This window comes from Jeotgalicoccus nanhaiensis (assembly GCF_015235105.1).
GTDB lineage: Bacteria > Bacillota > Bacilli > Staphylococcales > Salinicoccaceae > Jeotgalicoccus > Jeotgalicoccus nanhaiensis.
In genome coordinates, this window is sequence record NZ_JADGLW010000001.1 from 115,343 (window position 1) to 461,041 (window position 345,699).

Sequence of the window (345,699 nt, forward strand, 5' to 3'; positions counted from 1 at the left end):
AATGACCGGCCCGACGACTATCGGCGGGAGGAGTGCGATAATCCATCCTGTGCCGGCAAGCCGGATGGCGAGACCGATTACAACGTACAGCACCCCGCTGAAGAACAGTGCTGTTAAAACTTCCCCAAGCGAGTTCGCACCGAGGGCGATCGTAATCGGAAGTATGAAAGCAAAGCTTGAACCGAGGTAAGCCGGAATCTGGCCTTTTGTAATCAGGATATATAGCAGGGTTCCGATACCGCTTGCAATCAAAGCTGCACTTACCGGCAGTCCTGTCAGAAAGGGCACCAGCACAGTCGCACCGAACATTGCAAACAAGTGCTGTGAGCTTAAGAGCAGCCCTTGAAAAAATTTCGGTCTGTCATGTACATCGAGTTCAGGTTCTACACTGCGTTTAAAAATTTCATCTTCAAACTTTGCCATCTGCCAATCCCCTTTTTATTTAAAATATAGTAACGCTTGTTTCCCCATCAACCTCTTCTACTTTCACCGATACTTTTTCTGTTTTCGATGTCGGAATATTTTTCCCGATGTAATCTGGTCTGATCGGCAGTTCCCGGTGACCTCTGTCGACGAGTATTGCGAGTGATATAGTCGTCGGCCTCGCCGTGTTGAGTATTGCATCGATGGCTGCTCTGATAGTCCGTCCTGTTTCCAGCACATCATCGACAATTACAACGCTCTTATTCGTAAAGTCAGTATCGACGGCTACTGCATTATCCGCCTTGACATCTTCGGGCCGGTCATCTCTAAAACCGCTGATATCTATAGTCCCGGCCGGGAGTTTAACACCTTCTATTTCTTCTATTCGTTCCTGGATGCGGAGCGCGAGATGCTCTCCGCGCGTTTTAATGCCGAGCAGCACGATATTATCACTGCCTTTATGTTTTTCTAAAATTTCGTGTGACATACGTGTCACAGCCCGTTTAATTTGTGCACTGTCCATAATTGTTTTTGCTGTCATTGCTAATTCCTCCATTTTTTTGCATAAAAAAAATACTCATGCCAGAAGACATGAGTATATAGTTATTCTATATTTTGCGCACAGCTTGGTATATAAGCCGCCCATTCCGGCCCGGCTTATTTTTCATATGCACAATTCACGTCTTCTCAGCCTCACTGGACTAAAATTTAAAGACTTCGTATTTAATTGATTGAAATTATCATACCAACCGCTTTATTTTAAGTCAAGCAGTTATTTATTTTTCTGACAGACGCATTTCATCGAGTACATCGGTGAAATATTTTGGAAGTTCTTTTTTAAACTCCATCCGTTCCCCTGTTTTCGGGTGAGTAAACCCGAGTACACCTGCGTGCAGCAGCTGGCCGCCGACATCCAGAGTTTTTCTCGGTCCATATTTCGGATCCCCAGCAAGCGGGTAGCCGATATATTTCATGTGAACTCTAATCTGGTGTGTCCGGCCTGTTTCGAGAATGCATTCGACCAGCGTAAAATTATCGAAACGCTCAAGCACGTTAAAGTGTGTAACCGCATCTTTACCTTCATCGACAACAGCCATATCCTGGCGTTCTTTCGGGTTGCGGCCGATAGGCGCCTCGATTGTGCCGAGGTTATGCGGAATGACACCGTGCACAAGCGCTGTGTATTTTCTCGTTACTGATTTTTCAACAAGCTGTTCGACTAAATGGCGGTGCGCCACATCGTTTTTCGCGACCATCAAAAGGCCTGAAGTATCTTTATCGATACGGTGCACGATGCCCGGACGCAGCTCTCCGTTAATACCGGACAGATTATCAAGCTGATCCATCAGGCCGTTAACGAGTGTGCCCGAAGCATGCCCCGCTGCGGGATGTACAACCATGCCGCGGTCCTTGTTGACAACAGCAACATCATCATCTTCATAGACGATATCGAGATTTAAGTTTTCAGGCACGATATCCGCTTCAACATTTTCACGTTCAAGCAGTTCGATTCTGTCGTCCTTTTTTACTTTATAATTCGGTTTTACCGTTTTGCCATTCACTGTAATATGACCCGACTTTACGCGATTTTGTATGTCTGTACGGGATGTATCTTCGACAAGGCCGGCAAGTACTGTGTCCAGTCTTTCGCCTTCACTTTCTTCAGTTATAATTAAATTCATTTTTCTTCTTTACCTCTTCCCGTTATAAATACTTCGATTAACAATAGAATCACGCCGATTGTAAGGGCACTGTCCGCCACATTAAAAATAGGGAAATCATAAGTGATAAGCAGTACATCAAAAAAATCCACAACTTCCTGAAATAACAGACGGTCGATAAAGTTGCCAAGCGCGCCAGCCATCAGGAGTGTTATTCCAACTTGCATCAAGAGATTATTCTTCGCTTCCGTTTTGTAAAAGTAGAATAAAAATACAAGGACTACAAGGGTAATGATGTAGAAGAACGCCATGCGTCCTTCAAACATTCCCCAGGCAGCGCCGCTGTTGCGGTGGGATGTAATTTTAAAATATTCCCCGAGCACGGGAATGGATTCTCCGAGCTCCATCCGTGACGCCACCAGAAACTTGGTCAGCTGATCGATTGCCAGAATAATTATGCCGACGAGTGCCATTGGTAATATTCTGTATTGTTTCATCGCTTACTGTGCATCCACAACTTCGCGGCAGCGCGGGCAAATATCGTCTTCCCCGTTTACCAGCACGTCAGCTGTTGAATAGTTCCAGCAGCGCTCGCAGCGTTCGCCGTCAGCGTGTTCAACTTTTACTGTAACAACATCGTATTCTGTACCGTCAGCAATTTCATCAGCCACTTCGACCTGCGACACGATAAAGAACTGTTCAAGATTGCCGCGGATATCATCCAGATTAAAGTCTGTAGGCTGTGTCAGTGTCACTTTTGCATCGAGTGATTTACCGATGACTTTTTCATTGCGGGCAGTTTCAAGCGCTTTGTAGACGTCATCGCGGACCATCATGAATTTCTGCCATTTCTGAATGAGTTCACCATCTGTTTCTTCTCTTTCAGGATAATGCTCAAGGTGAACACTTTCCTTATCAGTGTGCGGTGTATGCTCATAAATTTCTTCAGCAGTGTGAACTAAAACAGGCGCAAGAATCAGATTTAATTCTTTCAGAATTTTATAAAGTACTGTTTGCAGACTGCGTCTGATCGGTGCATCTGCTCTTTCGATATAAAGTATATCCTTGCCGTAATCGAGATAGAAGTTCGACAGGTCAACGTTGATAAAGTTCTGTACAGTCTGGTACATCGTTACATAATCGTAGCGTTCGTATGCATCCAGCATAAAGGTTTTCAGTTCGTTAAAACGGTTGTACATATATTTATCGACTTCATATAAGTCTTCGTATGCTACGTTATTTTCGGCCGGGTTAAAGTCGTTGACGTTACCGAGCAGGAATCTGAATGTGTTGCGGATTTTGCGGTACACTTCGGAAACCTGTTTTAAGATATCGTCAGATACACGAACATCCTCCTCGAAGTCTGATGACATTACCCAAAGCCGGATAATATCAGCACCCATCTGCTGCATTACTTTCGTCGGCAGAATAACATTGCCGAGAGATTTCGACATCTTCTTGCCCTGGCCGTCCATTACAAATCCGTGTGACAGCAGCTCTTTATACGGCGAGTGGCCTCTTGTTGCGACACTTGTTATCAGTGATGAGTTGAACCATCCGCGATACTGGTCGGAACCTTCAAAGTAAAGATCTGCAGGGTAAGTCAGATAATCTCTGTAATCCAGCACTCCCCGGTGTGTTGAACCTGAGTCGAACCAAACGTCCATAATATCTGTCTCTTTAGTAAATTCGCCGTTCGGCGCACTTTCATGAGTGAAGCCTTCCGGCAGCAGGTCTTTCGCATCCCACTCAAACCAAATGTTTGAACCGTGTTCTTCAAACAGTGTTGCCACGTGTTCAAGTACTTCTGTATCGATAATTTCTTCCCCGTTTTCCCCGTAGAAGAATGGTAATGGCACTCCCCATACACGCTGACGTGAAATAACCCAGTCTCCGCGGTTTTTAATCATATTGTACATGCGTTTACGATTCCATTCCACCTGGAATTTTGTATCCATCAGGGCGTTTAGAATATCTTCGCGGACACCCTCAATTGAAGCAAACCACTGCGGTGTTGCACGGAAAATGACCGGTTTCTTCGTCCGCCAGTCATGCGGATACGAGTGAGTGTAGAATGACAGTTTTAATAATGCACCCGCTTCTTTCAGATCTTCAGAAATCACTTTGTTTGCATCATCGTAAAACAGTCCTTCATATTTTCCTGCCTCCTCAGTGAAGACACCTTTATCATCGACAGGGCTTAATACATCCAGACCATACTGCTGACCAACTTTAAAGTCATCGTCCCCGTGACCCGGTGCTGTATGAACAATACCGGTACCCGCTTCAGTTGTAACGTGGTCGCCTAAAACGACTAAACTTTCACGGTCGAATAACGGATGTTCAGCTGTAATATATTCAAGTTCCGAACCTTTAAATTCTTTCGTACGGGTAATTTTATCTTTGTCGAATTCCACTTCGTCAGCGAAGGTATCAAGCAGGTCTTCCGCCACGATAAATTCCTCGCCTTCATAACTGAACTGAACGTAATTTAAGTTTTTATGAACAGCGAGTGCCAGGTTCGAAGGAATTGTCCACGGTGTTGTTGTCCAGATGACAAATTTAACACCCGGTTCAACAGTATCTTTACCGTCTTTTACTTTAAATGACACGTAAATAGACGGGGATTTTTTATCCTGGTATTCCAGTTCCGCTTCTGCAAGTGAAGATTCACTCGTCGGAGACCAGTAAATCGGTTTTTTACCTTTGTAGATTAACCCTTTCGCAACCATGTCTTTTAAGACGCGTACCTGTGATGCTTCAAATTCAGGTTTGTATGTTAAATAAGGATTATCCCATTCACCGTCGATACCCATGCGTTTAAAGCCGTCGCGCTGAATGTCGATCTGCGAGTTAGCAAATTCGATACATTTATTTCTGAATTCTTCAATAGACATTGATTTGCGGTCGACACCTTTATTGGTCAGCGCCTGCTCAATAGGGAGACCGTGAGTATCCCAGCCGGGAACGTAAGGCGTGTAATAGCCCTGCATCTGCTTGTTGCGGTTAATAATATCTTTAATGATTTTATTCAGCGCATGTCCCATGTGCAGATTACCGTTGGCATACGGAGGTCCGTCGTGGAGCACAAAAGGTGTGTTGCCTTTGTTTAATTCAAGTTTTTTCTTGTAAAGATCGATATCTTCCCAGTGCTGCTGCATTTTTGGTTCTTTGTTAACTAAGCCGCCGCGCATTTTAAATGCTGTTTTCGGCATTAACAGAGTGTCTTTATAGTCCATAATGATTCTCCTTTTTAATAATAAAAAGACCCTAAGCATGTTAAGGGGCGAATGACCGCGGTACCACCCTTCTTGACTGCTTAGAGTCCACTTCGTTTACTTATATTTTATAAATCATTAGTGATTTCAAATCGTCCATTCTCGCCGGGGCTCGCACCATCCCCCGGTCGCTGCATTCAAATGAAAGTTTGCATGTCTAATAATACATCTTAATTATGCTAAATATCTTACAATCCGTCAATGTAAATTTGCTATTTTTCAGATTCTCCGCCGTCAAACTCCAGCAATCTTTCCCAGTCTTCTGTCTCCAGAAGATCGAGCTGCGCCTGCACCAGCATTTTATAGCGCGCCCTGAAAATTTTTGCCTGGCGTTTTAAATCTTCATTATGCTGTAGCATATGATTTTCACGTTCTCTCGCCCGGCTCACAATCTGCTCGCCTTCTGTTTCAGCTTTCTGGATAATGCTGTCGCTGTAATTTTGTGCGCGCTGTTTAATATCATCGCCTGCTTTCGCAGCACTTAGAATAGCTTCCTGTATAGAAGATTCTACACTTTTAAAGCTGTTTAAGTTTTCCTCGCGTTCGTTCAGCATTTCTTCCAGCTGGGCAATACGCGCATCTTTTTTGTCCAGTTCGTCTGCAACTTCTGTTAAATGCTGTCTGACTGCCTGTTCATCAAGTCCGCGGTAGACTGTCGAAAACTTTTTCTTAGTTATTTCTTCTCTTTTCAATCCGTTCACCTCAATTATCAGTTACTATCATGACTTCGAGCCGGTACTTCCCTTTTTTCGTTTGTGCGATCTGCTCCGTTACGGTAAAACGGCCAAATCCCCGAACTGAGATAATATCTCCAGTTTCTATTATAAACGAAGGTTCATCGACTATCGAATGATTCACTTTAACCTTTTCTTTTTCAACTCGTTCTTTAGACTTTGCTCTTCCCTCTTTTAAGACGAGCGAAACGATAGAATCGAGCCGGTATGAGGAACTGAGGACGGTGACAGGCTTCATGGTTACAGCAGCATCGATAAATTCACTGTGAGGTATTTCAGTTAATTTAAGCGGCGCATTTTTAATTTTTGTGAGTTCTGTTTTAAAGAGTTCTTTAAAAGGTGAAGCTACTGCGAATTGTATTTTTTCACCGTTCACTATATCTCCGATAACTGAACGATCGACTCCGATGCTCATAAACGCGCCCAGCAGATTGCGGTGGGACAAGGTCACAAATTTATCGGGGTAGGATACTTCAAACACAGTAATTTCAAAATCGTCAAAAGAGTAGTCGAAGTATTCCGGCAGCAGTATGGCCCGTAAACGTTCGCGTTCAGCCTTGTTACCGCCCCCGTAGTAATGAACTGTAATATCCGGATACTGGCCGCTTAGACTTTCGATCATTTTCTGTTCCCGCGGATTTAAGAAATCGGTCAGCACAGCGTAAAAATTATTTGAAGCCTGCTCAAATTTACTATTCAACAATGTCAGCATCTCCCGTTCTTCGGGTCTGAAATGCTGGTAGACACCTTTCATAAAAATCACACCTTAATAAATAATGGAGATATTGGCTGAACCAATATCTCCCTTTATGCAGCCCATGTTATAAGGACTCTGAATATTTCGTGCATACCTCTGCCGAATAAATTTAGTATAATAATTAAAATTATCGGTGATAAATCCAATACTCCGCCAAGCGGAGGAATCATACGTCTGAAAGGTTCCAGCAGCGGCTCATAAACTCTTCCTAAAAAGTTTCCGAAAGATGACTCACGCAGTGCCGGGAACCATGAAGATAGTATATAAATAATTAATCCCCATGTAAAAATCGGCCAGACGAAGTTAAAAAACTGCCAGATATACAGTAATATTGTGACAAGTAATGAATTATCCAAACTAACTCTCCTTACATTTCATCGAAAAACTCTTCTTTATCGGAGATTTCACCTTCAACACCAAAACTGTTTGGCGTGCAGAGAAAAATATCCGCACCGACTTTTTGTATATCGCCTTCTAAAGCATAAACTGTTCCGCTTAAAAAGTCCACGATGCGCTTTTTTGGAACCGAATCAATTTTAGTCAGATTGACAAGTGCTGCACGGTTGCTTTTCAGCTCATCGGCAATATCCTGTGTTTCTGCAAATACTCTCGGTTCAAATAAACATACTTTTGTATTCTGATCATTTACAGGCATTGTACGATTCTCCCTGCTTTGTGGTTGGTTAACTTTCTTTTGTTCCTGCTGTTTGTTCTGCACTTTTGTTTTTGCCGCGGGTTTTTGTCCCCCTTGTTTCGAACCGATCAGTTTCTTGCTGCTCTGTGCTGCTTTTTTAGGTGCCGCCTCTTTTTGACGGCTATTCGGTTGTTTATTCGTATTAAGATTTGTGACTTTCGCCGGTGTTTTCGCCTGTTCTGCCTTCTTATCATTCACAGGGACTTCTTCTTCAACGACAAATAAATCTTTTATAAACTTAGTAATAGCCATTTTTTTCACCTAGCTCCCCATAATTTTACTCCCGATTCGTATGTATGTTGCACCATTTCTAACTGCAATCGGATAATCATTGCTCATACCCATGCTGAGTTCTTTTACTTCAGGATAATTTTCTACGATATTTTCACGCAGCTTCTTTAATCCTTTAAATGTGTTTTCAATAATTGAAATATCTTCAGTGTTCGGCGCCATAGTCATTAAACCGATGACTTTAACATATTTGTAAGCTTTAAGTTTCTCAATAAAACCTTCAACTTCTTCCGGTTTCAAACCATGTTTTGAAGTTTCATCAGAAATATTTACCTGTATAAAACAGTTTACAACATGCATGCCTGCCTGTTCAATTTTTTTCGCTACGCTTTCGCGTTCCAGCGAATGAAGATAATGAAGATCACCGATGACTTCTTTAACTTTTCTCGACTGCATTGTGCCGATAAAATGCACTTCAGCATCTGCCGGCAGCGCTGTGCGCTTTTCGATAAACCCTTCAATGCGGTTTTCACCGAAATGTCTGACACCAGCTTCATATGCTTTAAGTGTTTCTTCAACAGTATGATATTTAGTGACGGCGATAATGTTAACATCTTCGCCGACTTCGTTTTTTATCTGTTCGTAGTTTTCCTTAATCATTATTACGCCTCCCGATAAAAGCCAGTGCTCGGCCGGTTTGGCCTTCTTCCAGCCGGAAGGAGAAGAATTCATCCGCTTCAGTTCCGAGACCGGTCACGCTTATATTTTCTTCATCAATTCCGGCAGCTCTTGCCTGATGTCTATTGGCATCTTTTAAATTGAGCTGCCAGCCGGATTTAGTCTGTTCATAAGAACTTTCCGGCAATGGTTTCAACGCATCGATTACCTTATCGTCCACTTCGTAGTACTTCTGGTTAATACCGACACCGATAATTACCCTCAGGTCTTTTTTACTGCCTCTGTAGCAGTCAATCAGCTTCGCCGTAATTTTTTTTGCAGTGCCTCTCCAGCCTGCATGCGCAAGTCCCAAAAAGCTATCTGATACGCTGTAAACGTATACAGGAATACAGTCGGCATAATTCATTGTTAAAAGTACACCGGTGTCATAAGTATATAAACCGTCTACATCATAGAGACTGTCGCCGAGTTCCTCAGCATTTGTACCTCTGTCTCTTTTCGTCACTTCTTTAATATTGCCGCCGTGTTTTTGTATCGGCAGTACCCATGAACTTACAGGAAAATCTATTTCTTCAGCAAGTTTCTTCTGATGGCTATGGACATTTTTGACTTTGTCACCGATATAGAGCGCCATATTAAAGCTGTTTTTCGGATAAGAACTCTGTCCGCCGTGCCTCATCGTGTAGCCGAAAGTCAGCTCATCTGAATTATCTCCGACGAAATATTTATGCGTTTTAAAGCAATTATTATTCAAATTATCTCCCGCCTATAAAATAAAGGAGATATTGGGTCGCCAATATCTCCGATATATACAATGCACAAAATTTATCTTCTGCGTCTTTCTCTTCTCGAACTGTTTCCTTTAAGGAAAGTCGGAACATCAGGCTCTTCCTGTGGACGGGCATCAAATCTGTCCGGCTCACGGGAGAACCCTTCATCTTCGGCAATATCTCTTGAGTTATATGCCGGCGGCTGATTAAAATTGCTGCCTCCGCCGCGTGAATTATTCTGTTCAGGCTGCTCAGAAGGTCTGTCAGCAGAACGCTGAAGTGTTTTCTCATTGAATCCTGTAGCAATTACAGTAATTACAATTTCATCTTCAAGTTCAGGATTGATAACAGTACCGAAAATCATATTAACATCTTCATCCGCTGCATCCTGAACGATGTCTGCTGCTTCCTGCGCTTCAAAGAGCGACAGCGATTCTCCGCCTGTAATATTCATCAGAACACCCTGTGCTCCAACGATTGACGTTTCCAAGAGCGGGCTTGAAATTGCTTTTTTAGCTGCTTCAACTGCACGGTTTTCGCCAGCTGAAATACCGATACCCATTAAGGCAGAACCCTGGTTCTGCATAATAGTCTTAACGTCTGCGAAGTCAAGGTTTACTTCACCGCTTACAGCGATAAGGTCAGAGATACCCTGAACACCTTGGCGCAGAACGTTATCAGCTTCTTTAAATGCTTCCATCATCGGTGTAGATTTATCTACGATATCTAATAAGCGATCATTTGGGATAATAATCAGAGTATCGACAGCTGCCTTCATCTGTTCAACACCAGCAGCAGCTTGTGTTTGTCTCTTTCTTCCTTCAAAACCGAACGGGCGCGTTACAACACCTACAGTGAGTGCTCCCATTTCTTTAGCGATTTTGGCAACGACCGGTGCTGCGCCAGTACCTGTTCCGCCGCCCATACCCGCTGTAACGAACACCATGTCCGCACCCTGGATAGCGTCTTCGATTTGTTCGCGTGATTCTTCGGCAGCTTTTTTACCGATATCGGGATTTGCCCCGGCACCTAAACCGCGTGTTAATTTTTCACCAATTTGGATTCTTGACTCGGCTTTTGATAAATTTAAAGCCTGCCCATCAGTGTTAATAGCAATGAATTCAACGTTGGACATGCCGTCCTCAATCATACGGTTAACAGCATTATTACCGCCGCCGCCAACACCGATAACTTTTAACGTCGCCATGTGATTGAAACCTTGTTCAAATTCTAACATTAATCTTTCCTCCCAAATGTACTTCTACTCAAATAAATTTTTAAATACTTTTTTAATTTTACTGCCTAAATCGCCTTGCTCTTTCGGTTCTTTATCGGAACGTTCAGAACGGTTATCGGCGTCATCATAAGTGTAATCTTCGTATTCTTCATCGGCAGCATCATCTTCAGCCTGTGATTCTTCACCGCCGTCTTCATCAGGATAGTTATAATCATCTTCGTATGAAACTTCATCATGATCCTCATCCCGATTGACCTGAAGCTCATTCTCTTCTTTACGTTTTGCAAACAGTCCCGTAAAGAAGTTTGCAGGCTGTGCTTCCTGTTCATCGTTCACTGTATTGTGTGAGTATGTTTCTGGATAGTCATCATAATTATCAATTGTAACATATTCCAGTAACTCATCAAACATTATTCCGCTTGATAACACGGAGATTGCACTTGTGAATTCAGGTTTTCTTGCACCCATCTGATTCGGTATATGAACTCTGACTTTTTCTGCAACCAGATCCTGCATCAATTCTTTAACACCGCGGATATTTGCTGTTCCGCCGGTCAGCACAAAGCCGCCCTGCACATTATTTACACCGTTTGCTGCAAGGTCTTCAAAAACGCCCATAAAGGCATCTTCAACCACAAGCTCAATAACATCTGCGAGGTCTTTTGAAGTTACTTCAGCAGGTTCTCTCGAGTCATTCTGCTGCAGCATCATTTTCTCATCATCGCTTGCGAGATCGAAAAATGCATGGCCGTACTGTTCTTTCGCCTGATCCGCTTCATCGTAAGTCGTATTAAATTCATCGACTAAATCTAGGGTAATATCGCGGCCAGCAAGCCCTATGCTGTTCGCATATTTTAAAGAACCGCGTTCATAGTAAGCGAACTGCGTTAAGTCGAGGCCAATATCGATAACAACGGCGCCGAGTTCAACTTCAGCGTCTGTCAGCACATGCTGATAATTTACCGCATCTGAATACACATCTAAAATAGTTAAGCCTGCCGCTTCAACACATTTAACAATATTAACAAGCAGTGTACGATTTGCAGATACGACACCTGCTTTAACTGCCAGACTTTCTTCTGCGATCATTTCTTTTGGATCATTTACTTCATGCAGACCGTCCACTATAAAAGATACCGGATAAACGCTGACTACTTCCTGCTGGGTTGCAGGAACATTCATACGCACATTTTCCAGCAGCTCTTCAATATGTTCACCGGTAATTTCTGTCGCTTCCCCGCCGAAACGGATAATATCTTCTGTAAAGTGAATATGAGTATCCGCGATTGGAATTTTCACAAATACTTCTTCAATATCTACACCTGAAGCAATTTTTGCTTTTTTAATTGTATCTGTAATTGCATTTTTAGCCTGATCAAAATCGTTGATCATCCCTTTAGAAACCCCATCAGTGAAGGTTTGACCGGTACCAATAACATTCACACCGTTGTGAAATTTTTCTCCGACCACTACTTTGACACTAGACGAGCCGATATCAAGGGCAACATAATAATGTTCCTTCACCTTATTGCCTCCTACACAGCCATTTTCATAATACTATTTCTAGTTTACATTATACTCAGATTAATGTGAACTATTTCAAAAAATTTGTTTAACTTTATCTCTCTTTATTCTTCGGCGGCATTGTCGATTTCGCCAAGTGCCGACCTTACACCATCCAGAGCTTCATTGATATCTTCAATATAACCCACCTGGGATGGTTCATTATAAATATTGTCTTTAATTTCACGTGCATCTGCGCTGTCGTACGGAAGGTAGCTGGTGCCGACTTCCATATCAATTATCCCGCCGGTTTCGTCACCGATTTCCTGACGGATACCGATGTAATAATTCATTTTTTCGCTGAAAGTTTCATAATCAGCAACTATTTCCTGGCCGTCATTCATAAAGACGTGAATGCGGCGCATCGAATTATCTGTCGGGCGGAAATAGATTTCCGATATACTTTCCAGTATATCCACTTCAATTTCATTCAGCGCTGCAACAAGCGCATCGAATTCCTCGCCTTCAAAATTATAGATAATCGGTGCATTGCGGGGAGCCGACGGATAACCGCGCTGGATTCTACTGTTTTCAAGTACAGGAAAATAAAGATCTTCACTATTAATGTAAGCAATAGCTTTATATTCATTAACATTAACTGTAACATTATTCGGCCAGTCCCGCTCTACAGATACTTCCTCAATTACCGGGAGCAATTCAACATTGTCCTCAGCTTTGCCGGCAGAAATACTGAACATCTTATCCCCTGTACTAAAACCGATACGCTCTTCAAGTTCCGTTTCAGTAACCAGACTGTTTCCTTCAAAGTTAATTTCCTTGACGTCACTCGCACTGGAAAAGACATACCACAGCAGAACGCCGAGCAGCAGCACTAAAAAGATAACGATGCCGATATACAGATGAACCCGTTTAAATTTAAATTTCTCTCTAGGTTTTTTCGTCTTCTGGCCTTTACTCTTTTTCTTTTTGGTACTGCTGTCTGCTGATTTTTTACCGCCGCTTTTTTTATTTCCGGCAGATTTCACGTTTTGTTTTCTGTTCTTTCCGGGCGTTTTTTTATTTTTAACAGCGGTGCTTTTTTCTTCAAAATCCTTATAGTGTTCTATTTTTAAAGATAGTTCATCATCTTCAGTCTCTGCTTTTTTCGAAACTTTTTTACTGGCCGGCGGCTTTTCAAAATTGCCTTCAGTTTTCTCTTTCTCAGGTTTTTTTGCAGTATAGCCGACATAGTCAGTATCCTGACGCTTTTTTTTCAATTTTTCTTTAATGTTATTGATATTATTATCATCTTCTTTACTCATCGGCTATACCTCCTGTTCTCTTTAGCTGAGTTTTGCGAATCCTTCTTTAAAATGGTCTCCGCGCCGCTCGTAATCTTTATATTGATCCCAGCTCGCGCACGCTGGAGAAAATAACACTGTATCTCCCGGTTCTGCATAATACCGGGTAAGCTCTACGCCTGTGTACGGATTTTCAGTCAGCTCTGCAGGAATATTCAATTTCTCTGCAAGTGCTTCGAATTTCGGCGCTGTCTCTCCAAAAGTAACAATCCGCTTAACATGTCCTGCATACTGCATCAGTTCATCAAGCGACTGTCCCCGGTCGAGGCCGCCTGCAAGCCAGATAACCGGCGTATCAAAACTTTTCAGGGCAAATGATGTTGCCAGATTATTCGTCGCTTTTGAATCGTTGTAATATATCACATCATCGATTGCACCGAGACGTTCGAGTCTGTGGGAAATACCGCTGAATGTAGCAAGCGTCTTCTTAATTGCATCCTTATTTACACCGTGCGCGGCTGCGGCAAGGAGTGTCGCAAGTATGTTCTCGATGTTATGCTCACCTTTAAGTACGGCATCCTGAACTTGCATTACCACTTCACCATGTACGATTAAATTTCCATCTGCTGCATAGGCATCAGCTTCTGACTCCGTATCAAAGTACTGAACGCGGCATTTAATATCCCGGTTTTCCAGCAGATGCGCCTGTTTTTTATTAAAGATTAATAAATCATCAGCCGTCATATTTTTAAATATTTCCAGTTTGGCATGAACATATTCTTCAACTGTACCGTGATAATCCAAATGCGCTTCGTAAATATTTGTAATGACTGCAATATCCGGTCTAAATTCCTCAATGCCCATCAGCTGGAATGAAGATAATTCCATCAGCAAGGTGTCATCTCTTGTTGCTTCCATTGCAGCAGCTGAAGCAGGATAGCCGATATTACCGCATAAGATAGGGCTGCTGCCGCCATGTTCCAGCATTTCCCCGAGCAGATGCGTACATGTTGTTTTGCCGTTCGTGCCGGTCAGTGCATATATCGGCGCTTCACTCAGATGATGCGCAATCTCAACGTCTGTAACAATCGGTATTTTTCTTTCTGCTGCTTCTTTTAAAAAAGGAATGCTGTACGGAATCCCCGGGTTCTTAACGATTAAATCTGCATCGTTTAAAAGATTAACCGGATGGTGTCCGTCGACAATCTCAACACCCCATGCTTTGTATTTCTGTTCCGCTTCTTCATCTGAAAAAACTTCATTAGTCGTCAGTGTCACATTCGCACCTAAACTGACCAGTGCATTTACAGCACTTTTTCCGCTTCTTCCATATCCGAGTACGATGATATTTTTATTTTCGTAGCCTCTGAATGGTTTCATTCTACATCACTCCCAATAGTACACCGGCTATGCCTGCCAGCAGTCCAACCGACCAGAAGACAATAACAATTTTCCATTCATTCCATCCTGACAGTTCAAAATGATGATGAATCGGCGTCATTTTAAAGATTCTTCTGCCAGTCGTTTTATACGATGCAACCTGCATCATAACGCTTGCTGTTTCAATAACAAAGACGATTCCAATAATGAGCAGCAGGAGACTGCTGTTTAAGAGCAGTGACACTGTCGCAATAATACCGCCGAGTGCAAGTGATCCTGTATCGCCCATAAACAGTTTGGCAGGGTATTTATTAAATATTAAAAATCCAATCAGCGAACCGGTTAAAATAAACAGAAACAGTGCAACTTCCATTTCCCCTGTTAACAGGCTGATTACAAGAAATGAACCAAATGCGATAATTGACGTTCCTGTCGACAAGCCGTCAAGGCCGTCCGTTAAATTCACTGCGTTAGAAAATCCGACGAGCCAAAAAACAATCCAGACGACAAAAAATATGCCGAGCGGGATAAACAAATCGGTTCCCGGAATCTGAATGCCGGCATCGATATCCGGAATCCAGTTCCTCATTATAATAAAGATTATGACCGCAACTAAAATTTGTGCAAGAAACTTCTGTTTTGATGACAAGCCTGCGTTATCCTTTTTAACGACGATAATATAATCATCGATAAATCCGATTAATGCAAAACCTAGTGTGACAATAATCAGCACCAGCAGCTTATAAATATCATCGGCAAAAAACAGACCGATAATCGACAGTACAATCGTTACAGAAATAAAAGACAAACCGCCCATCGTCGGGGTTCCTGTTTTAATTAAATGGCTTTCAGGACCTTCCTGCCTGATAGTCTGCCCAAATTTCATGCGCTTCAGTAAAGGTATTAAAATTGGTACCAGTATTGCAGTCAGCACAAGTGCGGCTGCGAAAAATATATAGTTCATAGCTCCTCCTAGTCGTTCGGGTCATTTGACGATAAAGTGATTTCGACAGCAGTATCTTCTGTTACTGCCGTGCCCGCATTCTGTGACTGGCCATTTACGTAGCCTTCGCCTTCGACTGTTATATTAATACCTATAAAGTCAGCGAGCATCAGTGCTTCCCGTTTCGAAAGCCCTTTGAAGTCCGGCAGGGTCGGCTCGCCGTCTGTTTTCACAAACAGGGAATCGTAAGGCAGCAAAGTGTCATCCTGAGGGAAATGATCGGTAATCTCTGTACCGTTCCCGACTATTTTTACATCAATTGTATCATTTAATTCATCAGTTAAAGCATCTATTTCCTGTCCTCTGTAATCTCCGATTTCTATGACATCGTGATCGCCGGATACATCCGCTTCAGAAACTTCAAGATATTTCAGCGTACGTTCCATCAGGGGATTAAAGCCCCTGGCAACGCCGTTATCCCATGTTTCACTTTTGTTTTCACTGGCAAGTTTTATACCGTAATAGACAATCACTTCCGGATCGTCTTTTGGAGCATAGCCTAAAAACGAAGTGAAAAACTGATATTCTCCGTCCATGTAGCCGCCCGTCTCCGGATCATAGATCTGAGCAGTACCCGATTTTCCGGTAACTTCATATTCATCGGATTTATATTGCGGATTATGGTCCAGCGAACCGTCGATCAGCGTATTCATTTCTGCTACAGTTTTTTCTGCTGCCTCCGGAGATATAACCTGTCTGACAGTTTCTTCCTTGCCGTCGTAGACAACTTCGCCGGCATCATCGGTAATCTCATCAACGACGTAAGGTTTCTTCATCTCCCCTTCGTTCAATAGCGCAGTCATTCCCTGAATCAGCTGAATCGGCGTTACTGTAGACGTTTGCCCGAAAGAGGTGGTTTTCTGCTGAAGTTCATCACCCCAGGCAATCTGCCCGGTTGTTTCTGTTGGAAATTCAGAACCGGTCGACTGACCGAATCCGAATTTTTCATAGTAGTCGAGCATCTTGTCGGACCCGACTTTATCCTGCAGGATCATCATCAGAACGTTTGATGAATACTGCATTCCTTCGTTATAGGTAATGTCGCCCCAGCCTTCGGTTTCCCAGTCGTAAATTGTTGAATCCATTACATCCATCGATCCCGAAGTGTAAACTGCATCCGGATCGTAAACTCCTTCTTCGATAGCGGCCGCTAGTCCAAACACTTTAAATGTGGAGCCCGGTTCAAATGAATATTCATAAAGCATATTCAGCCAGCTGTTGCCGAAACCTTCCCGCGTTTCAGGATTGAAGGACGGGCGCTGGCCGCTCGCGAGAATCTCTCCTGTATTTGCATCTGCAACGACCGCAATTAATTCTTCCGGTTCAAAGTGGTCTTCCATATCGTTTAAAGTATCTTCCAGATAGAGTTGAATATTCGAATCGATAGTCAGCTTCACATCATGACCGTCTACCGGAGGTTTGACATTATCTGAATTCGGCACGATATAGCCCCATACGTCCTGAGAATAATCAACGCTGCCTGGCTCCCCTTTAAGGAGGTCGTTATAAATACGTTCAAAACCAAGCTGGCCGTCCAGGGCACCGATGTCATCATTTAATTCTGCAAAGCCGATTAAATGAGAGGCAAACTGGCCATTCGGATAAAAGCGTCTCGTTTCCGGCACAAAAGAGATCCCTGTCGCTTCGGATTCCTCGAGGAATTTCTTATCATTATAGGAAATATTCCGGCCGGCCTGTCCTAGCTCCATCTGAAACTGGCCTTTTTTAATATTCTCTTCGATTTCTTTTTGTATGTCTTCTTTCTTCATGTCGACAACTTCAGCGAGCAGAGCAGCTGTTTCTTCCGGGTTGCTCACGTGATTCGGATAATTCTCATCGGTAATTATCGCAATCCGGTATGCCTCCATATCTGCTGCAAGTATATTGCCTTCACGGTCGACGATTTCACCGCGTTCCGGTTCATTTACCGCACTGACAGCATATTTATCCTGTCCTCTCGCGATTAAATCTTCGTCGTCTATCGTTTGAAATACCATCAATTTAATAAATTGACCGATAATCAAAAGAAAAAGCACTCCTATACCGAAATATATCAGGAGTGCGCCGATTGTTAGCTTGCTATTTTTAAGACTGATCTTCCGTCTAATCTTCCCCATACTTTTCTACAACCTTTACATTGCTATTATTCAGATCCAGGCCCAGTTCCTGAGCTTTTTCATATATGCGATCGTAAGAAGCAAGGTAAGTGATCTCAGTATTCAACTCACTGATTTCACCGTTTTTAACTGCGATTGTCTGTTCAATTGATGACTTCTCATTCTGGTAATTATAGGCTTCCATTTTTAAAGATAATACATATATGGAAACTGCAGCAATCAGAACAGCAAGTGTTATGTAAATAGCCATTTCCGTACGTTTAATCCCGACAATCTTTCCTTTTTTCCGGGTTTTCGGCTGACTGTCAGGTTTTCTGTATACTTTTTTTGCAGGATTTACCTCAGTATATCTTTCTACTACCATGTCAACACTTCCTATACTTGTTTCTCAGCAATTCGAAGTTTCGCACTGCGCGCACGCGGGTTGGCTTCAAGATCGTCACCTTCAGCGATAATCGGTTTACGGTTAACTCTTTTTAAGACAGGTTCATATCCCTCGGGAATAATAGGCATGTTCTTTGGCAGCTCCGGTCCTTTTTCGTACTCTACAAACATTTGTTTGCAGATTCTGTCTTCTAAAGAATGGAAGGTAATTACCGATACACGCCCGTCTTTGTTCAAAAGATCAATCGCCTGTTCCAGTGAACGTTCGAAGACACCGAGTTCATCGTTGACTGCAATGCGCAGCGCCTGGAAAATACGCTTTGCAGGATGCCCGCCTGTTCTTCTGAACTTCTGAGGTATTTGTGATTTAATAATTTCCGCGAGTTCCGTCGTCGTTTCAATTGGTTCTATTTCTCTTAAACGCTCGATTTCTCTGGCAATTTTTTTCGAGAACTTTTCTTCTCCGTACCTGAAAAAAATACTGACCAGAGCTTCGTATGGATATTCATTAACAATCTCATAAGCATCAAGCAGCTGTGTCTGATCCATTCTCATGTCGAGTCTCGCTGTTTTGGAGTGACTGAATCCCCTCTCTGTTACATCGAGCTGCGGACTTGAAACACCGAGGTCGTAAAGAATACCGTCGACACCCGTCACACCCTGTTCGTTAAGTGCTTCTGTTATATTTTCAAAATTTGTATGAATTAAAGTTATATTGCTGCTGTCTTTAAATTTTTCCCGGGCATTATTTATCGCTGTCATATCCTGATCAAACGCGTATACATGTCCCGAGTCAAGCTGTGACAATAAATATGAAGTATGTCCGCCGCCGCCGAGTGTTGCATCGACGTATATGCCGTCCGGTTTAATATTTAAGCCGTCGACTGTTTCTTTTAGTAAAACTGAAGTGTGGTTGAACAATTTGTCACATCCTAAAGGTCAAAATCAATTAAATCTTCTGCTATATCTTCAAAGTTATCTTCAGATTCAGTGTAAAAATCTTCCCATGCTGCCGAATCCCAGATTTCGATTCTGCTCGAGACACCGATGACTGTACAATCTTTTGTCAGTCCGGCATATTCACGCAGATTTTGCGGAATATTGATACGTCCCTGCTTATCGATTTCCACGGCTGCTGCGCCCGAGAAAAATAATCTCGTAAATTTACGCGCATCTTTTTTCGTCAGCGGCAGCGTTTTGAGTTTTTCTTCAATGCGGCTCCATTCTTCCTCTGTATACGCAAATAAACAGCGGTCGAGCCCGCGGGTAATAACGAATTGTCCATCGAGTAATTCTCTGAATTTACTCGGCATAATAATACGGCCTTTCGTATCCAAATTATGTTTATATTCACCCATGAACATATTCTCACCCCGCATATATTTAATTTACCACATCTCCCCACTTTCCTCCACAAATTATAAAAAAGATTGCCGATTATTTTATCAAATAAAAAAAACGATTTCTTCAAATGAAGAAATCGCATGGTATACAGCATGATTAACTTTTTATAATCGTCAATTTATCTGTGTAGCTGAGTGGGGAATAATCCCAATTACAGGCCGGATACTGCCACGGATGATACAGTCTTTCCTGCAGCGCCCCATTCGGCATCAGTTTTTCGCTCAATTCATCCAGATTATTCAGCTCTGTTCTTAAACTGCGTTTGATATCAACTGAATAACGCTTCTTTAAATACTCGAGTTCATTCAGATGGCGCTTTTTGTTGCCGTCGATTATCCCGCTTGTAAAATATTCATCCGCGTATTCGTAAAGCGGTTTAAATGACTCTTCGAGAGAAGATTTAACACGTTCGATCTCGTCAAGCACCTGATCGTTGGTATGCGTTTTAATAAGCGTTTCTTTACGCGCCTGAATCTGGTCTGTGATGCTGCTGTCCAGTGTCAGTTCATACCTTTCGAGCAGCTTACTGATTCTGTCATCGACATGTATGAACTCCATCCGCTTCAGCACTATCGGCATATCAGTTTCCATCACACCGAATACTTTATGCAGCTCTCCCCAGTAAGCTACTTCAGCACCGCCGCCTAGGAATACTGCTGTATTAAACAGCATTTCCTGCATCAGGGGTCTCGTCACTACATTATTGGAAAACTCTATTGGGGATTGTTCTATACGTTTCAGTATTTCATCTTTGTTTAGTTTCTCATCTCCGAGCACATAGGCATTTTCTTCTTCAGTTTCAGTAATCAGCGTTCTTGCCGATGCTGCATTAGCAAACAGATGAACATTTGTCTCAGTCTGAATAACCGGTGCTTTATTTACAGTGCGTATAAATTCTTCCTGTCCTTCTTTAAATGCTGCATCGATTGCTTTATGCTGCTTAAACATATTTTGCATTATCGGCACTTCGAGTTCTCGTACGGCTTCAAGATGAGAATTGAAAATTACAAGACCATCGTTTTTAAATGTTTCGTGGACCAGGCTGTGGAACAGCTCCGTCCACGACGTACATCGTTCTATCGATGCTGTCACTTGTTTTTTTAATGCTGCTGCATAGCTGGAGTCACCAATGTATCGAAGGATTTTATCCAGCGCTTCAGCCATCGCTTTTTTATCGTAATTATAAAAACCAATGCTCATAGGCACAGTCAAATTCGGCTTGTAATTTACTTTAACTCGTCTGCGGTGGTATGTGTCATACAGATGTGTGTGGTTCACTTCCTCGTAATCGTGATCCTCACCCGCAACCCAAAAAACGGGAACTGCATCATAACCGTGCTTCTCTTTCAGTTCTTTTACTACGACTAAAATTGATACTATTTTATGAATGATATACGAAGGACTCATAAAAAGTCCCGCCTGCTGGCCGGCAATAACTACCTTATGCCCTTTTTTAAGCAGTTCAATATTGTGCTGCTGCGCCTCTGACAGCCCGTACTGCGACATATCGGTTTCGATAATGCTGCCGAGTTCTGCAGTATGGCTGTGCACCGGGCGCTGAAGCACTTCTTTGATACTTTCTTCATCATAGGACAGACCGCCGTAAAATTGCTTGTTGTCAGTTATATTATGTAGGTTTTCAGAAAAATCAATAGTCTCAAAATGCATAAATCGTTCTCCTCAATTAATCGTTATTCAAAGTATAAAAGTTATTTATCTATAAAACAATTGAACGGCTTCGCAATTATGAATATACTGTATTAAAAGGAGCGTTGCCAAATGTCAAAAGTAAAAAACTTAGCTATTAACTACAAAACAGCAGAGGAATTTAAAAAATTCCGCGAATACGGTTCTCAGGAACTTCACATGATTGATGAACTCGAAGCCAATGTAATCGATGCGAATATCGATTCACCTTTCTACGGTATTTACCAGGGCGATGATCTGGCTGCACGCATGTGCCTGTATCGCCGCGAAGATGCAGATCATCCGATCGACAACGAAACCGCTGATTATTTAGTTATCTGGAAACTTGAAGTGCTAGAAAGATATCAGGGCAGAGGGTTCGGCAGTGAGCTGATTGAATACGCTAAATCATTTAACCTTCCGATTAAAGCTATCAGCCGTTTCCAGAACTCCCGCGACTTTTTTGAAAAACACGGATTTGGCGCACACGAATACGATATTGAACGTGATCTGGCGGACGAATCACTGATGTGGTATCCAAAATAAGATTTAAGTTATGAGCCGGGACGGATTTTGTCCCGGCTTTTTATTTATCTTGTGTCAGAGGATTCCCGGAAGTTCTAAAACCCTTAAAATCCCGTATCAAGTATTTAAAAGTATACTTTACATGCACAAAAAAGCCTGAAGATCTTAGAAAATAAGATTTTCAGGCTTTTTCTTTAATAAGACGATTAGTTAGCTACGACTTCTTCGCCTTTGTAGCTTCCGCATTCTTTACATACACGGTGAGCTAATTTAGTTTCACCGCAGTTAGAGCATTCTACCATTCCTGGTAGTGAAAGTCTCATGTGTGAACGACGTTTATTTTTGCGTGTTTTTGATGTTCTTCTTTTAGGTACTGCCATTATTTTTCCTCCTCATCGCTTAGCTTTAAAGCTTCTAGTTTTTGTAATCTCGGATCCACAGCCGGTTTCTGGCTGCTGGCTTCCGATTCATCCATTACTGTCCAACCACTTGCTCCTGATGACCCGGGTAGTTCGTCACTCTCTGTATAAACTGTCGGTAAGTTGACGATTAACAGCTCTCTGACTACCGGCTCCAAATCCAGCGTATGAATCAGCGGATGCAGGTTGTCATCATCTATTTCTTCGTCTTCTTCAAGTGTTTCATCAAACACTTCGACAGATTGTATTTCGAGAGGCAGACTAACAGTATCACCGCTTCGGCTGTCGATCATCTTAACAACCGCCGATATATGCAAGTCAACATCTACTCGATGATGTCCGAAAATCATATCACCGTAGACTCTGGTATCTTCTACAGCGAGTATATCCGCACGATCATACAATGTGTCTAACTGAACAGTTTCATTAAAAGTGAATTTCTCGCTGGCAGACTTTCTTAGTTGTGAAAGCGACCATTTCATATAATTCCACCTCTTATGAGCACAACAGATATTGTACAGTTATAAAGAAAAAGTGTCAAGTTTTTTTCTTAACAAATAACTTCAATCTGTCTAATATTTTGATACACTTAGTATAACATTTATCGGGGGTTTATGTATGAAAATTTTAGCATTAATTACGGAGTACAACCCATTTCATAACGGGCATATTTATCATATTGAGAAAGCAAAAGAACTCACGGAGCCCGATGTAACTGTTGCGATTATGTCAGGAAACTTTACCCAGCGCGGCGAAATCGCAATTACAGATAAGTTTACGCGGACTGAGGCCGCGCTTGAACATGTGGATCTCGTCGCTGAATTGCCGCTGTTAAACGCGGTGAGTTCTGCCGATGATTTTGCCCGGGGCGGCGTGCACATTGCTGAGAAGCTCGGCGCGACCGACCTCGTCTTTGGCAGCGAGTCAGGCAGCATCGATTCATTAATCAGCGCTGCCCGTGAATCCAAACTGCTCGAAGATTCACCCGAGTTCCACAAACTGCTGAAACAGGGGTACAGCTACCCGCGCGCAGTAAGCTCGCTTGCTCATAATACCTTTCTTTCGTCACCGAACGATACGCTCGGCATCGCTTATATTAACGCACTTAACGATTTAAAGTCGTCTATAAGACCGGACACGATAAAACGAATCGGTAACAAATACAGCGACGCAGCCTTATCCAGCACCGAATTTTCCAGCGCAACGAGTCTTCGTGCCGCACTTTTCAGCGGCAATAATGAAAAGGCGGGAAATTTTATGCCTGAAAGTCTTATCGACAAAATGACAGAAGGTCATCTCGCTTCTAATGAAGACTTTTTCCTGACCTTAAAAACGCTTATTTTAACCCGTTCACCGGAAGATCTTAAAAAGATATATATGATGACCGAAGGGCTCGAATACCGGCTGAAGGATAAAATAAAGAAAGCCGACAGCTATGCTGAATTTTTATCAGCCGTTAAAACAAAACGCTACACATGGACAAGACTCAGCAGACTGATGATTTCCATCCTCTTGAATATTACTGATGAAGTGATGAAGCAGTACAAGCTGACCGATAGCGTCCGCATCCTCGGCATGACTAAAAATGGACAGCAGTATTTAAGATCGCTCGGTCCTGCAGAAATTATTACGAACGTCAATAAAAAAAACCGCAGCCTCGTGTCACATGAAGTGACGGCCACGGAAGTGTATAACACATTTACCGGATGCCGGAAAAATGATTTCAATACACCGGTAATTATTGTTCCTTAAATTTTTCTTTTAAAGCATCTTCAATGAGCGGCGGGACGATATCTTCAATCTTGCCTCCGTATTTCGCAACTTCTTTAACGATCGATGATGAAATAAATGAATAGTTGTTGTTAGTCATTATATACATCGTTTCAATCTGGCTGTCGAGCTTTCTGTTCATACTCGTCAGCTGCATTTCGTATTCGAAGTCGCTGACCGCACGCAAGCCCCTGATAATGGCATCCGCTTCGACTTGCTGGCAGAAGTCAATCAGCAGTCCGTCAAACTGCACTACTTCAACATTGTCCAGATGCTTCGTCACTCCTGAAATCAGCTCGATGCGTTCTTCAGGTGAAAATAACCCCTTTTTTGAAGAATTTCTTAAAACAGAAACGTATACCTTGTCAAAAATTTTACAGGCACGCTCTATAATATCCAGATGCCCGTAGGTAATCGGGTCAAAACTTCCCGGTACTACCGCTATTTTATTCTTAGTCAAAATGCTCCCCTACTTTCTCTCTTTGCTAAGCAGCCATATTTTAATCGAACCGTAGTCATTTTCTTTTGTGATTTCAAATCCCGGATGGGCAAAATTTTCATTTTTGCCCGCCTCCGCGACAATTCTGCCGCCTTCTTTCAAAAGCTTATATTCTAATATCAGTTCTAGACTTTTATCGATCAGTTTCTTATTATAAGGCGGATCTAGAAAGATCAGATCAAATGACTTGTCCCGTTTCGCCATCGCTTTTAAGGCTCTGCGGTAATCATTGCGGAAGATTTCTACCGGTTCATCCAGGTCACGCGTATTCTCTTTAATAATTTTAATAGCATCTCCTGCACCGTCGATAATCATCGCTTTGTCAGCTCCCCGGCTCAGCGCTTCGATTGCAAGCCCGCCTGTGCCGCCAAAAAGGTCCAGTACGCTCCCCTCTATATCTCCAAGCATACTGAAGACACTTTCGCGCACTTTGTCGCTTGTAGGCCGTGTATCATTTGATTTTAAAGTATGCAGTTTCTTTGCTTTATATTTCCCGCTGATAATTCTCATAAGTATTGCCCTTTCATTTGGCTCTCTGGTCATATATTATATTGATAGGAGCTGATTATATGCAAAAATTCATCACGATGGGTGAAGGTTACCACGAAATATTTGAATTGCAGGCACTGATCGACTATAATCACGAACGTGTTCAGCATGCAATATTTCTCAACAACGACAAAACACCTGCGACATTTCTCTTGGTTATGAAACCTGTTGAACAAAACCTGCAGGCGATATACACTATCTACAACGGCATCGTCTATAATGACGGCCAGGGTAAAAAGTATCAGCTGATAAAGTCATGGTGTGAGGAGAAAAACTTGAACATCGTCGAGTTTTCAACAAAATCACCGGAAGAGTTTTATGAACGCGAACAGTTCTACCAGTATCTAACCGGAATTTTAAGATTAAATCATCTGATTCTGCCAATGACTTAATTAAATAAGACGGTAATCTTCTTTTTCTTTATCTTCAGTATGATATTCGCGTTTGATATTCGGATATTCACTCAAAACGATATCGGTAACAAACTTCAGTTTGCCGAGGTCTCTGAGCGTCTTATCCAAATCGGCTTCATCGATATACAAAAGGACATATTTCTTAGATTTATTCACATAAATTAAATGTCCGTGCCGTTTCAATTGTCGAATGAATTTATTTTGTTTAAAATAAACATATATACCAAGTCGGTTAACTAACATTGACTGACCACCTATCTAAATCTTTAGAATCATAATAACATATATCTTATATGTTTTTTAAATGAATATCTCATGGAGGTTTCCAACATGGCAAATTGTTTTAAAAGAATGGTAACAGCAGTCGGTGTTGCTACCGGTCTGACACTCGGCCTATGGGCAGGTACAAAGTTAATGAAAGAAACGAAAGTGCGCGATATCAAACCATACTTCAAACAGCGTTCACCGTACATTTTCGCACACCGCGGCGGTATGGGACTTGCACCTGAACACACACGCATCGCGTTTGACAAAGCATCGGAATTCGATGTGGAAGGATTCGAAATTGATATCCGTCTGACAAAAGATGAAGAAATTGTCGTTTTTCACGATGCCTATGTAGACAGAACATCAAACGGTGCAGGGAAAGTCAGCAATTTAACACTCGATGACTTAAAAGACCTTGATTTCGGTTATCACTTTACCGATGTCGAAGGCAATCACCCCTACCGCGGACACGACAAAGCAAAAATTGTTACTCTGCGCGAATTGATTGAAGAATATCCGGGCAAACTAATCAATATCGATATTAAAGATGACCCCGACACATATTCAGGCAGTCTTATTCCAAGCCTGCTCTACCGTTTAATTACCGAGCTCGGCGCTGAAGACCGCGTACTCGTAACAAGTTTCCACGATTCACAGATTAAGCAGTTTAATCTGTATGCAGAAGATACTGTTGCGCTCGGCGCGGGTGTCGATCAGGTCAGCCGTGCGTACTTCCTGCACCGCGCAGGATTCGGTCATATGTATGAACCGGCGGCGGACACCTTCCAGATTCCGACAGAATACAACGGTATTCGTTTAGATACAAGACGTTTTATCGAGCACTTAACGAGTCTGAACATTGCAGTAGGATACTGGAACATCAACAAGATGGATAAAATGGATGAACTCATCCAAAAAGGTGCGCATACTATCGTAACCGACTATCCGGACATCAGCTATCACCTGTTAAAAAACAGATACTAATGATGCAAAAGACCTGCAGAAATGCGGGTCTTTTTTTGTGGGCGGATGGAGGTGCTGGGACTGGGGTTGGGATGACCGGAGATCATATGTATCCGGAGTCTCTGGGGTTGGCGTGACAGAAGTTCATATGTATCCGGAATCCCTGGGGTTTGAATGACAGGAGATCATATGTATCCGGAGTCTCTGGGGTTGGCATGACTGGAATTCATATGTATCCGGAGTCCCTGGGGTTTGAATGACAGGAGATCATGTGTATCCGCAGTCTCTGGGGTTGGCATGACTGGAATTCATATGTATCCGGAGTCCCTGGGGTTTGAATGACAGGAGATCATGTGTATCCGCAGTCTCTGGGGTTGGCATGACTGGAATTCATATGTATCCGGAGTCCCTGGGGTTTGAATGACAGGAGATCATGTGTATCCGCAGTCTCTGGGGTTTGAATGACAGGAGATCATGTGTATCCGCAGTCCCTGGGGTTGGCATGACTGAAGATCATATGTATCCGGATGCTCTGGGGTTTGCATGACAAAGTATCAAGTGTATCCGCAGCAGCTGGGATTGGCATGAACGGAGCTCATGCTAACTCCAACCCCACAATCCTACTCTCTCCAATAAAAAAACACAGTTCCCAAGAGGAACCGTGTTTTGAAGTTAAATTTATATTAGCCTGCGCAGCCGCAGCTTCCGCCTGTTGCACAGCCGCTGTTTGAACTGTTTGAGAAAAATGGATTACTGCTGACGATATTTGCATGGGGACTGACTGACTGCCCTATAATAAAGAGTATTTCATCCAGCAGCGACTGCAGCTGAAATTCCGCTCTCCGGTACTCCATTATAATCGGATGCATGTCCAAGGCTTTTTTATACTGGTTGATCTCTTTTCGTTTCGTGCTGAAATCAGGGTGATATTTACCAAAGCGTTCAACGTCGATAAAGTTCTCTTTTAAACGCGCAAAGTGTTTAATCATGCCTCTGACTTCATCATCTGTATCCAAGAGTGTTTTATAATTACAGTAGTTTTTATATTCTTCTGTCTCAGTAACCATATCGTTTAGAGAGTCTAGTGAATCCAAAATTTCAAAATCCATAATTGCTGTCATATAATCACCTCTCCTTAACCATTTTATCATATAGACACATTTGTTACTATATGATAAATACCATTTGCAACCTGTATTGTAATAGATTAAAATTAGGGTAATGGATAAATGATAGGGGGCAAAATGATGGTTTTTGAAAACTCAGGTATTGAAAATGTAGTCATTCCACAAGGCTCACTGCAGGAAATTATGAACCACAATGGTTGTGTTCTTGGCGGCAGTTGGGATTACGAGCGTATGACTTTCGATTATAAATACGAAATTCCTGAAGGTATTTATTACTTACGTTTTCCTGGATATGCAGTAGACGGTGATGTCGGTGCAAATAATGCAACATTACAGTTAATGGATCCTTATATGGGGAAACATTACTACCCGACTGGTATCGAATACGGCAGCGATGAAGTATTCCCTGAACGCATCGTTGAACATGCGATCAGCAAAATCAGAACAATCAGTAAAGAACTGACTGCAGTTGCGGGCGTTTAATTTACAGCAGCTGCTACATAATAAAACCTCTTACAGTAATTTGTAAGAGGTTTTTATTAATCCTAATGGAATATTGCATCCCACAGACCGGTCGTTTCTCCGCCCGGATATAAAATATAAAGTATGATATAGACCATGATACCTGTCACTGCAGTGAAGAACCAGATTGTCGCTGCTGTCATACCGAATTTTCTGTGCTGGCGCAGTTTGTTTTTCTTGCCGGTGAACACTTGGATTCCTCCGAAAATCCCTCCCGTAGTAGCCAGAATAATATGGCTGACAAGAAAAATTACATAGTAAATTTCAAGCGATTCAGGTCCGCCAAATTGAGTGTTTCCAAGGAATACAGTTTTCGATATATAAATAACGAAAAATGTTAACGCCGACCATGCAGCGAGTGTCATGAATTTCTCATGCTTCAGCACGTGCCCTTTTTTAATATGATAAACTCCAATACCCATAAATATCGCGCTCAGTACGATAAATGATGTACTGAGTGTGGGCAGGATAAAATATATGTCCAAAATTTTTCCTCCTATGCTCTAAACCGGTTGTCCATTTCTTTTTGCGCCTGTGCTTTTGCCAGGGCACGTTCTGTAATCTGATTTGCATCTCTGCGTTCTTCATTGAACCATTTAAAGAATATGTGAGCGAGCATTACTCCGAAAAATACTTCCTGCAGTACTTTCATTATAATACCGCCTGTCTGCTGGTCATTCAAAGGCGTTGAATTTGTAAAGTATTCCGGTCCGGAAATCATCCCTGCTCCGGAAATACTGTCAAGAATACCTGAAGGTACGCATAACTCCATCGCACTTAACCACGCTTCACCTTCTGTAAAAGTAGCATAAATTGGTGTGCTTGAGAAAATAATCAGTGCACATGCCGGAGTAACAAAAGCTCCGATTCCAAAAATATAAAGCAGTTTAAACAATCCGCCCATATGCTCTTCTTCAGGTTCAACTTTGTTGAACATCGGGTAAAACGCCATTAAAGCTGTCAGGAACATTACTGCGAGTACTAATGTATGAAGAGTTGCACTCATTTTTAAGTTATCCATAACGACGGGTAAATGATAAATTGAAAATGCAGCGATAAGCAGCATCAGTGAGATTAAAGGTTTTTTCGCACCTAATCTCAGCACCGGACCGATTACCGGCAATGAAACGATATATTTCTGCAGATAAGCCGGCACGCTAAAATACATCAGCGGTGCAATTAAGAATAATACAAAAGCCATCTGCAACATGTGGAATGTAAATAATATATGACTTAATAAGTCGACTGGCGAGCCGTACATTGCATACAGTAAAATCATATTGACTGCAAAGAGTGCCCCTTCTCGACTCGTCAGCGGTCGTCCACCTTCAAATTCCTTATACCATCTCGTGGTCACAAGGAAGAAGACTGCCGTAACAAGAATAACGAAAGCCATAAAAAAGGGACTCCAGTTAGCCATAAAACCGAAAATTTTAATTGAAGTTATATTTCCCATACCTACCACCTTAAATTTAACCTTATTATCTCTAGTATAAATTTATTATTATCATAACTCAAGACGATAAAAACACACAAAGTGACAAACTATTGACCAAAAAAAAGATGACCTCAGAACGAGATCATCTCTTTTTGTATTAGATCGGCTGACCGATCCATACGATATAAATGAATGTTACACAGAAAGCAATTGCGAAATACATTCCTACAATCATAAACAGTTTAGCAAAATCATGCCCTTTATCTTTCATGTGCATGAAGTAGTAGAACTGCAGTACAACTTGAATGAATGCGAACAGCATTACGCTTCCCATGATGAACGTTGGATCAAATTCCAGTGCAACCATACCAAATGCTATGAATGTTAAAAAAATCATAAATGAAAATCCTGTAAGCTGCAGGCGCATTTCTTTTGTACGCTGGCGTCGAAGATTTCTCAGCTGAGTTTCTGTCATTGGTTTCTCTTGTAAATCAGCCATTTATATCACTCCTAACAAGTAAACGATTGTGAAGATGAATACCCACACAACGTCGATGAAGTGCCAGTACAGCGCTGCTGTATTCACTTTAGCTGCTGTATATACTGATAAACCGCGCGTTGCGTTACGGATAATCAGACCTGTAATCCAGATCAGACCGATAATTACGTGGAAACCGTGAGTACCGATCAGAATATAGAATGCACTACCGAAGGCGCTAGATCTGAAAGTATGTCCAAGGTGAACATATTCATAGAACTCGTAAATTTCAAGTGCTAAGAATCCTGCACCAAGAAGTACTGTAATAGCTAGCCATAACTGCATTTTACTGAAGTTATTATTACGCATGTGATACACCGCGTATACACTCGTCAGGGACGATGTAAGTAATAACATCGTCATGACAAATGCAAGTTCAAGGTGGAACAAATCAGCTGCAAGCATATGATCCGAACTTGGCACGCTGTCTTTCAATGCCATGTAAGTTGCGAATAATGATGCGAATAATACTGTCTCTCCTGCTAAGAAAGTCCAGAAACCGACGAATTTATTTCTACCTTCGTGTGTTGCTGTCTCCGGGTGCTCAGGCCACTGTTCGTTAGGGACATTATATTTCATTTCAGCCATTACTTAGCACCCCTTTCTTCTTCTTCAAGATCTCTTAATATTTCTTCTTTCGTTACATAATAGCCAAGGTCATCTTTAAATGAACGTGTAATCATTGAGATAAATGTAATTGCAAGTCCGATTACAAGTAACCAGAATGCCCATGGTTTTACTGGTAAATCTGCTACTGCATCGATTGCCCATTCTTTACCTGAAGCAAAGTACAGAGCACCGAATGAAGCGATGAACAGACCAAGTGACATTACAAACGGAATGATTGAGTTGTTCGGCATATGGAAATCTTCAACCGATTCCGCCGGAAGCATTTTTCCGTTACCTTCTTTTTTCTCAATCCAGAATGCATCAAGTCCGCGTACTAAAGGAATCTGTGCATAGTTGTAATACGGTACTGGAAGCGGTATTGACCACTCAAGTGTACGTCCGTCGCCCCAAGGGTCGCGGCCCACTTTTTGATTTTTAGCAACTGTCATGATGATGTTAATCACTAAAACAATAACCGCTGCTGCCATCAAGAGAGCACCGATGGTTGATATTAAGTTTGCTGCATTGTAGCCCTGTCCGTCGAGGTAAGTGAATACCCGGCGCGGCATTCCCCATAATCCTAAGAAGTGCTGAATCAGGAATGTCAGATGGAAACCTACAAAGAACAGCCAGAATTCTACTTTACCAAGTTTATCACTCAGCATCGTGCCGAATATTACCGGCCAGTAGTAGTGAAGTCCTGCAAGTAAGGCGAACACTACCCCGCCGACGATTACATAGTGGAAGTGAGCTACGATAAAGTATGAGTCATGGTACTGATAGTCAGCTGGAGCAACTGCCTGCATAATTCCTGTTACCCCACCCATAACGAAGGATGGAATAAATCCAAGTGCGTACATCATAGGTGTTGTAAACTCTATGCTTCCGCCCCAGATTGTAAAGATCCAGTTAAATATTTTAATACCTGTCGGTACTGCGATTGCCATTGTTGCCAAGGCGAAAATTGCGTTGGCTGTCGGCCCGAGACCAACTGTAAACATGTGGTGTGCCCATACCATGAATCCGAAGAAACCGATAAGCACTGTTGCGAATACCATTGCTGAGTAACCGAATAGACGTTTACGAGCAAATGTTGCGAATATTTCAGAGAATATCCCGAACGCCGGAAGGATTAGAATGTAAACTTCCGGGTGACCGAAGATCCAGAATAAGTGTTCCCAGATAATCGTGTTACCTCCAGCTTCTACAAGGAAGAAGTTGGAACCGAACATACGGTCAAAGATTAACAGGAAAAGACCTACTGTTAACGGCGGGAATGCAAAGACGATCAGAACACCTGCAACAAGTGCAGTCCATGTAAAGAGCGGCATTCTCATATATGTCATACCTGGTGCTCTCATCGTAATAATAGTTGTTACAAAGTTGATTCCTGTCATCAATGTTCCTGCACCGGTAATTTGCAGACCCAGTGCATAGAAATCAATACCGTGGCCAGGTGATGCAATTGACAGTGATGCGTAACTTGTCCAGCCCGCATCCGGTGCTCCGCCCATAAACCATGATAAGTTAAGGAAGATACCACCCAGGATAAACAACCAGACACCCAGTGCGTTCATGAATGGGAAAGCCATGTCACGTGCACCAATTTGAAGTGGTACTATAACGTTCATGAACGCGAATAATAGCGGCATCGCTGCTAAGAATATCATTGTTGTACCGTGCATCGTAATAACTTCGTTAAACAGACCTGCTGAAAGGAAGTCGTTGTTCGGCACTGCCAGCTGAAGACGAATCAGCATTGCTTCTATACCGCCCATTGCGAAGAATAATCCCCCAGCAATCAAATACAGAATACCAATTTTCTTATGGTCAACGGTTGTCATGTATTCCCAAATCGTTGCACCAAAACCACGTTTTTTTGCTGTTGCTTCGGACATTACTAGTTACCCCCCTCTTCTGACTCTTCATCGGCAGCAGGCTCTCTTAATTGCGATACATCGCCGGAATCTTCTTCAACTTTAAGCTCCATTAAGTAAGATGCTACTGCTTCAATTTCTTCGTCAGTTAATTCGTAAGTGCCTGCCATTTTGTTATCCGGTTTGAATGACTCAGGGTCTTTAATCCATGCTTCAAGATTTTCCTGGTCATGTTCTAAATAACCGGCGATTAACTCACGGTCACCGAAGTTCGTTAAGTTAGGACCCATAGCTCCCGGACTTGTCGGTGTAGCGGCGTGACAGCCCATACATGAGTTATTGAAAATTTCCTCTCCGCGCTGTGCATCTTCAGATGAAGCCTGTACAGGTTCTTCAACTGCTTTCATATCTGCAAGCCACTGATCGTACTCTTCTTCAGGCAAGGCTTTTACTTTAAAGTCCATTAAGGCGTGCGACGGTCCGCAGAGCTCAGCACATTTACCGTAGAATAAACGGTCTGCGTCCTGGGATTTATCGTCGTCGAATACTAAGTAGAAGCTGTTGATACCATCGATGTTGGTATCCATTTTACCTCCGGCTGCCGGCACCCAGAATGAGTGTTTAACATCCGCACCCTGCAGGTTGAAGTAAACTTTTTGGTCAGTAGGAACTACGAGTTCCTGAGCTGTAACAACTTCTTCGTTTGGATATTCGAATTCCCACCAGTACTGGTATGCTCTGACGTTAATTACTGTTTCTTCGGCGTTTACATTGCCGTCAGCATCTGTCATAGCTTCAGTATCTGCCTGTTTAAATACAAAATAAACTGTTGGAATTGCTAATACAATAAGCAGAAGAATTGGAATCGATGTCCAGATAACTTCAAGCGTGTGGTTACCTGCAACTTCTTTCGGTTCGAAATCCTCACCTTTTTTACTTCTGCGGCTCTTCGTTACTGCGATTGTGAACAAGACAACAACTACTGCGATAACAAGCAGCATAATGATGATTGATAAAATCATTAAATTGAACTGTTCGCGTCCGACTTCTCCTGCAGGTCTTAAGGTACTTAATTCATTCGTACCGCAACCGGCAAGGAAAAGAGTAAGAGCAGAAACTAATAATAATGCCTTACCTTTAAGAAAACTTAAATTCATTGTTAGACCCCTCTTTCATTCATTTACTTTTTAAATATTCACAAGTAAGCCGGCTACGATAATCATGACGAAAAATATCACGACGTAGTTGAGTGAAAAGACAAATATTCGCCCGGCATAGCGATTATAGTCCGTAATCCGTTTGAACTGATTAACACTTAAATAAAACCAGACCACATTAAGTGCGGCTGTCAATGCAACAAACCACGTACCAAGTTCAAACATCATAAGTGGTGTGAACAAAAGAAGTGACACCCAAAAAATAATCGAGTTTCTAGTGCGAACATTCCCTTTCACAGAAGGCAGCATTGGAATACCCGCCTCTTTGTATTCATCGCTCCGTCTTATAGCCAGTGCATAGAAGTGAGGCATTTGCCATAAGAACATTACGAGGAACATCGACCACGCTAATATATGTAGATTGGGTTCAAAAACTGCCCAGCCAATTAGCGGAGGCATTGCTCCGGGGATTGCCCCTATAATTGTGTTTGAGACAAGATGTCGTTTGGCAAAAATGGAATATACAACTGCGTAACCGAATGCTGCGGTTAACCCTAGAACTCCGACAGTCGTATTGATTAAAAACAGCATTGCGAGGCCAAATCCCAGCATCGTAAATCCGATTGCAAGAATTTCTTTGCCTGAAAATGTTCCATCAATACTCGGTCTTGCCTGTTTCGATTTCATCAGCCGGTCAATATCTCTGTCATAGAAATTGTTAAGGGCACAAACGCCTCCGATGACTAGTGTAGTACCTAGGAGCATCAACAGCATGACAGGAATCGCTTCGAAAAACGAAATGCTATAATACATAACAGCAAGAAAGCTCGCTGCAAACGCAGGTATTAAGTTCGCTTTAATTATGCCATCCTTGATGAGTGTTTTAACTGCTTTCAGTTTTTTACTGCGTGCCGTTTGATGTACCTCTTGCTGGTATACATCACTGTGCATCTATACGCCCCCTTTCATAAACAAACACATTTATCTTTAATAATAGATTATCCCGGTCACATTTTCTATACATATTTGAAATAAAAATGTTACTTTTTGCATTGTTCATGAATTATTCATCAATATGCCTCATTATGATACGGAATCTGTTTTATACTCAGATGAGTATGGTATCAATCTCTACACTAGTTAATTTTACCATAGTTTTATAAATTGTTAAGAGCTATTCAAAACTTTGCACATTGCAAAGAACGGTATTCTAATATATATTTATTATTTGTATAGCGAACAGAAACGCGATTATTAGAGGTGTTCTATTTGTACAGAAATTTAAAAATTGTAGCGATTATTACGACACTGATTATGGTCTTTGTCCAGATCGGCGGCGCACTTGTTACAAAAACCGGTTCCGAAGACGGCTGCGGAGAGACCTGGCCGCTTTGTCACGGACAGCTCATTCCAAAAGACTGGCCGCTCGATACAATTATCGAGCTCGCACACCGCGGAGTTTCAGGTGTTGCTATTATCTTCCTATTAATACTGGGATATATGGCCTGGAAACAGATTGGACATGTCCGGGAAGCTAAATTCCTTATTTACCTGTCACTGAGCTTTATACTGATCCAGTCACTGATTGGTGCAGCAGCTGTAATCGGCATCTGGGAAGGCGACTTCGTTCTCGCAGCTCATTTTGGTATTTCATTAATTTGCTTCGCTGCAGTATTTCTTTTAACACTGCTTATTTTTGAAGTCTCACACGGACAGCATGAACGTAAAATTTATGTCAGTCCATTTTTAAGATATAACACGATACTGATAACAATTTACATATATATTGTTATTTACAGCGGAGCATTAGTCAGACACACTGACTCTTCGCTTGCATGTACTGAATGGCCGCACTGTATGCCGGGCGAAATAATGCCTGAGAACTTTTATCAGTCGGTCCAGATGGGACACAGATTTTTAGTCGGCATACTCGCAATATGGATGCTGCTTATACTCATCCATGTACTGCGTAAATACAGTGATTCTCCGCTTATTAAAAAATGCTGGATTACTGCATTTGTACTGCTGATTCTGCAGGTGATTACAGGCATGCTGTCTGTATTTACAATGGTAAATATTTTCATTGCACTGTTCCACGCACTGTTTATTACTCTCTTGTTCGGAGTGCTCTGCTACTTCATTATGCTGTTATCGAGAAATAAAGATTAAAAATAATAAGCAGATTTAAATCCCGCCAGCCATTACGGCTGACGGTTTTTTTATCCTGTGACATATACACGCTGCATTTCGGGTATTCATATTATTAATACTTATATTTGATGAAAGGAGAGGATGTGCATTGAAAGATATATTTGCATTACTTAAACAAGGCAGTATGGCCTCGCTTACTGCAGCTGTTGTAAATTTTATTCTGGCAGGTCTGAAAGGTCTTGCATTTCTATTCACGGCAAATGTTGCCATGTTCGCCGAGATGATGCACTCTTTCGGAGACGGCGTGAACCAGCTTTTTGTTTTTACCGGTTCAAGCCTTTCAAAAAAAGCACCGACTAAAAGGTTTCCATTCGGCTTTGGCAGACTGGTGAACCTCGTCTGTCTGTTTGCGATAATTATCGTAGCGATACTCTCTTACGAAACTGTAAAGGAAGGCATACATCATATAATCGAACCTCTCCCTGCACAGACCGAAACCACTCTGCTGCTAGTAAATATTGGCGTTCTCACAATCTCAATGATGCTGGAAGGAAGTGTCCTTTATAAAGCCGGCAAAGAATTGCTGCAGCAGGCGGGTCAGCCGTTTGACGGTCTTAAACCGCTGACTTTAAGCTACAAGCATATCAACAGTGCAAAACCTGCAACTAAACTTGTATTTTTAGAAGACACTGTAGCAACTGCCGGAGCCTTCCTCGCAATTATCGCTATACTGATCGGACGGTTTACAGGACTTCTGCAGGCGGAAGGAATTGCATCGGTCTTAATCGGTCTCATGATGTTCTACATCGTCTACAGAGTATTTATGGAAAATGCAGCGGGTGTGCTCGGAGAAAGCGACCCTCATATGGAACAGCGCATTTCACAAATCGTTCTGAAAAACGATGAAGTTAAAGATATTCAAAAACTCATCGTGCTGAAAGAAGGAGATGCTCTGCACGTGGAAGTCATCGCTGAGATCGCTCCCGATCTGACCGTTGCCTACACGAATGAACTCCGCGATGACATTGAGGCGCTGATACTGAAGCAAAGTCATGTTACCGACGTGAATATGGAATTCGAAGTCGACGACGGCAAGAGATCCTGGCCGGTGACTCAAAATCAAATGGACAGGAAATCACAAAAGAAATAAGAATATAAATTAACAAACCCTCCGGATTTAAGACCGGAGGGTTTACTGTCAGTATTTATTTTTCAGTTCAATTTCTTTCTGTTTAACGTGTTTCGCTGCAATGGTGAGCAGTCCAACCGCAATCGATACACTGAGGAAGGATGATCCCCCGTAGCTTAGGAACGGCAGCGGCACCCCCGTCAGCGGAATAATTTTTGAGATTCCGCCGACATTTATAAATACCTGGACCGTGATGTACATGGCCACCCCGATACATATAATCCTGTAAAACGTGTCGGTCGACCGGTGGGCGTACATCAATGCTTTGACGATAATAATCAAATACAATATTACGACAAGCAGTACACCCACGAGTCCGAGTTCTTCAGCGATAACTGCCATGATAAAGTCTGTATGCGGTTCAGGCAGATAACCGAGTTTAATTATACCGTTGCCGATACCTGTACCAAACAGCCCGCCGTGTGAAATCGCAATAAGCGAGTTCGTCAGCTGGTAACCTGTTCCCATCGGATCATTAAACGGATGGAAAAATGTTTCAATACGGTGCATCTGATACGGCGACAGCACTGAGCCGTTAACGAGATAAAGTATCCCGGCGATGACACCGAGTGTTGCCGTGCCGAGTGCCATTGCCCAGCCTATGACTTTAAGCGGGATGCGGATATATAAAAACATACTGAGAATAATCGCAGCAGTAACCATCCAGGTACCGAAGTCATTAATCATGACCATACCGGAGATAACCAGTATGAATACCAGCGGAATAATACTTGTCAGTTCGTCGCTGTCGATACGTTTTTCACGTTTCGAGTATATGTAAGCCAGATACAAAATTGCTGTGACTTTAAAAAATTCGGAAGATTGCAGACCGAATCCGCCGATTCTGATCCAGTTGCGCTGCCCGTTGATTTCCGTACCGAAAAACATTGTAATTAAAAGCAGCAGTACAATTCCCGCCAGCATAATGAGCTGGACACCTTTCATTTTAAAAAAGTTTCCGCTCATAAAATACGTCATAAAAAAGACGATGCTAAAACCAAGCAAAATAAACATCAGGTGTCTAATGTAATAGTATTCAGAGTTGCCCTCGTTCATCTGCGCGGGCACCATACTCGCACTGTAAACCATAACAAGTCCAATGAGTGACAGTGCAACATATGCGATTAGTATTAAAAAATCCACGTATTTGGAATACGACTTAACATAGTTGAAGAAATTTCTTATAAATTGCACGGCTGTTCCCTCATTTAAAAAAGTCTAAAGAAATATTCTTTAGACTTGATTCTTTTCTTTTTCCATATATGCTTCGTGTACTTTGGATACTTCAACTTCAAGGTGATCCAGAATATCACGGCCGTCTTGTGCATCAACTAAACCAAGTCTTACTGCAAAATTTATTTCTTTCGATAAGCCGAACATTTGTGTATCCAGCACTTCTTCAAACACAGGGCACTGGGGCATCGTTAAATTTTCCATTTGAACTTCGATTAGCTGGAGAATTCTGTCAGCGTCTTTATCCAATTGATTATAAGCAAGTTTGCTCAGTTGTTTTTCAGCAGACACGCGGTTCCCCCCTCATTCACTCTTCATAAAATTTTATCCTAACAATCGTAAAAAAGCAAGCAACATCCGAAGATGCAATAGTAAATGTTTACTACTCCATTGTATAATTTTATCGTAAACTTTGCTATAATTTCTAAGCAAAGGGAGCGATATTAATGATAATTCAACTTACTGGAAATGTACGGTACCAGATTACTCTTGATCCTTCGACCTGGATATTCGATGACCGTAAAATCAAATTAGAAGATTTACTGGCACAAAAGGAAGACGGAGAAGAGATTACATTCAATGACGAAACCGAATGGAACCGTCAAATTATTGAAGGAGAAACAAAGCCGCCCACGCTTAAATCTGAAAAGAAACATAAAAAAAGAGAACTGCTCGAAAGTTCTTTTGTTATCGGTTTAGCACCTTTTCTAGAATATGCAGAAGCTTATGAAGATGAAGATGCGAAGATTGTGTTTGTACATAACGGCGGTGAAACAGAACTTCAATACAAAGACCGCGAAACATTTTATGCCCATTTTTCTAATAATGGCAAACGCCTGCACGAAGATGGTTTATTTGATTTGCTGGTTGTCGGCGACGACGGCGTTGAACAGGACCGTCTCATTTATGTTACCAAAATAGAATTTAAATAAAAAAATCCGCGAACTTTAAGTTCGCGGATTTTCTATTTAACCGGCGGGCCTTTCGGCTGTGCAATGTTGCCTTCTTTTCTTTCCTTATGCAGTCTGTATCTGTAGCCTGCGAGTATGATTGCAATAACAATTAAACATTCAGCCACGGGATAAAACGCACCGAAAAAGGTCAGAAATATTACACCGAAAAACATCAGTATATAAATAACAACTGTTTGCCACAGCTTAACTTTGCGGGCAAATCCCAATTGATATACGATAGCACACAAGACAAAAATTGTAATGAATAAATACCACATACCGGTTTCAGGATTGGAATCCAGACCATATAGTCTCCCGAAAAAAGTGAGCCGTTCCGTCAGACCTGCACCACTTTCGGCGTTCAGGAGAATGAGAGGATTAAACAACTGCCTCACTCCACTTCGCTTTTATTACTTACTTTTTTTATACGCTTTTTCACGTGCATTTTTCTCTAAAATTTTCTTGCGCATGCGAACTGTTTCCGGAGTAATCTCCACAAGTTCGTCTTCGTTAATATACTCAAGTGCTTCTTCAAGAGTCAGTGATCTCGGTTTTTTCATTGTAGTTGTCTGCTCTTTAGTTGCTGAACGAATATTGTTGGCAGCTTTCACTTTAGTAATATTAACGGCAAGGTCATTTTCGCGTGAGTTCTCTCCGACAATCATACCTTCGTATACTTCAGTACCAGGTTCCATAAAGTTCGTTCCGCGTCCTTCAAGTGCAAGAATTGAGTACGTGCTCGCAGCACCTTTATCAATTGAAACAAGAACTCCGTTTCTTCTGCCTCCGATGCGTCCTTTAACCAGTGGGCGGTACTCTTCGAAAGTATGGTTAATAATACCGTAGCCGCGTGTCATCGACATGAATTCTGTACGGTAGCCGATAAGTCCGCGCGCAGGAATCAGGAATGTCAGACGGGTCTGTCCATTGCCTGTTGTGACCATGTCGAGCATCTCACCTTTACGTGTACCCATAGATTCGATAATACTGCCAGTATTTTCTTCGTGTACGTCAATTTGTACACGTTCGAACGGTTCACATTGAACACCGTCAATTTCACGGATGATAACTTCCGGTTTTGATACCTGAAGTTCAAATCCTTCGCGTCTTAAGTTTTCAATAAGAATCGATAAGTGAAGCTCACCGCGTCCTGAAACTCTCCAGGCATCCGGCTGGTCTGTCGGGTCTACACGCAGTGATACATCTGTTTCTAATTGAAGATTCAAACGCTCTTCAATTTTTCTTGCTGTAACGTGCTTGCCTTCGCGTCCCGCAAACGGCGAGTTGTTAACAGCAAACGTCATCTGCAATGTCGGTTCGTCAACATGAAGAACCGGCAGTGCTTCCTGAGCATCTGTAGGCGTAATCGTTTCACCGACGTTAATATCCTCCATACCGCTGATTGCGATAAGGTCTCCCGCTTTCGCACTTTCAATTTCTACCCGGTTAAGTCCAAGGAAACCGAAAATTTTCGATACTCTGAAGTTTTTAATTGTGCCGTCGATTTTAATTAATGAAACTGTTTCACCAACGTTAATCGTTCCGCGGAAAACGCGTCCGATTCCGATACGTCCAACGTAATCGTTGTAATCCAGTAATGATACCTGGAATTGAAGCGGCTCGTCGCTGTTGTCTACCGGTGCAGGAACATAGTCTACGATAGTTTCGTAAATGGATTGCATGTTTTCCTCCTGCTCACCTGGTTCGCGGCTTGCTGTACCGTTCATTGCAGATGCATAGACAACAGGGAATTCAAGCTGTTCGTCGTTGGCATCAAGTTCGATAAAGAGTTCAAGCACATCGTCCACTACTTCTTCAGGGCGCGCACTCGGTTTATCAATTTTATTAACTACTACTACCGGTTTTAAGTTTTGCTCCAAAGCTTTTTTAAGAACAAAACGCGTCTGAGGCATCGTACCTTCATATGCATCGACAACGAGGATTACCCCGTCAACCATTTTCATAATACGTTCTACTTCTCCGCCGAAGTCAGCGTGGCCCGGTGTATCTAAAATATTTATACGCGTATCTTTGTAATCAATCGCTGTATTTTTCGCCAGTATTGTGATCCCGCGTTCACGTTCAATATCATTCGAGTCCATGGCACGTTCTTCAACGTGTTCATTTTCACGGAAAATACCAGACTGTTTTAAAAGCTGGTCTACTAATGTCGTTTTACCATGGTCTACGTGTGCAATAATTGCTATGTTTCTAATGTTTTCTCTCAGGTTCATCAAGAGGATTTTCCCTTCGTATATAGAATATCTTTATAACCGTAACAGTATACCACATTTTTTACCAATCTGAACATTCAAGGATATTATTTTTATGATATAATTCGAAATAAGACAAATGACTTTTAGGGGAATACTTATGGAAAAGAAAAAATCAAAGGCTGTATTTTTAATACTTGCTGTCTTGGCAGTTTCAATGATGATTGCATTTTCGATTTTCATTGCCGAAGAAATGATCATACTTGCAGTATTGTCGGTTATAGTGTTTATCGCCATTTTCGGCACTGGTTTCACATTGAAGAAAAAGTATCGTGAAAATGGCTGGCTCTAACTTCAGTTTTGCTTTAACTGCTTATTTATTATAACAGATTTCCTTATTTGTATTGGAATAATAGGGAAATCTGTTGTATTTTTTTTGCATTTTTTAAATTATCGTTTTTTGACGGCAAATTAAGACCGGGCAATAATGAATTTATCATTCATTAAAGGAGCTTTGCTGTGAGACAAAAAAATGAAAAGTTAAAAGTTTACGAGTTTCTGTATAACCGGTTGCCTTTTAGCGATGACGAAACTGAAGAATACGAAGCAATGCAGCGGATGGATCTTTTGGAAGAACATTTTGATTTATATTTGCGTCAAATCAATACAGGAAATATGGAGCTGTTCTGGCACTGCGAAATAACCGTAGGCACTGACCATGAACTGATTAATGTGCTGATTGCAACGGAATATTGCTATTACCTTTTCATTCTGCACAACTACGCCGGTGAACATTTTATTAATCCATTTAATATTTTAATCGACAGCAATTACGAAGCTGTCTACGATTTAAACCGGACTGCGAAAGTTTACGAAAAGTTTAAGGAAACACTTGTTGATGAAGGCCATTTTCAGCGCCCGATTATTATTAAACACGTCGTAATGAACGAAACTTTCAAACTCGCTAAACGGCCGTCCGATCAATTTCTATCCCTTAAAAATCTGCCTTACTATTTAAAAGCGATTGAACACAGTGCTGTTATCAGAAAAAAGCAGCCGCGCCCGGAATTGAAAAGTTAAAAGCCCGTACGGCAGTTTCGAGCGCAGCTGCAAATGATTTCTCGTACGGATTCAAGTGCACCGGCTGTCTGGAGTTCAGCCTTGAACTCCTCAGCAGCAAATTAATAATGTGTGAGTCCTGTCATGCTATCCATAATATCGAAAAGATGTTTACCGATTATTTTGATATGCTGAACCTTCTTAATATTTCACAGCCGTATACTAAAAAACAGATTAAGCAACATATCAATGTCCCGCTCAGCAATTACGCTTTGTTAAAATATGTCGGTAAAATTTTTACGAAAACATCAAAACATTCCCAACTGTACTATTACGAACCATGAATTTTCTCATGATATTCGTAAAGTCTTTTATCGCCGGTAAAATATTCAAGTATTTCTGAATGGATTTTGGGATTGCCGCTGATTACACTCGATGAGCTTAAGAGCGGCAGCTCTCTTCCATACAAATCGGACGTTTTAAACCCGAGCTCTCCGGTAATAATTACACCGGCTGTATAATCCCACGGATACAGCCTTAAAAACAGCAGGGCAGAAATCTGTCCTTTTGCAAGCATCGCAAATTCCAAAGCAGCAGACCCGTACGATCTTACACTGCGTGACTCAGCCATAATTTTAAAAAACGGACTGCGGGTTTCTTCGCCGAGTACTCTTTTCGGGTTAATGGCGATGAGAGATTGATTTAAAGGTATATTCTCTGCCGGCAGCAGCGCCTGTTCATTTAAATACGCACCATTTTTATATTTAGCGTGATACAAGTCCCGTTTCATACAATCGTAGATTAAACCGCAATATGGTTCCCCGTCGATAAACACCCCGATGGATATTGCAAAATTTTCTCCCTGGTGCACAAAATTTAAAGTCCCGTCAATGGGGTCGACAATCCAGATGACGCCTTTTGTATCTTGTATATTTTGTCCATGTCCCTCTTCACCGATAATAAGATGGTCCGGAAAACGTTCCAGAATTTTAGTATATAAAAACTGTTCTGTCTCTCTGTCGACATCTGTTACGAGATCATTTGGATTCGATTTACTGTCGATCTGAAATTCCTTGGTCATGCGCATTTCGATAAATTTACCAGCTTCAACGATTAATTCTTTGCCAAAGTTATATATGTCCATGAATCCACCTCAATCATTTGATTGCTAACCAACTTTATTTTATCATAAGAGAGACCTTTTGAAAGGAGCTCAACCTTAATGAAGTATACATTTACACAAACGGACTTCGATGTTTTTAATATCGACGGCCTCGAAAACAGAATGGCAGCCCTGATTGAAAATACACGGCCGAAACTCGAACATCTCGGAGAACACTTCAGTGCCTACTTAACTGAAATGACCGGGGACGAGACATACGCTCATGTAGCAAAACACGCACGGCGGACGACGAACCCTCCCGATGATACATGGGTGGCCTTCAGTACGAACCCCCGCGGCTACAAAATGATGCCCCACTTCCAGATTGGTTTATATAACAGCCATGCTTTTTGCATGTACGGTATTATATATGAATCAAAAGATAAAAAGCGGCTGGCAGAGAACTGGCTGAATAATATAGAGAAATTTGATAATCTGCCGGAAGACTATCAAATTTCACTCGACCATATGAAACCTGCGAAAACTCCGCTTAAGGAGCTTTCTGACGATGAACTTGAAAAAGGTCTCATCAGACTGCGCGATGTTAAAAAAGGTGAATTTTTAGTCGGCAAGGTTTATAAGCCAGGCGATAAAGAATTCAGTTCTGATGAAGCTTTTATTAAAGACCTTGAACAGGTTATGGAAAACCTCGCTCAGTTCTATCATCAGGACTAGTCTCCTGATAAATTAACGCAAAACCCATCTGGGTTTTGCGTTTTTTTTGTTTGGTTTTTAACGAGTCCTGATCACGGTGGCGCGCAATCCTCTCTTTTGTGCCACCGTGAGTTTTCGGTGGCGCGCAAACCCCTCTTTTGCGCCGCCGTGAGTTTTCGGTGGCACGCAAACCCTTCTTTTGTGCCACCGTGAAACTGATATGCTTATTCATGCGCCCAAAAATATAAAGAACATCAAAATAACCCGTCCGTCAAATCCACAAAGGAAAATGACGGACGGGTTGTTTGTTTACAGCACAGTTATTTGTTCTCTCGTTATTGTTTTATGATTTGCCTGCAGGGCAAGTGCCTGTATTTCTCCCATTTTGCTGAGATCCAGGTTGCCTCCGCTAACGATAACCCCTGTGTGCTCGGAGTCAATTTTGTCATTAAATGCTAAGAGTGCTGCGAGTGCTGTAGCACCGGCACCTTCTACTAGTGATTTTGTACGTTCAAGCAGGTAGACCATTGCATAAGCAATCTGACTTTCCGATACGCAGTATATTTCATCAACATACTGCCGGACGGCCTGCTGTGTTAATTCACCGGGCTGTTTGACTGCAATGCCTTCTGCAATTGTGCTGCAGCTGTTAAGCACTACATGATCGTCTTTTGTGTAATATGATTTAAACATCGATGGTGCGTTTGCCGCCTGCACACCGATTATTTTAATGGATGGTTTAATCATCTTCGCCGCTACTGCAATGCCGCTTATCAAACCGCCTCCGCCTATCGGTACAATTATCGTATCGAGCTCGGGTATCTCTTCCAGCATTTCTATACCAATTGAACCCTGGCCTGCCATAATATCGTAATCATCAAAAGGATGGACATACGTTGCACCTGTCAGCTTTTTATGTTCCAGAGAAGCTGTAAATGCTTCCTGAAAACTCGCTCCAACAAGTTTAACTGCTGCACCATATCCTTTTGTTGCTTCGACTTTCGCTGAAGGAGTACCTTCCGGCATAAAGATAGTCGCAGTAGCATTTAATTTTTTCGCAGCAAGGGCTACGCCCTGGGCATGGTTGCCTGCAGATGCAGTCACTACTCCTGCTTCAAGCTGTGCCGGAGTTAATTTCGACAGTTTATACGATGCACCCCGATATTTAAACGCTCCGGTTTTCTGATGATTTTCCAATTTCATATAAACATTTTTACCGGTTTTTTCATTTGTTGTCTGTGATGTTATCACTGGTGTTTTGTGCACATTTCCCCGCAAATATTCCATAGCATCTCTGACTAAATCACTGTTTAACGAATTCCCAAAGAACCACGCTCCTCAAAAGCTGTTATTTTTTCTTCATTTAATAAAGTTAATGCAATGTCATCCCAGCCGTTAATTAATTTTTCTTTATGATAGGCAGGGATTTCAAACTTCAATGTCTTGCCGCTGCTGTCTGTAATTTCTTGTTTTTCTAAATCAACCGAGATATTAAAATCTCCATTTCTTGCCTGCTCCTGCCATTCAGCTACTTGCGTTTCCGGCATTTTAATTAAAATAATGCCGTTTTTAAATGCATTTGAGTAGAATATATCCGCAAAGCCCGGAGCAATAATAACTTTATAACCATAGTCCAAAAGAGCCCACGGCGCGTGTTCCCGTGATGAGCCGCAGCCGAAGTTGTCACCGGCGACCAGCACTGAAGCACCATCGAATTTTGCATCGTCCATATCAAAATCTTCACGCTTCGTACCGTCGTCATTAAAACGCCAGTTATAAAAGACAAATTGCCCAAAACCAGTACGTTCGATCCGTTTCAGAAACTGTTTGGGGATAATCTGGTCCGTGTCAACATTCGAGCGGTTCAGCGGATATACTTTACCTTCATGCTTTGAAATTGCCTCCATAATTACCCTCCTATGCAGTTACTCTGCTCTGATATTTTCTGACATCGACAAAGCGGCCGTTAATTGCCGCTGCCGCTGCCATTTCAGGGCTGACAAGATGCGTTCTTGCCCCGTTACCCTGACGGCCTTCAAAGTTGCGGTTTGATGTTGATGCACAACGTCCGCCAGGCGGTACTGTGTCTTCATTCATGCCAAGACAGGCACTGCATCCTGCGTTGCGCCATTCGAAACCTGCATCGATGAAAACTTTATCGATGCCAAGCGCTTCCGCTTCCTGTTTGACAAGGAATGAACCCGGTACAACGATTGCTTTAACCCCATCCTTAACACGGTTGCCTTCTATAATATCTGCAGCACGCTGCAAGTCCAGAACACGGGAGTTAGTGCATGAACCAATAAATACATGATCAATTTCAATATCTGTAATCGGCATGCCTTCTTCAAGACCCATGTATTCAAGTGCGCGTTTCGTCGAGTCTTCATCTTTCGATTCGGAAACTACCGGTGTCGCTGCACTGATTGGCACAACCATGCTTGGATTTGTTCCCCAGGATACTTGAGGTTCTATCTCCGAAGCATTAATTTCAAGCGTTGCATCGTATTCTGCACCTTCATCAGTACTCAGGCTCAGCCACTCTTCGGCAAGTTTCTTATATTCTTCTTCATCTCTCGGCACATAACGGCGCCCGCGAAGGAATTCAACTGTCGTTTCATCCGGTGAAATCAGACCGGCGCGCGCTCCGCCTTCAATTGACATATTGCATACGGTCATGCGGCCTTCCATCGTTAAGTCACGAATCGCCTGTCCAGTGTACTCAACGACATGTCCTGTCCCGAAATCAACACCGAATTTCGCTATAATAGCTAAAATTAAATCCTTGGCAGTCACTCCGACACTTAAGTTTCCGTTAACTTTGACGTTCATCGTTTTCGGTTTTGACTGCGTTAAAGTCTGAGTTGCAAATACGTGTTCCACTTCACTCGTACCGATACCAAAAGCAAGTGCTCCAAATGCGCCGTGAGTCGATGTATGAGAATCACCGCAGACAATTGTCTTGCCCGGCTGGGTCAAGCCCAGCTGCGGCCCGATGATGTGGACAATACCCTGATCAGGGTGATACATATCGGCAAGTTTAATACCAAATTCTTCACAGTTTTTCTTTAACGCATCCATTTGTTTCTGAGCAATCGCATCCTGAGCGTCTTCCCTGTTTTTCGTCGGAACGTTGTGATCCATCGTGGCAAACGTTAAATCCGGACGGCGGACTTTTCGATTATTTAAGCGTAATCCTTCAAAAGCTTGAGGCGAAGTCACTTCATGGATTAAGTGCTGATCGATATAGAGTAAATCCGGTTTGCCTTCTTCTTCATGAACGACATGCCGTTCCCAGATTTTTTCGATTATAGTTTTTTTCTGAGCCATGTTAATCTTCTCCTTTAACTTTTTTATAGATTACTAATAATTTTTTCCGTCATTTCCGTCGTCGATATCGTTTCAGCTCCATCAATTTTCAAATCTGGAGTTTTGAAGCCTTGTTTCAGTACTGTATTCACAGCTCTTTCTATCGCTGCTGATTCTTCGTGCAGACCAAACGAATACTTAAACATCATACCGACAGATAACATCATACCGATTGGATTGGCTTTATTTTCTCCCGCAATATCAGGTGCTGAACCGTGAATCGGTTCGAACAGTCCGAGTCCGTTTTCACTTAAACTCGCTGAAGGCAGAACACCAAGAGATCCTGTTATTACAGAGGCTTCATCACTTAAAATATCTCCAAATAAGTTCTCAGTTACGATGACATCAAAGTAAGATGGATTCGTAATCAGCTTCATCGCTGCAGCATCGACAAGTTCGTGCTCAACTGTAACTTCCGGATATTCTTTTCCGACTGTATTGACAATTTCACGCCACATCCGGCTGGATTCAAGCACGTTTGCTTTATCAACCGATGTTAAATGTTTTCTTCTTGTCATCGCTGTATCAAATGCAGTGCGAACGATACGTTCAATTTCATCATGCGTATAAGTCAATGAATCAATTACACTTTGTCCGCCGTCCCGGCGTTCACTTGGTTCCCCGAAATACAGTCCGCCCGTCAGTTCTCTGACAATCATCAAATCGCTGCCGTGAACAATTTCTTGTTTCAGCGGTGATGCTGCTTCGAGTGAATCAAATATTGTTACCGGACGCAGGTTTGCAAATAAGTTGAAATGTTTGCGGATTTTTAACAGTCCCTGCTCAGGACGTATACTGCTGTCAGCCCATTTTGGACCGCCGACAGCACCAAGCAGAATTGCGTCAGCCGCTTCACATGCTTCTATCGTTTCATCAGGCAGAGGATTATTATATTTATCAATCGCAATGCCCCCGATATCTTTAGCTTCTGTCGTAAACTCGTGCTGATATTTTTCTCCTGCAGCTTTCAGCAGTGCTTGTGCCGAATTCATTATTTCCGGACCGATACCATCGCCGGCCAAGGTGATTATATGTTTTTTCATTGCCGATTATCTCCTTTATGCATTTACACTTTCTGCAGGTGCTGCCGCCTGTTCACTCATCAAATAGCGGTTTACTGCATTGATATATGCATTTGCCGATGCTGCGAGTACGTCCTGAGCTGTGCCGCGTCCTGAAAACTGCTGATTATTAATCTTAATCTGCACACGGGATTCTGCCAGTGCGTCTTTCCCTCCGCCTACTGAGCTGAGCTGGTAGTCGAGTAAGTTAGTTTTTTCTCTGAGAATTTCCTGGATTGCCTTATACAGTGCTTCAACACTGCCGGAACCAGTAACTTCGTGCGATACATGTTCTCCGACCGGAGTGACAACATCGATATGTGCTTTCGTCTGTCCGTCCTGCTCATAATTCACTTCGAAATTATCCAACACGTAGCGTTCAATATTAGATGCGTCTGTCTTGATTTCCATAATAATCGAATAGATATCATCATCAGTCACTTCTTTTTTATGATCCGTCAGTTCCTTAAAGCTGCTAAATGCTGCAGACAATTCCTCTTCTGTCAGCTCGACCTTAAATGATTTCACTTTATCTTTAAATGCATGGCGTCCTGAATGTTTGCCGAGGAACAGCGTATTTGCTGTATCCGCGGAAACCCCGACCAGGGCCGGTGAAATAATTTCATAAGTTTCCGAGTTTTTCAGCATGCCGTCCTGATGAATTCCTGCTTCATGTGCATAAGCATTCCGTCCAATAATTGCTTTGTTCGGCTGAACTGTCATACCGGTCAGTTTGGCAACAATATCACTTGAACGTTTAATCTCCTGTAAATTTAAGTTTGTTGTATACGGATAAAAGTCTCCGCGGATGTGCAGTGCCACTGCAATTTCTTCGAGCGCTGCGTTGCCGGCGCGTTCACCGATACCGTTAATGGAACATTCTATTTGTGTCGCTCCATTTTCAATACCTGCTACCGAGTTTGCTACTGCCATACCAAGATCATTGTGACAATGCGTAGAGAGAATAGCTTTATCTATATTCGGAACATTCTCAGATACATATTTAAACATTTCACCGTATTCTTTCGGCGTCGTATAGCCAACTGTATCAGGCAGATTGATAATTGTTGCTCCAGCATCGATCACCGCTTCAATAATTTCAGCAAGGAAAGGCAGTTCTGTACGTGATGCATCTTCTGCTGACCACTCTACTTCATTAAACATGCTCTTCGAGTAGGTGACCATCTCTACAGATGTATCGATGACTTTCTGTTTATCCATCTTCAGTTTGAATTCTCTGTGAATCGGGCTCGTAGCAAGAAATATATGAATTCTTGGATTCGGTGTATTTTTTAAAGCTTCGTACGCACGATCAATATCGTGTTTTTTCGTTCTAGCCAGTGCAGTTACAGTTGAGTCTTTAATCGTATCTGCGATCAGCTTCACTGCCTGGAAGTCGCCTTCTGAAGAGGCGGGAAAGCCCGCTTCTATAACGTCAACACCGAGGCGTTCGAGCTGCTTTGCAATCTCCAGTTTTTCCTGCTTATTTAAATTGACTCCCGGTGACTGCTCACCGTCTCTCAGCGTGGTATCAAAAATTTTAATATCGGTTATATCAGTCATATTGACCTTCCTCTCTTCAGTATTATTTATCTAATCGGATTTTGAACAAACGGCATTAAGTCTCTCAGTTCCTGGCCGACCGCCGTAATCGGATGTTTATATTCGCTGTTATTAATTGCATTGTACTGCGGGCGTCCCGCCTGGTTTTCTAAGATCCATCCTTTGGCGAACTGGCCGTTTTGAATCTCTGTCAGCACTTCTCCCATACGTGCTTTCGTTTCTTCATTAATAACACGCGGTCCGCTGACAAAGTCTCCCCACTGAGCTGTATCGGAAATTGAGTAGCGCATATTTTCCATACCGCCTTCGTACATTAAGTCCACGATAAGTTTTAATTCGTGAAGACATTCAAAATATGCAACTTCCGGCTGGTAACCCGCGTCTGTTAAAGTTTCAAAGCCTGCTTTAACTAATGAAGTCAATCCGCCGCACAGTACCGCCTGTTCCCCGAATAAGTCTGTTTCTGTTTCTTCCTGGAACGAAGTCTCAAGTACTCCCGCACGTGCAGCTCCAATTCCCTGTGCATATGCTTTTGCAACATCCGATGCGTTGCCTGATACGTCCTGGAATACTCCGAATAAAGCAGGTACACCCGCTTCTTCCTGATAAGTACGGCGTACTAAGTGTCCCGGCCCTTTAGGAGCTACTAAAAATACGTCAACATTTTCCGGCGGTACAATCTGATTAAAGTGAACATTGAAGCCGTGCGCGAAAGCTAAGGCACTGTTCTCTTTTAAGTTATCTTTAATTTCTGCTTCGTATACTTTCGGCTGGCCTTCATCCGGCAAGAGGACCATCGTTACGTCAGCATCTTTAACTGCTTCTCCGACAGTTCTTACATCAAAGCCGTCTTCTTTTGCTTTATCGAATGATTTACCTTCGCGGAGACCGACGATTACGTTATAGCCTGAGTCTCTTAAGTTTTGTGCGTGTGCATGCCCCTGTGAACCGTAGCCGACAATCGCTACTGTTTTTCCTTGTAAACTTCCTGTGTTGATATCTTTATCGTAATAAACTTTAGCCATAATTTAATTTCTCCCTTTTTATATATAATATTTTTTTAAACGCTGAATGATTTTAGTTCCTGGATACCTTTTTGCTGTCCGCGCCGGAAGGCTGTAACACCCGTGCGGGATAAATCCTTCAGTCCGTATGGTGTCAGCAGTTCAATTAGCGCATCCACCTTATCCGGCTTGCCTGTTACTTCTATAATGAGTGAGTTTCTTGAAACATCGAGCACACGTGCTCTGAACGGTTCGATAATACTCTGGATTTCGCCTCTCGATGTATTGTTTGCTCCGACTTTTATAAGAGCAAGCTCTCTCGAGACGATTTTAGAATCGGTTATATCATCGACTTTCAATATATCGATTTGTTTGTGCAGCTGTTTAGTCAGCTGTTCCGAGCTTTTATCGTTCGCAATATCGACAACAATTGTCATTTTCGATATGCCCGGCGTTTCAGAAGCACCAACTGTAATGCTTTCGATATTAAAACCGCGTTTGGCAAGCATTCCGGTTACTCTGTTCAGCACCCCGCTTGAGTTTTGCACTGTCAATGTAATTACTCGCTGCATGGTCTCACCCCTATCATTTCGTGATTTCCTTTACCTGCCGGCACCATAGGATAAACCAGATCAAGTTTGACAACTCTTGCATCGATCAATACCGGTTCATCCGACTGAAGAGCCTCTTTAAGTTCTCCTGATACTTCCTCTTCCTGTGTATATCTGTATGACTTCACACCGAAGCTTTCACCGAGCTTTACAAAGTCGGGATTAGTATGCATCAGCGATTCTGAATAGCGTTCGTCGTAGAATTTCTCCTGCCACTGTCTTACCATGCCGAGTGCTTCATTATTGACGATTACTACTTTTACCGGCAGGTTGTATTGTTTCAGCGTGGCCAGCTCCTGCATTGTCATTTGGAAGCCGCCGTCACCGACAACAGCAACAACTGTTTTATCAGGGAAAGCCAGCTGAGCACCGATTGCCGCAGGAAGTCCAAAGCCCATAGTGCCGAGCCCGCCGGATGTGACGAAGTGATTCGGCTGGTTAAATTTGTAGAACTGAGCACTCCACATCTGATGCTGGCCGACGTCTGTCGTCACTATCGCTTTGCCGCCGGTCGCTTCATATACCTGTTCGATAAACCACTGCGGTGAAATCAATTCATCACTGTGTTCATACCAGAGCGGATTCTGTTCTTTGTCTGTCTGGGTTTTATGTCTCCAGCTGTCGATTGGTTTCATCTCGCACTGGCCTGCATTTAACAGTTCGAGCGCTTCTTTTGCATCGGCAACTACCGGTATTTGAGTTTCGACGTTTTTGCCAATCTCAGCCGGGTCGATGTCGATATGAGCTACTCTTGCACGCGGTGCAAAGTCAGCAATTTTGCCAGTCAGTCTGTCATCAAAACGGGCACCGATGTTAATCAGTAAGTCAGCATCGTGAATCGCCATATTCGCTGCATACGTTCCATGCATTCCAGCCATGCCGAGGAAATTTTCATCGTCTGCATTAAATGTTCCAAGACCAAGCAGAGTTGATACTACAGGCAGATTATACTTTTTAATAAAGGTCCGCAATTCTTCCGACGCTTTCGCAAACTGAACACCGGCCCCTGTTAAAACAACCGGACGTTCCGACTTTTGCAAAGCTTCAAGCAAACGGCTGATCTGCAGCGGATTCGGTTTTGTTGTCGGCTGATAGCCCGGCAGGCGGAGCGCATCATCTGACGCTTCTTCCACAACTGCTTCCGAGATATTTTTTGGAATATCCACTACAACTGGTCCCGGTCTTCCTGTAGATGCAATATGGAAAGCTTCTTTAACAATACGCTTTAAATCTTTAACATCTGTTACCTGATAGTTATGCTTTGTAATCGGAGTAGTTAAACCGATGATATCCGCTTCCTGGAAAGCGTCTGTTCCGATAACTTTCGTCGATACCTGACCCGTAAATGCAACTATCGGCAGTGAATCCATCATTGCGTCAGTTATACCTGTAATTAAATTCGTTGCACCCGGTCCGCTTGTTGCAATTACGACTCCCGGCTTGCTGCTTACTCTGGCATATCCTTCCGCTGCATGGATCAGGCCTTGTTCATGTCTACAAAGAATGTGTTTGAATGAACTCTCATGACGGTAGAGCGCATCGTAAATGGGAAGTACTGCACCGCCCGGATAACCGAAGACAGTATCAACTTCATGTTCCGCTAATGCTTCTACTAATAAGTCAGCACCTGTTTTTATATTCGCAATAACTTCCTGTGAGTGTTCAACTTCAACCTTCATAATTTTTCCTCCTTATAGCATAAACTTAAAATAAAAAAGCTCATTTCTCTCAAAGATCATTTTTCTAATGATCAATGGGGAGAAAAGAGCTTTCCACGGTACCACCCAAATTCGCGTACACCTTCAGGTGCACACCTCTGCAACTGGCATAACCAGTTAAAATGAATAACGAGTTTTAACCCGTCCCTGCCTACTTCTTTTCAGCCGGGCACTCAGGGATGAGATTCTTTACTGCTGCATTCTGAGTTCGCACCAATCACTCAGTCTCTGAAAATGTTATGCAGTAACGAAGTTCCCTTCAACGCTTTAAGTTTCAATATTTGAATTGTTTGATTATTTAATTTTCTTAATGAATGTATAATACCCCGTATATAAAGCAAAAGCAACAGCAAAAAGCTAATTATTTTAAATTATCTAACATTTCTGATAATGTAATCGTTTACAATGCCGACGTGTCCACTTTCCTGAAAATCAATATTTTTGTTTACTTATTACACGAATACATCTTAAATACAGATAACGCTAAAAATACAAAAATCCGCACGTCAGCTTTCCGAAGAAGTTTGACGTACGGATTTCACTTTATTTTATTTAATTATCAGTTTCTCCCCGGCAGGTCGTCCCGGTTAAAGAAGTCTGTAATCGCACCTTTTGATGAAGAAGATACGATATGCGCGTATTTTCCGAGCACACCTTTACTGTGGAGTGGCGGCAGCACTAAATCTTTGCGGCGTTCTGCCAGGACTTCATCTGAAACGTTAAACGACAATTCTTTTGTATCCTGATCAATCGTTACAATATCTCCTGTCTGAACTAAAGCAACATTTCCTCCGTCCTGTGCTTCCGGAGCAATATGCCCGACGACAAGACCGTGGGTGCCTCCGCTGAAACGGCCGTCCGTTAAGAGTGCGACATCTTCGCCGAGCCCTTTTCCGACGATTAAACTTGATAACGACAGCATTTCCGGCATACCCGGCCCGCCTTTAGGACCAACATAGCGCACGATGACAACATCACCTTTAACAATATCGTTTGTCATAACAGCTTCAATAGCTTCCTGCTCTGTATCGAACACTTTAGCTTCGCCGACGTGACGGCGGACTTTAACGCCGGACACTTTTGCTACAGCGCCTTCCGGTGCCAGGTTTCCTTTAAGAACGATTAAAGGTCCGTCGGCACGCTTCGGATTTTCAAGCGGTAAAATGACATCCTGTCCCGGTGTTAAGTGTTCAACTTCTGCCAGGTTTTCAGCAATCGTTTTTCCTGTTACAGTCAGGCAGTCTCCGTGAATATATCCTTTTTCATAAAGATATTTCATTACACCCTGCACTCCGCCGACATTAAACAGATCCTGGAATACATATTTACCGGAAGGCTTCAAATCAGCCAAATGCGGTACTTTTTCCTGGAAATCATTAAAGTCTTCAATCGTCAGCTCAACTTCAGCTGCATGAGCGATTGCCAGCAGGTGTAAAATCGCGTTAGTCGAACCGCCGAGTGCAAGTACGACAGTAATTGCATTTTCAAAAGCTTCTCTCGTTAAAATGTCTCTCGGATAAATTTCTTTTTCGAGCAGGTTGAGTACAGCTTTACCGGCTTCATAAACATCCTGTTCTTTTTCTTTTGTCACTGCAGGATTTGATGCAGAGCCTGGCAGGCTGAGCCCCATAGCTTCTATGGCAGCGGCCATCGTGTTTGCCGTATACATACCGCCGCAGGCACCCGGCCCCGGACAGCCTGCACATTCTACTCTCTTAAGTTCTGCGTCGTCGATATCTCCATTGTTCCACTTACCGACACCTTCGAATACAGAAACAAGGTCGATATCCTGGCCATTATGACGGCCCGGTGCAATCGTTCCGCCGTATACAAAAACTGCAGGAATATTAGTATTCGCTATAGCAATCGCACAGCCGGGCATATTTTTATCGCACCCGCCGATAGCTACGAAAGAATCGAAGTTCTGACCTTGAACCATCGTTTCTATGGAATCTGCAATAATGTCCCGTGACGGCAAGGAAAAACGCATGCCCGGTGTTCCCATTGCGATACCGTCTGCGACAGTAATCGTATTAAACTGAACAGGCACACCGCCCGCTTCTGACACCCCTTCTTTAGCAAACTGAGCAAGATCGTTTAAGTGAACATTACACGGTGTCGTCTCTGCCCAGTTACTCACGACGCCAATTTGAGGTTTTTTGAAACTTTCATCGGTAAAACCGACCGCTCTCAGCATTGCTCTGTTTGGTGCTTTTAATCCGATATCATCATATACATGTGAACGGATTCTGATATCTTTTTTCTCTGTCATAATTGTTCCCGCCTTTTTTAAACTTCTGATTGGTTTACCTCTTTAAGCTTTTCTCGAGCCATGCCTTCCTTTTTATCTGCCTGTTTCTTTTTGCCAATTCTGTTCAGCCAGTTTGCTGCAAGTGAACCGGAAATATTATGCCAGACACTGAACAGTGCTCCCGGTACAGCAGCAACTGGTGAAAAGTGAGTTGCAGCAAGCGTTGCGGCAAGACCTGAATTTTGCATGCCGACTTCAATCGACAGCGTTTTTGTGTCTCTGAGATCGAAACGCAGTACTTTCCCGAGCAGAAAACCAACTAAATAACCGAGCAGGTTATGGAGTATTACAACTGCAAAAATAAGCAGTCCGGATGTAATAATATTTTCAACATTATTTGATACTACTGCGGTAATTACACCGATAATTCCTAGCACTGAAATTAATGGAAGAATGCCGACAGCTTTATCAACTTTAGTTCCGAGCAGGTATTGAACCGCTACTCCAAGTGCTATTGGTATCAGCACTATTTGGATTATCGATATAAACATTGCCGAGAATGATACCGGCAGCCAGGCACTGGCAAGAAACAATGTCAGCGCCGGAGTTATAACTGGTGCAAGAAGTGTTGTTACCGATGTTGCAGTAACTGATAATGCCATGTTGCCTTTTGCAAGGAAAGTCATCACATTACTGGATGTTCCACCGGGCGAGCAGCCGACAAGAATAACGCCGATTGCAATTTCAGCAGGCAGCTGAAATAAATAAACGAGCCCTAATGCGATTAAAGGCATGATGGTATATTGTGCAACTACAAGAGTAATGACTTCTTTCGGAGCTGTAATTACTTGTTTGAAATCTTTGAACTTTAAAGTCAAACCCATGCCGAACATAATAATACCGAGCAGCAGATTTATGTATGGTGAAATCCATGTAAAACCCCCGGGTAAGGCAAAAGCTAGAGCTGCAAATAAAATGACCCAGACAGCAAAAGTGTTTCCTATAAAATTACTAAACCTGATTAATGCATTCACATATAAGACCCCCTATACTTAATTTTTAATAGTATAAGAGGTATCATAACAGAAATATACGGTTATTAGAATATGAATATTTGATTATTTATTAAATTCAGATAACTTAAGATATGGATAAATCTCTGTACCATTGACTTCATAGCATTGTTATCGTTTACAAAATCTATAATAATTTTGTGTAAATTTCTCCATATTAAAAATCCGAAAGAATCAATAACTCTTCCGGATTGAAATATTGTCTTATTTTCGATTTCTGCGATCAACGTTGTTTCTTCTTGTACGAGCAGGATCTTCCCGGTCAATTTCGTTTAGTTCTTCAGTATCTACTCCGCTTTGCCGATTATATTCGCGGTCAGTAACCGGCTGGTCGATATTTTTTGAATCGATATTATTGTCGACCATAGACGAGTCATCTTCATCGATACGGCTGAATTTACGCGTGCTCTCAATATCTTCCCCGCGCACCTTGCTTTCCTGATTATAACCGTACTCCGTGTCTCTGTTCTGGTGAATTTTAACATCTTCATCAGGCGGAGTCTGAACGCGGTGCTGATTTGCTCTATTTTCTTCTTCAGGAAGATATTCATTGCGGTTATTGTAACCGTTACGTTCTTCACGCGGGTATGCATCTCTAGGGTCCTCGTTTTTCACAACTAAATCTTTACGTGCAAACAGCAGAATTGCTGCGATGACGAAGAACAGCGATGAGATTAAAGTAAATACTAATGGAGCTGCAAGAATCGCAGCAAGCAGCAGTAAAATACCTGCTAAAATTCTACGGCGCATATTTAACAGACCAAGTATCGCAATGATTAATGGCAATGCAAGATAAAGTGCTACCATCCAAGAACTGCTCAGCGCAGAAATTGTCATATCGATAACAGCCTGCGGATCAACTCCCTGAGTATTCATACCCTGCACCTGAGATTCCATCTGGCTGGTAATCTGGTCAATTTGATTCGGGTCATTCATAGTAACTAATGAGAAAAACAAGATTCCTGCAGTAAATGCCAGCAGTATAAGCCAGCCCAGCCAGCCGAATGTTCTTTCAGCAATGCGGCTGACAGGTTTTACAGTTTGAGTGTATTCCTTTGCCATAATAAGCCTCCTAATTTGTCTTTAGTAGTTAATACCCACCGTCAGCATAACTTAATCAAGCGATACTTTAAATTGTTAATAAAACCTCTAGAGCATTAAATTTATTAACTGCAGAGACCTTCAAGTCATTTTACGGCTTAATGATATCGGACGGTTCTGCATCTTTAAGCTGTTTAATTAGAAGGTAAGGTACTTTGCCGCTGACTTTTTCATATTCTTTGAAAAGTTTTTTCTCCTCGGATTTTGACGGTACTATCTCCTTAAAGTCCTTATAAGCTTCTTCAAATTTACCAGCCAGCACGCCTTCTTCATAACCGATTTCAACTGCCTGATAAAAAGACATGACATAGAGCACTTCCTCGGTGCTCCAGTCATAATCAAGCGGATATGAGTATTCATTATTCATTAATTTCAGCCTCCAAAGCAAATAAAGGCCAGAGTGTTTTACCCTGACCTTTAAAGTTTATAAAATTACATTGAGTGAATCGGACGTCCTAAAGCAACTTCTGCCGCTTCCATCGGAATTTCACCTAACGTCGGATGCGCATGAATTGTCAATGCGATATCCTCAAGTGTCATACCTGTTTCAACTGCAAGTCCAAGTTCAGAAATAATATCTGAAGCACCGTTACCTGCGACCTGAGCACCGATGACCAGTCCATCTTCTTTACGTGCGACGACTTTAACGAAACCGTCTGTCTTGTTAAGTCCGAGTGCGCGGCCATTCGCCTGGAACGGGAATTTGCCGGTAACAACTTCGATATTTTTATCCTTGGCTTGTGATTCATTGTAGCCTACTGTAGCAAGTTCAGGCTCAGTGAAGCAGACTGCAGGCATAGCGATATAATCAACTTCTGATTTTTCGCCGGCGATTGCTTCTGCTGCAACTTTACCTTCGTAGCTTGCTTTGTGAGCTAATGGAAGACCGTCAACGATATCACCGATAGCATAGATATTAGAAATACTTGAGCGCGATTGTTTGTCAACCTCGATTAAACCGCGGTCAGACATTTTAATTCCTAATTCTTCAAGTCCGAGCTCATCAGTATTTGGTCTGCGGCCAACAGTAACCAGTACGTAGTCCGCTTCAATTTCATGAGTTTCGTCTTTTGCTTCGTAAGTTACTTTAACGCCATTTTCTGTCTCTTCGGCAGATTTAGCCATCGCTTTAGTAACAATCGTCGCATTTTTAGATTTAAGATTTTTCTTAACCAGCTGAGTCATCTGTTTTTCAAAACCGCCTAATATATCAGGTGTTCCTTCAAGAATCGTCACTTCAGTACCGAAGTTGGCATAAGCTGAACCAAGTTCAGTTCCGATATAGCCTCCGCCGATTACGATAAGTTTTTTTGGCGCTTCTTCAAGTGCCAAGGCACCTGTAGAATCTAAAATACGGCCGCCGAATTTAAATCCTGGAATTTCGATTGGGCGTGATCCTGTTGCGATGATTGCGTTTTTGAACTCATAAGTCTGAGACTGCTTATCATCCATCACTTTTAATTTGTTGCCCTCTGCAAAGTAAGCCTCGCCTTTAACGACATCGACTTTGTTACCTTTTAAGAGCATGTCAACACCGCCGACAAGTTTGTTTACTACGCTTTCTTTAAACTCCTGAACTTTAGAGAAGTCTAATTTAACACCTTCTGTAATAACACCCATATCTTCGGAATTTTGAGCTTCCTGGTAACGGTGCGCTGATGAAATCATTGCTTTTGACGGAATACATCCTACATTTAAACATACACCGCCGACATTTCCTTTTTCTACCAGAGTTACCTTCTGTCCAAGCTGCGCTGCACGGATTGCAGCGACATAACCGCCGGGACCTGCACCAATTACAATTGTATCTGTTTCAATAGGAAAATCTCCAACTACCATTTTACTACCCCTCCATTAATAATAAATCCGGATTATTAAGCAGACGCTTAATGTGATTTAAAGCATTTTGAGCTGTTGCGCCATCGATTTGTCTATGGTCGTAACTTAGTGATAGTGCGAGAACACGTGCCGCGACAATCTCTCCGTCTCTTACGACAGGCTGTTCTTCAATACGGCCAATTCCTAAAATAGCAACTTCAGGCTGATTGATAACCGGTGTAAACCACTTGCCGCCTGCAGATCCCAGATTGGAAATTGTTACAGAACCGCCTTTCATTTCATCAGATGAAAGCTTGCTGTCACGTGCTTTTGTAGCCAATTCGTTAATTTCATCAGAAATTTCGAACATTGAAAGTTTATCTGCATCTTTTACAACAGGCACTACTAAACCTTTTTCAGTATCTGCCGCAATACCTACATTATAATAATGTTTCTGAATGACTTCAAATGTTTCATTATCAATTGAAGTGTTTAATTCAGGGTATTTCTTAAGTGCTGATACAAGCGCTTTAACAACATAAGGAAGGAAGGTTAATTTAACACCCTGCTCAGCTGCGATTTCTTTGAACTTCTTACGGTGAGCCCACAAGGCATCAACTTCAACTTCATCGATGTGTGTAACGTGAGGTGATGTGTGCTTAGAGTTAACCATTGCTTTCGCAATCGCTTTTCTCATACCGCTCATCTTCTCGCGAGTTTCCAGTTCGCCTGTCTGCTGTTTAAGAGGAGCTTTTTGTGTTCCTTCACTTGAAGCAGAAGTTTCCTCTTTAGTTTCTTCAGCCTGTTCTGACTCAGCTGCTTCAGTACCGAAGTTTTCGATGTCTTCTTTTAGAATACGGCCGTTTTTACCAGTGCCTGTAACTTCTTTAATATCCACATCGTTTTCACGTGCAAATTTACGGACAGACGGCATCGCAATAACTATTTTATCGCTGTCTGATTTATCTTTATCCGGCTGTTTTTCTTCTTTGTTCGGAGATTCTTCAGAAACCTGTTCTTCATCAGCCGGTTTAGCTGCATCATCCGCAGGTTTTTCAGCTTTTTCTTCAGGTTTTTCTTCAGATTTCTCTTCAGCTTTGTCTGATGAACCTGAATCTTCACTGCCGTCGTCGATTGTTACAATTGTCGTTCCGACTGTAGTAACTTCGCCTTCTTCGACATGAATTTTAGACACAGTCCCATCTACAGGAGATGGAATTTCTACGACTGCTTTATCGTTTTGAATTTCAACCAATACATCATCTTCATTAATCTTATCGCCTTCGGCAATTAGCCATTTAGCAATTTCCCCTTCGTGAATTCCTTCACCGATGTCCGGGAGTTTAAATTCAAATGCCATAATTATTCCTCCTATTATTAGACTCTAGAAATCCAGCACTTCTTTTGCACGTTCAATGATATCATCTTTGTTCGGCAGCCAGACACTTTCAGCCTGCGTGAACGGATAAACCGTATCAGGTGCAGTCACGCGTTTAATCGGTGCTTCAAGATGAAGAATCGCACGCTCCGATAATTCAGAAACTACGTTTGCTGCAACACCAGCCTGACGCTGCGCTTCCTGGATAACTACTGCTCTGTTAGTTTTCTTAACAGAATCGATTAAAGTGTCGTAGTCTACAGGTGAAACAGTACGAAGGTCGATAACTTCTGCACTCACGTCTTCTTTGGCCAGTTCTTCAGCAGCTTTCATCGCTTCCTGTACCATAGCGCCGTAGGCGATTAAAGTAATGTCTGTACCTTCCTGTTTAATGCTTGCTTTGCCGATTTCCACTTCGTAGTCCTCTTCAGGTACATCTTCACGGAAAGAACGGTATAACTTCATGTGCTCAAGGAAAATAACAGGATCATTGGAACGGATCGCTGAAATTAACAGTCCTTTAGCATCTATCGGGTTTGACGGAATTACTACGCGTAAACCTGGAGTTTGAGCCATTAAGCCCTCCAGAGAGTCTGCGTGAAGTTCCGGTGTGTTAACACCGCCGCCGAATGGCGCGCGGATAACGATTGGTGTTTGCTTGCTCGCTCCGGAACGCACTCTGTGGCGAGCTATCTGTCCCGCAATTCCATCCATTGCTTCGAACAGGAAGCCGAAAAACTGAATTTCAATTACCGGACGGTAGTCTTCTAAAGTTAAGCCTAAACCTAATGACACCAGACCGCTCTCTGCAAGCGGCGTATCGAATACACGGTCTACGCCGAATTCTTCCTGCAAACCTTCTGTTGCACGGAAAACCCCGCCGTTGACACCGATGTCCTCACCGAAAACGAGAACATTCTCATCATTTTTTAGTTCTGTAGCCATAGCATTAGTAATAGCTTGAATCATCGTCATTTGTGCCATAATTATTTAGACTCCTTCCCTTTATAGTACTCATACTGTTCTTCTAAGTTAGACGGCTTCACATCGTACATGAGGTCCATCAGCTCAGTTACAGATTGTTTTTCTGTTGCATCTGCTTCTTTTATTGCCGCTTTTACATCTTCTTTAGCCTGTTCAATTACTTCATCTTCTTTTTCTTTAGACCATAATTTCTTACCTTCTAAATAAGTACGGAAACGTACAATCGGGTCTTTCTTCTCCCAGTCGCTGTCTTCGTCTGAAGTTCTGTAACGCGTCGGATCGTCTCCCGCCATCGTGTGCGGTCCAAAACGGTAGCACAGTGCCTCAATCAGCGTAGGGCCTTCTCCCGCAACTGCACGGTCGCGTGCTTCTTTTGTCACCTGATAAACTGCGAGCGGGTCCATGCCGTCAACAAGAACACCCGGGATGCCTGCTGCTACAGCTTTTTGAGCCAGTGTTGCAGCTTTACTCTGCAATTCTCTCGGTGTTGAAATTGCGTAATTATTGTTTTGAATAACGAAGATTGCCGGTGCATTGTAAGCTCCTGCGAAGTTGATTCCTTCATAGAAATCCCCTTGTGAAGTTCCGCCGTCACCTGTATAGGTAATTGCTACATTTTCTTTGCCGCGTTTTTTAAGACCGAGTGCTACACCTGCGTTCTGCACATACTGCGCACCGATGATAATCTGCGGGCTGAGTGCATTAACACCTTCCGGGAACTGATTCCCTTTATAATGACCGCGTGAGAATAAGAACGCTTTAGTCAGCGGCAGGCCATGCCAGATTAACTGAGGTACGTCACGGTAGCCCGGGAGTACATAATCCCCTTCAGATAATGCGTAGTGACTTGCAATCTGCGATGCTTCCTGACCGGCTGTCGGAGCATAGAAACCTAGACGTCCCTGACGGTTTAATGCCGTAGAACGCTCATCTAAAACTCTAGTCCAAACCATTCTCGTCATTAACTCAACGAGTTCATCATCGGATAATTTCGGATCCATGTCTTTATTGACGATTTCGCCTTTTTCATTCAAAATCTGAAGCATTTCAAATTTTGCTTCTATTTCTGAAAGAACATCAACTGGATTCAATTTCTTATTTGCTGCCATGTATGTTCACAATCCCTTCTAGATTTGTTTGTAATTAATTTCATTTTATCACACTACTGTTCTAACAGTAAATAAAATAGAGGTGTAACAGATTAGTACAGAGTTGATATGTCAGCGTTTTCATTAATGATACAGTTAAATCTGTTCTAGTAACACCTTGGATTTTTAGTTATTTTCAAGAATTTGTTCTATTTCGCTTTTTAACTGATTTATTTTTTCTGTTTCAGAGGCAAAACGTTCGGATGCTTCGTTAATCGGTTCGCTGTATTCGGCGATTTTGTTTAAGTGTTCATCCACCTCATCCTGTGCAATATCTTCATTTCCTAAATATTCGAACAACGCATCTTCTGCCTGCAGGGCTTCTGTATATGTATCAGTCATCGTTTTATGTGCGTCAAACCGCTCATTCATTGCTGTTACAAGAGAATCTGCTTCTTTTTTATATTCTTCATTCGAAATATCTTCCGCTGCTTCACGTGCATCTTCAAATGCTTCATCTGAATCCGCAATCAGCCCGCGTTCTTCCTCCAGCAATTCAAGACGCTCTGCAGTATTAGTCTGAAGCTCTTCGCTGATGCTGTTAATCTCTTTAATATCAGCATTGTTCAATTCTTCCTGCATCGATGCCTTTGAACCTTCCAGTTCATTATACTGTTCGTTCAGTTCGCCCAGTCCTTTTTCTTCAGTCAGACTGCCGGTAAACGCATCGTAAAAATCATTCAGTTCGGATTCCGCATTGCTGCAGGCAGATAAAAACAAGGCTGCTCCGCCCAGTAATACAATAAATTTCTTCACTTCGATATGTACCCCCATGTTAATTTAGTTTTTTTATCAGTATTTACAATACCATTTTAACGCAAATATATTGTATAATAAACCGAGTGTTTGAAACGAAGGAGGTTTTATCATGCTGACTATGGAAAATATTGTGCGCGATGGTCATCCGATGCTGCGTAAAAAAGTAAGCGAAGTGGCAGAAATCGATGCACAGACAATAGCAGAATTAAAAAGTATGAGAGAGTATCTGATTAACTCACAGAATCCTGAAATGAGTGAAAAATACTCCCTCCGGGCGGGTGTCGGACTTGCCGCACCTCAAATTGGTCTCGATAAGCGCATGCTTGCGATATATGTTGCAGATGAAGAAGGCAATCCGGAATACGACTACATGCTGATTAATCCTAAAGTAATCAGTCACTCGGTTAATGAAACTTATTTACCGGCCGGCGAAGGCTGCCTGAGTGTCGATGAAGAAATAGAAGGCATCGTGCAACGTAAAAAACGCATCCGCGTCAGTGCTGTAACAATCGATGGAGAGAAAATCGATATTAAGGCAAAAGGCTTTTTAGCAGTTGTCCTGCAGCACGAGCTCGATCATCTGGACGGCGTAATGTTTTACGACCATATTGATAAGAAGGCGCCTTTTGAGCCGACCGGCAATGCCGAACCGCTCGAATAGGACCAATATAAAAGACGGGGATTGTGTTAAACACAGTCCCCGTCTTTTTAAGTTTAAATAAATTCATCTTTTCTGATATTATATTGAATATTTTTTTCACGCAGTTTCTGAAGCAGCATATTCATTTCTTCTTCGTTAATAAAAACCGGATCTTCTCCGTGGGGCATGTACACATCAGTATCCGTCTGACTGCTGTAGTCAGCATATACATAGTTCATAACGACCTGATTCCCCCGGACATTGAACTCGATGCCGGTAAATATTTTATCACTTCGCATCTTCTCATTTTTAACTGTCGACATAATCCTTTCTATCTTCACAGTTTTCCCTCCCTTGTTACTATTATAAAGTCTTTGCAAGTACCGGGTCTATATTGTAAAATGAGAATAAGTATATAAGGGTGTGATAGTATGCTGAGAAGGTTACGTGAGAAACTTAAGAAAAAGTTGAAAAGCATCCTGGGCAGAAAAGGTTTATTGCGCAATGAATATATGAAGGGTAAATAGCGCCCTAAATAATGTGCTTAAAAAATTTAGGCACATATTTTTATTTTTAACATTTATTTTAATAATGATAAATAACTAACAAAGGAGTCATAAATTATGGCAGTATTTAAAGTATTTTTCCAAGAAGATATGGACACGCGTATCATTAGAGAAGACACACAGATTCGCTATGTCGAGGCAGAAACAGAAGAAGAGGTTCGCAACTATTTGAAAACGAACCAGAACAACATCGAATTTATCCAGGCACTTAGTCCCGCGCATCTGGAATACGAACAAAACAATAACGAAGATTTTAAAGTAGAGACTATCGCGTAATGACGCTTGAATCAAATGAAGTAGGTGTATTTGCTCTTGGGGGACTGGGAGAAATCGGGAAAAACACATACTGTATCGAATATAAAGATGAAATTATTATTATCGATGCAGGGGTCAAGTTTCCAACAGATGATGAACTTGGCGTTGATTATGTAATACCTGATTACACTTACTTAAAAGAAAACGAAGATAAAATCAGTGCACTGATTGTAACACACGGCCACGAAGATCACATCGGCGGTATTCCTTTCTTATTAAGACAAATTTCAGTACCTATCTACTCAGGTCCGCTTGCCTTGGGGTTAATTCGCAACAAACTTGAGGAACACCATCTTCTCAGCCAGACTGAATTAATTCCTATCGATGAGGACAGCGTTCTGAAATTTAAGCATATGGATATTGAGTTTTACTTAACGACTCACTCTATCCCGGAAGCCTACGGCGTAATCGTACGGACACCGGAAGGCAATATTGTTCATACAGGTGATTTCAAATTTGACTTCACTCCGGTCGGCGAACCGGCAAACCTTGCCAAAATGGCGAAACTTGGTGAAGAAGGTGTTCTTGCCCTTCTGTCAGACTCAACAAACGCCACTGTTCCAAACTTCACTATCAGTGAAAAAGCAGTCGGCCAGAACGTTGAAGATATATTCCGTAAATGTACAGGCCGTATTATATTCGCTACTTTTGCATCGAATATTTACCGCGTGCAGCAGGCAATTGAAGCTGCGGTGAAATTCGACCGCAAAATTTGTATTTTTGGCCGCAGCATGGAAAACAACATTAAAATCGGCCAGGAGCTCGGCTATATTACAGCTCCGCCTGAGACATTTATAGAACCTAAAATGATTAACAAAATAGAAAAACATAAAGTGATGATTTTATGTACAGGTTCACAGGGAGAGCCGATGGCAGCACTGTCGCGTATTGCCAACGGTACACACAGACAAATCAGCATCATTCCTGATGACACTGTAGTTTTCAGTTCATCGCCGATTCCGGGTAACACTTTGAGCGTTAACAAAACAATCAACGCGCTTTATAAAGCAGGCGCTGATGTTATCCACGGCAAACTGTCCAATATTCACACATCAGGACATGGTTCGCAGGAAGAACAGAAATTAATGCTCCGTCTGATGCAGCCTAAGTATTTTATGCCGATTCACGGTGAATACCGTATGCTCGACCTGCATAAGAAACTGGCAATTTCAACAGGTGTCAAAGAAGAGAATATTTTTGTTTTTGAAATCGGCGACGTTCTTGCCCTGACGAAAGACAGTGCGCGTTTCTCACACCGCGTCACTGCCGGCACAGTATTCGTTGACGGCAACGGTATCGGAGATATCGGCAATATCGTTCTCCGGGACCGTAAATCATTATCGGAAGAAGGCCTCGCAATCGTCGTGCTGACAATTGATTTTGAAACAGGCGAACTGTTAAGCGGTCCGGATATTATCTCCCGCGGTTTCGTTTATATGAGAGAATCATATGGTCTAATCCGCAGTGCAGAGAAGAAAATCCGCGATGAAGTCAAAACGCTGCTCGATTCAAAAGAAAATGTTGAGTGGTATAATGTTAAACAGCTGATTATTGAAGAATTAAGCGGTTTCCTTTATAACAAAACGAAGCGGCGTCCAATGATTCTTCCGATTATCATGAGAGTTAACGACGATAAATAAAATAATATGACTTAAGCATCGATGTCCCGATTAGTTGGGATTTCGGTGTTTTTTTATTTTCTGTAACTCCTCTACACCTCCTTTTTGTCTTTAATTTAATTTAATCTATAATGAGAGAAGAATGTATTATTAAGGAGGAATTTTAATGGCACACCATAAACTTTCAAAGGATAATCTTTTTTATGCAATGAGCAAAGAGAACGAGCCGAAGTTAACAGTTAAGCTAGGAGATACTGTCGATATTGAAACACATGACTGCTTTACAGGGCAAATCACTTCCGAGGAAGGTTCTTTCGGCGGACTTGACTGGGAAAGAATTAATCCTGCAACAGGACCGGTTTACGTAGATGGCGTTAAATCGGGAGATGTTTTAAAGATAACGATTAACAGTATTGATATTTCCGATACTGGAGTTATGGTGACCGGCCCCGGTATGGGTGTGATGGGAGATACTCTGAAAGAAACGCTCGTCCGTATTTACGATGTTGATACTAAAAATAATACAGTCAATTTTAACGGCTTGCCGCTTCCAGTTAATAAGATGATCGGTGTAATCGGTGTAGCTCCGCCTGATGAAGCGGTGAATAACGGCACGCCTGATACCCATGGCGGCAATATGGATTGCCTGAAAATAACAGAAGGCATCACTCTGTACCTGCCTGTCTATCATGACGGTGCGCTGTTTGGTCTCGGTGATGTACATGCTGCGATGGCTGACGGCGAAGTCAGTGTATCAGGACTTGAAGTCAGCGCGAGTGTTAATGTAACATTTGAAAAAGCAAAGAATTTACCAACTGAACATCCAGTAATTATTAATGATGAAGGTATTTATCTGAATGTTTCCGATGAAAGTCTCGATACCGCTGTTGATACTTCAGTTCATAAAATGGCTGAGCTGCTTCAGCCGAAAACTGATTTGAGCATGGAGGAATTTACGATGCTGATGAGTCTTGGCGGCCAAACACAAATTAATCAGGTCGTTGATCCTAAAAAGACAGCACGATACTTCATGCCGCAATATATTCTCGATCATTACGGAATTGAATTTAACTAATTATTACTCCCCCTAATAAAAAACAGCGCCTCCCTTCTCCGGGAGGTGCTGTTGACGTTTCCTGTATTTATTTAAGACGCTCCATAACTCTCTCAAAATGATTCAGCTGCTGGACACTGCCTATAAGAATCAGTATATCTCCACTGAGTATGCTTATTTGCGAGTCCGGACTCACGATAATATCGCCGTCTCTGTTTATTGCAATAATACTGATACCGAATTTCTCGCGAATATTTAAATCGCTTATACGTTTATTTTCAAGTCTTGCATTCGCGCTGTATTCAATAATGGAATGGCTGCTCGATACTTCCAAATATTCGACAACAGATGAAGATACCAGTCTATGGGCAATCCTGCGCCCCATATCCCTTTCGGGATGGACGACTATATCAGCTCCGATTTTTTCAAGCACCCTGCCGTGATAGGAATTCTGAGCTTTAGTTGTTACTTTTTTAACACCGAGATCTTTTAAAATCAGTGTCGATAAGATGCTCGCCTGAATATTATCTCCGATAGCTACGATGACATTATCATAATTATCAATGCCGATGCTTTTCAGCATCGCTTCATCTGTTGAATCTCCGATAATACCTTCAGAATAATAATCCTGATATTCATTGACACGTGTTTCGTCCGTATCAATAACAAGGACATCCACGTTCATTTCACTCAGTTCCATAACGATGCTTCCGCCGAATCTGCCCAGTCCGATGACTGCAATTTCTTTTTTCATAGTATCAACCTATTCTTTAAGTAACTAGTATTTTTGCTTCCCTTTCACATAATCCTTATCAAACAGGAACAGTCTTACAAGCAGGAATAGTGATGGAATTAATAATAGTAAACCTAATACGAAGACGACTGTCAATGCAAATGCCATATTTTCGTTAACAACAGCGTCATTAATATTTACATACGGATAAAGTATATACGGCAGTTTACTGATACCATAGCCGTAAAAAGCAAAACCGTACTGCAGCATTATCATAATGAAAGCTGTACCGTAGTTGCGGCGCTGCCAGATTAAGAAGACCGCAATCAGCATTGCAAGAAGACTCAGCCCAAATAAATACCAGTAATTCTGAGCACTCATAAAGTGTTCATAGTTATGCTGTCTTAGTCCTAAAAACGTAAACTGGGTAATAACGAGCGTCGGCAAGGCCCAGATTAAAAACCAGGTTCTCGTTAATTCACTTGCTTTCTTATCTTCAGCTTTTGCAGCATAGAACGTTAGAAAACCGCTCGAAATATAAAGCACTGAAATAATTGCGAGAAAGACAACCGACCAGCCGTAAGTGCTGAAAATTAAATTTTCAAAGTTTAAATCGATGCCCTTGGCGGTTTCTTCTATATAACCGCCTTCTGAAATGACAAGTGCAATCGACAGCGCCGCCGGTATAAGAAGTCCTGTTACACCGTACAAGGCTGACCATGACAGCTTGCTTTCCCGGTTGTATGAGTTAAACGCGTAATACGAGCCGCGTATCGACAGCAGTATCAGAGCAATCGACCCCGGAATTAACAAGGTCGTACCTAAATAATATGCTGTATCCGGATAAAACCCGACAATTCCGACGAAGAAAAAGACGAAGAAGACGTTTGTTGTCTCCCATACCGGACTTAAATATCGTGAAATAATCGGACTGATGATATTATCATCACCTGTCAATTTTGAATAAAAGTTAAAAAATCCGGCACCGAAGTCAATCGATGCGATGATGACATAGAGATATAAAAAGGTCCAAAGTACAGTTACACCGATAATCTCATAATCTAGGCTCATGGCAATTGACCTCCTTCACCTTTCGATATAATGCCGGTTTCTCCATACCAGTTTAATTTATCTTCTTCAGCTGATTTGCCTTTAAACATTCTGAGCAGCACATATATACATGTCGCTCCGAGCACCATGTACAGGAGTGCAAAAGCTATCAGCGTAATACCTAAACCGTCTGCCTGTGTCACCGCTTCAGACACTCTCATATAGCCTCTGACAATCCATGGCTGCCGTCCCATTTCTGCTAAGAACCAGCCTGCTTCTATTGCCAGAAAACTGAGTGGACCGGCGAGGGCGTACATATAGAGCAGTGCCGGATGGTGCTCGTGTATTTTTGTCCACCGCTTAGTAAATTTAACGATAAAGTACACAGCAGCGATACCGAGTCCGTACATTCCGAAGAATACCATTAAGTCAAAGAAGTAATGGATAATCAGCGGCGGATGTTCATCTTCCGGTATATCATTCAACCCTGTCACTTCAGTATCGAATGAATTTCCTGCGAGGAAGCTGAGTACCCATGGAATACGCAGTTCATATTTAACCTCCTGCGTCTCCTCATCTAAAATACCAAACAGTACTAAATCTGCATTTTCTTCTGTTTCAAAGTGCCATTCAAAAGCCGCAAGTTTTTCAGGCTGATGTTCGTGCAGGAATTTCGCTGTTAAATCTCCTGCCAGCAGTGTCAATACTGCCATAATTATTCCGATTGACATCATCACTTTTAAGCCTTTTTTGTGATATGTTTTATCTTCTTTATGTGATGATCTGAGCAGCTTCACGGCACTGATTGTCGCCATAAGGAAAGCAATCGTCATATATGCCGTAACGACAACGTGGAATACTCTGACCCATGACGAAGGATTGAACATTGCGGCAATCGGATCGATATTTAAAAGTTCTCCGCCTTCAAAGTCAAATCCTGCCGGTGTATTCATAAATGAGTTCACCGTCGTAATAAAAACCGCCGACAAAGTCGAACCGATAACAATCGGTATATTTAACAGCCAGTGATACCAGGGATTTTTAAAACGATCCCATGTATATAAAAATATTCCGAGGAATATTGCTTCAAAGAAAAACGCAAAGGTCTCCATAAACAGCGGCAATGCTATAATTTGACCGCCGAGTCTCATAAAGTCCGGCCATATCAATGACAGCTGCAGTCCGATTATGGTTCCGGTTACCACACCTACTGCAACGGTGACCGTATAACCTTTTGCGATACGCCGTGCCATCGTTAAGTACTGCGCATCTTTCTTCCTCAGCCCTAAAAATTCAAGAACCATAAACACTATTGGAACACCGACCCCGATAGTGGCGAAAATTATATGAAAGCCTAAAGTCATACCGGTTAAAACGCGTCCAATTAATACCTCATCCATTTGTAATCACCCCATATTCATACCTATTATTATAACTGTTTTACCGCTTTCTATTAAATACTTAGGTTTAAAATTTAGTGACATATTTGTGAATTAATTAACATACTTTGATTTATAAAATTTAAACTGCGCGATTATGGGGTATTTTTACTCTGCTGTGGAAGTATAAGCCGATAATTACCATCACGAGTAGGCTCGTTATCGCAATACGCGATGCTGCGGTGCCGAAATCGCTCAATACCAGAGTGATTGTACCGTAAATAAACGGTCCGGCGATGGCGCTCATTTTCGCACTGAACGCAAATAAACCGAAGAACTGTCCTTCTTTGCCTTCCGGTGACAGCTCGATAATAATAGTTCTTGAAACTACCCAGACAGATCCCATCGCTATACCGAATAAACTGGCGGCAATCCAAAATGTCCACATCGGAAGCGGCAGTGCCGCAATAATAATAGCAGCAGCAAGAAGCAGTCCAATGATGCTGAATGTAGGTTTGGAGCCATATTTTTGATTGATAAACCCAAAGACCAGAGCTCCCGCAATACTGAATAAGGTTGCGACCATAAAAACGATTAAAAAAGCACTTGCTTCAAAGCCGACGACAGTTGTTGCATACGGCTGCATCATTGCGATTGCTGTTGCAAGAGCATCATTAATAAAAAAGTAAGCAATCATAAAAAAGAAAATCGAAGGATATTTTTTGGCCTCTTTAAAAGTATAATAAATATCTTTATATCCTTTTAAAAATGGCTGCTTCATTTTTATCTTCTGCACAGGGTCTTTATTAATGAAGAATAAGGGTAGTGCAAAAAGCAGAAATAAAATACCGCTCAGCCAGAAGGCATTATGAATACTGCTGTCTCCAACGATAATTAAAACGGAGAATATACCGAATAAAGTGCCTAAATATCCGAGAGCCACCCCGAATCCGGAAATCAGCGGCACTTCTTTTTTACTGCCGAGCGATGACAGCATGCCGTCGTAAAATACATTACCTGAACTGTAAGTAAATTTAGCAAATACAAACAGCAGTATCGTTAAAAATAAACCGTTCGGAATACCGAATACAGTGCCGGTATTCATACCGCCGAAAAGCCCCATGAGTACAGACGCTCCGACTGTCAGCAGTGTAAATATAATAATATATTTTTTACGTTTCCCTGATCTGTCCATCAATACTCCGAATAAAGGAGAAAATAAAATAAGAAACAGAGCGCTGGCAGCATTGGCATAGGCAATTACTGTTGATGATATTTGCTCAAGCCGCGCATCTGTTCCGATTATTTCGGTTATATACTGAGGGAAAAACAAGGTAACTATATTGGCAGAGAAAATCGTATTGGCAAAATCGAATAAGGCCCATGCAAGGATAGGCAGTGATAAAAATAAGACGGCCGGTCTGCGGCTTTGTCGCTGCATATATTAACTTCCCTTCACTTTTTGTAAAAAAAGACATGTAGAATCCTTCTACATGTCCAGTGTACTATACAATATTTAAGATTAAGTTAAGTTTAAATGTTCTTCAATTAAATACAGAACGTCTTCTGCACTGTCGCACGACAGTACACTTTCACTCAGCTGTTCCATATCAGTTTTTTTAATTTCAGAAATATATTCACGGATTCCGAGAATTTTTTTCGGGCTGACTGACAGTTCATCAATACCGAATCCTGTCAGGAGCGCGATAGATTTATGATCGCATGCCATTTCACCGCATATGCCCACCCATTTATTATTATTCCGGCCGCTGTCGATGACTTTTTTAATTAGTCCGAGCACGCTCGGATGATAAGTCTGATATAAATCACTCACTTGTTCATTCAAACGGTCTGCAGCCATCGTATACTGAATTAAATCATTTGATCCGATGCTGAAAAAGTCAACATGCTTCGCAAGCTGATCACTGATCATTGCAGCAGAAGGTGTTTCCACCATAATACCTGCTGCAATTTCATTCAGCTCTTTGCCGATTTCAGCTTCATATTTTTCTTTTTCTTCTATCAGCAGCGCTTTTGCTCTATTAAACTCGTCGATTGTAGTGACCATCGGAAACATTACTTTCAAATTCCCATGTTCGCTTGCACGTACGAGTGCGCGCAGCTGTGTTTTAAAAATTTCTTCATTTTTTAACAGAAAACGGATGGACCGTTCACCTAAGAATGGATTGCTTTCTTTAGGCAGATTTAAATAAGACAATTCTTTATCTCCGCCAATATCAAGTGTCCGAATAATTACCGGCTTATCATCCATATCCGAAAGTACAGCCTTATACGCTTCGAACTGCTCTTCTTCAGACGGCAGATTCATTCTGTTCATATAAAGAAATTCCGTGCGGTAAAGACCGATGCCCTCTGCATCGTTGCTGCTGACATCGTTAAGATCTTCCGGTCCTTTAATATTCGCATACAAGCTGATATTAATACCATCGAGCGTTTTTGTTTCCTTACCGATAAAATCTTTTAATTTTTCTTCCCGTTCTTCCTGCGCTTTCAGCTTTTCACTGTATGCCGCCATTTCAACCTCTGTCGGCGAAAGTACGATATCCCCGGTGAAACCGTCGATGATAATATCATCTCCGTGAGTCACTTTAGATAAAATATCCGGTATACCTGAAATCGCCGGGATATTCAAACTGCGGGCAATAATAGCCGAGTGGCTGGTCATCCCGCCTGTTGCTGTAATGATACCTTTAATATACTTACTGTCTAATTGTGCTGAAGCAGATGGTGTTAATTCATCTGCAACAACTACTACAGGTTCGTCCACGCGCGTTAAATCCGTCAGCTGCACACCTTGTACATTTGCTATTAAACGCATACAAATATCTTTAACATCCAGTGCCCGTGCTTTCATATACTCCGAATCGAGTGATTCGAATTTTGTAATATACACTTCACCGGCCAGCTGAATCGCTTTTTCAGCATTGTTAAGGTTATTGATGCTGTTAATAATCTGCTCATTAAAACCCGGGTCATCCAGCATCATAATATGCGCATCGAAAATTGCGGCGCTGTCCTCATCGAGGTGCTCATCGACATTTTCCCGAAGTTTGCGCAGCTGGATATGAGCTGCCTGAATACTTTCCTTGTATGCTGATATTTCTTCTTCAATTTGACCAGCATCGATTTCTCTGTTCGAGGCTTCGATATCTGCTCTTTCGGAAATAAATATGCTTCCAAAGCCGATTCCTTCACTCAATTTTAAACCTGCAATAATTTCTGGCATTATTCAGTCAGTCCTTCGCTAGATAAAGTTTCGGAAATTGCTTCAATTGCTTCTTCCTCGTCTTTGCCGTCCGCGTAAATGGTTACTTCAGCACCTTTCCCTACTCCTAATGACATTACACCCATAATTGATTTTAGATTTACTTTTTTGCTGTTATATTCGAGCTCGATATCCGACTCGAACTTTGTTGCCGTCTGCACAAGTATTGTTGCCGGGCGTGCATGAATACCCGTTTCGTCTATAATTAGAAATGACTTTGTTTCCATTATGTTTTCTCCTTTAAGTGTGGATTTCTCAATGATTACACTTATTTTACACCACTTTTAGGATTCATGCACAGAACTGTCTATATTTTTAGATCTTAAATACTCTACGCATTTATCAATGTGGTCATAGCCAAGCTTTTTCATCAGAAAATAACTGATTAATGCTGTTGAACCCTGAGTCACCAGAGGTACTACTCCGAAGCGTCCCTCTGCTTTTTTGTTTTTCTTGCCTATCTTATTCACTGCGTAACCGATAGTTTTCCGTGCGACAAATTCCCCGCCGGCACTGGAAATCATTACAGCAGCTCTTGTTTTCATATCATCGGTGTATTTCGATACTTCATCATGTGTAATACCGAATATATCTTCAATGTCACCGGTAATTTCATTCATTAATTTCATGTCTGTACCAATGTCGAGAAGCGGTATAGGCAAAGCTGCCGCTAACGCAGATTTCCCTGCTTTTGATTTCACCAGCTCACGGGCTTCTTTTTCCCGCTCATCAATTTGTGTATTGGTTAATGGTCCGGTCATAGTTAAATACTCCTTTATTTATAAAGTTATATTATATGCTATACCCGTTTTTAAATTTTTCGAACTTAAAATGATGCCCGAGCCGATAAAAATTTGTGGATGATGCTCGCAGCCATCGCACTTGTCTGATCATTAATATCGAGCGGCGGCGATACTTCGGACACATCAAAACTTTTAAGATTTGGAAGAGTTGCGAACCTGCCTATCAGTTTATGAATTTCCGAAGGAGTATAACCGTTCGGGCTCGGCGCACTCACACCAGGAGCGGCCGCCTGCTGCAGCGAATCCATACATAAGGTCATCAGCACAGCATCGTATTTCTCCAGCTGTTCAGCTACTTTATCAGCAGCATCCGTTTCTCTGACTTCATCGATTGTATAATATTGGACGCCGAATTTATCAGCTGTGTCGTACAATGTTTTTGTATTTCCTTGCGGCTGCAGGCCGAGACAATAGTAATCCGCTTCCTGATCCTCAGATAAGATTTGGTGGAACATCGTTCCGGATGAAGGTCTCTCGTCACGGAGATCCAAGTGCGCATCAAAGTTTACAATGGCAAGGCTGCCGCTGAATGCCTGTCTCGCCCCTAAATAATGACCGTAAAATGTTTCATGCCCTCCTCCGATAATAATCGGAAAACTGTTATTTTTGTAAACGTTGTAAACAGCATCACCCAAATCTTTCTGAGATTGCTCCAAATCTTCCGTACCGATGATTGTTCCGAAGTCGTACAAGTCGTCCGTGAATGCATAGGGCCCCATTTTCTCGCGGACTTTAAACGGCCCTTCTGCTGCACCGGCCGTGCCTTTATTGCGTTTTACACCTTCGTCCGAACTGAAGCCTGTAATCACCGGTACATCCGATTCTCCGTTATAATCTTTAATAACCTGATGAATTCTCTCGTGAACAGCTGCGTCATCCGTACGGCCGCTGTAATTATATTTTTCTATCCGGCTCATTTTTATCGTCCCCTTTGAATTCCTTAAATATACTGATGAGTAAAAGCGGTGTCAGCAGTAATACGAGTAATACATTGAATGGTAAAATAAACAATGACAGCTCGACATCTTTAAAAAGTGTGATATACAGACTGACGGTCACATTCAGCCAAAGTATGAAAATGACGATCATCTGTCTGTGATAGTATCGTTTTTTTACCAGATTCATAATCGTGAACACTAAATATAAAACTGCAAGCACCAGAGTAATAAACAAATTAACCCATTCGTAAATCGTCTGCATCTGATTCAATTTGAAGTATCCTTCGACGAATACACCGTTGCGGTTATTAAATTCTAAAAAGACGAAGATCAGCACGATAATCCCAAAGATTATTTCTAAATAGTTGACTTTAAACCAGGAAGGCAGATCCGTTTCAAAAAATTCTTTCAGCTTATCCAGAATTTTGTTGCGGAAATCATACAGCTTCTGTGAAAATCCTAAATATTTATCGGGCGCAAAGTTTTTTTTGCTGCTTTTCTTTTTATTCAAACGCGACAGTTTTGCAGGCTGGCCATCTGCCGGTTTTTTCAGCAGGTTGTTCGCCTTCAGCAGGAAAACGCCGACCCACAGTGCCATGAACGATGATATCCAGACGAGTGCAAAAAATAAATTAATCGACAGCACATCTGTCGGCGATATTGTTGACTCTATATTTGAATACACTGCATTCTGTGTAAAGAAATATGCAATACCGTAGAACAGCAGAATAATCATATAATGTTCTTTTCGGTGGTCCGGGTTTAAGTACTCATTAAATACACTGAACAGTAAATGAATAATAAAAGCAACTAGAAACAGCAGTGCAAAAAGACCGTAAACTTGTGTCATTAATATAGTCGTAACGACAAACAGTACCAGAGACAGACCGATAAAGAAAAACGTCAGCGGCACATCGTATTTAGTAGTAGTGTTAATCCACGAACCAACTTTAAACATAAACAGACCAAACAAAATAATCAATATGCCTGCAATAATTGGAAATCCTCCAATCATCATGGACAGCATATTCGATACCTCGACGAAGAAAGCATTAATTAAATCAAAAATTGTTTCTATTTTATCTTCCTCAACAGGTACTTCTTCATTTTTAATCTGACCGGTGTTAAACAAAATAAAAAGACCTAATACAATAAAAAATACACCGAGTATAAAACTTATAATCACTTCACTGCGATTTCTGAACTTACTTATCATCCTGTCACCTCAATCGTTTCTATTATATAAAATTCAACTATAAAAATCATTCTCCAGCATATTTATGTTTATATTTAATTTTTTCGGCTATATAGCTTAATAACAGATAATAATTATAATATTGATATCAGCTAAAAAATTTCGAATAATATACTTAGTTTTTCACGCGCATAATCGCACATGATAAGGAATAATTATATCATTTAATTGTTTTTTACTCATGCAAAAGAGGTCGGCATTCAGCCGACCTCTTTTTTATTTTGATAACAGCGCACGGTGTGCAATATCCGTCCTGTAAAATATTTCTTTCTTATCGAATTGTATTTCTTCGACGCTGCTGTAGGCTGCTTTCAGAGCTTCTTCAATCGTCTTGCCGGTTCCTGTTACGAGCATAATCCGGCCGCCTGAAGAAATGTAGTCACCTTCTTCGGTCTGCGCCAGCCCGCTGATAAAACTCCGATCCATTATTTCATCTGTAAATGCAATTCCAATACCCCGCTTATACTCATAAGGATAACCTTCTGTCGCAAGCATCACACCGACAGTGTAACCGTCTTTCCAGTCAATGCTGAGCGGTTCTTTCCTCTGCACTTTTTCAAGGATGCATGCAAAATCGCTGTCTATCATAGAAAGCAGCACCTGGGCTTCAGGGTCGCCGAATCTCGCATTATATTCAAGTACCTTAACACCTTTATCTGTAAGCATGGCACCGAGATACAGCACTCCGAAATAGCTGAGCCCCTCTTTAACCATCGCCTCTGCTGTCGGTTTTATAATTTTTTCAATGGCTTCCAGCCTGACTGCTTCACTGATATGGGTGACAGGTGCATAAGCTCCCATGCCGCCGGTATTCGGACCCTTATTTTTGCCGAATGCACTTTTATGATCCTGGGCAATCACTTCAAATGTGTGCGTATAATCTTCATTAACCATGACCATTAATGAAAATTCCTCACCTTGTAAATATTCTTCAATCAGCAGCGGCTCCAGCATATCACCTTCATCAGACAGCACTGCGAGTTGCTCCAGCGCTTTTAAACCCTCTTCTGTGCTTTCTATAATGACGACTCCTTTGCCTTCCGACAAACCGTCTTTTTTTATGACATACGGCGGTACTGCCGATTCTATATATTTTTTTGCTTCGTCGTAACTTTCAAACACTTTGAAATCGGCTGTAGGAATATTATATTTTTTAAGCAGATTTTTCGTAAAAGATTTACTTGTTTCCATACGGGCTTCTTTTTTACGCGGTCCGAAAACAGTAAGGCCGTATTCATCAATTAAAAAATCCGCCAGGCCGAGTGATAATGGACCGGCATCCCCTATGACGACCCAGTCGACCTGTTTCTCAATACAAATTCCCGCAATCGCATCAAAATCCTCTTCATCGACGCGGTACATTACTTCGCATATTTCCCGCATGCCTGCGTTTCCCGGTATGGCATAAATATTATTAACACTTTTTGAATTTGCCAACATCTTGACAATGGCATGCTCCCTGCCACCCTTGCCAATTACTGCAACGTTCATAATTATTCCCCTTTCATACTGTTACACTTATGTAATATGAACTTAACATCAGTATAACTTAAATAGATAAACACTACTAATTTCTTGGGACGGATATCAGATTATATCTATAGCTTTTTCTTATGATTTTCGAGATAATGAAACAGACAAACTTTTAGGGAGGAATTTTTTATGACTGCAGAATTATTAAACGGACGCGAAATTGCTAAAGATTACCGCGCCGGATTACAAAGCGAAGTTGAAAAATTAAAATCACAGGGAATTGTACCAAACCTTACAGTAGTAATTGTAGGCAACGACGGCGCTTCTTTAAGCTATGTACGTTCTAAAAACAAAGCTGCTGAAAAAATTGGAATGGAATCTTCTATCGTGCGTCTCGATGAAGATACTTCAGAAGAAGATGTACTCGCTGAAGTTGAAAGATTGAATAAAGATGATAAAGTAAACGGTATTCTTGTACAAGTTCCGCTGCCTTCGCAGGTAGACGAAAATAAAGTGCTGGAAGCAATTGCTCCGCATAAAGATGTAGACGGTTTCAGTCCGATTAATATCGGCCGCCTTTATACCGGCCAGCGCACCTTCGTACCATGCACACCCCTCGGTATTATGGAGCTCTTGAAACACACAGGTTCTTTAGAAGGCAAAACCGTTGCTGTTGTCGGACGTTCTCATATTGTAGGACAGCCGGTCGCTAAATTATTAACTAACGAAAACGCCACCGTAACCCTGATGCACTCACGCACTAAAGATATGGTTTCAAGTCTTAAGAATTACGATGTTGTCGTAAGCGCTGTAGGTAAACCGGGTCTGATTAAAGGCTCTGACTTAAAAGAAGGCGCAATCGTAATTGACGTGGGTAATACTGTAGTCGATGAGAAGTTAGTCGGAGATGTTGATTTCGACAGTGCCAAAGAAGTAGCAAGCTACATTACACCAGTACCGGGCGGAGTCGGTCCGTTAACAATCACAATGGTCTTGAATAACACGCTGCTGGCTGCTAAATGGCATAACGAAAAATAATATTTATAAGCAAATCCGTATATTTTACCCCTGGGAGTAAAATATACGGATTTTCTAATTTACCAAACTTTCTTCCCTGCAGCTCTCACGATTTTATCCTCTTAAAATAATGTAAACGAGATAAACTAAATATAAAGCAGCAAGCACTCCGCCTCCAAGGCGTGACAGCCTGCCTTTCCATAAAGCCAGAATCAGCAGAATAACAGATATGGCAATGAGTATCCATGCGTCTGCAAACAGCGAATCACTGACACTTAATGGACTGATTACCGCGGATATGCCGAGTACAAATAATATATTAAAAATATTACTGCCTATGAGATTGCCAAGGGCCATCCCAGCCTCGCCTTTTCTGGCAGCAGAAATAGATGTCGTCAGCTCCGGCAGCGATGTACCGATTGCCACTATCGTCAGTCCGACAAGTGCCTGGCTCATACCGAGAGAAAGTGCAATCGTTGACGCACTGTCAACGACCAGGTTACCGCCGAATATAATACCTGCGAGCCCGATTACAAAAAGGGCGATATTTTTAAACCAGCTTGAATCATTTCCCGATTTTTTTGCTTCATCATCTAAAGTTGCTTCTTTAGTCCGGCGGGCTTTTACAAATATATAATATAAAAATAAAACAATACCCACTAAGAGCAGCACACCGTCAAATCGTCCGATTTCGCTGGATTCAGCGGACAGCAAAAAGCGGTCTGACATAAAAATAATCAGCAGCACCGCTGCAGCCAGTGAAAATGGAATTTCACGTGTTTGTGTTTCCCGTTCGATAATCATTGGAGAAATCAGCGCTGTCACTCCGAGCATCAGAGAGATGTTGATGATATTGCTTCCCAGAACATTCCCGATGACCATATCACCGTTGTCTTCCAGGGCCGCAATAATACTGACGACTGCTTCCGGAGCACTCGTGCCGAGAGAAACAATTGTCAGACCCACAATGAGCGGGGACACATGTAATTTCCCCGCTATTGCCGACGCACCGTCAACAAAATATCCCGCCCCTTTAATTAGTAATACGAAGCCTGCTATTAATAATATGTAAGTCAAATCTCTTCTCTCCCTATCCGAACTATTCTTGGTCGTTCTGTCTGCAATATGCTAAAATTAAAAAAAGTACTGTAAATTCAGAGGTGTAATAAATGAATGTAAATACGCTAGTAAAATTTATGATTGGTGCACTGCCGATTGCTCCGGTTATCAGTGATTTTATAGATACAAATGTCGAAGAAACTGAGAACAATACAGATCAGGCTTACGAAAACTATGATGGCCCCACAATGGAAGATGAGATTCTCGCCCATTCCGGCAGTATACCTGCAATAAAAGGTGTCGGCAATATTAACGTTCAAACTGGCGATACTTTTGACCCTCTGAGCGGTGTATACGCAGTTGACAGCGAGGACGGAAATATTACCAGCAGTATAAACGTGACAAACAACTCCGTAAATACTGAAAGTCCCGGTACATATAGTGTAACTTACCGCGTAGAAAATTCACGCGGCGGCTATTATGAGCATGTCCGCCAGGTTACAGTTTCCGCTTCTGAGAGTGACTCTGTACCGCAGATTCCTCCGACTGAAGAACAGCTTGGTAAATCCTCTTCAGACAAGAGCTCAGATTCTTCTTCCGGTATTGGAAATTCTGTATCTTTCAGCGGCACTGAAGACTTAACTATAAACACCGACGAATCATTTGATCCAAAAGACGGTGTTCGGGTTCTCGACGTCGATGGCACAGATATCAGCAATCAGCTGTATATTTCAGGAGAAGTTGATAATGAAACTCCCGGTGAATATACTATAGCTTATGCTATATTCGACAGTTTCGGCGATCCTTCTGCAGTCGCACGTACGGTCACAGTAGAATAATAATTAAATAACAGGCTGCAGCGGAATTCCGCTGCAGCCTTTACTTTTAACCTAATTGTCTTTTAATTTCAGCGTTAAACTGATCTAAATCATCAGGTGTCCGGCTCGTAGCAAGATTGCCGCAAACCGCAAGCGGGCTGTCTTCCCAATTCGCTCCCGCATTAATCAAATCATTTTTAACATTTTTAACACTTGTAATTTTTCTGTCTTTTAATAAATCAGTATCTACCAGAAGCTGAGGCCCATGGCAAATTGCAAATACCGGTTTGTCTTCTTCCAGGAAATGTTTGGCGAACTTGCCAAATCGGTCTTCCTTGTCACCCCGTAAACCATCAGGTGAAAATCCGCCTGGAATTAACAGCGCATCATAATCAGACGGCGTTACTTCTCCGATAGACTTATCCGCTTCAAATTTTCCGCCTTTTTTACCTTCTACAGTTGAACCGTCCGGAGAAATGAGCACCGTTTCATGCCCTGCTTCCTCAATAACTTCTTTAGGGCTAGTATATTCGATATCTTCGACTAAATCCGTCATGATAACAGCTACTTTTTTGGCCATAAATTAATTCCTCCTGTAAATATGATTCTACTCATTAATCTTCCCGCTTCACTGCATCTTAAACATAAAAAAACACTGATAATCAGTGTTTTTTAATTATTTAACTGTGATCAGCTTTTCATTTTTAAGCACGAGTTCCGCATTAACTTCTTTAGCTTCATTTAAGTAGCGGTTGCTGTTTGCAATATGAATATCCATCAGGGCCTGATGAGACTCTTCGCCGCTGCCGAGCATCGATTTAAATTCGATGACAGCGAGTGACCGGTTCGATATCGCAAGGAGCAGATCGTCCTTTATCTCCTGAACACGGAGGCGCTCATTTTCAGGCAAATTATCAGGAATTGAAAGATTCTGGACTTCTTCCTGAAGACCCACATAGCTTTCATTTAAATTCGTAATTTCATCAGCTGCATATTCCACTTTCAGCTCGTCAAACTGGTACGCATTATAAAGCGGAATAAAGTTATCATCCCATATATTAAATATGTCGTCATGAGTTTCGTTAATTTGCCGGAGAAGTAATTCAAACTCTGCGCTGTCTGACTGTTTAGAATCATTTATATTGTTTTTCAGTAAATTTTCAGTATCGTATCTGCTGTTATCAGCTGTACTGTTCGATGAATTATTTGCAGTATCTCCCGATGCCGTTATAACCAAGTTACTTGCAGTGAAATGTGTTTTAGCAACTGGCGATAAATCTTCCGCTTTAGAAAATTTATCGTTTTGATTACATCCGAATAGAAATAATACAAATATTGATAATAATATTTGTCTCAAGTTAGGACCTCACATACAATGACTTTTCATTTCGTTCATTAAGTATTGTAACACAGTTGTAATCTCGTTGAAATATAATATTCCATTTCCTCAAGTCAGCTAATACCAGACAAAGTAAATAATAAAACATGCGATAAACATCGTTATCAGAGCAAGCGGTGCACCGACCTTTATATAATCACTAAATTTGTAACCGCCGGGTCCGTAAACAATTAAGTTAGTCTGATAGCCGATCGGCGTCATAAAACTTGCTGATGCGGCAATTGCTACAGTAATTATCAAACCCATATATTCAATATTCATCGCATCTGCAACTTCAAGTGCTATCGGAAACATAAGTACTGCTGCTGCGCTGTTTGTAATGACTTCAGTAAAACAATTCGTGACGAGATAAACAATGAAAAGCACACCGAGTATCCCGAACGGCGTTGCAAGTGCTGTCAGCCCGCCTGCTATATATTGTGCTAATCCCGATTCCGTCATTGCAGCACCGACGGCAAAGGCGCTCGAAATCAGCAGGATAACATCAAATTGTACAAATTTCTTCACTTCATTCGGTGAAATAAATTTAAAACCAATCAGGAGCACAACAAGAATCATCATAGCTTCAAGCATTGTGAACCAGCCCAAGGTCACTACAAGAATCATAGAAACCAGAGCGATTAAGCTGACCCAGCCTTTTCTCATATCCTGATTGAGATTTTCAGGCGGAGCAACATCATTTACCACGTAAAAATCTCCGGAATATTTGTGCATATTAATAAAATTATTATCCGCAAGGAGGAGCAGTGTATCCCCTGTTTTTAAAACGATATCCCCCACCCTGCTTTTAATACGCTGATTATTTCGGTGAATCGCAATAACACCGGCGTCGTAGCGCGTTTTAAAGTTCGCCTCTTTAAGCGTTTTATTTAACAGCGATGAGTTATGCGAGACAACTGTTTCAATCAGATGACTGTCTTTATTAACGACATCATCAAGCGTAAGTTCTGTACCTGTTTTAATAGTGACACCTTTAAATTTTTGGATTTTCCCTATAGTATTCAGAGAACCGGAAAAAATGATATGGTCGCCGGCAAGCACTTTAGTCTCGCCTGTGACAGGATAGACTCTGCTGTTATTTCTTATAATTTCAATCACATAGATTCCATCCAGAACATCCCGGCCGAGCTTGGTAACAGTCTCTCCTTCGTGTTCAAATTTATCTTCTATTATGGCTTCTGCAAGAAATTCTTTTGTTTCCTGGCTAATCTGCTCCTTAGCTCCAAGATGTTCCGGCAGCAGTTTATAGCCTAATGTCAGCAAGTAAATTAAGCCCGCTGCGGTAATCGGCACACCTACTGCAGCTAAAGTAAAGAATGAGAAACCCTCGAGCCCCGCACCAACCAGCAGTCCGTGTACAACCAGAGTCGTCGACGTCCCTATCATGGTAATCGTTCCGCCTAAAATCGTCATATAAGATAAAGGAATCAGGAATTTAGATGGACTGTAGCCGTTATCGACCGCCCAATCTCTAATTATCGGTGTTAAGGCAACGACTATCGGAGTATTATTAAGAAAACCCGAAGAGAGACCGACCGGCAGCATTACTTTAATCATACTCTTTTTCACATTGGCAGCTTTGCCGAGCAGCCTGTAAACGACAAGTTCTATTATGCCGTGTTTTTGAATTGCACCGGCCACGATAAACAAGAGCAGTACAGTCAGCATCCCTTCGTTTGAAAAGCCGCTTAAAGCCTGCTCGCTGCTAATCACGCCGGTAATCAGAAAAATAACCAGAACTAAAAATATTAAGAAATCCGCACGGATTACTTCAAATGATAAGCCTATTAACATTAATACAATGACAAGTCCGACAAATATCATTTCTCCGGTCATTTGATCTCCCCCGCTTCATGATGTGTTGAAACTTAAAAATATCTTACCATAAAAGAGAGGCCGGACATAAATACTTTAGCGTATGCCGTCCCTGTTTGATCTCGGCTTGGACTTTGAGAATCCAAGCCACTTCATAATTGTTTTAATTACCGGGACGTGCAGCAGCATGAACTCCAGTACTTTTAAATCCCGTCTCATTCTGTGAGGTTCTTTAATTAAGCGGTAAAGCCATTCCAGCTGCAGCTTAATCCATATAGCCGGAGCCCGTTTGAGCTGTCCGCTCAGCACATCGAAACTGCCGCCGACACCGATAAATATACCTTTATCGAATTTCTCCAAATAATGGTGTATCCAGCCTTCCTGCCGCTTCGCGCCAAGCGCAACAAAGATAATATCAGGTTTCGTTCCAGCAATGTAATCAGCAATATCGTCATCATATCTATTAAAATAGCCATTCTTCCTGCCCGCTATAATCAGGCCGGGATAATCTTTTTTAACAATTTCAGCCACTTTAATATTCACTTCTTCACTGGCACCTAAAAAGAATACGCGTTTTTTATTAGTATCTGCATATTTCAGCAGATCGTACATCAGGTCAACACCAGTTACCCGTTCTTTTAGCGGATTGCCGATTAATTTCGATGCATTGACTACACCAATTCCGTCAGCAAGCACGTAGTCAGCACTTTTAACTATCGTTTTAAAGTCCGGATCATCCCGGGTTGCAATAACAACTTCCGGATTTGCCGTGACGATAAAACATTTTTTCTGCTGTTCAATAGACGGATAGACGATATGTTTTAAAAATGAGTATCTGGATATATTGATAAAATCGATATCCATCAATTTAACAGTATTATATTTTACTGTCACAGTGACCCTTCCTTTCTTATGTCATCTTAATAATTTCTTTACTTTGGAATGTTACACTACAAGTATTAAAGTTTAATTAAAATTGGAGTGAATTTTATGGTTATTGTGTTTGCCCACCGCGGTGCTGAGTCCATCGCCCCGGAAAACACGGAAGCCGCATTTAGAACAGCAGTCGAACACGGTGCACGTGCAATCGAACTGGATGTTCAGCTGACGAAAGACGAAGTGCCGGTCGTCGTGCATGACTATAAGCTGAAGCGCTATAATAAGGATGCGAAACTCGCTGTTAACCAGTATACTTTTGACGAGCTTCAGGCTATAGATGTCGGTAAATACTTTAATGCTGAATTCGCCGGTGCCAAAATTCCGTCTTTACAAAAAATCCTTCAGTCTATGCCTGAAGATATTCTCCTTAATATTGAAATTAAAAATTCTCCTGTCCCCCATGCTGGGATAGAAAAACAGGTCGCAGACCTTACGAATCAATATTATAATCTCGAAAATATTATCGTTTCATCATTTGACCATACAGCTCTTCTCAGGATTGCCGAATGCAATCCGGATATTAAGCTTGGTTTTCTGATGCATTACCCGATGATTAATGCCGGAAAATATGTAAACATGACCGGTCTTAATGCTGTTAGTGTGCACCCTAATAAAAAAATTACCGATGCCGCTTTTATTGAAGAATGCCACAAGTACAATTTAAAAGTGTACCCGTATACTGTAAAAAGCCAAAAAGAAGCCGACAGACTGATAGAAATCGGCGCCGATGGATTTTTTACATCGCTGGAAACGTTATATGAAATAAATTAAGAGGTGCAGAGCACCTCTTAAACATCTTCATTATCATTAAGTTCTTCAGTATCCCTCACAACATTGTTGCTGTGTATCCATACCGGTTTATTTTCTCCTTCAATAACGCCTCTATACCAGATATTGTTGCCAACCAGAATGGTTTCGTCTGCATTAAAGGACAGGCCGCCATGATTTTCCAGTGATTCATGAATATACTGACGTTTTCCGCCCCACGGTTCACTTGATGCATAACCGCGCCCTTTTAAATAAAATGTTTTTTTGTCATTGTCCACCAATGTATGCACATGCGAAGATGTTTCAATTCCTCTGATCCAGCCTATAACGCCTTCTTCACCACTTGGTTTTGTACTCAGCAGGTAATAGTTCTCAAACTGGTATGTCGCTTCTCTTTTAACGTAATATACTTTGTTTTTCAAATGCTGGGCATCTGTTTTACCTTCTTCTTCATTCGGAGAGCTGTATATATATGTCGTATATGCTTTTAAATGCGCCAGCCTGCTGACCGGACGGACTGAATAAGTGTGAGATGTCTCGAGTTCTTCATCATCATCCAGGACCATCAAATCCCCAAGCTTTTTATATTTGTTTTCAGCCGGGTCTTTCGACATTATCTTCGCCCTGTATGAGTCTCTTTCATCCTTCTGCATATTCTGCCATTTCAAAAGAAATGCTTCGTACAGCGGCAGTACATCTTTCACTTCGCCAAACGCTTTAACACGGCCGAATTCAAGCCACAGAATTTTATCGCAGAAGGTTTTCATCTGCCCGATGGAGTGGCTGACGAAAATCATCGTCTTCCCCTGGTCTTTAAATTCGAGCATTTTCTTCAGGCTTTTGTCTGCAAAAGCTCTGTCGCCGACCGACAGTGCTTCATCAATAATTAAAATATCTGGGTCGACTTTAACGCTGATAGCAAAGCCGAGCCTTGACTTCATCCCGCTCGAGTAGGACTTCACCGGCTGATCGATAAAGTTTTCAAGTTCTGCAAATTCAATGATTTCGGGCTCTAGTTCTTTGATTTCATCTTTAGAAAAACCGAGCATTAAACATTTTAGTTCAATATTATCGCGGCCTGTTAAATCATCATTCAGGCCTGCTGCGACTGCGATAAGCGCAGGCTGTCCGTTAACCTGGACTTCGCCGCTCGTTTCAGGAACGATGCCTGCAATAATATTCGACAGCGTTGATTTACCTGAGCCGTTAATACCGATAAATCCGACTACATCGCCTTTATCCGCTTCAAAGTTTACACCGTTCAGCGCAAAAAAATCATCTCCGTGCCCTTTCGGACTGATCAGATCAAGCATGCGCTCTTTTTGATTTTCGTACAGTTTATATTTTTTCACGACATTTTTAGTAATAATAGCTTTTGTCATTTTCAAACCCCATTATAAGTAATCGATAAAATTACGTCTGAATTTAATGTGCAGCACCGAGCCGATAAACAGCATCACGAGCATGAGGCCCCAGAAATATAAAGAATATTTCCATTCGGTAACGAGGAACCATTCTGTACCGAAAAATGCAGCGCGGTATCCTTCAATTAAATATACCAGCGGATTTAATTGCATAATTACTACGAGCTTCGGGAAGTCCGAGAGCATCGACAGCGGCCACAGCACACCCGATAAATACAGCAGCATGCGGAGCAGTGAATTAAGTACCAGATGCACATCGCGAATCAGTGTTGACAGCGTCGATGTAATCAGCGCAAATGAATATACCAGCACGTAGGTTGCAAAAATAAAATAAGGAATTTGTATAAAGTACACGCTGACGTAATAACCCGCAAACTGAAACACAATAAAAGCAATGGTAAGCATGATTAAATGCGTATAAAACTTGGAAAATATCGGAATATTAGGTATTACACTTAAAGGAAAATTCATTTTTGACAGCATCTTAAGACGTGTATATATCGATTTGGATGCTTCTATACTGGCCTGATAAAAGAAAGTCCAAACGACAAAACCTATAAACAGCCAGAAGAAGAAAGGCACTTCCATGCCATCCATTTCAATCGGCGCGCGTGAGCGCAATGTACCGAATACAAACCAGTAGATAAGAATACTGATGACCGGCGTCAGAACTTCCCAGACTATCCCGAGATAGTTATTCTGGTTCTTACTTTTTATATCGTATATCGACAGACGCCTTACCAAATAAAAATGAGCAATCTGTTCTTGTAATACCTTCCACATGGATCTCATAAGTTACTCACAACCTCAAATTTTCATCAATGATGAATTATACAATTTTACTTCCTAAATAACAAATAACTTCATCGGCTACACGCTGTGACGCTTTGCCATCTTCAAGTGCACCGAATCTGCTGCGGAATTCTTCAGTATTGTATATTTCGTTAAAGTTTTCAGTTTCCGTCTTTTTAATTGCCTGCAGAAGTTCATCTGTCGTAGTGACAAGCGGACCGGGCGCTTTTCTTTCAAAGTCAAAATAAAATCCCCGGAGCTTGTCGCGGTAATTATCAATATCATAAACATAAAAAATCATCGGACGTCCCAAGTTCGCATAATCGAAAAATACCGATGAGTAGTCTGTAATCAGCATGTCCGAAACAACATACAAATCTCTGATTTCCTCGTAATTTGAATAATCATAAATAAAGCCTTCATATTCACTTATATCGAGGTTCTCACTTACCAGATAATGCAGTCTTAATATAATAATGTATTCATCAGACAAATTTTCATACATTTTTTTCATATTGAATTCGAGATTGAATTTATATCTGCCTTTCGCGTGGTATGAATCATCACGCCAAGTCGGAGCATACAAAATTATTTTTTTATCTTCCGGCAGATTCAAATCTTTTTTCAGATTATTAATGGCTTCCTCATCGCTGTTCGTAAAAAGAAAATCATTTCTCGGGTAACCTGTTTCCAGCATTTCCCCGTCAAATTGAAATGCTCTTTTAAATATTTCACTCGAATACTCATTCGGCGAGATTAGAAAATCCCATTTTGCCGATTCCCGGGTAAAGTTTTTTTTATAATTCTCAGTATCAGTACCGGGCATATGTACTTCATCCATATCTACAGCGAGCTTTTTCAAAGGTGTACCGTGCCAGGTCTGTAAATACGTCGTGCCTTTCGGCTTTGGAATCCAGAGAGGCATTCTGCTGTTTGAAATCCACAATGCTGCCTTATTCATATAGATCATCCAGCTGAACGAGAATCTTTTAATATAAGGCACATCATGGCGTTCAAACACTTCAGTGTACCGCTTGTCCACACTCCATAAAAATCTGTATTCTGGATAATGAATCGACATGTATTCATATAATGCCCGGGGATTGTCACTGAATTGTTTTCCGAGAAAGCTTTCGAAAATAATCAGCGAATGATCTTTGTTAAAAGATTTTCCGCATAACCAGAATAATATTTTATATAATTTTAAGGCCAGTCTTTTAATTTGTTTCATATCCACCACACCTGCAAAGTTTTCTTAATTATCTTATGCTATAATTCATAATACTACAAAACACTATAATAATGCTTTAACGGAGGCAAATTAACATGAAAAAAGTAATCACTTACGGTACATTCGATCTGTTGCATACGGGTCATATAAATATACTGAGACGCGCCAAGGCGCTCGGAGATTATTTAATCGTTGCAGTATCAACCGATGAATTCAATATGCTGAAACATAAAGAGGCTTATCATTCATTCGAAGAAAGAAAACAAATACTGGAAGCTATCAGATATGTCGATGAAGTTATCGGTGAAGATACATGGGGCCAGAAGACCGGCGACGTACAAAAATATAACATCGATACTTTTGTTATGGGCAGCGACTGGGAAGGTGAATTTGATTTTCTGAAAGAATATTGCGAAGTTGTCTATCTGCCGAGAACAAGCGGCATATCAACTACAAAAATTAAAGATGAGCTGAAAAACAATAATGGCTAAAGAAGCGGTCATCCAATTTTTTCTGCTTCTGTCGGGGACTGTTTTTAAGTTATTTAATCTCCTGCCCCTCCAAGATAAAACGGTGATGCTTGCGTCCTTCGGCGACAATATCGAATATGTCATCAGGGAAGTTAAAAATCAGACCTCATCGGAAATTTTTATCTTAAAGGAACCCCGCTGCAAAAAACAATTTGAGGCTGTCAGCCAAAAAAACATTACAGATTTTACTCCCCGCAGTATCTTTTCTTTTATAAGGGGGATATATCATCTGGCAACAGCCCGGTATATTTTTGTCGATAACTATCACGTCGTGCTCGCTGCCTGTAATTTCCGGCCGTCAGTAAGATGCACTCAAGTCTGGCATGCTAACGGAGCTGTAAAGTATTTCGGATTCAGAGACAAAACAATTAAAAACCGGCCGGACAGCGCGCACAAACGTTTTAAAAAAGTATACAGCCGCTTTCACCATATAACGGTAAGTTCTGATGAAATGGCGTATATTTTCAAAGAAGCGTTCGGTGCTGATGACAGCCGGATACTCAAAACCGGTGTGCCGAGAACCGATTTCTTTTACAATATGGATAAAATTGAGGCCGAAGCCGAAAAAATCCGCAGTGCCCTGCCTATACTTAAAGACAAAAAAGCGCTGCTCTATGCTCCTACATTCCGTGATAATCAGTTTGATACAGATAAAATCCAACTGGATATCGATCTGATGAGAAAAAAGCTTGACGGAGAATATCATCTTTTGTTAAAACTTCATCCGGCAGTAAAGCTTTCAGGTTTTAATAATAGCGAATTCGTAACGGATGTTTCCGGAAAATACGAGATAAATTCACTGCTCGCAGCTGCGGATGTGCTCATTACAGATTATTCCTCGATACCTTTTGAATTTTCAATTTTAAACAAGCCGATGATATTTTTTCCATACGACTTAAAGGAATATGAAGAATCCCGCGGTATCTGGTTCAACTATGAAACCTATATGCCGGGACCGGTTGCTTATCAAACTGCAGATATTATTACAGCCCTCGAGGAAAACGATTTTGACTTAGAGAAAATCGCAAGTTTTAACAAGCAGTGGAACAAATACTCCAGTGGCCAGGCGAGCGAAAAATTGATAGAATATATATACAGTATGTAAAAGCAGCCGTCCGGACTTCCGGACGGCTGCTTTTAATAATTTATTCTTTCTTTTATTTTTTCTTTTACGCTGTTATATATCCGTTCTGAATTATGATGATCCTGATATTTAAATATACCTGAAATATCAGGCTGTTCCGATTTAAAGTTGAGCTTAATCTGACTTTCAATCAAATCGATTAAATCATCTTCAGTCCGTGCAATATCTCCGATGAATGTTTGGAATAATGGCCGGAGTTTTCCCTGTCTGAAAAACTTTCTGACATCAAAATGATAGTAGATGACCGGCTTATTCATCAGGGTAAAGTCAAAGCTGACACTGGAATAATCCGTAATTAACAGCGAGTGGTCAATCAGGAGCTCCTGTACTGTTCTCGTGCCGAGCTGGATAAATTTAATATTGCTGCTCGGATTCAATATTTCATCGTTAAAATACATCTGCGCTCTGTAATGCGGGTAAAAGTTCAGCTGCACATCATTATCTTCCAGTATTTTAATCAGACGCTCGTTATGAATCAGTCCGTTATAATTATGGAAGTACTGGCTCGTGAGAAACGCTTCATCTGTATTTATCCAGTCCCGCCATGTCGGCATAAGCAGGATGTCTTTAGTTTTATTACCCCGGGGAAGCGAGTCGAAGCGTGCGAGTCCGGTGACCGCAACGTCTTCCTCGTCATAACCGAGCTTTCTCATGACAACATCATATTTTTCAGGATCACTGCTGACGATAAATAAGTCGAAAGGCAGATCATAATACTTTTTATGATACTCTACTCTTTTACGGCCGAGTACACCATGCTGCAGAAATACTCTTACTGTATCCTCATAGTTGAAAAAGCCTCTCGCAGGTTTGTAAGGCAGCAAATTTTCAAGGTCGTGCGTGCCGAGCAGAACACCTGCTTTAAGTGCAACTTCAAAATGTTTATCTGAACCGAAAGGCAGTACATGCGGATCCGATTTTATCTTTTCATAATCGAGAGCACTGCTTTCAATTGCATAATAAGCATTGACATCGGTATTTTCTTTTAAATACTTATAGAAAGCGTAGCCGTTGTCCTGGGCAGTATCGTAACGTTCTCCGACCAGCCATGTATTATAATCTTTCTCCGCAGCATTATCAGGAACTGCTATTTCAGTCGGGATAGTAAACGTTTCTATTTTCAGATTATCAAACGGAGTCGTCGTGATTAAATGATAATGGACATTCCCTTCACCGCTTTTTTCCGAATGGCTGCCGTAATAATTATCTTTTTTATAGTCGGAAAATTTATATTTTATTTTTTCTTTCCGTACTGTTTCCCCTTCTTCGCTGATCATTGCAATAAACACGTCTATTATAGTTTTATCTTTGCTCTTAATTGATTTTAAATCCAGCTTGGTTAAATCAATGTTAAAATCTTCGTCAATCGGTAAATGGACAGCCTCTTTACTGTAGCGGTCTTCAAAAATCATATAAGTACTGCAGCCTGAAAAGTTTTCGCGTCCTTTAATAAAACCTTCCACCTTAAAGTCTTCAATCTCTGTTATCTGTCTCTGAATGCGAGGCCGGGTCACCTTAAAACCGAGCGCGGTATCTTTTCTTTTATAGAACCATATTTTGATATTTTCGTGGCAGTAACTTATAACTAGACGCTCACCAAAGCCCAATTCTTCAAGACAGCTCACATCGGGCTGAAGTGTAAGCGGTTCGTCACCGGCAGTAATCAGTTTAAATTTCTTGCGCGAAAAACTGTCAACCAGGGTACTCAAAGGAATTTCCGTTTCAAACTCACCCGGCCGGGAGCTGTTCACCTTGAACAATGTTTCCTCCTCTGAAACAGTATCTGATACAACAAAATGTTTAATTTCGAAATTTTCACTGTAGGCCATTCTCATCATTACATTGTCTTCGATGACTTCTGCCTTGACAGCGGTCATCTCAATTTCATGATTTTCTATATATGCATATAATTCACGACTTTCGCTTAAAAACTTCAGATTATGCTCCTGAGTGATTAAATTCATTTCATTGATGCTCAGTTTCACCGGTGTCATTTCGAAACCTTTAACAACATAAACTGACGCTCTGCCCATCGTAACATTGCTGAAATCCGCAGCTTCTATCACCGGTCCGCTGCCGGTATTTGGAAATTCGACTATCTTATTAGCATAAAGAAGCGCTAAATTGTATTCGTGCATAGACTGTCCGCTGTCAAATGACACCGCTAATTTCTCGTATGACATATCTATATCAGCTGCATTTATATAGGATTGCTTAAAAGTATATTCTGCTAATAAATGTTCCAGAATTAAGGTGCCGTTCACCAGAATATTATAATATTTCCCATCTTTAAAGAAGGATGTTTTCTTCTCAATGCTCCCATTGGAATCAATAATCATATTTTTACCGTCCACAGAAACAGTAATGGATGAGTTTCCGGTTGTGTTTTTAAAAGTACTGTCTTGCAGCTTTATCGACAGCAGATTTTTTTCAACATAATATTCAAGTGATTCGGTATACTCGCCGTTTGAAAGTGTAATATTCAATTTTTCAGTCAGATTAAAATTATAAAAGTTTTTCAAGGTTAGATTAATTACAACAAAGCCGTTAGAAAGTGTAATATCCTGCAAGGTAACTTTTCTTATTAGCCGCTCCCGCATGCTGCGAGGTATTATTGTTTTTAATGTATTTAATATAGAATTCATTTTTAAACCCCTAAGAAAGATTATATTTTGTACTCAGTACATTCATTTTACATGAAAATATCTTTTCTTAACATTAATAAAAGAGTTTAAGCGATGTTGTTAGCGCTTAAACTCTTTATCAGAGATAAAATCTTCCAGTTTTTCAATATTAGCTTCCCATAGAAAATGAGACTTTAATAAATGTTTAGAGTTTTTCCGAAGCCTGGCTTCCAGCTCGTCATCCAGTTTAACTTTCTTAATCGCCTCTGTAAGCTCTTCAGCCGTAGCTTTCTCTTTAGCGTAACCTACATCATATGAGTTAATTAAATCACTTGTATAGCCCCCGAGATTTGTGACAACGGGAACTCCTGAAGCAATACCATCAATCACTTTGCCTGGCAGGACATTTAAAAAGATTTCGCTGTCTTTTAATATAGACAGCTGAATATTAGAATTTCTTATTTCAATTAAACATTCTTCTCTGGTTTTTTCTTCTTCGAAAGTTACATACTTAAAGTCCTTATATTCAATATACGATTGGAATAAGTGAGCATTCATTCCATAGCCTATTATTTTAAAATTAATTTTATTTTCTTCAAGTTTATGAGCCATTTCCTGCAGTTTTTCATAACTTTGAGCAAAGCCTATATTCCCTGTGTAAATCACTCTGAAATCATCAGGTGCTTGTTCAAATTCCACTTCGCTTTCAGTAAAAGCATTAGGTAAAAACAAGACGGATTTATTTTTTGTCATTTTCTTTATATAATTTCTAAATCCCTCGTTGTTAATGACGATTTTATCCGACTGCTTGTACAGCATCTTTTCCATGAATTTCAGCACAGGATAAAATAAATTTATGTTCATCTTTTCTACATCTCGTACACTATCCGGCCAAAGATCACGCACTTCTAAAATTCTTTTAACATCTTTGTCTCTCTTTTGAAAGAAAGCGGCCCAGGGGATAAAAATATTAGGTGTTGTGACGTAAATTGTATCGTACAGGTGCTGGTATTTCTTAACATATACCCGTACTTTATAGGCAAGTTCAAAATAATACATTAAACGGAAAGCCATAGATTTACTCTGCTTGTCCGTTCTCATTTTGAGTCTCATAATATCTTTAGAATTATTTATTTCTTCGCTGCTCCAATACTTATCTTCTTCATACATCTTTGCATTAGGATAAGCCGGATTAGTAGTGAGCACTTCTACATCGTGCTTTTTTGCCAGCTGAATATATAAATTTTTTAATCTGTTGGCGCCGGAGCCGATTTCGGGATAAAAATTTTGTGTGATCATTAATATTTTCATAATTCACCTATACTTTTACAAGGATAAAGGCTAAACAATTAAGTTCAGCCTTTCTTAATAATTAATATATATTTTTATACAACGATTTAATCTGATTATATAATGATAACACAAAAGATTAATTAGATAGTATGACCTTTTTTATTTTTACTTATTCAATGTAAATTAAAATAGTTTTAATTTATAAGAACGTTTAACATTCATAGTATCATTTATCAATTTCACAGTATCTTTTTGTCCCAATGGATTATGTCCCGCTTTTTTATTATGGTAAAGTAAGGTTTTTGTCTGTTGCAAATTCAGTTTACTCTTCGTGAACTTTTGCATGTAAGGAAAATAGTGTTTTTTCATATCGGGGCCACATAGTCTATTTTGTACATATAAAATATTGGGAGTATAATCATAATATTTAAAAGCTTCTATAACATCTAGTCTATGAGCATAATTTTCATAAGCGTATTCGATACTCCCGTAAATTTTTTCAATTAAGGGTTTAGAAGCACTCTCAGCATAATTCTTTACATCTGTCTGTGGGTTATTGACGATAGCATTAGAGTTACTGTGCATTGCTGATAACACCATAGACATAAATCCGCCAGCAGAAGAGCCATAATAATAAACATCGTTATCTTTTATTTCTAATCTTTTTGATAAAGTTTTGATAATCTCACTATATATTTCTAAAGCAAACTCTTCTTTGATACCCTGTCCCCAACCAATTCTAAGTTTATCTTTATGAATTGTCGGATCATCTAGAAATATATGTGAAGCATCAAAATCATCTGACCACTTATGTCTCATATAAACGGGCGGTTTACTTCTTTTAGGATTAATTGCACCATTTGATAACACAAGTAACTTGGAAGTGAATCTTTTTAACCTTACTAGGAAACAATATGTTAAATTATCACTCGTATAATGTATCTCTGTTTTTTTATTAAATCTAATTTTTATTTTTTCAAGCTCACTTATACTATTAATTTTTATTATATCCATATAATCCCACCATAATTCGTATTGCAAACATAATTATAATCAAACTAGCTAAAGCACTAATCAATTTATAATATTATTACTTTAAAATATATTTAATTGCAATAAAACACTATAAACAAAAAGACCAAATAATGAAACAATTGGAATATACCGTAGTAATGGCCTATGATACTTTTTAGTTGAAATTTCGTCACTTTTCTCCTGCTGCTTTGTAAGCATTTCCTTCTTATAATCGAGTTGATCTTGTTTGGACATTTTTTGAAATTTTGTGATAAATCGTGCATACTCGTTAGCGATAGGTACACATTTACCATAATCAATTAATTCACCATAATGAATCCACATTGCTTTATTACACATTCTGCCAACCTGTTTTGCTGAATGAGAAACAAAAAATATCGTTTTCCCTTCTTTTTGAAACTGTTTTATTTTTTCGATACATTTATTAGAAAAAGTTTCATCTCCAACCGATAAAGCTTCATCTATGATTAGCACATCAGGATCTGTATGAATTGCAATGGCGAAACCAAGCCGAGATTTCATACCACTTGAGTAAGATTTTATCGGCTGATTTATAAAGTCATCTAGTTCACTGAATTCTAAAATATCATTGTAACGCTCATCTATTTGTTTTTCAGACAACCCGTGCATTAAACATTTTTTCTTAATGTTTTCCACACCGGTTAGTTCCTGATCCAAACCAGCATTAATCGCAATCATTGAACTGGTACCATTTATAGTAATCTTACCCTCACTAGGTACTGTAGCCTCACCCAGTAAATCAGATAATGTTGATTTACCCGATCCGTTCAAACCGACTATACCTACTGAGTCACCTGGTTCAACTTCAAATGATATATCTCTTAATGCATAAAAAGGTTTTTCTTTATAAAAGTGACCGAACGTAAATAATGACAGCAATTTGTCCTTACGGCTTCTGTTCATATCATATATTTTTGAAACATTTTCGACTTTAACTTTATAAGTCATATTCAACCTTCTCTCAATTACTTAATTCATTATAAATATTAAGTAACTCTTCTTTTTCATTTTCCCAGTTATAATTGTATTTCGCATTTTTGCAATTCATACTCAATTCATTTCTAAGGTCTGGGTTATCAATTAATTTTTGAGTAGCTGATGCAATACTTTTAGGTTTATCTGCTTCTACAGTTATACCAATATTCTCTTCGTCTACAACACGTTTTATTTCAGGGAAATCACAACTGATGACTGGAACTTCGGCCATGATATACTCAAAAAGCTTGTTAGAAGATGCCGAGTAATGATTATAACTTGTATTTTGCAGTACCTGATATCCTATATAAGCTTGTTTCGTATATGAAGGTAGTTTTTCCAACGGCTGTTTAGGAAGAAACTTAACTTTATCTTCCAATTGTTTTCTATTTGTTTCTTCTATCAGTTCTTCTTTCAGCTTGCCATCACCAATTATAACAAGTACTCCATTTTCAATATAATTCATCGCCTGGATTAATACATCGAGTCCTCTGCCATACTGAACTCCACCTTGATACAATAATATTTTTTTTGAACGTTCGATATTAAGCATTTCATATAAATCGACGTCAGGAACCTTGTCTATATCATACAGTGCTGAATAATTGTGAAGTGTTTTTGGCAGATAACCATATAACTCTTCATGTTTTTTTGCACGCGTTTTGTTCTCAACAATTGTTTCATCTGCGAATTTAATTAAACTTTTTTCTACTAATTTTATTGTGTCCGGATTATAGCCTGTCCGGTCCGTTTGAACTTCATGAGAGTCATAAACAAGTTTACTGTCATGAATTATCGTACAAATGCAACCTTGAGCCAAAGTGTTTAAATCATTGGAATGATAAATATCTGCTCTTTGCTGAAGACCTTTCCCAATCATTTTTAAACTTCGAATCAATTTCACTGTGTTTTGTCTCAGCTTATTATTTTTTAAGGTTACTGCAGTTGCAATTAATCCGCTTAACATCACTAACAAGCTCTTTTTAGAGTATTTGAATAAAATCGGTGACATTACTGCCGTCACTCCAGCAGTCACTACTGTCACTCTTTTCTTTCTTTTAAAATAATACTCAAGTGCAGCAGGGTACATTGGCACACGATGCACCTTAAAGTTCTCATTGATTACCTCATATGGAACTGCTTCGGGTATTTTTTTATTTGCAATCGCAATTAAATTTACATCATAACCATTTTCACTTAATGTAAGACACTCTCTCATTACACGTGCATCGTTCGTAAAATGGTTCCATACAAACACTGTGACTTTTTTCATTATTCATCACCTATATATTTATAAAAATCTCTTCACCATTTACAGATATTTGTAATGCAAATTCATTTATGTCTGTCACCTGTATACTTAGAGAGTCATCCATACTGATTATAGTTTTAAATACATAATCACTGTTACTATTAACAGCTGCTGAAAACCTCAGCTGTTTTGTTTCTACTGCTTTACCGTAACCTGAAGTTACAATAGACTGTACTGGTTCAGTCTGTGATGGTAAAACATCAATTTTTTCTTTAATATCTTGTAATTGAGTAAATGTTACAATATTTCCGGATTTAGTTTTAATTTTTGCAGTGTTAGCTTCATAATTTACAATTTCACTCTGTGGTGACAAGTTAAAATTTTGATATATATTTGATTCTACTTCACTTTGTGCCGAATCCAGCAATATCACAACTGGATAATTCTTTAATGCAATTAATCTGCGGGATAGCTTTGAGCTTTCAAAGCTGTGGTTCTTCCCTTCAACAAAAGTATACTTTTTATTATCAAAGTATTTTGTTGTCTGCACTTTCGTCGAGAATCTATTGTCATTATCCAATTTATAATCTTCTTTATCAAAGAACAGGGTACTATGAGCCTGAGGCGACATAATGTAACGTCTTCTTATATCACCGCCATAGCTGAATTTACCAGAGTCAACAAGAATGTCATCTCCTTTATAATACAGAGTCATGCTTAGATCATCTCTGTGTTTGTGCGTGATTGTAGAATAGCCTGCCGTGAATGAAGCGTAGAAATTTTCGCTCTGAATTACAGTCAAACCAAGCTCATCATCGGAGAAATTTTTAAATACTTTCTTTCTCCCTAAAGCACTGTTACCCGAGTCTCCTAATGCAGGCAGACGTTTGTTCGGCCTTGATATAACAGGTAAAAACTCCCCAGCAACGCTCAGTTTTTTATTAATAACATCACCAAAAGTCTGATCATGTTTATTTAAATATCTTTCCATTTCCTGATACATTTTCACTACCATCCTGTGATAGTCAGGCGAGTTTTCTAAATGACTTCCTTGAGAACTGAATGAATACCAAAGAGTTTCTTTGGCTCTTCTAAAACCCGTACTGAACAGTTCACGATTTTCTAAGATATTTCCAAGAATCATTAATGAACGGTCCATCATCAACGAATGATTATTATATTTATAATTTTTATCATCCATTAAGAATTCGCCATGCTTTTTAAGAAGCTTATAGTATTTACGTTCATCAATATTTAACGTGTTTTTGGATAAGTAGAGAAAATAGATGATATTTTGCACCCTGTTTGCTACAGGATGATCATACCAAAGCATCTCATTCTTTTGTTTTGATTCCATGAAATCAATCCATGATTCTATATAATTTTCTGACTTCTCTAAATATTTAATATCTTTTGTTTTGTCATATTCTAAAAGTAAACTGCCGACAAATCGCAATGAATGAATATATAACTGATAGCTTTTACCATATCTTTTATTAGTAACATTCCAGTTATGGCCATTATTGAAGTCTGTTTTTGCAAAATTTGGAAATGGAATTATAAAATTTTCCATAGCGGAATCCGCTATTAGTTTAGTGTTTTTATCATATTCTAAGAGTTTAATAAAATCGTATTCTTCTATCGAATCGATGAAATTAACCTTATGATTTCTTTTTAATAACCTGGAAAAAATATTTGTCATTAAATTCATTCCTTATAATTCACTTCGTTTTTTAACTCTCTTATACTTTCCAATAAGTCATTATCTTCAACTTTTTCATATTTATCATACAAACTGTAAATATCAAGGAATCTTGTAATTGCTTCATGTCGTTCCTCTGGTTTAATACGATCAATACGTGATAAGTACCAGCCTTTAATATAGAAATTGAATCTTTCATTAAGATAAGTTTCTAATAAATTATGTTCTTTAAGGAATGGTATTCTTTCGATTTCCAGTTTGTAATATTTATCGAAGAATTTTTTCCCGATAGTATTTGTAACTGAACCGCTGACCGCCGCGTAATACATGTGAACAAAAGTTTCCACCGCAATTGCATTGCGGCAGTTCAGAATAAGCTCTTGGAAAAATACTGTATCCTGTCCTGCTGCTCCTTCTACCATCTCAATGTTGTTGTCCTGAATAATGTTTGTTTTAACAATCAAAGCTTGAATACTCTGGGCACGAAGGGCAGAATCTTTCATAAATTGATGTGTATCTTCAATTAGAAGTTTTTTATTATTGAATTTTTTAACTGTACCTGAATATTTAAATGTAGCTCGTCGTTTATTATCTTCTTTCATGATATTACCAACGGCCATGTCTATCTCAGGGTTTTCGACCAGTTTATGCAGTAAATCAGCATAACCGTCTCCTGAAGCCTCGTTGTCAGGATCCAAATAAGTCAGATAAGGTGTTTTAACCATTTTAGCGCCTTCGTTTCTTGGTCTTGATGCACTGCCGGAACCTTCCGGGAACTCTACATAGACAATATCAGGGTATCTGCGTCTTAATCTGTTGATGATGCTGATTGTCTCCGGATCCGTACTTCCGTCATTAATAAAAATAATTTCCATCTTGTCAAAAACAGAGGATCTTGTAAGACTTCTAAAACACTTATCTTCAAGATATCTTCCGTTATTATGAATCGGCACAATAACAGAAACTAGTTTCTCAATACCTATTTTCTCAGGACTGTTAATCATAATTTCAGTCATAGGAATAACATAACCATTCGAAGTTTCTGCTTTATAATCACTGTTTAAAATATTAGTATCGAACATAGTTAAGTTCAGGTTTCCATATTCTTCTGAATAATCATGAACATTATTATTTTGTTTTGTTACAAAGTCGACATCTGTATATACGAACGCGGACAGTAAATCTTCCAGATGATATTCTTCATAAATAAATTCGTCACTGAAATACGTAACGAAATCGTAATCATTGATATTTACATTGTTCAATTCGCTCTTATGAACCAATATTTTATTTTTGTACATCTGTCTGTCGAATGAATCCTGTATTTTACCTGAAAGTTCAGATGCAATTACTAAAATATTCTTCTCATCAATATTTGACTGAAGACCAAAGTTTTCTGCGAATTGTGAGATTCTGTGAAATCCAGTCTCATTAAGCATTACCTGTCTGATTCCTTTTGCCCGCATGTCTTCATATTCGCGTTCTGAATGATTGTTCAGCATAGGTTTTACATCCGCTTTAGTATTCACTATAAATAAATTTGGAAACTTATTATTAACTCCCATGCTGTAATTAGTAAGCATGAGGTTACCCATTGCCTGCAATTCAAATACTCTGTTGGCAAACATTGTTTCAGAGTACTTCACAGAGTTGACATTAATCGCCCAAGGAATCAATCTGTGGATATCCATTAAGTCGTTATGTTCCATAGGATAGGTTAAATTCTCAATATATCTTTTCGGGAACTGATATCTCGTTTTTCTCAGTTCAAGGTTCCTGTCGATAATCGTCAGATCAAAGCCATTTTCTTTAACACCATCAAACATCCTTGCAGATTCATTATTTCTCACCGGATATTTTTCAGTCCAGCTTCCTGCAAAAAGTACATGTTCTTTGTTTTGAAGTGCTGTTTGTGTCCGGCTGCCGACTGGATTATGATATTTAGGATTCACTCCAAACTCCATAACATAAACATTCTCGTTACCGCAGTACTCTTTATATTTATCCACCATTTCCAGTGCACTTGTATAAATAACATCGCACTCTTTTGCAATGTCTTTGAAGAGATGGAAGTTAACCGGATCTTCTTTAGAGTAGAAAGCAGTTGGCACGCCAGATTTCTTAAATGCAGCTACCATGTTCATAAGTTTTTCGCGCTTATCACTTCTTGGAGATGCTACCTGAGCCCAGCTGCCATCAATCCCTCTCCATGAACTAACTACAATAACAAAATCAAAATCACTGCTCTCAACATCACTGTCTGCTGAAATATATTTTATATTTGCTGAATCTTTATAGGCATTGTATACAAATTCGTCACATATAATTCCAATGTTATAATTTAATTTTTTATAAAATCTGGAGCCATTGCTCTTGCTGATTTCAGGGAAATGAGTTTCAAGTTCCTCTAAGAAATCTGTTTTGCCATTTTGCTCAAATTCTTCATAATATTTGTACTGGGAATTGTACATTTTTTCATTACTCAAATGTTCCAGTGCTCTGAAGTAATTTTCATCCAGCAGATTGACATAGTGTTTAAGGCGTTCAATTCTATCAAGATTATCAAAACCTTTGATTAACTCCTCGTCTTGTTTTAATTCAGTTTCTCTCTCAGTGAAATTTCCCTCCACTATTTCCCTCTCCTTTCCCAAATCGCGACTTGAATTTTACCAAGTTTTGAATTTCTTAAATTATTATACAAATTTTCAACGCGATTGAGACGTGTTTCATATTTGTCAATGTTTTTTTCAAGTTCAATCTGTCTTTTCAAAAGAGACTCAATGATACTTTTTGTTTTTTTACGTTCATTAGTCTGCATTTGAATAAAGTTTTCCTGCAGATGACTATTTTCAATGTCCAAATGACTTGTATCATAGTCCAGATCATCTAAATTCACCCAAGAGGTTTGATTCTCAGTAGATAATTTTGCTATGTTTAATTCTAGAAATACAAGTGTTACTGTAGCTTTCATTGTCTCTGCAACAGGTTCCTGATCAATTACTAAATTAGAATCTCTGTATAACTTCACACTCTCATCTACATTTAAGTAGTCGGAAGTATCAATCCCTCTGATAATATCTCGCGGGTATACAAATCCCTGAAATTTCCCTTTTAAATAAATCATTTCAAGTTGTACACCATCTACTTGTATAAATGACTTAGAAGTAAGCAATCTGCCTTTTAATGATAGAACTAAATCTTTATTAATATTTACCTGCCTGTTAAAATCCGGCGTCGTAAATTTATCAAAATTTATTTTCACAGATTCCAGCTTTTTAGGATGAATAAAAATAGAGTTTTCGAGAACTGTCCAGCCGATTATATTTGCACCGAATTCTATCAGAGCATAAAATTCTTCATCTATCTCACGTAATCCTAAAACACGCACAACCTGATTATTTAAATTCCCCAGGGTACGTTCACTGGAGTTGATATCGAACTCGTTATATATATTTTGGTTTATATTTTCCTGTACTAATATCTCAAAAAGTTGCGGTGTTTTGATGTATTCTTTCAATTTATTTACTAATTTAATATTCATGGAAATACTCCTCTTATAAATAATCTACCAGTTTATTTTTAAATCTATAGTGGATTTGAACTCCGATGTAGATTAATAGCACCGTTAATGACCAAAAGTATAAATGATCTGCCATCTCACCATAGAGCGGCCCACCTTCAAAAACCATCGCATATCGGTAATTCATAAGCAGATAGGCAAATGGATTTAGCGAAGCCATTGTCTGCAGTATTTCATTAGCTTCTGATAATGACCAGAATATCGGTGTCATGAAGAAAAACATTCTAATAACATTTTGCAGTATATTTTTCATATCTCTGATAATAATTATAAGTGACGACATGATTAACGAAATACCAAAAATTACTGCAGAACTTGCAAATATGAAATATAACAGCGCTAAATAATGTAGCGGTTCTGAGTATCCATTCCACAAACTGATTGCCATTACAATAGATGTAACCAGCAGCAGATTAAATAACCCATTCAAAATTGCAGTGGATAATAAAACACTCGCTGGGAACTTCATTTTCGTCACTAATGAAAGCTGACTTTGAATTGCATTTGAAGCACCGTTAATACCTTGTTGAATATAAAGCCATGGGAACAGACCTGAAATCAGATAGACAAGAAAAGGTATACCTTCTACATCTCCTCTGTCTCCACGCAAGCCTAAACCAAATACAATGAAATATATTAGAACCTGTAAAAGCGGTTGAAGTATATTCCAGAATGCGCCTAAATAATGATTAGCATATTGACTTTTAATATTATAAATAGATAATTTCCATATTAAATGTCTGTGATGCCATTGTTCCTTAAAAAATTCTATAATTTTCAGCATAGTTTTCCCCAATTCAATTCTTCACTTAATTACATATGCAGTAAAATATTGTTACGTGAACAATAAAAAAACCAATAATCACTATATCATTTTGTCTGTTAAGACTTCTATTAAATATAAAAAAGTGTTACCTGCAAAACATGATAACACTTAGATTTCATAATAAATATTATTCAATACCTGTTTCTCATTATCCCAGTTATACTTGTTTTTAGCTCTTTGAGTATTCTCCTTAAGACAATTCCTTTTATCTTCATCATCAATTAACTCCTGAATTGCCTGCTGTAACTCTATTGTATTCGACTCTTCAACTGTTAAACCAATTTTTTCTTCTTCAATCACCTTCTTAATCTCTGGTAAATCTGAACCGATTACAGGAACATGAGCCATAAGATACTCAAACAGTTTATTTGATGATGCTGAATAATGATTAAAATTTGTATTCTCTAAAAATTGAATACCGATATCAGCTGTTTTTGTATAGCTTCTCAGTTCTTGATAAGGCACTCTGTCTATAAATATCACTTTGTCCTCAAGTTTTAATTCTCTATGATAATCTAGCAGATTTTGACGTTCTTTTCCATCGCCAAGCATAATCAGCTTTCCATTTTCAATATTTTTAAAAGCATCGAGCAGCTTAAATAAACCTCTCCCTTCCTGCATACCTCCCTGATAGAGTACAATCTTTGTGTCCTCTGGAATGCTGTAGACTTCTCTTAAAGGAAAAGCTTTAACTTCATCAATATTATATAATTCAGAGTAGTTATGAATCGGTGTCGGCCGGCTTTTATATAAATCTTTATGGTAATCGGCTCGTGTGTCATTCTCTACAATCACTTTATCAACAAATTTAAGCAGTAACTTTTCTATTCTGTATATTTTTTCAAAGCTGTAATGTGTTCGGCTTGTCTGTACTTCATGAGAGTCATAAATTAATTTCTTTCTCTTTAAGCGGAGTTTTGCGCTCACGATTCCCTGAATTAAAGTATTTAAGTCATGTGCATGATACACATCTGTATTATATTTCCTACCTAGCATTATCATTTTAAACATTAGCAGCATATTTGGTATATGCTTGGTAATAACAGACGATTTAATCTTGCTTGTTATCTTTTCAGGAAATTCTAATTTCAGAGGTCTGTTGACAACTACACCCTTCCTGATTTTCTCACCGGAAGGAAGATGCATTTCAGACAGTTCTTTCTTAGCAATTATTGTTACTGTATAATCTAAATCAGCTAACGCAGATGCTTCTCTCAGCACCCTTGCATCATTCACAAAATTATTCCACACGAACATCGTTACCTTTTTCATTTGCAACCCTCTATATTTTAATATATTGTTTTAAATTATGTCTTATTATCATTATAATAGAAGTTAATGCATTTTAAAATCTAAACTAGAAATGGGTCTATGACATTGATGAAAAAAATAATATGGACAATTGTGATTGTCCTGGTACTGATTTTAATCGGTGCCGGTATTTATATTTACAGTCTTTATAATACTTTTGATGAAGGGGTCAGCAGCTCCTACGAACCTACTGACAAAGAAAGATCGGACTTAAGAAAAGAAGACGCTACAGTGGAAGACAGCTTTACAGTTTTAATTCTCGGTACTGATGAGAACGAATCACGTGCCGAAAAAGAAAATTTAGACGGCGATGATTTCCGCACCGACAGCATGATACTTGCAACCTTTGATAAGAACAATGATGATGTAAAATTGGTTAATATCCCAAGAGATACACTAGCCTACCTTAAAACTGAAGAATACTTTGATAAGATTAATCACGCTCATATGTACGGTGGTCCTTCAGCTTCCATGGATGCTGTCGAGAGACTATTAAATGTTCCTGTAGATTATTATGTTCGTATTAATATGGCAGGCGTAGTGGATATTGTAGATTCTGTAGGCGGAGTCGAATTCGATGTGCCTTTTGATATGAATGAGCCGAATCAGGATGACAACGGCCGAATCGAACTCTCTGAAGGCGTTCAGGAGCTGAGCGGTGCAGAAGCGCTTGCTGTCGTCAGAAGCAGACGGGTCGATTCAGATTTAGGACGCGGGAACAGACAGATGGAACTCGTGGAAGCTGTACTCAACAAAGTTAAATCATCCGGCGGTTTAAGTAAAATTGATGATTTAATTAAAGTTGTTGCGGATAACACTAGACATAACTTTACAACTAAAGATATCCGTCAGCTTGCTTCATATTACGCTTTTAACGATATCTCTTTCGATTCCACCCAGCTGCGCGGTACAGATTACTGGCAGCAAGGAAACGGAGCTTATTTCTACAGAGCAGATGATGAGCATTTATTTGTTCTCTCAAATACGATACGCTCTATACTGGAAATAGAACCTTCTGAACCGTTCGATTTACTGCAGCTGAGATTAGGCGATTATCTTGTACCTTATGAATATATGGATGATTATATGCTCACTGAACATCGGCCCGAAGTAATCCCCTACTTCGCCGAAGAAGGTTATGAAAGTTCTTACGGTGACGGCTTTGAAACTGAGGAATTTGATTACGAAGAATCTGATGTCGAAGGCGAAGACGATTTAGAAGATACAACAGAAGGTGACTTCAATCAGGGTAATCAGGCTCCTCAGGATGAAGGCACTGAAGAACCGGCACAAGGAGAAAATTATAATAATGAAGGTTATTATGATGACGGCACAAACAATCAGAATGATAGCTACTATGATGATGGTACAGAAACAGAAGATGAATACTACGAGGGCAGCAATAGCAATTCACTGAATAATGGTTATTATTATTAATTAAGTGGAGGTGGCTGTTTTGAGAAAATCATATGACAAAGTGACAAATATCCATGAAATGATGGATAATCTGGAAGAACTGATTAAAAATAATAATCAGCCAAAAATTGAAAATGAATACTTTTATATGAATCACGAACACAAAGAATTATATTTATCCCTGAGAAGTTATTTTTCGGAATCACAGAACAACCCTTCTGTTGATGCAGCCTGTTATATCACTGCGATTCCTGAAATATATGAAGTTGTAAATATTTTTGATTATATTTTCCCGCTGGACTGGATTCAAAAAGACGGCAGGTTATCAGATGAATTTAAAAAGCTAAAACCGCATATCCAGTACATTGCACTGGCAGCAGCAGAAGCAAGCAACATTAAATTTAACACCCGTCCTGCCCTATCACTCGGTATGGATTACTGGAATATTGAGCAGCTTAAAGTATTTTGGCAGTATACGATTATACGAAGAAAAAATGCGATGTAGGTGATGAAATGGAACTTAAAATAACTGATAATCCAAAGTATTACAATCAATGCCTGGAAATTAGAAAAGAAGTTTTTGTTGACGAACAAAACGTGCCGCTGGAATTAGAAGTCGATGAGTATGAAAAAGAATCTGTGAATATTCTCCTGACTCTTGATGACCGCCCAATCGGTACAGTCAGATACCGTGATATGGGTGACGGTCTAATCAAAGTAGAACGCATGGCTGTAAGAAAAATAGCAAGAGGTCTGCACCTCGGCCAGACACTCATGAACTTCGTTCACATTCATGCAGAAGAAAACGGCTATACACGAGCCAAGCTAGGTGCGCAGGTACATGCGCTTAACTTTTATGAAAAGCTCGGTTACCATGTTTCATCTGATGAATTTGATGATGCAGGTATTCCTCATAAATATATGGAGAAAGAATTATAATGATCTCGATTGAGATCATTTTTTTATATTTCTTCCCTATATTTAAACTGAGATATTCTGTATTATGGAAATATTGAGCTTAAATTAAGGAGATGTATATAGTTGAATAATTCTTTAACTATAGAGAGAAGATTCCGTCCTGAAATTGAAGGATTAAGAATTGTAGCTGCTCTATTAGTCGCTGTTTATCATATTTGGATTGGAAGAGTATCCGGAGGAGTTGACGTGTTTTTTGTTATTTCAGGTTTTTTAATAACAACTTCGATTGTTTCTCGATATAATCGTTATGGAGAATTAAAATTCTTTCCATTCATTACCAATCTAATTAAACGTTTACTTCCATCAATTATCGTAATAGTTTTTACAGTTATTGTTTTAAGTATATTCTTATTGCCAAGAACAATTCTAGATAAAACTTTTTATGAAATAATTGCTTCTTTGCTTTATTATCAAAACTGGCAACTTGCATTTTCCAATACAGATTATTTAAGCCAGGAACAGATGAGTACACCCTTAGAACATTTTTGGGCAATGTCGATTCAAGGACAGTTTTACCTTATATGGTTTGTTTTATTTTCACTCGTATTTATTTTGTTAAAAAAGAAAACAAATTTAAACGGAGTAAAGATTATAAATATTGCTTTATCATTGTTATTCTTAACTTCATTTACATATTCAATTTATTTAACTGCCGTAAACCAGCCTTGGGCATATTTTGATACATTTACTAGAGTATGGGAGTTTTCTATTGGCGGCATACTTGCAATAAACCTATCAAAAATTAAAATCAATTCGTTTATAAGTAATATTCTCGGATGGGTTGGATTCATTGGGTTATTATTAACAGGTATTATATTTGATGTTTCAACGATGTTCCCGGGTTATATTGCATTGTGGCCGACACTTTGTGCAGTCGCAATTTTAATTGCTGGGAACAGTTCAAGTAATACCGGAGTTACTAAATTCCTTGGATCTAATTTAATGGTTAAACTTGGAGGTATCGCTTTCGGTATATATTTATGGCACTGGGTGTTATTATCATTCTATAATTATCATTCGGAAACAAATCCAAGCATCCTTATAGGTATAACAATTATAATCACTTCTATTGTTCTCGCCTTGTTTATGTCCAAATTCATTGAAACACCTTTTAAAAACATGGAGATATCGATAAGACCGTTAAAATATATTGGTTACGGAATATTGATTAACTTGTTTATATTAATTGGATTATTTACTATTTACAATAAATCTGTACCAAATATTGAAGAATTAATAAATGACCCTGACTATCCTGGCGCGTCTTCAATTTTCTATGATATGGAAGTACCGAATGCCACTCCTATACCAACCCCAGAAGAAGCTATGAACGACCTTGCAGATTCTTATGATGACAAAATGAATCAATCTAAAAACGTAGGTTCTTTAAAAATTGGAGAGTATGGTCAATTAGAAAATAATCAATACACTGTAGCTTTAGTAGGTAGTTCTCATTCTGCGCATTGGCTTGGTGCGTTACAATATTTTGCAGAAGAAGAAAATATAAAAATTCTTAATATAGTTCAGGTAGGAAGTCGCTTTTCTTCAACTAACACATCGGACACCACTGCAGCTTGGAATAATAATGTCATGAATTACTTAGAAGATAGTAAAAATGAAATTGACTTAGTCGTTGCTACTTCAGATATCGGGAGCGTAGATTCCCCTCTCCCACCAGAAGGTATGGCTAATCAATTAAATACTATTGGTGATGAGATAAAATTACCTATAATGGCTATACGTGACACGCAACGTTTTGGATTTAATATTCCTGAATATTTAGATCAATATGGTTATAAAGCTACAAAAGAAAAAATGAATTCTATTGAACCTATCAGCGAAACGATGCCTTGGGAGAAAATAGATTATAAATCACCATTAGTCCACCCTGTAGATTATAATGATTACTTTAAAGTTAATGGTGAGTACGAACCTGTTATTGGAAATGTTCTTGTGTATTTTGATGGAAGTCATATTACGAATACTTATTCAAAAACAATGGGACCAGTGTTACGTGAAGATGTTATAGAATTGCTTGATAAATATTCTTCTTAAAATTTAATGCTGAGTGTTATTAATCTCCAACACCAAACATTCTATGAAAATATAAAAAACTATCTCAGGTGCAATCGTGCTCCTGAGGTAGTTTTTTTATTAAGAATCATTACTCGTGTACCAGTTCAGAACAAAAGACTATTTTTTATCTGTATACTTGACAGCGACAGTTAATATTGAAGTAACAATGTTTTTTGCTTTAACGTAGTAGTATTTTTTCAATGTCTTTTCGAATAATTGGCGCAAAAGTTTTGTTAAAAGTTTCAGTCATATGATTTTTGTCTCGATAAGCTAAAACATTTCCAACTATAGGGGGACACGTAGCTCTGTCACACAAGTAATCTGTATAATCCACATATGTTACGTTCTCCGGCGGATTTGACAACTTCTCCCATGCAGATATAGGGGATAGAGTTTTAGATTTCTCTATGCTGCACTCACTAGGTTCATTAGTACGACTCAAACATTCCACAACATCTTTCTCGAAATAAGGAGTATCGCTAATAGCTAGTATGGGAATATTATAATCATTTAGACTTTCAAATTGCTTAAGAAAACCTTTCGGAACTTCTTCATATTCCCTATCTGCAATGTCTGCTAATGTTATTACTAAATTTGGTTCATACTCTGCAAGCTCATCTACTACTTTAGTATTCCACTCATAACAATCGTCTGCAATGCCTTCACTATTATCTAAAGAGAATCTGCACCCGCTCTTTGTAACATTCAGTATTCTATAATTATCTCCAAGATTTTGAAGACTCGGTAGCCAATGCGTTGATTTCGATCCTCCTACTAAAGCAACTGTATGTTCATAGTCATCAGTATTACCATACTCACAAACCTTAACTTCGGATTCTCCAGGAGAAAGCTGACAACCATCAGCATATGGAGAGGGGCTGTCTTCCTTAGCAGTTTCGAGAGACGGTATAGGTTTTGAACCTTCAGGAGAGAATGATATGTCTTTTGAAAGAGCCCCTGGATAATCGCTGTTACCTAGAAGCTTCTCCTGATTTGAACTCTGCAGTTCGCCTGCTCCATACCATGCTCCAAGCAGAGTGAGCACTACACCTAACTGAATTGCGATAGGTATGAATTTTCTAAACGTAAAATTGTTTTTTCCAATTAATTTGTTGATTGGTGTTTCTAATAATTTGTTCCCCAGATAGCTTAAGATTAGTGATATAAGTATGATTAACATCCCATGTAATATACTGACATCAGTCGTGTCAAAAATTACGTAATAAAAGCTTAATATTGGCCAATGCCATAAATATAATCCGTAACTCAATCCACCGAGCCAGACCATTAATTTACTGCCCAGAAATTTTTCTACACCAAGTTTCGATGAGTTTTCTCCTGCTACTAAAATGAACACTGCAGCTATTACAGGAAGTAATGCAGTGTATCCTGGGAAGCTTTTTTCAACATCTAGCATTAGTCCTGTACCTAACAGAATTAATAAACCACTCCAGCCCATTACTGTGCTTATAAATTCTGGCAATTTAATTTTATATATAATAATTAAAAGTAATCCTCCTATACCAAATTCCCAAACCCTTGTCCTGGTATCAAAATATGCCAGGGGCTGATTGACAGCAGTCAGATATACAGAATAAATAAATGATAATATTATTAAAGTTAATAATATTCCTACAAATGACTTTTTAAAATCAACTTTAAATTTCTTGTGGATTATAATTGCTAAGCTTACAATTAAAAACCATATTACATAAAATTGTCCTTGTATAGACATAGCCCAAAAATGCTGGACCGGACTTTTTTCACTTCCCTGATTTAAATAATCTGTTCCTGATATAGCCAACTGCCAGTTTTCAAAATAAAATATCGATGCAAAAATCTCTTTTATTATTCCAGCATGCCGATACTCCGGCATAATAAAGTAACTTGCTATCAACACAACCGTTAGTACCAGTAGAGCATTGGGCAACAGCCTTTTTAGCAAACCGTATATAAAATAAAAGAAATTAATATATCCATCTCTTGCATATCTTGAAAGCAATGAAGTTGTTATTAAGAATCCGGACACTACAAAAAACACATCTACGCCGCCTGAAACTCGCATCATCCAAATATGATATGCCGCTACAAGCAATGCTGCTACTGCTCTCAAACCTTCTATTTCTGGTCTGAATTTACGTTTTATTTCCATTAAAATACCTCGTTACTTTACTTAATCTATAATTAAATTTGTAAATTCAGCTATTTAACTGACTACCTAAATTAGGAATTTTGGTAATTCATAAATCTTATCATCAAGTTTTACCTGAACACTATTAGATTCTTCAAAGATATTTAATAATCTTGGTTCTTCCAAATGAATGACAAAATAATCATTGAACTCCGAAGCATTTTCTTTGGTATTAAGTATTTGATGAGTTTTTACTACCTTGCCACTTGAAGGCGAATTTACCGCTCTTGGCCACTTAGACTTGGTATTTCCATTTAAAATATTTACATCGATATTTTCCGGAAATTCTAACGTAATACTTACATCATCATTTTTCAGCTTAAATTTTTCATCTGATAAGTGTTCCAGCGTTACATTGTGGTCTAGATTTAATCTTTGATGCCAAGTATCAAGATTTTTGCTAGTTCCATTATCAAATACAATGATTATATTTTCTTGATGTAAATAATAGATAGTCCTTCTAAGTCGTGCATCATCATAACCATTGTTATAACCTGAAACAACAGTATACAAGCTACTATCTAAAAATTTATCAGTCCAAATTGTTTTATGAATTTTATTTAATTTATCTTTTTTATAATTTTTTGCTAATGAAAAACTGCTGTGTGCTTGTCTTTTCACAATATATTTTCTAAATTTACTAGTACTATAATTAAATTTCCCAGGATCTACAAAAAAATCTTTATATTTATAGTTTAAAATAAAACTTAAATCATCAGAATGTTTATGTGTGATTGTAGAAAAACCACATATGAATGCTAAATATAATAAACTTTTTTTATTTTTTATAATACTTATTCCAGCTGCTGGTTCACTAAAATTTTCCCATATATTTTCTATTTTATTTGAATTATTTACATGAAAACTATCGCCTATTGGCGGGAATTTATTGTCAGGCTTTAAAACCAATGAATAATATTTTCTTATAAGCGGAAACATGTTAGTGACTTCTACGCCTAATGATCTATTATTTCTTTGTAAATACTCTTCCAATCCCTCATATAAACCAAACACCATCTGATGGTATTCTGGTGAATTTTCCAAATGAACTCCATTATCTGAGTATGTCACCCAAAAAATTGATTTAACTCGTTCATAGCCTTTAAGAAAAAAAGATTCATTATTTGTTGCCAAACCGAGGACTATCAAGGCTTTGTCCATCATAATCCCGTGATTATTATACCTATGAATTTCGTCATCACATAATAGTTCTGCATGTTTTGACAGTATATTCATATATCTATTTTCATCAATGGATATCTTTTCTTTTTTAGCATTATAAACAAAATCAATAAGAACTTGGCTTCTTGCACCGATAGCATGATCATACCAAGTCATCTTAGTTTCATTACCGGCATCAATATAATCAAACCAACTTTCTATAATTTCTTTTGATTTAAATATAAATTCAACATTAGCAGTTTCACGATATTGATTTAATAACTCATTAACTACACGTAAGTTTTGAAGATATAACTGATAACTGGTTTCTACTTTTGGATGCTTATATTCCCAATCGAAATCTTTTTTAAATTCTATATCATCAAATTTGGGAAATGGTTCTATAATATTATTCAATGCCTTTTCTGCAATTCTTTTAGTATTATTTGATGTTTCCAATAATGGAAATACATTGTTTTCATTTAAGTCTAAATTCATAATATCCTCCTGGAAATAAATTTTAAGCCTTTACTATCCGCTTCAGCTGCTCTATCTCTACAAACCCGATGGAGTTTTTCTCATTAAGCTGTACATATGATGGCAGTTTCCCTTCAGCTTCCAGAGGTTTTTTGCTCACCTGGAATTTACCGATAATCACCATTACTCTGTGGACAAGTGTCGACAATTCATCTACGATATCCTGGTTAAGTTTTGATACTTCCAGATGAATGATCGGATTTTTACGTTCTTTAGACGGAAACATTATTGTCCGGATCCATTTCAGTTCACTAGTTGTCAGTTCTTTTTTGGTTTTTAATTCCAGTATCAGGAAAGGAAATCTGTCCTCATTTTTAAAAGCATTGTCATACTGCAGTTTAAAGTGATACAGTTCAAAGCCGTGTTCTTCATACCTGATTAAATACTGATGTTTTTCCTGCTGCACAAAAAACACAGTACCGTATTCTACATTAGAGCCCTGCTCAAGTTCCTTGAATTTATCGACGACATTTACAAGCTGCGAGTAATCGAGCAGCACCTGTCCTGCCTTATGTCCGTCTTCAGACTTTTTCTGTGTGACTGTAATCTCCACTTTATCTGATGACAGCACCGCTTTCTCCTTGCCGTGAAACAGGGTGGATGTTTTTAACCGGTGAAATTCCCCGTATGTATACCCATTGGTTTTTATAGCAGGTAAATATGAATTGAATATCAGATCTTCCTGCACCAGCTTTCCAAGCAGCAGATCGACCGTTGATTCAGCTGGCACATCTATTTTAGTAATTGAAATACCGCTCTCATAATCTCTCACTTTAACTTTTAATTTCAAGTTGCTCTCTCCTTCTCCAACTGAACAAATGATTTTAATATATCCACTCGCAAGGCGACCAGTTCAGCGTCTTCATACATTGATTGTACTTTAACATCACGCAGTTGAGAACTGTTTGCCGGAATTTTTTCCGTGATAAATTTCATAAAAGTAATTGCATAATCTTCTTTAACATTCGTCGCCTGATATGGAACGTAAAAATCTGTCACATTATTATTGTAAAATCCTTCGAGCTGAAACTGGCTTTTATGAGAGTTTTCGAGCCAGGATTCATCATACTGGGACCAGAATCTGTCTGCATGCTTATCAATAATAGTATCTTCTTTGGCACAGGAAATATCCGTACTGTCACAGGCCTCGTCAAAGTCATCTATCGGCAGGGAATAGATATGCCCGAATTCATGAATCAGGTTGCGGTACTGAGTCGCTTTATGGAGATTGTCCCGCACATCTATGGCAAACACAGTTCCGCCTCTCGTTATTGATACATAGGCGGCTGTATTACCCTCACCATCTGAGAATAAACGGTATTCATTAATGTCCTCTAAATAACGATGGGGAAATACAGCTTGAAAAGTATTCCATATTGACATAAATGTTTCTTCATCACCTAAAGGGAGCGAATTTTCAACTTCTTTATCGGCGATTTTGAAATCTTTTATTTGGTAATCAATATAGGTTGTCCGTGTCCGGTTTTCAAAAAATATATGCGGTTCATCCTGCAGATCGACATACTCTTTCAGTTCTGAAAGATAACGGTCACCGAGCTCTGTACATGTTTCGACAGTGTCACAGTCATCATGCTCTACTTCAAGTGACCAGTCGACTTCCGCTTCAAACGACACTCTGTCACTGCTGATAAACTCCAGCAGCTTGAACCCTCCTGTAAAAAGCAGCACCAATACAGCAGCTATCAGCAGCAGCTGGATTACTGTTCTGCCCGACCGCTGTGCAGCTGTTTCAGGTATATCCCGGTTTTTTGCAGGGGTACTGCTGATGATTCCCCGGCTAACGAGTGTTTCTTTTATTTCATTAATATGAGCGTGGTAATTCGGAAGACCGGTATTTTCCAGCATAACGAGATTTTTATCATCTACAGATCGGGGGAGGTATTCTCCGCATGTAAACACCAGTATCTGAAGACCGTTTCTTCGTGCATAGTTCAGTATATATCTAAAATCCCGTTCTCCGATATCGGTCGTCAAAATCACCGTATCGATGGCCTTTAAATATTTTGCTTTCTGATTAAACGTATCGTAAATATTTGAATTCACTGTAAATCCTTCGTCACCGGTCATACCGTACGGTGCCGATACAGACTGCGCACTTCTGTGGCTGACCCCGGCATTTCTGAGTGAATCTTTTAAGGTTGCTGTCAGCTCTGTTTCCTCCGAACTGAAATTCGTGTGAAGATACACATCCTCGTATGTATGTCGTGCTGCGAGAGCGGATATTAAATGGCCTCCGGTAAGATGAGATTCTTTATTTTTATAAATACCGCCGGCTATAAGAATCGCCATTTTATCCCTCCCTGTCTTTAAAATACTTCCTCACTGCATTCTGATGTTTAACCGTTCTGTCCAGTATAAATAAAGTTTTCTCATACTGCTTCTTTGAAAAACTGTAATCATAATCGGTTTCCACTTCCCGGCCGTCTATAAATGTAATGACCAGTTTATTATTCACCTTTTTAAAATCTATCAATTGGCGCAAATTCACAAAAAACGGATTCTTGTATTTGCAGCTGTGCAACGGAAAAAGTACAAACTGATATTTCTCATCGATAATAATCGGCTGAAGCCTGTGTATATTATGTATCAGTTTAACATTTTGCCGCTTCACCTTAATACTGCTTGAATAAAAGTAAACCAGCGTATCATCAATCCATTTTTCAGCAGTCTTCTCACAGTATATTACACCATCAGTATGAACAGCACGGCATAAGTACTCAGGATGCACTACCGGCTCTATATAAAGCACCTGCGGAGTCAGCTCAGGGACAGTCAGCATATTCTCACCCCATCATCAATTTGATTAAACATACTTATTATAACCTTAAGTTAACTTATTTAATATAAATATAACTATTGTTAACAAAAAATATATCATAAGTTGTGTTAAGTACACTTTTTTTGTTATTACTATGTTTTATCCCCCGTTTAATTTTTCTTATATTAAGTACATCCGGAAAATCTTATGAATCGATTCATTTAAGGATAACTTAAATGGCAGCAGACAAAAAAATTATTTCTTATGAACCGATGATTCACAGTATCATACAGCAGCTGAATATTTTATATGATAAAGACGAGTATATGCAGGTTGGCCGCATTGCTGTTTTTGAAGCTGTTAATAAATTCGACAGCAGCAAAACATCATGCAGCGAATCACAATTTGTTTATACACTCATCAGGCAGCGTCTGATTGATGAAATAAGGAAAGTTTCGCGCTATCAGGAACGGCAGTCACCGGCAGAAGATAATATTATCGAAATACAGGCGGCAGATGATTCTTATAAGCTCGAAAATACAGCTCAAAAAGTATTAAATGAACGGGAATACCGATGGTTTACGCTTACTTTATCAGGCTATTCTTTAAAGGAAACTGCTGAACTTCTTAAGGTCAGTGTCTCCACTGCCAAAAACATCAGGAAAAGTGCGCGGGATAAACTGCAGAAAAGCTTTCTGCTATGAGTACTAACGCTTGTAATTTCCTGTGTTTATAGTATAATGTCAGTCATTATCGCTATTGTAGTGGAGGAATTTACATGGATGCAAAGAAGAAGGAAAAAGAAGAATTAGATGTTAAAGTAGGCAACATTGTTGAATTCGACGATCTGATTGGTAAAGTGGAAAAAATTAATGATAACTCTGTTATCGTTGATATTACTATTAATGATCACTTTGACGAACATGAAATGTTTGAAAAAACTGTAGTTAATCATAAAAGGTACAAAATTATTGATGACTCCACAGATTAATATTTAAAACAGGCAAATGGTTTTGGCCATTTGCTTTTTTTATACCTTTTATTGACAACAGCAGTGCATTAAATATATATTTACATTAACATTGAAAAATCTTCCAAAGTGGGTTATTAACTATGAAAAAAATTCTATGGACCATCTTTATTATTTTAGGTGTCGTGCTCCTCGCTGCAGTCATCTATATTCTTTATCTTTTTAATGCTTTTAACAGCGGGATATCAGATTCCTACGAAGAAATTGATCGGGACCGTTCAGAACTTCGTGTCGATGATGTCGATGCATCAAATGACAACTTCACAGTTCTTATTCTCGGTATAGATGCCGATGCTGAAAGAACTCAGGATGGCCAAATTAACGCAGACCACTTCCGTTCGGATACTATGATTTTAGCAACATTCGACCGTGAAAATGACGACGTCAAAATGGTCAGCATTCCGCGTGATACGCTTGCCTATATCGATTCGATGAATTATTTCGATAAGATTAACCACGCCCACGCATTTAACGGACCTTCCGGAGCAATGGATGCAGTTGAATCATTACTGAACGTGCCGGTCGACCATTTCGTCCGCGTTGATATGAACGCAGTTGTAGAAATAGTCGATGCAATCGGCGGTGTTGAATTCGATGTACCTTATGAAATGAACGGACTCCAGCCGGGTCTTCAGCAACTGAGCGGTGAAGAAGCACTTGCAGTAATCCGCAACAGAAGCATCGATTCTGATTTAGGACGCGGTGTACGTCAGATGGATCTGATCGAAGCTGTATTTAAACAGGCTCAGTCCTTCAGTACATTATCCCAAGTTGATGACTTGATTAAAATCTTCACAAGCAATACAAGTCATAACTTTGAGACAAGTAATATCCGCTCGCTCGCATCATATTACTTATTTAACGATGTAGCATTTGAAAATTCACAGCTGCAGGGTACAGGATTTACAAGCGAATCCAATGGTGTTTACTATGCATGGCCGGACGAGGAACATCTTTTCGCACTGTCCAACACGATTCGCGATATTCTTGGACTCGACCCTTCAACAGCCAATGATTTAATCAGCATCAGACTTGGAGAACAAATCCAGCCGGTAACAGAAGTCAGCACGGATTTACTTGAGAACTATACACTCGACAATCCGCCTGCTTACACTGAAGACGGTGCACAAAACCAATACGGTGACGGATTCGGAGTAGAATAATTTTAAAGCCATCTGCAGCTGCAGATGGCTTTTTATATTGCTGACTGAATTTGAAGGGATGGATGGTGGGGATGGGGATGCACGCTTGGAGCTTGGGATACATATGAGACCTGCTCATGCCTATGCAAGTTTCGATACGTATACATGAAATTCGCTCATGCCTATGCAAGTTTCGGTGCGTATACATGACACCCGCTCATGCCTATGCAAGTTTCGATACGTATACATGAGACCCGCTCATGCCTATGCAAGTTTCGTTGCGTATACATGACACCCGCTCATGCCGACGCAAGTTTCGATACGTATACATGACACCCGCTCATGCCTATGCAAGCTTCGTTGCGTATACATGACACCCGCTCATGCCGACGCAAATTTCGTTGCGTATACATGACACCCGCTCATGCCTATGCAAGTTTCGGTGCGTATACATGACACCCGCTCATGCCGACGCAAGTTTCGTTGCGTATACATGACACCTCATCACGCCACCCCCCCCAACAAAAAAGGAGCCACAGACAACTGTCTGATATGCTCCTCTTTTATCCAGAAAATTATAAATACCTGTAAACAAGGTCCAAATATTCAATATCTTCCGCAACTTTGGAAAATTCTTTGTCTCTGATTGCCATACTATGTCCCAGATATTCAAAAGTGTTAACTCTTGTTTTAAATCTGATGTCAAGCTCCATTATTCGTCCATTATGGACATGGTGATACAGCGGCACCTTTTCGCCGTGCACGCGTGTTGTATTGAAAACGGGTGTCTGTTTATCATAATTTCCTTCATAGGATGAACCGGTAATTACGATGCCGACGCCTTCCAGACTATTTTTCAAATTTTCTATACAGACCGAATCGTCGGTGAAATCCGATACAAAAACGATAACATAATCCGGCTCCTCCTGACTGTGCAGATAACGCAGCCATTTTTTAAAGGATGCTTCTAAATTCACCGATGAAATCTGTTCAGTTTTATCTTCTGACGGACCGCCGTATCCGCCGATGACTGCGAGCTTCATTCTGTTCATATTAAATATTCTGTACGGCTGGCCGTAAAATGGCTCAGCTGTAAATTTTTGAACGATATTTGTGCTGATCCATGGGAAATACGATGTCCTCATCGCCTTGCCTGTAGCCCCAATATTTTTCAGATCACTCACATTGAGTGTCGCAAATTTATAATGCAGATGATTCATACTCATAATATACGGATTTTGAGGCCCTCGTGTATTTACAGCATTGCCAATGGCACCCCCGAGGTCGCAAAATATCGGCCGTTCATATTCTTTCATGCTCATACTGTTGACCGCACTGGAAATTTTACCGAAGGTCACGCCTTCTTTTTTACCCAGACACCCGTTCATATGCTGTGTAATATACAGCTTGACGTTAAAAAATTCAGATACCATTTCTTTCACTCCCTGCTGATTCTAGCCCACCATCAGGCGTTCTTCAGAGTATTTATAAGTCAGTTCCCGCTGTCTGCCGGCGATTGACAAGAGAAACGATACAAATCCAATTCTGCCGATAAACATAAAAATCATTATTACTGCTTTACTTAATCCTGATAACTGCTCGGTTATCCCTGTAGATGTTCCAGTTGTACCGAAGGCAGAAGTTACTTCAAAGATAATCTGGGTCAGCGTAAATTGATGGCCATCCGCAATTAAGACGGTAAGAATTCCTGCGAAAACAAGAGCAACTGCAAGTGTAAAAACAGCAAAAGCCCGTTCAATATCTTTCTTCGCTATCCTTCTCTGAAATATATTGATATGCTGCCGTCCTCTTGAAAACGATATGAGGAAGAGTATCAATATAGCAAAGGTTGTCGTCCGTATTCCTCCGCCCGCACTGGATGGCGATGCTCCTATAAACATGAGCACGCTCATAATCAGCTGCGTAGTCTCAGTAAGCTGTTCCACAGCAACAGTTGTTATTCCCCCGCTTCTTGTACTTGCTGATAAAAACATGCTTGTCATTACAGACGACAGAATATTTTTATCTTCAAAATATTTTGCAGCTTCAAGCAGATAAATTAAAATTGTCCCGGCAAGAAGCAGTACCCCGTAGGTAGATGCTGTCACTTTCGTAAATAATGAAAAACGAAAGCCCGGAGAATGTTTACTGAAGAAATGCTTCAACTCTATTAAAACCGGATAGCCGATTGCCCCAAGTATAATCTGGCACATTACTGGTATTTCAATGAATAAATTTCCTTCCAGATGTGTTAAAGAATTACTGTACAAATCAAGTCCGCCATTTGTTGTTGCTGAGACCGATAAAAAGGTCCCGTGTAAAAATGCGTAAGCCAAATCGCCCGACTGCATATAGAAATATGATATATAAATAAGGGCGCCGGCAACTTCAACCGCGATAAGCAGCGTTATAATATCAAGCACGAGTTTTACTGCACCGGACATTTTATATTGTGCATTGTCTGTAATAATCTGCCTGCGTTCTTTAACACCGATACGCCGCCCGAGCAAAATCCACAGCAATGTTCCGACCGCCATAATCCCGATGCCTCCGAGATTCATTAAAAACATCAGCAGTATATATCCTGGTATATTAAATGTTTCCACTATTGTAACTGTACTTAAACCGGTAACGGATATCGAAGATGCTGCAACGAACAAAGTATCGATAAATGAAATTCCGTCAGTCCGATAAAAAACCGGAAGACTGAGCAGTAAAGTTGCTGCTGCCAAGGCCAAAAAATAATACAGCAGTATGGCTCTTTGCGGACTTAAGTTCGTAAACCGCCGGCGTAATTTTTTCAAAAAGACTATCCCCAATCCGTAAATCACATAATAAAATAATATAGACACATTATACAATAAAATAACCATTTCTGATTAAAAAAACGGAATCCCTGTATCAGGATTCCGTTAAAATTTATTTTACTATTCCAGTACTACCGTTGCCGACTGCTGTTCGCCGTCGCGGTAAAAGTCAATTGTCATTTCTTCACCTGATGATTTTGCATAATAGAGATGCTGTCGCAATTCAACCATATTGTTAATCGGCTCTCCATCCAGGTGAGTAATCACATCAAGTTCCTGAAGCCCCGCCTCTGCAGCAGGAGAATTTTCCTGCACGCCGCTGATGATTACGCCGCCTTTAACATCTTCAGGAAGCTGCAGCTGATCGTAAACAGAAGATGAGGCCACATTTAAAAGATCCTGCAGTGTAATACCAAGGAATGGTCTTGTAACTTCTCCGTTTTCCTCCAGCTGGGAAGCAACTTGTTCCACTTCATCTACCGGAATTGCAAAACCAATTCCTTCGACTGAAGCAATGCCGACCTTCATCGAGTTAATACCGATTAAACGTCCATTAGCATCGATTAGAGCTCCGCCGGAGTTGCCCGGGTTGATTGCTGCATCTGTCTGAATAACGCTCGCTTCCCAGTCGTTTGAGCCGTCTCCGTCCAAGTCAACGGGAACGGAGCGGTCGAGGCCTGAAATAATACCCTGCGACACTGAACCTGAGAATATTTCACCGAGCGGCGAGCCGATTGCGATGGCCGGTTCACCAACCAGTAAATCGCTGCTGTCGCCGAATTCAATCGTAGTCTCCACAACGTCAGATGGAATACTGAGCACTGCGAGATCTGTCCATATATCCGAACCGACGAGTTCTGCATCTACCGAATCGCCGCTTTCCAGATTTATTTTAATTTCTTCAGCACCGTCGACCACATGATGGTTCGTTATAACGTACGCAGTGTCGCCTTCAGTTTTATAAATTACACCTGAACCGCTGCCTGCTTCTTCAGCTTCTTCAGAAGTAGAATTAATACCCGGTATAATTGACTGGATACGCTGCATGTTAATAACCGACACAACTGCCGGCTTCGCTTTTTGTACTGCAGCTGTCGTATCTGTAATTACCTTATCAGTGTTTTCTTCTTCAAGCTGCTGCTTCACTTCCGATAAGTCCTGATTCGAATCTACTTCAGAAGCGGTTTCTTCACCGGCTGATTCTTCTGTTTCTCCGTTATCATCTGTACCGGTAAATAAAAGGTAGGCCCCGAGGACGAGAAGCGCACCGATAATTCCTGCAAGAAGCGGCAGTAAAAATGATTTAAAACCGCCTCCGCCAGAATTTCGAGGTGGCTCTTCTGTACTCCGGAAGTTTGAAGTGCTTTCCTCTTCTTCAGGTGGAGAATTTATCTCGCTGCCGGTATTATGATCCGTACCGAATTCTCTTTCTTCTTCACGTGATCTAGTAAATTCAAATTGATTTTCAGCGTCTTCTGCTGACTGATTCTTATCCGTGAAGTTTCGTGCTGTCCGTCTGTATTTTTCTCTGTCAATCGGACGTTTTCTTTCATCGCTCATAATAATCACTCCCTGTTATTACTTTACAAGTAATTATAAGGCCTTTTGAAATTTCTTGCCAATTATAACCGTCAGGATTTCGCTGCTGTTTTGCCGCTGTCTTTTTTACTGCCGCCAAACCAGCCGAGAAGTACGATGATAATCATCACGGCCCAGAAGATAATTTTCCAAGTCGTTGAGTGCGGGAATTCTGCCGGAATAATACCAATTGCTTCATGAGCCAATGTCAGCACTGTCAGTTTAACCCCGACCCAGCCGACGATAACAAACGCCGCTACTTCCAGTGACGGGCGTTTTGCCAGCAGCTCAACAAAGTAATTTGCAAAGAATCTCATAATGATAACCCCGACAAGTCCGCCGACAAGCATTACAGTATACTGTCCTGCGTTAACTCCAAAAAAGTCTCCGCCGACTGCAGGCAAGGCAAGTGCAATTGCTGCAGCAGCTAAAATAGAGTCTACCGCAAAGGCTATGTCCGCGAGCTCCACTTTAAAAACAGTCATCCAGAATCCGGATTGTTTTTTGTCCTTCTGTTCCTCGATTAAATCATCAGCAGTTTTGTCCTTATGCTTTTTGATAGCGATTAAGTGTGATATTGATACGTAGAATAAATACAAGGCACCTAATGCCTGAACCCACCACCACTGCACGAGCCAGACGAGTAATAATATCGCAATAACCCGGAAGACAAATGCACCGAGCAGTCCGTAAAATAATGCTTTCTTTCTTCGTACAGGATCTAAATGACGCACCATGACTGCCAGTACAACAGCGTTGTCCGCCGCAAGTAAACCTTCCAGCCCAATTAACACAATGAGGACCCATGCATATTCCAATAATACAGCTGTATCCATCTTTATTTCCTCCTTTTCATATTAAACACAAAAAGAGACCAAAACAGCCAGTCCGCGCATATTTTTGCACAGCACTGTCTGTTAAGGTCTCACGATACAATAATATATATTGCTCGGTGCACCGGGATTTCTCCGTAATGACGATGCACCGATAGTTTCCTATTCGTTACTCCCCTTAAAATACAGGTTCATTATATATGTTTTTTAATTCTTATTAAATATATGATAGTCAATGTAAAAAGTAAAGTGAAATTTACTTTACAGCAGACTGTATAATTTGATTTCCGGATATTTATCCGAGAACCAGCGCATCGCAAATTCATTCTCAAACAGGAAAACCTGCTGATCAAAACGGTCGTATACTAAATTCGCCCGCGGCGAGTTCATTGAATCTTTAATATCTTCTTCATTTTCTACCCAGCGCGCGATTTTTCTGCCGACGGGTTCCATAACGATATCCGTATTGTATTCATTTTTCATACGGTGTTCGAACACTTCAAACTGAAGCTGGCCGACCGCGCCTAAAATTGGCTGGTTCGTATGCATCGATTTGTAATACTGAATTGCACCTTCCTGCACGAGCTGTTCGATACCTTTGTAGAAATGCTTCTGTTTCATTACATTTTTAGCAGAAACTTTCATAAACATTTCTGGTGTAAACTGCGGCAGATCGATGAAATCACGCTGTTTTCCACTGTAAAGAGTATCGCCGATCTGATAATTTCCTGTATCGTATAAGCCGATAATATCGCCGGCATACGCTTCGTTAATAGTTTCTTTGTCGTCAGCCATAAACATCGTCGCCCGTGTAATCTTCGATTTCTTTTTAGTGCGGGCAAGTACCGCATCCATACCCCGGGTAAATTTCCCCGAAACGATTCTCATAAATGCCAGACGGTCGCGGTGCTTAGGATCCATATTGGCCTGGATTTTGAAGATAAACCCGGAAAATTCTTCATCTGTCGGGCTGACTTCTGTACCGTCTGTCGTCTCGCGTCCGGTCGGCTCTGGAGCAAAGTCAACGTATGTGTCGAGAAATTCTTCAATACCAAAAGTTGATAAAGCTGAACCGAAGAATACCGGTGTCAGGTCACCCTTCGAAATTTTTTCTTTATCGAACTCGTCTCCCGCTTCTTCCACGAGCATAAATTCATCTATCGCATCTCTATAGGCAGCATCTTCTGTTATTTTATGCGGTTCAGTCAGCTGGTAATCATCGTCGAGCGTTAATGTTTCTTCTTCTCTGAACGGATTAATCGTGCGCTCTCGGCGGTTAATTATTCCGAAAAAGCTCTGCCCCATGCCGATTGGCCATGTCATCGGGTAGGTTTCAATCTCAAGCGTCGATTCAATTTCTTCAAGCAGTTCAAACGGTTCTTTACCGACCCGGTCCAATTTATTAATAAAGGTAAAAATCGGAATACCGCGCATTTTACAAACTTTGAACAGTTTCAGCGTCTGAGGCTCGATTCCCTTGGCAGCATCGATTACCATGACCGCGGAATCCACCGCCATTAAAGTGCGGTAAGTGTCTTCTGAGAAATCTTCGTGTCCGGGCGTATCCAGAATGTTTATCTTGTAGCCGTCAAAATCAAATTGCATTACTGAACTTGTTACACTGATTCCGCGTTCCTGCTCTACTTTCATCCAGTCACTCGTTGCAAATTTGCCGGTTTTCTTACCTTTAACAGTTCCCGCTTCGCGGATTGCACCGCCGAATAACAGCAGTTTTTCTGTCAGAGTTGTTTTTCCGGCATCCGGATGGGAAATAATCGCAAACGTCTTGCGTTTCTGTATTTCATCTTTTATATCCATTATTTTCTCCTAGCTCAGTTCTTATTACTGATAATATTGCTTCACTGGCCTCTTCACTTTCATCTTCATCGAGCACTGTGAAAAGATGTATAATCAGTTCTTCAGCCATCTCTTCTTCTGTGAGGTCCGAGCTCACCTGCATACTGAAGCTGAGTTCCGGTATGCTGATAATATATGTTTCTTTATACTCTCCGATATAAGTTTCACAGGCCGTCCCGTTAAATTTTACTGTCGCTGTCAACATATTCTTCACTCCGGTATTTTCTGTAAGCGGCATCCAGCGCAATTAAATCATCTCTGTGCGGTACTTTTACATAGTTTTCCATAATTTGATACGGTTCGCGCCCTTTACACGCGAGGATAATTGTATCCCCCGGTTCAGCCTTGTTCACTGCGTGAATAATTCCTTCTTCCCGGTCTGTATACGATACATAATTATCGTGGGCTGCACCTTCTTCAAGCAGTTTTACAAGCATGTTCGGATCGTCGTTCGCAGGATTGTCAGGCGTAAAGACTGCATAATCAGCCTGCGTCGCTATTTCGCCCATTTCAGCTCCTTTTGAAGAATCACGCTCTCCCGTCATGCCAATTAAGCAGATTAATCTGCCTTTAACGAAGGGTTTTACAGTGTTAATTACTTTTCTTAGGGCATCAGGCGTGTGGGCAAAGTCTATTATAATGTTAATCGGCAAGGTCGGATCGAGAACTTCCAATCTGCCGTCTACAGCTTTCATCTCAGGGACTGCAGATAAAATATGTTCAATATCGTAGCCCTGCAGCCATTCGCTGATAACTGCACACATTAAGTTCTGAATATTGTATTCCCCGACAAAAGGAGAGTTTACTTCAAAACTGCCCTCCGGCGTATTCAAGGTAAAATTAAAACCTTCAAGACTGCCTTTTATATCAGATGGATAAAAATCAGCCGTGCTGTCCATACCGTAAGATATTGTTTCAAACGGTGTCATATCTTTGTACACAAGAGACCATTCATCATCATTATTCAACACGACGTATTTATGTTTTTTAACATCCTGGCCAAGCTGGGAAAACAGCAGACCTTTAATATGCCCGTATTCCTCCATACTGTTATGAAAATCAAGATGATCCTGCGTTAAGTTGGTAAAAATGGCAATATCAAAGTCGATACCGAAAGTCCGCCCGAGTTTCAGCCCGTGAGATGATACTTCCATTGTAAATACTTCAGTATCATTTTCATGCGCTTCTTTAATACGTTTGTGCAAGCGTGTCGTTTCCGGCGTAGTATTGGCTGATACCATATGCACATCGTTAATCATAAAACCATTCGTTCCGAGATACGCACTTTTTTTGCCGAGTGCCATACTCAGATTGTGAATCATCGTTGAAACTGTCGTTTTTCCGTTCGTTCCAGTCACGCCGATCATGGTCTGGGATTCATGAGGAAAATCATAAATATATTCGGCAAAAAGAGCCGCAGTTTTCGATGGATCTTTTACTACCATAAGACCGACATCAGAAGGCAAGTCTACATAGCGGTCAGCTATAATAAAGCGGCATCCGCGTTTAATGACGTCTTCTACAAAGTTAAGGCCGTCGGTCTGTTGTCCTTTTATTGCTGCGAACACAGCTTCCTCGTGCGTTTCCCGGGAATCCGCTGTAATATCCCTGACAGTTTCCGGGAAATTTCCGTACGTGGTTTTTATCTTCAAAAGAGATAGAAGCATCGTTGATTTCATCTCAGTTACCACCTTTCAACTTAAGTAATTATACATGAAAATACCCTTCTAAAGATAGAGATATGTTGCTTTTCATTAAAAATGAGCGGACATGGCAATTTTGCCGTGTCCGCTCGTTTTAAAAATTATTTTATTTCCGTTCTTTTTTTTCTGCTTTCTCTTGCGCTTTTTGTTCTTTTTCCGCTTTAGCTCTTTCCTTCCGTTCTCTCCGTTTAATCAGAATAATACTCAGTTCGTATAAAAGAATCATCGGAATAAGTGTAACCATGTGCGTAAACACATCCGGCGGTGCAATAAGCGCTGTGATGACAAGTAAAATAAAATATGCGTACTTCCGCATCGTCGTCATCACTTCAACAGTCAGCAGTTCGATATGATGCAGGAATAATGCGACGACCGGGAGCTGAAAGACCAGCCCAAACGGAATCGTCGTTATTAACAGAAACGACATGTATTCATCTGCAGTGACCAGCACATTAAAATTCTGCTCTCCCATTTCAATCAGGAAGAAGTAGCTAAGCGGGTGCACAACAAAATATCCAAATGCCAGACCTGTTATAAAAAGCAGCAGCATGACCGGCAGCGACCCTTTCAGGAACTGTGTTTCTTTATCCACAAGTCCCGGTCTCATAAACTGCCACAGGAACCAGCATATAAACGGGATGGAAAACCCGATACTGATCGCGCCTGATGTTCTTAAATAGAAACGGATAACTTCAAACGGTCCGAGAACAACGATTTCCGCCCCTTTTGAAACGACCGGAAACCACCATCCGACAGTGGAGAAAATAATCAGGAACCATACTGTTATTACAACCGCAGACTTAATCAGGACAGATCTTAAATCCTCCAGGTGATCAGTCAGCGGGGCATATGGATCTTCTTTAGTTACTTTCTTCCGTTTAGCTACCGTTTCCGGTTCATTATTTACATGTTTGTTATCAGGATTCCGACTTCCATTTTGCTTCGGCTCCATTTTACATCACCTTATTCTTCTTCTAGGCGTCCGCCATCTTCAGCATATTTAATAATACCATCTGCACAGCGGTATGCAAGCGCTCCGACAGTCGCCGTCGGGTTATAACCGCTGTTGTGCTGGAAGTTTCCTGCACCGACGACGAACAAGTTATCGCGGTCCCAGTGCTGCAGGTAATTATTGACTACACTTGTTTCAGGATCAGAGCCCATCGTCGTACCGCCTGTATTATGTGTTGACTGGTAAGGAACGATATTATAATCAGTCAGCTCCGCCGCCAGGTCAACCTGGCTTGCGCCCATTTCTTCTAAAATTTCACCTGAACGTTCAGCAAGGTATTTCTGTCTCGCTCTGTCCTGATCAGTAAAATTATATGTGAGACAGACAAGGGGCACACCATAAACATCTGTATATTCTTCATCCATACTTAAGTAGTTTTCTCTGTGCGGACTTGTTGCCCCCTGCCCCGATACAGAAAGTACGCGGGTGTAGTTCGTAATTGACTCTTCTTTAAACTCTTCCCCCCATGAAGGTGTACCGCTCGGTACAGGGTTCGACAGAATCGGTCTTGCCCCGGTTTGAGTAATAGATATATTACCGCCGTGCAGGAAGTCAAGATCTTCGTGATCAAAGTTATCACCGTTGTAATCATCGAGTGCCATCCCAAGTGCTCCGGCTCCCATAAAGGTGTTAAACTGATCATCAAAGAATCCTGTTGCACCGCCGAAAATCTGGTAGCAGTAATTGCGGCCTAAAGTGCCTTTGCCTGTTTTCGGATCGTACTGTTCTCCGATATCTGAAACAGCCAGCAGCTTGTAGTTATTAAAGACGTAGCTTGTCAGCGCCACGACATCAGCAGGCTGAATGAATTCTTCACCTGTTATCGTATCAACAAATTTAACACCTGATACTTTAGAATCATCATCTTCATCAGTAATTACTTCCACCACATTAGCCTCTGTGCGCAGAGTAAAGTTATCACTTTTCTGAGCCGTTTTAATTACAGTAACTTCAGGCGTTGCTTTAGCGTCGTACTCACAGGCGAAACGTTCACAAAATGCACAGTACTGACATGCATTGATTTGTTCGCCGTCAGGATTTTCATATTGCTGGCTCAGGTTTGCGGATGGCATCATATGAGGATGAAGCTCCATATTCGTCGCAGCTTCTTCAAACATGCGGAGCATGCGTGATTTTAACATAGGCGGTGTCGGGTACGATTCTGAACGCTTTCCGCCAAGCGGATTCTCTTCACCGGAAATTCCGGCTGTTTTTTCAAACGTATTGAAATAAGGCTCCAGTTCATCGTAAGTAATACCCCAGTCTTCAAACTGATAGCCGTCATCCTCCTGCAGTTTCTTTTTACCGTAACGTTCTTCCGTCATCGATTTAATCTCGAAATCATACGGCAGGAATCTCCAAGTCTGGCCATTCCAGTGTGTACCGGCTCCACCTAAGTTTTCACCTAGAAGGAAAGACCCCTGCTGACGCATCGGCAGCGCTTTTTCATCTTTATTATTTCTGAAGGTTAATGTTTCTTTAGAAGTGTCCTGCATTAACTCGTAACGCACTGCGTACTTCAACTCATCATGCACATGTTGATAATCTTCGGTACCGCGTTTTCTGCCGCGCTCAAGACCCATAACGGTTAAGCCCGCTTTAGTTGCTTCGGCTGCGATAATACCGCCGGTCCAGCCTACTCCTACTGTTACTACATCTACTTTATCTAATGTTGTTGCCATAATTTTCCCCCTAAAATAAACTCAAAATTTATTGCCTGATTTCTGGTAATTGAATAATCAAATACAGACTCCAAAAAACTTCACTGGAGTCTGTATTTGATAGACAGCTAGATTAATGAGTCATACCAAATACCGGTTCAGGCTCTAATTCATGGAACTCGTCATCTTCAATGTATTGAATGTATGACATCTGGTGACCTGGGAATTTTTTCATTTTCCAGCCGGCCATATCGCGGTTGCCGCGGTAAACCGGGTCTGCATATGCACCTTCGAGTGTCGCTGAACGTAGCATTGTAAAGAAGTAGCTTGATGTTGCAGTGTGCGCTGGCACACCTAAGTCAACTTCTCCAGCTTCAAAATCAGTCAGAATATCATCCATCTGTCCGTCTTCTAAATCTGCAAAGTTGGCATCGTGGCGATCATTCGCTTCTTCGTTCAATTTTTTAATGCCGAGCATGAAATAATCCCGGCGATTTAAATTAGACTGATAACCTTGTGTCGGCAGCGGTTCGGCAAACGGTCCCTGCATATATTCTTTAGAGTTAAAGCCGTATTGGCCTGTAAGCTGACCATCAAGATAAAACGCACAGCCGAGTTCAATCGCTCCCGGTCCTGATTCTGTTTCCGGGAAAATGCGTTCCATCGCTGCAGATACTGTATTAAAATCAGTATCGTTTGCAAAGAATACACGGGAATTGTCTGTTAATCCTCCGGTTTTGTTATCTGTTTCAGTTCCTTCTGAAGCTGTGTCTTCAGTTGTTGAAGTTTCTTCAGATGAGGATCCATCCAGATTGAAGCCGACAAGCCCACCGAGTAAAGAACCTCCAATGATTCCGCCTGTTGCTACACCTGTAGTCTTTAAGAAGTCGCGTCTTGAAAACTGTTTTTCTTCTGGTGTTTTCGCCATTTTTAATTCCCCCTAATTAAATCTTATTTATCATACATTATAAACATATTATTTATAATAGAAATGATTAACTTACTTTTTACATCTTTTTTTAATCCACTCTGCTCAGTGGATACTCTATTATACTCCGATTTAACAATCTTAATTTTTATTAATATATTAATAAAAATAATGCAGCAGACCATTCCAAGAGTGGTACAATATGATTAAAGCTCTGGCTGCTCTCATATTTCATTATTCAGCATGTGAAATGCGTTTGCGGCTTCATCTGCAGTCTGAGTATTTACACTGCAGGATTTTTAACAGGTGTGCCGTCAGACTTATTGACCACCCTTGTAAAGTATAATATGATTAATTATATATTAAATTTGACAATTTTAACATAGGTGGTGGAAATTTTATGTCATTCTTTAACTTGCTTACCTGGAATAACAGTCATATGGATTTGCGTTACGTCGAAGATGATCTGCATGGCAAGGTAAATATTACCAATGTGTATAATGATGACCGTTACGTAAACATGGAGAAAGTTAATCAGAAATATGATGCAGAATTGCAAAACGCACAGCGCAGCATCAATTCCAACAGAATCATTATGCTGGTTCTTTTTACTCTTGCAGTATTCCTTCCTGCTGTGCTTTTAAGTGTAGTTCAAAGTAATCTCCTCTTAATCGGCGGTATTATCGTTTACGCTATTATTGCTTACTTCTTAATGGAAGCAGTGAACCAGGTTCAGATTAACAGAGTCCTTTATGATATAACCAACGACAAAGAAATCCATACGCAGCCTTAATCAGGTGCGCATGGATTTTTTTATTCTTTTCCTTTTGATGTATTCAGCCTGCTGAGTTTTCCATATAGCTTTGTTTCTTTAAATACCGTCCCCGGAATCTTTTTCCCGCACGCGATAAATACTGTTTTCCCCTGCTGCCTGCATCTAAGCCACCAGTATCCGTCATTATCATAGAGCTTATTAAAACTAAATTTCGAGTTTTTACCTGTAAAACCAATTCTCGAACCGGCCAGAGATGGAAAATCCCGGATATTAATTATTTGATCTGCAGTAAAATCCCCGCTCCACAGCCAAGCTGCATTATACCTGCGTTTATCGACATTTAGAGCAAGCGGATTAATACCCGTACAAACAAAATTCCGTTCCCTGCTTATATAGCCGTATTTTTGAAATTGAATATGGAGATGGCTGCCCATCTGGACATTCTGATAATTTGTATTGCTCTGATAGCCGATAATATCCCCCTGCTTTACGTGCTGGCCGGGGCTAATAGAAAGCGGCCGTGCAAGATGACCGTAGATTACCTGAATACCAAGATTCTTATTCGCAAGCACTACAGTACCGCCAAAGTTTCCAAAACCTGCTGTTCCAGGAGCAGCAATACCGTCAAAAACTGCCGGAACCGGTGCTCTGTCATATTTCACAAGATCATATGCTCTGTGGTAGCCTCCGCAGTAATTATCATAGTTATAGCCGTTCACCGTATAATTTCTCAATCCCCATATTCCGCTTTTGTACTTCGCCGGATCTGATGTAACCTTAAAACCATGATTAATTAAATACTCAATTGGATTCATCTTTCTCCCCCTTTTACCTTCTGACCTTTATATCGGCTGAAGACAGTAAAAAGGGCAATTTATTCTGCCGGCAGAAAGAAACCCGGGCAGCCAAAAGGACCATCCGGGTGTGTTTACTAAAAATTTAATTTGTTTTTGATATGTCTGTCAGCATGGTATCTTTCAGATTTGTACGGTACCTCCAGATATTCTGGATAATCGTTTTAATTACTGCATAGGTTGGTATAGCTACCAGAATACCGATAAAACCGGCGATATTTCCTGCAGCAAGCACGATAGTAATTACAGTCAAGGGATGCAGTGCAAGAGACTGCCCCATTACATTTGGAGTAATGAGGTTACTTTCAATCTGCTGGGCAATCAGTGTAATAACCGATACCCAGATAAACATAATCGGATCTTGAATCAGTGCAAGCAGTCCAGCAGGAATAAATGCTACCCACGGACCGACGAAAGGCACTATATTCATAAACAAAGCAAAGATTGCAAGCAGCAATGCATAATCCAGGCCGATAATTGTATAGCCGATGTATAAGATAATACACAGTATGAATGATACCAGCATCTGTCCCTGAATAAATGAACGCAGAGTGCGGTCGATATCGTATAATAATTCGATTAAAAACTGTTTAAAAGTTCCGCTGAACGGTGAAGTCATCGCTGGAATGAACTTATGGTGATCTTTCAGCATAAAGAAGAAAAAGAACGGTCCGAGCACCAGGGTTAAAAGGACACTCACTGTGCTTGTCACTATCGTAATTGCATTAGAAACAAAGCCGCTTAGCATATTCGTTCCCATATCGAGTGCATCCTCAGTTACCGACTGCAGATCGATATCAAATGGCAGACGTTCCCGCTGGCTCAGCAGATAATTTGCAATGTTCTGCACTTCACTTTGCAGTATAGGCAGTCTGGAGACTAAATTCTGTACCTGTTCTGTTACCATCGGTGCTACTGTCAGCGTAATAACCGCAATAACTATTAAGATAATTATAAAAATTGCAAGAATACTTACGAGTCTGTGCGCCTTGCGTTTTTCTAAAAAGCGCTGAATCGGTTCGGTTATGTAGTATAGCAGCCCGCCTATTAATACCGGGAAAAATATTGTCATTATTATCGTAATAAACGGATCAAAGATAATCTGAACCTGCATGACGAGCAGAATAATGACGAAAGTAATAATAAGTGCTATACCGCTTTGAAACCAAAGTTTATTAGTCATAAAGTGGCACCTCTGAAGTCTTTTAGTTTGTTCATATTGTATCATTCCTGCTTATAATTTCATACTATATAACAGGCAGATTCGGAAATACATGTTATCCCTAAGGACAAATTGGTAATATACAATATAAGGAGGCGTTACTTTGGATAAAACACCAGGAAAAGTACATACCACATCCCTCAGCTCGGAGGTTTGCGGTGAAACATTCGAAATACAATATTACCTGCCTAAATCGTATTCCGATCTTTATAAGTACAACGTTATTATAACTTTCGATTCGCAGGATTTCTTTAAATACGGGCAAATTGAACGATTAATTGAAAAGATGGAAGCAGATGGTGAGCTGGAACGGACAATCATTGTCGGTATTCCCTATCCTTCAGTTGAATGGCGCAATCATTACTTCAGTCCGAACGGAGAGCATCATGAAAAGTTTGTTACTTTTGTTGGCCGCGAACTCAACAGTTTTATAGACAAGCAGTTTAAAACTTTAAAAATGGCAAACAGCCGCCTGCTTATGGGCGAAAGTCTTGCCGGCAGTTTCGCTCTGTCGGTTGCATTGACCTATCCGAACACTTTCAGCCAGGCGCTTGCTTTCAGCCCTTTCGTCGACGAGCAGTTTATTAAGCGCTTTAAAAACAGCATGAGTCTGATTAATTTAAATATTTACCATACAATCGGCCTCGAAGAAGAAGATTTTACAACTATTATGGGCGCGCAGGCAGATTTTCTGACACCTAACCGCAAGTTGAATGAGATACTTGAAAACGAACCGCTTGAATACACATACCGCGAACTGGAAGGCGGACATATTTGGAAAACATGGAAACCGGAACTTAAAAATGTTCTTAGCCATTTTTTCGGATAGAAAACGTATACATTTTTTTTCGTAAAATGATATACTTGAAACAAATCGTTTAGGGAGGCATTTTAAAATGAAATTTGGAATAGCATTATTTCCATCTAAAAAACTTCAGGATACTGTGAACCAATATCGTAAGCGTTATGATGCTAGATATTCATATATCGCACCGCATATTACAGTAAAAGAAGCTTTTGAAGCGGATGAGAATGAAAAACCTCAGATTGCAGAATTTATCAAAAACGTAGCATCACAACATCAGCCTACAGAAATTGAAATTAAAAAGGTTTCAAGTTTTGCTCCAAAGAAACAAGTTGTTTATTTTAAAGTTGAGCCCAATGAAACATTAAGTTCAATTCACGAAGCGTTTAACAAAGGCGACTTTTACGGTGAAGCTTCACATCCGTTTGTACCGCATTTCACCCTCGCCCAGGAGGAAACAGCTCAGAAATTTGAAGATACACTCAGTCATTTGCAAATGATTGGAATCGAGCATTCAGAAACTCTGGATAAAATCAGTTTGTGCGTGCAGCTGGAAAACGGTATCTGGCATGTTACAGAAACCTTTAAATTAGGACAATAAAAAAACTCCCGAAAGGGAGTTTTTTTATGCCATAATATGATAACCGCTGTCCACGTGAAGAACTTCTCCTGTAATACCGCTTGACAGGTCGCTCAAAAGGAAGGCAACTGTGTTTCCTACTTCAAGCTGGTCAACGTTGCGTTTTAACGGCGCACGATCTGCAATTTCTTTAAGAATTGATTTGAATTCGCCGACAGCTGATGAACTCAGCGTACGGATTGGTCCTGCGGATACTGCGTTCACGCGGATGCCCTGTTCTCCAAGATCATATGCCAGGTAGCGTACACTTGCGTCAAGCGCTGCTTTTGCTACACCCATAACGTTGTAGTTAGGCATTGCGCGTTCGCCGCCAAGGTAAGTCATCGTGACGATGCTGCCGTTCTCATTCATGATTTCTTTAGCATATTTTGAAACAATCGTTAAGGAGTAAGCACTGATATCGAGTGCCATTTTGAACCCGTCACGTGAAGTTTCGCTGAAACCGCCTGTCAGTTCGTTTTTATCTGCAAATGCGATTGCGTGAAGAACACCGTCGATGCCGTTTGTTTTTTCGCCGATTTCTTTAAATGCTTTAGATACATCTTCGTCACTTGTTACGTCGCATTCAACGATAATATCGTGCTCGCCTTCAAGTTCAACAAGCAGCTTGTCCAGTTCCTTGCGGAAACGTTCGCCTAGAATAGTAAATACGAGTTTCGCACCCATTTTATCCAGAGCACGTGCTGCACCCCAGGCGATACTTCTTTTATTAGCTACACCCATAATTACATATGTTTTACCTGATAAATCCATTCAGAAATCCTCCTAATTCATCCCTAGTATTAGTACCTACTACTAATCTACATTTTATTAAGCCCCATTGCAAGAAATATCATAATAAGCTCGACATAAATACATTTGCGAGCGCAAAATAAATCAGCAGGCTGATGATATCATTTGCTGTAGTAATAAACGGACCGCTGGCAATAGCGGGGTCGATGCCAGCTTTATTCATTAATAAAGGTATAACAGTGCCGATAATAGTTGCAACTGACATCGATGCAAGCAAGCTGCCGCTGACAATAATACCGAGCACCGGCTCCCGGTACATCACTATAATAATAAGAAATATAACAATTCCGCAGACGAGACCCGTAATAAATCCGGAACCGAGTTCACGTCCTGCAAGCTTTATCTTGCTGGACTCTTTGATTTCGCCTGTCGATATACCGCGGATAGCCACAGCAAGCGATTGGGTTCCTGTGTTCCCTGCCATCCCGCTGATTACCGGAATAAATGCGCTGAGAAGCACAACCCGTGCCAGAGTATCTTCAAAAAATGACAGCATCCATGCCGTAATCATTCCCATAAAAGTCAATCCTATAAGCCATGGCAAACGTTTCTTTGCTGTTTCCACCGCCGTATCGGAAGTACTTTCGTTATCGCTCATACCGGCAAGTCTTGAATAGTCTTCCCCGGCCTCTTCATGAATAACATCCATAATATCGTCGGCTGTAATAATACCGACTAAATGATCCTGAAAATCGACAACAGGCACTGCAAGAAAATCGTAATCGCGGACAATTTGGGCGACTTCCTCCTGATCATCCGATACCCTTACCGACACGACTCGCTCGGTCATGACATCTCCGATGTATTCATCGTCATCTGCAACGATCAGTTCTCTCAGCGAAATAATGCCTGCAAGATGATTATCCGGATCGGTAACGAAGAGGTAGTAAATCATTTCCGATTCCGGCGCCACTTCTTTTAAATAGCGCATAGCTTCACGCACTGTCATAAGACTGTTAATGCTGACAACTTCCGTCGTCATGATACCGCCGGCAGTATCTTCCTCGTAGTTCATAAGACTGCGGATTTCCACTGCATCTTCTTTATCCATCAGCGGTAAATAAGTTGTCATTTTTTCGCGTGAGATTTCATTTAAAATATCCACTGCGTTATCGTACTGCATCGCCCCGATAATATGGGCTGCATAACGTGCATCTATTTTATCCAGCAGTTCTTCATATTCATCCGCTTCAAGTTCAAGCAAATCGAAGAAGTCTGATACTTCTTCCGGGCTTAAAAACTTGTACAGAGTATTTTTCTCTTCATCGGTGAGCGCCTGGTAAATTTCACCCTGTTCATAATTGTGCAGGTCCATAAATATTTCTCTGAAACCATCCAGGTTCTCTTCATTTAAATACTTAATAAGGCTCTGTTTTACTTCTTCAAAATCTATTTCTCTGTTGTCTCTTGACATATCCATACCCACTCTCAACAAAAACTTTTATGAAATGAACGAATCGTGCACTCTTTGCCAGAACGGGAATGGCCTGAATCGTGCAAAGCGGATCTTCTCTTCAGCTACGGAAAACTGAATAGACTTTACACCTTTGTGCACCAGGTTCACATGATCAATCGTCATCTGATATTCTTCACTGTTAACCGGTCTGACGTTGACAAAATGATGCTTCGGCAAGACAAGCGGCGAACCGACCGTCCGGAAGACACGGTTATTTATCGATGCAATTTCAGTCATCTGCACTGCTTCGATGGACGGGTGTATAATAGCACCGCCGAGCGCCTTATTATATGCTGTGGAACCCGAAGGCGTTGAAATACACAAACCATCCCCTCTGAATCTTTCAAAGTGGCGGTTTCTGATATCCACATCCATAACCAGTGTCGATCCGTTGGTCATACGGAGCGTCGCTTCATTTAAGGCGAGGTACTTCGTTTCCATGCCGACTTTATCATAATGAATCATCACTTCGACAAGCGGATACTCAACGATTTCAAAGTCATCATTTTTCAATGCCATAATCAGGCGTTCAACTTCATCTTGTCCCCAGTCGGCGTAAAAACCGAGATGTCCTGTATGCACTCCGACAAATGATACTTCACCGACGATATGCTGATAGCGGTGAAACGCCTGAAGCAGCGTACCGTCGCCTCCAACAGAAACGACAATTTCCGGCGACTTTTCATCCAGCACCATATCCATCTCAAGCATATAGTTCATCATTTTGTCAGTTAGCGCGTTCGATTTTGTATCCCCTTTTGAAACTATAGCAAATCTCATATCATCACCTGATTTCATTTATATATTACGTTTTTTGGAAAAGTATTTCTGCGCTTCCTGAACTTCTTCTCTTATCTCCGACATTTCTTTGTCGAGCAGATAAGCCGCTTCAGCTGCATTCTGCAGACGGTCTTTAATTTCCGGCGGATATTCTCCCGAATATTTATAATTCAGAGTATGTTCAATTGTCGCCCAAAAATTCATGGCGAGCGTACGGATTTGAATTTCAGCGAGAATATTAATTCTGCCGTTCACGCTCTCGACCGGATACTCGATAATAATATGATACGAGCGGTAGCCGCTTTCCTTTGTATTCTCGATATAATCGCGTTCTTCAATTACCTTCATATCTCCCCGTGATCTGATATGATCTGTAATTACATTAATATCATCAACGAACTGGCACATAATCCGGATACCCGCTATATCATACATCTGCGCACGCAGATTATCATAAGGGATATTTCTCGTACTCGCCTTTTCTATTATACTCTGGACCGGCTTCACTCTTGATGTTACAAACTCCACCGGTGAGGACTGGCTCGTAATCTGATAATCTTTGCGGATACCTTTCAGCTTAATTTTAAGCTCTTCCACCGCCTGTCTGTACGGTGCTAAAAATATACTCCACTCTTCCAATTAAATTCATCCTCCAGACTCCACTGTAAAGGCCATTATTTTTTACTTCTGACGTAATTTATTCTACCATAACCCGTGAATTCTTATATATATAATCTGTTTGCTTTACAGGTTTTAAAAATTTAAGGATAATAACTGTGAGGAGTGAGGATGATGTTCGAAAAAGAAATCGAGTTTAAAAACCTGCTGACGGAAAGTGAATACGGTAAAATCAGGAACGATCATTTCTCCGGCGGACAGCCGCTGCATTTAACAAACTACTACATAGATAATAATGAACTGCAGCTGATTAACAATCTATTAATGCTGAGAATACGGGTCGAAGGCGGCAAGCAGCTCATGACGGTAAAAATCCCGGATGAACGCCATGTCGTTTACGAGTATTCCGGTGTTACGGATATCGATCTCACCGAAGGTGCTGCCATCGATGAAAGCAGCATCCCGGAAAACATACGCGGACAGCTTAAACAACGCAATATCCGGATGGACAGTCTGGCCATTCAGGGAACCTTAGTGACCGAACGGTTCGAAAAACCTTTAAACCTCGGTCTGCTCGTGCTCGACAGGAGCACCTACCTCGGGACGACTGACTTTGAACTTGAATTTGAAGCGCCTGACGTCAGTACCGGACAGGCAGAATTTACGCAAATTCTTAATAATTATGGTATTGTACGACGAGACGAAATTGTTAAAAGCGCACGTTTTTATAATGCACTTAAACACAAGAAGGGGGTAAACTGATGCCTTTAGCATATAATGAAATCGGCGAGGAAAAGCTTTATAAAATGATAGATATTTTTTATGAATATGTAAAAAATGACGACCGTATTAACCATCTTTTCCCCGACGATTTAACAGAAACTGCCTATAAGCAGAAACTCTTTCAAACACAATTTCTCGGCGGACCGAATTTGTACAACGAAAAGTACGGACATCCGATGCTCCGGGCAAGGCATATCCCTTTTAAAGTGACACCCGCTGCAAGCGAAGCCTGGCTTGAGAATATGAACCGGGCGATTCTTGACGTCGGTATAGATGAAGAATTGCGTGAGTATTTGATGGCACGTTATACCCTTACTGCAAAGCATATGGTAAACAGTGAGGATTAACAGCCGTCAACAAAAATATAGAGGTGAAATACGTGAGCAAAAATAATAGTGAAGACTTGCTGTTATTGGAGCAGTCAGATCATACAGTCGAAATTTTTTATTTCTTTGATCCATTTTCAAATGACTGTATAGCTATGGAGCCCGTAATAAATAAATTGCTGATTGAATACCGCGGACATATTACTATTAAAAAAATATTGGCGCCGTCGCTGTCTGTGCTGACTAAATGTCAGGCGCAGTCTACATCCAGTGTCGATAATATAGCACTCGCCTACAAAGCGGCGGAAATCCAGGGACAGTCCAAAGCTCGAGCTTTTATCAGATATATTTTTAACAGGATTAATCCGCTGAATACAATCTGCACGAAAGAAATGATTGATGACAGCGCAAGACTTGCCGGCATCGATTTAAATTCATTCCACGAAGATTTGAACTCTCCGACACTCGATGCGATGCTGAAATACGATTTGTCAGTGTTCAGGGAGATGGATATCGAAAGCCTGCCCGCCATGGTTTTCTTCTCAGGTGATGTAAAATCGGAAGGGGTTAAAGTTGAAGGTTTTTATCCATATCATATATACACTTATATTATTAACGAGCTGATCGGTATCGAAGTGGAGAAAAGACAGCTTCCAAGTATCATTGACTATATCAGAGCCCATGAACTCGTCAGTTTTGATGAATTAAAAACTATCTTTGAGTGGCGTGCCGGTTTATTATTAAACGAACTGAAAAAACTGCGGCTTCAGCGCTTAATTGATGAAGTCAATTTAAACAATCAGTCTTTCTATCAGCTTAAACAGCCGGCAGTTCCGCTGCAGGCAAAACATTAATAACGAAAAATACCAGGTCCGAAACAAAAGATATAAAAGGTTATAATATTAGATGATTTCACTTTAAAAGCCGTACGTTAGACTTCTAGGGGAATAGCATCTGCGTGAGACTACAGACTCACGCGATGCCCCAGAAAAGCTAACGTACGGCTTATTTATGCTGTAAACATTTATGTCCGAGCCCAGTGTTTTTTAATATGTATTAAAAAAGCCAATAAAAAAAGTAGCACATCTTCTATAATGTGCTACTCAAACAAAGGGGATGGGAGAAATTTTTCACTGTTAACAAAGGGGTATGTTTCAGTGATAAAATTTTCATGAGTTAAATATAGCACGGTAACAAGCTCTAAGCAACACTTTGAACAGTTTTTCACATTATTGTCATAATGTAAACGAATTCACAAACTTAATTCTCTAAATCAGTAAGCAATTCTTCAAATTTTGTTAATTGTGCTTCAAAAACTTCCAGTGCATTTTCAACCGGTTTGCTCGTCGTCATGTCGACTCCAGCATTTTTTAATATTTCAATCGGGTAGTTCGATGATCCTTTTTTAAGGAATTCCTCGATATAGCGCTGTGCAGTCTCTTCCCCTTCTTCCAGCACCTGTTTTGACAGACTTGCTGCAGCTGCGTAGCCTGTTGCATATTGATAAACGTAATAGTTCATATAGAAGTGAGGAATTCTTGCCCACTCCACGCTGATTGCTTCGTCGTAGTCGACTGCATCACCGAAATATTTTTTATTCAGATCTCCGTAAACTTCGCTGAGCTTGCCTGCTGTCAGCGGCTCTCCCGCTTCTTTAAGCACATGAATTGCATGCTCAAACTCCGCAAACATCGTCTGACGGAACACGGTGCCTCTGAAACCTTCCAGCTGTTCGTTCAATAAGTACAGCTGCTGTTTTTTATCATCGAGCGTATTAAACATGTAATCAGCAAGCAGCGCTTCGTTAAAAGTACTTGCGACTTCTGCAACAAAGATAGAATAGCCGCTCGTATTTGCCGGCTGGTTTTTGCGCGAATAATAACTGTGCACAGAATGTCCGAATTCATGCGCCAGCGTGAACAGGTTATTGACATTATCCTGCCAGTTCATAAGGATAAACGGATTTGTCCCGTAAGTGCCTGATGAGTATGCACCTGTACGTTTTCCTTTGTTCTCATATACGTCTACCCAGCGGTTCTCTAAGCCTTCTTTAACGATGCTGACATATTCTTCACCTAAAGGCTGGAGAGCATTTACAAGCCATTCTTTGGCATTTTCATAAGTCATATCAAAGTCTGTATCTTCAACGAGCGGTACGTACATATCATACATTTTCAATTCATCGACTTTTAAAAACTTCTTGCGCAGTTCTGTATAACGGTGTAAAAGATGAAGATTATCGTTCACTGTGTTTACCAGGTTGTCATACACAGATTCAGGAATATGGTTATTTGACAGCGCCTGATGACGGCTTGATTTATACCCTCTGACATCCGCACTGAAAGCATGAGTATTTACAACTCCGGCAAGTGTCTGGCTGAGTGTGTTTTTAAATTGATTATATTCACCGTACAGGTTGTTATAAGCAGACTCGCGCAGCGTCCTGTCGGAAGATTTAAGCAGTTCAACATAGTTCCCCTGAGTAAGTTCATGCTCTTTTCCTTCCTTGTCAACAGCAGGTTTAAAAGTAATATCTGCATTATTAAACATACCGTACACTTGAGATGGTGTATGCATCACTTCACCGGCACGGGCAAGGAGCTGTTCTTCTTTATCGCTTAAAATATACGGTCGCTGCTTATTTAATTTCTCAAGATCAAATTTAAATTCCGCGAGCCGTTCATGATTCGCATATTCTTTTAAAGTTTCTTCAGGAATTTCCATAATTGCCGGCACGAGGAAACTCCAGGCTGTCGAGTATTTAACTGCAAGTGATCTTGCCCGGCTTTCGAGTGCGCTGTAAGTATCATTTGACGTATCCTGGTCGTGTTTTAAATGAGCATAGACAAATAATTGCCCGAGTTCTGTATCGAGTGATCTTTCGAGCTCCAGAGCATCTGCGAGTTTTTCTGCAGAATCGAAACCATCTTTGAATTGATCGTTATCAGCGATTTTGCTCTCGAGTGCTTTATACGCTTTTTCAAAATCTTCGTCACTTTTAAAGATCGTCGTTAAATCCCACGTATTTTCAAGCTGCTGTTCTTCTCTAGTAATTAAATTCCCCATGAATAAAAACCTCCGTTTATTAGTAACACAATTTTCTCAATAATTTATTCTTTATTCAAGCAATATCTTTCGAAATCCGAAAAACTTTTAAATAGAAAGCAAGCAGCTTCTTAATGATTGTGTTTTTATCAGGAATATCAGAGAGTGTTCTCAATTTAATAAAGTTAGAAAACTTTTCGCGGTCAAAAGTACTGTTCGTTAAATGGTAATAAATATATAACTTCCACTCAATTGGCGAATTTAAAATATATCTTTCATCAAAACCGGTAAAATAAAGAAAATCAGGCAGCGTGCCTGCAGTCAGACCCAGCTGATACATATAAGTCAGTGTCGGATTCAAGACTGATTTCCCGGATTTCTCACGCCGGATTAAACGCTTCACCGCTGCTTCTGACAGCCTGTATGTTTCTGCCCAGCTTTCCTTAGTTTGAAATGTTAATAAATCATCCAGGACCACCTGTTCTTTTTTAAATGTGAAACGGTTTAAGCCGGCAGTATGCCCGATGTGCCAGGCAGTAATAATAAGTTTTTCGGTATCCACTGTATAGATAGTATCTTCGGACATGGCGGACAGCTGAAAATGACTTAAGGAGACGAGCACACCTTCCTGTTTTATTTCTTTTTCGTCCAGCAGCCAGATTACTCTGATACCGAGCTTACGATAGCCTGAGGTGCGCGATAAAATTAATTCCGGACTGATTCTTGACAGCTGAATTTCAAGAGCCAGGCTGTGTTCAATTAAAATATCCGGAATCTGTTCAATACTTTCAAGATAATATTCCATCGCTGTATCGTAACGCTTCTTCAATTTAAGGTATAAATCGTGTTTCAGCTTTAAATGGAGCAGCGATTCCCTTTTGTATAAATATCTGCTGCATTGTAAAATATGATGGTGAGAAAAGTGCGGAACCTTTACGCTGCCTGCTTTTAAAATAACAGGTGTGTCACAGACCGGACAGAAATACAGTTCATTTTTTACTGCATTTAAAGCCATAACCTGCAAGCCGTTTTCATCATTTGCCATAAACATAAAAAAACCTCCTTTTCCTATATATAGGGAAAAAGGAGGTTTTATTTTTTTTTCGTACAAGTTAATTAATTTTCTTGAAAATATCTTCTAACCTGCGCCCGAACGTTGTTACTCATTATAATTTTTCCATATTCATCCAGTAAGGCACTGGCAATCGAAGTCGGCTCACTGTATTCCAGCAGCTTTGATTCAATACCTTCCATACTGTCAAAATGTGTTCTGTAGTCAAAGAAGACCTGGTAGTAGTATTTACCATCCAGTACATACAGTAAATCTTCATACAGCGTTTCATCCACTTCAACTTCATGAGTATATTTTATAAGATTTTCAAAATCACTAAAGTGAACCATCAGGGGTTCATTAATGACTGGAACATCAAATTTATTATTGTTGTCAGTTTTCCGTTCGTCGATGGCTTTATCGATAAATGATTCGATTTCCCGGTTTTCAATATTCATGGCATAAGGCTCCATGCCATACGGATCATGTTCATTCTGGGACTTAGACACAACGACTTCGATACCTTTGTCGAACGCATGCACTTGAATCCATAATGGGCCATCCATAGCAAAATCATCTGTTTGCTCGTTGTTTACTTCATCCATAATCGTCCAGAAAAATTCTTCGCCGCGCTGACGGTTCATCCATAAATCTTCTTTGTTAAAACCGCGGCTTTCAATATCGCTGTATGTTAAGAAGAATTTAATGGTTGAGTCGTTCACTCTTTCAATTCTCATCCTGCTCACTCCCTTACCATCATTTCTGCCTATTATACTAAGGATTATAATATAATACCAAATTTTAGATTTGTCTGCTTATTATATGTTAAAACGCCCGCAGATAGCAAATCATCTGCAGGCGTATTGAACTTCATACATATATCAAGTTAATCATCGTACAAATATTTCTTATAATTCTGCCAGGCGTTTAGCTTCGATTAGATGCAAGGTTCTAATGCTGCGTGGTAAAAAGCGTCTGATTTCATCTTCGTTGTAGCCCACTTGTAAACGTTTGTCATCCATAATAATTGGACGTCTCAATAAACCGGGGTTTTCCATAATTAAAGTATACAGCTCATTCATAGGAAGGCTTTCGATATCAACATTTAATTTTTGGAAAGTTTTAGAGCGAGTCGAGATAATTTCTTCTGTCCCGTACTCTGTCATTCTTAAAATAGATTTAACTTCGTCTAAAGTTAATGGTTCAGAAAATACATTGCGTTCCGTATAAGGAATATCGTTTTCCTGCAACCATGCTTTTGCCTTACGACATGACGTACAACTTGGAGAAGTAAATAGTACTACCATGTAACTCACACTCCAATTTTTTATTTCTAACAAGAATCTATACCCGTTTAAAGTTATCTTTAAACATCTCACCAGTATGTAACCCTGACTCCTGTTGACAATTCTTATTATAGGTACTAAACATTAAAATAAAATGAGAATATTGTAATAATCTTAAAAATTATTAATTAAGCTGCTGTTAAAAAGCAATATTTACTGCCTGATTCTATTATAACATCAAATTTGGTCAAAGCATAGATGTTTTCCGCATTAATACTGCCTACTCCAGTTTTTTCATATAAATTAATGCTAATTTGCCCACTTGATTGCACATCTGCAAAAAGAGTATTAATATTAAGAGACTAACTAAAACTATGTAGGTGACATTAATGAAAACATTATTCTCAGGCGTTCAGCCAAGCGGTATTCCGACTATAGGGAACTATATTGGCGCTTATAAACAATTCGTTGAATTACAGGACGAATACGATTCATACTTCTGCATCGTGGACCAGCATGCTATCACTGTGCCCCAGGACCGGCTAAAGCTTCGTGAAAATTCACGAGCGCTCGCAGCCATTTATCTTGCAAGCGGCTTAAATCCCGATAAGATTTCTCTCTTTATACAAAGTGAAGTCTCAGCTCATGCCAAAGCAGCATGGATGCTGCAGTGTACTTCATATATCGGAGAGCTTGAACGTATGACACAGTTTAAAGATAAAGCACGAAAGCAAAATCAGCGGGACGGCATCTCTGTTGGACTCCTGACTTATCCTGCTTTAATGGCCGGCGATATTTTACTTTACAACGCTGACGTAGTACCAGTCGGTGAAGATCAGACTCAGCACATTGAATTTACCCGCAATATTGCCGAGCGTTTTAACACTAAATATAATGACATCTTCACACTGCCTGAAATTAAACTGCCGGCAGTAGGCGGACGTATTATGAGCCTGAACGAGCCTGTTAAGAAAATGAGTAAGAGTGATGATAATCAAAAATCATTTATAACCTTACTGGACGATCCAAATCAGGCGGCGAAGAAAATCCGTTCTGCCGTTACCGATTCTGATACCGAAATTAAATTCGATAAGGAAAACAAACCTGGTATTTCGAACTTGCTCACTATTTACAGTTCATTAACCGATAAAACAATCGGACAGCTGACTGAAGAATATAAAGACTCTAGCTACGGAGACTTTAAGAAGGATCTCGGGGAAGTCGTGAAAGAATTCCTTATCGATTTCCAGGAAAGATACAACTATTACCTCAACAGTGAAGAACTGGATGAGATTCTTGATGCCGGCCGCGATAAAGCAGCGCGGAAAGCAGATAAGATGGTAGAAAAAATGGAACGCGCAATGGGCTTAGGCAGAAAGCGCAGAAAATAATCAGTAATCCGGACAGAATTTTTGATTCTGCCCGGATTTTTTGTGTTTTTGGGTAAATGAAAAGGGGATCGAGATTTCATTGCGGAGCAAACACACTTTCTCGGGAATGACAGGAGCTCATTGCGGAGCAAACGGTAAAATTCCATACAAACAAAAAAAGCACGCTCCACCCAAGGCAGAACGTGCTTCAATATATAATTTTATTCTTCGTATTTTTTAAATACCAGGGACGCATTGTGACCGCCGAAACCTAAACTGTTAGATACAGCATATTTAAGGTCAGCTTTTTCAACACCGTTCGGCACGTAGTTAAGATCGCACTCCGGAGCCTGGTTTATTAAATTAATAGTCGGGTGAACTTTGCCTTCACGCAGACTGTAAGCAGTAATGATCGCTTCCATACCGCCTGCTCCGCCGAGCATGTGGCCCGTCATCGATTTAGTCGAGTTGACGAACAAGTTATCCGCATGTTCTTTAAAGACAGAACGGATTGCTAGCGTTTCAAATTCATCGTTGTAAGGTGTGCTCGTACCATGCGCGTTGATGTACTGCACTTCTTCCGGTTTAATGCCGGCATCTTTCAGCGCTTCAGCCATTGCGCGTGCGCCGCCTTCTCCATTTGGCGCCGGTGCTGTAATGTGATGTGCATCTCCCGTAGAGCCGTAGCCTACAATTTCAGCATATATTTGTGCACCGCGTGCTTTTGCATGCTCGAGTTCTTCGATAACAACAATCCCGGCACCTTCAGCTATTACGAAACCGTCCCGGTCTTTTGAGAAGGGACGCGACGCATATTCAGGATCGTTCGAGTTCGATAATGCTCTGTTCGCCTGGAATCCTGCAACACCCATGTTTGTAATTGGCGCTTCAGTACCGCCCGTAATCATTACATCTGCCTGGCCGCGTTCAATAATTTTAAACGCGTCACCGATAGAGTTTGTACCGGTTGCACATGCTGTGACCGTCGCACCGTTCGGGCCTTTTGCCCCTTCACGGATTGACACCTGGCCGCTCGCCATATCCGGGATCATCATCGGAACGAAGAAAGGACTGACACGTCTCGGTCCTTTAGTCGTCAGCGCGATAAAACCATCTTCCAGTGACTGAATGCCGCCGATTCCGGAACCGATCCATACTCCGACACGTTCAGCATTGCTGTCGTTAATTTCAAGACCTGAATCCTTTACCGCTTCGTCTGCCGCAATAACAGCAAATTGTGTAAATTTATCCATTCTGCGCGCTTCTTTTCTATCGATAAAATCTTCTATATTTAAGTTTTTTACTTCTCCGCCGATATGAACATTAAATTGTTCGGTATCGATATTAGTAATTTCTGCAATTCCATTCTTACCCGCCAATGCGTTCTGCCATGTTTCCTTTGCTGTATTACCAATTGGTGTTACTGCCCCTGCACCGGTAATTACAACTCGCCTTCTAGTCATTAAGAGTCCTCCTTTTTAGTACCCCAAGTTAAACAAACTGCGCCCCATGTTAAACCGCCGCCAAATCCGACGAGAACAATATTGTCTCCCGGTTTGATGCGGTTTCTTTTCACTTCATAATCTATACTGAGCGGAATCGATGCTGCTGAAGTGTTCCCGTATTTATTGACAGTCACACTCATTTTATCATAAGGCAGCCCCATACGTTCTCTTGCCGCATTCATAATTCTAATATTAGCCTGATGAGGAATCAGCATATCAATATCTTCTTTTGCAAGTCCTGCTTTTTCAGTGACTGCAACGCTCGACTCTCCCATTTGACGGACTGCAAATTTAAATACTTCCCGGCCGTTCATACGGATATATCCTTTTTCTTTATCTCCATATAAATACTTGCCGCCTGATCCTTTGCTCCCGAGTTCGAAAGATTTAATGCCGAAACCTTCTTCAACTTCACCAACGACTACAGCACCTGCACCGTCTCCGAATAATACCGCGGTCGAGCGGTCTTCAAAGTCAGTTATTTTTGTCAGCTTATCAACGCCGACCACTAAAATATTTTTGTAGTTGCCGGATTTAACGAACATTTCAGCTGTTGAGAGTCCATATATAAAACCTGAACATGCAGCGAGCTGATCCATCGATGCAACATTATTGAGTCCCAGACGGTCCTGAATCATAGTTGCAACTGTCGGGAATTTATAATCTCCGGTAGAAGTGGCAACGATTACAAAATCGATATCTTCTTTTGCCACGCCCGAGTTCTCTATCGCCTCTTCAGCTGCATAAAAAGCCATTTCACTTGTTTCCATATCTTCCGCGAAACGCCGTTCTTCTATACCTGTCATTTCTCTAATCCATTCATCAGAAGTATCGAGAATTTTTTCAAAGTCAAAATTCGTAAATACTTTTTCTGGTGCATATGAACCAATGCCGAGAATTCCTACATTTGTCATGCTTCTCACACCTTATAGTCTCATTATATTACTAGGTACTAATTTATCATAATTCAGTCCGTCTTTCAATTAAAAACAAACTGATAAATAAGAAGAAACCTGAGACAATTTGTCCCAGGTTTCCTCTTATTCATTAATGGTTATTCTGCGTCTTCAACACCAACGCGGTACCATAACAGGTCTTCGTTCCACTCGTAATCTTCAGAGTAGTTGATTACTCTTTCGTTTACAGGTGTAACAAATGCACGGTAAAGTGTCGGAATTACAGGAATATCTTCAGCCATCAGTTCTGCCCACTGGTTGTATACATCTTTTCTGTATTCAGTGTCAAGAGCTTCTGCTGAGTTACCATCTTCCAGCAATGCAGTACTTTCATCTGATTCATAGCGAGTGTAGTTAAATGGAGCATCCGGACCGTAAAGACCTGAAGGGTCTACGTCAGAACCTACACTCCAGGCACCCTGATAAATATCGATTTCCGGATCATCGTTTTCAACCATGTCGTAGAATGAGTTAAACTCGATTAAACGGCCGTTAGTTAATTCAACATTTAAACCGACATCTCTCCAAGACTGGATGTAGTAGTTTGCTAATGGTTCCGCAGTATCTCCACCTGACATTGAAGCAAAGTTAATCGTTAACGGTTCTCCTTCAGGTGTTTCTCTCATGCCATCTCCATCAGTATCTTCGTATCCAGCTTCGTCAAGAATGCGGTTTGCTTCTTCAGGATCGTAGGCAGGAACTTCTACTTCTTCATGCCAGTTAGCATGGTAAGGAGTAATTAGTGAAGTTGCTTTCCAGCGAAGTCCGTTGTAGAAACGTTCGCCGATTGCGTCATTGTCAATTGCATGCCACATTGCACGGCGTAATTCAACGTCGCCCATTTTCATTTCTTCGGGTTTATAATCTACACGATTTTCATCAGCATTCCATGAGCCGAGTTTAAATCCGATGTAAGTATAAGCACCTTCAATATTTGCCAGCCATTCAACACCTTCAATGTCTGCAACATCCGGATACTGGTCTGTCGGGAAACTGATAGCATAATCTATCTCTCCTGACTCAACTGCACTTGCAACTGACGATGGTGCAATGACACGTACCGTTACTTCTGCAGCTCCTGGTTCACCGCGCCAATAATCTTCAAACTTAGACATAGAAATCGACTCACCTGAAACCATTGAGTCCACTTTGTATGGTCCAATACCAATTGGGTTTTCACGAGTTTCAGGTGCTGCTGCCATATCAGCTACTTCTATACCGTCATAATGATGTTCAGGGAAAGCATATGGCCAGAAACCACCGGCTGTTAATGACGGCGCAAGTTCACTGTATGTAAATACAGCAGTTTGATCATCCACTACTTCAATACCTGAAATAGAATCAGCATCGCCGCTTCTATATTCTTCGTACCCTTCGATTAGCGTAAAGCCGTCTGTTGAACCGCGTACCCCGTCGTAATCAGGATGTCCGATAACTTCATATGAAGCAACATAGTCCTGAATCGTTAACGGCTCCCCATCGTGCCAATTCACGTCATCACGCACTGTAAACGTTACAGTGTTATTTTCTTCATCGAGTTCGTAAGTCATCGCACCCTCATTTGTATACTGGAAATCAGCATCCATTGACAGTAATGATTCATCGAATAACTCAAGCATTTCTGCATCTGGTGCACCATTGTAGAATGCCCAGTTCAGAGTGCCCTCAAAAGGCGTATCTGATGAATATCCTACTTTAATAGTTCCTTCCCCTGAAGGCTCCCCTGTATTAGATACTGTTTTTGGAAAATCTTCATAGTTGTATACTTCTCCTGAAGCAGTATCCCCTTCTTCTGCAGAATCATCTGATGATTCTTCATCTCCTGATTCTTCCGTTGAAGCGTCATCCGTAGATGTATCTTCTTCTGAAGAATCTCCCCCGCATGCTGCCAGCGCTAAAACAAGAGCCAGCGTCATAAGGAAGCAAAACCTCGACCAAGAAATTTTAGTCATTTTATTTCCTCCTTTGTTTTTACTGCTTGATATATATACAAAGTTCAGATCTCCGAACTTTAGTATCTGAATTGAAATTCTTCCATAAAATGTTTGTAAAGTTTTCTTAATATTCATAATAGCATAGTTATGCAGCATTACAATAATTTTTTGAAAATTAAGTCTTCTGTTTATGCATTGCGCTGACGGGCGTCTCCTGCACGTCTGAATGCTTCTCCGATGTTTCTGACACACAGCATTAAGATTAAAATCAGGATTGCAGCAGGTGCCCAAATCCACCATCTGTTCTGCAGAGTCTGCGTTTGAATTGCATAAGCCATGAGTGTCCCGAGTGAAGGTGTGCTCTCCGGGAAACCAAAGCCGATAAATGACAAGCCTGATTCAATTCCGATATTCGCAGCCAGTGACAGCGTTGCGTTAACGATAATCAGACCGACCATGTTTGGCATCAGCTGGGTAAATATAATTTTAATATTAGAACTTCCAAGAGTCCGGGAAGCATTAATATAATCGAGCTCTTTCTCCTGCATCGCAATTGAACGAATCAGCCGCGCTGTACCTGTCCACAAGAAGGCAGCCATAATTAATGAGAATGTCCAGATATCATACGATGGAACGATTGTTACGAATACAACAACGATCATCAGGAATGGCAGAACCATGAAAAAGTCAACAACACGCATCATCGCGTTATCGATATGTCCGCCAAAGTAGCCCGATACAACACCGTAAACTATACCGAAGCCGACACTTATAGCAGTGACCAGGAAACCGATAGCAAGTGAATTCCTCGTTCCAATAATCAGCTGGCCGAAGATATCGCGGCCGCCGTAGTCCGTTCCCAATCTGAATTCATCATTAGGTGGCTGGTTGATTGCGAATAAATCCACTTTAACAATCGCCGCCTGGTTCAGGAACATCGTTAAGCCGAATACATATGATGTAATAACGACTAGAATTATAAGAGAGAACAGCGCGAGTTTATCGCTGATTAATTCTTCAAATATAATTTTCCAGCCGGGCTTAGAGCGCGGCAGATTTTTCATATCCAGCGCGCCATGGCCCACTGCCCCATGCGGTAAATCCGCTTTAACGCTCATATCCATTTCTTTTCGCTCACTGCTGTCTTTATCATCCAGTGAGAATGCATCCCCTTTTTCAGGCGGGGTGTATTCTTTGTTTGCCGGTTCTTCACTGTACTTATAAGTTTCTGTTTCATTTTCTTTCAGTCTGTTTTTGTCTTCTCTTTTATTAGCCAAATTCACCCCTCCTTACTTAATGCGGATACGCGGATCCACTATACTTAAAATAATATCTGACAGCAGCGTTCCTATAATCGCAAGCATTCCGTACATTAGAATAAGTACGTTCGCCACTGAAAAGTCGCGGATTGAAATTGATTCAAGGAATAAGCGGCCCATGCCTGGATAGCCGTAAATCGTTTCGATAAACAGCGACCCGCCTAATAATGCCGTAATTTCATAACCGAAGAAAGCAGCAATCGGTAAAATTGAGTTTCTAAAAATATGTTTCGTATAAACTTTTCCTTCTGTTACACCTTTAGCACGTGCTAAAGTTATGAAGTCTTTCTGTTTTGTTTCGATAATACCGCTCCTTAAATACTGAACGGTGCCGACCAGCCCGATTAAAGCTATAGCAAAACTCGGCAATATAAGATGCTGGATTTTACTCAGCACATACTCGAAGGTGCCCGGCTGTATGCCCGCTCCAACCGAACCGCCTGTAGGAAACCAGCCAAGTGTATAGCCGAACAGCAGCAGCATTACTAAACCAAAAATAAATGTCGGTGTTGCGAAACCTAAGTATGTGTATCCTGTAATCAGACTGTCGAGCGGCGAGTCGTTCCATCGTCCTGAAATAAGGCCTAATGGAATACCGATTAAGTAAATTAATACTGCTGAGAATAATGACAGCCATATGGTATTCAGCATTCTATCACCGATAACGTCAAGTACCGGCTGCTGTTTAAAGAACGAGTGCCCGAAATCTCCCTGCAGCATCGCAGCTATCCAGTCTCTGTACTGAATATACCAGGGATTGTTTAGTCCCATCTGTTCACGCAGACGTTCGATTTGTTCAATCGGCACTGTAGGGTCAATCAGACCGCTTAAGGCATCCCCCGGCATTAAAGAACCCAGGAAGAATACCAGAATACTTAGTAAAATAATTTGCGGAAACGATATAATTAACCGTCTAATAGTAAATTTTAACATTCAGCCTTTCACCCCTTTGCCGGCAGTGCAGCTTTGTGCGTTGCTGAAATATTAATCAGCGGCAATGCTCTGCCATCCTCATCTAAATATTCGTGAAAATGCTGGTCGTATTCTTCTTTTACCGACTGGCGAATATGCAGATTTTCATCGATTTTATCAACGTTCGTATCCGGAATCGCAGCGATCAGACGTTTCGTATAAAGGTGCTGAGGATTGCTGAAAATATCCTCTGCGGTGCCTTCCTCGACGAGGCGTCCCTGATACATAATACCGATATGCTGACACATGTGCCGGACAACCCCTAAGTCGTGCGCGATAAACAGCATTGTCAAGTCCAGCTCTTCTTGAATATCCTGCATAAAGTTTAATACCTGCGCCTGGACCGACACGTCGAGTGCAGATACAGGCTCATCGGCAATAATCAATTTCGGGTTCAGTGCGATTGCCCGTGCTACACCGATTCTCTGCCGCTGTCCGCCTGAAAATTCGTGCGGATATTTATAAAGCGAGCCCGGCGGCAGCCCTACTTTTTGGAGCAGATCCAAAACTTCTGCAATCAGTTCATCTTTAGTACGTTTGTGATAATTTCTAATCGGCTCACTCACGATATCAAATACACGCTTACGTACATTTAAAGAAGAGTACGGATCCTGGAAAATCATCTGGATTTCTTTACTGTTTTCCACTGACTTCCCGCTTCCGCTGATTGCTTTGCCATCGAAAAGAATCTCCCCTTCCGTTATATGATTCAAGCCGATGACTGCTTTGCCTGTTGTTGTTTTCCCTGATCCCGACTCTCCAACGAGACCGTATGTAGTGCCCTGCGGAATATTGAGTGAGACTCCGTCAACAGCTTTAACGTGGTCTTTAACTGTATTGAAAAAACCGCCTTTTATCGGGTAGTACACTTTTAAATTATTTATTTCGAGCAGGTTATTCATTCCTTCACCTCTTCTGCGCCATTTTCCATTTGCTCCTGTTCTACTTGAAGTCCGATATCAGGGTCCGATTTTAAATAGAAGTCTTTATAGCACGTGCAGCGTACATAATGCTCCGGGCTGATTTCCCTAAGTTCTGGATTATGTTCATGGGCTTCAGCCGGAATCCACGGAATCCGTGGCGCAAAACGGCATGAGTCTCTATCCATTTTATTCAGTGCAGGCACGACCCCTTCAATAACATGAAGTCTGCTTCCCATCTGCTCTTCATGCGGCAGTGAGTTTAGCAGAGAACGCGTATACGGATGTTTAGGATATTTAAATAATTCTTTAACCGGTGCGATTTCCACAATCTGGCCGGCATACATTACAGCTACCCGATCTGCCATTTCCGCCACAACACCGAGATCATGCGTAATCAGCAGTACTCCCGAGTTAAGATCTTCCTGCAGTTCTCTGATTAAGTCGAGAATCTGCGCCTGAATTGTTACATCCAGCGCCGTCGTCGGTTCATCTGCAATCAAGAGCCGCGGTCTGTTCGCAATTGCAATTGCGATTACAACACGCTGGCGCATTCCTCCTGAAAGTTCATGAGGGAATGCTTCCCCGACACGTTCCGGATTTGGAATGCCTACTCTCGACAATAACTCTATTGCATAGCTTTCTCTTTCACTTTTAGCTTTCGTCTTATGTATTTTTAAAGTCTCCATAATCTGAAGCTTTATTTTCATTAACGGGTTCAATGCAGTCATGGGATCCTGGAAGATCATGGCCATCTCTCCGCCGCGTATAGTGTTCATCTTTTTCTCATTAATTTTAAGAAGGTCTTTACCTTCAAAATCCACCTGGCCTTCAATCCGTGCATTCCTGTGAAGCTTCATTAATGAAAATGCCGTTGCACTTTTCCCCGATCCGGACTCCCCGACAAGTGCCACTACTTCATTCGGCTGAATATCCAGTGACACACCGTCCACAGCGGGGTAATATGTCCCGTCTATTTTAAAGGATGTCGTCAAATTTTTAACGCTCAGAAGCTCTTCTCCCACTTAAATCACCTTAACTTTCCCTTTGTTAAAAATAAGTCTCAATTTTTCAAATTATGTAAATTCTCATGTTTGTTTTTCTATTGTATAAAGACACTGTCAAAAAGGCAATAAGAATTATCTAAAAATTATAAAATTTCTGCATGTAATTTATTAATATACATCTATGCATAATCGTTTGCACCTTTATTCTATGAGACCGCTTTCAATAATGCAAGCGTTTTCAGCAATTATTTTTTCCCCACTATACTTTATGAATTTTTTCATGTAAAATGAATGTATAAAATACGTTAAATCGGAGGCTTCTCACTGATGAGATATCTCGTTACATTTTTATGGGCATTCATGCTCACTCAGATGGTCAACTTTATACTTAACAGTCTTGCAGGCGGCGGCCCGTTAAACTTCTGGATTGGTGTTGTTTTAGCGGTACTTATTACATTGACAATCTTTGTCCTTGACGGATTGAATAAAATGTCAGCTGATCCTAATGCCGGCGACGAACACTAAACTGGATTTCATATGAAATCCGGTTTTTTTATTTGTATTTTTTAACTTTACTGTAAAACGGGTATAATTATTTTATAATCACTTTTACCTTTTTTGGGGGTATTTTAATATGAAAAAATTTATCATGTCGATCGACCAGGGCACAACGAGTACGAGAGCTGTACTTATCGACCGGGAAGGAAATATTGCCGCTTCAAATCAGCGGGAGTTCACACAGCACTTTCCGCATTCCGGCTGGGTGGAGCATAATGCAAACGAAATATGGAGTTCTGTCTTGTCTGTAGTTGCCGGAGTCATGATAGAAAATAACATCACACCGGCTGATATCGATTCAATCGGTATTACAAATCAGAGGGAAACCGCAGTAGTCTGGGATAAAAATACCGGTCTTCCAATTTATAATGCTATCGTCTGGCAATCCAGACAGACCGCCGATATTTGTTTTGATTTGAAAGAACAGGGATATGAAGCGCTTTTCCGGGAAAAGACAGGACTTGTAATTGACCCTTATTTTTCAGGCACTAAAATTAAATGGATTCTCGACAACGTTGAGGGTGCCATGGAAAAAGCAGAAAACGGCGACCTTTTATTCGGTACGGTAGACAGCTGGATTATATGGAAATTCACTGAAGGTGCTGAACACGTTACAGATTATACAAACGCGAGTCGGACACTTCTATATAATATATACGAGCTTAAATGGGATGAAGAACTTTTATCTATCTTAAATATTCCGAAGAAGATGCTGCCGGAAGTAAAATCTTCAAGCGAAATATACGGCTACACGACAAAGTCCCACTTCTTCGGTTACAACATTCCCATTGCAGGTATCGCGGGCGATCAGCAGGCAGCCTTATTCGGCCAGACGTGCTTTAATGAAGGCGATGCGAAAAATACTTACGGAACCGGCTGTTTTCTGCTTCTGAATACAGGTGAAGAACCGACATCCAGCAACAATGGCTTGTTAACGACGATTGCTGTCGGCATCAACGGCAAGGTGAATTATGCACTGGAAGGATCTATTTTTGTTGCGGGCAGCGCGATTCAGTGGCTGCGTGACAACCTCGAATTTTTCAGCGACTCAAAAGTAAGCGAACAATATGCTAGGCAAGTAGATTCGTCTGAAGGTGTATACGTCGTGCCCGCCTTTACCGGACTCGGTGCGCCATACTGGGACTCGGAAGCGCGGGGTACCATGTTCGGTCTGAGCCGGGGGACAACTAAAGCGCATATCAGCCGGGCAACACTTGAAGCTGTCGCCTATCAGACAAAAGATGTTCTCGATGCGATGCAGCTCGATGCCGGTATAGAAATCGACAGGCTGCGAGTGGACGGCGGCGCTTCAGCTAATAACTTCCTTATGCAGTTTCAGTCTGATATGCTGCAGACCAAGGTTGAGCGTCCCGCAATTTTGGAATCGACTGCGCTCGGAGCTGGTTATCTCGCAGGCCTTGCCACAGGTTTCTTTCTGTCACAAGAAGCTCTGCAGGAACTCAGTAAAACCGATTCAACATTCAATCCGCTGATGGATAACAATAAACGGGATACACTCTACCGCGGCTGGCAAAGTGCAGTCCGCGCGACTCAGATGTTTAAGACAGATGAATAATCCGAATTTAAAAACAGGAGGAGAATTATGTTAAACGCACTTACACGTAAACATCAGCTTGATCACATGTCGAAATTTGAATACGATTTACTTATAATCGGCGGCGGAATTACGGGAGCCGGAATTGCACTCGATGCATCGATGCGCGGACTGAATGTCGCCCTGGTAGAGATGCAGGATTTCTCAGAAGGTACGAGCAGCAGAAGCACGAAATTAATTCACGGCGGACTCCGGTATTTAAAACAAATGCAGGTTAATGTTGTCAGGGAAACTGGCCGTGAACGAGCCATTGTTTATGAAAACGGTCCGCATGTCACAACACCCGAATGGATGCTGCTGCCTTTTCATAAAGGCGGTACATTCGGCGAGTTTACAACGAGCCTCGGACTGAAAGTCTACGATTCTCTTGCCCAGGTCGATAAAAACGAACGCCGCAACATGCTCACAAAACAAGAAGTTATCGAACGGGTTCCTAATATTAAAAGTGACGGACTCCGCGGCGGCGGTCACTACGTGGAATATAAAACTGATGACGCGAGACTCACTGTTGAAGTAATGAAGAAAGCCGCTTCCTACGGTGCAGATGCAGTCAACTACGTGAAAGCAGACGGATTTTTATATGATAACGGTACGGTTACAGGAATTAAAGCCAAAGATGTTCTGAGAAACGACACTTATGAAATTAAAAGTAAAGCAGTCGTTAATGCAACCGGCCCCTGGGTCGATGAAGTCCGCGCGAATGACCAGGCGGGCCGGCAGACTAAAAAGCATTTAGTTCACACTAAAGGTGTTCACATCGTCTTTAAACAAGAGGATTTCCCGTTAACCCAGGCTGTTTATTTTGATACAAAAGATGACGGCCGTATGATTTTTGCTATTCCTCGGGCCGGCAAAACCTACGTCGGTACAACAGATACATTTTACGGTGAAAATAAAGCCAGGCCGAAAGCTGAGACTGAAGATAAAGCTTATTTGGTCGACGCGATTAATTTTATGTTTCCAACCTTAAATATAGATATATCGATGATCGAATCCTCGTGGGCCGGTATTCGTCCGCTTATCCAATCCGGCAGTAAAAACGCTTCGGATATTTCACGCAAAGATGAAATCTGGCACAGTACAAGCGGGCTCATTACAATCGCAGGCGGCAAACTTACCGGCTACCGCCATATGGCTGAGGAAATCGTGGATGAGGTTGCAGAGTATTTGAAAAAACATCATAAAATGAACGTTAAAAAAGTTTCAACTAAAAATGAACCTGTTTCCGGAGGCGATGTCGGCGGCAGTGTCGGCTATCAGAACTACGTTGATAACATAAGCCGTAAAGCGCCGAGTTACGGTCTTACACTCGATGAAGGTCATATGCTCGCCATGAAATACGGCAGCAATGTCGAAGCAGTTTATCAATATGCAGGCATTACAAACGATAATCACGAAAAATACAGTCTGCCGAAACCCTTATATGCGGAAGTAATTTACGGTATACTTCATGAAATGGTAATCAAGCCGGCTGACTTTTTCGTACGCCGTTCAGGCAAACTTTATTTTGAAATCGAGGATGTCGTAAAATACCGCAGCGGTGTTGAACAGCTCCTGCAGGATACCTTAAGCTATGACGACGAAACCCGCAATCAATTCTCCCGGGAACTCGATGAAGCGATTGAAGATACCAGAAAATAATAGATTATACTGCCTTTAGGCCGGCTGGGTGCGAATCTGCACCCGGTTTTTTTCTTTTGGGGAAGGGTTGGCGATAGTTCGGGTTGGGGGGTTGAGGTCCTTATGAAACCCGATTATGCCGATCCCAGCGCCGGCGGATACACATGATACCCGTTCATGCCAACCCCAGTGCCCGCGGATACGCATGACAACCAATCATACAAACCCCAGCGCCCGCGGATACACATGACACCCGATCATACAAACCCCAGTGCCGGCGGATACATATGACAACCAATCATACAAACTCCAGTGCCGGCGGATACATATGACAACCAATCATACAAACTCCAGTGCCGGCGGATACTTATGAAACCAGTTCGCGCCAATCCTCTCCTTACAAATCACCAAAATAATTATGAATGAATAATTTTATCTTTATATCTTTGCGTACTTCTTATCACGGATAACTGTTGATTAAAATTACTGTATTTCAAAGTATAATATGTAGAATTCCCTTTTTTAACACTGTAGCAATGTTTTTTCAAAGCACAAAATACAGTATTTTTATTAATTTTATAATCAATCAATTGCAGCAATGACAATCTCGTCATTGGATGACTAGGAAACAAGTATTTATAATCAAACATCGCTCGCACTAAATGGGTTTCATAGCTTTCTATGCTCCCGCAATCAGAGCATTTAAACTGAAATTTGCCTTTAAGTAAATTAAAACTTGAGCAATGTCCGCAATATAGCCCGTGTTTAAGTTCAGAAATATTAATAAAGTCAGCAGTGTCGGGCTTTGAGGTAATGGAATTCTTTATCAGCTGAACAATATTTTTGGCATTATCTCCTATCGTTTCATTTCGAAAACTCCTGAAGTAATTTTTCAGCTGAGTTCTCATCACTGCCTGATTATGCATTTTTTCATTGTCAGATGTAAAATTAAAGTCATCATTCGGAAAAATAACTTTACTATCTGTATAAAAATCCAGAGAACTTTTATTTCCTAGACTCACTATTTTATTTTTCGCCCGATTAAGCTGGATAAAAGGATCACTTTCCATCTGTCTGTTATTTTTATACCAGCTGTTATTATCATACCTGTAATCTCCGGTGAGATTTTTCACTTCGTTAACCACAATTCTGTTATCCATAACTATAATACTGTCGTACTGTGTGACCGAATTATTTATATGCAGATAAAGATCTCTAATAATATATAAATTGTCATGTCCTATAAAATCAAATATTTCATCGTATAAAGATTCTCCTTCAAATCCTTTTTCCAAATTAGACAGTTGATACTTTTCATTGTTCGTCAGTTCTTTACGTTTGGAAAGTGCAATGTAATAAAGTAACTCAATTGGTTTTTCACGACTATTTAAAAACATTATTATTCCTCCTATAAAAAAAGTCCTCTTACCCTATATATAGGCGAGAACCCTGCTTTTCTTTTAAAAAAGTTACTTAAACACAAAAATAGCAAAACTGGTTTACTTTTTACACAAACAAGGTTATTTTTGTAATTAAATGTATGTACATATTTTGTATAAACTATATATTTAGTCGTTAGAACGAGGTATATTTAAATTTTGAGGTCATATAAATAGGTTTAGATTATTTTTTTAAATTTGGATTGATATGAAATTTGGTCATGCCAATCCAAAAGGTTCCGGATACATATGAAACCCAATCATACAAACCCCAGCACCGTCGGATACACATGACAACCGTTCATACAAACCCCAGTGCCGACGGATACACATGACAACCGTTCATACAAACCCCAGCGCCCGCGGATACACATGACAGCCATTCATACCAATCCCAGCGTCCGCGGATACACATGACACCCAATCATGCCAATCCCAGCGCCCGCGGATACTTATGAAACCAATTCATGCCAATCCCAGCGCCCGCGGATACATATGATACCCAATCATGCCGACCCGCCCTAGCAATCAGCGCCATCCACCCCCAAAAACAACAAAAAACCTCCTGAAATCAAAGTTTCAGGAGGTTTTCATCTTACTTACTCAATATCGAATACTAATTCATCGTTTATATAGTCTGCTTTAATATGCAGTCCTTCTGTCATATCGGCTGCAATGAGTTTTCTTGCGAGCGGTGTTTCGATATGTTTTTGAATAAACCGTTTCAGCGGACGTGCGCCAAACTGCGGTTCATAGGCGCTTTTAGCTACCCAATTTTTAACGCTTTCAGTTACTTCTAGAGACATGTGCTGTGCAGCAAGCCGTCTGTTTAAGTCTGCAATTAGACGGTCGACAATTGCGCCCATATTTTTCTGAGTTAGTGGACTGAACATAACAATGTCATCCATCCGGTTTATAATTTCAGGTTTAAAGTACTGATGCACTTCACTCATGACGATATCTTTCGTTTCATCGCTCAGTTCACCGTCGACAACTACTGTATCGAGCAGGTGCTGTGACCCGATATTCGATGTCATGATAATGATTGTGTTTTTAAAGTTGACGCTGCGGCCTTTGGAGTCAGTCAGACGGCCTTCATCAAGGAGCTGAAGCAGAATATTAAATACATCGGAGTGCGCTTTTTCCACTTCGTCCAGCAGAATAACTGAATACGGCTGGCGGCGGATTGCTTCTGTTAATTGACCGCCTTCTTCGTGGCCGACATATCCCGGCGGTGCCCCGATCAGTCTTGAAACCGAATGTTTCTCCATATACTCACTCATATCAATACGGATCATATGTTTTTCCGAGTCGAACATCGTTGCAGCGAGTGCTTTCGCAAGTTCCGTTTTCCCGACACCTGTCGGTCCTAAGAACAGGAAACTCCCGATTGGTCTGTCCGGATCTTTAATACCCGCACGAGCTCTGATAACAGCATCGGCAACGAGATCAACCGCTTCGTCCTGGCCGACCACACGCTCGTGAAGTATATCCGATAATTTAAGCAGCTTATCTTTTTCTGTTTCGACGAGTTTCGTTACCGGGATACCTGTCCACTGGCTGACGATAAATCCGATTTCCTCTTCGGTTACGACTTCTCTGATAATACGATCTTCATCGACTGAATTTTCCATTTCTGTTTCGTATTCAGCGAGTTCTTTTTCAAGCTGCGGCAGTTTGCCGTGGCGGAGTTCCGCTGCACGTTCCAGCTCATAGTTATTCTCCGCTTCTTCCAGTTCCTGACGTACTTTATCGACTTCGGCACGTTTGTCATTCACTCTGCCGATTTGTTCTTTTTCTTTCTCTACTTTATTCTGCAGTGCTGTCTGCTCTTCTTTAATATCGCTGAGTTCTGTCTGCAGTTCTGCCAGACGATTGGCTGATACTGTATCTTTCTCGCCTTTTAAAGCCTGTTCTTCAATTTCGAGCTGCATTACGCGGCGGTTAATCTGATCTAGTTCAGTCGGATTAGAGCCCATCTCAGTGCGGATTGTCGCACTTGCCTGGTCCATGAGATCGATTGCCTTATCCGGTAAAAAACGGTCGGTAATATAACGGTCGGATAATTCTGCCGCCGCAACAAGCGCACGGTCGGTAATTCTTACACCGTGGTGCACTTCATAGCGTTCTTTCAGTCCGCGGAGAATTGAAATCGTATCTTCGACATCCGGTTCAGGCACCTGAACTTTCTGGAAACGTCTCTCAAGAGCCGAATCTTTTTCAATATATTCACGGTATTCATTAATCGTCGTCGCACCGATACAGTGCAGCTCTCCTCTTGCGAGCATCGGTTTCAGCATATTCCCGGCATCCATCGCGCCGTCTGTTTTACCGGCACCGACGAGCATGTGTATTTCATCGATAAAGAGAATAATTCTGCCGTCGGATTCTTTAACTTCTTTTAATACTGCTTTTAATCTTTCTTCAAATTCACCGCGGTATTTCGCTCCCGCTACAAGTGATGTTAAATCGAGTTCAAATACTGTTTTGTCGAGCAGGCTTTCTGGCACATCTTTACGCACTATGCGCTGAGCAAGTCCTTCGACGATTGCTGTTTTACCAACACCCGGTTCACCGATTAAAACCGGGTTATTCTTGCGTTTACGACTCAGTATGCGAATCGTATCGCGGATTTCCTCATCCCGGCCGATTACCGGGTCTACATTGCCGTTTCTCACCTCTTCGACAAGGTCGCGCCCGTATTTTTCAAGTACTTCATATTGGTTTTCCGGATTTTGTGTTGTCACATGATTTCCCCCTCTGATTTTCTTAATGATTTCTGTAATAATGTCCGCTTTATTTCCAACTGCTTCTTTTAATATATTATCTTCTTCAAGAGCTGCTAAAAGCAGGTGCTCCTGGGAGATAAACGAATCTTCCATGGCAGTCATCTGTTTTTCCGCACTGTTGTACAGCCGAGAAAAACCGCTAGACATATAGACACCGTATTCAACGCTGTCTCCGGTTACTGCATTATAAGTTTTTAATTTCCTGTCGTATTCTTTAATAATATCTGCTGTATTAATGTTTGCACGTTCCAGTATATCTGCACTCATGCTTTCATCTGCTGTCAGCATAGCTTTTAATACTGCTTCCAGTTCAATGGACTGCAGCTTAAGCTCAACTGAATACTGCTGTGCACGTTCGATAATGTTTTGCACTTTTAAAGTCATTTTATTAATATCCAATTTACTTCACCTCAGCTAAGTAAAATTAAGGTCATATATGTTTGACCTTTTTTGACCATAATTTAATTATACTCTTTTTCTTCTTTAAATCAAGTAATTAATAGCAATATTGAGGAATTTATCATATATTTATTGATGGGTATTTAAGGAGGAATTTTAAAGTTGGATATTATCACTACTATTAAATATGTATTTTTAGGTTTGCTGCAGGGGCTTACTGAACCGATTCCAGTTTCATCGAGCGGACACCTGGTCATTGCACGTGAACTGTTCGGCATAGAAGCGACTGGTCTTTCGTTCGAAATATTTTTGAATACAGCTTCGCTGATTGCAATACTCGTTGTTTACCGAAAAGATATTATCAGTATTCTTCAAAATTTATGGAGATTTGTTTTTAAGGGTGCAAGAGATAACGACGCAGTGACCGATTTTAAATATACAATTTGTCTTATTATTGCTACGATTCCGGTCGGCGTTGCGGGTCTGTTATTAAAAGATGTAATCGGCGACAATATTTCTGTTGGTTTCGTCGGCGTTATGCTGTTATTTACCGGTCTTGCGCTCTGGTTTATTAAAAATAAACGCGGAGAAAAACGCGACGGTGACATCACTGTTAAAGACTCAATTATCGTGGGTCTCTCACAATGTATTGCTTTGACACCCGGGATCAGCCGCAGCGGAGCGACCCTTGTCGGTTCTATTGCAGTCGGCTTAAGTCAGAAGAATGCACTGCGTTTTGTATTCCTTTTATATATTCCAGTTTCTCTCGGTACAGCTTTGCTTTCTGTCGGTGACATAGTAAACGATCCGAATATGAATACTTTATGGCTTGCCTACCTGCTCGCCTTTATCGTAACGGTTATCGCAACATACTTTGCAGTTAAGTGGCTGCAGAATGTTATGGAAAACGGCAATTTGATTTATTTTGCTTATTATTGTTTTGTACTCGGCGCATTTTCAATCCTGTATCAGTTAATATGGGCATAAAAAAGACCGCGAAGAATATCTTCGCGGTCTTTCCTTTTGTAAATAGATTTAGCTGACGCCAAGTGCGATTTTTGCATAGCGTGTCATTTTGTCCTTATCCCATGGCGGGTTCCAGACGATTGCTATCTGCACATCTTTGACTTCAGGCAGTTCGAGCAGCGAGTGTTCTACCTGTCCCATAATTTGCGGTCCCATCGGGCAGCCCATTGAAGTTAAAGTCATTTCCACACCTGCGTTACCTTCGTCATCAAGGTTTACACCATAAACTAAACCAAGGTTCACTATATCTATACCAAGTTCGGGGTCAATAACATTCTCTAACGCACCGTACATGCTTTCTTCCATTGCTTTATCCAAACTTATCACTCCTTACTGTAGTGTATGTACCATAACTATAACAAAAATTATACATTCAATAAATATAAATGCTATTATTAAGAAGAAACATTTTAATTAAACACATACAAAAGGGAGATTTATATGGACAAGCATTTAATCTGTTTAGATTTAGACGGCACTTTGCTGACGGATGAAAAGACAATTACTCCGTTCACAAAAGAAGTGCTTACAACACTTAAGCAACAAGGGCACGAACTGATGATCTCTACCGGGCGTCCCTACCGGGCAAGTGTTCCATACTATAAAGAATTAAAAATGACGACTCCTGTCGTTAACTTTAACGGTGCATTTGTTCACCATCCGACCGATTTCAATTTCAAGATAAAACATGAAACTCTCGATCTTGATGTTACTAAAGAAATTGCAAAAAAAGTACCGGAACTCAATATAAAAAATATTGTTGCCGAAGTTAAGGATAATATATATATACACTATCACGACAGCGTACTGTTTGATGCTTTTAAAATGGGCGATCCTAAAATCAGCGTCGGCAATTTATACGAAACTGTAAATGAAGATGTCACAAGTATTCTCGTACAGGCTGAAGAATCTGAAATGCCTCACATACGGCAAACGCTTGATGAACTGTTTGCGGAAGTTATCGAACAGCGCCGCTGGGGTGCACCTTATCCGGTCCTTGAAATCATTAAAAAAGGTATCAATAAAGCTGTCGGTGTCGACTACGCCAGAGAGTTTTTAAATATTCCGGCGAACCGCACTATCGCTTTCGGTGATGAGGATAACGATACTGAAATGCTTCAGTATGTTGAGCACGGTGTTGCTATGAAGAATGCCATCGACGACATTAAAGGAATTGCAAACTACGTTACTGAAACAAACAACAACAATGACGGCATTGGTCATTTCCTGAATGACTTTTTTGACCTGCGCCTGAAATCTTAAGGGGGAAATAGTTATGAAACTTATAATCGACAGCTGTTCAGATCTGTCTCTCAGTAAAGCACAGGAACTTGATGCTGATGTTTTACCTTTAACGATACAGATTGAAGATAAAAGCTACCTCGATCAGCTTGAAATTACGAGTGAGGAAGTGATTCAGGCTATCAAAGACGGCAAGCGTCCGATGACCAGCCAGCCGAATCCGGATGCATTTGAAAAACTTTTCAAAAAATATACTGACCAGGGTGAAAGTGTTATTTACATCGGGTTTTCAAGCAATCTGTCAGGAACATTCCAAAGTGCTGTAATCGGCCGTGATCTAGTGCTTGAAGAAACACCTGACGCCGATATTACAGTTATCGACACGCAGTCTGCGAGCTATGGTGCAGGACTGATTGTCGAGCGGACAGCCGAATATATTGCCGAGGGAGATGACAAGGAAACGATTATCTCGAAAGTGAAGTCGGACCTTGAATATATCAGACATCTGTTTACAGTTAACGATTTGAACTATTTAGCTGAAGGCGGCCGTTTATCTAAAGGCTCAGCCTTTCTCGGCGGATTGTTAAATATTAAGCCGCTGCTTCATATCGAAGATGGCAAACTGGTTCCTGTAGAAAAGCACCGCGGTATTAAAAAAGTATTCAAACGCATGGTCGAACTTGCAAATGAAGAAGGTGCTTCCGGCCATGGCCATATCGTTCATGCTGATGCAGAAAAATCTGCAAATGATTTAAAAAAGCAGCTGCTTGAAAAGACCTGTCTTCAAACAATTGATATTTCCAGTATTGGACCGACAATCAGTTCACATACAGGCGACGGCACCATCGCCCTTTTCTATTTTAAAGACGGTAAATAATATGACTAGAGTTATAGTAGTTGGAGGTGTAGCAGGCGGTGCTACTGCTGCATCTCAACTCCGCCGTTTAAATCCCGATATAGAAATCGTTATTTACGAACGCTACCGGGACATCAGTTACGGTTCCTGCGGCATGCCGTATTATATCGGCGGCGATGTTGAAAAATGGGACAGCCTTACGAATATGACACCTGAGAAATTTAGAGATAGAAATATTTTTGTGAAGACAGAACATGAAATCACCGCTGTAAATTCTAAAGAAAATACAGTTACTGTATACGATAAAAACAGCGATACAGAGTTTACCGATTCGTATGATTATCTAATTTTATCTCCTGGAGGCTCACCGAAAAAACTGCCTGCAGTAAAAGATGCAGCACAGACATTTTCACTGCATAAACTGGCAGATCTAGATTATATCGTGGAGTTTATAGAAGAGAATAATATTAAAGAAGCTGTCCTTGTCGGTTCAGGATATATTGGACTCGAAGTTACCGAGAACTTAACGAAGCGGGGCATTAAGGTCACAATGCTTCAGCACGATGAACAGATTTATAAAAATATCGAAGCGGATATGAACGGAGTGCTGTATGAAGCCATGACCGAACAAGGCGTCACGCTGAAACTGAATACGGAAATTGACTATGTTGATGGCGGTAAAGCAGTATTATCAAACGGTGAAAAAATCGATGCACCGCTTATTATTACAGGTGTCGGCATCACACCGAACACAAAGTTTTTAAACAGCTCGAACATTACTTTAAAAGACGGTCTTATTCCTATTAATAAAAACGGACAGACGAATATCGATAATATATATGCGCTCGGCGATGCTGTGATGACTCACTTCCAGCATGTACCCGAAAAAACAACCCAGTCCGCCCTGGCCTGGCCTGCTCACAGACTGGCCCATATTATTGCCAACCAGCTTGCTGGAGACCGTTCGATTACCCACGAAGGCCTGCTCGGCACAAACATTGTGAAGTTTTTCGATTACAATATTGCGACTTTCGGTTTATCGGAAAAAGATGTCGCTGAAATTCCTCACTTTACAGTCGATCAGAAACAGAAAAATAAATCCGGCTATATGAAGGATGCCTCACCGATTCATATACGAGTCTATGTCTCTAAAGACAGCGGACTTATACTAAGAGCTGCAGTCGTCGGGACAGAGGGTGTTGATAAACGTATCGATGTCTTATCGGCCCATACCCGTCTCGGCGGCACGGTATACGACTTAATTAATATCGAAATCGGATATTCACCGCCTTTCTCCAGTCCGAAAGATGTAATTAATATGATCGGTTATAAAGCGATTGAAAAAGCTGAAGACTTATAAATATTAAAAGCCGCATTCCGTTGAAGGAGTGCGGCTTTATTGTTATTTATTTTTCTCTGTCTTTCATTCTTTTTGCTTTATTTTTTCTGCTGCGGCTCGCTGCCACCCAGACAAAGACTGCAAATATACCAAAGATTAAAACTGCTGCGTATAAGTATCCATTGTTAAAGCCTGCTTCTTCAATTATCGAATACAGTTCTGTTTCTTCTCTGTCGAGCACAGTGATATATTCTCCATCATGCGGGCGAATCATATCTCCAATGAGCATACCGCTCAGTACTTTCCCTTCTTCTTCAGCTGTCTGCTCCATCGTATTACTTTTTGTTTCAGCTGTATTATTTACATTCAGTATGTAGTCCACATCAGCTGTATAATATTTAACCAGATACTGCCCGTCTTCGTTTAATATCGTCTCAGTTTCTGATTCCGGAGCCAGCATAATTTCGTGATTCCTGTAAACTACAGCGATATTCTCAAGATACTCAATAACTTCCTTATCGCTTCTGAAATCCATTTGCGGATGCACTTCCGGATAGCTGCTGCCGTTAAAGGCAACTTCTGTGCCGTATGTCATCGCACTCGGTCCGCGGTAGGCGTATAAATAGTTCGCCAGCTGTTGTATTCTCGTACCCGGAAACATATTTTGTTCTGCAGCACTGTGCGTGAATCTTTCTGAGAACCAGTGGTCTGCCATAATCAGCTGTTCATCTTCCGGAAATTCGGGAATTTCCTGATCAATGCCGCCGTATGTCTGTGCGAGATCAGCTCTGAATCCTTCTCTCGCTATAGTGTCAAACCCTTCAGCGGTTATTTCTTCAGTCGATAAAATCCCGTAAGTATCAATATTTTCAGGTAAAAATTCTTCAGCATTCAATCCATCCTGATTCACAAACATGCTGATACCGTCAACATCGTAAGTATCTGTAAATTCCTGAACCATTGCACGGTATGTTTCCTGGTTGCCGGCATCATTCAGGTCGATAATCTCCCGCCCAATATCTTCATAATATTCTTCCTGGATAGTATTAAATGCGGGAGTTTCCAGTGCTGTATAATCGTCTGTTGCCACAGCCGGCATATCGACAATGACTTTTAATTCAAGTTCATGAGCTTCGGCAAGCAGGTTTTCAAAACCTTCCGGACTGCCGTAGGCTTCAGAAATAGAGGCGTAATCTGTAACATCGTAGCCGAGATAATCATCTTCGGCACGTTCTGCCACCGGCGACAGCATAATTGTATTAAAGCCCATATCCTTAATATACTCGAGATACGGAACGATGCCGTCAAAATCCCCGCCGAACGGATAATAAGGATCTCCGTCTTCTGTTACGCCAACGTCATTTGACGTATTATTATTTAAAAAGCGGTCGACAGTAATCATATAAATTCTGTCATATGTATTCTCTTCGGCTGATACTGTATGACTGCTCATAAACAGCACTGCCAAAATCATGCTCACAAGCGCTAGTATTCTCTTCATAATTTTATCCTACCTTTTATTCGTATAGTAATCAGTATACTAAATTTCAGTTCTTTAAGACTCCGTTTCACTAATTGTTCATAAATTTTATTTTAACACAGAACATATAAAATACCGGCCCGTTAAAATTTAACAGGCCGGCATTAAGATTATTCATTTGTTTTAGAAGCTCAGCATACCTAGAGGCAGCATTGCACCCATAATAACTGTCGCAATAATAAGTACAAGACAAACAATTAAAAGCCCGGTCGCTTTTCTGGAGTTTTTCTTCAGTCTTACAATTGCCATTTCCATAAATCCAACTGAAAGAATACCAAGCAGCGCTTTAATACCATACTGCATGTGCGAACCTGCATTGCTGATGCCTTCCATATTACCGACGTAAACCATAATCCCGCTGAATAATACAAGCAGATAGAACACTCTCAGCACCATGTGCAGAATAAATGCCGGTTTGTTTTCAGCAGTATTATTCTTTTTGTACATAGCGTAAACAGCTATAAATAATATAAATGAAACAATAATAGCTGTCAGGTGTAAATGTAACATCGTCTGATTCCCCCTCTACATTAATGTTTCCTGTAGTAGTATATCATGGAATGTTTACTCAATGTGTGTCGTTAATGTTCCAATTCCATCAATTGAAACACGTACTGTATCTCCTGCTTTTAAGAAGCCTGTCGGATCCATGCCCGCCCCGACTCCTGCAGGGGTACCTGATGCAATAACATCTCCCGGCTGCAGTGTCACATATTTCGACAATTCTGCAACGAGTTCATCAATCTTTCTTACCATTAATGAAGTGCTGCCGTCCTGACGGATTTCATCGTTCACTTTAGTAACGATTGTCGTGTCCTGCGGGTTTGGAATTTCATCTTTAGTAACGATATAAGGTCCCATTGGAGTCGCCAGACTTTTCGATAAGAATGCCTGTTTGTGTGATTTCTGCAATTCCCTCGCTGAAATATCATTGACAATCGTGTAGCCGTAAATATAATCATAAGCCATCGAGCTGTCTATGTTTTTTGCTTCTTTCCCGATAACGATACCGAGTTCCCCTTCATAATCCAGCTCTTCTGTTACATCGCTGTAAGAAGATATTGTATCCTCATCACCGACGAGACTTGAGTTTGCTTTTGTGAATACATACAATTCAACTTCACTCTTCATCTCTTCAGTGTGTGCTTTAAAGTTGCGGCCAAAACCGATTGTGTTATTCGGCGGTTTAACCGGCGCCATAATATTAATATCTTCAAACGGTGCCTTGTACTTATTTGCATTATCAGATGCTTCTGCACTTTCAACGAGCTTTCTGACAAGTTCCTGAAAATCCAATGTGTGGTACTCAGTAATACCTTCGAGCAATGTTCTCGGATAATCTTTAACATCACTGAAATCCTGGAATAAGAGCGGAATAATCCATGCACTGTCTTCACGTTTTACTTTGACACCATAATAATTCTTGTCTTCATATTCAAAAGTTAAAAATTTCATTGGACAATCTCCTTTGTTTTCTTTCATACAGTATAACAAATAATATTTAATTATTCCCGCTTCATTTTCTTATTTGTCTGAAAAGTCTGTTCTAGCGCCTGAATATTACAGGCAGCCATCAGATTTGCAAAGATAATAAGTAAGATATAAATTGCCGAAACGATGAACAGCAGCATTTGGATTGAAATCTGTCCGTACATCGCCATACCAAAACCATAAAATACGAACATCATCAGAATATTGAATAATATATAGGAAGTTAATCCGTATTTACCCAGATTGTAAAACAGCTTAAACACCGGTTTTGGAACAGCGTCAGAAATATAGACAAGTATCATAAAATAGCCGATTGCTGTAACCGGTCCGCCGAATCCTTCACCTAGGGTTTCTCCTGTAATTGTACCGAGAGAAAGCACCTGCAGAAGCTTTACAGCGATGCCGCCGGCGAGGAGCACCATAATGATGCCGCCGCTTATATACGGACTGTCTTTAATGAAGCCCGTAAAATTCAATTCTTTTAAGGCAATGCCGAGAAGCACTGACGGCAATATTACAAAGACAACGCTGTATATTCCGTCTGTGCCGATTCCTGTCAGTATATCAATATTCATATTGACCATTGCCAGATAATCCGTGCTCCTGTAGGTGCTGATAAATTCATTCACCTGCTGAATACCTGAATACATGTGCTGAATATTGGAGTTCAGTCCTGTAATAATTTCAAGAACAACATTAAACATTAAATGCAGCGCAAATAATATAAGCGATGCGGCAAGTGTTATAATCCAGTGGCGTCCCACAAATATTAAACCGATAAATGCCATTAGTATTACAAAAGGCAGCTGGTCAAAACCAAAGATCAGGACAGCATTCAGACTCAAGAGTACAAACGCAATGACAAGTACCTTAACCAGATGTTTTTTGCCTGTATAACTGTACTGGCTGAGAAGATAGCCGATTATAATACTGATAAGCGGTATAACAGAACCGCCAGTAATAATATCGACTATATTAAAAACGTTCAGATCTCCGCCGAAGAAATATTCGAACGGATTGATTTCATTAAGCGGCATCATAAAATACTGCCCGCTGTGTATAAATAGTAAGAACAGCGACACTCCGCCGATAAAATAAATGTTTCTATTTGAATTATTCAACTGGAATCGCCCCATAATCAAAAAAGTAAAGCACGGCTGTTACCGGCTTGTTAAGTGATGCCATTGCTGATTTCGTGTAAATATCCATCTGTGTGCTGTATCTTTCACGAAGATCTTCATTTGTTAAATTCGTTCCTTTAACACGGTCTGTCTTGTAATCGATAATAATGTAATGATCTTCATATTCTAAAAGACAATCTATAATACCTTGAACAATCTGCTCGGGATGCTCCGCATAGCCGATTGCTTCCTGGCTCATTATAAAAGGCAGCTCCGTATAAATCCCCTCTTGTTCATTTAAAAGATCATTCATCATCTTATCATTGAAGAACCGCGCTGCATTTTCCTTCATCTTTTTAATATGCACCGTACTGAGAAGTTCATAATTTTCACTATAGTTATCGATGAGCGTATCAATATAGGCGGTTTTTGCACTGTCCTCCATGACGCTGAGCGTCTGCCACTGGTGTATAATATGCATCATCATTTCGTGCATAATCGTCCCGAAAACCGGCGCTTCCAGTGAATTCTGAAGAAAATTCGGCTCGCGCAGATTTACTTCGCTTGTATGGCTGATAAACTCCGCACCATCCGGAATCGTTTCATTTCTGCGTTTAATGGAAGTGACCGATTCCTTAGTTGTTACTTCGGTATCATCAGGCTCGGGGTAAGTATAAAATAACCGTTCCCGTACTTCCGGGATAATATCTGCTTTAAGCGCATCGATATCTTCGAGATTTGCGTATTCCGTTCGCTCATTTTCTTCCCCGGCCCGAAATTCTGTTTCCTTAACTTCAATATATGGAACCTGTGCCTGCATAACGACAGGCGCTAAAAAGTCCATGGCCGATTTCAGCTCCGCGCGTCTTTCAAAAGAAGGTTTTTCCATGCTGCTGAAATCATATTTATATTCCGCTTCACCTTTAAACATCAGCGGCAGATACAATTTCTCCTCTGCTCGTGTCAGCGCAACGTAAATCAGCCTTAATTCTTCACTCAGCTGCTCAATATTCAGGAAATCATTAGCAGCGAAGCCGTGAATACTGTCGTAATGGTAGTTCAGTTCATCATTAAAATTGTTAAAAACAATTCCAAGTTTCGGATGAACATAAACACGCGTCACTTTAGTGAGCGTATAGTTCTGTTTCAAATCGGCATAAATAACATGTTTAAACTCGAGCCCCTTGGAGCTGTGAATGGTCATCACACGCACCGCATCATCTGTATTCTCAAGTGAACCTTCTTCACCAAAATCCTTGCCTTCGGAAATTAAGAAATCAATGTAGCTGATAAACTGATATAAGCTTGTATTATTCATCGACTGAAATTCCAGTGCTCTATCAATCAGTCCATTCAGGTTAGCCCGTCTTGCTGAACCGCCGGCCAGACCGCTGAAAAATTCAAGTATATTCAGCTCAAAAAATATTTCCGAAATGAGTTCCGGCACACTTAAATATTTGGCATGAAGTTTAAGTTCACTAAATGTACTGATGAATTCTTCAGTTTTCCTTAATATATTTTCGTCACCGCTGTATTCAGTCAAAGCCTCGTATAAATATTTTTCTTCGGAAGAAATGCGGATTTGAGCAATTTCCTCCTCGCTGAAACCGAACATCGGCAGCCGCATCACACCTGCCAGATGATCATCCTGCAGCGGGTTGTCTATAAGTGATAAGATGCTCCGCATCGTTAAAATTTCAAACGTTTCAAAATATCCTTTATTAATGTCGATGCTGACAGGAATATCCGCCTTCTGGAATTCATGGCGCATGACGTCAGGCGCGAAGCGGTTTCTGTTTAAAATAACGATATCCTGATAAGCCGCGCCCCTTTTATACAGATCCTGCACGAGTTTAACAATCTGTTTAATTTCAAGCTCATCCGCTTCTCCGGATTTTAAACTCTTATCGTATATAACCGGCAGCACCTCAACAGGCGATTCGGGTTCTGCTGCCTCGATACCTTTAATCAGTTTTTCTTCATCCGTGTAATCAATTTCTCCGAGATCTTTATCCATAATATTTTCAAATATTAGATTTGTGGCATCGAGGATTTCTGCGCGTGAACGGAAGTTTCTGTTCAGCTGAATGAGTGTACCGCTGCCATCTTTATTAAAACGTTCGCTTTTGTCGATAAATAAATCCGGGGCAGCCTGTCTGAAACGGTAAATAGACTGTTTAACGTCACCGACCATAAACAGATTGCCATTCTCTTCTCCTCCGGACTTTAAGAGCTGGATAATCGCTTCCTGCACCCGGTTAATATCCTGGTATTCATCAATCATAATTTCTTTGAACTGCTCTTTGTAGCGGTTCGCAATTTCTCTGTCATCCGCAGTTAAAATATCAAGCGCATAATGTTCATAGTCGTTGAAATCCATCTCCCCTGCCGACTGCTTATCTTTCTTGTACTCGCTAATTACGTCCATGGCAATGCTGATCAGCTGATTATTCATGCCGTTCAGCGGACTGAGTTCCGCTCTCACATCTAAAAGCGTGTACTGCTTCAGCTTGCCGAGTTCCTGATACAAAGCGTTTGCAGGCTTATTATAGCGTTCATTTAAATCATTGCCGAAAGCTGCAGCACCTTTAATAAATGCATTTGTGCCTGTGACAAGTTTTGCCGGCGGAAGTTTAAAGTACCCTTCACGGCTGAAAGACTCGAGTGCCTGCAGCACATACTTGTGCATCACAGCCAGTTTTTCGTAGGCATCATCAACCGCTTTCTCTTTTAAGTCCTCATCGCGTTCGGCATTATCATACTCCGCTTTAAGCGTATAAAGATCCTCATCCAATTTCTTTAATTTACGGCCGATAACTGCTCTATAGCTGTCCAGAATCTCCGTCAGTTTATCCTCTGATATATACTGGTCAAACATGCTTCTTAGAAAAAGATCGGGCTCCTTCGTGGCGACTGCAACATGATAAAGGTCTGAGACAAGTTTATGAAGAGCAGCGTTATCCTTATTGCTCGTCACAAACTGATCAAGCTTTAAAAAGTCCTCATCAGCATTAACGTAAAATTGCTCCAGCACATTCGTAATTACTCTCTGCAGACGGATTTCCGACTCGACCTGGCCGAGTGTACGTATATCAGGCGGCAGTCCGATTGCATTATAATGCGTCTGGATTAAGTACAGACAGAAACTGTGCAAGGTCGATATATGCGCATCGTTCAGTTTAATAATCTCTTCGTTTAAGCGCGGATCAGGCGTTTCATTATAAGTCTCGCGGAGCGCCCGTTCGATTTTATCCTTCATATCTTTTGCGCTCTTATTAGTAAATGTTGAAACGAACACTTCATCTATAGAATAATTACCTTCGATAATATTCTGTTTAATCCGTTCAACGAGCACTGCTGTTTTCCCCGATCCCGCAGCTGCGGATACTAAGACATCCGAGCCTTTCGTCTCGATTGCTTTAGTTTGAGCTTCGGTAAATTTAACCATCGTGAACCTCACTTTCAAATGCTTCGATATCCTCGTCCGTAATACGGTTCATCCGGTAATCTTCTGCATTGATTAATTTATCTATATGGCAGGCTGCTTTAAAATCACAAAACTGGCACGGCAGGCTGCCGTTTGTATCGATCGGGTTCGCAAGCGTGTGCCCATCGTAGATTTCATCTGTCGCAGTTTTAAACTTCTCCATCACGTAAAGAGAATAATGTTTGAACATTTCTTCCGACAGCACCCGTTTTTTAGAATGACTGTTAAAAGTACCGTCTTTTTTCTCCTGCAGCGGGAAGTATTCATTAATATTTTCAGTCTCTTCAATTAAATTTTCAAGCCCTTTGTTGCCGTCAATATTCGATACAGTGCTGTCTGCAACGAACAGACCTTTCGGTTTCAAGGCACTCTGGCGTTCTTTGTGTGCTTCATCTGCATCTTCTGCTTTAACTTTCGGTTCGTTAACATGATAAAAGAGCATCGAGTTCGGGAAAATCTCACCGCCGAGCAGCTTTTCTGCTCGCTCCATCAGCACGTACATATACGTAATAATTTGCAGTTCGACGCCGTTCAGCACATCCGCCTTTCTTAAATCCCGGGCGCTCGATTTATAATCGATAATATTGACATACACTCTGCCGTCTTTTTTATACGTATCCACCCGGTCTATTTTACCGCGCAGAATAATTTTCTTACCATTTGGACTGGTGAGAATCAGCTCGCCCAGTTCATCTGATTTTTTGCCGAATACCGCTTCTATCAGCGTCATTTTATAATTTCCGAGCTTTTCAATATCTTTCATAAAGAGCAGGGTGGTCGTAATCGCCTGCACTGCTTTTTCCTTCAGCGATAAGTAGTATTCCGAGCGTTCAAATATGCCGTAACTGATCGTTCTGAGTACCGTATCCACCGCATTTTTTACCGTACTTTTAATAATGTCATCATCGTGCTGCAGTGTCATCCCGAGATCCGCCGCAACTTTTTCCAGTGCATTATGATAAAGGTTACCGATTTCAAGCGGTCTTACCGTATGATTCTGTCTGACATTGAGCTTCAGGCCGTAATTTGAGAAATGCTGGAAATTACAATTGAAATATGACTGAAAGCGCGACACACTGGCTTTCATTTCTGAGCCGTACAGCGCTTCTGCGGTCGCGCTGTTAATTTTTCGCGCTTTATTATCATAAGTCAGGTTTCTGGTCAGACGGTTAATTACCGCCTGTCTGTCTCCCGATTTAAGCAGCTGATAGACAGAGATAAAGTGTCTGTACTGCGGCACACTGCTTAAATCATGAAGATATTCTTTGCCCGTTGACATCAGCTGGCGGAGCTTAAAATGTTCCAGCGCTTCCATGCTGCGCAAGCTTGAAATCAGCCGGATTGAGTTTTCCACGTCGTAATGCGCCGTTTTCCGGTAAGTAAAGTTCAAGACCCGTTCATCCTCAGCCGGCAGAAATTCTGCAACAAACGGGCTGATTTTAGTCGCTTCTTTGTTTTGCAGGGTCGATGACCAGCTGATAAACAGTCCTTCTGTCGGACGTGTGACACCGAGATAAAAGACAAAGCGTTCATCCTGTGCAAGTGTTCTTGCACTTGGTGACAGCGTAATGCCTCTCGTTCCGAGAACGAGTTTTTCTTCATCTGTCACTATCGTCGTGCTGCGGGATTCCTGGGGCATTACATTATAGTTCATGCCTATTATAAAAATATATTTTTTATTTTCCACTTTAGCAAGGTCGAGCAAACCGACAATTACCTGGTCTATCGTTGCAGGTCTCGTATTAAATGTGGCAGTTTTCAAGCCGTCTATAAACGTTTCATAAAACAGGGAGAACTCGGTTTCCTTATCTTTGAAAACTGTATAACTGTCATCCAGCAGACGGATGAATAAATTATAAGACTGCTCAGTTTCGTTTCTCAGACGGACGTCGGTTTCTTCGAGCTCATGTATTTCATCTTCCAGTTTAGTTAATATACCGTTATCCACGATAAAGCTGTAAATTGACGTAATATAATCTTTTACTTTTGTCCCCTCATCCAGAGACTTGAAAAATTCCCTGAGCCGGCTGATTTGTTTATTTTTATAATCGATCATTTCGCTCAGAGATTCAGAATTATCAATCCGGTCAATCATGCCTTCTGCATCCAGACGGTATTCAATCTGAAAGCGTTCATCGTCGAACAGTTCAGTACCCGTCAGACCGCGCTCGATAATAATATTTTCGAGATGGGCAAGCAGTTTATCGTCGTCTCCGCTGTTTAAATAGCCGGTTTTCAGGACATTCAGGAATGACGAACTCTGAAAACGGCTTTTATAACATTCAAGCAGAGCAATAATAAGCTGGGTAAAAGGGTTGCAGTGCATATAATGATCGGCATCCATATGATAGGAAATGTCAAATCTCTTAAATGTTGTTTTTATATATTCCTCATAAGCCGAATCCCGGTAAAGAATACCGATATCGGAATATTTAGCGCCTCTTTCCCGGACTAGCGTTTCAATATTTCTTGCGGTTTCAATGACTTCCTCCTCCACAGACGGTGCTTCAGTAATAGTAATGCCATCGAAGTTTGTCATTTTTTTACCGGTTGTAATATACTTCTCAAGCTGGGTCAGGCCGGTGCGTTTTGCTCTCAGAAATTCGTCATCGAAATGCCGGAATTCTACATAATGCTCACCGAACAGTTCCTGCAGCCGCGTTACCACCGCTTCAGTTTTTCTGAACAGGAGAACATCCCTTACCCCCTGCTCGCTGTCATCTGATTTACGGTGCGTTAAAAGCAGGTTAATCTGAGCCACTTTCTTTTCAAGCGCATAGATTAAAGCAAATTCACTTTCGGTAAAGTTATGAAAGCCGTCGATATATATCGTCGCTTTATTTAAGGTGCGTATATTTTCTGTCCGGCTGATATCATCGATAAAATTCTGAATCATATTTAGATCTTCAATATTATATTCTGCAATCTGTTCACTCCATCTGGAGTATATTTTATTTAAATCTTCATATTTTTCCGTCGTTCTGCCTCTCTCAAACTGCAGGTTATTTAAATCTTCAGGATTAACGTTGTAAGCTCTGAATTCTGTAATCTGCTCCAGTACTTTTTCTGAAAATTTTATATAGCCGCCGGATGTCTGGTAGTAATTTAAAAATTCTTTCATATCGTTCATCAGCTTGTGCATGAACATAACATGTCCCGCCTCGGACAGAGATTCTTTTTCGGGCTGGCCAAGTTCATTGTAAACATGCCACATCAGTCGCGTAAAACTGAATACGCTCGTCCGCATACTGCCAGTAACCAAACCTTCCTCCGGCTGGGTAATCAGCTGTTCATAGCTCAGCGTGTTCTGCGTCGGCGTAACGATATATATATTCGAACCGAGCGGTGAATCTTTCGTCAGTTCTTTTATTTCATTAAACATACTGCTTGTTTTACCGGTACCGCTCGTACCGGTCCATATGGTAATTCCCATACATTATGCCTCCCCACTTGAATAAAGGAGATATTAGATTCTCTAATATCTCCTTTTGATAATATTTATAATTAAAAATCAATAGCAATCTCATTCAGCGGCCAGAATCTCAGCTGTACTTCGCCGATAATTGCATCCTCTATAATTAAACCGAAGTCTCTTGAATCTCTGCTTATCGGACGGTTATCCCCGAGTACAAGATAATGCCCTTCAGGAATGGTATCTCCTTCGACGCCGAGGTCACTGAGAGTGAAGTTATCCATATACGACTCACCCTGATGAACCACGTAATCTTCCTGCAGAGGTTCGCCGTTTAAATAAACTGTTCTGTCAATCATCTCAACAGTGTCGCCGGGTACGCCCATAACACGTTTAACGTAAGCCGAATCTTCCCCGGAGTTGAAGACGATAACATCGTCCTGTTCGATATCTGTTAAATCATATATAAATTTGTTAACGACGACTCTGTCGCCGTCTTCCAGCGTCGGATCCATACTGAGCCCGTCGACTGAAAATGAAACGAAGAGAAATATTCTGATTACAGCAATTACAGCGATTGCGATTATTATAGCAACTGCCCATTCGCGGATTTCTTTTGCCAATTACGACACCTCTTATTTTTTCATTTTTCTTTCCAGGTACTTCTGATACCATTTGGACAGAAGATAAAGTACTGCTAAAAATACCAATGAGAGTATAAGTTTTACCGGTGAGTCAAAAAACGAAGTTATGTCATAACCGACGAGTGTCATCGATAATATCATAATAAATTTCGACGCTAATAATATATATAAGTATACATGTCTTCTGACATTAGATAAAGCTGTGATAACGTTCACGACCGATGACGGTGTAAACGGCAGCGACAGCAGAATAAATAAAAATGTAAATCCCCGCTCATCAATAAATTTAAGCATGCGGTTAAGTTTTTCATGTTTTTCTATATATTTCTGAGCTGGTTTTCTGAACAAGCTGCGGACTGACAGAAACACTAAGTAACTGCCGGCAACACTCGCAGTATAACTGACAAGAAAACCGATAATAACACCGTAGGAGTTAATATTTAAAATAACGATGACTACCAGCGGCAAAAACGGCAGAAAAGACTCGATAAATACGAGCAGAAAACCGATGATAAAACCCAGGTCTTCAAATTTTTGAAATAACGTTTCTATTCCCTGTTCAGTCGTCAAAAGATCAATTAATTCATTCAAGTGTTTTCCCTCATTGTAAAAATACTAAAAGACTATATTCGTAATATAGTCTTTTAGTATAGAATATCAAATTATTTTCACTTATTATAACACGATTAATGACGATTTATCGTTATTTAGCATGACTCGCATGCTTTTTCGGAATCAGATTTTTAATTTTTTCTTCTTCGCAGCGGTGAAACATTTCCACAATTTCTGATCCGACAATCACTCCATCACAATGTTCACCGAGCGCTTTGGCAGCCTCTGCAGAAGTAATGCCGAAACCTGCACAGACAGGCACCCCGGATTTACTTTTAATGCGTTTCAAATTATCAAATACTTCTCCGCTGTAGCCGGCTCTTTTGCCGGTCACTCCGTTAACTGTTACCGCATATATAAAACCTTCAGCTTTGTCTAGAATATGTTCGAGCCTCTCGTCTGACGTCGTTAAGGTCGCGAGACGGATAATTGCAATGTCGGCAGCGTCAAGTTCATTTTTGAGCTCCGGCTCTTCCTCGAGAGGAACATCTGGCACGATTACTCCGCTGACACCGGATGCTTCTGCATCTTTTGTGAACTCCCGGAGGCCATAATGAAATACTGGATTATAATAAGTCATCAGCACATACGGCACCTTGATATCATCTTTAATTTCGCGAAGCTTTTTGAGAATCTGACGGAGGCTGACGTTTTCTTCCAAAGCACGGATGCCCGCCTTTTGAATAACAGGACCGTCTGCTGCCGGATCACTGAAAGGAATGCCGATTTCAATCAGATCCACCCCTGCGTCTACCAGCGTTTTAATCTTGTACGGAAGTGTATCGAGGCCGCCGTCTCCTGCCATAATATATGCAATAAACGCTTTATCATCCGTTTCCTTCAGCTTCGCAAACATTTCTTCTATACGCTTTTTAGTCATTTTTTCCCGCCTCCAGTTCTGCTTTAACCATTTCAACATCCTTATCGCCTCTGCCTGACAGTGATACGACAATAATCTCATCTTCAGGAAGCTCAGGCGCAATTTTCATTACATAGGCAAGCGCATGAGAACTTTCAAGCGCCGGAATGATACCTTCGGTTCTCGATAATTCCTGGAACGCTTTCAGCGCTTCTTTATCAGAAGCGTATTCATAACTCGCACGTTTCGTATCGAACAGGAAACTGTGCTCCGGCCCAATGCCGGGATAATCAAGTCCCGCAGAAATTGAGTGCGTCCCCTGCAGCTGGCCGTTGTCATCCTGCAGCATATGCATTTTTGCACCGTGGGCAATACCTACAGAACCACGGTTGATTGCAGCTGCGACTTTATCGCTGTCAATACCGTTGCCTGCTGCCTCGACGCCGATTAATTCAACATCTTTATCTTCAATAAAATTATAAAACATTCCCATCGCATTGCTGCCGCCGCCGATACAAGCAACGACTTTATCCGGCAGACGCCCTTCTTTGTCTAATATTTGAGCTTTTGCTTCTTTTGAAATAATACTCTGGAAGTCACGCACTATTTGAGGAAAGGGATGCGGACCGAGCACCGAGCCGATAACATAATGCGTATCTTCCATATGCTGCACCCAGTATCTCATCGCTTCGTTCACCGCATCCTTAAGCGTCGCTGTTCCCTGGTCGACTGTAATCACTTCTGCACCGAGCAGTTCCATTCTGAATACATTCAGTTCCTGGCGTGCAGCATCTTTTGCACCCATGAATACTTTACACTCCAGCCCGAGCAGGGCTGCGATTGTTGCGGTTGCAACACCGTGCTGGCCTGCGCCTGTTTCTGCGATGACCTTCGTTTTACCCATATATTTAGTCAGGAGTCCCTGGCCGATTGCATTGTTAATTTTATGTGCACCGGTGTGGTTTAAATCTTCGCGTTTTAAATATATTTTCGCACCGCCAAGTTTTTCGGTCAGCCGTTCTGCATAATAAAGCGGATTCTCCCGGCCGACGTATTCTTTCATCAGGTAATCAAATTCACGCTTAAATTCGGGATCTTCCTGTGCATTTTTATATGCTTCTTTTAATTCTTCTAAAGTAGCAATTAACGATTCTGCCACGTAAGTGCCGCCGAACTCGCCAAACTTGCCGTCTGTGCCGGGATATTTATATGTTTCTATCATTATATTTCACCTCTGATAATTTTTATAAAATCTGCAATTTTTTTTGAATCTTTGACACCGTCTGTTTCAACTCCGCTGGAGACGTCGATTAAAGCAGGTGCTACCGCAGCTGCAGCCTTGCCGACGTTGCCGGGATTTAAACCGCCTGCGAGAGCGAGTCTTGATTTATCAATCTCACTAAGCGGCAGTTCGGACCAGTTAAAGGCAACACCGCTGCCGCCGTAGTACTTTTCTCTAGGGCTGTCGATCAGTATATATTCCGCAGGGAAATCGAAGCGTTCTTTGTATGATAATTTTGAGTTTGAAGGAAAGGCTTTGATAGCACGGCTTTGATACTGTCCGACAAAATCTTTATCCTCATCTCCGTGAAATTGTATATAATCGAGTCCCGCATCGTTTAAAGCCGCCTCAACTTCCGCTTTTGAAGGATTAACGAAAACACCGACCGTTTTAATACCTGTTCCTTCCAGACTGTCTGTAATTTCTTTAACTGTATCAAGACTGATCCGGCGTTTGCTCGGTGCCAGCACCATGCCGATAAAGTCCGGTCTTTCCTTAGCAACAAGTTGGGCTTCTTCGACTGTTTTGATACCGCAGATTTTAACTTTCATATACTTTACCCGCTTTCAGTTCCCTAATTTTTTCTTCGATGCTCGCTGCACGCATTAATGATTCCCCCACCAGCATGCCCGATGCGCCTGCAAGCTTCATGCGCTCTGCATCTTCTCCAGTATGAATGCCGCTTTCGGCGATGAAATGAATATCATTTGTACCGTATTTCCGGAGCAGATTCTCTGTATTGCCAATATCGACAGTAAACGTTTTTAAGTCTCTGTTGTTGATACCGATAATTTCAGGTGAAATTTTGAGTGCACGTTTCAATTCCTCTTCGTCGTGCACTTCAACGATAACGTTTAAATCAAGTGAACTCGCGTAATTGTAAAGTTCAGACAGAGCATCATCATCGAGGATGGTCACGATTAACAGAATAATATCCGCACCGTGGTTATAAGCCCGGCTAATCTGCCTTTTATCGATAATAAAATCCTTGTTCAGCACCGGGACATCGACTGTTTGGGCAATGGTTTCCAAGTCATCAAAGCTTCCTTTAAAAAACCGGTTTTCTGTCAAAACACTGACGGCATCTGCACCGCCTCTGACGTATGATTCCGCCTGTGTGAGAGGGTCCATGACCGCATTGATATCGCCTTGTGAAGGAGAGGCGCGTTTTACTTCACTGATTAGAGCGATGCCGTTATCCCGGTTAAAGCCCGCCGTAAAGTCCCTCGGTTTTTCTCTTGTAATCAAATCGACTTCACCCGGATATCTGAGCAGCTCTTCTTTTTTTACTTTCACAATGTCATCAAGTATCGTCATTTGCCTGCCTCCTCATTGTTTTTAATTACTTCCTGAAGCTTAGCGTATGCTCTGCCGGATTCCACTGCTTCTCTTGCTGCCTGAATACCCTTGCTGACAGATTTTGCTTTGTCAGCCACAAAGAGTCCGATACCTGCGTTTAACAGTACCGTTTCCAGCTGTGCGCGGGTCGCTGTGCCCTGCAGCACTGCCTCCAGAATTTCCTTATTCTCCCGGCCGTCCCCGCCTGCAATATCGCTTTTGTCGCACAGTGTTAAGCCGTAGTCCGTCGGATCAATCACAACTTCTTCTATTTCCCCGCCTCGTAAAAATACGAGGTGATTATCACCGAGCAAAGTCGCTTCATCCATATGCCCCGCACCGTTCAATACAACGGCATTTTCACGTCCGAGACGCTTCAGCACCTGTGTGATCGTAAGCAGTTTTTCACGATCGTATATGCCTAAAAACTGATAATCAAGATTCAGCGGGCTGATGCACGGTCCGATAAAATTAAATACTGTCGGACGTTTCAGTGTCTGTCTGACTCTCATAATTTGTCCCATCTTCGGATGTACATGCGGTGCGCTTAAAAATGTAATATTTGATTCGTTAAGTTCGTGTGCCACTCTTTTAGCATCAAAGTTTAAATTCACACCAAGCGACTGCAGTACATCTGAACTTCCAGTCTTGCTTGTCACACTCTTGTTGCCGTGTTTCGCAATTGTTACACCGCAGCTTGCGAGGACAAAAGCAGAGGTCGTCGATATATTGAAACTCTGCGAGTGGTCTCCGCCCGTGCCGCAGTTATCCATGATTTTATCGTTTACGTTTGGAATATCTTTCGCATAAGACTTCAGCACTTCGGCAATCGCTGTAATTTCATCCACTGTTTCACCTTTATCACTTAGAGCGACGATAAAATCCCGCAGCTCGTCATCTGTTACTCCACCATCTAGAACTTCAGTAAAAAATTCGTACATTTCTTTATATGTTAAATCTTTTCCATTTTCCACTTTCGCTATCGCTGCTTCAGTTACCGTCGTAATATTTAATGTCATAATATATTCCTCCTTAAAATTAAAAATCCTCCATGACATATTGTCATGGAGGACGATGTTAACCGCGGTACCACCTCTGTTGAAGCTTTCGCTTCACTCTAATGTATAACGGCATTACCCGGGCAGAATTTAAAACTGGAACCCAATTCACTGCAGAACACGCTGCCGGTTCCCACCAAATCCGGCTCTCTGTGAAACGTAAAACTGCTGCTACTATATCCATCTGCTGATATTAAATTAACATAAAAAAATTCCCGTACTTAATATAAAAATATTAAGGACGGGAATCCGCGGTGCCACCTGTATTGACCGGTTAAAACCGGTCCGCTCATGAAAAATTATATTTAATTAATTGTTTATAAAGAAGTCCATTCACATATATGAAATACCGGTTCACAGCGCCACCGGCTCTCTTTGAAATCAATATATGGTACTACTCTTCTTTCGAATTGATTTTAATACTAACAAGATAAAAATATAAATGCAAGCGGTAAATTCAATTTGTCTGAAAATTAAGTCTTAATAAATACGCGGAAAGCTTTATATCACAACGTTTACCGGGTGTAACAAATCTTTTAAATTCTTTTGTATTTGGGACTGAGTTAAAACAGGTCTGCAATGAAAACAGCTCATTGGTGAGGTAAGCTTCTATCTCCAATAAAAAAGACAAAACCTATAAAAAGGTTTTGTCTTTAAAATAATTTTTTTTACGCCCATCCGCGGTAGCGTGAAGCTTCTGCGGTGCGTTTAAGACCTACGATAAATGCTGCGAGTCTCATATCGATTTGGCGGTTGTCGTGCAGGTCATAGATTTCGTTAAATGCAGCAACGAGTTTTTCTTCCATTTTCTCGTTTACTTCATCTTCACTCCAGTAATAACCCTGGTTGTTTTGTACCCATTCGAAATAAGATACTGTTACTCCGCCTGCTGATGCAAGTACGTCCGGTACAATCAGAACGTCTCTTTCAGTCAGGATGCGTGTCGCTTCAGTAGTAGTCGGTCCGTTAGCTGCTTCACACAGAATCTGCGCTTTAATATTCGGAGCATTTTCCTCAGTAATCTGATTTTCAATTGCTGCCGGAATAATAACGTCGCAGTCTAATGAGAATAATTCATCGTTTGATAACACATTGTCAAACAGATTTGTCACCATGCCAAAACTGTCGCGGCGTTCTAATAGATAGTCAATATCCAGACCTTCAGGATCGTGAAGTGCACCGTTAGCATCTGAAATACCTACGATTTTCGCACCTTTGTCAAAGAGGAATTTAGACAGGAAACTTCCTGCGTTACCGAATCCCTGAATGACAATGCGAATATCTTCTATCTTCATATCGCGTTTCTTAAGTGCTTCTTCAAGACAGATTACAACACCGAGTGCTGTCGCTCTGTCGCGGCCTTCCGAACCGCCGAGCACCAATGGTTTACCGGTAATAAAACCAGGTGAGTTGAACTGGTCAATTGCGCTGTATTCATCCATCATCCACGCCATAATCTGCGAGTTTGTGAATACGTCAGGTGCAGGAATATCTTTAGTCGGTCCAACGATTTGAGATATCGCACGAACGTAGCCGCGTGATAATCTTTCAACTTCATCCATGCTCATTTCTCGCGGGTCACAGATAATCCCGCCTTTACCTCCGCCGTAAGGCAGATTAACAATACCTGCTTTTAGTGTCATCCACATAGATAACGCTACAACTTCATCTTCTGAAACGCTCGGGTGGAAACGCACTCCGCCCTTGGTAGGACCCACTGCATCGTTATGCTGTGCACGGAAGCCTGTAAATACTTTAACTGACCCGTCATCCATTTTTACTGGAATACGCACTTTTAATGAACGCAATGGCTCTTTAATCAACTGATACATATCATCATTATAACCAAGCTTATCCAGCGCCTCTTTGATGATTCGCTGGGTAGATTCAACTAAACTAATTTCTTCTGACATTTTATCCGCCTCTTTTTGTAACTGTTTTCAATTAATATTGTATCATAAAGAAATTTTTTAGAAAGTATCTTTGTTAAAAACTTTTTTAACTCTATCAAGGGCCCAGTCGAGCTCATCTTTAGTTACGATAAGCGGCGGTGCAAACCTTACTACGGTGCCGTGAGTTTCTTTGCAGAGGACGCCTTCATCTTTCAGCTGCTCGCAGAATCCGCGCGCACCTTTATTCAGTTCGAGGCCGATAAACAGCCCTTTGCCGCGTATATCTACAATAGCTTCGTGTTCTATTTTTTTCAATTCATTAAGCAGATACTCTCCAAGCTCCAGGGAACGTTCTGAAAGTTTTTCATCTATAATAACGTCGAGCGCTGCTTCCGATACTCGAGCTGCCATCGGATTGCCGCCAAAAGTTGATCCGTGTGATCCTTCATTCAGCACTCCGAGCACTTCGTCGTCACCAAGCACAACAGACACGGGGAATACTCCGCCGCCAAGTGCTTTTCCTAAAATATACATATCCGGAACAACTTCATCCCAGTCTGTCGCAAACATTTTTCCAGCCCTGCCGAGCCCTGCCTGAATTTCATCAGAGATAAACAGCACATTATTGCGGTCACAAATTTCCCTGACTTCTTTCAGGTAGCCTGACGGCGGAATATTGACACCCGCTTCCCCCTGAATCGGTTCTAAAATCACAGCTGCTGTATTATCATTAATCGCATCTTCTAGCGCTTCCGCATCACCGTAATTAACAATTTGGAATCCGTCCCCAAGCGGCCCAAACCCTCTCCGGTATTCCGGCTCTGATGACATCGACATAGGAATCATCGTTCTGCCGTGGAAGTTATTTTTCATCGCTATAACCTCAGCCTGATTATCAGGTACTCCTTTAACTTCATATGCCCAGCGTCTGGCAGCTTTAATTGCCGACTCGACAGCTTCAGCCCCTGTATTCATCGGCAGAACCCGGGCTTTCCCAGATATTTCACTGAGCTTTTCGAACCAGTCTCCAAGGCAGTCGACATGGAATGATCTCGACGTCAGTGTTACTTTATCTGCCTGATCTTTCAGCGCCTGGATAATTTTCGGATGACGGTGTCCCTGGTTAACGGCAGAATATGCACTCAGCATATCCATATACTTATTGCCTTCCGGATCTTTCACCCACACACCTTCCGCTTCTGAAATTACAATCGGCAGCGGTTTGTATATATTCGTATCATACCGTTCTGTCTGTTTGATGATTTCTTCACTTTTCATTTCATTCTCCCCCTTTTTATGTTTAAAAAACTATTTAAATATACATTATTAAATATGTATTCATATCCATCATGCCCGTAATCAACTTTATTTTCAAGAATTTTATTAGAGTGCTTTACAATGGGGTTTATCATATTTGAAAACGTATACAAATAAGCGGTGATTTATACTTTTCAGACTACATTTTCATTGGAATCTATGAATTTAATATGAATATAAATTCATCCAAGAAAAAACAAAAAACCTGTGAAATTCACAGGTTCTGCTACTGGTATTAATCTTTCATACGTTCTTTTGCCTCTTCTATCCAGACAGGCATTCTTTCTGCCAGAGTCTGGAAACCGTATTTTTCGGTATCTTTGATCTTCTCTAATACAGAACGCTTATCTCTTTTCTTCTCTTCGTTCTTGAAGTATTCATTTTCTTTCAATGATAAGCTGATTTTACCGTTTTCATCAATGCTGACAATTTTAGCCTTTACTATTTGGCCTTTGGATAAATATTGATTCACATCGTGAACGTAATCGTTCATCACTTCGGAAATATGGATCAGACCATCACGATTATCAGGAGTTTTGACAAAAGCACCGTACGACTGAATACCAGTAATTTTAACCTTGACGAACTGGCCGATCCGGTATTTTTTTGCCATGTTATCCCTACTTATTTACTTCTTTGTTAAATCCAACACCATTTTAACATAAATGAATGAAGTAGCCAAAAAAATCACACAGCAAAACACACATACCATGCTGGCATATGTGCGCGTATTTTTCATATAAGTTATGTAATCTGCAGGGCTCTAAGGTCGCACACAGAAATAATAAATCGTTTATATTAATTGAATCACTATTTCCGTGTGGAGTCATCCTTATGCTCATGTTCGAGTCTTTCGAGAACTTTTTCTTCGAAATCTCTCATCTTCTCTTCTTCGTTGCGCGAATATTTTTTAATAAGTTTATACACGATAAACGCAAGTAATATAAAAAGAAGTAACATGATAAGCGCTGGAATATATTCCGTTTTATCTTCCGGGAAATAAAGGAATGGCATCATCTTTAAATCACTCACCTTTACACAGATAAGTATATCAGAGTGTTTTCTGATTTAAATAATATAATAATGACTAATTTGTGATACTTTTTAAGAAAAAAGTGCACAGCCTTCATTATTTCCAGACTGTGCACTTTCATTTATATATTATTCTGTTACTTCAATTGTTTCGATAATTACATCTTCAACAGGCTTATCCTGTCTTCCCGTCTTAACATCAGCAATCTTTTCAATAATATCCATGCCCTCGATAACCTGGCCGAATACAGTATGTCTCTGATCGAGCCAAGGCGTGCCGCCGTGTTTTTTATAGCTTTCAATAATTTCAGCTGGGTAGCCCGCGCCTTCAAGCTGCGATACCATATCTGATGGTACATCTTTCAGCTGAACGATAAAGAACTGTGAACCGTTAGTATTCGGTCCTGCGTTTGCCATAGACAAAGCACCGTAGAGGTTGAATGCATCTGTTGAAAATTCATCTTCAAAAGCCTGGCCCCAGATACTTTCTCCGCCCATGCCTGTGCCTGTCGGATCTCCGCCCTGAATCATGAAATCTTTAATGACTCTGTGGAAAATTAAACCATCATAATATTTATTTTTCGCATGTGTAACAAAGTTTTCTACAGTTTTAGGTGCGACATTATTTAAAAGTTTAACTGTTACGTCACCCATATTAGTCTTGATTACCGCTTTTGTTTCGCCTTCTAAAAGCTCAGTTGTTAATTGTGAATATGCCATAAATTTGGCCTCCTGAAAAATTTTATTAATTTCATATAAGCACCAGTAATATTGAAATTAAAACTTAAACATTTTAATTCTCATACCACTTGCTACCATATATACAGTATACGAGAATAGTCGAAAATTTCAAACCCTAAGCGTTTATTTACAATTAATATTAATGTATAATGGTTAAATATAATAACGTTAGAGGAGGATACACTTTGACATTGATACATTTAGCAATATTTTTACCTGTTATTGCTGCGGTCGCTATCGCAATAATATACAGGTATGTTAAAGATGTACATCTCGGTTGGTTTGTTTTGCCTATTCCGACTGTGATAGTCGCATACTTATTTAGCTTAATACCCTCTATTGCCAATAATCAAGTTTTCCATCATACATTAAATTTAATGCCCCGTATCGGGTTGAATTTTGACGTTTACATAGATGGTCTCGGCTTACTATTTGCAATACTGATTTCTGGTATTGGCGCACTGGTAGTTTTATATTCTATCAGTTACCTATCCAAAGAAGAAGAACTTGGCAATTTTTATGTCTATCTGCTTATTTTTATGACTGCTATGCTCGGCGTAGTTTTAAGCGATAATATTCTAATGCTGTATTTCTTCTGGGAACTGACATCAATTTCCAGTTTCCTCTTAATCGCTTTCTGGTTTACTAAAGAGAAATCGATATACGGTGCACAAAAATCAATGCTGATTACTTTCTTCGGCGGATTTATGATGCTCGGCGGATTTATCATTTTGTATATTATTACAGACACCTTCAGCATCAGAGAAATAATCGCCAATGTTGATTTAATTATGGCAAGTCCGCTCACTCCAATCGCGGTAGTCTTAGTGCTGCTCGGAGCATTTACGAAGTCTGCACAGTTTCCCTTTTACATCTGGCTGCCGGATGCTATGGAAGCTCCTACACCGGTCAGCGCGTATCTGCACTCCGCTACAATGGTTAAAGCAGGACTTTACCTCGTTGCCAGGTTCACACCAGTTTTCGCTTTCAGCGAATTATGGGTATGGCTGATTCTGGTTGTCGGTCTGGTTACACTGCTCTGGGCTTCATTTAACGCGGTGAAGCAGGATGATTTAAAAGGTATACTTGCATTCTCTACCGTATCGCAGCTCGGTATGATTATGAGTCTTCTCGGTGTCGGCGCTCTAGCAGTTGCTACAGGCGCGGATGAACAGATTTTCACAGTTGCAGTAGTTGCGGCAGTGTTTCATATTATTAACCACGCAACATTTAAAGGCGCCCTGTTCATGGTGGCAGGTATTCTTGACCACGAAACAGGAACGCGCAGCATGCGTAAACTCGGCGGTCTCATGACGCTCATGCCGATTACATTTACTATGACACTTATTACAGCCTTATCGATGGCAGGTATTCCTCCATTTAACGGTTTCCTGTCGAAAGAGTTATTTTTAGAAGCAATGTTTGAAATTAGCAATGCAAATTTCAGTGCTTTAGCTGACTGGAGTGTCCTGTTCCCGATTCTTGCAATCGCCGGCAGTATATTTACATTCATCTATTCAATTAAATTAATTCATGGCATCTTCTTTGGTGAACGTACTCACGAGACACCAAAAGAACCGCATGAAGCACCGAAACTGTTGCTTGCATCACCGATAATTTTATCAGCACTCGTTGTTATTTTCGGTCTGTTCCCAAATATTCTGTCAGGTACCATTATCGATCCTGCAGCAATGAGTATATTGGGTACAGAAACGGCTTTAAATACTGAAATTTCACACTGGCATGGCTGGAATAATCCTGCCCTCTGGGCCACAGTTGCTATAGTCGTTATCGGTACAGCACTTTATATATTCAGAAACAGCTGGATGTTTATCTACGAGTACCATAAAGAACAATTTACACTGAATCATTTATACGACCAAGGTCTCATCTACAGCCAGCTTGGTTCTGCTAAAGCAGAAGAAAACGTAATGACTGGCTTCCTGAGAGATTACATGGTTTATATTTTCGGATTCTTTGTTATTTTCGGCATAGTTACAACTTTCTACACAGGACTGCCGATTACATTCGGTGATTTCGCCGATGTCGGTATTCAGGATATGGCTCTTGTACTGATTATCCTCGTCTCGCTTGCAATAATAATGATGACCCGCTCACGCATGGTTTCCATAATTATGCTCGGAGCTATTGGATTTTCAGTAGCCTTGTTTTTTGCATTCTTCAGGGCACCGGACCTTGCTTTGACTCAGCTTGCTATAGAAACAGTAACAACTACTTTATTCCTTGTATGTTTCTATCATCTGCCGAAGAAATCAAAACACGAAGAAAGTATCAAATTTAAATTTACGAACTTCATAGTATCTGTCGGTGTCGGCGCAATCGTTATACTTTTCGGACTCGCGGCATATTCAAACAGGCTGTTCGATTCCATCAGTCAGTATCATATCGATCATGTCTACGATCTCGCAGCCGGGGGAAATATGGTTAACGTTATACTCGTTGACTTCCGTGGCTATGATACGCTGTTTGAAACACTTGTATTCGGTATCGCAGGTATCGGTATTTACGCACTGATGAAAGCTAAAGTATCAAGAAAGGATGATGAAAATGAAGAGCACGCTTAAAAGAGCCGGTTACAGTAAAGTACAGCGCCAGATGAATGATGTGTTTATCCAGTTCACTTCTAAAGTGATTTTTCTCATCATCCTGCTGTTCTCGGTAAACTTATTTTTGGCAGGGCACTACACACCAGGCGGCGGGTTTGTCGGCGGTCTGCTTGCTGCCTCCGCCATTATACTTCTGCTTATGGCTTATGATTATGAAACAGTTAAGAAAATGATTCCGGTGAACTTTCATTTAATGATAAGTCTCGGACTGGCACTGGCAATTGTAGTGCCGACCTTGCTGTTTTTCTTCGGTGTACCCTTCTTCACCCACCAGCACACCTATGTTACTATGCCGGTATTTGGTGAAGTTGCCCTGCACACAGCCGTAATTTTTGATGTTGGTGTCTTCCTTACTGTTGCGGGCACATCGCTCCTGATTGTCACATTGGTTGGGGGGACAGAGAAATAATGGAACTCGTCACTATTATTTTATCGGGCATCTTAATCGCCAGTGCGACTTATTTAATTCTCTCAAAGAGTGTTCTCAGAATTATCATCGGTGTATCTATTTTGTCACATGGTGTACATTTGATGATTCTGACAATGGGACAGCTAAAACGCGGCAACGTACCGGTTCTGGATGATACCGTAAGTTCTTATTCAGACCCTCTGCCCCAGGCCTTGATTCTGACAGCGATTGTTATTTCATTCGCGTTGACTGCTTACAGCCTTGTACTGCTGCTCAGAAATTATAAAGAACTCGGCACAGATAACACTGAAGATATGAAAGGAGTTCCACATGACGACTAACATATTACCCATGCTCCCTATCATTCTTCCGTTTATAGCCGGCGTCATCATGCTGTTTATCGGAAAGCGTCCGATACCTCACCGTATGGTGTCGGCTGTCACCGGACTCATGATGGTTGGTATTGCAGCATTTAATATCTATTATGTATACAAGAACGGAGCGATGGTAACATTCATCAGTAACTGGTCGGCACCATTCGGCATCAGTGTCGTTTATGATATGGTTGCCGCGCTGCTCGTCTTTACAACATCGCTCGTAATGTTTTTCGTTGTTATCTACTCATTCCAGTCCATCGGATATGAGAGAGAAAGATATTACTATTATCCTATGGTCATGTTTATGATTACCGGGATAAACGGTGCTTTTACAACAGGAGACATTTTTAATATGTTCGTATTTTTCGAAGTATTCCTTCTTGCCTCCTATGTTTTAATTACTCTCGGAAGCCGGAAAATCCAGCTTCAGGAAGGTTTTAAATATCTCGTTGTAAACATCGTGTCATCAAACTTCTTTCTTGTAGGACTTGCCTACCTGTATTCAGTTACAGGTTCGTTAAATATGGCTGATATTCATATTAAACTATCCAATTACGATGGCAGCCTCGCTATTATGACACTTGTTGCAGTTGTCTTTATATTCGTTTTTGCTACAAAAGCCGGACTGTTCCCGCTTTATTTCTGGATGCCGGGTTCTTACAGTGCTCCGCCGATGCCGGTCATTGCACTGTTTGGCGCTCTGCTGACTAAAGTAGGAGTTTACGCGATTGCAAGAACATTTTCACTGTTCTTTACCAGCGATACAGCTTATACCCATCAGGTGCTGCTGCTGCTTGCGCTCCTCACTATTGTCGCCGGCTGTATAGGAGCACTAGCATATACTGATATGAAAAAAGTTATTATTTATAACATTATGATTGCAATCGGAGTCATTATCGTCGGTTTCTCAATGATGGATTACGCCGGAACTATCGGCGGCATGTATTATTTAATCCACGATATGATCATTAAAGCAGCGCTGTTCCTGCTCATCGGTTTTATAATTTACCGTACAGGGAAGAACGATGCTGCAGATCTCGGCGGACTTATAAAACAGCATCCTGTCGTCGGCTGGACATTCTTTATCGCCGGCCTGTCCCTGGCAGGGGTACCGCCGTTTCCTGGATTCTTCGGTAAACTGTATATCGTAGAATCTGCTTTTAACAACGGCCATACTTTCTCAGCAATAATCGTGCTGCTGTCGAGTTTGATTGTTTTATACAGTATTATGAAAGTATTCATTAAAGTATTCTGGGGAGAACCGTCAGAGCCGATTGAACTGAAAGATATTAAATCGGATAAATTGCTGTTCTCAGCTATTGGTCTCGTTATCGTTTCAACTGTCTTTGGGCTTTCAGCTGACTTTTTATTCCCGGCCTTTGAAATGGCGGCTGAAGCATTCTACAATCCGTCATCGTATTCTAACTATTTGATGGGGGTGGAATAATTGTCATTTCAACTCTTAATTAATATTGTTCTGGCATTTTTATGGGTGTTTATGAATGCCGAGTTCACTATAGGAACATTTGTTACTGGTTATATTATCGGTCTGGTTGCTGTTTACATTCTCCGCAACTTCCTGCCGGGTCGTTTTTACTTAAAACGACTGTACTGGATGATTCGTCTCTTCTTTATTTTTATTATCGAATTGATAAAAGCAAATCTTGAAGTGGTACGTATTGTAGTGTCTCCTAAAATTGATATTCATCCGGGGTTCTATGCTTACCCGAATGACTTGGAAGAAGAATGGGAAGTTGCACTGCTGTCAACCTTAATTACACTGACACCTGGTACAGTAGTTGTAGCGATTTCAGAAGATTACTCAATTATTTACATTCACGGTCTGGATATGGAAGATGCAGATGCGGAAATTGAAAACATTAAAACTTCTTTTGAAAATGTTATCAAAGAGGTGGCTAAACCATGACAAACTTTATCAATATAGTCGTAATCATTAGTATTATTATCTTCGCATTTGCAATGCTCGGCATGATATACAGAGTTATAAAGGGGCCGACCCTGCATGACAGAGTAATTACACTCGATGCATTTGGTGTCACGCTGATGGGAATGATCGGTCTCGTATCTATGGCGCTTGATACATCATACCTGCTGGTAGTTATTATGCTCATCGGTATGATTGGATTTATCGCAACAATCGGCTTCGCCAAATTCCTCGAGAAAGGTGTGATTATTGAAAATGACAGAGATAATAATAGTTAGTCTTATCGCACTTTTCTTACTCGCCGGCGCCTTCTTCACACTTGTTGCTGCAATTGGTGTTATCCGTCTGCCGGATACATACACTAGACTGCATGCAGCATCGAAGAGCTCGACACTTGGAGTCGGTATGACTTTAATCGGAGTATTTATATACTTTGCATACTATCAAGCAGAAGTTGATACACAACTGCTGCTGGCAGTTCTTTTCATTTTCATTTCAGCACCTGTCGGTGCACACCTTATCGCGAGAAGTGCCTTCCACTCCGATGTTGAACCGTATCAGCTGACAATTCTTAATGAATTGAAACGTGATGAAACGGGATCTGAAGTAGAAACGGAAGAAACAGCAAGATTAAAAATCGAACGCAGTAAAAACAAAGAATTAGACGACTAATATATTTATGACCGGGACGGAAATTTTACTGCCCCGGTCTTTTTTTGTTTTATTTATACTGTGCGGCGTGTTAACGCCGGATACATCTGAGATCCGATCATGCCAACCCGGACGCCGCCGGATACTCATGAAACCCGATCATGCCAACCCCAGCGCCGGCGGGTACATATGAGACCAGATCATGCCAACCCCAGCGCCGGCGGACACATATGAGATCCAATCATGCCAACCCCAGCGCCGCTGGATACACATGAAACCCCATCATGCCAACCCCGCACACTAAATGCCACACAAAAAAAGGAACCCGAAACCGGATCCCTCTTCATCTCTATTTATTCTATCTCTTTTTTCTTATCGCGACAGTGCATCTGCTGAGTGCGATCAGTTCATCCTGTTCATCCGTCACTTCAATTTCCCATACCTGTGATGTTGAACCGCCGTGCTTAAGCAGCGCTGTAGCTGTCAGTATACCTTCACGCTTTGCTTTCAAATGGTTTGCATTGATCTCCATGCCAAAAGCAATTTCATCTTCGGCAATCATTTTAAAGGCGCCTAAGCTTGCGGCTGTCTCCGCCAGAACAACATTCACTCCGCCGTGCACGTAGCCGAATGGCTGCAGTACTTTTTCTGTAATCGGCATTTCGACTGCGCATTTTCCTATTTCATCGACCGTCAAAGATATACCGAGTGTTTTAAGGAGCCCCTTATTCATACAGTGTACCTGATTCTATTAAATCGATAATAGTACGGATCATTACTCCCGTAGAGCCTTTTTTAGCAAACGGAGTGGCAGCTGATGTATTGCTCGTTCCTGCAATATCAAAATGAACCCATGGTGTATCTTCTGTAAACTGATTAATAAATGCAGCCGCAAAAGATGCGCCGCCCGGTTTAAAGTCCGCATTTATTAAGTCGGCAATATCCGATTTTTTAACTCTGTCATCTTCAAGTTCCGATATCGGCAGATGCCAGATATCTTCTCCTGTCACTTTGCTGCTGATTAAAAGGTTGTTGATAAACTTCCTGCCCTGATTTGTAAATACGCCGGTGCGGTCTTCGCCAATTGCTTGTATAACCGCGCCTGTCAGCGTCGCAAAGTCCATCATAACTTTCGGCTCATAAGTCGTGGAAGCATAATATACTGCATCTGCCAGCACAAGTCTGCCTTCGGCATCTGTATTTGATACTTCAACAGTTTTACCTGACAGTGACTGATATACATCATCGGGACGCATGCCATTGCCGTCCACCATATTTTCAGCAAGCGCCAGCACTGCAACAACATGAACAGGCAATTCCAGTTTCGACACTGCATCCATCATACCTGCGACGTTCGCTGCTCCGCTCATATCGTATTTCATAGACCGCATGCCTGTGCGTGTTTTAAGAGAATAACCGCCGGAATCATACGTAATCCCTTTGCCTATTAATGCAATCGGTGCATCATCGGCTGCATCGGGATGTTTATATTCTATTGTCACGAGGCGGGGTTTTCTGACTGATGCTTTACCAACTGCAGCCAAAAGTCCGAATCCTTCCTGCACCAGCGTATCAAAATCTTTTACTTCACCTTTGATGTACGGACGGTCTTTGAAGTTGATTGCGAGCTGATCGGCAAAACTTTCCGGATACAAATGATTCGGCGGCATTGTTGCGTAATCTCTTGCAAGAGCTATACTGCTGCCGAGTGCTGCTCCGTGGTTAAAGCATTCTTTTACATCTGATTTGGTAACCAGTGTAATATCCAATTCATCGTAAAACTGTTTGCCGCCAGATGTGTCGTAACCTGTCAGCCCGTGATTGCTCACAGCGGACATCATTCCCACTGCATCTGCCGTTTCTTCTGCTTCAAATGCAAAAGTATCTAAAATAAACTGACCTTTATTTTCTTTCTCGAGAGCCATATACTGGAATAACTTACCGACAGCCTTTTGTATTTTCAAGGCAGTTAATTCCCCGCTGTCACCTAATCCTACAGCAATTACTTTACGGTAGCGGCGCTGGATTGTAACACCTGTCGTCGTAACTTTACCGTATTCTTGGGACAATACACCGGCTGCGATAATTTCTTCTGTTAAACCATTTAATAATGTATCCAGTTCATCAAAATTCTTTAAATCTTTTATATTCTCAGGTAAACCGATAACAAGTACCGAATCATCTGCAATGTATTTTTCTTCAAATTTGATATTCAAAATTCGTTCCCCCTAAAACATTTGATAACCTGCTTTTCTTAAGTAGCGTATTGTCATACCCGCTAAAATAATTCCGATAAATCCGCTGCCTAAAATAACAATATCATAAATTGAAATTCCAACGATGTTCTCCCATAAAATACCGAATGATTCACCGGGACTTGCTATGTAATCAAATAATGAAACCCTTCCGATAATCCATAAGACAATCACCGGATAAACGAACGCCATAATCCATGTCATTTTTAAAATCATGTTCAAAATAAAACTGATTCCATAAAATAAAACAAAATACAGCAGCACAGAAATAAACAGCTGAACGATATTCATTGCCATAATTGTTTCCTCCAAAAAAATAAAAGCATGGGCATTATATATACCCATGCATAATGCTGAATTTTAAAATTACAGGAATTTACCTTTTGTTACACCTAATACTGCGCCGCCGATTTTCAGAACTGCACGCGTATCGATGACTTTCTTCATAAATGCTGCTGGCTTACCTTTAATTTCACGGCCGAGAACTACACCGATTCCATCTTTTGTGCCAAGTGAACATACAGTTCCCTTGTCGTCATAGGCAAACGGCTCCATTTTCTCGCCATTTAGCTTAAGCTTGATGTTTTTAGCAGTGTGTTCCCCTAACTGCATTGCAATTTGAGCAGTTGTCGGATATGGACGTGCGTTTTCTCCTGTTCCGTTCATCACAGCTGCCACGTCACCGATAGCAAAGATGTTCGGATAGCCATCAACCGTTAAATCATCTTTAACGACAATGCGTCCGCGTTTAACGCCTTCAAATGATTCTTCCATCAGACGTGAACCGCGTACACCCGCTGTCCATACTACGCTTGAAGCCTCAAGCTGTTTTTCTTCATCGTTCACTTTAACAACAAATCCGTTTTCATTAGCAGCAACAATAGCTGTTCCAAGCATGAATTCTACACCGCGTGATTCAAGGAAGTTAACTGCATGTTGAGTTAACTCTTCAGAGAACATAGGCAGCATTGTCGGCATTGCTTCTACACAAGTGATTTTAACTTGATTATAGTCGATACCGTGCACTTTGCAGAGCTCAGGAAGTGTTTCAACAAGTTCACCGAGGAATTCCACCCCTGTAAAACCTGCTCCGCCGACAAGAATTGATAAATCTTTTGGATCTTTAGAGGTTTTGTAATTGATAAAGTTCTGTTCGATTTCTTCACGTGTTCTTACGGCAGTTTCCGGGCTGACGATTGTCGTTGCAAATTCGTCCATCCCTTTAATGCCGAATGACTCACTTTCAAAACCTAATGCCACTACAAGCGTATCGAAGCTGAATTCGCCCTGAGTTGTTTCAACAACTTGTGCGTCGCGGTCAATTTTAGTTACTTCAGCCGGGATAAAACGGACTCTCATGTTATCCACAACTTTGGCAATCGGATAGACGCCTTCTTCCCAGTTCATTGAACCTGCTGCTGTTTCATGCAGCCATGTAGCTTCATAATGGTATTCATTTTTGTTGATTAAAGTAATGTCCGCTTCCTGTACTCCGATAATTTTCTGCAGTTTACTAACTGCGGATAAGCCTGCATAACCGGCACCAAGTACCAGGACCTTTTTTCTTTCATAGCTCATAATTTATTTCCCTTCCCGCGAATGTAATTTATATATAATTATAGACTGTTATTTCAGTTTCTATACCAAGTATTATATTAGCACTATATGGTAATATTTCAAGCGTTTTCACTAATTTTAACAGTCTCCCGGCGCACCCGCATTTTCCTTGGTTCTAAATGATGAACCGCAGCCGCAGGACAGACTTGCATTCGGATTTTCAATCGTAAAACCGCCGCCGATTAACGACTGTTTAAAATCAATTACAGTACCGTCAACGACAGGGAGGTCGAACTTATCAACGAGCATTTTAACACCGTGGAATTCAAAAACTTCATCCCGTTCCGCTGCTTCATGCTCGGCTGCCATACCGTATGTTAATCCTGTACAGCCTCCGCCCTGAACTTTAAAACGCAGGAAGCCTTCTGCCATGTCATTCGCTTCCAGCATATCTTTTACTTCGTACGCTGCACTTTCTGTCAGTGTTACTGATGACATAAAAATCACTCCTGTTCTTAATACTTTGTTACAAAATTCTCAATATCATAATTATACTACACGAAAAACGTTAGCACCAACGATGAGTTCACTCATCTAATGCCTGATTATTTTTGTCGATTCGTTTATAAGTTTTCTCAAACAGCTGCTCACTGTTTTTAGCAGCCACGATTTCCCCGTCTACGAGAACAAAATAACTTTTGCTGCACAAACCGCAATTATTTGTGCATTCATAATCGACGACATCGATTGCCGGATTTTTATCCAGCTGAGCATACACATCGTGAGTCCCTTTTTGCATATTAGCGTTGCAAAACTCTACAATTGTATACATTGGTCATTCTCCTCACTCTGAAAAATAAAAAAACTAGAGACGGCCCGTCTCTAGTTGCGATTTAAAATACCTGCTCGATTTCAACAAATCCCGGTACTTCTTCAAGAAGTGCACGTTCGATACCGGCTTTAAGAGTAATCGTTGAACTTGGGCATGTTCCGCATGCTCCGAGAAGTCTGAGCTTCACAATACCGTCTTCAACATCTACGAGTTCAACGTCTCCGCCATCACGCAGAAGGAACGGACGTAATTTATTTAATACTTCCTCAACTTGTTCGTACATTGTATCCTGACTGACTGCCATAATTAGTTCACTCCAATCAATTTATGAGCATTACTTCGTATACAGTACATTATAATAGAAAGACACTTAAAAATCCATCATTTGAAAGTCCTATTTTTATGCGAGAACAAGCCCTCTTCCTGTTAAAGCTTTTGCAAACATAACAGTCAGCACTGCAAGAATAATGTCCTTAATTAAAAACGGCACAACAGCAGCCATCAGTATTTGAGTTAAGGACATCGGAGTTCCAATTACAGCACTCATAATAAACGAGAAGTACAATACGCCGCATATAAATATCGCACTCATGCCGAGCAGCGTAAAAGCAATCATTCTTTTAATTTCTTCACTTCCGCCCATGGCAGTAATTACAACGCCCGGTATGAATCCGAGCACGAATCCGAAGGACGGAGAGACGAGAGAACCAAGCCCGCCCGAGCCTGCAAACACCGGGATGCCGATCAGGCCGATTCCGATATAAGCCATAATGGAAATCAAACCCAATTTTTTTCCGAGCAGCATACCGGCCAGCAGCACCATCGGCACCTGCAGTGTAAATGGCACCGGTCCAAGCGGTATTCTAATCTGTGCACCAATTGCAATCAGCGCGGTAAATAAAGCAGCAAAAACAAGGTGTTTAGTTTTCATATCTTTTCTCCTGTTATTTGGTTTAGTTATATAATAACAGGAAAGAACCTTCATGTTAACCATAAAAATATAAAGGTTAACATGAAGGTTCATAAGTTTACAGCTTCCAGTCGTTAAGCGTATTAATCGTATACGCGGGCGTCACTCTTTTACTCATCACTTCTTCTTTTGAATGAACTCCTGTGCCAACGTGAATTGTATCGATACCGCCGTTAATCCCAGTCATAATATCAGTATCGTAATTATCGCCGATCATCGCCACTTCCTCTTTAAGCATGCCGAGACGCGCTAAAGCCCCGCTCAAAATATAGCTGTTCGGTTTCCCGGTGATAACCGGATTTACTCCCGTTACTTCGCTGACCAGTTTAACGAAGGATCCGTTCCCCGGAGAGAAACCGTAAGATGTTTTAATTTTTATATCGGGATTTGTTGCGAGAAACTGCGCTCCGTTTTGAATCAGCCGGCAGGCGGTAAGAATTTTATCGAAGGTAATAGATGTGTCGAGCCCCATTACAACAGCATCCGGTGCATAATCATTAAAAACAGCAGTTCCATCATGCGTCAGTGTATTTTTAAAACTTTCCGTGCCGATTATATATACAGACGGTATGTCAAAGGCCTCCTCCAGATAAACTTTCATAGCGTCAGCTGAAGTATATATATGGTTTTTTGCCGTCGTAAACCCCATACCCTCAAATTTTTTCAGAATTTCAGACGGCTGTCTTGTCGCGTTATTCGTCAGAAATAAATAGGGTATACCTGCCTTATTTAAACGATCGATAAAGTTCACGGCTCCCTCAATAACTTTATCACCATTAAACATTGTACCATCGAGATCTATTAAGTACCCTTTATACATCTGTATCACTGCTGAAAGCTGTGACTGCTTGCGGGTCGTTTTTATAAAAGTGCTCAATACTCGCCTTAAAGTTTTTATAGGCGCTGATATTCTCTTTGAAATCTGCGCGCATTGCGGCATGATCTACCGACTGGTAATTTCTCGTCAGCTCTTTTCTCCACTTCAGTGTATTCTTAAACTTCTCAGCATCTTCAGGTCCTATAACTTTTTCCTGAGCCAGAATATCAAGCACATCCTGATAGTTCCCAGGATCTCTTAATATAAATGCATCGATAATCATATTGCCGACGTCAACTGTCGCTTCGATCAGCATATGACATGCTCTCTCAAGTGCCAATTTGTTATCAGTATCAATCGTTTCTGCCAGACCTTCAATGTAGTCGAGACGTTTGTTTAAAAGCTTTTTATCCACAAAATACATTTCTACACCTCATCATAATTATTCTCTCTTATCATATCATACAAAAAAGAAGCCGGGTTTTACGACCCGGCCTCTTCCTTAATTTCTTCACCAGACTCTTCAGCCTGTTCTTTTAGTTCCTGTTTTGAAACTTTTCTTAATATAAAATAAGCACAGCCGAAGTTGCAGTATTCATTCAAGTACTCTTCGATGGCATTGACACGTTTGTCCGGTTCCACTTTACGTTTTGAATTTTTATAAAAACCGGCAAGTCTTAATTTTTCATAACCGACATCACCGACAATATAATCGTACTTATTCAATAGCTCGCTGTATTTTTCGATAAAAACTTCTTCATCAAATGCATCGCGGTAATTCTCCACGAGTTCAAAGTTCATATGATCAATAGTAATCATAGACGCACACCCTTTAATCAAACTGATACATTTATGATATCACAGTTTTTACCATTATGCGTTTTGTTTAGCTACCGGGCGGTAGATAAATTTAGCAATAATATAAACTGCAAGCAGTCCAATTATAACGCTCAGCAAACCAAAGTATACGTTAGCTGTATATCCGAGCACAACAAAGCCGAACAGTCCGATTAAAGCTGAAGTTAAAGCATACGGCAACTGCGTCATAACGTGGACAATGTGATCGCTGCCGGAACCGGTAGAAGACAGAATTGTCGAATCGGAAATCGGTGAACAGTGGTCTCCAAATACACCGCCTGCAAGTACAGCTGCGATTGACGGGAGGAGTAATTCCGTTGCACCAAGTGCAATAATAATTTCTCCAGCAACAGGAATCAGTATGCCGTAAGAACCCCAACTTGTACCTGTAGCAAGTGCCATAAAGCAAGCAACAATAAATACTACTGCCGGCAGCAGCGCTACTGGAAGGCTTGAGTTTTCCACCATTGAACCAAGAACGCCGCCGGTGCCGAGTTCACTGATTAACCCGCCGATCATCCAGGCAAAAGTCAGTATAAGCATGGCCGGAAACATCGCTAAAAATCCTGTTTTAATACCGAGCCAGACATGTCTCTTGCTGAATTCATTATCATTTCTCGTATGTCTGAAGTAATAGAACAGTGCCAGCACGAGACCGATAATGCCTCCTGTAAGCAGTGAATGTGTCACGAGGGTACTTTCCAGCACAGGCATCAGACTCCAGGTCCCTGCTTCCATCGCACCGGTCACATACATCGCTCCGATTACTCCGACAGCAAGTCCTGCAATCGGAATAATTAAGGCGCTGGCACCTGCACCATCATGCACAGGCAGGTCTTCATCCTGTTCTGCAAATTCAGGCACTTTATCACGTAATATTCCTTCGTTAATCGCCAGGTTCTCCTGTTTCCTCATCGGACCGATATCCAGTTTAAAAGAAATAACGATAAACATCATAACAAGTGCCGAGATAACATAAAAGTTCATTGGAATCATATACATAAAACTCTGAAAGGGTGATATATGTGTCATTCCAGCGCCGATTAATACCGGTGCTGTCATTCCCATAATACCTGCACCCCAGCTCGATACCGGTGACATAACGGCTACCGGTGATGCTGTCGTATCGACGAAATAAGCAAGTTTTGCCCGCGAAATATTATATTTATCAGTAATCGGCTTAGCAACCTGTCCGACAATTAAAGCACTGAAGTAATCATCGATAAACACTATAATTCCAAGCACTGCAGTCATAAAACCTGCACCGCGGCGCGTTTTAACTTTTGTCAGCGCCCAATTCGTAAACGCTCGCGCGCCGCCTGACATATTCATAAATGCTGTCATAATTCCGAGCAGTGTTAAAAATATTAATATGTAGGCATTCCATGTGTTCAGTCCGCCGTCTTCAATAAATATGCCGAGAAACGAATCGAACAGCAATTTAAAAAATTCTCCAAAGTGCCCATTCGCAATAACGAAGGCTGATGTAATAATTCCCGCACCGAGACTGATGCCTACTCTTCTCGTTATTACTACGAGTATGAGTGTAATTAATGGCGGGATCAGCGGCATATATTCCCAATTTAAAAATGACTCCATTTTTCTTCCTCCTAAATTTTTTCAATAAAAAAAATCATAAATACGCTGACAGTGCACGCATTTATGATTTATCTATTAAATGTAGCGCATCATGTAACTGACAGTGTCCAGCCTGTTAAACTGAACCCCAGAACAAATACCTGCCGGTATCATCCTTCGGCTCTTGTCCCTTTCAAGTATCCTTAAACGCATGCCTGCTGAAATACTTTACTGTTGAAAAGAGCAACCTCTACTTTATTTATTTGATTACTTAACATTATAGCATATCCCGGCTTTAAAAGACTATAAACATTCTATATAATTTTTTACGAGATCGCGCAGCAGGTCCGGCATAATATACTCTTTTTTCGAATATCTGAACTGCGGGAAAATCCTGCCGAAAGTGTACATATCAAGCGTTCCAAGCTTATATTTTTTCTTCTCATCGATGAGTTCGTTATCGATATAATACTCGCGTTCCGATTGGATATACTGGATATTATGCGTTACAAAACAGCCGAAAATGTCTCCTCTGAAGCCGAGACCGCGCACGATTTCATCTTTATACTCCTGACGGTTCGCCTGGGTAAATATTTCTTTCATCTCGCGTCCAGTCAACTCTATTTGTACAGCATTAATGGCGTGCGGCAGCACTTTATGCAAGTCATATTCAGTCAGTGCTCCCCCTTCAAACGGACTCGCAATAAGTCCCGTATGAATGAGCCCTGCATCACTGGCCGTAAAATCTTTAAGTATATACGCAAGGAGCGAGCTGAAGCGTCCAGCCGAATAAAGTCGCCGGTCTATCGGCAGTGCTGCTTCTTTAATGACTGTATTTTTTAATTTGGCTTTGCCTATATCATAATAATCGTTTTCGACCTGGGATAAGATATCTGATTCAATCAGCGCAGCTTTTTTCGCGGTAAGCCTGCCATTTTCAAAAGTGAGAGTGACTTCCCCGATATATTCACCGTATCTGCCGGCTGCTGCAAGCAGCACACCATTAACGCGCTCTCCTTTTTCAAAATGGTGATGCGTATGGGATGATAAAATTAAATCAATTTCAGGAAATCTATTAGCCAGAGTCTCGTCGTCATACATACCGAGATGGCTCATCATAACAATAACGTCCACCTTTGGTTCGAGTTCCCTTAAATATTTTTCTATCCAGTCAAAAGCATCTGCCACTTCCCAATCCAGTGCCAGATAAAATGGAGTAAACTCAACTGTTGCTGCAATGAATCCGATTTTTATCCCGCCGGTTTCCTTTATAGTATACGGTTTAAAATAAGGCTGTTTACTTCCTACTTCACGCAGATTGGCACAGATGACATCGAACTCTGCATCATCGTATAAATGCTTCAGCTGCTCTTTGGTCAGCGTGATTCCTTCATTATTCCCGAGTGTCGCTACGTCGCACGTTGCATTATTCAACAATTCGATATTGCCCTTTCCGAGCGTCGCTTCTGTATAAGGATGTGAACGGTCAACATGGTCGCCGATATCGACATAAAACATATTATTTCTGTACTGTCGTCTTTTATTTTTTATGAAGCTCGTAAACTTCATATAATTATGTAATGCACTGTGTATATCATTAGTATGATAAATTTTCACTTCCATACGAGCACTCCTTAAAGAATTGTTTGTAAAATCAAGTATGCACCGAGTATAAACAGGACGGTCCGGAGCAGTACTACTAAACCGTCCGAATTGAACCGCTGATTAATTTTAACTCCGGCAGTCGCTCCGATGATAGCAGCAGGCACGAGCATCAGTATATACGTATAAACGACGTTATTCTGGAGCACGTGGCCGAAAGCCGATGATACACCTGAGAAAAATACCATCATCATGCTCGTGCCGATGGCAATTGTCGGCGGCATTCTGAAAACCATCAGCATGAGCGGGGTCATCAGAACCCCGCCTCCTATACCGAACAGACCCGTTATAAATCCGACGAAAAAAGTTATCGTAATTGCAAGATAAGGCGGAAATCCGTAATGGTAAATGTTACCCATATTATCACGGTGAGGTTTTAAGTACTTAGGATTCTGGAATACTTTCATCGGTTTAATTTTCTTTCTGACAACGAGAAGTATACTGATAAAAATTAGAAATATACCGAAATACAGATTAAAGCTGTCAACTGTAAATAAACTGCTGGCATAAGATCCCGCGAGCGCCCCCGGCATCAGTCCAATCAGAAATAAAATGCCGTTCTCTCTGTCCACCTGCTTATTGCGCGCATATGAAATCATCGCACTCATGCCCGTGAATATCAGCAGCATACTCGATGTCCCGACAGCAGTCTGGGGTGTTATTGCCGGCAGCAGGCCGAGCTCAAGACCAAAAAACATCAGGGCCGGAACAACAATAACACCCCCGCCGATACCGACGAGCGAGCCCAGTATTGAAGAAAGCAGACCTATCAGTATAAGAACGATAAATTCCATGACTCCAGCCCCTTAGAATAATTTCAGCTGCTTCGGTGCAAGCCCGCTGTACTCTATACCCAGCATGCTGATCAGCTGTTTTGCGTTGCCGGCCGCATGCCCTCCTGAGTTATTATTAAAAACGATATAAATATCCTTTGTTTTATGCTGCAGTATATTAACCTGTTTTTGTAACCACTCCAGTTCCTGTCTGTTATAATCATATAAATAACGGACCTCCCGCCACTCTTCCGAAGTGCGGTTCTGCTGCGTCCAGCCGTGAACATTGCGGCCGTGCAGACGGATAAAGGCAGTATCATCTGTGATGCGGTTAACAAAAGGAACTGAACCGATTCCTGCCTGCGGCTCATCGCATATACTGTGAATTACTTCGCTGTCGTGCAGAAATTCCAGTGTATCTTCCTTATATTCATCACTGAACCATGTCTGGTTGCGGAACTCCACTGCGACTTTAAAAGGTTTCAGCAGGTCCGCCGCAAATTTTACATAACGGATATTTTTGCTGCTGCAGTCAAACCATGGCGGAAACTGAAGCAGAACAAATGCGAGTTTGTTTCTGTGAAACATAGGCATCAGCATTTCCCTGTACGCGGCAAAGACATCTTTAATAGAATCATAGTGATCTCTGTAATCGCTGTGCCCCGTCATAAATTGGTGGGCTTTTACTGCGAATTTGAAAGTTTCCGGTGTCTGGTCGCACCATTTTTCTATCGTTGACTGCCGCTGTACTGCGTAGTATGTTGAATCAAGCTCAACGATTGGAAAATGTGAAGCATATGTAATTAACTTATCTTTTTTATTTGAAAGTTCGGTGTACAGCGAATCGTGGTCGCCCCACCCTGTCAGTCCTATATAAATCATTAAATCACCTTACTTCATTTTAGCACATTTACATTGGAGGATATTAGTCATGGAGATTATTCAGTTTGAAAATGTCAGCCATCAGGAAATACTCCGTAATATATCGGGTTTTTTCAGAGAAAATAAAATTACGACTTTTATCGGCCCGAGCGGTGCAGGCAAGACTACCTGCCTGAAACATATTAACGGTTTACTCTCTCCTGATTCCGGAAGTGTATTCTACCGCGGTGAAGATATTAAAAATATAGATATTACCGGTCTTAGAAAAAGAGCCGGCATGGCATTTCAAAGCGCACCGATGTTCGCAGGCACCGTATACGATAATTTAAATCTGCCGCTTCAAATATTTAATGACAAGCTGAGTCAGGAACGTGCGGCAAATCTTCTCAGCATGGTAGAACTTAGTGAAGATTTTTTATACCGTAAAATAAACACCTTATCCGGAGGAGAGAAAAGCCGTATTTCATTAGCCCGGACCTTTGTCTCCCGTCCGGAAGTACTGCTGCTTGATGAAATTACATCAAACCTTGATTACACACTCGTCAGAGAGATTGAACGGCTCGTAATGAAGCTGCAGCAGGAACACGGATTGACTGTTATTTGGGTAACACATGACCTTGCCCAGGCTGAACGCGTCAGTGATGATATCTGGTTCTTAAACAGGGGCGAACTGCTGCTCCAGGGGCCGATAGCAAGTTTATATAATTCAAATAATACTTTTATACAGCAATTTTTAAAGGGGGAACGGTGATGGGTTTTCAGGAACTTTTCCTGTCCGGCGTCTTTGTTATCATCCCTCTCGCTATTGCAGTCGTACTGAAACTGGGGCTTACGAAAGATATCGTCATAGCTTCAGTACGTTCAATTGTTCAGCTGCTCATTGTCGGTGTGATACTCACCTTCGTCTTTGACAGTGACAGCAGTATTTATATGATATTAATGATTCTCGTGATGATTGGTGCCGCCAGTCAGAATGTAATTAAAAAAGGCACGCTTATTCCCGGCATAAAATGGATTATTATTTTAACGCTGACAGCTGTCGAAGCTGTTTCAATGAGCATTATGCTGCTGTTCGGTATTCTCGATTTTGAACCCGAACAGATTATTCCAATCAGCGGCATGATTATCGGTAACTGCATGGTGCTGTCGTTATTGTTCGTCAGTAAGTTTACCGATGAACTTGAGAACAGTGAAGAAATGATAGAGCTTATTTTATCCTTCGGCGGCCAGCCGAAAGACGCGGTTTCCCGCAGTTTAAAATCAGCGATTCAAACGAGTATGATACCGACGATAGAATCACAGAAAACAATCGGGCTCGTACAGCTGCCGGGTATGATGAGCGGACTGATTATTGGGGGCGCTCCGCCGATGGAAGCCGTCATATATCAACTGCTCATATTATTTTTAATACTTACTAACGCAACTGCAGCTTCTGTAATGGTCGGGTTTTTATCTTATCCGAAATTGTTTAACAGCCGGATGCAGTATTTGGGTTTGAAAAATGAATAAAAGGCGGGACTGCTATGAGAAATTCTCTGCATGTTAAAGGTTTAATTTTTGTTATTATCGGCGCCTCGCTGTGGGGAATCGGAGGCACGGCATCCGATTATATATTTACCACGACACCGGTCGATGTCAACTGGTACGTCACAGCAAGACTGACAGTCAGCGGTCTTATCTTATTATCTATATACACTTTATTTTTCCGCCGGAAACATCGGACTGTATGGAATAAACACACGGTGCTGATGTTTGCCGTTTATTCTATCTTCGGCATGACGATGGTTCAGTATACATTTATGGCGGCAATCGGCTTCGGCAACGCTGCGGTTGCAACTGTTCTGCAGTGCACCGGTCCAATTTATATCATTCTGTACGCGGTAATGAAAAAATACAGGCCGTGGACAAAAACCGAAGCACTTATAATTATCTCGATGCTGGCGGGTGTTATTTTAATTGCCACAAACGGCAATTTGACGAACCTCGCTGTATCACCAGCTGCACTACTTTTCGGACTTGCATCAGGGATCGCTCTAGCTTATTATACCCTTCATGCACCGGTGCTGCTGCAGGTGATTCATCCCCTGCAGCTCGTCGGCGGCTCGATGCTCGCTGGCGGTATTATTATGAACTTCATTCATCCGATATGGGTATTTGATTTCTCATTTGACTGGTCGGCAATGCAGATCATTATACTGGTTCTGTCCATACTGCTCGGGACAACACTCGCCTTCTATTTGTATATCACGAGCATGAAATACATCAGTTCAACGGAAGCGGGAATATTAGGACTCCTTGAGCCTGTATCTGCAGTACTGACATCTGTAGTGCTGTTAAATGTCGGACTTGGCGTATATCAGACAGCGGGTATTATTCTTATTCTTGGAGTAGGCGTGTTTATCAGTACGAGAAAAAAGGAAACACAGGAAACTTCGTAATTTATACAGTTTTTCTACACATAAAAACTCCTCTAAAGTAAACTTCTTTAGAGGAGTTTTAATCTTATTTTACAGTTAACGTTGCTTTTAAATCTTTTTCTACAGCATCCCACAATTCTGGTGATGTCTTGAACTTTTCTTTCATTTCTGTGATTGCAGATTTAAATGCTGCATCGTATTCTTCCGTGCCTTTTTCCGGCATATCTTTCATAATATCCTTTTGAATAACTGTCGTCATCGGTGCACGCGGTCCCCATACTGCTGCTTCTTTTTCTTCTTTGTTAATCGCAATGACTTTTGGAATTACTTTATTGCCGTTAGTTAAGTAACCGTTCATCAGTTCTTCGTTATCGTCACGCAATGCCACTTTCACATCAATGCCAGCTTCTTCTGCGAGCTTAAACAGAATTGGAAGGTTAAGCATGCAGTGACCGCACCATGGTTCAGCGATAACGAGCAGCTTCATCTCACTATTCTTGAAGTTCTCAAATTCATTATCTTTCGTTATGTCATGTTCGTTATAAATTTTATCGAATCCGTCTTTTAAATCTGTGAGCTTTTCACGATACTCATCCGGTGTTAAAGCATTGTCATAAAATACCTGTAAATTATCCATTTATCTCCCTGCCTTTATAAGTTGTTATTCTTATTATAAGACTTGAAAGTTAAATGATACAAATATTAATGCACGCGTTTATATTTCCGGACATCTTCTTCTTTTAAATTGAGGAAGAGATTGATGCCGAAGAGAATAATTGCGGCGAGGAACATCGGTCCGCCGATAAATGTAAAAATATGTGCAACGCCGGGATTAACCTGTACGAAAAATGTACTGAAGAGAAATAAAGGAACGCCGATATGATACAGCCAAAATGTCGCTGTTCCGAGACCGTTTTCTGCCAAATGAGGGTAGATTGATAACACTGTACCGATGCCGAGTGTTGACAGCCACCCGACTACGTTAACATGCGCATGTCCTGCAGCCCAGTTAAGCTGAATCGTATACGACATAAACAGTCCCACTGAAATACCAATCACAAGATAAAGCACCGACAATTTAATCCACGTATGACCCATTTAATACGCCTCCCATTTTTTGTATATAATTACAGGTTAGCACTAAATATAAATGTGTCAATTTAATGTCAGAATAATCAGTCTTAAGTATTATAAAAAAAGATGGACAGCAGACGCTGCCCATTCATGTTTTACTGTAAGTTAATCAGCGTTGCAATCACCAGTGCAATTGCCGCTATGATTAACCATATAATAATTAATTTCCAGACGAATTTAACCCATTTTATATAGGGAATACCTGCGACAGCAAGAACGCCCATCAGTGAAGCCGAGGTCGGTATAATACTGTTAGTTATAGCATCTCCATATTGATAGGCGAGTACAGCCACCTGTCTTGAAATTCCCTGGAGATCGGAAATAGGTACCATAATCGGCATCGTCGTCATCGCCTGACCGGAACCCGACGGAATAAAGAAGTTAATAATTACCTGGACCCCGAGCATACCGATTGCCGTCAGTGCAGTCGGTACATTATCAAGCACCGCACTCAGACTGTAAATAATTGTATCAATAATCAATCCCGATTCCAGCACGACAAGTATCGCTCTTGCAAAGCCGACAATAATCGCTCCGTAAACAACAATTTTCATACCGTCAATAAATGCATCAAATACAGTATTCAATTTCAGACCGCCGACAAAACCGATAATGATGCCGACGATAAAGAAATTCGCTGCCAGTTCCGTTAAGAACCATCCATGAACAAAAATACCGTAAACGTTTATCGCGATCGTCAGGGCAAATAAAACTATAATGACGATGTGCCGTTTTCTAAGTTCGGTCAAGACAAGCGCATCTTCCGTGAAATTGAGCTGGCCTGTTTGGCTTTCTTCATAAACCAGACTGCTTTTTGGATCTTTCTTAACTTTTTTAGCATAAGACATAACAAATAAAATGCCTATCAGCAACACTACAAAATAAACTGCCAGTCTGAAACCCCATCCTGAGAATATCGGCAGTTCTGCAATTCCGTGAGCAATACCGACTGTGAAGGGGTTAAACATCCCGCCGATAAAGCCCGCAGCCGCACCGAGTGTTACCATGGCTGTTCCGACCAGAGCATCGTAGCCGAGCGCAACTGACAGCATAATACCGATCGGCACGAAGATAATTGCCTCTTCCGACATTCCTGTAGTAAAACCAAGTATAGAAAAAACCGTCATAATTACCGGAATTACTAGCAGTTCATTTTTTTGAACATTGTTCATCACTTTTTGAATAATTGCTTCCAGTGCGCCGGTTTTACGAATTACTCCGAATGCACCTCCGATAAGGAATATGTAGAAAATAATATCTGCTGCTTCATTTAACCCTGTCGGAATAGCCATAATCAGATCCATAAACGATACAGGATTTTGTTCAACAGAATGGAAACTGCCTCCGATTACTTCAACTCTGTCCTCCACTTCCACGCGGTCGTACTCACCGGCTGGAATTATGTAGCTGAGTGCTGCTCCTAAAATAACGATGAACAGGAGTATCGCATATGTATGCGGAAACTTCTGACTAATGTCTTTTGAACTTTTCCCTTTTGTCTTTGTATCTTCTCCCATGTAATCACCCCTGAAATTATACTTTATCAATTACCCTGTAAAATGAGATATACACCTTTTATTTGAATTTTTTTAATAATACATTAAATAGCAGTAAAACACAAAAAACCGCCGCAAATTAATGCGGCGGTTTAAATATAGATATTTTATTAACCGATTGAACCTTCCATCTCGAAGGAAATTAAGCGGTTCATTTCTACTGCATATTCCATTGGCAGTTCTTTTGTAAACGGTTCGATGAAGCCCATTACGATCATTTCTGTCGCTTCCTCTTCACCAAGTCCGCGGCTCATCAGATAGAATAACTGCTCTTCTGACACTTTCGAAACTTTCGCTTCGTGCTCAAGAGAGATGTTATCATTTAAAATTTCGTTGTACGGAATAGTATCCGAAGTGGATTCATTATCCATAATCAGCGTATCACACTCGATGTTTGAACGTGCACCGTGTGCTTTACGCCCGAAGTGAACCTGACCGCGGTAAGAAACTTTACCGCCGCCTTTAGCGATTGATTTGGAAACAATTGTAGAAGATGTGTTTGGCGCAAGATGAATCATTTTCGCACCAGCATCCTGTAATTGTCCTTTACCTGCTAAAGCGATAGATAATGTCATACCGCGTGAACCTTCACCTTTAAGGAAGATAGACGGGTATTTCATTGTAATCTTAGAACCGATGTTGCCGTCAACCCATTCCATAGTTCCGTTTTCATCAACGAAAGTACGTTTTGTAACCAGGTTGTATACGTTGTTTGCCCAGTTCTGGATTGTCGTGTAACGGCAGTATGCATCGCGTTTAACAATGATTTCAACTACTGCAGAGTGCAGTGAGTTTGTCGTATAAGTCGGTGCTGTACAACCTTCTACATAATGAACACTTGAGCCTTCATCACAGATGATTAAAGTACGCTCAAACTGACCCATGTTTTCAGAGTTGATACGGAAGTATGCCTGCAATGGTGTATCAAGCTTAACTCCCGGCGGGCAGTAGATAAATGATCCGCCCGACCATACAGCCGAGTTTAATGCTGAGAATTTATTATCAGAAAACGGAACAACTGTACCGAAATATTCTTTGAATAATTCTTCGTTCTCTTTTAACGCAGAGTCAGTATCTTTAAAGATAACACCTTTATCTTCAAGATCTTTCTCCATGTTGTGATAAACAACTTCAGATTCATACTGAGCAGAAACCCCTGCTAAGTACTTCTGTTCAGCTTCAGGAATACCTAATTTGTCAAACGTACGTTTAATTTCTTCAGGTACTTCATCCCATGAACGTTCAGTCTGTTCAGACGGTTTTACGTAATACGTAATTTCATCGAAATCAAGTTCCGATAAATCTCCGCCCCATAAAGGCATTGGTCTGTCATAGAAGTGCTGCAGAGACTTAAGACGGTAGTCCAGCATCCACTGCGGCTCTTCTTTCATTTTAGATATTTCACGGACGATTTCTTCAGTTAATCCTCTGTCAGAACGGAAAATAGAAACGTCCTTATCGTGGAAACCATATTTGTAATCGCCAATATCCGGTGCTTGCTTAACCATATATGATCGCTCCTCAATACTAATTTTTATCGGATTCTTTAAATCCTTTTTCCAGTGCTTTCCAAGTGAGTGTTGCACATTTAATGCGTGCAGGGAATTGACTTACTCCCTGCAGCGCTTCAATATCGCCCATATCGTCAGTAATATGGTAGTCCTCACCAAGCATCATATTCGAAAACTCAGCAGCCATTTCTAACGCTTTGTCTGCAGGCTGATTCATGATAGCTTCTGTCATCATAGATGCGCTGGACATGGAAATTGAGCAGCCTTCCCCTTGGAACTTAACATCTTTAATGATGCCCTCTTCAACGTTCAATGTGAGCTGAATCTCATCACCGCAAGTCGGGTTATTCATTTCAACTGTCATCGAACCATCTTCAATTACACCCTTATTCCGGGGATTTTTGTAGTGGTCCATAATAACTGAGCGATACAGCTGATTCAGGTTGTTAAAATTCATACGAGAAAAACTCCTTCGTTTTTTCCAGACTTTCAATAAATTGGTCGATTTCTTCAATCGTGTTGTATATATAAAAACTTGCTCTTGCTGTCGACGATGCCTTGCACCATTTCATCAGCGGCTGAGCGCAGTGATGACCGGCGCGAACAGCAATTCCTTCTGAGTCCAGCGCAGTTGCGAGGTCGTGAGGGTGTACGCCTTTAAGATTGAAAGTGATAAGTCCTGCACGGTTGTCCTTGCCGGGACCATATATTTCAATTCCTTCGATTGCAGACATTTTGTCATAAGCATAGCGAACAAGCTCTTTCTCATGCTGATAAATATTATCGAGGCCGAGTTCGGTAATATAATCGATTGCTGCATTCAAACCGACAGCTTCGGCAATCATCGGCGTTCCCGCTTCAAACTTCACAGGAAGATCCGTCCATGTCGATTCGGTTTTATAAACATAATCGATCATATCTCCACCGTATTCAATCGGCTCCATTTTATCAAGCAACTCAGCTTTGCCGTATAAAATACCGATACCTGTCGGTCCGAGCATTTTGTGTCCGCTGAATGCGTAGAAGTCGACGTCCAAGTCCTGCACGTCAACTGCCATATGAGGTACAGCCTGTGCACCGTCAACAGAAATATACGCATTGTGAGCATGGGCTATTTCAGCAATCGATTTAATATCATTAATCGTGCCGAGTACATTTGATACATGTGTAATCGCAACGATTTTTGTTTTGTCGCTCATCGCTTTTTCCACGTTGTCAAGCGCTATCGTTCCGTCTTCTTCCAGGGGAATAAAGACAAGTTCCGCACCTTTTCGCTTGGCAAGCTGCTGCCAGGGGACGATGTTAGCGTGGTGTTCCATTTCGTTAACGACGATTTCATCGCCTTCTTCAATAACCAAATCGCCGAAGCTGCGGGCAACCAAATTAATTGCCGCCGTAGTTCCGCGCGTATAAACGATTTCTTCAAAGCGTTTTGCATTGATAAAACTGCGTACTTTCATACGCGCTTTTTCATACGCATCTGTCGCTTTCGTTCCGAGTGTATGCACACCGCGGTGAACGTTTGAGTTATACTCTCTGTAATAATCGTTCATAGCCTCGATTACTTTTAATGGTGTCTGACTCGTTGCTGATGTATCTAGATATATGAGGTCTTTTCCGTTTACCTGTTCACCAAGTATCGGGAAATCCTGACGGATTTTTTGTATATCCATTCGTCAGAGCCCTCCCTTCCTTAAGATAGTACCTTAAGCTCGATAATCTCTTTGAGTTGTTTTCTGACAGATTCGATAGGCAATGCTTTAACTACCGGATCTAAGAAACCATGAATTACAAGACGTTCTGCTTCTTTCTTCGCGATACCGCGGCTCATCAGGTAGAAGAGCTGCAGATCATCAACACGGCCGACTGAAGCTGCGTGCCCTGCTGTAACGTCGTCTTCGTCAATAAGAAGAATCGGGTTAGCATCACCGCGCGCTTTTTCACTCAGCATCAGAATACGTGATTCCTGCTGTGCGTCAGCTCTTGTAGCACCATGCTTAATGTAGCCGATACCATTAAAGATACTAGTAGCGCTGTCTTTCATAACACCGTGCTTAAGAATGTGAGCGTTTGAATCTTTACCGTAATGAATAATCTGCGTAGTGAAGTTCGCTTTCGTTTCACCGCGGCCTACAGTTACAATCTTAAGATCTGATTCAGAACGGTCTCCGTTCAGATAAGTTGTGTTGTCGTAAATGATATTTGAATCGTTCATCAGCCCTAAAGCCCAGTCGATATTTGCATCATCTGCTGCAACACCGCGTCGGTTAACATAACCAGTCATTTCTTTCGGCAGGAAATCTACAGAGCCGTAAGTGATTTTAGAGTTATTTAACGCGATAACTTCTGAGACGATATTAATTTTTTCAGTTGACGATTCAAGGTTGGTAAAGTAGTTCTCAACGTAAGTTACTTCAGAACCTTCATCTGCAACAATCAGAACGTGGTTGAATAATGAAGCATCTTTGTCGTCGTGGAGTACTACCATCTGAATCGGGTCTTCAATGTGGACATCTTTAGGCACATAAATGAAAATACCGCCGTTTAATAATGCAGCGTGATATGCCGTTAGTTTGTTCTCATCAATTTTAACGCCTTCAGTCATAAAGTACTTCTCAAGAAGTTCAGGATGATTATTTGCTGCGTCGATGATGTTTTCAGCAATAACACCTTTTGCTTTCAATTTTTCATCTAAACGAAGGTAAGCTGGTGTGTTGTTGTGCTGTACATATATATTTTTACTGTTATCCAGGTCAATTAATCCTTTAACAGCTTCCGGCAGTTCGTCAAGAGAGTTGTAAGTACTGCTCTCAACAACTGGTGAAGTTACGTTAAAGAAATCCCATTTGTCTACCTTAGTCTTGTCAGGTTTAATCATGTCAAGACTATCAAATTGTTCTACTGCTTCTTTTCTTTTACCGAGCAGGAACTCAGATTCGCCTCTGTTATTTGCAGCGGCAATAATCTCTTCCTTGTTCAGTTCGAATGCATTTAATTCAGTAGCCATAGTGATCCTCCCGTCTTATTTGTCTTCAGTGACAGTTTCGTCGTCAATGCCAAGTTCTTCTTTAATCCAGTCGTAACCTTCAGACTCAAGGCGTTCAGCAAGTTCTTTCCCGCCTGATTTAACTACTTTACCTCTCATCATTACGTGAACAACGTCAGGTGTAATGTAGTTAAGTAAACGCTGGTAGTGAGTGATGATTAAAGAACCGAATTCCTGGCCGCGAAGCTTGTTGATACCTTCAGATACAACTCTGAGAGCATCGATGTCAAGACCGGAGTCAATCTCATCTAAAATACCGAATTTAGGCTCGAGCATCATTAACTGAAGAATTTCGTTACGTTTCTTCTCTCCGCCTGAGAATCCTTCGTTAAGGTAACGTGTAGCCATATCCGGATCCATTTCAAGGTATTCCATGTTTTTATCTAATTTCTTAATGAACTGCATTAAGTTAATCTCGTCGCCCTCTTCACGCTGTGCATTAATTGCAGAACGAAGGAAGTCAGAGTTAGTTACACCAGAGATTTCTGATGGATACTGCATACCGAGGAATAAACCAGCTTGAGCACGCTCGTCTACTTCCATTTCAAGAATGTTTTCACCGTCAAGAAGAACTTCACCTTCTGTAACGTCATAACTCGGGTGACCCATGATAGCTTGTGCAAGTGTAGACTTACCAGTACCATTTGGTCCCATTACAGCGTGGATTTCACCCTGCTTAAGTGTTAAATCAACACCCTTTAATATTTCTTTACCGTCTATTTCAACGTGTAGATTCTTAATTTCTAAAACAGATGCCATGTCTAATCCTCCAATTGAAATTTAAGATTTTCTAATACTCTTATAGTTTATAATAATTCTAATCTATAGTCAAAGTACCAGACTCCTTGCAACACCTATATATTATACCCCAAAAAGCGCGCAGTTTAAAGGGTTCAGCTTCTTAATATGAGTCTTGACGTCAAAAAAATAAAAACACTTCTAAATGACTATTCTATCATTTAGAAGTATTTTATCTACTTTTGTCTATTTGAAAATATCGATTGTAAACGGCGGTTTATAGACCTCTCCATTAACAGCTTTAACGATTCCGATAATCGCAAATACGTAAAATGCAATCGTTACTATCGGACCGAGTACAAGTCCAATCAGAATGATTGATGTCAGCCATGCAGCAAACATGTAAATTGTATATGATAATCCGAAATTTGCAACGTGACGGAGTGCATCTGAGGTAAGCGGATCATCATCTTTTTTCAGTACCCAGATTATTAGCGGACCGACTACTGCAGTAAATAGCGATACGATATAGGAAACTAAAACCAGCGTGCTGTCGAAACCGGTTCTCGGTGAATTATCAAAGTCATTCATATTAGTTCCTCCCGTCTATCTTCAAGTTAAAATACACTTTAATTTTACCATTACTCTATTATCTGTGCAATTTATCAGACAAAAAACCAGACAGCTTCTGCTGTCTGGCAAAGGGGTTTTACTTTATAAAATCAATCGTAAACGGCGCTTTGTAAATCTCACCGTCCGATGATTTAACAATCCCGATAATAATAAATATATAAAATGCCACGGTAATAATCGGTGTCAGTATATAACCGATGAGTATTATCGCCGTTAAGCCCGCAATAATTAAATAAATTGTATAGGAAATACCGAAGTTCACTAAATTTCGCAAGGCAACTTCCGTTGCAGGATCATCATCTTTTTTAATTACCCAGACAATTAACGGACCGATAACGGCGGTAAAAAACATTAGCACATAGGTGATAATAACCAGTGTTTTGTCAAAACCGTTATGGACTATATTGCTGTAAGGCTGTTCATTATTCTCCATTAAAACTCTCCTCCTCCGGTTAATTTTATTTATACCCTGTACTATGACTGCAGAAACATCTTTTCGTTCACATAATTTATCTATTCCCGCATTTCGCGAATAAGTCTGTACTGATATAATATACTGTATTGATTATAACACTTGTGAGGGAATTTTTTTGAATACACATAATACTTCAACACGCAGTCCGTCAAAATTTATAAATTTGCTGATCGATATAAAATACTTATTAAAAGGTAAGGTCCTCGCTGCCAATGTACTGCCCGTATTTACAGCTTACTGGCTCGCTTTGTACTTTAACGGCGAAAACTTTACCGATCACTGGGTGCTTTTTATTTTAACGATGGCCGGCAGCACCCTCGTTATTTCCGGTGCACTGATGTTCAATAACTGGTTTGAATACGATCTTGATAAAAAAATGGACCGTACTCAGCAGCGTCCGACCGTTACCGGCTCATTTCCTTTAAAAGGTGTACTGATTGCTGCGGTCGCAACGACAGTAATCGGACTGGCTCTCATGCTGATAACAACAATCGAAGCAGCAGTATATTCATTTTTAGGCTGGTTCTTCTACGTCGTCCTGTATACATTCTGGTCGAAACGCCGGTACACAATTAATACGATAATAGGCAGTATCTCCGGTGCATTTACGCCGCTGATCGGCTGGGCTGTAATTGCCCCCGCTGCTCATGTTGTCCCGATTGCCTTATTCTACATATTAATTATCTGGCAAATTCCGCATACGCTAGCTATCGCTGTTAAACGCCTCGCTGACTATACAAGAGCCGGCGTGCCGATGCTTCCGGTCGTTATCGGAGTCGATGCGACGATCAGACAAAACCTGTATTACGTTATCGCCCTCGTGCCTGTGCCGTTTATCCTGCTTGGAACATTCGGCTGGATATTCTTTACCGTCTCGTTGATTCTGACTTTAGTATGGATTTTCCTGTCTGTGAAAGGATTGCAGACTGATAATAAAGAGCGCTGGGCAAATATTAATTTAAAATATTCACTGATATATCTAATCACCTTATTTATATTGATGATTGTGCTGACGATATAAAACAAGCCTGAAATGACTGATTGAGACTGGTCATTTCAGGCTTGTTTTTTAAAGTCATTTTGGATAGACAGTTCTTTTCGTAGAAATCAAAAAAGCACTCACAGAGGAGTGCTTTTTGAAGCATCGTTCTTATTCAGCTGGAATAATAGTGCCGTCGTATTCTTCTTCAATGAACTGAACCATTTCTTCCGATTGCAATACTTCGATTAATCTTTGCAGTTCCGGACGTTCTTCATCGCCTGCTCTTACAGCGATAAGGTTAGCGTATGGCGAGTCTCCTTCTTCTACAGCAATTGAATCGTCAACCGGGCTTAAGCCCCCGTCGATCGCGAAGTTAGCGTTGATAATTACTGCCGGCGCCTCGTTATTTTCGTACATGCTTACCAGCAGCTCAGGTGCTGTATTGTTATCGAACTCAAAATTGTGCGGGTTTTCTGTTATATCATCAAATGTCGCATCCTGGATTTCGATGCCTTCTTCGATTTCAACCAGACCTGCATTTACGAAGAATGACAGAAAACGTCCTTCTTCAGCAGGGTTATTCGACACTAAAATTGTCGACCCGTCAGGAATATCTTCCAGTGAATCATAATCGTTTGAATATACTGCCATTGGCTCGATATGTACGTTGCCGATGCTTGTTAAATCATAACCGTGCGATTCAGTTTCACCATCTAAGTAAGGTGTGTGCTGGAAGAAATTAGCGTCCACTTCTTCATCAGCAAGCAATCTGTTAGGCGTAGTGTAATCGTTAACGATTTCCACGTTAACTGTGATATCTTCTTCAGCTAAAATATCAGCTGCTCTTTCTAAAATTTCAGCGTGCGGTGCAGGTGATGCCGCAACTGAGATTTCAGCCGCCTCTCCTTCAGCACTTTCTTCTGAGTCCGAACCGTTACCGCATGCTGCTAAAACTAATACGAGTGCAAACAGAGTGACAATACCAAAAATCTTCTTCATGTAATAGCCTCTTTTCATTATAGTTTTTATTGTTAGATCAGCGTTTATCGACTGCTTTAGACAGAGTATCTCCAATAATCTGGATGATAAAAACGATGATCAGAATTACTACAGTTGCAACGAGTGTGACATCCGGCTGGTTTCTTGTGAAGCCGACCATATAGGCGAGGTTACCAAGACCTCCCGCACCGATAACTCCGGCGATTGCAGTAGAGCCGACAAGCATAATTGATGTCACCGTGATACCGGAAATGAGAGCAGGCAGCGATTCCGGAATCAGCACTTTCCAAATGATAGTCCACGTGTTCGCTCCCATCGATTCAGCCGCTTCAATAACACCCTTGTCGATTTCCTTCAGACCGATTTCAACGAGACGGGCAAAGAAGGGCGCTGCACCGATAATCAGTGCAGGAAGCGCACCATTTGAACCCATTACCGTTCCCATAATTGCTTTTGTGAACGGCATAATTAAAATAATTAAAATGATAAATGGTATTGCTCTGAAGAGGTTAACAATAAATGATGTTGCGCCGTAAACCGGTTTTGACACACCGTTATGACTTTTATTCGATAAGAATAAAATAATACCGAGTATCAGCCCGATCAGGAAGGCCAGTGCAGTTGCTATCACGGTCATATAAATTGTTTCGTAAGTCGCTTCTAAAACTGCATCCCATTTCACGTTTTCGAAGGCGAACATTTCTTTAAATGCTGTCAGAAATTCATTCATTTACTTTCAACCTCCAGCGTGACATCGTGTTTTTTAAACTCTGCAGTAATTTGTTCCAGTGTTTCCTGATTAATATCGAGGGCGATATAAAGATGACCGTATGATTCCTGATTCGTCTGCTTAATATTTCCTGACAGGATATTTACATCAAGACCGTAATTCCGGATAACTTGAGAGACAATCGGCGATTTTGTGCGGGTGCCGACAAATGTCAGCTTAACGATAGTTGAAGTCGGGAAAGCTTCTTTTATTTCTTCCATGGCTACTGCGTGGTCATCATCCGAAATATCATCCTTAACGAAACGTTTCGTTACATTTGACTGAGGATTCTGGAACAGTTCGATAACTGGCCCCACTTCCACTACTTTACCGTTTTCCATGACAGCTGCCCGGTCGCATATTTTTCTGATAACATGCATTTCGTGCGTAATCAGCACGATGGTCAAGTTCATCTTTTTCGTAATATCGACGAGCAGGTCAAGCACTTCATCTGTCGTTTCAGGATCCAGAGCACTGGTCGCTTCATCGCACAGCAGAACCTGTGGTTCATTCGACAGCGCTCTCGCAATGCCGACGCGCTGTTTCTGGCCGCCGGACAGCTCACTCGGGTAGTTGTTTTCGCGGCCTTCCAGACCAACCAGCCTTATCAGTTCCGAAACACGCAGCTGCCGTTCTTTTTTAGGTACACCTGCGATTTCCAGCGGAAAGCTGATATTTTCAGCGACTGTTCGTGACCAGAGCAGGTTAAAATGCTGAAATATCATCGATACTTTTTGACGTTTTTGCCGCAGTTCTTTCATCGTCATGCCGCTGATTTCATCACCGGTTACTGTAACAGTCCCTTCCGTCGGCTGCTCCAGTCCATTCAAGAGACGAATCAGCGTGGATTTGCCGGCGCCCGAGTAGCCGATAACTCCAAAAATTTCACCTTTCTTCACATTCAGACCGACATTATCTACTGCCGTTATATTTTGATTTTTAGTTTTAAATATTTTAGTCACATTACTAATATCTATCATTATATATAAATCCCTTCCCTTTCCAGGAGAACAATTAAAAAAACCTACTCCAAAAATGAGTAGGCTTTTAAACGTTCATTACGCCTCTCATCTGAGGATATTAATCCAGTGATTTGGCACCTTGTCACGATGACGGTTGCCGTGGCTTCTAAGGGCACATCCCTCCACCACTCTTGATAAGAGTTAATATTTGATTGAAATTCATATTATCAGACTATTCTTTATTAGTCAATCAGAAATTCTTCCAGAACTTCGTTTAAATAAGTAACAGATTGAAATGCGTAGACTTCCCTGACAAGTTTGCCGTTTTTAAACAGCAGCAGTGCTGGCGCAGAACGAATCTGATATTTATCTATCAGTGTTTTATAAAAATTTAAGTTGATGCGTTCATAGCTGATTTCTCTTGCAGAAGCAGCGACGCTGAGCATCGTTTCTGAGATATCGCATGTTTTGCACATCGTTGCATAGCCGAAAATAATATAATACTCTCTATCCTGTATATTCTTTAATATATTTTCCGTTGAAATTGTTTCCTTCACGATAAAACTTACCTTTCATTATTAGGCTCGTATCTACATAAAAACCGTGTCTGAGCAAGAGGTTTGCAAGGTAGTCATGCGGACAGCGTCCGACTTCCCCGAATTTGGGATCTATATAAATATGAGTACTTTCACTAAGATGTTTTTTAAACCATTTACGAATTTTTCTTCCTTCCTTATCCGCATCGGATAAAATGAATATTTGAGAATCGCCAAGCTGATCAATAATCTCATCCAGTTTTGAAATACCCATCGTACCGAAGGTGCAAATTATCTGTACAGGTTCCACCAGCACTTCTTCCAATCTGCGCTTATCCGTTTTTCCCTCAACAATGAGTACTTTATCAGAAAGATTCATCCGTATCACCCTTAGTTAAATTTTTAATATAAATTCACTTTAAGCAATAAATATAGGTTTTAAAAAAACTCCGGACAAAAGTCCAGAGCTAAGTTATTATTTCTCGATTACTGCCTGGTAACCAGCAGCATCAAGAAGGTTATCTAATTCGCTTTCATCTGAAAGTTCAACTTTCAGCATCCAAGCACCTTCGTATGGATTTTCGTTAACAAGTTCCGGACTGTCCTCAAGCTCTTCGTTAACAGCAACTATAGAACCGGAAACCGGTGCATATAATTCAGAAACAGTTTTCACTGATTCCACGCTGCCGAAAGAATCACCTGTAGAGATGTCGTCGCCTTCTTCTGGAAGTTCGACAAATACGATATCTCCAAGTTCAGACTGTGCAAAGTCAGTAATACCGATTGTTACAGTATTTCCTTCAACTATAATCCACTCATGATCTTCGCTGTACTTTAAATCTTGTGGTAATGACACGCTAAAACCTCCCTTTTAACTTATCATACTTATTGTTGCACAATTGCCATACTTTAGGCAAGTGAATTAATTCAATAATGCATTTTTATAAGTTTCTTCTTTAAAACCTAATAACACATCATCATCAAGTACAACCATCGGCCGCTTAATCAGCATGCCGTCACTTGCGAGCAGTTCCAGTTTCTCTTCTTCACTCAAATCATGAAGACGTTCTTTTAATCCGAGCTCTTTAAATTTAGTGCCCCGCTTGTTAAAAAAGTCATCAATTGAATGCGACGATTTGTCGAGGATACCTTTCAGCGTATCTTTAGCCGGTACATGCTTAACCATATCAATTTCAGTAAACTCCAGATTATTATCTGCTAAAAACTTTTTGCCCTTGCGGCAAGTCGTGCATTTAGGGTATTCGTAAAATGTAATCATAGTTATCCTCCCGAATAAGAAATTATTCTTACACTTATAATACCCCAGATAAAGTAAATTAGACATATGCAAAAACGAAAAAAGTCCGAAACCTCAGGGGAAGGTTTCGGACAAAGGGGCTGGGGAGAAGAGTTAAGTTTTCATATCTTCTGGTTCCCATTTTATCAGCTGGTTATTATTCTTTCGTTAACCTGCTGTAAAGATTGCTTAATATTTTTATCTGGTAAATATTTCACGCAATTGTGTTACATGAATCTGTCCCGGAGCCGCATCCCTTGATACAAAGCCGTAGGTTAGTGCCGAAGCCGCTTCTCCCTCTGCCGTACGCGTGTCTTTTCCGAGTTCTCCCATAGAGATTCCAATTATTTTGTCTCCGTACTTTTGTTTAGCACTTTTCACAGCTCCAGTGACTTTGTCCACATCCTTCTTTTCATGAGGGAAGTAAGCAACTTTGTATAAATCTCCGCCGAGCGTGTGCATTTTATTAATAATCGATAAAATTTCTCCGCTTGAGGGTGTACGCTTAAAATCGTGATGACTCATCAGGCATTTCACATTATTGGCACGCGCAGTTTTGCAGACAGATGCTGTAATTTTATCGCCGGATTGAACTTCGATATCGATATAGTCAATATCCATTGTCTGACAGACAGCGTTTAAGAGCGCTTCGTACTCAACTGTTGTTTTTGAACCGCTGCCGCCCTCTTTCGCCGTGCGGTATGTATAAATAATTTCTTTGTTCAGCGGTTTAAAATAATCTATAATATATCTGACTTTTTTGCCGTGATCCTCCCGGTTCAACGCATCGAAAACATCTCCGCGTATCTCCACGATATCAAAAGCGTCTATATTCTCTTTCGCTTTTTGAATTTCTTCTTTAATTTCGTCATCATTATGACCTGATAAAGTGACGACAATCTTCGTTGTATTCATAAGTTTTCCCCTTTGTGCGTTCTGAATGCTATTGATAGCTATTTCAATCTAATGGTATCATAAAACCATTATAGTATCCCGGGGGTTAAAGTAAATGAAAAAAATTAAACTGCTGACTTTGCTGGCATTCACAGCCATGCTGTTTGCGGCATGCAATGATAATACTGATAAAGAAAATACCGGCACAGCTGAATCTTCAGAAACTGCATCTCTTGAAGAGGATAAAGATCTTTTTGACAGCGAAGAGGAAAATGAAATTGAAATCGATGAAGTTGATGAAGTTGCAGTCGAATCAGCAAAATCAGAGAGCGATAATTATCAGCTGGGCGAGCCCGTTGAAATCGACGGCATTACAGTAACAATTAATGATGCCTTTATGACAGACGAGCGCAACGATACGAATATTATCGATGTCAGCGGCGTGCTCGTTCTCGACATTACATATGAAAACGGCACAGACCAGACATTCCCGGCAGGGCGAGATATTACACTTGAAGCGGACGGTGAACTCGCACACAGCTACGAACTCGACAGCATCTTCCCTGCCGACCTTGCTCCAGGTGAAAGTATAACCGGCCAAATGTCCTACGGCTTAGTATCCGCACCTGAAAATATGGTTGCTGTATTTGAACCCTTGATGAATTCAGAAGGTAAGACTGCGGTTTTTGATATAGTTGTTGAATAATTTTAGGTTTTGCTGGGTGGTGGTGGTTGGGGTGGCGTGTGCCACCGTGGATTCTCCGTGGCGCGGGATTGGGTGGCGCGTGCCACCGTGGATTCTCCGTGGCGCGGGAATGAGCGGCGTGTGCCGCCGTGGATTCTCGATGGCGCGGGAGCGGACGGCGTGTGCCACCGTGGATAAATTCATCTCTCTTTGACTGACTAAACTCACTACCAGGTCAATGAACAACATAAGATTCCTAAAATCACTATAAAAACTCCAGCATCATCTTTACACCAATAAAAAAGAGCCCGCACGGGGCTCTGGTTTTTATCTTCTATAAATTATTACACTACTTCTACTGATAAATCCACGTCGATGTTGCCGCGTGTTGCTTTAGAGTAAGGGCAGAAATCGTGTGCCTGCTCTAAATATTTTTCAGCGTCTTCCTGAGACATGTTTTTAACTTTAGCTTTAATATCTACACCAAGTTTAACGCCTTCGCCATCTTCTTCAAGGCGTACTGTTAAAGTAACTTCCGGCTCTGCATCACGAACGCCGCCTTTTTTAATCATTAAATCAAAGGCACCGTTAAAGCAGGAAGCATATCCCGCAGCGAATAACTGTTCAGGGTTAACACCCTCGCCATCCTGATCCGGCGGAATTACCGGTGAATCAATCGCTTTGTCTTCTGTTGCCACGTGACCTTTGCGGCCCCCTGTGTTTACTGCACTGATTTCATATTTAACTGCCATTATAACTGCCTCCTAATTTTTTAATTACAATTCAATCTTACTAATGAATTGAACTTATATCCAAGCATAACATTTATCCACAAAAATGAAGCCGCAATAAATACAGCCTCATCTTCGTTCTTATTTATTTTTTAAATTTTTCCGATACTTTGTCTGACGCTTTGTCGATAGAGTCATGAGCTTTGTCCGATGCTTTATCTACATACTCTTTCGCTTTGCCGGCATTCTTCTCGTTCTTGCCTTCTTTTTCTTTATCTTTGTCTCCGGTAGCGTTGCCGATTGTTTCTTTTGCATTACCTTTTAATTGTTCTAATTTGCTGTCTTTTTCTGCCATTTAAAAACACTCCTTAATTAATTAAATAGTATTTTTGTACAGTTAATGTATTCCCCCTCAAATAAATGCTAAACATTTATACAAAAAATACCCAATCCTTCACCAGGATTGGGTATTCAATATGGAGACGGCGGGAGTTGAACCCGCGTCCAGAGACCTCGCAGCATTTCTTTCTACGTGTGTAGTTCATTATTAAGTTTCACATGAATGATGGCAATGAACGAACCTCATTCCATGCTAGTCCGATTAATCTCTTCCATTTAGTCTTCCGACCGCAGACTAAAGGGCGTATCCTATTATAGTTGAATCATCGTCACGGGCCATAGGCAAGCTCATGGGATGATGCAGAGCGCTCTTAGGCAGCTACTGCGAAATTGTTTTGTTTGCCAGTTATTATAAACTGAGTATCGTTGATGACGAAGCCGAAACCTCCGACACGCTTAAAATGCCCGAATAGCCCCTGTCGAATCCGGAACGTCCCCGGATTATTTAATATTACGGCTGATTTGCCGAGCACTTATTATTATAACACGATAAAAACCCGTTGACAAATTAACGGAACTGCTCCTTCATTGCACGGTCAATCTCGCGTTTCATCTGTTTCTTCTTCAGATCCTGGCGTTTATCGTATTTCTTCTTACCCGTTGCGATGCCTAAAAGCACCTTGCACATGCCGTTTTTAATATATAGTTTAAGCGGAATAATCGCGTTCCCCGGTTCCTGCATATGCCCTCTAAGTTTATTAATTTCTTTACGGTGCAGGAGCAGCTTACGCGTACGGAGAGGCTCGTGGTTAAAACGGTTCCCCTCTTCATACGGCGCAATGTGCATATTATAAACGTACATTTCATTATTATAGACCCGCGCATACGAGTCTTTTAAGTTCGCCGACCCGCGGCGGATCGATTTAATTTCAGTACCCCTAAGCACAAGCCCCGCTTCAATCGTGTCATCGATAGAATAATCATGACCCGCTTTGCGGTTTTGTGCCAGCGGCCTCGTTTTCTGGTTGCTTTTACTCATAAGCCTCTACTTCTTTCCTTTGCCTTTTTTCGCCACTGATTTATAGAAAGGTTTTTTCTTGCCGCCCTTTGAGAAGCTTCCTTTCTTTTCACGTGAACGTGTCTTTTCTTTTTTATTTTCTGACCTGCCTTTAATTTCCACCGGTGTTTGTCTTCTTTCCGGACGTTTTTTATCAGGCATGCCGACCACTTTAAAATCAATCAGGCGCTCTTCGAGATTGACACCAATTACTTCGATTTCAACCTTGTCGCCGATACGGAACATGGTGCCGGTACGTTCGCCGAGCATAGCCATAGCGCGTTCGTTAAAGTTGTAATGGTCATCAGTCATGTTGCTGACGTGCACCAAGCCTTCAATCGTGTTCGGCAGTTCAACAAACATGCCGAAGTTCATAACGCCTGATACTACACCTTCGAATGTTTCGCCGACATGTTTCATCATGAATTCCGCTTTCTTCAGATCATCCGTGTCGCGCTCTGCATCCTGGGCGCGCCGCTCTCTTTCGGAAGTATGCTTCGCAATCTCAGGCAGCTCGCTCTTGTTGCGGCGGATAGTCTTCGCATCGGTCTTTCCTTTAAAGAGATACTCGCGTATCAAACGGTGAACGATTAAGTCAGGGTAACGGCGGATCGGTGACGTAAAGTGAGTGTAGAACTCCGTCGCCAGTCCAAAGTGGCCGAGCGATTCAGGTGAATATTTCGCCTGCTGCATCGAGCGCAACATCAGCGTGGAAATCACCATTTCTTCCGGACGGTCTTTGACTTCTTCAATAATTTCCTGCAAAGCATGCGGGTGAACCTGATTACCTTTACCTTTAACAACGACACCAAAACCTGTCAGGAAGTCGAAGAATTTACTCAGCTTCTCTTCTTTCGGTTCTTCGTGAATACGGTACATAAACGGCACGTCCATCCAGTGGAAGTGCTCTGCGACTGCTTCGTTTGCCGCCAGCATGAATTCCTCAATCATTTTTTCGCCCGTTCCACGGTTTCTAAGAACGATATCTTCCGGTGTGCCGTCTTCACCGACAACAACAGCCGCTTCGGCGAAATCAAAATCAATTGCCCCGCGTTTTTCGCGTTTCGCACGCAATCTTGCAGCAAGTTCCTCAGCATCGAGAAGAGGCTGATAAACTTCTTTGAACTCATTAATGACGCTCTCATCTTTATCTTCCAGCATTAAGTTTACGTTGCCGTAAGTCATACGGTAGTCCGAGTTAATAACACTTTCGAAAATTTCGTGGTCCACGGCTTTACCGCCCGGTGTAAATTCCATGCGGCAGCTCAGTGTCAGCCGGTCGACATTTGGATTCAGCGAACAGATACCGTTCGATAAACGGTGCGGAATCATCGGAATCACACGGTCAACAAGATAAACACTCGTCCCTCTGTGATATGCTTCTTTATCGATTGCAGAGTTCTCTGTTACATAGTGGCTGACGTCGGCAATGCTGACCGTCAGTTCGAAATTGCCGTTATCCAGTTTTTTCACGCTGACAGCATCGTCCAGATCTTTTGCGTCGGCGCCGTCAATCGTAATTGTGAACTCGTCGCGAAGATCGACTCTCTCCTTCGTATCAGCCTGATCGATTTCATCAGGCACTGCTTCCGCCTGCTCAAGCACTTCATCAGGGAAATCGATATCGATGCCATGCTGGTAAATAATCGACAGAATATCGACACCAGGATCATTTTTATGTCCTAAAATCTGGATAACATGACCTTCCGGATTGCCCTGTTCAGGATTATCCGGGAATTTAGTTATTTCAACGAGCACTTTGTGGCCGTCAATAGCCCCTAAGTTGTTACCTCTCGGAATAAAGATATCCGTTTTGAATGTTTTCGAGTCAGGTACAACGAAACCGTAATTAACATTTGCACTGTATTCCCCGACTAATTTTGTTACGCCGCGCTCGATAATACTAATTACGTGACCTTCTGTCTTGTCGCCTCGCGTACTGGTCTCGACTTCTACCAGCACAGTGTCACCGTCAAGCGCACCGTTTACAGCGTTCGGCGGAATAAAAATATCTTCGATATCTTCTTCTTCCGGACGCAGAAATCCAAAACCGCGTTTGTGCATCGATAATGTACCTTTTACTCTGTTGGAGTCAGGCACCTTCATATATTTGTCTTTTTTCGTGCGGTATAATTTACCGGATTCTTCAAGAGAGACTAAAGTTTTCACCATATCTTTGAATTCATCCGAGTCATCCGCTCCAAAAGATTCTTTAAAATCATCTATTGTCATCGGTTTGTAGTCATCTTTACTTACAATGGCTAATATTTCTTCTTTAAAGTCTCTCATTGTAATCCTCCATATCTGTTATTAATACTGCAGTTCGTGCTGTTCAATAAAATTGTATATATCTTCAAATAATTCTTCCTTGCTCTCATCTATAGTCAGTACGTGGCCGCCTTTATCGTACCATTTAATTTCTTTTTCATCAGTCCCGGCACCATTGTAGATCACCTTGGCACTCTCCGGATCAATCACTTTGTCATGAATTGCCTGAGCGACAAAAAGCGGGACATTAACATCTTCTAAATTCCCTTTTACCAGATTTATAAACGTGCTGATATCATCAAAAGTTCCAGTCATCTCCAGATTTTTTGTTTCTTTTTCTATCTGCTCCGGGGTTTTATTTTCAAACATCTTCAAATATTTTTCTGCATACGCGATAAACTGCCCGTACAGTGTTTCCGGGTCCTTCATGTACATTGGGCTGCAAATTGTCCCGACACCTGTCACATCGCGTTCAGCTGCAAGGCGCAGCGCGATTACCCCGCCAATCGATACACCGGCGACAAAAATATTGCTGCAGCCTTCACTCCGCAAAAAATCGTAAGCTTCGACTGCCTGCTTATACCAGACAAAGGGAGAAGACTGAGTAATTTTCTCCGGATGCTCCGCATGGCCTTCGTAGTTTATCGAGTAGGAAGTGAGACCTTTTTTCTGCAGATAGCGGCCGAGCTGTCTTACATCGGATGTGTTCCCCGTAAAACCATGCAGCAGCAGAACCGCCCTGTCTCCGCTCGCTTCTTTAAAGTAAAATTTTTCAGGTAATTTAATATTCATGAGGTCACCTCAAAATAGTGTTACTTTTATTGTACGCTAAATGTCCGGGATACTAAAGAATCATCGTTCCAAACATAAAAAAAGAGCCAAAATCCGGGACTAATCGGATTCGGCTCACCTTTTAACGTATTAACCTAAGTATGTCAGTAACAGCATAATCATAAAGAACAGAATTGCTAAAATTACAGTTGCTCTATGTAAAATTAAGTCCATACCGCGCGCTTTCTGCTTGCCGAACATCTGCTCGGCACCGCCGCCGATTGCTCCCGACAGACCGGCACTTTTTCCGGATTGTAGTAACACTACAGCGATAAGCGATATACACACGATGATTAACAGAACGATGAGTAGTGTCTGCATGAAGATACCCCTCCGATTTATATTAACAGTATAAATAGTACCAAAAATTTACTGTATGTGCAATGTAAACGAAGGTTTTGTAATGTAGTTGTTACATTGGAGACAGCGTTCTATTTGTTGAAATCTGTAAATGTTCTGCTGCATTTTTTAAATTTTTGCTGTTTGGAGATAATTTACTTTATCTTTATGTTATAGATATGCGTACAATCCCTTTAAAACTTAAACAATTGCAGATTCTGTCACGTCGAACGTTACTCGGTTCAACCGAAGAAAAAGAAAAGGAGAAGTTGACCCGCGGCTGGCACGGCGAGCTCGGATTCGATAAACTGCTCGATACTGCAGTGCGAGGCAAGGAAATTTATCACTTGAGAGATTATCGTTTTAAAATTGATTCCGGTACCGAAACATTAAAAGTAGCCAGCGGTATGAGTGAAGTCCAGATCGATAACGTGCTGATTGCTGGCGACCATGTTTATACTTTCGAGGTTAAAAATTTTGGTTTCGATTTGATATACGATTCAAAAATCTGGTTCTTCGAAAGCGGGCGCGAATATAAGGACTTGAGTATGCAGGTGAACCGCCAGCGCACTTCGCTTGAGCATCTGATTCGTAATGGCGGTTTTAATTACGATATTACTTCACACCTCGTGTTTGTGAACCCTTCACAGACAATCTATAACATGCCTAATTTGGAAAATCTGCTTGTGCCCAGTAATACGCCCCGGCGGCTCGCTAAAATTTGTCAGCCTAATCGTTATGACCATGGCAATATTGCTGACTACCTCAACAGCCGCCGGCTCCTGAAATCAATGTACGATCTCCCGGCGAATGTTGAATTTGGCGAGCTCCGCACCGGCGTGTTTTGTTATCAGTGCGATTCGGTTGCGGAGCTCGTGCGTGTTAATTCATACAAGTACTGTTGTCATTCATGCACTAAAGAGTTTACTACTTTCGAAATAGTATCGATACTAATTGATGAATTAAAAACTATCAATGAAGCGTGGGAAATATCTCCTGCAAGAATTTCTGCTTTTAGCGGAGGGGCTGTCAGCAGTTCCACAGTTCGCAGATATAAACGCGACCGTCGACTCTTATTTTGATAAATACTCAACATACAAAAATTGCGTTTCTGTGATAAATTCCTCTTTTTATTAATCCTCTATACACTTTCGTTAGTGGATGTGCAAGGTCAGAGTTTTTTGGCACACCTTGCTCATCCGCGCACCATTTATGAGCAAGGTCAGCGTTTTTTGACACACCTTGCTCATCCACGCACCATTTATGAGCAAGGTCAGTGTTTTTTGGCGCACCTTGCTCATCCACGCACCATTTATGTGCAAGGTCAGCGTTTTTTGGCGCACCTTGCTCATCCGCGCACCATTTATGTGCAAGGTCAGTGTTTTTTGGCGCACCTTGCTCATCCACGCTCCAATTATGTGCAAGGTCAGTGTTTTTTGGCAACCCTTGCTCATCCACGCACCATTTATGTGCAAGGTCAGTGTTTTTTGGCGCACCTTGCTCATCCGCGCACCATTTATGAGCAAGGTCAGCATTTTTTGGCGCACCTTGCTCATCCACGCTCCAATTATGTGCAAGGTCAGCGTTTTTTGGCGCACCTTGCTCATCCACGCTCCAATTATGTGCAAGGTCAGCATTTTTTTACGCACCTTGCTCATCCGCGCACCATTTATGAGCAAGGTCAGCATTTTTTTACGCACCTTGCTCATCCGCGCACCATTTATGAGCAAGGTCAGCATTTTTTTACGCACCTTGCTCATCCACATCGTCAATTAACCCCTCTCAAAATAACAAAACCCCTCTCAAAATAACAAAAACCCCTCGCGAGAGGGGTTTTCATCAAATTATTTATTCAAATTATAAAATGATGCGAGGCCTTTGTAAGTGCCCGTCTCATATAACTCGTCTTCAATGCGGAGGAGCTGATTGTATTTAGCAACGCGGTCCGTGCGTGACGGTGCACCTGTTTTAATCTGTCCGGCATTTGTCGCAACAGCAATATCAGCAATTGTCGTGTCTTCTGTTTCACCTGAACGGTGTGAGATGACTGCTGTGTAGCCTGCGCGCTGGGCAACTTCGATCGCTTCGAAAGTTTCTGTCAGCGTACCGATCTGGTTCACCTTAACTAGGATTGAGTTTGCAACGCCCTGTTCGATACCTTGGACTAATTTTTCAGTGTTCGTTACAAACAGGTCATCACCGACAAGCTGGACTTTATCGCCGATTTTGTCTGTAAGAAGTTTCGTGCCTGACCAGTCATTTTCATCCAGACCGTCTTCTATTGAGATGATTGGATACTTCTCAACCATGTCGCCGTACCAGTTAACAAGTTCTTCCGACGAATAAGTTTTACCTTCGCCTTTCAGCTCGTAGTTGCCCGTATCTTTATTGAAGAATTCGCTTGAAGCCGCGTCCATCGCAAGGACGATATCTGAACCGAGTTCATAGCCGGCAGCTGCTACCGCTTCGCCGATTACTTCCAGCGCTTCTTCGTTTGATTTAAGGTTTGGAGCAAATCCGCCTTCGTCACCGACTGCAGTGCTATAGCCTTTTGCTGATAAAACTTTCGCAAGATGGTGGAAAATTTCCGTCCCCATGCGGAGCGCCTCTTTAAAAGTAGGTGCGCCTACAGGCATAATCATAAATTCCTGAATGTCGATGCTGTTGTCTGCATGCTCACCGCCGTTAATAATATTCATCATCGGCACTGGCAGCTGCACCGCATTAAATCCGCCTAAGTATTTATATAAAGGCTGGCCGAGAAGATCCGCCGCTGCTTTCGCTACGGCAATCGATACACCTAAAATAGCATTAGCGCCTAATTTTTCTTTGTTTTTCGTCCCGTCTAACTGAATAAGCATTTTATCGATTGAGACCTGCTCTAGCACAGTGAATTCTCCATCGATTAATTCGGGTGCAATTACAGCATTAACATTTTCTACTGCCTGTTCTACACCTTTGCCTAAGAAGCGTGATGAATCACCATCACGAAGTTCTACCGCTTCGTGTTCTCCTGTAGAAGCGCCTGAAGGAACCAGTGCCCGGCCGAAAGCGCCGCTTTCTGTCAGCACTTCAACTTCAATCGTCGGGTTTCCTCGAGAGTCTAAAACTTCACGTGCATATACATCTGTAATTAATGGCATGTCATCCTACTCCTTTATTAGTTAAGTTCGAATTTATTATAACGTATTTTTAATTAAAAGGCTCTTACCTGTCATATCTTCAGGCTGATTAAGATTCATTAAATCAAGCATAGTCGGTGCTAAATCTGATAAACGCCCGCCTTCACGCAGCAGGACCGATTTGTCCGTCACAATCACCGGCACCGGGTTGACCGTATGCGCCGTCATCGGTTCTCCTGCAGGTGTCACAACCTCATCGGCGTTCCCGTGGTCTGCAGTAATTACCGCGGTCCCGCCCAAGCTAATAATTTTATCGACTACTTTACCGAGACATTCGTCGACCGCTTCCAGCGCTTTGACCGTCGGTTCAAGCATGCCGCTGTGGCCGACCATGTCCGGGTTGGCAAAGTTTAAAATTACCATATCTAGCGGTTCGTCGAGAGCGCGGAGCAGCTGATCCGTCACTTCGTAAGCACTCATTTCCGGCTGCAGGTCATATGTCGCCACTTTCGGTGAATTGACTAAAATACGCGATTCACCTTTGAATTCCTCGTGGCGTCCGCCGTTCATAAAGTATGTCACATGCGGATATTTTTCTGTTTCGGCAATGCGCAGCTGCGTTTTTCCTGAAGCTGATACAACTTCGCCAAGCGTATTAACCAGGTCCACTTTATCGAAAACAACATCTGCCTGTACCGCTTCGCTGTATTTTGTAAATGTAACGAACTTCAGATTATCAATTGTTCCGCCGCGGTCAAAGCCCTTAAATTCCGGCACAGTGAATGCTTCCGACAACTGGGCTGCGCGGTCCGGTCTGAAGTTAATAAATATAACGGCATCGTCTTCACCGATAGTGTGCGCTTTATTAACGACAAACGGTTCGACGAATTCATCAAACACCTCGGCAGAATAACTTTCCTCTACTCCGAGAGACGCAGTCGGGAAAACCTTGCCTTTCCCGTGCACGAGTGCATCATACGCCAGCTGTTCCCGTTCCCAGCGCTGGTCGCGGTCCATCGCATAGTAGCGCCCGCTGATCGTTGAGAACTGGCCGATGCCGATTTCTTTGAACTGCCGCTCTGTTTCTTCTATGTAAGTCAAGGCCGAGGCTTTACTCACGTCGCGCCCGTCTAAAAATCCGTGGACGAATACATCGGTAAGGCCGTTGATTTTTGCCATTTTCAGCACTTCAAACAAGTGTCCGTAATGCGAGTGCACGCCGCCATCGCTTAAAAGTCCCATAATATGCAGTTTGCTGTTATGACTTTTGGCATGTTTCAGTGCACTTAAAAGCACTTCATTTTCATGAAAATCGCCATCTTTAATCGCTTTATTAATACGCGTTAAGCTCTGATACACAACGCGCCCTGCACCGATATTTAAATGCCCGACTTCGGAGTTTCCCATCTGTCCTTCGGGTAAGCCCACATCGAGACCGCACGCGCTTAAACTTGCGTGCGGGAACTCATCTTTATATCTGTTAAAATTCGGCATATCTGCATGTGCAATCGCGTTGCCGAAAGTCTCATCGCGTTCTGCAAAACCGTCAAGAATAATTAAGGCAGCAGGTTTAGTCATTGGGCCGCTCCAGCAATCAGCGCTGTATAATCTTCAGCCTTCAGTGAAGCACCGCCGACTAAGGCGCCGTCCACATCACTTTTTGACATCAGCTCTTCGATCGTTGCAGGTTTAACAGAACCGCCGTACAAAATACGCACGCGGTCTGCCGTGTTCTTATCATAAAGTTTTTCAACTTCGCTTCTAATCGAACGGCACATCGCATCAGCATCGTCGCTCGTTGCACTTTTTCCAGTGCCAATCGCCCAAATTGGTTCATAAGCGATAACGAGCCCGCCTGCTGATTCAGGTGAAATTCCTTCAAGCGCTGCTGTCACCTGTCCTGCAACTTTTGCTGTATACTCTCCGCTTTCGCGCTCTTCTTCAGTCTCACCGACACAGATAATCGGCGTCATGCCCGCTTCAAGTACAGCACGCGACTTTTTGTTTACGTCGCTGTCAGTCTCTCCGAACAGCTCGCGGCGTTCAGAATGTCCTGTGATAACGTAGTGCATTCCAAGTTCACGAAGCATAGGCGCGGAGATTTCCCCTGTAAAAGCACCGCTCTTTTCAAAGTGCACATTTTGTGCACCGACTTTAATATCCGTCTCTTTAAATTTCCCGGCGAGTACCGGCAGGTCGATAAAGGGCGCACAAATCGCCGCTTCAACACCTTCTTTAAGATTGTTTTTTAACAGTTCATCGGCAAAAGCTCCTGCTTCCTGAACTGTCATATTCATTTTCCAATTACCCGCAATTAATGGTGTGCGCATATGACTTACTCCTCCTCAGCATTATCAATTGCCTTCAGTCCCGGCAATTCCTTACCTTCTAAATACTCTAACGATGCGCCGCCGCCGGTTGAAATATGGCTGAATTTATCAGCAAATCCAAGAACCTGCGCAGCACTGGCCGAATCGCCGCCGCCGATAATAGTAACCGCATCTTCAAGATTCGCAATCGCCTGGCAAACACCGACTGTCCCCGCTGCAAAATTGGACATTTCAAAAACTCCCATCGGTCCATTCCAGACAACTGTTTTCGCATCTTTGAGTGTTTTCTCGTATAATTTAACCGTTTCCCCGCCGATATCAAGAGCCATCATATCATCCGGAATTTCTTCGACCGGTACAGTGCGGTGCTCCGCTTCATTTGAAAATTCTGAGGCTGCAACAACATCGACAGGCAGCACTAATTTCCCGTCCGCTTTTTTCAGCAGCTCTTCAGCAATTTTAATATTGTCTTCTTCAATTAATGATTTTCCGATTGAATGTCCCTGTGCTTTCAGGAATGTATTTGCCATCCCGCCGCCGATAAGAATTTTATCAGCCTTATTCAGCAGGTTATCAATTACGTTAATTTTGTCGGATACCTTCGCTCCGCCGAGGATGGCCACGAACGGTGATTTCGGCTGATCGACTGCACCGCCGAGAAATTCGATTTCCTTCTGCATTAGAAATCCGGATACAGTGGGCAGATGCTCGCTGATTCCGACGTTTGACGCATGCTCGCGGTGGGCTGTGCCAAATGCATCATTGACGAAGATATCACCGAGCGATGCCCAATACTTGCCGAGCACCGGATCGTTTTTACTTTCTTTTGAGCCGTGCTGATCTTCATAGCGTGTATTTTGAACGAGGAGAATCTCTCCATTCTTCATTCCGGCAATACCTTCTTCCAAATCCTTGCCGCGTGTTTTATCGCTGAACAGCACTTCTTTGCCTACCAGGTTGCTTAAGTAGTCAGCAACCGGAGCAAGAGAATATTCACGTTTGTCTTCTTTAGTTTTAATTCGTCCAAGGTGCGAAAATAAAATTACTTTTCCGCCCTTAGCCAAAACGTAAGAAATTGTTTTTACAGCAGCTTTAATACGGGTATCATCCGTAATCTGTCCATTTTTCATCGGTACATTAAAATCTGCCCGTATTAATACCTTTTTGCCTTTTAATTCAACATCTTCCAGAGTCTTCTTCATGGATGCGCCTCCAAATTTATATTCATTTTAATTATACATATGTCGCTCGCTTATTAAAACATTAAAAATATTTTAAGCGCAGCTGCATTAAAAAAGCGGCAGACATTTTAAGTCCGCCGCTTCCCGGTTATCATTATTTATAATTATCTTTTACGTAATCATATATAGTTACAAAATCTAAAACGCCTTCTTGAATCACTTTGCCTCCGTCGCTTAAAACGGGTATGCGCACCATGTATTCTTCCTGCAGTTTGTCATCGTTATCGATATTCACTTCGGTCAGTTTCACTACGTTATCTCTCAGTTCAGACAATGCCAGTCTGAGCTGCAGTTTTCCTTCATTACACAAATGACAATTATCTCGTGTGTAATAAGTAAGATTAAGCATTGGTTAAGCCTCTTTCTTCCGCATATTTTTAATTTCACGTTTCAGCGTCTGGATTAATGAATCTATCATCTCGGTTGAAATTATCCCCATAGCAATTGCCAGCGACACGAGAGCTACTTGAAAACCGTAGGCAAGCGCCATATCGTAATTCTGCAGCACTACGCTGCGCATGGCATTGTAAGCTACACCGCCGGGCACGAGGGGAATAATTCCGCATGTAATAAATATAATTACCGGCGCCCTTAATTTACGGGAACTCGCAATCGACAGGGCAGTCAGCATAATCGCTCCTAAAAAAGATGCGATGGCCGGCTGTATTTCATACTGGGTTGCGGTATAGTATACGAGCCAGCCGAAAGCTCCGCTTAAACCGCCGGCGAATATCGTCCTGCTTGGAGCATTGAAAAGTATTCCGAATCCTGCAGAGGCAAAGAAACTAAGTATAAATTGAACTGCATATAACATTGTTCCCCTCCTAGACTGCCATGAAGACGAGGCCGACTCCGGCACCGATCGCAATCGCTGTAAGCGATGCCTCCGCGCCTTTCATCGTGCCTGCCATCAAGTGTCCGCGTATCATTTCCCGTATCGCATTGGTAATGAGCACTCCAGGAACGAGCGGCATGACTGCGGCGATAATAATCGTCTCGAGTTCTGTTCCCGGACCGTAGTCTACATACAGTACAGAAATCACAGCGATAAAAAACGCTGCGAAAAATTCGTTGAAAAATTTAATTTTAGTATAGCGCTGAATACTTTCTGTAATCAGTACACCCGCCATGCCGCCAGCAGCTGCGACCGGTATATCGCCCGCCACGCCGCCAAACAGAAGCAGGAACATAATAGCGACCATTCCGCCGGTGAAAACAATCAGCCAGAAAGGAAACATTTTCGTTTCATGGATATTTTCTATACTGTCAATCGCATCTCTTATGGGCAATCCTTTAGTAATACGCCTAGATAAGTCATTAATATTTACGACTTTTTGTAAATTGTTTGCGCGCTCATCGATTCTGATTGTCTGGGACAAAGCGTAATCATTCATCGACAAAATAATTACTGTTGTTGTGACAAAGACCTGAACATTACCGATACCGTAGTTGCCTGCCATGCGGATCATCGTATCTTCGATACGATACGTCTCCGCACCGCTTTCCAGCAGGATTTTCCCGCTGTTTAAACAGACATAGAAGACTTTGCGGACAAAGTCTTCATCTAAACTGTCATCAGGTTTGTCGACTGTTTCAAGTTCTTCGACCGACAACTGTCCCACCTCTTTTTTAGCACCCCCGAGAAGAATTGAACTCCCATCTTAAGAACCGGAATCTTACGTGTTATCCATTACACCACGGGGGTAGAATAATAAAAATTAAGCACATTTCATTATAGCAAGGAAACCGTCAGGAATAAAGACTAATTATTGACGAATTGCATAATTAAATAATATGATAAAGTGGTTATCAGATGAAGCTCTTTCTTTTGACCTTATTTGACTAATGTGTTATAAATATAATATAAAATAAATTAGTTCACCAAAACAGGAGGCAATATTATGAATTTAATACCTACGGTTATTGAACAGACAAATCGTGGCGAACGTGCTTACGATATTTATTCAAGACTTTTAAAAGATAGAATCATTATGATCGGAAGTGCAATCGATGATAACGTTGCAAACTCGGTAGTCAGCCAGCTGTTATTCTTGCAGGCACAAGACTCGGAAAAAGATATTTACCTTTATATTAACTCACCGGGCGGCAGCGTTACTGCCGGCATGGCAATCTACGACACAATCCAGCACATTAAGCCGGATGTACAGACAATCAGTCTCGGACTTGCAGCATCGATGGGCTCATTCCTGTTAACAGCAGGTGCTAAAGGAAAACGCCACGCGCTTCCGAACGCAGAAATTATGATTCACCAGCCGCTCGGCGGAGCTCAGGGCCAGGCTACTGAAATTGAGATTGCTGCGAAACACATTTTAAAAACTCGCGAGAAATTAAACAAGATCTTAGCAGAGCGCACTGGACAGCCGCTTGAAAAAATCGAAAAAGATACTGACCGCGATAATTTCATGACAGCAGAACAAGCTAAAGAATACGGTTTAATCGACCACGTCATGGAACCTGAAAAATAAAATAGTCTATTACAGGGAGTTTAAGTCACATACGTGACTTAAACTCCCTTTTCAATTAAAATGAAAGAAACACATGTATTGGGAGGTCGAAGCATTTGAACATTCTCATCACAGGCGGCACTGGTTTTATCGGTACAAAACTGACACAGGCATTCCGGAAAGACCGCCATCACGTTTACATTTTAACGCGCAGGGAACAAACGAGCGAACACCCTTATATACATTATATTAAATACGATGACAGTAATTTTAACAATTTGGATTGGACTGACGAGCTTCCCGATAGTTTTGATTTGATCTATAATCTCGCAGGGGCTTCTCTGAATGAAAAATGGACGGAAGACTATAAAGACTTAATCTTATCGAGCAGGCTGAACATGACCGGTATGCTTTCCCTCTGGCTTCAAAAGTCGGGTATTAAGCCACTTGCCTTTATAAATGCGAGTGCTGTCGGCTACTATCCTACAAGTGAAATTGTGGAGTACGATGAATTTGATCAGCTGTCGTCTACGAACTTTTTATCGGATGTCGTCAATCAGTGGGAAGCAGCCGCAGCGAATATCGAATCCCTCGGGATCCGTGTTGTGTTTTCCCGCTTCGGCCTGGTGCTTGATAAAGACAACGGTGCCCTTCCTGCCATGGAAAAGCTGTATAAAGCAAATATCGGCGGCGATATCGGAAGCGGCAGACAATGGTATTCCTGGGTTCATATCGATGATGTCGTTAATGCGCTCCTCTTTATCGGTGTCAATCAGGACATCAGAGGTCCGGTTAATATAACCGCCCCTGTGCAGGTCAGACAGCGCGAGTTTTCCAAAGTATTAAGTGCCGTGCTCGGCAAAGCGAACTTTTTTAAAACGCCGGCTTATTTAATTGATAAAGTCCTTGGCGAACGTGCCCTTCTTGTAACGGAAGGCCAGAAAGTTCATCCCCGTGTACTGATGAACAATGACTTTAAATATTTATATCCGACTCTCGAACAGGCGATGGAGAATATATACAGCGGATAAAAAGATTATATACTGTAAATGCCGGCTTCACAGCCGCTTTCAAAGACAAAAGAGGCATCCGAAAGTATTCGGATGCCTCTTTTTGCTTAAAATACCAGTTCTTTTCCGCTCCGCAGTTTATCTGCAATTTCGTCGAGCTTTCTGAGCCGGTGGTTGATGCCTGATTTCGAAATCGTACCGGTAGATACGGCTTCGCCGATTTCTTTTAATGTCATGTCCTGATGTTCGACGCGAATGCGCGCCACTTCTCTTAAGCGCTCCGGCAGTTCATCGATGCCGATTTCCGCATCGATAAATTTAATATTTTCCACCTGGCGCATTGCTGCGTTTATCGTTTTGTTTAAGTTCGCGGTTTCGCAGTTTACGAGCCGGTTAACCGAGTTCCTCATGTCTCTGACGATACGTATATCCTCAAATTTTAACAGCGCCTGGTAGCCTCCGATTAAACTCAGAAACTCCGCAATTTTTTCAGCTTCTTTCAAATAAATAATATAGCCCCGTTTCCGGTCGATATATTTAGCATTTAATTCATAGCGGTTCATAAGCTTCGTCACTGCTTCTGCATGTTCTTCATACAGCGAAGCAATCTCAAGATGATAGGCTGATGTTTCCGGATTATTTACCGAACCGCCGGCAAGGAAAGCACCTCTTAAATAACTGCGTCTGCAGCATTCTTTTTCTGTAATTTCATCCGTAATCGTATTTGTCAGCACACCGTCTGAAAAAATCTTCAAATCCTCCAGTACCTCTTTAGATTCTTTTTTAATGCGGCAGATGTAAACGTTGTTCTTTTTAAGCTTCATCTTTTTTCTGACAAGCAGATCAATTTCTATCTTATATACATTTTTAATTAACGAAAAGATACGGCGCGCAATCGCAGCATTTTCAGTCTGAACATTGATAACCCATTGTCCGTCAAAATAACTGACTGCGCCGTTCATTTTAATCAGCGCGGACAGTTCGCTCTTCATGCAGCACTCATCCACTTCGATTCTCGTTAATTCATTTTTCATTTCGGAAGCAAATGACATGCTACCACTTTCCTTTCAAAATCTTCCCTAATACTTCAATGTATCCGATTCATCAATTACAATGTCGTATATAATTTCAGCGAGCTTTTCATTATTATGGCGGACAACCCGCTCTTCATCAACGATAATCAAGTCATCATCTGTAATGATTTTTACACCGTGCTCTTCCAGTTTATCCCGCTCGCTTTTAATAATCTGGACCCCTCTGTTTTTATACGTTTCCGCCATTTCTTCATAGACGTCCCGTTCATTTAAAATAACGTAGTCAATCTCCCGCGATTTCAAATGTTTTTCAATTGCCGAGAGATGATCAAATGCGGACATGCCCATCGTTTCACCCGGCTGCTCGAGCAGATTTGAAACATATACTTTAATGCCGTCCGATGCTGAAACAGCTTCTCTTATCCCTTTTGGCAGCAGGTTCGGAATAATGCTCGTATACAGCGAGCCCGGACCGAGCACGATAATATCCGCTTCCAGTATTGCTTCAACAGCAGCTGGTGTCGCATCGATATTCGTCGGTATTAAATACATTTCTTTAATCTCTTTTTTCACTTTCGGAATATAGCTCTCGCCGATAATAATTGAATCATCAGCCATTCTTGCAGCGAGTTTCGGACTGACATTCGTCGATGGAATCACGGTTCCTTTAACGTTCAGTATTTTCGACAGCTCGCTGACGGCAGTTGCGAAATCGCCGCTGATATCATACATGGCAGCGAGCATTAAATTGCCGAGGGAATGACCTGATATTTCATCTTTTTTAAAACGGTAAGTGAACAGATGCTCGAGTTTCGTTTCGACTTCGCTTAAAGCTGACATAACGTTTCGGATATCTCCAGGCGCAGGCATATCGATCTGATCGCGGATAATTCCGGTTGACCCACCATCATCTGCCACCGATACGATAGCAGAAATATCCACAGGATATTTTTTTAAGCCGCGCGATAAAACAGCGAGACCTGTACCTCCGCCGATTATGGCGATTTTAATCTTGTTCATGGACTTTGCCTTCAATCATCGCATCGCGGTGGGTCGTGTTAATCGAAAATGCGAACTTCTCCAGCAGATCTTTTGCAAGGCGCTCGGACAGAGCAACAGAACGATGCTGTCCGCCTGTACACCCGATAGCAATCGTCAGCTGGGATTTACCTTCTTTTATATATTGAGGAATTAAATATTTAATCATATCATACAGTTTTTCGTAAAACGTATCGGTATCCTGCCATTTCATTACATAATCATAAACTTCTTTGTCGAGTCCGGTTAACGGGCGATACTCGGGAATATAGAATGGATTCGGCAGAAAACGGACATCGAACATCAAGTCCGCATCGATGGGAATGCCGTGCTTAAATCCGAAGCTCAGCACGTTAACGGCAAAAAACTGCTCGCGGCCTCCGCTGTATAAAGTGAAAATACGGTCTCTCAGCTCTTTCGGAGAAAGTTCCGTCGTATCGATAATGACGGATGCCCGTCCTTTTAAATCATCCAGCAGTTCACGTTCTTTTTTAATTGCTTCAAGCAGCGGCATACCTTCGTTTAACGGGTGGGAACGGCGCGTCTCCTTATAGCGGCTGACGAGTCTTTCATTATCCGTGTCGAGAAAGACGATGCGCAGCATAATACTTTCATTATTAAGAACCGTTTCCAGTTTTTGAATTAAATCATCAAAAAATTCTTTCCCTCGCAGATCGATACCGAGTGCGACTTTGTTCATCTTGCCGTCGGTGGACTCCATTAATTCCACGACTTTTGGAATAAGAATCGGGGGCAGATTGTCGATGCAGAAGTAACCTGTGTCTTCAATCGCTTCCAGTGCAACAGATTTTCCTGAACCGCTCATACCTGTAATTATGATTAAATTTTTCATAAAGCACACCCTCAAATTTACTTAATTTCACTCTTGCCGTTCATTTATATTATAACGGATAACGTTACGAAAAAAACCCCCTTCCGGGGGAATTTCTTCTATTAATTACTCACTGTCTTCCAGTTTTTCAAGGTAGCCCTGGGCATTTTGTGCTGCAAGACTGCCGTCGCCTGTCGCTGTGACAATCTGACGCAATGATTTCTCTCTGACATCGCCTGCTGCAAAGATGCCTGGAATTTCTGTTTCCATTTCTTCGTTTGTGACGATGTAACCTTCTTCATTTAAAATGCCTAAATCTTTAAACGGTGCTGTCAGCGGCAGCATTCCGATATAGATAAATACACCGTCTGCGTTGAAGTCATACGTTTCACCTGTGTTTTTATTTTTCAGCGTTACTGATTCCACGCGGCTGTCGCCATTAATCGACTGCAGTTCTGTATCCCAGATAAAGTCGATTTTTTCATTTTTAAAGGCGCGGTCCTGTAAAATCTTCTGAGCACGCAGCTCATCGCGGCGGTGAACAATTGTCACTTTACTCGCATATTTCGTCAGGAATACCCCTTCCTCAACAGCCGAGTCTCCTCCGCCGATAACGACAAGTTCGCGCTCTTTAAAGAAGGCGCCGTCACATACTGCACAGTAGCTGACACCGCGTCCGCGAAGCAGATCTTCGCCCGGTACGCCTATAGTTTTATACTCTGCGCCTGTTGCAACAATAACGCTTTTTGTGTGAATGTCTTCAGACGAAGTTTTCAGTATTTTAATGTCTCCGTCGAGCTCAACACTTTTAATATCGCCGTACTTGTATTCTGCACCGAACTTCTGCGAGTGTTCGAACATCTTAGAAGACAATTCCGGTCCTGTAATCATGCTGAAGCCGGGGAAGTTTTCAACTTCTTCCGTGTTCGCCATCTGTCCGCCAGGCACACCGCGTTCAAGCATGACTGTTTTCAGTTCTGCACGCGATGCATAGACTGCCGCCGTCATGCCGGCAGGTCCCGCGCCGATTATTACTACATCATAAATCGTTTTCTCTTCCATAATCGTTCTCCTTTAAGAAATTGTTACATACAATTATATAGGCTTTTGACCCGTAAATCATTATATCTGCTTTATTCTGTCTATCGCTTTATTCAGCCTGTAAACTGTCGTATTAAACATTTCAGCCAGCCCTTTTTTAGTCAGCTTCCGGCCAGCCGGGTACAAATACAGCGCTGCTGCCGTATGACTTTCAATGTCGTCAAATTCCTTATGCTTTTCATACAGATCGTGAAAAACATTAATCCACATCAGGAGTGTTTCTTCATCTCTGAAAGACTGATCGTAAAGTAATTCGAGCCCAATATGCATCCGCCCGAGGCGGACCAGCTTCAGCCCCTGGAATAAAAAGGTCACATAGAGCTTTTCATAATCATCAAGTTCCTCAATATGATCCCATATCGATAAACCGATTATCGCTTCCCGGGGTTCGACTTTACTGATTAAATACAAGGCGAGCAAACGTTTGTGCTGATCTTCGTCGTGCAGATACATGCTTTCCAGTTCGAGTATTTCTTCAGCCGCTTCTTCTTTTTTCCATGGACTGAACTGCTCATCAACTGGATGGAAGTTCTGCATGCGCGTCCAGTACATTTCAGATTCTTCATGTTTGCCGAGATGATAACTCGAAAAACTCAGCGCATGGAGCAGCTGGAAATTAATTATTTTCTGCTTCTTGTAAAGCGGGAACAATAGTTTATATGAGTGCTCATATTTCTGCAGGAAATTCAGCACGAGCCCGACTTTAAAACGCGCATCATCATCGAGCGGTTCGACGACCTCCAGTTTTTTTAAATAGGCGTCGTATTTATCAAACCGCTCCGTATGATAGTGCAGCAGGGTCATATGGCTGAGTGCATGCATATCTGTCTGATCATCTTCCAGCAGCTGCTCAAGCAGCGTCTCAGCTTCTTCAAACTTATTTAAAAACAAATAGGCCATCGCTTTTAAGTTTCTGAATTCGCGCTCTCCTTGAATTTCCACAGGCAGCGAATCAAGATAAGTAAGCGACTCGCCTACTTTGGCATTCATAAATAAATGCTGGAAAATCTGCTGGCCGATAAACCGCTCAGCCTCTTTTTCAAGTTCTTCCTCATCGTCGATTTCAACATCGAACATTTCTTCAAGCGTATCACCGTAACCTGTTTCCGGCCGGTAAGTCGAATATTGCACGCCGTATAAAAATGCTTTATTCGCGTCGTGCTTAATAATATTAATCTGACTTAATATATAAAAATACTCCGTATCGAAATCGTCTTTCACGAACGCTTCGATAATTAAATGTTCAGCCTCGTTGCCGAACCCGTTCTCAGCCATGACATAAACATATTCCGATAAATAATCTATATTATCCGGGTTTTTATCGTGTGCTTTTTTTAACAGCCGGAGTGCTTCTTTTTTATTATTCTGCTGTCTTTTCTTAATACCCTGCCTGTAGTAATGCTCTCCGTTTTGATCGAGAGAGATTACTTTTTTGTCCGTCATTCTGATCTCTCCCTTATTATCATCGGATTGCCGTAGACGAGTGCATTATCGGGAATATCTTTTGAGACCACCGTGCCCGCGCCGACTTTTACACCGCTGCCGATTTTAACACCCGGCAATACTGTTGCATTCGCACCGATCATCGTATTTTCACCGATTTCGACTTTGCCGATTCTGTATTCATCCGTTAAATATTCGTGTGTCAGTATCGTCGCATTATAGCCGATTATTGAATTCTGTCCGATTGTAATTAACTCCGGAAACATTAAATCAGGCATTGCTTTATATGCAAATGACACGTGTCTGCCGAGCTCCATCTTCAGGCCGCTCTGGTACAGCTTATGTTTCAGTTTTGTCGACGGCATAAAGCGTCCCGCTTCTATAACGATAAAGTTTTTAGCCACTTTAACTAAGGAAACGGTGCGGTACAAATGCCACAGCGGATTAATTTTAAAGCCCGTATGCCGGGTTAATTTCCTCATGCTACTTCTTCCTTTTTTTCTTCTTATTGACTGCAGTTGATTTCTTTATATGTCTTGGTTTATCTTTAGCTGCATAATTGCCGTAGACGCTGCCGTATTTCGGCAAATCGTATTTTTGCTGCCGGTAAATCATTATCACCAATGCACCGATAATCGTTATTACCGAAATCACCTGGGCTGTTCTCAGCATATCGCCAATCATTAAACTGTCGGTACGCATGCCTTCGATAAAGAACCTGCCGACTGAATAGTATATCAAATAAATGAGTACTGTGTGGCCGAGCGGTAATTTTGGACGTATTAATAATAATATAATTACACCGATAATACTCCATACTGATTCATATAAAAATGTTGGATGATAATAAGTGCCATCGATATTCATATGATTAATTATAAATTCCGGGATCATTAAATTCTCAAGGAATTCTCTTGTAACAGGTCCGCCGTGAGCTTCCTGATTAATAAAGTTGCCCCAGCGGCCGATGGCCTGACCAAGCAGTATACTCGGAGCCGCAATATCCGCTACCTGGAAAAAGCTGTAGCCTTTTACCCTCGTATAAATCAGGCCGGCAAGGAAGCCGCCGATCAGACCGCCGTGAATAGCCATGCCGCCTTCCCATACTTTTATAATATCCAATGGGTTAAAGAAGTAATAATCCAGATTAAAGAAGACATAGTAAAGACGCGCACCGATGAGTGAAAAGATAATGATATACATCATTAAATCCATAAATAAATCTTCGGGCAAACCTTTTTTTATCGTTTCCCTGTTTGCCAGATAATATCCAAGTATCATTCCGGTTAATATAATAATACCGTACCAGTGAATGGACAGCGGTCCGAGAGATATTGCCACCGGATCGATGGCAGAGTTCAAAATCATCATAAGCTGCCTCCGTTATTTTTGATTTTTTCGTTCAGACGGTCGTTAAATTCCACTGCTGCATTATGCCCCATCTGATTCAGACGGTGGTTCATAGCAGCGACTTCGATAATGCCTGCAAGACTTCGCCCCGGACGGATCGGAATGACCTTTTTTGTCACTTCGGAATTTAAAATGCTGATCTTTTTATCTTCGAGTCCGAGACGGTCATATGTATTATTATCCGTCCAGTTTTCAAGGTGTACATTCAGCATAATACGTTTTTCGGTGAGAATGCACCCGGCTCCGAACAGAGTCATCACATTGATAATGCCGAGTCCGCGTATTTCAAGCAGATGCTGAATCAGTTCAGGTGCGGAACCCATCAGCACATTTTTTGTCACTTCTTTAATTTCAACGTTATCATCCGCCACCAGCCGGTGGCCATTTTTAACGAGTTCAAGCGCCGTCTCACTTTTACCGATTCCACTTTCTCCCGTAATCAGAACACCTATGCCGTAGACGTCGACCAGGACACCGTGCATATTCGTTTCCGGCGCCAGCTCTTTCTCAAGATACGTTGTAATCCGGCTCGTAAAGTTTGTCGTATTATCTTCCGTAATCAAGAGCACTGTGTTTGTCTGGTTGCACGCTTCGATTAATTCAAGCGGCGGCTGCTGGCTGCGGGTGACGATAATACACGGTGTTTCTTTTCTACACAGCCGCTTCGCACGGTCTTCACGTTCTGACTCTGAAAGCACACGTTCAAAAAATGAGATTTCCGTCATGCCGAGTATCTGTACTCTGTCAGACGAGTAATGGGAAAAATATCCTGCAATTTCCAATCCGGGCCGCGACAAGTCAAAACTTAAAATTTCGTTATCAAGCCCCTTATTGCCGCCCCATATTTTTAAGTTGTATTCTTCGACTAAATCTTTTACCAGCAGCATCGCTGCACCTCCATCCGGCCTGCTTCTTTTCTATCATTTACCGTTACCTGTATTATAGCAAAAAACGGGCTGGCATTTGCCAGCCCTTTACTTGTTATTATTTTTTAACTGCGGTGCAGGGTTACACTGCCGACTTTCGTGCCCACTTCCAGAAACATTCCAGCTTCGTCTGTATTATTCACCAGCATCAGCTCTTTAAAGCCGATGTCCTGCTGTTTCATATAACGTGCATCGAGTTCAGGCGGATAATTAATCTGTCCGAGTACTGTAGATAGACGGCCCTCAAGCTCCCTGCCGCTGGGTACACTGATATTAATGCTGCCCATATTTGAATTAATAGTGGCTTCTTCAGTTTCTTTCTTAAGCGCGATATTAACCGAACCGTTTGAGGAAATATCGATAGTTTTCGCATCCAGATTGTCCGTTAAAATAGTACCGAGCATAGAGACGATCTCGATGCCTTTGTACTGTCCTTCGGATACTTTAATATTTCCTCTCGACGTGCGGAGGAAAGCATTTTTAGCTTGCACCTGTGCAAGTTCAATATCACCATTCAGGAGATCGACAGTTAAATCAGTGAATGATTTATCAGCGATTTTAACATTCCCGTTTGATGTCGATAAAATAATACGTTTCAGTGTTTCTTCAGTTACTTCAATCACGACGTTGACACGCGCAGACTTAACATCTGACACGATAACAAGTTCATCATTTTTGACTTCGCATATTATATCTTGGAAGTAATTTTTTTTCGTATCGAGTTTCCGGTAAAACGGTGTCACTTCGAATTTCACAACATTTGTACGCTCAGCTGGAACCAGCTCTACATTGCCGTTGGCAATATCAACTGAAATACTGTTAAACGGCGTTTCAACTGTTTCGATAAGCCGGTTTTTAGGACCTTGTGAAAACACAGAATCAAAAGATGAACCGACCGAATCAAATGCTTTCTCCAAACCGTCAAACAGCTGTTTTGTCTGGCGCCCGCTGCCGAGCTTACTTTTAACATTCGTATACGTATCGTTTACCTTGTCTTTGTTAACGTACTTATTAAACTCATCGACAAACTGGCCGACATAGTCGCCGAACAGGCCGCCTGATTCCGTATTGCGGGATGATTCACGATCCGCCTGCTGATCCGTTTCTTTATTTTCCGGTGCTGACTTCGCGTTTAAAGCCGACATCAGTTCGATTGCTTCTTCCGAAGTTATCTTGCCTTCTTCAAGCATTTTTAAAATGCGTTCTTTACTTTCCACTGATATTACCTCCTAATGGTTTCTGTTTAACCACTTCTTAAGATGATGTCCCGTGTGGCTGTTTTCATTGGCAATTACATCTTCTACTGTACCACTGACGACGATGTTTCCGCCACCCTCGCCGCCTTCCGGCCCGAGATCAATTATATGATCTGCAACCTTGATGACATCGAGATTATGTTCGATAATGACCACGGTATCCCCCTGGTCAACGAGACGCTGAATGACGCCGATTAAGTTTTTAATATCTTCCGAATGCAGGCCGGTTGTCGGTTCATCAAGTATATAAAGCGTTTTGCCGTTAGAACGTCTGTGCAGCTCGCTCGCAAGTTTAACACGCTGCGCTTCCCCGCCTGACAAGGTTGTTGCCGGCTGGCCGAGACGCACATAACCGAGTCCCACATCGACGAGTGTTTTGATTTTACGTTTAATTTTAGGCAGATTTTCAAAGAAATAGTATCCTTCTTCTACTGTCATTTTTAACACATCTGCTATGCTTTTGTCTTTATATTTTACTTCCAGAGTCTCTCTGTTGTAACGTTTTCCGTGACATACCTCACACGGCACAAAAACATCCGGAAGAAAATGCATTTCTATACGCAGTATGCCGTCGCCTCTGCACGCCTCACAGCGGCCGCCTTTAACGTTGAAGCTGAAGCGCCCTTTCTGGTAGCCCCGGACTTTCGCTTCATTAGTCTGAGCAAAGACATCTCTTATATCATCAAAAACACCTGTATACGTTGCAGGGTTACTGCGCGGTGTCCGGCCGATCGGCGACTGATCGATATCGATAATTTTATCGATATGCTCAATACCTTCGACTTTGTCATGCTCACCCGGTACTTCTTTCGTTTTATACAGCTGATGATGAAGACTCTTATACAGAATTTCATTAATCAGTGTACTCTTGCCCGAACCTGAAACACCTGTAACGAGATTCAGCACACCAAGAGGAATATTAACATCGATATTTTTCAGATTGTTTTCACGTGCGCCTTTAATCTTGAACACTTTTTTCTTATCCGGTTTACGGTAGTTTTCCGGCAGGGCAATTTCTCTCTTACCGCTTAAATACTGTCCCGTTAAGGAATTATCGTCCGCCATTACTTCCTTTGGCGTACCGTAAGACACCACTTCTCCGCCGTGTTCTCCTGCGCCCGGTCCGATATCGATTAAGTAATCACTCGCAAGCATTGTATCTTCATCGTGTTCAACAACTATCAGAGTGTTGCCGAGTTCTCTCATATCTTTCAGCGTATTGATTAAACGCTCATTGTCGCGCTGGTGCAGTCCGATTGACGGCTCATCCAGAATATAGAGCACACCGCTGAGGCGCGAACCGATTTGTGTTGCCAGACGGATCCGCTGCGCTTCTCCCCCGGACAGCGTACCGCTTTTTCTGTTTAATGTTAAATAATCGAGACCGACGTTTCTTAAAAATGACAGTCTGCTGTCTATTTCTTTTAAAATCGGCTCAGCAATCTCTTCGTTCTGAGCGGATAAAGAGATATGATCGAAAAAGTCGATGCCATCCTTAACTGAACGCTCAACAACCTGTCCGATATGCGCACCATCCACTTTAACCGCAAGTGCTTCATCGTTTAGACGGTAGCCGTCGCAGCGTTTGCATTCGATTTCCCTCATATACTGGCTCATAACATTTCTCGTATATTCAGAAGGACTTTCGTTATAGCGTCTTTCGATATTTTTCAGGACACCTTCAAATGCCATTTTCCGTTCGCGGACTACTCCATTATCCTGAGCAAATTTAAATTTAATTTCATCGCTGCCGCCGTTAAGAATAATATCTTTTTCTTTTTTACTTAAATCTTTAAACGGCACAGTCATGTCGATGCCGTAATACTCGCCTGCCTGAGTTAACAGCTGCGTGTAATATGTTGAACTGATCGGCTGCCATGTAGTAATTGCACCATCATTAAGTGAAAGATTAACATCCGGCACAACGAGTGATTCATCGACCGACATCTTCATGCCAAGGCCGTCACACTCTACACAAGCGCCGTACGGTGCATTAAAAGAAAACAGCCGCGGTTCAAGTTCAGAAATCGTAAAGCCGCATTCCGGACATGAAAAGTTTTCCGAGAAGTGCAGATCTTCCCCATCTATAACGTTAATCGTTACATTGCCGCCGGACTTCTGAAGGGCAACCTGCAGCGAATCAGACAAACGGGATTCAATTCCTTCCCTGACTGCGAGCCGGTCTATAACTACGTCAATATCGTGTTTTTTATTCTTACTTAGTTCAGGCACTTCTTCAATGTCATACATTTCACCATCGACAATGACACGTGCATAGCCTTCTTTGCTTAAATCAGTAATTAATTTTTTATGCTGGCCTTTTTTGCCGCGCATTACCGGTGCGAACACCTGAATACGGGTCCGTTCCGGCAGCTGCATAATAATATCTGTCATTTCTTCAATAGTCTGGGATGAAATTTCAATGTCGTGAATTGGACAGTACGGCGTTCCTGCACGTGCATACAAAAGGCGCAGATAGTCGTATATTTCCGTAATCGTTGATACTGTCGACCGCGGGTTGTTGCTAGTTGTCTTCTGGTCAATCGATATTGCTGGCGACAGTCCCTCTATCGTATCGACGTCAGGTTTCGACATCTGTCCTAAAAACTGACGTGCATATGAACTGAGCGACTCGACATAACGCCGCTGGCCTTCGGCATATATAGTATCGAAAGCAAGCGACGATTTACCCGAACCGGATAAGCCCGTCATAACGACGAGCTGGTCTCTTGGAATATCTAAATCTATTCCTTTTAAATTATTCTCTCTCGCACCCCTAATGCTGATGAATGGATTTTTCATGTAACTCACCCTTCTGCCTGAATCTCAAATATTGCATCTCTTAATTCAGAAGCTGTTTCAAAGTCCAAGTCTCTTGCAGCTTCCTTCATTTCTTTTTCCAGTTTCTCAAGCAATTTTTCGCGTTCTGATTTTGTCAGTTTCTTCGTAGCTGATTTTTTCTTCGTCTTGTCATCTTCTTTAATATCTATATGCGCACTGATGACGTCGCGGATTTCTTTATTAATCGTCGTCGGTGTAATGTTATGTTTTTCATTAAATTCAATTTGTGTTTCGCGGCGTCTCGCCGTTTCATCGAGTGCATACTGCATCGAATCCGTAATTTTATCTGCGTACATAATAACGTGCCCGTTGCTGTTTCTCGCCGCACGTCCGATTGTCTGAATCAGCGAGCGTTCGGAACGGAGAAAACCTTCCTTATCTGCATCGAGAATCGTAACGAGCGAAACTTCCGGAATATCCAGACCTTCACGGAGCAGGTTAATCCCAACCAGCACATCATAAGTACCGATACGGAGTTCACGGAGTATCTCAATACGCTCCAGCGTTTTAATTTCAGAATGCAGATATTGCACTTTAATACCTGCTTCTTTTAAATATGTCGTTAAATCTTCTGACATTTTCTTCGTCAGCGTAGTAATCAGAACGCGTTCATTTTTCTCTATTCTCCCGTGAATTTCTTCCATCAAGTCATCGATCTGATGTTCGGATGGTCTGACATCAATCGTCGGATCAAGCAGACCTGTCGGACGGATAATCTGTTCGACCATCTTTTTCGTATGTTCGATTTCATAGGGTCCCGGTGTGGCTGAGACATAAAGCAGCTGTTCTGCTTTCTCCTCGAACTCTGAAAACATCAGCGGTCTGTTGTCGAGCGCGCTCGGCAATCTGAAACCGTGGTCAACAAGCACCTGTTTACGTGCTTTGTCTCCGTTATACATTCCCCTGATTTGCGGTACTGTAACATGGGATTCATCAATCATAATAAGAAAATCTTTAAAGTAGTCGATGAGTGTATACGGTGTTGAACCGAGTTCCCGGAGCGTTAAATGAACTGAATAGTTCTCGATACCGGAACAAAAGCCCATTTCACGCATCATTTCGAGATCGTAATTAGTCCGCTGCTCTAAACGCTGCGCTTCAAGCAGTTTATCTTCGGCACGAAATTTTTTCAGCTGTTCTTCCAGCTCTTTTTCTATGCGTTCAATCGCGACTTTCATTTTTTCATCGCGCGTAACGAAGTGGGATGCCGGGAAAATAGCAAAGTGCTCGCGTTCTGCGTAGACTTCGCCCGTTAAATAGTCTATTTCACGGATTCTGTCAATCTCATCACCAAAAAACTCAACGCGTATACACTGTTCATCGCGTGACGCCGGAAATACTTCTACTATATCTCCGCGCACTCTGAACGTTCCGCGTTTAAAGTCGATATCGTTGCGGGCATACTGAATGTCTACAAGTTTACGTAAAAACTGGTTGCGGTCGAGTTCCATTCCCGTCCGGATGCTGACAACGAGATCGCGGTATTCTTCAGGATTACCGAGCCCGTAAATACAGCTGACTGAAGAAATAACAATAACGTCATCTCCTTCAAAGAGGGAACTTGTTGCGGAGTGGCGCAGTTTATCGATTTCGTCGTTGATCGATGCATCTTTTTCGATAAACGTATCCGTGCTCGGCACGTATGCTTCAGGCTGGAAATAGTCATAGTAACTGACGAAATATTCCACCCTGTTATTCGGGAAAAATTCTTTAAATTCACTGTATAATTGTCCTGCCAGTGTTTTGTTATGTGCAATAATCAAAGTCGGCTTGCCGATTCTCTGAATGACCTGGCTCATCGTATATGTTTTACCGGTACCTGTCGCACCAAGCAGTGTCTGGTGTCTTTGTCCGGAATTGATTTGCTCTACTAATTCTTCAATTGCTTGAGGCTGGTCACCAGCCGGCTCAAATTTAGAAACTAACTCAAAATCTGCCATTGTTTCGCCTCCACTTATTAATCTATACTATTTTAACAAAAATAGAGCAGAAATAACAAACATTTGTTCGGTCATTTCTACTCTTCATCTTCTCTATTAAAATTATCCAGCTCAAAAATCTCTACTATTATATACCCTACAAAAATCGATGCAGAATCTATGTAAATTACCCACTCGCTGGGGTAAAAACCTCTGTAAATCGATGTACCAAATAAAATAAAAGTCAGCATCACTGCAACATATTTATTACGCGTAAGACGCGTAAACACTACAACAGTCGTTGCCGGGACGACCATTGCCATCATGTACCAGTACAAATCCATCATACTACTCCCGGTTCAGAATGGCATTCGTTATTTCAAACAGCTCATCTTTCGGAATAAAACGTTCCGACAGCATTTCTGTTAAAATATTTTCCAGAAAATCCTGGACGCATAGTAAATGATCAAAACGTTTAATCGTCGCTAGCGACTCTTCATAGATTTCGAAAAATAGAGGTTCGGGATTGCGCTTTTGAATTTCACCAAAAGATTCGTAAAGCAGATCAATTTTATCTGCAACAGAAAGAATCTGGCCTTCCAGCGTACTGTCCTTGCCCTCTTTCAGCCGGTCTTTGTATATCTGCTGATATTCCGGCGGAAATTCGGTTTCTATAAACTTCTCAGTCATCGTTTCTTCAACTTCCAGAAAGAGTGTGTTCAGCTCAAGTGATGCATACTTGACAGGCGTTTTAATATCTCCTGTAAAAATTTCCGGATAATCGTGATTCAGTGCCTTCTCATATAAAGAACGCCAATCAACCTCATTGCCCTTATGCTCTTCAACCGTTCCGAGATATTGGGCAATCTTTGTCACTTTAAATGAATGCGCAGCAACGTTGTGCTCCTGGTATTTAAACTTGCCGGGACATCTGACAAGCTTCTCCAAATCGTTTAAACTTTTAAAATATTGATGTATTCCCATTTATTGACGCTCCTTTACATAGTTAATGTAATTCGTAATCAATTCCGGTCCTATTTCTCCAATATACGCACGTACTACTTCACCGTTCGAATCGATAAAGAATGTAGTCGGCATTAGGCTGATTTTAAATTCTTTTGTCATATCCGCCTCATCAGCCAGTTCGAAGACAGGGTACTGAACATCGTAAGTTTTCAAAAATTCATCGCGGTTTTTAACACTGTCATCGATATTGATACCGACGACTTGAACATCGCTGTCTGCCGTATCTTGTGCATACTCATTTAGCTCAGGCGTTTCCCTTTTACACGGTTCGCACCAGGAAGCGAAAAAGTTTACAACAGTCACTTCATTATCCTGAATAATATCTCTGAGCGGCTCCTCAGTATTGATTACAGCCTCTGACTCCGTGCCGAGCAAATTCAAACCGACCGCATGATGATTGTCGCGCCCTTCAGAATCCTGCAGCGTCTGCAGGCTTCTTTCTCTCATCTGATCGTCGGATACATTAATCACAGCACCAATACTAATACCGATGAGCAGAAAGAACGCGATAAAAACAACCGCAATAATAATTTTTTTCCCCGTCATCCAATCCACTTTCCCTCTCATATCATTTTAATCATTTTAACATACCGTACTGATAAAGTACCGTCTGGAGAGGTTAAGAAAATGTGAAGAATGAAGATATACTGTACCCTATATTTTGTGATTATCAGCCTGCCTGTCCTTCTGCCACTGCTTCCTCATTGCAGTTACTTTATCATCCAGCTTTTTAATCTGCTTGAATGTGAGCAAGTTAAGAATCCAGAGAATAATCAGAGAAGTCAGTGCAACAGATGTATTGTTGTCCTGTGAAATAATTTTCATTGAAGATAGATGCTCCCTTCTTAATAGTTCAATCTTGCTATTTCTTATAATTATTGAGTTTGTCGGACACTGTCGGTTTCACGGTGCCCGATATTTTGATTTTCCTTCTATATAGTATTAGATAACCTATTTTTAAAACTTTATTCAGAAGTATAAAAATAGCGGGAAACAGATCTATGTAAAATAGATCTGTTTCCCGCTGACTTTATTAATGTATATTAGTTAATGAAGTTATGGCTTGAAACTTGAGAAGCACTGATAGTTCTCGTGTTTAAATCACCAAGTCCTCCGCCGAACTGCATTTCTGATACTAGAATTGATCCATCACCATTAACACGTTCAACAACTGCAACATGTCCTTGGCCGTATGAACCATTAGTATGAGCTGGAGCCTGCATAATAGCGCCTACTGAAGGCGAGTTGCTTACAGAGTAACCTGCTGCTTGAGCATTAGACGCCCAATTCGTAGCATCTCCCCAACCGTTTCCAACTGATAGGCCCATAGAAGAACGTTTTTCAAATACGTACCATGCACATGAACCCCACTGGTAATAGTTCTTGCCATTGCTTGCACTTGAAACTGGAGTTGCTGCTGCAGGTTGTTCCTGAGCTTCTGCTTCTTCTGCTGCCTGTTCTGCAGCACGTTCAGCCGCTTCTTCTTCAGCTGCTTGTACTTCCGCGATTCTTTGAGCTTCAGCCTCTTCTGCTTCTTTTGCCGCCTGAGCTTCTGCTGCTACTTGAGCTTCAGCCTCTTCTGCTTCTTTTGCCGCTTGAGCTTCTGCTGCTGCTTGAGCTTCAGCCTCTTCAGCTTCTTTTACCGCCTGAGCTTCTGCTGCTGCTTGTGCTTCAGCCTCTTCAGCTTCTTCTGCCGCTTGAGCTTCTGCTGCTGCTTGTGCTTCAGCCTCTTCAGCTTCTTCTGCCGCTTGAGCTTCTGCTGCTGCTTGTGCTTCAGCCTCTTCTGCCGCCTGAGCTTCTGCTGCTTGAGCTTCAGCCTTTTCAGCTTCTTTTGTTGCCTGAGCTTCTGCTGCTGCTTGAGCTTCAGCTTCTTCGGCTTCTTTTGCCGCCTGAGCTTCTGCTGCTGCTTGTGCTTCAGCTTCTTCAGCTTCTTTTGCTGCCTGAGCTTCTGCTGCTGCTTGTGCTTCAGCCTCTTCAGCTTCTTCTGCCGCTTGAGCTTCTGCTGCTGCTTGTGCTTCAGCCTCTTCGGCTGCTAATTCTTCTTCAGTTGGTTCTTCTACCTCAACTGCTGGTGCAGCTTCTTGAACTTCTTCTACAGCTGGTTCTTCTTCTACCTCAACTGCTGGTGCAGCTTCTTGAACTTCTTCAACCGCTGGCTCTTCTTCTACCTCAACTGCTGGTTCAGCTTCCTGAACTTCTTCTACAGCTGGTTCTTCTTCTACCTCAACTGCTGGTGCAGCTTCTTGAACTTCTTCAACCGCTGGCTCTTCTTCTACTTCAACTGCTGGTTCAGCTTCCTGAACTTCTTCTACAGCTGGTTCTTCTTCTACCTCAACTGCTGGTTCAGCTTCCTGAACTTCTTCTACAGCAGGTGCTTCTTCAACTTCTGCTGCTGGTTCAGCAGCTGCTGATCCGTCAATTGAAAGTTCCTGACCAACAAAAATAAGATCTGAAGATAAGTTGTTCCATTTCATGATTTCATTGTAATCTAATGAGAATTCCGCTCCAATTTGCCCAAGCGTATCTCCTGGTTTAACTATGTATGTTGATTCATTACTAGCAGGAGCAGGTGCTTTTTCAGCTTCCTCTGGATTAACTGTCAGTACATCTCCCGGGAAAATAATATCACTTGAAAGTTCGTTATCAGCTTTTAAGTCTGCAACTGATGTACCAACTTCATTAGCTATTCCCCATAAAGTATCTCCACTGGATATAGTGTACTCGTCTGCTGAAACCGCTGTTGCCGCTACACCTGTGATTGCTGTCAAAGTTGCTACAGATACTACTGTTTTTTTCATAAAGTGAATTTCCTCCTACTAGATAATTAGTTTAAGTTTTATATAAGTTTTTTGTCTGATGTTTCCGCTCACATCTATCTATTACGACACGATTTAAACTATAGCATAAGAAAAATCGAAATTGTGCTTTGTAATATACTTGTAATATAAAAGAAATTTCTTAGAAATCTGAAGGTCTGAATTTTACAATACCAATATTTTTTCTATCTGCTTTTAAACGATGAACCTTGAAATCATCAATAGTAACTTAATTTACCCGATTATTAATGTACTGTAATATATACTTTCACATTCTTCGAAAATAAAAAAACACGGACATATCTATCATGTCCGTGTGCCAATCTTAAATTATTGCTGTTCCGACAGCCATGCCGCCAGTGCATCCAGTTCTTTTGGATCTTCGACGAGGCCGCCCGGCATGACATCTGTACCTTCAACAATCACAGTACGGATTTCATCTTCACTCAGTCTCGCACCGACTTCCTGAAGGTTCGGCCCGGATGCTCCTTCCAGATCCGCTCCGTGACAGCTGAAGCACGATGCGCTGCGGTAAATTGCTTTGCCGTCATCCACAGCTGCCTGTTCATCGCCTGTTTCTTCTTCACTTCCGCCGCATGCGCCGAGTAAAAGAACAATACTAAAGCCTGCAGTCAGCAGTATTCTTTTCATTTATTACAGACCTCCAATTATTTTACATACTCCAGCGCAGATAAGCGTGAATAAATGGCGAAAGGTCGCCGTCCATTACTTTATCGGTATTGCCGACTTCGTAATTTGTTCTGTGATCTTTAACCATGGAGTACGGGTGAAAGACATAACTTCTGATTTGGCTTCCCCAGCCGATTTCTTTCTGTTCACCTTTAATATTATCAATTTCCGCACGCTGCTCTTCCAGCTTCCGCTGATACAGTTTTGCTTTCAGCATCTGCATTGCCTGCTCGCGGTTTTTAATTTGCGAACGTTCATTTTGACAGGTTACCACCACACCGGTCGGCAGGTGCGTAATACGTACAGCCGAGTCTGTCGTATTAACGTGCTGTCCGCCGGCACCGCTTGAGCGGTAGGTATCAATTTTAATTTCATCAGTATTAATTTCTATATTAATATCCGTATTTTTAAACTGCGGTGTGACTTCGCACGACACAAACGACGTATGGCGGCGTCCCGATGAATCGAACGGCGATATTCTTACCAGACGGTGCACACCTTTTTCGGCTTTCAGCAATCCGTATGCATTAGGTCCTTTAATCGATAAAGACACGCTCTTCACACCCGCTTCGTCTCCGCCCTGGTAATCCAAAGTTTCGACTTTAAAGCCTTCGGATTCACTGTAGCGCTGATACATTCTTAAAAGCATTTCAGCCCAGTCTTGAGATTCGGTGCCGCCGGCACCCGGATGCAGCTCGAGCAGCGCATCCAGAGAATCGTGTTCACCGCTTAAAAGCAGGTTTAATTCATATTCTTCAATGGCTGCTGATGTCTCTTTAACTGATTCTTCAAGCAGTTCCACCAGTTCTTCATCGTATTCTTCGCGCAGCAGTTCATGGGATGTTTCAATATCGTCCAGGGAGCTGCTGAGAGAATTAAAGCCGTCGACAATTTTTTTCAGATAGTTATTGTCTGCGATAACTTCTGCTGCCTTATCGCTGTCGTTCCAAAAATCCGGATCCAGCATAAGCTCTTCATTTTCCTGTATTTGAGTCTCTTTTTCTTCTAAGTCAAAGAGACCCCCTAAAGTCATTTAATTTCTCTCTTTTTTCCTGTAAAAAGTTTTTTACTTCACTTAATTCCATATTGTATCCCCTAACTTATTGTCCGTGACAGTTTTTGTATTTTTTGCCCGAGCCGCATGGACACGGGTCATTTCTGCCGACTTTAACCTGGCGTTTGACCGGCTGCTTTTTCGCTTTCGGTTTTCCGTCGCCTGTATGCATTTGTTTTTTGTCAACGACCTGCTCGCGCTTCATTTCCTCATCCGTACGGACAGTTGTTTTCAGCACATATTTCGCAGTGTCATCTTCAATATTAACAAGCATGTTTTCAAACATCTGAATACCTTCGTTCTGATATTCCCGGAGCGGGTTTATCTGACCGTATGAACGGAGGTGAATTCCTGTTCTCAGCTGATCCATGCTGTCGATGTGTTCTACCCATTTCTGGTCCATCGTGCGGAGCATCATCATGCGTTCAAATAACCGCATTTTCTCTGTACCGAGCGTTTCTTCTTTCTCGTCAAGATGAGTTTTCACTCTGTCCATAACAAGGCTGAAGATTTCATCCGGACCTTTGCCGCGGATATCATCAATGCTGATTGCATCTTCAGGAAGATACATCTCCGTGAGCGTTTTAACGTATTGTTCATAATCGATATCTTCTTCATTGTCGAGGTCGTAAAACTCTGCAGTACGCTGCACAGACCGTTCAATCATATCGTTTAACAGTCCGGAAACATCATCATGGTCGATAATTTCATCGCGTTCGCCGTAAATAATTTCACGCTGTTTACGGAGTACCTCATCGTATTCAAGCAGTCGCTTACGCGCATCGAAGTTATTGCCTTCCACCCGTTTTTGTGAAGATTCCACACCGCGGGAAATCATTTTGCTCGTCAGTTCCTCTTCGCTCATGCCCATGCGCTCCATCATGCTTTGAATTCTCTCGGAACCGAAGCGGCGCATTAAATCATCTTCAAGCGACAGGTAGAATGTACTTTCCCCAACATCACCCTGACGTCCGGAACGCCCGCGGAGCTGGTCATCGATGCGTCGTGATTCGTGACGCTCCGTCCCGATTACCGCCAGGCCTCCAAGTTCTTTTACGCCGTCGCCAAGTTTAATATCCGTCCCGCGCCCAGCCATGTTTGTCGCAATCGTTACTGCGCCTTTTTTACCGGCTTCTTTAATAATTTCCGCTTCACGTCCGTGGTTTTTCGCATTCAGAACGTTATGACGAATACCGTGTTTTTTCAGCAGATTTGAAATCAGTTCACTCGTTTCAACAGCAACAGTACCGATTAGAATCGGCTGTCCTTTGCGGTGACGTTCGATAACATCATCCACGACCGCACGCAGTTTAATTTCTTCAGCCGCGTAAATTTTATCCGTGTTGTCGATTCTAGCCACCGGCTGGTTCGTCGGGATTTGTGTCACGCGCATATTATAAATGTTCATGAACTCTTCTTCTTCGGTCTTCGCCGTCCCTGTCATACCTGACAGTTTGTGGAACAGCCGGAAGAAGTTCTGGAAGGTAATCGATGCCATCGTGCGCGATTCATTTTGAATATCCACACCCTCTTTTGCTTCGATTGCCTGGTGCAGACCATCAGAGAAACGGCGGCCTTTCATCGTGCGTCCCGTAAACTGATCGACGATCAGAATACCTTCATCTTCAACGACATAGTCTACATCGCGTTCCATTGAATAGTTCGCTTTTAGCGCCTGATTGATATGATGCAGCAGACTGACATGCTGAACATCATACAGATTATCGATCTTAAACCATTTCTCCGCCTTTTCCATGCCGGATTCGTTCAGCTGTATATTTCTCGTTTTAATATCGTAAGTGTAGTCTTCTTCCTCTTTCAGCATTCTCGTAAACTGATGAGCTTGTAAATAATACGTTTCCCGTTCTTTTGCTTTACCTGAAATAATTAAAGGCGTCCGCGCTTCATCAATTAAGATTGAGTCAACCTCATCAATGACGGTAAAATTTAAACCGCGGAGTACACGGTCCTGCTTATAAGTCACCATGTTATCCCGTAAATAATCGAAGCCGAGCTCGTTATTTGTTGTATACGTAATATCTGCCGCAAATGCTTCGCGCTTTTCAGTGCTGTTTTTAGCATTCAGGTTTAAGCCGACTGTCAGTCCAAGGTAGTTATACAGCACTTCAAGTTCAGCCATTTGTATTTCAGATAAATACTCGTTGACCGTAATAACATGCACGCCGCGTCCTGTCAGCGCATTTAAATACACCGGCATCGTCGCTGTTAAGGTTTTACCTTCCCCGGTTTTCATCTCTGCAATATCGCCTTTATGAAGCGCGATACCGCCCATCACCTGAACTTCGAACGGTTCCATGCCGAGCGTACGCTTGGCCGCTTCTCTTACTATCGCAAATGCTTCCGGCAGTATGTCGTCCAGTATTTTTTCTTCCTGTTTTCTATCACCCTCAGCAGACTTCAGCTTTTCCTGAAATTCCGCTGTTTTATTTTTAATATCATCATCGCTTAATTTTTCTGTTTCCGGTGCCAGTTCAAGCACCTTTTGTGCCTGTTTACGCAACGTTTTTAACTCTCTTTTGTTGCCGTCGAACAATTTATCCAAAACACCCATGGATTTTCTCTCCCTCATGAAAAATTACCTGTTTATACATCATTACATTTTACCACCATTATAGAGGAAAATAAAATATGTAACATCAAAAAACCCCGAAGGCGGGTAAACCGCCGTCAGGGTTTTAAGCAATTTGACATTAATTTGTTTCGATTAAGCCGTATTTGCCGTCTTTACGACGGTAAACAATACTGGTACCATCAGTTTCTCTATCATTAAAGACAAAGAAATCGTGACCGAGCATATTCATCTGCAGAACTGCTTCTTCAGAATCCATCGGTTTTAAAGTGAATTCTTTAGAACGGAAAATTGCAATCTCGTCACTATTCTCATTGTCTTCTTGTGCGCCGTTTTCGAACGCTGATGCATTGAAGAAATCGGCCTCAGGGTTTTTCTCTCTGAATTTGCGGTTGATCTTAGTTTTATGCTTGCGGATTTGTCTTTCCAGCTTGTCAATTACTAAATCGACAGCAGCATAAAGATCATCGTGTCCTTCCTCAGCACGCAGCGTTAAATCTTTCATAGGAATCGTAATTTCAACCTTGCCCCGTTTGTTATTACGTACCTTGATGTTTACGTGTGCATGAGTGTTTGGTACATCGTTGAAGTAACGTTCAAGCTTACCGACTTTTTCCTCGATGTGATCGCGGATTGCGTCTGTTACTTCAATGTTTTCGCCTCTGATTTCAACTCTAATCATGATGAGCCCTCCTTATAAGTACCTTGTTTCTTATCTTCATTATATCAAATGTGCTGAGTTTTTGAAAACGTAAACACATCAATATTCTGAAAATTTAAATCTTTGATGACATCAGCCGCCTGATGCACTGTAATGCCAGTCGTATAAATGTCATCGGCTATAAGTACACTCTTACCCGATAAGTTCATATCTTTAACATTTTCCAGTAAATAAAATGGATTTGTGCTGCTCAGCCGTTCATGTTTTGAAAGTTCCGACTGTCTTTTCACCTTGCCTGTGCCGAGCATATTCGTATAAGTCACACCAGCTGCTCTCATAACAGCTGACGTCTGGTTATAAGTCCGCTCTTTCAGCCGGGCACTCGACACAGGCACCGGCATGACATAATCGTAACGTTTAAAATTAAATGAAATAAGCAGAGCCAGCACTTCACTGAGTGCATAATCTTTCACAAATTTATAACGGTGCATCAGCATTTTAATCTCTTCATTATAATCTGTCGCCGTATATATTTTATTTACAGCGGGATAAAGATCTATGAGGACGTGACAGTCCGCGCAAATATCCGCTTCTTTTCTTACAAGCTGATGGCATCGGCCGCACCTTTCTCCCGGATATTTAAAATTCAGGGCAGCCCGGCATGTTAAACATAAGGGCTCATTTTTTGTAAACAGCGTAATCAGTGTCATTTCTTCTTTAATAACGTCATGGCAGTATAGACATCTCAAAGTGCCGTCCTCCCTTTGTTAAATTGACTGATGGCAGCAAGAGTGCCCCGGATACCCGAAGTATTAAAATCCGTTATAAGCGAAATATTTCCTGTCGGATCTTTTGGTTTACGTCCGACGCGCCCGCATATCTGGATTAAACTTGCACTGTCGAACCGGTGCGCGTCGACCACGATTACATCCAGATATAAAAACGTTACTCCACGTTCCAAAATAGTAGTCGTCAAGAGTATGTCAAGTTCCCCGTCACGCATCAGCTGCACTTTTTCATACCGTTCAGCATCTCCGCTGTAGACCGATTCTAAACGGCTGTATTTCTTTTTCAAAAGCTCAGCAGCTGCTTTCATCATAGTGATATCCGGAAAAAAGACCAGTACTTTTCTGTCTGCTTTAATAATATTATCGAGCAGTTCTGTAAGCTTCGGCGGGATCTGCTTCTTCTTTATATACCTACCGGAATTCTGCCAGATAACTTTCGGCACAGCTAAATCATAACCGTGATAGCGGCGTGCGATTGTAACAACATTGTCTTTTCCAACAAGCAATTTCATTTCCGCTGTCGGCGTCGCCGTCATCAGAATAATCGATGCATCTTCCGCTGCCGACCGTTTAACTGTTTCCATTAAAAGCGGTTCTTCCGGCAGCGGAAAGGCGTCGACTTCGTCGATAATAATCACATCGTAATGATCGATGCAGTTAAACAGCTGGTGCACGGTACAGACGGTAAACATATGAGAGAATACTGATTTGACGCCGCTGTACATTAAATCAATGCGCACTCCTTTAAAGGCATCGGCGAGTCTTAAATAAACTTCCTTAACAACATCGATTCTCGGCGATACGAAAGCCACATTCAAACCGCTGTTCCGTGCATATTTTATCCCTTCAAATGTTATTTCAGTTTTCCCTGCGCCGGTCACTGCGTACAAAAGAAGATTGTGATTATTTTTAATTGCATCAAGCAGTCTCGTACTCGCCGCCTGCTGTATATCATTCAGTTCAAAATCGAGAGCGTAGTCAATATTATCCCGCTGCCTGACAGTCTCATATCCGTACAGCGGATTAAGAGAGTCCGACCGTCCGAGTGCTATACAGTGAAGACAGTAAGTAATGTCTGTCTCATCATATGAAGAGTAATACGTATAAAACAAATCTTTATCCCGGTTGCCGCAGCGGAAACATCTGTTATCTTTTACTCCAGCTTTGAACATAAGGTTCGGAGCGCCGTGTTTTAAAATCATAATATTCCCCCAAGAAAAAAACCGCAGCCTGAATAAGCTGCGGTTTAAAATATATTATTATAAGCCTGTAACATCTACTTTATACGTGGTGAAGCCGATGCCGAGCGCACCTTCCCCTAAATGCGTGCCGACCACCGGACCAAATTCCTGCATGACAAATTTAACTTGCGGAAACTTCTCTTCCAGTTCCTGTTTGTAGCGCATACCGAGTTCCTCTGCATTGGCATGAATTAAACACGCTGTCAGCTCTTTGCCTTCGTGCTTGTCAAATTCAGCCTGCAGCATTTCTTCAATTTTCAGCATCGCTTTTTTCTGTGTTCTTATTTTCTCGATAGCGACAATTTTACCGTTCTGAAATTCAAGGATCGGTTTAATCTTTAATAGTCCGCCGATAAAGGCCTGGGCATTCGATAAGCGGCCGCCCTTCTGCAGATTTGTCAGTGTATCGACTAGGAAGAAGGCATTCATGCTGTGTTTCTCTTTCATGTCATTAACATCAGCCAGCACTTCTTGAAGCGGCTTTGAAGCAAGATTCTGCGCCGCATAGAGAGCTAAAAAACCTAGCGGTGCAGCTGCAATTTCAGAGTCAACGACGTGTACGTTAATACCGTCGACACTTGCAGCTGCTGCCCGTGCACTCTGGCATGTGCCGCTGATTTCAGCAGACAGATGGAAGCTGATAACGTCGGTGTAGCCGTCCCGGTACAGCGACTCCAAAAGTAAAATATAATCGCCGATTGACGGCTGGCTCGTTGTCGGCAGTTCTTCCAGTGCAGCCATTTCGGCATAATACCATTTATTATCTATTTCGTTTTCTTTAAAAGTCTTATCCCCTACCACTACATTTAAGGGAATTGTAAATATATTATGTTCGGCTAAAATTTCCTCTGATAAATAACTTGTCGAATCTACGACCACCGCAACTTTCATATGCGTCTCCTCCAATTCATCTCGTAACTATTCTACTACATATCGGACATATGATAAACTGTTATGGAGGTGTTTTTATGGAACAAAAATACATGAATTACAAAAGTGCGGAAACTGAAATCGTTATTAAAAAGTCCCGGTTTTTATCGTTTATAAAACGGACTGAATCTGAAGAAGAAGCGAAAGCTTTTATAGCGGAAATAAAGAAAGAACATAAAACAGCTACACATAACTGCAGTGCTTACATCATCGGTAAAAGCGCCCTGATTCAAAAAGCGGATGATGACGGTGAGCCTCAGGGTACAGCCGGGGTGCCGATTCTCGAAGTGCTGAAAAAAGAAGAGCTTTACAATGCGGCTGTGGTCGTCACCCGCTACTTCGGCGGAATTAAGCTCGGTGCCGGCGGTTTAATACGCGCGTATTCAAAAGGCGCATCGAGCGCGGTCAAGGAAGCAGGAAAAGTTGTGGAAGTTCCGGTTGTGCCGCTCACTGTGACCCTTGATTATACTTTTACGAGCAAGTTCGAACATTATCTCGAAACGGCGGAAGCAGCAATCGTTTCGCAGAACTACACGGATAAGGTGAGCTATGTGCTGCACGTCAAAGAAAAAGGTGTCGACGCAATCGTCAACACCTTAAAAGAAATTACCAGCAACAGTTTCGATTATGAAGAAGGCGACATTATCATCGCTGAAGAAACAGTCTGATTATGGAATTTTATTAAATACTTTCTGGAAAAAGTTCAGTACCGGACGGCGATTTGAGCCAATCAGATTGGTCGCCTCAACTACTATATTCATCGTAAACAAGAGCAGAATGCCGATAATTACCGCGCCCGGCACAGTTGCGAGGTACATGATTACCCCGCCGATAGCGAACAAGAGCGCAATAAAGTAAATCAGCACGACGGTCTCCCTGTGAGAGAAACCGAGCTGCTGCACTCTGTGGTGCAGGTGATTTTTATCTGCCCGCATAACAGACACACCTTCTCTGTACCGCCGGACTGCCGCAAAGAAAATATCCATAAACGGCACCCCGAGTATAATAATCGGGAAGAACAGCGAAATAAATGTAATATTTTTAAAGCCGATAATCGACAGCACACCGATAATGTAGCCGAGCATCATCGCCCCGTTATCACCGAGAAAAGTTTTTGCCGGATGAAAGTTGTACGGCAGAAATCCGAGACAGGCACCGAGCAGAATAACACAAAGCATCATGACGAAGATGTTCTGCTGGAAAATAGTTATTACAGCGATACTTGCCAGCGCAATAATAACAACGCCTGTTGCCAGACCGTCGAGCCCGTCGATCAGATTAATCGCGTTTATAATTGCGGCAAGCCAAATAACAGTGACCAGTATTGAAAAGACACCGAAGTTAATTTCAAAGCCGAAAGGCGTAATCGTATCGATAACAATACCATATGAAATCGGTACTGCGATGGCGACGAGCTGGCCGAGGAATTTAATGAACGGCTTCAAATCATACTTGTCATCAATTACCCCGATCAGGCAGATTACTACTGCACCGATAATAATCGGTTTATATTCAGTTTCGACAGGCTGAGCAAACAGCGTTACGATTGTAAAGCTCAGCAGAATCGCCACACCGCCGAGATAAGGCATCGGCACTTTATGCACTTTGCGGTAGTTCGGATAATCTACAAACCCGAAACGCTTCGCAATGTATATAAAAAGCGGCACTATTAATAAAGATATCGCGAACGATATACATAAAATAAATAAAGTATACATATTCTCACCCGTATTTTTAATCCAATTAAATATACCATATTCGGTATAAAAAGTTCCCTTTTTAAAGAATCTGATGATAATTTTCCTAAATGAATAAATCATTGTATAATGAGGGTATAAATTCATCCGGTCAGGAGGCGTGCTATGTTCATCGATTTTTTATTAAATATCGCTTTAATTATAAGCGGTATATACCTCTTTTACCGTATTCAGTTTTTCGAAGAAAAAAAGATTGTGGAAACAGGTTTGTTTCAGTCGCTTTTAATGACAACATTATCAATTTTGTCGCTGCTCGTGCCGATCAGCACTTCAGAGGGTGAATTTGCGCTGTTTTTTATCCCGCTGTTAATTCTCGCAGCGTATAATACATTTTACTACGGCCTGATGTCGGCTGCTGTCGTATATTTTTTCTATCATTTCATTTTTGACCACAGCATTTCAGCTTATATCGTGTTTATTGTGCTCTATATGCTGTTTTTGATGATCGTGCCTTTTATCCGTAAAATAACGCACGCGAATTTAGTTGTGACAAACATTATCTTCACATCTTTATATATCATTATTCTAAATCAATTCTTCTACAATATATCATTAATGACAGGTATAATACTACTCGTTGTAACATCGCTGATTATATTTGTTGCGCATATGATGTATGAAGATATTAACGCGATATACAGATTGAACAAACGCATCGATGATGATGAGTTTATCGACCATCTGACACAGCTCGGAAATGTGAAATCGCTCGATAAATTAGTCGACGAACACTTTGAAAATGACGATACGCTGAGCCTGCTCCTGATTGATATCGACAGTTTTAAATCGTATAACGACAAGCACAGTTATGATTCCGGCGATAAGATTATCAGCCAGATGGCGTCGCTGTTAAAAAATTACGTGCCGACAGGCGGTCATCTGTTTAGAAACAGCGGCGAGGAGTTCGCTATGGTCATTCCCAATCTGTCCTTCGATAAAACAGTCCGTCTCGGCGAAGCGATTCGCAACAGTGTTGAATATTCCAAGTTCCACGTAAATGAAATCGACACGGTTAACGCGACAGTTTCAATCGGCGTCGGCTATAAAGATACTGCCGGAGCGACCAAGCGCGATCTGTTAAAAGAAGCAGAAGGCGCCTTGTTCGAAGCGAAAAAACTGGGACAAAACAGAGTAATGTTTGCCCCAATCGGATAATAAAAAAACGAGCTCCGGCTCGTTTTTTTAATCTTCCACACTCGACAGAGTGCTCAATGTTATTTTGCTGTGCGAATCATGCCACTTTACTTTTCCTCCGGAGAAATAAAATGCCTGCGGTGATTCGTGTTTTATTTCGTAAGTTTCAGAGATATAGTCAGATAAATCCCGGTGGTCCTGAACGATTAAATAATAGCCGTCCATGTCTCTTTCATAATGGAATTTTTGAAATTCTTCAAAAGCCGACGCAGATATCGGGCAAGTATTGCTGTGTTTTAAAAAATAAAATTCATTTTTATTTTTAATTAGATTTTGAAATGCATCTATATTGGTTATTTTAGTTAACATTTCATCACACCTTTCATTAACTTTATATAATTTATCACTTATTTTAAAATATAGCAAATCGGTTTCTCGACATATGATATAATGCAACTGTACTGGAGGGTTACTTATGACTAAAAAATTAAAGCGCTGGACTTTCCTGGATTCGCTGAACGCGATTCTGTTTATCGTTGTTGTACTGTTCTTTTTAGACTTTGAAAACAACAATTTAATGTCCTGGATACTGCTTGCAGTATTTCTGTTCTGGCTTGTTACTGTAGTGCTCCGAAATGTAATGATTTCAAAAATCGAAAAAGATCCGCAGCATCCTTTACATAATCTGCAGACTGGTAAAGAGACAGGCGAAAACGTAAAAAAATGAGACTCCTAGCGGGCCTCATTTTTTTTATTTTCAAGTTCTTCCTGGAATTGGCTGTCGAGCGTCGCTGCTGTTTCTACGAGCGGCAGCACATTTTGCAATGACACTTCCTGCAGGTTTTCAACCGAAACCATAACATTTTTGCGTTCTTCAAAATACGTCCGGTAGTTATAATACATTTCGAGTGAAATCGTGCGGGCCCGGGTTGCCTTGCCGGTAGAGATATTCAGCGCATTCAGCGCTTCGATGTGATCGTCCAGCATAGGCAGCAGAATATCGTTTGCATACTGCTCTTTTTCTTCCGCGCTCTTTTCATTATGGAAAGCTGTGGAGTGCTTATCCAGTTCTTCGCTGTTCTCATTCAGCACTTCAATCAGCTTGTTCATCTCTTCAATTTCTTCGGCACTGTCTGCTGATTCGATAATATTATCGCGTTCTTCCTGATGCGTAATAAAAGACTGGCTGAGAGAGACCAGCTGTGAATTGGAATCAATCGATAAAGCATACGAATTTAAAAATGAAGACATCTGAGATGTAAAATCCTGCTTCACGCTGATGCTCTCCCTCAAAATGCCATGCAGTTCTTCGAGCTCGCTGTTTGGCACTTCGACACTGTCAAGCTCTTCGGTGAGGCTGTCTGCAAGCGGCACGAGTATTTCATCGACTTCAGTTTTTAAATTCTGCAGATATTCTATATCCACTTCTTCATCGCCATAGTACATTGCCTGAAGTTTATCTAAGTTCATATTATTAATGGTCTCATTAAATTCATTATTCAGTCCTGTAAGCTTGTCTGTACTTTCTTCATAAGTATGTAAATCAGCTTCCAGATTATTCCCGCATGCCGAAAGCATTACTGCAAGCAGCAGGATCAGCGGATAGAAGGTCAGCGATTTGCCATTCATATAAGAACCTCGCTTTATGAAAAATTTTCTTTCTTTTAATACGCTACATTATAACATATATTATGTTAGTTTAAATTTATCCTTATTTAAACTATAATATATATTAATTATGCTTTGAGAGGAAAATTAATGTGAATAACACGCAGCTTGACCAGGAGCTTAAAAAACTATTAACGTCATCGGTAATTAAAATTGATGAACCATTATATAAATATACTTATACTGAAACAGGCGGAGCCGCGGATGTGTATGTTGAAGCGGGAACTGTTGAAGATACAGCCGCTGTTATCGCTTTCGCCAATAAGAATAATATCCCCGTAACCTATCTCGGCAACGGTTCGAATATTATTATTCGCGACGGCGGCATACGCGGCATCGTCGTCAGCCTTTTAAAACTGAACGATATTCGAGTGGAAGGCCGCACGCTCGTCGCTGAAAGCGGCGCAGCGATTATCGATGCATCGAGACTTGCACTGCAGCATGAACTCTCGGGGCTTGAATTCGCCTGCGGCATTCCAGGATCAGTCGGCGGCGCTGTTTATATGAATGCGGGCGCTTACGGCGGCGAGGTGAAAGACTGTCTGACTCAGGTGACTGCCATTAATGAAAGCGGCGATTTCGTAAAGCTGACACTCGAGGAACTTGAACTCGGCTACCGGACTAGCCGCGTTCAGACAGAACATCTCGTTGTCGTTTCAGCAGAGTTCGAACTCTCTGAAGAAAAAAATTACGATGAAATTAAAGCCGTTATGGACGATCTGACGGAAAAACGCGAATCAAAACAGCCGCTTGAATATCCATCATGCGGCAGCGTGTTTCAACGCCCGCCCGGCAATTTTGCAGGCAAGCTGATTCAGGATGCGGGCTTGCAGGGCTACCGCATCGGCGGCGTCGAAGTATCAAAAAAACACGCCGGATTTATGGTTAACGTCGACGGCGGTACAGCGGGAGACTACGAAGCATTAATCGAACATGTACAAAACACAATCCAGGATCAATTCGGTGTTGTGCTTCACCGCGAAGTACGCATTATCGGAGATAATCTAGAAAAATAAATTATCGGTATGCTGAAGGCCGGCGAATATTGAATTCGCCGGCCTTTTTGTTGGGATTTTATCATTTTTTGACGCTGCCGGGTCACTGTCACTTCTACAATCAATCAGCTGGCAAGAACAAAAATAACCGCCGCAATATAAAAAAGCCGAAAACCTCGCGGGTTTCCGGCTTCATATCATATTAAATTATTATTCTGCTGTTGCTCCGTCTACTGCTTCATTAATCTCTTGAACTTGAGCTAATGCTGTTAAGTAACCGCCTGCGTTTAAGTACCAGTTTTGAGGGTTTAATTCGTAAACGTTGTCGTTTTCAATTGCCTCAACGCCTGAAGTTACTTCATTCACTAGTACGTCTGTTGATGTTGCTTCGCCTTCAGATACTGCTGCACCGCGGTCCATTAATAAAATCAGAGCCGGGTTTGTTTCTGCAATAAACTCATAGCTGATTTCATTACCATGACTGTCTGTTGTTTCTTCCGACTCTTCCTGTTCACCAGCTGAAGTGAATCCGAAGTCATTGTAAAGGAAGTCATAACGTCCGCCGACACCGTGGAATGATAAGTTACCGCCGTTAGTTTGAACGAAAAGCATCGGCAAGTCTGCTGCTGCAACTTTTTCGTTAACTTCAGCAAGCTGTGCATCCAGGTCATCTACAAGTTCTTGTGCTTTATCTTCTACGTCGTACATTTCACCGATAAACATCGTCATTTCTTTAACGTCTTCGAAGTAGTTTGAGTTGTCTGCTGCAACGTGAATAATTTCCGCGTTTGGTGCCGCTTTTTCAAGTTCGCCTACTACGTTAGAGTTTGACTGGCGTCCGTGAATCATAATGATTTCCGGGTCAAGAGCAGCTAATGCTTCATAGTCCGGCTCTTTCAGTCCGCCAAGGTTTACGTATTCTTCGTCTGATTCATATACATCTGAAATAGTGTTTCCAAGTGAAGCATTGTTTTCACCTTTTGGAAGTCCCATAATGTTTTCTTCAAGGTCAAGTGCTGCGAACGTTGAAGCAACCCCAAGGTCAAAAATGACAACTTTGTCAGAGTTCTTTGGAAGTTCTACAGTTTCGTCAATTTGCGTTCCTTGTCCTTCTTCACCGCGTTCGCCGGTTCCGATTTCGAATTGGTTTTCATAAGCAATTGTGTCAGCAGATTCTTCTTCTGAAGACTCGTCCTCAGCAGTCTCTTCTCCCGCTGATTCTTCTGTTGATGTTTCCTCTGATGCATTGTCTTCTGTTGTTGATTCTTCTTCTGAACCGCCGCTGCACGCCGCAAGTACCAGGATTACTGCCATAGTAAGCATTAAGTATAATTTCTTAAATTCCATATCTCTCTATTCTCCTCTTAATATGTTTTTTAGCCCCCACTAAAAAAATACTGCGCTACTTACTGAACACATTCGAATGCCGGAACCTCACCTCCTTTAATGCCGGCAGTTTAAGCGTTGCCGATTAAGTAGTTTGCTGCGAGTTCTGTTGAATCTCCTTCGATAACACCATCGAAGTAGAAACAAATTCTGTGTCCGCAAATTGATTCTATATTTATTTCCATTTCATAGATGCCTTCAAGAACTTCTTTCGTAATTACTTCGTTCGCTGTACCGCTGACTGCGATTTTACCGTCTTTCAAGGCAACGATATTATCCGAGTAGCATGAGGCAAAGTTAATATCGTGAATAACGATTATTATCGTTTTGCTTTTGTCGCGGCACAATCTGCGTAAAATCTGCATAATCTGTACCGAATGTTTCATATCCAGATTATTCAGAGGTTCATCTAGGAAGATATATTCCGTATCCTGTGCAATAGTCATTGCGATATACGCACGCTGGCGCTGACCGCCTGACAGTTCATCTATATAGCGTTCTTCAAATTCCTTCAGTCCCATATAGCTGATTGCTTCATCGATGATTTCTTCATCCTGATCAGTCAGTCTGCCTTTTGAATACGGGAAACGCCCAAAAGAAATTAATTCTCTCACTGTAATTTTCAGTTCGAGATGATTCGCCTGTTTTAAAATCGTGATTTTCTTTGCGAGTTCACCATGCGGCTGGGTAAAAATATTATCGCCTTCAAGCAAAACTTCTCCGCTATTTTTATCGAGTAAACGTGTGATCATTGAAATGACTGTACTTTTACCGGCGCCGTTTGGTCCGATAAGTGAAGTAATCTTACCTTTCTCTATATCAATTGAGACGTCATCTACGACAGTTTTACTGCCGTATTTCTTAGTGATTCCCTTGACACTAATCATGTACGATTCCTCCTAAGCATTAAGTAAATGAAATAAATTCCACCTACTAAATTAATAATAACACTTAATTCAATGTTATTCCCGAATACGAACTGAACGACCATCTGACCGATAACCAGCGTAATAATGCTGACCAGTGCTGTGCCGACTATCAGATAGGAATGCCTGAATGTTTTTAAAAGCTCGTGCGCCAGGTTGACAACGAGCAGCCCGAGAAACATTATCGGTCCGACGAGCGCTGTCGATACCGACACAAGTATCGCTACAATAATTAAAAGAGCCGATACTTTACGGTCGTAATTAATCCCGAGGTTTAAAGCATGGTCACGGCCTAGGGACAGGACGTCCAGCGCATGAAAGTCTTTAAAGACGAAGATCAGCATAACGATAACGATAATTCCAGTAATTCCGAGCAGTGATTCATCGATTGCGTTAAATGAACCGAACAGGGTTCCCTGCAGGATTGAGAAATCTTCCGGACTGATTAAAATCTGCATGAAGGTCGATAAATTCCCGAAGAAGGTACCGAGTATAATACCGATTAAGAGCAGCAGGAAGATGTTATTTTTCGTTACTTTAAACAGAAATTTAAAAACGAATAGTGTAAACAGTACGAGTATGCCCATACTTAAAAAGTAGTTGTACTGAGAGTTTAACAAGAGCGGCGAGCTCACGCCCGCTAAAAATACAATAGCTGTCTGAATGAAGGTATAAACCGAATCCAGCCCCATAATTGACGGTGTTAAAATTCTGTTTTTAACAATCGTCTGGAAAATCACTGTTGAAACGGCGATTGCCACCGCTACAATAATAATAGCAAGTATCCGCTTCAGCCTCGACGGCAGCTGATAAAAATAAATATCCGGATTCAATCCGTAAAACGTATAAAATGCGAGCAGGCCGACTGATAACAAGGCCAGCAGCAGAATTACTTTAGTGTTCTTATGCATGCTTAACCCTCCTGAAGATGAGGATTAAGAATATTGCACTGCCGATTGTCGCAATCATCAGACCGACTGAAATTTCATACGGCGCAATAATAACACGGCCGAGAATATCGCAGATCATGACGAAGATTGCACCGGTCACTGCTGTAATAGTGAGCGTGCCCTTCAGATGATCTCCCCGGAATATCGACACGATATTCGGAACGATCAATCCGAGGAACGGAAGCATACCGACTGAAACAACAACAATCGCCGTCATTGCAGCAGTTAAAAACAGCCCGATGTTAACGATAAGCTTATAGTTCATTCCGAGGTTCGTCGAAAAATCTTCTCCCATACCTGCCACTGTAAACTGGGCAGCGTACAGAAAGACGACGATAAAGAGCGGAATACTGATGTAGAGTATTTCATATTTTCCTGATATCAGCGTAGAGAAGCTGCCGTGCATCCAGCCGGAAATAGCCTGAAGCATGTCCGTCCGGAGCGCAAGAAATGTAGAGACACTCGCGACAACACCGCCGAGCATCATCCCGATAAGCGGAACAAATATAACGTCTTTAAATTTAATGCGGGTAATAATGCTCATGAAGAGCATCGTTCCAAGCAGTGCCAGTGCAACCGCAAAAAACAATCTGCCCATCATGCTGATCGCCGGGAAAAATATTAACCCGAGTAAAATACCAAGCTGTGCCCATTCTGTCGTTCCTGCTGTCGTTGGAGATACAAACTTATTGCGTGTCAGCTGCTGCATCACGAGCCCGCATACTGCGAGTGATGCACCTGCAATGATGATTGACACGGTCCGCGGCATGCGGCTATGTATAAGTATAGACATCTGGTTATCAGATAAACTGAAGATGTCCGATATATGAATTTGGCTGACTCCGACAAACATAGAGATTATTGATAAAACGATCAGTAGGAAAATTAAAATATCTATTCTAAACAACTTTTGTATCATGGCTTCCCACCTTAATTGAAAATGATTATCATTGATAACCATACATGCATTATACACCGGCCTATTTTACAATTCAAACTCTTTCTGCATAAGAATTGCTTATTATAAAAATAAGCCGCCCGGGAGGCGGCTTAACTCTTTAAAATTTAACTGATAATAATAGTTTCCCCGGTTGGTATATCTTTATCGTGATCTAAAATTGCTTTAATTTTTTTAATTGCTTTGTGATTCGCACGTTCTTCTTCTGTTGTTTTATATGTCGGGCGGTAGCTGAGTGCATAGACGTCAACATCCTCGCGGCGCAGCTCTACCGATGTAGAATGCGTCAGCGCTTCAATCGCCCCTGTGACCGTGTAATATAAGTTGCGTTCGAAAACTTCTTCAAATGCCGGCTCTATCACGTTAATAATTTTAGCGTCATTTTCCACTTTTAATAAGGGACGAAGGGTCCGGATTCCAAGGTACGTTCCCCACACATGTTCGTACATCACATCGCTGAATTCATTAAAACTGACGTTGTACACCGTTTTATCATCGGTAAAAATTGAGTGTACTAAAATAATACCGTTCAGCGATTCGTAGTTTTCTTCAATTTCATCTACGATATCCAGCCAGTCAATTTCCTTGGACTGTTCCAGCAGTACAATTTTGTGCTGGCCCGGTGTATCCTCAAGCGAAGCGTACACTTCTTCCAATTCACTATACTCTAATCCCGCCAGTATAATATTCGCATTATGCTGAGCCAATTCCAGCGCAGTTTCTCTGCCGAGCGAAGTCGCTGCACCTGACACGATATAAGTTTTACTTGTTAAATCCATAATATCCTCCTAGAATTGCCCGTAGTATTATTACTATAATAATACACTATTACTCAACAGTCACGGATTCTTCAGGCATCGTGTGGAGCTGGTAAGCATCGACGTGTGCGATAACACTGTATTCGCCCGGTTCGTCAAACGTATACTCAAGCACGTACTCACCGTTCTCACTGTGATCCACTTCAATCATTTCCAGAGATTCTTCACCCGATAAAATTTCAAACATCACCTGGTCAGCATCTGTCACATCTTCTTCATTTGAAGTAACGTGAGCAGTAAATTCAGCGGCTTCTCCTGATTGAATGCTTTCCGGAGTCTGCAAATCAACTTCAAGTGATCTGATCTCGTCGCTTGAAGGGTTGTCATGGTCCATGTCGCCATGATCGTGTTCTTCTTCTCCCGAGCAGGCTGCAAGCGTTAATCCTGCAAGCAGCATAACTGATAAAACACCTGATTTAATTTTCATATATGTATCCCCATTTCTATAATTCTCTCACATCTTATCATACATTACTTGATGATAACTTTAAATTCCATATCATGACATTTTTATGACCAGGCTGGGGTGGGCTGTGTAAATTCTCTGTCGCTTTTTTGGCGCTGGGATACACATGAAAGTTTGTCATGCCAACGCACCGAGTCTTGCGTATACATGAAAGCCCGTCATGCCAACGTATCGAGTCTTTCGTATACATGAAAGCCCGTCATGCCAACGTATCGAGTCTTTCGTATACATGAAACCCCGTCAGGCCAATGCATCGAGTCTTGCGTATGCATGAACCCTTGTCAGGCCAACGTATCGAGCCTTGCGTATACATGAATCCCCGTCAGGCCAACGCACCGAGTCTTGCGTATACATGAACGCCAATCATGCCAATCCCAGCTGAGACTCTCCCAAGCAAACAGCCGGCTGTGGACAACAAAAAAACGCTCCCCCTTTAATTAAGAGGAGCGTCTTAATCTATTAATCGTTAAAGATAAAGTCTTCATCACGGAGCGGTTCTACATTCAAAGCGAGAACGTAGCCGTCGCCTTTAACACTGAAGAAGTCGTGGTTTTTCGTCGTCGTATCGAGAGCGTTCTCGATAATCGGGTTGAACCCTTTTTCTTCAAAGTAAGGATCGAAGCCTAAGTTCGCAAGCGATTTGTTCGCATTGTACTGAAGGTAATTCAATACATCGTCAGTCAGACCGAGTTTGTCATACAGACTCTTAGTGTAAATTACTTCGTTCTCATAAAGTTCATCGAGTAATTTGTACATTTCTTTATCCGCACGTTCCTGCTCTTCAGCAGTAAGCTCGCCTTTCATTTCCTGAGCGTCAAGTCCTGTGAAGACACCATGAATCGATTCGTCCAGCAGAATCTTACGGATAATTTCACCGCTCGTCGTCATACGGCCATTCCCCGCTAAGTATAGCGGGTAGTAGAATCCTGAATAAAACAGGAACGACTCAAGGAAGACCGATGATACACGCGCCATGTACCTGTCGTAAGCTGACGGGTTTTTATCGAGTAATTTATAGTAGTTTGTAACAATTTTGTCCGCTTTATATTTTAACTGTTCATTGTTCATTACCCAGTTATCGAGCAGGTCGTCTGTCTCTTTAGTCGGCAGCAGCGTCGTAAAGATATGAGAATATGATTTCGCATGAACCTGCTCCATCATGCCCATAAATGAATATACTGCTTTTTTGCGCAGATCCGGAGTATGCAGCATAATCAACGGCATGCCGTCATCTGCCTGGTGTGTATCCAGTCCTGTTAAACCTGCCAGCACCTTTTTAAAAGTATCTTTTTCATCTTCGGACAAGCCTGCCCATGATGCTAAATCTTTCGACACTTTAAACTCTGTCTCGACCCACATCTGTGAGATATTTTGGCGCCAGAAGACATTCGTCATGTCATCTTCTTTATTCCAGTTAACTGCAATCATTGTTTAGTCTCCTTTATACTGCACAGCTCGTACATTCTTCGACACTGAGTAATTTATTTCTCGTGTAATACAGTGATTTCAATCCTTTGTGATGTGCATAGATATAATATTTCGCAAGCTCTCTCGTAGAGATATCCGAGTTTACGTAAAGAATCGTGCTGATTCCCTGGTCAATATGCTGCTGAATTGTTGCAATCATATCGATTAGTTTCATCTGGTCTGTATTGAACGCACTCTTGTAGTACCACATTGTCTCTTTAGACAGGAATGGCATCGGGTAGAATGTTTCAGAGTTGCCGTAAGTTCTGCGTTCGATCATATCGACAATCGGCATTACCGAACTCGTTGCATTTTGCACGTAAGAGATACTTTGTGTCGGTGCAATAGCAAGACGGTAAGCATGATAAAGACCGTTTTCTTCAACTTTCTGCCCAAGCTCCGCCCAGTCTTCTTTAGTCGGAATATGGATGTGTTCGAATAATTCTGCAACCTTATCCGACTCAGGTGTAATATCTTCTTTAATATAACGCTCGAAGTATTTTCCTGTCGCGTAGTCTGAACGTTCGAAGTCTTTAAATGTGACGCCGCGTTCTTTTGCGATTTCCATAGATTTTTCAATCGAGTGGAAGTTCAGCATCATAAAGAAGATGTTTGCAAAGTCTCTTGCTTCAGATGATTCGTACGCAATTTTATTTTTAGCGAGATAGCCGTGAAGGTTCATTGCACCAAGACCTACAGAGTGCAGTTCATCGTTTGCTTTCTTAACGCCCGGTGCGTTTGCGATCGATGTATCGTCACTTACCAGTGTCAGTGCCTCGATACCTTCATGCACAGTTTCTTTCACCTTGCCGGAATCCATTACGTTCGCAATGTTCATGGAACCAAGGTTACATGAAATATCGCGTTTGATAACGTCTTCTGTGCCGTAGTCGTTAATTTCAGATGTTTCCTGCAGCTGGAAGATTTCAGTACATAAGTTACTGATTTTAATCTGTCCGATATCGCCGAGAGGATGCACTTTGTTCGCATTGTCTTTGAACATTAAGTACGGGTAGCCCGACTGCAGCTGCGTTTGAGCAATCGTGTTTAACATGTCACGCGCATCATACTCGCGTTTTTTAACGTTGTCATTCGCAACAAGCTGGTCGTACATTTCGTCCATGTCCATATCGTCAAGAGCCATACCATATTCGCGTTCCACAGTGTGCGGAGCGAACAGGCTGAACGGTTTGTTGTCGCGTGCCAGTTCAAAGAACTTCGACGGTACAACAAGCCCTGTTGAAATTGTCGACAGACGGATGTCTTCATCCGCGTTTACTTTCTTAGTGTCGAGGAACTCAGGCAGGTCATAGTGGAAGATGTTTAAGTAAACAGCTCCCGCACCCGGACGCTGACCGAGCTGGTCTGCGTAGCTGAATCCGCCTTCCAGTGATTTCGCTACAGGCAGAACTCCTTTAGCTACACCTTCGATACCTTTAATTGCTTCGCCGCGTGCGCGCAGTTTTGATAAGTTAATCGCAACACCGCCGCCGATTTTACTTAATTGTTTGGCAGTTGAGTCGATATAGTTAATCGAGTTCAGTGAATCATCAACTTCGAGCAGGAAACATGATACCATTTCACCGCGACGTGCACGGCCTGCGTTTAAGAAGGTCGGAGTTGCCGGCTGATAACGCTGTTCCATCATCGATGTGATAAAACGCTTGGCAGTTTCAATATTGCCTTTTGCAAGGTACAGACTGACAATCACAACGTGCTGTCTGTAATCTTCCAGGTACTGTTTTTTATCGTTCGTTTTTAAAGTGTAATCTTTAAAGAACTTGCTCGCTGCCATGTAGCTTTTGAATTTGAACTCAATAGCATCTGCATGATCAATAATATCCTGAAGAGCCGTTTCGCTGTACTCTTTGAATAAATCGTAATAGAAATCGTTGTCCACGAGGTAATGCAGCCTTTCTAATTCCGAGTCAAAATGGATAGTCTTCGCTTCGACTTCCTCCATGAATACCTCAAGTGCCTCAAGGTCTTTCTCCAGTTTGTAAAACCCTGTTTCGTCGCGCTGCGTGACTTCGTTATTCAGTTCAACGTGGTTGTAAGTTTTTTCATCTAATACTTTCATGCAATTCCCCTGCCCTTTCTAATTCAACTATAAATTGTGCGCGCTCCTCCGGTGTGCCGTGAAGTTCAAACTTCATCAGGAGCGGTACGCTGTAATCGCTGCTTATATACTCGCCCGCCCTGGCAAAGTTCTGACCCCAGTTCCGGTTGCCGCTAGATGCGACTGCGACTAGATTATAAGAGTTTACTTTTAAAAATTCCTTAACAGTATCAGGCACAGCTCCGAAACCGTATGTCGGTGTAACTAAAATATAAGACTGATCGATTTTATCTCTGACATTGGCGGCTGTTATTTGATATAATTCATAGGTGTCCGGAATGTCCATACTATTTAAGAAACGACGGATATTACCTGTCATTGAATAATAAGCAATAATCACTTTGTCATCTCCTTTCGAGCATAACACAAACAGAACGTATGTTCTATGCGATGTTTGTTTCCATTACTCGCTTTTTACTTGCTTTCTATGCTGATACCACTACATATTGTGGTCGAAACATTTTACAGACACAATATATGTGCTTGAACATGTTCTATAATCTCATATTAAACTGCCATTAGCAATGTAAAAAACTGCCTTCTCTAAAAATTTCACGCTAAATAAATGGAGATAAAACGCCGGAAGTCACGGTGGATAAGTGATGGCAAGAATGAATTTTTTTCATAAAAAATATAACGAAATTTTTATCCTTTTTATTTGTTGAAATTCCTGAAATTATCGTACAAAACAAGTTGGAGTGTTGTTAATGAATAATGTTGTAAAAGGTATCATCGCACTGATTATTTCTTCTCTCGGATTTAGTCTGATGTCCCTTTTTGTAAAATATTCCGGAGATCTGCCTACAGTGCAAAAAACTTTCTTCAGAAATTTCATCTCGATGCTGATCGCGCTCGCGCTCGTTCTCTACTACAGAGAGAGCCTGTTCGGAAAACGGGAAAACCAGGGCTGGCTGCTGCTGCGTTCCGCGCTCGGCCTGGTCGGTGTGCTGTTAAATTTCTTCACTATCGACCGGATGGTTCTGAGCGATGCAGATATCTTAAATAAACTCAGTCCGTTCTTCACTATAATACTTTGCGCCATATTTTTAAAAGAATACATACGGAGATTCCAGCTGATTTCAATCATCATCGCGCTGGTCGGGGCAATCTTTATTATTAAACCGTCATTCTCGAGCGATACAATGTTTGCGCTCATCGGGGTGCTCGGCGCAATATTCGCAGCCGGAGCTTATACGGTGCTCCGGATTTTAGGCAGCCGGGAAAAGTTCTATACAGTAGTATTTTACTTTTCATTCTTCTCGACTGTCGCTCTCCTGCCGTTCTTTATCTACCAGTTTGAACCGATGACGATGAACCAGTTCTGGATGCTTATTCTGTCAGGAGTTTTCGCAGCTGTCGGCCAGTTTGGCCTGACGATTGCATACAGCTTCGCACCGGCGAAAGAGATATCTATCTTCTTCTATTCAACGATACTGTTTACTGCACTGTTCAGTATTATCGTCTTTAATGAAGTACCGGATATGCTGTCAATTCTCGGCTATATTATTATTTTCGCGGCAAGCTACTATATGTATATGAAAAACCGTCCCAAAAAACTAAAGGTCACCGGCAAGAAAAACAGAGCATCTTGATTGGAATAATTAGTGAAGTCCCCGGTTCAATATGAGCCGGGGGCTTTTTGTGCGGGCGTCGTCGTTAGGGCCAACGACGACGTTCAAAACGGTCTGGATGTCGTCGCTCAAATGAACCACGACGTTCAACGCCGTCTATACGTCTTCGCCGGAAAAACGACGACGTTCAAAGCGGTCTGGATGTTGTCGTTCAAATGAACCACGACGTTCAACGTCATCTATACGTCTTCGCCAGAAAAACCACGACGTTCAAGTTCTATTAAACTGAATACAGCCGGCAATTCACCGGTCCATCCTCAAATAAAAATGCCGGGACCTAATGTCCCGGCTTAGAAAGCCCCTTCATCTATATGCTTTTCTTGCCGCCGTGCTGCTGGATTTCTTCCAAAAAGTACGGGCAGTAGTGTTTCAACTTGTAGTTGCCGACACCCTGAATATGCATCATATCCTGTTTAGTCTGCGGCATTTTTTTCGCGAATTCTTTCAGTATCTGATCGGTAAATATCGCATCTTCATCCAGCTTATACTTATCTGCGAGTCCTTTACGGGTATCGAGCAGTTTATCGTATAAAATTTCGTTTGGCGATGAGTCCGTCGAAACGTCGACTCTTTCGTTGTAATGTTTCCGGTACGGCACTGTGTACAGTTTCACTTTACGGTCGAGAATATCAAAGCTCTTTTCAACGAGGTACATTTTATGGCCGGCATAATGTACATAGCCGCGCATGATAAGCTCCTCGACAAGATGGTTTACCTCGCTCGTGCGGTATGAGTCCAGCACACCGAAGCTTTCTTGCGAATCGAGACCCCGCGCCATGATATTATCTGCACTTTCGCCGCGGAGAACCTGAATCACGAGTTCTTTCGACAGCTGGCCGTCGGCATCCCGAATCAGCTCCAGTATAAGACGGGCTTCTGTCGTCATCGGTTCGGTGCGTTCATCCGACAGACAGCTCGAACACTGGCCGCACGCTTCAACGTACTCGTTGTGGTTGAAATATTTAACGATAAAACTGCTCAGGCATTTACTCGTTTTATTATACTGTAGCATGAGGTCCAGTTTTTCACGCATATGATCTTTATACTGGTCAGAAGCAGTCGCCCGGTCGATAAAGAACTGCTGCAAATTCACATCGCGCTGCGTCGACAGTAATATACAGTCACTCGGGAGCCCGTCGCGTCCTGCACGTCCTATTTCCTGGTAGTAGCTCTCAAGGTCGCCCGGTAAGTTAAAGTGAATAATGTAGCGGATATCCGGCTTATCAATCCCCATACCAAAAGCGTTCGTCGCGATAACAATTTTCACTTCATCGGACACGAATTTCTGCTGGTTGTCATTTCTTTCTTTTTTGCCGAGTCCGCCGTGGTAAATTACATTCTCAATCTTATTATCTGTCAAATAAGTCGACAGCTTTTCGACTTCAGCCCGTGTTGATACGTAAATAATACCCGATTTCCCGGGTCTTTCCTGTATATAAGATAAAATAAACTGTTCGCGCTGATAAGTGCCGTTTACCGACAGTTTTAAGTTCTCACGTTTTACACTTGTCTTAAAGACCGCATTGTTTTTAATATTGAGCAGTTCCTGAATGTTTTCTTCAACTTCTTCAGTTGCTGTCGCTGTTACCGCAATAATCTGCACGTCAGGCAGCAGTAACTTTAGCTCAGGGATAATACTCTGATAGCTTGGTCTGAAGTCATGTCCCCATTTTGAGATACAGTGAGCCTCATCAAAGGCAACAAACGGTATTTCTGCATGGCGGACAGCTGTTTTAAACGCTTCATTATTAAAACGCTCCGGCGCGACATATAAAAACTGCAGTTCTCCGCGCACGAGGCGGCCCATGACATCATTTAAATCCCGCTTTGACATCGTGGAGTTAATACATTCGGCGCTGATGCCGCGGCGTTTCAGCGAATCCACCTGATCCTGCATTAAAGAGATCAGCGGTGAAATAACAAGCGTCGTGCCTTCGAACATCAGACCCGGAATCTGATAGCACAACGATTTCCCCGACCCTGTCGGTAAAATGCCGAGCGCATTGCGTCCTGCTAAAATGTTTTCGATAATTTCCTGCTGGCCGTATCTGAATTTTTCATACCCAAAATATTTTTTTAAGATGGCTTCCATAAAATATCATTCCTACATTTATGTATGTCGTTCTTATATAATTTATCTGCTATATTATACATTATTTTGCTTAAAGTTTGTTGCATTTTGCGTTAATAATTCTAGTAAAAAAATCTCCTGCTGCATTCCACCGGAAAGTGACTGCATTAACAGGAGATTTTAAATAAATATTTTTTTACATTTTCTCTTTGACGAGTTCTTTGGAGATTTTATAATCGATAGCTTTAAAGAGACTGTTCACCCATAAGTAATGTCCATAAGCTTCCGCGTGCGCGTCGCTTGCATCGATTGCTTTAAATTTAATTTTAGAACCGCGGCGTTTTTGCCCGAGTTTGTGCATATGATAGCTTGGAATCGTTCCGATATGCGTTAATTCGGTCTCTGCGCTAAAATCATTCAGCGCAATCGTCGGCAGATTGTTTTCCAGATACACTCCGCCGAGCACTCCCGGATTGACACAGTCAGTGCCCGCAAAGTCAATTTCCTGGCCTTCGACCGACAGCTGAATACGGTTTTCTTCTTTGGTTACCGTGTATTCGCGTTCTTCGAGTTTCTCGTATACTTCATCCGGCACATCCGGACGCTTGACGATATGATAAGTATCGGATAAATAAACTTCGACAAGAGAATAGACGCCGATACCCCAGCTGACTTTCCGCTTGTTGCTCATCATATGGAAAATCTCATCATGCAGTGCTGTATAGTTGCGGCGCATAATGATTTCGTCTCCCGATTTCAGCACATTTGATTTCTCAACAGCAATACCGCCGGCAATCGCAAGATACAGTCTATTGCCGCGTGTCGATTCCTGAAATGATAAAACGTCACCGCGGTCCACGTGGTAAATACGGTTCGGCTGAATGTCATCTTCGCTGACTCTGCCGTTAAAATCCCCGCCTGAATAAGCGATAATCGTCGGTTCGGTAAACTGAATGACCGCAGGCTGCCCCGACATTTCAAGCGTCGGTTCATGGACGTCATTGCCGACCAGCTTATTTGCCAGCATCGGCGACAAACTATCAACCGCTCCGTTGTATTCATTATTTTTCTGGTCGTTATCAGTATGTTTGTCAACGGTCTGCAGAATCGTTAACAGGCCGCCTTCCTGTATAATTAAGCTCATCTTATTTACCTCCGCTTACACTGTCAAGCACAGGTTCTACTATGGAAATGATATAGGATGCCGGTTCAATTGTATTTTCATTTTCCATTACTACAACCGGATCATAGTAAAAACTGACTGTGTTTTTTGTAAATGCCACTTCCCCGATGTAGGGGTTGTCGATATGCAGTCCATTCTTGTCGTACTGCACTTTAATATTTTTAATTACTGATGCATCTTCCTGATAGGTAATTATTTTATCTCCGTTTGCAAAAATCATGAGTCCACTCCTCTTATCGGTAAAAGAATTCCAGTTCGCCGGCAACGTATTCCGTAAAGCTGCCCACAGCGATGCCAAAAACAATGATTGCCAGAATGACACCGGCGAAACCGATTGTGATTCCGACGATCTTAACGTCATTTCTAAATAGGTACGTGACGATAAAGTGCGTCAGTACAACGATTGCAACAATAAGTAATATTAAAATTAATGTAAACATAAGCCACCTCATTCCGCGAGTGTGATTGCCACCCATTCCCGCGCACTGTTTATCATGAATAAGTCAATTTGCCCTGAATCGTACTTATGACAGAGAGTATTCATCGGTATGTTCTGTTCCGTAATTACACCTTCATCAATTAAAGACTGTCTCATCACACCCGGAAGGATGCCCGCGGAGACCGGAGGCGTGTAATACTCTCCAGCTTCTTTAACCACTATACTGCCGATATTAAACTCAGTAATATCTAAGTTATCATTATAATATAAAATGACTTCAGAATCATTTGTTTTCCCGCTGTACTGATGTCTGACCGTCGTTTTATGCGCGATAAAATCCGGCGCGCCCTGAATCGGCGCTGCAGCGAACACTGCTGTCAGCGGCTCGCTGTCAGGGGCGAGAGGCTCGTGGCTGATTTTTAACTGCCCTGCCGCAGAAAGTACTGCCCGGAGTTTAAATGTTCCTCGATCCAGTTTATTTTCTTCTATATAAGCTGCGGTTGCTGCCTTAAAATCAGGCTGTTCAAAATTAAAATGCCTGACACTGCTCTTAAGACGGGCAGCGTGATAATCCAGCCGCTTAACAGTTCCATCTTCAAGCCGCATCGTTTCGATGAGCTCGTACTGTCCCTGCTTCAGAAATGATGTTTTATGCAGTATTTCCTCGAATTCAGAAGAAGCCTTTGAATCGTAGGTAATGCCGCCGCCCGCACCGTATATATAACGGTCTCCGGTAATCGTCAGCGTGCGGATTGGCACGTTGAAGACGCATGAGTTATCCGGATACAGAAGGCCGAGCGCGCCGCAGTAAAAACCGCGCGGTGTCTTCTCTAAGCTCTCAATCAGGCGCATCGTCATCTGTTTCGGCGCGCCGGTGATCGATCCGCAAGGGAACAGCGCATCAAAGGTATCATTTAACGTGATGTCACCCCTGACATCAGCTTCCACCGTTGAAATCATCTGGTAGACTGTCTGATACCTTTCAATCGTAAATAATTCTGCCGCTCTGACCGAATCAGGCTTCGCGATTTTAGATATATCGTTTCTTAAGAGATCCACAATCATAACGTTCTCCGCCTGATCTTTTTTGGAATGTCTTAAAAATTCATAGCTTTTTTTATCTTCTGCCGGATCTTCAAACCTCGGTGCGGTACCTTTCATAGGCTTCGTTAAAATTTTGCGGCCGGCATCCATTTTAAAAAACAGTTCCGGCGACAGGCTGACGATTTTTTTATCATTATAATCGAGATACATCGCATAGTCGCCGTTGTTTTGACTGCTTAATTTTAAAAACAGCTGGTGGCTGTCGCCGGTAAAATCTCCGTACAGACGTGTCGTATAGTTCACCTGATACGTATGACCGTCGAGGATGTAATTCCTGACTTCTTCTATATTATTTTCAATTTCCTCCCGCGTTTCACTGAGACGGGGTGCGCTCATCTGATAACTTTCAGGTTTCCTGCCGTTTAAAAATTCAGCGTACGACACTGTTTTATCGTAAATGCCGATAAAGTACTCGTCTTTTTCATAAGTGACGGCGATGACCGCGTAGTAACCGTCTTTCTGGTACTGCTCCGCTTTATTTAAAGCAGTTTCAAACGGGGTGCTGTTCGTTATGACTGTCACTGGATTTATAAAATACAGGTTTTCAACCGTGCCGTTTTTCTTAAATTTTGTATGTGCTCTCATGACTTTCCTCCACTGCAATTCGTATAAAGTTATTGAGCTGCGCTCTGCCGTGTTCTGACAAGACCGCTTCTGGATGGTACTGGACGCCGAAAATCGGATAGCGTTTGTGCTGAATGGCCATATTAATACCATCTTCAGTGCGGCCGGTAATGTTAAAATCGCTAAGTTCCCCCGAACATGCTAACGAATGATAGCGGCAGCCGGCAAGAGGTGACGGGAGGTCTTTGTACAATCCTTCTTTGTTGTGATATACATCGGAAACATGGCCGTGGACCGGCCGTTCACCGCGTGACACTTCCCCGCCGAACATATGCCACAGCATCTGATGACCGAGACAAATGCCTAAGACAGGCAGCTCTCTGTAATATTTTTCGATAAATTGAAGAACTTCCGGACGGTCTTCAGGATGTGACGGTCCCGGAGAAATAATCAGCCCGATAATATTGAAGTCATCTATTAATTTATCGTTCAGCTGGTCAGGTGTAACTACTTTAATACCCGCCTTGTATGGATTGTTCTCAATGTAATGAACGAGATTATATGTAAATGAATCGTAATTGTCTATCATTAATAAATTCACTGGTCTTCTCCCTGCATGTAATTTATTTAATAATATCATATACAATTCAATTTCAATAACACAATAGGTACAGAGGAGGATGAAAACCGGACGCCTATCATGTAGACTTGAGAGTAAAGAAATAAATATCGTGATTTAGTCAGAAGGGTGATCTATGTCTAAGGGGAAGTCCAGAATCTGGACGAAAGATTTTATTATTATTGTTATAGCGAACTTTTTTATTTTTACATCATTTCAAATGACACTCCCGACACTGCCGCTGTACGTTCAGGAAATCGGTTCAAATGAAACCTGGGTCGGCATCATCGTCGGAATCTTCACTTTCTCAGCACTCTTAATCCGTCCGTTCGGCGGCAAGCTTTTGGATACGACAGGCCGGGCGCCTGTATTTTTAATCGGGCTCGCTATACTCGTCCTGTCGTTGTACTCACTTGCAATCAGTACAACTATATTAATTCTTGTCATCGTGCGGATTGTTCAGGGTGTCGGCTGGGGACTGTCGAATACCGCATCCGGCACTATCGCATCTGACCTGGTGCCGAAAGACCGCCGGGGTGAAGGTCTCGGATTTTTCGGACTGAGCGGTAATCTCGCGCTCGCTATCGGTCCCGCGCTCGGGCTGTTCTTAGTGGACCACATCGAGTTTTCAACACTGTTCATTATTTGCGGCTCGCTCACGCTGATTGCTTTAGTCCTCGCCTTAAATGTGCGCTACGTGAAGCCGGAACCGCTGACGGATTCCGAAATCCAGGAAGATGCCGATACTGCTGAGCGTTTTAATTTCATTGAGAAAAGAGCACTTCCTGCATCCGCACTTTTATTTTTCATTACTTTTACATTCGGGGGCATCGCAACCTTTCTCCCTGCCTATACTTTCCAGCAGGGCTTTCAGTCCCATTATATTCAAATCTATTTCGTACTCTATGCCCTGGCACTCGTTACGACGCGCTTCTTTGCAGGGCGCATCTACGACCGTCGCGGCTTGCCAATCGTCTTTATACCGGGAATTATTTTAATCATTTCAGGACTCACACTGCTCGCCATCCTGAACAGTCCTGTGTATCTGTTTGCCGGCGCGATTCTTTACGGGCTCGGTTTCGGGACAGTTCAGCCAGCTCTGCAGGCCTCTGCCATAAATTCCACACCGATTCGAAAACGCGGTATGGCGAATGCCACTTACTTTTCCGCCTTTGATTTAGGTGTCGGACTCGGTGCTATTACATTCGGGCTCGTTGCGCAATATGCAGACTACAGTTCGATATACTGGATCAGTGCGGGAAGCGGCGTACTGTCCCTGTTACTGTTCTTTATCTTAAAAAGCACCCGGAGAATTATATAAAAATTGTGTCCGGAATGTTTACGTCCTCCTGAAACAGGCAATGTATTCTAGTAGAACATCGCATTTATAAATTTCAGGAGGTAATAAGAATGGGTTGGTTATGGACAATAATAGTAGGCGGAATATTAGGCTGGTTAGCAGGTCTGATTGTAAGTAAAGATATCCCATTTGGTATTATCGGTAATATTTTAGCGGGTATCATCGGTGCTTCAATCGGTAACGCACTCGGCTTAGACATTGGACCTACCATTGGCGGCATGAGCGTAATCGGTACACTCGTCGGAGCAATTATTTTAATTCTTGTTGTATCATTCATCTTTGGAATGTTTAAAGGCAACAAAAGAGCATAAGTAAATATTTTAAATTGAAGCGGAATCCTAAGTAGGGGTTCCGTTTTTTGTTGCGGTTTTGTCGAGGGTCGGGCTTTTTCCACTTCATTATGAGCAAGGTCGCTCGCAAAAACATGAGCTTGCTCATTTTACTCACCATTATGAGCAAGGTCGCCACTAAAAGCACGAGCCTGCTCATTCTTCACCCTATTATGAGCAAGGTCGTCCGCAAAAACACGAGCCTGCTCATTTTCCACGCCATTATGAGCAAGGTTGCCATCAAAAGCATGAGCTTGCTCATTTTCCACTCCATTATGAGCAAGGTCGTCCGCAAAAACACGAGCCTGCTCATTTTCCACGCCATTATGAGCAAGGTTGCCATCAAAAGCATGAGCTTGCTCATTTTCCACTCCATTATGAGCAAGGTCGCCACTAAAAGCATAAGCTTGCTCATTTCCTCAACGCTGCATCCTTCCTGCACCCTCAAACCGTCTACTTCTCCCCATTTTTGCTATAATTGAAATGTATCTTATCATTCATTATCAGTAAGGAGTTTTACACATGAAGAAGTTTATCAACGCAACGATTTATGGTGATCCGGATTCAACTGAAATTCTAGTTGAAGATAAGCAGTTTAAAGCGGTCGGCAGCAATCTCGGAGATGCTGATGAAGTTATCGATCTCGAGGGTAAGCTTGTGCTCCCGCCTTATGTTGACCCCCATCTTCACCTGGATTATATTTTCTCAGGTCTCGGAGAAGGTAACGCCAACGTGTCCGGCACTTTATTTGAAGGAATTCAGCGCTGGAGCGATAACAAAAAGGATTTAACTGAAGATAAAGTACGCGAGAGTGCCTTGAAAGGCATTCAAAAAGAAGTGAGCCACGGTGTACAGTATATTCGTACACATGTCGATGTGACGGATCCAAACTTAACCGGCATGAAAGCTCTGCTTAAATTGCGTGAAGAGTTAAAAGATATCGTGACGCTGCAATTAGTCGCTTTCCCGCAGGAAGGCTTCTTCAGATATAAAGGCGCAGCGGACTTGGTCAGAAAAGCACTTGAAATGGGTGCCGATGTTGTCGGCGGCATTCCTCATTTTGAAATTTCATACGAGCACGGTGTAGAGTCTTTAAAACAGATTGTGGATCTTGCGCTCGAGTTCGATGTCATGATTGATATTCACTGTGACGAAAATGATGATCCGAACAGCCGCTTCTTAGAAGTGCTGAACGCCCTCGTGATGGAAAAAGATTACGGCAAGAAAACAACAGCGAGCCACACGACGAGTTTCGGTGCGGCTGAAGCAAGTTACGCAAACAAGATGATGGGCTTATTTAAAGAGTCCAAAATTAACTTTATTTCCTGCCCGACAGAGAACGCACACCTGCAGGGGCGCGGAGATGTTTATCCGAAACGGCGCGGTTTAACCCGCGTTAAAGAACTGCTTGAGAACGGCAATAACGTTGCTTTTGCCCAGGACTCTATTGCGGATTACTGGTATCCGCTCGGCAACGGCAATATGATGAACATTCTCGATAACGGCATTCATCTGGCACATTACACGCATATCGATGAGATCAAGCAGGCCCTCAACCTTATTACGACGAATGGTGCAAAAGTGATGAACATAGAAGATTACGGCATCAAGGCAGGCAATTCAGCGAACTTTATCGTGCTGGACGCAGCAGATGCTTACGAAGCAGTACGCGAGCGTGCAGAAGTCCTCGCTTCGGTTAAAAACGGCGACTACTTATTCAAACGGGAAGTCCGCAAAAATGAAATCGAAGTCGATTTTCTAAGCAAATAAAATAAACGCTGTATGGAGTCAAGCTCCATACAGCGTTTTTTACTTTATGCTCCCCAAACTTCGTCGGAGATTTCTTTTACCAGCTGAAGTTTTGCCCACTGCTCTTCTTCAGTCAGATTATTACCTTCTTCGGTTGAAGCAAATCCGCATTGCGGGCTGAGACATAATCTGTCTTTATCGATGTACTTCGCCGCTTCTTCGATGCGCGCCTTAATATCTTCTTTATCTTCAAGTTCAGGCACTTTCGATGAAATCAGCCCAAGCACAACCTGTTTGTCGCCGCTCACTTTGCTAAGCGATTCAAAGCCGCCGGCGCGTTCTGTATCAAACTCGAGATAATAGCCTGCAACATTTTCTTTGCCGAAGAGCTCATCCGACACTTTGTCGTATGCACCTGATGATGCCCAGGTTGAACGGTAGTTGCCGCGGCAGACGTGTGTTGTAATTGTCAGTCCTTCAGGCTTTCCTTCAATCGCGCTGTTATTCAGTTCAACATATTGTTCGCTAAGTGATTCAATCGTCAGACCGTCGGTTCTGTCTTTCCAAAAATTCTCATCGACAATCATGCCCCACGTGCAGTCATCCAGCTGCAGATTCGTACAGCCCGCTTCATGCAGCTCTTTAATGAAGGTGCGGTAAGCCGCTGCGATATCCTGAAGCAGCTCTCCTTCATCCGGATAAATTTCTTCTGTCGCCGCTTTAATTTCCGGACGTGTCAGCTCTCTTAAAAACTGTGCAGGTGCCGGAATCGTCTGGCGTGCAATAACGTCTCCATCTGCAAACTGATTAACAAATTTAAAATGTTCGATAAACGGATGATTCTCTCCGCTGATTTTTCCTGTCAGGCGTGCTGTTTCAGCTCTCGTTTCGACAGCAACAAAGTTATAGCCATTCTCAACATCAGATTTTTCAACGCCGTTAAGTCCCCAGAAGAAATCGAGATGCCACCACGAACGGCGGAATTCTCCATCTGTAATTGCCTGTAAGCCGATATCTTTCTGTTTTTGAACTAATTCTTTAATCGCTTCGTTTTCAACTGAAGTCAGTTCATCCTGTGAAATGCTGCCATTTTTAAAATCCTCGCGTGCTGCTTTTAATTTAGCGGGACGTAAAAAACTCCCGACGTTATCAAATTTAAAAGGTGCTGTTTTTACTGCTACTGGTGACATAGCTGACCACTCCTTCATTTCTTTAATATAATTGTATAGTAGCACGGGTTCGCTGCAATAGCATTAACGTTTAAATTCATGGTCGGCTATAACTTTTAACTATATCCTTACACATATATACGTTTAAACTCTTCAACGACAATTTTTTCGTCCTCGTTAAATTCGAGACCCATTTCAGGATACAGCCAGCCAAAGAAATCAAGGTGTGCCTGTCTCCAATACGATAAAGACCGATCGCCTTCGCCTTCTTTATAAGCGATTTCTTCGCCAGCATCTTTAAAAACGATTGTATACACTTTCGTACATTCGATAATACATTTCGGAGTATCATCTGCACCAAGTACGATACTTAATTCTCCAGCTTTAGGGAGACTCTCATTCTCTAACTCGTACTCTTTTAAGCTGCTGCATGTTAAAGTTTTCTTTCCTGAAATGACGAGTTCTGCAAGTTCATCCGGATCGGCTCCGAACTGCCAGGCTGTGTAACTCTTCTCTTTGTATTTCGGATATTCATTAATAAATTCTTTCCAGTATTGTTGTGTTGGCATTTTCATCCTCCATTGTCAGTAAATATCTTTTCTATGCCCTACATCAATCGTAAGCACAACAAGCTCATCATCATTAATTGAAACAATCACACGATACTTGCCTATTCTATACCTCCAGTAATCTCTAAGGTTTCCTTTAAGCGCCTTACCAAACTGTCTTGGTTCAGGAGAATTATCTATATTTTTTTCTAGCCACTTAATAATTATTTTTCTATCGTTGGCACCAAGTTTTTTCAGCGTTTTTAAAACTTTTTTATTGAATAATAATTTATACTTCATCTAATAACCAAATTCTTTTTTAACGTCTTCAAGACTGATTACTTCCTCGTTATCTTCAGACCATTCTTTATATGCTTTATCCGCTGAATTCACATCATATATGTCTTCCAGTTCTTCAATAGTGTAATTTTTAACAACTTCAGTAATACTTTTACCAAGAAAGTTTGCCATGTACCTTAAGAATTCATTTTCCTCTTCAGTTACTCTAATAGTAATAGTTGGCATTGAGTTACCTCCTCTTAAATATATTTCTAAAATTATTGTATTACATTTGTAAGACGACAGCAATTATTATCCTATCTGCATTTCATACATTCTGCTGTAAGTTTGACCTAACTCTATTAATTCCTGATGATTGCCCTGCTCTTTAATTTCACCGTTTTCTAAGAGTATAATCTGGTCCGCATGCTGTATTGTCGACAGCCTGTGCGCAATGATAAAGGTCGTGCGGTCTTTTGACACAACATCCATGGCATACTGAATCAGCTGTTCTGTTTCCGAATCGATATTGCTCGTCGCCTCATCCAGCACGAGCACTTTTGGATTAAAGGCGAGTGCCCGGGCAAATGAGATCAGCTGTCTTTCACCTAAAGAAAGCGTCGCGCCCCGCTCTGTGAGCTCGGAATGAACACCGTCAGGAAGACGCGTCATAAGCGCCCCCGCCCCGACATCTTCAAGGGCTTTAATTACTTCCTCTTCCGATATATTTTCATTGTTCAGCCTTACGTTATAGAGCAGTGTTCCGCTGTATATAAACGGATCCTGCAGCACGATCGACATAAACTGTCTTAAACTTTGTTTGTCGATTTGCTTCGTATCGGACTCATCGAAGTAAATCGCACCTTCGCTCGGGTCGTAAAACCGCATTAAAAGATTAATAATCGAACTTTTACCCGAGCCGGTATGACCGACCAGAGCCACCGTTTCACCTTCGGCCGCATCGATATTAATATTTTTTAAGACATCTCTTTTGCCGTCATATGAAAAATTCACGTTGCGAAATGAAATCTTGCCGGTGAACTCCTGCAGCAGCTGACCTTCTTTCTTCTCAGGTTCACTCTCCAGCATTTCAAAGACTTTATTTGCCGCTACACGCGCCTGCTCAAAAATACTCAACTGACCGATAATATTAAACAGCGGATTAAAGAAGCGGGTAATGTAGTCGACAAGCAGGTACATCAGACCGACCGTCAGCGCCCCGGTGTCTCCGAGAAAAGTGCTTGCAAAAATATATACGAGTATGGCGAAAACCAGCGAACGGATAGAGTTTGCCAGATTTTCTCCAGACAGGCTTTCCAGTTTGACGAGTCCGCTCGCACTGTCGTAATACTCATCGTTAATTTTTTCGAACTCGCTTCTGACTTGTTCTTCACGGTTAAAAACTTGAATAATCGGCATGCCGTTAATCGATTCATTTATCATCGCGTTCATATCGCTGTTTCTTTCCCGTTTAATATGATTATTCTCATTGGAATATTTCTTATAGAGCACACTCCAGATAATAATGACCGGAATGAACAGAAGCATGACAACACCTGTCCAGAAGTGGACATAAAAGACAATCGCCGTAATACTGAAGATAGTTAAAATGCTCACCATAAACATCGGAATGACCGAAGCAAACAGCTGCAGTATCGATTCTGTATCATTTGTAATTCTCGCAACAACTTTACCTGCCGGCAGATTATCAAAATACCGTATCGGCAGCTGCTGAACGTGTTTAAACACATCGAGCCGCATTTTTTGAACAGCTCTTGTTCCAGCAGAAATTAAGACAATCTGAGCATAGTAGCTCGCAACCGCATGCATCATTTTTATCGTTAAAAATAAGGCAACTAAATATAAAATCGGGCGTATTAAAATGTTCCCTTCACCGAGTTTAATATGGTTATCGATAATTGCCGCTGCAATCAGCGGGCCGGCGAGTTCAAAGCCGACCATGCAAATCATTAAAAGTATGCCGCCTGTGAACATTCCTTTGTACTGCTTAATATAAGGCAGCAGTTTTAGCATTTCCTTCATTCCGGCTCACCCCCTTTAAGAAAATAATCATTCTGTTTTGAATACCAGCCGCTGCTGTTCGACAGCTCTCTATGGGTGCCTGATTCAACAATCCTGCCATCTTCCAGCACGATAATTTTATCGGCGTGATGCACTGCTGATAAACGGTGTGTAATAATAATTGTCGTTTTGTCTTCACGGGTGTTTTTAATATGGCCGATAATTCTCTGTTCAGTTCGTGCATCGACAGCACTTAAGGCATCATCAAGTATGAGAATATCCGGTTTTCTGATCAGGCTCCTCGCAATTGAGATGCGCTGCTTCTGGCCGCCGCTTAACGACACCCCTTTTTCCCCGACGAGTGTATCGAGACCTTCCGGCATGCGCTTCAGATCTTCATCAAAAGCACTCAAACGGATAGCTTCCATCATTTCCTCTTCGGTTGCATCCGGTTTACCGAACATAATGTTCTCTCTGACAGTGCGCGAAAACAGAATGTTTTCCTGGGAAACATAGCCGAGCTTGTCTCGCAATTTTTTGCGGTCGAGCTGTGAAATATTCACACCGTCGATAATTAAATCTCCGGTGCCTTCCGGATATATTTTTAACAGCTGCTTGATAAAGGTCGACTTGCCGCTGCCGGTCTTGCCGACTACGCCGAGTGTCTCACCTTTGTTCAGCTCGAGTGTAATGTTCTCAAGGCTGTTGCGGTTTCCTGTCGGATATTTAAAAGTTACTTCGTTAAAGTTGAAGTTTGTATCATGCACTGTATCCCTGCCGCTGTCTTCCAAATCATCAGTTTCGTCGAGTACATTTTGAATACGGTCGTAAGATGCATTGCCGCGCTCCATAATATTAAACAGCATACCGAGAGCAAACATCGGCCAAATCAGCATGTTTAAGTAAACGTTAAATGTAATAAGCTCGCCGACAGTAATCACACCGTTATTGACGAGCACTGCACCGTAGCTGAACGATATCGCAATACTTGTTGATACGACGATAATCGTCAGCGGCTGAAAGAAGGCGTCGAGTTTTTCCACTTTCATAAATCTCTTTAAGTAGTTCTCAGTCAAGTTATGGAATCTTTTGTTTTCAGCATCTTCCTGCACATAACTGCGGGTCAGCCTGACCCCTTCAACCACTTCCAGGACCGCGTCATTCATAACGCCGAAAGCTTCCTGGGAAGATTTATGACGCTTGTTAATCATCTTACCGAGACGGGACTCAATAATTGCAAGCAGAGGCAGCGGCAGCAGCGCAAAAAATGTCAGCTGCCAGCTGATCGTAATGCCCATAACCAAGACAATTGTCAGTAAAAAGGTCGTTGAGTCGAGCAGTGTAATAATCCCGAATCCTGTTGCCATGTTCACTGTCCGAAGATCGTTCGTTGCTTTTGCCATTAAATCACCGGTTTTGCTTTTTTCATAAAAACTCGGCGACAGCAGCAGAAATTTACGCATCAGACGGCTGCGTAGGATAGATTCGATTTTAATTGCCCCTTCAAAGAGCAGGTAGCCCCACCAGTAACTGACAATGTATGCTCCAACAATTACCCCTGCAAAAATCAGAAGAATATTGCGCGTCATTTCCCTGGTCAGTTCACCGTTATTGATTAAATCGATAGTCCGGCCGATCAGCTGCGGCGGAATGATATCGAGGACGTTCGCAATTAGTAAAAATAAGACAATCAATGCATAACGTTTTTTGTTCGAGAGAATATACCAGCTGATTTTCCTGATGTAATTAAACATAATTCATTTTACCCCCAAATTTCCCTTTGAATTATTTCGCTGTGATGGTGTTTATCCTCTCAGAAAAAGCACAAAAAAGCGCGCACTATTAATGTGCACGCTTAAAAATTGCATAAAAATAGAGAGGACATGCCTCTCCATTTTCAAATATATCTTATTTTAAAATAATTTATAATTGTGAAAGTAGAGAGGTACGGATATTTGTTTTTGAAATTGCAGTTTTTTGAGTTTGCTGTAATAATTTCATAACGCCTTACCTCCTGTTCATATTTTTGTCACAAAACAAGCATAAATTATCTTTTTACAATTTGCAAGCAGAATTTTCGAATAATTTAAGAATTATATAGTAAAGGCAATCTTGCCCATCATGCCGGCATTTTCGAGATGATCAAACGCCTCTTTATAATCTTCGAGTTTAAATGTCTTATCCATTACCGGTTTAATGTTGTGTTTTTCGATAAAATCGAGCATTTCCTGAAGTTCTTCTGCACTCGCCATCGTTGAGCCGAGCAGATTGAACTGGCCGTAGAAAAACTTGCGGAGATCAAAGTTTACAGTGTCTCCTGCAGATGCACCGAAAGCGACTAAAGTACCGCCCCGTTTCAGCTGGTCCAGGGACTGATTAAAAGTTGCCGCACCGACACTTTCAATAACGAGATCAACCTTCTCACCGTCGAGCTGCTCACCCCAGTCCGCTTCAGAATCAAGCGCTTTATCAGCACCGAGTTTCAGCGCTTCTTGACGTTTTTCTTCTGAACGCGAAGTAACATAGACTGTTGCCCCGGCAGCTTTGGCAAACTGCAGAAGATAAGTCCCTGCCCCGCCTGTTGCACCGGGAATCAGGACCGTTTGCCGAGCTTCAAGCTGCCCTCTCGTAAACATCGCGCGGTAGGCGGTCATCGCAGATAAGGCAAGCACTCCCGCTTCTTCCCAGTTTAAATGTTCAGGCTTCGCTACAGCATTTTCTCGAGGTATGGTGATGTACTCTGCGAAAGTGCCGTTGAACGGAAAACCGGTAATTTCAAAACCTTCCGGCGGCACCGCGCTATTTTCTCTCCAGCCTAGCGAAGGATTGATGATGACTTCGTCACCCGGCTTAACGTTGGTCACATTCGCGCCGACAGAATCGACAATCCCTGCACCATCAGAACCGAGCACAAGCGGCGGATCATTTTCATCGTGCCTGTTCGGGATAAATAAGTCTCTGTGATTCAAACCTGCTGTTTTTAATTTAACGATGACCTCATCGTCACCCATTTTATCCTGTTCCACTTCACCGAATTTAATACCTTCAAGACTCTGTACACCTTCATGATATACAGCTTTCATAAAAATAACCTCCTCGTAAAATTTACTTTGTCGGTTTAACAGTTATGCCGCCAGCTTCACTTGACAGCGTCCAGTTTGCGGACAGAATATTCTCTAAATCTTTCTGCTGGTTTTCATCGAGTTCAAGTCCTGAAATGACAAATTCATCGACCTGGTAATCTTCATCAGCAAATTTGCCGAACTTCATTTTAATTAAATTCTTAAGACCATTGAAAGTAAGAAACTTCACTTTGTAGCCGTCGTTCACAATCGACTCAAAATCCGCATTTTTGTCGAGTTCGACCAGCGCATCAAAATCCATATTTTCTTTAATAGTCTTGAATTCCTCAAGATCATTTGCTCTAATATTTTCAATAATTTTATCGTTGCTTATGCCATTTCCTCTCAAAGTTTCAATCGCATAAGCTTCCATTAACGTAATCGATTCCATCTATGTGCCTCCTAAAATAATGTTACCGCTATTGTATCATTTAGAAGGTTTTATGAAACGGTAAATAGCTTGGGATAAGTATTCGTTTGCGAACGTATGTGGGTGCTTCATCGGGACGATAATGGGTATGCATCCATTAAAGAGAAATTTTTAATCTTGTAAAAGAAGGAGAAAGATAAAATGGATAGTCATTACACAAACATTAATGGTATTAAACTGCATTACGTCACAGGCGGCATTGAAAATGGCCCTGTCTGCCTGCTGCTGCATGGTTTCCCCGAAAGCTGGATTACGTGGCGAAATGTAATCCCCCATCTTGAAGAACATTATAAAATTGTTGCCGTAGATCTCAGGGGTTACGGAGATTCAGACAAACCTGAAGGCATTAGAAATTACACAAATAAACTTATGGCGAGTGATATCGCAGGAATATTAGCTGAGTTGAAGCTTACCCGTGCTTACGTCGTCGGTCATGACCGCGGTGCAAGAGTCGCACGAAGAATGGCCTATGATTATCCGGAATTAATTAACCGTCTTGCACTGATCGAAATTATGCCGATGGAATATGTGTATTCTTTATCCGCTGAAGAAGCTGCGAAGAAATATTGGCATTGGGTATTTCAAGTTGTGTCCGATCTTCCGGAAACTCTAATTTCAGGCAAAGAAGAAGAGTATTTAAAATTCCTGCTTAGCCGCGGTGATGGTTTATTCGAACGCTTAAATTCAGATGGCTCGTGGGAGGAGTATCTCTCACACTGGAAAAAGCCAGGCGCAGTGAAAGCAGCGTTAAGTGATTACAGAGCATCGTATAAATTTGATCTGCCGGAGTATCAGGAAATGGTTGAATCAGAAGATAAATTAAACATCGACACGCTGCTGCTTTGGGCAGAAAACGGAAATTTATCGGGGCTGCCTGTTGAAGAAATATGGAAGCAGTCGATTAATAATGTGACAGGATATGAACTTAAGAACTGCGGCCACTATCTGCTCGAAGAAAGCGGCGAAGAAGTCGCAAAGTGCATTCTTAAATTTGATAAATAGCAAAACGGATTTGTTAATATTTACACCAAACTGACTTCTGGGAGGGTTTCATATGATATTTAAAAGCTACATACTAATCCCTATTTGCCGAGCTTTTTTATGTACAAATCCAGTTCATAATTCTTTAATTTTCTGAAAATTATGATAAAATTAAAAGAAACTAATATTTTAAGAAGGGAGAAGAAAACAATGTCGAAAGTTTCGTCGTCGAGATTATTGTTCTTTACAATGCTAATCTTTGTATTGGCGTTGGCAGCATGCGGCAATGATGATAGTACTTCAGAAGAAGCAACGACGGATGAATCAGAGACTGCAACAGAAGAATCAGCTGACGACTCGGAAACCGCAACGGAAGAATCAACCGGTGAATCGGAAACTTCAACGGAAGAAAGTGCTGAAACTGAACCAAAAGTAACTGAGTTTGAACCAGCATTTCCAGAACAAACAAGAGCGCCTAAAGTAGAGACTGAAACAGAATTGAATGTGGAGGTTGTTGCTGAGGGTCTTGATGTGTCCTGGGGTATGGAAGAGTTTGATACGAACCGTTTGCTTGTTACACAAAGGGACTCCGCAGAACTTCTTATTTTAAACCTTGAAGATGGTTCTGTTTCAGATCCAATCGAAGGTACACCGGAAGTAAATAACGAAGATCAAGGTGGTTTACTTGATGTAACCGTCGCACCTGATTTCGACGAATCAAGGTTAGTGTTTATGACGTTTTCCGAAGATAAGGACGATGGTACTTTAACTGCTGTCGGTAAAGGTGTGTTATCAGAAGATGAGACCTCACTTGAAGATTTTGAAGTTATCTTCGAGGCAGAACCAGCCTATGATGGTACCTTACACTATGGCGGGCGTATTATATTTGATGAAGATGGCAACCTGTTCTTAACAACTGGCGAACGCTCAGATGATCCAATTCGCGAACGTGCACAGGACTTAGATGCTTATTTAGGTAAAGTCATTCACATTACACAGGACGGGGAACCAGTAGATTCGAATCCATTTATTGAAGATGAAGACGCACTTGATGGTATATACAGCTACGGTCACCGTAATATTCAAGGTGTGGACTTCAACCCAGAAACAGGAGACTTATGGATTGTTGAGTTCGGTCCACAGGCCGGGGATGAGCTGAACATTATTGAACCGGGTTCTAACTATGGATGGCCGACTGTGTCTTACGGTATCGAGTACAGCGGTGAATTAATAAATGATGGTATTTCAGAACACGAAGCGCAGGGCTTTGTTGAACCAGTATATTACTGGGATCCAACGAGTGCACCAAGCGGTATGTCATTCTATGATAACGACGCCATTCCTGAATGGGAGAACAACCTGTTTATCGGCGGTCTAGCGCCAAACTATATTGTACGTGTCGTCATTGAAGATGACATGATTGTTGGGGAAGAACGTCTGTTAACTGATGAAGGACAACGTTTCCGCGATATTCTTGTAACTGAGGATGGCGCGCTGGTTGCAGCTACTGATGGCGGTATGATTTATAAGGTTACTGCAGCAGATGAATAATTAAAGATTCAAAAACATCGGAGCAAATCTCCATTTGCTCCGATGTTTTAAAATGTTCTAAAACTTTTCATATTGTAATATCATGTTTAAATATCTTTATTTATTAACCATTCAAATAAATAACAATATAATCTGATTGTATCATTGATTAATGAATCGCTACTTCCTGTGGTATATAATTTTATCAAACCTAGATTAGTATTATCTTCATTTGGATTTTCTTGAAAATCCTTGATTATATTAGCACATAAAGAAATATTGAATTCTGTATTTAACAACAGTTGTTGAAGCTCTAACTTAGAAGTATTGGGAAAATATTTTTCTGCTGTGCTAATTTTAATTTGTCCTACACCTAAACTAGGATCTTGATTAGCTGTAAATTGTGGTAAATATTTTACAGAGAGATGTTCTTTATATTTAGTAATAAAGTCTCCTCTATTAAATCTTTCAATTGTTAAAAGTGAATTTATATAACTGAAATCAATCTCATATTCATTCGCATACTTGTACATATAAGTTATTTCTTCATCCGTAAAATTTACATCTGTTAAGAGTCTATTTTTAAAATAGTTTAATTTATTATTAAACCATAGATTTGTTCTATATTTATCCAGTTCATCTTCTTCTGCCGGATAATTATTATGCTCATAATATACTCCTTCATTATTCTCCTCATTGTCCTCATCTTCGAGATAGAAATCATGATTTCTTTGATGCACTCTACTATTCAGCTTTTTAGACAAATAAATATATAACCACTGTGAAAATAGAGCTAGCACTATTTGTCCGAGTACTGAATATAATAAAGTTAAGTTTTTTATGTCTTGCAATAATTCATATATAAGTATTGAAAGGACAGAAATGATTATATTAACCACTACGAAAACCAGCAAAGTTAGTCTGTATAAGTTTTTATGCTCTTGTAAAGCATAATCTATATTCCCCTCGCTTAGAAATGCTGGCCATACAATGAGTACACTACCTAGTCCGATACCTATAATGACTACTAACGGATTTTGGACAATAAATAAAAATATTATACTCATCAATAAAGTAATGATTACTCTGATTACAATTCTATTCCATCTGATTCCTGATTCAAATTCCGTCAATAGCTGACTAACACTAAAATACGCATTTGAAAAAAATACTTTTTGTATTTTAAAAGTCACTACATAAACCAATGCAATGATAATAGTATTAACAAAATCCATTAAACTTAATATTCTATATTCCTCTTTTCATAAAATAATGTATCTAACTTTAGTATTTAAAATCCTCTGCAGTAACCTCTTCCCCTGCAGCCAGCATTACTGCGAGTTTCAGTCTCGCTTTTTTACTGTCGTAAGAGCCGCCGTTCACTGCACCGTCTTTTTCAAATTGCGAAATACCACCGGAAAAGTCATAGGCTACCTTTACATCGCCGTCATCGGAAGCGGAAGTAATAACAACCTTAATTCCCGCATCGACCGCTCTTTTCACTCCTGCAGCAACGAGGTCATTTGCATGCCCCCGTCCCATTGTTTCAATAACAAGTCCCTCGACTTTATGGTCAATTGCACAATCGATAAATTTCGCATCAGTACCCAAAGCACATTTAATAATATCGACTTCGGGCAATTCTCCTTGAACTTTATATGTACTGTTATGGGCCGGATACTGATAAATTTTTACATCATGGCCATCCACGGTTCCGAGGTATCCTGTGCCTCCGCCGCCAAAACCGTCGACGTTCATCGCGTTCACTTTTTTTACAAATCTCGGCATAAATACTTTCGAATTAAATAAGACGCTGACACCGATTTTTGCCGCTCCTTCATTTGCTGCCAGTGTAATAGCATCTTGCAGATTGGCATAAGCATCGGTCCCAATCAGCTCCGGTCCGCGCTGTGATCCTGTGACGACGACTGCTTTCCCTGACGGTATAACCTGACTTAGAAAATAAGACGTTTCTTCAAGCGTGTCAGTACCGTGTGTAAGTACGATGCCATCCACATCGTCGTCATTGACCGCTTCCAGTACAGCGTCTTTTATCGTTATCAGATTTTCAAAAGTAATAGCGCTGCTTGAGACTTTAATAATCTCCTCCACACTGATGTGGATATCATCGTGCAAATCCAAATTCTCCGCCAGTTCCTCTCCTGTTATCAAACCCGTTTGCTGGAGTCCTGTAACAGGATCGCGTTTACTGGCAATTGTTCCTCCTGTAGTCAGCAATTTAATATGCGGCATAATCATTCCCCTTTTATGTATGATTTTAATATACAGTATAACAATGACTATGCAGTCTCTCTATAAATAATATTTCATCAAGTCGTTTTTCAAGAAAATAAGGCATCTCCAAGACTATTGGAGACGCCTGTTATTTAAGTTAATTAGCTTGCTCTTCCTTCAAATCTTTCGCAATACCAATTCCTGTATATCCTAAAATAATAGCGAAGATAAATCCAACGTAGCAAAGTATGGCCCAAGGGGCATAACTCAAGGTTGGGATGCCGAGTGTTCCTGCCATAAATACTCCTGCAGATGACCAGGGGATTAAGGGAACGATAACTGTTCCTGAGTCTTCAAGTGTTCTTGACAGATTTTTTGCAGCAAGATTTTTCATTTTATAAGTATCTTTGAACATTTCCCCCGGAACGATTATAGACAGATAAGAGTTACCTGTTACTAATGCCATAGTCAAACAGGATAGGACGGTTGTTAATATTAAATCTCCAGTACGTTTAACGAATTTAAGAAGATATTCTATAATGACTTCCAGGGCACCTGATTTTGTCATAATTCCCGCGAAGGCAAATGCCGAGAAGGCGATTAAAATAACACTTGTCATCGACTGCATACCGCCCTGATGTACTAAATCGAGTACTTCCGGTATGACAGATGCTGCTTCGAATCCGCTTTTATTTACCATGCTGACATCAAAGCCGCTAACTGCAGATGCAAATACATCTTTTAAGCTGAATCCTTGTATAATCATTCCTAAAACTCCTGCAAGTATTGAGGAAAAGATAATAACAGGCAGTGTAGGATATTTCCTCAATGCTCCGAATAATATAAGAGCAGGCGGCAATAATAACAGTATATTCCAGCTGAACATAGTATTTAAAGTTGTCAGCATAGTAGTCATCGTTTCTGGCGCTGTAACTTCTTTGTCAGCAATACTTAATCCTGCGATTAAATAAATAACCATCGATACAATAGCTGCCGGAACCGTCGTCCACATCATATGTTTAATGTGTTCATACAATTCACTTCCAGCAGCAATCGGCGCAAGATTTGTTGTGTCGGATAAAGGAGATAATTTATCTCCAAAATATGCACCTGCAACTATCGCCCCGGCAGTAGCCGGAAGATTGGCTTCGAGGCCTGTCGCAATTCCCATCAAAGCGACACCAACTGTTCCGACTGACCCCCATGATGTTCCCGTGACTATAGATATAATGGCAGAAACGACAAAGGCAATTAAAACTATGAATGTTGGATTAATCAGTTCCAGCCCATAGTATATTAACATTGGAATAGTGCCGGATATCATCCAGGTACCAATTAAAATCCCGATGGATATGAGGATCAGAATGGCAGGCATAGCCAGGCTCACTTTTTCCTGTATTCCTTTCATCATATCTTCCCATGAAAATCCAAGACGAAGAGCAATAAATCCTGCATATACGGAAGAAAGTATAAGCAGCGGTTCAGGGTTTAATCCGAATACTCCAAAACCGATTGCCAGCAGCAGCAGCATTACAGCAATAGGTGAAAATGCTTCAAATAAATTTGGTTTTCTTTTCATATATGTGCGCTCCCTTATTCAAAAGTCCCTTTTACGAGTAAATTGCCGCTCTCAATCATATGCTTTCCTTTCGCAAATACATGTTCAATTTCGAAGGTATCTTTCGACAGCACTAATAAGTCAGCGTCACTTCCTACTTGAATCACACCTTTGCCTTCGAGTTTCAGGGCTTCTGCAGTATTGGCTGTCACTAGTCTTAGAGCTTCTTCCAAAGATAATTCTCCCGCTCTAATCGTTTCAATAACCTGATTAAATAGGCTGCGCGTACTGGCGACTCCGAAGCCGATCAGTTTTCCTTCTTCATTAAATTTAGGCAGACTGCCGTTGCCATCCGAAGATATAGTCAGCTTACTTAAATCACCCTGATTCTTTTTATAATAGGAGATCCATTCGTAAGTCGTATCATCAGCGGTAATATCGACAAAGGCGCCTCTTGCTGCCAGTTTGATGGCATCATCAAATAATTCCCTGCTTCTAGTTATATGAGTCACATGGAGATTCGATGCGGGCAGTTCGTATTCATCCAGCAGCTGGTGAAGTATTGATAAATAACCTTTGCCGGGACCTGTATGGAAGTGGGTAATTCCCGCCTTGCCGCTTAACATACCACCCACTCTGGTTTGACCGACAATTTTTGCAAGTTCATGCACACTTGGCTGGCCGGATCTCGAATCAGATATTGCAATTTCAGCAGTGCCGATTACTTTGTCGATTAAAATTGCGTCATCTTTTACATTGTCAGTAAAAGTCAGTGTCGGCACATCATAATTACCAGTATAAATATATGTAGAAATCCCTTCGATTTCCAAACCACGAGCTTTAGCAAGGAGAGAAGTTAAATGCCGCGTAGTCCCGTCTGTTCCGATTAAGCCGGCCGCTGAAGTAATACCCGACTGAATTAAATCACTGATTTGAATTTCCGGTGTGCGGGTCGCAAATCCACCCTCACCCCCGCCTCCAAGAAAATGTACATGAGGATCGATAAAACCCGGTGTGACAAGAGCACCTTCGGCATCAATGATTTTATAATCAATCCCGAGGCTGGATACTGCGTCTTCATCGACATCTCCAATTTTTGAAATTTTACCGTTAATCACTAAGACTGACTGCTTGCCGATAAAATCCGGAGCATAAAGCTCTGCATTTTTAATTAAAGTAATCATAAAACCATCCTTTTTAGTATGAATAATTAGAAAATTTTAAAAACATAGTCCTATACTAAATCTGTAATTGTAGATAGTCAACAAAATATAAAAAGTTCCTGTTTGGTGAAAACCAACAGGAACTTCTTGAATTACTTATTTATGCAGAATGGCATTTCTTCTTATAGATTCAAAGTCCGGCCTCTTACATTTTTAATAAGAAGCACTTAGTTTTAACTGCTTATGCATCCGTGACAGCATCAGAGTAAATATTAAAGCGATGACCGCAATAACAAAGATAATCGTCATGACTGTCGATACACCGTATATATCTGCGATTTTACCTAAAACCGGTGCAAAGACTCCTCCTGCGCTGACCGATAAACCGAGAGTGACACCTGATGCCAGACCGACTCTGTTCGGCAGATACTGCTGCCCCAGCACAACGAGTGAACTGTACGGCATAAAAATTAGAAATCCTGCTGCGATTATCATCAGTGCCGAGAGTGCGAACGATTCTGTAACCGAAAGGATGAACAGAACCGGCACAACTGCTATAAAGCTGTAGCGGATTACTTTTAAGTAACCTAAACTGTCTGCGATTCTGCCTCCAAAGAGTGTACCCGCTGATGTCGAGATCAGGAAGATACTTAAGAGTATATTCCCCGATTCATTGGACTGAAGAATAATCGTAATCCAGAACAGCGGAATAAAGGTATTCAAACTTATAAAGACAATGGATCGCATAATCAGCACAACGCTTAGAAGCGAGAATGGTTTCCACTGGTCTTTCGGAAGTTCCTGAGCTGTGGCTGCAGAAGAAACGGGTGCTTTTTGTCCCGCCGGTTCACTGGTGACTTTCCAAATAATCAAACTCATAATCAGCGACGGGATAATTAAAATTATCAAACCCTGCAAGTCCCACAGCATGAGCGTGACAGTAGCGACAATTGGTCCGAGGGCAAAGCCCAAAGTCCCGCCCAAAGAAAATATGCTCATATCCGATGCTTTGTTTTTCCCCGCATTCAAAGTCACGGTCTTTGCTGCTTCCGGATGAAACAGTGCTGTTCCAAGCCCGCTGACCATAATGGCAGCAAAAATGGCCCAGTAGTTATCTAAAAAACCAATAACCGCAAGCCCTGAGCTGCCGAGGATTAAGCCTAAAGGCACCATCCATTTTTTAGATATAATATCTGAATATATACCGATAAAAGGCTGAGAGACTGATGAGACGATATTTGCTGCAAATATGAGGGCTGCTGCCGCTGTATATGTAAAATCATAAGCAAAAATTAAAAAAGGCAGCAGGGCCGGCAGAATGCCTGAATTCATATCACAAAATAAGTGACCTGCTGCCATAGAGTATGTTTTTCTATTGGCTGATTTAAACACTGTATCCCCTTCGTTTCTTCTTTATTTTCGGTATTTCTCCAGATGCCTGAGCGTTTTTTCATACTCCTGTTTTTGACATACAGACAGATTACCTTCTTCCAGCCTGTCTTTAGCTGCTTGTATATTTCTCTCGAGCTTTTCCTGACTGAGACTATCCATATACTCTTTTTCTTTTCTTCCGGTCAGCCTGGAAATTATTCCGGCTAAAACATTTATATTTTTCTGCTTCATAAAACCACCCCGCTTATATTATATCAGTCCGATATCTCCCTTATCGATGTTTGCAGCCAGCACATCAATAAAATTCTGAGCTGCTTTAGACAGACGATGATCCTTCAGCCAGATTAAACCGATATCACCCGATAGCTGTTCGGAATCTGCGATTTTGTGAATATGCACAGGATATTCCTTGTAAAGATGAAGGAGGGATTCCGGCACAATGGATATCCCAAAATCAGTGGACACGAGCTCCATCATCAGCTTCAGATCGGAAAACTCCGCAATAATTTCCGGCTGTATTTTAGCTTTGGAAAATGCTTCATGGATTGAATAATACACACCCAGTCCTTCGATACTCGGCAGGACGAGCGGATAGCGGCTTACTTCCTCGAGTGTCGCATCTCCTGTAAACAGTTTTTTCTCTTTGGAAGTGATGACGTAAAACGGTTCACTGTGCAGATGCTGCAGTGTAAATTCATCTATTTCAAGCGGCAGACGGACGATTGCCATTTCTATTTCCCGCTGCTTCAAAAGATAGCAGAGCAGGGACGATTCATTCTGCTGTATTTTATATTTTATTTTTGGATACATGCTTCTATACTGATGAAACACCTCATTTAAATTGCCTAAGGAAAAAGTATTAATACCAACTGCAAGCCTGCCGTCTATTCCTCCACCGACATCTGCAACTTCATTTTTAGCCTCTTCCATCATCTGTGTAATTTGAAGTGCGTATTTATACAAAGTTTTACCCGCTTCGGTCAGCTCTAAAAATTTGCCGCTCCGTTCAAACAGTTGTTCACCGAGCGATGCTTCCATATTTTTCAGCTGCTGGCTGAGCGGCGGCTGCGACATATAAAGCTTCTTCGCTGCTGCTGATATCTGTTTCTCTTCTGCGATAACGATAAAATACCGTAATTGCCGAATGTCCATAAATTCACCTCAAGTATATGAAAAAAGTTATTTTAAGTAATTTAATTAATATTTTATGTATATCATGTCTAATGGTATCATAAGTATTACTATATGAATAATATGAAATTCGGGAGGATAAGAATTGGGTAAAATTTATAATAGAAATACTTTTCTGCTGCTTTTTGTCATTGCTGCCATTTCACTAAACCTCCGTCTCGGCATTACATCAGTCGGTCCTTTAATGGGTACGATTCGCACTTCCTTGTCACTGTCCAATGCACAAGCCAGTCTTCTTACTACTGTTCCCGTTCTTTGTATGGGAATTTTTGCGTCACTAGCCACTGTACTGAATAAAAAATACGGTTCTAAATTTACTTTGATACTTATGCTGGCAGTGCTCGGTCTTGCTACTGCGGTCCGCGGATTTCTGCCGGGCTTCTCAACACTCTTAATTACTGCCTTTTTAATCGGTCTTGCTATTGCAGTACTCGGGCCGACTATGTCTGCCGTTATTAAGAAATATTTCCCGGGGCACGCGGCGATTGCAATTGGTATTTCAACTTTCTTTATGAGTATGGGATCCGCTGCCAGTGCAGCTCTTACAGGCATTTTCTTTGAAGTTTCAGACTCTTACATGTTTGCCCTCGCGATCTGGGCAGTGTTTGGTTTATTCGGAGTACTGGTTGTTGCCTTTGTCTTGAAAACAGGCGCCAACAGCAAACTGCCTAAACAAAATATTTCTGAAGTGAAGTACAACTTCCCTTCTCCTTGGAAACAGTTTACACCGTATCTGTTCATGCTGTTCTACGCACTGCAGGCGGCTCTCTATTTCTCAACGATTACATGGCTTGTTCCGATGTCAGTGGAAAACGGTATGACGATGATTCAGGGCGGTATGCTCTTAAGTGCAGTGATGTCTGTACAGGTTATCTTCAACCTGCTGCTGCCGATAATGATGGAGAAATATCCGGCACGCAGAAACTGGATTTACTTCATTCTCGTATCAGGAACTATCGCAACCCTCTTGTTCTGGACCGGAGACCACACCTTGATGTGGATCGGCGCCTTTATGATGGGTATTCCGCTTGGCGGATTGTACTCTGCAGCACTGATGCTGCCGCTCGATGAAACTGTAACAGCAGACGGAGCTAACTCATGGACGGCTATGATGCAGACCGGGGGCTGTATTCTCGGCGGCCTGTTCCCGTTTGTAATCGGCTTTATATACGATGGAACACAGAACCATAATTATACGATGTCAATACTGCTGGCAATCTATGCCTCTGCCTTTATCCTGATTACAATCATCGGCAATAAAAAAGAGAAAAATTATGATGACTATATAGTAAAACCTTCTGACAATTAAGTCAGAAGGTTTTTTTAGTTACTGCATTTTTACTTTTCTTACGGGCATCCAAATTTCACTGTAGGCGTAATCTTCTCTTTCAGCATCCATAATTGTAAATGAAAAACCTGGTGCTTCAACTAATTCATAATTTGATGAGGGCAGCCATTCTGAATACGTGCGGGCCGTCGTCTGCTGCATTGTTTCCGGGAATGGACCTTCATTGGGAAATACTGCCCAAGTGTGTGCATCTACACTAACCGTATCGAGCACTGGACTGATATTCTCTTTAGTCGTCAGCACACCAATCATGTGCGTTAAACTCCCCTCGTCTTTCAAAAATTTCTCATCTGCATCATACGATGCATTAATAATCTGCTCAGGCTCAAGGTTCTGCAGTCTGTGCATTTCTTCTCTCTCTTCTGCAGTAATACTTTTAGCAAGTTCCATAATCTCATTGTTAACCCCTTCAAACTGCATCGGTACTCTTCTGCTCACTCCGGCAATCGTAAATGCAGGCATTTCTTTTATACGTACTTCCATATTTTCTCCTCCTCTGACATCGATATAAAATGAAAGTTTAGGGTAGGTTAGGTGAATCTTTGTCTTCTTAATTTCAGACGGCAAATAGCCGCTCCATGTTTTGAAAGCTCTGGTGAAGCCGTCCACTGATTGATAGCCGTATTTAAAAGCAGTATCTGTAACACTGCAGCCATTCACCAAATCCTGATTTGCCACAGCTAATTTCCTGTTTTTAATATATTCACTGAGCGGTATGCCGCTGATATACTGAAACACTTTTCTGAAGTGATAGTCAGATTCCCCTGTATATGCTGCGACATCTTCTAATTTAATATCATTGGCAAGGTTATCTTCAATAAAATTAATAACATCATTTAAAGTTTTAATCATCATTTCCACCGTCCTTTCAAATTACATACTACAGAGTTGCCAAAAAATTCTCTCGATATTTTCATAGTGAATTATATCGGTCAGCATTATATGATTATTAATTTTTATATAAGTGTGTTTATATTTATTGTAAGGGTATTGAGTTATTACTTAAACTTACAGCAGAGGGTGATTAAATGAGCGAAAATATAATGGTAATTACAGGATCAACATCAGGCATCGGGAGAGCGACTGCCTTGGAATTAGCTGATCAATTCGACCGAATCGTTCTTCTTGTCCGTAATTTAAATAAAGGAGAAGTATTAAAACAGGAAATAGAAACAAAATCACCTGTTCAGATAGATGTAATTCACTGCGATTTGAGTGAGCTGTCATCAATAGAAGCTGCAGCAAATAAAATGAAAGAAAAGTACGATTCAATAGATTGTTTAATTTTAAATGCGGGCGTAGTTTCTTTAACGAAGCAGGAAACGAAAGATGGTTTTGAAATGATGATGGGGACAAATTATATCGGTCATTTTTATTTGACACACCTGCTGCTGCCGCTTGTCCTTGACAGCGAAACAAAACAGATTGTTGTCGTTTCATCGAATGGATATAAATTCGCACCGCTAAAGGCACCCTACTTTAAACGAAGAAAATTTAACCCCGTGACGAACTACGGCCAGTCGAAACTGGGCACTTTGTACCTGATGCAAACCCTGTACGATTCGTATCATGAAGAGGGACTGAAAACGACAGCTGTACATCCAGGGGCAGTATCGACTAACTTAGGAAAAACACCGAAAAATGAACGATTCGGCAACCTGGTCTACAAAGTACTGACACCGTTTTTCCTTACTGCGGAAGAAGGTAGTTTTTCGACAGTAATGGCTGTGCAGTTCCCTGAAAAATACAACGGTAAATATATGCATAATGGTAAAATTCTTAAAGTGCAAAAACACGGGAATGACATAGATGCAAGAACATCTCTTATTACAGCGACATTAGATGTGCTGAACCTGACTCACCTTTAAAATACTGGAGAAGGTGCAGACAAAGATACCTGTACCTTCTTCATGCTGTTAGGTACTTTTACTTATCTTTCTTCTTACTTTTTGGTTTCATATAAATCGTCGTCAGAAGGCCAATCCCAAGCCCGCTAAGAATTGAATAGCCAATAATCTCCATCATACTTTCACGTGCCGGTACTATATCCATAAGAAAGTAGATAAATAAACAGAAAACAATAAATAATTTTATCATCTCAGGTGTCTTATATAGTGTTTCATGAATTTTTTTCATATACCGTTCTTCTCACTCCTTAACAAACCTATCTTATTTCTTTAATTTTAAATTGAGGTCATGATTCGACAGTCCGGAAAATTATATAATTTGTATGTCAAATTTAAAGTAAATAAAAAAACGACACAAAAATCTTCTGCTTAAGAAATCTGTATCATTTTTTAGCTTTATTCATTCTTTAATTGAATATCCATCTGAGCAACTGCATAATCAAACGAGGAATATATAATACTATCTCTAATAGTCCGAATGCTGTATCAGTCTTACTCATAGGCTCTGCAAGCTGTCTCTTGTTCTTAGAGCGTAACTTGGCGGGATCAATATATTCAGGATCTTTTGATTGATTCATATCCTATCCTCGCTCCTTAACATATTCATTTCGTTTTCTTTAATTTTAAGTTGTGTATACTTTTCTTCGTTAGTTTCATTAGACATTGAGATTCTATAACAATCTTCATTAATGAATCTCGCTTGTTCTTTCTTTTCTTTGGAATCTGTATTTGCGATAATTTCATAGCCGATGCTTGTTATTCTTTCGAATAGTTCGTTAATGCTGACTTGCAGACTTAATTCTGCCTCTTTAACTTTTGCTTCTATTATTGCATTCCTGACTGCATACTTGATAACAAAGTAAAATATAAATGCTGCAATTAATATTTCCATATTTTTCTCCCTTATGATTGATTTTCTATGATGAATTTAAATAAATTGAAAAATAAAGAAATTAATCATTATTTAATCACTACTCTTCATGTTTTTCTATGTTAATCGCTAAAGTTCCCCATTCTCTTTCTTGCTCCTTTGTATATATTTCATAAGTCCCGTCAATCACTTCTTGCATTGACCAATCTTTACAGTCAAAGTCAGCCAATGGAATATCACTATACATATCTTTAAAATTCTTATACTTTCTTAATCTTGTTACTTTAACTCTTAATTTTTCAGCAGGATTATTTACATCAACAAATTCAATAAAATCGCCGATATTTATTTTTCTTCTCTTCTCATCATTTAAACGGACCTCAACTTTTTTCATGCCATTTCGAATCGAATTAAAGTATTCTTTATATAAGCCCATTCTATGAACAAGTCCACTCATTCTCTTAATCCCCTTATAATATTTGAGACAAACGTATCATATCTCTGCAATGTATTCCGTTCTCAAAAATATCTTCTTCATAGTTTCTTATAAAAAAGTCCTTATCAATATCTGAAATTCTAAACCCGCATTTTTGATATAAGGCAAGCTGGCCGATGCTTGAATTACCGGTGCCTACTTCAATCTTTTTGTAACCCATACCTGCCGATTTTTGGATCGCATCTTTAACAAGGGCTTTGCCTATTCCACCACCCTGGTATTGTTCATCGACTGCGATATTTATGAGTTCAATAGTGTCATCATTCGTTTCAAGCAATACGTACACACCGGCTGTGTGATTTTCAATTTCTGCTGTATAACATTGTCCTCTATCCAAATATTCTTTCACAAGTTGCTCGGATGGGTCAGCTGTCAGCAGTAATTCCATCGGCGGCTGTTGATTTTTCTTCAGTAATCTCGTTTCCATGCCTTATCCCCTTTAAAGCATTATTCCGCAATTTTCGTTTCTGATTTTTTCTTTGATTTAATGTTTCTGTAAACAATCGTGAATAGCAATGCCAATATATTCAAACTGAACATCGCAATGTAGTATGTGCTTGAATTGCCTTCCAGAATGTAAGTGCCGTAACGTAATGTGTTGAGCGTGAGCAGTACATATAAAATAATAACCGTCCCATTATTCATATCCCTTATCCCCTTCGTTATTACACTCTTCTCTATTTATGTATTTATACTTATCTTATCACATTTTATATATGGTAAACTCCTAATAACACACGTGTCAGGGGGATATACTTATGAAGATAATATTGATATTTGGCCCGCAGGCTGTCGGCAAGATGACTATAGGCGAAAAGGTCGGTACAGCGTTTAATCTGCCGCTCTTGCACAATCATGTGACACTCGATGCGATTTGGCCGTATATTGGCTGGAATAAGAATACGTTCAGATTGTCAGATCAAATCCGGATGGGAATTTTTGAACATATTGCCGAAGATGACTTGCATCCAGGAATAATCTTTACCTTTGTATGGGCCTTTGATATGCAGGAGGATTGGGATTATATAAGCACGATTAAGAAAATCTTTAATAAGGAATCTCATGATATTTATTTTGTGGAACTCGCAGCTGATCTTGAAGAACGGATCAGAAGAAATACGACTGAGTACAGGTTGGAAAAGAAACCTTCTAAAAGAAATGTTGAGTTTTCTCATGCTGAGTTGACGAAGTCGGCTGAAAAGCACAGACTGAATTCATATGATAATGAAATTCAGGAAGATAAATATCTGAGACTTGAAGTAACTGATTTATCAGTTGATGAATCGAGTAAATTAATTGTTGACTGGATTAATGAAACCTAACAGACAAATAAGGAGTTTAAAGTATGGTACTTGAGTTTTTTCTTATGCTTGCTGTCACTACAGCAGTTTCAATTTTTGTAAACTTTCTAAACCGGGATGATAAACGCATGCCCTGGAGCAGAGTGTTTATTTTTGTAGTTGTATTTACAATAGTGTTTTGGGGTACGAAATATATTTTAAATATGATGTAATGAAAAATGTTATTCACAGATAACGGAGGTCACCATGTCGAGAGCAGAAAAAACGATAATCACAAATATGTGTATGATAGAAAATGATAAGGGTCAAATATTAATACAGGATCGTGTCAGCAGTAATTGGCCAGGTGTTACTTTCCCCGGTGGAAAAGTTGAAAAGAATGAGTCTTTCGTAGATTCGGTTATCCGTGAGGTGTTTGAAGAAACAGGTCTGGTGATTAAAAATCCTCAAATTTGCGGTACGAAGCAATTTCAGACTGAGGACGATGAAAGATACATTGTGCTGATGTATAAAACAAATCAGTTTTCTGGAAATCTGCGTTCTTCTGAAGAAGGCGAAGTTTTGTGGATTGATAAATATCAGCTTGGTACCTATCATCTGGCGAATGATTTTGATGAGATGTTCCGGGTGATGGATTCAGATACCTTGTCGGAGTTTTACTATGATGATTCGTGGAATGTACATATTAAATAAGAGAAATATTTAAATACATCATGAATCAGGAGCATACTAAAAATGAAATTATTTTTATCAATATTCAGTCCTCTACTTTGTTTTGTTATATTAGGAGCACACTTATCACATTTAATTTCTGTCTGGGATAACATACCAAGCAGCATATCCTTAATGTATTCAGGTGAAAACCCAAATCAGACCGGCTCGAAATTATTGTTATTTCTCTTACCTGTCTTAACGGTTATTTTATGGATTTTTCTTCAGTTTTTAAGATCTATTAGAAAAAAATTTAATTATATAAATCTGACAGAAGAAAATAAAGTTTCACAGTATAACGCTATGAACATGATGCTGATATCAATTCAGACATTATCGTTTGTTGGTTTAATGTGTATAAACGAAGCATTCTTAAGAAATACATTAGAGTTAAATGCTAGGCTGTTTGAAACTTCAGCTATAATTTTACTTGTCTTATGCGTTGTTCCTCCACTTATAATAGCAATTTGGGCCAGGACTTCATTTAAAGAAAAAAGAACACTCTAGAAATTTTTATTGTTATAGTAACTTGTCTAGCATATGTAAATATTGAGACTCAGACCGATGAAACTGGTCTGAGTCTTTTTGTAAGATACATTTATTCATAATGTTTGGTTTATTCATCACTGCAGTCAGTAAGCGTTTACAAAGAATGTAAAAAAGATATACTTAAATCATATACAGTAATAAATAAGTGAACTAAGGGGATAGAAAGTATGTATATAGATATCTTTAATGAAGTGGTCGACATTATGGAGAATGATTATGCGGGTCATCAGGATAAAAAAGGATGGGACTCACCGGATACATATCGCGAAAGTATTTTACAGTTAAATCAACAAGGGCACTTAGATGATTATACCTTTATCAAAATTGTTAACGATTACCTTCTTGATTTTAAAGATCCGCATATGTTTTTTATCTCAAAAGATGAAAGTTCAAGTACAAACCGAGATATTGGTTTTAAAGTAAGACGGTTTAAAGATGCTTTATATGTTACAGAAACGACGAAAGAAACAAACATTGATACAGGCGATAAAATAATTGCTTTGGATGGCTTATCTGTAAATGAGCTGGAACAAAAACATATAAAAGAACTAATGAAAGAAGCACCGGAACGCCAAAGATGGGAGAGAGTTATTGAAAAGTACAATAAAGCATTGATTGAAAAGAATAATAATGAGAACACTGTGTTAAATTTGTCTCTTTATGAGAAAGAGATATACAATCCGCTTCATCATGCTGAAAGATTAAACAGCCATACATTACTGATGACATTAACAGATTTCTTTTCTTCTGAATCTATTGAAAAAGTTTTAAAAGACCATGATTTAGTCATGAAAAATTTAAAAAATTTGATTATTGATGTACGAAAAAACAGAGGCGGCAGTGATGCAAGTTTCCATCAATTACTGCAACACCTGTTTCCCGCTGGTAAAACATCTGTTAGCCTCGATAATTATAAAATGAACTTTAACATTACAGAAAGAACAGCAAATCTGCAGATTAACGGTCTTCGTTCCTTGTATCAAGAAACCAGTAATGAATCTTACAAACAATCTTTAAAAGACATGATTAACTTTTTTGAAAGCAATACCGGTAAAGGATTTGTTTCATTAGACAACGGTGGAGATTTTGAAGTTGAAGGCTCAGAATTCCCGAAGAATATAGTTGTATTATCTGATGTATACTGCGGCAGTGCGGGTGATATTTTTGTAGATTTAGCAGGCAGGTCTCAGAAAGTAACAGTTATAGGCAGAGCTACAGCCGGTTTAAATGATTATTCTAATCTAATAAATAAAGACTGGAATGATGTATTCTCTTTATATTATCCTACGTCAAGAATGGAATATCTTGATAAGGGAGAGAAAGATACGGGAATAGAACCGGATATCTATGTTGAATGGAGCCCTGAACATTTATTTTCAGATATAGATCTGAAGACTGCTTTAAACTTCCTTGGAACAAAATAAGTTAATCTGTAACCCAGATTAAGTCTGAGATGTAGATAATTAGATATTTAAAGGAGTACGAACTATGAAACCACAAATTATGATTGTAGGAAGTCAGCATTATCGTGAAAATTTCAGCAGCAGCGAGCCAAATGAAGCATTTTTAAACAGTCTTGAAACTCTGAGAAAATATCTAATTGATTTTCAGCCTTCTCGTGTATGTATTGAACTGGAGAAAGATATACAAGATACAGTTGACGAATACTATAGTCATTACGACCCTTCTATGTTTTATAAAAATGAATCTTATGATTTAGGTTTTTATATCGGTAAACACTTAAGTCTAAAGTCAATTCTGGCAATCGATTGGATGGGAGATAGCGATGATTCAACTGATTTGAGCAGCGCTTACGAATGGGCAAAAGAAAATGATGAACCTTTTATTCAGCGAATTGAAGATTCTCAATCTTTCCACTTCAATCTCAGAGAATTAAATGACGCTTACCAAATGACTCTTGAACTTAACAAACCAGTGAATTATAAACGTGATGAAGAGCTTTATGGTCATATGATGATGCTTGGAGAGGATTGGAAAGCTTCCATACCCTGGCTCTCTTGGTGGTATAAAAGAAATATGATTATGGTAAACAATATAACCGAGAATTTAGATGATACTGATAAAGTAATCGTTATTGTCGGCTCTGACCACGTGTATATTTTAAAACAAAGGCTTGAGTCTTCTAATGCATTTAATGTAATGACTTTTTATGAATGGATGGAGTTTAATAATGAAGCTTAAATCATTGAAATAACTTAAAATTTATAATTTCCTTATGAGTCTGTTCTCAGGTGTGATTGCGCTTGTGCTCGTACCGTTCTTCTTGATTTATATACTGATTGACCGTAAAAAGTTCGTACCTTTGTTTCACAGTTCTTCCCTGGAGATAAGAAAAATTGAGTTCTTAAAACACTGGGCGATGTAGATTATACTCTGAAGTCATACATTGTCGGTCAATTATTTGTCAGCTTAATCGTTGGTATTATGCTTCTGATTGGTTACTTAATCATCGGGCTTGACTATGCGTTATTATTAGCCTTAATCGGAGTTGTTACCGATGTAATTCCCTTCTTAGGACCATATATTACTGTAACGCCGGCCATCATTGATGCCCTGTTCCAGAATCCATTAACGGTGGTGTATGTAGCAATTATTATGCTTTACGCGCAGCAAATTGACGGTAACTTAATTACGCCTAATGTTATGGGTAATGCACTCAGCGTGCACCCGCTGACAGTTATTACTTTAATATTGGCTGCAGGTAACATCTCAGGCATATATCCCTTAGCCCACCATCTGAAGGCACCTGTGAACCAAGAATGAATAACAGCTTAAATGACAATCACCCACGCTCGATATCGAGCGTGGGTGATTGTCATTTCTCCTTCTCTCCTGAGAACTGGCAGAGCGGTGTCATTAAAAAATACAAGCGCTTTTTTTAAAGTGTCCTTGACACGGGTTTCACTTTAGTGCTCATGATACTTCTTTTATTTTTTAATGAGAGAAACTACCTCCTATAATATTATCCAATAATTTAATATCAGGGAACAAAAGTTTTTATACTCTATTCTGGTTTAAATATAACCTTGATGTTGTTATCCTTCTTCTCATCAAATACTTTGTAAGCTTCGTCTGCCTCTTCAAGCGGGAAAGTATGTGTAAGAATTTCTGTAGGATCAAATACTTCATCTTTAATCATCTCGTAAAGTTTAGGCATTAAATGAATAACAGGGGCCTGTCCACTTGTTATTTTAATATCACGGTTAAATATTAAATCTAGAGGGAAATTATCAGCAGGTGATCCATAGATACCAGTAAGCTGTATTGTCCCAAACTTTCTTACTGATTCAGTAGCGGTAAGTATAGGACTTATTGTTCCACGTTGTTGAGAATTCTCAGATAGCTCCCGTTCTGGACTCGATTGCTGTCCATCCATTCCTACACAATCAATAACAACATCTGCGCCGCCTCGAGTTTTTTCTTTAAGAAGTTTACCTATTTCTTGTTCTTCATCAAAGTTATACACTTCAGCACCATTGTACTTTTTGGCGTGATTGAGACGATGCTGTACATTGTCAATCGCAATCACTCTCTCTGCACCTTTTTGTTTCGCAAACTTCTGCGCCATTAAACCGATAGGGCCACAACCTAATACAATGACTGTATCTCCCGGTTTAACGCCTGAGTGTTCTACACTCCAGTAAGCAGTAGGTACAACGTCTGATAAGAATAAAACTTGCTCGTCTTTTAGATTGTTATCAGGAACCTTAAATGAGGAAAAGTCAGCATGAGGTACTCTTAAGTATTCTGCCTGTCCTCCCCAGTGATTACCATGAAGGTTACCAAAACCGAATAGTCCACCATTATCTAACTTCCAGTTCGCTGGTGTTTCATTAGAATTGTCACACTGAGATTCCATGTCGTTATTGCAGTAGAAACAGTCCCCACACCCAATATTAAAAGGTATTACCACACGATCCCCTTTCTTTAGTTTTTTTACATCTTTTCCTACCTCTTCAACAATACCCATCGGTTCATGTCCAATGACAAAACCAGGTTCCATGAATAAGTCACCTTGATGATATAAATGTAAATCTGAACCACAAATCCCAGATGCTGTTATCTTTATAATTGCATCAGTTGATTCAATAATCTTAGCATCTTCAACTTCTTCCATCTTCATCTTCTTATGTCCTTGATAAGTGACTGCTTTCATGTAATAACACTCCATTCTAAATATTATTTACATACATGCTAAAATATACCTCTTTCCACGTCTTATAAACATAAATCTTTTATAGAATCAATCATCTTAGTATGAGAATACATACTCATTCTCTTCATAAGAATATCTTCATTTGTTTTAATAAGGCCTATTTTATATAAAATTAAAGAGGAGACTATTATGAAATGGAGCCTATAAATTAGACACTGATAAAAAAACTTTATTTAATATGAGGCCAAACGAACTTACTTTAAGTTTCTAATCCCCATAATAATTCCTCCGAAATTTATATTAGCTTCTACAATATCTCATACTTTTTCTCAACTTCTTCAAACATCCTTATCATTTCTTCTGCTTCTATAATATGATTTGCAATTTCCGAGTGTTTAAAACTTTCTCCATCTACGAAAACTGTGTTGATATCCAGTATATTTTCGAACTGTTCAATAGGATTTCCATTAAGAAGCAGATAACTATCATCTTCTCCGGTAACTGCTTTCGCTTCTACTGTTGCTTTTTTCAGTATGTCAAAAGCATCTAAGTTAAAAGATTTAAATTCATTCAGTTCTTCTATCATGCTTAAGCCAGGGTATACCCATGTGCCGGCAGGTGCATCAGTACCGATATACACTTCTCCGCCAATTTCTAAATATTTTGCAGTAATGGCTTTAACTTGTTGATACTCCCATTTCTGCCTTATTCTAAAGTCGTCATTAATCCGTGATTCAATCGCATTGAATTGATTATTTACAGTAAACACTTTGTCCTCATCCAGCAGTTTCATTTGTTTCGACTTGCCAATCTCTGGTAGATTAAAAGTCCGCCCTTCTGCCAGATGTCTGTACAATGATAAAGTCGGTACAATTTTCACTTCTTTTTCTCTTAGGTTAGTCAACACTTCTGTTAATCTCTGCTCATCCACTTCGCTTTGGCTGATACGCTCAAATTCTTCCGTGGAAATTTGAGTATTATAATCAGGGTAGAGACTGTGAACAATACTCGATGCATGTTCCAGCCACTTTACTCCGTAAGCTGCGGCTTTCAGGGAATCAATAGATTTTGTATGTAACAGGTCAGCAGCAACTTCCAAATTTAATTCACTGCTCTTTTTGACGACTGCCTCTAAAACATCTTCCTGAATATTGCCGTATACTTTGATGAATTTAGCACCTTGTTTATGCAGCTCTTCAACACCAGCTAGCGCGGTATCGATCTTATTTGTAGAAATATTTCCATACGATGAGGGGCCCCATAACCCCGGTTCACCGTCTATAAAACGGTAAGTCGCATATACTTTAGGAGATACACCATCAATCATATTGAGCAGTTCATAATTGCCGCCTGTGTTTCTCACTGTTGTAACCCCGCTGTATAAATAATGCTTTGCACTGGCCGGTGTAATATGAGTATGCATATCTGCCAGACCCGGCATTAGAAATTTACCTCTGCCATCAATTTCAATCTTATCTTCTGAATGAATACTGATATCTTTCACTTCAATTTTTTTGTCTTCAAGATTAACCCAATTTACATTTTTGATTTCTATCAAGCTGACTCACTCCCCTTTGTTTAGTGCAAGTTGCTTTAAACTATAGCCATTCTATAAACTCCAGCCTGTTACCAAATGGGTCTGATGTGAAGAATCTATTAGCATTTTCCAACTCATTATCTTCAATAACATCTATCCCCTTCTTTTGCAGCTGAGATTTTAAATTTTCTATATTCTCAATTTCGAATGCAGGATGTGCTTTTTTCGCAGCTGAAAATTCTTTTTGTACTCCAATATGCAGCTGCTGATTCCCAAGTTCAAACCATACCCCGCCTCTTTTCGCTAGGTTTGATGGTTTAGGTATTTCTTTAAGATTTAGAATATCTCCAAAAAACTGTCTTGCTTCTTTTTCGCAGTCTGCAGGTGCTGCTAATTGAATGTGATCAATTCCTAAGAATTTAAAATCCATCTAACCCACTCCTATTTTCAAATTACGACACTGTATTTTCTATAAATCTCTTAAACTTATCTTCCTCTTCAATATCAGGCACATGGTTACTGTATTCAAAAGTTTCTAATGTTGCATTAGGCATTAAATCCGCTGCTTCTTTACTGAAAACATACGGACATTGTGCATCATGACGACCACAGTATATGTATGCACGCACGTCACTTTGCTTAAGTTCATCCCTAACATCATATTCTTTTAATTCTTCTGTAAAGTAGTCTATTTTAAACATTAAAGTTCTGCCGCTGTTTTTTCTTTTCAGCATATCGTAATATGCATCTTTCCTGTAGAGTGACATCATAATCCATTCTTTAGCCAATTCATTTCGTTCTTCGCTTGTCGCTTCCGGCGAACGCATTTCTGTAAATATACCTTTCATACGCTGGCTATTCGGATTTTTTGTGCAGTATATACTATCTGGATGATTCATATATTCACCTGAAGCACATAAGCCACCTGCTATTATTTTAATTAATGACTCCGGGTACATAATGGCATATTTCAAAGCTAAAAACCCGCCGGTAGAATGACCAGCAAAGGCCCATTTCTCTATATCAAGCGCTTTCCTTACCGCTTCCAAATCATGTATCGCATCATCCATACTGTAAGTATAGTCTTCAGTTTGGTCATCAGATTGCCCTGCACCCCGTAAGTTAATCACATATACTTTATAATGCTCACTTAACTGCTGAGACATAATATCTCCGTTTGAATTATATTCGCTGTACAAATGAGTATATGCTAACGGCTCCCCTTGACCGTAAATAAACACTTCGAAAATGCCTCTCGCTGATTCCACTAATTTAGTTTCAAACATAATCAATTTCCCCTTTTACAGTTGTAATAATAGTATGAGAATCAATAAAATGAGCTCTATTCCTATAAGCCCCTTAAGGAAGGAACTCGCAGGTGATCTTTTAACATTGTTATTGTGTGGATTGAATAATGACGAATTACTTACAAATAAAAGAACTATCGTGAAAAATATTATCGGTAATAAAATTTGTATATAATCTAAATCAATTGCTGTAAACAATATACCTCCTCCTCTTTTATTTGAAATTCTCTGTTAAATTAAACTTATAAATCAGTTCACCTTCGGGGTCATATTCATCTGTAAAGTTAAATCCCAGATTTTCATACAACTTACGAGCAACATCATTATTTTCAACGAAACTCAGATAAACTATATTTACATTATATTTTTCTGTAATAATCTTGATTAACTCTTTCATAGCAAGCTTTCCGAAACCTTTCCCCTGATATTTCTCATCTATAATAATTCTGTCTATCCACGTATCAGGGTTTTTACCGAAAGCACCGTACATGGCAAAACCGACTATTTTATCATAATCATAAATGGCAACAGGACACCATTGTTTATAGATTGCCGCTTCTTCCAGACACTCATCCACCGTTTCGATGAAAGATTTCTGATGCTCTTTTACACTGATTCTTCTCATTTCATTTATATTACTCGCATCTATTTCTTTAATTCGAATGCAGGTCACAATTACACCTCTTTCGCCACAGAGTATGTTTTCTTACCGGGCAATTCCAGACAATTGAGCTGTCCGCCATAGGTCGCTGCTCCATCAATGCCGATAATATTATTTTCTCCAAAATAAATATCATGATTCTTTTCCTGCCGGATGACTGACGTTGGTGTATGACCAAAAATCACAGTCTTATCCCCTGAGTATTTTTCATAAAATAATTCTCTAATCCATACGAAAGTATGCGGATCAGTTTTCTGAACAGGTGTATCCGGCCTGACGCCCGCATGGACAAAAATATAATCCTTTGTTTCATAGTAATAATCCATCTCTCTTATAAGAGAGATATGTTTCTCAAATTCAGCTCCAGCTGACAGAGTTACACTCTCTATAGATGAATCATAACTTTGCAACGTGGCAAGTGCACCGTTCTTTTCCCAGCGTTCCAGGGCTTCAGGTACTCCGTCCACAGCATTCAGCATCATCTCGTCATGATTCCCTCTCAATACAATGGCACCTTTTCTCTTTAATTCACTCACTCTATTTAATACACCTTTAGAGTTTGGTCCCCTGTCAATGTAATCTCCTAAGAGGATTAACTGATCCTCGTCTGCATTGTAGTTCACCTTTTCCAGCAAGCTGTCAAAAAGTTCTAACTCTCCATGAATATCACTAATAGCCAGGATTCTTTTCATGAGCAGTCCCCCAAATAAATTTTTTGCATCTTCTGCGTGTTTAAGTTCTTTTATCGATTATTTCATTAACAAATGCCTCTTTATAATCCGTGTATTCCCTTATCCCCTCAGAGTTACTTCTTAGAAATTCCTCTTTAATATTTAAATACCGATTACGTGCATGTTCATTACTATTTAAATAATCCCTGAAAAATATAAGATTCTTCCACAATGGTTTCTGATACTCAATCAAGTGGATATAGTGAGTTTTTACCTGATAGGAATCATCTTCAAATTTTGCGAGGACAATCTCCCCCGGCCTTTCTACTTTCAGCCTTAAAAATCCCGCTTTCCTAAAAGACTGCAGCAGCGGCTTATCAACTGCCTCCAGATTGTCCACTCCAACCAGCAAATCGATAATCGGCTTGGCCGGCATAGCTTTTATTGCCGTACTTCCAATATGTTCAATGCGTTTCTCTCCAAGCCCTGTACTCTCCATCAAATCTTTTTTAATCCTTTCAAACTCAGCCTTCCAACCGTTGTTGTAATCAACAATCCTCACTTCATTACGCCCCAGCCCTAACTTCATCAAATGCATCCCCTTCGATTAAATTTGATAAGTTTTTCTCTCTTATTAACCAGTATATAAATCTAAGTCCATGCTTCATAGTCTTAAAATTCAAAAAATATTTTGCTATAATGGATGTAAGAAAAATCGTTGATGCGTTTTAAACGTACTCGCGAAAAAGGGGAAGATTTTTTGAGAAGTATTACTGAACTATTTGACAACTGGGCAGGGAATTATGATGAAGAAATTGATGATATCGGCGGTCCTTTAACCGGTTATCGTGACAGTATTAAAAAAGCATATAAGAATTATCCTGAAGCAGCTGGAAATGTTTTAGACATTGGCATCGGTACAGGAAATTTCATTGCTGAATATATTAAAGATGCCAAAAATGTTTACGGGGTTGATATCTCGCCGAAAATGCTTGAAGAGACTAAAAAGAAGTTTCCTTCAATCAAAGTGGAAACAGGAGATTTTAATAATATTCCACTTGAAAGTGATTATTTTGACTTAATCACGTCGAGCTTCAGCTTCCATGAAGTTCCTTTATCGAAAAGAGAAGATGCTTTCAAAGAAGTCAGCAGATTATTAAAACAAGGCGGCACCTTGAATTTGTTAGATATTGGCTTTAATAATAAAAGCGATATGGATGACGCTAAAGAGAAATACAGAGAAGAATGGGATGATTCAGAACAATACCCTTTCGAGTATGAACTCCGCCAGTACGCTGAAGATGCAGGCTTAACAGTTGATAAAATAGATTATCCATCTGCCTTGCATATCAATTTAATTGCGAGGAAGAGGTAGGTAAATGTTGAACCTAAACGGATTAGTACTGTTTAGGTTTTTATTTTTATTTATAAAATTACAGCACTTCATAAATACAATGAAGCGCTGTAATTTTTTTACCATTAAATATCCTCTGCGTACTCTTCTTTATCGTGATTCAATGCAACAAATCCTGCGTTAAGGTAAGTTGCATAAGCAGTCCAAACTACATACGGTACCAATAACAAGCCTGCGAATTTATTCGTCTTGTAAAACGCAACAGTTGTCAGTAAGACACTCGCAAATAAGGCATAGCTTTCAATTAATGCGGTGCCTCTCAGTTTAAATCGGAAGTACAGTATGCTCCATAAGTAATTCAGTCCGAGCTGCGAGTTATACAAATAAGCATTTTTAGAAGAGTCTTTTCGTGATGATTTAGTGATCGTCCGGGCAATACCCATCGTTGTATAAAGAATCGGCCATACAATACCAAATGCTTCTTTCGGCGGTGAAAACGCAGGCTGTTTAAAGTCCTGATAATCTTTTTTGGCATTTTTTGTTGAAAGTAAACCTACAATACTGCCGCCAATAACCGGTAAAGCAATATCAGTAATACGTTCCAGCTTGTTCATTAAAAATCCTCCTTTAACCATTAGTCATATATACCCTTAATTAGAAATATGACACGGAGGTGTTGCTAAAAGAATAAGACCGCATCAATTCATGCTATCTATATCTTTAACAACATTCTCACTGTTTTAAGAATATGATCATCGAAATTATCGTCATATTCATCTACTATTTTAAATCCTTTTGCCTTATAAAAATTTGTGCCAATGGTATTGTCTTTTTCTACATTAAGATGAACTTCTTTCAGATTCCCAAGCATTGCAATACCTTTATCCAAAAGCGCCGATCCTATCCCATGTCCTTGATATTTAGGATACAGATATATTGCACTCAGTTCTGTCTGTCCTTGTTCATTAACAGGAGAGAAGTTGACAAACCCTACGATTTTGTTCTCCGCTTCAGCCACCAGCAGTAATGAATGACTCAAACTCTTCTGCATCATCTCGTCATTGTAGGCACCTTTTAAAAAGTTCTCCTGAATGTTGTTTGGTATAATGCCTTCGTAAGTCGCATTCCAGCTCTTCTTCGCTACATCCTGCACCTGTTTTGTATCTTCAATCAGCATTTCACGAATTATAAAGTTCATATCTAAGTCCTCCTCATAGATTTAAGGATATTATCATTTGCGTTTCACTACTTCATTTTTCAAGTATATCTGAAGCATGTGCTTATTCAAATAACTATACAGAGGATAATTAATATACCTCTTAATTAAAATCAAGGGACTTAGAATTTACATGTTTTTCTAAATTCATAAAAAACATCCTGGAAATTAAATTTTCCAAGATGTTTTTCACATACTAATTTTTTAAGTTCTTTCAATCTTTTTTAATCATCCAAATCAATAACAACACTCTTCGATTTCGTATAGATGTCAATGCCGGGGAAGCCCATTTCTGCGCCTACTCCACTTTGTTTAAAGCCGCCTAACGGTACATTCGAATCGCTATTCATATAACCGTTTACCCAAACTGTACCGGCATCCAGCGCATTAATCACTTTATGTGCTTTATTAATATCTCTAGTATGAACACCGGATGACAGTCCATATTCTGTTAAGTTACCGCGTTCGATAACTTCATCAACATCAACAAATGGCAGAACACATAACACAGGACCGAATATTTCTTCTTGAACCGCTCGGCAGTTTTCATTCAAACCTGCAATGATGGTTGGTTTCACATAATAACCATCTTTAAGATTTTCATCGTCAGGTCTTCCGCCGCCAGCGAGTATTTCTCCACCTTCTTCTTTTGCTATTTCAATATAATTTGTTACACGGTCATATTGCTCTTTCGATACTAACGGACCCATTTCTGATTCTGAGTCAAACGGATCGCCCACTTTTAAGTCATTAGCCATTTTAACCAGCTGTTCTGTGACTTTTTCATATATCTCCCGCTCGATATATACCCGTGTACCCGCTGCACAGACTTCTCCTTGGTTCATCGTAAATCCTGTAAATGCATGCTGAACTGCTTTTTTAATGTTAGCATCTGCAAAAATAATATGCGGTGATTTATCGCCAAGTTCCAGTGTAACTTTTTTCAGCGTATCTGCCGATTTTCTCATAATTCCTTTACCGACTGATGTAGAGCCTGTAAATGCAATCTTATCAATGTCAGGATGACTGGTTATATATTCACCGGTTTTACTTCCTGACCCTGTAATGATATTCACCACACCATCCGGGAATCCCGCTTCTTTAATGAGTTCTCCTAGATACAGTGTACTTAATGAAGTATTTTGAGATGGTTTTAATACTGTTGTATTTCCAGCAGCCAAGGCTGGTCCCAGTTTCCATGCAACGCCGAGTATCGGGAAGTTCCAAGAAGTGATTTGTCCGCATACCCCAACTGGCTGACGGATTGTATATGCGTGTTTGTTTCCTCCAGATGTCAACGACATCGTTTCACCATTCAGTTTAGTTGCCCAGCCTGCATAATATCTTAAATGATTTGCTGCACCAATCACCCAGCCGTGACGAGAAAGACTTTCAATACTCCCAAAGTCTATTGTTTCAAGATAAGTTAATTCATCTTGATGTTCTTCTATTAAGTCAGCGAGTTTATGAATAACATCAGAGCGTTGTGCCGGTGAAAATTTTGACCAAGGCCCTTTAAATGCAGCTTTGGCTGCTTGCACCGCTTGATCTACTTCTTTCTCACTTGCCGCATATATTTCAGTAATAACTTTTCCTGTTGCGGGATTAATTGTTTCAAATGTTTCTTCTGAAGCTGTCCATCTGCCATTAATCAGCATTTTCTTAGGGCCTTCTAAATAAGATTCAAGAATATTTGATTTAGATTCTAATATTTTTGCCATTTGAATACTCTCCTTTAATTAAAATCTGTTACTACATATGTTCCGGTTACTTTAAAATCACTCATATCATGGAAGAGATTTTCAACATCCGATAAACTGATATGTCCTGATACCATCTTACTTGGATCCAGTTTGCCCAACGCGACTTGGTTAAGCAACGGTGTAAAACGTGCAGCTGGTATACCTAAAGTAGTAATAAATGATTTCTCGGCAATTACCATCTCATCAATTGGGATTGGGATAAACCCGCCCTCTTTTTTAGTTGTAACTCCAATTTGTAAATGACGTCCGCCTTTTCTTAAACTGTTGATTCCATTAATACAAGTTTCTTTGATTCCCAGTGCATCGACTGAAACATCTGCACCGCCGCCTGTAATTTCCATAACCGCTTCAACCGGATTGTCATTTTTACTATTCACTACATAATCTGCACCTAATTTTTTAGCAAGTTCTAAGTTTCCTTCGTTAATATCTACTCCAATAACAAATGCACCCATTGAAGATGCAACCTGAATCGCAGAAAGTCCTACACCGCCACAGCCGTACACTACTACTTTTTCACCTGGCAATACTTCAACACGGTCAACAATACCGTGATAAGATGTCATAAATCTGCAGCCGAGTGCTGCTGCGTCCGCATACGATAATGCTTCCGGTAAATGAATAGCATTACGATCACCTAAAGGTACAGCTACATACTCCCCATAACCTCCCTGATATGCCGTTCCCGGAACTAAGAAAGAGTCACAACGGTTAGTATCTCCCGCTAAACAATGTGGACATGTGCCGTCACTGCCTGAGAATGGCACAATCACTCTGTCTCCGCGTTTAAAGTTTTTAATGTTACTTCCTACTTCTTCAACAATCCCTGCAAATTCATGTCCGATAATCTCCTGCACAATGCCTTGATCTCCCGTCCAGACATGCCAATCACTTCGGCATACACCATTGGCCATTGTTTTAATTAAAATCCCATTCTCGTCAATTTCCGGAACCGGAACCTCTTTAACCACTGCTTTTTTAACGTCTTCAATTACTAGTGCTTTCATTACTTCTCCCCCTTTAATTGATGAAACTTTATATAATGTATCCGCTTACAAATATGATATAATATTCTGAAGAGTTAATATATTCCCATGATTTACAGTAAAACTAATGAAAAAGGAGTAATATAATGATTGATTCACTTACCTTTTCGTCTCAGTTTGAAGTAATCGACAAAGAAGCATCACATGAAGGTAAACTAATCGCGATGCTGGAATCATTTATAGAATTATTTCCTGTAGAAAATGCATATCTTTTCAGATATTCCTCAATTGGTTATTTGGGAGAAGGTGTTATCGCCTTAGAAAAAGGGCAGATACATTATATTCATGAAGAACGTTATGATGTGCGTACTCTCCCGGCTATTATGACTGATATTCAAAATAAAAAAGCTGCGTTTACCAGTAATAAAGAATTAGTTAAGCTAACACCAAGCAATCATGTGATTGACAAAGCTGTAACCTCTTTTCTTGTAGTTCCTATTATGCAGCGGGGGATAGTCACAGCTTTTATATATAGCAGTTTGTTTAAAGCAGAGGCGAATTTTGATAATGATTTGTTAAATACTATTTCTAATTTCGGTAAAAAATCAGGTGAATTAATATATGAAACTCATATAGATAAAAATATATTGAGTAAAAGAGAATTTGAAGTGATGAAAGATATTTCAAATGGTTTTGTGGTGAAGGAAATTGCTGAACGTTATACTATTGGGGAGTCAACTGTTGAACAATATATTAAACAGGCGAGGAAAAAATTAAATGCATCAAACCGATCCCATGCTGTGGCAATAATGTTTCGTCTGGGCATTCTATAAATTACAGCTTAAATAAAAATAGTCGATACAATCTTTCGTACCGACTTTTATAATGCTTTAAAGATAATAATTCATCACAATCAGTTCACCTTTTGCACCTTCGACACGAACGCCTTCATCTATGTAACCGGACTTTTTATAGAGCGATTGAGCCGCTGTATTATTCACGTTGACCGCGAGGACAATCGTATCAATATGAGGAAGATGAACTCTCATAAAGTCAGGAAGCTGCTGAAGTGATTGTTTGGCATATCCTTGACCCTGGTGCTTATAATTTGTAGAAAAAGATCTCAACAATACTGCATTCTCTCTGCCGGAATATGGTCTCACCCCATCGTTTTCATGCAGGATAAAGAACACGACCAGTTCATTATTATCTATCCCTAATACTGGATGTCTGTCCTTGTCCTCTTTAGAAACTTCAATGCTTTTCTTTGGTGTTGCACTGTAATGCAGCTGTTCGTCAGGTAAATAATAATTTTGAATAAATTCATCAAATTTTGGATGATAGCGATACAATTCCATTATTCTAGTCTCCTTTTAGGATCTCTTCTTATGCATATAATAAATATTAAATCTCTTTCATCTAAATTGTGTATCCTCAAAAGTTTATCTACTACTTATTCTTCAATCTTTCTAGGCAATTGTTCAAATTCATACTGCTTAGCCTTGTATGATTGATTACTATAGTAAAGCTTACTGGAGATAAATTCATGAATTATTTCTTTTAAAGTTAATGCAAGTTCATATAAGTCTAAATCTGTAGCTGGTTTTCTATGTCGTTCATACAAGTGTGAATGATAATGTCTAAATTCTTTTAAAAAGTTTATAATAGAATCATCAATTTTAATTGTAGAATTGAACGTAGCAGATTCTAATTCATATGTTTCTTCAATAATATTTTCCAACATATTTTTCAACCTTACATTTTTTGGTCCTACCTTAAATCTTATGTATAAACCTTCTAAAATAATAATCTGGGATACAAGATAGTCATCAGCATAAATTGGTTTATATAAATTATTAATGTATGTATCAAACAAATCATCAAACAGTTCTTCTTGTAAATAAAAATTTGAAACAATTTCTGCGAAATGTTTTTTCACTAATGGTCGTACATCAGAATTTAATTTATATGTTTTCATCGAAATATTAACATCTTTTTCGTTCGACCAAAATATTTTATAAGTTTTATCCCCACTACTTATAAATAACTCTTCAACTAAAATCTTTGAATCCATTAAAAATGAAAATAAATTTTTTAATCGTATGACTTCGCTCATGAGATTATTAAGCTCAAAATCTTCAAAAAATTTAACACGTATATACGGAGTATAGCTATAACTCAGTACATTTCCACCCTCTTGATTTTTTTCATGAGCAGTTATTTTATCACTAATTTCTATTTTGGGATTCAAAAGGCAAATTCCGAGAGTCCCATTAACATCTGCTTTTATTTCTTTATAAAAAGTTTCTCGATTATGGCTTATAAATCTAAATGGAGAGTTTGAAAAAATATCTTTGAAATAAGTACAAGTAAATTTTATAACGCTAAAGCTATCTCGCATGTCTTTTTCAGGATGAAGATCCAGCATAATATACTGAAAATCTACATTATAAGTTGTTACATTACGTGAGTTAGATTTCTGTTTAATAACAAGTCCATTGACTAATCGCAAGACCTCTCCTTCACTCGTAACAAATTCTACCTGTGAATAATTGTCTTCTTCTTGATCCATAAAAAAATGTTTTCTAACATAAGACAAGTTAATCTGATTATTATCATATTCCAGTACTCCGCTTACAGGGTTTTCTTTGCCATTAAAATAACAAAGTCCATGAGTCAAACAATTATCAGTCATTACCATTTTCTTGAATTTCACTTGTAAATACCCCCATACTAAGTATTTTAATGTTCTTCTAGTACGCCGCTATATGTCCATCCGTTCTATTTTCCGTGCCGCCGTACAGTATGCCTGTTTCCGGGTCTCTCCATATAATCTGGCCTCTGCCGAATGAACTTGAGTCCAGTTTCATTTCAATATTATGTCCCCGTTTAACCAGGTCTTCTGCGATTTGATGCGGGAAGTTCTTTTCAACCCAAACTGTTTTGTCTTTCGTCCACTGCCAGCGTGGTGCATCCAGTGCGGTCTGCGGGTTTAATTCAAAGTCGATTGTACTCATCGCTACCTGGACATGGCCCTGCGGCTGCATGAATCCGCCCATGACGCCAAATGGTCCGAGGGCTTCTTTGCCTTTGGTTATAAAGCCCGGAATAATCGTATGATAGGAGCGCTTCCCCGGTCCGAGGGAGTTTGGTGATTCCGGATCCAGGTTAAAATCGCATCCTCTGTTCTGCAGTCCGATACCTGTTCCGGGTACAACGAGTCCCGAGCCGAATCCCATATAGTTGCTCTGTATGAACGATACCATGTTACCTTCTTCATCTGCTGTGCACAGATACACTGTGCCGCTCGCTTTCGGTTCACCCGCTTCAGGCTGTCCGGCTTGATCAGTGATTAATTTCAAACGTTCTTTCGCATATGCTTCACCCAGCATATCTTCTGCAGTGACTTTCATATATTCCGGATCTGCAATATATTTCTCACCGTCTGCAAATGCCAGTTTAATCGCTTCAATCTGCTTATGATATGTATCTGTCGATTCCTTGCCTTCGATGTCCATATGCTTCAATATATTTAAGGCTGATAAAGCAATAATCCCTTGCGTGTTCGGCGGGATTTCCCAGACATCATATCCCCTATAATTAACTGATATTGGATCTACCCACTCAGGTTGATATTTTGCTAAATCCTCTTTTGTTATGTATCCATCATACGCTCTCGAAAATTCATCTATTTTCCGGGCAATATTTCCTGCATAAAACGATTCACATTCAGTCTCAGCAAGTTCCCTTAAAGTATCCGCCATATCCTGTGATTTCCATATCTCTCCGACTTTCGGCGCCTCTCCGTTTGGTGCGAATGTTTCAAACCAATGGTCGAATTCTGTACCTTCAAAAGCTTCTTTAAATCTCACAGCTGCTCTCTCCCAGAACTTCGCTAAGACCGGTGAAATCGGATAGCCCTCTTCTGCATACTGAATAGCCGGCTGCATTAAGTCTTTAAAAGGCAGTTTGCCGAATCGTCTGGAAAGCTCTGCCCAGGCACCAGGCTGACCGGGCACAGTAACAGGAGTAAATCCGTATTTAGGAATCTCATCGTAACCGGCAGCGCGGACTTTATCGATTGAAATGGACTCGGGCGATTTGCCGCTGCCGTTTAAACCATAGAGTGTATCCTTCACCCAGACGAGCGCAAAAGCATCGCCGCCGATACCGTTAGTCGTCGGTTCAACGACCGTGAGCGCTGCAGCAGTGGCGATAGCGGCATCGATGGCATTGCCGCCGTTCTGCATAATCGTAAGCCCTGCTTGAGCAGCTAAAGGCTGCGATGTGGCAACCATCCCCTTCTTAGCCACGACAGGATTACGCTGTGAATGATAAGGATTGTAGAGCGTGTCGAATTGTTTCATTAAATTTTCCCCTTTGTTATGAAGCGTTTGTTTACATCAAGATTATCACAATGGAAATGGTGTCACAATTTTTAGATAACAAAGTAATATAAAAAAGACAAAACCGCAGTTTTGTCTTCAAATTATTAATTAACTTCGTTCTGTTCATCATTTATACCACCATTATAATCATGGTTAATATCTTTTTCTTTACCCATCATAAAGAAAATAAGACCGATCAGATACCAGCCTATAACGATAAACCATTCCATCGGCCAAACCAGTGCTGATGGTGAGAACGGCATATAGAGCAGTACAAATAATATACTCAAAATAATTGCAATCAGACCGATCACTTTCCATCTTTTAATACTGAAAGGCCTGTTTAATTCTGGTTCTGTTTTTCTCAGTTTCAAGAAAGATATTGAAACAATTAAGTATCCGAGGACAATACCGATTCCGCCTGCATTAACAAACCAATTTAAAGATGCATGTCCAAGGAGCGGCGCTATCACTCCGAGAATGCCTAGAAATAGTATAGCGTTAACCGGTGTATTATATTTAGGATGAATCCGGCTGAACCATTCAGGTATCATTTTACGAATGGACATCGCATATAAAATACGGCTGCCGCCGATAATAAATGCGTTCCAGCTTGTAATAATCCCGGCTACCCCTGCAAGCACAATTATGTTTGCCATAAGACGGCTGTCAAACATAGCTCTCATCGCATCTGCTGTTGCTAAGTTTGATCCTGCAATCTGTCCTTCAGTAAGTCCCATAGAGACACCAAAAGCAATAAGAACATAAAAAACTACAGTGACAATAATAGATCCGATTAAAATTCTTCCTATTAGATGCGGAGGTGATTTTACCTCTGCTGAGATTTGCGGAATAACATCAAATCCGACAAAGAGAAATGGTATCATTACCAGCACAGTCATAATACCGCCGACTCCGCTGCCAAACATCGGATCTAAGTTTGAAGTATCCCCGAGCGTCAGCCCGCTGACCATTAACAGTATCCCTGCAGCAACGACGCCAAGTGTTAAGACATTTTGAACCACCTTGGCCGGTGTTACTCCAAAATAGTTTAACGATGTGAGCACTATCGACCCTACAGATCCGATAATTACCCAGGTAAAGAATACATCATCTCCGCCTACTGTCCACATATGTCCCAGGTGATCAAAGGGAAGAATATAATCGATTACTGTCGGCAAAGCAACCGCTTCAAACGTGATTACTGAAACATAACCAAATAATACACTCCAGGCTGCAAAATAGCCGATGATCTTCGGTTTAAATGCCCGCAGTACAAATACCATTCCGCCGCCGGTTTTTGGTATTGAAGATGCGAGTTCAGCATAGGTTAGACCGATAAATATAATTAGAAGTCCGCCGATGCCAAAGGCAATGGCTGTGCCTCCGAAACCGGCGTGAGAGACCCAGTCGCCTGATAAAACGACCCAGCCCCAGCCGAGCATCGCACCTGTTGCCATAAATAATAAATCTATCAGAGAAAATGACTTAGAAAATTTATGTTCCTCCACTTAATTCCCCCTTGAAAGTCACGCTGTCTATATTAGTTTTCTATGATTTATCAAGTCCTGCTTCAAAATCACTTCTTTTTCTCCTGTTTCCTTTATCAAAATAAGATACAGTGATGATAGTGATAATATTAACGACAATACCATAGATGATAGGATTACTTGCCCCGAGTCCTTCAATCCACAAGCCAATTATTACAGTAAATGCAGACAGTAACATTGCTGAGAAGGCTGCATTTGGTGTAATTTTTTTTGAGAATAAACCGAATAGAATCGGAATAAATATTGATCCTGCAAGTATTGCATATGCAACATCAATTGCTACTAACAATTCTTGAATCCACAATGCAATTACAATAGCCAGTACAGCTAATACAAAGGTCGTTATTCTTGAGATCAGTAAAAACTTTGTATCATTGACCTTAGTAAAGAAATGGTCCTTTAATATATCTTTAGATATTAATGTCGATGAGGCCAATAGTGTACCTGACGCCGTCGACATAATAGCTGCTGCAACTGCCGCAAAAACTACGCCTAAAAGTCCTGTTGAAATAGTTTCAAATGCCATAGTTGTAAAGACATCCTGTGTGTTTTGGATTCCCGGCAAGACTACAAGTGCACACATACCTATAATTACCATTGCCAGAGAGTACAGTAAACTGTATATCCCGACTAAAACACCCGCTGATTTCGCTATTTTTGTATTTTTAGCCGTGAAATATCTTTGCCAAATATCCTGGCCAACCATCATACCTAATGTATAAGTTAATAGATAAGATAAAATTTCTCTAAATCCCATCTCTGTTAAATTAAAGTAACTGCTTGGTAAAGTAGATTTCAATCCTTCAAATCCGCCTGCTGCACCTAAACTCTGCGGTAACATAATAGCGAATATCCCGATAGTCATAATAGCAAATTGGAATACATCAGTAATTGTAAGTGTCCACATTCCACCCAGTATTGTATAAAAGAAAACTATAAAACCGCCGATGAGTATTGCCGTTGTTAGTTCCCAATCAAACACTCCAGATAGAAGTGCGCCAATGGCTATTATTTGAGTCACACTTATAAGTAATGTGTAAATTGCTGCAACTACAGCACCTACCAGTTTAGATTTTGTTCCGAATAATCTGCCTAGCAGTTCACTTATTGTTAATAGTTTAAAACCCATAATCCGGTCTAAAAATACGAGTGCAAACAGCGTTATTCCGAGACCCATGGAAAATACAAACCATATGCCTGATAAACCTATTTCATAACCTAGCTGCGAAGAACCTATGGTTGAGGATCCGCCTAAAAATACGGCGGTTAAACAACCAAACAACATCCAAACTCCTAAATTTCTATCTGCAACCATATACTGCTCACTGGTTTTGGCCCTCATCATCCCCATGACGCCGATACTGATCAGTACGATGAAGTAGATTGCAAATATTAAGTAATCTAATATTTCCACGTTAGCTTATCCCCCTGTTTGATGTGACAGACCGTTTCTAAGATGATAAATTACGTTTTTGCAAAGCAATCAAAGTTATCATTTCAAAAATTATCGATGATGCTGCCACAGCAGTAATTTCACCTGAGTCATATGTCGGCAATACCTCTACAAGGTCAAAACCTTTGATGTCTATACCTTTTAAGTTTCTGACGAATTCCAAGCCTTCGAAGGAAGTCGGACCGCCTACTTCAGGCGTACCTGTACCAGGTGCATAAGCCGGGTCTAGGAAATCAATGTCATATGATACAAAAGCTTTTGCATCGCCGACACGTTCTTTAATTCTTTCTGATACTTGATCAAAGCCCATTTCTCTCGCTTCTCTCATCGTAATTACTTCAAAGCCGAGATCTCTTGCATCTTCAATACAGCCGGGACCGTATAACGGTCCTCTCATTCCTACTTGAATAGAATGCTCAGTATCTATCAGTCCTTCTTCCACCGCTCTTCTGAACGGCGTACCGTGCATATATTTTTCACCAAAGTAGTTATCCCATGTATCCCCGTGAGAATCGAAATGAATCAAGGCCACCGGTCCGAATTTTTTATGGAATGCTCTTAAATGTCCAAGTGAAATCGAGTGATCTCCACCCATCATGACCGGAGTGATGCCGCTGTCTAAAACAGGTGTTAAGCTGTCTACAATATTGTCGTAAGTACGGTGGATATTCCCAGGAATTACATCAATATCCCCGTAATCTACACCTGAACAATAGTCAAAAATATTTATATCCTGATCCGGATTATACGGTCTTAATAGTACAGAAAAGTCTCTAATATGCTGCGGGCCGTATCTTTGTCCCGTACGATTGGATGCCGCTGTATCGAATGGAACACCGATGACAGCAAAATCCACATTTTCTGTCGTTCTAATATGTTCTAATCTCATAAATGTTCTCGGTCCCACGAATCGTGGAGATTTAGATGAATCTTTTGGTGTATACATTGTATCCCGCCTCTTAATTAAATTAAGTTTCCTATCGATAAATATTTTGTATCCAGATATGCTTCAATACCTTCTATTCCGCCTTCTTTTCCAAGTCCGCTTTCCTTCAATCCTCCGAATGGTGCATGGGCTGCAGATGGCGCACCGTCATTCCAGCCGATTACTCCGAATTCGAGCTGGTCTGATAAATACAGTCCCATTTTATAATCATTCGTAAAGTAATAAGCAGCCAGTCCATACGGTAAAGAGTTTGCTAATTCTAACGCTTCATCAATATCTGAGAATGACTGAATCGGAATCAGCGGTCCGAATGTTTCTTCATTCATAATTTCCATTTCCTGATTCGCATTTTTTATAACTGTCGGTTTATAAAAATATGTTTCCTTGTCATTATCAATAATACCTTCGCCGCCGCAAATAATGTCGGCACCCAGCTCCTTAGCATTATCTGCCTGATTGCTCACTTTATCGTATGCTTTTTTGTTAATTAACGGGCCGACCTGCACATCTTCTTCAAGGCCGTTGCCGACTTTCAGCTGAGCGACTTTTGCACTCAGCTTTTCAGCATATTCATCAACAATTGATTCATGGACAAATAATCTGTTGGCACAAATACATGTCTGCCCCGCATTTCTAAACTTAGAGGCGATGGTCTGATCCACAGCAATATCGATATCTGCATCTCCGCAAATGATAATCGGTGCATGCCCGCCAAGTTCCATCGATACATGCTTTACAGTATCTGCACTATTTTCAATCAGCGATTTCCCTACTTCAGTCGACCCCGTAAATGTTATTTTTCTGACCAGAGGGCTGTCTGTGAATACTTCTCCTAATTCACGGCCTGGTCCGTTTACAGCTTTAAAGACATTTTCCGGCACGCCTGCTTCATAAGCAAGTTCCAGCAGTTTCATTGTTGTCAGTGGTGTTTCTGCAGCCGGTTTAATGATAAATGAGCAGCCTGCTGCAAGTGCAGGCGCCACTTTTCGTGTCAGCATGGCAGCAGGGAAGTTCCACGGTGTAATCCCCGCAACTAAGCCGACCGGCTGTTTTTTAATCACAATATTTTTGTGCGGGGAATTGGCAGGAATTGTTCTGCCGTAGATACGCTTCGCTTCTTCTGCATACCATTCGATATAAGCATTGGCATAAGCCACTTCGCCTAAAGCTTCCTGCAGCGGCTTACCGCTCTCTTTAGTAATAATTTCAGCAAGTTCTTCTTTGTGTTCGTTAATCAGGCGGAACCATTCTTTAATAATGCCGGAACGGTAGTGGGCATCAGTCTGACGCCATTCTTTAAACCCTTCATGACATGCTTCAATAGCTGCCTGTACTTCTTCTTTTGTGTTTTCCTTTAAAGTATCGATGACTTCGCCCGTTGCCGGATTTTTAATATCAAATGTCTCTGCCATATTACTTACCTGCCTTTTCAAATGACTCACTAAGAATACTGAACCCTTTGTTCAGCTCCTCATCATTAATAACGAGCGGCATCAGGAATCTGATAACGTTTCCATAAATACCGGCAGACAGTAAGATCAAACCGTTCTCATTAGCGTACTTGGCAATTTTACCAGTCAGTTCCTTGTTCGGAGTATTTACTTTATCATCCTCGACAATTTCTACTGCGACCATTGCACCAAGACGTCTGATTTCACCGACAAATGAATGTTTGTTTTGTAATTCTTTCAGAACATCTTCAAGTTTCTGTCCGATGTTTTCCGCTTTGTCACAGAGGTTTTCTTCTTTAACAACATCGATAACAGTCAATGCCGCTGCACATGCTACAGGATTCCCTGCGAATGTTCCTCCAAGTTCACCCGGCTCTGCAGCATCGAGAATTTCTGTTTTACCTACAACACCGCTGAGCGGCAGTCCAGCAGCCATAGATTTAGATACTGTCATTAAGTCCGGCTCAATATCGAAATGTTCTGATGCAAACAATTTACCCGTACGCCCGAAACCAGTCTGAATTTCATCCGCTACAAAAACAATTCCATGTTCTTTACAGAAATTCACTACAGCTTCAACGAAACGTTTTGGAGGAACGATAAAACCACCTTCGCCCTGCACAGGTTCCATAACGACACATGCTACGTTCTCCGGAGCAACTGTTTCTATAAAGAAATCATGAAATTCTTTAATAGACTGCTCAATATACTCTTCTTCTGTTAAGGCTGTATGCTTGCGGTATAAGTAAGGATACGGTGCTGCGTAAATATCAGATGCAAAGGGGCCAAAACCATTCTTATAAGGTTTTACTTTACTCGTCATGCTCATCGTTAAATTCGTGCGTCCGTGATAACCGCGCTTGAATGAAACAACCGCATTTCTGCCCGTATACTTGCGTGACATTTTCACAGCATTCTCTACAGCCTCTGCACCTGAGTTAAACAGAATTGCTTTTTTATCAAAATTGCCCGGGGTAATTTCGCACAGTTTTTCAGCGAGTTCAATATAGCCGTCGTACATAATACAGTTAAAACCGGGATGTAAAAACTTATCGACCTGATTTTTAACTGCCTCTGTCACTTTAGGATGTGTGTGCCCGACATTCTGTACACCAATCGCCCCTGCAAAATCTATAAACTCATTGCCTTCAGGATCCGTAATGGTCGCACCGTGCGCTTTAGCGGCAATGCTTAAATTTCCGTTACTGACACCTTTTGCAACATATTTGTTTCTTTTTTCTTGTAAATCCTTTGTTCTAGTCATTTGATGAATCCCCTTTCATAACTGTAATATTAATCATTATGCCAATGTCTGGTATAATTAAAAGTACCAATATTCAGAAATTATAGGGACCAGATTATTGCAATGGAGGATTCATCTATGCTGGAAATCATTTTGTCTGATTCGAAAAAAGCGACATATAAGTATCGGCAGATTTACGAAATTCTAAAAGATAAAATCATTTCAGGAACTCTGCCGAAAGATTACAAACTCCCTTCGAAAAGGGGTCTCGCAAAAGATTTAAACATCAGTATAAACTCAGTCGCAACAGCCTATGAGCAGTTAATGGCTGAAGGATATGTCTATGCTTTAGAGAAAAAAGGATATTACATTGAACTATAACCTATAAAATAGACAATTTAATAAAAGCGTTACGCTGTGAGTAGATGACCCCTGTATTGTGCCGGGGTCATCTTATTTAGTCCCCATTGATAGCGCTCATTATTATACTTATTAATA

Annotated in this window: 344 protein-coding genes, 1 tRNA gene, 1 other RNA gene, 1 pseudogene, 2 riboswitches and 1 other annotated feature (1 of these 350 running past the window's edge); of the genes and pseudogenes, 78 read left to right on the forward strand and 269 right to left on the reverse strand. The window is 41.0% G+C overall.

What is annotated here, in order from left to right; translation table 11 throughout:
- From IR135_RS00530 to bshC, 21 genes and pseudogenes are all read right to left on the reverse strand, one after another.
- Positions 1-423 carry the 5' portion of a solute carrier family 23 protein gene (locus tag IR135_RS00530; RefSeq protein WP_135095734.1) on the reverse strand. 885 nt of this gene lie to the left of the window's left edge, so only the first 423 of its 1,308 coding nucleotides appear in the window; its start codon is at positions 421-423; the stop codon falls past the left edge of the window.
- A 19-nt stretch (positions 424-442) separates the two neighbouring features.
- The gene (gene pyrR / locus IR135_RS00535; RefSeq protein WP_228063364.1) at positions 443-964 is read right to left on the reverse strand and encodes a bifunctional pyr operon transcriptional regulator/uracil phosphoribosyltransferase PyrR; all 522 of its coding nucleotides are present in this window, start codon (positions 962-964) and stop codon (positions 443-445) included.
- A gap of 235 nt (positions 965-1,199) precedes the next feature.
- The gene (locus IR135_RS00540) at positions 1,200-2,105 is read right to left on the reverse strand and encodes an RluA family pseudouridine synthase (RefSeq protein ID WP_135095738.1); all 906 of its coding nucleotides are present in this window, start codon (positions 2,103-2,105) and stop codon (positions 1,200-1,202) included.
- Positions 2,102-2,581 carry a signal peptidase II gene (gene lspA, locus IR135_RS00545; protein WP_115885730.1) on the reverse strand — a complete coding sequence of 160 codons (480 nt, stop codon included), beginning with the start codon at positions 2,579-2,581 and terminating at the stop codon, positions 2,102-2,104. Before lspA ends, IR135_RS00540 begins: the two co-directional genes overlap by 4 nt.
- A gap of 3 nt (positions 2,582-2,584) precedes the next feature.
- On the reverse strand, positions 2,585-5,323 hold the full coding sequence (gene ileS / locus IR135_RS00550; RefSeq protein ID WP_135095740.1) for an isoleucine--tRNA ligase: 2,739 nt from the start codon (positions 5,321-5,323) through the stop codon (positions 2,585-2,587).
- 251 nt (positions 5,324-5,574) lie between these two features.
- Positions 5,575-6,063, reverse strand: a complete 489-nt coding sequence (locus IR135_RS00555; RefSeq protein ID WP_318272191.1) for a DivIVA domain-containing protein — start codon at positions 6,061-6,063, stop codon at positions 5,575-5,577.
- A 1-nt stretch (position 6,064) separates the two neighbouring features.
- Positions 6,065-6,850, reverse strand: a complete 786-nt coding sequence (locus IR135_RS00560) for an RNA-binding protein (protein WP_135095742.1) — start codon at positions 6,848-6,850, stop codon at positions 6,065-6,067.
- Between the two features lie 53 nt (positions 6,851-6,903).
- The gene (locus tag IR135_RS00565) at positions 6,904-7,209 is read right to left on the reverse strand and encodes a YggT family protein (protein ID WP_115885726.1); all 306 of its coding nucleotides are present in this window, start codon (positions 7,207-7,209) and stop codon (positions 6,904-6,906) included.
- A gap of 11 nt (positions 7,210-7,220) precedes the next feature.
- Positions 7,221-7,799: a cell division protein SepF gene (gene sepF / locus IR135_RS11705; RefSeq protein WP_135095744.1), complete on the reverse strand. Its 579-nt coding sequence runs from the start codon at positions 7,797-7,799 to the stop codon at positions 7,221-7,223.
- Between the two features lie 9 nt (positions 7,800-7,808).
- Positions 7,809-8,438: a YggS family pyridoxal phosphate-dependent enzyme gene (locus IR135_RS00575; protein WP_135095746.1), complete on the reverse strand. Its 630-nt coding sequence runs from the start codon at positions 8,436-8,438 to the stop codon at positions 7,809-7,811.
- Positions 8,431-9,210, reverse strand: a complete 780-nt coding sequence (locus IR135_RS00580; RefSeq protein ID WP_228063365.1) for a polyphenol oxidase family protein — start codon at positions 9,208-9,210, stop codon at positions 8,431-8,433. Before IR135_RS00580 ends, IR135_RS00575 begins: the two co-directional genes overlap by 8 nt.
- A gap of 305 nt (positions 9,211-9,515) precedes the next feature.
- Positions 9,516-10,463 (reverse strand): annotated as a pseudogene (ftsZ, locus tag IR135_RS00585) (cell division protein FtsZ); the annotation flags it as partial.
- Between the two features lie 24 nt (positions 10,464-10,487).
- Positions 10,488-11,987, reverse strand: coding sequence for a cell division protein FtsA (gene ftsA, locus IR135_RS00590; RefSeq protein WP_135095750.1), 1,500 nt, complete (start codon positions 11,985-11,987; stop codon positions 10,488-10,490).
- 104 nt (positions 11,988-12,091) lie between these two features.
- Positions 12,092-13,288 (reverse strand): cell division protein FtsQ/DivIB, encoded by a 1,197-nt coding sequence (locus IR135_RS00595; protein ID WP_135095752.1) that lies wholly within the window; start codon positions 13,286-13,288, stop codon positions 12,092-12,094.
- A gap of 21 nt (positions 13,289-13,309) precedes the next feature.
- Complete coding sequence (murD, locus tag IR135_RS00600; RefSeq protein ID WP_135095754.1) at positions 13,310-14,647, reverse strand: UDP-N-acetylmuramoyl-L-alanine--D-glutamate ligase; 1,338 nt, start codon at positions 14,645-14,647, stop codon at positions 13,310-13,312.
- Position 14,648: 1 nt separating this feature from the next.
- Positions 14,649-15,611: a phospho-N-acetylmuramoyl-pentapeptide-transferase gene (mraY, locus tag IR135_RS00605; RefSeq protein ID WP_135095756.1), complete on the reverse strand. Its 963-nt coding sequence runs from the start codon at positions 15,609-15,611 to the stop codon at positions 14,649-14,651.
- Positions 15,612-15,619: 8 nt separating this feature from the next.
- Positions 15,620-17,767, reverse strand: coding sequence for a penicillin-binding transpeptidase domain-containing protein (locus tag IR135_RS00610; protein ID WP_135095758.1), 2,148 nt, complete (start codon positions 17,765-17,767; stop codon positions 15,620-15,622).
- Positions 17,754-18,131 carry a cell division protein FtsL gene (gene ftsL, locus IR135_RS00615; protein WP_135095760.1) on the reverse strand — a complete coding sequence of 126 codons (378 nt, stop codon included), beginning with the start codon at positions 18,129-18,131 and terminating at the stop codon, positions 17,754-17,756. Before ftsL ends, IR135_RS00610 begins: the two co-directional genes overlap by 14 nt.
- 11 nt (positions 18,132-18,142) lie before the next feature.
- A complete protein-coding gene (gene rsmH, locus IR135_RS00620; protein WP_135095763.1) occupies positions 18,143-19,072 on the reverse strand; it encodes a 16S rRNA (cytosine(1402)-N(4))-methyltransferase RsmH in 930 nt (309 codons plus the stop codon).
- A gap of 11 nt (positions 19,073-19,083) precedes the next feature.
- Positions 19,084-19,515 carry a division/cell wall cluster transcriptional repressor MraZ gene (gene mraZ / locus IR135_RS00625; RefSeq protein ID WP_115885817.1) on the reverse strand — a complete coding sequence of 144 codons (432 nt, stop codon included), beginning with the start codon at positions 19,513-19,515 and terminating at the stop codon, positions 19,084-19,086.
- Positions 19,516-19,651: 136 nt separating this feature from the next.
- On the reverse strand, positions 19,652-21,223 hold the full coding sequence (bshC, locus tag IR135_RS00630) for a bacillithiol biosynthesis cysteine-adding enzyme BshC (protein ID WP_135095767.1): 1,572 nt from the start codon (positions 21,221-21,223) through the stop codon (positions 19,652-19,654).
- Positions 21,224-21,334: 111 nt separating this feature from the next.
- Here bshC and IR135_RS00635 point away from each other — a divergent pair, with 111 nt between their 5' ends.
- Positions 21,335-21,787 carry an N-acetyltransferase gene (locus tag IR135_RS00635; RefSeq protein ID WP_115885715.1) on the forward strand — a complete coding sequence of 151 codons (453 nt, stop codon included), beginning with the start codon at positions 21,335-21,337 and terminating at the stop codon, positions 21,785-21,787.
- A gap of 185 nt (positions 21,788-21,972) precedes the next feature.
- Here IR135_RS00635 and rpmF read toward each other — a convergent pair whose 3' ends face one another.
- Together rpmF and IR135_RS00645 are read right to left on the reverse strand one after the other, a co-directional pair.
- Positions 21,973-22,146 carry a 50S ribosomal protein L32 gene (gene rpmF, locus IR135_RS00640; RefSeq protein ID WP_035807975.1) on the reverse strand — a complete coding sequence of 58 codons (174 nt, stop codon included), beginning with the start codon at positions 22,144-22,146 and terminating at the stop codon, positions 21,973-21,975.
- Positions 22,146-22,667, reverse strand: a complete 522-nt coding sequence (locus tag IR135_RS00645) for a YceD family protein (protein ID WP_135095768.1) — start codon at positions 22,665-22,667, stop codon at positions 22,146-22,148. Before IR135_RS00645 ends, rpmF begins: the two co-directional genes overlap by 1 nt.
- Before the next feature lie 136 nt (positions 22,668-22,803).
- Here IR135_RS00645 and IR135_RS00650 point away from each other — a divergent pair, with 136 nt between their 5' ends.
- Positions 22,804-23,937, forward strand: coding sequence for a nucleotidyltransferase (locus tag IR135_RS00650; RefSeq protein WP_135095771.1), 1,134 nt, complete (start codon positions 22,804-22,806; stop codon positions 23,935-23,937).
- Here IR135_RS00650 and coaD read toward each other — a convergent pair.
- Together coaD and rsmD are read right to left on the reverse strand one after the other, a co-directional pair.
- Positions 23,924-24,415 carry a pantetheine-phosphate adenylyltransferase gene (coaD, locus tag IR135_RS00655; RefSeq protein WP_135095773.1) on the reverse strand — a complete coding sequence of 164 codons (492 nt, stop codon included), beginning with the start codon at positions 24,413-24,415 and terminating at the stop codon, positions 23,924-23,926. The two genes, IR135_RS00650 and coaD, sit on opposite strands and share 14 nt — an antisense overlap.
- Positions 24,416-24,424: 9 nt before the next feature.
- Entirely contained in the window at positions 24,425-24,997 is a 573-nt protein-coding gene (gene rsmD, locus IR135_RS00660) for a 16S rRNA (guanine(966)-N(2))-methyltransferase RsmD (protein ID WP_115885711.1), read from the reverse strand.
- Positions 24,998-25,023: 26 nt separating this feature from the next.
- Here rsmD and IR135_RS00665 point away from each other — a divergent pair, with 26 nt between their 5' ends.
- Positions 25,024-25,395, forward strand: coding sequence for a hypothetical protein (locus IR135_RS00665; protein ID WP_135095775.1), 372 nt, complete (start codon positions 25,024-25,026; stop codon positions 25,393-25,395).
- Here the strand turns inward: IR135_RS00665 and IR135_RS00670 are convergent, their stop codons facing one another.
- Positions 25,396-25,659: a YlbG family protein gene (locus tag IR135_RS00670; protein WP_135095777.1), complete on the reverse strand. Its 264-nt coding sequence runs from the start codon at positions 25,657-25,659 to the stop codon at positions 25,396-25,398.
- 87 nt (positions 25,660-25,746) lie between these two features.
- Between IR135_RS00670 and IR135_RS00675 the strand changes: the two genes are divergently transcribed.
- Entirely contained in the window at positions 25,747-26,667 is a 921-nt protein-coding gene (locus IR135_RS00675; protein WP_135095779.1) for a glycerophosphodiester phosphodiesterase, read from the forward strand.
- 662 nt (positions 26,668-27,329) lie between these two features.
- Here the strand turns inward: IR135_RS00675 and IR135_RS00680 are convergent.
- Entirely contained in the window at positions 27,330-27,767 is a 438-nt protein-coding gene (locus IR135_RS00680; protein WP_135095781.1) for a YlbF family regulator, read from the reverse strand.
- 126 nt (positions 27,768-27,893) lie between these two features.
- Here IR135_RS00680 and IR135_RS00685 point away from each other — a divergent pair, with 126 nt between their 5' ends.
- Positions 27,894-28,256, forward strand: a complete 363-nt coding sequence (locus IR135_RS00685) for a YugN family protein (RefSeq protein ID WP_135095783.1) — start codon at positions 27,894-27,896, stop codon at positions 28,254-28,256.
- A 62-nt stretch (positions 28,257-28,318) separates the two neighbouring features.
- Here the strand turns inward: IR135_RS00685 and IR135_RS00690 are convergent, their stop codons facing one another.
- From IR135_RS00690 to cyoE (IR135_RS00720), 7 genes are all read right to left on the reverse strand, one after another.
- Entirely contained in the window at positions 28,319-28,774 is a 456-nt protein-coding gene (locus tag IR135_RS00690; RefSeq protein ID WP_369890088.1) for a DUF420 domain-containing protein, read from the reverse strand.
- Positions 28,775-28,791: 17 nt separating this feature from the next.
- Complete coding sequence (gene ctaG, locus IR135_RS00695; RefSeq protein ID WP_135095786.1) at positions 28,792-29,751, reverse strand: cytochrome c oxidase assembly factor CtaG; 960 nt, start codon at positions 29,749-29,751, stop codon at positions 28,792-28,794.
- Positions 29,752-29,890: 139 nt separating this feature from the next.
- Positions 29,891-30,232 carry a cytochrome C oxidase subunit IV family protein gene (locus IR135_RS00700; RefSeq protein WP_135095788.1) on the reverse strand — a complete coding sequence of 114 codons (342 nt, stop codon included), beginning with the start codon at positions 30,230-30,232 and terminating at the stop codon, positions 29,891-29,893.
- Positions 30,233-30,859: a cytochrome (ubi)quinol oxidase subunit III gene (locus IR135_RS00705; RefSeq protein ID WP_135095790.1), complete on the reverse strand. Its 627-nt coding sequence runs from the start codon at positions 30,857-30,859 to the stop codon at positions 30,233-30,235.
- The gene (gene ctaD, locus IR135_RS00710) at positions 30,859-32,778 is read right to left on the reverse strand and encodes a cytochrome c oxidase subunit I (RefSeq protein ID WP_135095792.1); all 1,920 of its coding nucleotides are present in this window, start codon (positions 32,776-32,778) and stop codon (positions 30,859-30,861) included. Before ctaD ends, IR135_RS00705 begins: the two co-directional genes overlap by 1 nt.
- Positions 32,779-32,780: 2 nt before the next feature.
- Positions 32,781-33,914, reverse strand: coding sequence for a cytochrome c oxidase subunit II (gene coxB / locus IR135_RS00715; RefSeq protein WP_135095794.1), 1,134 nt, complete (start codon positions 33,912-33,914; stop codon positions 32,781-32,783).
- A gap of 30 nt (positions 33,915-33,944) precedes the next feature.
- Complete coding sequence (gene cyoE, locus IR135_RS00720) at positions 33,945-34,865, reverse strand: heme o synthase (RefSeq protein WP_135095796.1); 921 nt, start codon at positions 34,863-34,865, stop codon at positions 33,945-33,947.
- Positions 34,866-35,183: 318 nt separating this feature from the next.
- Between cyoE (IR135_RS00720) and IR135_RS00725 the strand changes: the two genes are divergently transcribed.
- Together IR135_RS00725 and IR135_RS00730 are read left to right on the forward strand one after the other, a co-directional pair.
- Positions 35,184-36,083: a heme A synthase gene (locus IR135_RS00725; protein WP_341345124.1), complete on the forward strand. Its 900-nt coding sequence runs from the start codon at positions 35,184-35,186 to the stop codon at positions 36,081-36,083.
- Between the two features lie 130 nt (positions 36,084-36,213).
- The gene (locus IR135_RS00730) at positions 36,214-37,215 is read left to right on the forward strand and encodes a cation diffusion facilitator family transporter (protein ID WP_135095798.1); all 1,002 of its coding nucleotides are present in this window, start codon (positions 36,214-36,216) and stop codon (positions 37,213-37,215) included.
- 48 nt (positions 37,216-37,263) lie between these two features.
- Here IR135_RS00730 and IR135_RS00735 read toward each other — a convergent pair whose 3' ends face one another.
- The gene (locus IR135_RS00735) at positions 37,264-38,448 is read right to left on the reverse strand and encodes an FtsW/RodA/SpoVE family cell cycle protein (protein ID WP_135095800.1); all 1,185 of its coding nucleotides are present in this window, start codon (positions 38,446-38,448) and stop codon (positions 37,264-37,266) included.
- A gap of 39 nt (positions 38,449-38,487) precedes the next feature.
- Positions 38,488-38,778, reverse strand: a complete 291-nt coding sequence (locus IR135_RS00740) for a YlaN family protein (protein ID WP_115885696.1) — start codon at positions 38,776-38,778, stop codon at positions 38,488-38,490.
- A 155-nt stretch (positions 38,779-38,933) separates the two neighbouring features.
- Between IR135_RS00740 and IR135_RS00745 the strand changes: the two genes are divergently transcribed.
- Complete coding sequence (locus IR135_RS00745; protein ID WP_135095802.1) at positions 38,934-39,419, forward strand: hypothetical protein; 486 nt, start codon at positions 38,934-38,936, stop codon at positions 39,417-39,419.
- Positions 39,420-39,451: 32 nt separating this feature from the next.
- Here the strand turns inward: IR135_RS00745 and IR135_RS00750 are convergent, their stop codons facing one another.
- Positions 39,452-39,826, reverse strand: a complete 375-nt coding sequence (locus tag IR135_RS00750; RefSeq protein ID WP_228063366.1) for a YlaH-like family protein — start codon at positions 39,824-39,826, stop codon at positions 39,452-39,454.
- A gap of 24 nt (positions 39,827-39,850) precedes the next feature.
- Entirely contained in the window at positions 39,851-41,677 is a 1,827-nt protein-coding gene (gene typA, locus IR135_RS00755; RefSeq protein WP_135095804.1) for a translational GTPase TypA, read from the reverse strand.
- 136 nt (positions 41,678-41,813) lie between these two features.
- Between typA and IR135_RS00760 the strand changes: the two genes are divergently transcribed.
- Both IR135_RS00760 and IR135_RS00765 read left to right on the forward strand, forming a co-directional pair.
- On the forward strand, positions 41,814-42,005 hold the full coding sequence (locus tag IR135_RS00760) for a DUF5325 family protein (RefSeq protein WP_115885693.1): 192 nt from the start codon (positions 41,814-41,816) through the stop codon (positions 42,003-42,005).
- A 167-nt stretch (positions 42,006-42,172) separates the two neighbouring features.
- Positions 42,173-42,733, forward strand: coding sequence for a hypothetical protein (locus tag IR135_RS00765; RefSeq protein ID WP_135095806.1), 561 nt, complete (start codon positions 42,173-42,175; stop codon positions 42,731-42,733).
- Between the two features lie 310 nt (positions 42,734-43,043).
- Here the strand turns inward: IR135_RS00765 and IR135_RS00770 are convergent, their stop codons facing one another.
- Complete coding sequence (locus IR135_RS00770) at positions 43,044-43,856, reverse strand: inositol monophosphatase family protein (protein ID WP_135095808.1); 813 nt, start codon at positions 43,854-43,856, stop codon at positions 43,044-43,046.
- 78 nt (positions 43,857-43,934) lie between these two features.
- On the opposite strand from IR135_RS00770, the gene IR135_RS00775 reads away from it, so the two are divergent.
- Entirely contained in the window at positions 43,935-44,549 is a 615-nt protein-coding gene (locus IR135_RS00775; RefSeq protein ID WP_135095810.1) for a YktB family protein, read from the forward strand.
- Between the two features lie 288 nt (positions 44,550-44,837).
- Here the strand turns inward: IR135_RS00775 and IR135_RS00780 are convergent, their stop codons facing one another.
- The 17 genes from IR135_RS00780 to IR135_RS00860 form a co-directional block, all read right to left on the reverse strand.
- Positions 44,838-45,794, reverse strand: coding sequence for a threonine/serine dehydratase (locus tag IR135_RS00780; protein ID WP_318272194.1), 957 nt, complete (start codon positions 45,792-45,794; stop codon positions 44,838-44,840).
- Positions 45,795-45,838: 44 nt separating this feature from the next.
- Positions 45,839-46,435 (reverse strand): 3-isopropylmalate dehydratase small subunit, encoded by a 597-nt coding sequence (leuD, locus tag IR135_RS00785; protein WP_135095814.1) that lies wholly within the window; start codon positions 46,433-46,435, stop codon positions 45,839-45,841.
- Positions 46,436-46,445: 10 nt separating this feature from the next.
- Entirely contained in the window at positions 46,446-47,858 is a 1,413-nt protein-coding gene (gene leuC / locus IR135_RS00790; RefSeq protein ID WP_135095816.1) for a 3-isopropylmalate dehydratase large subunit, read from the reverse strand.
- Positions 47,859-47,881: 23 nt separating this feature from the next.
- Complete coding sequence (leuB, locus tag IR135_RS00795; RefSeq protein WP_135095818.1) at positions 47,882-48,940, reverse strand: 3-isopropylmalate dehydrogenase; 1,059 nt, start codon at positions 48,938-48,940, stop codon at positions 47,882-47,884.
- Positions 48,941-48,955: 15 nt separating this feature from the next.
- Positions 48,956-50,512, reverse strand: a complete 1,557-nt coding sequence (locus IR135_RS00800) for a 2-isopropylmalate synthase (protein ID WP_135096337.1) — start codon at positions 50,510-50,512, stop codon at positions 48,956-48,958.
- Positions 50,513-50,547: 35 nt separating this feature from the next.
- On the reverse strand, positions 50,548-51,546 hold the full coding sequence (gene ilvC / locus IR135_RS00805; RefSeq protein ID WP_135095820.1) for a ketol-acid reductoisomerase: 999 nt from the start codon (positions 51,544-51,546) through the stop codon (positions 50,548-50,550).
- 35 nt (positions 51,547-51,581) lie between these two features.
- The gene (gene ilvN, locus IR135_RS00810) at positions 51,582-52,097 is read right to left on the reverse strand and encodes an acetolactate synthase small subunit (protein WP_135095822.1); all 516 of its coding nucleotides are present in this window, start codon (positions 52,095-52,097) and stop codon (positions 51,582-51,584) included.
- Positions 52,085-53,815 carry a biosynthetic-type acetolactate synthase large subunit gene (gene ilvB, locus IR135_RS00815; RefSeq protein WP_135095824.1) on the reverse strand — a complete coding sequence of 577 codons (1,731 nt, stop codon included), beginning with the start codon at positions 53,813-53,815 and terminating at the stop codon, positions 52,085-52,087. The genes ilvN and ilvB overlap by 13 nt, the downstream gene beginning before the upstream one ends.
- A gap of 72 nt (positions 53,816-53,887) precedes the next feature.
- Positions 53,888-54,126 (reverse strand) — a binding site (T-box leader).
- 287 nt (positions 54,127-54,413) lie between these two features.
- Positions 54,414-56,126 (reverse strand): dihydroxy-acid dehydratase, encoded by a 1,713-nt coding sequence (gene ilvD / locus IR135_RS00820; protein ID WP_135095826.1) that lies wholly within the window; start codon positions 56,124-56,126, stop codon positions 54,414-54,416.
- Positions 56,127-56,143: 17 nt separating this feature from the next.
- A complete protein-coding gene (locus IR135_RS00825; protein ID WP_135095828.1) occupies positions 56,144-57,139 on the reverse strand; it encodes a bile acid:sodium symporter family protein in 996 nt (331 codons plus the stop codon).
- Between the two features lie 243 nt (positions 57,140-57,382).
- The gene (locus IR135_RS00830; RefSeq protein ID WP_135095830.1) at positions 57,383-58,240 is read right to left on the reverse strand and encodes a DUF4064 domain-containing protein; all 858 of its coding nucleotides are present in this window, start codon (positions 58,238-58,240) and stop codon (positions 57,383-57,385) included.
- A gap of 130 nt (positions 58,241-58,370) precedes the next feature.
- Positions 58,371-58,646 carry a UPF0223 family protein gene (locus IR135_RS00835; protein ID WP_135095832.1) on the reverse strand — a complete coding sequence of 92 codons (276 nt, stop codon included), beginning with the start codon at positions 58,644-58,646 and terminating at the stop codon, positions 58,371-58,373.
- Positions 58,647-58,711: 65 nt separating this feature from the next.
- On the reverse strand, positions 58,712-60,118 hold the full coding sequence (gene lpdA, locus IR135_RS00840; RefSeq protein ID WP_135095834.1) for a dihydrolipoyl dehydrogenase: 1,407 nt from the start codon (positions 60,116-60,118) through the stop codon (positions 58,712-58,714).
- Between the two features lie 4 nt (positions 60,119-60,122).
- A complete protein-coding gene (locus IR135_RS00845; protein WP_135095836.1) occupies positions 60,123-61,457 on the reverse strand; it encodes a dihydrolipoamide acetyltransferase family protein in 1,335 nt (444 codons plus the stop codon).
- A gap of 24 nt (positions 61,458-61,481) precedes the next feature.
- A complete protein-coding gene (locus IR135_RS00850; RefSeq protein WP_115886098.1) occupies positions 61,482-62,459 on the reverse strand; it encodes an alpha-ketoacid dehydrogenase subunit beta in 978 nt (325 codons plus the stop codon).
- 2 nt (positions 62,460-62,461) lie between these two features.
- Positions 62,462-63,568, reverse strand: coding sequence for a pyruvate dehydrogenase (acetyl-transferring) E1 component subunit alpha (gene pdhA, locus IR135_RS00855; protein ID WP_135095838.1), 1,107 nt, complete (start codon positions 63,566-63,568; stop codon positions 62,462-62,464).
- 165 nt (positions 63,569-63,733) lie between these two features.
- Positions 63,734-64,363, reverse strand: a complete 630-nt coding sequence (locus tag IR135_RS00860; RefSeq protein WP_167753325.1) for a YkyA family protein — start codon at positions 64,361-64,363, stop codon at positions 63,734-63,736.
- 112 nt (positions 64,364-64,475) lie between these two features.
- On the opposite strand from IR135_RS00860, the gene def reads away from it, so the two are divergent.
- Entirely contained in the window at positions 64,476-65,027 is a 552-nt protein-coding gene (def, locus tag IR135_RS00865; protein ID WP_135095842.1) for a peptide deformylase, read from the forward strand.
- 53 nt (positions 65,028-65,080) lie between these two features.
- On the opposite strand, the gene IR135_RS00870 is transcribed toward def, so the two are convergent.
- Positions 65,081-65,347 (reverse strand): hypothetical protein, encoded by a 267-nt coding sequence (locus tag IR135_RS00870; RefSeq protein ID WP_135095844.1) that lies wholly within the window; start codon positions 65,345-65,347, stop codon positions 65,081-65,083.
- 282 nt (positions 65,348-65,629) lie between these two features.
- On the opposite strand from IR135_RS00870, the gene IR135_RS00875 reads away from it, so the two are divergent.
- The 3 genes from IR135_RS00875 (at position 65,630) to IR135_RS00885 (ending at position 68,581) form a co-directional block, all read left to right on the forward strand.
- Positions 65,630-65,848, forward strand: a complete 219-nt coding sequence (locus IR135_RS00875) for a DNA-dependent RNA polymerase subunit epsilon (protein WP_135095846.1) — start codon at positions 65,630-65,632, stop codon at positions 65,846-65,848.
- Complete coding sequence (gene rnjA / locus IR135_RS00880; protein ID WP_135095848.1) at positions 65,848-67,527, forward strand: ribonuclease J1; 1,680 nt, start codon at positions 65,848-65,850, stop codon at positions 67,525-67,527. Before IR135_RS00875 ends, rnjA begins: the two co-directional genes overlap by 1 nt.
- 145 nt (positions 67,528-67,672) lie before the next feature.
- Positions 67,673-68,581: an acetamidase/formamidase family protein gene (locus IR135_RS00885; RefSeq protein WP_135095850.1), complete on the forward strand. Its 909-nt coding sequence runs from the start codon at positions 67,673-67,675 to the stop codon at positions 68,579-68,581.
- 67 nt (positions 68,582-68,648) lie between these two features.
- Here IR135_RS00885 and IR135_RS00890 read toward each other — a convergent pair whose 3' ends face one another.
- The 10 genes from IR135_RS00890 to purD all read right to left on the reverse strand — a co-directional run bounded on the left by IR135_RS00890 (position 68,649) and on the right by purD (position 79,495).
- Entirely contained in the window at positions 68,649-69,314 is a 666-nt protein-coding gene (locus IR135_RS00890) for a potassium channel family protein (protein ID WP_135095852.1), read from the reverse strand.
- 24 nt (positions 69,315-69,338) lie between these two features.
- On the reverse strand, positions 69,339-70,364 hold the full coding sequence (locus IR135_RS00895) for a cytochrome d ubiquinol oxidase subunit II (RefSeq protein ID WP_135095854.1): 1,026 nt from the start codon (positions 70,362-70,364) through the stop codon (positions 69,339-69,341).
- On the reverse strand, positions 70,361-71,743 hold the full coding sequence (locus IR135_RS00900; RefSeq protein ID WP_135095856.1) for a cytochrome ubiquinol oxidase subunit I: 1,383 nt from the start codon (positions 71,741-71,743) through the stop codon (positions 70,361-70,363). The genes IR135_RS00895 and IR135_RS00900 overlap by 4 nt, the downstream gene beginning before the upstream one ends.
- 121 nt (positions 71,744-71,864) lie before the next feature.
- The gene (locus IR135_RS00905) at positions 71,865-73,163 is read right to left on the reverse strand and encodes an MFS transporter (protein ID WP_135095858.1); all 1,299 of its coding nucleotides are present in this window, start codon (positions 73,161-73,163) and stop codon (positions 71,865-71,867) included.
- 81 nt (positions 73,164-73,244) lie between these two features.
- On the reverse strand, positions 73,245-74,969 hold the full coding sequence (gene ptsP, locus IR135_RS00910) for a phosphoenolpyruvate--protein phosphotransferase (RefSeq protein ID WP_135095860.1): 1,725 nt from the start codon (positions 74,967-74,969) through the stop codon (positions 73,245-73,247).
- On the reverse strand, positions 74,969-75,235 hold the full coding sequence (locus IR135_RS00915) for a phosphocarrier protein HPr (protein ID WP_115886087.1): 267 nt from the start codon (positions 75,233-75,235) through the stop codon (positions 74,969-74,971). The genes ptsP and IR135_RS00915 overlap by 1 nt, the downstream gene beginning before the upstream one ends.
- Before the next feature lie 57 nt (positions 75,236-75,292).
- On the reverse strand, positions 75,293-75,769 hold the full coding sequence (locus IR135_RS00920; protein ID WP_135095862.1) for a hypothetical protein: 477 nt from the start codon (positions 75,767-75,769) through the stop codon (positions 75,293-75,295).
- 65 nt (positions 75,770-75,834) lie between these two features.
- Positions 75,835-76,728, reverse strand: coding sequence for a formimidoylglutamase (locus tag IR135_RS00925; RefSeq protein ID WP_135095864.1), 894 nt, complete (start codon positions 76,726-76,728; stop codon positions 75,835-75,837).
- Positions 76,706-77,965: a lipoteichoic acid stability factor AuxA gene (auxA, locus tag IR135_RS00930; RefSeq protein WP_228063368.1), complete on the reverse strand. Its 1,260-nt coding sequence runs from the start codon at positions 77,963-77,965 to the stop codon at positions 76,706-76,708. The genes IR135_RS00925 and auxA overlap by 23 nt, the downstream gene beginning before the upstream one ends.
- Positions 77,966-78,220: 255 nt before the next feature.
- Positions 78,221-79,495 (reverse strand): phosphoribosylamine--glycine ligase, encoded by a 1,275-nt coding sequence (gene purD / locus IR135_RS00935; protein ID WP_135095866.1) that lies wholly within the window; start codon positions 79,493-79,495, stop codon positions 78,221-78,223.
- Between the two features lie 171 nt (positions 79,496-79,666).
- On the opposite strand from purD, the gene IR135_RS00940 reads away from it, so the two are divergent.
- Positions 79,667-80,515 carry a bifunctional 5,10-methylenetetrahydrofolate dehydrogenase/5,10-methenyltetrahydrofolate cyclohydrolase gene (locus IR135_RS00940; RefSeq protein ID WP_135095868.1) on the forward strand — a complete coding sequence of 283 codons (849 nt, stop codon included), beginning with the start codon at positions 79,667-79,669 and terminating at the stop codon, positions 80,513-80,515.
- 93 nt (positions 80,516-80,608) lie between these two features.
- On the opposite strand, the gene IR135_RS00945 is transcribed toward IR135_RS00940, so the two are convergent.
- Entirely contained in the window at positions 80,609-81,571 is a 963-nt protein-coding gene (locus IR135_RS00945) for a calcium/sodium antiporter (RefSeq protein WP_135095870.1), read from the reverse strand.
- A 92-nt stretch (positions 81,572-81,663) separates the two neighbouring features.
- Between IR135_RS00945 and IR135_RS00950 the strand changes: the two genes are divergently transcribed.
- Positions 81,664-82,392 carry an immunoglobulin-like domain-containing protein gene (locus IR135_RS00950; RefSeq protein WP_135095872.1) on the forward strand — a complete coding sequence of 243 codons (729 nt, stop codon included), beginning with the start codon at positions 81,664-81,666 and terminating at the stop codon, positions 82,390-82,392.
- A 46-nt stretch (positions 82,393-82,438) separates the two neighbouring features.
- Here the strand turns inward: IR135_RS00950 and IR135_RS00955 are convergent, their stop codons facing one another.
- From IR135_RS00955 to IR135_RS00970, 4 genes are all read right to left on the reverse strand, one after another.
- Positions 82,439-82,951, reverse strand: coding sequence for a type 1 glutamine amidotransferase domain-containing protein (locus IR135_RS00955; protein ID WP_135095874.1), 513 nt, complete (start codon positions 82,949-82,951; stop codon positions 82,439-82,441).
- A 96-nt stretch (positions 82,952-83,047) separates the two neighbouring features.
- Complete coding sequence (locus IR135_RS00960) at positions 83,048-83,728, reverse strand: hypothetical protein (RefSeq protein ID WP_135095876.1); 681 nt, start codon at positions 83,726-83,728, stop codon at positions 83,048-83,050.
- A gap of 99 nt (positions 83,729-83,827) precedes the next feature.
- Positions 83,828-85,606 (reverse strand): SLC13 family permease, encoded by a 1,779-nt coding sequence (locus IR135_RS00965; protein ID WP_135095878.1) that lies wholly within the window; start codon positions 85,604-85,606, stop codon positions 83,828-83,830.
- A 75-nt stretch (positions 85,607-85,681) separates the two neighbouring features.
- Positions 85,682-86,479: a WecB/TagA/CpsF family glycosyltransferase gene (locus IR135_RS00970; protein WP_318272199.1), complete on the reverse strand. Its 798-nt coding sequence runs from the start codon at positions 86,477-86,479 to the stop codon at positions 85,682-85,684.
- A 96-nt stretch (positions 86,480-86,575) separates the two neighbouring features.
- On the opposite strand from IR135_RS00970, the gene IR135_RS00975 reads away from it, so the two are divergent.
- Positions 86,576-87,295: a glycerophosphodiester phosphodiesterase gene (locus IR135_RS00975; protein WP_135095880.1), complete on the forward strand. Its 720-nt coding sequence runs from the start codon at positions 86,576-86,578 to the stop codon at positions 87,293-87,295.
- Between the two features lie 17 nt (positions 87,296-87,312).
- On the opposite strand, the gene tagH is transcribed toward IR135_RS00975, so the two are convergent.
- Genes tagH through IR135_RS00990 form a run of 3 tightly spaced genes read right to left on the reverse strand, consistent with a single transcriptional unit; the run spans position 87,313 to position 90,739 of the window.
- On the reverse strand, positions 87,313-88,674 hold the full coding sequence (gene tagH / locus IR135_RS11710) for a teichoic acids export ABC transporter ATP-binding subunit TagH (protein WP_135095882.1): 1,362 nt from the start codon (positions 88,672-88,674) through the stop codon (positions 87,313-87,315).
- A 12-nt stretch (positions 88,675-88,686) separates the two neighbouring features.
- A complete protein-coding gene (locus IR135_RS00985; RefSeq protein WP_115886075.1) occupies positions 88,687-89,508 on the reverse strand; it encodes an ABC transporter permease in 822 nt (273 codons plus the stop codon).
- 37 nt (positions 89,509-89,545) lie between these two features.
- A complete protein-coding gene (locus IR135_RS00990; protein ID WP_135095884.1) occupies positions 89,546-90,739 on the reverse strand; it encodes a CDP-glycerol glycerophosphotransferase family protein in 1,194 nt (397 codons plus the stop codon).
- 95 nt (positions 90,740-90,834) lie between these two features.
- Here IR135_RS00990 and tagD point away from each other — a divergent pair, with 95 nt between their 5' ends.
- Both tagD and IR135_RS01000 read left to right on the forward strand, forming a co-directional pair.
- Positions 90,835-91,230, forward strand: a complete 396-nt coding sequence (tagD, locus tag IR135_RS00995; RefSeq protein WP_115886073.1) for a glycerol-3-phosphate cytidylyltransferase — start codon at positions 90,835-90,837, stop codon at positions 91,228-91,230.
- Positions 91,223-92,374 (forward strand): CDP-glycerol glycerophosphotransferase family protein, encoded by a 1,152-nt coding sequence (locus IR135_RS01000; protein ID WP_135095886.1) that lies wholly within the window; start codon positions 91,223-91,225, stop codon positions 92,372-92,374. The genes tagD and IR135_RS01000 overlap by 8 nt, the downstream gene beginning before the upstream one ends.
- A gap of 32 nt (positions 92,375-92,406) precedes the next feature.
- On the opposite strand, the gene IR135_RS01005 is transcribed toward IR135_RS01000, so the two are convergent.
- From IR135_RS01005 to IR135_RS01050, 10 genes are all read right to left on the reverse strand, one after another.
- A complete protein-coding gene (locus IR135_RS01005; protein WP_135095888.1) occupies positions 92,407-95,058 on the reverse strand; it encodes a CDP-glycerol glycerophosphotransferase family protein in 2,652 nt (883 codons plus the stop codon).
- Between the two features lie 99 nt (positions 95,059-95,157).
- A complete protein-coding gene (locus tag IR135_RS01010; RefSeq protein WP_135095890.1) occupies positions 95,158-96,348 on the reverse strand; it encodes a glycosyltransferase family 4 protein in 1,191 nt (396 codons plus the stop codon).
- 165 nt (positions 96,349-96,513) lie between these two features.
- Positions 96,514-97,344, reverse strand: a complete 831-nt coding sequence (locus tag IR135_RS01015; protein ID WP_135095892.1) for a glycosyl transferase — start codon at positions 97,342-97,344, stop codon at positions 96,514-96,516.
- 81 nt (positions 97,345-97,425) lie between these two features.
- The gene (locus tag IR135_RS01020) at positions 97,426-98,334 is read right to left on the reverse strand and encodes an ABC transporter ATP-binding protein (protein ID WP_135095894.1); all 909 of its coding nucleotides are present in this window, start codon (positions 98,332-98,334) and stop codon (positions 97,426-97,428) included.
- 13 nt (positions 98,335-98,347) lie between these two features.
- Positions 98,348-99,634: a glycosyltransferase gene (locus tag IR135_RS01025; RefSeq protein WP_135095896.1), complete on the reverse strand. Its 1,287-nt coding sequence runs from the start codon at positions 99,632-99,634 to the stop codon at positions 98,348-98,350.
- Between the two features lie 10 nt (positions 99,635-99,644).
- Positions 99,645-101,315 (reverse strand): heparinase II/III domain-containing protein, encoded by a 1,671-nt coding sequence (locus tag IR135_RS01030; RefSeq protein WP_167753326.1) that lies wholly within the window; start codon positions 101,313-101,315, stop codon positions 99,645-99,647.
- Between the two features lie 5 nt (positions 101,316-101,320).
- The gene (locus tag IR135_RS01035; RefSeq protein WP_318272202.1) at positions 101,321-103,945 is read right to left on the reverse strand and encodes a glycosyltransferase; all 2,625 of its coding nucleotides are present in this window, start codon (positions 103,943-103,945) and stop codon (positions 101,321-101,323) included.
- Positions 103,945-104,856 (reverse strand): GW dipeptide domain-containing protein, encoded by a 912-nt coding sequence (locus IR135_RS01040; RefSeq protein ID WP_135095900.1) that lies wholly within the window; start codon positions 104,854-104,856, stop codon positions 103,945-103,947. The genes IR135_RS01035 and IR135_RS01040 overlap by 1 nt, the downstream gene beginning before the upstream one ends.
- Before the next feature lie 13 nt (positions 104,857-104,869).
- A complete protein-coding gene (locus tag IR135_RS01045; protein ID WP_194194240.1) occupies positions 104,870-105,679 on the reverse strand; it encodes an ABC transporter permease in 810 nt (269 codons plus the stop codon).
- A gap of 150 nt (positions 105,680-105,829) precedes the next feature.
- Positions 105,830-106,993: a glycosyltransferase family 4 protein gene (locus IR135_RS01050; RefSeq protein WP_135095902.1), complete on the reverse strand. Its 1,164-nt coding sequence runs from the start codon at positions 106,991-106,993 to the stop codon at positions 105,830-105,832.
- A 108-nt stretch (positions 106,994-107,101) separates the two neighbouring features.
- Between IR135_RS01050 and IR135_RS01055 the strand changes: the two genes are divergently transcribed.
- The 4 genes from IR135_RS01055 to IR135_RS01070 all read left to right on the forward strand — a co-directional run bounded on the left by IR135_RS01055 (position 107,102) and on the right by IR135_RS01070 (position 111,481).
- Positions 107,102-108,469 carry an LCP family protein gene (locus IR135_RS01055; RefSeq protein ID WP_135095904.1) on the forward strand — a complete coding sequence of 456 codons (1,368 nt, stop codon included), beginning with the start codon at positions 107,102-107,104 and terminating at the stop codon, positions 108,467-108,469.
- Positions 108,470-108,479: 10 nt separating this feature from the next.
- Positions 108,480-108,953, forward strand: coding sequence for a DUF2538 family protein (locus IR135_RS01060; protein WP_318272203.1), 474 nt, complete (start codon positions 108,480-108,482; stop codon positions 108,951-108,953).
- An 8-nt stretch (positions 108,954-108,961) separates the two neighbouring features.
- Positions 108,962-109,387 (forward strand): GNAT family N-acetyltransferase, encoded by a 426-nt coding sequence (locus IR135_RS01065; protein WP_135095908.1) that lies wholly within the window; start codon positions 108,962-108,964, stop codon positions 109,385-109,387.
- A 102-nt stretch (positions 109,388-109,489) separates the two neighbouring features.
- A complete protein-coding gene (locus tag IR135_RS01070) occupies positions 109,490-111,481 on the forward strand; it encodes an acyltransferase family protein (protein WP_167753327.1) in 1,992 nt (663 codons plus the stop codon).
- Positions 111,482-111,680: 199 nt separating this feature from the next.
- Here IR135_RS01070 and IR135_RS01075 read toward each other — a convergent pair whose 3' ends face one another.
- The 5 genes from IR135_RS01075 to IR135_RS01095 form a co-directional block, all read right to left on the reverse strand.
- On the reverse strand, positions 111,681-113,654 hold the full coding sequence (locus tag IR135_RS01075) for an acyltransferase family protein (protein ID WP_135095910.1): 1,974 nt from the start codon (positions 113,652-113,654) through the stop codon (positions 111,681-111,683).
- 66 nt (positions 113,655-113,720) lie between these two features.
- Positions 113,721-115,352: a heparinase II/III domain-containing protein gene (locus tag IR135_RS01080; protein WP_135095912.1), complete on the reverse strand. Its 1,632-nt coding sequence runs from the start codon at positions 115,350-115,352 to the stop codon at positions 113,721-113,723.
- 22 nt (positions 115,353-115,374) lie between these two features.
- Positions 115,375-116,181: a hypothetical protein gene (locus IR135_RS01085; protein WP_135095914.1), complete on the reverse strand. Its 807-nt coding sequence runs from the start codon at positions 116,179-116,181 to the stop codon at positions 115,375-115,377.
- Complete coding sequence (locus IR135_RS01090) at positions 116,178-117,701, reverse strand: hypothetical protein (protein ID WP_135095916.1); 1,524 nt, start codon at positions 117,699-117,701, stop codon at positions 116,178-116,180. Before IR135_RS01090 ends, IR135_RS01085 begins: the two co-directional genes overlap by 4 nt.
- A 1-nt stretch (position 117,702) precedes the next feature.
- Positions 117,703-118,191: a competence protein ComK gene (locus IR135_RS01095; protein ID WP_135095918.1), complete on the reverse strand. Its 489-nt coding sequence runs from the start codon at positions 118,189-118,191 to the stop codon at positions 117,703-117,705.
- 215 nt (positions 118,192-118,406) lie between these two features.
- On the opposite strand from IR135_RS01095, the gene IR135_RS01100 reads away from it, so the two are divergent.
- From IR135_RS01100 to IR135_RS01110, 3 genes are all read left to right on the forward strand, one after another.
- Entirely contained in the window at positions 118,407-118,874 is a 468-nt protein-coding gene (locus IR135_RS01100) for a sigma-70 family RNA polymerase sigma factor (RefSeq protein WP_135095920.1), read from the forward strand.
- 74 nt (positions 118,875-118,948) lie between these two features.
- Positions 118,949-119,161: a DUF2187 family protein gene (locus IR135_RS01105; RefSeq protein ID WP_135095922.1), complete on the forward strand. Its 213-nt coding sequence runs from the start codon at positions 118,949-118,951 to the stop codon at positions 119,159-119,161.
- 122 nt (positions 119,162-119,283) lie between these two features.
- Positions 119,284-120,363, forward strand: coding sequence for an LCP family protein (locus tag IR135_RS01110; RefSeq protein ID WP_135095924.1), 1,080 nt, complete (start codon positions 119,284-119,286; stop codon positions 120,361-120,363).
- A gap of 554 nt (positions 120,364-120,917) precedes the next feature.
- Here IR135_RS01110 and IR135_RS01115 read toward each other — a convergent pair.
- From IR135_RS01115 to IR135_RS01160, 10 genes are all read right to left on the reverse strand, one after another.
- On the reverse strand, positions 120,918-121,775 hold the full coding sequence (locus IR135_RS01115; RefSeq protein WP_135095926.1) for a hypothetical protein: 858 nt from the start codon (positions 121,773-121,775) through the stop codon (positions 120,918-120,920).
- A 21-nt stretch (positions 121,776-121,796) separates the two neighbouring features.
- The gene (locus IR135_RS01120) at positions 121,797-123,146 is read right to left on the reverse strand and encodes a TrkH family potassium uptake protein (protein WP_228063369.1); all 1,350 of its coding nucleotides are present in this window, start codon (positions 123,144-123,146) and stop codon (positions 121,797-121,799) included.
- 123 nt (positions 123,147-123,269) lie between these two features.
- Positions 123,270-124,709, reverse strand: a complete 1,440-nt coding sequence (locus IR135_RS01125) for a S1C family serine protease (protein WP_135095929.1) — start codon at positions 124,707-124,709, stop codon at positions 123,270-123,272.
- A gap of 71 nt (positions 124,710-124,780) precedes the next feature.
- Positions 124,781-125,563 (reverse strand): TerC family protein, encoded by a 783-nt coding sequence (locus IR135_RS01130; RefSeq protein ID WP_135095931.1) that lies wholly within the window; start codon positions 125,561-125,563, stop codon positions 124,781-124,783.
- A gap of 258 nt (positions 125,564-125,821) precedes the next feature.
- On the reverse strand, positions 125,822-127,378 hold the full coding sequence (locus IR135_RS01135) for a peptide chain release factor 3 (RefSeq protein ID WP_135095933.1): 1,557 nt from the start codon (positions 127,376-127,378) through the stop codon (positions 125,822-125,824).
- The gene (locus tag IR135_RS01140) at positions 127,362-127,622 is read right to left on the reverse strand and encodes a YueH family protein (RefSeq protein WP_167753328.1); all 261 of its coding nucleotides are present in this window, start codon (positions 127,620-127,622) and stop codon (positions 127,362-127,364) included. Before IR135_RS01140 ends, IR135_RS01135 begins: the two co-directional genes overlap by 17 nt.
- Positions 127,597-129,096 carry a UDP-N-acetylmuramoyl-L-alanyl-D-glutamate--2,6-diaminopimelate ligase gene (locus IR135_RS01145; RefSeq protein ID WP_135095937.1) on the reverse strand — a complete coding sequence of 500 codons (1,500 nt, stop codon included), beginning with the start codon at positions 129,094-129,096 and terminating at the stop codon, positions 127,597-127,599. The genes IR135_RS01140 and IR135_RS01145 overlap by 26 nt, the downstream gene beginning before the upstream one ends.
- 130 nt (positions 129,097-129,226) lie before the next feature.
- Positions 129,227-130,072, reverse strand: coding sequence for a twin-arginine translocase subunit TatC (tatC, locus tag IR135_RS01150; RefSeq protein ID WP_135095939.1), 846 nt, complete (start codon positions 130,070-130,072; stop codon positions 129,227-129,229).
- An 11-nt stretch (positions 130,073-130,083) separates the two neighbouring features.
- On the reverse strand, positions 130,084-131,814 hold the full coding sequence (locus tag IR135_RS01155; protein ID WP_135095941.1) for a GMC family oxidoreductase: 1,731 nt from the start codon (positions 131,812-131,814) through the stop codon (positions 130,084-130,086).
- 112 nt (positions 131,815-131,926) lie between these two features.
- Positions 131,927-132,721, reverse strand: coding sequence for a gluconate 2-dehydrogenase subunit 3 family protein (locus tag IR135_RS01160; RefSeq protein WP_135095943.1), 795 nt, complete (start codon positions 132,719-132,721; stop codon positions 131,927-131,929).
- Between the two features lie 400 nt (positions 132,722-133,121).
- Between IR135_RS01160 and IR135_RS01165 the strand changes: the two genes are divergently transcribed.
- Entirely contained in the window at positions 133,122-133,514 is a 393-nt protein-coding gene (locus tag IR135_RS01165) for a hypothetical protein (RefSeq protein ID WP_135095945.1), read from the forward strand.
- A gap of 20 nt (positions 133,515-133,534) precedes the next feature.
- On the opposite strand, the gene IR135_RS01170 is transcribed toward IR135_RS01165, so the two are convergent.
- Together IR135_RS01170 and IR135_RS01175 are read right to left on the reverse strand one after the other, a co-directional pair.
- A complete protein-coding gene (locus IR135_RS01170) occupies positions 133,535-134,311 on the reverse strand; it encodes a M23 family metallopeptidase (protein ID WP_135095947.1) in 777 nt (258 codons plus the stop codon).
- Positions 134,312-134,435: 124 nt separating this feature from the next.
- Positions 134,436-135,533 carry an AI-2E family transporter gene (locus IR135_RS01175; RefSeq protein ID WP_135095949.1) on the reverse strand — a complete coding sequence of 366 codons (1,098 nt, stop codon included), beginning with the start codon at positions 135,531-135,533 and terminating at the stop codon, positions 134,436-134,438.
- 142 nt (positions 135,534-135,675) lie between these two features.
- Here IR135_RS01175 and IR135_RS01180 point away from each other — a divergent pair, with 142 nt between their 5' ends.
- Complete coding sequence (locus IR135_RS01180; RefSeq protein ID WP_135095951.1) at positions 135,676-136,401, forward strand: alpha/beta hydrolase; 726 nt, start codon at positions 135,676-135,678, stop codon at positions 136,399-136,401.
- Positions 136,402-136,468: 67 nt separating this feature from the next.
- The gene (locus tag IR135_RS01185; protein WP_135095952.1) at positions 136,469-136,978 is read left to right on the forward strand and encodes a 2'-5' RNA ligase family protein; all 510 of its coding nucleotides are present in this window, start codon (positions 136,469-136,471) and stop codon (positions 136,976-136,978) included.
- Between the two features lie 24 nt (positions 136,979-137,002).
- On the opposite strand, the gene fabI is transcribed toward IR135_RS01185, so the two are convergent.
- The 4 genes from fabI to IR135_RS01205 all read right to left on the reverse strand — a co-directional run bounded on the left by fabI (position 137,003) and on the right by IR135_RS01205 (position 140,684).
- Entirely contained in the window at positions 137,003-137,770 is a 768-nt protein-coding gene (gene fabI, locus IR135_RS01190) for an enoyl-ACP reductase FabI (protein ID WP_135095954.1), read from the reverse strand.
- A 79-nt stretch (positions 137,771-137,849) separates the two neighbouring features.
- Entirely contained in the window at positions 137,850-139,229 is a 1,380-nt protein-coding gene (gene mgtE / locus IR135_RS01195) for a magnesium transporter (RefSeq protein WP_135095956.1), read from the reverse strand.
- Between the two features lie 21 nt (positions 139,230-139,250).
- Positions 139,251-140,045: an NAD kinase gene (locus IR135_RS01200; protein WP_135095958.1), complete on the reverse strand. Its 795-nt coding sequence runs from the start codon at positions 140,043-140,045 to the stop codon at positions 139,251-139,253.
- An 18-nt stretch (positions 140,046-140,063) separates the two neighbouring features.
- Positions 140,064-140,684, reverse strand: coding sequence for a GTP pyrophosphokinase (locus IR135_RS01205; RefSeq protein WP_115883877.1), 621 nt, complete (start codon positions 140,682-140,684; stop codon positions 140,064-140,066).
- 153 nt (positions 140,685-140,837) lie between these two features.
- Here IR135_RS01205 and IR135_RS01210 point away from each other — a divergent pair, with 153 nt between their 5' ends.
- Genes IR135_RS01210 through IR135_RS01220 form a run of 3 tightly spaced genes read left to right on the forward strand, consistent with a single transcriptional unit; the run spans position 140,838 to position 142,626 of the window.
- Entirely contained in the window at positions 140,838-141,425 is a 588-nt protein-coding gene (locus IR135_RS01210) for a CYTH domain-containing protein (protein ID WP_167753329.1), read from the forward strand.
- Positions 141,425-141,793 (forward strand): globin, encoded by a 369-nt coding sequence (locus IR135_RS01215; RefSeq protein WP_135095962.1) that lies wholly within the window; start codon positions 141,425-141,427, stop codon positions 141,791-141,793. The genes IR135_RS01210 and IR135_RS01215 overlap by 1 nt, the downstream gene beginning before the upstream one ends.
- Before the next feature lie 17 nt (positions 141,794-141,810).
- The gene (locus IR135_RS01220) at positions 141,811-142,626 is read left to right on the forward strand and encodes a DsbA family protein (RefSeq protein ID WP_167753342.1); all 816 of its coding nucleotides are present in this window, start codon (positions 141,811-141,813) and stop codon (positions 142,624-142,626) included.
- 406 nt (positions 142,627-143,032) lie between these two features.
- Here the strand turns inward: IR135_RS01220 and pepF are convergent, their stop codons facing one another.
- From pepF to spxA, 4 genes are all read right to left on the reverse strand, one after another.
- Positions 143,033-144,838, reverse strand: a complete 1,806-nt coding sequence (gene pepF, locus IR135_RS01225) for an oligoendopeptidase F (RefSeq protein ID WP_135095966.1) — start codon at positions 144,836-144,838, stop codon at positions 143,033-143,035.
- Positions 144,839-144,893: 55 nt separating this feature from the next.
- Positions 144,894-145,868 (reverse strand): competence protein CoiA, encoded by a 975-nt coding sequence (locus IR135_RS01230; protein ID WP_135095968.1) that lies wholly within the window; start codon positions 145,866-145,868, stop codon positions 144,894-144,896.
- A 65-nt stretch (positions 145,869-145,933) separates the two neighbouring features.
- Entirely contained in the window at positions 145,934-146,605 is a 672-nt protein-coding gene (gene mecA, locus IR135_RS01235) for an adaptor protein MecA (RefSeq protein ID WP_115883883.1), read from the reverse strand.
- A gap of 171 nt (positions 146,606-146,776) precedes the next feature.
- On the reverse strand, positions 146,777-147,175 hold the full coding sequence (spxA, locus tag IR135_RS01240; protein ID WP_115883884.1) for a transcriptional regulator SpxA: 399 nt from the start codon (positions 147,173-147,175) through the stop codon (positions 146,777-146,779).
- A 368-nt stretch (positions 147,176-147,543) separates the two neighbouring features.
- Here spxA and trpS point away from each other — a divergent pair, with 368 nt between their 5' ends.
- On the forward strand, positions 147,544-148,545 hold the full coding sequence (gene trpS, locus IR135_RS01245) for a tryptophan--tRNA ligase (RefSeq protein WP_135095970.1): 1,002 nt from the start codon (positions 147,544-147,546) through the stop codon (positions 148,543-148,545).
- Between the two features lie 200 nt (positions 148,546-148,745).
- Here the strand turns inward: trpS and fabF are convergent, their stop codons facing one another.
- The 7 genes from fabF to IR135_RS01280 all read right to left on the reverse strand — a co-directional run bounded on the left by fabF (position 148,746) and on the right by IR135_RS01280 (position 157,155).
- Positions 148,746-149,987, reverse strand: a complete 1,242-nt coding sequence (gene fabF, locus IR135_RS01250; RefSeq protein ID WP_135095972.1) for a beta-ketoacyl-ACP synthase II — start codon at positions 149,985-149,987, stop codon at positions 148,746-148,748.
- Positions 149,987-150,943 (reverse strand): beta-ketoacyl-ACP synthase III, encoded by a 957-nt coding sequence (locus tag IR135_RS01255; protein ID WP_135095973.1) that lies wholly within the window; start codon positions 150,941-150,943, stop codon positions 149,987-149,989. The genes fabF and IR135_RS01255 overlap by 1 nt, the downstream gene beginning before the upstream one ends.
- 140 nt (positions 150,944-151,083) lie before the next feature.
- Complete coding sequence (locus tag IR135_RS01260; protein ID WP_135095974.1) at positions 151,084-152,937, reverse strand: oligopeptide ABC transporter substrate-binding protein; 1,854 nt, start codon at positions 152,935-152,937, stop codon at positions 151,084-151,086.
- Positions 152,938-153,107: 170 nt separating this feature from the next.
- A complete protein-coding gene (locus IR135_RS01265) occupies positions 153,108-153,983 on the reverse strand; it encodes an ABC transporter permease (RefSeq protein ID WP_228063385.1) in 876 nt (291 codons plus the stop codon).
- A gap of 225 nt (positions 153,984-154,208) precedes the next feature.
- Entirely contained in the window at positions 154,209-155,171 is a 963-nt protein-coding gene (locus IR135_RS01270) for an ABC transporter permease (protein ID WP_135095976.1), read from the reverse strand.
- A gap of 8 nt (positions 155,172-155,179) precedes the next feature.
- Positions 155,180-156,112, reverse strand: coding sequence for an ATP-binding cassette domain-containing protein (locus IR135_RS01275; RefSeq protein WP_135095978.1), 933 nt, complete (start codon positions 156,110-156,112; stop codon positions 155,180-155,182).
- Positions 156,109-157,155 carry an ABC transporter ATP-binding protein gene (locus tag IR135_RS01280; RefSeq protein ID WP_135095980.1) on the reverse strand — a complete coding sequence of 349 codons (1,047 nt, stop codon included), beginning with the start codon at positions 157,153-157,155 and terminating at the stop codon, positions 156,109-156,111. The genes IR135_RS01275 and IR135_RS01280 overlap by 4 nt, the downstream gene beginning before the upstream one ends.
- A 309-nt stretch (positions 157,156-157,464) precedes the next feature.
- Between IR135_RS01280 and IR135_RS01285 the strand changes: the two genes are divergently transcribed.
- From IR135_RS01285 to IR135_RS01295, 3 genes are all read left to right on the forward strand, one after another.
- Positions 157,465-157,662 (forward strand): YjzD family protein, encoded by a 198-nt coding sequence (locus IR135_RS01285; RefSeq protein WP_135095982.1) that lies wholly within the window; start codon positions 157,465-157,467, stop codon positions 157,660-157,662.
- Positions 157,663-157,771: 109 nt separating this feature from the next.
- Positions 157,772-159,271, forward strand: a complete 1,500-nt coding sequence (gene glpK / locus IR135_RS01290) for a glycerol kinase GlpK (RefSeq protein ID WP_135095984.1) — start codon at positions 157,772-157,774, stop codon at positions 159,269-159,271.
- 24 nt (positions 159,272-159,295) lie between these two features.
- A complete protein-coding gene (locus IR135_RS01295) occupies positions 159,296-160,951 on the forward strand; it encodes a glycerol-3-phosphate dehydrogenase/oxidase (RefSeq protein ID WP_135095986.1) in 1,656 nt (551 codons plus the stop codon).
- Between the two features lie 395 nt (positions 160,952-161,346).
- Here IR135_RS01295 and IR135_RS01300 read toward each other — a convergent pair whose 3' ends face one another.
- Together IR135_RS01300 and clpB are read right to left on the reverse strand one after the other, a co-directional pair.
- Positions 161,347-162,327, reverse strand: a complete 981-nt coding sequence (locus IR135_RS01300; RefSeq protein ID WP_135095988.1) for a nuclease-related domain-containing protein — start codon at positions 162,325-162,327, stop codon at positions 161,347-161,349.
- Positions 162,328-162,968: 641 nt separating this feature from the next.
- Positions 162,969-165,557 (reverse strand): ATP-dependent chaperone ClpB, encoded by a 2,589-nt coding sequence (clpB, locus tag IR135_RS01305; protein WP_135095990.1) that lies wholly within the window; start codon positions 165,555-165,557, stop codon positions 162,969-162,971.
- Positions 165,558-165,719: 162 nt separating this feature from the next.
- On the opposite strand from clpB, the gene IR135_RS01310 reads away from it, so the two are divergent.
- On the forward strand, positions 165,720-166,544 hold the full coding sequence (locus IR135_RS01310; protein ID WP_135095992.1) for an undecaprenyl-diphosphate phosphatase: 825 nt from the start codon (positions 165,720-165,722) through the stop codon (positions 166,542-166,544).
- Between the two features lie 48 nt (positions 166,545-166,592).
- Here IR135_RS01310 and IR135_RS01315 read toward each other — a convergent pair whose 3' ends face one another.
- Positions 166,593-166,889: a metal-sulfur cluster assembly factor gene (locus IR135_RS01315; RefSeq protein ID WP_213810032.1), complete on the reverse strand. Its 297-nt coding sequence runs from the start codon at positions 166,887-166,889 to the stop codon at positions 166,593-166,595.
- Positions 166,890-167,024: 135 nt separating this feature from the next.
- Here IR135_RS01315 and IR135_RS01320 point away from each other — a divergent pair, with 135 nt between their 5' ends.
- From IR135_RS01320 to IR135_RS01330, 3 genes are read left to right on the forward strand one after another with little or no spacing between them, the layout of a single operon-like run.
- On the forward strand, positions 167,025-167,846 hold the full coding sequence (locus IR135_RS01320; RefSeq protein ID WP_115885939.1) for a Cof-type HAD-IIB family hydrolase: 822 nt from the start codon (positions 167,025-167,027) through the stop codon (positions 167,844-167,846).
- 13 nt (positions 167,847-167,859) lie between these two features.
- Positions 167,860-168,702, forward strand: a complete 843-nt coding sequence (locus IR135_RS01325) for a DegV family protein (RefSeq protein ID WP_135095994.1) — start codon at positions 167,860-167,862, stop codon at positions 168,700-168,702.
- A 1-nt stretch (position 168,703) separates the two neighbouring features.
- On the forward strand, positions 168,704-170,041 hold the full coding sequence (locus IR135_RS01330) for a CoA-disulfide reductase (protein ID WP_135095996.1): 1,338 nt from the start codon (positions 168,704-168,706) through the stop codon (positions 170,039-170,041).
- Positions 170,042-170,087: 46 nt separating this feature from the next.
- Here IR135_RS01330 and IR135_RS01335 read toward each other — a convergent pair whose 3' ends face one another.
- The 18 genes from IR135_RS01335 to IR135_RS01420 all read right to left on the reverse strand — a co-directional run bounded on the left by IR135_RS01335 (position 170,088) and on the right by IR135_RS01420 (position 191,825).
- Entirely contained in the window at positions 170,088-171,521 is a 1,434-nt protein-coding gene (locus IR135_RS01335; protein WP_135095998.1) for an alpha-amylase family glycosyl hydrolase, read from the reverse strand.
- Between the two features lie 162 nt (positions 171,522-171,683).
- On the reverse strand, positions 171,684-172,070 hold the full coding sequence (locus IR135_RS01340) for a DUF1516 family protein (protein WP_115885943.1): 387 nt from the start codon (positions 172,068-172,070) through the stop codon (positions 171,684-171,686).
- Between the two features lie 54 nt (positions 172,071-172,124).
- On the reverse strand, positions 172,125-173,015 hold the full coding sequence (locus IR135_RS01345) for a fumarylacetoacetate hydrolase family protein (RefSeq protein WP_135096000.1): 891 nt from the start codon (positions 173,013-173,015) through the stop codon (positions 172,125-172,127).
- A gap of 50 nt (positions 173,016-173,065) precedes the next feature.
- Entirely contained in the window at positions 173,066-174,172 is a 1,107-nt protein-coding gene (locus IR135_RS01350; protein WP_167753331.1) for a DUF418 domain-containing protein, read from the reverse strand.
- Positions 174,165-177,620 (reverse strand): helicase-exonuclease AddAB subunit AddA, encoded by a 3,456-nt coding sequence (gene addA / locus IR135_RS01355; protein ID WP_135096004.1) that lies wholly within the window; start codon positions 177,618-177,620, stop codon positions 174,165-174,167. The genes IR135_RS01350 and addA overlap by 8 nt, the downstream gene beginning before the upstream one ends.
- Positions 177,613-181,092 (reverse strand): PD-(D/E)XK nuclease family protein, encoded by a 3,480-nt coding sequence (locus IR135_RS01360; protein WP_135096006.1) that lies wholly within the window; start codon positions 181,090-181,092, stop codon positions 177,613-177,615. Before IR135_RS01360 ends, addA begins: the two co-directional genes overlap by 8 nt.
- Positions 181,093-181,163: 71 nt before the next feature.
- Complete coding sequence (lepB, locus tag IR135_RS01365) at positions 181,164-181,694, reverse strand: signal peptidase I (protein ID WP_135096008.1); 531 nt, start codon at positions 181,692-181,694, stop codon at positions 181,164-181,166.
- Between the two features lie 12 nt (positions 181,695-181,706).
- Positions 181,707-182,306: a TVP38/TMEM64 family protein gene (locus tag IR135_RS01370; RefSeq protein WP_135096010.1), complete on the reverse strand. Its 600-nt coding sequence runs from the start codon at positions 182,304-182,306 to the stop codon at positions 181,707-181,709.
- A 112-nt stretch (positions 182,307-182,418) separates the two neighbouring features.
- Positions 182,419-183,207 (reverse strand): tryptophan synthase subunit alpha, encoded by a 789-nt coding sequence (gene trpA / locus IR135_RS01375; RefSeq protein WP_135096012.1) that lies wholly within the window; start codon positions 183,205-183,207, stop codon positions 182,419-182,421.
- Positions 183,200-184,408, reverse strand: a complete 1,209-nt coding sequence (gene trpB, locus IR135_RS01380) for a tryptophan synthase subunit beta (protein WP_135096014.1) — start codon at positions 184,406-184,408, stop codon at positions 183,200-183,202. Before trpB ends, trpA begins: the two co-directional genes overlap by 8 nt.
- Positions 184,408-185,019: a phosphoribosylanthranilate isomerase gene (locus tag IR135_RS01385; RefSeq protein ID WP_135096016.1), complete on the reverse strand. Its 612-nt coding sequence runs from the start codon at positions 185,017-185,019 to the stop codon at positions 184,408-184,410. Before IR135_RS01385 ends, trpB begins: the two co-directional genes overlap by 1 nt.
- On the reverse strand, positions 185,009-185,785 hold the full coding sequence (gene trpC / locus IR135_RS01390) for an indole-3-glycerol phosphate synthase TrpC (protein WP_135096018.1): 777 nt from the start codon (positions 185,783-185,785) through the stop codon (positions 185,009-185,011). The genes IR135_RS01385 and trpC overlap by 11 nt, the downstream gene beginning before the upstream one ends.
- Positions 185,782-186,825, reverse strand: a complete 1,044-nt coding sequence (gene trpD, locus IR135_RS01395; RefSeq protein ID WP_167753332.1) for an anthranilate phosphoribosyltransferase — start codon at positions 186,823-186,825, stop codon at positions 185,782-185,784. Before trpD ends, trpC begins: the two co-directional genes overlap by 4 nt.
- Positions 186,826-187,532: 707 nt before the next feature.
- Positions 187,533-188,777: a Glu/Leu/Phe/Val family dehydrogenase gene (locus tag IR135_RS01400; RefSeq protein ID WP_135096022.1), complete on the reverse strand. Its 1,245-nt coding sequence runs from the start codon at positions 188,775-188,777 to the stop codon at positions 187,533-187,535.
- Positions 188,778-188,834: 57 nt separating this feature from the next.
- Positions 188,835-190,034, reverse strand: coding sequence for an ornithine--oxo-acid transaminase (locus tag IR135_RS01405; protein WP_135096024.1), 1,200 nt, complete (start codon positions 190,032-190,034; stop codon positions 188,835-188,837).
- A 274-nt stretch (positions 190,035-190,308) separates the two neighbouring features.
- Complete coding sequence (gene ygs / locus IR135_RS01410) at positions 190,309-190,686, reverse strand: S1 domain-containing post-transcriptional regulator Ygs (protein WP_115885957.1); 378 nt, start codon at positions 190,684-190,686, stop codon at positions 190,309-190,311.
- 197 nt (positions 190,687-190,883) lie between these two features.
- Positions 190,884-191,090 (reverse strand): hypothetical protein, encoded by a 207-nt coding sequence (locus tag IR135_RS01415; protein WP_115885958.1) that lies wholly within the window; start codon positions 191,088-191,090, stop codon positions 190,884-190,886.
- A 144-nt stretch (positions 191,091-191,234) separates the two neighbouring features.
- Positions 191,235-191,825 carry a peptidylprolyl isomerase gene (locus IR135_RS01420; protein ID WP_115885959.1) on the reverse strand — a complete coding sequence of 197 codons (591 nt, stop codon included), beginning with the start codon at positions 191,823-191,825 and terminating at the stop codon, positions 191,235-191,237.
- A 206-nt stretch (positions 191,826-192,031) separates the two neighbouring features.
- Here IR135_RS01420 and IR135_RS01425 point away from each other — a divergent pair, with 206 nt between their 5' ends.
- From IR135_RS01425 to mnhG, 7 genes are read left to right on the forward strand one after another with little or no spacing between them, the layout of a single operon-like run.
- Complete coding sequence (locus IR135_RS01425; RefSeq protein ID WP_135096026.1) at positions 192,032-194,431, forward strand: Na+/H+ antiporter subunit A; 2,400 nt, start codon at positions 192,032-192,034, stop codon at positions 194,429-194,431.
- A complete protein-coding gene (locus IR135_RS01430; RefSeq protein WP_135096028.1) occupies positions 194,415-194,882 on the forward strand; it encodes a Na(+)/H(+) antiporter subunit B in 468 nt (155 codons plus the stop codon). The genes IR135_RS01425 and IR135_RS01430 overlap by 17 nt, the downstream gene beginning before the upstream one ends.
- A complete protein-coding gene (locus IR135_RS01435) occupies positions 194,882-195,223 on the forward strand; it encodes a Na(+)/H(+) antiporter subunit C (protein ID WP_135096030.1) in 342 nt (113 codons plus the stop codon). The genes IR135_RS01430 and IR135_RS01435 overlap by 1 nt, the downstream gene beginning before the upstream one ends.
- Positions 195,213-196,706, forward strand: coding sequence for a Na+/H+ antiporter subunit D (locus IR135_RS01440; protein ID WP_135096032.1), 1,494 nt, complete (start codon positions 195,213-195,215; stop codon positions 196,704-196,706). The genes IR135_RS01435 and IR135_RS01440 overlap by 11 nt, the downstream gene beginning before the upstream one ends.
- On the forward strand, positions 196,707-197,186 hold the full coding sequence (locus tag IR135_RS01445; RefSeq protein ID WP_135096034.1) for a Na+/H+ antiporter subunit E: 480 nt from the start codon (positions 196,707-196,709) through the stop codon (positions 197,184-197,186).
- The gene (locus tag IR135_RS01450) at positions 197,183-197,482 is read left to right on the forward strand and encodes a Na(+)/H(+) antiporter subunit F1 (protein WP_135096036.1); all 300 of its coding nucleotides are present in this window, start codon (positions 197,183-197,185) and stop codon (positions 197,480-197,482) included. Before IR135_RS01445 ends, IR135_RS01450 begins: the two co-directional genes overlap by 4 nt.
- The gene (gene mnhG, locus IR135_RS01455; RefSeq protein WP_135096038.1) at positions 197,460-197,876 is read left to right on the forward strand and encodes a monovalent cation/H(+) antiporter subunit G; all 417 of its coding nucleotides are present in this window, start codon (positions 197,460-197,462) and stop codon (positions 197,874-197,876) included. Before IR135_RS01450 ends, mnhG begins: the two co-directional genes overlap by 23 nt.
- Positions 197,877-198,213: 337 nt before the next feature.
- Here the strand turns inward: mnhG and IR135_RS01460 are convergent, their stop codons facing one another.
- The 15 genes from IR135_RS01460 to IR135_RS01530 form a co-directional block, all read right to left on the reverse strand.
- On the reverse strand, positions 198,214-198,588 hold the full coding sequence (locus tag IR135_RS01460) for a PaaI family thioesterase (RefSeq protein ID WP_135096040.1): 375 nt from the start codon (positions 198,586-198,588) through the stop codon (positions 198,214-198,216).
- Complete coding sequence (locus tag IR135_RS01465) at positions 198,581-200,071, reverse strand: leucyl aminopeptidase family protein (RefSeq protein ID WP_135096042.1); 1,491 nt, start codon at positions 200,069-200,071, stop codon at positions 198,581-198,583. The genes IR135_RS01460 and IR135_RS01465 overlap by 8 nt, the downstream gene beginning before the upstream one ends.
- Before the next feature lie 12 nt (positions 200,072-200,083).
- Entirely contained in the window at positions 200,084-200,401 is a 318-nt protein-coding gene (locus tag IR135_RS01470) for a YuiB family protein (protein ID WP_135096349.1), read from the reverse strand.
- Positions 200,402-200,476: 75 nt separating this feature from the next.
- A complete protein-coding gene (locus IR135_RS01475) occupies positions 200,477-201,688 on the reverse strand; it encodes an NAD(P)/FAD-dependent oxidoreductase (RefSeq protein ID WP_135096044.1) in 1,212 nt (403 codons plus the stop codon).
- Positions 201,689-201,805: 117 nt separating this feature from the next.
- A complete protein-coding gene (locus tag IR135_RS01480; RefSeq protein WP_135096046.1) occupies positions 201,806-202,165 on the reverse strand; it encodes a HesB/IscA family protein in 360 nt (119 codons plus the stop codon).
- A gap of 88 nt (positions 202,166-202,253) precedes the next feature.
- Positions 202,254-202,499, reverse strand: coding sequence for a DUF1450 domain-containing protein (locus IR135_RS01485; RefSeq protein ID WP_135096048.1), 246 nt, complete (start codon positions 202,497-202,499; stop codon positions 202,254-202,256).
- 61 nt (positions 202,500-202,560) lie between these two features.
- Positions 202,561-202,803, reverse strand: a complete 243-nt coding sequence (locus IR135_RS01490; protein WP_135096050.1) for a NifU family protein — start codon at positions 202,801-202,803, stop codon at positions 202,561-202,563.
- 96 nt (positions 202,804-202,899) lie between these two features.
- Positions 202,900-203,430 (reverse strand): biotin transporter BioY, encoded by a 531-nt coding sequence (locus IR135_RS01495; RefSeq protein ID WP_135096052.1) that lies wholly within the window; start codon positions 203,428-203,430, stop codon positions 202,900-202,902.
- A 97-nt stretch (positions 203,431-203,527) separates the two neighbouring features.
- Positions 203,528-204,289, reverse strand: a complete 762-nt coding sequence (locus IR135_RS01500) for a TIGR01457 family HAD-type hydrolase (RefSeq protein WP_135096054.1) — start codon at positions 204,287-204,289, stop codon at positions 203,528-203,530.
- Positions 204,282-204,710: a DUF86 domain-containing protein gene (locus tag IR135_RS01505; protein WP_135096056.1), complete on the reverse strand. Its 429-nt coding sequence runs from the start codon at positions 204,708-204,710 to the stop codon at positions 204,282-204,284. The genes IR135_RS01500 and IR135_RS01505 overlap by 8 nt, the downstream gene beginning before the upstream one ends.
- A gap of 59 nt (positions 204,711-204,769) precedes the next feature.
- Positions 204,770-205,105: a YutD family protein gene (locus IR135_RS01510; protein ID WP_135096058.1), complete on the reverse strand. Its 336-nt coding sequence runs from the start codon at positions 205,103-205,105 to the stop codon at positions 204,770-204,772.
- A 54-nt stretch (positions 205,106-205,159) separates the two neighbouring features.
- Complete coding sequence (locus IR135_RS01515; RefSeq protein ID WP_135096060.1) at positions 205,160-206,743, reverse strand: Na+/H+ antiporter NhaC family protein; 1,584 nt, start codon at positions 206,741-206,743, stop codon at positions 205,160-205,162.
- Positions 206,744-206,817: 74 nt separating this feature from the next.
- Positions 206,818-206,983: riboswitch (Lysine riboswitch) on the reverse strand.
- A 42-nt stretch (positions 206,984-207,025) separates the two neighbouring features.
- Positions 207,026-208,345: a bifunctional metallophosphatase/5'-nucleotidase gene (locus tag IR135_RS01520; protein WP_135096062.1), complete on the reverse strand. Its 1,320-nt coding sequence runs from the start codon at positions 208,343-208,345 to the stop codon at positions 207,026-207,028.
- 11 nt (positions 208,346-208,356) lie between these two features.
- Positions 208,357-209,178, reverse strand: a complete 822-nt coding sequence (locus tag IR135_RS01525) for a sulfite exporter TauE/SafE family protein (RefSeq protein ID WP_135096064.1) — start codon at positions 209,176-209,178, stop codon at positions 208,357-208,359.
- 12 nt (positions 209,179-209,190) lie between these two features.
- A complete protein-coding gene (locus IR135_RS01530; protein ID WP_135096066.1) occupies positions 209,191-210,039 on the reverse strand; it encodes a DUF72 domain-containing protein in 849 nt (282 codons plus the stop codon).
- Positions 210,040-210,088: 49 nt separating this feature from the next.
- On the opposite strand from IR135_RS01530, the gene IR135_RS01535 reads away from it, so the two are divergent.
- From IR135_RS01535 to IR135_RS01545, 3 genes are read left to right on the forward strand one after another with little or no spacing between them, the layout of a single operon-like run.
- Entirely contained in the window at positions 210,089-210,790 is a 702-nt protein-coding gene (locus IR135_RS01535; RefSeq protein ID WP_135096068.1) for an ABC transporter ATP-binding protein, read from the forward strand.
- Positions 210,790-211,548, forward strand: a complete 759-nt coding sequence (locus tag IR135_RS01540) for an ABC transporter permease (protein WP_135096070.1) — start codon at positions 210,790-210,792, stop codon at positions 211,546-211,548. The genes IR135_RS01535 and IR135_RS01540 overlap by 1 nt, the downstream gene beginning before the upstream one ends.
- 14 nt (positions 211,549-211,562) lie before the next feature.
- Positions 211,563-212,477 carry a DMT family transporter gene (locus IR135_RS01545; RefSeq protein WP_135096072.1) on the forward strand — a complete coding sequence of 305 codons (915 nt, stop codon included), beginning with the start codon at positions 211,563-211,565 and terminating at the stop codon, positions 212,475-212,477.
- A gap of 64 nt (positions 212,478-212,541) precedes the next feature.
- On the opposite strand, the gene IR135_RS01550 is transcribed toward IR135_RS01545, so the two are convergent.
- The 10 genes from IR135_RS01550 to IR135_RS01595 form a co-directional block, all read right to left on the reverse strand.
- Entirely contained in the window at positions 212,542-213,093 is a 552-nt protein-coding gene (locus IR135_RS01550; RefSeq protein ID WP_135096074.1) for a thioredoxin family protein, read from the reverse strand.
- A 65-nt stretch (positions 213,094-213,158) separates the two neighbouring features.
- The gene (locus IR135_RS01555; protein WP_135096076.1) at positions 213,159-213,554 is read right to left on the reverse strand and encodes a hypothetical protein; all 396 of its coding nucleotides are present in this window, start codon (positions 213,552-213,554) and stop codon (positions 213,159-213,161) included.
- A 131-nt stretch (positions 213,555-213,685) separates the two neighbouring features.
- On the reverse strand, positions 213,686-215,107 hold the full coding sequence (locus tag IR135_RS01560) for a YfcC family protein (protein WP_135096078.1): 1,422 nt from the start codon (positions 215,105-215,107) through the stop codon (positions 213,686-213,688).
- A 149-nt stretch (positions 215,108-215,256) separates the two neighbouring features.
- On the reverse strand, positions 215,257-216,654 hold the full coding sequence (gene sufB, locus IR135_RS01565; protein ID WP_135096080.1) for a Fe-S cluster assembly protein SufB: 1,398 nt from the start codon (positions 216,652-216,654) through the stop codon (positions 215,257-215,259).
- A gap of 19 nt (positions 216,655-216,673) precedes the next feature.
- Positions 216,674-217,114 (reverse strand): Fe-S cluster assembly sulfur transfer protein SufU, encoded by a 441-nt coding sequence (gene sufU, locus IR135_RS01570; RefSeq protein ID WP_115885987.1) that lies wholly within the window; start codon positions 217,112-217,114, stop codon positions 216,674-216,676.
- Positions 217,104-218,330, reverse strand: a complete 1,227-nt coding sequence (locus IR135_RS01575) for an aminotransferase class V-fold PLP-dependent enzyme (protein WP_135096082.1) — start codon at positions 218,328-218,330, stop codon at positions 217,104-217,106. The genes sufU and IR135_RS01575 overlap by 11 nt, the downstream gene beginning before the upstream one ends.
- 20 nt (positions 218,331-218,350) lie before the next feature.
- On the reverse strand, positions 218,351-219,664 hold the full coding sequence (gene sufD, locus IR135_RS01580; RefSeq protein ID WP_135096084.1) for a Fe-S cluster assembly protein SufD: 1,314 nt from the start codon (positions 219,662-219,664) through the stop codon (positions 218,351-218,353).
- 15 nt (positions 219,665-219,679) lie between these two features.
- Positions 219,680-220,462, reverse strand: a complete 783-nt coding sequence (gene sufC, locus IR135_RS01585) for a Fe-S cluster assembly ATPase SufC (RefSeq protein WP_135096086.1) — start codon at positions 220,460-220,462, stop codon at positions 219,680-219,682.
- Positions 220,463-220,687: 225 nt separating this feature from the next.
- The gene (locus IR135_RS01590; RefSeq protein WP_135096088.1) at positions 220,688-221,032 is read right to left on the reverse strand and encodes a DUF4870 domain-containing protein; all 345 of its coding nucleotides are present in this window, start codon (positions 221,030-221,032) and stop codon (positions 220,688-220,690) included.
- Positions 221,033-221,150: 118 nt separating this feature from the next.
- Complete coding sequence (locus tag IR135_RS01595) at positions 221,151-221,507, reverse strand: DUF4870 domain-containing protein (protein ID WP_135096090.1); 357 nt, start codon at positions 221,505-221,507, stop codon at positions 221,151-221,153.
- Positions 221,508-221,664: 157 nt separating this feature from the next.
- On the opposite strand from IR135_RS01595, the gene cyoE (IR135_RS01600) reads away from it, so the two are divergent.
- The gene (gene cyoE / locus IR135_RS01600) at positions 221,665-222,570 is read left to right on the forward strand and encodes a heme o synthase (RefSeq protein ID WP_135096092.1); all 906 of its coding nucleotides are present in this window, start codon (positions 221,665-221,667) and stop codon (positions 222,568-222,570) included.
- A gap of 129 nt (positions 222,571-222,699) precedes the next feature.
- Here the strand turns inward: cyoE (IR135_RS01600) and IR135_RS01605 are convergent, their stop codons facing one another.
- The 8 genes from IR135_RS01605 to aroD all read right to left on the reverse strand — a co-directional run bounded on the left by IR135_RS01605 (position 222,700) and on the right by aroD (position 228,009).
- The gene (locus IR135_RS01605; protein ID WP_135096094.1) at positions 222,700-223,530 is read right to left on the reverse strand and encodes a MetQ/NlpA family ABC transporter substrate-binding protein; all 831 of its coding nucleotides are present in this window, start codon (positions 223,528-223,530) and stop codon (positions 222,700-222,702) included.
- 37 nt (positions 223,531-223,567) lie between these two features.
- The gene (locus tag IR135_RS01610) at positions 223,568-224,260 is read right to left on the reverse strand and encodes a methionine ABC transporter permease (protein WP_135096096.1); all 693 of its coding nucleotides are present in this window, start codon (positions 224,258-224,260) and stop codon (positions 223,568-223,570) included.
- Positions 224,257-225,279 carry a methionine ABC transporter ATP-binding protein gene (locus IR135_RS01615; RefSeq protein ID WP_135096098.1) on the reverse strand — a complete coding sequence of 341 codons (1,023 nt, stop codon included), beginning with the start codon at positions 225,277-225,279 and terminating at the stop codon, positions 224,257-224,259. Before IR135_RS01615 ends, IR135_RS01610 begins: the two co-directional genes overlap by 4 nt.
- A gap of 84 nt (positions 225,280-225,363) precedes the next feature.
- Positions 225,364-225,462: riboswitch (SAM riboswitch) on the reverse strand.
- Positions 225,463-225,503: 41 nt separating this feature from the next.
- Positions 225,504-225,818: a thioredoxin domain-containing protein gene (locus tag IR135_RS01620; protein WP_167753333.1), complete on the reverse strand. Its 315-nt coding sequence runs from the start codon at positions 225,816-225,818 to the stop codon at positions 225,504-225,506.
- Positions 225,769-226,176, reverse strand: coding sequence for a toprim domain-containing protein (locus IR135_RS01625; RefSeq protein WP_135096102.1), 408 nt, complete (start codon positions 226,174-226,176; stop codon positions 225,769-225,771). Before IR135_RS01625 ends, IR135_RS01620 begins: the two co-directional genes overlap by 50 nt.
- A 96-nt stretch (positions 226,177-226,272) precedes the next feature.
- On the reverse strand, positions 226,273-226,653 hold the full coding sequence (gcvH, locus tag IR135_RS01630; protein ID WP_135096104.1) for a glycine cleavage system protein GcvH: 381 nt from the start codon (positions 226,651-226,653) through the stop codon (positions 226,273-226,275).
- Between the two features lie 66 nt (positions 226,654-226,719).
- Positions 226,720-227,076, reverse strand: a complete 357-nt coding sequence (locus IR135_RS01635) for a Spx/MgsR family RNA polymerase-binding regulatory protein (protein WP_135096106.1) — start codon at positions 227,074-227,076, stop codon at positions 226,720-226,722.
- Positions 227,077-227,292: 216 nt separating this feature from the next.
- A complete protein-coding gene (aroD, locus tag IR135_RS01640) occupies positions 227,293-228,009 on the reverse strand; it encodes a type I 3-dehydroquinate dehydratase (protein ID WP_135096108.1) in 717 nt (238 codons plus the stop codon).
- A gap of 94 nt (positions 228,010-228,103) precedes the next feature.
- Between aroD and IR135_RS01645 the strand changes: the two genes are divergently transcribed.
- Positions 228,104-228,694, forward strand: a complete 591-nt coding sequence (locus tag IR135_RS01645) for a hypothetical protein (protein WP_135096110.1) — start codon at positions 228,104-228,106, stop codon at positions 228,692-228,694.
- Positions 228,695-229,017: 323 nt separating this feature from the next.
- On the opposite strand, the gene IR135_RS01650 is transcribed toward IR135_RS01645, so the two are convergent.
- From IR135_RS01650 to secG, 7 genes are all read right to left on the reverse strand, one after another.
- Positions 229,018-229,425, reverse strand: a complete 408-nt coding sequence (locus tag IR135_RS01650; RefSeq protein ID WP_115886003.1) for an organic hydroperoxide resistance protein — start codon at positions 229,423-229,425, stop codon at positions 229,018-229,020.
- Between the two features lie 124 nt (positions 229,426-229,549).
- Positions 229,550-229,759 (reverse strand): CsbD family protein, encoded by a 210-nt coding sequence (locus IR135_RS01655; protein WP_115886004.1) that lies wholly within the window; start codon positions 229,757-229,759, stop codon positions 229,550-229,552.
- 119 nt (positions 229,760-229,878) lie between these two features.
- Positions 229,879-230,241, reverse strand: a transfer-messenger RNA (tmRNA) gene (gene ssrA, locus IR135_RS01660).
- Between the two features lie 70 nt (positions 230,242-230,311).
- Positions 230,312-230,782 carry an SsrA-binding protein SmpB gene (gene smpB, locus IR135_RS01665; RefSeq protein ID WP_135096112.1) on the reverse strand — a complete coding sequence of 157 codons (471 nt, stop codon included), beginning with the start codon at positions 230,780-230,782 and terminating at the stop codon, positions 230,312-230,314.
- Positions 230,783-230,788: 6 nt separating this feature from the next.
- The gene (gene rnr / locus IR135_RS01670; protein WP_135096114.1) at positions 230,789-233,089 is read right to left on the reverse strand and encodes a ribonuclease R; all 2,301 of its coding nucleotides are present in this window, start codon (positions 233,087-233,089) and stop codon (positions 230,789-230,791) included.
- A 21-nt stretch (positions 233,090-233,110) separates the two neighbouring features.
- The gene (locus IR135_RS01675; RefSeq protein ID WP_135096116.1) at positions 233,111-233,860 is read right to left on the reverse strand and encodes an alpha/beta hydrolase; all 750 of its coding nucleotides are present in this window, start codon (positions 233,858-233,860) and stop codon (positions 233,111-233,113) included.
- 129 nt (positions 233,861-233,989) lie between these two features.
- On the reverse strand, positions 233,990-234,220 hold the full coding sequence (gene secG, locus IR135_RS01680) for a preprotein translocase subunit SecG (RefSeq protein ID WP_115886008.1): 231 nt from the start codon (positions 234,218-234,220) through the stop codon (positions 233,990-233,992).
- Between the two features lie 197 nt (positions 234,221-234,417).
- Between secG and IR135_RS01685 the strand changes: the two genes are divergently transcribed.
- A complete protein-coding gene (locus IR135_RS01685; RefSeq protein WP_135096118.1) occupies positions 234,418-235,320 on the forward strand; it encodes a nuclease-related domain-containing protein in 903 nt (300 codons plus the stop codon).
- Positions 235,321-235,392: 72 nt separating this feature from the next.
- On the opposite strand, the gene IR135_RS01690 is transcribed toward IR135_RS01685, so the two are convergent.
- From IR135_RS01690 to IR135_RS01730, 9 genes are all read right to left on the reverse strand, one after another.
- Positions 235,393-236,010, reverse strand: a complete 618-nt coding sequence (locus IR135_RS01690) for a hypothetical protein (RefSeq protein ID WP_135096120.1) — start codon at positions 236,008-236,010, stop codon at positions 235,393-235,395.
- A 72-nt stretch (positions 236,011-236,082) separates the two neighbouring features.
- Positions 236,083-237,381 (reverse strand): phosphopyruvate hydratase, encoded by a 1,299-nt coding sequence (gene eno, locus IR135_RS01695; protein WP_135096122.1) that lies wholly within the window; start codon positions 237,379-237,381, stop codon positions 236,083-236,085.
- 36 nt (positions 237,382-237,417) lie between these two features.
- On the reverse strand, positions 237,418-238,938 hold the full coding sequence (gene gpmI, locus IR135_RS01700; protein WP_135096124.1) for a 2,3-bisphosphoglycerate-independent phosphoglycerate mutase: 1,521 nt from the start codon (positions 238,936-238,938) through the stop codon (positions 237,418-237,420).
- Positions 238,935-239,690 carry a triose-phosphate isomerase gene (gene tpiA / locus IR135_RS01705; RefSeq protein WP_135096126.1) on the reverse strand — a complete coding sequence of 252 codons (756 nt, stop codon included), beginning with the start codon at positions 239,688-239,690 and terminating at the stop codon, positions 238,935-238,937. Before tpiA ends, gpmI begins: the two co-directional genes overlap by 4 nt.
- A gap of 5 nt (positions 239,691-239,695) precedes the next feature.
- Positions 239,696-240,892 carry a phosphoglycerate kinase gene (locus tag IR135_RS01710; RefSeq protein WP_135096128.1) on the reverse strand — a complete coding sequence of 399 codons (1,197 nt, stop codon included), beginning with the start codon at positions 240,890-240,892 and terminating at the stop codon, positions 239,696-239,698.
- 133 nt (positions 240,893-241,025) lie between these two features.
- Positions 241,026-241,280 carry a glutaredoxin family protein gene (locus tag IR135_RS01715; RefSeq protein WP_115886015.1) on the reverse strand — a complete coding sequence of 85 codons (255 nt, stop codon included), beginning with the start codon at positions 241,278-241,280 and terminating at the stop codon, positions 241,026-241,028.
- A gap of 3 nt (positions 241,281-241,283) precedes the next feature.
- Positions 241,284-241,745 carry a threonine/serine exporter family protein gene (locus IR135_RS01720; RefSeq protein WP_135096130.1) on the reverse strand — a complete coding sequence of 154 codons (462 nt, stop codon included), beginning with the start codon at positions 241,743-241,745 and terminating at the stop codon, positions 241,284-241,286.
- Positions 241,746-241,755: 10 nt separating this feature from the next.
- The gene (locus tag IR135_RS01725) at positions 241,756-242,553 is read right to left on the reverse strand and encodes a threonine/serine exporter family protein (protein WP_318272216.1); all 798 of its coding nucleotides are present in this window, start codon (positions 242,551-242,553) and stop codon (positions 241,756-241,758) included.
- Positions 242,554-242,564: 11 nt separating this feature from the next.
- Positions 242,565-242,636, reverse strand: a tRNA-Arg gene (locus tag IR135_RS01730).
- A 196-nt stretch (positions 242,637-242,832) separates the two neighbouring features.
- Here IR135_RS01730 and clpP point away from each other — a divergent pair.
- On the forward strand, positions 242,833-243,417 hold the full coding sequence (gene clpP, locus IR135_RS01735; RefSeq protein ID WP_115886018.1) for an ATP-dependent Clp endopeptidase proteolytic subunit ClpP: 585 nt from the start codon (positions 242,833-242,835) through the stop codon (positions 243,415-243,417).
- Positions 243,418-243,512: 95 nt separating this feature from the next.
- The gene (locus IR135_RS01740; RefSeq protein ID WP_135096132.1) at positions 243,513-244,427 is read left to right on the forward strand and encodes a TIGR01777 family oxidoreductase; all 915 of its coding nucleotides are present in this window, start codon (positions 243,513-243,515) and stop codon (positions 244,425-244,427) included.
- An 86-nt stretch (positions 244,428-244,513) separates the two neighbouring features.
- Here IR135_RS01740 and whiA read toward each other — a convergent pair whose 3' ends face one another.
- The 23 genes from whiA to IR135_RS01855 all read right to left on the reverse strand — a co-directional run bounded on the left by whiA (position 244,514) and on the right by IR135_RS01855 (position 269,963).
- Positions 244,514-245,458 (reverse strand): DNA-binding protein WhiA, encoded by a 945-nt coding sequence (whiA, locus tag IR135_RS01745; RefSeq protein WP_135096134.1) that lies wholly within the window; start codon positions 245,456-245,458, stop codon positions 244,514-244,516.
- Between the two features lie 27 nt (positions 245,459-245,485).
- Positions 245,486-246,460, reverse strand: coding sequence for a gluconeogenesis factor YvcK family protein (locus IR135_RS01750; RefSeq protein ID WP_115886021.1), 975 nt, complete (start codon positions 246,458-246,460; stop codon positions 245,486-245,488).
- Positions 246,447-247,331, reverse strand: a complete 885-nt coding sequence (gene rapZ / locus IR135_RS01755; protein ID WP_135096137.1) for an RNase adapter RapZ — start codon at positions 247,329-247,331, stop codon at positions 246,447-246,449. The genes IR135_RS01750 and rapZ overlap by 14 nt, the downstream gene beginning before the upstream one ends.
- 105 nt (positions 247,332-247,436) lie before the next feature.
- On the reverse strand, positions 247,437-248,372 hold the full coding sequence (gene trxB, locus IR135_RS01760) for a thioredoxin-disulfide reductase (RefSeq protein ID WP_115886023.1): 936 nt from the start codon (positions 248,370-248,372) through the stop codon (positions 247,437-247,439).
- A gap of 60 nt (positions 248,373-248,432) precedes the next feature.
- Positions 248,433-249,854, reverse strand: a complete 1,422-nt coding sequence (locus tag IR135_RS01765) for a tetratricopeptide repeat protein (protein ID WP_135096139.1) — start codon at positions 249,852-249,854, stop codon at positions 248,433-248,435.
- Positions 249,851-250,336, reverse strand: coding sequence for an acyltransferase (locus IR135_RS01770; protein WP_135096141.1), 486 nt, complete (start codon positions 250,334-250,336; stop codon positions 249,851-249,853). The genes IR135_RS01765 and IR135_RS01770 overlap by 4 nt, the downstream gene beginning before the upstream one ends.
- A gap of 1 nt (position 250,337) precedes the next feature.
- The gene (lgt, locus tag IR135_RS01775; protein WP_228063370.1) at positions 250,338-251,225 is read right to left on the reverse strand and encodes a prolipoprotein diacylglyceryl transferase; all 888 of its coding nucleotides are present in this window, start codon (positions 251,223-251,225) and stop codon (positions 250,338-250,340) included.
- Positions 251,222-252,151: an HPr(Ser) kinase/phosphatase gene (hprK, locus tag IR135_RS01780; protein ID WP_135096143.1), complete on the reverse strand. Its 930-nt coding sequence runs from the start codon at positions 252,149-252,151 to the stop codon at positions 251,222-251,224. The genes lgt and hprK overlap by 4 nt, the downstream gene beginning before the upstream one ends.
- Positions 252,152-252,255: 104 nt before the next feature.
- The gene (locus IR135_RS01785; RefSeq protein WP_135096145.1) at positions 252,256-253,407 is read right to left on the reverse strand and encodes a DUF4097 family beta strand repeat-containing protein; all 1,152 of its coding nucleotides are present in this window, start codon (positions 253,405-253,407) and stop codon (positions 252,256-252,258) included.
- A gap of 12 nt (positions 253,408-253,419) precedes the next feature.
- The gene (uvrA, locus tag IR135_RS01790; protein ID WP_135096147.1) at positions 253,420-256,248 is read right to left on the reverse strand and encodes an excinuclease ABC subunit UvrA; all 2,829 of its coding nucleotides are present in this window, start codon (positions 256,246-256,248) and stop codon (positions 253,420-253,422) included.
- A 5-nt stretch (positions 256,249-256,253) separates the two neighbouring features.
- Positions 256,254-258,227: an excinuclease ABC subunit UvrB gene (gene uvrB, locus IR135_RS01795; RefSeq protein WP_135096148.1), complete on the reverse strand. Its 1,974-nt coding sequence runs from the start codon at positions 258,225-258,227 to the stop codon at positions 256,254-256,256.
- Between the two features lie 77 nt (positions 258,228-258,304).
- Positions 258,305-258,550: a CsbA family protein gene (locus tag IR135_RS01800; RefSeq protein ID WP_135096150.1), complete on the reverse strand. Its 246-nt coding sequence runs from the start codon at positions 258,548-258,550 to the stop codon at positions 258,305-258,307.
- Positions 258,551-258,554: 4 nt separating this feature from the next.
- Positions 258,555-259,190, reverse strand: a complete 636-nt coding sequence (locus IR135_RS01805; protein ID WP_135096152.1) for a YfbR-like 5'-deoxynucleotidase — start codon at positions 259,188-259,190, stop codon at positions 258,555-258,557.
- Entirely contained in the window at positions 259,191-259,778 is a 588-nt protein-coding gene (locus IR135_RS01810; RefSeq protein ID WP_135096154.1) for a TlpA disulfide reductase family protein, read from the reverse strand.
- Between the two features lie 108 nt (positions 259,779-259,886).
- On the reverse strand, positions 259,887-260,057 hold the full coding sequence (locus IR135_RS01815) for a hypothetical protein (protein WP_167753334.1): 171 nt from the start codon (positions 260,055-260,057) through the stop codon (positions 259,887-259,889).
- A gap of 218 nt (positions 260,058-260,275) precedes the next feature.
- Positions 260,276-262,030, reverse strand: coding sequence for a CHAP domain-containing protein (locus IR135_RS01820; RefSeq protein ID WP_167753335.1), 1,755 nt, complete (start codon positions 262,028-262,030; stop codon positions 260,276-260,278).
- A gap of 348 nt (positions 262,031-262,378) precedes the next feature.
- Complete coding sequence (locus IR135_RS01825; protein ID WP_135096156.1) at positions 262,379-262,699, reverse strand: c-type cytochrome; 321 nt, start codon at positions 262,697-262,699, stop codon at positions 262,379-262,381.
- Between the two features lie 22 nt (positions 262,700-262,721).
- A protein-coding gene (gene prfB / locus IR135_RS01830) for a peptide chain release factor 2 (protein WP_194194241.1) occupies positions 262,722-263,823 on the reverse strand; the annotation gives its coding sequence in 2 pieces (ribosomal slippage) (positions 262,722-263,759 and positions 263,761-263,823; 1,101 coding nt in all).
- A gap of 15 nt (positions 263,824-263,838) precedes the next feature.
- Positions 263,839-266,364 (reverse strand): preprotein translocase subunit SecA, encoded by a 2,526-nt coding sequence (gene secA, locus IR135_RS01835; RefSeq protein ID WP_135096160.1) that lies wholly within the window; start codon positions 266,362-266,364, stop codon positions 263,839-263,841.
- Between the two features lie 139 nt (positions 266,365-266,503).
- On the reverse strand, positions 266,504-267,064 hold the full coding sequence (gene hpf, locus IR135_RS01840) for a ribosome hibernation-promoting factor, HPF/YfiA family (RefSeq protein WP_135096162.1): 561 nt from the start codon (positions 267,062-267,064) through the stop codon (positions 266,504-266,506).
- Between the two features lie 44 nt (positions 267,065-267,108).
- Positions 267,109-267,792 carry a ComF family protein gene (locus tag IR135_RS01845; protein ID WP_135096164.1) on the reverse strand — a complete coding sequence of 228 codons (684 nt, stop codon included), beginning with the start codon at positions 267,790-267,792 and terminating at the stop codon, positions 267,109-267,111.
- The gene (locus tag IR135_RS01850) at positions 267,789-269,033 is read right to left on the reverse strand and encodes a DEAD/DEAH box helicase family protein (RefSeq protein WP_135096166.1); all 1,245 of its coding nucleotides are present in this window, start codon (positions 269,031-269,033) and stop codon (positions 267,789-267,791) included. The genes IR135_RS01845 and IR135_RS01850 overlap by 4 nt, the downstream gene beginning before the upstream one ends.
- A 57-nt stretch (positions 269,034-269,090) precedes the next feature.
- A complete protein-coding gene (locus tag IR135_RS01855) occupies positions 269,091-269,963 on the reverse strand; it encodes a DegV family protein (RefSeq protein WP_135096168.1) in 873 nt (290 codons plus the stop codon).
- 77 nt (positions 269,964-270,040) lie between these two features.
- Between IR135_RS01855 and IR135_RS01860 the strand changes: the two genes are divergently transcribed.
- Complete coding sequence (locus IR135_RS01860) at positions 270,041-270,670, forward strand: YigZ family protein (RefSeq protein ID WP_135096170.1); 630 nt, start codon at positions 270,041-270,043, stop codon at positions 270,668-270,670.
- Here IR135_RS01860 and IR135_RS01865 read toward each other — a convergent pair whose 3' ends face one another.
- Positions 270,671-271,720, reverse strand: coding sequence for a glycosyltransferase family 4 protein (locus IR135_RS01865; protein ID WP_135096172.1), 1,050 nt, complete (start codon positions 271,718-271,720; stop codon positions 270,671-270,673). It abuts the gene before it with no gap.
- A 144-nt stretch (positions 271,721-271,864) separates the two neighbouring features.
- Between IR135_RS01865 and IR135_RS01870 the strand changes: the two genes are divergently transcribed.
- Positions 271,865-272,914 carry a GGDEF domain-containing protein gene (locus IR135_RS01870; protein WP_135096174.1) on the forward strand — a complete coding sequence of 350 codons (1,050 nt, stop codon included), beginning with the start codon at positions 271,865-271,867 and terminating at the stop codon, positions 272,912-272,914.
- A gap of 27 nt (positions 272,915-272,941) precedes the next feature.
- Here the strand turns inward: IR135_RS01870 and ytxJ are convergent, their stop codons facing one another.
- Positions 272,942-273,262, reverse strand: a complete 321-nt coding sequence (gene ytxJ, locus IR135_RS01875) for a bacillithiol system redox-active protein YtxJ (protein WP_115883816.1) — start codon at positions 273,260-273,262, stop codon at positions 272,942-272,944.
- 106 nt (positions 273,263-273,368) lie between these two features.
- Between ytxJ and IR135_RS01880 the strand changes: the two genes are divergently transcribed.
- Positions 273,369-273,620, forward strand: a complete 252-nt coding sequence (locus IR135_RS01880) for a hypothetical protein (RefSeq protein WP_135096176.1) — start codon at positions 273,369-273,371, stop codon at positions 273,618-273,620.
- A 5-nt stretch (positions 273,621-273,625) separates the two neighbouring features.
- Here IR135_RS01880 and IR135_RS01885 read toward each other — a convergent pair whose 3' ends face one another.
- Positions 273,626-274,522: an EMYY motif lipoprotein gene (locus IR135_RS01885; RefSeq protein WP_135096178.1), complete on the reverse strand. Its 897-nt coding sequence runs from the start codon at positions 274,520-274,522 to the stop codon at positions 273,626-273,628.
- 131 nt (positions 274,523-274,653) lie between these two features.
- On the opposite strand from IR135_RS01885, the gene murB reads away from it, so the two are divergent.
- The gene (gene murB / locus IR135_RS01890; RefSeq protein WP_135096180.1) at positions 274,654-275,577 is read left to right on the forward strand and encodes a UDP-N-acetylmuramate dehydrogenase; all 924 of its coding nucleotides are present in this window, start codon (positions 274,654-274,656) and stop codon (positions 275,575-275,577) included.
- 189 nt (positions 275,578-275,766) lie between these two features.
- Here the strand turns inward: murB and IR135_RS01895 are convergent, their stop codons facing one another.
- The 9 genes from IR135_RS01895 to nrdI all read right to left on the reverse strand — a co-directional run bounded on the left by IR135_RS01895 (position 275,767) and on the right by nrdI (position 284,986).
- A complete protein-coding gene (locus IR135_RS01895) occupies positions 275,767-276,903 on the reverse strand; it encodes a siderophore ABC transporter substrate-binding protein (RefSeq protein WP_135096182.1) in 1,137 nt (378 codons plus the stop codon).
- Between the two features lie 110 nt (positions 276,904-277,013).
- A complete protein-coding gene (locus IR135_RS01900; protein WP_135096184.1) occupies positions 277,014-277,829 on the reverse strand; it encodes an ABC transporter ATP-binding protein in 816 nt (271 codons plus the stop codon).
- A complete protein-coding gene (locus IR135_RS01905; RefSeq protein WP_135096186.1) occupies positions 277,826-278,779 on the reverse strand; it encodes an iron chelate uptake ABC transporter family permease subunit in 954 nt (317 codons plus the stop codon). The genes IR135_RS01900 and IR135_RS01905 overlap by 4 nt, the downstream gene beginning before the upstream one ends.
- Positions 278,772-279,737, reverse strand: a complete 966-nt coding sequence (locus IR135_RS01910; protein WP_135096188.1) for an ABC transporter permease — start codon at positions 279,735-279,737, stop codon at positions 278,772-278,774. The genes IR135_RS01905 and IR135_RS01910 overlap by 8 nt, the downstream gene beginning before the upstream one ends.
- 146 nt (positions 279,738-279,883) lie before the next feature.
- Positions 279,884-280,555, reverse strand: coding sequence for an SDR family NAD(P)-dependent oxidoreductase (locus IR135_RS01915; protein WP_135096190.1), 672 nt, complete (start codon positions 280,553-280,555; stop codon positions 279,884-279,886).
- A 49-nt stretch (positions 280,556-280,604) separates the two neighbouring features.
- Complete coding sequence (locus IR135_RS01920; protein WP_228063371.1) at positions 280,605-281,021, reverse strand: FixH family protein; 417 nt, start codon at positions 281,019-281,021, stop codon at positions 280,605-280,607.
- 498 nt (positions 281,022-281,519) lie between these two features.
- On the reverse strand, positions 281,520-282,488 hold the full coding sequence (gene nrdF / locus IR135_RS01925) for a class 1b ribonucleoside-diphosphate reductase subunit beta (protein WP_115883807.1): 969 nt from the start codon (positions 282,486-282,488) through the stop codon (positions 281,520-281,522).
- Between the two features lie 13 nt (positions 282,489-282,501).
- Positions 282,502-284,607 (reverse strand): class 1b ribonucleoside-diphosphate reductase subunit alpha, encoded by a 2,106-nt coding sequence (gene nrdE / locus IR135_RS01930; RefSeq protein ID WP_135096192.1) that lies wholly within the window; start codon positions 284,605-284,607, stop codon positions 282,502-282,504.
- A complete protein-coding gene (gene nrdI, locus IR135_RS01935) occupies positions 284,591-284,986 on the reverse strand; it encodes a class Ib ribonucleoside-diphosphate reductase assembly flavoprotein NrdI (RefSeq protein ID WP_135096194.1) in 396 nt (131 codons plus the stop codon). Before nrdI ends, nrdE begins: the two co-directional genes overlap by 17 nt.
- Before the next feature lie 367 nt (positions 284,987-285,353).
- On the opposite strand from nrdI, the gene IR135_RS01940 reads away from it, so the two are divergent.
- A complete protein-coding gene (locus IR135_RS01940) occupies positions 285,354-286,238 on the forward strand; it encodes a DMT family transporter (RefSeq protein ID WP_135096196.1) in 885 nt (294 codons plus the stop codon).
- Between the two features lie 346 nt (positions 286,239-286,584).
- On the opposite strand, the gene recQ is transcribed toward IR135_RS01940, so the two are convergent.
- The 6 genes from recQ to IR135_RS01970 form a co-directional block, all read right to left on the reverse strand.
- On the reverse strand, positions 286,585-288,369 hold the full coding sequence (gene recQ / locus IR135_RS01945; protein WP_135096198.1) for a DNA helicase RecQ: 1,785 nt from the start codon (positions 288,367-288,369) through the stop codon (positions 286,585-286,587).
- 175 nt (positions 288,370-288,544) lie between these two features.
- Positions 288,545-289,492 (reverse strand): hypothetical protein, encoded by a 948-nt coding sequence (locus tag IR135_RS01950; RefSeq protein ID WP_135096200.1) that lies wholly within the window; start codon positions 289,490-289,492, stop codon positions 288,545-288,547.
- Between the two features lies 1 nt (position 289,493).
- Positions 289,494-289,751 (reverse strand): hypothetical protein, encoded by a 258-nt coding sequence (locus tag IR135_RS01955; RefSeq protein WP_135096202.1) that lies wholly within the window; start codon positions 289,749-289,751, stop codon positions 289,494-289,496.
- A 13-nt stretch (positions 289,752-289,764) separates the two neighbouring features.
- On the reverse strand, positions 289,765-289,971 hold the full coding sequence (locus IR135_RS01960; RefSeq protein WP_135096204.1) for a hypothetical protein: 207 nt from the start codon (positions 289,969-289,971) through the stop codon (positions 289,765-289,767).
- 8 nt (positions 289,972-289,979) lie between these two features.
- Positions 289,980-291,659, reverse strand: a complete 1,680-nt coding sequence (gene pabB, locus IR135_RS01965; protein ID WP_167753337.1) for an aminodeoxychorismate synthase component I — start codon at positions 291,657-291,659, stop codon at positions 289,980-289,982.
- Entirely contained in the window at positions 291,637-292,239 is a 603-nt protein-coding gene (locus IR135_RS01970; protein WP_209307404.1) for an anthranilate synthase component II, read from the reverse strand. Before IR135_RS01970 ends, pabB begins: the two co-directional genes overlap by 23 nt.
- Before the next feature lie 154 nt (positions 292,240-292,393).
- Between IR135_RS01970 and IR135_RS01975 the strand changes: the two genes are divergently transcribed.
- Together IR135_RS01975 and IR135_RS01980 are read left to right on the forward strand one after the other, a co-directional pair.
- Positions 292,394-293,578, forward strand: coding sequence for an MFS transporter (locus IR135_RS01975; protein WP_135096210.1), 1,185 nt, complete (start codon positions 292,394-292,396; stop codon positions 293,576-293,578).
- 89 nt (positions 293,579-293,667) lie between these two features.
- Complete coding sequence (locus IR135_RS01980) at positions 293,668-293,928, forward strand: GlsB/YeaQ/YmgE family stress response membrane protein (protein WP_135096212.1); 261 nt, start codon at positions 293,668-293,670, stop codon at positions 293,926-293,928.
- 128 nt (positions 293,929-294,056) lie between these two features.
- Here the strand turns inward: IR135_RS01980 and IR135_RS01985 are convergent, their stop codons facing one another.
- Positions 294,057-294,317: a hypothetical protein gene (locus IR135_RS01985; RefSeq protein WP_135096214.1), complete on the reverse strand. Its 261-nt coding sequence runs from the start codon at positions 294,315-294,317 to the stop codon at positions 294,057-294,059.
- Positions 294,318-294,468: 151 nt separating this feature from the next.
- On the opposite strand from IR135_RS01985, the gene IR135_RS01990 reads away from it, so the two are divergent.
- The gene (locus tag IR135_RS01990; protein ID WP_135096216.1) at positions 294,469-295,716 is read left to right on the forward strand and encodes an amidohydrolase family protein; all 1,248 of its coding nucleotides are present in this window, start codon (positions 294,469-294,471) and stop codon (positions 295,714-295,716) included.
- Positions 295,717-295,760: 44 nt separating this feature from the next.
- Here the strand turns inward: IR135_RS01990 and IR135_RS01995 are convergent, their stop codons facing one another.
- From IR135_RS01995 to IR135_RS02030, 8 genes are all read right to left on the reverse strand, one after another.
- Positions 295,761-296,885 carry a 5-methyltetrahydropteroyltriglutamate--homocysteine S-methyltransferase gene (locus IR135_RS01995; protein ID WP_135096218.1) on the reverse strand — a complete coding sequence of 375 codons (1,125 nt, stop codon included), beginning with the start codon at positions 296,883-296,885 and terminating at the stop codon, positions 295,761-295,763.
- 107 nt (positions 296,886-296,992) lie between these two features.
- Entirely contained in the window at positions 296,993-297,433 is a 441-nt protein-coding gene (locus IR135_RS02000) for an ASCH domain-containing protein (protein WP_135096220.1), read from the reverse strand.
- Positions 297,434-297,448: 15 nt separating this feature from the next.
- Positions 297,449-297,712 carry a type II toxin-antitoxin system RelE family toxin gene (locus tag IR135_RS02005; RefSeq protein WP_135096222.1) on the reverse strand — a complete coding sequence of 88 codons (264 nt, stop codon included), beginning with the start codon at positions 297,710-297,712 and terminating at the stop codon, positions 297,449-297,451.
- Positions 297,713-297,937, reverse strand: coding sequence for a type II toxin-antitoxin system RelB family antitoxin (gene relB / locus IR135_RS02010; RefSeq protein WP_135096224.1), 225 nt, complete (start codon positions 297,935-297,937; stop codon positions 297,713-297,715).
- 66 nt (positions 297,938-298,003) lie between these two features.
- Positions 298,004-299,734, reverse strand: coding sequence for an ABC transporter ATP-binding protein (locus IR135_RS02015; RefSeq protein WP_135096226.1), 1,731 nt, complete (start codon positions 299,732-299,734; stop codon positions 298,004-298,006).
- Positions 299,731-301,467 carry an ABC transporter ATP-binding protein gene (locus IR135_RS02020; RefSeq protein WP_135096228.1) on the reverse strand — a complete coding sequence of 579 codons (1,737 nt, stop codon included), beginning with the start codon at positions 301,465-301,467 and terminating at the stop codon, positions 299,731-299,733. Before IR135_RS02020 ends, IR135_RS02015 begins: the two co-directional genes overlap by 4 nt.
- A gap of 339 nt (positions 301,468-301,806) precedes the next feature.
- A complete protein-coding gene (locus tag IR135_RS02025; RefSeq protein ID WP_135096230.1) occupies positions 301,807-302,796 on the reverse strand; it encodes a zinc-binding dehydrogenase in 990 nt (329 codons plus the stop codon).
- A gap of 22 nt (positions 302,797-302,818) precedes the next feature.
- On the reverse strand, positions 302,819-303,226 hold the full coding sequence (locus IR135_RS02030) for a hypothetical protein (RefSeq protein ID WP_135096231.1): 408 nt from the start codon (positions 303,224-303,226) through the stop codon (positions 302,819-302,821).
- A gap of 180 nt (positions 303,227-303,406) precedes the next feature.
- Between IR135_RS02030 and IR135_RS02035 the strand changes: the two genes are divergently transcribed.
- On the forward strand, positions 303,407-304,267 hold the full coding sequence (locus IR135_RS02035) for an alpha/beta fold hydrolase (protein ID WP_135096233.1): 861 nt from the start codon (positions 303,407-303,409) through the stop codon (positions 304,265-304,267).
- A gap of 189 nt (positions 304,268-304,456) precedes the next feature.
- Positions 304,457-305,797, forward strand: a complete 1,341-nt coding sequence (locus IR135_RS02040) for a PQQ-dependent sugar dehydrogenase (protein WP_135096235.1) — start codon at positions 304,457-304,459, stop codon at positions 305,795-305,797.
- Positions 305,798-305,883: 86 nt separating this feature from the next.
- Here the strand turns inward: IR135_RS02040 and IR135_RS02045 are convergent, their stop codons facing one another.
- The 7 genes from IR135_RS02045 to IR135_RS02075 form a co-directional block, all read right to left on the reverse strand.
- On the reverse strand, positions 305,884-307,011 hold the full coding sequence (locus tag IR135_RS02045; RefSeq protein WP_135096237.1) for a hypothetical protein: 1,128 nt from the start codon (positions 307,009-307,011) through the stop codon (positions 305,884-305,886).
- A gap of 49 nt (positions 307,012-307,060) precedes the next feature.
- Positions 307,061-308,029 (reverse strand): asparaginase, encoded by a 969-nt coding sequence (locus IR135_RS02050; protein ID WP_228063372.1) that lies wholly within the window; start codon positions 308,027-308,029, stop codon positions 307,061-307,063.
- A 139-nt stretch (positions 308,030-308,168) separates the two neighbouring features.
- Positions 308,169-309,590 (reverse strand): Na+/H+ antiporter NhaC, encoded by a 1,422-nt coding sequence (nhaC, locus tag IR135_RS02055; RefSeq protein WP_135096241.1) that lies wholly within the window; start codon positions 309,588-309,590, stop codon positions 308,169-308,171.
- 14 nt (positions 309,591-309,604) lie between these two features.
- Positions 309,605-310,753, reverse strand: coding sequence for a beta-aspartyl-peptidase (iadA, locus tag IR135_RS02060; RefSeq protein WP_135096243.1), 1,149 nt, complete (start codon positions 310,751-310,753; stop codon positions 309,605-309,607).
- A gap of 192 nt (positions 310,754-310,945) precedes the next feature.
- Positions 310,946-312,124: an MFS transporter gene (locus tag IR135_RS02065; protein WP_135096245.1), complete on the reverse strand. Its 1,179-nt coding sequence runs from the start codon at positions 312,122-312,124 to the stop codon at positions 310,946-310,948.
- A 21-nt stretch (positions 312,125-312,145) separates the two neighbouring features.
- A complete protein-coding gene (locus IR135_RS02070; RefSeq protein ID WP_135096247.1) occupies positions 312,146-312,355 on the reverse strand; it encodes a hypothetical protein in 210 nt (69 codons plus the stop codon).
- An 18-nt stretch (positions 312,356-312,373) separates the two neighbouring features.
- Complete coding sequence (locus IR135_RS02075; RefSeq protein ID WP_135096249.1) at positions 312,374-313,276, reverse strand: LysR family transcriptional regulator; 903 nt, start codon at positions 313,274-313,276, stop codon at positions 312,374-312,376.
- A gap of 124 nt (positions 313,277-313,400) precedes the next feature.
- Here IR135_RS02075 and IR135_RS02080 point away from each other — a divergent pair, with 124 nt between their 5' ends.
- Positions 313,401-314,624, forward strand: a complete 1,224-nt coding sequence (locus IR135_RS02080) for a CynX/NimT family MFS transporter (RefSeq protein ID WP_135096251.1) — start codon at positions 313,401-313,403, stop codon at positions 314,622-314,624.
- Between the two features lie 18 nt (positions 314,625-314,642).
- On the opposite strand, the gene IR135_RS02085 is transcribed toward IR135_RS02080, so the two are convergent.
- Positions 314,643-315,515: an AraC family transcriptional regulator gene (locus tag IR135_RS02085; RefSeq protein WP_135096357.1), complete on the reverse strand. Its 873-nt coding sequence runs from the start codon at positions 315,513-315,515 to the stop codon at positions 314,643-314,645.
- A 176-nt stretch (positions 315,516-315,691) separates the two neighbouring features.
- Between IR135_RS02085 and IR135_RS02090 the strand changes: the two genes are divergently transcribed.
- Positions 315,692-316,531, forward strand: a complete 840-nt coding sequence (locus IR135_RS02090) for an SDR family NAD(P)-dependent oxidoreductase (protein WP_135096253.1) — start codon at positions 315,692-315,694, stop codon at positions 316,529-316,531.
- Between the two features lie 613 nt (positions 316,532-317,144).
- Here the strand turns inward: IR135_RS02090 and IR135_RS02095 are convergent.
- The 4 genes from IR135_RS02095 to IR135_RS02110 form a co-directional block, all read right to left on the reverse strand.
- Positions 317,145-317,462: a hypothetical protein gene (locus IR135_RS02095; RefSeq protein WP_135096257.1), complete on the reverse strand. Its 318-nt coding sequence runs from the start codon at positions 317,460-317,462 to the stop codon at positions 317,145-317,147.
- 79 nt (positions 317,463-317,541) lie between these two features.
- Complete coding sequence (locus tag IR135_RS02100; RefSeq protein ID WP_135096259.1) at positions 317,542-317,898, reverse strand: ASCH domain-containing protein; 357 nt, start codon at positions 317,896-317,898, stop codon at positions 317,542-317,544.
- Positions 317,899-317,911: 13 nt separating this feature from the next.
- Entirely contained in the window at positions 317,912-318,364 is a 453-nt protein-coding gene (locus IR135_RS02105; protein WP_135096261.1) for a GNAT family N-acetyltransferase, read from the reverse strand.
- Between the two features lie 20 nt (positions 318,365-318,384).
- Complete coding sequence (locus IR135_RS02110) at positions 318,385-318,582, reverse strand: hypothetical protein (RefSeq protein ID WP_135096263.1); 198 nt, start codon at positions 318,580-318,582, stop codon at positions 318,385-318,387.
- A gap of 113 nt (positions 318,583-318,695) precedes the next feature.
- Here IR135_RS02110 and IR135_RS02115 point away from each other — a divergent pair, with 113 nt between their 5' ends.
- The 7 genes from IR135_RS02115 to IR135_RS11715 all read left to right on the forward strand — a co-directional run bounded on the left by IR135_RS02115 (position 318,696) and on the right by IR135_RS11715 (position 323,282).
- Entirely contained in the window at positions 318,696-319,259 is a 564-nt protein-coding gene (locus tag IR135_RS02115; protein ID WP_135096265.1) for a shikimate kinase, read from the forward strand.
- A 23-nt stretch (positions 319,260-319,282) separates the two neighbouring features.
- Positions 319,283-319,450, forward strand: coding sequence for a hypothetical protein (locus IR135_RS02120; RefSeq protein WP_167753338.1), 168 nt, complete (start codon positions 319,283-319,285; stop codon positions 319,448-319,450).
- 34 nt (positions 319,451-319,484) lie between these two features.
- Entirely contained in the window at positions 319,485-319,931 is a 447-nt protein-coding gene (locus IR135_RS02125; RefSeq protein ID WP_135096267.1) for an 8-oxo-dGTP diphosphatase, read from the forward strand.
- Between the two features lie 42 nt (positions 319,932-319,973).
- Positions 319,974-320,456 carry a hypothetical protein gene (locus tag IR135_RS02130; RefSeq protein ID WP_135096269.1) on the forward strand — a complete coding sequence of 161 codons (483 nt, stop codon included), beginning with the start codon at positions 319,974-319,976 and terminating at the stop codon, positions 320,454-320,456.
- A 209-nt stretch (positions 320,457-320,665) separates the two neighbouring features.
- Positions 320,666-321,922 (forward strand): S41 family peptidase, encoded by a 1,257-nt coding sequence (locus tag IR135_RS02135; protein ID WP_135096271.1) that lies wholly within the window; start codon positions 320,666-320,668, stop codon positions 321,920-321,922.
- 64 nt (positions 321,923-321,986) lie between these two features.
- Positions 321,987-322,700 carry a DUF5694 domain-containing protein gene (locus IR135_RS02140; RefSeq protein ID WP_135096273.1) on the forward strand — a complete coding sequence of 238 codons (714 nt, stop codon included), beginning with the start codon at positions 321,987-321,989 and terminating at the stop codon, positions 322,698-322,700.
- 204 nt (positions 322,701-322,904) lie between these two features.
- Positions 322,905-323,282: an AI-2E family transporter gene (locus IR135_RS11715; RefSeq protein WP_318272229.1), complete on the forward strand. Its 378-nt coding sequence runs from the start codon at positions 322,905-322,907 to the stop codon at positions 323,280-323,282.
- Positions 323,283-323,523: 241 nt separating this feature from the next.
- Here the strand turns inward: IR135_RS11715 and IR135_RS02150 are convergent, their stop codons facing one another.
- From IR135_RS02150 to IR135_RS02180, 7 genes are all read right to left on the reverse strand, one after another.
- Positions 323,524-324,675: an alcohol dehydrogenase catalytic domain-containing protein gene (locus IR135_RS02150; protein WP_135096275.1), complete on the reverse strand. Its 1,152-nt coding sequence runs from the start codon at positions 324,673-324,675 to the stop codon at positions 323,524-323,526.
- Positions 324,676-324,982: 307 nt separating this feature from the next.
- Positions 324,983-326,233, reverse strand: a complete 1,251-nt coding sequence (locus IR135_RS02155; protein WP_135096277.1) for an amidohydrolase family protein — start codon at positions 326,231-326,233, stop codon at positions 324,983-324,985.
- Positions 326,234-326,273: 40 nt separating this feature from the next.
- Entirely contained in the window at positions 326,274-326,642 is a 369-nt protein-coding gene (locus IR135_RS02160; protein ID WP_135096279.1) for a VOC family protein, read from the reverse strand.
- 22 nt (positions 326,643-326,664) lie between these two features.
- Complete coding sequence (locus tag IR135_RS02165; protein WP_135096281.1) at positions 326,665-327,498, reverse strand: alpha/beta fold hydrolase; 834 nt, start codon at positions 327,496-327,498, stop codon at positions 326,665-326,667.
- A gap of 235 nt (positions 327,499-327,733) precedes the next feature.
- On the reverse strand, positions 327,734-328,192 hold the full coding sequence (locus IR135_RS02170; protein WP_135096283.1) for a GNAT family N-acetyltransferase: 459 nt from the start codon (positions 328,190-328,192) through the stop codon (positions 327,734-327,736).
- 2 nt (positions 328,193-328,194) lie between these two features.
- Positions 328,195-328,872 carry a metallophosphoesterase family protein gene (locus IR135_RS02175; RefSeq protein ID WP_135096285.1) on the reverse strand — a complete coding sequence of 226 codons (678 nt, stop codon included), beginning with the start codon at positions 328,870-328,872 and terminating at the stop codon, positions 328,195-328,197.
- A 40-nt stretch (positions 328,873-328,912) separates the two neighbouring features.
- Positions 328,913-329,440 (reverse strand): GrpB family protein, encoded by a 528-nt coding sequence (locus IR135_RS02180; protein WP_135096287.1) that lies wholly within the window; start codon positions 329,438-329,440, stop codon positions 328,913-328,915.
- A gap of 171 nt (positions 329,441-329,611) precedes the next feature.
- Between IR135_RS02180 and IR135_RS02185 the strand changes: the two genes are divergently transcribed.
- Positions 329,612-330,226 carry a class I SAM-dependent methyltransferase gene (locus tag IR135_RS02185; protein ID WP_167753339.1) on the forward strand — a complete coding sequence of 205 codons (615 nt, stop codon included), beginning with the start codon at positions 329,612-329,614 and terminating at the stop codon, positions 330,224-330,226.
- 104 nt (positions 330,227-330,330) lie between these two features.
- On the opposite strand, the gene IR135_RS02190 is transcribed toward IR135_RS02185, so the two are convergent.
- From IR135_RS02190 to IR135_RS02205, 4 genes are all read right to left on the reverse strand, one after another.
- On the reverse strand, positions 330,331-330,819 hold the full coding sequence (locus IR135_RS02190) for a TspO/MBR family protein (protein WP_135096291.1): 489 nt from the start codon (positions 330,817-330,819) through the stop codon (positions 330,331-330,333).
- 98 nt (positions 330,820-330,917) lie between these two features.
- Positions 330,918-331,403, reverse strand: a complete 486-nt coding sequence (locus IR135_RS02195; protein ID WP_135096293.1) for a GNAT family N-acetyltransferase — start codon at positions 331,401-331,403, stop codon at positions 330,918-330,920.
- 242 nt (positions 331,404-331,645) lie between these two features.
- Complete coding sequence (locus IR135_RS02200) at positions 331,646-333,142, reverse strand: aldehyde dehydrogenase family protein (RefSeq protein WP_135096295.1); 1,497 nt, start codon at positions 333,140-333,142, stop codon at positions 331,646-331,648.
- A 14-nt stretch (positions 333,143-333,156) separates the two neighbouring features.
- Positions 333,157-334,191: a zinc-binding dehydrogenase gene (locus IR135_RS02205; protein WP_135096297.1), complete on the reverse strand. Its 1,035-nt coding sequence runs from the start codon at positions 334,189-334,191 to the stop codon at positions 333,157-333,159.
- 125 nt (positions 334,192-334,316) lie between these two features.
- Between IR135_RS02205 and IR135_RS02210 the strand changes: the two genes are divergently transcribed.
- Positions 334,317-335,003 (forward strand): response regulator transcription factor, encoded by a 687-nt coding sequence (locus tag IR135_RS02210; RefSeq protein WP_135096299.1) that lies wholly within the window; start codon positions 334,317-334,319, stop codon positions 335,001-335,003.
- A gap of 57 nt (positions 335,004-335,060) precedes the next feature.
- On the opposite strand, the gene IR135_RS02215 is transcribed toward IR135_RS02210, so the two are convergent.
- The 8 genes from IR135_RS02215 to gabT all read right to left on the reverse strand — a co-directional run bounded on the left by IR135_RS02215 (position 335,061) and on the right by gabT (position 345,222).
- Complete coding sequence (locus IR135_RS02215) at positions 335,061-335,528, reverse strand: GNAT family N-acetyltransferase (RefSeq protein WP_135096301.1); 468 nt, start codon at positions 335,526-335,528, stop codon at positions 335,061-335,063.
- A gap of 95 nt (positions 335,529-335,623) precedes the next feature.
- Entirely contained in the window at positions 335,624-336,886 is a 1,263-nt protein-coding gene (locus IR135_RS02220; protein WP_135096303.1) for a hypothetical protein, read from the reverse strand.
- Positions 336,887-336,923: 37 nt separating this feature from the next.
- A complete protein-coding gene (locus tag IR135_RS02225; RefSeq protein ID WP_135096305.1) occupies positions 336,924-338,537 on the reverse strand; it encodes a gamma-glutamyltransferase family protein in 1,614 nt (537 codons plus the stop codon).
- Between the two features lie 125 nt (positions 338,538-338,662).
- Positions 338,663-340,069, reverse strand: a complete 1,407-nt coding sequence (locus tag IR135_RS02230) for an APC family permease (protein ID WP_135096307.1) — start codon at positions 340,067-340,069, stop codon at positions 338,663-338,665.
- A 40-nt stretch (positions 340,070-340,109) separates the two neighbouring features.
- Positions 340,110-341,522: a sodium:solute symporter gene (locus tag IR135_RS02235; RefSeq protein WP_135096309.1), complete on the reverse strand. Its 1,413-nt coding sequence runs from the start codon at positions 341,520-341,522 to the stop codon at positions 340,110-340,112.
- A gap of 37 nt (positions 341,523-341,559) precedes the next feature.
- Complete coding sequence (gene speB / locus IR135_RS02240; protein WP_135096311.1) at positions 341,560-342,507, reverse strand: agmatinase; 948 nt, start codon at positions 342,505-342,507, stop codon at positions 341,560-341,562.
- 17 nt (positions 342,508-342,524) lie between these two features.
- Positions 342,525-343,919 carry an NAD-dependent succinate-semialdehyde dehydrogenase gene (locus tag IR135_RS02245; protein WP_135096313.1) on the reverse strand — a complete coding sequence of 465 codons (1,395 nt, stop codon included), beginning with the start codon at positions 343,917-343,919 and terminating at the stop codon, positions 342,525-342,527.
- Position 343,920: 1 nt separating this feature from the next.
- Positions 343,921-345,222 (reverse strand): 4-aminobutyrate--2-oxoglutarate transaminase, encoded by a 1,302-nt coding sequence (gene gabT / locus IR135_RS02250; protein WP_135096315.1) that lies wholly within the window; start codon positions 345,220-345,222, stop codon positions 343,921-343,923.
- A 117-nt stretch (positions 345,223-345,339) separates the two neighbouring features.
- Here gabT and IR135_RS02255 point away from each other — a divergent pair, with 117 nt between their 5' ends.
- The gene (locus tag IR135_RS02255) at positions 345,340-345,582 is read left to right on the forward strand and encodes a GntR family transcriptional regulator (RefSeq protein ID WP_167753340.1); all 243 of its coding nucleotides are present in this window, start codon (positions 345,340-345,342) and stop codon (positions 345,580-345,582) included.
- A 29-nt stretch (positions 345,583-345,611) separates the two neighbouring features.
- Here IR135_RS02255 and IR135_RS11720 read toward each other — a convergent pair whose 3' ends face one another.
- Positions 345,612-345,698, reverse strand: coding sequence for an IS3 family transposase (locus tag IR135_RS11720; protein WP_318272230.1), 87 nt, complete (start codon positions 345,696-345,698; stop codon positions 345,612-345,614).
- Between the last annotated feature and the right edge of the window lies 1 nt (position 345,699).

Excerpts from the sequence above, each read along its gene's own strand:
- pyrR (WP_228063364.1), bottom strand. The coding sequence starts at position 964 with ATGACAGCAAAAACAATTATGGACAGTGCACAAATTAAACGGGCTGTG.
- IR135_RS00540 (WP_135095738.1), bottom strand. The coding sequence starts at position 2,105 with ATGAATTTAATTATAACTGAAGAAAGTGAAGGCGAAAGACTGGACACA.
- lspA (WP_115885730.1), bottom strand. The coding sequence starts at position 2,581 with ATGAAACAATACAGAATATTACCAATGGCACTCGTCGGCATAATTATT.
- ileS (WP_135095740.1), bottom strand. The coding sequence starts at position 5,323 with ATGGACTATAAAGACACTCTGTTAATGCCGAAAACAGCATTTAAAATG.
- IR135_RS00560 (WP_135095742.1), bottom strand. The coding sequence starts at position 6,850 with ATGAAAGGTGTCTACCAGCATTTCAGACCCGAAGAACGGGAGATGCTG.
- sepF (WP_135095744.1), bottom strand. The coding sequence starts at position 7,799 with ATGGCTATTACTAAGTTTATAAAAGATTTATTTGTCGTTGAAGAAGAA.
- IR135_RS00575 (WP_135095746.1), bottom strand. The coding sequence starts at position 8,438 with ATGATTAAGGAAAACTACGAACAGATAAAAAACGAAGTCGGCGAAGAT.
- IR135_RS00595 (WP_135095752.1), bottom strand. The coding sequence starts at position 13,288 with ATGAGTAAAGAAGATGATAATAATATCAATAACATTAAAGAAAAATTG.
- murD (WP_135095754.1), bottom strand. The coding sequence starts at position 14,647 with ATGAAACCATTCAGAGGCTACGAAAATAAAAATATCATCGTACTCGGA.
- mraY (WP_135095756.1), bottom strand. The coding sequence starts at position 15,611 with ATGAACTATATATTTTTCGCAGCCGCACTTGTGCTGACTGCAATACTG.
- IR135_RS00610 (WP_135095758.1), bottom strand. The coding sequence starts at position 17,767 with ATGGGGAAGATTAGACGGAAGATCAGTCTTAAAAATAGCAAGCTAACA.
- ftsL (WP_135095760.1), bottom strand. The coding sequence starts at position 18,131 with ATGGTAGTAGAAAGATATACTGAGGTAAATCCTGCAAAAAAAGTATAC.
- mraZ (WP_115885817.1), bottom strand. The coding sequence starts at position 19,515 with ATGTTCATGGGTGAATATAAACATAATTTGGATACGAAAGGCCGTATT.
- bshC (WP_135095767.1), bottom strand. The coding sequence starts at position 21,223 with ATGCATTTTGAGACTATTGATTTTTCTGAAAACCTACATAATATAACT.
- IR135_RS00635 (WP_115885715.1), top strand. The coding sequence starts at position 21,335 with ATGTCAAAAGTAAAAAACTTAGCTATTAACTACAAAACAGCAGAGGAA.
- rpmF (WP_035807975.1), bottom strand. The coding sequence starts at position 22,146 with ATGGCAGTACCTAAAAGAAGAACATCAAAAACACGCAAAAATAAACGT.
- IR135_RS00645 (WP_135095768.1), bottom strand. The coding sequence starts at position 22,667 with ATGAAATGGTCGCTTTCACAACTAAGAAAGTCTGCCAGCGAGAAATTC.
- IR135_RS00650 (WP_135095771.1), top strand. The coding sequence starts at position 22,804 with ATGAAAATTTTAGCATTAATTACGGAGTACAACCCATTTCATAACGGG.
- rsmD (WP_115885711.1), bottom strand. The coding sequence starts at position 24,997 with ATGACCAGAGAGCCAAATGAAAGGGCAATACTTATGAGAATTATCAGC.
- IR135_RS00665 (WP_135095775.1), top strand. The coding sequence starts at position 25,024 with ATGCAAAAATTCATCACGATGGGTGAAGGTTACCACGAAATATTTGAA.
- IR135_RS00670 (WP_135095777.1), bottom strand. The coding sequence starts at position 25,659 with ATGTTAGTTAACCGACTTGGTATATATGTTTATTTTAAACAAAATAAA.
- IR135_RS00675 (WP_135095779.1), top strand. The coding sequence starts at position 25,747 with ATGGCAAATTGTTTTAAAAGAATGGTAACAGCAGTCGGTGTTGCTACC.
- IR135_RS00680 (WP_135095781.1), bottom strand. The coding sequence starts at position 27,767 with ATGACAGCAATTATGGATTTTGAAATTTTGGATTCACTAGACTCTCTA.
- IR135_RS00685 (WP_135095783.1), top strand. The coding sequence starts at position 27,894 with ATGGTTTTTGAAAACTCAGGTATTGAAAATGTAGTCATTCCACAAGGC.
- ctaG (WP_135095786.1), bottom strand. The coding sequence starts at position 29,751 with ATGGGAAATATAACTTCAATTAAAATTTTCGGTTTTATGGCTAACTGG.
- IR135_RS00700 (WP_135095788.1), bottom strand. The coding sequence starts at position 30,232 with ATGGCTGATTTACAAGAGAAACCAATGACAGAAACTCAGCTGAGAAAT.
- IR135_RS00705 (WP_135095790.1), bottom strand. The coding sequence starts at position 30,859 with ATGGCTGAAATGAAATATAATGTCCCTAACGAACAGTGGCCTGAGCAC.
- ctaD (WP_135095792.1), bottom strand. The coding sequence starts at position 32,778 with ATGTCCGAAGCAACAGCAAAAAAACGTGGTTTTGGTGCAACGATTTGG.
- coxB (WP_135095794.1), bottom strand. The coding sequence starts at position 33,914 with ATGAATTTAAGTTTTCTTAAAGGTAAGGCATTATTATTAGTTTCTGCT.
- cyoE (WP_135095796.1), bottom strand. The coding sequence starts at position 34,865 with ATGCACAGTGATGTATACCAGCAAGAGGTACATCAAACGGCACGCAGT.
- IR135_RS00745 (WP_135095802.1), top strand. The coding sequence starts at position 38,934 with ATGATAATTCAACTTACTGGAAATGTACGGTACCAGATTACTCTTGAT.
- IR135_RS00760 (WP_115885693.1), top strand. The coding sequence starts at position 41,814 with ATGGAAAAGAAAAAATCAAAGGCTGTATTTTTAATACTTGCTGTCTTG.
- IR135_RS00770 (WP_135095808.1), bottom strand. The coding sequence starts at position 43,856 with ATGGACATATATAACTTTGGCAAAGAATTAATCGTTGAAGCTGGTAAA.
- IR135_RS00775 (WP_135095810.1), top strand. The coding sequence starts at position 43,935 with ATGAAGTATACATTTACACAAACGGACTTCGATGTTTTTAATATCGAC.
- leuD (WP_135095814.1), bottom strand. The coding sequence starts at position 46,435 with ATGGAGGCAATTTCAAAGCATGAAGGTAAAGTATATCCGCTGAACCGC.
- leuC (WP_135095816.1), bottom strand. The coding sequence starts at position 47,858 with ATGGCTCAGAAAAAAACTATAATCGAAAAAATCTGGGAACGGCATGTC.
- leuB (WP_135095818.1), bottom strand. The coding sequence starts at position 48,940 with ATGAAAAAACATATAATCACCTTGGCCGGCGATGGTATCGGTCCGGAA.
- ilvC (WP_135095820.1), bottom strand. The coding sequence starts at position 51,546 with ATGGCTAAAGTTTATTACGATAAAGATATCAACACAGGAAGTTTACAA.
- ilvN (WP_135095822.1), bottom strand. The coding sequence starts at position 52,097 with ATGCAGCGAGTAATTACATTGACAGTGCAAAACTCAAGCGGGGTGCTG.
- ilvB (WP_135095824.1), bottom strand. The coding sequence starts at position 53,815 with ATGAAGGTTGAAGTTGAACACTCACAGGAAGTTATTGCGAATATAAAA.
- ilvD (WP_135095826.1), bottom strand. The coding sequence starts at position 56,126 with ATGACAGAGAAAAAAGATATCAGAATCCGTTCACATGTATATGATGAT.
- IR135_RS00830 (WP_135095830.1), bottom strand. The coding sequence starts at position 58,240 with ATGGCAAAGGAATACACTCAAACTGTAAAACCTGTCAGCCGCATTGCT.
- IR135_RS00835 (WP_135095832.1), bottom strand. The coding sequence starts at position 58,646 with ATGAATAATGAATACTCATATCCGCTTGATTATGACTGGAGCACCGAG.
- lpdA (WP_135095834.1), bottom strand. The coding sequence starts at position 60,118 with ATGGTAGTTGGAGATTTTCCTATTGAAACAGATACAATTGTAATTGGT.
- IR135_RS00845 (WP_135095836.1), bottom strand. The coding sequence starts at position 61,457 with ATGGCATTTGAATTTAAACTCCCGGACATCGGTGAAGGAATTCACGAA.
- IR135_RS00850 (WP_115886098.1), bottom strand. The coding sequence starts at position 62,459 with ATGGCACAAATGACGATGATTCAAGCTATTACTAATGCTATGGCTACA.
- pdhA (WP_135095838.1), bottom strand. The coding sequence starts at position 63,568 with ATGGCAGCAAATAAGAAATTGAATCCAGTTGATGTTCTTTCAGAAATA.
- def (WP_135095842.1), top strand. The coding sequence starts at position 64,476 with ATGCTGACTATGGAAAATATTGTGCGCGATGGTCATCCGATGCTGCGT.
- IR135_RS00875 (WP_135095846.1), top strand. The coding sequence starts at position 65,630 with ATGGCAGTATTTAAAGTATTTTTCCAAGAAGATATGGACACGCGTATC.
- rnjA (WP_135095848.1), top strand. The coding sequence starts at position 65,848 with ATGACGCTTGAATCAAATGAAGTAGGTGTATTTGCTCTTGGGGGACTG.
- IR135_RS00885 (WP_135095850.1), top strand. The coding sequence starts at position 67,673 with ATGGCACACCATAAACTTTCAAAGGATAATCTTTTTTATGCAATGAGC.
- IR135_RS00890 (WP_135095852.1), bottom strand. The coding sequence starts at position 69,314 with ATGAAAAAAGAAATTGCAGTCATCGGACTGGGCAGATTCGGCGGAAGC.
- IR135_RS00895 (WP_135095854.1), bottom strand. The coding sequence starts at position 70,364 with ATGAGCCTAGATTATGAGATTATCGGTGTAACTGTACTTTGGACCTTT.
- IR135_RS00900 (WP_135095856.1), bottom strand. The coding sequence starts at position 71,743 with ATGGATGAGGTATTAATTGGACGCGTTTTAACCGGTATGACTTTAGGC.
- IR135_RS00905 (WP_135095858.1), bottom strand. The coding sequence starts at position 73,163 with ATGCAGCGACAAAGCCGCAGACCGGCCGTCTTATTTTTATCACTGCCT.
- ptsP (WP_135095860.1), bottom strand. The coding sequence starts at position 74,969 with ATGCCAGAAATTATTGCAGGTTTAAAATTGAGTGAAGGAATCGGCTTT.
- IR135_RS00915 (WP_115886087.1), bottom strand. The coding sequence starts at position 75,235 with ATGGAAACAAAGTCATTTCTAATTATAGACGAAACGGGTATTCATGCA.
- IR135_RS00920 (WP_135095862.1), bottom strand. The coding sequence starts at position 75,769 with ATGACCGGACCATTAACCAATACACAAATTGATGAGCGGGAAAAAGAA.
- IR135_RS00925 (WP_135095864.1), bottom strand. The coding sequence starts at position 76,728 with ATGAGCCGGATAGAAAAATATAATTACAGCGGCCGTACGGATGACGCA.
- auxA (WP_228063368.1), bottom strand. The coding sequence starts at position 77,965 with ATGATAAGTAAGTTCAGAAATCGCAGTGAAGTGATTATAAGTTTTATA.
- purD (WP_135095866.1), bottom strand. The coding sequence starts at position 79,495 with ATGAACGTTGCAGTAATTGGCAAGGGTGGCAGGGAGCATGCCATTGTC.
- IR135_RS00940 (WP_135095868.1), top strand. The coding sequence starts at position 79,667 with ATGACTGCAGAATTATTAAACGGACGCGAAATTGCTAAAGATTACCGC.
- IR135_RS00950 (WP_135095872.1), top strand. The coding sequence starts at position 81,664 with ATGAATGTAAATACGCTAGTAAAATTTATGATTGGTGCACTGCCGATT.
- IR135_RS00955 (WP_135095874.1), bottom strand. The coding sequence starts at position 82,951 with ATGGCCAAAAAAGTAGCTGTTATCATGACGGATTTAGTCGAAGATATC.
- IR135_RS00965 (WP_135095878.1), bottom strand. The coding sequence starts at position 85,606 with ATGACCGGAGAAATGATATTTGTCGGACTTGTCATTGTATTAATGTTA.
- IR135_RS00975 (WP_135095880.1), top strand. The coding sequence starts at position 86,576 with ATGGTTATTGTGTTTGCCCACCGCGGTGCTGAGTCCATCGCCCCGGAA.
- tagH (WP_135095882.1), bottom strand. The coding sequence starts at position 88,674 with ATGACAAAAGCTATTATTACTAAAAATGTCGTGAAAAAATATAAACTG.
- IR135_RS00985 (WP_115886075.1), bottom strand. The coding sequence starts at position 89,508 with ATGAGATCCATGTGGAAGGTATTACAAGAACAGATTGCTCATTTTTAT.
- IR135_RS00990 (WP_135095884.1), bottom strand. The coding sequence starts at position 90,739 with ATGAAACAAATTAAAAGACTGGCCTTAAAATTATATAAAATATTATTC.
- tagD (WP_115886073.1), top strand. The coding sequence starts at position 90,835 with ATGAAAAAAGTAATCACTTACGGTACATTCGATCTGTTGCATACGGGT.
- IR135_RS01000 (WP_135095886.1), top strand. The coding sequence starts at position 91,223 with ATGGCTAAAGAAGCGGTCATCCAATTTTTTCTGCTTCTGTCGGGGACT.
- IR135_RS01005 (WP_135095888.1), bottom strand. The coding sequence starts at position 95,058 with ATGAATTCTATATTAAATACATTAAAAACAATAATACCTCGCAGCATG.
- IR135_RS01010 (WP_135095890.1), bottom strand. The coding sequence starts at position 96,348 with ATGAAAATATTAATGATCACACAAAATTTTTATCCCGAAATCGGCTCC.
- IR135_RS01015 (WP_135095892.1), bottom strand. The coding sequence starts at position 97,344 with ATGGATATAATAAAAATTAATAGTATAAGTGAGCTTGAAAAAATAAAA.
- IR135_RS01020 (WP_135095894.1), bottom strand. The coding sequence starts at position 98,334 with ATGACTTATAAAGTTAAAGTCGAAAATGTTTCAAAAATATATGATATG.
- IR135_RS01025 (WP_135095896.1), bottom strand. The coding sequence starts at position 99,634 with ATGAAAAAAGTCACAGTGTTTGTATGGAACCATTTTACGAACGATGCA.
- IR135_RS01030 (WP_167753326.1), bottom strand. The coding sequence starts at position 101,315 with ATGACAAATATTTTTTCCAGGTTATTAAAAAGAAATCATAAGGTTAAT.
- IR135_RS01040 (WP_135095900.1), bottom strand. The coding sequence starts at position 104,856 with ATGAATATTAAATTAGTAAATAAATTGAAAGAATACATCAAAACACCG.
- IR135_RS01045 (WP_194194240.1), bottom strand. The coding sequence starts at position 105,679 with ATGCTGAAAATTATAGAATTTTTTAAGGAACAATGGCATCACAGACAT.
- IR135_RS01050 (WP_135095902.1), bottom strand. The coding sequence starts at position 106,993 with ATGAAAAAGGTAACGATGTTCGTGTGGAATAATTTTGTGAATGATGCA.
- IR135_RS01055 (WP_135095904.1), top strand. The coding sequence starts at position 107,102 with ATGAAAAAAATAATATGGACAATTGTGATTGTCCTGGTACTGATTTTA.
- IR135_RS01065 (WP_135095908.1), top strand. The coding sequence starts at position 108,962 with ATGGAACTTAAAATAACTGATAATCCAAAGTATTACAATCAATGCCTG.
- IR135_RS01075 (WP_135095910.1), bottom strand. The coding sequence starts at position 113,654 with ATGGAAATAAAACGTAAATTCAGACCAGAAATAGAAGGTTTGAGAGCA.
- IR135_RS01080 (WP_135095912.1), bottom strand. The coding sequence starts at position 115,352 with ATGAATTTAGACTTAAATGAAAACAATGTATTTCCATTATTGGAAACA.
- IR135_RS01090 (WP_135095916.1), bottom strand. The coding sequence starts at position 117,701 with ATGGCGATTCTTATAGCCGGCGGTATTTATAAAAATAAAGAATCTCAT.
- IR135_RS01095 (WP_135095918.1), bottom strand. The coding sequence starts at position 118,191 with ATGCTGACTGTCCCTGAGCTGACTCCGCAGGTGCTTTATATAGAGCCG.
- IR135_RS01100 (WP_135095920.1), top strand. The coding sequence starts at position 118,407 with ATGGCAGCAGACAAAAAAATTATTTCTTATGAACCGATGATTCACAGT.
- IR135_RS01105 (WP_135095922.1), top strand. The coding sequence starts at position 118,949 with ATGGATGCAAAGAAGAAGGAAAAAGAAGAATTAGATGTTAAAGTAGGC.
- IR135_RS01110 (WP_135095924.1), top strand. The coding sequence starts at position 119,284 with ATGAAAAAAATTCTATGGACCATCTTTATTATTTTAGGTGTCGTGCTC.
- IR135_RS01115 (WP_135095926.1), bottom strand. The coding sequence starts at position 121,775 with ATGGTATCTGAATTTTTTAACGTCAAGCTGTATATTACACAGCATATG.
- IR135_RS01125 (WP_135095929.1), bottom strand. The coding sequence starts at position 124,709 with ATGAGCGATGAAAGAAAACGTCCGATTGACAGAGAAAAATACAGACGG.
- IR135_RS01130 (WP_135095931.1), bottom strand. The coding sequence starts at position 125,563 with ATGGATACAGCTGTATTATTGGAATATGCATGGGTCCTCATTGTGTTA.
- IR135_RS01135 (WP_135095933.1), bottom strand. The coding sequence starts at position 127,378 with ATGGATATAAAAGATGAAATACAGAAACGCAAGACGTTTGCGATTATT.
- IR135_RS01140 (WP_167753328.1), bottom strand. The coding sequence starts at position 127,622 with ATGTTGACAGCGACAGTAAAATTTAACGGGACGGCCTGTGAAACTTAT.
- IR135_RS01145 (WP_135095937.1), bottom strand. The coding sequence starts at position 129,096 with ATGAAATCAACGATGCTTCTATCTCTTTTGAAGATAAAAACCACGTAC.
- tatC (WP_135095939.1), bottom strand. The coding sequence starts at position 130,072 with ATGGAGCCGAAGCAAAATGGAAGTCGGAATCCTGATAACAAACATGTA.
- IR135_RS01155 (WP_135095941.1), bottom strand. The coding sequence starts at position 131,814 with ATGGCAACAACATTAGATAAAGTAGATGTAGTAACAGTAGGAGTAGGC.
- IR135_RS01160 (WP_135095943.1), bottom strand. The coding sequence starts at position 132,721 with ATGGCGAAAACACCAGAAGAAAAACAGTTTTCAAGACGCGACTTCTTA.
- IR135_RS01165 (WP_135095945.1), top strand. The coding sequence starts at position 133,122 with ATGTCATTCTTTAACTTGCTTACCTGGAATAACAGTCATATGGATTTG.
- IR135_RS01170 (WP_135095947.1), bottom strand. The coding sequence starts at position 134,311 with ATGAATCCAATTGAGTATTTAATTAATCATGGTTTTAAGGTTACATCA.
- IR135_RS01175 (WP_135095949.1), bottom strand. The coding sequence starts at position 135,533 with ATGACTAATAAACTTTGGTTTCAAAGCGGTATAGCACTTATTATTACT.
- IR135_RS01185 (WP_135095952.1), top strand. The coding sequence starts at position 136,469 with ATGAAATTTGGAATAGCATTATTTCCATCTAAAAAACTTCAGGATACT.
- fabI (WP_135095954.1), bottom strand. The coding sequence starts at position 137,770 with ATGGATTTATCAGGTAAAACATATGTAATTATGGGTGTAGCTAATAAA.
- mgtE (WP_135095956.1), bottom strand. The coding sequence starts at position 139,229 with ATGGATATGTCAAGAGACAACAGAGAAATAGATTTTGAAGAAGTAAAA.
- IR135_RS01200 (WP_135095958.1), bottom strand. The coding sequence starts at position 140,045 with ATGAGATTTGCTATAGTTTCAAAAGGGGATACAAAATCGAACGCGCTA.
- IR135_RS01210 (WP_167753329.1), top strand. The coding sequence starts at position 140,838 with ATGTTCGAAAAAGAAATCGAGTTTAAAAACCTGCTGACGGAAAGTGAA.
- IR135_RS01215 (WP_135095962.1), top strand. The coding sequence starts at position 141,425 with ATGCCTTTAGCATATAATGAAATCGGCGAGGAAAAGCTTTATAAAATG.
- pepF (WP_135095966.1), bottom strand. The coding sequence starts at position 144,838 with ATGGGGAATTTAATTACTAGAGAAGAACAGCAGCTTGAAAATACGTGG.
- IR135_RS01230 (WP_135095968.1), bottom strand. The coding sequence starts at position 145,868 with ATGTTTATGGCAAATGATGAAAACGGCTTGCAGGTTATGGCTTTAAAT.
- mecA (WP_115883883.1), bottom strand. The coding sequence starts at position 146,605 with ATGAGAATTGAAAGAGTGAACGACTCAACCATTAAATTCTTCTTAACA.
- spxA (WP_115883884.1), bottom strand. The coding sequence starts at position 147,175 with ATGGTAGTACTATTTACTTCTCCAAGTTGTACGTCATGTCGTAAGGCA.
- trpS (WP_135095970.1), top strand. The coding sequence starts at position 147,544 with ATGAAAACATTATTCTCAGGCGTTCAGCCAAGCGGTATTCCGACTATA.
- fabF (WP_135095972.1), bottom strand. The coding sequence starts at position 149,987 with ATGACTAGAAGGCGAGTTGTAATTACCGGTGCAGGGGCAGTAACACCA.
- IR135_RS01255 (WP_135095973.1), bottom strand. The coding sequence starts at position 150,943 with ATGACAAATGTAGGAATTCTCGGCATTGGTTCATATGCACCAGAAAAA.
- IR135_RS01260 (WP_135095974.1), bottom strand. The coding sequence starts at position 152,937 with ATGACTAAAATTTCTTGGTCGAGGTTTTGCTTCCTTATGACGCTGGCT.
- IR135_RS01265 (WP_228063385.1), bottom strand. The coding sequence starts at position 153,983 with ATGAAAAATCTGCCGCGCTCTAAGCCCGGCTGGAAAATTATATTTGAA.
- IR135_RS01270 (WP_135095976.1), bottom strand. The coding sequence starts at position 155,171 with ATGTTAAAATTTACTATTAGACGGTTAATTATATCGTTTCCGCAAATT.
- IR135_RS01275 (WP_135095978.1), bottom strand. The coding sequence starts at position 156,112 with ATGAATAACCTGCTCGAAATAAATAATTTAAAAGTGTACTACCCGATA.
- IR135_RS01285 (WP_135095982.1), top strand. The coding sequence starts at position 157,465 with ATGAGATATCTCGTTACATTTTTATGGGCATTCATGCTCACTCAGATG.
- glpK (WP_135095984.1), top strand. The coding sequence starts at position 157,772 with ATGAAAAAATTTATCATGTCGATCGACCAGGGCACAACGAGTACGAGA.
- IR135_RS01300 (WP_135095988.1), bottom strand. The coding sequence starts at position 162,327 with ATGTTTTTAAATAGTCGTGAAAAACCAATTGAGTTACTTTATTACATT.
- IR135_RS01315 (WP_213810032.1), bottom strand. The coding sequence starts at position 166,889 with ATGGAAGAAAGCATGTACGGTGCGTTAGAGAATGTTATTGACCCCGAA.
- IR135_RS01320 (WP_115885939.1), top strand. The coding sequence starts at position 167,025 with ATGGACAAGCATTTAATCTGTTTAGATTTAGACGGCACTTTGCTGACG.
- IR135_RS01325 (WP_135095994.1), top strand. The coding sequence starts at position 167,860 with ATGAAACTTATAATCGACAGCTGTTCAGATCTGTCTCTCAGTAAAGCA.
- IR135_RS01330 (WP_135095996.1), top strand. The coding sequence starts at position 168,704 with ATGACTAGAGTTATAGTAGTTGGAGGTGTAGCAGGCGGTGCTACTGCT.
- IR135_RS01335 (WP_135095998.1), bottom strand. The coding sequence starts at position 171,521 with ATGAAGAGAATACTAGCGCTTGTGAGCATGATTTTGGCAGTGCTGTTT.
- IR135_RS01340 (WP_115885943.1), bottom strand. The coding sequence starts at position 172,070 with ATGTTACATTTACACCTGACAGCTATTATTGTTTCATTTATATTATTT.
- IR135_RS01345 (WP_135096000.1), bottom strand. The coding sequence starts at position 173,015 with ATGAAATTTTTAACTTTTGAATATGAAGACAAGAATTATTATGGTGTC.
- addA (WP_135096004.1), bottom strand. The coding sequence starts at position 177,620 with ATGGTTAAATTTACCGAAGCTCAAACTAAAGCAATCGAGACGAAAGGC.
- IR135_RS01360 (WP_135096006.1), bottom strand. The coding sequence starts at position 181,092 with ATGGGAATTACCATATGGACCGGTACGAGCGGTACCGGTAAAACAAGC.
- trpA (WP_135096012.1), bottom strand. The coding sequence starts at position 183,207 with ATGACTAAAAAGCGTATAGAAGAAATGTTTGCGAAGCTGAAGGAAACG.
- trpB (WP_135096014.1), bottom strand. The coding sequence starts at position 184,408 with ATGATAGAAACATATAAATATCCCGGCACAGACGGCAAGTTTGGCGAG.
- IR135_RS01385 (WP_135096016.1), bottom strand. The coding sequence starts at position 185,019 with ATGAAAGTTAAAATCTGCGGTATCAAAACAGTCGAAGAAGCCCAACTT.
- trpC (WP_135096018.1), bottom strand. The coding sequence starts at position 185,785 with ATGACGATACTTGATGACATTGTGAAAGTAAAAAAAGAAGAGCTGCTC.
- trpD (WP_167753332.1), bottom strand. The coding sequence starts at position 186,825 with ATGACATTAAATATTACGACGGTAACTGAAGCAGCGATAGCGAAAGTG.
- IR135_RS01400 (WP_135096022.1), bottom strand. The coding sequence starts at position 188,777 with ATGTCAGAAGAAATTAGTTTAGTTGAATCTACCCAGCGAATCATCAAA.
- IR135_RS01405 (WP_135096024.1), bottom strand. The coding sequence starts at position 190,034 with ATGAAAAGTGAAGAAATCATCAAACAGACAGAACGGTATGATACGAAT.
- ygs (WP_115885957.1), bottom strand. The coding sequence starts at position 190,686 with ATGGCAAAAAAATACCGGATCGGCCAGTTCGTCAAGGTTAAAATTACT.
- IR135_RS01415 (WP_115885958.1), bottom strand. The coding sequence starts at position 191,090 with ATGATGCCATTCCTTTATTTCCCGGAAGATAAAACGGAATATATTCCA.
- IR135_RS01420 (WP_115885959.1), bottom strand. The coding sequence starts at position 191,825 with ATGGCATATTCACAATTAACAACTGAGCTTTTAGAAGGCGAAACAAAA.
- IR135_RS01430 (WP_135096028.1), top strand. The coding sequence starts at position 194,415 with ATGAAGAGCACGCTTAAAAGAGCCGGTTACAGTAAAGTACAGCGCCAG.
- IR135_RS01435 (WP_135096030.1), top strand. The coding sequence starts at position 194,882 with ATGGAACTCGTCACTATTATTTTATCGGGCATCTTAATCGCCAGTGCG.
- IR135_RS01440 (WP_135096032.1), top strand. The coding sequence starts at position 195,213 with ATGACGACTAACATATTACCCATGCTCCCTATCATTCTTCCGTTTATA.
- IR135_RS01450 (WP_135096036.1), top strand. The coding sequence starts at position 197,183 with ATGACAAACTTTATCAATATAGTCGTAATCATTAGTATTATTATCTTC.
- mnhG (WP_135096038.1), top strand. The coding sequence starts at position 197,460 with ATGACAGAGATAATAATAGTTAGTCTTATCGCACTTTTCTTACTCGCC.
- IR135_RS01460 (WP_135096040.1), bottom strand. The coding sequence starts at position 198,588 with ATGAATAAGGGGCTCCTTAAAACACTCGGTATATCTTTGACGGTCGAT.
- IR135_RS01470 (WP_135096349.1), bottom strand. The coding sequence starts at position 200,401 with ATGAATATCGTTCAGCTGTTTATTTCTGTGCTGCTGTATTTTGTTTTA.
- IR135_RS01475 (WP_135096044.1), bottom strand. The coding sequence starts at position 201,688 with ATGAGCTATGAAAGAAAAAAGGTCCTGGTACTTGGTGCCGGTTATGCA.
- IR135_RS01480 (WP_135096046.1), bottom strand. The coding sequence starts at position 202,165 with ATGTCATCAGTAACACTGACAGAAAGTGCAGCGTACGAAGTAAAAGAT.
- IR135_RS01485 (WP_135096048.1), bottom strand. The coding sequence starts at position 202,499 with ATGTATACAATTGTAGAGTTTTGCAACGCTAATATGCAAAAAGGGACT.
- IR135_RS01490 (WP_135096050.1), bottom strand. The coding sequence starts at position 202,803 with ATGGCAGTCAGTCAGGATACAATGTACGAACAAGTTGAGGAAGTATTA.
- IR135_RS01495 (WP_135096052.1), bottom strand. The coding sequence starts at position 203,430 with ATGAAAACTAAACACCTTGTTTTTGCTGCTTTATTTACCGCGCTGATT.
- IR135_RS01500 (WP_135096054.1), bottom strand. The coding sequence starts at position 204,289 with ATGTATAAAGGGTACTTAATAGATCTCGATGGTACAATGTTTAATGGT.
- IR135_RS01505 (WP_135096056.1), bottom strand. The coding sequence starts at position 204,710 with ATGTATTTTGTGGATAAAAAGCTTTTAAACAAACGTCTCGACTACATT.
- IR135_RS01510 (WP_135096058.1), bottom strand. The coding sequence starts at position 205,105 with ATGATTACTATTGATCATATGAACTTTGAACTCGTGGAGAATTACCGC.
- IR135_RS01515 (WP_135096060.1), bottom strand. The coding sequence starts at position 206,743 with ATGGAGTCATTTTTAAATTGGGAATATATGCCGCTGATCCCGCCATTA.
- IR135_RS01520 (WP_135096062.1), bottom strand. The coding sequence starts at position 208,345 with ATGGAAGTGAAAATTTATCATACTAATGATATACACAGTGCATTACAT.
- IR135_RS01525 (WP_135096064.1), bottom strand. The coding sequence starts at position 209,178 with ATGGAATTTATCGTTCTTATACTGATAGGTCTGCTTTCTTCAATACTG.
- IR135_RS01530 (WP_135096066.1), bottom strand. The coding sequence starts at position 210,039 with ATGATTTATATAGGACTGACAGGGTGGGGCGACCACGATTCGCTGTAC.
- IR135_RS01535 (WP_135096068.1), top strand. The coding sequence starts at position 210,089 with ATGGAGATTATTCAGTTTGAAAATGTCAGCCATCAGGAAATACTCCGT.
- IR135_RS01540 (WP_135096070.1), top strand. The coding sequence starts at position 210,790 with ATGGGTTTTCAGGAACTTTTCCTGTCCGGCGTCTTTGTTATCATCCCT.
- IR135_RS01545 (WP_135096072.1), top strand. The coding sequence starts at position 211,563 with ATGAGAAATTCTCTGCATGTTAAAGGTTTAATTTTTGTTATTATCGGC.
- IR135_RS01550 (WP_135096074.1), bottom strand. The coding sequence starts at position 213,093 with ATGGATAATTTACAGGTATTTTATGACAATGCTTTAACACCGGATGAG.
- IR135_RS01555 (WP_135096076.1), bottom strand. The coding sequence starts at position 213,554 with ATGGGTCATACGTGGATTAAATTGTCGGTGCTTTATCTTGTGATTGGT.
- IR135_RS01560 (WP_135096078.1), bottom strand. The coding sequence starts at position 215,107 with ATGGGAGAAGATACAAAGACAAAAGGGAAAAGTTCAAAAGACATTAGT.
- sufB (WP_135096080.1), bottom strand. The coding sequence starts at position 216,654 with ATGGTTAAGCAAGCACCGGATATTGGCGATTACAAATATGGTTTCCAC.
- sufU (WP_115885987.1), bottom strand. The coding sequence starts at position 217,114 with ATGAATTTTAACAACCTGAATCAGCTGTATCGCTCAGTTATTATGGAC.
- IR135_RS01575 (WP_135096082.1), bottom strand. The coding sequence starts at position 218,330 with ATGGATATACAAAAAATCCGTCAGGATTTCCCGATACTTGGTGAACAG.
- sufD (WP_135096084.1), bottom strand. The coding sequence starts at position 219,664 with ATGGCTACTGAATTAAATGCATTCGAACTGAACAAGGAAGAGATTATT.
- sufC (WP_135096086.1), bottom strand. The coding sequence starts at position 220,462 with ATGGCATCTGTTTTAGAAATTAAGAATCTACACGTTGAAATAGACGGT.
- IR135_RS01590 (WP_135096088.1), bottom strand. The coding sequence starts at position 221,032 with ATGAATGACTTTGATAATTCACCGAGAACCGGTTTCGACAGCACGCTG.
- IR135_RS01595 (WP_135096090.1), bottom strand. The coding sequence starts at position 221,507 with ATGGAGAATAATGAACAGCCTTACAGCAATATAGTCCATAACGGTTTT.
- IR135_RS01605 (WP_135096094.1), bottom strand. The coding sequence starts at position 223,530 with ATGAAGAAGATTTTTGGTATTGTCACTCTGTTTGCACTCGTATTAGTT.
- IR135_RS01610 (WP_135096096.1), bottom strand. The coding sequence starts at position 224,260 with ATGAATGAATTTCTGACAGCATTTAAAGAAATGTTCGCCTTCGAAAAC.
- IR135_RS01615 (WP_135096098.1), bottom strand. The coding sequence starts at position 225,279 with ATGATAGATATTAGTAATGTGACTAAAATATTTAAAACTAAAAATCAA.
- IR135_RS01625 (WP_135096102.1), bottom strand. The coding sequence starts at position 226,176 with ATGAATCTTTCTGATAAAGTACTCATTGTTGAGGGAAAAACGGATAAG.
- IR135_RS01635 (WP_135096106.1), bottom strand. The coding sequence starts at position 227,076 with ATGATTACATTTTACGAATACCCTAAATGCACGACTTGCCGCAAGGGC.
- aroD (WP_135096108.1), bottom strand. The coding sequence starts at position 228,009 with ATGAATACAACGAAGATTGTCGTCACTTTATCAGGTCATAATGATGAC.
- IR135_RS01645 (WP_135096110.1), top strand. The coding sequence starts at position 228,104 with ATGAAAAAAATTAAACTGCTGACTTTGCTGGCATTCACAGCCATGCTG.
- IR135_RS01650 (WP_115886003.1), bottom strand. The coding sequence starts at position 229,425 with ATGGCAGTTAAATATGAAATCAGTGCAGTAAACACAGGGGGCCGCAAA.
- IR135_RS01655 (WP_115886004.1), bottom strand. The coding sequence starts at position 229,759 with ATGGCAGAAAAAGACAGCAAATTAGAACAATTAAAAGGTAATGCAAAA.
- smpB (WP_135096112.1), bottom strand. The coding sequence starts at position 230,782 with ATGAGTAAAAGCAACCAGAAAACGAGGCCGCTGGCACAAAACCGCAAA.
- rnr (WP_135096114.1), bottom strand. The coding sequence starts at position 233,089 with ATGAGAGACTTTAAAGAAGAAATATTAGCCATTGTAAGTAAAGATGAC.
- IR135_RS01675 (WP_135096116.1), bottom strand. The coding sequence starts at position 233,860 with ATGAATATTAAATTACCTGAAAAATTTTACTTTAAAGAAGCGAGCGGA.
- secG (WP_115886008.1), bottom strand. The coding sequence starts at position 234,220 with ATGCAGACACTACTCATCGTTCTGTTAATCATCGTGTGTATATCGCTT.
- IR135_RS01685 (WP_135096118.1), top strand. The coding sequence starts at position 234,418 with ATGCGTACAATCCCTTTAAAACTTAAACAATTGCAGATTCTGTCACGT.
- eno (WP_135096122.1), bottom strand. The coding sequence starts at position 237,381 with ATGCCATTAATTACAGATGTATATGCACGTGAAGTTTTAGACTCTCGA.
- gpmI (WP_135096124.1), bottom strand. The coding sequence starts at position 238,938 with ATGACTAAACCTGCTGCCTTAATTATTCTTGACGGTTTTGCAGAACGC.
- tpiA (WP_135096126.1), bottom strand. The coding sequence starts at position 239,690 with ATGCGCACACCATTAATTGCGGGTAATTGGAAAATGAATATGACAGTT.
- IR135_RS01710 (WP_135096128.1), bottom strand. The coding sequence starts at position 240,892 with ATGAAGAAGACTCTGGAAGATGTTGAATTAAAAGGCAAAAAGGTATTA.
- IR135_RS01715 (WP_115886015.1), bottom strand. The coding sequence starts at position 241,280 with ATGCTTAATCTTACTTATTACACACGAGATAATTGTCATTTGTGTAAT.
- IR135_RS01720 (WP_135096130.1), bottom strand. The coding sequence starts at position 241,745 with ATGTTATATGCAGTTCAATTTATACTTAGTTTCTTTGCCTCTGCAGGA.
- clpP (WP_115886018.1), top strand. The coding sequence starts at position 242,833 with ATGAATTTAATACCTACGGTTATTGAACAGACAAATCGTGGCGAACGT.
- whiA (WP_135096134.1), bottom strand. The coding sequence starts at position 245,458 with ATGTCATTTGCTTCCGAAATGAAAAATGAATTAACGAGAATCGAAGTG.
- IR135_RS01750 (WP_115886021.1), bottom strand. The coding sequence starts at position 246,460 with ATGAACAAGATTAAAATCGCCATAATCGGCGGAGGTACAGGTCTCGCT.
- rapZ (WP_135096137.1), bottom strand. The coding sequence starts at position 247,331 with ATGAAAAATTTAATCATAATTACAGGTATGAGCGGTTCAGGAAAATCT.
- trxB (WP_115886023.1), bottom strand. The coding sequence starts at position 248,372 with ATGGAAGAGAAAACGATTTATGATGTAGTAATAATCGGCGCGGGACCT.
- IR135_RS01765 (WP_135096139.1), bottom strand. The coding sequence starts at position 249,854 with ATGACGGACAAAAAAGTAATCTCTCTCGATCAAAACGGAGAGCATTAC.
- IR135_RS01770 (WP_135096141.1), bottom strand. The coding sequence starts at position 250,336 with ATGAGGAAATTAACCCGGCATACGGGCTTTAAAATTAATCCGCTGTGG.
- lgt (WP_228063370.1), bottom strand. The coding sequence starts at position 251,225 with ATGATGATTTTGAACTCTGCCATCGATCCGGTGGCAATATCTCTCGGA.
- hprK (WP_135096143.1), bottom strand. The coding sequence starts at position 252,151 with ATGCTGCTGGTAAAAGATTTAGTCGAAGAATACAACTTAAAAATATGG.
- uvrA (WP_135096147.1), bottom strand. The coding sequence starts at position 256,248 with ATGAAAAATCCATTCATCAGCATTAGGGGTGCGAGAGAGAATAATTTA.
- uvrB (WP_135096148.1), bottom strand. The coding sequence starts at position 258,227 with ATGGCAGATTTTGAGTTAGTTTCTAAATTTGAGCCGGCTGGTGACCAG.
- IR135_RS01800 (WP_135096150.1), bottom strand. The coding sequence starts at position 258,550 with ATGGATTTGTACTGGTACATGATGGCAATGGTCGTCCCGGCAACGACT.
- IR135_RS01805 (WP_135096152.1), bottom strand. The coding sequence starts at position 259,190 with ATGGGAATACATCAATATTTTAAAAGTTTAAACGATTTGGAGAAGCTT.
- IR135_RS01810 (WP_135096154.1), bottom strand. The coding sequence starts at position 259,778 with ATGACGGGGAAAAAAATTATTATTGCGGTTGTTTTTATCGCGTTCTTT.
- IR135_RS01815 (WP_167753334.1), bottom strand. The coding sequence starts at position 260,057 with ATGAAAATTATTTCACAGGACAACAATACATCTGTTGCACTGACTTCT.
- IR135_RS01820 (WP_167753335.1), bottom strand. The coding sequence starts at position 262,030 with ATGAAAAAAACAGTAGTATCTGTAGCAACTTTGACAGCAATCACAGGT.
- IR135_RS01825 (WP_135096156.1), bottom strand. The coding sequence starts at position 262,699 with ATGAAAAGAATACTGCTGACTGCAGGCTTTAGTATTGTTCTTTTACTC.
- secA (WP_135096160.1), bottom strand. The coding sequence starts at position 266,364 with ATGGGTGTTTTGGATAAATTGTTCGACGGCAACAAAAGAGAGTTAAAA.
- hpf (WP_135096162.1), bottom strand. The coding sequence starts at position 267,064 with ATGATTAGAGTTGAAATCAGAGGCGAAAACATTGAAGTAACAGACGCA.
- IR135_RS01850 (WP_135096166.1), bottom strand. The coding sequence starts at position 269,033 with ATGATTTTAAAACACGGCGCTCCGAACCTTATGTTCAAAGCTGGAGTA.
- IR135_RS01855 (WP_135096168.1), bottom strand. The coding sequence starts at position 269,963 with ATGAAAGTTGCGGTGGTCGTAGATTCGACAAGTTATTTATCAGAGGAA.
- IR135_RS01860 (WP_135096170.1), top strand. The coding sequence starts at position 270,041 with ATGGAACAAAAATACATGAATTACAAAAGTGCGGAAACTGAAATCGTT.
- IR135_RS01865 (WP_135096172.1), bottom strand. The coding sequence starts at position 271,720 with ATGTATACTTTATTTATTTTATGTATATCGTTCGCGATATCTTTATTA.
- IR135_RS01870 (WP_135096174.1), top strand. The coding sequence starts at position 271,865 with ATGTTCATCGATTTTTTATTAAATATCGCTTTAATTATAAGCGGTATA.
- ytxJ (WP_115883816.1), bottom strand. The coding sequence starts at position 273,262 with ATGTTAACTAAAATAACCAATATAGATGCATTTCAAAATCTAATTAAA.
- IR135_RS01880 (WP_135096176.1), top strand. The coding sequence starts at position 273,369 with ATGACTAAAAAATTAAAGCGCTGGACTTTCCTGGATTCGCTGAACGCG.
- IR135_RS01885 (WP_135096178.1), bottom strand. The coding sequence starts at position 274,522 with ATGAATGGCAAATCGCTGACCTTCTATCCGCTGATCCTGCTGCTTGCA.
- IR135_RS01895 (WP_135096182.1), bottom strand. The coding sequence starts at position 276,903 with ATGGAATTTAAGAAATTATACTTAATGCTTACTATGGCAGTAATCCTG.
- IR135_RS01900 (WP_135096184.1), bottom strand. The coding sequence starts at position 277,829 with ATGATTAGTGTCAAGGGAATCACTAAGAAATACGGCAGTAAAACTGTC.
- IR135_RS01905 (WP_135096186.1), bottom strand. The coding sequence starts at position 278,779 with ATGCATAAGAACACTAAAGTAATTCTGCTGCTGGCCTTGTTATCAGTC.
- IR135_RS01910 (WP_135096188.1), bottom strand. The coding sequence starts at position 279,737 with ATGATACAAAAGTTGTTTAGAATAGATATTTTAATTTTCCTACTGATC.
- IR135_RS01915 (WP_135096190.1), bottom strand. The coding sequence starts at position 280,555 with ATGGATTTAACAAGTAAAACTTATATCGTGTCAGGTGCAGCGACTTCG.
- IR135_RS01920 (WP_228063371.1), bottom strand. The coding sequence starts at position 281,021 with ATGAAAATTAAATCAGGTGTTTTATCAGTTATGCTGCTTGCAGGATTA.
- nrdF (WP_115883807.1), bottom strand. The coding sequence starts at position 282,488 with ATGATTGCAGTTAACTGGAATAAAGAAGATGACATGACGAATGTCTTC.
- nrdE (WP_135096192.1), bottom strand. The coding sequence starts at position 284,607 with ATGAAAGTATTAGATGAAAAAACTTACAACCACGTTGAACTGAATAAC.
- IR135_RS01940 (WP_135096196.1), top strand. The coding sequence starts at position 285,354 with ATGAATAATGTTGTAAAAGGTATCATCGCACTGATTATTTCTTCTCTC.
- recQ (WP_135096198.1), bottom strand. The coding sequence starts at position 288,369 with ATGGAAGCCATCTTAAAAAAATATTTTGGGTATGAAAAATTCAGATAC.
- IR135_RS01950 (WP_135096200.1), bottom strand. The coding sequence starts at position 289,492 with ATGAGCTTAATTATACAGGAAGGCGGCCTGTTAACGATTCTGCAGACC.
- IR135_RS01955 (WP_135096202.1), bottom strand. The coding sequence starts at position 289,751 with ATGATTTTTGCAAACGGAGATAAAATAATTACCTATCAGGAAGATGCA.
- IR135_RS01960 (WP_135096204.1), bottom strand. The coding sequence starts at position 289,971 with ATGTTTACATTAATTTTAATATTACTTATTGTTGCAATCGTTGTACTG.
- pabB (WP_167753337.1), bottom strand. The coding sequence starts at position 291,659 with ATGAGAGCACATACAAAATTTAAGAAAAACGGCACGGTTGAAAACCTG.
- IR135_RS01975 (WP_135096210.1), top strand. The coding sequence starts at position 292,394 with ATGTCTAAGGGGAAGTCCAGAATCTGGACGAAAGATTTTATTATTATT.
- IR135_RS01980 (WP_135096212.1), top strand. The coding sequence starts at position 293,668 with ATGGGTTGGTTATGGACAATAATAGTAGGCGGAATATTAGGCTGGTTA.
- IR135_RS01990 (WP_135096216.1), top strand. The coding sequence starts at position 294,469 with ATGAAGAAGTTTATCAACGCAACGATTTATGGTGATCCGGATTCAACT.
- IR135_RS01995 (WP_135096218.1), bottom strand. The coding sequence starts at position 296,885 with ATGTCACCAGTAGCAGTAAAAACAGCACCTTTTAAATTTGATAACGTC.
- IR135_RS02000 (WP_135096220.1), bottom strand. The coding sequence starts at position 297,433 with ATGCCAACACAACAATACTGGAAAGAATTTATTAATGAATATCCGAAA.
- IR135_RS02005 (WP_135096222.1), bottom strand. The coding sequence starts at position 297,712 with ATGAAGTATAAATTATTATTCAATAAAAAAGTTTTAAAAACGCTGAAA.
- relB (WP_135096224.1), bottom strand. The coding sequence starts at position 297,937 with ATGCCAACTATTACTATTAGAGTAACTGAAGAGGAAAATGAATTCTTA.
- IR135_RS02015 (WP_135096226.1), bottom strand. The coding sequence starts at position 299,734 with ATGAAGGAAATGCTAAAACTGCTGCCTTATATTAAGCAGTACAAAGGA.
- IR135_RS02020 (WP_135096228.1), bottom strand. The coding sequence starts at position 301,467 with ATGTTTAATTACATCAGGAAAATCAGCTGGTATATTCTCTCGAACAAA.
- IR135_RS02025 (WP_135096230.1), bottom strand. The coding sequence starts at position 302,796 with ATGAAAGCTGTATATCATGAAGGTGTACAGAGTCTTGAAGGTATTAAA.
- IR135_RS02030 (WP_135096231.1), bottom strand. The coding sequence starts at position 303,226 with ATGGAATCGATTACGTTAATGGAAGCTTATGCGATTGAAACTTTGAGA.
- IR135_RS02035 (WP_135096233.1), top strand. The coding sequence starts at position 303,407 with ATGGATAGTCATTACACAAACATTAATGGTATTAAACTGCATTACGTC.
- IR135_RS02040 (WP_135096235.1), top strand. The coding sequence starts at position 304,457 with ATGTCGAAAGTTTCGTCGTCGAGATTATTGTTCTTTACAATGCTAATC.
- IR135_RS02045 (WP_135096237.1), bottom strand. The coding sequence starts at position 307,011 with ATGGATTTTGTTAATACTATTATCATTGCATTGGTTTATGTAGTGACT.
- IR135_RS02050 (WP_228063372.1), bottom strand. The coding sequence starts at position 308,029 with ATGCCGCATATTAAATTGCTGACTACAGGAGGAACAATTGCCAGTAAA.
- nhaC (WP_135096241.1), bottom strand. The coding sequence starts at position 309,590 with ATGAAAAGAAAACCAAATTTATTTGAAGCATTTTCACCTATTGCTGTA.
- iadA (WP_135096243.1), bottom strand. The coding sequence starts at position 310,753 with ATGATTACTTTAATTAAAAATGCAGAGCTTTATGCTCCGGATTTTATC.
- IR135_RS02070 (WP_135096247.1), bottom strand. The coding sequence starts at position 312,355 with ATGAAGCAGAAAAATATAAATGTTTTAGCCGGAATAATTTCCAGGCTG.
- IR135_RS02075 (WP_135096249.1), bottom strand. The coding sequence starts at position 313,276 with ATGGACATTCGGCAATTACGGTATTTTATCGTTATCGCAGAAGAGAAA.
- IR135_RS02085 (WP_135096357.1), bottom strand. The coding sequence starts at position 315,515 with ATGATTAAAACTTTAAATGATGTTATTAATTTTATTGAAGATAACCTT.
- IR135_RS02090 (WP_135096253.1), top strand. The coding sequence starts at position 315,692 with ATGAGCGAAAATATAATGGTAATTACAGGATCAACATCAGGCATCGGG.
- IR135_RS02095 (WP_135096257.1), bottom strand. The coding sequence starts at position 317,462 with ATGGAAATATTAATTGCAGCATTTATATTTTACTTTGTTATCAAGTAT.
- IR135_RS02100 (WP_135096259.1), bottom strand. The coding sequence starts at position 317,898 with ATGAGTGGACTTGTTCATAGAATGGGCTTATATAAAGAATACTTTAAT.
- IR135_RS02105 (WP_135096261.1), bottom strand. The coding sequence starts at position 318,364 with ATGGAAACGAGATTACTGAAGAAAAATCAACAGCCGCCGATGGAATTA.
- IR135_RS02110 (WP_135096263.1), bottom strand. The coding sequence starts at position 318,582 with ATGAATAATGGGACGGTTATTATTTTATATGTACTGCTCACGCTCAAC.
- IR135_RS02115 (WP_135096265.1), top strand. The coding sequence starts at position 318,696 with ATGAAGATAATATTGATATTTGGCCCGCAGGCTGTCGGCAAGATGACT.
- IR135_RS02120 (WP_167753338.1), top strand. The coding sequence starts at position 319,283 with ATGGTACTTGAGTTTTTTCTTATGCTTGCTGTCACTACAGCAGTTTCA.
- IR135_RS02125 (WP_135096267.1), top strand. The coding sequence starts at position 319,485 with ATGTCGAGAGCAGAAAAAACGATAATCACAAATATGTGTATGATAGAA.
- IR135_RS02130 (WP_135096269.1), top strand. The coding sequence starts at position 319,974 with ATGAAATTATTTTTATCAATATTCAGTCCTCTACTTTGTTTTGTTATA.
- IR135_RS02135 (WP_135096271.1), top strand. The coding sequence starts at position 320,666 with ATGTATATAGATATCTTTAATGAAGTGGTCGACATTATGGAGAATGAT.
- IR135_RS02140 (WP_135096273.1), top strand. The coding sequence starts at position 321,987 with ATGAAACCACAAATTATGATTGTAGGAAGTCAGCATTATCGTGAAAAT.
- IR135_RS02150 (WP_135096275.1), bottom strand. The coding sequence starts at position 324,675 with ATGAAAGCAGTCACTTATCAAGGACATAAGAAGATGAAGATGGAAGAA.
- IR135_RS02160 (WP_135096279.1), bottom strand. The coding sequence starts at position 326,642 with ATGGATTTTAAATTCTTAGGAATTGATCACATTCAATTAGCAGCACCT.
- IR135_RS02165 (WP_135096281.1), bottom strand. The coding sequence starts at position 327,498 with ATGTTTGAAACTAAATTAGTGGAATCAGCGAGAGGCATTTTCGAAGTG.
- IR135_RS02175 (WP_135096285.1), bottom strand. The coding sequence starts at position 328,872 with ATGAAAAGAATCCTGGCTATTAGTGATATTCATGGAGAGTTAGAACTT.
- IR135_RS02180 (WP_135096287.1), bottom strand. The coding sequence starts at position 329,440 with ATGAAGTTAGGGCTGGGGCGTAATGAAGTGAGGATTGTTGATTACAAC.
- IR135_RS02190 (WP_135096291.1), bottom strand. The coding sequence starts at position 330,819 with ATGAACAAGCTGGAACGTATTACTGATATTGCTTTACCGGTTATTGGC.
- IR135_RS02195 (WP_135096293.1), bottom strand. The coding sequence starts at position 331,403 with ATGAACTTTATAATTCGTGAAATGCTGATTGAAGATACAAAACAGGTG.
- IR135_RS02200 (WP_135096295.1), bottom strand. The coding sequence starts at position 333,142 with ATGGCAAAAATATTAGAATCTAAATCAAATATTCTTGAATCTTATTTA.
- IR135_RS02205 (WP_135096297.1), bottom strand. The coding sequence starts at position 334,191 with ATGAAAGCACTAGTAATTGAAGACGTTAAAAAAGCAGTGGTTAAAGAG.
- IR135_RS02210 (WP_135096299.1), top strand. The coding sequence starts at position 334,317 with ATGATTGATTCACTTACCTTTTCGTCTCAGTTTGAAGTAATCGACAAA.
- IR135_RS02215 (WP_135096301.1), bottom strand. The coding sequence starts at position 335,528 with ATGGAATTGTATCGCTATCATCCAAAATTTGATGAATTTATTCAAAAT.
- IR135_RS02225 (WP_135096305.1), bottom strand. The coding sequence starts at position 338,537 with ATGAAACAATTCGACACGCTCTACAATCCTTATCATTCACAGCGTAAT.
- speB (WP_135096311.1), bottom strand. The coding sequence starts at position 342,507 with ATGTATACACCAAAAGATTCATCTAAATCTCCACGATTCGTGGGACCG.
- IR135_RS02245 (WP_135096313.1), bottom strand. The coding sequence starts at position 343,919 with ATGGCAGAGACATTTGATATTAAAAATCCGGCAACGGGCGAAGTCATC.
- gabT (WP_135096315.1), bottom strand. The coding sequence starts at position 345,222 with ATGACTAGAACAAAGGATTTACAAGAAAAAAGAAACAAATATGTTGCA.
- IR135_RS02255 (WP_167753340.1), top strand. The coding sequence starts at position 345,340 with ATGCTGGAAATCATTTTGTCTGATTCGAAAAAAGCGACATATAAGTAT.